Origin of the sequence: Oscillatoria nigro-viridis PCC 7112, assembly GCF_000317475.1 — a bacterium.
Lineage (GTDB): Bacteria > Cyanobacteriota > Cyanobacteriia > Cyanobacteriales > Microcoleaceae > Microcoleus > Microcoleus nigroviridis.
This window is the reverse complement of sequence record NC_019729.1, coordinates 2,878,608-3,339,980: the sequence shown is the minus strand read 5'-3', so window position 1 is coordinate 3,339,980 and position 461,373 is coordinate 2,878,608. Positions and strand designations below refer to the sequence as shown.

Genomic DNA, 461,373 nt, shown 5'->3' with positions numbered 1-461,373 from the left:
AATTTATCAATCAAAGTGATACGATTTCTCAAAAAGAATGCAAAAGCAAGCTCTAAACCGATACAGCGTCAGTCATTTCCCATCTAAAATCTAAAATCTAAAATCTAAAATGGTATGATTTACTGCATCAATCCTCAATGCGAACAACGCGAAAATCCTGCTGCTGCTCAAAATTGTCAGGCTTGCGGCACGGATTTGTTAATTGGCGATCGCTACCGCATCCTTAAACCAGTGCGATCGCCAAATCCCGCACGCCCCACGGACATCTTTGAAGTCGAAGATTTGGGAACCGGGGAAAACGAATGGGGAACTGTCAAAATTTTAAAAGTCTTGAAACACACACACAATCCCGATTTAGTTCGCGTGTTCAAGCAAGAAGCGCGAGTTTTGATTTGGCTGGCCGGAAAGGGCTCAGTTCCCCAAATCGAACCTGACGGTTATTTCCCAATTAAACTCCCCAATAATTTCCAGAAATTGTCTTGTTTGGTGATGGAAAAAATTACCGGAGAAAACTTGGCAGAATTCTTAAATAAAAACCAGCAAATTTCTCAAAAGCTCGCTCTTGATTGGCTGCAACAAATGACCAGTATTTTGCAGGAAATCCACAAATATCATGTAGTGCATCGGGATATTAAGCCATCCAACATGATGGTTGAAGCCAATGGGAAATTGAGATTAATTGACTTCGGCGCCGCCACAGAAGCAGATATAGATACCGCACCCATAGGTTCTGCTGGATACGCCGCACCGGAACAAATTGCAGGTAAAGCAGGCGTGCGATCGGACTTTTTTGCCCTGGGGCGTACTTTTGTACATTTATTAACAGGCATACAGCCGAGTCACTTTCCCGTTAATGAAAAAACTGGTAAAATTAATTGGAGGAATCAGGCTGTAGATATTGACCCGTTACTCCTAGAGTCGATCGACGAATTGATGGAACCGCTACCGGAAAACCGACCTGAAAATACCCAAGTTATTTTAGAAAAATTAAAAATTCACGACGCAGACCCCCTGCAAAAGGGGGACGCAACATCGCTTTAATAAATCTCTTCCAACCGGCGAAAATCCCGCTCAACTTCCGCCCACAAAGCCCGATTGTGAGGGTCAGTTTTCACAGCCTTTTTCAAATATATTCTCGCCTTATCAACCTGCTTTTCTCCGATCAAATGCCGTCCCCAGCGCTGATAGGCGATCGCCTGCCACTGACGCACCTCCAAATCTTCGGGAACCCGCTGGGCCAAACCCTCAATCAAGGCGATCGCCCGCGGGAACCTCTGATATTTCAGCAACTGCTGCAGCTCAACATAAGCATCTTGCTTTAACTTTTGTTCCGCAGCCGACAAATCCGCATTAGATTGAACCGCAGTCTCTTTTCGAGTCACCTTAACTGCTTGCGGTTGAGTTTTCACCCCCCGATCCGGCGGTGTCGGAGTAGGCTGGACAGTTGAATTGGCAACCTTCGACTCCGCAACATCGGGGGGGGCAATTTTCACCAGGAACTTATAAGCCTCAGTAATAGCAATAAACTTATTTTTAGCCTGTTCGTTTCCCGGATTCACATCGGGGTGATACTGTCTCGCTAACTGCCGATAAGAGGTCTTAACTTGCGATAAACTCGCACCAGACCTCAGTCCTAACTGTCGGTAATAATCTGCAATATCCATCTAGCATGAATGAGCGTTGATAATACCATTAAATATGGCAGAATCCTTAAATGTAAAGATTCTGCCAAAATTTACTGCGAACTAGGTTGTAGTGCGAGGGTTGCCCGCACTACGGTCGCGCAAAAATAACTTACGGACGCTCTTCGATTACTCTGTCAATCAAGCCGTATTCCCTGGCTTCCTCAGCGGACATGAAATAGTCGCGATCCATGTCCTTCTCGATTTTCTCGATCGGCTTGCCAGTATTCTTAGCATAGATATTATTGAGTTCGTGGCGCAGCCGCAGAATCTCTTTCGCCTCAATCTGAATATCCGTTGCTTGTCCCCGCGTGCCCCCAGAAGGCTGGTGAATCATGATTCGCGAGTGAGGCAAAGCTAACCGTTTTCCTTTCGCACCGGCAGCTAACAGGAAAGAACCCATCGAAGCAGCCAAGCCCACACAAATCGTCACCACGTCCGATTTAATGTGCTGCATGGTATCAAAAATAGCCATGCCTGCCGACACCATTCCGCCTGGGGAATTGATGTACAAAATAATATCCTTACCTGAATCTTCCGAATCGAGATAGAGCATCACAGCGATGATTTGATTGGCAATTTCATCGTCAATGTCCCTGCCCAAGAAAATAATTCGTTCCCGGTAGAGGCGATCGTAGATATTAATCCACTGAGTATCATAACCACCCGGCATTTTGTAGGGAACTTTTGGCACACCTATAGGCATAATTCGGAACTCCGTTTAGTTGGTAATTGGCGATCGGGCAATTGGTTATGGTTTATTAGTTATTTGTTACTTGTTATTTCCGGTTTTTTAGTTATTGGTTATAATGACCAATAAACAATAACCAATAACTAATAACTAATAACTAATACCCCCTAACCGAATTAGATGACTCCTGCAGGCAGCGGTTTCGGTAATTCTTCCGAACTTTCAAGAACGCGATCGATCAAACCGTATTCTTTAGCTTCATGGGGCGTCATGTACAGCAACCGATCCATATCTTTAGTAATCTTTTCGATCGGTTGGCCAGTACAGCTTGCAAAAATCTCAAGCATCGTCGCTTTATTTGCCAGCACTTCCTTAGCCCGAATTTGAATGTCGCTTGCTTGACCCCGCGTGTAAGCCTTGGGTTGGTGCAAAACAATCGAAGCGTGGGGCAAACTCGCCCGAAAGCCTTTTGTACCAGCCGCTAAAAGCATGGCAGACATCCCCATTGCCGAACCGAGGCAAATAGTGTGTACGGGCGGCTTAATGTACTTGATCGTATCGCAGATAGCGAAGGCTTCTGTTTCAAAGCCGACGGGTTCGCCACTGTAACCAGAAGTGCCGGTCGAGTTGATGTAGATTTTGATCGGCTTATCCGGGTCTTCGTACTGCAAGAACAACAGTTCAGCGATAATCAGTTCTGTTACCGCAGGCACCAGAGGCATCCCCAGATAAACGATCCGCTCCTTCAGCAACAGGGATGGCAAATCGGGAGGTGGCGTCCGAGAGTTCCCTTCCCCGTAGTATGGCGATTGCACAGCTTTAATTGGTGTGTTCATATAACCGAAATGTTGCCTGAACTGATGGAGCTATTCTTAAAGAAATAGTAACGCAATCTTTAGGTATCCCGCATGAAAGTTAGTTTGCTCCCGGTTTTAAACGACCCTAACCTTGACGCTGCTGCGCCCTCGACGCAGCGCCAGCTAGCGATTTCAGTGTCTGCGATGGCAAGCTCGATCGACTCCAGCGTACCCTTAAACCTGTGCCTGATTCTCGACCACAGCGGTTCGATGGGCGGACGCCCCTTGGAAACCGTCAAACAAGCCGCCGGTCGGTTGCTGGACAGGTTGAAGCCCGGGGATCGCTTTTGCGCGGTGGCTTTCGACCACAAAGCCAAAGTCCTCGTCCCCAATCAAATTGTGGCAGACCCCAGTAGCATTAAACGGCAAATTGAGCAATTGCGCCCGGCCGGCGGCACAGCAATTGATGAGGGCATTAAGTTAGGTATTGAAGAGTTGGGCAAAGGCAAAAAAGAAGCTATATCTCAGGCGTTTCTGCTGACTGACGGCGAAAACGAACACGGCGACGACAGCCGTTGTTTGAAGTTGGCGAAACTGGCCGCCGAGTATAATATGACTTTAAATTCTCTGGGATTTGGCGATAACTGGAACCAGGATATTTTGGAAAAGATTGCTGATGCAGGCGGCGGTGCTCTGGCTCACATTCAGCGTCCTGAAGATGCGGTTGACGAGTTTGGTAAACTGTTTAGCCGCGTCCAAGGTGTAGGTTTGACTAATGCTTATTTGCTATTTTCCCTGATGCCAAAAGTGCGGTTAGCCGAACTCAAACCGATCGCCCAAGTTGCCCCGGATACGATCGAATTACCCGTACAGCAAGAGGGCGATCGGTTTATGGTGCGCCTGGGAGATTTAATGAAGGATATAGAGCGAGTAGTTTTGGCTAATATTTATATTGGACAGTTGCCCGAAGGTACACAGGCGATCGGGCAATTGCAAATTCGCTACGACGATCCGAGTGTCGGTCAAGGTTTGCTTTCCGATCCTGTTGCAGTTTCTGCTAATGTCCTGAAAGTTTATCAGCCGGCAATTAACCCGACGGTACAGCAGCACATTTTAGCTTTGGCTAAATACCGCCAAACTCAACTCGCAGAAACTAGATTGCAACAGGGCGATCGGGCCGGCGCGGCGACAATGCTGCAAACTGCTGCGAAAACTGCTCTGCAAATGGGCGATAAAAGTGCCGCAACTGTGCTCCAAACCTCTGCTACTCGCTTGCAGTCTGGCGAACAATTGAGTGAAGCCGATCGCAAGAAAACTCGGATTGCTTCTAAAACTATTTTGAAGTAATCGCGCCCTTTGAAATTTTAAATAATTTTAAATTGGGCGATCGGACAATTTGCCGATGCGAAATCGCCTCTACAAAAACGAAACCCGCCTAGGCGCGGGTTTCAATATTCTGAGTCTCGCCAGCAGAAAGCAAAAGTCAGTCTAGCCCGATTGTTTCAAGCTGTGGATCCTGTAGAAGCTCGATCGTTTAGAATGTTTGTATCACCTATCAAGAGTGCTTGTATGAACCAGACAATATCTGATAAAGTACGCTGGACTAGCGCCGATTTAGAGCTATTGCCCGATAACGGCGATCGCTATGAAATTATTGATGGGGAGCTATTTATGACTAGAGCACCGCATTGGGGGCATCAACAAGCTATAGGCAACCTCTACCAAGAACTTAATACTTGGTCGCGAGAGACTAATTTAGGACGAGCAGGAATCAATCCAGGTATCGTTTTCACGGATGCTGATAACGTCATTCCCGATCTAGTTTGGGTGAGCAATGAACGCTTGGCTATCTTGCTAGACGAAGCCGGCCATTTAACCGCCGCACCCGAGTTAATTGTTGAAGTATTATCCCCCGGTGCAGACAATCAGAGACGCGATCGAGATTTGAAACTCAGACTCTATTCTGTGCGAGGAGTGCAGGAATACTGGCTTGTGAATTGGCAATTGCAGCAAATAGAAGTTTATCGCAGGGAACAAGCAAGTTTAAGGCTCATTGCTACGCTGTTGAGCGCTGATGAATTGACCTCGCCTTTGTTGCCCGGTTTTAGTTGCTCTGTCGCTCAAATTTTTGCCTAAATTATGAAATCATCATTTTACAATTTAATTGCCACTATAGTAATCTTTACTATCTTTGGTAATATATCCCCTGCGGTCTCTGCTAAATCCTCAACAATATTAATAGCTCAAAAAACGATTGTTCAAAATCCTGCTGAAGATTTATTCAATAGTGCTTTAGCCAAATCAGAGGCGGGAGACATTCAAGGGGCGATCGCCGATTACACCGAAGCTATTCGCCTCAACCCCAACTACGCCAAAGCCCACAACAAACGCGGCATCATCCGCGGCCGCAATCTCAAAGATTATCCAGCAGCTAAAGCAGATTTCGATCGCGCCATTGAAATTAACCCCAACTACGGCGACGCCTACTACAACCGCGCCAGAGTCCGCGAGTTCTTAGAAGACAAACCGGGGGCGATCGCCGATTATCATAAAGCAGCCGAACTCTATCAAAAAGATGGCAATACCAACGATTATCAAGATGCCATCAAGCATTTGGAAATGCTGCAAGAATAAATTGCTTTTGAAAACATAGTATAAAACATAGTATAATATGGTTAGTTTTTAATAAATACCAACTATGATTGCCAACAAAAGTCACAACTACGCATCCCCGGAAGACTATTTAGAAGGCGAAAAAATCAGCCCCATCAAACACGAATACAGACAAGGCGAAATTTATGCAATGGCAGGAGCAAGTGATGCCCACGAGACTATTTGCATCAACTTAGTAAACTTGCTCACAACTCATGTTAGAGGCAGAGGCTGTCGCATCTATGGGGGAAACATGAAAGCCAGAATCGATCGAGCAGACGTGTTTTACTATCCAGACATCATGGTGACTTGCGATGAAAGAGATAGAAGCCTGGAATATTTCAAACGCTACCCGCGCTTAATCGTAGAAGTTCTATCTCCAACAACAGCAGCATTCGATCGCGGAAATAAATTTGCCGACTACCGCACCTTAGAAACTTTACAAGAATACGTGCTGATTAACCAAGAAAGAATAAGCGTAGAATCTTACCAGCGCAATGCTGAAGGGCGCTGGGAACTTTACCCTTACGCTGCGGGTGAAGAAGTTCGCTTGGGTAGCGTAGATTTTCAATGCCCGATCGCACAAATTTACGAAGACGTTCTAGGAATCAGTTAAAATAGTCGATCGCACAAACACCAAAAAACCATCTGTGTTCATCTGCGTCCATCTGCGGTTAAACACTCCAAATCCACCATTCAAAAAATGCCCGAAACTTCCACCGTCACCGTCACCGTACCCGCCACAACCGCCAACCTAGGCCCAGGATTCGACTGCATCGGCGCCGCTTTAAGCCTCTACAACCGCTTCCAATTCTCCCGACTCGAACCCTCAGCAACAGAGAAACTAAAAATTACTGTTACAGGCCAAGAAGCCGCCAAAGTCAAGACAGACGAAAGCAATCTCGCTTATCAAGCTTTTCTCAAGTTATACGATCGCCTGAACCAATCGCCGCCGCCCGTAGCGATACATATAGATATGCAAGTGCCGCTGGCTAGAGGTTTAGGAAGTTCCGCCACGGCTATTATCGGTGGGTTAGTCGGTGCAAATGAATTAGCCGGAAAGCCTTTGAGTCAGGTGGAAGTGATGCAGTTGGCGATCGAACTTGAAGGACATCCAGACAACGTTGTCCCCGCTTTACTCGGAGGTTGTCGCCTCGCTGCTAGCAATGCACCCCCCCAACCCCCCCTTAGTAAGGGGGGGCTAAGAGAAGAATCCCCTCTTACACCCCCCCTTACTAAGGGGGGGCAAGGGGGGGATTCCTGGGAGATTTGCGATATTCCCTGGCATCCAAATATTGTGCCCGTGGTAGCCATCCCCGATTTTGAACTGTCTACAGCCGAAGCCCGCAAAGTTTTGCCAGCAGATTACAGCAAGGCTGACGCGGTTTTTAATGCTGCACACCTCGGTTTGCTGTTGCGGGCTTTGGAAACTGGCAATCAAAACTGGCTGCGCTGCGCCCTCCAAGACAAAATTCACCAGCCTTACCGGCAATCTCTGATTCAGGGATATGAAGTGGTGCAACAAGCTGCACTGAATGCAGGGGCCTGTGGAATGGTAATTAGCGGTGCGGGGCCGACGCTTTTGGCTTTAACGGATGTGGCTAACGCTGTTGCGGTTGTCAGGGAAATGGCGGCTGGTTGGATGGAATTTGGGGTAAAGGCTGATGTAAGGGCGATCGGTCTCGATACTCAAGGCGCGCAAGTCTCCCTTTAGTTATTCCACTCCTGGACACACAACATCTACATAACTGTGTTTTGTAGGGGCAATCCCCCGTGGTTGCCCCTCTCCTTGGAATTATTCAGATCTCTCTTCTCGACCTCTGCGTGAATCTGGGTCAATTCTCTGTCATCTGCGGTCCGAGAAATTATCTTTTTTTTACCGCAGATGAGGGCAGATTAACACAGATTAACGCAGATTAATTAGATTAATTCCGGTTGCAAAATACGTGACTGTTGACTGTTGACTGGATTTGACGCCCGACGATGCTACCGGATTTGATATTACTTCCTAAATATTCCTCACATTCGATTAATTGATATGTTGGAGGTCGTATATAAAAAATGCCGTTGCATAATAAAAGTATGAGGTATGAATTTAGGCTGGGAGGGTGAAGAATAGAAAAATTATTTGTTATTCTCACTCCCAACAAGTTATATAACATTCAATTCGTTTACTAATTCACGCTTCTCACATTCGAGGACGTTCCCATTCCATATTCAAGTAGTCATTGAGATACCCTGGTTGGAATGTTATTCGACCTGGCTTCTGCGCCCTCTGCTGTTTAATCGTTCCGATACAACCGGAATTCAACTCAGACATCTATTCGCCAACGCCTATTTTTTTACGGGTCAAAAATTGTTTTTGCCGCTCCGTCAAATCTCTTGAATATCAACTCAAGTCTCTTTTCGATAACTTCTGCCATTCCCTCTACAAAATTTTACCTTAAAAAAAATGCAGTCCTTGTAGGGGCGGATTCACCATAATCTCAGGCTAAAACCAACAATTTCAAAAACCCGCCCCACCAACGGTAAATACTGTTAATTAACTGTGACGCAGCGGAATCTCTATCTGAATTTTAGTGCCTTTACCCGGTTCCGAAAAACACTTGAAATCTCCTTTGTGCTGCTCTACAATTATCCGATAGCTGAGAGCAAGTCCCGATGATATGGGTGGTTCCGCAGGTTTTGCTACCAAAAATGGATCTGAAATTTGGGCTGTGATATCTTTGCTATTGGCGATGCCGTTATCAGCAATCTCAATCGAAATTCGCTGAGCATCGACTACCTGAGTGGTAATCAAAATCACAGGCTTAAATTTGGTTGATTCCAACTCTTCCAACTCTTGAGCCGACTCTTCCAAAGCATCGATCGCGTGATTGATGATATTCAGAAAAGCTTGATTTAGCAGACCTGCATAACACTCAATCTGTGGCAAGTTGCCGAATTGTTTGATCACCTTGATGTCTCGCCTTCCCTCGCGAGCAGGCAAGCGGTGCTGCAACAACAACAGAGTATTTTCTAAACCGTCGGAAACATCAAATAACTGCCAGCCCGATCGATCGCTGCGGGAAAAATCCTGTAGCGACAAAATTATTTGGCGGATGCGATCGCTCCCGGTACGCATGGAACTCACAATTTTTAATAAATCGTCTAGTACGAATTCCACATCCATATCTTGTTGTTTTTGCAGAATTTCCGCTCCGGGATTGACTAGCTCTTTTTGATACAATCGCAGCAGTTCAATTAAATCGGTAGCGTAGCTTTGGACGTGAGTTAGATTGCTGTAAATAAAAGTAATTGGGTTGTTAATTTCGTGGGCTATCCCAGACACCAATTCGCCCAAACTAGACATTTTTTCAGTTTGCAGCATTCGATCGCGCGACAGATCCAATTCTTGCTGGGTTAACTCCAACCGCGCCCTCAACTCGTGCGATCGCTTAGACGCGCGCACCCGCGCCAATAATTCCTGCTTAACTATCGGTTTAAACAGAAAATCGTCAAAGGGCGCATCCAATTCTTGAATTTCATCAAATTGCTTCGGTGTTGTCAGCAGAATAAAATAGGCTGCCGCCAATTCTCGTGAAGCGAAGCTATCCCGTAGGGAATCGGCTTTCACCAGCCGGCACACCTCCAAAAAGTTGATTTGAGGCGAAGTCCCGTCGCAAATTATCACATCGGGGGACAACTCCCTCGCCAAGTCTAAACCCTCCTTGTCGTCGGAAACGACTCTCACCTGATGTCCCTCTTGGCTGAGTAACTCTTGGACAACTTGAAAAGTCACAGTATCCGCGACGATCGCCAGAATCTTTGCCATACTTCTACCACCTCCACAAATTACTTTTTAGGATACAACCGCCTGAATTGCGCTGACAGATTTAAAATTTCAAAAGAGTTCAATTCCATCAAAAAACAGCCATCCCCGCTCCCTCAAAACCAAAAATAGCTCATACCATTTTAGATTTTAAATTTTAGACTAAAAAATTCGGAATGACTTACTGTATAATAATTGGGAGCTTGCCTAAAGTTGCATATTTTTTGGGAACAGGTATCACTAGAAGGTATAATTTGAGACGGGTAATGCAAAAAGGGAAATTTTCTCCTTCGCAATTAATGTTACATCAGAGCTTTCGACCGAAAGACTGCTGAGGGCGATCGCAGATACTTTCTCAAATTGCGCCAGGAAACAATAAAAAACTTTAAAATTAATTAATAGTATCGTTAAATTCACCTTCTCGGTCAGCGCCTGAGAATGCCAATTACCAACACCACCTCAACTTTGATTCAAGCCGAAACACTAGAACTATTAGAATGGCCGCGCCTGTGTCAGCACTTGGCTACCTTCGCGGCCACCAAACTCGGCGTCGCCGCCGCCCTCGACCTCCCAATCCCGGCAACTCAAGCTCACACAGCAGAACTCAAGGCCCAAACTCAGGAAGCTTATCAGTTAGAGAACCGCGCTGGCGGTGCTTTGAGTTTTGAAGGAATCCAAGACATCGGCACCTCCCTGCAGCGAGCCGAACTCCAAGGTTTGCTCAGCGGCGAAGAATTGCTGGCAATTGCTACTACCCTCGCCGGAGCAAGGCAATTGCGCCGGATAATTGACTCTCAGCCAGATGTGCCGACGCTCCAAGAACTGGCAGCCCAATTGCGGACTTATCCCGAACTAGAGCAAGAAATCCATCGCTGTATAGACGATCGCGCTCAAGTAGCAGACAGAGCCACTCCTAAATTAGCAGGAATTAGAGTTCAAATGCGACAGTTGCGCGATCGCATTTATCAAATATTGCAGGGGATTTTGCAGCGCCAATCCAACGCCGTACAAGAACAGCTAATTACCCAAAGAAGCGGACGCTTTGTCATTCCCGTCAAAGCTCCCCAAAAAGATGCCATACCGGGCATCGTTCACGACTCCTCGGCCAGCGGCGCGACACTGTACGTAGAACCCCACAGCACTGTCAATCTTAACAACCAAATGCGGCAGTTGCTCCGGCAAGAACAAGCCGAAGAAGAAGCAGTCCGCCGCGCCCTCACGGAGCAAGTCGCAGCAGTAAAACCCGATTTAGACAGATTGGTGGTGGTAGTTACAACTTTAGATTTAGCCACCGCTAAAGCGCGTTATAGTTATTGGTTGCAAGCAAATCCGCCGAAATTTATCGAATTGGGAGAGCCAGAATTAGCACCAAAAAATCCCGAAACAGAAGATGAGGAAAAAGCAGATGAGGAAAACTCAGAAAACAGTCAATTATTAATTCCCAACCTGCGATCGCAAATTACCCTGCGCCAGTTGCGCCATCCTTTATTAGTTTGGCAGCAACAGCACGAGCAAGGCTTTCCAGTCGTGCCGGTCGATTTAACGATCGGGCCGCACATCCGCGTCGTCGCCATCACCGGCCCCAACACCGGCGGCAAAACTGTCACCCTCAAAACCTTGGGATTGGCAGCTTTAATGGCGAAAGCAGGAATGTTTGTTGCCGCCCGCGAACCCGTAGAATTGCCTTGGTTCGATAATATTTTGGCCGATATTGGTGACGAACAATCTTTGCAGCAAAGTTTGTCTACTTTCTCCGGCCATATCCGCCGCATCAGCCGCATTTTAGAAGTTTTACACAATAAATCGGAAGGGGAAAGTGCAGGAGAAGGAGAAGAAAATTCTCAATTCCCAATGCCCCATGCCCAATTCCCAATGCCCAAATCTTTAGTTTTGTTAGACGAAGTAGGAGCGGGGACAGACCCATCTGAAGGCAGTGCATTGGCGATCGCCCTGTTGAAATACCTCGCCCAACATTCCCTGTTAACAGTTGCCACTACCCACTTTGGCGAACTCAAAGCCCTCAAATATCAAGACTCCCGCTTTGAAAATGCCTCAGTAGAATTTGACGACAATTCCATGCAGCCAACCTATCGCTTGCTGTGGGGAATTCCCGGACGTTCCAACGCCCTCACCATTGCCAAAAGACTCGGTTTGCTACCAGAAATTGTCGAAGAAGCTCAAACCTATGTCGGGGGAGCCTCTCAAGATGTCAATCAAGTGATTGCCGGACTCGAAGCACAGCGCCGGAAACAGGAAACCAAGGCCAGAGAAGCAACTCAACTGCTACACCAAACCGAAAAACTGCACAGAGAAGTTTCTCAAAAAGCAGCGGCTTTGCAAGAGCGGGAGCGAGAACTAAAAATAGCTCAGGAAGTGGCAGTAAATGAGGCGATAGGGTCGGCAAAATCAGAAATTGCTCAAATCATTCGTCGCTTGCAGTCGGGCAACCAGACGGCTCAAAATGCCCAACAAGCGACAGAAACCTTAAATCAAATTTCCCAAAAACACCTGCCTTCTCGGCAACAACCGGCTAAACCCAAACCGGGTTTTATGCCGAAAGCGGGCGATCGCATCCGCATTCCCAGCTTGGGCCAAACCGCCGAAGTCCTCAGCGGCCCGGACGCTAACGAAGAGTTGAGCGTTCGGTTTGGGATTATGAAAATGACTGTCAAACTGGGAGAAATTGAATCCCTAGACGGTCAAAAACCGGAAACTAAAGCTCAATTAGCCAAGGCGGCCGCCCAAGCCCAAGCACTCGCTACGGCTAAAGCCAAGCAAGCAGCGTCGGAACCTGCAAAACCCAATCCCGAAATCGCCATTCGCACTGCTAATAATTCGATCGACCTGCGGGGTGCGAGAGTCTCAGACGCAGAAATCGAAATAGACAGAGCTCTTTCCAAAGCCGTGGAATACGGAGTCCTGTGGATAATTCACGGCAAAGGTACGGGACAGTTGCGGCGCGGGGTTCACGAGTTCCTCGCCAATCACCCGCAGGTTTCCCGCTTTGAACTCGCCAGTCAAAAAGAAGGAGGTGCAGGTGTGACGGTGGTTTATTTGAAATAATCAAAATTTACGCATTTCCGGTTGACTCGTAATTATATATTTGTATGCAGCCAAACAAGTCGCAACGAACATATCATACTGATGCAACCGGAATGGATTATACTGCAAATGTGGCATAATTAAGAGTTGATTTACCACTTTAGTAACTGCCTGACTAATGACGTAATGCTCTCTATTGCTAAAACCGAAGGTGGTTTATCTCACCCCGAAGCTGTCGGGTTCTTCGACAAAATGAAGCAAGAAAAGCGCTTCACGAGCGATGTTTGGGGCGTACAGTTGAACTTCAAACAAGCTATTAAACAAGTGCAAAAAGATAACTACTCCCAAGCCGAAGGGTGGCTGATTCGGGTGCAGCAGCCAGATGACCGTGAAGCACCTGTCAAGGAATTGGTGCAACCGTTAACAGTTTAAAGTGAAGGATCTCACCAGTTAATTAAGAGCAGCGAAAAGATGACCCAGAATCCTATCAATCAGCTTAGCGAAACTATCCCCCAAACACTAAATGGTTACGATCCTAATGTGTTTCCAGCTTTTCATCAAATGCTCACTACTCACTTTCCAGGGGCATTACCCATGAGCAAGTACATGAGAAAGACGTTCCAAAGCTTGAGTACCTACGGTTTTTGTGATGAAAATACGATGGGAATGATAGCAATTTGTCGGGATGAAATCGCCGAACCCCTATTCGCCGAAGTAATTCGATACTGGGGGAAAACCTTTAATTGTTGCAGTTTAGCTGGATTTGTGATGATGGGCAAAACTGGGTTAGCTTCTGCGACAGACCATACCCCTATAGTTGATGGCATCCGTCGTTTTACCTTTTATGCCATGCCCCACATCGCTATTTCTAGACATGGCGATATTGGCATGGTTTATCGAGATGGTATTCAAAAGGCTTCCCATGCCTGTGGAGCATTAGAAGCGATTGTTGAAGAGTTGGCAGCGGGGCACCTGAAGCTAGAAATGGATATGCAGGATATTGAACAAACAATTATTCGGCAAAAAATTCTTTCAACCATTACCTATGGAGATAAACCCGATTTAATAGAAATTACAAAATTGGCATCTCGAATTATTTCTGAGGATGTCGAACATCTTTTAGATACCCTGGATCGATCTATTTTTACCTATGCCGTTATGACCGGCATTCAAATTCACGGTCCCCTGGGCACCCAGTGGATTTATCCGCAAGATTTTTATGTTGTTAACAGCGATATACCGGGAGGGAAAAGAACACTTCAAGCTGTTCGATAATCTCCACTAAAAGGAAGATTCAAGGATGTCAGCAGCAGTTAAAAAGGCAGCACAACCGCTGAGGATCTCAGCGGAAGTTCCCCCTTTGATTGATGCTAATTTATGGGCGGGTAAATTATCCATTACTACTACCGCTCCTTCCCATAATTGAGGACATAAAAAATGCTGAATAAATATAGCAAATGCCTGTCCATCCATTGAATCATTCATTGTCATCAATGCCAACACTTTATTCATACTAATTGCGCCAATAGCTGTGACTTTGGCACCCCGATAGAATGCTTTTTTTTGTATACTCTTGTCCCGTGCTGGGAGCGGGCATAAGTTCTACTCAAACGAGCGTAGAATACCAGTTTCATCCAAAAATACTGGAGGGGTGACAAAGAGGCCTAGGAGATAGACCGCATCATCGTACTGATGCAACTGGAATGGGTACTATACTGCAAATGTGGCATAATTAAGAGTTGATTTACCACTTTAGTAACTGCCTGACTAATGAAAAAAACTCCCTCAAATGAAGTTTTGGTTGGCGACTGTCGTGAAGTGATGAAGACATTGCCAGAAAATTATATTTCTGCGTGTATCACTGACCCACCTTATAATTATGAATTTATTGGTCATAAATGGGATGACTCAGAAATTCAAAGGCGTCTCGAAAGAGTCAATGGCAAGGGAAATAAAACCATTGTTAAAAACATTCCCTATGGCAGTGGTTTAGCAGGTGGAGTCAGAAACGAAAAATGGTATCAAAGGAATCGCAACAACACTCTGGATTATGAAAAGTGGTGCTTTGAGTGGGGCGAGCAGCTTTTTCGGATCTGCAAACCGGGTGCGACAGTTTTAGTTTTCAACAGCACGCGGACTGTTGCTCACGTACAAGTTGCACTTGAAAGTGCTGGTTTCTATGCAAGAGATATTCTTGTTTATAAAAGATCCAGCGGTATCCCTAAAGGTGTCAATATCAAACAACAGTTAGAGAAGAAAGGATATGAAAATCCTGAACAATGGGATGGTTGGCACAGTTGTCTGAGGAATGAATGGGAAGCAATCTGCGTACTTCAAAAACCGCTGGTAAATAATTACTTGGAAACTCTACAGGAGTATGGTACTGGTCTATTTTATACTAAAGATGGGTTCGGTGGTTTTCAGTCAAATATTTTAGAAGGTATACAGCGTGAAAAAACCGAGGAGTTTAACGTCCATTGCACAGTTAAACCAATCGCTCTCATGAGAAAGCTGGTCGAAATATTTGTACCGCGTTTGGAAAATTCTATTCTAATCGATCCTTTCGCAGGATCTGGAACCACATTGCTGGCGGCGCAAGAATTTGGCATTAGGTATGTTGGCATTGAAATAGTACCTGACTACATAGAGATTATTAACAAGCGCCTTGATAGTTTCAGCGGTATACAGGGAATTCTCCCGCTTTTTCAATAAGAAATGACTTTAAATCAAACCCGCTTATTGTTTTTATGAACTCAAACGAATCGTCCCCTGTGTAAACTTTCCAAGTCCCTACTTGGCACGCTGTAATAGCTGCGGGCAAATTATCTTGTCTAAGAATTAAAAATACGGGTTCGTAATTATAAGTACGAAGTAGTGGGCCATAAGATTTGAACTTTTTCAGTGTTCCAGAGTCTCCTGAGCCAATACGATATTTTGTATCTATTGCGTACCCACCAACAATCAGATCGCACGGCTCATCGCTTCCAACTTTAAATGCTGGCTGAAAGCTACTGCAATATGTTTTACAGGTTTCAGTAACTAACAATTGCCAACACATACCTAACTCTTCCAATATTGCCTATTTTCTTTTTTGATTATTGGAGAAATACCAAACACATCCATTAAAATATCGTGTTCTTCATTCTCTTCTGCATAAATTTTTTCGGTAAATGAGTTTTGGTATTTTGCTAAAATTTGCTCTAGTTTTCTTTCAGTCATCATCAGTTACCAGCTCGGCTAGACTAACGGATAATGCCTTGGCTATTTTGCTAGCATTAAGCAGGGTTATATTCCTTTCACCTCGTTCCACTGAACCAATATAGGTGCGATGTAATTCAGATAGTTCTGCAAGCCGATCTTGGGAAAGATTTCTGAGCTTTCGGAAATGTCTAACTTTTTTACCAAATTGCTCCGTAATATCCATAGATGGCGCCAGATGAAGCAATGACAACTATAATCTGACAGACTATAAGTAGCGACAGACTATAAGTAGCATTCGAGAGCGCTAGGATATTTGCATTGACATAAGTCCCGATAGTTTCAAAGCACTGATTTGATTTCGGTCACTCTGCGGCGTAGCATGGTTAGGGGTAAAAATCTATGGGTTTTGCCGATTGCGATCGATCGAACTTGAAGCCGCAACTTTTAACCAGCAACTCCGTCCAGCAGTTAGGATTGCCGGAATCAAAGCAACGAGCTATGGAGACAAATTAACAGATGTGCTGTTGCCCACAGGCCGCAAAGCTTTCATCACTGCATGCTGTTTGATATCCTGCCTCAACCTGTCTTAAATTTCCCGTGCTGAAGCCATGCGCTCGACCGTAAAGTCCTCCGCTCCCACAAACGAAACGGGCCCATCTCCCAACTGGGAAGAATTGACCCAAAAAGCACCAGAACCTACCCAGTTGGACAACATTAAAGCCCAACTGGATTTGGTGCTGTTAGCCCTAGAAGCACTGGCAGAAATTGGCTCAGAGGCTATGCTCAAGGTAGCAGCCGAACTGAATTTAGAGCCAATGGTAGCCGATCGGGTAGCTTTGTGGCGGCTGCGCCAATCTAACCCGCTGCGGAAAGGCCAGGGAGGGCGCAAAAAACTCGATGTGGAGGAAGCTCGATCGCTCGTTTTGATAAGCTGTCATTTGGCAAAACAGCACCAAGCTTTAATCCGCCGCGCTGTTGCTTTGCTCGAACAAATGGCCGAGCAAAACCGCGAACCTCACACCATCGCTTTGCTGGGAGATTATATTGACAGGTTCAGCAACACTTACGGCTCGCGCATGGAAGATGGAGAAAATTTATCGGCCGGAGAACTGACTGATTTGGCCCTCAAGCTCCTGATCGATTTGCTGTTTTACAGCAGTCCCGGCGGCCACCGCCGCCTCTGGCTGGCTCTTCTAGACCGTGCTAAAAATTAAACAACAGTCAGCAGTCAGCAGTCAACAGTCAACAGTCAACACTCAACACTCAACAGTCAACAGTCAACGGTCAACGGTCAACAGTCAACACTCAACGCTCAACAGTCAACAGACTTTCTGCTATGGTTCTCAAACGGTACACGCCCCCCACTTGCACGCTGGAAATTACAGCCAAAAGTTCGCCTCTATCTCGCTGGGCGGGCCAACCCGTGTTTAAATCTTTAAGTTTCGAGCTGCGACTCGACGACCCCAGGCTGCCAGATACCCAACACGTTACTCTCAGGGGCGATCGAATTCAACTCGAAACCCTCCACGAAGCTGTCAGCAACTACGTCCAAAACTTGCTGGGCGAATCCCGCGATTGGGAAAGCAACCTCAACTATCAAACCGGCCGTATCCCTGCGGGTTCAGACTCGCCAGAAGCCGCGCGTAACGCCGTTATATTCGATCGAGCCGCCAACACTTCCGAACTAGCAACCTCGGCCCCGAATACTGCCTACCTTCCGGTTCCCCCCCGCTTAGAACCCTGCGGCTTGCTCGCCCACAACTTGTTTTTGGGATCTTTGAGCGCAGCAGAATCCGGGCCGGTAGTTCCCTTGAGCACCCTGCAACTGTTTGACTTGGCGACAGCACTAGATGACTGCGCCGCCGAAGTGATGGCGCTTCCCAACCTCAACCGCGAGTCCCGACGGCCGCTGTCCTCACCCTGGCTCAAGCTGGCAGCAATGCTGGTCGCGGGCGCGGGTCTGACGACAGGAATTATCAAAATGCTCGATCGAACCGCCACCTCCCCGCAAACCGCCTCAGCCCCCGCCACAGCCCCCGCCAATCCACAATTGAGCACCGCTCCAGGAAACCCCCAGTTAGCTGCCGGCGCTTCCCCCAGTCCAGTTGCCGCCCTACCGACACCCCCAGCACCAAAACCCGCAGCCACACCCGGTTTACCGCCCCTGCCGCCCCCGCCCATCAACACCGCCGCCTCCCCCAGCCCCAGCTTGCCTCCCATCGCCCTCGCCCCAACTTCCCCCACCAACAGACCCAGCCCCATCCAGCAGCCACCCCTGCTATTTCCCGCCAACGGCACCGCACCCAGCGCCCCACAGAGCGCCCCAGCATTTCCTCAAGGGCAAACAATCACTATTCCCGCCCCCGAAGAACGGCCCATTTCCGCCCCCCAAACACCCGCACCAGTACCCTACGTGCTGCCCCCACTACCGCCGAGACTAGCTCCCGCCGTACCGCCCCCCCTGCCGCCCTCCCTGTCGGCTTCCCGATTTCCCGTTCCCGCGCCGCAAACCTTCCCCAGCCCCATCGAGCCGATTGTCCCCCCCGCCAGTACCGAACTCCCAGCCCTTGAGGACGCTCAACCAACCCCCCAATCTGAGGACGACAACCAGCTCGCGGCGAGCAAAAAAAACCGCACTTTATTTGATACAATTCCTCAAGTTTCAGAAGCTAGAACTTACTTTGAGGAACGGTGGAAGCCTCCAGAAGGAATGGAACAAACTTTGGAATACAGCGTGCTGATCGATGAAAATGGGTCAGTTCAAAGTATTGTGCCGATGGGAAAAGCAGCAGCCGATTATATCGAGCAAATTAATATGCCATTAGCCGGCGAGCCGTTTGTTTCTGCCGTTTCTAATGGAAAAAACCCGAAAATTCGAGTGGTTTTGCGACCGAACGGTCGAGTACAAACCTTTTTGGAAGAGAGCGATTAAACGCTCTCAAACACATTGTCTAGAAGGGAAATCCCGGTTAATATCATGTCCTATCGATTGACCCTAATATCCCGGTCGGGCGGGTTTTTGAGATTGTTAATTATTGGCAGATATTGTTGGTGAACCCGCCCCTACCTGATTTCTGGTAATCGACCGGACATAATATAATTGCTAATCTTCAACAAGTTCAAATCAAATTTAATTTGTTTTCACTGTCAAGACTTGCGGAGGCGACGCATCGGGCGGATAAATAAAATCTACTTCTACAAGCCGCTTTTCTCCAGATTTCATCTCTAATTTGACCAAAGGTTCTCCCTGCTGTCCCCGCCGCTGGACTAAATGCACGTAGCGAGTTTGAGGCACTTTACTGTCATCAGTATACCGCACTCTGACTGTCCCCCTAAAAAAAGTTTGAGGGGCCGGAGGTTCTAAAAAACTAAGTCCTCCTGAAGTTAATTTGTCTGTCTTAATTGGAGTTTGAATCGCGACAGTTACAGTTTGATTTTGGCTGGTAGAATTGTACAGCGGCAAGCTGAGACTGTATTGAATTCCGTAATTGCCGTGGGCGCGGTATGCTGTATCTGGGTAGCGGACTAGCATTCTGGCACTTTGCACTTGATTGGTGCCCAGCATTCCGCGCGGGAGACTGCTTAATGGGTAGGAAAATGCTGTTCCGGGTTGGGGAATTGCTAGGTTTGATGTGGCGGGGTTGTCGGAGAGAAGTGCTCGCCATTGTGAACCTAATGCTACACCGGCAACTCGGCCGTAAATTACTTGACCTTCGGTGATTTCCGGCGGTGTGGGAGTTCGATCGCGCGGCCCGGCTATATTACCATTGTCTAATAAGTTTTGCCATTCTGCTAAGTTGGGCGATCGCTCGTTTCCCTGTCCGTTTCCCTCTGCGTCAAGTCGGGCAAACATCGCCAGACTGGCAACATAGACTATACCATCGCTCCGCAACCGCATCAAGGTCGATCGACCGTTTAGCGGCGGTACCAATCCCCGCACCGGTATCGGATGATTCATCAACAGTTGGCTTTTTCCCGGTGGAATAATTAATACCGGCTCAAAATCAGACTGTCTCCTTCCTCTGAGAATATCATTCACAGCGCGGCTTCCCGGCCCCGCGTAAATATTGCTGTTTGAATTATCGACTTGCGGCGGCAATTCAATAAACGGTGCATCGGGTTGGCTGAGATAACTCGCAGCTTGCAATATATCTAATTTTACTGGTTTATTGCCCGGATTGTAAACAATTACTCCTTGATACAAGGTTCGCAAATCTTCCGGCGAAGGTGCGCGGGCTATGTGGTGGGCAAATATGTCGAAACGTCCTTGAAACGGAAAGTTTAAATGTGCCGCCGGAAATCTTTTACCATCCGGGGGAAATGTCGAAAGCAAAATTCCTTCTTGCAGCACTAATTCTGGACTGTTGCTGTTAAATACTGGTATGTTGTCTAACTGTCCGGGGAGTGGTCGCACTTCTTGGATTTGGACGATTTCTTGAGGTGCGGGAGGGGTTTGGGCTAAGGGGAGAATTGATAGAATTGGCAGCATTTTTTGAGATGAGTTTTTTTTACCGCAGAGGGCGCAGAGGGCGCAGAGGAAGAGAGGGAAGAGAAGAGGAGGTATATATTTGTGTCAGGGGGGTTTTGTACGGATATTTTGCCCACTTATAGCAGATATTGGGATTTTCACTTCGCCCACTGTTCTAATATGTAATTGTAAAATTTGGCGGTGTCTACTTTGTCCATTGCTTGAATTTTTCGCCCTCCACTTTTAACTTTTGTGCGTCCTTGGCTGAGGCCTTCGGTAATAATTTCTGTTTCCCATTCTCGCAGTTGGTAAAATTCTGGATGCGCTAAATAAGCGGTTGCCAAAATGTCCCAAAAATAGTAATCTTGAGAGATTGCTAGGGCATAACACTGTCCTGCTAAGTCGGAAATTGGATATTGGCGCTGTTTTGCTAAGAGATTGGAAAATTCTACAGTTAGCGGTACGTTATTAGTGATATCTAAAGGACACATGACAACGGGAATTTGGGTTTGCCAAATTCTCTCGATTGCTATCGGGTCCCAGTAAGCATTCCATTCCGCTGACATATCTTGTCCGGGTTCCATATCTTTGCTAACATTGCCGATAACATTGAGGGCGCCTCCCATCCAGACAATTTCTTGAATTTTGCTTTCAATTTCTGGCGCGATATCTAAAGCTTGCGCTACTGTTGTTAACGGCCCCGTTACCATTAATGTGACTGGTGCGGCTGCATCTTGCAAAACTCGCACCATAAAGTTTTGTCCGGGTTCTGATATTAACGGCGTGTCAATGGTTCCTTTTTCATTTAGAATGGGAAGTCGATCGACTGCAAAGGAATCTCGCCTAAATAACACCGGAAATGGATTCAGTCCCCGCACGGTACTCGCCGCCACCGGAACTTCTGAACGCCCCATCAAATCAAGGATTTTGCGCGTTGCACTCACCGCCGGTTGAATGTAGCAGTCCGCAGGAGTTACAATTACTCCCAGAGTTTCGACTTCCTCCATTGTCATCAGCAACACGACTGATAGATAGTCGTCAACTGCACCGTCGTGATCCATTAGTACGAGTTTTTTAGACATTTGGCTTCCCCGGTGACTGAATTACTGTAAACTACAAATATTAATTTTTTTGTGCGAGAAACACAACTGCCTCAACTATATGAATACAGTATCACCTTACGGCTCTTGGAAATCACCTATTTCTGCCGATTTAATTGTTTCTGGAACTGTCGGACTCGGACAAATTGCTATTGACGGCGATGATATTTACTGGGTTGAGGGAAGGCCTTCGGAAGCGGGGAGAAGCGTCCTCGTGCGGCGCACTCCTGACGGTACAATCAGCGACGTGACACCGCATCCTTTTAATGTTCGCACTCGCGTTAACGAATACGGCGGCGCTGCTTTTGCAGTTGCTGGCGGTGTTGTCTATTTCTCTCATTTTGCCGACCAACGTATTTACGTTCAAACATTAAATTCTCAACCAGAACCTCTGACTCCTGCTGCTAATTGTCGCTATGCAGATGCGATAGTTGACACGCAAAGAAATCGCCTGATTTGCGTGCGCGAAGACCATGCAGGTGAGGGGGAACCTGTCAATACTATTGTTAGCATTAATTTAGATAACGGCGAAGATATTCAAATCTTAACTCAGGGCAATGATTTTTATGCTTCCCCTCGTTTAAGTCCAGACGGTTCTCTACTTTCTTGGATTTGTTGGAACCATCCAAATATGCCGTGGGATGGCACAGAATTGTGGGTGGCAGAAATTAATGCTGACGGTTTTTTAGGTGAAAAATACTTAGTTGCTGGCGGGGTTGAGGAGTCGATTTTTCAACCGGAATGGTCGCCCGATGGAGTTTTGTATTTTGTTTCTGACAAGTCGAACTGGTGGAATTTCTACCGCTGGCAATCTAGAACCCCCCTCAATTCCCCCTTGGTAAGGGGGGAAGCAGAAATAGAAACCAGCTTGTGCGAAATGGCGGCTGAATTCGGACTTCCTCAGTGGGTTTTTGGAATGTCTACTTATGCCGTTGTCTCGGAAAGCAAAATTATTTGCACCTACACTCAGCAAGGCAAGTGGCATTTAGCGAGTCTTGATTTAACGACAAACCAGTTGACAACTATTGAAACGCCTTACACTGATATTTCCTCCGTCAAAGCGCGGGGAGAAACTGTGCTTTTTCTGGCAGGTTCGCCGACTGAATCTAGTGCTATTGTACAATTAAATTTAGCAACAAGTCAACGGTCAATCTTGCGCCAATCGAGCAATTTAAGCATCAGTCCGGGTTATCTTTCTGTACCGGAACCGATTGAATTTCCCACGGAAAACAATTTGACTGCTTTCGGTTTCTTTTATCCCCCGAAAAATCAAGATTTTGCAGCACCTGCGGGTGAAAAACCCCCGCTTGTTGTCAAAAGTCACGGCGGCCCAACTGCTGCTACTTCTAGCAGCATGAATTTGAAAATTCAATATTGGACGAGTCGCGGTTTTGCCGTGCTTGATGTTAATTACGGCGGCAGCACTGGTTACGGTCGAGAATACAGAAAAAGACTGCAAGATAGTTGGGGAATTGTCGATGTTGACGACTGCGCTAACGGTGCTAAATATTTAGCTGAAAAAGGTTTAGTTGATGGCGAAAGAATGGCGATCGCCGGAGGCAGTGCAGGGGGGTACACCACTCTGTGCGCTCTTACTTTCCGCGATGTGTTTAAGGCCGGTGCGAGCTATTATGGAGTTAGCGATGTGGAAGCTTTGACAACCGAGACTCACAAATTTGAAGCGCACTATCTGGATGGATTAATCGGGCCTTATCCTGAAAGAAAAGATTTGTATGTGGCTCGTTCGCCGATTCATTCCGCCGAACGTTTATCTTGTCCCGTTATCTTTTTTCAAGGATTAGAAGATAAAGTGGTTCCGCCCAATCAAGCGGAAATGATGGTAGAGATATTGAAAGCTAAAGGTTTGCCGGTTGCTTATGTTGCTTATGAAGGGGAACAGCACGGTTTTCGCCGCGCTGAAAATATCAAAAGAACTCTTGACGGCGAATTCTATTTCTATTCGCGGGTGTTTAAGTTTGAGTTAGCTGAACCTGTGGAGGAAGTGCCGATTTTCAATCTTTAGAAAACATTAAGTTTGCAGTTGCTCGGTCTTCCCTAAAACGCACCTGCAAGCTTTATCATAATTTGCAAATTTTCAATGTGATTTAATTCACAAATTTGGCTGTTTACTATCACAAATTTGGCTGTTTATTGTCACACCTTTAAAGGCGATCGCACTATAAAGTTTTATAGTGCGATCGCCTTTTGTTGCCGCAGAAACGCCCGATCGCGCGATCGTCGAGTAGAGAGTCAATTACTATGCAAACTCCTGTCCACCTGATTCCATCTGCTTTGGGCGAGCTGTTTGCCGAAGTGAATCAAAATGGCTACATTACTCTAGCCGATAGGTACGGTTTGATGGCTGCTATTTTCGACGAAAATTTGACTGAGGAAGACAAACGCTCGATCGATCGGCTGCTGCGCTCTGTGTGCCGGGGAAGGATAAAATTAGTTAACGAACTGTCTACGATCAGATAAGTGCAGATAATTTTATTTGACGATAATTTGAAAAATCTCCACAATCAAAAAAAGTCCTAATTGTCTCATAATTAGGACTTCGAGCGAGGAAACCATTTTTAATTTTTGATCGATATAGAAGTTACGCAAAAAAAGTTGGGCGCGCGAATTATAGCCGTAGGGTACGCTGCACCTTACATAATTAGATTCTGGCCCAACAACGAGCGAACAAGTTTAACGCGCAGGTATAGTTGTCGCCAACTGTAACTTGCTCAAACTTTCTTCAGGCTGAACATCCATCTGATAGCTGAGTGCCGAAGGAATTCCGAGCACGCAGCAGGGAAAATTATTGCCTAGTTCCCTAACCAGCGAGTGGTTTGCGGAATCGCAGCCCAAGAAAAGTAAATTTGCTGATTCTAATTCAACTACATTTCTGAGTTCTGTAGCAACTCTCCCCATCCGTAAATGAGCTTTGAATAAACCGCGCCATTCCTCAGCCAAACAGCGCGCTTGCCACAGCAATTTATCTGCTACCTCGTACTCATTATTTTGACCAAAGATTGCTTGGAAATAATGCGGATCGAGCCAATTTTTTTGCTGGGATAAAGATGGGATTTCCGTTGTAGGTAAAGCGCTCGCAGGCGCTGCACAATTCAGGGTGAAGGTTTCCTCTAATTCCCACAATTTTGGCGTGTTAGCCAAGGAATTTCCCACAGCAAAATTACCAATATCTTCGCCGTAATTGTTGGGCGCTTCGTCGATCACGTATACGACTTGAACCGTGACTTCTTTAGTTGTTACTAAACGAGTTTGATGCGCCATCCAAAGGGTAATGTCCAGAGCTATTTGACTTTTGGTAGAACTGTTGTAACCCACAATAAAATTGACAGTTTTTGCCTGTTTTGGAGATTTGGATTTCTTAGAACTTGGTACTTTTGGCTCAGGCAGCAACACCATTTCTTCTGCTAAATTTTGGTATCCCAATGCACTTTCAAAACGCGCTAACATTGTTTTGAGATTCACAGGCTTGACCTCTCTTAAGTGAATTGTTTTGTCGGTTCGTCGGGCGTTATTCGTCTTGGGTAAAGTAGCGATCGAGAAAATTCAAAGCATAGTTGCGGAGTTCGTAATACTCCTGGGATTCCCGCAACTCTTGGCGATCTCGCGGGTGTGCAAACGGCACTGACAAAATTTCACCTATCGTCGCAGCCGGGCCGTTTGTCATCAGCACAATGCGATCGGACATATAGATAGCTTCATCCACATCGTGAGTAATCATCATTGCAGCTTGCCTGTGATTTTCCCAGATATCCAGCACCTGTTTCTGCAACTTGCCGCGAGTCAGAGCATCGAGAGCTCCAAACGGTTCGTCCATTAATAACATTTTCGGTCGAATCGCCAAAGCTCGCGCAATCCCAACCCGCTGTTTCATGCCCCCTGAAATTTCGTCTGGATATTTATCGGCTGCCGATGTTAAGTTTACCATTGCTAGGTGTTCGTTGACAAGACTAATCTTCTCGGAACGGCTGAGACTTTGCAAAACTTCATCAACTGCCAGCCGAATATTTTCCCGCACCGTCAGCCAAGGCAGCAATCCGTAGTGCTGGAATACCATCATGCGATCGGCTCCAGGTTTGCGGATTTCTTTTCCTTCCAGTGTCACTATTCCCCCGCTCTGTTTTTCCAAACCAGCCACTATTTTTAGCAGCGTTGATTTGCCACAGCCCGAGTGACCGATTACCGAAATGAATTCGTTTTCTCCAATACTTAAATTGATATTTTCCAAGACGCTAAATTCTGTACCGTCACCATTTTTGTAAGACTTGAACAAATTGTCTATTTCCAGAAATAGACGATCGCTCTTGACGGCACTTTTGGTAGTGGTAGAAGTAGAAGTGTATTGGCTCACGGTATTCTCCTAAAAAGTAGTAAAGTGTTAATTGAATTTTCTGGCTATTGCCGAAATCCTAAAATTGGGCAGTCGGTTGAAACCGACTTTACCTATTAGCCAGGGACTTAAGTCCCTGGCGGGACATTAGGAAAAGCGCAACATCTCAAACATTAAGACTGAAAAAAAGACTGAGGGCGGTTTGCTCGAATTTCAAAACTATTCAAATAACCCACCGGATCGCTAGGATCGAATGCCTTTTTATCAATAAAAAGTTCCGCAGGTTCCACTTGGTAATCCTCCTGGGGACAATCGATCGCCATTTCGGCAACAATCTTCCGGTAAAGGTCGGTTCTCCAAGCTTTTTTAGCTAATTCCTCAGCATTTTTTGGCACTTCTTTAATCTGCCCCCAGCGAGCGGCTTGAGTCATCAACCAAATACTCTGAGACTGCCACATAAATGTTGAATGATTTCCCGGTATTTGAGGCAAATTCTTAGGAATGTCATAGAAAATAGTTGCATCTTCCGATTGTATAGTGCGGTCTTTGCCGTCAAACCCTCCATAGTTGTAGTCCCCAACAATTGCCGGTCGCGTAAATTTGTCGATCGCCCCTTTTTTCGGTTTCGCCCCCGTAAACGATCGTTCAGTCAGCAGCGCCGAGATTTCACTGCGATTTTCCGGCTTGCTGCAATACTGACAAGCTTCCACCATTGCCTTAACCAGCGAGTAATAAGTCTTCGGATTTTCCTCAATGAATGATTGCATTACTCCCAAAAGGCGATCGGGATGTCCCAGCCAAACTTCCTTGCCTTGAACGAAGGTAAAACCCACTCCCAAATTGCCTTGAATTGCCCGGGTATTCCAAGGTTCGGCCACCATGTAAGCCTGCATCGCGCCAATCCTAATGTTCGTTACCATCTGCGGCGGCGGCACAATAATTACCCGAAATTCTTTGAACGGATCGACACCGGCAGCCGCCGATATGTAGCGGACAAAGTATTCGTAAATCGCAGAACTCAGCACCACTGCCCAAACCCTGTTTTCCGGCGGCTGACTGTCAAAAAAGGCTCGAAATTGTTTGCCAAATTCTTCCAAATTGCCGTTGTATTCGTGCCACGGGCGCAAACCGGAATCCCACATAGCTTTGTTCATCGTCATGGCGTTGCCGTGGCGGTGAATTGTCATTGCCGCGCACAGGGGTGCGTGGCGCGCTCCTTCGGCGCCAATTCGGGCGTTTGTGACGGCGCCGGATACGACTGGGGAGGCGTCGAGGCGGCCGAAGATTACGCCGTCGCGGGAGGTTGCCCAGCTTGCTTCGCGGTTGAGTTGGACGTTTAAACCGTATTTGCGGAAAAAGCCTTTTTTCCAGGCGATCGCAAATGGTGCACAATCGTTAACCGGTACGTATCCTACGGTTAAATTTGGTTTTTCTAAGGTTCGGAAATCGACGATCGGTTTGACGGCTGAGGCTTCTTCTGTGAGTCCTTTTGCCGATCGATCCGCGCTAATTCCACAACCAGATAAAGCCATTCCCGCCGCCGCCGAACCCATTCCTTGCAAAAACTCTCGGCGCTTCCATTCATTGGAAAACTTGTCACTCATACAATTTGAGATTTGAGATTTTAGATTTGAGATTTGAGGTTGTAGTTGTAGGGTGCGTCGCCACCAACGATCACAAACAAAAATCGACCATCGATGAGCGACGCACCTTACAGTTGACAGTTGATAGTTAACTGTTCGCTGCTGACTAATCACTGATGACTACTGACTAATCGCTAATGATTAATGACCGATCGATGCGTTACCAATTCTTGAACTTTGTCAACTGCCGCGTCGAGCAACAATCCAGTTAAGCCAATTACAAACACCGCTAAAAATACCGAACTCAGGTTCAAACGGCTCCATTCATCCCACACAAAAAAGCCAATTCCCACACCGCCTGTCAGCATTTCCACCGCCACAATCACCAGCCAAGCAATACCCAAACTAATCCGCAAACCTGTAAAAATGTATGGCAAACTCGCCGGCAAAATTATCTTGGTAATCCGCCTCCAGCGCGGCATTTCCAACACTCGCGCCACATCCAGATAATCCTGGGAAACGCTAGAAACTCCCAAAGCTGTGTTGATAATTGTCGGCCACAAAGACGTGATGAATATGACAAAAATTGCCGACGGCTCTGCTAAATTAAAAATCGATAAAGCTATCGGCAGCCAAGCTAGCGGCGACACCGGTTTGAAGATTTGAATCAGCGGATTGAGCGCCATCATTGCCGGTTTCGACATCCCGATCGTAAATCCCACGGGAATCGCAACTGCTGCACCCAGGAAAAATCCCACCAACACCCGCCGCAAACTCGCTAGCAGCAGCCAGCCAATGCCTAAATCTCCAGGCCCGCGCTGATAAAATGGATGGAATATGTAATCTAAATTAGCTATTAACGCCTGATACGGAGTCGGAATCAAATCGCTGTTGAAGCTGGCAACAATCCACCACACACCGAGAATTCCCAAAAAACCAGCCGCCGGCAACAAAACTGCATCTCGGATGACAACGGGTTTTACACGCTTCCACGCTGCAACTCCTGCAAGTGCGATCGCAGATAAATTAAGCTGTATGAACATTTCAATCTCCTTCAGAGTCAGGGCAGGTACAAGAATCTTGAACAATACCAACCTGAGACACTGACGAAGCCAAACTATCTTGTTCAGAAATTTGGCTTTTCAGTCTCTTCTCAATGCCTGCGAAGTTAGCTGACGGGCTAGGACTGAGAGATGTCCTTCTCCTTAAATTTCAAAATCAAAAATTACACTCATAATTTGGCAATTTTTAACTTTGCTTTTTAATTCAGTAGAGATTCGCCCCGAAAATTGGTTCCTCCGCTCCAGCTACACGCTTGGTTCGATCGCGCAGTGCTGGATTAGGCTTGACTTTTTAAGCCAATTTAACATAAGCTAGCACGATGATTTAATTTTGTCAATATGTCTTTAGGAGTAGCCATTGGCGATCGGCAAAGCTCAAAAGTTGAGAGAAAATTCAAAAAGTTAACTATTAAACTAACCTAGAGATATCAAATGCGATCGCTTACTTGATTTATATAAAAGCAATGATAGATTTTAGCCAAGCGCTACAAGATAAAATTGACATAATTGTCCAAAACTGGATCGAAGCTGTTCGCGCCGACGAGCAAATCGAAACCGCCAAGCAACTCACCTACACTTCCGTGCGCGACAGACTTCCCATCGCACTGCAAGCGATCGTAACTCTGCTGTCGGGATCGGAAGAAAGCGACCTTCGGACACTCATAGAAGAAAGTTTAGACCACGGGACTGTTAGGGCACAACAAGGCTACGATGCCGAAGAAATTGCGCGGGAATACCGCTTGCTGCGGAGGGTAATTTTCGATGTTTTAGAGCCAGAATTGCTACAAGGCTCAGCCGCTGAAGTGAGCAGAGCTTACCGCTTAATTGACACGGCCCTCGACGAAGTAATTGCTGATTGTTTCAAAACCTATACCCAGGCAAGATTCCAAGAACTACAGGATTTGCAAAACCAATTGCAACTTACAAATCAAGAGCTAACTCGCTTACTTCGGGCCAGTCAAGAGAATCTATCTCACTTAGCTCACGAATTGAAAACCCCCCTCAATTCTATTATTGGCTACTCAGAATTGTTTTTGCGCCAAAGAAACAATTCTAGAGTTAAAGATTCGGTTCCCAATTTGGCACATATTGATAAAGTCCTCAACAACGGCAGACGGTTACTTAGATTAATTAACGATAGTCTCGAAATCTCGCGGTACGACACGGGACGAATAAAATTGCAGCTAACTGCGACAAATGTGCGATCGGCGATCGGCACTGTTGTCGAAATAATCGAGCCTTTGGCCAAAGCAAAAAATTTAGAGATCGCCGTTGAGTGCGATCCGGTTCTCGATCGAATTATGACAGATTACTTGCGCTTGCAGCAAATTATCACCAACTTGGCGAGCAACGCCATTCGCTACACCCAAGCTGGTACTGTGACAATAAAAAGCGAACTTTTGCCAGATAAATATTGGACAGTAACTGTCTCAGATACAGGAATTGGCATTGCTCCTGAAGACTGCGAGCGGATTTTTCAACCCTATTTTCGAGCCGACAACTCCCTGAGTTCTGGCATTCCTGACAGTACGGGCTTAGGGCTAGCAATTGTCGCTCGATTAGTCAAGCTCTTGCAAGGTAAAATCGAATTAGTTTCTGAAGTAGGAGTTGGCTCTTCCTTCACTGTAATTTTTCCCTTAGAATTGGAGTGATTTGAGATTTAAGACTCACTTCAATCTCTATATTTAGGTCACAACTAAGCACCTTACTCCTTCTTTATTCCTCTCGCAACAAAACTAATGACTAATAACTAATGACTAATGACCGAAAGCATCCAGGATACAAGCCCCCGGATTCATCCGTGCAGAAATAAAAAACCTGTATCCGATGAAACTTGCCCTCCGACTCGATCCGTGGGTCAATGCTTCAATTCTTTAATCTAAAATCTAAAATCTAAAATCTAAAATCGATTGACTTCTTCAAATCAGAAACCGAATAGTTACATAAACAGCCGCACTTATTAATTGCAGCGCCATCACAGGAAGCCCGTAACGCAGAAAAGTTTGAAAAGAAATCCGGCGCCCGTGCTGTTCAGAAATTCCCGCCGCCACTATATTAGAAGAAGCTCCTACCAAAGTGCCATTTCCGCCTAAAGTTGCTCCATACATCATCGCATAAAACAGCGGCAGCACAGCAAGTGGAAACTGCCCTGCAAAATCCGGAGCCAGCACCTCTGCAGGTGCGAGCCCGACATTGACAACATACTGTTTTAGCAGCGGCACCATCGCCACTACCAGCGGAATATTTGGCACCACGCTCGACATCAAACCCACAAAAAATAACAAAACTAAAGAACCCAGAAAAATATTTTTACCTAAAATCACTGCTAATATTCCAGATATATTGGCGATCACTCCGGTTTTTTCCAAACCGCCAATCAGCACAAAGATAGACATAAAAAATAGCAGCGTACTCCAATCTAAATCTCGCAAAATATTATTAACAGAATCAATTTGGGAATGGTGAGCTAAAAGCATTGCCAAAGCAGCCCCCAGCAAAGCAACCGCTGCCGGTGAAATAGGCACGGGCAGAGACTCTCCTATTACAAAAAATGTCAGCACGAAAGCTATAATTAAGCCGCCTACTGCTAAAACTCGCGGGTGATTGATTTTTGGGTGCGGCAAATGTTCTAAATCGTCTAAGTTCTTGTGCCAAATTTCGCGGAACAGCCAAGGCAGCATAACTACTATCACTCCTACTGCGATCGCCCCGCCCAAACTTAACTTTACCAGGTAATCTGCAAAGCTCATGTTAATAGCATCGCCGACAATGAATGTCGCCGGATCGCCCACGATTGTCAGCAGTCCCGAACTGTTAGCCACAAATACCATTAAAATCAGTAACGGCACAAAATCTACACCGACTTCTTCTGCCATTGGCGGAATTAATGGTGCTAGCAGCATGACTGTCGTGGCATTGGGCAAAACTGCACAAATTGGGGTAGTAATTGCGACAATACCCAGCAAGAGATTTTTGCCTTTGCCTTTCGCCAAAAGCACCATTTGAGTTGCCAAGTATTCAAATACTTTGGTAGGCTCAAAGGCTCTCACCATTACCATGACTCCGAAAAATAAGCCCAGCGTGGCGTGACTCCGACTGATATATTCGATCGCGTTGTTTAACGTCATCACGTGGGTAAAAACCAGAATCACCGCTCCCAGAAATGCCGCAACTGTGAGGTGTATCCATTCTGTAATTATTAAGAAAATTACACATATAAATGTTGTTGCAGCAATTACAGCTTGCACGTTTTCCATTTAGTCCCCTGAAAAAATTAAAAATTAAAATTAAAAACTATTAGTGTGAGGCAATTTACTACTTTATGGCTCTTATGTCAATAGGTTGAACGGCTGATTATCCGAGCAACAAGCTGGGATCGACCCCTAGAGAGAGATCCGGCACGGGGAAAAAATTACATCAAAACTACTTCTTTTGGCAGGGTCGCGATCGCCAGAAGTTTGGTATGGCGATCGGGCGATAGCTCAACTACAATGAAGCATGGGCAATCTCTGCCAAACTCAACCCCCACGCAGACATCATGGACTACAGCCAAGTGCTCGCCGACAAAACCGATACTATCGTCAAAAACTGGATTGAAGCAGTTCGTCAGGATCGGAAAATTGAAACCGCTGACGCCTTACCGCACTCAGCAATCGAAAATCACATACCTCACCTGCTGGCGGCGATGGTCACAGTGCTTTCCCAATATCAAAACAGCGAAATAAAACTAATAATTGAAGCCAGTTTAGATCACGGATTTCTCAGAGCCGAACAAGGCTACGATGCTGCAGAAGTAGCCCGGGAATACCACTTATTGCGTCAAGTAATATTCTCGCATTTAGAATCAGAATTGCTAGCAGGAACCACCGCCGACGTATTCAGAGCTTTTAGGCTGATAGATGCCGTAGTAGACGAAGCAATTGCCCAGTGTTTCAACAGCTACGTCGCTCAGAGGCTGCGGGAACTTCAACAAATCCAAACTCAGTTAAAACTCACCAATCAAGAACTCGCTCGCCTCGTCAGCGTCAATCAAGAAAACGTCTACCATTTAGCTCACGAACTCAAAACTCCTCTCAACTCAATAATTGGTTATTCCGAACTGTTTTTGCGCCAAGAAAAATGGCAATCTGAAATCAAAGATACCCTCCCCGGCATCGAACACATCGAGCGAGTATTACGCAACGGCAGACAGTTGCTTCGCATGATTAACGACGCACTAGAACTTTCTCGCGCCGATGCCGGAAAAATTAAACTTAACCTGCGGCCAACTAATGTACAATCTGTAATTAACACCGTAAGAGAAATGATGCAGCCAATTGCTGATGCTAAAGGATTAAAGCTGACTGTTACCAGCGACGGCGCCCCAAGACAAGTAATCGCCGACGTACAGCGACTGCAACAAATTCTGATCAACCTGCTGAGCAATGCCATTCGCTATACAGAATCTGGTAGCATCGAATTAAGTTGCCACCTTGTTGGAGAAGGAAATTGGGCGATCGCAATTACAGATACCGGCATTGGCATCGCCCCCGAAGATACAAACCGCATCTTTGACCCCTTCTTTCAAGCAGGAGAAGCAGGCAAACAGCTCTTTCCTACCGAAGGCACGGGGCTGGGATTAGCAATAGTATCGCGGCTCGTCTCGCTGCTGCAAGGCAAAATCGAGTTAGTATCAGAAATAGGAGTCGGCTCAACTTTTACCGTGATTCTGCCGCAAGAAGTTAAAATACTCCAAGAAGTAAGCTAAACATTAAGTTCAAATTTTTACATCCGAAAATCCTATGCCCGCAGCCAACATTAGCCCTTCCACCGCAGCCTTTCCCCTCACAGCCGTAGTCGGGCAAGAAGCAATCAAACTAGCCCTGCTGTTAGCAGCAGTCGATCCTGGATTGGGAGGAGTTGCGATCGCAGGCCGCCGCGGTACAGCAAAATCAGTAATGGCCCGTGCCTTGCACTCCTTACTGCCACCCATTGAAATTGTTAAAGATTCTTTTTGCAACGCCGAACCGAATGAAATTATTGCCGAACAGGCATCAGGATTGTTACCAGAAAATAGCGGGCAAGATGCCCACACCACCGATACTAATTTCCCAAATACTGAAATAATTCCCACACCATTCATTCAAATTCCTTTGGGTGTCACCGAAGACAGACTCTTAGGTTCCGTCGATGTTGAGCAATCAGTAAAATCCGGTCAAACCGTATTTCAACCAGGACTTTTGGCCCAAGCAAATCGAGGCGTACTTTATGTAGACGAAATTAACCTCCTCGACGACAACATTTCCAACCAATTGCTAACAGTATTAACCGAAGGCCGCAACCAAATAGAGCGCGAAGGCATTAGCTTCCAACACCCCTGCAAACCTCTATTTATCGCCACCTACAACCCCGAAGAAGGGCCGCTCAGAGAACATTTGCTCGATCGCATCGCGATCGTACTTTCAGCCGACGCAGCACTCGAAATAGAAGAAAGAGTCTACGCAGTAGAACAAGCTTTATCCTACTCAAGCTCCCCCCAAGAATTTCTCAATCAATACGCCGAAGACACCGAAAACCTCAAAACCCAAATCATCTTAGCCAGAGAATGGCTCAAAGATGTCAGCATTAAACGCGAACAAATTGCCTACCTAGTAGAAGAAGCCATCCGGGGTGGCGTTCAAGGACACCGCGCCGAAATATTCGCAGTCCGCGTCGCCAAAGCCGCCGCCGCCATCGAAGGACGCACAGAAGTTAACGCCGAAGACCTGCGCCGCGCCGTAGAATTAGTCATCGTACCCCGCGCCACCATCATCCAAACTCCCCCAGACGAAAACCCTCCTCCTCCCCCGCCACCGCCACCGCCACCAGAAAAATCGGAACAAGAACAAGAAGAAGACGAGGAAGAAGAAGACAAAGAAGACGAACCTCCCGAAGAACAAGAAGAAACCAGCATTCCCGAAGAATTTCTCTTCGACCCCGAAGGCGTAATTCTCGACCCAGACGTGCTGTTTTTCGCCCAAAATGCCAACCGCCAAGGCAAATCGGGAAGCCGCAGCACCATTTTCTCCGAAGATAGAGGCCGTTACGTCAAGCCAGTATTGCCCAAAGGCCCCGTCCGCCGCATCGCCGTTGACGCCACCCTCAGAGCCGCCGCACCCTACCAAAAAGCCCGCCGCGACAGGAATGCTCACCCCCCCCAACCCCCCCTTAGCAAGGGCGGGCAAGGGGAGGTTGAGCGCCGTGTATTTGTCGAACAGGGAGACATTCGGGCGAAGCGCTTGGCCAGAAAAGCTGGAGCTTTAGTCGTTTTTGTCGTCGATGCTTCGGGTTCGATGGCCCTCAACCGGATGCAGTCGGCCAAAGGTGCAGTCATGCAGCTACTCACAGAAGCTTATCAAAGCCGCGACCAAGTTGCTCTGATTCCGTTTCGCGGAGAACAAGCAGAAGTGCTGCTACCGCCGACTCGCTCCATAGCCTTGGCCCGCAAGCGTTTGGAAAGACTCCCCTGCGGCGGCGGTTCCCCCCTGGCCCACGGTTTGACTCAAGCAGTGCGGGTGGGAGTCAACGCGCGTCAGTCTGGAGATATCGGTCAAGTTGCGATTGTCGCCATTACTGACGGACGCGGTAATATTCCTTTGGCTCGTTCTTTGGGCGAACCGATTGTAGATGGAGAAAAGCCTGATATTAAGCAGGAATTGTTAGAAATTGCTGCCAAAATTCGCGGGTTGGGAATGCAGTTGCTGGTGATTGATACCGAGAGCAAGTTTATTTCGACTGGCTTTGCGAAGGAATTGGCCAAGACTTCTGGAGGGAAATACTATCACTTGCCCAAAGCTAGCGAACAGTCGATCGCAGCTATGACTAAAAATGCTCTGCGCGACGCGATCGGCTAAAATGCTGATACCCGGATTTATCTGCGTTTATCCGCGTTTATCTGCGGTTAAAAATCCAAAAATTAGACTTTTGGCAAAAAGTCTAATTTTTCACTCTCACTCTCCGGCGACTCAGCGCCAGCGAACCCGCCACTAAACCCAACCCTACCACCGTCGAAGGCTCAGGAATTCTTGCGGGCAGAGGCTCCCGGCTTACCGTTACCCGGTTCTGGCTTGAAAAAGTTGTACGTTGCGGGAGTTGACCGATATTATCAGCCAGCAGCAAATGCTCTGAACCCTGCCCTAAAGTAGCGGTAGAAACGGCTCGGACATTAGCTGCAACGGCAGCTTGACCGCCGGAAATAACGGCGGCAGCCAATAAAATTCCGGCTGTAGATAGCAATAATGTGCGCTCAAAAAATGTGGGCATTGGACATTACCTATTTAGCAGTTTGTCGATAGAACTCGATCTATTCATTAATTTTATGGGTATCCTTTGTCTGAGCTACCTTAGCAATTAAAGGAACCGATTTGAGATTTTAGATTGGAGATTTTATATTTGAGATTTTATATTTTATATTTTAGATTATTGAAATTTCTAGTCCCTAGTTTCAACTAAGTCGCAAATCAAAAACCTAAAATCAACTTTTGCCCCTGCCTCTAGCATAGACTCCTTAATCCCCAATCGTAAATCCCCCATCCAAAATCGATCGACTTTAAGCTAGCCCTTTGCCGCAGATAGCGCCGGCCCTTTAACCGAAATTATAGCTTTGCCGCGACGCGCAACCGTGCCAGACAGCGACACGGCACAGACCTGTACGCAGTCGATTATAAACAATCGATCCCTGCTTGGGAGTGATTTCACCCCCCTTCTTTATCAAATCTTTAAACTCTTTCAGGTTTTGCAAACAAAGTGTAAAGCTGTCACAATAATAAATAGCAATTCTCAGCCAACATTAGGTAAATCCTCGTGAGTAACACTAGCAATTTCCGCGAAGCCGTGCGCGAGGCCAAAAACCACGCGCTGGTAGGCCCCAACGTCATCTCCAACGCTCTCCCCTTCGTGGGCGGCGGACTTGTCTTAACTGCTGTCGGCACCTACGGGGGCCTCGGAGTGATCCGCAACTATCCCGGGATCTTCTTTCCCACATTCATCGCCGCGATCGTCGTAGAATTAATTCTATTCTTCGTCGCCCGCGGTGCCGCCGAACAAGGCAACAAAAACACCGCTTTACCCCTGCTGGCAACCTACAGCCTGCTTTCCGGCTACACCCTCAGCGGATTGGTATTTACAGCCCTCAGAGCCCAAGGCGTCGGCATCTCCGGCATCGCTTTTGCGGCCCTCGGCTGCGGCATTACCTTTATCGCCGCCCGCCAAATTGGCTCCAACCTTTCTGAAGAAGACGGCATGGCCCTCACCAAAACTATCAGTTTAGGTGTGATTGCTTTGTTAGTCGTCGTTGTCGGTCAGTTTCTGCTGTCTCTATTTGGCGTCTACACCCCAACTTGGTTGGAAATAGGCATTTCCGGCATTGGCGTATTTCTGTTCGCCGGCGCTGCGATCGTCGATTTTTACATATTACCCCGCAGCTACCGCGACGACCAGTATTTGCCCGCCGCTCTGTCGATGTACTTGACCTACATCAACTTGTTCATCTTTATTCTGCGCCTGCTGATTGCTCTCAACGGCCGGGATTAATTGAAACTTTAGCTTAAAAAAAACCGCGGCTCGATCGACATTGGGCCGCGGTTTTTGATTAAGATTTACCACCAAGATAGTCCTCATCCCGTCCCGTGTACACCATTAAAAAAACTTATATCATGTTGGCAACCTGCATGAGGTATAATTTTACTTTTTAATCACTCAATCAAAACTCTTGTTATCTAATTCTGTCGATCGCGATTTCAACAATATTAATCACAAATTAATTGGGGAAAACTCATGTACTTAAAATATGAAGATATCAGGAGAGTCAGCGTAGAAATTACCTCCAGGTGCAATGCAGCTTGCCCGCAGTGTCCCCGCACCGACAACCCGATTTTGCCGGGGGCAGAATTAAAGATGGAGGATATTGAGAGAATTTTCCCACAAGAGTTTTGCTCTCAGTTGGATTTGGTGTATATGTGCGGGAACTACGGCGATGCTATGACTAGCAATACCACAATTCCCGCGATCGAATATTTGCACCGCATGGGAGTTCCTCATATCTGCCTGTACACCAACGGTAGCGGACGCAATCCAGACTGGTGGCACAGGCTGGCTAAGGCGATGACAGGAGAACGCGATCGCGTAATTTTTAGTATCGACGGGTTGGCAGATACTAACAGCATCTACCGCCAAAATACCAACTGGGACAGGATAATGCAGTCGGTTAATGCCTTTATCCAAGCTGGCGGAAAAGCTGTATGGCACTACTTGATATTTGAACACAACCAGCACCAAGTAGAAGCAGCGCGGGATTTAGCCCAACAATTAGGATTTGTCGAGTTTGTACCGAAAGCAACCTCTCGTTTTGTGGCGAAAGAGATTTATGACAAAGAGTCCGCCAATCAACAGCCCCAGAAGGTAGAAAACTCTCAGGTAGAGGCTAAGAGCGATCGCCCAAACCAACCAGCAACAGCTAATGTATCAGCCCCTCAGCATCAAGAACAGGCCGCGCTTCAGTTCCAGCGACAAGCTGAGGAATGCTTGAAACAAGGGCAACTGTCAGAGGCGATCGCAGCCGGCCAACAAGCCCTAAAAATTCAACCTAATTTTGCAGCAGCCTGGAAAACTTTAGGCAACGCTGTTCAAGGTTTGGGGAAGATGCAAGCAGCAGCAGACTGTTACGCAAAAGCCCTAAAAATTCAGCCTAATTTTCCAGAAGTTTATGCTAATGTGGGCAGTCTTTATGCTCAACAGCAACAGTGGCAGCCAGCTAGTGCTTATTACCAAAAGGCGATCGAGCTTCAACCCAATTTTGCCGGAGCTTATCGCAATTTAGCTAAAGTGTTGACGCAGTTGGGGCAACCAGAAAAAGCAAATTATGCTTGGTATCAAGCTATAGCTATCGAAACCTCTCAAGCACCAGAACCAGTTCCTTCTGTCCCATCAAAGCCAGCCAGCGAAGAACTCCAACCCCCATCGTTGGAACAATATAAAAATCCCCAGGGAGACCAATTTATCCAAGCTGTAGAAAAATTTGGTAGCCTAAACAATTACTACCGAAATGTAGAAATTAGCTGTCAAACTCAAGCCACCCAAGAGATTTTTATCAGTTTTGAAGCGGAACTCTGGCCTTGCTGTTGGGTAAGCCATACTAAATACGCTGTTTACAACCACACTTACAGACCGCAAATGCTGGCTTTAATTGAAAAGTACGGAAATGGCTTTAATTCTCTCAGAACTCAATCGGTGAAAGAGGCGATCGCCAGAGATTGGTTTCGCGAAGACCTCACAAAAAGTTTTTCCTGTTCTAAAAGGTTGGACGTATGCGCTCACGAATGCGGTAAAACTTTCAATTCAACAGGTTCGCAGTATATATAAGAAGGAAGGCACAACACGGATTTGGACACGGATACATGGATTAATTGCTGAAATGTCGAAATTTCAGCTAAAATCAATATTACCACCCAAAACCAAGAGAACTCACAGTGGAAGTTATAGACATCAAACACAACATCGAAACATTGTGCGATCGCCTAACGGGTCTACAAGACTGTCTTTAGCTCAGCATTAACCGCCGAGAGCCAAAAGTTACAACAGCTAGCAGCACAGCCGGAATCTGGCAACAGCACCAACACAGTTGAACGGATACTCCAAGAACTGGACGCACTCCAATCCTACCAGGCAAAGCTCAACCAGTGCCAAACAATTTTGGCAGATGCTACAGCAGCACTGGAGTTGCTCGAATTTCAAGCAGACGAGGAATTAGAGCAAGAACTTCAAACTAATTTAGCTCAACTAAACTGCTATCTCGAAGAGTGTGAATTAGAGCAATCCTTGAGCGGGTCTTGCGACAAAAATGGAGCCTACCTGATAATTAATGCAGCAATAGATGACCTAGATGCTCGAGACTGGGCAGAAATGTTGCTGAGAATGTATGCTCGTTGGGGAGAAAACCGAGGCTATAAAGTTGAGTGTGTTGAATATTCCCCATCAGCCTATATAGGAATTAATTCTGCAACTTTGGAAATAGACGGACGTTACGCTTACGGGTATCTAAAGTCAGAAACTGGAATGCACCTACTGAAACGTAAATCGCCTTTTAATATTACCAGAAAGCTGCGGACTCCAACGACGCTAGAAGTTTTGCCAATGTATGTGCAACTGGAGATTCCACAGCAGGATTTAGAAATAATCTTGCCTCCTCGCAACCTGAATTGTAACGCAACCAAAGCTTGGGTGAAGATTGTTCATATTCCTACTGGTATTTCTGCAACCTGTGACGGATGTCGCAGTCAAATGCAAAATAAAGACAAGGCTTTGGCGGTTCTCACCAGCAAACTGTTTGCTATTATGCAAAGACAAGGAGTTCAACAGCTTGCAGACATTCAGGTCGATCGCCTAAAAACAGTCCTTAACCAACCAATTCGGGAATATCAATTTGCCAGCGACAGCCCGAACCAGGGCAGAGTTCTGGATCTCCGTACAGGAATCGAAACAACAGCCGTCGCCGAGGTGCTCGACGGCAAACTTGACTCATTTATCAAAGCTGGTGTGCTGCTGCAAAATTGATTTGCACATTTAGAGCAAAATTTCAGCTAAACTCAAAAATACAGCCCACAACTAGGAGAACTCACAGTGGAAGTTCTAGACATCAAACACAATATCGAAACATTGTCCGATCGCCTGGGTACAACCCAGGACTATCTTTGACATCCCCGCACTCACAGCCAAAATTCAAGACTTAGAGCAAATCTGCGCCCAACCAGCATTTTGGGACGACCAAGATCGAGCTCAAGAAACCCTCCAAGAACTTAATGACTTCAAATCTCATTTAGACCAATACCGCAGTTGGCAAACGAGCTTGGAAGATGCTAAAGCTATTTTAGAACTGCTGGAGTTAGAAGCCGACGAGTCCCTGTTCCAAGAAGCCTCATCGAGTCTTTCTCAGTTAAGCCGCGAACTCGACCAGTGGGAACTGCAACAATTACTATCCGGGCCCTACGATGAAGGCGGCGCCGTTTTGACGATTAACGCCGGGGCCGGCGGCACAGATGCTCAAGATTGGGCCGAAATGCTGCTGCGGATGTACACCCGCTGGGGGGAAAGTCAAGGTTACAAAGTACATTTAATGGAAATTTCCGAGGGAGAGGAAGCAGGTATTAAATCTGCTTCTTTGGAAATTGTCGGCCGCTACGCTTACGGTTATATGCGATCGGAAAAAGGCACTCACCGCTTGGTCAGAATTTCGCCTTTTAATGCTAACGACAAGCGTCAAACCAGTTTTGCGGGCGTTGAAGTGATGCCAATTCTCGATCGATCCGTCAAGTTGGACATCCCAGAAAAAGATTTGGAAATCACGACTTCCCGCGCTGGCGGCAAGGGCGGGCAAAACGTTAACAAGGTAGAAACTGCTGTCCGCATCGTTCACCTTCCTACCGGCTTGGCCGTCCGCTGCACCGAAGAACGCAGTCAGTTGCAAAATAAGGAAAAAGCTCTAGCATTACTCAAGGCTAGGCTGTTGGTGGTTGCTAAGGAACAGCGGGCTTCGGAAATTGCCGAGATTCGCGGCGATATGGTGGAGGCGGCTTGGGGCAACCAAATTCGCAATTATGTTTTTCACCCATACCAAATGGTCAAGGATTTGCGTACTGGAGTGGAAACAACCGCCATCGCAGATGTAATGAACGGCGAATTAGACCCGTTTATTCAAGCTTACCTGCGGCAGGAAAATCAGTTGGTAGCCCAAACCGATTCAACCGCGCGAATATAATTGGCGCTTTGACATACAAAGTCTGCCTGTGCAGACTCAAGAATCAAGAGCGGTGATGGCAGCGGATTTGCTATAATTTTGGGGTTTTGGCCGATCGCCCGACCTCCAACAGGTCGCGCGGCCAAAAACCTTGATATGATAAAAATTGATCTGACAAACACTAAGGAGAAATAATGACCCAAGTTGTAATAGGCGAAAATGAAGGGATTGAGTCAGCCCTGCGACGGTTTAAGCGACAAGTTTCTAAAGCGGGAATTTTCCCCGACATGAGAAAACACCGCCACTTTGAAACCCCGTTGGAAAAGCAGAAGCGCAAAGCTATTGCCAGAAGGACTAAGAGACGCTTTCACCGCAACAACAAACCCTAGAATTATTAGCACTAAATTGATTGGGCAGATATAATGCCTTGCGATTCTAGTACCGCAGCGACTCGGAGAATCACCGCTTCGCTGTAGGGCGCACCAATAATTTGTACCCCCAAGGGCAAAGCGCCCGGCCGCTGTACGGGTACACAAAGAACGGGCAAGCCAATAAATGATAGGGGTTGGGTGAACAGTCCGAGATTGGGACGCACTAAGATTTCTTGTCCGGCTATTACCATTTTCTCGACGCCAATTTCAGGGGCAGCAATCGGGGTGGCGGGTGCGAGGATGATGTCTGTTTGTTGGAATATTTCGCGCATTCGATCGCGGTACCACTGTCTGAATCTCTGGGCTTGCAAGTACCAAGTCGCAGGGATCAGGGTTCCCGCTAAAAAGCGATCGCGCGTCGCCGGATCGAAGTCTTGAGGGCGCGATCGCAAACTGTCTAAATGCAAGTTTCCCCCCTCGCAAGCGGTAATGATAAACGCCGCAGCCCTGGCGCGATCGGATTCCGGTATGGTGACAGTTGCAAGCCCCCCTATTTTTGGGGGGTTTGTTGTTTTTTCTGTGTCAATACCACAATCCAAGACATTTGTCAAGGCTTTAGCAACTATTTCTACAGCATCCAATGCTTCCGGTTCGGCCCCTGTAGCGAAATACCCGTCAGCAACAGCAATTCGCAATCCTTCGAGGCCTTGATTTAACTGCGGCGAACAAAGTTCTGGCGGGCGTCGAGTGCAAACTGGGTCGCGAGAATCAGGGCATTGCAGGATATCGTACAGCAGCGCCATATCTCTAATCGATCGCCCAAACGGCCCCACACAATCCAAACTACCCGAAAATAAATAAGCCCCAGCCCTCGACAAACGGCCGTAAGTAGGCTTAAACCCAAAGACACCGCACAAAGCAGCAGGTACGCGGATGGAACCGTTAGTATCAGAACCGAGAGTGAAGGGTACAAAACCGGCGGCGACTGCTGCTGCGGAACCGCCGCTGGAACCGCCAGCGATGCGCGCAGTATCGCGGGGATTGCGAGTCGGGCCGTAGTGGCTGTTTTCCGTGACGAAACCGTAGGCGTACTCATCCATGTTGAGCGTACCCACGAGCACAGCCCCGGCTTGTTTGAGTCGGGCGACCACCGCCGCGTCCCGGGTAGCCGGAGGATTGTCAGCGTTGATTTTTGACCCTGCTAGAGTAGTAATTCCGCCGATGTCGAACAGGTTTTTGACAGCGAAGGGAACGCCTGCTAAAGGGCCTGGGTTTTCGTTATTTGCGATCGAACTATCAATATTTTCCGCTGCTGCGAGTGCGCTTGATGCAGTGATTGCAGTAAAACAATTAAAAGCTTTATCCTTAACAGCAATCCGTTCCAAAGCAGCACTTACCGCCTCTGTAGCCGTAACCTTACCACATTTAACCGCCGCTGCCGTAGCAACCGCATCAGCCTTATCTAAAAAACATCTGCGTTCATCCGCGTTCATCAGCCCTCATCTGCGGTTAAAAATCTAAGGTTCAAACACCGGCGCGACTTCTACTTCTGGAGGTAAAGGAAACTCAGTAACGAGTCGGGCGATCGCAGCTATCCTCTCGAAGTTTACCACAACCCCCGGCCGATGTTCCGGGTCTAAGGGTAAGTTTATCAGTTCAGCCGTGCGATCGACATATTCTTCTACATTTACCATTAGTCCCTCCCAAAACAACATCAGCGTTCATCCGCGTACATCTGCCCTCATCTGCGGTTGAAAATCTAACATTCAGATATAGGTGCGATCGATTATTGTATCGTAATCGCGATCGGGCAGTCAGTTATTATTGCTCAGTTTTTTGTATTCCTCTGATTGTCTGATATCATCTAAAGGAGATTTTGGCTCTAGTGGTTCATCAGGACAAAACTTTATACATACCTGTGTTTCACCCAACTGTAAATCTTCATTAACTTCGATTTTAAGCTTTCCTTTTTGCCAACCATTAGAACCTATCTTAAGAACTTGACAATCGATTCCTTCTTTAGGGGATATCCAGTTTATTTCAGAACCAAAAATTATTATTTGTTCGTTAATTCGCAGCTCGTTCATACACTCAATTATCTGCTTCTTACCTCCTTGGTTATTAGCTCCTACTACATAAGTCTCAAGTATCTTACTAAACTTGCTGGCGGTTAATTTTTTAAACCTACGCACCAGATAAGTAGCTTCCTCGAATAACAAAACATCATCATCACCGACTGTCTCATAGTTAGTATTAGATTTGATTTCATTGTTCATTTTTTTGACAAAATTCTGCTGCTTCCTCTTTGATACCATTTCAAGCTATCTGAGTCAAGGTGGCAAATAAAGAATCTGCGAGCGCAATTTCCCCACTCAAACACTGACAGTTTCCCGCAACTTCTCAACGGCAACATCCAGGGGAGGCAAAGTAAAATCCTCAGCATCCATCAATTCCTTAACCTTCTCAAAAATCTCCACCTCCGCCTCTTCCTGATCCGTCAGCTTATCATAAAAATAAGGGTCAGTAAACCACTGCTCAAACGCTATCATTAACAAACCATTGGGCGACAGTTCAAACCGCCAATACTTAGAAATTCTGCTGTCAACCACTTCAAACATCGGCGCCGGATTATGGATGGGATAATAGCTATAATTATCATTGCAGATGTAGTACCAAATAGTCCCTTTCCATTCTCGGATAGCATAAACAACATATTCCTTGCCTATAGTTAGCGGCAACTCAACCTTTCTAGTGTAACCGCGTGGCGGATCTATATATTCTTCAGGGAGAGATTCACCCGTATTAGCAATACAACGAATTTTCATAACTTGACTACCTACAGATTCTTAGGGGCTGTTTTGGGATACTGTCGCTTGAACTTAAACTCCACATCTTGAAGAGTATGACTGTTCCGAAACCAATGGACTTGTACGGAAGCTCCATTAATTTCAAAAGCCTCAATACTTGTCATTTTATCCCAATCTTCAGAATTCCCGCCATAAACAGCAATAAGTCTCGGTGCATCCCCCAACAATCTATCTGTACCGCAATGAATTACTATGCAATTACCAGCCTTAGCATCTTGCAACAGAAGTTGCTCCGGCAAATTTCTCGGACTCTCATCGGGAATAGCACCTTGATTCACCATTTAACAGCTTCAAATATTGTTTGTCAAATACCGTAAAAACTAATCTTAGCAGGTGCAGTTTCCGCCAGCAACTTTCCCCGCGAAATCACATACCGAACCGCAGCGCGCCTCCTCATTGCATCATAACAATCCTCAGCATCCAACACAATTAAATTTGCAGGTTTCCCCGCATCTATCCCGTAATTCTCATTTCCAAGATTGAGAGTTTTAGCACCGTTGACAGTCACCATATTAAAACAAGCTGCAATTTCAGCCATTCCCGTCATCTGACAAACATGAACCGCCATATGAGCGACATCCAACATATTTCCCGTACCTAAACTATACCAAGGATCTTGCATGCAGTCGCCGCCAAAACTCACATTCAATCCCTGCTGCCACAACTCCTTAACTCGCGTCACCCCGCGGCGTTTGGGATAAGTATCAGCGCGGCCTTGCAGAGTGATATTAATTAAAGGATTGGCGATGAAATTAATTCCCGATTTTGCCAAACTTCCCATCAGCTTCAAGGCATAAGCATTGTTATAAGAACCGAAAGCCGTCGTGTGGCTGGCCGTCACCCGCGAACCCGCCCCGCTTCTAATCGCACAAGCTGCTACAACTTCCAAAAATCTCGACTGTTCATCATCGATTTCATCGCAGTGAATATCTATTAATGTATTGTATTTTTCAGCAAGTTCAAAAATTCGTTCAACCGACTTCACCCCATCTTCCCGCGTCAACTCATAATGCGGAATCCCGCCCACAGCATCCGCACCCATATCCAGAGATTTCTCTAAAAGTTTGTCATTTTCTGGACTTCCGTAAATCCCGTCTTGCGGAAAAGTCACAACTTGCAGAGTCATCCAATCTTTCACTTGTTCTCGAACTTCCAAAAGTCCTTGCAAAGCAGTCAGCCTCGGTTCGCTAACATCAGCGTGACTCCTGACAAACAAAATCCCTTGAGACGCTTGCAGCCTTAAAGTTTCAACAGCCCTTTTTTTGACATCATCCAGAGTTAAACATTGCTTTCGTTCCCCCCAGATTTGAATTCCCTCGAACAAAGTGCCGCTTTGATTCCATCGCGGTTCCCCCGCAGTCAAAGCCGAATCGAGATGAATGTGCGACTCCACAAAAGGAGGACTGACTAATTTTCCTCCAACGTCAATTTCGGATTCTCCCAATTCGGGAATATGCGGCGATACGGCGGCTATTTTGTCCCCATCTATGGCGATATCCACTGTTTCACTGTCGTCCCCCGCACCTAACAAACCACATTCGCGCAGAACAATGCTATACTTTGGCTCAGACATAAAGATTGCACCTAAATTTAAAAGTTTTAAACTTGATCCTTCGTAGTTGCGATTCAGCCTAGTCAGACGAAAATAATTCCGCAATCACTTGCGAGTCGTTCTTTCTCCCTCCTCCTTCTCCCCCTCTGCGTCCTCTGCGCCCTCTGCGGTTAAAAAATCTTACTCAAAAATCACAAAAAGAAAGCGAACTACAAATCGCCAACATCAGACAATCTCAAACTCCAGATTGTGATTTTTTACCAAATCAAAACTAAAATGGTCAACCACATTAGTATTGCTCAACTCCAGATTGTAAAAATCAACAAAATCCGCATCAAAATACGGCCCAGCGTGCCAAGTCCCCACATCTAACTTAATAAAACAATTGCCCGGAATCCGAAAAGCAGCCATATCCTCTAAACTCGGTTTATAGCTATCCCCAGGAGGCGCAACCGCCATCAACCAATCCTTCCCCTCCAAAGAGCCCAAACACTGAGTACATTGAACGTGCCGTGTAATTTTGCCAAACTTGCGACCTTTATGGTGCAGCCGCATAATGTAAAATCTAGGAATGCCATTTTGCAAATTTAACTGAGCATCCTCAGCATCGAAAGACTTGCCATCAACAGCCGCAAAGATAACTTGACCGTAACTCCGAAAATTATCCGGTGTCACCCATTGTGCGGACAACTGCTTAGTCGAAATTGATTCGCTCATAAAGCCCAACATCCCTAGCTTGATCCGTCATGAACATTCTAATACAGTAAACCCTCTCTCATCTCTTCTCTGTGCCCTCTGTGTCCTCTGCGGTTAATTAAATAAAAAAATCTAGTTCGCTTTCTCGATCGCCCAAAACACCCTTACAATCAAACTCAGCACACTGCTGCAAAAAACGAGTCGGAATATCAGGCCGAGCACCCCAGTGCAAATGCAAATAAGAAGCGTGTACCTGACAAACTCCCCAACCTTCAGCAACCGCCTCAACTTCCCCCCGCTTCCCATACCTCCAACTGTGATAAACTGGATTACTCGGTTCCACAGTTAAATGCGATCGATGAAACTCATGTCCCCAAACTTCATCAAAAGCAGTTAACACCGAACTATCCCTCACCGCCACAGCTTCTCGGTATCCCAGCGTCAAACGCTTTCCCATCGCAGCAGCAGTTTCCAAAACTCCCACCCCTGGCCAAGAATTGCCATCGAAGTCTACAATAGAATCGCACAAATACATCAAACCGCCGCACTCCGCATAAGTCGGCATTCCCGAAAAAATCGCACTTCTTACCGCATCCCGAATTAAAACATTACCGCTCAATTTTTGAGCAAACACCTCGGGAAAACCGCCGCCAAAATACAACCCTTGCACGTTGTCGGGAAAAACCGCATCATCAAGCGGGCTCCAAAATACCAACTCCGCACCCAACTCTTCCAACAAATCAAGATTGTCCTGATAGTAAAAATTAAAAGCCCGATCGCGCGCAACCGCAATCCTCACTCCAAATTGTTTTCCCAAACAGTTGACAAAATCATCTTTTTGAGTTATAATTGCCGAAGGGAGACTGTGCCTACCCAAAAGTTGCTCAGACCCCTCACCCCCCCCATTTCGAGTTGCAGCCAACAAAGGCAAAAGTTGCTCCCAGTCAAAACTAACAGCAGCCAAATCAGCCAGTTTATCGATCGCAGCGTGAAGATTCGGCAACTCCTCAGCCGGAATCAGCCCCAAATGTCGATCGGGAATAGTAACAGCCTCATCCCTACGCAAAACGCCCAAAATCGGTAAATTGAGCGGTTGGAGAGCATCTTGAAGCAGTTCCAAATGTCGATCGCTCGCCACCCGATTCAGCACCAAACCGGCGAATTTAAGGTCAGGGTTAAAAGAACGAAAACCGTGGGCGATCGCAGCCACAGAACCAGAGAGCCTGCTGCAATCGATCGCAAACAATACCGGCAAATTCAGCAAATAAGCAACATGAGCCGTAGAAGCAAAGGAAAAATCATAATTGCCTTCTTCTTTTCGATAATTAATCCGTGTATCCGTGTCAAAATCCGTGTCGTGCCTTCGTGATTCCTGATTCCTTCGACTCACTCCATCAAATAGTCCCATCACCCCTTCAACTAAGGCATAATCGACATCTTGAATATGACGAGAAAAACACTTTTTTACATAAGATTCAGAAGTTAATACCGGGTCTAAATTGCGACAGGGGCGACCAGTAACAAAAGCATGAAACATCGGGTCAATGTAATCCGGGCCAACCTTAAAAGACTGAACATTCAAGCCGCGGCGGATTAAAAAAGCTAAAAGGGCGATCGTCACTGTAGTCTTTCCCGCACCGCTGCGTTCGCCAGCAATTACTAAAGTCATAGTTATAGTTAGTTCAAATAAATAATAGATAAGATTGCCAAAGTCGCTTTCCAATCAGGAAATTATCTGCGTTGAGCGGTGTTAATCTGCCTTGCATCTGCGGTTTCTGTATTCATCAAAGATTTATGCAATTTTTCCTCATAAAAACAGACAGTCGATCGAGTTATGAGTATTGCTCTCGAACCGCTCAAATAATAACTATTTAGCGAACCGCTTCTCCGGTGCGTTAGCTTCGAGGCGCGTTAGCTTCGAGCCGCGAAGGAAGAAAAGAGAAGAATAAAAGTAGGGCAGACATTGCCTGCCCCACTGAATGTTAACTCAATCCGTCTTGCTTATTCCTTTCTCCTTTCTCCCGATTCCATCCATCCGTTACATCCGTTACATCCGCTACACAATCCGTTGCCGAACTTCTCTTTACCGCTTAGCCAACTTCAGCATTTGAGCCGTCACTGCCAAACTTTCTTCGTAAAGCACATCTCGGCCCCAACTCTGCAAGTGCTGGCCCAGCAACTGTTCCGTCACCTGATCGAACAGAGGACTAACCTGGTTAAACCGATCGGTTTGAGCGCCGCCCTTCGTTTCCATCCGCATACAGCCGCCCACTTCCGAACACAGAACCGTACCGCAGTCAGCCTTCTCGTTCGTAGAATTCAAACGCAGAGCAATCAAATCGCCCGGGACATCGCCCGTATCAGCAGTAGGAATAGCAGCCAACTCCGCTTCTACAACCCGTTCGTCCGGCCCCGCGAATTTAATTCGCTTGATTTGGTAATCGCCCTCTTCCTGTTTGAAAGCAACAGGACGCCACTGAAGCCGGCTCGCCAGCCAACCCAAATACATCAGCGCTTGAGTAGAATTGTCCTGTTCGTAATCGATCGTCACCCGATCGATTTCCCGAATCGCAGCGCGGCGTTCCGGGGCGTCATAAGCCTCAGCAGCCAACTCCTGCCACGCGGCCAGCCGGCGCCAATTCAGATCCGCGATCGGAATTCCCTCCTCGATCAGGCTTTGCATCAACAGCAATTCCGCTTCACACTCGGCAAAGCTGCTAGAGTCAACAATCACAGAACTGCTAATTGCCGCCAGCCGCTGGAACAAACCTCGATCGGCATCAGGATTCGCTTTCCACCACAGCAGCGTCGGCAAATCAGCGATAGTCAACGCCGTCACGATGCCGCTCACCCGTTCCAAAGCAGCTTCCGTACCCCGCAGCGTAATGTACTCGCAGCAGATCAGATTGCCAGTGGTGCGCTTGTGAACCGGACAATAAGCAGCCACTTGAGCCTGCACGCCCGTATCTTCCCCCGCCGTCGGGCACAGAGCAATAATCCGGCAGGGATTGGCAGCCACGATCGCATCAGCCACCCCCGATCCCCCGGAACCCAAACCACTGGAGCCCATCTCCTCGCCTTTGGAATTTTTGCGGGCCACTTCTTCCCGCAAAGTCGCCAGCAATTCAGCGCTAGGTTTGCCAGTTCTCGGCAGCCCGTAAGCTTTTTGAGCCGCCCTGATGCTAGATGCCGTCATCGGCCCGGTAATACCGTCCACCGGCCCGTCGTAAAACCCCAGATCCGCTAATAACCGCTGAGTTTCTTCCGGTTCGTAGACTACAAAAGTAAAAGTTGTTGCCCTAGTAGCGATCGGAAAATCGCCCTTTGAACCAGATTCTCTGTAACTTTCCCAAATTTGACTCAATTCGGCTTCTATTTGGTCGAGCGACACATCTTTAGGATTTTGCAGCGAAACCAGAGGCGGAGCTTTCATCGGTGTCATCGTCATAAATCTTCTCTCCTTTGTCAGTTTTTAGTCATCAGTCATCGGTCATTAGTTCAATAGTCCTGGAGATCCCAAAATTTTAGACCCTAGTTTAAGCTCTCAGATTCATCTGTGCAGTAAATCTCAAATCTAAAATCGACTGACTTTTAAAGTCTGCGCCACTTGCGGCCGTCTCTGTTAATTAGCAGTTCTGCTTCCGTCGGTTCCCAAGTACCCGCTTCGTATTTAGGAACCAAATCTTGGTCGTTGGAGGATTCCCAAGCCATCAACGCCGGCGTTACCACCCGCCAAGCTTCTTCCACTTCATCAGAACGGGTAAACAAAGTTTGGTCGCCCAGCATACAATCTATTAACAGTCGATCGTAAGCATCCGAAGATGTCACCCCAAAGGAAGAACCGTAACTGAAATCCATATCCACCGTCCGCGTCCGCAAATCCGGCCCCGGCATCTTCGCCTCAAACCTCAGCGAAATCCCCTCATTGGGATGCACGCGCATGGTCAAAACGTTGGGGGTAGTTTGTTGGGCCGCAGACTGAAAAATTAACAGCGGCACTTCCCGAAACTGAATCGCAATTTCGCTAACTTTTTTCGGCAAGCGCTTGCCGGTTCGCAGGTAAAAAGGCACTCCCTGCCAGCGCCAGTTGTCAATCATAAACTTCATCGCCACAAAAGTCGGCGTTGTCGAATTGGGAGCAACCCCCGGTTCATCGTGATATCCCGGCACCGGTTTGCCCTTCATCCAACCTGCGGAATATTGACCCCGAATCGCACAGAAGTCCAAGTTGTGCAAATCTGCCAAGCGAGTTGCTTGCAGAACTTTCATCTTTTCGGTGCGGATGCTGTCAGCGTCGAGCGAGTTCGGCGGTTCCATCGCCGTCAGACAGAAAATCTGCATCAAGTGGTTTTGCAGCATATCCCGCAACGCCCCAGAGGATTCGTAGTAACCGGCCCGGTCTTCTACGCCTACTGTTTCTGCAACTGTAATTTGTACGTGATCGACAAATTGCCGGTTCCACAGCGGTTCAAAAATCGCGTTGGCAAACCGGAACACCATTAAATTCTGAACAGTTTCTTTACCCAAATAGTGGTCTATCCGGTAAACTTGCTGTTCTTGGCAAACCTTCTGCACGACTCGGTTGAGAGCTTTTGCCGAACTCAAGTCGCGGCCGAAGGGTTTTTCAATTACCAAGCGGTGTTTTGCCGGATCGGTCAGCATTTGAGCAGCGCCCAATTGCCTAATTGCTTCTGGGAAAAAGTTCGGGGAAACCGAGAGATAAAATATGTGATTGCCGCGAGTTCTCCTTTCTTCGTCGAGTTCCGCTAAGAAAGCTTTGAGTTTTTCATAGCTTTCCGGGTTGTCAATGTCGCCCGGACAGTAGTACAAACCTTGAGCGAAATCTTTCCATAATTCTTCATTGCCAATGCCGCCGCCAAATTCTTCGATCCCTTCGCGCATTTGCTCTCGGAAGTAATCGTGACTCCAAGGGCGGCGGGCTACTCCCACCACGGTAGTTTCCGGTGGCAAGCGTCGATCGCGCTTCATCTGATAAATTGCAGGTACCAGTTTGCGCTGGGTGAGATCCCCAGAAGCTCCGAAGATTACCAGAATTTGCGGTTCCGGCACTCGTTCTTTTCGCAAACCGACCCGCAGTGGATTTTCAAGTAGCGTTACCATTATTTATTTTCCTTGTTCTAGTGCTGTTAACCGTGCCAAGACACCGTGATAGTTTGCGGTCATTTCTGCTAGTTGCTGGGTGAGAGAGTTAATTTGCCCTTCATACTCTGCTTTGACTTCCGCTCTGATTTCCTCCCTGAGTTCTGCCTTAATTTCCTCTCTGAGTTCCGCCCTCACTTCTTTACGAATTTTTATCCTCTCAGCAGCCAGTCGCACTTCCCAATCTCGATCGCGCTGTAGCAGTTCAGCTTTCAACTGCCTGTTTTCGGCTCGCAACTGCTCCAACTCCAACGCCACAGCAGCAGCACGCCTATCCCTTTCTCTGTTTTGCTCGCGGAGTTGCTCTCTAAGGCGCTGATTGTCCGATCGCAATTTCTCTAATTCTGAAGCATCATCCTTGCCAGTTCGCCCGCTTCCTAGTGATGGAAATCGCTGTTCAACCAAGCGCTGAACTGCTGCACCACTGGGGATACCATTCGGCGATGACTCCAGAGCTTCTTGCCAGATTTCGAGTTGCAGTTCTGGCGATAATCCTGTTAGAGGACGGACTTGGCGCTCGTTGGCTGGAATTTTGACACCCATGGGTGTCAAATTTTCGATGACCTGCGCTGCTGCAATAAATCGATTAGCCGTCTGCTTTGCTATGCCCCATTTCTCCCGGCAATAAGCGTCAAACGTCTTGTGGCTTTCCCGGTACAGTTTCTGTTCTCGAATCTCGTCAAGGGCTTTGCCAACTTCGTAAAAAGTCTGAAGTCCCTTTTCTACAATGGATTCCAGTTCTTCAAGCCTAGCCCGTTCGGTGACATCAAGTTGGGCTGTTGCATACTCGCTTTCTAGTAGGGTATTGGTAGTTGGCATAGCAATTCCTCAGCGGATGTACATGGAGAATTCGAGTTGGAGCTTCTGGCGAGATTCCTTCTATAGGACGGACTAGATTTTGCTCTCTAGGAACTCTGAGAGGCATTAATCTCAAAATTCCTAGAGAAAATTTAAAACTCAGCATTTAAGAACCCAAACAATTATCTATTCCGATTCCTAAATGCTTCTGCCTTTCAGGATACAGATATCTGTCTAGGCGACGGGTGACAACTTCTGTACTTTCTCTTCCAAGGAATCCATCAGGGATTGGAACGGGGTGACGAATTTCTCGATCCCGTCGAGGAGCAAGTCTGCCATCACTTTGTCCAAGTTGATGTCGATGTCGGGATCTTTGAGACTTTCGATCAGCGTGTAAGCTTCTGCCACGTTGCTCTCAATCCGGGGTGCGACATCGCAGTGGTCGAAACAAGCTTCAACAGTGTTCGGCGGCAAAGTGTTAACGGTGTCGGGGCCGATTAGTTCATCGACGTACATGACATCGCTGTAGTTGGGGTTTTTGGTGCTGGTGGAAGCCCACAGCAAGCGCTGCACTTTCGCTCCTTTGGCAGCTATTGCTTGCCAGCGATCGCTCGCTACGATCTCTTTATACTTCTGGTAAGCGATCTTTGCATTGGCGATCGCAATTTTCCCCTTCACTGCTTCCAGTTTAGCTTTTGTGGAAATATCTGTGACGTTTTTGAGTTTCTCGTCAATCTTGCCATCGATATTGATGTCGATCCGGCTCAAGAAGAAACTGGCAACAGAAGCAATATTGCTCACATCCAAACCTTTAGCCGCCCGCGCTTCTAAACCGCGAATGTAAGCCCAGAAGGTTTCGACGTAGCTGTCCACCGAGAACAGCAAAGTCACGTTAACGTTAATGCCTTCGCTGATGACTCGCTCGACTGCGGGCAAACCTTGAGCGGTTCCCGGAATCTTAATCATCACGTTTTCTTTGCCGATCGCGTGATAGTAGCGCATGGCTTCGCTAATCGTGCTTTCTGTGTCGTTGGCGATCGTCGGTGGCACTTCAATGCTAATGTAACCGTCCAAACCATTCGACTCTGCGTAAACCGGAGCGAAGATGTCGCAAGCGTTGCGGATATCTTCAAATACCAGAGATTCGTAAATCTCCATTACAGATTTGCCCGCCCGGATGCCAGCTTCGATATCCGCGTCGTAAATCACATTACCCGCGATCGCTTTCTCAAAAATAGCCGGATTAGATGTAATCCCGCGCAGTCCCCGACTTTCAATCATCTGTTTGAGTTCGCCGGACTCGATCAGATCGCGAGTCAAATTGTCCATCCAGATACTTTGGCCAATTTCTTTGATTTCTAACAGGTGATTCGTTGGTGTTGCTGTCATTACTGTAACTCCTACAATTTGATAGCTGTTAATTGGGACTTTAGGATCGGGTCTAAAAGCATTGGGCATTGCTTAGTTGTTAGTTGTTATATCAGGTCCGATCGAGTGACCGCGATTGAAAGGGCGGGTTTTTGAGATTGGAGATTGTTGGCAGGTATTGGCAGGTTTACCCGCCCCTACCGTATTAGGGGTAATCGACCGGACATAATATTAGTTGTGATTTTTTGGTTCTAATCACCAATAACTAATGACTAATGACTAATGACTGATGACCCATAACTAATGACTTCATTCTTCAATTGTTCTAGGATTGCGCGCTCGATCTTGAATAAAAGACTCGACCATCGCTACATTTTCTTTACTGCCGACAATCAAGGGCGATCGCTCGTGCAGTTTGGTCGGCACTACGTCTAAAATGTCTTGAAGTCCGGTACTGGCGCGCCCGCCGGCTTGCTCCATCAAAAACGCCAAAGGAGCCGATTCGTAGAGCAAACGCAATTTGCCCTCGGGTTTTTTCACCGTTCCCGGGTACAAAAACACGCCTCCCTGAAATAAAATCCGGTGGAAATCTCCCACCAAAGCCCCGCCGTACCGGGCGGTGTAGCCTTCGCTGCGGTGTACGTAGCGAATGTAGTCCCTCAAAGATTCCTCCCACTGCCAGAAGTTGCCTTCATTAACGCTGTAAATTGGGCCGCGATCGGGAACCTTAATGTTTTCGTTAGCTAGAATAAACTCGCCCAAACTCGGGTCGAGGGTAAAGGAATGAACGCCCTGACCGATCGAATAAACCAGCATGGTACTGGGGCCGTAGAGAACGTAGCCAGCCGCAATTTGTTTGCGTCCGTGTTGCAGCAAATCGGAAGCAGAACCGTCTGCATCGTCCCCCTCTTGCTTGCGGATGCTGAATATGGAGCCGACATTGAGATTGATGTCAAGATTGGAAGAACCGTCTATGGGGTCGTAGAGCAGACTGTAACGCCCGATCGGACAATTTTCGGGAATGTAGTAGGGTTTTTCCATTTCCTCCGAAGCCAAGCGGCAGACCAGTCCGCTTTGCTGGAAGACCGAGATAAACACTTCATTGGCATAGATATCCATCTTTTTGACGGATTCTCCCTGCACGTTCACAGCCCCTGTAAACCCTAAAGCATCTTCCATTAACCCGGCCCTGCTGAGCCGCCTCGCGATCAGCTTGGCCGCCAGCCCGATGCGATTCATCAGGGCGCTGAGATCCTGAGCATCTGCTGAAAAGCTGTGGAGTTGCTGGAGTACGTGACGGGATAGAGTGGTGCAATCGCGGTCTAAGGCTTGCACCTGATCGATCGGGCCCAGTCGGGCTTCCCCTGTCGGCGCGTTTACCATGATTTTGATGTCCTCCCTGTCTTGCGGCTCTGGGTTTGGGATTTTTCAGGTGCTTGACACTTGCTCCTGTATCGGCTATTAGACCGATCGTCCCCTAACTTCTATCTTAGGGAGGGTTTTGCGAAAGGGCGTCGAACTTTAGGTGAATTTTAGATCCCCATCGAAAATTGAGGCGTTCGATCGACTGTTGAGTCGAGAATTGTATCAAAAATCACTACTTTTTTTGATTAACCGCAGAGGACGCAGAGGGCGCTGAGAGAAAAAGTGGCGATAGAGAAGCCTGCGAACGTTGGCTAGCATCTCAAAAAGACCGACAACTTCCTTTGCGCGAAGAAGATGTAGAACCTATTGTTAATTTGCCGGAATTGCTTGCAGGCATTTACGATCGCGCCGGCTATGATTATCGGCTCGATTACGATCGATATCCCGTACGTAAATTTTCGCTAAAGGTGATATGACCCTCAAAAATTCTGGGTAAGCTATCCATAGAAATACGGTAATTGAAATTTAAGCAAATATACAGAGTCAGTCATTGACTTTTCTATTGACTTGTTTGAAATATACTCAAACACTCAACTTACATTGCCTAAATTTCTCAAAACTTGGCTTGTAAAAACCCCAATAGAAAATGTTTCTTGGTACTCATCAACCCAGGATAATGCTATGGATATTATTTCACAAATTCCCCATAACTTAGTCAACCACTATCAGATTAAAAATCTGCTTGGAGAAGGCGGTAGTAGCACAACTTACGAAGCTATTGACCTCAAAACAAACCAGCGAGTCGCACTCAAAGCTTTGTCTTTACAGAAGATGAATGACTGGAAAGTCCTGGAACTATTTGAACGAGAAGCCAATGTTTTATCAAAATTGAATCATCCGGGAATTCCGCGTTATTTGGATTATTTTTATGTGGATACTCCCGATAACCGTTGTTTTTATATAGTACAAGAACTGGCAGCAGGGCAATCTCTAGCAAGTTTAGTCGAAAGTGGCTGGCACGCTAGTGAACCTGAAATTCAACGCATTGCTACACAAATTTTGAATATTTTGGTTTATCTCCATTCACAAACACCACCTGTTATCCACCGGGATCTTAAACCAGAGAATATTGTTTTCAAATCCCCCATCGATTCCCGCAAACAAAAAGACTGGGCAGTTTGCTTAGTAGATTTTGGAGCAGTGCAAAACACTTATTACAATACCTTAATGCGAGGAAGTACCGTAGTTGGAACCTATGGTTATATGGCTCCAGAACAATTTCTAGGACAAGCCGTACCTGCAACAGATTTATATGGTTTAGGAGGGACGTTGTTGTATTTACTAACCCACCGTTCCCCGGCCGAATTACCAACAAATATACTAGAGGGAGATTTTCGCTCTCAAATTCAGATTTCTTCAGCATTTGCCGATTGGTTAAAAAAAATGATAGCGCCAGATTTAGAAAACCGCTTTCGATCGGCAAAAGAAGCGCTTGAATCTCTTCGCAATCCTCGAATAGTTAACGTTAAATCCAATCCGACGCAATGGAAAAAGCGCCTCAAAATAGGAATTGCTGCTATTGCTACTGTTGCTGTTTTCAATCACTTTAAATATCCGATCCTTAACCGGATTGGATTTACACCAAATGCAGTTGTCAAGGCTGTCGAACAGGGAGATACTAACACTGTTAGGCATTATCTGGATCTTGGTATTAGTGCCAATAGCAGGATAGGCGATCAAAATTTACTACACTTTGCTGGCTCAAAAGAGGTGGCAGAATTGTTAATTGCCAAAGGTGCAGATGTCAACGCTAAGGGTGGATGTGGCTGGACCCCATTACACATCGCTGCTACGCTTGATCGCATAAAAGTGGCACAGACGCTAATTGCTAAAGGTGCAGATATTAACGCCTGGACAGGAAGTCAATATTTTAATAGAACTCCTCTGTTCTTTGCGGGATCGCCTGAAATGGCCAAGTTGCTGATTGCTAAAGGTGCGGATGTCAATGCCAAAAACAAAAATGGCTTGACTCCTCTACATACGGCGCGATCGAAGGCGATCGCACAAATACTACTCGCTGCAGGCGCAAAAATTAACATCAAAGAAGACAATGCCCGAAATGGCAAGGATAGAACTTTATTACATAATGCAGCCAAAATAGGCTTTAAGGAGTTGGTACAACAGCTAATTAACGACGGCGCAAATGTTGTTGTCCGGGATAGTTACAAAAGGACTCCACTGCACTATGCAACCACAAAAGAAGTTGCTGCTTTGCTAATGCTGGATATCAACGCTATGGACAAATCTGGAAATACTCCGTTACACCTAGCTGTCGATCGAGGATCTCAAGATATCGCTGAACTGCTAATTGCTAATGGTGCAAGTGTTAACGCTAGAAATGAGAAAGGTCAAACTCCATTGTATCGAGCGATCGCGATCGGACACAATGAGATTGCTGCACTGCTAATTAACAACGGTACAGATGTCAATAATATAGATGGATCTGGCACAACTCCACTGCACAAAGCCGCACATTATGGCAATGTAAAAATCTTAAAATTGCTGATTGCTAAAGGTGCAGAAATTAATATCCAGGATAATCAAAGAAAAACTCCACTGGATATCGCCGTAGACCTGAAACTTCAGGATACAGTGGCGCTGCTAATTAGTAAAAACCCAGATGTTAATAGTGAAGACAAAGAAGGCAGAACTTTACTGCATATCGCTGTCGATTTCAAACTTGAGAATGTAGCCAAACAACTCATTGCCAAAGGTGCATTCGTTAATGCCAAAAATAACTTGCTTCAAACTCCCCTGCATCTTGCTGCTGCTCAAGGATCTCAAGATATCGCTGAACTGCTAATTGCTAATGGCGCAAGGGTTAACGTTAGAAATGATAACGGTCAAACTCCATTGTATCAAGCGATCGCGATCGGACACAATGATATTGCTGCACTGCTAATTAAAAACGGTGCAGATGTCAATAACAGAGATATATGTGACACAACTCCACTGCATAAAGCCGCACATTATGGCACGGTAGAAATCTTAAAATTGCTACTTGCTAAAGGTGCAAAAATTGACGCTATAAACTGCGATGGCGACACGCCGCTCAAGATAGCAGAAACCAACTGGAACCCCGAGCGAGACCCAGCAGCCAAAATACTCAGATCTCGCGGCGCAACAGACTAATTATCTAAAATCAACCCAGGCACAAAAATATGGAAACACTACAACGATCGGAAAAAATCATTGCTGAAAGATATCGCATTCTCGGCAAATTAGGACAGGGTGGAGTTGGGATTACTTATGCTGCTGTAGATTTAAACAGCAATCAAAAAGTTGCACTCAAAGCTTTATCCCTGCGTCTGACAACTGAATGGAAGAAAGTCGAGTTATTTGAACGAGAAGCAAAAACTTTATCGGGATTGAATCATCCGGGAATTCCTCGCTACATTGACTGCTTTCAAGTTGATACTTCCCAAGATCGTTGTTTTTATATCGCCCAACAACTCGCACCGGGAAAGTCTCTCGCACAGTTGATAGAAAATGGCTGGAAACCAAGTGAAGATCAAGTGCGTCATATCGCCTATCAATTGCTAGAAATTCTAGCTTACCTGCAATCGCTGTTACCTGCTGCGATGGGTGCATCTCACTTTGGCACATACATCAAATTGAAAGTTGACCGTTGAGATAAGCACAGCGAAGAGCAAGCATAGAGGAAACGTTCTCAATATTCCATTGCGCTCCCGATATTTTTACCCTTAATCCAATGCGTTTTATTGTTGATTCCACTGTTCCAGAACCAATCGAACTTATGGATTCTTCTTTGTAGTATTGGTAATTTACTATTCGGCAGCGATGGGTATCTAAATAATTGCAAAACGTTTTAAATGCTTGACCTTTAAAGTCTTTAAATAAATTTATAACTTCATCAACTTTGCCTTGCCATAACATATTTTCGGCTAATTTCAATCGTTTTATTGAACCCCCTACCTTGTAGAGATTTTCTTTCAGATGATACCAATCTAAGATTTCTTGTCTTTGTTCATTGTCTCCAATTTCTTTAAATATGTTCCAAATTCCGGCATGGCCATCTCCGAGGCAATACATAGGATGTAGTAATTTTTGGCTATTAGTCCAATCAATTAAATCTTGATTATTTTGAAAAAACGCTCCCGCATAAATATTATCTAAACACACGGCTTTATAGTCTTTCCAGTAACAGCTCTCGCCCTTGGTTGCGTTGCGTAGTCTGACTTTACCGCCATCCAATGTAATTTCTTTGACTCCTTGTTGAGATGTAGGCAATTCCAATTCTTGTCTTTTGACTAATCTTTGTAATGTACTGTGAGAAATTTTGATCCCAGTAAATTTTTCCAAATCTTTTTCTGCCATTTGATAAGATTCGTTAGCACTGATTAAAAGACAGCAATTTTCCATCAGGGGACTAAATTGACTGTAAGCTTTTAAGCCAAAATATTTTGCCTGATTATCTGTAATGTCGAGCGATCCGATTATTGATTTTATTTTTCGGGGTTTTCCTGTTTGAATTCCTGATACTGCTGAAAAAAAAAGCTACCTATTTCTGGACCAACCTCTGATAACATTTTCTGACGGACTGCTTTTTCTATACTTTCAAAAGTTTTTAACTCAGTTGGCTCTGTATTTCTGTAAAGAATTTTTGCTACCGCTTTTAAGTGGGCTTTTAGTTGTTGTTGGTCTGAGGGTGTCATTTTATTTACCTCATCTTTATTTGACGATTTTACTAGCTTTTTCATTTTAACTCTTTTTTGACACATTCGCAAAAGTGAGATGCACCCGCTGCGATCCACCGAGATATTAAACCTCAAAATATTATTCTGCAAAAAAATGGGCGAGTTTTCCTAGTGGATTTTGGCGCAGTTCAAAATACTTACCACCATACCGTTACTGGAGGCAGTACCGTTGTCGGAACCTACGGTTACATGGCTCCAGAACAATTCCGAGGAAAAGCTGTATTATCAACAGATTTGTATGGATTAGGAACAACGCTGCTTTTCCTGTTAACCCAGAAATTTCCATCCGATTTGCCCAGACAAAAGCAGAAGGTAAAATTCCGCGATCGCGTCTCTATTTCTCCAGAGTTTGCCGACTGGTTAGAGAAGATAATTGAACCTGCAATTGAAGATAGATTTCACTCAGCAAAAGATGCTTTATCAGCGCTGCGAGGTGAACAGCCAAGCGGGATTAATCCCGAAAAAATGTTTCAGCGATCGCCCCAGTCCCTAATTACTTTAATTGACGCTAAACGGTGGTTATTCATCAATATCAATATATACCCCGATCGTTTCCCTAGTAAACTCACAGGGTTTTTCCAGTTCATTCATCAGAGTTATAAAATTTTACTTTCCTTCTCTTTGATTCTGTTATTTTTTGATTTAATCCTATGGTTAATTCCCGGACTGATATACGGGACAGTTAGCTTGTTTAAATACACTTTAGCCGACTCGCTAGGTAAATCATTTCATCTGTTTGTATTTATATCAAGCAAACCTGTAATAATATTTACCGTATTTTATGCTTTGATGTTCTTGTGTAGGTGCTTGTGTAGGATTGCTTCTTGTCTATTTACTAGACCAATTCAAATCAGTCCTCAAGATATCCAGCGGGTAAAGTTGAGCAAAATTCATCTGCCATTGCTCAAAAAATCGATGACTTTTTGCCGGATTCGCACCAAGTCGCGTAACTATTGTTTTGGCTTATTTTTGCCGCAAGCTGATAAAGAATGGTTGGTAGGGGAATTGAACGATTTTTTAAGTAAACTAAAATAAATCATTTTTGATATCCACAGAGTCGATCGAAAACCCGTTTTTTTTCGGAGTGCGTGGATTAAATAAATGCGACAGTATAGAAGAATTTATGTACTAATTTAGGCAATAATAATCATCAAAAAATCCTAGCTCGGGCATGAGAATAAAAATATCAAGAATCTCGATATTTATGAAATAGGACTGCAAAATGGGAAGGCGATCGCACTTCTTGAATACGGAGCTAAAATGATTAGTTGAGAGTCACGATCGCCTTTTCGATTGGTTATGCTTAACTCAGGGCGATCGTTTCTGTCAGTTTACTGACCAACAAAAATAAAGATGTTTGTGGTTAAATAGCGTAAAGGCAAGAAATATATCGCCGTCACAGGGGTAGTGTCGTTAAGCTCCTGTATCTCCTAAGCGTGAAGGTTCGATTGATGAGTATTTCTACTCGAAATAAAAAAACTATCCTGTTTTTAGCAGCCAACCCCAAAAATACCACCCCTGTGGACTTACAGAAAGAGGCGAAGGAAATTGCAGAGGGGTTGCAACGCTCTAAAAAGCGCGACAAGTTTCAACTGGAGCAACAGTGGGCGGTGACGCCAAGAGAAATGCAGCGAGCCGTATTAGATTATAAACCAGAGATTGTGCATTTCTCTGGGCATGGTGCAGGAGAAGGCGGTTTAGCCTTGGAAGATGAGGCGGGACAAATTAAGCTGGTAAATACCAAAGCTTTGGCAGCTTTGTTTGAGGCGTTTAAGGAGTACGTGGAGTGCGTAATACTCAACGCTTGTTATTCAGAAGTGCAAGCTGAGGCGATCGCACGTCACATTCCCTATGTGATCGGCATGAACCAAGCGGTGGGAGATCGGGCCGCACGAGAATTTGCTGTAGGTTTTTACGATGCGTTGGCGGCGGGGGAGTCGATCGAACGTGCCTACAAGCTGGGTTGCGTTAGCATCAGCATGGCAGGGATTCCAGAACAACTCACGCCGGTATTAAAGAAAAAGTCGGATGTTTCTGAGTTGGATGCAGGAGATCGATCGCGCGATGCTTCTGGTAGCGATACCGTGGAGGAGTCGTCGCCTGCGGTGGAAAATAGGCGATCGATCGCCGCACCTCCCCTTTCTCTTCTCAACTTAGACAACCCCGAAGGTTCTGTTAGTTTAGATTCACCCCTATATATCGATCGACCTCCCATTGAATCGGACTGCTACCAAACTATTGTCAAAGCAGGAGCTTTAATCCGAATCAAAGCCCCCCGGCAAATGGGAAAAACTTCCTTAGTGCAGCGAATTTTATACCGCGCCAAGGAACAGGGATATCAAACAGCGTATTTAAACTTTCAATGGGCTGATGGCAGTTTTCTCACCAATCTTGATGAGTTGTTGCAGTGGTTTTGTGGTGAGATTACCAATGAATTAAATTTAGAAGACAGGTTAGGGGAATATTGGAAAGGCATTCTCGGCAGTAAAAATAAAAGCACCAAGTATTTCCAACGCTATCTATTATCTAACAGCGATCGGCCTGTTGTTTTAGGGTTAGATGAAGTCGATCGGATTTTTCCGCATTCCGAAATAGCCACCGACTTCTTTGGATTATTGCGAGCTTGGCACGAGCGGGGAAAAAATGAGGAAATTTGGAAAAAGCTGAGGTTAGTCATTTCTCACTCTCAAGAAGTTTATATTCCTCTCAATATTAATCAGTCGCCATTTAACGTGGGATTGCCCGTAGAGTTACCTGAACTCAATCAGAAACAGGTAACAGATTTAGTGAATCGACACCGATTAAATTTGTCAAATCAAGAGATTTGTGACCTGATGGAAATGGTCGGCGGTCATCCTTATTTAGTTCGAGTTGCTCTCTACCAAATTGCCAGGGGGAGAATTACCTTAGATAGCTTGCTAAAAGTCGCTCCTACTGAAGAAGGCCCTTACTACGATCATTTGCGGCGACATTTAGTTAACTTGGAAACAGATGCAGAATTAGCAGCAACAATTAGACAAGTGATTAACAGCGAACAACCTGTAGAGATTCACACCAGAGAGGCTTTTAAACTGCGAAGCATGGGGTTGATCAAATTTCAGGGAAATGCTGTAATGCCATTGTGTGGTTTGTACTGCCAATATTTTCGCCATCGCCTAGCCTCTCCGCGAGCGAATATGACTGCTGTGCAACAAACTAATAACCCATCAAGCTTGCAGAGTCATTTAGCAGCTATTATGTTCTCGGATGTTGTTAATTCCACCGCTTTATCAGTTGCCAACCAAAAGCTGACACTAGAATTAGTGAATCGAGATTTCAACATCATCCGAGGCATCTGCGCTAAACATCAAGGCAAAGTCCTTAAAGAAATGGGCGATGGTTTATTAATTTGCTTTCCCGAAAGTGCCGTAAAAGCAGTTGCCTGTGCCCTAGAAATACAGCGAAGTCTCGCCGAATCTGCTACAACCTTACCTCCGAGTCATGTCCTGCAACACCGGATTGGTATTCACTTGGGGGAAATATTCTATTTTGAGGAGGATATTAGGGGGGCTGGTGTAAATTTAGCGGCTCGTTTAGAAGGGAAAGCAGAGCCAGGAGGAATCTGTATTTCTGAAACAGTTTATCAAGTCGTTAAAACCCATTTATCTTTAAATGTGATTGACTTAGGTATGCAACATTTAAAGGGAATTCCTGAACCCGTGCGGCTGTACAAATTGATTCCTTGATTCTCTGAATTTCCACCTATGCAGTAACAATGACCTATGAAAGATTATCAATATCAAGTGGGAGGTAGCCTGCCTGCCAACGCCCCAACTTATGTCACTAGAAAGGCGGATGAAGAACTTTATCAAGCTTTAAAAGCCGGAGAATTTTGCTATGTCCTCAATGCCAGACAAATGGGAAAATCATCCCTGCGAGTGCGGACAATGCAGCGGTTACAAGCAGAGGGAATCGCCTGTAGTAGCATTGATATCACAGAAATTGGCACCTCAGATATTACGCCAGAAGAGTGGTATGCAGGCGCGATCGATAGCATCGTCAGCCGATTAGATTTGTATGACATTTTTGATTTAGATGAATGGTGGGAACAGAACAGCTTACTATCGAACGTTAAACGATTTAGTAAGTTTATTGAACAAGTATTACTCAATAATATCTCAGGGAACATAGTAATTTTTGTCGATGAATCGGACAGCTTAATTAGCTTAAACTTTAAAATAGAAGATTTTTTTGCTGTGATTCGTGATTGCTATAATAATCGAGCAGACAAACCAGACTATGGTCGATTAACATTTACGATGTTAGGGGTAGCTACTCCCTCAGATTTAATTCAAGACAAGCGGCGCACTCCGTTTAATATTGGTCGAGGGATAGAGTTAACGGGGTTTCAATTAGCAGAAGCCCAACCTTTGGCAGTCGGGTTAGAAACTGAAGCAGAAAATTCTCAAGCTTTGTTAGAAGCAGTATTATATTGGACGGGCGGACAGCCGTTTTTAACGCAAAAAGTTTGTAAATTACTTCTCAATCACGCCAACTCTGCCTCTATTCAAAATCCTGCTGAGTGGGTAGGAAATTTAGTTAGAGAAAAGGTGATTGAAAATTGGGAAGGACAGGATGAACCGGAACACTTGAAGACAATTCGAGACCGCATTTTACGCAGCGAACAACGGGCAAGTAGGTTATTGGGACTATATCAGCAAATTTTGCAGCACAATGAGATAGGGACTGATGATAGTCCCGAACAAATGGAACTGCGATTAACCGGGTTGGTGGTTAAGCAGTCTGGCAAACTTAAAGTTTACAACCCAATTTATCAATCGGTTTTTAACCTAGAGTGGGTGGAAAAACAATTAGCGAATCTCCGCCCTTACAGCCAAAGTTTTCAAGCTTGGATAGAGTCTGATTGCCAAGATGAATCGCGGCTGTTGCGGGGTAAAGCCTTGCAAGATGCTCAAAATTGGGCAGCCGATAAAAGTTTGAGCGATTTGGATTATCAGTTTTTAAATGCCAGTCGGGAAGTCCAACAGCGGGAAGTAGAACGAGAGTTAGAAGCACAGAGACAAGCGAATAAAATTTTGAAAGAAGCGAATCAGACGCTAATTAAAGCAGAGCAATTAGCCACATATAAAGTCACTCAAGCCCAGAATTTAGCAAATGTCATCCAGGAAACTGCTTTTTCTAATGAATCATTTCGTTCAGGACAGATATTCCAAGCACTGTTGGAAGCATTAAAGGCAGGGGAAGCATTCAAACAACTAGATGCTTCAGCCGAGACGACAAAACAGATTAGAGGACGAGTGATAGCTGCGCTGCAACAAGCAGTGTCCGCAGTAAAAGAGCGCAATCATTTGGAAGGGCATAGCAATTCTGTCAGAAGCGTCGCCTTTAGTCCAGATGGCAAAACTTTGGCTTCTGCAAGCTTTGACAACACCATCAAACTGTGGAACGTGGAAACCCAAAAACCCAGCGCTACCCTCACCGGGCATAGGAATTCTGTCAGAAGCGTCGCCTTTAGTCCAGATGGCAAAACTTTGGCTTCTGCAAGCAGTGACAAGACCATCAAACTCTGGAACGTGGAAACCCAAAAACCCATCGCTACCTTCACCTGGCATAGCTATTCGGTTGATAGCATCGCCTTTAGTCCAGATGGCCAGACATTGGCTTCTGCAAGCAGTGACAACACCATCAAACTGTGGAACGTGGAAACCCAAAAACCCAGCGCTACCCTCACCGGGCATAGCAATCAGGTCAGAAGCGTCGCCTTTAGTCCAGATGGCAAGACATTGGCTTCTGCAAGTAGTGACAACACCATCAAACTGTGGAACGTGGAAACCCAAAAACCCATCGCTACCCTCACCGGGCATAGCAATCAGGTCTTGAGCGTCGCCTTTAGTCCACATGGCAAAACTTTGGCTTCTGCAAGCTTTGACAACACCATCAAACTGTGGCATCTGGAAAGCCAAAAACCCATCACTACCCTCACCGGGCATAGCAATTCTGTTTTGAGCGTCGCCTTTAGTCCTGTTGGCGCTAGCCTGCCGTCACGCATTGGCAAGACATTGGCTTCTGCAAGCTTTGACAACACTATCAAACTGTGGCGCCTGCACAGCCAAACAGAGCTTATAACCCTCACCGGGCATAGCAATCAGGTCTATAGTGTCGCCTTTAGTCCAGATGGCAAGACATTGGCTTCTGCAAGCGGTGACAACACCATCAAACTGTGGCACCTGGAAAGCCAAAAACCCATCGCTACCCTCACCGGGCATAGCAATTCTGTTTTGAGCGTCGCCTTTAGTCCCGATGGCCAGACATTGGCTTCTGGAAGCAGTGACAACACCATCCAACTATGGCATCTGGAAAGCCAAACAGAGGTCACAACCCTCACCGGGCATAGCAATCCGGTATATAGCATCGCCTTTAGTCCCGATGGGAAGACATTGGCTTCTGCAAGCTTTGACAACACCATCAAACTGTGGAACGTGGAAACCCAAAAACCTATCGCTACCCTCACCGGGCATAGCAATTGGGTCTTGAGCGTCGCCTTTAGTCCCGATGGCAAAACTTTGGCTTCTGCAAGCTTTGACAACACCATCAAACTGTGGCATCTGGAAAGCCAAAAACCCATTGCTACCCTCACTGGGCATAGCAATCCGGTCTTGAGTGTGGCCTTTAGTCCCGAGGGAAAAACTTTGGCTTCTGCAAGCCGTGACAACACCATCAAACTGTGGCATCTGGAAAGCCAAAAACCCATCGCTACCCTCACCGAGCATAGCAATGAGGTTTGGAGCGTCGCCTTTAGTCCCGATGGAAAAACTTTGGCTTCTGCAAGCCGTGACAAAACCATCAAACTGTGGATTTGGGATGTCGATAAACTAATGGCATTAGGTTGCAATTGGATTAGCGATTATCTCAGAACCAATCCGAAAGCAACAGAAGAGGATAAACAGATGTGTGCTGATTACCTCAACCAACCGTCAATTAAATAGGATTTAGGCAAAAACCGCCAACCAGCCAGATGTTCGCACTACATTTTTTTCACCACCACTTCCACCTTTTCCGTTGTCCATTTCTCACTCGCATCAGTCACAACCCTAATATTTCGCAGCCGCGAATATTCATCCACAACCGCCACCAGCATCGGATTATTAAATCTTGCTATTTAATTTTCACTTTTGTACTTAGGCGAGGTTTGGGGAGTTCAAAAGGCGGTAGGTGCTAACTCTGAGGGATATTGCACTGATGTCCCTTGGAATATAAAATATAAAACTCCTGGAGTGCTGACATTTGTTCTCTCAATCTAGATATCTCTACATCCAAGGGAGGGATTAGTTTCTCAAGGTTGCGAACCTCACTAAACCACAGTCGTAACTCGCGTTTGAGAGTTGAATAGAGCGTTTCGGGACAGGAGAGTAATATTGCTGTTATTATCTCTGCTGCGAATGGCTGTTGCGACCACTTCCCTACAACAGACATTGCATCCCAGTCATCGCTTGACAAGCATTGGTGAACAATATCAAACAGTGAATTTAACTCAATAGCTGCCCGTAATTTCTCAAGTTTCTCTGCCGTCTCTGGCGAGGTATTCACCATAGTTGTGAATTCAACAGGCCAATGGTGCAGGATGATAGTGACAAATGAAGCAATTGAATCAGGTTGCTCTTTTCTCACAATGTCGGGAAGTATTTCTGCAAAGTAAGGAGCAACAATACGCCACTGATGTAAATCACAAGCAACATGAAAAAAGGTTTCTGGCAACCTTTCACTCTTCTGCAAGGAAATATAACCTCGACATTGATTAGTGACCGGATCGACAGGTTCAAATGCTTGCCATAACAAAGGCAGAGAAACCCAGTGAGGTGGATATTTGAAACGGGCAACATCCAGCAGAAGAACTAGATCCCGCTGTGGATGATAGCCACCAATTGGTGAAAAGTGACCGTCACCCGTTTGTCCCAATACCTTTCGGCTGTAGGAAACAACTAGATGAATATCACCTGACGCCGCAGTCACTTCCTCAACTGCTTGCCGAAAGTTTTCCAAGCTGCTTTGGTGGTAACGGTTAGGTTTTACAACAGCACCGTTGCAACGTGCGATACAGACAAACTCATCAAAGGTGATACCGTTTTCTTTAATGACTGAAAGAGGTAAGCAACAGTCTAAAAATTCCTCTCCATACCATCTCCACACCCCTTTCCAAATGCGACCCGGATCGATGGATAAGGCATTAAGAACAACAACTAAACTACCCAATCCACAAAAAGCGGGTTCTGCTTGAGTATGAAACTGTTCTGCTAGAGCAAAATACCCTTCCATACCTCCCAATGCCAACGCTTCTCGAAATATTTGCTTTCCCTCTACGGAGGAAAAGGCAATAGCAGAATCGGGGAGTGAACGACGATAAAACCCTTGAGCAGACATTGAGTATTTTAACCCTGATTGCTTATGGTGCTAATAAATATTATGCAACATCCTCACATTGATAATGATGAATGCACTTATCTACTCTTTTGTGTCCATTTTAGCAATAAAACGCTGCCAAGGTTTGACTTTCGGGGGGCAAATTTAAACAACGCGACCGTTGTTATTAGATAACATTCACCCAAAAATCAGCCGTCACAACTTCACCATTGCGCTGGAATTGCCCCCAAAGTTTGTACATTCCAGGTTGCGGAAACCGAGTCATAAAATGAATTTTCCCAAGAGGAGTTCCTTTCAGGGCATGAGCATGAATGTAATTCGCTTCTGTGAGAACAGGAGATTGACGTAAAATGACCAAATGCCCTGCTTCTCCTAAATAAGGTTGTAAATCGGTTACAGGCTGATTATTCGCAGTATCTTCTAGGTGAAACATGACGGTTACTTCCTCACCAGCCTTGACTTTTGTGTCAGAGAGGATTAAGTCAACTTTAGTATTGGCAAAGGTTTTGGTGTGACTCAGGTTTATTGCTGATGGAGATAGAGTAGTTCCCGGAACGCGAACTTTAAGCACAGAAATTTGTTCAGATTTTCCCGATGGTTTGTAGTCACTAAAAAAAGTATAATTCCCGGCCTGCGGAAACTGAGATTTAATTTCAAAGCGCCCATTGTTTTTGTAGTTTGGGTGAAGATGAGAGAAAAATTGAAGGTCATCACTCACCATAATTAAGTGCATGAGTTTTTCTTGAAATCTGTCAAAGTTTTTAATTGCCTTACCCGTTGAGTCTTGAATGCTAATTGTTAGAGGAACATCTGTATTGGGAGCAATATTTTCTGGGGTTGTAAGTTCTGCTTTGGCAAATACACTCTGGTTTAGATGACTAGCCTGATTTGTTGAGTGTGCATCATGTCCGTGATTTGTGTCTTTCATTTCATGTTTTTCTTGGTGATTAGTTACAGCCTCTACAGGTGTTTCAGTGATTTTAGTTGATAACGAGCAACTTTGGGCAATTAAGAAAGTAGTTACAACAGCAATCGCAGTGTTGAAAGTGTTAAAACGGTTCATTCGACTTCCTCCTAAAACTAAAAACTGGCTAAACAAGTAAGGTAACTGTACTAACGAATGTCAAACATCAGTAATTGAAATTCAACTAAAAATATCTTAAGCTCTCCATTCAACTGGAGAGTCAAGAGGTAAATTATAAAAAGCCCAAAATTTTTTATCGCAGAAGGTGAAGAGCAAGTCCAACAATATTTTCAGCAATTAATGATAGCCTAATTACCTCTATCGGGATAAAAGCCCTCTGATTTTTTTTGTAAAAAATAGTCTGTCAACTTCTATAACCTCTGTTGACAGACTGCTTAAAATAATTCAATTATCGAAGAATCTAATTTTTTTGAATCAGAGGACAAATGATGGAATCAACCTTTTCTAGTAAGGTGGGCGAACCTGAAAGTAATCCTTCCAACTCTAGTTTGAGGATAAGTAGTTGCTGAATTTGTCGATCGATAACGCTCAGCTTATCTCGCAACTGAACTTTGATGTGTTCGCAAGGCAACTCTCCCCCATCGTGAACCGTCAATAATTCTTGAATCTCGGCTAAAGTTAATCCCAAAGTTTGGGCGCGTTTAATAAAGCTGAGCCGATTCAAAATATCAGAATTAAATAATCTATATTTCCCCTCGGTTCTGCCTGATGCCTTGATTAAACCGAGTTCCTCATAGTAGCGAATGGTTTTGATCGGTACGCCGCTTTCCTTCGCAACTAAACCAATGAGTTTTTGCTTTTCTTGGACTAACATACTCATTTCCTCTACTGAATCCAACTCTCAGCTTATGATAAACTATCCAGTGGGATGGAGAGTCAAGAGGGGCTAGACATTTTTTTGAATGACTGAGTGGCGATCGCCTGAACGTCTCGACTTTCGGTATCAGTAGGCGTTTGGACAAGCCATTCGAGCGATCGCACTTGGTTGATTGTCAGTTATTTAAGAATTGAGCAGCCATTTCATCCGGGTCAGAGACGTGAGCGGCTTGCACTTCTATGATACCGCGAAACATATTCATGCCACAACTAAAAGTGTGTTTTCCCACATCTTCAGGAGTCAATTCAATGGTTGTTACTTGATTAAAAGACAAATCGGTAGCAATACCAAAATCGGGAATCAGCACTTTCGCTAAACAACCACTAGAAGTTTCGCGTAAAAAATTGAGTTGAACGGGTTTACCTGCTTTAACTACCAGATGATTTGGCGTGTAGCCTTTATTAACAATGATAGTCACTTTCTGGATGCCCCGGTCAACAGTTGGATTGATTTCCATAGCTTCAGCGTCAATTATTGTTTCGTGCTGATGTGTTGACATGGATGGATTCAACTGGGATGCTGTTAGTGTTTGAGGCTCCTTTAACCCCGTTGATTCAAGTTGTCGGTCTTCGGCGATAATTTCGCCTCGAAACATATTCATGCCACAGCTAAATAGATAACTGCCAGCTTTCTTAGGTGTGAATTCAACAGAGGTTACTTGATTCAGATGCAAATCTGCTGCAATATGAAAATCTGGAATTAAGACTTGTTCCAAACAACTGCTAGGATCTTGGCGGTGAAAGTTAAGACGCACGGGTTGTCCAGCTTGCACAACAATGCGGCTGGGTTCATAGCCACCATCAACGGTGACGGTTACTTCTTGAATTCCTCCACTGGCTGTAATCGCTTTCTGAGATTTGGGTTTGCTAAGGAGAAACCACCAAAGTTCTAAACTAATTAATCCGATTCCAGCCCAAGTAACTAAAATCTTGTTACTTAAGGGTTGTTCAATGCGATGAAACTGACTTTTTTGCTGTGTTTGAGTTGGGTGTGTTTCATGGGTATTTTGCGCTATTCCTTCACCAGATAACATTGCTAGTACAACTCCGAGACTAGCAATAGTACCGATAATTGTTTTTCTGCCGAGCATTTGAAAACCTCCTAAGAAATACAAAAGATTATGGAAGTAAAAGCGGGTTTTGAACAAAGGTATTTAGTAAATTTCCTTCGTGATTGACTAAACCCGCGCTCTCGTTCGATGTTTCATTCATCAGAGTGCAAAAATAGGCTACGTTAACACTCCAACAATTGAACCGGAAATTACCCCAAGCAGAAATCCAAATCCTGCTAATGTTCCGAGAAATGTCAGTTGCTTGTTCATCATTATTTCCTCTTCAGCAAGAATCAGACTAGCCAACAATTTTGGGTCTAAAGTTACGGAGACGCAACGCATTTGTTACTACAGAAACGGAACTAAATGCCATTGCTGCCCCGGCAATAATTGGACTGAGAAGCCATCCAAAAATCGGGAAAAGAATTCCGGCGGCGATGGGAATGCCTGCCACATTGTAGACAAAGGCAAAAAACAGATTTTGTTTGATGTTTTGCATCGTAGCGCGAGACAGTTGGATGGCAGTAACAATGCCTTGTAAGTCGCCAGAAATTAGAGTGATATCGCTAGCTGCGATCGCGACATCTGTTCCTGTGCCAATTGCCATGCCTACGTCAGCTTGAGCCAGTGCAGGTGCATCATTGATTCCATCCCCCACCATTGCGACAATTTTTCCCTCTGCCTGAAGATTTTCGATTTGAGCGGCTTTTTGATCGGGACGAACTTCTGCAATAACTCGTTTGATGCCGACTTCCCGCGCTATGACTTCCGCCGTGCGACGGTTATCACCTGTTAGCATTACCACTTCTAATCCCATCTTTTGTAAAGTGCGAATTGCATTAGCGGAAGAGGGTTTGACTGCATCCGAGATAGCGATAATTCCTTCTATATTGCCATCAAGTGCCAGCCAAACTACGGTTTTACCGAGATATTCCAATCGCTCCCAATCTTGTTGTAAAGCTTTGGTATCAATTCCCAATTCAGTCATCCAACGATGCGTACCAATTTGTACCCATTGATGGGAAACACAGGCTTGTACACCGCTACCTGCGAGCGCCTCAAATTCCAGAGCTTCTGTTACCTCAACGCCTTGAGATTTAGCATATTGCACAACAGCTTCGGCTAAAGGATGTTCAGAATTTCGCTCAACTGATGCGGCTAACCGCAAAAGTTTTAACTCATTGCTGTGGGCTGTACCATTGACTGTTAAAAAATGGGTAACAGTTGGCTTTCCTTGGGTAATAGTACCTGTTTTATCAAGAACGATCGCCTGCAATTTATGTGCTAATTCCAAGCTTTCTGCACCTTTAATTAAAATGCCGTTTTCTGCTCCTTTACCAGTGCCCACCATTATAGAAGTTGGTGTTGCTAAACCCAACGCACAAGGACAAGCGATAATCAAGACACCGACGGTGGTAATTAACGCCATCGTGGCATTACCCATGAGGTTGTACCAGAGGATAAAGGTGGCGATCGCAATGGTAACGACCGCAGGCACAAACCATCCGGTCACTCGATCTGCTAATCGTTGAATCGGTGCTTTAGAGCCTTGTGCTTGCTGGACTAACTGCACAATTTGTGCTAAAAATGTGTCTTTACCAACTCGCGTGGCCCGGAATTTAAAGCTACCTGTTTTATTAATAGTAGCTCCAATCACTTCATCGCCGGGTTGCTTTTTCACAGGTAAACTTTCGCCTGTCACCATTGCTTCATCTATCGTTGAGGTTCCATCAACAATCTCGCCGTCTACCGGAATTTTTTCACCAGGACGCACCAAGATTATGTCCTCTAAAATCACTTCAGAGATGGGAATATCTATCTCTTGGTTGTTGCGAATTACGCGAGCCGTTTTTGCTTGCAATCCCATCAGTTTACGCATCGCCTCTGAGGTTTGTCCTTTAGCGCGATTCTCTAGTAGCCGTCCCAACAAAATCAGGGTGATAATCACCGCAGATGCTTCGTAATAAACATCGGCTGTCAACCCCTGAGCGGTAAAAAATGTGGGAAATAGGGTGGCAAAGATGGAGTAGAAATATGCAGCACCCGTACCCACTGTGACTAAAGTATCCATGGTGGCTGCATGACGCTTGAGAGCTTTCCAAGCATTAATATAAAAGGCACGGCCACACCAAAGTTGCACGGGTGAGGTTAATATTAATTGCAGCCAGGAATTGTGCAACCATGTCGGGATGAAAGGAATTGATAATCCTGTCATCATTGGCAGAGAACCAATTAATAGAATGGCGCTCACTATTCCACCAAACCAAAGTTTTTGGAGTAACTGTCGAGTTTCTGCAAGTCTTTCCTGCTGTTCGGCATCATTATTTGTAGATAAATCTTCTGCTTTCAGGGGTTTGGCAACATATCCGGCTGCATCTACTGCATCCTGAATGATACCTAAATTGGTTTGGTGCGGGTCATAGATGACAGTCGCTTGTTCAGTACCAAAGTTGACATTACAGGCCTCCACACCCGGAACAGAACGAATTGCGTCTTCGATTGTATTGGCACAGGAGGCACAACTCATGCCCCGCAGTTTCATAGTGGCGTTTTCCATACAAAACCTCCTTATTTTTCATCCTTAAAATGGGTCTGAGAAATCTTTAGTGACAGGTAACGGGATAACCTGCCGCTGTAATTGCCTCTGTAATGGCGGCTTCAGATGCTTGAGTTGTGATATTGACCAGTTTGGTCTTGGGATCTGCCTGAACAGTTGCGGTGGCATCTACTTTGTTGATGGCTTTGGTAATGGTTTCGCCGCAGGCTGAACACGCCATGTTAGGCACTTTTAGCTGTAGTGTCATGGTTGTATTTCTCCTTTCCTTTGAGGGGTTCATCCTATCTTGCAGTATCCAGTCCACTGGAGTGTCAAGGGGGAATGAAAAGAAATTTTTGAGCACCTCTAAAAAGCAGAAATCAACACCCTGGACACCGCGATCCGCTGTTTCTTGAATCCCTAGGGCGTGTTTTCAAAGCCGTTGTATCCTAGATTGGGGCGATCGCGCGCAGGGAACCATGCTTCCCTTCAATCAAGGCGAAGTGTGCACCTGTCCCTCCTAGGGCTTAATTCAGGAGTCAATCTACGATCGATTCATGGAAAGGGCGATCGGGCTGGCAGTTATTCGATGTTTCCGACGGTTTAGAAAATACTCTTTTGTTGTTGCAACACGGCTTGCGAGGGAAGGCGAGACATCAAGGTGATGAAAGAATTCGGCCATTTGCCACAGATTGAGCGTTATGCAGGTCTGCTCAATCAAGCTTTTCTGAATAGCCTCAATCACGCGATCGATGTTTTAAAAGAGTCGGATCAAAAGTTGTAATAGTTGCAATCAATCAAATTTAAGCCTGTGATTTGGATTGGCGCTGAGGTGGTCGATGTTCACGAGATTTATATTGAGGTTGCTGATAACGATAGGGGAATTAGCAAATATCTCACAGCGCCACTTTCTGCTTCGTTGTTGGTTAACATAGCCTGCTATTTCGTCAATAATTACTCTCACATATCGGATAATTTTAGAGCAGCACAAAGGATAGTTAAAGTGTTTTTTCCTACCTGATAAACATACTAGATTTAGGATATAACTTCCGCTGCGTCACAGTTAATTAATAGTGTTTACCGTGGGGTGGGGGCGGGTTTTTGAGATTGTTGGTTTTAGCCTGAGATTGTTGGTGAACCCGCCCCTACAGTGACTGCACAAAATTTGTCAACTGAGTTCGGCAATGAGCCGAGAATTGATTTCGCTGCTAATTTTGTACTCGCACTGCTGTTGCAGCGGACACTCGCCGCAGCGGGGATTTCTTGCAGTGCAAACTGCCGCCCCAAAGTCCAGCATTCCTAAATTCCACGGCCCGACTTGCTGTTTGGGAGCAACTCGTTCTGCGGCTTCCCAAAGTTCGGACGATCGCGATTTTACCTTACCGCCGTCAATCCCAAAAAAACGCTGCAAAATCCGAGCAACATTCGTATCGAGCACCGCTTTTGGCTGTCCGAAAGCATTAGCGCAAACCGATCGCGCAATGTACTTGCCAACTCCGGGAAGTTCCAGCAACTGAGCTTCCGTGCGGGGAACGTTTCCCTGATAATTTTCTAGGATAACCAGCACCGATTCCCGCAGCTTTTGCGCCCGAAAAAAAAGACCCAAAGGCTGCAACAAACTAGCAACTTCCTCCGCAGGCGCGGCCGCTAGATCGGAGAGAGTCGGATATCGACCGACAAATTCTTGATAAATCGGAGCCACTGTAGCGGCAGTAGTTTTTTGCAGCAGGAACTCAGCCACTAAAATCGCGTAGGGGTCGCAGGTACGCCGCCAAGGAAAATCACGGAAATTCTGCTGGCCCCAAGTTTTCAGCCGGCGGCGGAACCACCGGACTTTCGCTGCGTTCAAAGGCTGTGACCCAGGCTCGAAATCAGAAGAAAAAACAACGGTATTTAAGGCAGGCATTTGATTGGTAATTTCGATAATTTGCCAAGTTTATATCTATATATTAGCAGGTTTAAATAATTTGTAAAACTCTCTTTTTCTGCTCTCGTTCTTCTCTGACTCTGCGTACTCTGCGTACTCTGCGGTTTAAAAAAAACTTATTAACCGCCAGCCCGACCCCGAAACCTAGAAACAAAGTTGATTTCAAATATTTGAAAAATGTAAAATTTTGTATATAAAATGACCGAAATTATCGAAAATAAACGATAGTTGATATGCAAGAGATTTCAATCGCCCGCGAAAACAAATTTTAATTAATCAGGTAATAAAATGGTAGTAGCAGCACCTGTTCAATCCGGCAGTCAGTCGATTTTTCAAACTCGCTACGACAACTTTATCGGCGGCAAGTGGGTGCCACCGGTGAAAGGGAAATACTCGGAAAACCTGTCTCCAATTACAGGAAAATCAATTTGTCAAGTCCCCCGATCGAGCGCCGAGGATGTAGAATTGGCACTAGATGCCGCCCACGCCGCGAAAGACAAGTGGGGTAAGACTTCCCCAGCAGACAGGGCGCGGGTTTTGCACAAAATAGCCGATCGAATCGAAGAAAACCTCGATCGCCTCGCCATCGCCGAAACCTGGGACAACGGCAAACCAATTCGCGAAACCACATTCGCAGACATACCCCTGGCGATCGACCATTTCCGCTACTTCGCAAGCTGCATCCGAGCTCAAGAAGGGTCGATCGGCGAACTCGACGGAACCACCGTCGCCTACCACTTCCACGAACCCCTAGGCGTCATCGGACAAATTATCCCCTGGAACTTCCCGATATTAATGGCCGCCTGGAAACTCGCCCCAGCCCTAGCCGCCGGCAACTGCGTCGTCCTCAAACCAGCAGGTCCCACCCCCGCCTCAATCTTGGTACTGATGGAAATCATCGCCGACTTAGTACCAGACGGCGCAATCAACGTCATTAACGGGCCCGGCGCCGAAATCGGCAAAACCCTCGCCACCAGTCCCCGGATTGCCAAAGTCGCCTTCACCGGAGAAACCACCACCGGCAGGCTAATCATGCAATACGCCTCCCAAAACGTCATCCCCGTCACCCTAGAACTAGGCGGCAAATCCCCCAACATTTTCTTTGAAGATATCTGCGCCCGAGACGACGAATTCCTCGACAAAGCAGTCGAAGGATTAGTCATGTTTGCCTTCAATCAAGGCGAAGTGTGCACCTGTCCCTCCCGCGCCTTAATTCAGGAGTCAATCTACGATCGATTCATGGAAAGGGCGATCGATCGCATCCGCCAAATCAAACAAGACAACCCCTTAGATCCGACAACAGCCCTCGGCGCGCAAGTCTCCATCAACCAGATGGAAAAAATCGCCGAATACGTCAAAATCGGTCGCGCCGAAGGCGCAGAATGTCTGATTGGTGGCGAAAGAAACATCTTATCCGGCGACTTGCAAGACGGCTATTATTTCCAGCCGACAGTCTTCAAAGGAAACAACAAAATGCGAATTTTCCAAGAAGAAATCTTCGGGCCAGTATTAGCAGTCACCACCTTCAAAGACGAAGCCGAAGCATTAGAAATTGCCAACGACACTCTCTACGGTTTAGGTGCAGGAGTTTGGACTCGCGACATCAACACCGCCTACCGCATGGGCCGCGCCGTTCAAGCAGGCCGCGTGTGGACAAACTGCTATCACCTCTATCCGGCCCACGCAGCATTCGGCGGCTACAAATCGTCTGGTATCGGGCGCGAGAATCACAAAATGATGTTAGATCACTACCAGCAAACCAAGAATTTGTTGGTAAGTTACAGCCCCAAAGCTTTAGGTTTTTTCTAAGGTTTTAGTCATTGGGAAGGAAACAGGAAGAAGGACAAACTTCAATGATTAGTTAACTCCTTCTTTCTCTCTTTCCTCTCTTTCTCTGCGTCCTCTGCGCCCTCTGCGGTTCATTAAAAAAAATCTCATTCACAAACGAAATAAAATTGCTACACAAACAGACTGCAATGGAAACTGCCAAAGTCACCGCAACAGAAGCCGCTTTAAAATTAATCAACTATCTCAAAACTCAGCACGGAGAATTGATGTTTCACCAATCCGGCGGCTGCTGCGACGGTAGTTCCCCCATGTGCTTTCCCGATGGCGAATTGATAATCGGTGATGGTGACGTATTGCTGGGCGAAATAGGCGGTTGTCCCTTTTATATTGCAGCGCAGCAATACAAAAATTGGCAGCACACGCAGTTAATTATAGACGTGGCATCGGGACCCGGAGGCAGCGATTTTTCCCTGGAAGGGCCGGATGGAGAACGTTTTATTACTCGTTCTCGCTTGTTTGTTAAGGCTGAGTAACTCTGTTGGCGTTGCATAATAGAGGGATGATATGGAGAAAAAGCAGCATGAAATGCCAAGAATGCAAATCCAATAGGCACCAGACAGTGCGTAAAGTTTTGTAACTTGGATATATTATTATCTTGAATGCCCTCTAGAGCCTTCTATATCAGAAGTTGAAAAAACGGATGAACGCTATAATTATTGGTTGTGGCTATGTTGGAAGTGCAGTTGCTCAGCATTGGCGGAACCTGGGTCACGTAATCACTGCAACGACGACAACGCAAGAACGGATTGGGGAGTTACAGAAGGTTGCTAACCAGGTCATCGTCCTTAAGCGCTGCGATGAAGAGACATTACAGACGCTCCTGCAAAATCAAGATGCAATATTCTTGAGTGTCGCTCCTAAAGCAAACAAACAGGTAGATGCGGAAATGTACGAGGAGACATACCTGCATACAGCCAACAACCTTGTTCTTGCCTTGAAGCATTTTCCCAACATAAAACAACTCATATATACCAGTAGTTGTTCGGTGTATGGCAATAGTAATGGAGCCTGGGTGAGTGAACTTTCACCTGTGGCACCAGCTAACAGACATTCAGAGATTTTACATGAGACAGAGCAAGTTTTGCTGTCAGCATCCACCCAAGATTTGAGAGTATGTATCTTTCGCCTTGGAACAATGTATGCACCCGATCGCGAGTTTAAGCAACGGTTAAGTAAGCTTGCAGGTACAACTCGCCCAGGCACAGGCAATCATTTCACGAACTGGATTCATCTGGACGACATTGTATCAGCAAGTGAGTTGGCGCTCGCTCGTCAATTACAAGGAGTTTATAACCTTGTGAATGATGTTCCAATCACGGCTCGTGAATTGTTTAAACAACTGTGCGATCGCTACGAATTACCTGAAGTGGAATGGGATGGGTCAGATACAACAGAGCGACCGAAGAATCGCCGCATATCGAATCAGAAGCTCAAAGCAGAAGGATACCAGCTCATTCATCCTGAAGTGGAAATTTGAGCCTGTTAAATGGCGAATACATCAGCCTTTTGATCCGGTTGTTCGTAGATTAAAGTACAGCTTCGGGGGGTGTTTTGACTATCTGGTGTCCAACGCATCGAGGCATAATAGGGAGTCTTGAATCGATCGCTCGAAAGAACAACCTCTATTGCATCTGGAAATTGGATTTGTAGAAAATCGCCTTGTATTTCACTGGGTTGAGGAGGAACTGGCAGTTGAGCCATCTCATCTAATGAAACATACGTCCCGCCTGTGGTTTGAGCAGGAAGTTTGAGGCCGTTGACTCGATCGATCCTACAGTGAGTTTGTTCAGACCACCAAGGTTTCGCTACCTCTTCCTTGCTCTCTCTAAACAATGAAAACAGGTAAGGCTCAGAGATATTGGCGGCGTCTTTGTAGTACATCACCACCACACTTGTTCTTTTTCCTGGTGCCAGGAGGTAAGGCTCAAAATAGAATCTTAAACCCGTTCGGTCGTGCCCAACCATTATGTCAGAAGAATGGGGATTAAAAAGCAGATAAGCCTCTGGATCGACTGGATGGATAATCAGCGGATTACCCAAGGTCAAAACCCATTGTTTCTGCGTTACTGTTTCTGTCATCCGACTCCTGAAGTCGAGGGAATGGGTGACAGTTTGCAGATCGTCAGAAGGAATGAAACTCCGTACAGAATCAAGAATATCGAGAACTTGCCCTGCGGCATCATATCTAACCAATAACCCTTGCCAACGTCCGCAGTGATGAGCCATGAGAGTCTCCCACTGCTGTTGAGCAGTTAAAGGTACTTTGGCGGTGATGGACACTCTGTTCTCTGACATAGGCGTATCCCTGTTTTCCCTATAGATTGTTGTCAATAATTTAGTTGGGCGGATTCAACCTGCTCATTTATTCTACTCTAGACTGAGCCAGGATTATTGGCAACTAAGACTGCTATCATCGACTTCGACGCTTGTTTAACTGCAACTGACAAACCCTGATGAGCTGGCGGCAATAATACCCCTGCTTTGGGACGAAACTATTTGTGCTTCTCCTGATTTAAGATTCCCGATCGGTTCTCAAACACTATTGTAATTAAGGAAAATCAAATTTGGGCGATCGCTCAATTGCGGATTGAGCTTTTGTTGATAGCGACAGGTTTCACGCTGCCGCTAAAATCAGTCTCTGAGCCGGTGCAGGATTAATTATTAATTGGCGACTTCAAACTTTCTGCACTCAAAACTTCAGAATACTTTAAGCTTGAGTATTTTTAATGAGAGCCAATTCAATTTTGTCATCAGCCTTTTGAGTCACTTGTGCGCGCAAACCAGGCCCAAAAAAAGTAGCTATTTTGTCTTGCTTTTCTTCCCATAAGTCGATCGGCATTAGCGGCGAAGAAAACTCTAAAATTAACCCATAAGCACCGTCAACATCAACTTCCCGCAACCCTTGCAGGAGGGGCCGTTCCTCGTCTGTCGGGGCCAGGCCCAAGCGCTCCAGAGCGTCATCTAAATGAGCGGTTTGACCGTAGCGAAATCGGGTGACATCTTTGCGGACTTGGTTTTGAGTATCTGTGGCCTGACTTTCTCGCAGGAGAAGAACTTCGGGAGAAGTCGGTTCGGTGAACTCCACTGGTTCGAGTTCGGCGGCTTTCAAGGCCAAACCTCCCAGCAACAGCGGAATTCCATAAAAAAAACCGGCTAGGTTCAGGGTAGGTCTGTCTGTGAAGTAGGCTCCGAACCCGACTGCTGCTATAATACCGCCAAGAACTAAGGCTAGGTTTGCTAAAGAAATTTTGCGTAACATATTAGTCAGGTAAGTAGTCGGACAGAAATAATATACTTTAATTATTATCTGTCAATCGATTTTAGATTTGAGATTTTAGATTTGAGATTTTAGAGGCGACCACACGGATAAATTCGGGGGTTCCTTTATCGGATACAGGTTTTTTATTTCTGGACGGATGAATCCGGGGGCTTGTATCCTGGATGCTTGATTGTCAAAAAGTCTTGAATAAATTTAGTTTTTTTGCCAAAAGACCTGCAAAAACTGCTAGCATCTATGAGCGCGGGAGCGGTGTGCATCCACAGTCTTGTCTCTAGCTTCAGAAGCCGATCCAGCCGGACTCGCCCGGGCGCGCCATCGGTAAATATCCGTGTTAATTGCGCGGCGTTGGTTCCAGAAGGCAATCGAGATCGGCAGTATCATCAAAGTATACAGAGTGGCGATCGCGATCGACACTCTTGCCCTTTCAACCATTTTTCGGACATGATTAAAGACGAAGACAAACAAACTGCTGGAGCAAACAAGGCGGTTCTGGAGCAGATTAACTCGCTCAAACGTGAAGATGAAAGGCTTTATAATATCTTAGCGATCGATGTCTGGGCCCTAGCCAAGACGATGGATGAATATCAACCTGGATTTTGGGCTGCTTTTATGAAAAACCGGGAGAAGGCCCTGAAGCGATTTTTAGCTGGAATGATGAAAAATAAACCCGCAGATACCAAACGTCCGCCTTTTTTGCGCTAAAATGTGGCTTAAGTTTGGGTAAAGTTTTGATGTACAATCAAACTATAACACAGACCCAAAAACCCTGACCAGGTTCATCACTTCCCATATAAAAACAGTGAAGGAGTTGCCCAAAAAGGTATGTCGGTGAATTAAGAATCTCCGTCTGTTCGCAGGGGGGAATGTCAAATATTTTTGTTAATAGTAGCAAAGGCAAAAAACCATGGATGCACAAACAATCAAAGAGCGCGTAGCAGAGATCGAGAGCAAGCGGGAATCCCTCGTGCGGCTGTTAGATCGATCGGACTTGGGAGCCCTGAGAATAGATGTGAGTCAGGCGATCGAAGAAATTGACGATCTCTTAGAAGAATTTAAGCGTACTTTTAACAGTTAAGCAGTCAGCAGTCATTAGTCAGTGGTCATTAGTCGTTAGTCAGTAGTTGTCAATTGTCAGTAGTTGTCGCGCATTTAATTTGGATAGTTATGTCAGTAAAAATCTTGTTGGGTGGGGCGGAAAGCCCGCCCAACAAGTGAAAATTCAATGCAGTACAGCTTAATAGCTAACAAGAACCGACCACTGCTAATTGCACATTAGACAACTGACAACTACTGACAACTACTGACTAATGACTAATGATTAATGATTAATTCATTACCATGTCCATCAAAATTTGCTGAGAGCTCACTTCCGGGCAATTAGCAGGCGGCCGCCGCTGAGAGTAGTGTCCCCCCGACTGCAAATCCCAAGCTTGGCGGTTGTCAGCCAGCATTACCCCCAAAATTTCTTGCAATTCCTTAGCAATTGTCGGGTCTTCCACTTGAACGATCGCCTCAACCCGTCTTGTAAGATTGCGCTGCATCCAATCAGCAGAACCAATATACACCTCTTCGTCGCCACCGTTGAAAAAATAAAACATCCGAGAATGCTCTAAAAAGCGGCCGATAATACTGATAACTCTGATATTTTCGCTAACACCCTCAACGCCGGGACGCAAACAGCAAATCCCCCGAATAATCAAATCAATTTTAACTCCCGCTTGGGAAGCTTCGTACAAAGCAACAATGATTTGAGGGTCAACTAAAGCGTTCATTTTAGCGACAATCCGGCCGCAGCTACCGGTGCCGCCTTCGGCTTGCAAGCGGCAGAATTCTGCCTCGCGGCGGATTAAAGCTAAAAATCGATCGCGCATATTGACCGGTGCCACCAACAATTTGCGATAAGATACCTGTCGCGAATAACCAGTCAAATAATTAAACAAATCCGTCAAATCCGATCCCAAATCCTCGCGACAACTCAACAAACCCACATCGGTATACAGTCCCGCTGTTTTGGGATTGTAATTGCCGGTGCCGATGTGGACGTAGCGGCGGATGTGCCCGTCCTCGCGACGCACTACCATCACAATTTTGGTGTGGGTTTTGAGTCCCACCAAACCGTAAACTACGTGGACTCCCGCTTGTTCTAACTTGCGAGCCCAATTAATATTATTTTCTTCGTCAAACCTAGCTTTGAGCTCTACTAAAACGGCTACCTGCTTGCCGTTTTCCGCTGCTTGAATTAAGGCGCTGACGATCGGCGAATCTCCAGAAGTGCGGTATAAAGTCATCTTAATCGCTAACACGGAGCGATCGTGCGCCGCCTCAGTAATAAACCGCTGTACCGTCGCAGCAAACGAGTGATAGGGATGGTGCAGCATCAAATCCCCCTGGCGGATGGCGGTGAAAATATCCTCGCCCTCGTCAGCATCCAACATCAATTTGCCTAAAATCATTGGTGATTCCGAGTTCCGCAAGCGCGGCGGCACAACCGGAGTCCAAGGCGGGTCTTTGAGTTCCGGCACCGGCAGCCCCACAAAAGACATCAAATCCTTGAGGCCTAGCAGCCCCTCTACGACGTAAACATCTTGCTCGCCGAGATCCAGCTCGTCCATCAGCATATCTCGCAGCGCAGGCGGCATAATCGCTTGAATTTCCATCCGCACCGCAGAACCTCCAAACCGGCGCTTGCGGAGTTCCTGTTCTATTGCCAGCAGCAAATCCTCCGCCTCATCTTCCTCCACCGTCAAATCGGAATTGCGAGTAATGCGGAACGGGTGATATTCCTCAACGTCCATCCCCGGAAACAAAGCTTCTAAATTGTGGGCAATCACCTGTTCTAGGGGCACGCCAGTCCAAACCGGAGATTTGCCCCTCTGCTGCCACTGCAAATCCCCCGGTAGCGGCACAAACCTCGGCAACACCTGCGGTACTTTGACGCGGGCAAATAATTCTTCCCGCGTGTCGGGGTCCCTGACTACTACTGCTAAATTGAGGCTGAGGTTGGAAAGGTAGGGGAATGGGTGGCTGGGGTCAACTGCCAGGGGAGTGAGTACGGGAAATACTTGTTCTTTGAAGTAGCGGTGCAAGTAATTGCGCTGTTCTTGATTGAGGTCAATGTAGTCGAGAATGTAGATGCCGCTTGCTGCTAGTTTCGGCCGCAGGGTTTGCTCAAAATAGGCGTGTTGCTGAGAAACCATCGGCAAAAGCCGCTTGTTAAGGGCATCTAGCTGTTGTTGAGGCGTGCTGCCGTCAGAGGTCAATTTGCTGACTTTTGCTTGTACTTGCTGTTTGAGGGCGGCCACCCGCACCATAAAATATTCGTCTAGGTTGGAGCTAAAAATAGCGAGAAATTTGAGCCTTTCTAGGAGGGGCGTGCGGGGGTCGAGGGCTTCGTGGAGCACGCGGTTGTTGAATTCTAGCCAGCTTTGTTCTCGGTTGAAGTAATATTGAGGGTCGCTGAGATTGATTTCAGTGTAGGTTTTGGCGGGGGTCTTTTTTGGCTTGGGCATGGTTTGGGGGAGTCTTTGGGAGGCTCGGTGATGGCATCTCTAGAAATAGTATTGTAGGTTCAATAGTAGGTTTGCATCTGTCGATCGTATATTTTTGTCTGTCACCAGCGAAGGTATTGCAGGGAACAGATGCAGTCTGGAGAGAGCCACTGTTATATTTATTGTCAGTACGATCGCCCGTTTTCACTCTCCAATATTCATCGCGATCGCAACAATTCTTCAAACTCTCGCAGCGCCACACTAGAACCCACCTGCCAGCCCCGATCGCAATATTGAGGAATTAAGGTTTTGAGATCGTAACCGGGAAACCAGCGACTAATTTGAGAGTCTCGATACTGCTGCGAACCGAACTGATAAATCGACAATTGACTTTGACGGTAAACCCATAGTTCTAAAGGTGCTATCGCTTCATAATCTTCTGGTTTAGTCGTGCAAGTCAGATCGATTTCAATCGCTAAATCTGGGGGCGGATCTGTTTCTAAATCTATTCGCTCTTTTCCTAAAATATCTGCGCGATTGTCGATGTAAAAACAATAATCTGGTTCGATTCCTTGTTGGTTAATGCGCTTGAGGGTAATTGGGGTAAATGCGTCCCAATCTCTGCATTCATGTCGCAGTAAAGCTTTGACCAAATCTGCCAGTATATCTGAATTTTTACCGTGTCTGGGCAATGGAGACATAATTCTAATTTCTTGGGTTTTGCTGCTGTAGCGAATTCTCAATCCAGCTCGATCTTCTCGACGGGCTAGCAATGCTTCATAATCTTCCCAAGTTCTAAATCGCAGAATAAGTTCGTCTCCTGGCGCGAGGGAAATTGTATCTTCACTAATTGTTGGTAATACCATATTTTAATTTCCTGCAAAGCTCGCCTCTTTCCAATTATAGCACAGTTATATAGCAGTTGACAGTTACATAGTACCCGAATCAAACCGTTTCTCGATCGAGGGAGAGGGGCTCTATTCATGAGGTTATTTATATCCGCCCGATCCAATTTTGCACCGCATCAAACAAATCATCTCCATCCACCGCAAAACCTGTTAACGGCAATTCCAGCGGTGTATCGGTAATCCAGGCGATATGAATTCCCATTTGATTGTCGGCGAGTTTGCGGGTGAAAGCCGAAAGCGCATCTTCGCAGGGACAGGAGTGCAAAATTAAGGCGATGTGCTGTTTTTGCAGCCGATTTTTGAGTTGGGGGATTAATCGCTTGAATTCGGGGGCGTTGCGAATTGCGGGAATGTCTGCATCTGCGGGGAAGATTGCTTGATATAGTTGGGTACAGAGCTCTTGGGCGATCGGGCTGGTATCGGTTTCGCCTTCTAAGGCGCGAATGTTGAGAGGAACGGGGAAGGTTTTATCGGTAGGTTGGAGTTGTTTGAGGAGTGTGGGGATATCTGTATTTTGTGGGTGGTTGTTGGGTGTTGGGTAATTGGTTGGTTGAGTGTGCCATGCTTGATAAAAGTCTGGGTAAGTCATATTTTCGGCACAATTCCAGATGACTCCGTGACATCTTTCATTCCGACCAAAATCATTTTTGTAGATTTCCGAAGTTAGGCGATTTTTCAAACCTGAGACTGCTTTGGCGAAGTGTTTACCTTTCATAATTTCCAGTAAGCTATCTGCCGGGTCAAAAATAGAATATTCAGGGTGATAATTAGGAATCAACTCTATTAAAGTCGCGATCGCAACTGGGTGATATTTCTCTCTTTTCCCTAAGCTAGATGCCGCTCGACACCGGGTATCTGGGTTAGCTGAGTTGCGAATTAAATCGACTAAAGTGGCGATAGCCACTGGGTTATCTTTGTCTATTTTACCTAAGCATTCTGCCAATCGACACCGGATATCTTCATTACCTGAATTGCGGATTAACTCGACTAAACCGGCGATAGCCACGGGGTTATCTTTGCCTATTGCCCCTAAGCATTCTGTCGCTATAAACCCGGTATATGGATTCTGAGAAGTACCGAGCAACTCGACTAAAGCGGAGATTGTCCCTGGGTTATTTTTGCCTGTTTTCTCTAATTTATTTACTAATTCCGATAGATTTAGATACATATTATAAGAAGTACCGAGCAACTCGACTAAAGCGGAGAGTGTGACTGGGTTATTGTTATCTATTTTCCCTAAGCTTTCTGCCGCTTGAAGCCGGGTATATTCACTTTTAGAAGTACCGAGCAACTCGACTAAACTGAAGATTGCCTCTGGGTTATTTTTGCCTATTGCCCCTAAGCTTTTTATTGCTTGACACCGGGTACTTTCAGCACCGGAATTGCGGATTAACTCGACTAAAGCGGCGATCGCAACTGGGTTATTTTTACCTATTTTACCTAAGCTATCTGCCGCTGACCACCGCGTCCTTTCATTGGAATTGCGGCTTAACTCGACTAAAGCGCTGATTGCAACTGGGTTATCTTTATCTATTTTCCCTAAGCATTCTGCGGCTCGCCACCGGGTAACTTTATTGCGGGAAGTGCGGATTAAATCGACTAAAGCAGCGATCGCAACAGGGTTATTTTGGCCGATTGTTGCTAATCTTTCTGCGGCTTGATAACGATTATCTTTAGGACGGTAGTTGCGGATTGAATCCAATAAAGTTTCGATCGCTACCGGGTTATCTTTGTCTATCCTACCTAAAATTTCTGCCGCTCGCCCTTGGGTAACTTTATTATCTGAAGTGCGGATTAACTCGACTAAAGCGGCGATCGCAACTGGGTTATTTTTGCCTATTTTCACTAAGCTATATGCCACTATTATACAGGTAGGTACGTTATGCCGAGAGAAAAACGGGTAGAAACCGTTCTCAACTGAATTGCGGATTAGTTCGACTAAAGCGGCGATCGCTTCTGGGCTATCCTTGCCTATTTCCCCCAAGCTATATGCCGCTCGCTTCCAGGTGTTTTTCTCAACAGAAGTGTGAATTAACTCTGCTAAAGCGGCGATCGCTACTTGGCTATCTTTATCAATTTTACCCAAGATATCTGCCGCTTGCCACCGAGTAACTTCATCCTGAGAAGTATTGATTAATTCGACTAAAGCGGCGATCGCGTCTGGGCAATTTTTGCCGATTCCCGCCAAACTTCTTGTCGCTTCCCTCCGGGTATATTCATCACCACAATTGCGGATTAACTCGACTAAAGCGAAGATAGCCCTTTTGCGATCGGTTTCTTCCAGAACTTCCCTTGCTATCTCGACAATTGGATCGAGAAATGTCCGCCAATCGTGTTTTTGCTTATTAAAATAACCAAATCCCCAAATAACAATCTGCGACACAATCTCATCAGCAAGGCGACAATCTTTAAACTCAGCAATCCCAGCAGCCGCTAGAAAATATGCCCGATATCCATAAAATTTATCCCACCCAACCTTAAACTTAACCAACGCCTTAATAAACGCTTCCTTCTCATCCTTCCCTACCTCCTCGCGCCCCAACCACAGCAAAATAACCTCTTTCCACTGCTTCTCAAAAATGCGATACCTAGCATCAGGATGTTGCGGATTCTTAGGAATATGATTCAAAAAAAAGTGCCAATCCTCAACCGCCAACGCCGCAAAATATTCCTGAAACGTCGGATGGTAAAAAGCATAAATCCCTTCCAGCGTCTCCCCATCCCTCGCCACTAAATTCAGCCAACCCAAATGACAAGCTAACTCAAACTGCGATGCACCCATCACCCGATATCCCGCACTTTCTCGCAACTGAAACCGCGACGTTTCATTTAACATCCCTGAAAGTGCCAATTTCCCCAAAGCCGCATTCAATTCCTGCTGCTGAATCCAATTCAGGCGCGGTTTTTTCCACTGATACAAAGTAGTCACAAATCGCTGATAAAGCTTAGCCTTAGTATCCGGCAAATCCCCATCCAACGACTGCCAAGTGCCACACAATAACGAACATCTCAGGGGATTTTTCACTAAATCTCGAATTCGCTGTTTCCCCGATGCTGCTAATGCTTCCCGTAGCTGTTGAGAAAGCACCCCCCCAGCCCCCCTTGCTAAGGCGGGAGTAAGACTTTCATTTTCTATTCTGTGCTCCCCTTCTTCTCTTGTTCCCCTCCTTACCAAGGGGGGGTTAGGGGGGGTTCCAAACCATTTATCGATAAATATCTCCACCTGTTCGGGATAGGAAAATTCCAGAGTGCGATAAGTATCAAAAGTATCCAACGTAGAGCCGATCGCATCCCAAACATTCTGCCGACAACTTAGCACAATTCGCGCCTTTTGAATGCAGCCGCCGGTTCTAATTTGCCGCTCAATTTCCGCCAAAGGATTGCCATCCCCCACCGCCATCTCATCCGCCCCATCCAACACCAACCACACGCGCTCAGCATTAAACTGTGCTAAAAAATCATCCTTAATTTCCGCAGTCGCCTCAGCCTTCCCAATTCTCTTAATTGCCGCCAGCAGCCAATTATCAAATAAATACGATTCTAATTCCTTCCCCTGCAAATCTGCCAAAGACACCCAAATAACAATCGCCTCCAAAATCTCATCAGCTACCCAATTAGCAATCTGCCGCAACAGCGTTGTTTTCCCCGCCCCCGGTTCCCCAATAATTCCTAACCGCTTGCCATTGCTTTTCGGGCTACTTCCTTGCTGGATAACTTGCTCAAGAAATTCCTTGTGTTCAAACCCTTGAGTAATTTGTTTTTTCCGGTAAAAATTTAAACCTTCCTCAGCCGCCACATCCTCGCGTCGGTGAGTCACTTTCTGCCTTTCCACCAAACCCAGCGGTACATAAACATCATCTATTTGATGGTTGCCAAAAGTTAGCTGATTGCTACTAAGTCGCTGCTGTTCTTTCTCCTCTAATATCTGCTGGCAAATAGCTTGCCAGTCTATCGGTTGGTAAACAATGCGGCTCTTTTCCACAATCTCCTCAAGCCAAGCATACATCTGTTGCGCTGTGCGATCGATCCGCGTCAAAGTTTGCCCGGTAAAAATCTGAAAAACTTTATCATTTTCCTTGATTTCCCGAGCAAAGTATGCCGCTACCAAGGGAAACAACTCTTGCTCTAACTTGGTTTTGTAGGGTGCGATATCGCAATTTTCTAGGGCTACTTCCAGCAGTTTTTGCTTAACTGCTGCAACCTGATTCTGTTTTAACTCATCTGTCGCCGTCAGCAGCAATTCTATGTCGTCTAAACCTGCAATCGGAATCCCAGAAGGAACAGTTTCTTTCTCAACCTGCTGTAAATCTAATTTTAGCTTTTCGAGCTTGCGTTTCAAGCAATCAAAATCGCGCCGCCTGTGTTGCAGCGAATAGCTAAAACTCTCTCGGTTATCCGTATTTTTCGGATCGATTTCCTGTTTGCATTCTGAGGCGATTTGTTGTTGAGCTTTCAGGAAAGAACTTTTTAGCGCTTTTTCTAAATCGTGATTGACAATTTTACCGTCTTGTGATAATTTTTTGATGCCCTTCAAACAGAGGTGCTTTGCTGCATCATTGGCTTGAGTTCCGACTATCGCCTCGAAAGCAATGTTGAAAAGCCCTAATAGCGCAGCTTCTAGCATTTGACGGTTCTCCTAATTTTAGGCTCGAAGGGGGTTAGTTTGATTATAGGCGATCGACTTTGGTTGCGGGCGATCGACCTATGGTGAAATCATTACATCAAAACTTCGATCGTCGCGTCAAAAGTCGATCGCTACAAAATTGAATTTAGGCACAACTTTCAACTATTTTTCTAGGATTACCACGAAATCCTCAATCATCACATCAAAAGTTCGAGCCAGCTTGTGGACTGCTGCAAAGTCAACCATTGCCATACCCTGAGAACGGGCATAATTGCTAATCGTACTGTAGCCCACGCCCGATCGCTCCGCAACCTCTTTGAGCGTCCATCCCTTCTCGGCCGCCAACTCTCGAACCCGCAACCTTACTAAGCCTTTGCTCATATTCACTATTTACAAAATTTTGGATTTAGTATAATATATCAAAAAGCGATCGCCCCCGGTCATTCGATTTTAGATTTTAGATTTTAGATTTTAGATTGACTCTAAAGATGAATCTGGGAGCTTGAACGTTGGTCGAAAATTTTGCGCCTCTCAAGGCACAAGTCGGGGCTTGTCTCCGTTTTGCGGCGGAGTCAACGAAACTAAAGACGAGCGCCAGTTAAAATTAATCCCGACTGATTATTTCTGTCGATCGCACTTAGCAGAGATAGATTTAGCTACCACCACCAGATGCAACTACAATGATATCAGAAAATCAGCTAAGATCGTCAACGATCGGCGCATCAAAAATTATTCACAAATCGTCGATCGTCAATCCGCGATCGAGATTTGTCACCGAAGAAACAGTAGCACTCCTGTTCAACATATCACCCGAACAGATCTACCGCATCGAATGCTGCCACAACGTGGTGTACGTTCATGCCAAAGGCCTCAGTCGATTTGTCAGCTACGCCGATTTCCCGCCAATCCTAGAAGTAAAACCGCCCTGTGCTCGAGATTTTGTCGCATGGTACAAACGCTGGAAACGGACACAAGCACCAGAATTTTGGACTAAATTCTATACGTACAACTTCAAAACGGCTGTTTCAGTTGACAGCTTGCTTGAGTGGGGTAAATTAGTAGCTACAGTTAAATCGGTAATTTCTGCCTCAGCGCTGCAACAGCTACGAGATGTTTACGCTCAAGAAAAAACATTGATGGAAAATTTTTAAAGCACGCGGGGCAGATCAACCCCCAATTGTTGGTAGCCAGCAAATGTAAGGTGTTTTTCGGCGCATCCTACGGGAGCATCTTACTTTTGCAGCCCAGCTAGAAATTGGAGTTTTGAGGCTCTCTTGCTGCGAGGAAATAGGAAGAACAAAGGAGCCAGAAGAAGTGTTTTTACATATGAGATGCTCCCCATCCTACGGCTTAGAAATGTTCGTTTGTAAGGTGCGCCGAAGCGCACCCTACGGGATAGAGTTTCCGCTCAAAACTCTTCTTTACCTTCCAATCCCCACATATTGGAAACCAGCCGCTTCTAAAGCCTTCTTGTCTAAGAAATTGCGACCGTCAATCATCACCGCATGATCCATCAACTTCGCCATTTTATCGTAATCTAAATTGCGAAACTGTTCCCAGTCAGTCACCAACACCAAAGCATCGCAACCGTCGGCCAACCTTTCCGGATCGGTTTCTACCAAAACTCCCGACAAACCGTGACGCATCCCAGTTTGAGAAACAATCGGATCGAAAGCTTTAACTTTCGCTCCCAATCGGTTCAAACTCTCGATTAAATTCAGCGAAGGAGCATCCCGCAAATCGTCAGTATCCGGCTTGAAAGTCAAACCCAAAAGTCCGACTGTTTTACCTTTGAGAATCTTCAAAACGTGCTGCAACTTTTCAATAGCAATGAACCGCTGGCGTTGGTTAACTTCCACCGCCGCTTTCAGCAAATGCGCCTCGTAGCCGTAATCGTCAGCAGTGTGAACTAAAGCTGAGACATCTTTGGGAAAACAAGAACCGCCCCAACCAATGCCAGCTTGCAGAAACTTGTTGCCAATCCGCGAATCTAAACCGATACCTCGGGCAACTTGACTAACATCTGCACCGACACGATCGCAAATATTAGCAACTTCATTAATAAAGCTAATCTTCGTAGCCAAAAAAGCATTAGCTGCGTACTTAATCATCTCCGCTGAACTGATATCAGTCATCACCACAGGAACCTCCGGCAAAGACGGATTTTCTGCAAACTTGCGATCGACAATCGGCCGGTATAACTGTAGCATCATATCCATCGCCCGCCGAGAGTTGCTGCCGAGAACAATGCGATCGGGATTAAAAGTATCGAAAACAGCACAGCCCTCCCGCAAAAACTCCGGGTTGCTAACCACATCAAATTGAACACCAGTTTTTGCTGCGACTTCCTCACCAGTAACCCCATCACCGCTTTGAGGTTTTTGACGTTCTGCCAAACCGTCTAGTACAATTCTTCGTACCCAGTCCCCGGAACCGATAGGCACTGTCGATTTGTTTACGATTACTTTGTAATCGCCGTCGAGGTGAGCTCCAATTCCGCGAGCAACCGCTTCCACGTAGCGAGTATCGCTTTCCCCAGTAGGCAAAGGAGGCGTTCCCACGGCAATGAATAAAATGTCCCCGTGAGAGACTCCTGCTGCTAAATCCGAAGTAAATTCTAGATTGCCAGACGCAGATGCAGAGGACATTAATTCAGACAGTCCGGGTTCAAAAATAGGCGACTGTCCCGACTTCATTAATTTAACTTTTTCTTCGTTGTTGTCTACGCAAATCACGTGGTGGCCGATGTGAGCCAAACAAGTGCCGGTAACTAAGCCAACGTATCCTGTACCGATGACACAAACACGCATAGAAATCTCCTCAAAGTTAGTAAATAAATCAGGTAGGAATTGGGAATCGGGAATCGGGAATTGGGAATACGGAAGATTTTTACCCTCCCCCAGTCTCCCCGTCTCCCTCTCTCCCACTCTCTACTTTTGGTTTCCCTCAATGCGATCGCGAAAATCCTTTATAGTCAACTCTAAACCTCGATCCAGCGGCACAGTTGGCTCCCACCCCAACCAATTTTTAGCACGAGTAATATCAGGTTGTCGCTGTTTTGGATCGTCTTCCGGCAGCGGTTTAAAGATAATTTCTGCCCCCGGATTAATTGTGTTTTGAATTTTTTGTGCCAGTTCCAAAATAGTGTATTCGCCGGGATTACCCAAATTCATCGGCCCGATTTGGTCGCTATTCATCAAACGAATAAATCCTTCCACCAAATCAGAAACGTAGCAGAAACTTCGCGTTTGGGAACCGTCGCCGTATACTGTCAGCGGTTGATTCCGCAAAGCTTGAGCAATAAAATTGCTCACTACTCTGCCGTCATTTTCCAACATTCTCGGGCCGTAGGTATTGAAAATTCGGACAACTCGAATGTCTACACCATTTTGACGGTGGTAATCAAAAGATAGGGTTTCAGCTACTCGCTTGCCTTCATCATAACAGCTCCGAATCCCGATACAATTAACGTTGCCGCGATAATCTTCTGTTTGTGGATGTACGTCAGGATCTCCGTACACTTCGGAAGTGGAAGCTAGAAAGAATCTTGCTTTCACCCGTTTGGCCAATCCCAACATATTCATCGTGCCGATGACGTTTGTTTTAATGGTCTTGACAGGGTTGTACTGATAGTGTATTGGGGAAGCGGGACAGGCCAGATGGTAAATCTGATCTACCTCTAACCGAATCGGTTCCGTGATGTCGTGGCGGATCAGCTCAAAATACGGGTTGTCGAGCCATTTGAGGATATTGCGTTTAGTCCCGGTGTAAAAATTATCCAGGCAGACTACCTCATGTCCTTGGGCCATTAAGCGATCGATTAGGTGGGAACCGAGGAAACCCGCACCGCCTGTGACTAAAATTCTCATTGTGGAAACTGCCGTTCTGTTTAGGGGTAGGACTGTGGTACAAAAATTCAGTCGCTAGAATGAAACTTACTAATAGAATAACAAAATAGCGATCGACAATGTAAAGACTTATGTGTCACTTTTATAGAATCTTTAATAACTTAGCACTTTGTTCAAATACTTTGAACAAAGTGCTATAATTTGAAAATGTCGGTAGCAATTGTTATTTAAGCTTTAATATTTCCGAAAAAACACTGTTGACATTAGTTCTGTTATTTGTTATTGGTTATTGGTTATTTGATGACTTCGGTCTGAGGTTGGGCGATGCTCTACGCGATAGCTGCGCTTCACGGGCTTATTTGAAAAAACCAGGGTCGATTTATCTCAAAAGCTATATGAGAGAAATTAGGTCGATGTCGGGAAGAGAAGGTCGGCCACTGTGCCACTTTCAACCTGGGTTGCACCCGTTCAATGGGGATTTCTGGAGATTGCAGCCAGAACTTGCATCAGGTGGATTCTGTAGCCTTTAGTTTTACAGTTTCTCAAGAATCGAGCAAAGTTACGATCGGCTAAAGTTGTCAAGGGAGGCGAAATCGGTGCCAGAGTCTGATAAAGTTCGCAGTGTTTGTATCATTAAGCGTCCTGCGAGGATGGCGACTGACTCTGGATTGAATTGGGAGATTCGGGCGGCGCATCTGCATTTACGTATTCAAAAATTCTAAAAAATCGGGTAATAATCTCAGAGAAACTGTAGTTTTACCTGAACCTTTCGGGTCGCCAATACTGTAAATATTTGTAAATATTTGGCATAATTGTAGTTCAAATTTTACTCATACTTTTATAACTCAAATTCAATGTTTATGGATACCGTCCTTGATGAATCAAAACTTGACGCTCAAGTATGCGATTTGGAGCATTGAGTTTGAGTAATCTTGCAGTAGCTTGACCAATCTGAGTGATGCCTTCTATTCTGGCATCATTAAGAACAAAATGTTCGTCCCATACCAGACGGCGTGGATTAAACAAAGGGACAATTTCCTCATTAATTGGGTCTATAGTAGCTAGATCGGAACCTTTATAGCGGTTACAAGATAAACAAGAAAGAGCGAGATTCTCAGCACGAGTTTTACCCCCATGTTTTAAGGCAATGATATGGTCTACTTCATGGCTGTAGATTGAAACATCTTGATGAATCAGGCAATATTCACAGCGTCCTGAAGCTTTTTCAATAACTAATCTGCGGAGTTCGACAGGAATTAAACTAGAAGTCATTTATAAAATCGCTGAGTAGGCTCTTGATTTTAGTAAAATCATCAGATGTTCTAGCTGTTCGTAAACATCTAATTCTGCTATTTCCATTGGATTTAGGGTCGATTCGCGGTTTTTGTCAAGCAAAGTTTGGAGGCGCGTCTGAGCCTGTTGTGAAACCTTGAAATTAACAATGTCTTGTGGAATTGGACTCTTTATCAAAAAGTCAAGGACTTCTTGATAAACTGCAGGAAGATCCCCACTATGAGGGGTGATTTCCTGCTCGATAGTTGTGGGCTTTTTAGTTAGTTCTAGAAGTTGCCAAAGCAATTCTGGCAAGCGATTTTGCAGAGGTTCTAGACGTTGAGCCAGTTCGTCGGGAATTTGAAGGGTAATTGTTGCCATGTTTTTTAGTGACTGACGCTCTCATTGAATCGTAGCACAATAGAAGTACGATCGCCCTTATTGGAGAAATGCAGTGTGCGATCGCCCCGCGCGATCGGGTAAAGGTGCGATCGCGCTTCCTGATTTTAGTCCCTACACCCTACCAATCTGTTGAATTGTGGCAAAATTTTAGTTAGCATTGTTATCGTTGATATCTAAGTTTTGTATTGACAGTTCTGAATCGGGTGAGGTTGGTATTCGCAGGTTGATAAAAAATACTATTTGATTTTTATCTATATTTATATTCGTTACATTAACAAGACAATTTTCAGGTAATAAATCTTTGACTGGTAATTTAGCAGACGACTGAGTTTTATATCCGGCATCCTCAAGCCATTCAGCAATATTTCTCCAGTTTTCTATTTTTTGAATGCCTTTACCCACAAAGGCTTTAACGTATTTATAAATAGTGGCACACAGGTCAGTTTCAACACCCTTGGGATTCTTTTGCAGCTTTTCGGCGATTTCAGCGGGACTGTAGCCACAAAGCAACCCCCGTAGATGCAGCTTTTCTACGGGGGTGAGAGGCTTTCCCTTAACGGCGGCCAAGTCCGAGTACAGAGTTTTTAAGTCCCAGCGGCTTTCTGCTTCGACGAAGCGATCGTTTGTGGATGCCATAGATGGGTGTCTCTAAATTTCCTGATGGAATTCTCACATAACTCCTGATAAGTGTCAGGTTATTACCAGACTCAGCTAGCGTGCGATCGGTGAATGCGACAGCGCAAGTAATGAAATTTAAAAGTCAAAACCTTTGTAGGAGCGCTTTTTAGCCGTCACTGACTACAGTTAGCTACCCGACGACAGGGGAGTAAAGCTGAATTTTGGTAAATTTCTCGCTTTGACTCTAGTTTCGGCCACTGCCAGTAATTTTTTTTATTTATTTTCTGGGATTTTGCATAATTTTCTGGATTTGCCCCTGATAAATAAATGGGAGGCTGCAAAGCGCCTTCTGCAGACTGAGTTCTTTGTGAGTGCGATCGCGACGAAAGCCTTGCTATGCAAGAGTTTTGCTTGCATGGCAAATCCCTGACTTCGCATAAATTTAGGGCGATCGCAGGATCTAAAAATACAGGCTAGCAAGTCATTTTTTCAGAAATGGAGAAAGACTTGTAGCTCCAATAGGGATAAATCTAGTATTCACACTGAGATTACAACATGAACATTAATGGAACGTTGGCTGACGATACTCTCAATGGCACCCCCGATGCAGATTTAATATTTGGACAACAAGGCTCTGACTTAGTGTTTGGCCGTGATGGAGACGACTTAATCTACGGCCAGCAAGGAGATGACAAGCTATACAGTAATGAAGGTAATGATACCGTCTACGGTGGCCAAGGTAAGGATACAGTTTACGGCGGCAAAGGTGACGATCGACTATTTGCTAATGCTGGAGATAACTTGATATACGGCAACGAAGGCGAGGATACAGTTGATGGCGGAATAGATAACGATACAGTTTACGGTGGTAAAGGTAATGACAGCTTATTTGGCAACTTCGGGAATGACATTCTCTATGGAGATAAGGGAGCAGATACATTAACTGGGGGGAATGGTAATGACACTTTCTTTATCGGTAAGACTACTGGCGGCCCTCAGCTTTTGGATGCGGACTTTATTGTTGACTATACAGACGGTGAGGATGTAATTAAGTTAAGCAACGACCTTGGGTTGGATGACCTCAAAATTTATGTGGGTAAAGGGGTTTATTCTGGCTACACGATTATTCAGGATGAGGTAACAAGGCAATATTTGGCAGTTTTGGAGGGTGACGGCAGATTGACTATTGCTGATTCTAGCAGGATTGTGAGTCTGACGCCTGCGCCTTTGCCGACGCCTGCACCGACACCTGCACCGACGCCTGCACCGACACCTGCACCGACGCCTGCACCGACACCTGCACCAACGCCTGCGCCTGTGACGACTCCGACGCCTGCGCCTGTGACGACTCCGACACCGGAGCCGAAGCCTTCAATCACCCCAAGTGCAACCACTCCGACGCCTGTGACGACTCCGACGCCAGCGCCGACGCCTGTGACGACTCCGACACCTGTGACGACTCCGACACCTGTGACGACTCCGACGCCTGTGACGACTCCGACACCTGTGACGACTCCGACACCTGTGACGACTCCGACGCCTGTCACAACTCCGACGCCTGTGACGACTCCGACACCTGTCACAACTCCGACGCCGGCGCCTACTAGCGGGCTGTTTGATTTTTCTACTTCTACTGCGGCTGTCGCCCAAAACTTCGGGACTTTCACTTTAGCTGTTAACGTTACCGGCAGCGCTTTTGCTGACAACTTCACGGGGACGGCTTTTGCTGACGTGCTATTTGGCGGTACGGGGCCGGATACTCTCAGCGGCGGCGGTGGTAATGACTCCCTGAGTGGCGGTGATGGGCCAGATTTATTTATCTACGGTTCAGTTCCCAGCTTGAGTCAGGGTAATGATACTATTTCTGACTTCCAAAGCGGTCAGGACAAGTTGCAGCTATCTGCGGATTATGGTTTTACTGATGTGTCGAGTGCGATCGCGGCCTTGCAAACTACTACTGAGGGGTTGTCTCTTCCCTTGGGAAATGGTGGAGGGAGCATTTTATTTGGAAGTGTGACTTCTCTGAGTGCTGCGGATATTGCGATCGTTTCGACGCCAACTCCTGTGACGACTCCGACGCCTGTGACGACTCCGACACCTGTGACGACGCCGACGCCTGTGACGACTCCGACGCCTGTGACGACTCCGACGCCTGTGACGACTCCGACACCTGTGACGACGCCGACGCCTGTGACGACTCCGACGCCTGTGACGACTCCGACGCCTGCACGTGTAAAACCGACAGCGTTTGATGAAAAATTCTATCTAATGATGAATTACGATGCAACCAAGGCTATTTCTACTGGGAGCGTAAAAAATGCTTTGGAACACTACGAAACTGTAGGTAAAGTTGAAGGTCGCGCCAGTGCCCCTTCTTTTGTGAGCACTTTTAACATTGAATTCGACTATCGGTTTGATACGACTGGGTTTTTCAAGAATAACCCCAACCGTCAAGCTGTTTTAGAATCCGCAGCTACCTACTGGGAATCTGTCATTCAAGATGAATTTGAAAACATTCCCCTTGGCACTAAACTTTCAGTGCAGAATCCTTCTACACAAGAGATAGAGACTGTGGTTTTAGATCGGGAAATTGACGATCTCCTGATCTTTGTAGGCGCTGGTCCTATCAATGCTGCGGGGATAACTTACGGGTATTCCGATCCAAAAGCTTTCCGCGATCGAATCGACGGAGTAAATTACGAACCTTTTGTAGGCAGCATTGCTTTTGATACTAATATCTCCTATTTTGTGGATTCAACGCCATTTGACTTTACTGACACTCCCAGCGAACCTGGCAATCCTGTCGGTGCTGTTCCCAGCCTTTTTATTAGTGCCATGCACGAATTACAACACGCACTGGGGTTTACTAATGGAGCACCAGCTTTCAGCGCGCGAATCAATGGAAGCTCTTTTGACGGCCCCAACGCCAAGGCTGCTAATGGGGGGAATCCTATGCCTCTTAAACCCGCTCCTGACTTATCTCATTTAATCAGTATTGTCAGCAGTGGTGGATTACCATCTCTTCTTGGTGACGGCGGCGGTGCAGGGTTACGAATCCCCACTAAAGTTGACTTGTCACTGTTGGCGGATATTGGCTACACATTTGACGGATTTACTGTTCAAGATTCAACGCCAACCGCTGCAACGGAGGGCGATGATAAAGTCCTTGGCACAAGTTTGCCTGATACTCTCAACGGTTTAGGCGGTAACGATCGCATTTACGGTGTCGCTGGCAATGATAGCCTGATTGGAGGTGCTGGGAATGACCTGCTCTATGGTGGTGGAGGTCAGGATACTTTTGTCTTTGGGGCAGCAAATGGTCAAGATCAGATCGGTGATTTTGTAGTGGCTGATGACAAGATACAGTTAGCTGCTAGTCTTGGTTTTAGCAGTGGATCTGATGTTTTAGCAGCACCAGGAAACTTCTTTAATGGCCCAAATTCTTTTACTGGAGAGCTTTTTTCTCGGATCACCCTCAGTCCTGGAAATACAATTCAAATATTCCATAAAGATCCCCTAACTGCCGCGAATTTTATCATCCTCTAGTCTAGTCGTCAGACAAGTTTAGAATTAAAGCGATCGCCCTTCACGTCCAAAAGTGCGATCGCCCTCGATAATTTGACAGTTAACTTATCAAAAACCCTCCCTCAAAAAACTTATCCTCGGCGAGAGGGTAAATCAAACACCACTTCAAATCGGATGTTGGGTACTCGTTGCCGAAACAACTGAAGATGTCCCTCCGCATCCGATCGGCTGCGATAGCGACCGACGATCGCCCATTGCAAAGTGGGAAGCAAGCGGGCTACTGCCCACGGCTTCAAGTATCCTTCGTATTTCATAATAGAGGAGTCTCCATTGCTAAACGGAGCCAGAGCCAGCGCAGAAACTTGGTCGGTGGATGCGCTGGCTTCTGACATTACCCATAAAAATAACACAAAGTAAGCATTAGTGTGCATAAGTAAGCATAAAGCTGACTGTGGATGCACGAGCTGGACGGGCGAGGTGGCACAATAGGGGAAACTTCCAACAGATTGCAAGGCATGAGCGACAGCGAGCGGATTTCAGTGGTTTTGCCAACACAGGCTAAAAAGGAATTAGAAAAGTTGTGCGATCTCGAAAAGCGATCGATCTCCAACTTTGTCTACCTTCTGATTCAAGAGGCGATCGATCGAGCAAAAGCATCCGGCAAGCTCAAATCAACAGATATTTGAGCCAGACTTAGGAGAGGCAAATGAATCTAGCCGATGAAATTAAAATCAATCAAATTCAACAAGAATTAATTAGCCAAGAAGATGCAAAAAACTGGTTTTTAAGCTTCCCAACCGCATACCAGCAGGAAATATTGCAGTGGCTATCCTACATGGTTCTCCAAGCAGGGGCGCGAGAAGAAGATGTTTCCCTAGCAATTGCCAAATCAAAACTTCGCCCAACTTACACCCCTTGTGTGTTGCTGACTAGAGGGCGATTAAAAGAACAAATGGCAAAGCTTTTGAAACTGCCACCCTCAGAATCTATCAAAACCTTTTTCCTGTTAATGAGTTTATTGGCAATTGCCGATGCGCGCAGGTACTGCAAATATTGTCACTATGGCTGCAGCCACTGGTGGCATCGCGATTTGAGCGATCGCAAAATTTTAGATGAAATTTGGCGCGAGTTTCAACAAAGCATTCTTGTTGAAGTTGTAGTAAGCTGTGATGCGATCGGGCGATCGCCACTCACGCTGCTGCCATAATTTCACTCATTTCAACTTCTTATTTTTCTATACTCTACTTCCCTTAATTAGAAAACAAACTCGGCTCTACATGAAAAAAACTACCCAAAATCAACGCCAATTCTTTACCAATATCTCGATCGCCATTAACCACTTCATACACTCTTGTTTCAGAACCCATAACTCCCACCAAATCCGCAGCCTTTAACTCTCTTTGTTCCATCAAAAACAGCAATATTGAATTAGGAGTAGCTGTGGCTCCCGGTGCATAGTATTCTTGCTCAAATTTTTCAATTAATGCAATCAGCAATTCATATAACTCGTCTTCTTCAGGAGTGCGATCGCCCCGGTGCATCAACTCTTCCACCATAGCCAGAGCCTTCTCATTATCCGCTTCATTTCTAATTATTTTCGGCTGGTACAGAGACAATAACTCTTTGTATTTATCTGGATTAAAAGTAAGGGTCATTTTTCCCTTTCTCCTTATCATACTCTGCATGGGTGAGAATATATTTGATATAAATTAATTTGCCTTCATAATCAATACTAACGATTAATCGATAATTATTACCTTTGATATTAAAAACTGTAAAACCCCCAACTGCTTCGGCTTTAGGAAAAACAGATTGTACCTCAATTAAATTAGACCATTTAGCCTTGCTAGCAATTTTAAACCAGTTATCCAAAGCTTCCCCGCAATCAGCATGAGTTTCGCTGTATTCACGCACCCGTTTGTAGCTGATTATGTGCATCTACTATAAGAAATTTAAACTAAGTTTTAGTTTAGCTCAACCAATTTCTTTGGTCAAGAGCGTGAAGCGCAGCTATCCCGTAGGGAATCGCCCTTAATCTGCAAAAGGTAGAATAGGCGCGAAAGGCTGTTCCTAAAACCCCATTTGTGGAACAGACCGGAAAGCCTGTTCCTAGAACCAACAAGAAGACTGACTGTTTGTGGAACAGACCGGAAAGCCTGTTCCTGACAAAATGCCACACAGATTACGAATCCCGATCGAGCTTCAGCACAGCCATAAAAGCCTCCTGCGGCACATCCACAGTACCCACAGACTTCATCCGCTTCTTACCCTTCGCCTGCTTTTGCAGCAACTTCTTCTTCCGCGAAATATCACCGCCGTAACACTTCGCCAACACATCCTTCCGCAAAGCCGGAATGTGTTCCGAAGCAATCACCTTCGCGCCAATTGTCGCTTGAATCGGCACCTTAAATTGATGGCGGGGAATCAACTCCTTGAGTTTTTCCGTCAATCCGCGGCCCACATTGTAAGCCTTATCCCGGTGTACGATCATCGCCAAAGCATCAACCGGATCGCCATTAATTAAAATGTCCATTTTCACCAACGGATTTTCGCGGTAGCCAATTATGTGATACTCCATGCTCGCATAACCGCGCGATCGCGATTTCATCTGGTCGAAAAAGTCCGTCACCACCTCCGCCAAAGGCAACTCGTAAACCAGCGTAGTTCGGCCTTGACTCAGATACTTCATATCCATAAAAATGCCCCGCCGACTTTGAGACAGTTCCATCAGCGCGCCCACATAAGTTTCCGGCGACAGCATTTCTACCCGCACATAAGGTTCCTCAATTTTCTCGCGATACTGAGGCTCTGGCAAGTGGCTGGGATTGTCAATTGTTAACACTTCCCCTTTAATTGTTGTGATTTGATAAACCACAGAAGGAGCCGTAACAATCAAATTCAAATTGTATTCTCTCTCCAGTCTTTCTTGCACAATTTCCATGTGCAGCAAACCCAAGAAACCGCAGCGGAAACCAAATCCCATCGCACTCGAAGTTTCCGGTTCGTAAGAAAGCGCCGCATCGTTGAGTTTGAGTTTTTCTAAAGCTTCCCGCAAATCGGGAAATTGGTCAGCATCGATCGGGAACAAGCCGCAAAAAACCATCGGTTTTGCTTCTGTATAACCCGGCCAAGGCTCCGGTGCAGGCTTTTTGACCAAAGTAATCGTATCGCCGACGCGAGCATCAGCTACGGCTTTAATTGCCGCGGCCAGATAACCAACTTCCCCGGCGTGCAGTTCGTCTACTGGAACTTGAGTCGGTGAAAGGATGCCCAATTCATCGATGACATATTCCTTACCCGAAATCATCAACAAAACTCGATCGCCCTTTTTGACACTTCCGTCCATCACCCGGAAATACACAATTACCCCGCGATAAGGGTCGTAATAACTGTCAAAAATTAGCGCCCGCAGCGGTTTGTCAACAGTATCCTGCGGCGGCGGCACCAATTCGACGATCGACTCCAAAATCTCATTTATACCAATTCCTTCCTTAGCCGAAGCCTCAATCGCCCCGCTACAGTCCAGACCGATAATTTCTTCAATTTCCCCTTTTACACGTTCCGGTTCTGCCCCCGGCAGGTCAATTTTATTTAAAACAGGAATAATTTCCAAATTGTTTCCCAAGGCAAGGTAGACATTTGCCAGGGTTTGTGCTTCCACGCCTTGAGATGCGTCTACCACCAGCAGCGCTCCTTCGCAAGCAGCTAGCGATCGCGACACCTCGTAAGAAAAGTCCACGTGTCCGGGAGTGTCGATCAGATTCAGCACGTAGTCCTGACCGTCCTTGGCAGTATAATTCATCCGAGCCGCTTGCAGCTTGATCGTAATGCCGCGTTCGCGTTCGAGATCCATATTGTCTAAAAACTGCTCCTTCATCTCCCGTGCCTGCACAGTCCCAGTCGCCTGCAACAGGCGATCGGCCAAGGTCGATTTTCCGTGGTCGATGTGAGCAATAATCGAAAAATTGCGAATGCGAGATACAGGGACGTTAGTCATGTTTTTTATGGAAGAGCTAATCGGCAAAGGATACTTTTTGTTGTATGATCGCACAAGCAAGAGTAGAGTGCTTACTTCAACCTCTTACTGGGGATTGAGAGGAAACCGCAACTGAGGCAAACCTCAAGAGTATCAGTTATTACCCTTTCAAGTGTCCGACCGAGCCCGGACACCCAAAAGGAAAAAACTTTTCTCTGTCTCATTGTACAGAAAGCTGTTAAGCGGTTGAGGAAAGGTGGGGTGCAAATCAGGGACTGCAAATATCTAGTCCAGTCGGTTCTCATCAAAAGAATTGAAACTTAAGAATTAAAACTAGGATTTTTTAACTATGAGCCAGTCAAGTATACCCTCCCACAGTTCGTCAGAAAAAGTGGAACTATCTATCCACATAGATTCTGAACTGCTAGACCAAATTAAGCACTTGACGAATGACCCCAGCAAAGTCATTGAAACAGCAATCAAGCAGTGGCTCAGAGGCGAGCGCCGCGAAGACGAGCTGGCTCTGAGTTTGCGCCGCAACCCGCCAGTCCCGCCCCGCGGCGAATGGAACGACTGAGCGGCTCTCGCCCCAGACGGCGCGCGCAAATCTGCAGGCTGTGAAATTTAGATCGCCCGCGCGCACTCCTGCAGATTTCGCGGCAAAAGCTACTGGTGGTGGGCGAGCGAACTCGGCTAAATCACAACCTCGGAACTATTCTAGGTGAGGGAAAAAATGCGTGAGCCGTTCCCTGACTAGAGTTGTTTGCAGCCTCATATTTTGGCGTAATTTTCACAGTTGATAGTTAATCGGTGCAGATTCCTAATTTCTCAATCTTAATTTTTATCTTTAAATTACCCAAAAAGGCTGAGAACGAAGAGTTTTGAGTTGAACTCAGAATTAAAAAATTAATATTTTATGAGTTCATTAATCACTCAAAAGTCAATAGTAGAAGCCAAAAATTTTTGCTAATTGTTGAGTTTTGAGCGATTAATGTTGTAATTAAAAAGCCAACAGCTTTTAAATTGATTAATCGCTCACAAATTAACAGTAGAAGCCCCAAACAATGGTAAGTCTGGAGTTCTCTATTAAAAACTCAAGACTCCAAAATCCGAACTACTTTCATCCCCTACTCTGATGGACTCTAACACAGATTTCCGGCGATCTAGCCTCGCCTCTACAGTTTTTTTTCAAGAGTTAGGGGCAGAATTAGTATTTACCCAAGACGCCTCTGGTCGATATCTATCTTTTTACTGGCAAAAAGCCGATCGGTACAAGCTCACAGCAGAACAAATTGTCGATCGCCCCCTCAGCGAAACCCTGCAACCCATCCCCCCTGCGCCTTATCTCGACATCCTGCGGCGGGCGCTCGAAACCCTCCTACCGCAACGGTTCAGCTATCCATTTTGCCACGCCGGACAATATTTTCTCTTCGATTTGACACTCACTCCCGCGATCGACTCAAACGGCAAAGCTGCAAAAGTCTTAGTTATGGGAAGGCTGCTGTCTGACAAACCCACAGACAGACGGCCCGACTCCCCAGAATTCATGCCCTATCGAGCTTTGCCATCCCCCTTGGACGCCCGCCAACAAATGTCGCTTCCAGCGAGCCGTATCCCCGGTCGATCGCTCCCCCCCTACTCGGAAATCGACCGTAAAATCATCTCCCAAATCGCTCAAAACCTGCACAAAACCCTCGATTTAGACACAATTAGGCAGCAAACTGTTAACAGCTTGGGTCAAGTTTTGAACGCGAGCCGCTGCATCATCTGTTCCTACAAAAAAGACAGCGAAAATCTTGAAACCTCCCCCTTCCTTGCCTCGGAAAATCAGCAAAATTCGACCGCTGCTGCTGGGGAATTACAACAGTCAATAGCTAGCGACCCCTCGCCCCCGCTTTCCCCCGCTCAAATCGAAAATCTCCAATCGAAAACTTTTAAAGTAGTAGCTGAATACCGCCAAGAAGCTTACTCTTCTATGCTGGGATTAGAACTGCGCGCAGCCGAACAGCCAGGGTGGATTCAAACTTTAGCCACCTTAAAACCAGTAGCAGTCGATTACGCCTCCCCCGCCACCGATCCCTTCGGTCGCCATTCCGTGCTCGTAGCCGCTACCTCCTATGAAGACCAACCCAATGCACTGATATGTTTGCACCGCTGCGGCAGTGCCCCGAAATGGAGTCCAGTCGAACTCGAATTCGCCCGCGAGTTAGTCGCTCAAGTCGGCAGTGCGATCGCCCACGCTACACTTTACCAAGAATTAGAACAGGCCCGCGCCGAAGCCGTAGCTCTTTCCCAACTTAAAAGTCAATTTCTTGCCAATACTTCTCACGAACTCCGCACTCCCCTCAACGGCATCCTCGGCTTTCTAAAACTGCTGGTGGACGGCATGGCAGATGACCCCGAAGAAGCGCACCAATTTATAGAAGAAGCTTACCGATCTGCAGTACATTTGTTCAATGTGATTAACGATATTTTGGATATCGCTAAAATCGAAGCTGGCAAAATGGAGTTAGACCTCGCTCCCGTCAAACTCGGTGAACTGTTGCAACAAGTTGAGAATTTTACGCGGGTTCAAATCGAGCAAAAGCGATTGCAATTTCAAATCCAAAAACCCCCTGTGGAGGACGAGATTATTGTGTACGGCAACTACCAACGCCTGCTTCAAGTAATCTTGAACCTCACGGGCAATGCGATTAAATTTACGGGGGAAGGGGGAATTCGCATCAGTGCCGAGGTTATTAAGAAAAAGGTGACTGTTCACAACCAGCAGTTCCCCGGAATGGTGAAAATCAGAGTTGCTGATACTGGCATCGGCGTTTCTCTCGACAAGCAAGATAAATTATTTGAGTCGTTTTTTCAGGTGGACGGCGCTCGTACCAGGCAATACGGCGGCACCGGTTTGGGATTGGCTATTTCTCAAAAACTGGTAGAAGCAATGGGGGGTACAGTAAATTTTTACAGTATGGGGGAAGGACTCGGCTCGACGGTTACTTTTACTGTGCCGCTTTATCAAGAACCACTATTTAAAAATTAATCATATCGATTCCGGTGCAACCGGAATCATTGTTGACTGTTGACTGTTGACTGTTGACGGGCGGGTCAAAAACATGAAAACTAGCGCATTATTTGCGGGCATCTTGATTCGACTTTACGCCCGACGATGAAGGGCGGATTTGATATCATTCCGCCGCAGCCGGAATTGATATTACCAATTACCAATTACCAAACTGTACCTTACTAACTTAAAAATTGCTATATTCCTGTATTCGTGAGTTCAGTTGCGTGAATAAAGGTCATCGATAATTGGTAATTGTCCTACAAACACAGTTCGATCGCCCACCAGCGTATCAATTTTGACAATCAAGCATCCAGGATACAAGCCCCCGGATTCATCCGTCCAGAAATAAAAAACCTGTATCCGATAAAGAGCCGAACGTATTTATCTCGCGCAAGTCAGTCGATTTTAGATTTGAGATTTGAGATTTGAGATTTGAGATTTACCCCACAGATTAATCTGGGAGCTTGAACTAGGGTCGAAAATTTTTATCTTTCCACGACAGGAGTACGTGGCACGGTATCCGTTTTTGGGCTGGGTAAATGCTTCAATTGTTTAATCTAAAATCTCAAATCTCAAATCTCAAATCGATTGACTTTTATCCGTCGCCAAGCTCCCTCCTTGGGAGTTTTGGACTCATATCGATCGCCCGCGCCACTTCCGATCCCCACCCAGAATTGGCATAAATCAAATCCGGGGGATACGGATAACAGCTCATCTTTAATCTCTCGGCTGGCAGCTCACACCTCCGAGTAAACCCCCACAAACCGCCAACTTTACAAGAACTTAATGGCTACTTTTAGGACTGATTCAGCTTTCCAATCCCCTACTGTCAAGGATTTTTAAGAAAATAGGATGCTCTCCCTTCTATGTGAAAATCATAAAGATCTTGTAAAGACACCGCAACTACTTAGTAATGTTTGACGGTTTGTGGCAATATTTAAGTAGAATTACGTAATTAATCAGTGGGACCGCCGCAGCCTGGCAAATTAAGTAACTCCCTGCCCTGTTGCCGGAGTGGTAAACTTTTGCCAGTCTCGTAGAAAAAGGGTTGCTATGAATCAGCAAATATCAGCTCAATCGCAAAAGCTTTTACTCCAAATTGGCAGAAATATTCGTCGAACCCTGGATCTCCATACCATCTGGGAGCAAACAGTTAACAGTCTGGGAGAAACACTAGGCGTCAGCCGCTGTATCATTTGTCCCTATGAAAGTTCTAGCCTGCAAGTCAAAGTAGCTGCTGAATACTGCCAAGAACCATTTTTACCCATGCTGGGAATGGAAATCTCCCTCACAGCAGCACCTCATTTCCTTCAAGCTCTAGCCACACTCGAACCGGTGGTAGTAGACTCCTTTGCAGCCAATGACCCTTTTGGGCCGCAGTCGCTGTTAGTGGTGGCTACCGCTTACCAAGAGCAACCTAACGGCATAATTAGCTTGCATCAGTGCAGAGGTCGATCGTCGGCGAAGGGTAAGACCGATCGACCTTGGACTCAATGCCAGATCGAATTCGCACAAGAACTTGCCGAGCAAGTAGGAAGCGCGATCGCCCTCGCCACCCTCTACCAAGAGCGCAGCAAGCGAGTACAAGAACTATCCCAGCTCAAAAAGCAATTTTTGTGGAAGGCGTCCCACGAGCTCCGCACTCCCCTAAATCACATCATCGGCTATCTACAACTAACCATAGACGATCAAGCTGACGATCCGATCGAGGAGAGAGATTTTATCCAAGAAGCTCACCGTTCGGCTATCCACCTTTCTCAAGTAATTTCCAATATCTTAGATTACATTGAGTTAAGTGAAGCTTGCCAAACTCACGCAGAGTTAGCCACTTTCAGGAACCAGGAAAAATCGGGGCATCAGTAAACCTTCTAGTGGTGTATTTAACAAGTCTAATATTTACCGTGCCAACAAGTTTTACCCTGAAAAAGTTGACAAATTATCGATAGATTACCTCAAAAAATTCGGTAGCTGGTTCATCAATTATTTTTAGGGAATTATACTTTTACAAAGTACAGCATAGCAACTACTAAAGGTAGTAGCTCGGTGTATTTATCATATTATGTCCGCTCGAACGACTCCCATCAAATAGGTTATTTGACCGTAAAGGATATTGCCAGCATAAGATTGCACTTTCGCAATTTTAATGCTTTTAACTTGTGCTTGATAGAATTACCGACCGCCCTTTTTTTTTGGAGTTTTTGGAGGGCTGACATAGCGCGCCCAAAAAGGTTCCTCCATATCTTTCATCGCTGCTAGTTTTTGGCGCTCTTCCTCTATGCGCTTGCGTTCTGAAAGATCGGAAAATATGTTGATACTGCCGACAGTCTGGCCGCCCGCATCTCGTACTCGTGCGGCCCAAAGCCAAACATCGATCGAACTACCGTCTTTTTTCAACAAAGATACTTCCAAACCGTTTTGCGGTTTGCCATTAGACGCAGACTTTAGCAGCCCGTAAAAATCTTGCTTTTGGCCTTGAGGAATATTCGGTAAAGGTTTCCCTAAAACCTCAGCCGCAGTCCAGCCAAAAAGTTGTTCGGCGGCGCGGTTCCAAACAACGGTATTGCCGTCATTGCTGGTACAGTTAATCGCCAGCGGCGCCGATGCTATCTGGGCTTGCAAAACTTGGTTAACGAGTTGCAGTTTCAATTCTACTTGCTTGCGATCGGTAATTTCCTGACAAGCGCCCCACAAACGGACAACCCGTTCAGCAGTTTTGTCCCACACCACTTGCCAGTAGTCCCGCACCCAGCGCACCTCGCCTTTTTGATTAATAATGCGATACTCATTAGCTCCTGTGCGGCTGAAAGTACAGCCTTCTAATTGTTTAATTAACATTTCCCTGTCGTCGGGATGAACGAGTTCTGAGTTCCACCAACCAAACGATTCTAATTGTTCAGGAACGCGACCCGTGCAGCGCTCAAAAGCTTCTGTCGCCCACTCGCAGGCGAACTTACCGTCGGGCAGTCCCTTAAAAGAATAGGCAAAATCAGAAGTAATTTGCGACATAACTCTGTAGTGGAGTTCCGACTCTCGGACTGCGATTTCGGCTTGCTTTCGTTCCCCTATTTCCCGCGAACTAATTATAATTCCCTGCACGCTAGAATCGTAAAGCAAACTGTTACCTATCGACTCCATGTATATCCAAGAACCGTCAGCGTGGCGTTTCCGATATTCGATTGCCCCCCCAATTCCTGGAGATTCTAACAACTTACCAAAATACGTCTGCCAAGCCAGCAAATCGTCGGGATGGATTAACTCGCCGTGAAATTTGCCAATTCTTTCTTCTGGGTTGTAACCCAAAAGCCGCTGTAGAGAGCCGCTGTGGTATCGAACTCGCCCGTCGGAGCCGACAATGCTAATTAGATCGGGAGAATTACGCAGCATAGCTTGCAGTTTTGCTTCACTTTTAGTTAATGCTTGAGTATCCCTGCGATGCTGGCTGATTTGTTTTTCCAACTGCTCCCGTAGCTGTCTGATTTGCCCTACTTGCTGGGCTACTGTGCGTTCCAACAGGCGATTATTTTTTTCAAGTTCAACCAGTTTAGCCGCGTTATTTGTTGCGCTTTCAAACAAGCGGCTGCCTGCCATTTCCTGTAGAGAATTTGATAAAGCTTCCAAAATTTTTGTAAAAATTGCCTGTTGCGGGTGTGGCAATTCCCTAGCTTGTTCCTGCAATGTTTCTAAGTGTTTGTAGACAGTTTCTAGCATTTTATTAAGGGGGGAATCTAATAGTTGCCTGCGGGTGCAACCCCTAAAAAGCGGACACAAGTTTTTTCAACATAACCCATAACTAAGACTGGTGTCTGGCTTGCGACCCCTCGCGCTTTCAATAACCAGGCATGTTGGGACTTTATCTTTTCGTGGGGGTTTGGGAGTAGGGGGTGAGCTATAAGACCCACACCATAATCTCTGATTTCGCGCGTGGATACATGGACTCCCCCAAGTTAATTTTATGGGACTCGATGTCCCTAAAATCAACATTTAAGCCTACACTACTCACCAGTAAACACTGTATAATACTGGAATGCTGATACTTATACACCGCTACCGAATTTATCCAGACTTCGCTCTTGAGCAACAACTCATTGACTGGATGGAAATCTGTCGAGGCGCATTTAACTACGCATTGAGAGAGATAAAAGATTGGTGTGACAGTCGTAAGTGTCCGATTGACAGATGCTCTCTGGAGAAAGAGTACATCATTTCTCCAGAGCTGAAGTTTCCAGGCGAAATTCAACAGCTTAACCAGTTGCCAAAAGCTAAGAAAGAATTTCCCAAGTTGAGTCAGGTTCCTTCTCAAGTTCGACCGCATGCTATTAAGCAGTTGCATAGAGGATGGGAATATTTTCAGAAGAGAGGGTTCGGCTTCCCCAGATTCAAGAAGTATGGGCAGTTTAAGTCGTTGCTGTTTCCTCAGTTTCAAGAGAATCCGGTGACGAATTTGCACATTAAACTGCCCAAGATGGGGGCGATTCCCATCAACTTGCATCGACCTATCCCGACAGGGTTTGTGGTCAAACAAGTGCGAATCTTGAGGAAAGCCGATAAATGGTACGCATCTATTTCGCTGCAATGTGATGTCAACGTTCCCGACCCAACACCCTACGGTCATCCCATTGGAGTTGATATTGGGTTGGAGAAATTTTTGGCAACAAGTGACGGTGTTCTTGTAAAACCGCCAAAGTTCTTTAAAAGTCTGCAAGGTAGGCTGAAAGTGCTGCAACGCAGACTGAAGAGAAAAAGTAAGCGGTCTAAAAACTACGAAAAACAACGCCTTAAAGTTGCCCGGCTTCACCATCAAATTGACAACACGAGGAAAGACTTCCACTTCAAGCAAGCCCATGCCCTTTGTGATGTTGGTGATATGGTTTTCATGGAAGACTTGGATTACCGCATCAGTGCCAAAGGGATGTTTGGGAAGCATATGCTTGACGCTGCTTTTGGACAATTCAGAACCATCGTTAAGTATGTGTGCTGGAAGCGTGGGAAATTCTTTGCCGAAGTTGATGCTAGGGGGACTTCTCAAGAGTGTCCTGAGTGTGGTGGTGAAGTTAAAAAAGACCTGAGTATTAGAGTCCATAACTGTCCTCATTGTGGATACACAACGGATAGGGATGTAGCAGCAGGTCAGAATATCAGAAACCGAGGAATATCCCTCATTAGTACCGTTGGACAGACGGGAATCGAAAGCGCCTGTGCAGCCGATCTACCGGGGACTGAGGGAACTGAGTCTAGGCAAGTGGCGAAATCTCACAAGAGAACAACCAGGAAACCTAAGAAGTGATTCTTGGGAAGCCTACACCATAATCTTTGATTTGGTGTAGGAGGATGTCACTTTCAAATCATAGCAACCGATAGAGAAAGTAAATTCTTGCTGCGCCCTAATTGCCAGCCCAGCAGCACCCCCAAGAAGTGCTCGCCAGGAGTGCGGGTAACTCCCCTACCCAGTGAATGTGGGGCTTCTCGCGGTTAAGCTAAACTAGATGGGTGTCAAGAGAAAGAGGGATTTATGACAGAGCAAGCCAACGCTCGCGATTTGTTTCGCGCTGCTTACGAACACCGCTATACCTGGGATGCCAATTTTCCCGGTTACAGTGCCGATATTGAACTCAAACAGGGCGACGAAGTATACACGGGTCATGTTTCCATCAAACCCGACATGAGCGTGGAAGTCAGCGGCATTGAAGATGAGGAAGTGCAGCAAAGCGTCTACACCCAAATGCGCGATATTGTCACCCACCGCAAACGCTCGACATTTGAAAAATCTCACGGCAAAAATAGCTTCACCCTGGGCGAGAAGGACAGCACTGACGCTGTGGACATCTTGGTGCAAGGCGACTCAATGGGCTCGAATTATAAAATCCGAGGTCTCTCAATTTGTCAAGTCAGCCGGGTGATGGGCCGCATGGCTTTCGTAATTGACACGCACAAAAGCTTAGAGACACCCGAAGGTTCTTTGGCCACCCACTACGATGCCGTTTTCCGCAACCCGCAAACAGACGAAATCATCAGAGAACTCGAATTTGAAGATACCTTTGAGAAGATAGGCGACTATTATGTCATGACAAAGCAAGTAGTTCGATCGAAAGAAAAAGGTCAACTGACAACAACCGAGTTCAACTACTCCAACGTCAAACTGCTAGAACCAGCAGTAGTGTAGCGCTAACCAAAAAACCGGATTTCTTAAATAAAACGGTTTTTTTTGGATAACCTATCAGAATCAACTTGATTTGGCAGCAAGTAAGGCTACGATCGAACCAGAGAGCTAATTGGGATCGAGCATCAGCGTGACAGAAACCGGGTTTCCTGCCGCAGGCTCACCTGAGTGCCTAAGTATTTTATCAAAAAACCCGGTTTCTTAAATCCCGCGCGGGTTGAGAATGCTGTCCTTGAGTCAAATCGAACTTTCATTAACTGCAAGAAATCATCACAGAGGCGAAATATGACACTAGCACTAACCAGAGATAACGTCGAAACAGTTCTCGATGAAATGCGCCCCTACCTGATATCCGACGGTGGCAACGTCGAACTCGTAGAAATTGACGGCCCAGTGGTACACCTGAGACTGCAAGGAGCTTGTGGCTCTTGCCCGAGTTCCACAATGACTCTGAGAATGGGCATTGAACGTCGCCTGCGCGAGGCTATCCCAGAAATTGCCGAAGTCGAACAGGTAATGTAATTAGTCAGTTGGCAGTTGGCAGTTGACGGTTGACGGTTGACAGTTGACTGTTGACTGTTACCAATTACCAGTTGACAGTTGACAGTTGACAGTTACCAATTACCAAATTTAATTGTCAATTGCCAATTACCAAATTCAATTACCAATTACCAATTACCAAATTCAATGTCTCACCCCCTTTATGTAGCCTTCATTTGGCACCAACACCAACCGCTCTACAAATCCCGAGTATCAGCTAGCGCAGGAGGAACCCAGTACCGACTGCCTTGGGTGCGCTTGCACGGAGTCAAAGACTACTTGGATTTAGTGCTAATGCTGGCAAAATATCCCAAGCTGCATCAAACCGTAAACCTGGTTCCATCCTTGATTTTGCAGATAGAAGACTGCATCGCAGACAGAGCATTAGATCCTTACTTGGCGGTGACATTAAAGCCAGCAGAAACTCTAAATATCGAAGAACAAGAGTTCATTTTAGAACACTTCTTTGACGCCAATTACCACACCCTGATTCAGCCGCACCGCCGCTACGCTCAACTCTACACTCAGCGGCAGGAAAAAGGCATTCAGTGGTGTTTGGCAAACTGGAAATTGCAGGATTTTAGCGACTTGCTGGCCTGGCACAATTTAGCTTGGATTGACCCGCTGTTTTGGGACGACCCCGAGATTGCAGGGTGGCTGAAACAAGGACAAAATTTTAGTTTGGTAGACAGAAAAAATATCTACTCAAAACAAAAAGAAATCCTCGCTCGCATCATTCCCCAGCACCGTAAAATGCAAGCCCAGGGACAGTTGGAAGTCTCCACAACCCCCTACACGCACCCGATTTTACCGCTGCTTGCCGACACCAACGGCGGCCGCATAGCTATTCCAAACATGACGCTGCCACAACAGCGGTTTCAGTGGGAAGAAGATATTCCCCGACACCTGAGAAAAGCCTGGGAAATGTATCAAGACCGGTTTGATTGCCAACCGCGCGGTTTGTGGCCGTCGGAACAAGCAGTCAGCCCGGAAATTTTGCCCTACATTGCCAAACAAGGCTTTAAATGGATTGTCTCGGACGAAGCAGTATTGGGGTGGACAATTAAACACTTTTTCAACCGCGACGCGACAGGGAATGTCTGCGAACCAGAATTTTTATATCGCCCTTACCGTTTAGAAACTCCTGACGGCGATTTAGCTATAGTATTTAGAGACCACAGATTGTCCGACTTGATCGGGTTTACTTACGGTTCGATGGAACCGAAAAAAGCAGCATCAGATTTAGTGGGACACTTAGAAGCGATCGGCAGAACTCTCAAACACCGACAGTCCGGCGGTCAAACAGCTTTAGAAAATCCCTGGTTAGTGACGATCGCCCTAGACGGCGAAAATTGCTGGGAATTCTATCCCCAAGACGGCAAACCGTTCTTAGAATCCCTCTATCAAACTCTCAGCGACAATCCAGATATCAAATTAGTCACAGTCTCAGAATTTCTCGACAAATTCCCAGCAACCGAAACAATTCCCGCAGCCCAACTGCACACGGGTTCCTGGGTGGACGGTTCCCTGACAACTTGGATCGGCGATCCCGCGAAAAATCGCGCTTGGGACTTGTTAGGGCCCGCGAGACAAATGCTGGCAAACCATCCAGAGGCCACAGAAGAAAGCAACCCAGAAGCTTGGGAAGCGCTTTACGCTGCCGAAGGTTCCGACTGGTTCTGGTGGTTTGGCGAAGGTCACACCTCGAACCAAGATGCCATGTTCGACCAGCTATTTCGGGAACACGTAGCGGGAATTTACGAAGCTCTCGGCGAGCCGATACCCCCGGAAGTGCGACGGCAAGTAGAGGTGCACCAGGTTCAAGGCGACCACCTGCCGCTGAGCTTTATTCACCCGGTGATTGACGGTATCGGCAACGAACAGGATTGGGACAAAGCCGGTCGGATTGAAGTTGGGGGAGCAAGGGGTACGATGCACCGGAGTTCGGCAATTCAGCGGCTTTGGTACGGGGTTGACCACTTGAATTTTTACATTCGTGCCGACTTCAAGGTAGGGGTGCGGCCGGGAATTGATTGCCCGCAGCAGTTAAATTTGTTCTGGTTTTATCCCGATCGCACGATGCACAACAGTCTGATTCCGCTGTTGGGTGTGCCTGACGAAGCACCGCTAAACTATCGATACCACCATCAGTTAGAGATTAATTTGCTGACGAAATCGATTTGGTTTCAGGAAGCAGAAGAGGGCGATGAGTGGCAGCCCCGCATTAGCCGCGCCCAAGTGGGAGTGGATAAATGTTTGGAGGTAGCAGTGCCCTGGGCGGATTTGCAGATTATGCCCGACTGGCAGGTGAGGCTGATTGCGGTTTTATCGGAAGGGGATCGTTACTCTAGCTGTATGCCGGAAGATGCTTTGATTCCGATCGGAATGCCGTAAAAAGTCATTAGCGATCGGTCATTAGTCCTTAGGCTGTAGGGGCGGGTTGCACCAGCTTTCATAGAACTGACAACCCAAATAAATATAAACCCGCCCCCTGAATTAGTCAGGAGTCATTAGTCATTTTTTGAACCGACAAACAATTAAATAATTATCAAATTATATTAAATTGGGGCTTCAACTCTGGCTACTTAATGCCTCGATAATTTCGATCGCGTCCGGTCGATCTAAGGCTGTAAAATTTGTTGGTAGTGAGGGCTTCATTCCTCATAAAAAATAGGGCTTAAGTCCTGACTACCAAATATATAATGGTTAATTTACCGGACATCATATCATTAGTCATGGGGAAATTAACAAACTAATGAGCCGCATTTTACTCTTGGTCGATCGCCACCAACAACTTAATTTGCCGATCGCCCACCTCAACAGGGAGCATGAGGTGATCGTACTCGATCGCGCTTTAGATCCCAACTCCGAATTTCCCATTCCCCAAATCGCTTTTGACTTGTGCATTCTCGACGAGGCCAATTTCGAGCGCATCGGATCGCTGGTAGAATCATTAAAAGCTGCCGCAGAGCCGATATTTTTACCGTTTTTGCTTGTTAGTAAATCCCAAACGCCTGCTCTTTTTGAGCAGCTATTTTCGCAGCAGGCAAAACAAGTCGAACGCAGAATTGACGATTTGATAGTAAGTCCCGCCGAACCCGCCCAACTGCACTTGCGGGTAGAGAATTTGTTGGCCCGCAGGCGGCTGTCGCTAAAACTCCACAGACTTCAGGAAGTGATTAAAGAAAGGACTTTTAGAGAAAGTTTGTTAATCGACTCGCTGCAAACGGCAAACGAAAACCTGCAACGGGAAATCGCCAAGCGGGCGGAGGTAGAAGCTGCACGGCGAGAAAACTCCTATCTCGACTTGCTGATGAATGCCATGCCAGATATTGTCTGCTTCAAAGATGGCGAGGGCAGGTGGCAGGAGGCAAATCAAGCGATATTGGAAGTGTTCGAGCTAGAAAAAATAGACTACCGCGGGCTTAAAGATTTTCAGCTAGGAGAACTCAGCAGTTTTTACCGCGAGGCGCTACAGGCGTGCGAGGTCAGCGATCGAGAAGCGTGGGCAAAAGGTAAGCTTTCTAGGGGGGAAGAAATGATTCCCCGCTCAAACGGTACTGTGAAAATCTACGACGTGATTAAAGTACCCGTATTTCACCCCGACGGCAGACGCAAAAGTATCGTGATTTTGGGCCGCGACATCACGGAATACAAGCAAGCTAGAGACGAACTCGTGCGCTTAGCGTCGATTGTCGAGTCTTCCGACGACGGTATAATCAGCAAAACCCTCACCGGGACAATTCAGAGCTGGAACACAGGAGCCGAGAAGATTTACGGCTACTGCGCGGCGGAAATCAAGGGGCAGTCGATCGAGATTTTAGCCATACCCGAACGCCCCAAGGAAATGCCTCAAATATTGGAAAATATTAGGGCGGGAGCCACCATCGACCATTACGAAACCGTGCACTTGCGGAAGGATGGCCAACAGATAGATGTGTCCCTGACGATTTCTCCGATTAAAGACGCGACTGGAGCGGTAACGGGCGTTTCGACAATCTCTCGCGACATCAGCGACAGCAAGCGAGTCGAAAAAGCCTTTGAACAACTCCGCCACCAAACAGAAATGATTTTGTTCTCCGCAGGAGAAGGAATTTGCGGGTTGAACAAACAGGGAAAAGTAACTTTTGTCAATCCTGCGGCTGTGAGAATGGCTGGGTGCGAATCGAAGCAATTGATCGATCGACCGCTCTATGAAAGCTTACACCGTTCACAGGAAGAATGCTCGAGGGCGATCCAGCAACTCTCACCTGCAACAGACCTCAATTCAGGCTCTCAACTTGTCCCGCACTGCGCCGCACCGCAGGCGGGCAAACTGCTGCCGAACCGGGTAAGTTCTCAAATTTTAGCCACTTTGGAAGACGGAGAGGCGCGGCGCGTCACCGATGAGATTTTTTGGCGGCGAGACGGCAGCAGTTTTCCGGTTGAGTACGTTGTCGCTCCGATGCGAGAACAAGGCGAAATTATTGGAGCTGTAGTGACTTTTAAAGATATCACCGAGCAGCTTGCCGTCGAGCGCATGAAAGATGAATTCATCTCTGTTGTCAGCCACGAACTGCGGACGCCCATGACCTCAATTCACGGCGCCCTCGGCCTCCTCAACAGTGGCGTGCTTGACGCTTACCCCCAGAAAGCTAAGCGGATGCTGGAGATTGCTGTCACTAACACTAACCGTTTGGTGCGCTTGGTCAACGACATCCTAGATTTAGAGCGGATGGAGTCGAGTTACAGCACTGCCATCAAACAAACTTGCAATGTGGCTGAGCTGATGTTGCAGGCGGCTGACGAGATGCAGGGAATGGCTCAGCAGGCGGGGGTTACTCTGTCGGTGAAGCCTGTGGGGGCCCAATTGCAAGCTGTTCCCGATCGGCTAATTCAAGCCTTGACAAATTTACTCAGTAATGCTATAAAATTTTCTCCCTCCGGCGCTACGGTTTGGCTGAGTGCGGAGTTGACCCACAATCCGGATTTGGCAGAAAAAGCAGCGCACAAGTCGGTGTCGTCTCCGTCTGTGTTGTCTCCTGAGCCTGCCGCCGCGCCTCCGCATTTGCCAGTTCCGAGCTCGTGGTACATCGTGATTGCTGTGAAAGACCAAGGGCGGGGTATTCCGTCAGACAAACTGGAGATGGTCTTTGAACGCTTTCAACAAGTTGATGCTTCTGATTCTCGCCAGAAGGGAGGTACTGGTTTGGGGCTGGCTATTTGTCGCAGTATCGTGCAGCAGCACGGGGGGCGGATGTGGGTGGAGAGCGTTTTGGGGGAGGGCAGCACTTTTTTCTTAAGTCTGCCACTTCTGAGGGAGGGGCTGGCAACTAAAAGTTAATTTCTACCCAGGTGTAGCCAACGTTACTGATTTTGTGCAGATTGTTCGATCGAGTCATCGACAAACAATCTCAGCCTTTTCTGCTGTTTGGGGACTGCGGGCAAAAAGCACAATTTGAGGTCGAAAAGCGGCTTTTTTTGGGTGGGATATTTTACAGCCACCGCGCCAGACGGTTAGGACGTTCTTAGTTAAAACCCTGCCGGTCGATGGCAACTTCGGTCTTCCTTGTTCCTTCTTTCTTCAAAATCTGCTATACAGTTTTGAAAGTTTACTGTAAAGTCCGATCGGGAAATATCGTTTCCGGTTGAATGGGCACGATCGAGTCAAGGTCGCACAATTCCACATTCCCCCACGGATCGCTCCCCATCATGTCTGAGTGTAACCAGAATTGATATAAGATAATTTGCTTTACAAAATATTCACTTTTCGCCTCTAATCTGTGATTAGTTCTCATTACTAAAAAAATGTTAATTTTGACTGCCAAGCGCATCTTGGTTATTGACGATGCGGAAGATATTCGGGAAGTAGCTCAAGTCAGTCTTGAGATGGTGGGGGGCTGGGAAGTCCTGACAGCGAGTTCGGGCCGCGAGGGCGTTGCTAAGGCTCTTGCCGAACAGCCTGATGCTATTCTATTGGACGTGATGATGCCCGACCAAGACGGGCCTACTACTTTTCTACAGTTAAAAGCTAATAATGCTACGCAGCACATTCCGGTAATTTTATTGACAGCTAAGGCTCTTGCTGGGGACAGGCGGATGTTCGCGGATTTGGGGGTAGTGAGCGTGATTGCTAAGCCTTTTGAACCGATGTTTTTGGCGGCTCAGGTCGCTGAGGCTTTGGGCTGGGAGCAAGAATAGATCGATCGCGCCCATTGAATTGTGGAGCTTTTCAAGTAGTAGTTTTGCAGGCAAAGAGAGTTAAAAAAACTTGGTTTCTTTGCTATGGTTCCTTAGTAGATCGAATCCGGTCGATCGGACAGGATATACAGCGGTTCTCAAGCGTGGTGAGGTATGCCCGCACAGGCCTCCGTGCGCTATGCGGACGGAGGCCTAGAGTACCTCATATGAGAGCTCGAAAGGCTATATGTAGGGACTTAGGTGCCGTGCGTTTCTTCCTGTCAGCTTAAGACTACAAACTTCAGTCCGGTATCAATTTCAACCCTGCCGGTCTTAGGGTGAAATTGATACCAATTAGGGATGCCTAAATCCCTATTGGTAGTGCGTTCATTTAACCGGATTCGACCTCAGCCATGAACTGAATATTCCTGTGGATTTCTCGGACAAATATAAGCTGACAGGAGTATTTTACTTTTTGTGACAACTCACTCATCTTCATAAGTTCTTCAGGTTTTAGTTTTATGTTTAAGCAGAACGTCAGGGATCGCTCCTGACTGTTGACAGACACATTGGGAGAAGACGACTATGCCCTCAGCTTACATTTTGCTACTAATAGTTTCTCTGGCAGCCGTCTGGATTTACTGGCAAACCTCTCAAGATATTTTTGTTCTTGTGGCTTGGGCCGGGCTGGGTTGTTTTATTTGGGGTTTCTCTTGGGCTCCTTGGAGCGTTCAGCTTTTGATTGTGGTGTTACTGTTGGGCCTCCAAAAGTGCTACTTGCGAGACGCTCAAAGCTGTGACTGAAAGAGATTTTTTATTTTAGTGTCTGGAATTGAGATGTGCAGGCATTCGTGAATCTCTCTAATGATTGGGTTATCGCTCCATATCTTCAAAAAAGGTTTAAAATATCATGAATAGTTGCCCTTGTTGCTCCTCTCAATTGCTCCGCCACGCTCGCCACAATCGCGTTTATTGGTTCTGCTCGCACTGCTGGCAGGAAATGCCGGATCTGTCGGAAATGATTTTAGGTCACAGCGCGCGGACTCACAAACGGGACGGTTTGGTGAAGCTTCCTGCTTTGACTCCTAAATTGAGGATTTTGGATTCGGTAGGAATTGCTTAGTTTGCTGGAGTTAGTCTCACGATAAATATTGAGACGAAAAAGATTTTTGTTTGTGCCATCTGTTGAATTTTTTCATAAAAAATGCACTCATCCCCTTCCCTGTAAAATGAAGGGGACTGATTAGCGGGGGGGATGAGTGCACTTGTGGTGGGGTCGATCGCCCGACAGAATTTCAGCTATTGTATGATGCACAAGAGCTGATTACATCAAACCGATTTGAGAGAGAATGCCTTGACCGGTGAGGAATTCGGTAGCTAAGCCGATAACGAAGCCAAGCATTGCCAAACGGCCGTTCCAGGTTTCAGCAAACTCAGTGAAGCCAACTTTTGCGTCTTTGTTTTCCATGACCATAAACCTCGTTTAATTTCAACCTTATGTAACTAAACTTAACACAGCAGTACAAAGTTTGCAACATATTTTTACATTTACTGTTCAAATGCCGGAGATCAGCGGGATGGGCTCGCAGGGAGAGGGGCTTGCGGGGGGAGGGAGAGAGAAACCCGGTTTTTTCTTGTATTTTTTGTGACTCGTCGCAAAATCTCGTAGAAACCAGGTTTCTGAGGTCAGGGCGCGTGGGTCGAATGATGTCAGAAAAATAATTTTTAGTTAATATAAAATAGCAAAAATCTAGTGACAGTCCGCCTGGGGTGCCCCGGAAGAGGAAATCCTAATTGTTTGGCACACAGCATAATTCCGGGGTGTTATGCAATCTGAATCTATTAGATGCGAAGGTATTTCACAAAAATACTCATCACCTCACCACTTTTAGCAGTTGGTAGCAGGGGACTCCAGACACCAACCTCAGCGTACCCGCGGGCGTGGAGGAGGTAAATTGTACTCCTGACAGCTTGGGGAGAACCTATCAGCAGATGTTTGAGGGGTTCTTTCTCAGGATTTGCTGCGTCGGGAGTTAGCAGGGACGCGGGAAGTTGAATGGCGTCGCTGCTGGAATTCGATAAAAAACTCTGTGTCACAGTGATTAAAGGCTTTTGCTAGTTGAGTGCTACATCCAAAAAATACAACATCCAGCCCGCTTGACACCACCATTTTAGTGTAAATATTCCCCTATTTTTTGGATTTGTTTTTGATTCGTTCTAGTACCTCCTCCAAAAAATCTTCATTTTTGCCAGCAACCTCTATCATTTCTCGCAGCGTGTCAGCGTATGACAAGGTACGCTTGTGGTGGTCTGGCATTTTTTCAAAACTCGGTCCCCACCGCTTGACGGCATCAATATTAACGCCTAAAACCTTTACCAGAAGCAGGTTGCAACGCGCTTTGTAGCCTCTGGCTTTTTCTTCTTCTTGTGTGGCGTGGAACCACCGACGGCAAAAATCCCAAGCTTCCATTGACTCACTCAGCCAGCTAAACCATTTGTCGCGTCGCGACGTTCTGCAAGTTCGCAACATAGGGTAAAAATTACACTGTTTTAGGATTATGGTATCATCCCATTTGGTGTAAAATTTCCCCTAATAGACTATAGCTGAGAATTGATGCGACGATCGTGCAGAATGAAGTTCCGCTCGCACTTGGGAGACTTCCTCCGCAGCAGTCGATCGTTCAGGGCGATCGGCAAAAGATTATAAACTAATTAAATATAAGCCGGTTTATTGAAAAAATCAGCTTTTACGAAAAACTCACAACTCTGGATGTAGCAATAAGAAAGGCAAGTAAAAACAACATATGGCTATTAGCAATCGCGGACGAATTGACAGAGCTTTAAACCTCTTATGTCAGGGATTGTATCCTTATCTTAAACAGGAAATGCAGGGAGTTTACAGCAATAGCTGGGAAAAAGAGGCTAAGTCTTGCTTACCTAAGCATAAACCATTGAAACAAAAATCAGCAGACAGTATTCTGAGTGAAGATGTTGCGATGCTGCTGTTAGTCATGTCAAAGCAGTGGGATAAAGTTTTCAACGAAAAGCTAAATTCTACAGGAAACGGCCTGGTAACTGAACTTATCCAAGTCCGCAACGATTGGGCACACCAAGTCCCATTTTCCACCGCTAACACCTATCGCGCCCTGGATAGTATTGCCCGACTACTAAAAGCTGTCTCCGCACCACAAGCCGATATAAAAGAAGTAGAAAAGCAACAGCAAGAAGTCCTGCGACTCCTGTCTCAAGAACAAACTCGTCAAGAAAATCGCCATTTTTCTGCTGAGGAAGACCGCATTAGAGAAAGATTGAGCGATTTACTAAAACGGCTACCTTTTCAGGAAGCCGATCTGCTAAATCAGGCACTCACTCACCGCTCTTACCTTTACGAAAATCCTAAAGCAGTCAGCAAAGACAACCAGCTATTAGAATTTCTAGGCGATGCCTTGCTGACTTTTCTAAGTGGGCAATATCTCTACCGCCATTACTCAAATAAAAATGAAGGCGATCTAACTCGCCTGCGTTCCTTGTTGGTGGAAGACAAGCAATTGGCAAAGTTTGCTGCCGCCTTGAATATCGGCCAGTGGATGCTGCTAGGCAGGGGTGAAGCAACAAGTGGAGGTACTGCTAAAGAGTCGTTACTCAGCAACACTTTTGAAGCAATTATCGGCGCCTATTTTCTCGATTCTGGCATTGAGGCAGTCCGCGATTTTGTAGAACCGCTATTTACGCCAGTAGTGGAAGAACTTATTTCTTCTGGGTCAGAACCGGACTCTAACATTCCTGGAGACCCGAAAAATCAGCTTCAGGAATGTGTACACCAGAATATCGGGCCAATTACCCCTCAATACATCACAATCCAAGAGGCAGGGCCAGATCACGCTAAAGAATTTACTGTGGAAGTGCGTATAAATGGACAAGTATACGGTCAAGGTAGCGGTCGCAGTAAAAAAGAAGCTGAAAAACGTGCTGCTGAAGCTGCACTGAAAAAACTCCGGCTAATATAGAGACGTTTTCGATGCTATTAATTTCCCAGCAAGTCAAGACATAAAAATGTACACACTTCCAAAATTTAAAAATGAATCACTCCTCATTCGCGCGCTCACTCACCGTTCCTACGTTAACGAACACCCAGAAGCAGGCGAACACAACGAGCGACTAGAATTTCTCGGCGACGCCCTGCTAGGTTATCTAGTTGGCGAAGTCTTGTACAAGCGCTATGAAGATTTTAGCGAGGCTCAATTAACTCGGTTGCGCTCTGGATTAGTCGATCAGAATCAGCTAGCAAAGTTTTCTGAGCAACTAGGTATAGGCAAGTTAATGCGCCTGGGAAAAGGGGCAGAACAAGATAAAGGTCGCCAAAATCCCTCTTTGCTTTGCGATACTTTTGAAGCGATTATTGGTGCGTACTATCTCGACTCAACCATTACACCTGTCCGCGCCTTTGTTAAAAAGCTGTTTATTCCAGTTGCTGATAGTATGATTTACCCTCAGTCCGATGCTGGGCAAAAAAACCTTGTAGACTCTAAAAATCGATTTCAGGAGTGGGCTCTGGCAAAATTCGGTCAAAACCCCGAATATTCAATCATTGACGAGGAAGGCCCAGATCATGCCAAAGAGTTCACTGCTCAAGTGTATGTCAGCGGTAAAATGTACGGTGTTGGCCGTGGTCGCCGTAAACAAGATGCTGAGAAAAATGCGGCAGAAGATGCACTAGCAAAGCTGAAAAAACCCGGACTGATCTAAACTTGAAAAAATCGGTAAAAACTACTAGCTTTTTTGTGCGATACGGGCGTTAGCGAAAGCGTTGCGATCCGAAGGAAAGCCCGCCCCTACGGGGGCTACGCCAACGAAGACGGCCCGAATAGATGGCCAGAGCACACAATGGGCTATAATCAGGACTTGTGCAAGTGTTACCGCCGTCGATCGAGAGTTGCAATGGCAGAAATTCGTTGACGAGTACCCCAGTGTCGATCGTAATTTTGGGAAATATCAGAGCAATTCATGTCTACTCACAACCCGACTACCCTAACTGTTGAAGAAGCACAGCAAATCCTCAAAGATTTCACTTGTCTGGATATGCAATCTGTAGCATCGCCACTGGAAAAACAGGCACTCCGTCAAGCGATTTTGCTGGTAGCAAGTTTGTCGGATTATCAAATGTTGGGAGTGTGCGCTTCTTCGACGGATGAGGGGTTTTTAGCTTTAGAAGCTTATTTGAAAGCTTTGGGATATCAAGCTGTTTTAGATCCCAATGCAGTCACTTCATTTGCTGGTTCGGTTTATATTAAGTTCAATACTTTGAAGGGGTCGTATTATGTTGACGGCTATCCCGGAACTTACCGGGGCGTTTTGATTTCTTGTCAATCTTCCTCAGAAGATGGAGTTAGTGGAACTTACGGTCATTTACCTCTCGATTTATTTGTTGATTAATATCAATTCCGGCGGCGCCGGAATGATATAGAGGACACGGCAGTGCCGTTTCCCTACCGTGGTTTATTGTAGGGACACGGCACTGCCGTGTCCTGATTTCGGGTTATATTAATTCCGATGCAACCGGAATTGATATAATTGGGGAATTGGGCATTGGTAACAGTCAACTGTCAACTTACCAATTACTAATTAACCCTTACCAACAATTAATTCGGGTTCTTCTGGTTCTGGTGCGGCTTCTTCGGGCGGCAATCCCAAAATATCGCTGTACAAGTTGATGTATTTCCGGGCCGAAATATCCCAGCTAAAATCTTCTCTCATGCCGCGCTGTTGGAGTTCTTTCCACTTATCTTTGAAGCGGAAACCTTCCCAAGTTCTGATCATGCAGGTGAACAAGTCGAGGGGCTCGTAGCGATCGAAACAGTAACCGGTACCGGTATTGTCGATCGGGTTGTTGTGGGAAACGGTATCGACTAAACCGCCGGTGCGGCGAACCATTGGCACGCACCCGTAGCGGAGGGCGAGCATTTGGCTAATGCCGCAGGGCTCGAAACGGCTGGGCATCAGGAAGCTGTCGCAGCCTGCGTAAATGCGCCGGGAGAGGGCCTCGTTGTAAAGTAGTTGGGTTGACATCCGACCGGGATAGCGGGCTGTCATTTGCCAGAGTTGGGTTTCGTAGTAGCGATCGCCCGTTCCGAGTACAATAAATTGAGCGTCGGTATAGGCCATGAACAGATCGAGCATTTGAATTATCAAATCCAATCCCTTCTGTTCTACCAGCCGCGTCACCATGCCGATCAAAAAGGCATTTTTATTTACTTCCAAACCGACTTCTTCTTGCAGCGCAATTTTATTAGCGGGGCGCTTTTCAATAGTATCAACACTAAATTGTTGATGGAGGTACTTGTCAGTTGCTGGGTTGTAAGATTCTGTATCAATTCCGTTCAAAATGCCCGATACTTTACCGCCGATGTAAGACAGCAAACCTTCCAAAGTTTCCCCATAAGCTGGGGTTTTGATTTGCTCGGCGTAAGTCGGTGAAACTGTATTTACTCGATCGGCAAACTGTACGGCGGCAGCCATTGTATTGTGACCTTGCATATACCAAGGACACCAAGTCATCTGCTCCAAACGCCAGCGCCACGGCCCTTGATAAGCTAAATTGTGAATAGTAAAAACCGTGCTGATATCGGGATCTTGGCTCATCCAAACAGGTATCATCCCCGTATGCCAGTCGTGACAGTGGATAATTTGGGGCTTCCAATGATTCCAGGCAAATTCAGCCGCAGCATTGGCAAAGAAAGTGAACCTCCAATCTTCATCTACACCGCCGTAAACGCGGCGCGGCAAGAAAGATGGATGTTGTAATAAGTATAAAGGTACATCGGTTCCCGGCAAAACAGTTTCAAACACCGAGAAGCTTTGGAACATGGCAGACCCATCCCAAACAGGTTTTTTGGGAACGTCCATTTTGTCGGGGACGAAACCGTAGTAGGGCATGAAGATACGGACATCGTGGCCCATGCGCCGCAGAAATTTCGGCAAAGCGCCGACGACATCGCCCATACCGCCCACTTTGGCGAGGGGTGATGCTTCGGCGGATACAAATAAAATACGCATTATTTTTTTGTGTTCCTTGAGATTGTTACTCTAGATTAAGTTTAAATGGCGAGTGGCACAATATTAACGCGCCTTCCAAAAACAAGTATAAATCTGAGTTGCTGTAGCGATCGCACTTTACTCAAGAATGCGATCGCCCTTTTTCCATCCGCGTCGCTGTGCGGTGAAAAAAATAGCGATCGCCCCACCTTTTACTAGCCAAAAACTTATTTCTGATTGAGGCGTTGACAGGCTGTTGAAAAGGATTTACAATAATGATTAACAATAGAGAAAAAAACTCAAGTGTATCTATTAGTGTATCTATTGTAGCTGTACGGTTGTGAATATCGACAGCATTTGACCTTAAAAACTACTGAATATCAAGTCACTGCGCCTAGTCTGTGACGAATGTGAGTTTCGCGGGGCTGGGGGAAGTGGCAAAGAACTTTGTATCTTTTTGCCACTTCCCCCAGCCTGTTGTTTTAGGAAACAAATTGTAATGTGAGGTAAAGTTGATGAAAAGTGAGATTAAACGACAATTTCTAACTGTCTTAGCGGGGGCGATCGCGATCGGCAGCCTAGCTTTGAGCGCTAAACCCAGCCAAAGCCAATCAGCGTCAGGCTTTATGTGTGACACATCCTCCGGTTCACCATCGACGGTTTACCAAAACCGCCAAGGGGTACGGGAGGTTTGGATTAACTGGGTTTCCGACTACTTCCGCGACTCTGGCTACGATCCCATGACGCGCTGCCGCGAAGTTAGCGGGCGCTTGGAAACCTTCCGCCAGAACAAACAGCTAAAGTTTGTGACAGTTGGCTACATGAACGGACAGCGAGTGATTTGCACCGCTAGTCAAGTCAACTCACGCTGCGACGGCTTAATTTATACACTCAAACCAGGTCAAGACGCGGTTCGCACATTGTATCAATTCATGGGGTTGCGCGAGGGGCAAGCGGGTGCGCCTGCGCTGTCTGAAAGCGATGCGATGCCTTACATTGACGCGCGCCCACGGTTAGGGGACGAAGGCGGCAACTCTGTAGCACCTCCTGCGCCGGCTAACAATCAGCCAGCACCGGCTAACAATCAGCCGGCACCTCAACAGCCCACTGGTGGTGGAATGCGGGAGCTTTAAGGTGAGCAATTTGCTACGCATCGTGGCAATTTGTGCGATCGCGGCGAGTCTTTTTCCAATAAGAATCGCCGCTCAACCGGTGATGGCGAATTATGGGGTTGCTGACAGTCAAAGTGCCAATATTGAGCGGTTGGCGAGGTTGATGACTGTGCGAATTTTAACACCGAATTCTTCTGGTTCCGGGGCGATCGTCCGGCGACAGGGGCAAGTTTATACGGTGCTGACGAGTTGGCACGTTGTGGCTTTCAGCCAGCAGCATACCATTATTGCGCCCGACGGCCAGAGGTATCGGCTTTTGAGAGCGCCGTTGCAGTTGGGAAATGCGGATCTGGCGATCGTCCAATTTCGCAGTTCCATTCAGTATCAAGTAACCCGAATTAGCACTGATTTATTAACAGTAGGAGCACCTGTATTTGCCGCAGGATTTCCCATGTATCGGGGAGGTAGTTCAACTACTACATTCGACCAAGGAATTCGGGCATTTCGGTTTACTCAAGGTGTTGTATCAGTGCTGCCGCCAAAATCACTCGCTCAAGGCTATCGTTTGGGTTACACAAATGATATTGCTGTCGGGATGAGTGGCGGGCCAATTTTTAACAGTCAGGGGTTATTAATTGGCATTAATGGGCGGGTAAAAAATCGCGATCCAGATTTTGGAGTGTATGCGTTTGAAGATGGAACAGAACCGTCAGGGACAATGTTAGAGCAAATGGTTAATTCTAGTTGGGGAATTCCAATTAGTACCTATTTGCGATTTATTTCGTCTTACAGTCGATCGGCAAATTACCCATTATCCGCCAGGGATTAAAATCCACGGGGCTTTTAGCTAAAGTCCTCTAAAGAGGACTGAATTTTTCAGTCACTCGGCGATTGAAATCGCTTCTACAAAAACGAAGTCCGCCTACGCGGACTAAGAAATAAGCGGGATATTTAGTCCACTTAAGTGGACTTCAGCTTTGAGACAGGGATTTCAATCCCTGTCGGATCGGCGAGAAAGTGCAAGATATTTAGTTTCAGATTATCAACGGAGTTAGTTTATGAATTTAGGTTTTAATCGGTCTAATTACATTCCTGGAATTATAGCAGGAACGGTAGCGGTAGCAACAATTGCGATCGGTCAGCCCGCAATGGCAAAAACGGCTAGAGAAGTAGCTCGAATTGCCGTTCCAACTACAGTACAAATTAATAATACTCTAGCTAGTGATAAAGGCGGTTCTGGGGTAATCATTGCTAAGAAAGGCAAGATTTACACGGTGTTGACGGCGAATCATGTGGTGATAAATCCTAATTCCGAGTACGTAATTGTTACTTCTAAGAAGAAAGAGCATAAAGTGACGGAAGTGAAAGGTTTTCAGAATAATGACAGCGGGCCTGATTTAGCAATTGTGATGTTTGAGAGTGACGAGGAATATTCAGTTGCACCGATTAGTAATTCGGATGAAGCGGAGATCGGTTCAGGGGTTTATATTTCGGGGTATCCTTTGCCTGCGGGTGTGGGGAGTCAAGAACGGGAATATCAGTTTACGAATGGGCAAGTTACGAATGTGCGATCGAGTAACGATCAAGGATATACGATGCGTTACGACGCAGTGACGCGGCGGGGAATGAGCGGCGGGCCTGTTTTTGATGTTAGTGGCCGAGTGATTGGAATTCACGGACAGGGAGATACTGTTGGGCGGGTGCAAAATGAGGCTGGGGGAAGGCAAGAAGAAGTAAAAACGGGGTTTAATTCAGCGATTCCGATTAATACTTTTGTGGGGATGATGTCGCAGGTGGGGATGGAGAAATCTGCTTTGAAGGTGGATGAGAAACCTGCGGAAAATGCGGATGCGGAAGAGGTAAAACCTGGGGAAGCGCAGGGTTGGTTTGGAGATTTTGCTCAAGAGGTATTTAAGGATGTGATTCAGAGGGGAATTCGGAGAATTTTGCCGTTTTAGAGTTGTAGGGGCGGGTTCACCGATCGATTTTGCCACCCACCGATAATCTTAATAAACCCGCCCCCACCCAATCAATAACCCCCGAATAACTATTCGCGCCTCACCGTTAAATTCAATTAATTCTCGATCTATGGGTGGGGTGGGGGCGGGTTTACATAATTTTTGGATGGGTGTCGAATATCTAGGCGAACCCGCCCCTACAGGGTTAATTGGAACATTATTTAATCATTGAATTGAGGTAAATCATGCGTCGTATTCGTCTTTTTGCTCTGGGTATTGTCAGCTTTTTTGCCGTTTTAATGGGTGCTTTACTTGCTCCTGGTACGTTTGTCAACCGGGCTTTATCGGCTGCACTTTGTACGGTTTTTAGTTTTAATTCTACTATTTGCACGGTGAATTTAGTTAATTCGTCCGATCGGGTGGTGGCGGCGACTCCGCCTGCTGTGGAAAGGAATATTTCGGATTGGTTGGTGCAGCGAGAGCCGGGGGAATTTGATGATGCACCGAGTGCTCCGTCTGGGAGTAATCCGCAAGCGCCGCCGTTTCCTCAAGATCCGGGGCCGAATCAGCCATTGCGTCCTGATTTTGGCGATTCTGATTCGGGTACAACTCCTAACGTGCCAGTTCCTCGGAATATAACTTTTCAAAATGATGGAGCGGGAAATGCTACTTTCACAGTAGATCAAAATGGATGTTCACGAAAATATGATTTTAAATCTGATGGAAACAAATCTCATATAGAATCTGTTACCCTTGATCTTCCTGTTAATGAAAGTAATGTATGTAACAACTTATCAACTCAAATGTATGCTAAATTTACATCTGACGGTAAAGAGGTAATTTTTAGCTCAAGTAATAATGCACCACCTGTAAAAATTCAAGGTATAGATGGTCGTATTTGGACAATTACTTACACAGATGAATCTGGTAAGAGGATCATTAAGCAAGTTTCTCTCGAAGTTATAGGGCAAAGCGAACAACCTAAGCAACTTATAATTAGTAGAGAGTTTGAATATAATCCAAGCAAAATTCATAAATTTGCAAGTAAAAGCCCTATATATTCTGATTTTTTTATCCTTGCAAAGTTGGATAAAGATAATTGTGAATCCTTGAGGGCACAATGTGAACAAGGATTGTGGGTTAAAAAAAATTTAGAGCCAATAATAAAATCATTAATAGGTGAATTGAAAGGACTCTTCGCAGGATTTGTGATATCAAAATCGCTCCTGGGTATAGTTATTTCACTGGCACTTAACTTACTTCCAGAGATAAGTAGCTTAGAATGTACTACCCTGTTTGGTGATAAGTATGCCTCCGATCAAGTTAATAAGTGGCGACAAGATAATAAAAATATTCAAGATTGGATGGATAAAGCCAGAAAAAGTTCAGATTGCGATCATAGTGGAACAGTTGTAACTGCCAGAATCTCACAGGTTGATGATGTAGCCAGAATTTATATTGATGGTAAAATAGTCTTTGAAGGTTTCTATGCTTATGGTGGGAAAGGAGGCGATACAGGTTGGCAACCTATTAATGTTGGTAGTGGTAGGCATCAGGTCAGACTGGTAGTCGAGAATACCTATACTGGTGAATCAGGAGGATGGTTTGAAATTAAGGTTAACGGCGAACTGAAAATTAATCAGGGTCGTCCTTTCCAAAAAGATCGGATTACTGGTATTAAATACGATCAAACAACCACGCTCGAAGTTCCTTAATGTGTAGTAAATGGATAGTAAAATGTGGGCTAAGATTCCTGGTAAAATATTGAATAAAATCTGTAGGGGCGGGTTCGCCGATAAATTATACCACCCACCAATAACCTTGATAAACCCGCCCCCACCCAACCAGTAACCCCTCACAAATATCCCCTCTCAACCGTTAAATTCAATTAATTATTGATTTCTCGGTAGGGTGGGGCGGGTTTACATAATTTGTCGATCGGTGTCAAATATCACAGGCGTTCCCGCCCCTACAGGCTTTACCAAAAAAACAGGCGATCGCTGTGTCAATAGTAAAATTTACTTGGCTCGATCGCTCGTTCTATAATCTAAAAATAATCTTTGTAATTACCAATTCAGGTCTTGCTAAAAATAAGATATAATTTTAAATTGACCATACTAATCTTACAAAATTAAGTAAATGAAACTACCTAATGATACCATTATTGCTGAGGCAAAAATAACTCAGTATTTGCTCAAGTTCTTATTAGAAGATGATAAATCTTTGTTTCTTGCACAAGCCAACTATACCCAAGACAACTGGCAACAACTAGAAAAAGACTTAAGAGAACAAATTTTGCCTCTGGATGCAACACCAACCGAACAAACGCGCTATGGTAATAAGTATGAAATTCGCGACACGTTAACTGGCCCTAACGGCATAAGCCTGCGAGTAGTGACTGTTTGGATGACTGAGTTTCCATCCCAAAAAACCAAGTTTATCACCCTATATCCCAATAAGGAGGTATAAAATGAAATTTCCCTTGTTTAAAAGAGTAGCTTTACGAACCGATGTACCCAAGTACAAACTCTGTCGAGGAGATATTGCCACTATTGTTGAGCATCATCCCCACCCCGATGAGGATGGCTACAGTCTCGAAGTTTTTAATGCTTTAGGTGAAACTATAGCTGTAATTACCTTAGCTGAGTCGGAAATTGAACCGTTGATGTCTAATGAAGTTTTACGTGTCAGGACTTTGACTGAGGCTGCATAAATAAATATCCCATACTCATCGCTTTTTTGGGGAAGAGCGATCGCGTTTCTGGATGAGAAGGGCGATCGCTAGTTTTAAATAAACTCCACACGCCCTGTCAGATCGTCCAAATCAAGATACTCCCAAATCAATACCAAACTTCTCAAAATTTCTCCAATCGAGCGACTATTTTTCTGGCAGTAAATAATCCCATTATGAGGTAATCCAGTTTGATTTATCCTTAAAAAATCTGCATCTTGAGTAAAAATTACTCTCCCTTCGGCTATCGCAAATTCTACATGAAGTTCATCAGGCTTTCCCAATAAGCCTGCTTCCGTTGTAGTCGTCACATTAATCTCATACCTTCGCAGGCTGATCGCAATAGCATTACTTACATTTTCATCCAAATGAAAGTTAAGAGTTCTTGACATTTAGGCTTTTTAATTTTTGCTGAAGGATAGACGGATTTTGGGCTTGTAACCCGCGAACAAAGGTTTCATCTTCTCTAATTTGTGTCCTAATTTCTTCACGACGATCGTGATAATAAGTCAAAGCTGCATAAACATCAGCTAGAGTAATTGAAGGATAATGGTAAATAATCTCCTCTGGTGACATTCCCATTTCCTCATGCCAAATTACCACATCTTGTACCTTAATTCGATGTCCAGTAATGCAAGGTTTCCCACCGCAAAAACCGGGATTAATTGTAATATGTTCAGAAATTATGTTTACCATAAATTAGCCTTTGAGTCAGTTTTATTAGTTCGTCTAATAGATATATTTTATCAGTTAATAATCAGAGAACTATATATTTATTTTATTTGACACAAACTCGGCTGTCAAGCCAGTCGTGGGGAATGCTTCGCCCCTACAGATATTATGGGCGCTCGCTTTTATTTTGCGAAGAGCGATCGATCCTTTGTGTGGAAGGGCGCTCGCTCTTCTTCCATCCGCGTTAATCTGTGGTAAAAAAGGGCGCTCGCTCTTTCCCAAAAACAGGCGATCGCTGTGTCAATAGTAAAATTTACTTGGCTCGATCGCCCGTGCTATAATGTAAAAATAATCTTTGTAATTACCAATTGCTAAGATGACCCAAGCTGAACAAATATCGATTTCCTTACCGCGATCGCTAGCACAGTTTATTGAAAGCTACAAAATTGCCAAGGGCTGCGAATCTGACTCCCAAGTAATAGAAGTAGCACTGAAGTTATTAAGGCGTTTGGAACTAGAGTTGGCCTACCGAGAAGCATCTCTAGAAAATGACCCGGATTGGGACGCGACAGTTGCAGATGGACTGACAGATAAAACGTGGTGAAATTTACTATGCAAACCTAAGCCCTGCGGTGGGTTCCGAGATGGATAAACGCCGTCCCATGTTAATAGTCAGCAATGATGCCAATAACCGTGCTGCAAATACAGTCACGATTTTACCGATTACGTCAAATGTTACTCGCATTTATCCTTTTGAGGTATTGCTAAATCCAGAGGAGAGTGGTTTGTCCAAACCTTCAAAAGTGCAAGCACAGCAAGTGCGGACAATTTCTAAACAGCGAATCAACAGTGACGTAGTAGGAAGTATAACTGAGGAAATCATGCAGTTGGTAGATGCTGCTATTAAATTGCATTTAGACTTGGATTAAGGGCGATCGCACTTTACTCAAAAATGCGACCGTCCTTCTCCCATCCGCGTCAATCTACGTGCATCTGCGTTTCAAAAAAAGTACGATCGCTCACATTGACAAAACTTCCCTAACTCTTTTGACTAATTCTGAGAATCGTCCTCAAAAGTTTCTTCAAATCCCGCTAAAAAATCATCCAAAGCTTCAGAGGCGATCGCCAAATTAATATTATCAGCATCTTCCCATCCCCACGTATTCACCCCAACCACTTGACCGGCCATATTAATCAGCGGCCCGCCGGAATTTCCCGGATTAATCGCCGCATCCGTTTGTAACACCTTTACCTCAGCAACACTATCATCTTCTTCGTCGCCTTCTTCATACTCGTCAGGTTCTCGAATAGCACTCACAATACCTTGAGTTACAGTTGAAGCAAACTGCCCCAAAGGATTGCCCACCGCAATTACTCTATCTCCCACTTTCACATCAAAAGACAACTCTAGGGGAGGATATTCTTGGGGAAATTCCACTTGTTCCCCTGTGTTCTGGTCGAAGGTAAAATCGCTAATTAAGAGCAATGCTAAATCTTCTTCGGCATTACCAGTAAACACCACCTCTGCCAATCTCAATTTTCCGTCATGAGTTTCCACTAAAACCTGTTCGACTTCATCTTCTTCATAGAAGTAATCTTCATCGGCAATATCTTCTACAACGTGATAGTTAGTGACAATTATGTCCGGCGATACAAAGAAGCCGCTCCCTGAAGAAATCTCTTCTTCTGTATCCCAATCCATGACGTAAATTGAAACTACGGACGGCAAGACTTGCTCGACTACATCCGAAAAATTTCCTGCTTGAGTTTTGAACTCTTTCAATTGCTTCTGCAAAGCTTGTTGGTCTGCCTGCATTTTGCTGTAGAGTTGCTGAACCTTTTTCAATTCCAGCTTTAATTGAATTTCTCTAGCGCTCATATTTTGCCTTTACCTGAAATAAATTGCTGATTAATTTTGGATGTGCGATTGTAGATTTTGGATGGGTATGTTAATATTTCTAGGACTTACGAAAAAAAACCGGTTTTTACCATAAATCTTGGGCCATAAAGCGAGACTTACATCAGAAACCGGGTTGATTAACACCCGTGCGGAGCGTCCTAAATTAGTCAGATATTTTTGAAATCTATCGCGCAAGTCCTATCTAAAATTCCATCAAAAATCTACAATCAGACTGCTACTCTACCTGTTTTGCCAAAGCAAACCGCCTGTTATTTTTATTTTACAAAAGGCGATATATCGCGTCTCAAAGCATTGACAAAGAGATGCGGATCGGTTTTATGAACCACGTTGAACTTCGACAAATATTTCCTCTAAAATTGCACTAGCACCCTGTTGGCGCAGTCGGTGAGCGAGGTCAATTCCCAGCATTTCAGCAGTCTCGGCGGCGCCGGAAACACTATCTTTGACGAATCGCTTGCCGTCGAGACTCGATACCATTCCAGTTAAGGTTAGTTGACCGTTTTCTATTTTGGTATTGACACCTATCGGCACTTGACAGCCGCCTTCTAATTCCCGCAGAAATGCGCGTTCGGCATAACATCTTTGGGCGGTTTCCGAGTGTTCGAGAGCTTTAATCACTTCCATGATTTCTGTGTCTCCGGCGCGGCATTCGATACCCAAAGCACCTTGTCCGACGGCGTGAAGGGAGATTTCAGCAGGGATAATTTGGTGGATGCGATCGCCCATTCCCAATCTTTCGAGGCCGGCAACTGCTAAAATAATCGCGTCGTAACCGCCCTCATCTAATTTAGCCAGTCGAGTATTGAGATTGCCACGAATATCTTTAAATTCAAAATGAGGGAAATGGTGCCGCAGTTGAGCCAGCCGCCGCAGGGAAGAAGTGCCGATTACTGAACCTTCTGGGAGGGTGTCGAGTTGCTTGTCTTTGTGCTTGGAGTGAACTACCAGGGCGTCAGCGGGATTTTCCCGTTCGGTGACGCATCCTAAAATTAAACCTTCGGGCAAATTGGTAGGCAAATCTTTGAGGGAATGAACGGCAAAGTCCGTTTCATTGTTAATCATTCCCGTTTCTAATTCTTTGGTGAAAAGTCCTTTATCGCCAATTTTAGCGAGGGCGACATCAAGAATTATGTCCCCTTGGGTGGACATGGTGTGGACTTCAAAAGTGTGTTGCGGGAAGTGTTTCTGTAGCTGTTCTTGCACCCAGTGGGTTTGCACGAGAGCGAGTTGGCTTTTGCGGGAACCGATGCGAACGGTTCGGGAAGGGGCAGATGTGGTTGGGGACATAAGATCGATCGGAGGATAGCTTGAAATCAGCCAATATATTCACCTGATCTAGCGTACCGCAGGTGGGGACTTTAATTGCTGGTTGGGATAATTCGGGCGATAAAATAGAAATACCAGATTTTGACCGCCTGTTTGAAAAAAGGATGCAACGGTAGGCCAGCTCCAAACCTTTACATAATAAGCCCTTGCCCATCTAAAATCTAAAATCTAAAATCTAAAATCGCATGACCGCCTGTTTGAAAAAAGGATGCAACGGTAGGCCAGCTCCAAACCTTTACATAATAAGCCATTGCCAATCTAAAACCTAAAATCTTAAATCTAAAATTGTATGACCGCCAGTAGCAGTCAGCCTTGATGATGTTTCCCGTCCAGCATTCGGCGTCGCTTGCACTCGAGCCGATCGACATTCCGAAGCAAAGGCTGCCGGCGATGTACGATTTACCTAGGGTCGAGCCGGATGAACCTGGTTGGCATGAGGAGTTAGCTTAGCTGCAGCGAGAAAGAATTAGCTCAAAGGTTGGGGGATGTGGGGAGAGAAATGTAGTTGCGAGGGGAAAAGGGCGATCGAAGTTGCGATCGTACTTCTAAAGCCACCAAATAGCTTAGCATCAAAAGTGAATTTGTCAAATTACTCAAATCCTAAAACTATGAAAAGTGCTCTTGACGTAGCTCGTTACTTTTTATGTCGTGTCGATCGAGAAGCAGGCGATACCATTTCTGGGCTGAAACTGCAAAAGCTCGTGTATTATGCACAAGCTTGGAGTTTAGTCTTTAGAAGCCAGCCGCTATTCGATCGAGATATTGAAGCTTGGGTTTCCGGCCCCATTGTCCGCGATGTTTGGGATCAGTACAAAGCTTACAAATATAGCGATATTCCCGCTCCCGATAATTTTGAAGAAGAATTTGATGAAGATGAAATCGAGGTTCTCGAAGAAGTTTGGAATGCTTATGGAGAATTAAGTGCTAAACATCTTGCAGAATTGACGCAATCAGAGACACCTTGGCTCAACGCTCGCCAGGGATTAGAACCTGCGGAAACATCAACTAAAATCATCTCCCGCGAGGATATGAAATCCTGCTATGCACCTTTGGTGGAGGCATAAGTGCAGTTTCATTGACAAAAGGGCGATAGACCTTTTAGCCCTCAGCTACGGCAATCAATAACTGAACTTCAATTCCTAAAGTCCGAGCACTGCGAGCCAAAGCTTCATCGCCAGTCACCAAAAGCAACTGATTAGAACTTGCTACTGCTAAATGCAGTGCATCTAAGGTACGCAACGGTACTTCAAAGCGGCTAATCCAATCGCGAGCTAAATTGTAATGAATTGGCTCTAAGGGGATGCGAGTATAAAAATTTTCATCCAAGTCAGTTTGAAAATCGAGCGCTATTTGTCTTGCCTCTTCTGGAGAAATTTTCCTCATTCGCAATTTGCGGGCAACTGCTGAAAACAGTTCCACCTCAACTAATTGACTTAGTGCGGGTGTGTCTTCAATCCTCAGCAATTCATCAACAGCATCGCTGAGAGCTTCTGGTAAATAGAAGGGGACAAGAACGCTGGTATTGTAAAACTTTATTAAATTTGTAGTCAGTAGTAAGCAGCGATGGTATTTTGTAGTCAGGAGGTGAAAATGAAACTACCTGACTACGCTAAAGCAATAGGCATAAGCTACACAACCGCTTGGCGCTGGTGGAAGGCAAACAAACTGCCACATCCTGCAAGGCAGACAGAAAGCGGACTGATCATAGTTGATTATTCACCGCAATTTTCATCAAATAAAACAACAAATCGAGTCGCTATTTACAGTCGAGTATCTTCTTCGGAAAACAAAGATAATCTCAACCGCCAATCGGAGAGGTTGACTGAGTACGCAATTGCCAATGGCTATCAAATCGTTAGAAATGTCAAAGAAATTGGCAGCGGATTGAACGACCACCGAAAACAATTAGAATCACTGCTACGACAAGACGACTACGACATTTTATTGGTTGAACACAAAGACCGTTTGGCTCGATTTGGTACAAACTACTTAGATGTTCTGCTATCAAGATTAGGAATTAAGTTGGAAATAGTCAATTTAGCAGAAAATGGAAAAGATGAATTAATGCAAGACTTAGTAGCTATAGTTACTAGCTTTGCTGCTCGACTCTACGGACAGCGACGCGCCAGTAGGAAGACAGAAAAAATAATTGCCGAGTTGAAAGACGGAGACTCTGAATGCAGTTAACAGAAAGGCACATCATTAAATCCACGTCACACCGTTTTGCTCAAATTGACGAACTAGCTTTCAAGTCCAAAAATCTGTATAATGCCGCCAATTACGTCATTCGCCAGAGCTTTATTTATGGATGGAAGTACGTCAACTACAATGAAATGAACCGATTGATGAAGTCTCATGAAGCCTACAAGAATTTGCCTGCCAAAGTAAGTCAGCAAATATTGATGGTGCTAGACAGAAACTGGAAGTCGTTCTTTGAAGCTATTAAAGCTTACAAAGCCGACCCTTCAAAATTTACGGGTCGTCCAAAATTACCAAAGTACAAAGACAAGGTAAAAGGTCGAAACCTTCTCGTTTATACGATTCAAGCGATTAGCAGCAAACAATTGAGAAACGGAGTCATCAAACTTTCCGGTACTAACCTATCAATTAAAACTAAAGTTAGCCCCGATCGGATTTGTCAAGTGAGGTTGATTCCAAAATGTGATGCCTACGTAATTGAGGTGATTTATGACGAGCCGGAGTCCACCGTCAAAGAGAGTAGCTTTGTAGCAGGTATTGATTTGGGACTGAATAATTTAGTGGCGTTAACTTCAAATCAACCAGGATTTGTTCCTTTACTGATTAACGGGCGACCATTAAAGTCGATCGACCAGTTCTATAACAAGCGTAAAGCACAATTACAATCTCAATTAAAAGGGAATTGTAAAACCTCGCCACGAATTCAACGACTAACCCGCTGTCGCAATCAAAAAATCGCCAACTATTTGCACCAGGCAAGTCGCATAATTGTCGATTTTTTGGTGGCGCAGCAAATTGGGACATTAGTTGTCGGTAAAAACGAACAGTGGAAAACAGAGATTAACTTAGGTAAACAGACGAATCAAAATTTTGTCAGTATTCCTCATGCTCGATTAATTGAGATGTTAGAATACAAAGCTTTTTTAGCTGGTATTAAGGTGATCGTCCAAGAGGAATCGTACACATCCAGAGCAAATTTTCTGGGATTAGACCCAATTCCTGTTTACGGAAAAACAGAAAAAGAGCCTGTCTTTACTGGAAGAAGAATTAAACGTGGCTTGTATAAAACGTCCACTGACCAACTAATTAATTCTGATGTTAACGGATCTTTTAACATCATCAGAAAAGCAATCCCAAATGCTTTCAGCGATGGGATAGGGAGCTGCGTAGTTCAGCCGAGGCGGGTTAATCCGCTCAAAGTAAAAGCGAAGGGAGAGGGACTGGAAGCCTCTCATGTCTATAGATGACTATACTTTTACTAGCTATCTATATAAATCAATACCGTGCTTCCTCCCTTAGCCTAATGACTGTTGCACTCATCGGCTCGCCCTTGACATTAATGGAGTTTCGGAATGCTTTACGCCTAGCTAACCGCTGCTCCTTGGATAGCGGCGGGACTACGCGAGCTACTACTTGGCCTTCCTGTACGATCGTCACTTCTTCTCCTTTGGCCACCTTTTCCAAGATGGCTTGCAGACTCTGCTTGGCTTCTTCAACGCTAATCGCAGGCATCTCATTAGTTTTTTAGGTACTTTTTAAGTGTACAGCAACGGGATATTTAATGCGAAAAAGGTCGATCGACCTTTTCCATTCCCCACCCAAATTTAACGTTGCCCTGCTTGAAGTGCAGAATTTGCTATCTGGACAACTTCTTGCTGCCGTGCGTTTTTCCTTGTGACTCGGTACAGCACCCCCAGCCTTTGCCACTCAACAAAAGCAGTGCAGTAAGCACCGCAATTATTGAAATAAATCCCCCTGAATCCGCCCGCCAATTCAACGCTTCTGTAAGTATCCTGCGGCAATTGCGAAGGAGGCGAAAACGGTTCATTTCTTTTAGCTTCGATTGTGCCGAAATAACAGGCTACCGCGCGGCATCCTTTGCCTAAATACATTCCTACAATGTAACCGTGGGCCCCCGCTTGCACGTCAAAATCAAGTTGCTGAATGTCAGATAAAGGAAGTCTACTCGGAAGAAAAACAGGCACTCGCGTTTTGCCTTTGATTTGCCGAAAGATGTTACTCGCAGGAAAAATACTGTTAGCTTGGTTGGCACCTGAATTATCGGGGATTGGGGGAAACTTTTGCACAAAACTCCTCCACTGCACAACTCTATTTTTAGCAATGTTCAAAGTGGGAATAGAGTATTTTTCTAGCGCAAAAGAAGGGCGACCGTTGGTCAGGTTGAAGCTGCGGCGAATCACTGTAATTTCTGGTTTCCCTAACCCGTAAGCTGTGGCTGTGGAACGGGCGAGATTGCAGCTAATTTTGAAGCGTCCCATCTCAATATTGCCATTTTCGGCTTGATAAGACCAATTGTAACCCTCAGAAGCCCGATCGCGATCGCACAGAAAATGAGAAATCTCAAACATTTTGGCAATATGAACATCGTACAACCGCAACTTGCGGCTGCCGGCAGATTTTGCAGTGTTGCGATCGGGCACAATAAATTGTATCGGTTGCCAGCTATCTTCAGGGGAATAATTAAACCAGCGGATTTCTGTAATCGGGAGTTCAGTCCTTGCTAACGCTGAGTTTGGTTTTAAAGGTGCGTGAAGCGAAGCTATCCCGTTCCCCGCAGGGGTTCCCGTTCCCCGTAGGGGTTCCCGTAGGGTAGGGTAGGGAATAGTAAAAGCGGTCACCACACCAGCAAAAATCGCCGCAAATAGCCATCTTCCACTCATCCTGATTTCCCCCGAAGTAGGTAAGTGCAAAAAAATATAGCATCTTGTAAGGGGCGAGTGCGAGTTAATATCTCCCATACAAATCTCTCATACAATAACGGTAAGGTGCACCGTGCACACCCTACCGATAGAAGTTTTGCGTACCCGACTACAAAGCTTAACGCTTCCGAGCTAAAATAGCAGAATTTGCTATTAAAATTAAATCAGATTCCCGTCCATTCTTAATTGCTACAGTATACATAAAATTCTGACTTTTCCACTCAATATTTGCTGTGCAGTAAGCCCCGCAACCATTGTGAAAAACTCCTTGCACTCCGCCCGCAAGTTGAACATTTTTTAAAGTCTTAGTTACCCCTTCTAATTTAGTAGAAAACTCACCGCCTTTCTGACCTCGAATTTCCCCAAAAGTGCAAGCTCCCGCACCTCGGCAATCTGCTGTATACTCCATAGAAATAGTATAGCTGTCCGTTTTTGCTTGGCTTTGATAGTAAAGCTTCTGCGAAATAGGAAGCCGGCTGGGGATAAAAATTGGTACTTGTGTTTTGCCTTTTAACTTTTGCAAAATTTGACTTACCGGAACAGCCGTACCAGCTACAGCAACAGATTTGGTTTCCGGCGGTCGCTGCGACAATTCCGACGCACCAAAAACTCCCGATACAGGTACTAAAGCAGTCAATACACACGCCGAAGTCGCCAAAAGTAATAATTTATTGTTCACTGTTTTTTTCCTTGCTGCCGAAACAGTCCAGTTTTTCGGTGAAGCGCCTTCACCTATTTACAACGATACTCCAAAATACAAAGCTCACAATAGGCAGTCAGAAAAAAAGCAAGTTTAATTTTTTTTACACATTCACTAAAATCGGCAGTTCCCGATAAAATAGAAAAGGCGACAAATTTAGGAAGAGAACGTGGAACTGCAAGATTATTTACGCCAGCACGGATTGGAAACCTTGTCCGAAACTTATCATATCAAAGTTACCCGCCACCGCCAAGAACCCGATCTAGTCTGTCTGAAATACTCGCAGATAGAATCTCCCTTGGGCGAAAAAATAGTCCAGCAGTGCCGAGGCATTATTTTAGATTCATCTCAAGATTGGCAGATAGTTTCTTATCCCTACGACAAATTTTTTAATTACGGAGAAATTCACGCCGCTGCAATTGATTGGAAAAATGCCAAAGTTTATGAAAAACTAGACGGTTCTCTGACTGTACTGTATTTTTACAAGGAAGAATGGAGAGTGCAATCTAGCGGCACTCCCGACGCCACGGGCGAAGTTAACGGTTTTGGGTTCAGCTTTGCCGAACTGTTTTGGAAAGTCTGGCAAGAATTGGGATATCAATTGCCGGAAGAAACCGATAAATGTTTTATCTTTGAGTTGATGACGCCTTACAATAGAATAGTTGTCCAGCAACAAAAAAATCAAATCGTGCTGCACGGGGTTCGCAACACTCAAACTCTGCTAGAAACAGACCCGAGTCTTTCGGCTAATAAATACGGCTGGGAATTGGTCGCATCCTATCCTTTAACTAGCTGGAAAGAAGTTATCGAAGCGGCTCAACATTTAGACCCGATGGATTCGGAAGGGTATATTATCTGCGATGCTAACTTCAACAGAGTTAAAGTAAAGTCTCCGCAATATGTCGCGATTTCCCATCTGCGCGAAGGGTTTTCGACCCGCCGCCTGATAGAAATTGTTTTAACTAATGAAGGAGAAGAGTTTTTAGCTTATTTTCCTGAGTGGAGTGAGTTGTATCAAAAAGTTAAGGACAAATATCAATCTTTGGTTGAAGAAATCGAGGCAGCTTACCGACAGCACGAACATATCGAAGTTCAGAAAGATTTTGCATTAGCTGTGAAACATTTGCCGTATTCCGGGATTTTGTTTTCTTTGCGCGCCCGAAGAGTTGCGGGAGTGAAAGAAGCTCTCCGTGATGTTAATATCTATAAAATAGAGGAGCTATTGGGTTTAGATTACATCCACCTAGGATTGTGAAGAAGAAGGCATGACACGGATTTTGACAAGGATAAACGGATGAATTATCAAGCGTGAGGCAGATGTTTAAGGAAGAGGGAAGTTCGGCAACTAGCAATGTACGGGATGTAACGGATATAACGGATGGAATGAAGAGGTAAGTATTTAAACAATGCCCAATGCCCAATGCCCAATGCCCAATGCCCAATGCCCAATTACCAATTACCATGAAAAGAGTTATTGTACTTGTCGGTTTACCTGCTTCGGGAAAATCTCAATTTGCTAGGGAATTGCTGCTGTCTGAACCTGCAAAGTGGGTGCGTAGCAATAAAGATTTGCTCAGAGAAATGGCTCACGCTTCTCATTGGTCGCCGGCAAATGAAAAGTTTATTGTACAGTTGAGAGATACGATTATTTTGATGGCTTTGGAAAGCGGCAAGCACGTCATTGTTGATGATACTAATTTTGGGCCTCACATCGAGCATATCAAGGAGTTGGTTAAAGGTAAAGCTGTTGTCGAAGTTAATGATTCTTTCTTGCAAGTTCCGGTTGAGGAATGTATTAAACGGGATTTGAAAAGGCTTAATTCGGTGGGCAAAGATGTGATTATGAAGATGTACAATAAGTACGTGCGGGTTCCCGTTGGGCCGCCGGAATATAACCCGGATTTGCCGGATGCAATTATTGTTGATATGGACGGTACGCTGGCACTTCTCAACGGCAGAAATCCTTTTGATGCTTCAACGTGCGATCGCGATTTGCCCAATCCGCCCGTCTTAGATACCGTTCGCAAGTGGCAAACCAGCGCTAATATTATCGTAGTGTCGGGCCGAACAGATGACTGTCAGCCTCAAACTGAAAAATGGTTGCAGCAGTATGAGGTTAATTATGCCGCTCTTTATATGCGGAAAACCGGAGATATGAGGAAGGATGCAATTATTAAAGAGGAGTTCTATCGGTGGCATATTGCAGGGAAATATAATGTTAAGTTTGTCTTGGACGATCGCCAGCAAGTTGTTGATATGTGGAGAAGCTTGGGATTGACGGTATTCCAAGTAGATGAAGGGGATTTTTGACCTATGGTTTTTCTGACAATTGTCCCAGGCCTAATGCTACAATCAAAGTAACATTACAAAAATTTTGTTATGATAGCCATTCCCCAAAAACCCCAAAAAATGACGGTTGAGGAATATCTCGAATGGGAAGCTCAACAAGAGATTCGCCACGAATATGTCAACGGCGAAGTTTTTGCCATGACAGGCAGTACAATTCCTCATAACGATCTTGCACTTAACTTTTACACTGCATTACGCCCGCATCTGCGTTCCAGAGGCTGTCGGATGAACGTGTCAGATGTGAAATTGCAAGTCAGTTTTCAAAGCCGTTACTACTACCCTGATGTGATAGTCAGTTGCGACCCTCAAGACCTGGATTCCCGCAATTTCATTCAGAATCCTAAAATCATTGTGGAAGTTCTTTCTCCCAGTACAAGTGCTAAAGATCGGGATGAAAAATTCACTTGTTACCTAAAAATTCCTACTTTGCAAGAGTATATCTTGATTGATTCACAAAAGATTTTTGTTGAGCGTTACTGTCGGGGAGAGGGGAGAATGTGGCTGTACTATTCTTACACTGCTGGGGAGATTATCACTTTATCAAGCATTGAGTTTGATTTGCCGATCGAACTTTTGTATGAAGGTGTGGGATTTGAAACAGAAACAGAAACGTAAATGGGAATATTGAAAACCGCAATCTCTGTAGGGGCGGGTTCACCGAAATCTTTAACACAAATCAAACAATCCGATCGACCCGCCCTCCAACGCCCAATTTTACATCAACATTTGATTCAATAAATTAATAGTAAATTTGCATTTTCTATCCGCTGGGGGCGGGTTTAGGAGATTATTAATTTTTTCCATAGATGGTTGGTGAACCCGCCCCTACGGTTCATTGTTTTATCCCAATTTTATCTGGTGATGACTGGTGGGGGCGGGTTTAGGAGATTATTCATTTTCGCCATAGATGGTTGGTGAACCAGCCCCTACGGTTCAATTGTACCTGGTGTTGATTCAATACAGTTCAAACTACCGCGTCCAAGCCAGCCAGCGATTAAACAAATTTTTCACAAACGGCGTCAAACGAGTGCGATTGTAAGCATCTCCCGCTTTCCGAATTGCCTCAGCTTGCGTCGGATACGGGTGAATTGTGCTAGCAATCTTTCCCAAACCAATATTGTTAACCATTGCCAAAGTAATCTCGCCGATCGTATCCCCAGCGTGGCGCGCTACAATAGTTGCACCTAATATTTTATCGCTGCCTTTCTTGACGTGAATTTTCACAAATCCTTCCTCTTCGCCGTCAATAATTGCCCGATCGACTTGACTGAAAGGAATTAAAAATGTATCGACATCAATGCCTTTTTCCTTAGCCTCGCGATCGCCCAACCCGACGCGCGCAATTTCTGGATCTGTGTAAGTACACCAAGGTATCGTCAAAGCGCTGAGCTTTTTGCGCCCGAAAAATAGAGTGTTTTGAATTACCATCCTCGCAGCAAAATCAGCAGCGTGAGTAAATTTATGTTTCATGCAAATATCGCCGGCGGCATAAATGCGGGGATTAGTAGTTTGCAAATTGTCGTTGACAAATACGCCTGTTTGTGTATTGTATTCAACGCCAACAGCCTCCAGATTCAATCCTTCCACGTTAGGCGATCGCCCTGTACTCACAATAATTTCATCTACTGTTAGCGAGGCTTCCTTACCTTGACATTTATAATAAATTACCTTGCCTGCATTTGTTTTCTCAACGCGCTCTATTTGGGATTCTAGTATTAGTTGAATTCCTTCGCGTACAAAAGCCTGCTGCACGATTTTAGCAGCATCCGCATCTTCTTTGTCCAAAATCTGAGCATTTTTGTGCAGCAATACCACTTCCGAACCCAGCCGCCGAAAGGCTTGAGCCAATTCGCAGCCGATCGGCCCTGCGCCAATTACGGCCAAACGCTGAGGTCTTTCTGTAAGGTTAAAGACAGTTTCATTTGTCAGATACCCAGCTTCTTGTAAACCGGGAATTTGCGGTTGTAGCGCCCTTGCACCTGTAGCAATTACTGCTTTTTTAAACCGGAGAATTTGACCTGCAACTTCTATGGTAGAATTGCTAGTAAAACGACCGGAACCTAAGAAAACATCGACTCCTAATTTGTGCTGGTAGCGTTGAACAGAATCAACATCGCTGATTCCCGCCCTGATGCGGCGCAGCCGTTCCATCACAGCGGCAAAATCCACTTCTGCACCGTTAGAAACGTTAACGCCAAATTTACTGGCATTCCAGATATCTCCGACAATTCGGGAGGATCGAATCAGGGCTTTTGACGGCACGCAACCGACATTCAAACAGTCGCCGCCCATCAAATGTTTTTCAATCAAAGCAACTTTCGCGCCCAAACCTGCGGCACCTGCCGCCACAATTAATCCGGCGGGCCCCGCGCCAATTACTACTAAATTATAAGAACTAGCCGGCTGCGGATTTACCCAATCGGGCGGATGCAAATAGGAGACTAATTTCTGGTTGTGTTCGTCCATCGGGGGGACAGTTACGCGATCGACTTTTGATTGTGACATTGGCAAATCCTGCTAATTAAACACTTTCATCCAAAGCTTTGCGAGCAATCCGAGTGATAGACATAGTAACAGCGACAGTAGCAATAAAACTGATGATATTAATCAACCATTTTACTGCTGAATCTTGGGGATTTGTATACAGAGTTTCCGTGCCTATCGCAGCAATATCTCCCACCAAAGAACCCGAGTAAACGTACATAATTGTACCCGGTATCATGCCAAAGGAACCCAGCACGTAATCTTTCAAAGAAACCTGAGTAATTCCCAGAGCGTAATTCAATAAATTGAAAGGAAATAAAGGACAAAGACGAGTCAAAAAAACTATTTTTAATCCTTGTTGGGAAACTGCGCGATCGAGAGCTTTAAACTTGGGGTGAGATTCCATATATTTTACCACGCGATCGCGGCACAAATAGCGCCCGATCGCAAAAGCAAATACAGCACCTAAAATCGACGCCGCAAATACGTAAACTGAACCCCACCACAAACCAAAAATCGCCCCCCCTCCCAGCGTCAGCACCGAACCCGGTACAAACAGCACAGTAGCCAAGTTGTAAGTAGCTACAAAAGCCACCGGCCCCCACCACCCTAAATCCTCGATCCGCATTAACACAGTTCTCAAAACATCTTGAACGCAGGCAGATCTAGTTGCTACAATTAAGAGAGCGAGCAAAAGTGCGATCGAAAAAAACAACACGATGCGTTTAAATTTTACCCTAGCATAATCTTGGATTCGTTCTTTTGCCATGATTCACCCGCAAATATTTATCAGCATTATACTCGCAACTTAAATTATTACTGTAAACTACCCTAAAAGCGATCGTCATGACACAAAAAGCCCAACTTCCAATCCCCCAATTTTTCGAGCCCAAAAAAGTAGGCGAAGTCTGGCGAGTCCCCTACCGAGAACGCGCCACCCAAGCGAAAGATTGGGCAAAGCAGCACAGCATCCAGCCCGCCGCTAGCGACAAAAACCGCATTTGTTTGATGATAATCGATGCCCAAAATACCTTTTGCCTGCCCGAATTTGAACTATTTGTGGGCGGGCGTTCCGGTAGCGGTGCTGTCGATGACAACCTGCGGCTGTGCGAATTCATTTATCGCAATTTAAAGGCAATTACAACCATTGCGCCGACAATGGATACCCACACCGCCATGCAAATTTTTCATCCAATCTTTTGGATCGATGAAGCAGGCGAACACCCCATACCAGCGGCAACTTCTATTACACTGGAAGATGTCCAAAAAGGCATTTGGAAAGTCAATCCCGCCATCGCCCACAGCATCAGCGGGGACAATTTTTCAGCACTGGAAAAACAGGCTTGCCACTACGTCAAAAAACTCAGCGACGATGGGAAATATCCCCTGACAATTTGGCCCTATCACTCGATGCTGGGCGGCATCGGACACGCCCTGGTTTCTGCGGTGGAAGAAGCAGTATTTTTTCATACTATAGCCCGCAACAGCCAAGCACTTTTTGAAATCAAAGGCGGGAATCCGCTAACAGAAAACTATTCGGTTTTGCGGCCGGAAGTTTTAGAGGGATTCGACGGCAATCCGATTGCGGAAAAGAATGCTAAGTTGATCGATAAATTGCTCGATTTTGATGCAGTAATTATTGCCGGACAAGCCAAAAGTCACTGCGTTGCTTGGACAATTGATGATTTGTTAACGGAAATTTTGGCGCGAGACCCGAATTTGGCAAAAAAGGTTTATTTGCTGGAAGATTGCACTTCGCCTGTGGTTGTTCCGGGTGTTGTTGATTTTACGGAACAAGCAGATGCAGCTTTTCAAAGATTTGCGGCGGCGGGAATGAATGTGGTTAAATCTACTCAGTTAATTCTGGGCGATTAAAGACGAGGGTTTTCTGTTGGGGTTTTGAGTGCAAAAAAAGTATACATGATTAACCAGAGGCGGTAATTTTTGTTAGCTTGGCACTCTGCTGCGATCGCATTTAACTGATAGCTTATGATATCATATCCGAAACGCACACTGACTAGAGAAGTTTAATCAAGGAGTTTCCCGATGACTGAAAGCGAAATTTATAGTGTTGTTCTGTTTCGGGATGCGAGTGTGCGAGCAATTTCAAAACTCTCGGTGGCCATCGCCACGACTCTTCTGAGCACAGTTGTAACTGCAACCCAAGCCGGCGCAGTTCCCGTCACCTACGATTTCATCGTCACTGTTACCAAAGGCGGGTTAGCCGGCAATTCCTTCAACGGTTCTTTCACCTACGATGATGCAAAATTGAAGGGAACTGGAGTGGAAGAATTGGGAATTGCTGAGGGATTAACAACCTGCATTAATTACCTGGGACGCACTTATCGCGAAACCGATGATACCAGTTACCCTAACTTTCCTACACTCAGATTTGAGGATGGCAAAATCGCGCAACTAAACTTTTGGGTTCAGCCGAATCAGCGAGTTAGTTGGTGGAATTCAAATGGATGGGAAGTCAAACTTTCTGAGCCTCAAATGACCGATTCAACTGTTCCCAACTGTCAAAAACGGTGAGGCGCAGCAAAGGTGCGATCGACCGTAAGAATAGAGGAGGAATTAGATGCAACTGCCTGCGCTTGCGGTAATTTCATGCAGCCACACTACCAAGGTGCGATCGCCGATCGTCTGCTGGGGCGATCGAATCTTTGCGATCGCTATGAACGAATGATATCATGTGCGATCGAGCGATAAAAAGGGCGGGTTTTGGAGATTGGAGATTGTTGGCAGATATTTTTCGTGAGGGGAGCCCCTACGGTATTAGGGGTAATAGACCGGACATAATATGACTCAAAGATTGTTTGAAAAAAAACCGCATGATTCCTATTTTCTGTCGTCAATAGTGCGTCGGCGCTTGATTATTTTTAATAACTATTTCCCATCCAATCGAGGGGTTCCTTCCAAAAAACTGCCGCTCAACATTAACTCAGTCATCCGGTCTAAGTTGCCGCTGATTTTTAATTTTTTGTCTTTTTGAAAGCGCTCAATATCTGCTTGCAAATTACCAGAATTATATCCTAATTTACTCAAATAGTCAATAGCTTGCTGGTTGCTTAACAAGATATCCGCAGACCGGAAAATCGGCACGTATTGCTCGCGCCAAATGTAGGCAAAAGTTGCCCTATCTAAATAGAAAATCCGACCTCGTGCCGGGTCTCCAATGGCAGCTACACTGTCATTCATTCCCAGCAAAGCGACCGCGTGGGGTAGCTTCCGAGGGCCGTCAAACAGCCAAACTGCTAGCACTCCGGGGCGATTAATTTGCTGAATTTGCTCCCAAGTTGGCGTTAGTTCGATCGCATTTACGCCCAAAGCTCTTGCTGCTATAATTAACTGCGGCATCGAAGTTCCCAAGCGACTCGTCCCGGCAAAACGCGCTACACTCGATTCCCTCGCATCGATTCCCCAACGCCTTAACACTGTTGCTAGGGCGGCGGGGGCGCAACTGCTGTTAGATGTTTGCCGAAACACACCGTTTGGCTGCAAATTATCTATTAAATCAGCATAAATTGGCGCCATAAAATAGTTTTCAGCGCCTGTAAATCCTGCCAATCCCAAGCAACCAATTAAGATGACTGCGATTACTTGCGATCGCGCTGTCAACCAACTTATACTAAAGCCAATACCGCAGACTCCCATCAGCATCACCCTGAGCAAAGTCCAAGTAACTCGCATCCCGTGAAAGCGCCACTCGATCGGCAAAGCAGGCATTTGAGGCAGATTTAGAGCCAGTAGCAGCAAGGCAATATAAAAACCCAAAAACAGCAGGGCGATCGAATTTCTCCCCTTAAACAAATCATTAGCCGTCACTCCCGATCGAACTAACACCCGCCCGAACCGCATTCCCCAGAGAAAAAGCACCGAACCCAGCACCAGCGTCACTACTATTTCCATAAGTTCAGAATTTGATCGCTTAACTAGGTTGTAACATTTATGCGATCGACTTGGAGGCAAATCAAGAGTGGGAGAGAGGAAGAGTGGGGGAGAGAATTTGACGATGTTTGGGTTTCGTTCCTCAATTTATCGCTACAATCGAATAAACAGGATTTATCCAAAATCGCAGCAGGTAAAATAACCCTTAATCCTAAAGGCTGTGACCTGACCTGCATAGCTTCCTCGATATTAAGTTTTGCCAGATTTTTATCGAGCGGTCTGAGTCAATTGTTGAGTTAGTAAAGCAAGGAAAGCAAAAAGAAGCGCTGGAAGTTTTTTCCACCAAAAAAGGGGCATTAATTGTGAATGAGTATTAGGAATTAAATAACTACTTTGGTGAAAAAGATCCCGAAATTATTGAGGCTGCAACTTCCCGCGCAAAAGTCAACAACTCATCAAGGAGTAAACAGTTAAATGTCGCCAAATATTATTCGGCTTAGTAAAGTAGTTCCGTTGGGCTTCTGCTCCATTTTTGTGTTAATGATTGGTATGGGATTTATAACTAAATTGAGTATGGATAATTTAGCCGAATCTATTGAGTTGCAAACCCACACTTATGTAGTCAAGACCAATTTGCAAGCCATAGAAAAAAATTTAGTGGATGCTGAAACAGGACAGCGCGGGTTTATATTCACTGGTAAGGAGGAATTTTTAGATCCTTACAAAAAGGGGACAGTCGCCTTTAATCAAACAGTCAACGAGACAAAAGAGTTAATAAAAGATAACCCTGAACAAGTTAAAAGATTAGAGGAAGTTGAAAAAGTTGGTCAGCAAAAACTAGATGAATTAGCGGAAACTATATCCCTGAAAAGGGCTGGGAAAGAACCAGAACTAAGAGCATTGGTGATTTCAGGTAAAGGCAAGATATTTATGGATGAAATCAGGGATAAGCTGGCAGAAATGCTTAAGGTAGAAGATAATCTACTGCTTCAAAGAACAAAAAAAGCAAAACAGTCGGAGCAATTAGCGACGACTGTTTCTATAGGAGGTACGGTTGTTGCTGTAGTATGGGGTTCATTTATTATATTATTTATTTTTTATAAAATTATCCGACCAATCAATCAGGTAGCAAATACGATCGCCAGTTCTTCCACAGAGATTGCTGCCACAGTTGAAGAACAGGAACGCACAGCCGCACAGCAATCTAGCTCTGTAAATCAAACTACAATCACAATGGATGAGTTGGGCGCGGCTTCCCAACAATCAGCCCAGCAAGCCCAAGCTGGTGCGGAATCTGCACGGCAAGCTTTAAAGATAGCTGAAAAGGGAACCCTAGCAGTGGAGCAAACCCTGGAATCGATGAGAATTTTGAAAGAAAATGTCGGGGCAATGGCCGCACAAATTCTGCGATTGAGCGAACAAACCCATCAGATTGGCAATATCTCTACTGATGTCACAGATTTAGCCAATCAAACAAATATGCTGGCACTGAATGCCTCAGTAGAAGCAGTCCGGGCGGGCGAAAACGCCAAAGGTTTTACTGTCATAGCCACAGAAATCCGCAAACTAGCAGATCAAAGTAAGGAATCTGCCGAGAAGATTAACCGCCTTGTCGATGATATCAAAAATGCGATCGATTCCACCGTAACAGTGACAAAGGAAGGTACTAAAACAGTAGAACAAGGAACCAAAATTAGTCAAGAAACGGCAGCAGCTTTCTCGGCAGTAGCAAATGCTGTTAACAATGTGGTATTGAACAATCAACAAATTTCTCTAACTGCCCAACAACAAGCAGTTGCCATTCAACAAGTAGTCGATGCTATGAACAGCCTCAACCTAGCGGCAAAAGAAACCGCTAGTGGTATTACTCAAACCAAATTAGGCACTCAACAATTGAACGATGCCGCCCAAAATCTCAATTCAATTGTCTAAAGGGCGCTTAGTCTTTTGGGCGAGCCCACTAGCAATTGATAGCATTGAGTCAATCGATTTGAGATTTTAGATTAAAGATTAAAGAATTCAAGCATTGACCCCACGGATCGAGTCGGGGGTTCCTCGATCGGATACAGATTTTTTATTTCTGGACGGATGAATCCGGGGGCTTGTATCCTGGATGCTTGATTGTCATGAATTGATCTGGCAGCCCTCCCAGCTTGTCAAACATCCGGCATCCAAGTTAAAACGATCGCAGGCTATGGCATCGCGAAAGCCAGGGCGAGCGAATTTCTGCCCTTAAACAAATCCTCTTCTGTAACGGACGATCGAACTAACACCCGCCCGAACCGCATTTCCCAGACTAACAGCACCGAACCCAGCACCAGCGTCACGACTATTTCTATAAGTTCAGAATATGGTCGCTTAACTGGGTTGTAACATTTATGCGATCGATAACTCCTGACTCGCGCTCAATAATGAATCCGTGTATCCGTGACTTCCGTGTCGTCCCTTTCTTCAACCCAACCTAAAACTTGCAAAATGTCAAGGGGATCGATCGACTTTTCCCCACCTTAGCCACCAAGTCCCAAACAAGATTTAGCGTCGCAAAAAATTCCCCAAATCTCTTGCCGCAAACGGACACATCCGTTGTAATATAGATGTAAGTCACAGCCCGTTAAAGCAATCAACAAAAAATTAAGCCGCTCAATATATTCACGCTCCAACGAGCGATGAGTTGTATTGAGCGCGCCTCTTAAGGAGCGATCGAAGCTCGTCAGATACCCCAAATATTCAGGAAGAATCATGCCATCAAGAGCCGCCAACGATGTAGACGTAGCAGAGCAATATTGGCACTACCTAGAAATATCCAAGGTTGCAACTATCTTAGAAACCAACCTGGAAAACGGCTTAGAACCGACAGAAGCCAACCGTCGCCAACAGAAATTCGGGCCCAACGAACTAACGGTTAAAGCAGGGAAACCAGCCTGGTTAAAATTTATCCTGCAATTTAACCAACCCCTCCTGATCATCTTGCTGAGTGCAGGTTTAATCAAAGCAGCGATCGGAGAATGGCTAAACGCTAGCGTAATTTGGGGCGTAACAACCACCAACGCTACTATTAGTTTCATCCAAGAAGCTGGAGCAGAGAAAAAAATTGAAGCCCTAGCCCAAGCTGTCACCACAGAAGCCACAGTCATTCGGGGCGGCAAAAAATTAAGAATTCCCTCCAAAGAACTCGTTGTCGGCGACTTAGTAATCCTGACTTCCGGCGACAAAGTACCGGCAGACTTGCGCTTAGTGAAAGTGCGCGACTTGCAAATCGACGAATCGGGACTCACCGGGGAATCTGTTGCTGTCGAAAAAGAATTAGGACTATCTGGAGACTTGGTTCTGCCACAAGAAACGCCACTAGCAGAACGGGATAACATGGCCTATGCCGGCAGTTTTGTCACTTTTGGCCAAGGTAGCGGCATCGTAATTGCGATCGCCAATAAAACCGAAACCGGCAAAATCTCCCAACTATTAGATCGCCACATCGACCTCACCACCCCCTTAACCCGCAAATTCAACCAATTCAGTCAAAACTGGCTGTTATTCGTGTTGGGAATGGCAACCTTGACCTTCGCAGTCAGATTGGGGCGGCCAGTCCCTGCGGGAGTTTCAGCCTTTAAAGAAGCAGTCGAACCCGCAGTAGCCCTGATTGTCGGCGCAATTCCCGAAGGCTTGCCCGCCGTCATCACCGTCACCCTAGCCGTAGGCGTTTCCCGGATGGCAAATCGCCACGCGATCGTCCGCAAATTGCCCGCAGTGGAAACCCTCGGCGGCGCTACAGTCATCTGTTCCGACAAAACCGGAACTTTGACGGAAAACCAAATGACGGTGCAAGAAATCTATGCTGGCGGCGAATCCTACTTCGTTACGGGTACGGGATACAGCCCCGAAGGTGAAATTCAACTCAACCAACTGCCAATTACTGTCAGCCAAGCTCCAACTTTGCAAGAATGTTTGCAAGCTGGACTCCTTTGCAACGACTCTCACTTGGAATTTAAAGATGATGATTGGATAGTCGTCGGAGATCCGACAGAAGGAGCGTTAATTGCTGTTGGCAAAAAAGCCGAATTGAGCCAGCAAACTTTGTCCAAGTCAATGCCGCGGCTGGATTCAATTCCCTTTGAATCTCAGTTTCAATACATGGCGACGCTGCACCGAACTCCCACTGGCAAAATTTTGTACGTCAAAGGTTCAGTAGAATCAATTCTCGGCCGCTGCGGTTCCAGTCTCGATACCCAAGGAAATCCGGTAGAAGTCGATCGCGCACAAATTCACCATCAAGTCGATGAAATGGCAAAGCAAGGCTTGCGCGTCTTGGCTTTAGCGAAAAAGCCCGTACCCCAAAGCCAAAATTCCGTCGATCACTCGGATTTGGAGTCAGGGCTGATTTTCTTGGGACTCCAAGGTATGATCGACCCGCCGCGGGCTGAGGCGATCGCAGCCGTCCAAGCTTGTCAAACCGCCGGCATCCAAGTCAAAATGATTACCGGCGACCACATCGCTACAGCCAAGGCGATCGCCCGCCGCATGGGATTCCGCAAAACCAAGCACCACAGGGAACTTGTAGCCTACACCGGCGCTCAACTGGCCGAAATGAGCAAGCAGGAACTCGGCGAAGCCGTAGAAGCCGGCTCAGTTTTTGCCCGCGTCGCCCCAGAACAAAAACTCCGCCTGGTAGAAGCTTTGCAGCAAAAAGGCGAAATCGTGGCGATGACGGGAGACGGCGTTAACGACGCGCCCGCCCTCAAACAAGCCGATATCGGGATTGCGATGGGCAGCGGTACTGAGGTTTCTAAGGAAGCCGCCGACATGATTCTTACCGATGATAACTTTGCGTCGATCGAATCTGCTGTCGAAGAAGGGCGATCGGTTTACAAAAACCTGCTCAAAGCAATCAGCTTCATTCTCCCAGTCAACGGCGGAGAATCGATGACAATTTTGCTCAGCACCCTCCTCGGTCGAGAATTGCCGATTTTGTCGCTACAAATTCTCTGGCTGAATATGCTCAACTCGATCACCATGACTGTGCCCCTGGCTTTCGAGCCCAAGTCAGCGGGAGTCATGAAACAGCAGCCCCGACCGGTAAACGAACCTTTCCTCACCGGAAATCGGATCAAGCGGATCGTCGCTATTTCTCTTTACAACTGGACTCTGATTTTCGGAATGTTTGAATGGGTGCGCCAAGCGGATTGGGGAACTTTGGCACTGGCCCGCACGATGGCGATTCAAGCTTTGGTAATGGGGAGAATTTTTTACCTGTTGAGTCTCAGCCAGTTGCTGCCTTCTTTGATTGCTAAGTTTAGCGGTTCTAAGGAAGAAGTTAGCGGCGCTCCCGCCCTCGGTGTAGGAATTGTTCTGGCGGTGATTTTGCAGATCATCTTTGCTAACTCTCCGTTTGTCAATCGCATATTTGAGACGGCTCCGATGAATCTGGATCAGTGGCTGATTTGCTTCGGTGTCGCTCTGCCGATGATCGGTGTTGCTCTCTGGGTCAACCGCTTCGATCCACCGAACTAATCGAATTTGTAGGTACTGACACCGATTAGTAATTTCGGGTGTTCAGAAACCGGGTTTCTTGAAGAAACCCGGTTTCTCTGTTTTACAGAAATCGAGCCTGAAAGCCCACGTCATATGATATCCGGTAAATCACTTACGATTAAGCGACAATTTTAGTCCACCAATGAAAACCAGTTAACCGTGTGAAAACAGCACATCCTTATAATAATAAAAATTTCTGTATAATTCACTACAATTAACGGCTGAAAAAAGTAAATATATATTAACAAAGTAAATGTGTGGTGGTGGCGATATTTGCCGCTTATTGACAAGAGATTTTAATGACCCCCGATCGCCATTCGCTACAACCTTTACCCAGCAGGTCTTGGTTTGAAGCAGTTTTGATAAGCAAACCCGATCGCTCTTCCCAACGGCTCCTTATCGATACAGGGCTGTTTCATTCTCAGGAAAACCAGCGTTTTGTACGGGTCATGCCCTGAATGCCGACCCTCTCCATCCACTATTTATTAAGCATTTGGTGGGATTGGGAAAAGCGAGGGGGGATTGCCCCTACAAGAGAATGAAACAGCCCTGCTTATCGATAGCACAGTCCTAAAAGATTTACTTATCAATCAAATTTAATAATTGTTTTATAATTTACGCAAGAGTACGGTAAGCTAATAACGATGCCGAAAAAACGTGCGGCTCGCAAAAAGTGAGTTCACACAACTCGGTCGATCGTCGAAATATTGAGTTAATCAAAAGTGTAAAATCAGCAGGGATAGTTTAAAGACTTATGCTAGCGATAAATCTTTTGCTCCCTCCTGCCAAGCAGCGCTCAAAACAGGTCGCTAAATTCCATTAGCGAACAGAAAAAAAGCGCATTGATAAACTTCAGTGATGTCGTTACAGAAGATTATGTATTGCAGCGAGGCTAGGCTATGACAAAATTTTCAGAGCAATTTTCCAGACGTAAATTTATCGTCACCGCAGGTGCATCTGCCCTGGGTTCAATACTGCTCAAAGGCTGTTTGGGCAATCCCCCAGAACCCGGTGCTACTGCCGGTGCTGGCGCAGGGACAGCACCCGCTGCCACCTCAGTAATGGCTGTTGCCAACGAGAAAAGAGTCGAAGGAATTGAAAGCACTAAAATCACATTGGGATATATCCCGATCGTCGAAGCAGCACCTTTAATCATTGCCCAAGAAAAAGGCTTTTTTGCCAAATACGGCATGACTGAGGTAACAGTTGCCAAGCAAGCAAACTGGGGTTCGGCAAGAGATAACGTAGAAATTGGATCGGCAGGCGGCGGTATAGACGGCGGCCAGTGGCAAATGCCGATGCCTTATCAAATTAGTAAAGGTCTGATCACCAAAAACAGCGTCCAAATCCCGATGTATGTTCTGGCCCAGTTGAACACTCAGGGAAATGGAATTGCGCTCGCCGGAAAACACAAAGGCAAAGGTCTGGGACTTAAACTAGATCAAGCGGCCCAAGACTACATCAAAGGCCTCAAACAAGCAGGCACGCCCTTCAAAGCAGCCTACACCTTCCCCAAAGCCAATCAAGACTTCTGGATTCGCTACTGGCTAGCAGCTAACGGCATAAATCCCGACACAGAAGCCGAGTTGCTAACAGTACCGTCAGCGCAAACCGTAGCCAACATGAAAACCGGCAGCATGGACGGTTTCAGTACCGGCGACCCCTGGCCGCTGCGGATTGTCACAGAGGACATCGGCTTCATGTCCGCCCTCACGGGTCAAATCTGGAAAGATCACCCCGAGGAATATCTCGCTATTCGCGGCGACTGGGTAGACAAACACCCGAAAGCCACCGAAGCCCTGCTAGCAGGACTGATCGAAGCCCAGCAGTGGTGCGACAAACCAGAAAATCGCCCCGAATTAATTGCCATTACTTCTGGCAGAAACTTCTTTGACGTACCTCCGGCAATTTTGACACCTCCCTACCAGGGCAAGTACATGATGGGTGACGGCCAACCAGAGATCGACGATTTCAAGATGAGTCCGCTGTACTGGAAAGACGGCATCGGCAACGTTTCCTATCCCTACAAGAGTCACGATTTGTGGTTCTTAACGGAAAGCGTGCGCTGGGGTTTCTTGCCAACAACAACCTTGGCAGATTCTAAGACAATCATCGATAAAGTCAACCGAGAAGATTTGTGGAAAGCCGCAGCAAAATTAGCCGGAGTTGCTGATGCTGACATTCCGAAAAGTACGTCTCGGGGCGTTGAGAAGTTCTTTGACGGTACAGAATTTAATCCGGCTCAGCCAGAAGCTTACCTCAAGAGTTTAGCAATTAAAAAAGTGTGATGGGGTCTTAGCTTCCCATAATTTAGTCTCGAAAAAAACAGCAGAAACATAGGAGATTACCAGGATGGCTGTCAGCACAAATCGGAGAGGCGGAGTCGATGTCCAAGGAGCATTTGGCGAGTTTTGGAAGAAGAATTCCCCGAATATCTTGCCGCCAATTTTGGGAATAATTGGATTTATGTTAGTTTGGCAATTCCTGTCAAGCACCGGACTGATCAAACTACCGGGACCGATCAGTGTGTGGACTGACGAACGGACGCGGATTTTGTTGCTGTATCCTTTCATGAATTCCAAAACCTACGGCATCGGGTTGTTTTGGCAAACTTTGGCTAGTTTGGAACGGGTGGCAAAAGGCTACACTCTAGCCGCTGCTGTGGGAATTGCTGGGGGTGTTTTGGTAGGTACAAATCCGCTTCTGAACAAGGCTTTAGACCCAATTTTTCAGTTTTTGCGGATGGTTGCGCCTTTGGCTTGGGTGCCCATTGCCCTGGCTGCACTGCAACAAAACGAACCTGCTGCTTTGTTCGTGATTTTTATCACCTCAGTTTGGCCGATTTTAATCAACACGGCTGAAGGTGTTCGCCAAATTCCCGACGATTACAACAACGTGGCGAAAGTGCTGCAGCTTTCTCGTCAGGAATATTACATGAATATTTTGTTTCCGTCGGCGCTTCCTTATATCTTCACAGGATTGAGAATTGCGATCGGGCTGGCTTGGCTGGCGATTATTGCAGCGGAAATTGTGATGTCGGGGATTGTGGGTATCGGCTTCTTTATTTGGAATGCTTACCAGCAAAACTACATCAGCGAAATTCTGTTAGCGGTGTTCTACATTGGGGCTGTTGGTTTGTTGCTCGATCGCATGATGGCTTGGTTGCAGCAAAAGATTGCTCCCCCTCAAGGAAAGTAGCTAATTCGATGGGTTAACGGTTGACTGTTGACTGTTACAGGAATTACGAATGACGGTTGACTGTTACAGGAATTACGAACTCAAAGGCTCAGAAACCTGTTTTTTAAACTATTGTTGAGGGATTAAACAAAGTATTTTGATTAGTTTAAAAACCAGTTTTAGCCATCCAGTAATGTATTAACTATTAGCTGTTGTATATCAACCGCGAACAGTCAACAGTCAACCCCGAACAGTCAACAGTCAACCGCGAACAGTCAACAGTCAAGAATCAAGATCTAGCGAAATAACAAACCTACAAAAAAGGCAAGAAAATCATGTCTGTTTTGATTGCAGTAGAACAACTCGAAAAAGTTTTTAATTTATCAGACGGTGGCACATACATAGCCCTGAAAGGCATCGATCTGGAAATTCAAAAAGGCGAATTTATCTCATTAATAGGACACTCCGGCTGCGGTAAATCTACACTGCTAAATATGGTGGCAGGTTTGGATTTGCCGACATCCGGATTGGTGACAATTGACGGGCAAAGAATCACCCAACCAGGCCCCGATCGCATGGTAGTATTCCAAAACTATTCCCTGCTACCTTGGCGGACGGTCAGAGAAAACATTACCCTAGCCGTAGACTCGGTAATGAGTGGCTTACCCAAAGCCGAACGCCTCGAAATCATTCAAAAACACATCGATATGGTGGGCTTAACTCCCCACGCCGAAAAACAACCTGCATTGCTATCAGGGGGACAAAAACAGCGCGTGGCGATCGCCCGTGCTCTGGCCCTGCGCCCCAAACTGTTACTCTTAGACGAACCCTTCGGTGCTTTGGATGCTTTGACTCGCGGCAACTTGCAAGAAAAGTTGATGGAAATTTGCCAAGAGTACGAAATCAGCGCCCTGATGGTAACGCACGATGTGGATGAGGCAGTGTTGCTGAGCGATCGCATCGTCATGCTCACCAACGGCCCAGAATCGAAGATTGGCGGCATTCTCGAAGTAGACATCCCCCGCCCCCGCAAACGGATGGAAGTAGTCTCGCACCCCAGCTACTACGCTCTGCGTAGCGAAATGATTTACTTCCTCAACCAGCAGAAGCGCGTCAAAAAACTGCGGGCGCGGAAAGTACCCGCGATCGCCCGCCACGGGCTGGAAAAAGTCAACCTCGAACTCGGCTTTATTCCGCTGGCAGCCTGCGCTCCCCTCGCTGTCGCCAAAGAAAAAGGCTTTTTTGCCAAACACGGGCTCGATGAAGTCCACCTCGTGCGGGAAACAAGCTGGCGCGGCATTGTAGACGGCATCGCCGCAGGTTACTTAGACGCAGCTCAAATGCCCTCTGGGATGGCGATGTGGTTGAGCTTGGGGGGCCACCAAGAGAAGCCGATTCCGACGGTTACAGCCCTCACCATGAGCCGCAATGGCAACGGAATTACCCTCGCGAGGCGCTTTTACGACCAAGGGATCTACACTCTGGCAGACTTTAAAAAAATGCTCCAGAGAACGCCCGCGCAAACGCACCGTATGGGCATCGTTCACCCTTCTTCGATGCACAACCTGTTGCTGCGTTACTGGCTGGCTTCCGGGGGCATTGACCCGGATCGCGATGTGTTGCTGAAAAATATCCCACCGGCTCAGATGATCGTTGACTTGCAGGGCGGCACTATTGACGGTTTCTGCGTCGGCGAACCTTGGAACTTGCGGGCCTCGATGGAAGGAGTCGGCTTTACGGTGGCGACGGATTTGGAACTGTGGCCGGGGCATCCGGGAAAAATTTTGGGGGTGCGGGAAGACTGGGCAAATGCTTATCCCAACACTCACATTGCTCTAGTCAAAGCTTTGCTGGAAGCTTGCCACTATTGCGCCGATCCAAATCACGCCGCCGAGGTTTCGGAAATTGTCGCGGGAAGGGAGTACGTGGCTACCGATAAGAGTTACATCCAACTCGGCGACCCGAAATCTTCTGCTTGCAACCTCGATACTCCGATGCGGGAATACGCCCACCACTTGTTTTCTGGAGAGGGGGTGAATCGCCCGAGCCGCACCGAACAACTCTGGCACATGGTGCAGATGGCGCGCTGGGGCGATACTGTGTTCCCGCGCAACTGGGTGGAAATTCTGGAACGGGTGGTGCGAGTCGGTGCGTTCAGCACGGCGGCGCGAGAGCTGGGGATGGCTGATATTACTTACACTCGCGGTTCTCTCAGCTTGTTTGACGGTTCGGTGTTTAACGCTGACGATCCGATCGGCTATCTCAACAATCTGGCGATTAAACGCGATTTCACGATGGCGGAAGTTATACTCGATTCCGGCCGCCGAGCTGCTTAGAGCGGTTTTTAGTTGGATAAAAACAGGGTAATTGCTAATTGTTAGTTGTTGGTTTTTAGCTGTTAATTGTTAACTGCTAATTCTAGTTAGTAATTGCCTCTTCATTCTTCCCTCTTGCCTGTTCCTTCTTCCTTCGCCCATCACCCACTCACAATTTCCTAAACCCATGCTCAACACCACTAAAAATCAGACGAACACCAAAACTCAAATCCAGCGGGGAAAAGGCCGCCGCCAGCCTTTTTTGGTGATGGACAGTGTTTACAAAGAATATCCAAACGGTTACAGGGCTTTAGAAAACGTCAATCTGAATGTAGCTGAGGGAGAGTTTATTGCTCTGATCGGACACTCGGGCTGCGGCAAATCAACACTGTTAAATATGGTGTCCGGTTTTAGCCATCCGAGCCGGGGCACCGTGACGATTAACGGGCAGCGGATTACGAAGCCGGGGCCCGATCGCATGGTGGTGTTTCAGGGTTACGCTTTGCTGCCTTGGCGGACGGTGTTTGAAAATGTTTATTTGGCGGTTAATTCTGTATTTCCGAATAAGTCGAAGGTCGAAAAAAATGCGATCGTCAATGAGCATTTGGCGATGGTGGGATTGACAGAAGCTGCCCAGAAAAGACCGCCGCAAATTTCGGGGGGGATGAAGCAGCGGGTTTCGATCGCCCGGGCTTTGGCAATTCGCCCGAAAGTGCTGATTTTAGACGAACCTTTTGGTGCTCTGGACGCAATTACTAAGGAGGAATTGCAGGAAGAATTGCTGAAAATCTGGAACGATCACCGCTGTACGGTGTTGATGATTACTCACGATATTGATGAAGCGCTGTTTTTGGCCGATCGACTGGTGATGATGACTAACGGCCCGTCGGCGACAATTGGCGAGGTTCTGGAGATTCCTTTTCCGCGTCCGCGCGATCGGGTTCAAATGATGGAAGATCCTGAATACTACAATTTGCGGAACTACGCCCTAGATTTCCTGTTCCGTCGTTTTGCACACGATCACGATGCTTAGGGATGAGAATTAAATAAAATCCACTTTTCATGACTGTTGTGGGATGGGCGTCCCGCCCGTCCTTTCTGGGCGGGCGGGACGCCCATCCCACAAGAAAAAAGGGAAATTATTTAATTGACGATCCTTAATCGGTTGGCAAATCAAAGTTAAAGAGGAGAATTATGAGACTTCTCGAACAATTTTAATTCTTGTGCGGAGTAGGCGTTGGGCATCCTGCCGGCCCAAGACGAGCTGTTTTGCAGAAGTCTATTGAAAAGTTGAAGCCCCAGCGTTCCCCGATGTCAGGGGAACATCGCTGCGGGCGCAATTTTCCCGATCCGGTTGGGTCAACTGAAGCTTAATGGTGGGCGAGAAGTTTTTTCGGACGTTCGGATCTTTTTCCGATATTTTACGTCTACCAGCGGAGAGACCCGATTGCCTAGCTCTCGGTAAGCTGGCATGAACAGAGCCCACCTTCGATCGAGGGTGGGCTTCTTCTTCATGTTATTAACAGTTTTTGGGCGATCGAGGGTTGGTGCATTCCACCCTTTGAACTGGCACACTGCGGGACGTTGATTCGTGTTTGATGAATTAGTGTTTTTGTCAATATAGCGGTTTTCAGTTGAGTGAAGTACAGACGATCGGGTAGGGAAACGGCCGATCCTAAGTCCGGCGCGGGGCTCTGTGACTGTTAACAATTGGTCTAAGCTGAGGATTGTAGCCAGACTTTTTTAAATTGGTATTACTCAGGTTTGCACGGAAAACTCCTCTGGGTCAATATCCCAATTTACCCAGCGAATTGCTTCTTGAGCCGTTAGCACATTTGGCGGCACTCGCAAAGCGTGAATGTGTCCCGTGCTCGGACAGGTCATTTTTAACAAGTAAATCGGCTCAACATCGGCGTTATCGATTTTTAATAGCGTGTATTGTTGGTAGGGGTAGCCCTCCGTGGCTACCCAACTATCTAATTCTACTGCTTGGAGTTCGCAGCAAATGCGATCGTAACCAATTCTCTCAATTAATACTCGACGCAGTTCGGCATTTGATTCCGATAAAAGCCATTCTGCTTGCCACAAATCGGGGTGTACTTTTCCGTATTTTTCCGGTAATTTAACGCCGTGGTGAAAGTATAAACTGTAGCCGTCCGCAAAGGCGATCGCCGGTTCTCCTTCAGCGTGTAGGCGATTTTCAGCGTCAAAGCGGATGTGTAAAGGGCGATCGCAAATTAGGCAAACTTTTTCAAACGGAAATATCCAACCGCAATCCTCGAACAACTGTTGCTTGCAGCGAAATAGTTCTTGTGCTTTCTCGTCGAGAGTAACACCAAATTTCGAGATCAAAAATTCAGTCAAATGAATTTCTTTTACCAGATCACTAGAGGTTAGTCGCTTTAGATAGTTAGAATGTGAGTGGAAAATTCCCACAGATTGTGAGTAATTTATTGCCAATGTATCAAATTCAAACAGGAGAATGCGCTCCGCATCCGGCTTTAGTATTATTGCATGCCACAGCACCTCCCACAACACTGGATTTAATCCTACATCCACCGATTGAAATAGCTCCTCAAACAGCGAAGTTCCCCATTCTACTAAATTGCCAGCCTCTATTTCCAATGACATTTGCGTGCTATCGAACAGAGACTTCAACCACTGAATCGATCCTACATCAACTGATTGAAATATCTCCTCGAAATCCGATGACCTTTGAGGTTGCGAGCTACTGTAGGTTTTGAGTTGTTGGAGGATTTTTAAAGAAACCACCTGTGGACTGCTACAAACAATAACTTCAGGTGCTTCTAGACCAATAGCTGCATAGAGTTTCTTTGCAGTTTCTATAGCTGTTGGAGAATCAATTGGTGTAGTCGATAGGGTTAGGTATTTTTGCGTAAGTTCGATCGACAAATTTAAGTCGGTAATTTGATTGGTTTCTAGATGTAGTTCGGTGAGGTTGGTGAGTGCTGACAGCGCAGTAATATCGGTAATTTGATTGTTACTGAGATTGAGGTAGGTGAGGTTGGTGAGTGCTGACAGCGCAGCAATATCGGTAATTTGATTGTTACTGAGATTGAGGTAGGTGAGGTTGGTGAGTGCCGACAGCGCAGTAATATCGGTAATTTGATTGTCCGACAGATACAAGTAGGTGAGGTTGGTGAGTGCCGACAGCGCAGTAATATCGGTAATTTGGGTGTACAAGAAATACAGGCTTGTTAGGTTGGTAAGTGCCGATAGCGGACTGATCTCGGTAATTGTATCGTTGTAAATGATGGATAGTTTAGTCAGATTAGTGAGTGCCGACAGCGGACTAATATCGGTAATTCCCTCGCTAATGAATAGTTCAGTCAGATTTGTGAGTGCCGATAGCGGACTGATATCGATAATTCCATCGCTAATGGAGAGTTCAGTCAGATTGGTGAGTGCCGACAGCGGACTGATATCGGTAATTTCCTGGTTTTCGATACCCAGTTTGGTGAGGTTAGTGAGTGCCGACAGAGGAGTAACATCGGTAATTTCATTGTTGTTGAGAGACACTCTAGTCAGGTTGGTGAGTCCCAACAGCCCAGTGATGTCGGTAATTTGATTGCAGCCGAGACATAAGTCTGTCAGGTTAGTAAGTGCCGACAGCCCAGTGATGTCGGTAATTTGATTATATTCGAGAGACAGTATGGTCAGGTTGGTGAGTCCCGATAGCGGAGTGATGTCAGTAATTTGATTGTGATTAAGATTGAGGTAGGTCAAGTTGGTGAGTGCCGACAGCGGGGTAATGTCGGTAATTTGATTGCTTTCGAGATTGAGGTAAGTCAGGTTGGTGAGTGCCGACAGCGAAGCGATATCGTTAATTTGACTGCCTTGGAGATAGAGTGCGGTCAGGTTAGTGAGTGCTGATAGCGAGGTGAAGTTGGTAATTGACCTGTGTCCGAGATTGAGTGTAGTCAAGTTTAAAAGTACCTTCTCTGCTTCATTACAATCAAAAGTCCCCGCCTCGTTTAGCAGCACTTTAACTGTATGTCTTGCCGATTCTGAAAGACTATCTTTGTGTTGGCACCAGTCGGCAAAGCTGCTGAAATTAATCAATCGATCGGCTTGTGATTCTGACATAGTAAATTATGATTTTCTTTGAGGTAAAATTTCAGTGTAGGAGTTTGGCTTTTCGTCAGTCTCGCAGTCCGGCAGGGAATTAATTCCCTGCCTCATAGCTTGCATTCGGTTGAAACCGACTGCAAGAAATTCAAGTTTGAGAATACGATCGCACATAATCCTTGCTATCAACTTAGGCAATTAAATTGTCAATCTTAGAGGTCGATCGCGCCCAATCTTTATTGTCTATTTAGCCATTAAGTTGTATTAATTCAATGTCTTTCGATCGGCAGTCCGTTTTAACGGACTTTAGCTACTCGCTGTGGGGTTTGAACCCCTGGGGGACTTGGGTGTAATGCAAAATATTTAAGTTTGCACGCTAAACTCCTCTGGCTCTACTCCCCAATTTACCCAACGAATTGCCTCTATAGCTGATTCTATATTTGGCGGCACTCGCAACGCATGAATAAACCCCGTACTCGGACAGGTCATTTTTAACAAAATAACTGGTAATGGCTGCCCAGATACGTCGAAATCGTCCTGAAAATCGATTTTTAACAGCGTATATTCCCGCCAATTATCTAACTCTGTTGCTTCTAATTATTGATATATGCGATCGCAACCAATGCCCTGAATTAACACTCGCCTAATTTCCGCATTCTGTTCCTTTACTTCCGGTGCTTTTTTGCCAATTATCGCGTAAGCCACTGGAATTGTTTCCGCAGCTTGCGAGCGATTTATCGGGAAAAGTGGAAAGCGCGATCGCGCTTTCCACTTTTCCCGATAAACTGGAATCAAAGCTGCTTGTTCTGGCGTCTGTTTTTTAACCTTAGTCTGCGACATACCTCCAACCTTGCGGCTCATATTCCCGCTGAATTCGCACCATCCAATTACCTTCGGGAATTGCGATCGCACGGTGTTCTTCGTGACTCAATAAAGCTGTCGGTGAAAGCACCCGCAAGTACAGAGTGCCGTCTTTTTCGTACAGTTCAGCTTGTCCCTCAATAATCTGGTGAGAATGTCCGGTGACTTCACCTTCGGCGAGAGTTAGGTGAGGTTTTTTTTCTCCTTCGATTTTCGGTACGGGCGTGAGAATTACGTCGCCTTGTCGGATGGGTTGCATAGGTTTTTTCTCAATTTTGTTTGCTGGTGTCGATCGAGCTTTTCTACCGAAACTTAATACTACATATGTAATACACGGTTGTCAAGAGCCACAAACCAAACTCCATAACTCTTGGCTGCACTGACAGGCGTTATCTTGGAGCGTGAAAGTGCGATCGGAAACAGAAATGCTACAATAGATGCCAGTTTCAAGAAAGTTTTAGGTGTGAATGCCTACCTACGCGCAGCTAGAGGGTTTGTATCGAATCAGTTATTACTTGACATATTTGGCATTGCAACCTATTCACCTCATCTGTGTTGACGAGAGAAGCAAAAACTTGTTCGTATTGGCTGGATATGACGAGGAAATTGAGATTGAAATTGCTCCAAATGGGGAGGTACTTTAATGAGCCAAGTAGATTATACTGCAATGTCAGATGGAGAATTGAAGCGTTATTTTCTTAACAATCGCGGGGATAAATCTGCACTGCAAGCCTACTTAGACAGGCGGAAAAAGCGCTCGAATTTAATCATAACAAAAGTGGGAGATTCTGATTTCGATACTAAGATTGAGGCAGCCATTCGCCAGCAAATGAAAGAAGACAAAGATTAGTCTTGTATCCTAACAATATATTTATAAATGGGGAGCGATCGCCCAAGCCACTTTTGCTCTAAACCGCAGAAATACCGCGCCGAAACTCCTTAACTGCTTCAACCCCAGAAGCCATCAGCAAGCAGCGAGACAGCAGGTTGATGTCTAAACCGGCCAGAACTTCGCTTTGGTCAATTTTTTCATATCCGCGCGATCGCAAATGATACAGCCCAAATACTCCACCCTCCCAAAACCAAACTTCGGGGACACCCAAGGCTTGGTAACGATTCAACTTGCTTTCGTTGCTGCTAGTAAATACAACTTCGATCGAGAGGTCTGCAATCCCTCCCGATGCTTTGCCAATTAAGTAATATTGTTCAGGGGGTGACAACCTTGTCTGGGGAGCATCTCAATGAAAGCAGCCCTCCGCTAGAAATAGGAGTTAGGAGTCAGGAGTCAGAAGCCAGGAGAAAAGAGTCAGAAGTCAGAAGTCAGGAGCCAGAATCAGTGTTTTTACAAATATGAGATGCTCCCCCCGTCTGGACCCATAGCTAACAAAGGTTAGACCAATTTATGGTAAAAAAAGATAGGGTCAATTTTTATAAGCAACCCCATCTATATAAAATGTTACCTCCATTTTACCAAAATTGTTTCCAAAGACAACTCAAAAAAGCGGAATACTTAACTCGGCAAATTTTAGTTTTTCTGCTGCAAGCACATAAACAAGCGTCGCATTGAATCGCTGGCAACAATCATGCTCTGTGCGCGATCGCATTTGAGAGGAGAAGACGCGCCATTCAAAGATTTTTGAAATTACCGATTCTCAAGATTGAAAACCTGTGGTTTCCTCTGATTAAATACATCTTAAGGACTCAATTTAACCAACAAAAAGAATTGATAGTTGCTATTGATAGGACGCAGTGGCGTGACCGAAATATATTTTTCATCTGCCTAAGTTGGCAGCAAAGAGCTTTACCATTGTACTGGCAGATTTTACCCAAAAAAGGGTGCAGTAATATCCGAGAGCAAAAACAATTAATTAGACCATTTTTTTCGCTGCTAGCTAAATATAAATTCTCGCTCATAGAAGACCGCGAATTTGGTAGCGTTAAACTTGACAAATGGTTAGGCGAAAAGAATGTAAGATTTGTTTTAAGAATACAAAAGGGGCGATATATTCAAGAAGAAGGAGAAGATTTTAAACGGTTAAGTGATTTAGGTTTAATGCCAGGTACTAGCTTTGATTTCAAGGATGTTTAAGTTACCAAGCAAAAAGGGTTTGGCTTATTTGATATTGCAGGTTATTGGCAGCGTCGATCTAGAGGTCATGGGGAAGACGAAGGTTGGTATCTGCTCACAAATTTAGGAAGTCTGAAAGAAGCTGTCGCCACATTTAAATGTCGGAGTGGAATCGAAGCTATGTTCAAAGATTGTAACACAGGAGGCTATAATCTTGAAAAAAGCCACGCTTCGACTGAGCGCTTGAAAACTTTAATTTTATTGATAGCTTTTGCGTACACTGGCGCCACTTTACAAGCAAAAGAAATTCAAAAACTTGGTATCCAAAAATATGTTGGTCGCCTCAAAGAAGCCAAGCGAACTATACGCCGACATAGTAGTTTTTGGATGGGATTGTATGGTCATGCTTGGGCAATAGGAATAGAAGGTTGTGAAAAAATGATTGAGGAATTAATGGCAATAAGACGGAACAAGCTACCATTTTTTCAGAGGGATTTGAGGGCTATGTCCCTGATGATACCGACGTTTGGACGGCGTTATCACCTTGAATCTTGTTCCACAAAAAACCGGGATTAATGCAGATAAATTCACCCGCATTAATCTCCAGTTATTCCCCACTTAATTAAGCCGCAACTAAACCGCTGTGTCTCAACAAAGCTTTAGTGCTCGGTTCGCGTCCCCGGAAAGTTTTAAACACTTCCATCGGGTGCAAACTGCCGCCCAATCCTAACACTGTATCTCGGAAGCGCTTGCCTGTAGATGCGATCGCAATTTCATCTTCCAAACCCGCTTCCTCAAACGCCGCAAAAGCATCAGCGCTGAGCACTTCCGCCCATTTATAACTGTAATACCCCGCCGCGTAGCCGCCCGCAAAAATGTGTCCGAAAGCGCACAAAAATGCGTCTTCTTCCAGAGGAGGCAAAACTGTGGTAGTTTTAGCGATGCGGTTGCGGACATCGGCCACAGTTTCGCTGCCGCCCGATCGGTAGCGGTGGTGCAATTCGATGTCAACGCTGCTAAAATGTACTTGCCTGAGCATGACGCTGCCGCTCATGTAGTGGCGCGCTGCTAGCAGTTTTTGGTAGTAGTGTTCCGGCAAAGTTTCCCCGGTTTCGTAATGCTTTGCCATCCCGAACAAAGTCGCGCGATCGTAACACCAATTTTCCATAAATTGACTGGGCAATTCCACCGCATCCCACTCAACATTATTGATGCCCGAAGCCCCCGGATAGTCTACCGTTGTCAGCATATGCTGCAAACCGTGACCGAATTCGTGAAACAAAGTTTCGACTTCCAAGAAAGTCATTAAACTCGGTTTGCCGTCAACCGGAGGACTTTGGTTGCACACCAAATAAGCCACAGGCAACCGCGTGGTTGTTTTTCCTGCTTCGACAAATTTAGCGCGCACCACGCACTCGTCCATCCAAGCACCGCCGCGCTTTTCATCGGGGCGGCTGTAGGGGTCTAAATAGAAATTGGCGATCGTATTTCCTGCTTCATCATCTATTTGGAAATAGCGCACATCTTTGTGCCACACAGGAGTTTGACCGTCCGCCGCAGTTACTGTCACGCCGAACAGCCGCTTTACTAATCCAAATAAGCCCTCTAATACCTGTGGCAAAGCAAAGTAAGGCCGCAATTCTTCGGCACTAAAAGCAAACTTTTCTTCCCGGCGCCGTTCCGACCAAAAACCAATATCCCAGTGCTTCAAATCTCCAGCTTCCGCCGCGCCTTTTTCGGCAGCAAAAGCTTTCAATTCTTCTAAATCTTTGACCGCAGCATCATAACTAGCCTGGCGCAATTCTTCTAACAAAGCTTCCACTGCTGCAACGTCGGGAGCCATTTTGCTCGCCAAGCTCAATTCGGCATAACTGCTAAACCCGAGCAAAGCAGCTTTTTCCTGGCGCAAAGCTAAAATGCGATCGGTCAACGGCCAGTTATTCAATTCTCCGCTACTTGCTCTGCCGATAAAAGCTTTGTACAACTTTTCGCGCAAGTCGCGGCGGGTGCTGTGCTGCATGAAAGGGCCGTAACTCGGAAAGTCTAAAGTAATCCGCCAAGGGCCGTTTTCGGCATCCGCATTTTCTTCGCCGGCGCTGCGAGCGGCTTGAGCTGCTAAACTCAACAAACTGGGTGGCAAACCGTCAATTTCGTCTTTATTTGTGAGGGTGATGCTGAATGCTTTGGTAGCGTCGAGGACGTGATTGGAAAATTGGGTCGTAATTTCCGCCAATTCTAATTGAATGGCATTAAAACGCTCTTTTTGCTCCCCTTCTAAACCGACGCCGGAGAGTTGGGCGTCTCGGAGAGCGGCTTCGACAATTCGCTTTTGAGCTGACTCTAAGCTGTCCCAATTTTCGCTAGCCCGCAGCGCTTTAAAAGCTTCGTAAAGCGGTTTGCTTTGACTGAGCTTGCTCCAAAATTTTACTACTTCCGGCTGCACTGTTTCGTGAGCCGATCGCAGTTCCGGGCTATTTTTCACGCCCATCAAATGTCCGACAATGCTCCAGGTCCAATTTAAACGCTCTCCGAGCCGCTGCAAGGGTTCTACTAAGCCGCTCCAAGTCGGTTCTACAGACGATTCTAAGGCAGCTAGCGAGGCTTCTAGTTCGGTCAGCAGTTGGGTGATGGCGGGGACTACGTGTTGTGGTTCGATCGCGTCAAATGGAGGCAATCCTTGACCGATTAGTAACGGGTTATCAGCAATAGTTACGGTTGCAGTCATTTAATTTTCTTGTAACAGGTTGAAAACAGTTGACACTCTCCGGGCTAAAGCCACGGAGATTCTTAAGACCACAATTTGAGTCTTAAAGGCGCTGACAAATCGCCTCTACACGCTCAAAACAACTACTAATACCAGAAGTATTGCAATTGCGCTTACTTTTGTCTTTTTATACTTTCAGAGTCCATCACCAAGCCAGTTAGGTACGCTCAACAATTCACTATTGCTTGTTTAAGCAGACTACGATCGAGTCGAGGCGAGCTAAATCAGGAGTTACACCTTTTGAGATTGTTTCAACACGTAGATGGTTGTTCTTACTTGCCTTTCTAAATGTTCTAACACAAAGCCGTCAAGCGAAGGACGGGGCTTCAGACTAATTTTGTTGGTGAACTAGACAGATTAGCTTTTAATCTTTTAACACAGTTGCCTTTAAAAGTAGGACTCGATCGGGCGACAGTCGGAGAGTCGGAGAGTGTCGAGCGCGTCCGATAGGAAAAGTATTCCTTCTGACTGATGACTGTTGGCTGCTGACTGTTGACTGATGACTGTTGACTAATGACTGTTGACTGCTGACTGATGACTACTGACGGTTCTCTTGTGTGTGCTGCAACTCCTTGACAACCGAGATTAAGCGCTTGAGGTGAGGTTTGACAACTTCTTGCTGCTCGTGTTCCAAACGGTGGATTTGAGCTTGGACGAGGGACAAATCCGCAGTCGATTGGTGCGCGGGAGCTTGCAGTTGGCTTTGCAAATTGGCCATGACTTTCTGGATTTCCAAAAATCTAGTATTTACTGCTTCCCAGTCGTCTCTGGTGATAGAAGTTTCTGCCAAGCCTTGCATCGCACTTTGCAGTTGCTCTATAGCCTGTTCCACCGCTTGGAGATTCGCCCGTTGGCCAAGGGATAAATCTTGCAGTTGTTCGCTCACCTGCTGGCGGACATCGAGCACAGCAGACGCCACGATTTCTTGCAAAGAAGCTACCGACTCTCCTAAACTCAGCAACTGCCGCTGGATGTCTACGATCGACTCCTCAAAGCCCTCAGCCCTAGGCATTGCAGCCATTTGCTGGCGCAGCGCTGCAATATCTGCAGACAACTGCTTGCGTAATTTAACAATTACCGTCACGGCCGTTTTTTCGACTTTATTGACAGACTTTTGGACTTGGGCCATTTCGGAATTTTGATGCACCCGCACTTGCTGCTCGAAGCGATACCGGTTAGCAACATTCAGCGACAAAGCCAAAGTTAGGGGAGCCACCCCGTAAAAAGCTTGACCCGACACTGCCACCGCCAGGGAACCCACACCAGAGGCCGCCAGAGAGGCGTACTCTGCCAGCTCCAACCAGTGCCTTTGAGGAAAACTTGGTCTCAAGTGATTTGCAACAGAGGGTTTTGGCTTCCGCACGGCTCTTTGGGTCATAGTATTTACTTGTTGTTGGTAAGGTTGCGAGACTGGGTGGAGCATCGATTTCTATCCTTTTTTCAGTTATATGTTTTAGATTATTTCTTGGCACTCTTCTATTTTTACCTTTGTGAGTAAGTTGAGGATGACTGCCATATTATTATGTATTTGGGAGCCTGTGGCGATCGCGCCCAATTCTGGCTGTTAAAAGGTTCGCCCCAACGCGCCCTCTATTTTACAGGAGTTAGCGCCATCGGGTTCGGGCGATCGACAAAGCCGCTGCTGTGCCCAACTGAACAATGCCTAAGACTATTTTAGATTTTAGATTTGAGATTAAAAATTTAAAAAATGCGACCTACTGAGGGCGATCGTCGTTTGGATCTGGTCGGGAGTTGCCTTTTTGTTCGCGCATTGGTATAATCTACTCTTTCTCAATTGCCCCTCTCAAATTTACTGTAAAAATTGACCGATGAACTCAGAAAAATCCGGAATTGGCGATCGGCTAAAGTCTATTTTCAGTATCGCCATCTTTATCATTCTCGTACTAGGGGTAGGCTTTTTAAGCGTTAATTTTATTTTAGCTCTCTATGCAAAATTTTCTTAAAAATAGTCCTGGACGCATCGTGTCCAGAAACCAGTTTTTTTTACGATAACACTTCGTCGCAGCCCGCAGAATCGGTAAAAAACCCGGTTTCTTTGGTATTTATGCGTCCAGGAATATTTTGGCTATAACCCTTTAATATATTGCTTCAGTACAGGTGGCAAAGTGTAAAGACTTTCCTGTTTTTCGATCCAGCAGCGCCGCGATAGAGATTGCAATGCGTTTAGCAAATCGGATGATGATATTTGTGCATTTTGTAGCAATTTGGCGACGTTTACTGGCTGGTTTTCTGCCGCCAACAATGACATGACTTGTTTTTCTAGTTGGGAAGTGCGATCGTACTGCTGCTGTAAAACATCTTTTAAATCTTCTGGTAACAATATGGTATCATCTATTAATAACTCATTCGCGCCGATGCCCAACTCTTGCATCAAAGTCGCCACGCTTTTTAACCATAACGGATTGCCTTGGTAGCGGTGAATCAGTGCTTCGCAGTTATCGATTTCTGCTAATCCTTTATCTCTGAGGATTTCCCGTGCGGCTGCGGTATCTAAGCCAGTGAGTTGTAAAGTCCGAATGGGAGTATTTTCGCTGGTGAGTTGAGGAACTTCTTTCGGTGGTTCCCAACCGACTAGCAGAAAGCAACAGGGATGGGATAATTTTTCTATTTGTTTGAATAAAGAGCGATATTCTTCGTAGTCGGGTTTATATTTTCCCGCCAATTCGCCGCTACAGAAAAGGTTGTGAATGTCATCTAAGACTATTAAACAGCGATGCTTTTGCAAATACTTAATCAGCGGTAAGCGTTTCTGGTTTGTTGGGGGTGAATCTAGGTTTTCTGACTGGGAAAAAAGCTGTGTTAGGTTAGATTGAAATTTATCGATGGTGGAGAATTCGTCTAGTGTGAACCAAGCTGCGTATTCAAACTCGTCTTTGATTTGTTGTACGAGTTTTACTGCTAGGGATGTTTTGCCGATGCCGCCGACACCGGTGATGGTGATGAGGCGGCAATTTTGTTGTAGAATCCAGGTTGTGAGGGTTTGGAGTTCGAGGGTGCGATCGAAGAAAGCACCCAATTCCGGCATCTCGCTTAAATCTTGATGCAATATTTTAGATTGTTTTGAATTGGATCTTTCTCCATTAGGTGAGTGTGGTATATCTGGCGGGTGTCTACCTTCTCCACAGATATTAATGCTACCAGCTCCGACATAATCTTGTACAACATTTGAAAATAGGGAGAGTTGGAATCTCTCCATTGCCGATCGAAAATTAGTTTTACTGATATCTTCCCCTGACTCCTCTGAAAGGATTTGCCATAACTTTGAGCCAACATCCCTAACATAACTCTCGTTACAGTGAATATCCTCGGCAATTTTGGTGTATTTTTCACCTTGCATGGTTCCTTGCACGATCGCCTCTTGCAAATCATCAAGGTGCTGACCCGTCTTGGCAAACACCATCTCGTCAGCCATTTTTAGCACTTCCTTAAGATTCATGTACCATCGTAGATGTTGTGATTTTCCGTATTGTACCCAACATTTTCCAACATTTTACGGCATTTTCCAACTTTTTTCATGTAGCGAGTTTAATTTGCAGACAAAATTGCCAACAAAATTGAGCTTTTTTGGATAGACAAAATTTTGAACAATAACGAAAATAGGATAAGTATTAAAACGTAATTTAGGGATTAAACTCTTGGCGTTTTATACCCGGGTCTTAAGTCTAAAATCCAAATTATTCAATAATCTACGCAAATGAGTAAGTGGTATCCTGGTGCAAATAGTTGGGAGAATAAAGGTTCTTACAAAATCAAATATCAATTTGACAACAAGGGTAAGTGTACCGATATTCTTATGGCTCGCTCAAGTTTAAGTGATAAACAAGCTGACAAAGATCACATTCATATTTACAAGGTTGGAGAAACTGGTCAAGGTGCTACTTTTAGAGACGAGCAAGGTAGGGTATACGACTTATCTGATTATGACATCCAGCAAATTCTTTCTGGGGCGAGACCTCTTTGGTAGGAAGTTTTGCTAAAAGCGATCGTTAAATATACTCGATTCAATGGAGTAAGACATGGGTACATATAGGTTCTATGCTCAATTGCAGAAGAATACAGATAATTTAGCTACATCAGACAAACCATTTTCTCAGCCCCCAACTTATAGCGAAGCTGTCGCTGTGGTTGAAGGGTTGAAAAGTAAAGGAAAATCTGAACTTCCTAGAAAAGCTCATGAAGATTTTGAGTCTACTGTAGATAAAGTGGTTACTTGGCTTGGAAACAATAGAGGAACAAGTTACGGCGGTAATGGGGATATACGTGCTGCACGGAGAGAATTTAAATATTCTGGAGAAACCTACCGCGTTGATATAGGTATAGGAGGTGAAACAGCTAATAGTAAATGGTTTGTTTAGACACCTAACCTAAATGCGGAGAAAATTTAGCCAAAACTAGCACAACTGGCAAAATTATCCCTGAGCCGCAAATCAGGCATCTACTGTAATGTAATTTAAAGTCATAATTATCATTAACTTGAGGAGTAGCATATGGCAATTGAAAAAGACTTGTTTTCGTCTAACAACTTTCAGGTAACAGTCAGAGGATATTGCAATCAAATTGGCTGGAGAATTGCTGACATCAACTCTAACAAGGCTATCATAAAATTTAACATGGCTTCGGGAAGTACGCAGACAGTGTTTATCTTGAGATACGACACAACCTTGGAGTTTTCTTGTCCCAGCGGTTTAAAATTTGATAGTTTTGATTATATTCCTCATCAAATTTCGTCATATCTTCTTAAGGAAAGTAGTAAGTATAAAACTGGGTTTTGGTGTCTAGAGGAAATTAATGGAAGGCAGGTTTTTTCGATAATGCACAATGCAGAGATCAGTTTACTGGATATCAATTACTTCATCAAAATTGTGCAAACCCTGATCAACAAATGCGATGAATTTGAGAGAATGACAGAACAAGCAATTAGAGGATAGTGAAGCTGTAAAACAAACTCTTTGCATTCGATTAAGTATCCGTTTGGGGTGCATGCACCTGTATAAACCAGAATAAAGTATAGAGGTGAACAAATGGCATATTCTAGTTGGCAATCAGCAGGTTTTTCTGATGATGAAGGTTATGATCTCGAATACAAGGTACGTGATGATGGTCGTGCCTACCTGTTAAAAAGAGCGGGGCAGAGCAGTGAGTATCCACACTGGACTGTGAAATACTCAAGAAATGGAGATGTTGAGGATGTTCACTTCTCCGATCCTCACAACGATGGTTATAGATGGGGAAAAAGAGAAATTAAAGCTGCATATCCAAGCCTTGTCAGTCTTGCTGTATCGGTAGCTCTCTCACTGTAGCGCCCTCACTTGTAGGTTGGGTTGGCGCAAGGAAACCCAATCTCTTTTTCCACTTACAATCTGCTCCATTGCCACTATTTCAATGCGATCATTGTACGAGTTGCGATCGCCCTTCACACCAAATACCACATCAATGTCTGCGGTACAATCAAGGTAAAACGCATGATTAATCTTTCAAAAATTAACACGATCGACTGACTGCTGACTAACTAATGCAAAAACTTGCGAACTTGATATTCGCGACTTTCGGCGATCGCAATTTGCAAATCGCCCATTTTGGCATCCAACTCGTCGATTGTGCTTTGTGGCACCGACTTCCACTTCTCCCTAGTTTCCCAGCGAATCAACATCACCACCTCATTTTCCACCGGATCTACCCAAATTTCTTTGCCTAAAAAACCGTCGAAACTTTTTAGTCCCGCCGTCCAAACGTCCTGATCTCGCTGAATAAACTGCTCCCACTTTTCTTGAGGTACTTTAAATTTGAGCCACTCAATTACCATCTTATTTCCTATTTGTAAATAGCTAATTAATCGTTGCCGATCGCAATTTTAATGATCAACTCCGTTCCCTCTCCCGGACGCGAAACACAGTGCAACTCACCGCCGTGCTTTTCTACTACTAAATGCTGGGATATTGCTAAACCCAAACCAGTGCTCGTGTCTGGACATTTAGTAGTAAACAAAGGGTCAAAGATGCAGTCTAGGACTTCTTCAGTCATGCCAGGGCCGTTGTCACTAATGGCGATCGCAACTTCGTTTTCCCCTACCACGGAGGTCCGAATCCGAATTTCGGGATTGAATATTTCAGAGTTCGACCTGGCTGAAGACAAGTAAGACTGATTTTGCATCTTACCATGCTTTTCGGGATTTCTCCCCCCTTCTTCCAAAGCGTCGATCGCATTTGTCAACAAGTGCATGAACACTTGGTTTAAGTGTCCCGCATAGCAGTGAACTCGCGGCAAATCCCCGTACTCTTTAACTAGAGAAATCCCCGGCCGTCCCCCTTTAGCTTGCAGGCGATTTTGCAAGATCAGCAAAGTGCTGTCCAAACCTTCGTGGATATCAGCAGGCTTCATTTGGGCTTCGTCGGTACGCGAGAACAAGCGGAGCGATCGCACCACATCGCGAATCCTTTCCGAACCGACTTTCATTGAATTTAGCAGTTTTGGCAAGTCTTTTTTGATGAAATCTAAGTCTAATTCTTCCATCAAATCTTGAATTTCCGGCACGGGATGGGGATAATACTTTTGGTAAAGGTCGATCGAGCGCAGCAGTTCTTGAATGTAGCCACTGGCATGGCTGACATTGCCAGAAATAAAACTAACTGGATTGTTAATTTCGTGCGCTATTCCTGCTACTAACTGCCCCAGAGATGACATCTTTTCTGTTTGAATCAGTTGAGTTTGAGTTTGCTGCAAAATTAACAGCGTCTGCTCTAATTTAGCCGCTTGTTGTCGCAGGCGTTCTTCGGATTCTTGCAAAGCTAAAAGAGACTGTTTGCTTTCTGTAATATCCAATCCCACAAATACCGCCGCCGTATTGTTATAGTATTTTTGAGCTACAATTAGATAAGTTTTATTTTCTCCTCTGATGCTCGCTGTTACTTCTTGAGATGTCTTCTTTTTATGGTTGGCAAAGAAATCGTATACTAAATCGTTAAATTTGGGACTTGTATCTAAAAAACCTACTTTTTGACCGAGAAATAGTTCGGCTGGCATTTTATAAGCGCTAGCTAAATGTCGGTTTACTCCCAAGTATCGCAAATCTGAACTTACCCAAGAAACTAATCCGGGCACGGCGTCCAAAACGGCTTGAAGTTGCTCTTTTGCCTCTACGAGCGCTGATTCTGCTGCGAGGCGAGCGGAAATGTCGCGGGCGATCGCGCAGCGGTATTCGCAACCGCCGTATTCTAAATAATTGACTTTAACTTCGACGGACAAACTGGCGCCGTCTTTGGTTTTGTAACGGGTTTCAAAAGTGAGGTTGGTTTGCTGCTTGAGTTGAGCCCAGTGCTCTCGCCAATCCGATGCTGGCAAGTGCGAATCGATGTCGCTAACCCTCATGTTTAGCAGTTCCGATTCCGAGTAGCCGAAAAGATGGCAAGCGGCTTTGTTCGCGTAGCAAATTTGACCGTCGGAGGTAGTAAAAAAGATTGTATCAGCAGCATTTTCGAGGGCAATTTGAGTTAGTTGCGGTATTGTTTCTAACTGCTTGCTTTTGACCTCGAACTGAAATTTATTATAGGAATTGGTGTGAGCGGGAGCCTCAGCTATCTTAGATGCAAACAAAATCAAACCGCCGATCGCACCTTCCCTATTTCTCCAAGGCTGAAATACCCATCTTACCGACTCGCTGACATAGCCGCTGGCGATTTTTCCTGATACAGATGCGACCGATCGCCCTGCCACAAACTCGCTGTATTCCAAAACTCCCGTCAAACAAGCCCGGGCATTTTGCTTCCAATATTCCGGGAGATTCGGGAACAGTTCCCAATGAGATCGGCCGATAACCTCGCCGTTGCCCAACCCGCAATCTGTTTCCCAGCGACGAGAAACCGACAGATAGCGCATTTCACAATCTACCATTGCCACGGCCTCGGCGGAGCGCTCCACAAACCGCCGCAATCGGTCTTTACTCTCGGACACGGCTGCCTCTGTGGGTTGTTGGGCGATCGGGACAGTCCCGTCAACGTACCTTCCCAGTCCCTGACTTTTTTGCTGAACTGGCTTAGTTTGCACGATTTGGGATTTCCTCCATAGCTGTCTATTTTGAAAAATTCTGTTTGAGACCAAAAATGCTGTTTTCCCCTGATTTGCTCTCTCGGACGATACCCTTAGAGGGTATCACCCATCATTGATATCATTTTTGATGGGGATATGTCTATAGGCATTAGTGTCAATTTAAGACCAAAGCTAGTTCCCGGTTGCTGTTTGACGATTAGGCATAGATCGCGCTGGCGCCCCCGAATAATAGTCGGAGGGGACTGGAGCGCTCTGTTGTGTCCCCCGACTATTCCGGGGCGCAAGAGGGCAGCCAGACCAGGCAAACAACCAGATAGAAAAAGGGTTTTAGGCGATTGTTGACACCAATGGTCTATAGGTACTTCAGAAAGTTTCCCCCAAACTTTGATATTCAGAAGATTTGCTGGTGATTGTTCGGTATTTTATACAAGTTCTCAAAAGAATGTAGCTGTAGGCCCGCGATCCAAACCATGAGCTTCATCAGTCATTCCCAATTCTTTAATTGAAAATCCAACATCAAACATAGTATGAGATCGCGTACTCAGTGCGATCGCCAGATAACTTGAGAATGCAAGAGAGCGCTCAAACAAATTTGTGCGTAAATTCACTGGTAAAATCCACTCTCCCTTTCCGTAACATTGCAGGATCTAATCTTTCAGTCGTGTTGCAAGTCATCAAAACTACGAGTTTTTGCTGAAATTGAATGCCGTGTTCGTCAATGACGCTTTGATACAAAGTTCCATCCAGCAAACTCAAAATGTGTTCAGTTTTGTTAGTGCGTTGGGCCTCGGCAGTCGATCGATCTTGAGCCAAATTATCAGCCTCATTGATAATAATACAAATCCGCTCTAAATAACTCGGCGGCACAAAATTTTCCACAGCATCGTGGTCTAAGATAAAAATCACATAACCCAGCGGCACTAAAATTTCCTTTGCTACCGCTTGCGTCCAAGCAGTTTTGCCCGTCCCCGGTTCGCCACTTACCAAAACAGCCAACTGATTTTGATCCAAAATTGCCTGCTGAACAGTATCGGTAAAACTTTGAACCTCCCCAGAAAACGTGCGAATTGGGAACTGGCTGTGAACCTGTCCGACGCGGCTTTTGTACCCGCCCAGAATCACCGCTAAATTATAAGTTGCCTTGCTAACTAGCGGCGCAATATCTTGGCAAATCAGAGTGTAGCAGCGTCTTCCCCTGTCGTAGCTGTCAATTTGCAGCCAGCAGCCGAATCTGGCCCAAGAAGCATAAACAGTACCCAAAACTTCCAAGCGTTCCCAGCTAATAAATCGCTCCGGTGAATAAGAAAAATGTCGCTCCATAAAAGACTGGGTAATTGCATCCGGTTTCCCTAGCAAATCCAGAACTTTGAAAACAGTAATCTCTTGGAGCTTGTTGAGAACGTAGTCGATGGGAATGCTAGCGCGGCTGACCAATTGCACCACCGGCGTTTCGGTAACTAAAACATCTTTGTAGCGGTAATCCGGGTAAACTGGCTGCGGAGTAATGTAATCCCAAAATTCATCCATTTCGTAGCGAGTATTTTCCGAGAATACATTTAAAATATTTGCCCACCAGGTATATTGATGCCGTCCCATTGCGTCAGCAATGTCGCTAGCTGCACCTAAAGTTTTTTGAGCTAGTTCTAAGGGATCGCTAGACGCTAAGTGTACCAGGTGTTCCCAATCAAATTGACGGTAAAAAGGTCGCCAACCAGAGCCTAGCAGACCTCTATTTTGAGAATTATTTTGATGAAAATTGTTTTCGCGATCGCCCATATCTTCCGCACTCATTTTTCCAAACTCCTACTTACTCTTATTTTACCGTTTTTGCGGTACATTTTTTACAAAAAAACTGAAAATTCTCAATTTATTTTTAGATAAGCCGGCGGCACAAAATCTACTAGCCAAACTTTGTTTTCCGAGCAGTAAAATGTATGACCGTCGCGTTGCATGGCTGCCGCATCTACAGTAAAGACTGCCGGAATGCCGTGTCTTGCACCTACTTGGCGCGCCGTCTGGATATTCACCGACAAATGAACGTGATGCCGCGACATTTTCCTAATTCCTTGACTGAGAATAGACTCGACGGCAGTGCTACCTGTTCCGTGGTATAAAATATCTGGGGGAACAGCGGGTTCTAACTGCAAGTCAACCTCTAAACTGTGTCCTTGGTTGGCACGAATTAGAACGCCCGCTGCGTCAAATGAAAAGCGCTGTTTGTCGTTTTGCGCGACTACTTCCTTGAGTTCTGCAAGCTGAACAGGAAAGTTATTTTTTTGGCACGCATCGAGGAGTTCGCTAACAGGAACCCAGCCGCCTGGAGCGAGTTCAATGCCGATGCGATCCGGAGCGTGTCGCAGATGTCTGCTGAGGTATTTGCTAATTTTTACTAATCGAGAATTATTCATAATTTTACTTTATTTATTGAGCTTTTAAATCACCTTTTACAAAATGTCACTAGCAGGTTATATCGTTGATTTGATGCGGGTTTGTTGAATATGTTTGCACTGCCAGAGGGCGCTTGAGGGAACCCGCCTCTACAGGTTTTATGAACATGATTGCCGGACGCAAAAAATGGTCTTACGCGCGAATTATAGCGGTAAGGTGCGCCCTTAAGCACTACATAATTAGGTGAGGCGACAGGGAACGAAAAAATGTTGGGGGTACAATTTTTCACGAGCTTTATCTTTTGATAATTATCAAAAACTCTGCATTCTGCCGAATACCTTCTACCTTGGGATAACTCCGCCAAAAATAGCAAAGTTGAGATAGCGCCAGTGACATCCTGTGTCTGCAAAACCCGCTTCTGAAAGCCACTTAGTCTGCTCTTCCACAGAGGAGGGAATATCTTCTTCTAAATATTTTTGAAACCAGGCTGCATCGTCTTCTCCGTTAGCTTTCATGTACTGCCGCCACAACTGTTCGTATTGCTCAGTCAGCCGGGGAGTAGCACCTGTCACAATATCTCGAATTAGCAAGATCCCCCCTGGATTCATCGATTGGAAAAGTTTGTGAAATAGCTGTTGTTTGCCTGCGCTGTCGAGGTGGTGGATTGCCAAGCCTGAAACTACCAAATCGTAACCGCTGCCGAAATCATCTTCGGCAAAGTTTCCTTGCTGCAAGGTCAGCCGTTCTCGGTAAGCGGACAAGTTAGTTTGGCAAGTTTTCAGCATATTTTGGGCCATGTCAAAGGCTAGGACTTTTGCTTGAGGAAATGCTTGCAGAATCATAGCCGACAGTATGCCAGTTCCCGCGCCTAAATCCAGAACTTTTATGTTACCCTTTGTTTCAGAAGCGATTAACTGCAATATTACATCGTGTTGCTCGCCATAGCGCGGAATGAGGCGGGGAATTAAGCCGTCATAATCAAGGGCTCTTTGTTCAAATTGCTCGCGTACAGCGTCTAAATTCACAGACGATTTTCCTCACATTGTTAATAGTTGAGTGCGTCAAGGCAGTTGGGCGGTTCTCTTCTCTGAATTTGTATTACATTTGATAATACAAAAAATATACAGAGCTGTCAAGATGTTGAATAAAATAATTTAAAAGAAGTTACGGACGATCGCCAGATCGGGACTTCGCGCACCCAAACCAGCCGCTGATTTGGGAACTGTCTAGCCCCGCACATATATCTCGTTCAGGGCAGATGAGGCAGAATGCCACACACCCGAAAGCCTGCCGAAGACGAGGCTTTGTGCCAGATACTAGGAGTAATTGTGAGAACAAAGTTGACGGTTATGATACCCGTTTCAAACAAGAATGCAACTGTCGGTGTGCGCTCCACACCATACATTTCTCAGTGCTTCCCCCTAGTAAAATATAAAAGATAAACAGGAATGAGCCAGCAGCCGATGCTGGGCTAGATATGAAAAAATCAGTCCTCAGATTGACAAACTCTAGCCAACTATAAACAAAAATTGAGTTGACTCCCGAGTGGATGTGGTACCTGCCAATTTGTCAGGAAGATGAAGAGATACAAAATATTACACCCGCCGGCGGGGGAAAGAAAATTGTGATAATGAATCAGGATGCGAGTAGATTAGTTGTCAGCCGTCAGGGGAAAATAGAAGCAATGGAAATCCAACAACGGAGTAAGGATAAGCCCGATCGCCAGCAACAAAACGCCTCCGATCGGCTCAGTCAATTTTCTACGACAAAAGAACTAGAGGCGTCGCTACAAGAATGTTTAGATTTTAAAAGAGCGATCGACCGATCGGCACTTGCGGTGAGGACTGACGCGCGAGGAATTATCAACTACGTCAGCGATCTAGTTTGCTCCATATCGAACTATTCGCGCGGAGAACTGATCGGCAGCCACTTTGGCATCCTCCATTCGGAATATAAATCTTCGGAAATAATTAAAAATCTGCTATCAACTGTTGCCAAAGGTGAAGTTTGGCAAGGAGACATTAAGAATAAAGCCAAGAATGGAAGTGATTATTGGGTGTACGCAGCAGTAGTTCCACTGTTGGGGTGTAAGGGAAAACCCTATCAGTATTTGGCGATCGGATTCGAAATCACCGATCGCAAAGCCGTTGAAGCAGCCCAAGCCGAAGCCAACCGGGCAAAAGACGAATTTCTGGCGATCGTCTCCCACGAACTGCGATCGCCCCTGAGCGCGATTTTGGGATGGGCGCAGCTAGCTCGATCGCGCAATTTAAACGAAGCCACCACCAGCCGCGCTTTGGAAATCATCGAGCGCAACGCCAAATTACAAAACCGGCAAATAGACAATCTCCTCGACCTCTCGCGGTTGCTGCGGGGGAAAGTGTGCCTGAACATCGGCCGAGTTCACCTCCCGTCGATCGTAGAATCTGCGATCGACACTCTCCGCCCCGCCGCCGATGCCAAAAACCTCCGGGTAGAAAAACATTTCGACCCCGCCGTCAGCTACGTTTTGGCAGATGCAGAACGCTTGCAGCAAGTAGTCTGGAACCTCCTTGCCAACGCCATCAAATTCACCCCAGAATCGACACCATACCCAGTTCAAGTGCGGATCGAGCCTACTGAGTCGGGCGTGTTGATTCGGGTCAGCGACAGCGGTTGCGGCATCGACCCCAAATTTCTGCCGCACATCTTTGACTACTTCCGCCCTGCAGACAGCTTCCAGAACACGGAACAAAATCGGCTGGGGCTCGGGCTCTTAATTGTGCGGCAGTTAGTGGAACTGCACGGGGGAAGTGTTTGGGCTTCGAGTCCCGGCCTCGGACAGGGGGCGACCTTTGGGGTGCTGCTACCGAGCGCCAACAAAAATGCACCCGACGATCGCACTGCTGCGATCGCCCAAAGCGAAAGCAGACCCGGATCGGTTTCCAAACCCCTAGCGGGAAAGCAAGTCCTGGTTGTGGAAAGCAGCGCCGAGATCCGCCAATTTCTCAAAACTGGCCTCGAAGCATTTGGAGCCAAGGTAACAGCGGTGGGTAGCGCCGCCGAAGCGATGGCCGAGTTGCAACAGTCGCGACCCGACGTGTTGGTCAGCGATATGACGGTATCGGGAGCCGACGGCTGCCATTTGATCCGCCGCATCAGAGCAATGGAAATGTCCGAGCACAGGGAACTGCTGCCGGCCGTGGCGCTGACGGGAGGCATCAAGGAAGAAGATTCGGCATCGGCGCTGGAGGCGGGGTTTCAGAGGCATTTGTCGAAGCCGGTGGAAGCGAATCAGTTGGTGAGCGCGATCGCCCAATTGGCTGGACTGACTGGATTCGGCTCCGGAGAGTGGGGTTCGGGAAATATCCGGGCGACCGCACCCCAGCCCACCCTACCAGAACCTAACAGTTTTGACGACAAAAATCATTTGGAACAATTAACAAGTGACTGCCGAGAATTACCGCTGTTGCTGGTAGTAGAAGACAATAATTTTCTGCTGGCTTACCTCCAAACTTTATTAAGTCCGTACTATCGAGTCGCCGTGGCGAGTGACGGGGTTGAAGGTTTAGAAAAAGCCAAAAGTTTGCAGCCAAATTTGATTGTGAGCGACCAAATTATGCCCAGACAAAACGGACTGGATTTGCTCAAGGAGATTCGGAACACGCCAGAATTGAAATCTACTCCGGTAATCTTTTTGACAGCGCGATCGGGGATGGAAGCTCGGATCGAAAGTTTGGATGCGGGTGCTGACGATTATATTTCAAAGCCTTTTGACGAGAGGGAATTGCTGGCGAGGGTGAGAAATTTGTTGCGATCGCACTCAGCCGAACAGCAGTTGGCGGAACTCAACCGTCAGTTGCTGCAGCAGAAAAAGCAGTTAGAAACAGTGAATCGAGCCTTGCATTATTTGGCAAATTACGACAGTTTGACTGAAGTAAGAAACCGCCACTCTTTTAATGAATACCTCGATACGGAATGGCGGCGTTTGGCGAGGGAAGAAGCACCGCTGTCTTTGATTATGTGCGACATTGATTATTTCAAACTTTACAACGACACTTACGGTCACCAAGCGGGGGATGAATGTTTGCGGCAAGTGGCGGCGGTGATCCAGCATTCGGTAAAGCGAGCGGCAGATTTAGTAGCCCGTTACGGTGGAGAAGAATTTGTAGTAGTTTTGCCGAATACGGATATTGAAGGTGCCACTTGCGTAGCTGAAATGATCGCACAACAGGTGCGGGGTTTGCACATCGCTCACGCTAATTCTGCTGTCCGCCAATATGTGACGCTGAGTTTGGGTGTAGCTTGCTGCATTCCGGGGGCGAGGTCGCAGCCGGGGGAGCTAATTGCGATGGCCGATGAGTCGCTTTATCGGGCGAAAGAAGCAGGGCGCGATCGGGTTTCGGTTGCCACATTTCAAGGTTGACACTCCCGGCGTTTACGCACGGGGATTCTTTAATCTACGAGCCAATTTGCTGAGGCAGGACTTCTCCAACCACAGTAGAGATTGATTCTCCTAAAGCGTTGCTTGGCTCAAGACCCATTTGTGACAATTTAAGAAAAAGTGCAAATTGTCAAGGGGGTAAACAAAAAAAGGTAAAAGAGGATGAAACCTTTACCGGGCAAGCCGTTGAGGCATAATTGAATCAGTTGTGATTCGCAAAAAAAGAATTAACCGAGATCGTGCAAAGAAAAAAAATAGTCCCCAAATAGAAAATGAAGCGATTGCGAATCACCTGGAAGATTTATTAATTCCAGCAATGGCTGCTCAAAAAACTTTCGATCGCCAACTAAATTTAAGAGATAGGATTCTGACACTACCATTAATGATGGCAGCAATATTAAGTCTTTTATGGCGAAATGTAGCAGGAGTAACAGAATTAACTAGATTATTAAATAGAGAAGGATTTTTATGGTGTGAGCCGTCTGAAATTAGTCAACAAGCACGATCGCAAAGATTTTTAACTTTTCCAGCAATTTTATTTGAAAAATTATTTAAAGAATTACTGCCTCATTTTCGTCGGAAATGGTTGATGAGAAAATCAAAACCACTACCGGATAGCGTACAATTTGCCTTAAAAAACTTTGAAAATATCTGGATAGCTGACGGCTCAACATTAGAAGCATTATTTCGTAAACTAGAAAGTTGATCGGATGTTCCAATTAGTCAATTATCCGGAAAAAAGGGAGTAATCATAGACCTAGTAACTCACCTTCCCGAAGAAATTTGGTTGGAGACAAATCCCAAACAAGCAGATACTAATTGGGAGGAAGATTTACTAAAAACAGTTAAGCCAAAAACCTTGCTGTTATTGGAGAGAGGCTTCTATAAATTCGCTTTTTGGTCAAAACTAATCGATCAAGAAATTGGATTTATCACTCGAATCAAGAAAGGTGCATATTATCAGGTAGAGCGGGTATTAACCAATACTTATGATGTCAAAGACCAGATAATTAAAATAGGTGCAGGGACAAAAAATACACCAGCTTTAACTATCAGATTAGTACAGATTCGCTCCCAGACTTCCTGGCGTTCTTATCTAACAAGTGTCCAAGAACCCGAAATATTAGCTGGGAGCATCTCAATGAAAGCAGCCCAGCTATAAATAGGAGTTAGGAGTCAGGAGTCAGAAGCCAGGAGAAAAGAGTCAGAAGTCAGAAGTTAGGAGCCAGAATCAGTGTTTTTACAAATATGAAATGCTCCCTATTACCCCCTATGTAGTAGCAGATTTCTCTCAAAGACGCTGGCGAATTGAAGAGGCATTTTGCCTAGTAAAAAGATTACTAAATCTCAGCTATTTATGGACAGGTTAGTTAAAGGTAATCAAGCTACAAATCTGGGCTACTTGGCTATTTTATGCGGTTTTGGTAGACTCTTGAGATGCCGTTGCGGATGAATTAGGAGTGCCAATTGAACGTGTTTCATTAGAAATGATTGATCGGGGGATCTATCATTTTTCTGTTGCCTATCAAAAAGGATTAGCTTCTGACCTAGTTGAGTATTTAGCCGCAGCAAAAAATCAAGATTTAGGAATCGTTAAGCGACGACGAAAACCTCATGTCAGGCTAATTATTTCTCCTTTCCCTGGAACTCAAAGAAGTCCCGAACAATTTTTTTTCAATAATAAAGGAACAAATGGAGTCATATTTTAATTGGTATCTCGGTAATAAATGAGTAAGATTACTCATTGACAGCAGTGTTTTTAGCTTAACTTGTGAGTAATGGGTCAACGCCTTACCTTGTCTAGCTTCTAACGGGGTTGTCACCCCTGCAGGCGTAAAACTACTTTTTGGGTAACTTTTGCTGAATTCAAAATGTTTGTAGTGAGGACTAAAGTGCTCAGATTTTTATACTAATAGTTCTGGATGCACCGGGGCTGGTGAAACCGGGTTTTTTTACGAAAAAACACAGGTTGTGACCCGCAGATTCGGTAAAAAACCCGGTTTCTTTGGTATGTGTGCGTCGAGAACTGACTAATTCCAAAACTATTGCTAGATATAATCGTGTGACCATCTGTAGGGAAACGGCAATGCCTTGTCCGGCGCGGGACTGGGCAAATTTTCATAATAGTTATAAAATTGATAATTCTAGCCACAGTTTTTTTCTGGGTATTATTTTATGGGTATTAATAGGACTAAAGTCCTCACTACCAACGAATTTTATTGTAGAACACGATCGAAGAAACATCTGTAGTTTGGCACATCATTCCCAATCTTTTTGTGGAAAATTTGGCAGAAAGTGCGTTAGCGAAGCCCGCCCCTACGGGGGCTACGCCAACGAAGAGGATCGCCAGCAGATTTTAATTTAGGTTGAAAAGCTCATCAAAGCAGCATCAGTCTCAATACTGTTAGTATAGACTTCGATTTGCGAATATTTACTGTCATCGATCGCTGATTATATTTAAATTTCCCTCTCCCGGTTATTAAATTTATATTTCGCAACATTTACGTGTTGTTTTCTCGATACAGCTAATGCTTTTATTGGCAACTAAAAATCGAGGCTTTTACGAAATCTTTAAGATAGAGCGGCAACAGCGAGTCTTTTTTAAATTTTTGATAAAGAACGGGGTACTCGGCGTCAAAAGGGTAAAATTTTTAGGTAGAAACTAAAAAACTTAGTTGGGATTAATTTGAGAATTCTCAAAAAAAAATATTTGTATATTATATGATAAAAAGTAAGGATTAATAGTCAATCGTTCACCCATAGATTAAGATTTTCATGGATATTCAATTAATTAATATCGGTTTTGGTAACATTGTGTCTGGTAATCGAGTGATTGCCATTGTCAGTCCGGAGTCAGCGCCAATTAAGCGGATTATTACTGATGCGCGGGAGCGAGGACAACTGGTTGACGCTACTTACGGCCGCCGCACGAGAGCGGTAATTATTACAGATTCGAGTCACGTCATCCTCTCGGCGATTCAGCCGGAAACGGTTGCTAATCGTTTTGCGATCGGCAAAGACAGTCAAGGTCGGGATGATTGAGGTTTGTCAGTTGCAATTTGAGCGCTTACAGTTTAGAGTAAGCGGAAACTTAAATTGTTACACGTTTCTCTTCTCAAAATGAAATCTGGTAAATTAATTGTTCTGACGGGGCCTAGCGGTGTGGGGAAAGGCACCTTAGTACGATCGCTCCTCAATCGCCATCCCAAATTGTATCTTTCGGTATCGGTGACAACTCGTGAGCCCCGTGAGGGAGAAATTGAGGCACAACACTACTATTTTGTCAGCCGCAGCCGCTTTGAACAAATGGTTGAGGCTGGAGATTTGGCCGAATGGGCCCAGTTTGCCGGTAATTTTTACGGTACTCCCTATTTTGGTCTCAAGCAAGGAATTGGTGAGGGAAAATGGGTAATCCTCGAAATTGAGCTGGAAGGGGCGAGGCAAATTAGGAATAATTTTCCAGAGGCGCTGCGAATTTTTATTTTACCTCCTTCTTGGGAAGAATTGGAGCGGCGGCTGCGGAGTCGGGGTCAAGATTCCGAAACTGCGATCGCCCGTCGGTTGGTGCGGGCTAAAGAGGAAATTGAAGCTGCAGGAGAATTCGATTTCCAAGTTGTTAATGACGATTTGGAAGTTGCTTTGAAAAAGCTAGAATCAATACTTAATTTGGTTGAGCTTTCAGGTAACTAATGACTAATTACCCATTTCTCCGTCCTGGCTAAAACTTCGCTACTTTGTTTGATAGCAACACAAACTTTTAAATTCAATTCCAGAATATTCAATGAAGGCGAAATTTTTCTCAGCGGTTCAATTTCGCGAGCAGAACAGCCCAACATTTCCATATAAGCTAGCGTCCAGCAAATAGCTGGAATATCGCCTACAGTGCCTTCTCCAGCGCAAAGGTAACAACCCAATTCGCCCTCCGGCCCGCACTCAGGACAAACCCAATTGTTCAGTTGTGAATTAAGCAGGTTTGTGCGGGAAGCGGATGCAATTGTTAATGCTTTAATATGATTTTGAACTACTTGTTTAAAACCTCGGTTTTGGTTGCTGCGGTGGTCGGAATTACCGGGCGATCGCCCGATTGCTACTGCTTGCTGTTGTGGCGAAGCAAGAGATGCTGTTTGGTTCTCCCCGGTTGCTCTAGATTCCCCTAGGTTCGCAGTTAGCTGAATACCATAGTCTTTCGACTCTTCAGTCTGAGAGTGGTTGAGTGCGCTGGAGGAATCGGGTTCGGAAGTTGTGAAGGATTGTTCTATGCGATCTGCAAAATCTTGCATTGAGAGGTGATGTTCGATCGCCAAAGACCAAGTTCTTTTATGTCGGAGGTCGCCATATTTTCTGGCTTCTTCCTCAGTAATGCCGATCGCCGCAGCCTCTTGGCGCAGCACATTCATCGAAGTCATTGTATCTGATATCATTAGTTTGTTTGCCGTTAAATTTACGATCGCCAGCTCAGCCTACAAATAAATTACCTTAGATATAGTACAATAGTCCGGACTATTTTTAGATTGTATTCTGAAACCAATGATTTTCCGTTATGAAGGAGATTGCACAATCGCCCTGAAACCCTTACTTTACGGTTGGCAATCACACACTGTCCGAAGTATTGATAGTAGCCTAAATCTAAAATCTAAACTCTAAAATCTAAAATTGGATGACTTCAATTCTTCCCGATACAGCTTTATCTGTTGCCGGACTAACATCATACCTGCAAGACTTGTTGGAGGGCGATCGCAACCTGCAATCAGTTTGGCTGACAGGCGAGGTGTCGAACGTTTCACACCACCCCAGCGGCTGCTTTTTCACTCTGTGCGACACCAACAAAAGCGCTGCTATTCGCTGCGTGGTGTGGAATTCTCAGCGGCAGAAATTAGTGCAAATACCCGCAAAAGGCGAACAGTTGCTGGTTTTGGGAAGCATCCGGGTTTACAAAAATCGCGGCGAGTACCAGTTGACTGTTGTGCAATCGCTACCGGCTGGAGAAGGGTTGCAGGCTTTGCGGTTGCAGCAATTGCGATCGCGCTTGGATGCTGAGGGTTTCTTCGATCCCGCCAGAAAGCGCCCGATTCCCGCACACCCGCAAATTGTGGCCGTGGTGACATCCGATACCGGCGCGGCTTGGGGAGACATTCAGCGGACTCTAGCCCAAAGATATCCGGGTTTGCGGGTGTTGCTGTCGCCGACAGGAGTGCAGGGAGAATTCGCTGCAGCAGCGATCGCGCGGGCGATCGCCCGGGTAGAATTGGACGGTAGGGCGGATGCGATCGTTTTAGCGCGGGGCGGCGGTTCTGCGGAAGATTTGGCTTGTTTTAATGATGAGAGAGTTGTCAGGGCGATCGCGAATTGTGCGATTCCAATTATTACAGGCATCGGACACGAAAGAGATGAAACTCTCGCGGATTTAGTAGCAGATAAACGAGCCCACACTCCGACTGCGGCGGCCGCTCAAGCTGTACCAATTTTAGCAGATCTTTACTTGGAACACAAGCAGCGAACGGTCAATTTAGCAAACGCTGTGCGAACCCGATTTCAGACAGAAGAAGAGCATTTGCAACTGTTACAAAATCGATTAAAACGTTTGCCTGCGACATCCCGAACTTTGCGGCAAGCAACTGGTAAACTGGAAGTATTGCAAGAAAAGTTATCCGCACTGAATCCGGCGGCGGTATTGCAAAGGGGTTATGCGGCGGTAATCCAAAGTGACGGTACGATCGTCCGCAAAACCGACGGTTTGGAATTGGGAGAGGAATTGACTGTGAGGTTGAGTCGGGGCGTGCTGAAAGTTAAGATTGTAGAAGTATTGGATGCAGAAGAAAAGTTATGATTGATTCGCAGTTGCGCCAGTCTGACTGGAATTATGAGGAAACGGTCGATCGAATTGAAGCGATTATCGATCGGGTGGAATCGGGAGAGTTGCCTCTAGAAGAGGTTTTCGAGCAGTTTGCGGTGGCTGTGGAGTGCTTGCAGGAGTGCGAAAGCTTTTTGGCGCGGGGGAAGGAACAGATGGATTTGTCGATCGAGCTTTTGGCTGCGGAACCCGATTTTTAAGCGGAGATAAACTCGGATTAATGTGGATGAAATAGCACGTTTTGCCGAAAGCCCGACAGGGAATTAATTCCGTGTCTCATAGCTATCGAAACAACGCGGATGCTGCCCAAATTTTCATCAAGTTTTAACTTCACTTTAAAACTACCTTTTTTTCACCCACAGGAATTTCGACATAACAATCTCTTGCCAACTCAGCCCCATAAGCAATACAAGCCAAAACGTCTTCTCGTTCAATTCCCGGATATTCCTCAAGCAATTCTTCCAAAGTCATGCCGCTAGCGAGAAAGTCCAGAATCAGAGAAACCCAGATGCGATGACCGCGAATACAGGGTTTGCCAAAGCAGATATTCGAGTCGATTGAGATGCGAGACAGTAAATTATTTTGAGTCATGTCTTTTCAATTACATATTTTCCATTGATTCATTGTAATGAATTTTAGGGTTGAGTTGTGGGGGCCCATAAACCGGGTTTGATGGACGAAAATATTTCGTTTCAACCCGCAGATGTGGCAATCAAACCCGGTTTCTTCTGTCGGTGGGAATTCAGAAGCCGGGTTTGATGGACGAAAATATTTCGTTTCAACCCGCAGATGTGGTCAAAAACCCGATTTCTTCAGTCGATGGGAACCCCTACAAGTCATCATCATCTCCCCAAATCTCAGCTAACTTCTCCAACAAATCTTCAGCAATCAGATTCAGTTCCGCTTTCACATCCTCCTCAATATCTGAAGCTTTCTCAACAGGTGAAGATTGATCGCGAGAGAAAGATATATCTCTATTTCCCAAACCTCCACTACTAGAACCACTTCCCGCTAAAGCCTTCCCTCCTTCATATCCCCAGTCAGATTTCTCACTACTGTGCAAAACTTTATTCAAAATTGCCACAATTTCAGAAATAGATTTGTTTTGCAAATTATCCCGAACTTGTGCTTGTACCGGGTCATTTTCTTCCAAATCAGATAGCAACTCTTCAATTTCATTTTGCACTAGCGGAATTGCCAACTCAATCCGATCCAAATACTCCCACAATTCCTCAACTGGTTTGAGATTACTTAGAGAAATCTCTTCAGTTTTATCCAGAATTTCCACAGCCGGAATAAAGCCCAAAAGTTTCACCTTATCGAAAGGTTCGGCAAACTGAACGACGATATATGCAATGCGATTTTCCCGCACTTCCGGCAGAAAAATCGCCGATTCTCCGAGCTGAACCGGACAGCATTCTATCTTGCCAATTCCCGGCAAAACCAAATCGCCCACATCCACAACCGCCCGCATTGCTGGATTCCAACTATCACCACTCTGAATATCGGTTTCCATTTCCATCCATTCCAAGAAATAGTTAACCGCCCAAACCGCCAGGGTATTGAAATAAACCCGCTTGCCTTTTTGCGGATTAGCTTGCTCTGAAGCAAATTGCAGAGCCAAATTGCGGGCAGTTTGCTCCAGAGGAATTTCTAACAAATAAGTATCTATGCTATTCACCATTATTCCTCGGGTTGATATCCAAACTTAAGTGCAATCTCTTTGACGAGAGCCAAACCTGTTCTTTTCCAGTGAGAGTTGAGAGTTTGATAGTCAATGTTTAACTCTCTGGCAATTTTAGACAATTTATCTGGAGGGTCTTGCAACAGCAATCGCAGTGCGAGTACGTGAGAATTGGCATCCGGCCGAGGGCGGCGATTTTCGGGATTATTTGGCTTCTTCTTATCTATTTTTTCATTGGGATAACTGTTTCGCAGTTCTCCCGTCGGATCGTCTTCAATACACTGCCATAGTTGGCGGCCGATGCGCTGCTTATTTTGAGCTTGTTCTCTCTCGATGAGTTGCTCAATTCCATTTTTCGTGGTATGGTCTATCGGTTCTTGAGCCGCAAATTTTTCACCTCGGTTGCTCGTAATCGGAGCATCAAAACTCACACTAAAAATCTGTTGCTGCATCCGGCGATATTGCTCATAGACTTTGTTCTTGAGAGTTTTATTGAACCGCTGAACCACTCGGGTTCGCAACACATCAGCAGCGAGATTGTCGAGGTCAATTCCCCTCAAAAATGCCGAAAGCGTTTTGAGAAAACCGCAATAAGCTTCCTGCATCATTTCCTCTAAATCAATATTAGGATAAGGATGCTTGCGAATTCCGGGCAAACGGGGAATGAGTTGGCACAATTGATTTTTGAGTCTTTCTTGTTCCTTACTACCCTCTTGCGAGTCTTTCAAGAGTTGTAGAAGTTGGCGTAACTGTTCGTCGGTGTTCACAGGCACGTTCGGATGACATCGAGATAATTCGATTCTCCCAGGGAAAATAGCGCTGTAACCTGCCAGCAGTAACAAAGTCAAGGAAATCGGTTTGAGTTCGCAACCCGTGGGTGGAAGCAACAAGTTGAAACTTGCCCCTACAGGAACTAAAGCTGCTAAGGGTTCGACGGGGGTATCATGTCTCGTCATAGTCCAGTTTTTGCGTGTTGATACTCTGATATCGCAGGTTTTGGCGGCTTTATGCAGAATTGAGCAAAAATTTTTCGTAAAGGCAATGCGATAAGGACTGAAGTCCTTACTACGAAATTAATCCGGTGTAAAATTAACAATCGTAGGGACTTCTCCACTGCGCTTTTGAAGAGATATCGCAGGATTCACCCAGTTTTATGCACATTCCAAAAATAAATCATATCAAACCCTATTGATAGCAAAGGATTTGATATGAAGCGAATTCTATTAGCCAGGATTTGGTATAGCGCGGTTTTTACAATTTGTCGATCGACCTTTTGGCTTTATCTGCCAGATTTTTTACCGCATTTTTTGCATCTTCTGCTGCGTGGCGGGCGGCAGCTTCGGCTTGTTTGGCTTTGCCTTCAACCTGGTCTTTTCTGTTGCCCGTGATGTTGCCGAAAATTTCCTGAGCTTTGCCTTCTAAATTTTTGCCGATCGCCTTCGCTCTGTCTTCTGTACTCATGATAAGCTCCGTTTGGCAAGTTGCTTTACTAAAATTGTAAAATCAACTCGCCTGCAATTGCCTGTAACTTCATATTAATTTATATTCTGCTTGACTTCGGTCTTCTTCTGATGATTTACTTCCGGCAAACTCGTCACTCAAAAAGCCAAGGATTTTTTTTGACAACTGTATACATCCCCCAATTTCGTCCTAAAAAACTATTTCAAACTGGCCGCAGCAACTTTAATCGGTTCTAGCAATTCTAACGGCAAATGCAGCATATTCAATTGGGTGCTATCTGCTGCTTTCCTTTCAGGATCTGGGCCGTGATAATCGCTGCCCCCAGTTGCCAGCAAACCGTAATCAAGGCACAACTCTTTCAACTTTTGGATTTGGCTGGAACTGTGGCTGGGATGGTATACTTCAACTCCCATTAAACCAGCATTTACTAATTCTTGTAAGACTTCCTCAACAGCGCCGCCGCGAAATAAATAAGGGTGAGCCCACACCGGTACTGCGCCGCAACTCTTCAGTAAATCAATGCCTTCGACGATCGAGAATTTCTCGTAATGAACATAAGCCGGGCCGTCATCTCCCAGCCAGCGATCGAATGCTTCCCGCGATGATTTGGCGTGACCGGCTTTTACAAGTGCAGAGGCAATGTGAGGCCTTCCCGGTGCCATTCCTGGGGATGTTTTTGGCAGTTCGATCGCGTATCCCATTGCTGCTAATTTTTCGACCATTTCCTGCGATCGGCGAAACCTTCCTTCCAGGCGATCGTTCAAAGGAACTCGCAACTTATTTGCATCGGGATAAAAACCTAAAATGTGCAGCGAACGGCCGTTGTGAACGGTGCTGAGTTCGAGTCCGGGGACTATTTCTATACCGTACAAAGCAGCGGCGGCGAAGGCTTCATCCCAACCCGACATCGTATCGTGATCCGTGACGGCCAAAGCGCGAACCCCCGAAGACGCGGCGGCGGCTACGAGTTCGGCAGGGGTGAGAGTGCCGTCGGAATAAGTAGTGTGGCAGTGGAGTTCTAGCATTTTTTCGGGTAAGTTAAAGTCTGTGAAACCTGCAATTATTCCCCTCACTCATGTGAGATATACCGTCATGCAATTTTAGATTTTAGATTTTAGATTTTCGACTTCGGCGCGAGCGCTATAGGAGAACGATTTTAGATTGAATTAGTGATGATATCAGGGTTTGCTGTTATAGCTCTTCTCAGGTAGATTAGGTATGACTGACAACTTATATAACGACTAAATAAGAGGGTTCGCATCCCAACTACTTACCTCATTTACTTGAGAACCGCTATATCTACCGTTGCCTTTTTTCCGTAACTGATTTCACTGCAACCAACAAGTTTTTCTGTGATTTAAATCTGTTAGCTGTAATAAGTTTTCCCGCCTTAACTTTGTACCTTTCTGTTTATTAAAGCTTTGCGTATGTTGAGCATCCTGTCCGCCTTTTTAGTTGAATTTAGATGCAAAACAGCTTAGCTATTTCTTGATTTCTCGCATTGGGGAAATGACACCCTCTGGCAATTTAGAAGGAACCGGCGATATTTCAATACTTTGTATGTTGTGAACTGGGATAACTACCAGTTTATCTGCCAATTCGAGAATTATCGGGTCTGCCGTCAACATTTTGTGCAGGCGAGTCCCTAAAGTTGCTTGTTCTCCTACTGTTCCCTCTGGCGCACTGAACTGGAAGTGTTGCTGTTTGCCATTGGTATAGTGAATTGTCAGATCGATAATTCTTTCTTGGTTGGTTGCTTGCATAATTTTTTTTCCCTAACAGTCGATCGGGACTTCGCAAAATTAACAATCAATCAAAACTGGCGATCGCACCACCGTTGGAAAGCTTTTGACCGAACCGGGCTTTCGGTATGAAAGTTCGCTTGCTCCTAATTTTATCACAAAAACTGTACGGAAACTCGCCAACTTACCCAGTATACAATTGGCAGTCGCGCTGTCTTCGCTCCTCAAGGTGCGAGATCCTTCGCCAGCAATATTTGGTCGATCGGGCTTTCTTTTATGCCAATTGGCAAAGTGGCTCAATTTAGCCTCTGTAGCGACTTGACTCAAAGCGCTCTCAAGTCTCGCAGCAGAAGCATTTGAGCGCTTTGGGTATCAAGGTTTTGCCAGGTGGGAACTGTGGAGGTTAGGATAGCGGCATTCTGCTGTCACTGCGGTAGAGGATTTGTTTATAAATTAATAACATAACATTCAGGTACAGCTTATGAAATCCACACTTTGTTTTCCCGAAACTTCTATTGAATCTAACACCGTTGCTGTTAACAATAATGCTATTGAATCTTGTATTGTTGCAGCTTGGATTGATTTAGTTGGAGGAGATTTTGATAGCTTGGGAGGAGATGATTGGCTGCCATTGTGCGGCGACATTGATGACGGCGAAATTTACAGGGAATGGTTTTTGTGGCAAGACAGCGAAGTAACTCAAGAATGGGAAGCTTACGATCCCATTACTAATTATCGAGTTGTGGCATCTAGCCGAGAAATGATGATTGCTAAAATCGACCAAATAGAAGATACCCGAAAAATTTAGTTGAGTGGTAGAAGGTTAAATCTTGATTTTCAACTTTAATAAAAATTTTGTAAACAAACCCGGTTTCTCCCAACCACACTCAAGAAACCGGGTTTTTTCGACCACAAATCTAGGGTTGGGTTGATTTCCACGGGTCGAACATAATAATTTATGTCGCTACTGCTTTTTGTTTTTCTCGTTCTAATTTGCGCTGCTTCAAGGCGGCAAGATTTTGTTTAATCGTGTCGATCGCAAATCCAGCCCCTTGCTGTTGGTATAATTCGCTGGCACGGATCAAATCGGCAACAGCCTCATCATCCGATCGCAAATTTGCAAAAGCTAAGCCGCGATTGTGGTAAGCTTCTGCCAAAGTTGAAACTTGTTCTACAGCGCTGGTAAATTTATCTTTGGCTTTGCGGTACTTTCCCGACTGATAAGCCTCAATTCCTTGTTGAAAATAAACGGAAGCTTTGCTACCGCTGTCGGTATCTGGAAATTCAGGGTAAGTTAAAATTGGTTCTTTAAAGAGTACAGAAATGCTGCCCTTGCCGAAGTAAGCCCAAGTCATTGTTCCAAACCCAATCCCCAGCACGAGGGCAATAATGACAGACAGAGCAATAAAATTGGTGAGTTCCATAGAGCAATATTTGTTGTATTAGAATATGATAAGATAATTTCTAACTTCTGGAACAATGGCTGCGCGGATTGACCTAAACTGGAAATGGTTTTTCGGATCGCTAGCTTTAGTATTGTCGATCGGCTTAATTACTGCAACTGCAAGTTCTGACGCAGCAACCAACCCGCAAACTCAAGCAGGGTGGCAATTGTTGCAGCGGGGTGAGACAGGGTTGGTGGTAGCAATGCGACACGCGATCGCCCCAGGTACGGGAGATCCTGCTAACTTTAAGTTGGGCGACTGTTCCACCCAGCGCAATTTATCAGCACAAGGAAGAACCCAAGCCAAGCAAATTGCAGCCGAATTTCGCAACCGCAACATCAAAGTAGCCAGAGTTTTATCGAGTCAGTGGTGTCGGTGTTTGGAAACAGCAAAACTGATAAATTTAGGCAAAGTCGAACCGTTCCCAGCGTTGAACTCGTTCTTTAGCGACAGCAGCAAAGAAGCCAGACAAACAGCCACAATTCGCAAATTAATTGTGGACAACCGCAACACAAAAGGCGCGATTATTATGGTAACTCATCAAGTCAATATTACCACTATAGCAATCCGATCTGAGTCTCACAACACAACGCCCTCTTGTCTTCCTAGACTTGTTGTATAGCAAGACTTTCAGATTTTACAGATCTAGAAAATCACTTAGGATTGCTATATCACTGATATTGTACCGCAAAGTGGCGAAGCTGTTATTCTCAAAGGATCTCGACAAGGTAAAATCCAAATAGTCGGACGAATTGGAGGATTTTAAATAGGTGTAGCAATCCTTACCGAATTCGTGAACTCTTGCTTTCGTCTTCCTTTGCGTTCTTCGCAGTACAATAAAAAAATCGTTGACAAATCCTTTAGTCTTGCTATATAAAGTGATAATGTATAAAGTTCCAGCAGATTGATGACTTCGAAATATTATTGTGAGCGATCGTGCAGAAACTAAGCCAGAGACAATAAAAAGGTGGAAAGACTGTTTAGAAGCAGGAATCGATCGAGGTGAAGATCCTATAATTATCATTACCTTTCGTTCAGGATGGGATTCTGCGGCTCGTCCAGTTTTAGCACGCGGTATTGATAAGCGCGAATATGTCATTAAGGGGCAACAAGCGGGGCGTCAAATCGTCAACGATCAGGTGGTAGCAAGACTCGGTATGGCAATCGGAGCACCTGTGGGAGAACCTTGTATTGTTGAAATTTCTGAGGAACTAATTGCTGAAGATTCTAGATTTTCCTATTTGACTCCAGGGACGGCTCACGCTACGCTTTATATACCTAAATGTTCTTCCGAAAGAGAAGAAATTAACTACACAAACCAGCCAGAAAACCGCGAAAGGTTTGCTTTGCTAATTTTGTTGTACGGATGGGTCTATGCTAATGATTATCAATTCATCTATAAAAATGCTCGCCCCAATTTGGTTTACTCTGTAGATCACGGTCATTTTTTTCCAGGCGGCCCAGAGTGGAAACAGCGCGACTTACTCCAAGCTGCTAGTGCTGAGATCAACCATCGTCTTGTTTCTAATTGTAAACTAAAGCTAGAGGATATTCGCCAGGGACTTCCGCTTCTCGATGCTGTCAGCGAAGAAACCATTATTCAAGCTGTGGCTGCTCCACCCAGCGAATGGGGACTTACAATTGACGAGCGTGTTACCCTGGTAGAGTATCTTGTTAAAAGAAGACAGGATTTACTGGCGCTCTGATAGGCACGCTCGTCCGACAAAAAAACTGAAACAATGGCAAGTAAGTATAGTATCGTTCAATACGTTCCCAATCCGATTGCTAACGAACGGATTAATATTGGTGTTGTTGCTTTCAACGAAGAAGAGGTGCGCGTCCAGTTTCTCACAAACTGGGAGCGGGTGCGGCATTTTGGCATGGAAGATGTTACTTTCTTGAAAGAGTTTGCTCAGCGAATGTCCCAAGCGGCTGCCTCTGGATTAATTTTTCCTGGGGATAATCGAAATGCTCCTTATCAGGAACGTTTAAATAAAATTGCCCGTGATTGGCTCTCGGCTATTCAGTGGACAGAACCTCGCGGCTCGTTGGAGGATGTGGATAGTTTACTAGAAGATATTGCTAGTAATTTTTTGGTGGATTTGAATTCTCAAAAACCTCATCGGCGTGACCGCGAAGCTGCTGCTAGATTAACCACTGCTAAATTCAGAAAGGTTCTTCAACAGTATGTGAAAAATGATGCAAAAAAACTCCTAAAAACAAGTTATTCAGTGCAGGGTATTCATACGGAGCACAAGTTTGATGCGGTTATTGCAAATGGGCGACCTTACTTGGCAGCACACGCTATATCATTTGAGGTGAAGATACCCGAACACCTGCAAAACTCTTTGTCTTGGATGATTACTGATGTAAAACAGTTTCAGCCTGATTTTCCTATTGCAATTGTGGCGCTACAGCCCAAAAAAGACGTTGACAACTATCAAGAACGTCAGCAAACTTATCAGCAAGCTACCTCGACGTACTCAGACCTTGGTGCAAAAGTTCTTGCAGAAGATGATGTGGAAAATTGGGTGCTAGAAAGACTTGAGAAGGCTAATCTCTTGTAAATATAAAGCGATTTTCCATTACCAGTTCCCCATTACCAATTTATATGAGTTTCCAATACAGCGCCGCCCTAGTGACTTTAGCAGACCTTGATAAGGAAGTTCTCGTTAAATTTTACACAAAATTTCTCGACCTTGAACCAAACCCTTACATTCCCAATACTTATGCTGAATTTCAACTCCCAGGCTTAAGACTGGGCATATTCAAACCCAAAGATTCTCACAAATCGGAATTTGCCAATCGAGCAAAAACAGGCATGAGTTTGTGTTTGGAAGTCAGCGATATCGAAACTGCGATCGCCCGAATTTGGGCTTTAGGTTATCCGCCAAACGGAGAAATTATCCAAGCTGCTCACGGTCTAGAAATCTATGCCTTCGATCCCGCCGGCAACCGCATAATTTTACATCAATCCCACGATCGTGTAGGATGATGGCTAATTATTGGTGAACTCTCGATCTTCTCTTCTCTTCCTTCGCGTCTTCGCGGTTCGTTCAAAAAAACCTCTAGTTCACAACCCGCTGAGGATTGCTATATAACTTATCCAATTGCTTCACGACCTTCGCAATGACCTTGTAAAACAAGCCTTGACAAATCAAAACTGCCTTAACTATCTAATCAGTTCAGCAAAACTATAAAAACTGATAATTAATAACAGCAAGGCTGTCAGATGAGTTAGCTGAAATTGAGGCCGCGGGCCGATGTATTCTCGCACCAAAATTGAAAAAGACGAACCAATTATATAACTCAGAGACAGCGTTAAATATTGCCACTGCAATGTTACACTCCACAGCCCCAGCAAAATCATCGCTAAAGTCAACATCACCAACTCAACAAAGCGAGGCGGATTGTGCTGAGTAGACAAAATCAAAGTGTCCAACCAATATTGCCAAGGTCTCATGTTTTAGCGATCGAGCTTTTAGATTTAGCCTTCTAGCTTAACCTACGATCGCCACTCAGTTTGTTGCTGCAAACACCTTAAAGCCTCCGCCGTCTCAACCTGCGGAAATTGCCCGTAAAAGCGACTGACACTGTAAAAAGGGTGAGGAGTCTCCAGAACGATCAACTTATCGCCCATTTCGGCCAAAAATCCCATCAATTCTGCCGGGGCGACAGGCGCGCAAATCCACAAAGCCGCCGGTTGCTGCGACTGCAAAGCCAGCGCCGCCACAGCCATCGTCATCCCCGTAGCAATGCCGTCATCTACCAAAATCGCCAAAGCCCCCGCCGCGCTGACATTGGGGCGTCCAGAAGACAAATCCGCCAGCAGAGATTGAGCATTATTTTGAGCCACGGGCAGTGCTAATTTTTGCAAGCGCAAATTGTGCTGCTTTTGCTTGTGCCAGAGGACGTAGCCGTCAGCAGTTGCAGCCCCGATCGCCAATTCTAAATTATCCGGGCGAGTAATTTTCTTGGCGACAACCACATCCAAAGGACAGCCCAAGCGGCGCGCAATCGGCACCGCAACGGGCAAACCTCCGCGCGGCAAGGCGTAAACAATCGGTTTAACAGCCTCCTGTGCCGTTAAATTCAACTTGCCGAGCTCGCCCAGAACTGCCTCGGCCAGTTTTTCGCCTGCATCGGCGCGATCGTCAAAAAACGGGTTAGAGAACATATTTTTGCCTGTACGAGCTCAACCAAATAATGTGAGATTTGCGAGTATTAATTGGAGATTGTGCGCTCGACAGCATTGCACACAAGCTTCTAGCCAATCTCAAATCACCAAACCCGATCTAAACTATAAACTCTAGACTCCAAAATATCTCCCTAATTGTAAAATGTATGTCCAGCGACTTGCAACTGAGCCTTTTTGACAACAATCAAAGTGCCACTTTCCAAACTGACTCAATACCAGCAAATGCCAAAATTCCCATTCCTCCGGGCACTTATCAAAATATGGAACAAATCGGCGAGCACTGCAACCGCTGTCACCGCTGCGAATTGGGCAACAGCCGCACTCACGCCGTCATCGGGCGCGGCAATCCTCAAGCCTCAATTTTGATTGTGGGAGAAGCGCCCGGACAAAACGAAGATGAAACCGGATTGCCCTTCGTCGGGCGATCGGGCAAACTGTTAGATAAGATTTTAGAATCCGTGGGATTGAGTGCAGAAACCGACGTATTCATTGCCAACGTCATCAAATGTCGCCCTCCCAACAACCGCCCTCCGACAGCCAAAGAAATCGAAGCTTGCAAACCATACTTGCTCGAACAAATCCGCATCTTAGACCCCAAAATTATTTTATTAACCGGTGCCACAGCCCTCAAAGGTTTGCTAAGCGACAAGCGACCAATTAGTAAAATCAGAGGTCAGTGGATTGAATGGGAAAATCGTTTGTGTATGCCGATTTTTCACCCGTCGTACTTGCTGCGAAATCCCTCCCGCGAACCGGAAACTCCGAAATGGTTTATGTGGCAAGATATGCAGGCTATTAAGGCTAAATTGGATGAATTAAAAGAGCAATTATAATCAACTTTTTTTGTTGATTTGTATTCGGCTTTGAGGCACAATATCGGATTTTTACCCACAATCTTAAAACCTGCCCCCACCCACCGAAAAATTATAATTAATTTTCCTTCGCAATTGGTATGGGGCTGGTTTCACCAACAATCTCTGATTTTTACCTGCCATCTACAAAACAAGTTCCCGCTTTCCATTTATAAACTCACGCCCCGTAGTAAAAATCCGAATTATGGTTGTCTCTAGTATTTTTAGTAAAACTCCTATCAATAGACAAGAAATTCCTCAAGAACTCTTAGACATTGAAGATAAACAACGTACTAATCCACTTCCTTGGAAAGGGCAATTTTCCCCCCAGTTCATCGAAACTTTAATTAAGAAATATGCCACTAAAAATAGTGTAATTTTCGATCCATTTTTAGGTAGTGGAACAGTTTTATATGAGGCAGGAAGATTCGGACTGGAAGCCGGCGGAACAGAAATAAATCCAGCAGCTTTAATCCTAGCTAACACTTATAAATTTATCACTATTTCACCCAGACAACGTGAAAAAATTATCAATTGTTTTCTCACTCAACTAAAAACAGAGATATGGGAGAGAATGCCACTCTTCCAAACAATACAAAAAGAAATTACGCCCAATGATTTAATAGATAAAATTGTAGACGTAGCCGTTGATGATGAAGAAAAATTCCTTAATATTCTACATGAATTATTAGTGATATTGCTAGACTTAGACAACAAAAAATTTACCAAATCAAAAGTTTTTATACTTGCGGAAAATATCGCTACTTTTGTCCTGAAACTACCCTATAGTAAAAAGCCGATAAATGCCTATAATGCCGATGCAAGACACGTTCCCTTACAAAACTCTAGCGTCAATCTTGTGATTACCTCCCCCCCTTATATCAATGTATTTAACTATCATCAGCAGTATCGCGGTTCTACTGAGGCACTAAACTGGAAAATTTTAGAGGTGGCAAAATCAGAGTTTGGTTCTAATCGCAAGCATAGAAGTAATAGATTTCTAACTGTGATTCAATATTGCTTAGACATGGCCTATACTTTGCAAGAACTGTTAAGAATATGCAGCCCTAACAGTAGAATGATATTTGTACTAGGTAAAGAATCAAATATTAGAGGGACGCCTTTTTTAAACGGGGAGTTAGTTGCAGAAGTTGCTCGTCAAGTATTGGGGATTAGCTTAGATATCCGTCAAGAAAGAAGTTTTGTAAATCGCTATGGAAAAACTATCAAAGAAGATATACTACACTTTACAAAAAGAGAAGAATTACAGTATTATTTTGACATACATCAAGCCAGATCTCTTTCTGTAGAAGCCTTAATATCTGCTTATTCTGTAGCGAATGAACAAGTAAAATATGATATTAAGGATGCTATCGATAAGGCTGCCACAGTAAAGCCCTCACCTTATTTCGATCGGCAGCGTTCACGGAAAACCATTGAAATACTCAACCCAAAAGCAGAAAATTATGTTTAATTTAACTCAACCACATGGAGACAAACTAGCAGCATTACTTGATAACGAGAAATTACCTCCTACAGATAAACGGCGTGTTAATCAAGCAATCGAACACTATAAAAAATGGTTGGAAACGCTTAAAAACATCAGGGCGGATGATCTGGAAGTTGTTCCAGAGATGGTATCCCATCTAACCTCCTATAAGCGATACATTGACGTTGAACTAATTTTTGACAGTGATGATGATTTTTTGTACCGTCAAAAAGGGCAATTAAAACTTGACAACTCAATTATTGAAGAATTTATACCTATCTTAGTTACAACCGTCTTTGCAGATTCATTAAAGGACAAAGAATTATCCTTTGGCCCAACACAGTGTTTTTCATCACTACGATTTGAGTCAAGTTTAAAACTCAGTCCAAAAGGCGGTGGGATGAGTATTCGAGCCAAGGAACAAGATTTTGCGATTAGTAGAAAAATATTTCTAAAAGCCTCTCATAACCAAGATTTTAAGGAGACTACCTCCCGCGAGGCAAATATTGCTTATGTTGCGGCTGAGTGTAAAACAAATCTTGATAAAACCATGTTTCAAGAGGGCGCAGCAACTGCCCTGGATGTAAAATTGAGTGTACCAGGAGCCAAGTATTTCTTGCTATGTGAGTGGCTTGATATGTCGCCGATTAGCTCATCACTCACAGCTATTGATGAGATACTAATTTTGAGAAAAGCCAAACGTTTAACGTCTAATATAAGAAAGGATTTTAGTACGGTAAAGGGAAGAAAGAAAAATAAAGATTCTTTTGTCAACCATCTCGATAACAACCCCTTTGCACCGGAAGTTTTTATGAGATTTTTAAAGGAGATTGAAGGAATGATTGGTAAAGATGAACTAGACGAAGATGACGTGCTCTCAAGAGGCTATTTTTAAGTGTAAAAAAATAATCGCAACCAGCGAAAGTTATGGCTTTGCCTGACAATCGCGCAACCATAAACGAATAGCCTCAGCAATTTCGCTTTTCTTATCTTGACCTAATAAAGGACGAACATCGGCCACGGTACTAAACCTAGAAACAATTTTTACTAATTCCCAACCGTTCTCCGTTTTAGTGAAAAACAGCCAATGATATTGCTCAATTTCGACTCGTTTTCCGCCGCGATACTGCCTTTCCAAAGTAGTAATGAAAACTTGACTGGCATTTTCTGGAAGTGCATCCCCATAATTTAAAGGTAACGGTTCAAACTCCGGGCGGCCCGCTAAAATTATTTGAGGCAGCGCGTAACCGGGCGGTGTGTTAGTGTTAGGAGAAAAGTGCGATCGCACAATTACGCGATTAGCATAACTCGGCAAATCTTGCAACAGGCGATCGACCAAAGTTTCTAAATCAGCGGGACAGGGCGATCGCGCTAACAAACCGTACCGACTTGCGTTTATACTGCGATCGGGATTGGTCACAAAATTAACTGCCAAAGTCGGAGTTGCAACCGCAGATATCAGCAGATAAACACAGATGAACGCTGATAGGATTTTATCTGGGTTCATCTGTGTTCACCTGGGGTTTAAAAAACATTCATCTTGTTATCCCAACTCTTCACAAATACGCGCAAAAGCCGCCACCGGATCGGGCGCAGCAGTAATTGGCCGCCCCATCACCAGATAATCCGCACCAGCTTTCACAGCAGCCTTCGGAGTCATCGATCGTTTTTGATCGCCTCCATCGGCCCATTTCGGACGCACGCCGGGACAAACTAACAGAAAATCATCCCCGCAACTCATTCTTAACTGTTCCACCTCTTGCGGAGAACAAACAGCCCCAGCTAAACCCGTTTCCTTAGCCAACAATGCCATGTGCAAAGCATATTCCGGCAACTCCAAAGGTATTTTCAACTCAAAAGCCAACTGTCGCGAATTCAAACTCGTTAACAGCGTAATTGCAATCAACTTAGGACTCGGTTTATCCACAGCCGCCGCCCCTTCAGTCAAAGCCAACTGTGCCGCTTTCAAAGCATCTTTACCGCAAGTAGAATGGATAGTCAATAAATCCACATTGTACTTAGCAGCAGCCCGACAAGCACCAGCCACCGTATTCGGGATATCGTGAAACTTCAAATCGAGAAAAATCCGCTTTTCCCGCTGTTTTAAAATTTCCAAAATCCCCGGCCCGGAACTCACAAACAGTTCCAAACCGACTTTCCAAAAAGATACATCAGGCAGTTTGTCAAGAAGTGCGATCGCATCTTCCTGACTCGAAACATCCAAAGCAACAATAATTCGATTATCAGCGTTCATAGCGCGTTCATCAGCCTTCATCGGCGGTTAAAAAAGAGATTCAAGACACCAATCGCACAAACTTATTCTTCCCAACCTGCAAAACCTTACCGCATAAATCAGCAGGTGATTCAAAAGTAAGATTAACATCAGAAACCCGATCGCCATCCAACTTCACCCCGCCGCCCTGCATCAACTTCCGCGCCTCACCGCTGCTTTTACAAAGCCCGCTAGCACTGAGAATATAAAACAACTTAGCCGGAAACTGCACACTTGCCAAAGAAAACTCCGCCACAGCATCAGCTTGTCCCGCAGCACCTTTAACCAGGGCAATTGCATCTTGTTGTGCGCGTTCCGCCGCTTCCTTTCCCCGATACTGGCGCACCACCTCCACAGCCAAAAGTTTCTGTTTTTCTCGCGGATTTTCTGGCAATTCATCAAGCGGCAAATCTGTCAATAGTTCAAAATATTGGGCGATCGAACTATCAGCAATTTTCTCCAGCTTAGAATACATACTCAGCGGGTCTTCCGACAAACCCACATAATTGCCCAAAGATTTCGACATCTTTTGTACGCCGTCAGTCCCGATCAAAATCGGCATCAGCAAACCAAACTGCGGCTTCATCCCAAAATGCCGCTGCAAATCTCTCCCCACCGCAATATTAAACTTTTGGTCGGTTCCCCCCAACTCCACATCCGCTTCCAAAGCCACCGAATCGTAACCTTGCATTAGTGGGTACAGAAACTCGTGCAGATAAATCGCATTTTCCTGCTGCATCCTGTTATCAAATCCCTCTTTAGCGAGCATCTGCTGCACCGTCATCGTCTTCAGCAGTTCCAAAATCTTCGCCAAGTCCAATTTCGACAACCACTCGGAGTTGTAGCGAATTTCCAAACGTCCGGGCGTGTCAAAATCTAGAATCGGACGCACTTGGTCTAAATAAGTCTTGGCATTTTCCGCCACTTGTTCGGCACTCAACTGGCTACGCATCTCCGACTTCCCTGTCGGATCGCCAATTCTTGCGGTAAAATCTCCGATGACTAATACCGCTGTGTGACCGGCATCCTGAAAAGCTCGCAGCTTTCGGACGCAAATGCTGTGTCCCAGGTGAATGTCACTGCCTGTCGGGTCAATTCCCAGTTTGACGCGCAACGGTCGATCGACTTTTGCCAGCAGTTGAGCTAAATTTTCGTCAGGGTTGCTAGAATCAGGTCGATCTGGAAAAATCTCGCTGACGCCGCGGTAAAGCGCTGAAAGGTTAGGAGTTATCATCGGGGAGCGATCGTTCATCATATTTTGCCAAAGTGCAGCAGAATTAGTTACACTCACTGGTTGACGCATAAAAACATAACTATCAAGCTACTATAATCCCAAAGCTGACCGGCTTTCATTAGCTGACCCCGCCCAAAAACGGATACCAGCCCCCGACAACAGTCGTGGAGATCCCCAAATTTTAGACTCTTGTTCAAACTCCCAGATTCATCTGTGGAATAAATCTAAAATCCAAAATCTAAAATCGACTGACAGTCTTTAGGGTTCGCATCTAAAATTAAAAGTCTTAAACCCCAAATCAAGTGAGGAAGTGAAATCCACGTGTCAACCAACGCAGTCCGCAAAAACACGGAAAACTCAGCCCCCGTATTCGAGTTTGTTCAGTCAGTCAGTAAAGTGACCGCCGGAACCATACTCAGCATGACAATGCTTGCCAGTTCCGTAGTCGCTGGCGGACTGGTTGGCTTAGCGATCAGCTTCCGCAATTTGCCAGATGTTCGCATCTTGCAAACCTACTCTCCCACAGAAACTACCCACATTTACGACATCAACGGCAAGCCCCTAGCCAGCATCCACGACGAAGCCAACCGGGATGTCGTACCCCTTGACCAAATCTCCCCGAACCTGAAACGAGCTGTTCTGGCGATCGAAGATAGCAACTTCTTCACCCACAAAGGCATCAACCCCGGCGGGATAGCCCGAGCTCTCCTAGTCAACCTAGAGAAAGGTAGAACCGTGGAAGGCGGCTCGACTATGACTATGCAGCTAGTCAAGAACCTGTTTCTATCTCCCCAGTCAAAAGTTAGTCGCAAGATAGCTGAAGCGGTAATGTCTATCCGCTTGGAGCAAATTCTCACCAAAGACCAAATTCTGCAACTATACCTAAATCAAATCTACTTAGGTCACAACTTGTACGGGGTAGAGACAGCCTCTCGAAGCTATTTCAACAAGTCAGCAAGTAATTTGACTCTTGCAGAAGGAGCGATGCTGGCCGGCTTAATTTCTGCCCCCGAAGAATACAGTCCTTTCGTCAATTACAAGTTGGCAAAAGAGCGGCAAACAACCGTTTTAAGCCGCATGAAGGATCTTAAATGGATTACGCCGGCCCAAGAGACTGCTGCCCGCCAGGAAAAAATTAAGCTAGGCAAAATTACCTCTTTTGGCGGATCTCAAGTTCCTTACGTAACACAAGCCGTAGTCCAGGAACTGACGAGGCGTTTCGGGCGAGATGCCGTGGTTAAGGGAGGAATGCGCGTTCAAACCACGATCGACCTCAAAATGCAGCGCATAGCCGAAGAAACAGTCAAAGCGTGGCACACTCGGCTTTACTACCAAGGGCTGTTTTACGATCGCGACGAAGGTCAAATTGCCCTAGCCGCCGTCGATCCCCGCACCCACTTCGTGAAAGCAATGGTGGGCGGCGTCGATTACGAAAAGAGTCAGTTCAACCGCGCCATTCAAGCACGCCGCCAGCCCGGATCTTCTTTTAAGCCTTTTGTCTACTACGCTGCCTTTGCTAGCGGCAAATACAGCCCCGATTCAGTTGTATACGACTCCCCTGTCGGCTACCGCGACGGCGACGGCTACTACTACCCTCAAAACTACGGCGGCGGCTTCTCCGGTGCCGTCAGCATCCGCAGAGCTTTGGAAGTATCTCTCAACGTTCCCGCCGTCAAGCTTGGACAAGAAGTCGGATTGAATAAAGTGATTGAGATTTGCCGGGTGCTAGGCATCAGAAGTCCGATGGAACCGGTCATTTCTTTGCCGTTGGGTGCCGTTGACCTCACTCCTTTAGAAATGGCCGGAGCTTTTGCTACCTTCGCCAACAACGGCTGGCATTCTGACACCACGTTTATCGTGCAAGTCACTGACAGCAGTGGCAACGTCTTGCTCGACAATACGCCCAAACCCAAATTAGTTCTCAATTCCTGGGCGGCGGCATCTGTCAACAGTGCCCTGCAAGGGGTAATTAACAACGGAACGGCAAGGGCGGCCCAACTTGGACGACCGGCTGCCGGGAAAACAGGTACAACTTCTTCTGAACGGGATATCTGGTTTGTGGGTTACGTGCCGCAGTTGTCCGTGGCGGTTTGGATGGGCAACGACAATTATAGACCGATGAGCTACGGTGCTACTGGCGGTACTATTGTCGCCCCTGTTTGGCGTGATTTTATGAGCCAAGCTTTGGAAGGCATTCCCGCAGAAAGTTTCAAACCTGCTTCATCTTTTGAGCGGCCTTAACTATCAGTCATGGGGCATGGGCCCGCGCAGGGCATGGGGCATCGGCCAAATAGGGCATCGGCCAAATAGGGCATTGGGAATACTTTCTTCCTTCTTCCTTCTTCCTTCTTCCTTCTTCCTTCTTCCTTCTTCCTTCTGCTCACTAGGATTGTTTTTCCAGCTCAGATTTCATCCGCTCCAGCGTTGAGTTCATTTGCTCAAACATCTGCTGGGGCGTGATGCCAAATTGATTGAGCTGTGTTTTTAACTGCTCTACAGTCATCTGAGCCATGAAGTCCTCAGACAGCTCGAAGCGCTTCATAAAAATACGGTAGCGCTCCATCATTGATTCCATCTGAGCGATGAACATTTTCTTGCCTTCGCGATCGAATTTGCCGTAACTGCCACCTAGTTTGATGAGAGATTGATAGTCTTCAAACAACAGCTTGGCTTCTTGTTGAACAATTTCTGAATCAAAAAATCCCATAGCTTTCCTAATTTTTTAATATTCAACTAATTTTGATCTAAGCGAGAAATCCCGCTGCTTTTTGTACCATTTTATCAGTTGCCGGAGGAAGTCCCTACCCCTTAAGGCACAAGAATAAGTAGAAATTTCCGTACAGCATAAGGCATCGGGCAAATAGGGCATGGGGCATGGGGCATCGGCCAAAGAGGGCATCGGGCGTCGGGCATGGGCCAAAGAGGGCATCGGCCAAAGAGGGCATGGGGCGTCGGGCATGGGCCAAAGAGGGCATCGGCCAAAGAGGGCATGGGGCGTCGGGCATTGGTTATTGGTTATTCAAACTAACAACCAACCAATAACCAATAACTGATGACTGATGACTGATGACTGATGACTTCTTCAAACTTCCCCGATGCGTTCTAGAGGCCAAAACCGCACTACAGCGCGGCCGATGATATTCTGCTTAGGTAAAAATCCCCACCTGCTGGAGTCGTTGCTGTTGTTGCGGTTGTCTCCCATCACAAAGTATTGATTTTCTGGGACGCGATAAGGCCCCCACTCGTATTTAGGAGGTTCGGCAATATATTTTTCGACGAGGGGTTTGTCGTTGAGATAAACTAAACCTTTTTTAACGGCGACGGTTTGACCCGGTAAGCCAATTACCCGCTTGATGAATGCTTGGTCTTGGGTAAAGCCTTGTTCTTGTAACTGTTCGGGCGGGGCAAATACTACGATGTCGCCAGTTTTTGGAGGTTCGAGGTAGTACGAGATTTTTTCGACTACGACGCGATCGCCCACGTGCAAAGTGGGTACCATAGAATCTGATGGTATGTAGCGCGGTTCGGCAACCAAGGCTCGAATCACTATTGCTAAACTCAAAGCAATAATCACTATCTGAAGATTTTCAAAGCTAGACTTCCACGCTTTCTGCCACCAGCTTTCAGCAGGCGGATTTTCTGCTACTTCTGTACCCAAATTCTTTTTTTCAGATGTCATGAAAGTCCTCGCTATATAGTTGCCACTAATTATCTGATTAAGCTCGCTCAGCATTTAAATTGCATCTCCAGAAATAATCAAACCATGAGCTGGCTGCACACGCGAACCAGCACAAAATATACAATTTAAATGCAGTAGAGCTTACCATTGAAGTATGTCGCTGTTAATTACTAGACGTGAAGTGCAGGCATTTGCAAGCCATCTTGAAAAGCATCTGCGGTTTCCCTAGCACTCCAATATTTATGCCATAATATCAAATCCGTTAGCATCGGAATAGTAAATTCGAGTTCACGGCGTTGACTGTTGACTGTTGACTGTTCACGGCGTCAACAGTCAACATCATGTATGAGTGTAACCGGAAATGATATAACTCTCCTGTTGATATTAACTCAGAAAAAAGGCAGAGAATTTAAATTCTCTACCTTTTTTATTTGAGGATTTTGAGTTGTTTGCGACTGCGAGATTGGTTATTTCCAAACATAACTCGCGATCGCACACAACTCCAACTTACTCGGCGCCTTGGGGCAGCAATTCCCGCTTTTGACCTTGCAGCACCTTAACAATTCCGTCCTCGCCCACATCCACAACAGCGGTGTCGCCGTCTTTGATGCGGCCAGAAAGGATTTCCTCAGCCAAGCTGTCTTCCAGCAAGCGCATAATGGCGCGGCGCAGGGGTCGAGCTCCGTAGCTGGGGTTGTAGCCTTCTTCTACCAGCCGTTCTTTGAATTTTTCGGTCACTTCCAGGGTGATTCCCTGTTCTGTCAAACGGCCGAACACTTCTTTTAGCATGATGACCGCGATTTCCTTGACTTCTTCCTTGTTCAACTGGCGGAAGACGATAATTTCGTCGAGTCGGTTGAGGAATTCGGGGCGGAAGTAGTTTTTGAGTTCTTCGTTAACCAAAGAACGAATGCGGTTGTAATTAGCATCGGCTTGGTTGTCGCTGAACTCGAAGCCGAGACCGCCGCCGCCTTTTTCAATCACCTTAGAACCAATGTTTGAGGTCATAATCAGCAGCGTGTTTTTGAAGTCCACGGTGCGACCTTTGGCATCTGTTAAGCGGCCGTCTTCCAATATTTGCAACAGCATATTGAAGACATCGGGGTGGGCTTTTTCGATTTCGTCGAACAGCACCACGGTGTAAGGACGGCGGCGGACTGCTTCTGTGAGTTGGCCGCCTTCGTTGTAGCCGACGTAGCCCGGAGGGGAACCGATGAGTTTGGAGACGGTGTGACGTTCCATGTACTCCGACATATCCAGCCTAATCATCGCGTCTTCGGAACCGAAGAAGTAGCCGGCTAGGGCTTTGGTGAGTTCGGTTTTGCCGACGCCTGTGGGCCCGGAGAAGATGAAACTGGCGATCGGGCGATTGGGATTTTTTAAGCCGACGCGAGCGCGGCGGATGGCGCGGGAAACGGCTTTCACTGCTTCTTCCTGGCCGATCAAGCGCTGGTGCAAGGTATCTTCCATGTGCAGCAGCTTTTCGGATTCAGATTCGGTCAGTTTGTTAACCGGTACGCCCGTCCAGCTTGCCACGATTTGAGCGATATCTTCTTCGGTGACAACTGGCGATGGGTCGGTTTCGCCGGTGCGGGCCGAGTCGGTTTTTTTGGCTTGGGAAATAGCGCGAATTTCGGCTTTGATCGTCATTTCTCGATCGCGCAATTCGCCGGCTTTGTCAAAGTCTTGAGAACGCACCGCTTCGTCTTTGTCTTTGAGGACTTGGCGCAGTTCTTTGTCCAGTTCTTTAGCTGCGGGGGGCAGTTGGGAGTTGATCAGGCGGACTCTGGAACCAGCTTCGTCTACCAAGTCAATTGCTTTGTCTGGGAGGAAGCGGTCGGAGATATACCGATGTGAGAGTTTGGCGGCGGCTTCCAGGGCCGTGTCCAAAATTTTCAGCTTGTGGTGCTGTTCGTAGCGTTCCCGCAGACCGAAGAGAATCTCGATCGTCTCGTCCACGGTGGGTTCGCCGACCATGACGGGCTGGAAGCGCCGTTCTAAGGCTGCGTCGCGCTCGATGTGCTTGCGGTACTCGTCGAGGGTGGTGGCGCCGATACACTGGAGCTCGCCTCTTGCCAAAGCCGGCTTGAGAATGTTGGCGGCGTCGATCGCCCCTTCAGCAGCACCCGCACCGATCAAAGTGTGCACTTCGTCAATCACCAAAATCACGTTACCCGCTGTGCGGATTTCGTCCATGATTTTTTTGAGGCGTTCTTCAAATTCGCCCCGGTATTTCGTGCCGGCAACGAGCAAGCCGATGTCGAGGGTAACGACGCGCTTTTCTTCGAGGATATCTGGGATGTCGTTGTTAGCGATGCGCTGGGCCAGACCTTCGGCGATCGCGGTTTTACCGACTCCGGGTTCGCCGATTAGCACCGGGTTATTTTTGGTGCGGCGACCGAGGATTTGAATTACCCGTTCGATTTCTTTTTGGCGTCCGACTACTGGGTCTAGTTTGCCATCGACCGCCATTTGAGTGAGGTTGGCACCGAATTCATCGAGGGTTGGGGTTTTGGTGCGGGCACCTCCGCCGGTGGCTGCGACTTCTGCGGTTTCTCCCAGCATCCGAATGACTTGGGTGCGGACTTTCGACAAGTCTACTCCCAGGTTTTCTAATACTCTGGCCGCTACTCCTTCACCTTCGCGGATCAGGCCCAGCAGCAGGTGTTCAGTACCTATATAGTTGTGTCCGAGTTGGCGAGCTTCTTCTAGGGATAATTCTAGAACCCGCTTGGCGCGGGGGGTGAACGGAATTTCGACTGCTACGAAGCCGGAACCGCGCCCGATGATTTTTTCGACCTCAATCCGAGCGTCTTTGAGATTGACCCCCATTGATTTGAGGACTTTAGCTGCCACCCCGGTTCCTTCACCGATCAGACCCAGGAGGATCTGTTCTGTCCCTACGAAGTTGTGACCCAGGCGGCGAGCTTCTTCCTGGGCCAACATGATTACTTTTATTGCTTTTTCTGTGAAGCGTTCAAACATGATTTATTCCCATCACCTGCTGCTATGTGCCCGTTTCGAGGTCACGCTCGCACAACGAGCGTTTGTGTTCGAGTGTTAACTCGTACTGCTTATTCTAGCGCGACACTCCCAACCTATCTGCCGCACTCGGCTGCGGTTGCAGATTCCAGGCTCATGTTGCAGGGTGGCTTTCAACTGGGAAGACCCAAATGGTGGCTGACCTACAACCTCCCCTAGACTGCAAGAAGATTGCTCTTCTCGGCCCGTGCCCAACCTACGACTGCGTATTGATGGATTCTAGCATAATCTTTTTGGCTGTCATGCAGGTGCAAAAGTGATAATTCTCGAAGTGTAGGGCAGTTTTTTTACAAAAGTTATTGCTTAGACGGGCGATCGATGTACGAACTTTAAAAAAATTAGGACTTACGGATGAGGCCCAGAAACCTGGTTTTTTCACGAAAAGACGCGCTGTAGCCCACAAATTTAGCAAAAAACCCGGTTTCTTTAGTCGGAATGCGTGCACTGAAAGTTTATAGTTTTCTTTTAGCGCAACTACAAACCTCAAAATCGATCGTAGTGTAGTGTTGCCAAGTTCTAAAGATTGACTGCTCGCAGCTACCTCTGCAATACCGGAGAAAGGTCAATCCTAAAATGTCCTTGTAGGGAACTGTAGTCGCGAAGCCCAGAGACCGTCAATCTTTGCAATCAATTCACTTCCCGACCAGAGAAAGGTTTGAGTGATGAGGTTTTGCGCCTCAATATTCACGCCACCTAAAATTATGTCAGTGTCTGGATTAAACCTCTGAATATAGGCGTAATCATTTCCGCCAGCGACTGAGTACCAATTTCTTGTACCATCACCAATATAAAATGTGTTAAGAGATTGACCGCTGTTGCCAATTAAAGTATCTACCTCAGCACTAGACAAACTGTTGTTTTCTGAACCTCTTAATATATTCAGACCGGCACCACCTCCGAGAGTGTCGTTTCCAGAACCACCAAACAAGATATTAGTGCCGTTTCCACCAGTGAGATAATCATTACCATCATCACCGCGAATGGTATTCCTGCCATTTCCGCCATTGATGTTGTCATTTCCAGCCCCGCCAGAGATGGTGTCATTCCCAGTGCCAGCAGTGATAAAATCACCACCCGCCTCACCAAAGATCAGATTATTCCCATCTCCGCCACCAAGGGCGTCAACTCCATTCCCCCCAGAGATGATGTCATTACCAGTGCCAGCAGAGACAATATCGTCCCCATCCCCAAAATAATAAGTATGGTTGCCGTTGTTGTTGTAATATTTCCCAAAAATTCCCGTTCCCGTTAATACGTCGTTTCTGTTAGTCGCGTAGATGATTCGGTCATTTATCCCGCCATCAAGCTTAGCACCAACCAGAAACAAAGGATTATATTGAGCATCAACGGGAATCACTCCTTCATGCACTTGAGGAGAGACATTAAAATCCCCTTTATAGAAATTTGGTCTAAATTGATGATCGGCCCGCGTGTCACTCAGACCCAGAATATTTGTGGCTAAACGAGAATTGCCTGCTGCATCAGTTTTAACTAAATTTGTGTAGGCAGTGACGACACCGTTGTGTTGAGCAATTTGTGCCGGGATATTATTCGGATCGCTGCCGAAGTCAAACAGGAAAGATTCTTTGGCAGTGCCTGCTTGAGCTTCATTTCCTGCTAAACTACTGATGCCATTAAAACTTCTTGAAACTGCTGCACCCCCAAAATCTAAGCGTTTGATTGGATCTGGAGTTCCTCCATTCCTTACGTATCCATTTGATAAGTTAGTATCGAAGCCATTAACTCTATCGTATGGACTGACATCTTTCGCCTTATTTGATGCTGGGTCAAGGGCTGTAACCGAACTCACTTGACTCCCGTAGCTAGTGAAACTGGCGGCAAGATCGCTGGCCAGGTGAGCACCCAGACTATTACCAACAATATTGAGTGCTGCGGCTGGCATTCCCCACTCAACAAGTTTGTCTCGGACTGCGTTTGCCACTGGGGTAATCCATGAACCCGATCTGTAAAGGTCTCCAGCGGCGATTCCTAATGGTCCAATATTGAAGAACTTGGTGCCACTCACTTGAGTCCAGTCAAGGGCTAAAACCGTATCGTTTGGGTTAGCATCCCTGATGGCTGTCGCCAGATTTGGATCGTAATAATCGGCAGGATTTGTGAAACCCGGAAGTAGCAGCCATACTTTTTGTCCACTCCATTGATCGGCAGAGGGAATGCCGAAGGGCGCGCGAATATTGATTTGACGCTGACTTGGACTAAAAGCATTGCTAGGTGGGTTCTTAGTTTCGCCACCTGTCACCAAAAACGGAGTATCGATTACTGCCATTGTCTATTCCTCTCAAGTTAGGTTGTTAAAGATTATTTGTTTCTGTTGACTAACCCTTTCTCGACTTTCTCCACAGGTGAACCCCACCCAAGCCCAAGAAAGCCAACAATGAGGAGAAGGGGGAGGAGTTCTCCGGTACGGGAGTAGGTTCAGGACTAGGTTCGTTTGTTGTTTCTAAGGTCACAACCCCATCACCTCCAATAGTTCCATTTCGCAATGCGAAATTAAATGCCTTGGGATCTCCGAACATCAGTCCGTCTTTTCCAGACGCAGAAAAAATTTGTAAGCCAAATTGAGTGGGAATTCCGTTCTCAAAAGCCAAAACTGGAGCGTCTGGAAATCCATCAACATCACTGGCAGTATAGGTGACAGGAGTTAAGCCATCAGCAAAATTCAGAAATTTAAAGTTAAAGGATAGCAGTCCCGCTAGATCCCCATTTCCACCATTAATGGTCATGTGTTCCGTGCCGACTTTGGTCAGGTGTGTATCGTCGTAGGCGAAGTCACCCGTGTAGACCCCCGCGAAGTCGCCCTTACTTACGTTGACTTTGATTGTGCCTCCTATTGTGGCTGCCATAGCGGTCGCTCCTCCAAATGTGGATATTAAATATGTTCCCAGGATAGCGGTCAGTCCATATTTTATGTTCATTAGATATTCCTGTTTTGAAAGGCTTAACCCACAGCAGTGAGTTTGTTTTTATTTGTAGCAGCAATTAACGAAAACAACATCTTGGGATACAGATTAAAGCTTGCTAGCGGTATTGTAAACCCGTAAATATACTAGAGTTTTTGAGCCAAAGTCATGAGATATTTTTTAAATGTAAGTAATTCTATTTACGCCCCGCTTCAAGTTATGTTGCTAAAGATGATTAATTGTTTCCCTTTCTCGACTTTTTCCAGAAGTGAACTCCACCCAAGCTCAAAAAAGCCAACAATGAGGCCAAGGGGGAGGCGTTCTCTGGTACAGGAGTCGGTTCAGGAGGAGATTCGTTAATTTCTAAGGTCACACCCCCATTACCTGAAACAGTTCCATTTCGCAAGACGAAAAAAAATGCCCCAGGATCTACAAACATAAATCCGTTATTTCCCCCCCAAACTCCGCCATCATTTCCTGGAGCAACTTGGATGCCAAATTGAGTGGGAAGTCCGTTCGAGAAAGCCAAAACAGGAGCGTCTGGGAAGTCGTAAACATCTTTTGCAGTATAGGTGACAGGAGTTAAACCTGTAGCAAAATCCAGAAATCTAAAGTTAAAAGATAGTAGTCCCGACCGAGTTTGATAGTCACCACCATTGACCGTCATGAACTCCTCGCCAACTTTGGTTAGATGTGTATCGTCGTAGGAAAAGTCACCGGTGTAGACACGACCCGCGAAGTCGGGATCGTTGACGTTGACGACGTTGACTTTGATTGTGCCTCCTATTGTGGCTGCCATAGCGGGATCTCCTCCTAATGTGGATATTAAATATGTTCCCAAGATAGCGGTCAGCCCATATTTTATGTTCATTAGATATTCCTGTTTTGAAAGGCTTAACCCACAGCAGTGAGTTTGTTTTCGTCTGTAGCAGCAATTAACGAAAACAACATTTTGAGATACAGATTAAAGCTTTTTTGCGGTATTTGATACCGTAAATTTACTAGAGTTTTTGAACCCAAATCATAAAATATTTTTTAAACGTAAGTAATTATATCTAGATCCAGCTTCAAGTTAGGTTGGTAAAGATGATTAATTGTTTGCCTTTTTAGACTTTCTCCAGAAGTGAACTCCACCCAAGCCATATTTTATGTTCATTAGATATTCCTGTTTTGAAAGGCTTAACCCACAGCAGTGAGTTTGTTTTCATTTGTAGCAGTCATTAACGAAAACAACATCTTGAGATACAGATTCAAGTTTCCGAGCGGTATTGTAAATCCTTAAATTTACTATAGTTTTTGAACCAAAATCACTAGAGGTGTTGAAAATATTAGTAATTATATTAAACAGTCGTGGACGCACTTCGACAAAAGAAACCGGGTTTTTTACCGAGTTTACGGGCGACAACGAAGTATTGTCGTAAAAACCCGGTTTCTCAACTCCCATGCGTAAGTCCTACCGATAAAAAAAACCGGGTTTAAGAGCGAATCTGCGGGCTGCAACCTGTGTATTTTCGTCCATCAACCCGGTTTCTGGGGCCCTCATGCTCGCAACTCAAAATTATCGATCGCCAAATGCCAATTTTTCTGATTGAGCCGATCGCACATCTGCACTTTCTCAACCGCCAAATATCGCTGAAATTCCGGTTTTTCCAGACCGCTGCGCCACATCACCAGAGCATCTTCTCCGGTGTCTTCGTAATATCGTTTGCGCCGTCCCGCTTCTTTAAAACCAAACTTTTTATACAGAGAAACTGCCGCCAAATTAGAATCCCGCACTTCTAAAGTTGCTCGCTCTAATTGTCTGTTGCGAGCCGATTTTAGCAAAGCCAAAAGCAGAGCTTGTCCCAAACCCTGACGTTGAAACTGAGGATGAATTGCCAGCATTATAATGTGAGCTTCCTCTAAAATTGCCCACAAACAACCGATACCAATGAGAGTTGGCGGAATCTGTAGGGGCGGTGCCCCCGTGCCCGCCCGGTTTTGAGCTGATTCACAGTCGTCAGTTTCCCATGTCCAAAGACCTAATAAATCGCTGTTAGGACTGTCTAACTCGCGCCTGTAGCCTTCGATCGCCCAAAGTCCGCCAAAACAAAGTCGATCGAGTTCGACTGCACTGTTGAGGTGTTCTGCAGCGAGATGTTTAATTTGTAGAAAACGCACAGTCGATTTTAAATTTTAGATTTTAGATTTTAGATTTGATAATTACTCACTGCAAGGATGCTCCAGTTCGATCGAGTCTCAGTCAGTCAGCCTGCTTGCGGAATGAATCTGGGGGCAACTGACCCAATTGCTTGCCGTCAATTGTACACTGGGAAAGACCGTAAGGATAGTTATTGCGCGATGGTATCAACTCAATCTTTCGGGGTGGAATCGGGACTTAAGTATCTGTCTGAGTCTCAACAAGCCCTGCAAACTCGATCGCCCAATCAAGAACTGTTACCGCTGACAGCCAGTGTTAACAGCAGCGATCGGTTGGAAATCGGAGGCTGCGAGGTAACAGCTTTGGTGGAGCAATTTGGCTCGCCGTTGTATATTTTAGACGAAGAAACGTTGCGGGCGGCTTGTACCCAGTACCGGGATGCTTTTAAGCGTTACTATCCGGGCGAATCTCAAGTGCTCTATGCTTCTAAAGCTTGGAGTTGTTTGGCAGTTTGCGCGATCGCAGCTTCGGAAGGTTTAGGCATAGATGTCGTATCCGCCGGAGAAATCCACACTGCACTGCAAGCCGGCGTGGGTCCCGACAAAATCTACTTCCACGGTAACAATAAGTCCCGCGAGGAACTCCAGCTAGCTGTCGAAAGCGGCTGTATTACCGTAGCCGACAATTGGCGGGATTTAGAGACTCTAGCAGAGTTGGGACAATTGGGTGTCAGCAGCCTCACAGGTGGGCCGACACGAGTTATGGTGCGGTTTACTCCTGGAATTGAGTGTCACACCCACGAGTACATTCAAACTGGTCAAATCGACAGTAAATTTGGATTCGATCCCAACTCGCTCGATCGAGTATTTACTTTCATCAGCCAACAGCCGTCCTTATTTTGCGTGGGAGTGCACGCTCACATCGGCTCTCAGATTTTTGAACTGCAACCCCATGACGATTTAGCTGAAGTCATAATTCATGCCTTGACAAAAGCACTTAGTTATGGTTTACCAGCAACAGAAATTAATATTGGCGGCGGGTTAGGCATTCGCTATACTGAAGCGGACGATCCTCCCAGCATTGAAGATTGGGCTCGTACAATTTGCTCCGCAGTGGTAGCAGCTTGCGAGCGGCAGCAATTGCCATTACCGAAATTGCTTTGCGAACCGGGTCGATCGCTCATCGGTACAGCCTGCGTCACTGCTTATACCGTTGGCTCTCAAAAAGTCATTCCGGGAATGCGGACTTATTTAGCTGTGGATGGAGGTATGTCGGACAATCCGCGTCCTATTACCTATCAATCAGTTTATCGAGTCCTCGCAGCCGGTAAAATGTCTGCTCCCTTAACGGAAACAGTGACCATTGCTGGGAAACACTGCGAGTCAGGCGATGTTCTGATTAAAGATGCCAAATTGCCAGAGTGTCATGCCGGAGATGTCCTCGCCGTTACGGCCACAGGGGCATACAATTACAGTATGGCTTCTAACTACAACCGAGTACCCCGACCGGCCGCGGTTTTAGTGAGAAAAGGGGAAGTTAACACGATTATACAGCGGGAAACTTACCAGGATTTGCTGAGGCTTGACCGCCTTCCTGAACGACTCGGAACTCAAAAGTAAAAACTTAGAAGTTAAAAGTTAAAAGTTAAAAGTAAAGACAATCCATGTTTACTTAGTGATGATTGCTTTTTCACTTTTAACTTTTGCCTTGTTCAGTCATGCGATTGGATTGACACTCCCCGGTCTAAAAACGTGGGGATTTTCAGCATATTCCTTATAACAACTGTTCATGGTTCACGGGTTCGAGTGCATCACGGTTCGCGGTTCACAGGCGGTAGCGTTCGATGAACCATGAACAATCAACAATCTGGCTATGACTTTGGCCTCGTTCAGTCCTTACTGATTCAAGCGATCGATATTGGACTGGTTTTTGCCCTTGCGTATTTGGTGCTCGTCATTGTTGGGGAGCGCAGAACGCTGTGGATGGTAAGGGGATTTATTATTTTGATGCTGGCGGCGGCGGTGAGCAACTGGGCTGGATTAAGGCTGTTGCACGTTGCGCTCAATAGCTTGGTGACTGGTTCGGCTGTGGCAATGGCGGTAATATTGCAGTCGGAGTTTCGTCGATTTCTGGAACAATTGGGTCGGGGGGAAATTCGGCAATTGTTTGGACGCGATCGCCGACCAACTCCCGAACCGGACAGCGTAATAGATGAAATTGTGGACGCCGTAAAAGAACTTTCGCAAAACCGCACGGGCGCTTTACTAATTGTAGAAACAGATTCTCCGATCGACGATCGAGATTTTTCGGTGCCGGGATTAAAGCTAAATGCTGAAGTTTCTAAAGAATTGTTGCAGACGATCTTTCAGCCGCAAACTTTGCTGCACGACGGAGCAGTTTTGATTCGAGGTTCGCGGATCGTGTCGGCGGGGGTAATTTTGCCTTTGTCCGATCGCAGTGCGTCGCGGCAGTTGGGAACTCGCCACCGGGCGGCGATGGGGATTACGGAACGGGTGCAAGCTTGCGTGTGCGTGGTGGTGTCGGAGGAAACGGGTTCTATTTCTTTAGCCCAGATGGGAACTTTAAATCGACCTTTGACTAGCAGCAAACTTAAGGAATTGCTGGAAGCAAAGCTGTTTCCGTCCGAGGGAGAAAGAGCTGTGCCTCCAATTCCGATCGGCAATCTCGGACGCCAGATAGGATTGAAGGGAGTGACGCTATTAAAACGGATACTGCGCCGTTAGTCGGGTAATCGGGAGAAACCATGAGTCAAGGAATTTGCTTGGAAAAGTTGCCGGAGGATCTGCAACAGGAACTACTGCCTAAGCACATAGCAGTGATTATGGACGGGAACGGGCGCTGGGCTAAGAAGAAGGGGTTGCCGCGGATTGCGGGACACCGCCGAGGAGCTAGCACTTTGAAGGAACTGCTGCGCTGCTGCAAAGATTGGGGGATTCCAGCTTTAACGGCCTATGCTTTTTCGACGGAGAATTGGGGGCGGCCGGCCGGGGAAGTGGATTTTTTAATGAGTTTGTTTGAGGGAAAGTTGCGGCAAGAATTGCGGGAGATGGTGGACGAGGACGTGCAAATTCAATTTATGGGGAATTTGCAGGCTTTGCCGAAGTCTTTGCAAGCGGAAATCGAGCGTTCTGTGACAGCCACTCAGCACAATCAGGGGATTTTGTTTACGGTGGCGACGAATTACGGGGGGCGTCAGGAGATTGTACAAGCTTGTCGGGCGATCGCCACTCAGGTGAAAGAGGGCAAGTTGCAGCCGGAGGAGATTGATGAGGTTTTATTTAAACGCTATTTGTATACTGCTGATGTTTGCGATCCGGATTTGCTGATCCGGACGAGCGGGGAAATGCGGTTGAGCAATTTTTTACTATGGCAAATGGCTTATTCGGAAATTTACATTACTGAGACGCTGTGGCCGGATTTCGATCGATCGGAGTTTCACCGCGCTTTGTCTGATTATCAGAAGCGCAGCCGCCGATTTGGCAAAGTCTAAGGATTTTGGATTTGAGATTTGGGATTTTTTGGTTGATTTTTCCGTTTCCAAGTAGGTGTCGATTCTGAGCGAGCATCTCATCTCCTGCTCAAAATAACGATTTTAGATTTTAGATTGGAGGACAAATCTAAAATCTAAAATCTAAAATCTAAAATCAAATTAGGGGCCGGAGAAAACGGCCGCTTCAATGTCCTGACGTGAGAGGGAGTATTTGAATGCTCGCTGAATGTCTTGGCCGTCGGTTCCAGCATCGATGTAGCGGACGGTGAGTTGGTCGATATCGAGGGACAGTTCTGCTTTCCATGTAAGTTGCTCGATCTGCCAGCAGTGGAGTTCTCGCCGATCTTGCCGGCAGCCGCGGCTTTTTAGCCACTGCTCGATTTCCGGGAGTGGATGGTTGTACAAAGGAGTGTCAGCGGAAGGAAGAGTCATGGGATTTTAGATTTTAGATTTTGGATTTTAGATTGGGGATTTCCGATTGAGGATTTCCGATTGAGGATTGGGGATTGGGGATTTGAGGGGTTAATTGCCGCGAATTAAGCCGATCGCGATCGCCAGTACCAAACATCCGATTAAGCTAGCTCCCATGATAAACAGAGCGAACATTTCTCCGGGGGAAAGAGGTCGATCCGTGGGATCTAGGTAAGCGGAGTTGGAAGTTTTTTTGCCCGATCCCGAAACCGGAGTATTGAAGCCTGGGGGTGGCCCAATCACGTTCAGGCGAGAATAGCCTATTGTGAGGTCGTAGGCGAGGCGACGTTCTGGGTTGCTGAGGGTGGCGTAGGCGTTGTTGAGCTGCTGAAATTTGGCGGTGGCGACTGCGGGTGGCAGCTCGGTGGTATCGGGATGGTAGAGTTTGCTCAGTTCCCGGTACGATCGCCGAATTTCGATCGGCGATGCGGAAGGATGCAGCCCTAACAAGCCGTAGTAACTAGAACCCAAGGGGGTTTTGCCGGGTCTTTTCTGACTTTTGCTGTTTGCCGTTCCCTCGTTAGGAGTCACCTCAGCGCCTCTGGGCTTGTTGTTTATAATTTTTGATTATTTTAGAGCAAATTTGAGGGTAGCGCCACTGTCTGCGATGTCGAGGGGTTGAGGGTGGGCGATCGGCGACGGCAAGTAACATCAAACTCAGCACCAAGATATTCAGGCCGTCTGCTTCATCAATTTGTTATGCGAGTTGACGAAGTGTTTGAGATATCTGATATCAATTCCGGTTAGATCGGAATGATTAAACCACAGAGGACACAGACAAAGAGAAGAGAGAGATAATAATTCCGATGTCAACGGATTTGATATGACTCACCGATCGCTCTGATCAGCCTATTTCGCCAGAACCTTTTCTCGACACTGCGGATATTTTCTTCATATCTGAGTTGATCCAAGTAAAGCAGCAAATACTTCAATTCATCATCCGTCTCCTCCCCCTCAAAAGGGTTTACTCGCACCAGATTGCCGTAGCTGCGCTCCCACTTTTGAGGCGTATCATCCACTGCAATGATTGACTCTAGACGATACCCTTTGCGCTTGACCTTTTTGATATTTTTCCGATTGTAATATTCAAACCATTCAAGATCGCAAGCAACTGTGCAGCGATCGCTTGCCCACACAAACGATAAAGTTTTAGGATTTTCAAAGATGGCTGACACAATTGCGATCGCATAAGACGGCGTAGAAGATGTCCAAACTGCAACCTCAAACCAGTCTAAGCAATTTTTCAAAAAGACATCAAGAAACGGTCGTTTGTAAATGTGATATGGATCTACTAAAAAGTCAGCTTGCCGAGGTAGAGATGCTTCGCTAGCATAAATTAAAGTTTCATCAAGATCGAGAATCAATAGTTTTTTCCTATAATCCATAATCAAAAATCGTTCATCACTCTGTCTAGCTCCACTTCCTGTAGCCAATTACTTTAAACTAGGAATCGCTTTCTCGCAAATTCCCTACATCCTCAACGCTAAGCCCCGTAACTTGGGCGATCGTGGCATTATCTAGCTGTGAAAGTAATTGTCGGGCGATCGCGATCGCCTTTTCTCGCATTCCTTGTTCTCGTCCTTGTTCTATACCTTGTTCTATACCTTGTTCTATGCCGTCCTGAACGGCCTTAATAATTGCTCCCTGTTGGTCGTAAATAAACTGTTCTCTTCTGTCCAAATCTTCCACTTCCTCTCGGCTCAAACTGGCTTGGTTCGCAATATTAAATGCTTGATGTATTTCCGGTACGCTATCCATTGTTTCTGGAACCGATGTCAGACTTCTGGCATTTTTCATAAAATAAATCCATTTGTCTGCTAAAGTTTCAAGTTCCTCCTGTCCTTTGGTAAACTTGGGCAACTCTACAAACACTAAATCCAGCTCGTTTTCGGGATAAGTCAAATTGGTCTTGACTTCTTTGAACACAAATCGGGAAATAAATTGTGGGCTGTTAGGAAACATTTCAAAATCAGTAATTGTCAGAGCAATTACTGGCTTCAGCATTCGATATCCTTGGGCTGCTTCCAATTGAAAAGCGTAAGTCTTCGCTGCATTGTACAAAACTCGCTTGCCAAAAGACTGGACGTTGAGCACCTGCATTTCAATAATTACTAAAGTGCCATCGCTGAGTTTGGCTTTCACATCCAGATAACTATCTTTTAAGCCTTCTAGTTTGGGCGGCAGATTCTGGTTGATAATTTCTAAGTCTTCAATCGTGGGATTGCCTTCATAAATTATAGCGTTGAGAAAGCTAATTAGAATGTCTTTGCTTTCTGAGGAACCGAAAATTTTTTTGAAGGCGTAATCGGTTTTAGGGTTGATAAATATCATAGTTGTCAGATTTAGATCTGAGGTTATTGGTTTTGTGACGAACCAACGGGATTGGATCTGGGTAAAACTGCTGATTTTGTTTCAGGTAATGGTTTGACATTTTCTGGCAAATGTGCGTTAGCGATCGCCAGCACGGGCTCATCGTCGCTGTGTTCGTCATCAATGGGAATTTGGCAAGAAATCAGTTCTGTGACGATGCGATCGCCCAGAACATCTTCCCAATCTTGCAACTGTTCTCTGGCTGTGATCGGTGTATTGACAGCCACGTCTACGCCCATTTGCTGAAGGTTGAGGCTGTGGGCTGTCGATCGGCGGTTGACCCACTCCACCAGCCAAACGCTCAATCCGACTGCTGCCATCAAAGGCAAGACAATCCGGTAATCGCGGGTTAATTCAAACATCAACAGGATGGCTGTCAGCGGTGCTCTGGCGCTGCCGGCGAGGACGGCGGCCATTCCCACCATGGCGTAGGCGGCAGGGCCGGCGACTCGATCGCTCATTGCCGGCAGCATTTCCAAAAACAGGCCGTAAGCCGAACCCAAGGAAGCTCCCAAAAACATCGCCGGAGCGAATATACCGCCCACTAAACCGCTGCCGAGGCTGATTGCTGTCATCGCCAGTTTGACAAACAGCAGCAGCAGCAGCAAAGGCAAGGAAAATTTAACATCTTGGAGCATTGCTTGGACTGTTTCGTAGCCGACACCCAAAATTTGAGGAAATTGCAGGGCGACTAAGCCGACGCAGACCCCGCCGATGATGGGCTGAAGCGGTCGGGGCAGTCGTCCGAGCCAAGCAAATCCTCGGACTTTTCCTTGAAAACAGCGATCGGCTAATTGAATTGCTTCTGTGTACGCTAGAGACACTCCGCTCGCTAAAAGTCCCAATCCCATGTACAGAGGCAGTTCTAGGGGGCTGCGGACATCGTAGATCGGCAAAGCAAAGGCCGGCTGAGCTCCCAAGCAGATTTGAGCGATCAGCGCCGAAACTACGGCGGAGAGCAAGACAACGCTGACTGACGAAGTGGCGAAGGTGCTGCCGAGCACGACTTCTAAGGCAAAGAACACTCCGGCGATGGGAGAGTTAAACCCGGCGGATAAACCTGCTGCTGCTCCCGCGCCGAGGAGCAAGCGCTGCCGTTCTGGGGAGAGCTGCAAGACTTGAGCCAGCAGCATTCCGAAGTTGGCGCCGATTTCGACGCTGGGGGCTTCCGGGCCGAGGGAGGCGCCGGTGCCGAGGGAAACTGAGGCTGCCACCATTTTGGTGATGGGTTTGAGGGGGGAGAGTTCTTGCAGGCCGCGGGTGGCTGCAATTAAGGAAGACATATTCGGGCCAAAGTCCCGAAACCGCCACCGCATCAGCCCGATGATGACTCCGCCGAGGGTGGGAATGCAGGCTAGCGTCCAAGAGCCTTTCGACGCGATCGCCCCCATGAAGTCTTCCAGCATCAGGCTGTGGATGAAGTGGATGAGGTAGTGAAAAGTGACGACGCCTGCACCCGTAACTCCCCCGATGACTAGGGACAGGATGAGCAAGAGGCTTTCTGGGCTTGGGTGCAGGCGGTTGAATAGCGGGCTTAGGCTGGAGGCTTGGGGAGTTGCTGCGGTTGGCCCGGGTGGCTGCTGATCCACAGGATGGGTGGCTCTCATTTAGCGGTTAATTCTTCTGTGAGAAGTTATATAAATATTACAATTTATTTCTTATTTTCATTTTGAGTGATTTTAGGGGAATTGACAACTTAATTAAGGCGTATTTTAGGGTAATTTTTTGGGGCTGGCTGCTGGGGTGGAATGACTGATTCTGAGGAGCGGCGGATTTGGCGTGATTGTATGCTCAGTTACATTCAAACTGAGATATAACCTGGCGATAATGCTAATTAACTATATTTACCGTGTGGGTGGTTATGCCGATCGCATCAGTGAACTCGCCATATCATATAACTCACTGCAAAACAACTTTCAAATTAAATAATTGACGATTGGAGATTTTACCTGACAACCAGAAATCTCAAACCACACATCTCAAATCTCCCATTTTAAATCTCTCGCTCGCGCATCATATCACCTCGGTTGTTGACTGGACGGGATTCTTGGTCTGGGTTTGGCGATCGACATTAGCGGATCGCCGATGGTGGCGACTTTCCAGGGTGGGGATTCTAGCTGGCGTGCTGCGATTAAAAAGGGTGCTCCTCGCTTTAGGCGATCGACCATTAAGTTAGATGGAATAAATGCAGATAAAAAAGGTTCGTTGACGCTGCCAATATATGCGTAAGCACCATTCTCTAGCCACCTTCCGGCAACAGTGTTTGTGTCATCTGGGGCTGCTGCTGACCAACTGTGGATCATGTGGATTGCTGCGGGGAATTGGAGTTTTGGTATGTCTTCAACTGAAGCGTCGCCGTTGCCGACTTGGAATGATTTTGGATAGCCTTTGGAATTCATTAATATTAAGTCAAATGTCCACGGTTTTGAGGCTAAACTCCGCCACTTTTCCAGGCTAGATTGTGGTTGCTGCACTACTTCGACATTCAAACCTATGGTTTTTAGTCCGCTAGCTGCTTCCTCCATTTCATATTTTCCCCAATTTCCTTCCTTGGGGTAACTGTCATAAAGCATGGCTGTTTCGGTATCGAGAAATATGGCACACATGGCTTGATAGATCGATCGTACCTCGGAACCGTAAATCCAGCCAACAGTCGCCCAGCGTTCGCCGTTGGGGTGTCTTCCCAAACCGTCGGTAACGGCTAGTTGTTCGTCTGGTTTTTCAGGAGATTGATATTTGACTGCTAGTTGGCGTACTATGGTTATTGTGTCGATCGGGTCTGCGAGTTGAGAATAAAAAAAACCGGTTGATTCGACGGCTTTTGTAACTGCTAGTTGCAGAGTTTTCCACTGTGTGTTATTGAGGGTATCGTTGGGTTTTCCGAAGTTGCCTTCTAGAAATACTAAAGGTTGGCCGTGAGCGGCTGCTAAGGCAACTGCTGCTGAGCGTGCGGGGTCGTTTTCTGCTGTGATTACTACTCCTGGGGGTTCCCAGCCGAGTTGCTTCCATTTTGCTTTTAAGGTTGGAGTATCGGTGGCATTCCAGGCTGCTGCTGCGCTGTTGAGCATTAATTGCTGGAGTTTTTGATTTTTTGGCAGTTGCTGTTTGATGCTGGGCAAACGGACTATTTCTTCGGGTTGAAAGCGCTGCAAAAACATGGGCGCATATTTTTTGTCTTCGATGAGAATAGGCCAGTTTCCTTTGAGATTCCATTTTTGGATTTCTGCTAAGAATGTGGCTTCGTCGGGTACTAAAACTACGCGGTTGACTGTTGGTATATTGTCGCGGAGGATGGCTGCTCGGAGGCCTGTTTGAATTGGCCAGGGTTCTTGTTTTGCTGAGGCGGGAAGTTGAAAGGGTTTTTTGAAAAGGCGATCGCACCCGACACCGATTATTGCTAAGCTTACAATAAGTGCGATCGTCAGGAATTTAAATTTTAACTGTTTTTTCATAGGGGCAGGAGAAAGAAGGAACTAGGTTATAAATACGAACAATTATCGAAATATTTTTAGGGGCGGCAAGCGGATGTTTCGAGGCGTGGGACAAAGGAAAGTTGTAAGTGCGATCGGGTTGGCAACTTTTAGTATTATTGCATTAGCAGCTACAGGTTTAATAATTTTCGCAGCGAACCGTTCGTCAGTCAAGCATCAAGTCCGGCAATTGCTGACAGCGAGGGAATGTCAAGGTTGCAATCTTTCCGGGGCGAATTTGAGCGAAGTTTTTCTGGAAGGCGTCAATTTAGAAAAAGCCAACCTTAAAGATGCGAATTTGTGGAGCGCGCATTTGGTAAACGCTAACTTGAAACAGGCAAATTTTGCTGGGGTTTACCTGATAAGCAGCAATTTAGCCGGGGCAAATTTGGAGGGAAGCAATCTAGAAAATGCGTTTTTAGAGGATGCTTATTTGGGAGGAAGTAATTTGAGAACTGCTAACTTAAGAGGTGCTTTTATGAAAGGTATTTTTCTCGTTAACGCTGATTTGGAAGGGGCGAATTTGGAGGGTGCTAATCTGTGGATGGCTAATCTGGAAAGTGCTAATTTGAAGGGTGCTAATCTGAGAAATGCTTGGCTGTTGGATACTAATTTGGCAGGGGCGAATTTAAAGGGTGCGGTGATGCCTGATGGTACGCCGCACGAATGAAAGTCAGTTGATAGTTGTCAGTTGATAGTGGACTCCGAAAGCAGTCATTAGCATTAGTCAGGAGAAAGAGCGATCGCGCCTGCAACCTTCATTTCCTGTTATTTGGTGAGGAGATGAAAGAGTGACGAGGTGCGATCGACATCCTAATAGCTAGCAGTTTGGTGTATTGTTGGCGATCGAACTAACGTTAGTGGTACTTAATCAAGATCTCTTGCCAATCCGTTCCAACACGATTTTTAGGTTGCATTTTCACTAATCACATCATTGCTGGGCTGAAGCTTGTCCAAAAACATTTGTCTGCACCATTCAACTTCTTGGGCTTCTCGAATTAACAGAGCAAATTCCTTGTAGAATTCAGGATCGTCAAAATGATTTGTATGTGAGCTAACAGGAGACTTTCCACTATCGTAAAGATCGTCTAAAACCTCTTTAATCAAAGGTTCAGCCGTGAAACTGAGATAATCGCTATCATCCCATAGATTCCACAAAATATTTAAATGATCCGATGGAAACTCAACTTTTTCTGATGAATGTTCGGCACCTACTTTTGTTGCTTCTAGTTCCAAAACTTCAACACCTAGATCGAGTTCAAGGAACTCCTGATTTGAACTAGCTGATTGTCCATCATCGTCTTGTTTGAAAACTTTCATCTCTTTGAACAAACCGACCTGGGATGCTGCTGCACACCAAAAATCAATATAAATATCCTTGTACTTATGCGTTGTATATTGTGGTAATTGAGACATTTGAGGTAAAAAGTAGCTCACTATGTCATAAACAATTTGTCCACCCATACTGTGGCTAAATACAATCAGCTTTTCACCTTTTGCAATCTTATCCTTGTGGGCTTTCTCCAAGGTATTAAGTAGCTGGTATGATATCTTTCCTGGATGATCTGCTGTACCCCGTTTAGCAAGATAGAAAAAAACATCACCCAGGAAGAGAGTCACACTTTCATTCAAAGGTTTCCGTAGAGGATCTACAAATCTGCCAAAAAAGTAACCTGGTAAGTCATGCAATTTTTTCCCTACTTCAGGTATCAGATCCAATAAGTATTCGGCTTTATCAGAATCAGGTATTTTCTGAAATTCTACAATCTTGCGATCTATCCAACCTTTCTTCCTCTTTAAAATTGCTTGAACTCTTTTATCATCCGGAAGACTTGACGTTCTGCCCTGACGCAATTGAACAGAAAGATCTCCCCAGAAAGCATTGTCAATCAAAACGTCGTCTGGATCACCAGATGCAGATATAACTGGGGCAATGTACTTCCTAAGATTCGCTCTAGTTTTCTCCCAAGCCTTCTCATATTTTGTGTCCATCCGACTAGAAACGCCATGCACAAAGATAATCGGCATAATCAAATCCTTATTTTCTATGTGGTTTAACTTTGAACAGTCTGAGCCGCTTTTGCTCTGCTTTAATTCAAATAATAAACCATCCCGATCGCCCTGTCGGTGAGAAAAAGTGACAGGCTTTTGTAAAGGTTTGTAAATTGTCGATCGAGAGCAAAGGGCGATCGCACCTGCAACCTTCATTTCCCCTTGTTTGGTGAGCAGATGAACGAGTGACGAGGTGCGATCGTCATCCTAATAGCCAGCAGCTTGGCGTACCGCTAGCGATCGAACTGATGGAGCAAATAATGGCGATCAAGGAACTGATTTAGCAAGCTGCAAGTATTCCCAAATATATTCACCGTAGTATTTCCCACTACTATCTCGAAATCCCTGTTTGAAACCCCTTGAAAAATCCACACTTCCACGATTGTAAGCAATAGCAACATATACTTTTTCAGTATCTGTTAAAGCTGTTTTTCCCGAACCATAGGCACGTTTAAGGGCCTCATTGAGTTCTTTAGTACACTTGCTTAAACAATTATCGAAGCTATACCAACGCTTTTGCAGAAAATAGTCAGGGTCTTTCTCAAAAAACTGTAAGTCAAGCTGAAAGATACCAAAGCCATGACAAAACTTATTAGGATAAGAATCTGCTACTTTTTTATAATCTTCGACATGAACACCCAAATCGACTAAAGCTTTGCGGGCAATCTTAAACATTTCATCCCCCTTAGTTACACTCAACAAAGCAGCTTTGTTCTTTGGAAATGCAGAGCGGTTAGGGGTATCCAGAGTATCACCAACGCAAAGTTTCAAAACCTCATCGACAGGTAATTTCTTATAAAGGTTTCCCCAAATATAGTAAGTTTCTTGCAAAGCGATCGCAGTTAGCATATCCAAACTAAAGGGAGTTCCCACAATCGCAGCTTCAATCTTACTTTTAAACTGCTCTTTAAACCAGCCGATCCCTTGAATCCTCTTAGGGGCAACCTCTAAAAATCGACTCGCGACAAATCCTTCTAAACGCTGTCCATCTTTAATAGTTAAAACTTTCCACCATGATTCATCTGCGGCTACACCTATCTTGGAAATCACATGACCTTTAGGTATTGATGTAATTTGATTATTTTCCTCTACCTGAGCTGATGAACGAATATTTAGACTGGTTGCGTTGACAATGTAGAGGTCTGCCATTTTAAACTCCCAAAATATTGTTTAGAGATTGTTTTTTAGAACACCGTAGACACTATTGACTTTTCTCAAAAAGCCATCATGATCCAATGGGTATGAAGTAATTGATACGGATTGATGCACATTCCCGCCAAGAGTCCGCACTTCTGAGTCTCGAACTTCGACAACAATATCGCAGTGACTTGTAAAGCCTCCCCTTGGCAAAGAAGCCATTGAAGTGATATGAACTCCATTTCTTGTACGGCAAACTAAATCACCAAGTTGAGGTTTATGTTCTTTCACTTCAAATCCCCAAAAAGGTGCTGTAGTAACATTGGCCTTACGTTTATCTACCGCATCATAAACATAGGTTGAGTGAGCAGATGCAAATTTAAAATCACGATAATTAGCAGCACGAGCGACGAAGGAAATCAATGCTGCTGACCAAGGTTGATCTCGGTCTCGACCGTCGAGATTTAAGTCAATTTTTGACCAATATTCCCCAACATATTTATAGTGAGGATCTTCATACTCTAATTTATTTCCTCGGTCAAATCGAAGCCATTCCTTAACAGCCGCACTGATTAATGCTTCTTTAGCTGCACTGACAGGTTGCCGTAAGAAAGCAGCACTCGCGAAACCTTGAAGTGTTGAACCATTGACAACAGTTTTAACTTCCCAAAACCGATCGGTCGGATTCCCTTCGATAACTTCTACCTCTTGAGCTAGCACTAAAGTGGTGATAATGTTTCCATCTTTAATCTCTGGAGAGCGACGTAAGTTTAGGCTATCCGGTTTAACTTTCATGACTACCATGCGATTTTTTCTCCTTATTTTGATGTTGATTGCAATCAAGTTGAGCCTCTTTTAAGCGAGGCTCTCGCAGCAATAAATGGTCAAAACATTTCTGTTACAATTTGACGAATAATTTCTGTCACAGCTAGGGCAATACTAGAGTCTACTCGAATTGCTTCGGCATTGGTACTCGATCTCTTAGCAGCACGCAATGTTAAAGCAAAAGACCTGAGTTTTGGATCGCTAGATGGCTCGTGTCGATCGATGAATTGGACAAACGCAGTAAGATTAGTAACATTCATTCATTCAAGCTGGAGCTTGCGATTTTCTATTGCCGTGGAGGTGGAATAATATCAATGTGTGCATGATTATCATGCCCTGCTGCATTGACACAAAGACCTTCTGTAATCAGGGTAAAGTCATTGAAAAAAATGCGCTTTATTTCATATTTGCTTTGATTTCGGATTGCTTTGAGCATTGCCCGCATTGCGTCTCGATCAAATTTAGAATCTGTAGATACAATGCGTCCTGACTGACCGTCTTTACGAGGCAACCGGATATCGCAAGATAGTCCAGTTTGATGGGTTGCGTGAACAGGTGTAATACCTCCTCTGGGCTTACTCAGGTCATTCGTTTGAATCAATGCAGCGTTTGGATGGCTAGAAAGATGAGTATTTAGGTAAAGTTGGGCAGCGGTTTGAATCGTTTCAATCATCCAGCTTGTGCCAAAATCATGATTATCGGGTTGCCGCTGGTCATGATTGATAAAGCCTTCAGCAGCAGAACCTTTTGGCATTTCTAACCATTGAGGTGCATTTGCTGCTTCTAGGAATTTAAGAGTGGGACCATTTAAGTCAATCCGACCGTCTCCAACAATAACGGTCTCTCCTTTGATAATTGATTGAAAAAGTTTAATGATGGCAATTGTTTCCGGGTATACTATCGAGTCTCGCGTTACTGGATAACCTAAATCGGCTAATCGATTTTTGACAGCAAGAACATCTTGAGCTTGATTTTTTCCATCTTTTCCTACACTACCATTGAGATTCAAACTTACTGAAAGTGATGGCATAGATTTTCACTCCTACCTTGAATAAATAAGCAGTCGAACTATTAATTGTCCCGTAGTTGTAGTACAAGACTCTTTCCGATCGGCTTATCTCGCACATCTGCGGTTTAACTCTGAACAGTCTGAACAGCTTGTGCTCTGGCTTAACTCAAAGAATAACCAACTCCGATCGCCCTGCCGGTGAGAAAAAGTGACTAGCTTTTGTAAACTTACGTAAACTCCTCAATCGATTTGAGATTTGAGATTGTGCAATTAACCTCATCCCCAATCCGGGTTAAATATCCCCCTTATTGCTCAGTCTCGGAAGGGGAACAAAAGCTTGTGTAGTATCGGTTTCAACCGACAAGGATAAAAGGGATTACCTTCCGGTTAATTCAGTCAATTTGTTTTCTTTCCTGAAAAGGAAGTCGCCGTCATGAAACATAAGTAAATTTACTTAATAGGTCAAAATGGCTATGACGGGACAAGAAGCGATCGCCCTAATCGATAATCTGTTACAATCCGTTAACAAAAAGCACAAACTCAATGACGTTCAATCCATCGTCTTTCTAGAAACTTGGGAAGGACACTCTTATCAAGAAATAGCCGATCGCCTACTTTACGAACACGAATATATCAAACACGTCGGTTCGCTTTTGTGGCGAAAGCTCTCTCAAATCATCGGCGAAAAAGTCTCAAAACAAAATCTGCAAGCAGTCTTGCGCCGCTACCAGCATGGCCGCGCATCAGATAACTGCATCCAAGATTGGGGAGAAGCGATCGATGTTTTCTATTTTTACAACCGCCTGCAAGAATTAGAAACATTAGAAACTTGGATTAGCAGCAATTCTACCCGTGCGATCGGGATTTTTGGACTTGGCGGTATTGGCAAAACTTCTCTGTCTGTCAAAATCGCCCACCATATTCAATCTCAATTTGAATTCGTGATTTGGCGGAGTTTGCAGCAAGCACCAACTTTAGATGTTATCATCAGCGATATTTTACCGATTTTAACTGGTTCAGAAGCGACAACAAATAACTCTATTTCTGCTCTCATGGAACAGTTGCGACAACAACGCTGTTTGTTAATTATCGACAATCTGGAATCCATTTTGCAAGGGGGAAATCGCGGCGGACAATACCAACAAGGATATGAAGATTACCGACAGTTATTTGCGCGCATTGCTGACGAAACTCACCAAAGTTGTCTGATTTTAACTGGACGAGAAAAACCTGGCGGATTTGCCGTGCGATCGGGCGAAAATTCACCCGTGCGATCGCTCCAACTCTTCGGAGTTTCACCGCCCGTATGCCAGAAAATCCTCGCCGATAAAGGATTAAAAGCAACGCTATTGCAGTGTCAAAATATTGTCAACCATTTTGGTGGTAATCCCCTCGCAATCAAACTTGCTGCAACTACGATTAAAACTATTTTTAGCGGTGACATTGACGCATTTTTAGCGCAAGGAAATACTGTTTTTAGCGATTTTTGGGATTTGCTTGATCGCCAGTTCGATCGCTTGTCTCCTTTGCAACAACAAATTATGTATGGGATTGCAATTAATCAAGAAAGAGCGACTCCTGCGAATTTAAAAGCAGAAATTTTACCCAAAGTTTCGGGGCGACGACTGATGGAAGCATTGGAATCCCTAGCGGAGCGATCGCTCATTTTCGATGAGCGATCGCTCAATTATACCGCATCAACAAGTTTAATGCTACAACCGGCGATCGCCGAGTATGTTAGAGAACGATTGCTCGAAAAGTAACTCAAAGTGGGTCTTTTTAAGGGGAATTTAGGGTGTCTAGACTCAGGTAAAAACAATACCGAAATCTAAACTGATTCATTGGTGATCGCAAACTACGGGCGATCGAACTGTTAATTGATTCCGGGAATTAGTTTTTTGACTTTTTGGCGGTACTCTGAATACTCTGGATATTTTTTGGTTAACCAGGTTTCTTCTCGGTTGGCTTTGATCTCGAAAAGTATTATTAATAGTGCGCTGGCTATTAAGTGGGATATGCTCATTTGAAAAAGTGTCCAGCCGAGGGCTGCTAAAATTAAGCCGCTGTATAATGGATGCCGCACTATTCCGTAAATGCCTGTTTGGACTAATTCTCCGTCTTCTCTGGGATATGGTAAAGGTGTGAGGTTTTTTCCTAAGTCTATCAATCCTTTGATGATGAAAATTAATCCGGTTAAGCCTAGAATACTGGCCATAAACCAGATAATATAAAGTAAGTGGGTTGATTGAATTTTTAATCCTGGCAGTTGATAAACTGGTAAGATTACAAATCCTGTGAGCAATCCTCCTTGAAGCAAAACTAAATATTCGCCGCGGCTGTTGTTGCGCCAGCCTTCGCGCGTGAAGCCCCAGTCAGTTAAGATTTTCATAATAATTGAAGGAAGAAGGAAGAAGGAAGAAGGAAGAGGGAAGAGGGAATAAGGAAGAGGGAAGAGGGGAGAAGAAAGTGAACTGTAGGCTGGGTAGAGTGAAGTAAAACCCAACCTACGGCCAACAGCGAACAGTCAACAGTCAACAATTAACAAATTTATTCTCGCCAAGGACGAGTCATTAATTCTAATTGATTGACTTCATCTTGGCTCAAATTCCAGCCTAACGCGCCTGCGTTTTCTTGTGCTTGTTTTGCGGTTTTGGCGCCGGGAATGGGGATGACTCCGTTTTGGCATATTAACCAGTTTAGGGCAACTTGGGCGGGCGTTCGATCGCGCTTTCTGCCCATTTTTCGCAGGGTGGACATGACTAATTCAATTTTTTCGAGGCCGCTTTTGCTGAAGCGGGAGTCCATTTTGCGGGCTCCTGTAGGTGGTTCTTGGGCTGTGTATTTGTCGGTGAGCAATCCTTGGGCTAAGGGGCTGTACGCTAAAATTGTGACTCCCAATTCGCGGGCTGCACTCACAATTCTTTGTTTTTCTACTTGCCGCGACAGCAAGGAGTAGCGGACTTGATTTGTTGCTAGGGGAACGCCTCTTGCTGCTAGTATTTTGTGGGCTTGGCGCATCTGTTCTACTGAATAGTTGCTGACTCCTACTGCTTGAATTCTGCCTTGTTTTACTTCATCGGCTAAGGCGTTCATCAGGGTTTCTTGACTGAGTAAAAAAGAGAAGGGCCAGTGTACTTGGTAGAGGGCTATTTGTTCTACTTGCAAGCGTTTTAAGCTGGCACTCAAGGCTTCGGAAACAGATTTTCCTGTAATCCGCCAAGGTACGGGGCCGAATTTGGTGGCTATTTGCACGGGTTGGGTGGTTTTTTTGATAAACTGCCCCAGCAATTCTTCTGACAAGCCGTTACCGTAGACTTCGGCTGTGTCAAAAAAGTTGACTCCGTTGTCAAGGGATGTTTTGAATGCTGCTTCGACTTCGGCGGCTCCGTAGTTGCTGCCGTAGTTCCAAAATAGTTTGTCGCCCCAAGCCCAAGTTCCGACGCACAGGGGAATGACGGCTGGGCCGTTTTGTCCTAGGGTAATGGTTGTCACGGTTGGTAAATCCACAATTCTTTATTCTCTATTATTTTTCTATAAATCGCGATCGAGCTTCTAGTCTGGGGAGGAATGGCGGCGGGTTGCGATATATCTCAGTTACTATAAATGCTGATGCTGTGTTTATTTGAATAGTTATGTCGATCGACCGTTTACCAGATTCAAGATTAACAGATTCCGCGACTCCTGCTATCAAGAGAGTTACCCTCGCGACTATGTTCCGGTTGGGTTTGTTTCAGATGGGATTGGGCATGATGTCGATTTTGACGCTGGGGGTGCTCAATCGCGTCATGATTAAGGAGTTGGCGATTCCGGCTACTGTGGTGGCGGTTACGCTGGCTATGCACCAGTTTGTCGCCCCGGCTAGGGTGTGGTTCGGGCAAATGTCTGATGCTAAGCCTTTGTTTGGCCATCACCGCACGGGTTACGTGTGGGTAGGAAGCGTTTTGTTTGTGATTTCTGCTTTTTTGGCGGTGCAGGTGATGTGGCGCTTGGGCGGCAGTTTGGAGGCTGTGGGGTGGACGACTCCTACTTACGGTTGGGTGGGTTTGTTGGGTTTGATTTTTGCGCTTTACGGTATTGCTATTTGTTCGAGTTCGACTCCTTTTGCTGCTTTGTTGGTGGATGTTTCGGATGAGGAGGACCGATCGAAGTTGGTGGGTGTGGTGTGGTCGATGCTGATGGTTGGTATTATTATCGGGGCGATTGTTAGCAGCGGTTTGCTGAAGCAAATTGATGGGGATGTGTCGCGGGAAGTGTTGCAGGGTTCGATTAACAGTTTGTTTGTGAAGGTGCCGGCGCTGGTTTTGCTGCTGGTGGGGATTGCAACTTTTGGGGTTGAGAAAAAGTATTCGCGGTACGGGGTGCGATCGTCCGCAGTGAATCGAGAAGATAAAATTACTCTGGGAAGTGCGCTGCGGATTTTGACTGCTAGCCGCCAAACCGGTTTGTTTTTTACTTTCCTGCTGATTATGACAATTTGCTTGTTTATGCAGGATGCGGTTTTGGAACCTTACGGCGGGGAAATTTTTAAGATGCCGATTTCGGAAACTACGCGGTTGAATGCTATTTACGGTACTGGTACTCTGATCGGTTTGAGCGCCACTGGTTTTTTAATTGTACCGCGCATCGGCAAGCAAAATACGATTAGGTTGGGCTGTTTGTCGGTTGCTGGTTGTTTTGGCTTGATTATTTTGTCGGGGTTTACTGGTAATCCAATTGTGTTTAAGTCGGCTTTAATGTTTTTTGGTTTAGCTTCGGGAATTACGACGACGGGTGCGCTGAGTTTGATGTTGGATTTGACTGCTGCAGAAACGGCGGGGACTTTTATTGGTGCTTGGGGTTTGTCGCAGGCGATGGCGCGGGGTGTGGCGACGGTTAGCGGCGGTGCTATTTTGGATTTTGGCAGGAGTTTGTTTGGGGTGCCGATGTTGGCTTACGGGTTGGTGTTTGCTGTGCCGGCGGCGGGTATGATTCTGGCTGTTTGGCTGTTGGGTAGGGTGGATGTTGGAGAGTTTCAAGATAATGCTAAAAGTGCGATCGCCACTATTCTTGAAAATGAATTAGACTGAGGTTTTGTCAGGAAAGCAGGTGTCAGGTGTCTGTTGGGCTGTGGCAGTTGTTAGTTCCAATAATTAATGACCAATAACCAATAACTAATAACGAATAACTAATGACTAATTTTTGGGATTCTATTTTAAGTTTTGCACTGGTTACTGTCGAGAGAGTCGGGCAGCAGTTGTTGCAAGATTTCGGTTCCGTGCAAGCGGATGAAAAGGATGACGGGAGTTTGGTGACGAAATCCGATAATTGGGCTGATGCGGAAATTAGAAGTGCGATCGCATCTACTTTTCCCACTCACGGAATTTTAAGTGAGGAAGGAGAACAGGTTTTCCCAGATACTGAATGGTGTTGGGTTGTCGATCCTTTGGATGGTACGACTAATTTTGCTAGGGGAATTCCGATTTGGGGTATTTCTTTGGGTTTGTTGTATCGCGGAACTCCGGTTTTTGGCTGCGTGCATTTACCCCCAATTAATCAGTCTTTTCACGGTTTTTATGCACCTGATTTGGCGGGCGGCGTGTTTGACAATATGCCTCAAGGTGCGTTTTTAAACGGGCAGCAAATTCGGCCGAGTGCTGATAAAATGAGCGGGAATCATTTTTTTAATTTGTGTTCGCGGAGTGTGGGAATGGGGCCTCATCTTCCGAGTAAAGTTCGGATGTTGGGTATGGCTAGTTACAATTTTTTGACTGTGGCTTCGGGTGCGGTGCTGGGAGGGGTGGAAGCGACTCCGAAAATTTGGGATATTGCGGGGAGTTGGGTAATTGTGAAGGCGGCGGGTGCCGTTTGGCTACCGCTGGAATCCCAGGGGATTTTTCCGCTGGAAGTGGGGAAGAATTACGGGAGAGTTTCTTATCCGACTTTGGTGGTGAACCGGCAGGAGTTGGTGTCGGTGTTTTTGCCGTTTGTGGAGGCTTGGAAGAAGAAAAAAAAGGGGTGATACTATTTTCGATTTTCGATTTTCGATTTTCGATTAAGGAATTACTAATTCCATAAGGGTTTGAATCTAATCTACAGTTTCATTCTTTTTGGGAACTGGTATCATTTGCGATCGCACAAATCGCACAATTATTAAATAAAACTGCAGGGCAGGTGTAACGGAGGAGTCTCCCACGCCTGCCGTGCTGTTTGGAAGAAATATACCGACCGATGACCGATGGTTCAAGTATGTCTACTCTTGTCGATTTGTGCCAATCTGCGATCGGGTGGTTTTGTTTTACGTCGATCGGGTGATGCGGTGCTGGTACAATTTGTGGTAAGTTTTCCACTGCCTATTATCTCTAGCCAACAAAATTATACCCGTTTTCAAGTAGAGGCACAAGGGTAAATAGATTTACTGCGGTGTGGGAAAAAGTAGATGAGTGGTATGTTGGCTATGTCGAAGAGTTAGCCTGGGGGAAGATACAAGAATAAACCTGGGAAGAAACTAAGAAAATTCTGCGGTTTGCGATCGCACTAATCTCGATAGCACAATTCTCGCATCCGATTTGCTGACAGCGGCAGTCCCAATTCTACCAGCGTTTGTAAATACTCGTCCGGCGTTTTTGGCGGATTCTTGAGCCGGATTCTTTGTTTCTCGGCTGCTTTGCATACACCTTCAAACTTTAAGTTGAGAAAGCGCAGGATTAACCGATCTGGGTGCAGCGGTTCAATGTTATATTGTTTGAGATTCTCAGTAGGAAAATCCCTGAGATTGAAAGTAACGATAAAATCCGCGCGAGAATGAATTGCTGCTGCTAGAACGTGCCGATCGCCCGGATCTGGAAGTTCCAACTCTGGTATAATTGGCTCGTAGCCAGTCACCACACAATTTTTAATGCTTGCATTCATCAGATTTTTGGTTCTGGCAAGCTGTTCTAATGTGAGATTTGGATTGTTTTGAAGCACGTTTCTCATCCACTCGCCGTGAATCTCTTCTGTCCACCTCGGCTCAAACACATCACTAACTGCTAATTCCATCAGAAAATCGCGGAGTGCGGCTGAATACAAAACATTAGCATCGCAGACAACTTTTACAATTTCCATAAGTTAGTCGTACAAACCGAGTGCTTCTGATTCTGCGACAAGTTCGTCAAGTATTTTACTTCTTTTGTCATAATCCTGCTTTTTATATTTCATTACATCTTCATAACGTATCCGGCGACAGGTATTTACCATTTTGTAAGGAATTTCGCCAGAATCTAGCAACTTCCACACATCCTCGCGGGAGACATTGAGTAAGGCCTCAACCTGCCAGATATCGAGTTCCTCAGTAATTGGAATCAGCTTGACAGTATTGCCGCTGCTTGTCTGTTGCAAAATTTCTAATAGCAGTGGCAATGCTGCGGCAGGTATGTCAATTGTCTTTCCCTCTTTTTCGTTTAATATCAATTTCAGGGATTCGCCAGACGGATGATTTTGCAAGTGCGATTCTAAAGCGCGGCTGCTGGTTTTGGCAACCGCTGCTTCTGCTGCTGTCGGCAAAGCAGGTGCTGAGTCGGGATCTCCGGTGAATGTCATGTTAATTTGGGGGTGAGAATAACAGCAAATCAACTACGATCGTAGCAATTTTGCGAGGCGATCGCACTTGATGCAGCCAGCAAAATAACAGATGCTGGGATTGGGACACAACATTGCTGTGTCCCAACTGCAAAATGAATTTATTGCCTCATGCGATTAATTTCGACAGCACATTAGACAACTTAGCACCGAGATTCTCAACAGCGTCCTGCTGTTTGGAATCTTTCATCGTACCGTCAGCATTAAATGCTTCAAAAGCTTGGGGAATTGCTTTCTGATCCGGGAGTACCAATACGTTAATATTCCCCAGGATCGATCGCAAATGAACCAATCCCCGCAAACCGCCCATTCCGCCTGGGGAAGCACTCATAATTACCGCTACTTTGCCAGTAAAGGCAACCAATCCCGGTTCACCGGGTGCTGGGCGCGATACCCAATCGATCGCATTTTTCAACACAGGCGTAATTGAACTGTTATACTCAGGGGAAGCTATCAAAAACCCGTCATGCGCTACCATCAATTCCTTGAATTTGCGGGCATTTTCTGGCATTCCCTCTTTTGCTTCCAAATCTTCGTCAAATAGCGGCATCGGCAAATCGCGCAAATCTACATAAGTAACTTCTGCACCCGCCGCCCTAGCCCCAGCCGCCGCAACTTTTACCAGCAGTTTGTTGTAGGATGCTTCGCGGGTACTTCCGGCAAATGCGAGTATTTTTGGTCTGTTTGTCATTGATTTTTTCCTGATATTTTGACAAGATAATCTTGACATTTCCAATAAAAATTTTAGCAAAGGAAGGCGATCGCTGTCTCTTTCCTTAACATATATTAGTTAAATAAATTGTCACCAATAAAAAACCGGATCGGCGTGACTGAGGAGTCTCCCACACCAGGCGCGCAGTTTGTAGTAAATATAACCGACCGATGACCGATATGTAAAGTGTGCCTTGGTGCATCGAGTTTCTGCAATCTGCGATCGGGCGATTTGATTTTGTGCGATCGGGTGATGCGGTGGGGTAAAGTTTATATTAAGTCCGATCGTCGATCGCGCAATCTTTGGGTAACATTCAACTTAAGAAACACCAAAATAATTTTTGAGATAATACAAAACAGCATTACAAAAAGGCTGGTATCGCCCTTGTGCATTCATTTGTTGACAAACTTGAGCTAATAATTCTGCCTCTTCCTGTGTCATGATTCCTTGCAATGCTTCAAGTGCTTGAATTCGTCCCTGCATTAAGTCATAATGATTGAGTCCCAAAACTTCAATAGTTCTTTGAGCATCTTTTTGATGAGCTAAATTATTTGCAGTTGGCAGTATCTCACCAGTGCTAGAGTAATCAAAAAATTCTTCACAGTTGGTTTGTAGTGGCGAAACTCCGATCGCAAGATTCTTCTTCTTATTGCCACAATACTCTGGCCAATCTGGATCTCTGCCACAAGAAGCTAGCATATTTGTGTAATCAACAGATAATTCTAAATCAGTCTTGCTCTGAGGGTGTAGATGTTCAATATGGCTATTACTTTGCTCAACTCTCTTACAGCAGTAGCAGCAAATATAGCCTTGTTCACTTAGCAAAGAAATGTGTACCGCTTTTTTCTCAGGGTTGGAAAGACTTTTGTAATCATAGTTGACACCGAGAGACATCTGTGTAGCCTTCCAGTCGGAAAAATTTTGAGGTTCTTTCCCTTTTTGAATGTATTTCATTTATTGATAATTTCCTTGCGTTGAATTAGCCAATCTGCTCTCACAAATTCAGGGTCTTCTTCTCCCATTTTGTGTGCTAATTCTTGGCGAAATTCCCGCGCCTTTCCGAGTTCGCCCTTGTCTATCAAGCGAAACAATTCGCGTAAATCTTCCTTAATTTCCTGCGGACGTTCGGGAGTTCCCATAAGCGTTTCTAGAATCCGATTGCTATCTTTCCCAAAGGATGGTACTCGATCGATCGCAATTCCTTCAGATGTTGACCTCAAAAGATGAACCCATTTGAGATCGCTGATTACCTGTGGCGAATGAGTCGTAATTATAAACTGGCAATTTGGGAATGTTTTTTTCAGATTCGGAATAATCGCCCGTTGCCATTTTGGGTGCAAGTGGAGCTCAATCTCGTCAATCAAAACAACGCCGGAACCCTCAAGCGGATTGCAATCTGGATTCGGATTTGCGATCGCCAAACGCCTTGCTAAATCTCCTGCTAGTGCTAACAAGCATTTTTCACCATCGGATAGTTGATTGACGATCAGTTCCTCGCCTTGTTTGTTTACAGTCATTCGCAACAAAGGCGATCGCCTAACCCGTAAATTTGAAAAGCCGTCTAGTAAGTTAGCGAACGCATATCTGACTGCTTCTAGTTGGCGATCGCGATACCGATCGGAATCATTTAGTCGTAATTCGTTTTCGTAATCTTCCCGCTCTCTAAACCATTCAAAAAAGCGCCTAAAATCGATTCGCCCTCCCGTGAGAACCTCGTCATAAGCAGTTATCTGCTCAAACGAATGTTTCGTCCTAATCTTCAAAGGAATATCAAGTACGGCACGGTTAGTTGGGTAGTAAACAGCCAGAGGCAATGCTGCGTAAGAATTAGCATCTAACTGACTGTGTATGTTATCGACAACTCCTTTTAAGCCCACAAGGTTGCTGCTAGTATCCTGGCTTCGCCCTTTCCTGACCTTGGTTAAAGACCATACCAATTCCCAGTCATTGATTGAAATTGTAATTTCGTTGTGAGTTTCTTTGCATCCGTTTTTGATATCATCTTCGTTGAAAGAACGTCCATTACTATTGGGAGTTTGAATTCGCTTTGTCAGCCAGGAGAGAAGAATAGCCAAACACTCAAGTATGCTGGACTTCCCCACACCGTTGATACCGATGAACACAGTCGGCTCATCGGTATCAAACTCCAGGGTCAAATCGCTGATGCCTCGGAATGAGTTCATTTTTAGACGGTTGACTTTCACGATTTGGTTCTCCCTCTGGCTTAGTGGGTTATATTTTTGAGATCATATCAAATCAATGATTCCAAACAAAGTCAGCAATGGGTCTATCTGCCGACAAAGCAGGATTGTCACTGGAATTGAATAAAACCGATCGCACTTTTACATTCCCGACTCCCAAACGCCTCTCGACGCGACTGGGAATGCCGTAACCGTAAATAATGTGTCCTTTACCCGCCAACACTACAACTTGATAGTCGGGGTTGGCTTTGACAAATTCAGCTATTTTTTCCGCCATAGTTTCGTCCCACAAAACTTGGGCTTGCAAGAATCTTTCAAAAGCCGTACTATTTCCCTGTGCTGCCTTTTGGTGTTGCTGGTAAACTTCTAGCAGCATTTGCCTGTATTCGGCGTTGTCGGTGCGAATTTCGGATATTGGCGGAATGTGTTTTTTTTCCTCTGCTGTGAGGCTTTCTAAACCTTGACTGGCAACTTTTCTCGTTACTTCGGATGGTGTATTTAAGGCGAGGACAGGTAGTTGATTTAATGCGGCAAACCGCAAAATGGGGGCGTAAGATTCCCAGGGAAAACGCCATCTGCGATCGTACTCTGTTTCCTCGATTAATTGCTGTTCAGTCAGTTTACCTGCTAAGTAGTTGTCGATCGCACTTTGAAAGGGACGCTGAAACATTTCCATCGCGATCGCAATTTTCCGATTTTGCCGCTGCATTTCTCGGATAATCTTTAGTTGAGCTTGGTGGTCTTCCGCGCTATCGTGGGTTTCTCCCAGATACACGACTTTTGCCTTCACCAACTGTTGCAGAATCTCTTGGTTAGTGTAAGTCTGCCCAGGTTGAGGGTTCGCCGTCGTTGAAGAAGCCGCTACACTGCTGCACAGCAGGAAGATGCCGATCGATAAGGCGCACAGTTTGATGAGTTTGGTTGTTTTCATACAGATATTATGCCGTTTCTCGCCACAGCAAGCACAACCGAACTCTACTATCTAGCTGAGCAGCTAGATAGCTCGATCCTTAATTTAACTTCATAATTATCCGCCGTTACTTCTAAAGTTGTAAAGTTTAGTTGCAGGTACTTGCGCTTCTAGAAGAAGGTGCTAAATTAATAATATGAAGCAAACAAAAAGCTTCTCTGACAGATACCACAGCGAAGTTCACAATATCATCTAAGGAGTAAAAACGCTGTTTAATCTTACATCTGTCTCATTAAAAACCAATAGCAGCACCCACCAACAAAGCTGATAGTTTCTCAACTAATTAGAGGGGAGCAATGCAACTGAATCCGAGGATTATTGCAACTCCACATCGAAGTTGAAAAAAGAGGAACTCACTCGGTACATAAGGCTGGGTGCTGTTGTTGTTAAAAGAAATGTTCGGTTTGTGCTGTTTTTTTCAGTAGAGGCAGAGCCTCTAGATATGCGTTACCGGGCAGAGCCGGGTAACAAGCATACAAGGATAAAAACTAGAAAATTACTGAAAAATTGTCTCGTCTTCCTTCCGCCACGCGGGATCGACGATACAAATAAATATTAGTGGCTCTGTGCCACAGTTGTAAATAAACTGCTTGGCGTTTGGGGGAATGTAAACTGCATCTCCTGCTTCCACAAATTGATTTTCGCCGTCGATGTGCATTTCTCCAACGCCGCTGAGGATGTAGTAAACTTCAGAAGTTGTCAGGGAGTGCAGCGCAGAAGTTTGTCCCGGTGGCAAAGCGGCGTGGGCTAAACTGTAACGCAAATCCACAGCTTGTTTGTCTGGATGCAGCAATTCTCGCAGTTGAGTACCGTCGCCGGCAATAAACTCGTCGCAGGCATTTAGCTTTTGAATTAGCATTCTTTCCCATCTCCTGAAAATCTCTCGAGCACAACTTAAGTTTAATTGAAAGAGCCAGAGATGTTAAGAAATATGTAAAGCGGCGGTCGGATTTTTTAACCGTAAGTCCCCGAATGCGATCGATAATCAGGACAGTCGATCGCATCTTCAGATAAAGCTATTGTAGGCTGAACGGGACACTTGAGGTGGTAGTCGCCGGTGAAGAATACGCAGTTAGCACAAGGGATTTGGTGCATCCTCTGAGCTCGGCGCAGGGAGTCGGCGACAGTATGCCCGATACTCGAAAAGATCAAAAAAACTAAACCCCAGGCGGAGACAAAACACAGCGGGACTAAAACAGGCTGTATTGCCTTAAGCAAAAAGTAAAGCATAGCAAGAAAATTTAGCGTTAGAAGCCACACATACATTAGAGTAGTGGAATTGCCGATCGCTCGACCAAAAAGTTTAGAATCCTTTACAGCTCGATCGAGAAACCGGGCAATTATGGCATGATAAGGAACAGTCCTTAAATAACATTAGAGGAAATCAGTTATGACTCTGCGATTAGGCGATACAGTTCCCAACTTTACCCAAGCTTCGTCTGAAGGGGAAATCAATTTCTACGACTGGGCCGGGGATAGCTGGGTCGTGTTGTTTTCTCACCCGAAAGACTATACTCCAGTGTGCACCACAGAACTCGGTGCAGTGGCCCGTCTCAAGTCTGAATTTGACAAGCGGGGCGTCAAAACCATTGCCCTCAGCGTCGATGATGTGGATTCTCACATGGGCTGGATTAAAGATATTGAGGAAACGCAAAATGTCACCCTCAATTATCCGATTTTAGCAGATGGCGATCGTAAAGTCTCCGACATTTACGACATGATCCATCCCAACTCGCTAAACAACTTAACAATCCGCACAGTTTTTGTGATTGACCCGGAAAAGAAATTGCGTTTGAGCATTACTTATCCGGCGAGCACTGGTCGGAATTTTAATGAAATTTTGCGAGTAATTGATTCCTTGCAACTTACGGACAACTACAGCGTTGCAACTCCGGTTGATTGGAAAGACGGCGACGATTGCGTAATCGTACCTTCGATTACCGACCCCGCAGAATTGGCAGAGAAATTTCCCAAAGGCTACACGCCGATTAAGCCTTATTTGCGGATGACTCCTCAGCCGAATAAATAGGTTTAACGTTCCTGGACGCAGAACCTAATTATGTAAGGTGTGCAGTGCACGCCTTACCTCTATAATTCGCGCGTCCCAGCTTTTTGTAGTGAGGACTTGAGTCCTTAATCCTAATTTTTGATGACTCAAGTCCTCACTACAAACAAAAAAATTGTGCAATCTTTTCTGAACAATTTACATTTGAGGAAAGGCAAAATGGTGTCATCAACAATTGTGTTGCGAATACCGCCCAAATTGCAAATGACAGACGACGAGTTTTTCGAGTTCTGTCAAATCAATAGTGAATTACGCATTGAACGCAACAAATCGGGAGAATTGCTAATTATGCCTCCTACTGGTTCGGAGACGGGAAATCGCAGCGGTAGCGTCTTTGGAGAGTTGTATATTTGGGCTCGCCAAGATGGAACCGGTATTTGTTTTGACTCCAGTACGGGATTTAAGCTTGCAATGGGTGACAAGTCTCCAGATGCCTCGTGGATTAAACTGGAACGGTGGAATGCTTTGTCACCAGAACAACAGCAAAAGTTTGCCCCGATTTGCCCGGATTTTGTAGTAGAACTGAGGTCGGCTTCTGACAATCTCAAGCCCTTGCAAGAAAAAATGCAAGAATATATGAGAGAACCAGGAGTGCAGTTAGGCTGGTTGATTGACCGCAAAAATCGCTGCGTTTACATCTACCGTCCCGGTTTGCCAGACGAATGTGTGGAGAATCCGGCTACAGTTAGCGGCGACCCCGTTTTGCCGGGATTCGTACTCAATACGAGCAAGATTTGGTAAGCTTAGTATAGGAGCAACGATCGAGGAAATCAATTATGTTGACATCAACAATTGTGTTGCGAATACCGCCAGAATTGCAAATGACAGACGACGAGTTTTTCGAGTTCTGTCAAATCAATAGTGAGTTACGAATTGAACGCAACAAATCGGGAGAATTGCTAATTATGCCCCCTACTGGTTCGGAGACGGGAAACCGAGAAGGTAATATATTTGGGCCGTTGTGGGTTTGGGCAGAACAAAATGGTACTGGTTTAGCGTTTACTTCGAGTACAGGATTTACTCTGTCAACGGGTGCCGAAAAGTCGCCGGATGCTGCTTGGATAAAATTGGAACGGTGGAATGCTTTGTCACCAGAACAAAAGCAAAAGTTTGCCCCGATTTGCCCGGATTTTGTAGTAGAACTGAGGTCGGCTTCTGACAATCTCAAGCCATTGCAAGAAAAAATGCAAGAATATATGAGAGAACCAGGAGTGCAGTTAGGCTGGTTGATTGACCGCAAAAATCGCAGAGTTTACATCTACCGTCCCGGTTTGCCAGAGGAATGTGTGGAGAATCCGGCTACAGTTAGCGGCGACCCCGTTTTGCCGGGATTCGTACTCAATATGAGCAAGATTTGGTAAAAGTGGTAGCAATAAATATCAACTTATTGTAAAAATTAATAAGAGAATGCAAACACGCAAAAAATATGGATATTAAAAACGGATTTGTAGGCACAATCGGCAACACGCCACTAATTCGCTTAAACAGCTTCAGCGATGAAACTGGCTGCGAAATTCTCGGTAAAGCAGAGTTTCTCAATCCCGGCGGTTCCGTTAAAGATAGGGCTGCTTTATACATCATCAAAGATGCAGAAGAAAAAGGCTGGCTGAAACCGGGCGGCACCGTTGTTGAAGGCACTGCAGGCAATACTGGCATCGGCTTGGCACACATTTGCAACGCTAAAGGTTACAAATGTTTGATTGTGATTCCCGATAATCAATCTCAAGAAAAAATCGATGCTTTGAAAACCTTGGGCGCTGAAGTTCGGACTGTTCCTGCTGTTCCTTACAAAGACCCCAATAATTATGTCAAATTGTCGGGAAGATTGGCTGCGGAAATGGAGAATGCAGTCTGGGCAAATCAGTTTGACAATTTAGCCAATCGCCGAGCTCATTACGAGACAACTGGGCCGGAAATTTGGGAACAAACAAACGGAAAAATTGATGTTTGGGTAGCCGCAACGGGTACAGGCGGTACTTTTGCTGGGGTAGGAATGTTTTTGAAAGAAAAAAATCCTGCTGTGAGAATTGTCTTGGCAGACCCGATGGGCAGCGGGCTTTACAGTTATTTCAAAACTGGGGAAATTAAGACTGAAGGTAGTTCGATTACTGAGGGAATTGGCACGAGTCGGGTGACGGGAAATATGGAAAATGCCCCGGTAGACGATGCCTTGCAAATAGATGATGCGGAAGCCGTGCGGGTGGTTTACCAACTGTTGAGAAAAGATGGGTTATTTATGGGTGGTTCGGTAGGAATTAATGTGGGGGCGGCCGTAGCTTTGGCGAAGCAAATGGGACCGGGCCATACGATTGTTACGGTACTCTGCGACGGCGGGGCGCGCTATCAGTCGCGTTTGTTCGATCGACAATGGTTGGCTTCCAAAGGCTTGTCACCAGATTAACCGTAGGGTGCGTTGAAGTCTTAAGCTGTCCCGCATCTAAATTGTATTTTTCGGGCGGGCGGGACGCCCACCCCACAATAATTTTATCCAACTCTACTCGTTACCAGGGGCTGCGTCGAATTTTCCTCTGCAAGCAAGGCTCTTTCTCTGGAAATCTGTTTTTGGCTTTTGTTTGGGAACCAGTTAAAATTTGAGTATATATGTGAGTATATATGCGCGCACCTATTGCCATGATAAAAAAATAGCATATATGTAGCAGATTGTCAAGTAAAAAAACATGAAAATAACAGAATCTTCTAGGCAAGTTCTTGTTTGCCAAAACCGCACTTGTCGCAAGCAAAGTGCAGCAAAGGTACTGGCAGCTTTTCAGAAATTGTCGCCATCAGAAGTTGAAGTTGTTGCTAGCAGTTGTTTGGGACAGTGCGGTAACGGGCCGATGGCGTTAGTGCTGCCAGAAGAGGTTTGGTACAATGGCGTTTGCCCTGAAGAAGTTGCGACAATAACTGAGCAACATTTGCGGGGAGGCAAGCCGGTGGAGAGGATGCTTTATCGCAAGTTTCACCGACTTTCTCATTAGTCGATCGCCCGCGTTTAAAATTCTTCCGCAAACAACCGGCGGAGAATTTCCGTGACTTCGGCGCAAAATCTGGCGTCGAGTTCGATCGCCAAGCGATCGACACTGCTGGAACCGCCTACAGCTTTTTCTGCCCGCAAAGTCATGGCTAAGGTTCTGAGTTTTGCCGGCTTTCCCGCCGCCTTCGGCCGTTCGTCAACAAACCGCACTAAAGCCACATAAACTGTTTCTAGGGTTCCCCTGATCGAGCTCAGTCCGTAACCCAATTTTGAGATAATTACTGGAGAAGTGATCAGGCTATCCATCCCCAAAGTTTTAATTGCTACGTCCACATATCGAGCGCTGTCATGTCCCATTGCTCTGACAATGCTTTCTAGGCTGTTCCACTGAGCTCCTTTCAGGCGCGATCGCTGTTCGATGTGGAAGTGCCATCCTAACATGGAAATCAGCCTGGTCAAGTCATAAGCAGATACGGAATTAGTTTGTTTGGTGCTGTTTAATGCGGCACTTAGCAGCACTTGTTTTTTGCTGAGATCGAAGATTTTTGGGTTGTTGTGATAAGGATTTTCGCCGTAATCGCCGCGAAAAATTAGGTCGTTATTGCCAGTAGCGCTCTTCAGCCATTGCTCTAGTCCTGTGCGAGTATCGAAGCGTTTGAACATCGCGGCTAAGGAGTTTGAACTTGCTATATTTGAGGCATAGCTAATCATGTCTTTTGCTAAATCGTAAAAGTAAAAATCGTCTCTTAGCCCGTTGCCATCTCTAACAACGCAGTTGTCAATGTCGCAGTCGGGATATTTGCTATTTACTTGACTGACGATATTAAGGAGCGGGATAATTTTAGTGGCACTCCACTGCTCAGTATTGCTAAGTGCGTTTTTTCCCAGCCACTGCGCCTGAATTTTGCCGTCTACAAAAGTACCAATGCAAACGCAGGCTTGTTTGATATCTTCGTGCAGAAAACTTAAAGCTTGAGAGTTAATTTGAGGTAGTTCTCCCAGGCTGGGAAACGGGGTAAGTTTGAGGGGATTATTGGGGCCGGGAATAGAGCTAATTACTTTTAAGCCATCTGATTTCTGTTTGAGATAATCGGGATAGTTTTTAATGTGTTGTTGGTAAGGGGATTTTTCAATGCCCCGGTCTAAAAAAGCTAGTTTGTTTATGTTAGCTTGGGCATCTATTTCCATTTGGAGGTAGTTTTTGAAGATGCGCGATCGGTCTTTTGCGAGTTCGAGGGAGATGAGGTTCATGATAATTGTTGGCAGCTTGTTACCAATAAGTAAATCACTATACTAGGATTTAGGCAAACAAACCGGGCTGCGCTGCAAAATTTTGGGTTGGGAAACTAAAAATTTATGAATAAACCTGCTTTGAGAAAGTAACTGCGTCCAGGACTATATATCTGATCTCGCTCCCTACGATCGAGCTTTTTTGCCGCGTACTTGAATGCGTTTGTCGGTTTTTTGTTTCTTAATCCAAGAGACAAATTTCTGGAGTTCAGGGTCATTTTTGAGCTTTTCCAGGGTGTTGAGCTCTTGGGCGAGGTGTTTGTTCTCAAATAGAGAGTGAATCTGGCGGTGACAGGCCGAGCAAATGTCGATTGTCGGGCTTGGGTCTTCGTTTTTCCGCTTGGTGTTTTGTTTGGGGATGAGGTGATGGGCGGTTAATGCTTCCATTTGTCGATCGCACAATTCGCACTGCATAATTTTCTCAATGCTGCTGGATAGGAGAATTGCTACTTTTAGTTTAGCGCGATCGGCTTTGAGGAGGTGAATGAAAGCCGATCGCACTCTCCAAACAATAAAAAACCCCCTATTGGGGGTCATACAAATCTCTTGTGGCAGAGGTCAAAAAGCCTCTGGGCTCACAAAATATACAGTAACAGAAACAAAACAATCCAAATCACATCCACAAAGTGCCAGTAAATCTCAGTCGCTTCGATTCCGAAGTGGTGCTCGCTAGAATAGTGACCTTGCACGCGCGATCGCCACACCACCCCCGCCATCAGCAGCACTCCAAACGTAACGTGCAAGCCGTGAAAAGCAGTCAAAACGTAAAAGCAACTGGCATACAAATTCGTCGTCAAGCCAAACTCTAAATGAGTGTATTCGTAAACCTGACCTGCCAAGAAAACTGCGCCCATAGCAATAGTTACGAGCAACCAATTTCGCATTCCGGCGGCATCATTCTTTTTGATTGCAGTATCAGCATTGTGAATCACAAAACTGCTAGCAATCAGAATCACCGTATTAATTCCCGGCAGCAATAACTCTCGCGCTGGCGTACCTTCAGGAGGCCACACGGGGGCCATCGCCCGATAAATCAAATACGCGGCAAACATACCGAAAAATATCATGCCTTCAGCGCACAGGAACACAATTACACCTAACATTCGGTGGTCGGGATGCTCTTCGCCGTGTGCTTCTACTTCGCCCTCGCGGTGGTAATTTAGGGCTGTTTTTGTCGGATCGATCGCTGGAATTTGCATAAGAAATTGGTAATGAAGAAGTCAGTTGTCAGTTGTCCGTGGGCATTAGTTAACAGTTAACAGTCAACAGTTAACAGTCAACAGTCAACAGTCAACAATGCCCAATGACTGATGACTGATGACTGATGACTATTCGCCATCTTGACTTTCATCAGCAGGAGAATCAACATTTATCTCTGATTCAGGAGCGACCAAAGTTGCAGTACCGCCAAAGAAAGTTGAAGCTTGAGCCTCCGCAATAGGAATACCTGTTTTCTGGGCGTTGCGGGTGGCATTTTCCCTCAGCTTGAGCCTGAGACGTTCCCCAGTATGCTGAATTTTTTCCATGCCGTAATCGTAAGGCCCCGTTGCCAATACGGGCACTCCTTCAAAATTTTCGATCGGTGGCGGCGAAGTCGTCATCCATTCCAAACTCAAAGCTTGCCAAGGATTGTCACCTGCTTTGGGGCCGTACATCCAGCTCCAAATCACATTAATGATAAACGGGATTGTAGACACTGCCAGCATATAAGCACCGACAGTACAAATGACATTAATTGTGGTAAATTTCGGGTCGTACATTGCCACCCGCCGGGGCATTCCTTGCATCCCCAAAGCGTGCATCGGCAGGAAAGTTACAGTAAAGCCCACATAGGTTAAAACAAAGTGAACTCTACCCCAAAATTCATTAATCATCCGCCCCGTCATTTTGGGGAACCAGTGGTAAAAAGCAGCGTAAATGCCAAACACTGAGCCGCCAAAGAGCACGTAGTGTAGGTGAGCGACGACAAAATAAGTGTCGTGAACGTGAATGTCGAAAGGTACGGAAGCCACCATGATCCCGGTGATGCCGCCGAGCACAAATGTTGAGATAAAACCCATCCCAAATAGCATCGCGCTGACAAGCCGGAGTTTTCCTCCCCAAATAGTTGCCAACCAGCTAAATATTTTAATCCCAGTTGGTACGGCGATGATCATAGTAGTGATCATAAAAAACATCCGCAGCCAGCCGGGAGTGCCGCTGGTAAACATATGGTGCGCCCACACGATCAAGCCCAAAAAACTGATCGCGAGACTGGAATATGCGATCGCCAAATAACCAAAAATTGGTTTGCGGGAATGCACCGGCAAAACTTCTGAAATCACCCCGAAAAAGGGCATAATCATAATGTAAACTGCCGGGTGCGAATAAAACCAGAATAAATGCTGGTAGACGATGGGATCGCCGTTGCCGGTCGGGTTAAAAAATGCCGTCCCTGCTAACAAGTCAAACGACAGCAAAATCAAAGCTGCGGCTAAGACTGGAGTAGCAATCAAAGTCAGCGCTGAAGTCGCAATCATCGCCCAGCAAAACAAAGGCATTTCATTGAGACCCATGCTCGGAACGCGCATCGTAAAGATGGTAACGGCAAAATTCACCGCCCCCAAAATCGAAGAAGTTCCGAGAATCAAAACGCTGAGAATCCAAATTTCTTCCCCGGCTTGAGCAGTAACTAAACTCAAAGGCGGATAGGAAGTCCAACCAGCCTGCGGAGCCCCTACCAAAAAACTGCTCAACAGCAACACGCCGCCTACGGGAATCAGCCAAAAGGCAACGGCATTCAGCCTGGGAAATGCCATGTCTTTGGCCCCAATCATTAAGGGGATCAAAAAGTTAGCAAATCCGGCTCCTGCAGGCACGATCCACAGGAAGATCATCACCGTCGCGTGAACAGTAAATAAACTGTTGTAAAGTTCCGGGGTGACAAAATCTGCGTCGGGGGTGGCGAGTTCTGTTCGCACCAAAGTTGCCATCACCCCGCCGATTAAATAGAAAATAAATGTTGTTACCAGGTATTGAATACCGATGACTTTGTGGTCGGTATTAAAAGTGAAGTAGTCGCGCCAATGTCTATCGGCGGGCGCTGTTCCGCGAGCCTCAGTGTTGGCAGTTTCTTGGAACTGTGCTTGTGTCATAGTTATTAGTCATTAGTTATTAGTCATTAGTTATTGGCTCGGGATCGAAGACCCAGTGCCAGAAACTAATGACTATTTTTAGTGATGAGTTGGGTGAAGTTGTTCTAGGGTTTCGGAATTAATTTTTATTTCCCTGACGTAGGGAGCCAAAAATTCACCGTCTGACAATTCCCCAGGATTGACTGCAACTGCTTGCTCTAAGTTTTGACTGCTAGCAACTTGCTGGCTTTGCAGCCAAGTGTCGAATTCTTCGGGCGTGTGAACGACTGCTAAAGCTTTCATAGCTCCGTGATAAGCGCCGCACAATTCAGCACAAACAACCCGGTATTCGCCGGTTTTAGTTGCTGTAAATCTCAGTTCGCTCGGCCGCCCGGGAATTGCATCTTGTTTGAGGCGAAATTCCGGCAGCCAAAATGCGTGCAGCACGTCTTGGGCTGATATATTTAGCTGTACGTCGCGGTTGGCTGGTATATGCAGTTCGCCGGAACTAACGCCGCTTTCTGGATAGCTAAAAATCCAGGCGTACTGCAAACCCATGACATTGACAACTAAATCTGCTGGTTTGTCTTCATTTTCTGGGGAAGCGCCGACGCCTAAAGCAACGAATTTTTGAGACGGAATTTGAGGGGCGTTTTGGGGTGTATCTGAGAGTGTGGCTGCGATCGCACTTCCCCGCATTTTAGAGTGCGCTTGCATGGTGCCGTGGTCGTGATTTCCCATCGGATCGAGGCCTCCCATTGAGTTGTAAATCTCAAAACTGTAGACTCCGATTCCTAAAATAATCACCGCAGGCACGGCTGTCCAAAGAATTTCTAAGGGAAAGTTGTCATGCCAAGGTGGCCCGTCTGTGTTGTCTCCTGGACGGCGGCGATATTTAATTGCAGCAACGATGAGCACTCCCTGGACCATGATAAATAATCCAGTGGAAATGGTCATCATTGTATTGAAAAGTGCGTCTATGTCGGATGCTTCATCAGAGGCGGCGATCGGCAGTAAACCGTGATTCTGCCCGTACCAGAGACTGATCAGAGTCACTCCGATGCCGGCGAGCATGGTGAGGATGGAACTTGGAATGTTCACGCTGGTACTTCTTAATAGCGACACTTCTTCGCTTGAAAAATGAAGGAAGCGCCTCTGGGTTATCAATTTTTAATTGTAAATGGTATTTTTAGTAAAATGTCTATCTTAAGGGTTACTTAAGGCTTAGTATGTTTGACCGATCGCCCGCGCGCCTCAAAAACACGTCTTTTGTACCTTGACAAAAATGAGTAAAAATGCTACAGAATCGCTCTGTTTGGCTGCTAAATTTGAGATTTTTTCTCAAATACCATCAAATGCTGCTGGGGCAACATATCTTTTGTCTCTTTCCATACTAAACCGACGGCTGCCATTTCTTTTTTCACCTGCTTCTGCGTCATTTTGTGCAAACCTTTAATGGGAATCATCGGGTTTTCGCCTCGATACTCGATCGATACCGTGCGGCCTCCCGGTTTGAGTGCTTTCACAATTCCTTGCATCATTTCTCTGGGATATGCAAATTCGTGATAAGCATCGACCATCACAACTAAATCCACGCTGTTTTCCGGCAAATTCGGATTGTCGATACTTCCCAAGACTGGCTCAACGTTAGCAATATTTTTTTCTTGTTTATTCAATTTAATAAAATTAATCATTTCCGGCTGCACGTCAACTGCCAAAACCTTTCCTTGTGGAACTAAGGGAGCAATGCGAAAGCTAAAATATCCCGTTCCCGCTCCAATGTCTGCTACAATATCGGTTGGTTTTAAATCGAGATTGTTGACTAATCGAGCTGATTTTTCTTCCATGCCGCGAGACGGTCTTTCCAGCCAACCAGCGCCTTGATATCCCATGACTTGGGCAATTTCTCGACCCATGTAAAATTTGCCGGTGCCGTCGGGATTGTGGACGGTTCGCTGCTGATAAATGGAGTCACTGTTGGCGGTTTTACTTGCTGCTGCACAGGCATTGAGCGGCAACAGGCAAAGAATTGTCAGGATTATTACTGTTAAGGGTTTAAGGAATTGTGCGGTTTTTTTCACAATATTTCTGATTTGGTGTTTGAATATTTGCTCGTTTAGAGTTCCCTGCATATGCCTCGGTAAGAGCTAGAATATTTCACTATTTAACTGACAGCGGATTCTAACAATCTGATTGTACCAGAATTTGCGTCGATTTCGACTTGTTTGCCGATCGGCAAAGTGAACTGCTCCCGAATGTGCCCTACCATTGAACCGTACCATGCAGGAATCTTCAAAGGGCGAATGTGGTCGGACAAGACTTGAGGCAAGGTTAGGGACTCTTGGGGTTTTTCAGCTTCGCACTTGGTACACTGTCCGAAAATAAAACCTGAAATTTTATCGAGAATGCCCGCTAATTTAAGCTGCGTCAACATTCTATCGATGCGATAAACCTCTTCGCCCACTTCCTCGACAAACAAAATACTGTTTTCCCATTCCGGTAAATATGCAGAACCCACCATTGCTGCGATTACTGATAAATTGCCGCCGATTAGTTTTCCCCTAGCTGTACCCCGCCCGATTGTTTCTACTTGCACGCTTTGGGAGTTTTGCATCGTAACAGCACCTCCCTCAAACAAAACTTTCTTGACGTAATTTACTGTAAAGGGACTCCAACTTGAGGCACCTAAAGGGCCGTGAAAAGTAACTATATTAGTTTTAGCATAAATCGCCAACAGCAGCGCCGTAATATCGCTGAATCCCATAATAATTTTGGGATTGTTGCGGATAATATTGTAATCCAGGAGCGGCAAGATCCGAGCGCAGCCCCAGCCGCCCATCCCCGTAAAAATAGCTCGCACTGAGTCATCGGCAAAGGCTGCGTTGACATCGGCGGCGCGATCGGCATCCTTGCCGGCTAAATAGCCGTAGCGGTCGTAAAAATGCTCTCCCAATTTCACTTTTAAACCCAGGTTATCCAGAACTTTAAAAAATGGCTGCACTTCTTTTTCGTAGTTGAAAGCGGCAGGATTGATTAAAGCTACAGTATCGCCAACTTGCAGGCGGCGCGGCTCGATCGCACTTTTGGGAGATAGGTTGGTTTGGGCGATCGGCAAAAGCTGAGTACCAATAGCTGTCAGCCCAAAAGTTCCGATCAGAGCACGGCGGCGGAGAGTCATAGGTATTATACCCTTGTTCGATTAATTGAGGTACAGGTTGAGATTTTAGATTTGAGATTTGAGATTTGAGATTGGGGGATTGAGCAATTGTTAATTCATTGATGAATGGCTCACGCGAGAACTGTTATAGATGGTTTTTGCTATAATTGTATAGCAAAACATCTGTCAGATCGGTTTAAAATTGCCAGTTTCCAATGAAAACAGACACTAAAATCTCAGCTAAAAAATCTTGGGCTCAAGCTTTAGCCCGTCCGGCTGCAGAGTTTCCGCTGACTCAGCTATCGGTTAAAAGCGGTAAAATTCCCGACGGATTGCGCGGCACTCTCTACCGCAACGGGCCCGCACGTTTGGAACGCGGCGGCATGAATGCGGGACACTGGTTTGATGGCGACGGTGCAATTTTGGCAGTACATTTTACCGATGTCGGTGCTACGGCTGTTTATCGCTACGTGCAGACAGCGGGATATCTAGCTGAAGAAAAAGCTGATAAATTTCTCTACAGTAATTATGGCATGACAGCACCGGGCCCTGTGTGGTTGCGCTGGACTAAATCTGTTAAAAATGCTGCCAATACTTCTGTTTTAGCTTTGCCCGATCGCCTTTTAGCTTTGTGGGAAGGCGGCTTGCCTCACAGCCTCGATTTGCAAACCTTGGAAACTCAGGGAACCGACGATTTAGGCAGTTTACAAAGTGGATCTTCTTATTCCGCTCACTGCAAGCGCGACCCGATTACTGGCAATATTTTTAACTTTGGAATTACACATGGTGCTAGTACAAAGTTGAATCTCTATAAAAGCGCTCCTACAGGCAAAATTGTGCAACACGCAACTGTTGCTTTAGATGGAATTCCCATGATCCACGATTTTGTTCTGGCTGGAAAGTATCTAATATTTTTTGTGCCGCCGGTGCGAGTAAAATTTTTGCCAGTGTTAGCTGGAATTAGCAGTTTCGGCGAGTCTTTTGAATGGAAACCAGAGTTAGGAACCCAGATATTAGTTATTGACTCGGAAACTCTCTCTTTAGTTAGTCGCGGCGAAACTGATTCTTGGTTTCAGTGGCATTTTGCTAACGGTTTTGTCAAAGAAGATGGTTCGGTGGCTGTAGATTTTGTGCGCTTCGCTGACTTTCAAACTAATCAGCGGCTGAAAGAAGTACCGACTGGTGAAACTAGCACCGATGCGGAGGGAACTCTGTGGAGGGTGCATCTCAATCCTCAGACGGGGAAAGTGACAGCAGCCGAAGAATTGTTGGATCTACCTTGCGAATTTCCGATCGTACCTGCTGCCGAAATAGGGCAAGACGCACGATATATTTATCTGGCAATGTATCGCCCTGAAGTTGATATTGTACCGGAACGTTACGGTGCGATCGCCCGTTTTGACACGCAAAGCCGCCATCTCACAATTGCCGACTGCGGCGAAAATCGCTATCCCGCAGAGCCCATCTACGTTCCAGATATTTCCTCGGAGAAAGGTTGGATAGTAACAGTTATTTATGACGGCAATTCTGATAGCAGCGAAGTCTGGATATTTGACAGCGACGGACTTTCCCGCGAACCTGTTTGCCAGCTAGAATTGCCCGGTGTCATACCTTTGGGCTTTCACGGCACTTGGAAATCGGCAGTCTGAGAAAATTGTAAAGAAGTGTTGCGGAAGATTTATTAAAAATTGTTGCCGCTTTAACTTCTAGTTGTTAAGGTGTGTGTAGATAGGAAATTCTCATATCTAGGAGGTGTGGAATTGATAATCTGCATTGCTCAATTATCCTGTGCCAATTTGCGCGCATCCCCGGCGATTGTAAGTCGCGACTGCACAGGATATAGTCTGCCTCTGCGGACTAAAAAAAGAGGGGTAATTAAGCCCCGAGAAATGAAAAATTCGGGTGAATATTCCCGGCGAATAAATTCGCGGCTACACAGGCTTGCGTCCGCCTCTGCGGACTGAAGAAAACCAATCCCCGGCGAATAAATTCGCGGCTACACAGGCAAAGTCCGCCTCCGCGAACTGAAAAAAAAGCGGTAATAAAGCCCGCTCGACCATGATTTCCGACTAGGTTTGCCATCTCACATTTGTCTGCTTGCATGAGGTTAAACGACCAGAGATTTGACTGATTCCTGGCAAACCAAAAGTTTAGTTCAACTCACGCGCACGTTAGCGATTCAAAAGTTCTTGGTTTTGAGTTAACCCCACGAATAAATTAGGCTTATTGGAACAAGATAGCCTTTCCCAAAATTATGAATTATGAGTTGTTACCGCCAAACAATTCAACTCATAACTAATAATTCACAACTCACAACTCATAACTCCGTGCCGCGGTGAGCATCAACCAAAAGGTTTAATCTATGCAACTTCAAGGAAAAACAGCTCTTGTTACAGGAGCTTCGCGCGGAATTGGGCGATCGATCGCCCTGGAATTAGCGAGACAAGGAGTCAAACGCTTGTTGATCGTGGCTCGCAACCGCAAGCAATTAATTGAACTGGCAGAGGAAATCGATGTTTTGGGCACAGAAGTAGTGCCGTTAGCTTTGGATTTAACTCAGTCAGTAGCGGTGAATATTGCGATCGCCCAAGCTTGGCGAGATTGCGGCCCGATTCACCTGCTAGTCAACTGTGCGGGCGTCGCGCACCAAGCATCATTCTTGCGTTCCCCGCTGCCGTTAATCGAGTCAGAAATCGCCTTAAATTTGCTCGGAACCTACACAATTACCCGCTTGATAGCGAGGCGAATGGCGGCTCAAAAAGAGGGAACAATCGTCAATGTTTCCAGCTTGATGGGAAAAATTGCCGCTCCCACAATGGCGACTTATTCTGCTACCAAATTTGCCATTTTGGGATTCACCCAAGCTTTACGCAGCGAGTTAAGTCAGTACAACGTTCGAGTCACAGCTTTGCTGCCATCCCTAACAGATACCGACATGGTGCGAGACTTGGAACAATTTCGCTGGGTAGTGCCGACAACTCCCGAAAAAGTTGCCCTAGCACTTGTCGCGGGATTGCACAAAGATGCGCCGGAAATCTTAGTAGGATATCAAAGTCATCTAGCAGTTTGGTGTCACCGAATTGCGCCTTGGTTGCTGGATTTTGTGTTGCGGATGGCAACTCCCGAACTTCGGGATAAATCGCGGGGCCGCAAATTGCGGGAGGCTTTAGCTAGCGGGCGATAAACCCTTTTCTGGGCGGGTTCTGGGGCCCACCCCACAAGAAAACTCATTCTTTGTGGAACGGGCATCTTGCCCGTTCCGGGCTCTTCGGCCCAAGGCGTGTCAACTTAAGCTGTCAGCCCGCCCACCCGGCAGTCCGCCCGCCCACCCGGTAGTCCGCCAGGGATTGAAATCCCTGTCTCATAGCTAAAGTCCTCTGAAAGAGGACTGAGAAGAAGAATTTTTGAGGTTGCTGATTCACGCCGCCCACCCGGTAGTCCGCCAGGGAATTAATTCCCTGTCTCATAGCTAAAGTCCTCTGAAAGAGGACTGAGAAGAAAAATTTTTGAGGTTGCTGATTCACGCCGCCCACCCGGTAGTCCGCCAGGGAATGAATTCCCTGTCTCATAGCGAAAGTCCTCTGAAAGAGGACTGAGAAGAAGAATTTTTGAGGTTGCTGATTCACGCCGCCCACCCGGTAGTCCGCCAGGGAATGAATTCCCTGTCTCATAGCTAAAGTCCTCTGAAAGAGGACTGAGAAGAAAAAAATTCGGCGTTACTGATTCATGGTAGGAATCAACTTGTTGCTTGATGTTACAAAACTTACCCTACTTGTCTTATAGCAATTGGGAAATATGAATTCCTACCTGTATTCAGCAACGCCGAATTTTTAAACTAATTAGTCCTCTTCAGAGGACTTTAGCTATTAGACAGGGAATTCATTCCCTGTCGGATTGTCGGATTGTCGGATTGTCGGATTGTCGGATTGTCGGATTGTCGGATTGTCGGATTGTCGGATTGTCGGATTGTCGGATTGTCGGATTGTCGGATTGTCGGATTGTCGGATTGTCGGATTGTCGGATTGTCGGATTGTCGGATTGTCGGATTGTCGGATTGTCGGATTGTCGGATTGTCGGACTACCGATTTAACGTTAAGTTGACACCAATGGGCATTGCCGTTTCCCTACAAGGGCTATGTACTTACTTACCAGCAAAAGTGCTGTACATCATTTCCACTCGCCCTGAAGGGTAAAAGCCGCCCAATAATAGGGAGATTTCCATTTTTCTATTCTCATCATTTCCATCTGCGCCGCCCTCAAAGCTGCCGCCGGCGCTAACTTTTGTTGCAGCATTTTCTGATAAAACTTTTGCATTAACACAGCAGTTCCTTCATCATCTACACTCCACAAACTCACCGCCACCCGCTGAGCACCTGCATACATAAAACCCCTCGTCAATCCCACCATTCCTTCGCCTTTAACATTCTGTCCCATGCCCGATTGACAAGCACTTAAAACTACTAAATTTGCCGCTAGTTTCAAGTTGAAAATATCGGTGAGGCGTAAAAAACCATTGACAAGATTGCCCTTGTCATCTACCATCGACATCAGAATTCCTGACAGTTCGGGATTTTTGCTGTTGGCAAGGCCGTGGGTAGCGAAGTGAACGATCTGATAATTGGCTAATTGTCCGTCGGTAGCAGTAGGGCGACTGGCATCAAAATCAAATATTTGACGGCTAGAAGCTGAGGGGAATAAGCTGGATATTGTTTGGGCTTCTTGGCGGGTAAATGGTAGGCGATCTGGCGGCCATCCCCGATTGGAAGCACGAAGCGATCGATTTAAACCGAGGTTATTTGCTTCTAATTTTTCAGCCGTTGCTTGGGTGATTTTTCCTTTAATTCTTTCATCGTCTGGACTGAAAACAGGATCGGCTAAAATTGCTAAAGTTCGCCCAGGCGGTTTTCTATCTCCGTAATTTTGCCTGAGAATGGCGAGAGTTGAGGCGGAAGGCAGGGTGATAATTTCATGTGAGGCAATTAAGGGAACATTGGTATTTTGTCCCCGGGTTTGGGGAAGAGTTAAAGCCGGAAAAGGGGTATAGTGAAGTACGCCGTCGGGAACAATTAATAAGCGTTTATTCCCTAATAGGGCTGCGGCGGGCTGTAAAATTAATTGACTTAGATTTGCACTTGCTTCGGCAACTTTTTGGGGAATATCTCTTTGGATTGGGCTAGTTATTGCGTCTCGGAAATTGCGGGCTGCTGTTTCAATGTCAACCTGTGAGGGCAATTCATAGCTGGTGAGTCCTGTGGATGTCACCACCCACAAATAACTGCGGTATTTGCCGAGGGAATACTGCAATAAAATTGTGTTTTCATCGAGAATTTGTTTTTGAATTTCTGGGAGTGTTAAAGGTTGGGGTTGGGTGAGGGCTGCGTAGCGGGGGCTGGCGCTACGAATCTGGGCTTGAATTTGCTGATATTGTTGCAAAAGTGCGAGGCGCCGAGAGTCGATTTCATCGATTTTAGTTTGATTGGGGTTGGAGCGACTTAGTTCTTGAATGCGCTGCTTTTCAATGGCATCGAGTTGCTGTTGCAAGCTCTTTTCTTGTTGCAGTAAATCGGGGGAAATACCTTCGCGAATGTTGGCGTTACTTTCAAAGAGGAGTTCGAGAAGACTGCGGGCTCTCGAACGTTCGCTGGCTTCTAAGGCTTTGATATTGTAATTGGAATTTGGTTGCTGTTCGTGCAGTTGCATTAACAGGTCGATGTAAAATTCGTAGTAGCCCTGTACTGTGGAAAAGTATGAGGTGCGGAGTTCGGGGCTGGCTATTTTGGTGCGGAGGTTTTCGATGATTTTGAGAGAAGATTCAATGTCAGTGAGGGCTTCGGTAAGATTGTTTTGGTCGCGTTTGGCAAAAGCTATTTGGAAAAGGGTGGCAGCTTCCCCGCTGCGATTGCCTACTGCCCGACTCAGGGGAAGGGACTGACTGTAATACTCTAGCGCTTTCTGTTGTTCTCTCAATTCTGAGTAGAGAGCGCCGATGTTGTTGAGGGTGGTAGCTTCCCCGGCGCGATCGCCCGTTGCCCGACTCAGGGGAAGAGACTGGCTGTAATACTCTAGCGCTTTCTGTTTTTCTCCCAAATCATCGTAGACATTGCCGATGTTGTTGAGGGTGGTAGCTTCCCCGGCGCGATCGCCCGTTGCCCGTCTCAGGGGCAGCGACTGGCTGTAATACTCTAGCGCTTTCTGTTTTTCTCCCAAATCATCGTAGACACTGCCGATGTTGTTGAGGGTGTCAGCTTCCCCGGCGCGATCGCCCGTTGCCCGACTCAAGGGAAGCGACTGGCTGTAATACTCTAAGGCTTTCTGTTTTTCTCCCAATTCTGAGTAGACTAAGCCGATGCCATTGAGGGTGGTAGCTTCCCCGGCGCGATCGCCCGTTGCCCGTCTCAGGGGCAGCGACTGGCTGTAATACTCTAGCGCTTTCTGTTTTTCTCCCAATTCTGAGTAGACAGTGCCGATGTTGCTGAGGGTGGTAGCTTCCCCGGCGCGATCGCCCGTTGCCCGTCTCAGGGGCAGCGACTGGCTGTAATACTCTAGCGCTTTCTGTTTTTCTCCCAATGCTGAGTAGACACTGCCGATGTTGCTGAGGGTGGTAGCTTCCCCGGCGCGATCGCCCGTTGCCCGTCTCAGGGGAAGCGACTGGCTGTAATACTCTAGCGCTTTCTGTTTTTCTCCCAATGCTGAGTAGACACTGCCGATGTTGTTGAGGGTGGTAGCTTCCCCACCGCGATCGCCCGTTGCCCGACTCAGGGGCAGGGACTGGCTGTAATACTCTAGCGCTTTCTGTTTTTCTCCCAATGCTGAGTAGACTAAGCCGATGTTGGCGAGGGTAACAGCTTCCCCGCTGCGATCGCCTCTTGCCCGAAATAGGGGAAGGGACTGGCTGTAATACTCTAGCGCTTTCTGTTTTTCTCCCAAATCATCGCAGACACTGCCGATGTTGTTGAGGGTGCTAGCTTCCCCACCGCGATCGCCTCTTGCCCGAAATAGGGGCAGGGACTGGCTGTAATACTCTAGCGCTTTCTGTTTTTCTCCCAAATCATTGTAGACTTTGCCGATGTTGTTGAGGGTGCCAGCTTCCCCACCGCGATTGCTAAGGGCCCGAAATAGGGGCAGGGACTGGCTGTAATACTCTAGCGCTTTCTGTTTTTCTCCCAATTCTGAGTAGACTAAGCCGATGTTGTTGAGGATAGTAGCTTCAAGGGACCGATCGCCGAGGGCCCGAAATAGGGTAAGCGACTGGCTGTAATACTCTAGCGCTTTCTGTTTCTCTCCCAAATCTGAGCAGACACTGCCAAGACCAAGGAGGCTAAGTGCTTGCCCTCTATTGTCGCCCGCTTCTCGATACAGCTTTAAGGCTTCTTCCAACTTGACGATCGCACTTCTTTTTGCTTCTACCGTTCCTTGCTGGTACAGTTGTGCTCCTTCTTTGAAAGCTTTTTGGGCAGCCTCGCTACTGTTAGTTTGTGCTGTTTGTAAGACTTTGCCAACGGGCACGGCTGCTGCAACTGGCTGACTTAACTGAAGCGAAAGTGCGATCGACATACCAGCCAAAACCCATTGAGTGCGATCGAACATAACCACCCTTTTTGTATTTTTGTCGATTTTACTCACTAGCTCGCTTAGTGTAAAGGCAGGAAGAAGTCAGGGCGATCGGCATTTTTGCTAGAGTGAACGAGTAGTGCGATTCCCTACGGGATCGCTACGCCGCGCGTACTTTTTCCCAGCATGAACAACATCCCAACTACCCCCGATCCCGTAACAAGCCACTGGGATTGCCCCGAATGCGGCGGCACCGGTACCCTCAGCCCAGAAATTTGCCCTGTTTGTCTCGGAGCCAAATACATCGATCTCGCTACAATAACTAACTGGATGCTCGATTTTATGGAATCTCGCGGCTGCGATCGAGCTGAGATCGATCGATTGCGAACAGAAAACCCAGACCCGCTAACATTAACTTTTTGCCTCGAAGTTTGTATCGCCCTTAAATAAACAACGATATCAAGTCTGCTTAATTGCTTATAAATCATTTACGGGCATCGGGACTCGGGCACGGTCGGAAAAAAAACGCACTCTACAAGTTGATTTAACTTATATCTTGCACCATTCTCAATAAGCTTTTAGGAACAGGCTTTCCGGCCTGTGAAGCGAGAAAATCTACTCTTTGTGGAACAGGCATCTTGCCTGTTCTTGAGAATGGTGCAAGATGTGAGTTTAACTGAAACCAAATAATGCCCAATGCCCTCTTCCCAATGCCCAATTCCCAATATTTCAGTGTCCCTTAACCGGATGTTGCCCGTAAAAAGGCAAAGCATCCGACCAATCAGGGCGACTTCCTTGTTTCCACTCCAAATAAGCCAATTCCAACACACTAGAAACAGACCAACCCAACTCGCTGCCAACTTCAATTAACTGATAAGAATTTTCCCAACTTTCCAACTTTTCCTGCCAGGATTCCGCCGTCATTACAGTATCGGTAAACAACTCTGTTAAACCAGAATCTTTGTTAACTGAATAAACAGCACCAAATAATTGTCCCCGCTGTGCAGGCATTTGCAGGGCCACGCTCAAAAGCCCCCCCTTAGCAAGGGAAGGTTCTGCACTCAAAAGCCCCCCCTTAGCAAGGGGGGGTTGGGGGGGTTCCGTATTCAAAAGCCCCCCCTTAGCAAGGGGGGGTTGGGGGGGTGCCGCCCAAGCCACAGCCGCCAAAGTTGAAACCGCAAAAACCGGAATATCCAACTGTTGAGCCAAAGTCCGCGCCGTCACCATACCCATCCGAGTCCCCGTGAAGCCTCCGGGCCCCTTCGCCACTGCAATAAAAGCCAAATCCGCCCAAGTTTGCGGCCCAATAAACTCGACTAAATACTGATGCAAATGAGTGGCTAAATCGCGATCCAAATTCCAAGTTTGGCAGCGAGAATCTCCAGCAAAATTGCTGATGGCTAAACCGAGTTCGCGACTAGCTGTGTGCAGGGCTAAGCCGTATTTTTTAACAGATGTTCCGTCTTGGGGATTGCTATTCACGATTACTGATAATTTTCCTTAACAAAAAACAGGGGCAAAGCCACAACTAAGCAACCCAAAAGAATACCAAATATTCCCGTATTTAAAATCCTGGAATTCCCCATGCCCCCAGTCATCAAAAACAGCACTACTAAACTTGCAAATAAATTTTTATTGGCAAATTCTTTGTTCTGGGAAACTTGATGCTTGACGGCCATAAAACCAGAAGAAACTATTAGCGCAAACCAAGAATTAAAAATGACTATTTGAGAGCCAAAGATAAACCAAACTAAGGCAAACATTAGCGCATCTATCCAAAAATCCTGAGTTTTCAACTTCGGCAGCCAAAATTCTTGGGTAGCAACAGGGGCGATTTTCTTGAGTAATTGATTGTGTTGCAGCCGCACGAGTTTGTTTCTCAATTGAATCTTGGGATCGATTTGCAATATTTGTTTCCACTCCGGGCGGCGAGAATTGTTGACTCTTCCCAACAGCTTCACGGCTGCGACTTTATTTAACTGTAAATCGGTGAGTCTGGTGGCAATTATTTGAGATAAGTGGGGATAGTAAACGGGGTTGTCTTCGGTTCTGTTGATGACGATAGTTAGCTGTTGCTTGGCTTGGCTGACTTGGATTGTAACATTGTAGGGGGCGAGATCCTCTTGCAAAGCTTGCTGAATTTCGGCTTGCTGTTGGCGAGTGAAAAGCGACACACCGGGCGCGGGTGTAACCACCCGTTCTGCAGGCGTTTCCGGCGCGTCTAGCACCGGCTGTGCGTCTAAATACACCGGTTTGGGGTTCAAGTGCCGGATGACTGCTGAGGCTGAACTGTAGCGCCGGTTGGTGGCACTTTGAAGCATGGTGTCGAGGATGCGGCCGAAATCATCGCTAACAGCAGTCTTCAAATAATTTCGCCAAGCCCAAGAATCCTCTGTACTGTCGAACAAATCGAAGGGAGGAATTTCAGTCAACAAGTGAATGCAGGTAACGCCCAAACTGTAGATATCGCTGGCAAAAACTGCTTTCCCCATCAATTGTTCTGGGGCTGTATAAGCAGCACTGCCGATGATTGTACCAGTTTGCGGCAAGCCGGTTGCTGTTACTTTCTTTGCTGCACCAAAGTCTACTAAAACAATATCTTTTTGGAAAGGAGAGGGTTGATAGGAAGTTTCTAAGGCGGGTAAAGGAGTTGGAGATAACCGGCGGCGAATGATATTTTCGGGTTTGATATCGCGGTGAATGACTTTGGATTTGTGGACGAAGTGGAGCACTGGCAATAAATCGTTGAGGATTTGCCGAATTTGTGTTTCGGTGAATGCTCCTTTTTGTTCTAATTCTCTGGCTAGGTTTTTGCCGTCTATAAATTCTTGTACTAAATACTGTCTCCCGTCTTGTTCAAAATGCGCGATTAATTCGGGAATCTGGGGATGTTTTCCCAAGGTTTCTAGCTGGGCTGCTTCTTGGTGAAATAGTTGAGCTGCTTTTTCTGCTGCGGTATTTTGCGGGAAAAATTGCTTGATTACGCACTGCGAAAAAATCAGGGGTTTTGTTTCATCAACTGCTAAAAATGTTCTGCCAAAGCCTCCTTGCCCGATCGGCTTTACGGTTCGGTAGCGAGATGCTGAAGGCGTTTCTGCGTCAATAGTCAACAACAATTTTGAGCCGCAACTTTGGCAGAATTCTGCATCCCCTGGGTTGTGCGGATTCTGACAAGTTGGGTTTAAGCAATAGCACATTGGATTTTAGATTTTAGATTTTAGATTTTAGATTTGTAATTGGGAATAAAAACTGTTGACTGTTGACTGTTGACTGTTGACTGTTGACTAACAACTGCCAACTGCCAACTGCCAACTAACTAATGACTTCTTCCTTAAGTCGGGACGAGTTCGCCTGGCCGCAATTTTGCCCATTTGCCGGTTTCTTGCTTGAAACTTTGACACCCAACTACATCCCATTCCATTTCAATTTCGTCTTGGCGGGGGCGGATGTTGACGTTGATGGTGGGTTCTACGGGGTCGAAATCCGGTGTTTCGGTGAGGTGAAGCTGTTCGTGCTGTTCTTCTACGGCGTGGTAGGTAAAGCAGCGGTCTACATAGTGGCAGTTAATACAAATACACATTCTTGATATCCTCTGTGCATTTCAAAAAGATTGGTGAAATTTGAGCTTTCTGTTAATCTAGCGTAGCAAGAGTTTAATTGTTTGTAAGGAAAGTAGATTTTTGTTGCGATGCCGATTAATTTGCCCTCTTCATTATCTCCTGATAGTTGGCCGTTTGATTTGGAACTGCTGACACCGCCTGCTTATCTGGTGGGCGGTGCGGTGCGGGATGCGCTGCTGGGGAGGCGATCGCACTATTTTGATTTGGATTTCGTTATGCTAACACGGGCGGTGAAAACTGCTCGAAGAATTGCCGATCGCACGAAAGGTGGATTTGTCTTGTTAGATGCGGAACGCCAAATTGCGCGGGTTGTATTTGCGGGCGGTACGGTGGATTTGGCGCAGGCGGAAGGGGGGAGTCTGGAGGGGGATTTGCGGCGCCGAGATTTTCGGATAAATGCGATCGCCTGCAATCCTTTTACAGGAGAAATCATCGATCCTTTGGACGGTCAAACTGATTTGCGCTTGGGTTTGCTGCGGATGATTTCGCGGTCAAATTTGGAGGACGATCCGCTGAGGTTATTAAGAGCTTACCGCCAAGCGGCGCAGTTGGATTTTGCGATCGAAGCTGAAACTCAATCGGCGATTCGGGAATTAGCACCGCTGTTGAGTCGGGTAGCGGTGGAACGGGTGCGGACGGAATTGGGTTATTTGTTGAGCAATCCAGAGGGTGTTCCTTGGATTTGTCGCGGTTGCGAAGATGGTTTGTTTTCGATTTGGTTTGAAAGTGCGATCGACCGTTTTGATATTTTGACAAAAATTGACGCATCTGCTGACAAATTAGCGGCAATTTATCCAGATTTGGGGAGAGAATTTTCGCGATCGATTCGAGATACGATTAAAACGCCGTTGTTAGCGGTTGCGAAGTTGGCTGTTTTGGCAGATTCCGACCCGACAATTGCTGAAACCCAGTTGCAGCGGTTGAAGTACAGCAATGCGGAGATTAAAAGTGCGATCGAGCTTTTGAAATACTTGCCGAAGTTGCAAGCACAACCTATCGCGGAAATGTCTTTGCGAGAACAGTATTTTTTGTTTCGGGATCTGGGAATAGTATTTCCTGTTTTAGCGGTTTTAGCGGTGGCGGCGGGACTTGCGGTTGAGGAGATTTCACTGTTAATTAATCGCTATCTCGATGCCGATGATATTGTTGCTCATCCCACACAATTAGTTAGCGGCAATGATTTAATGGAATCTTTAAATTTGCCCAGAAGTCCGCGCATCGGTCAATTGTTGATGGACATTCAATTAGCGCGGGTGGAGGGGAGAATTGCGAGTCGCGAAGATGCGCTAGCATTCGCGAAAGAGTTAGTTAATTAGTCAGTTTAAATTGATATATTGCACAAATAAGAACGGGCAAGATGCCCGTTCCACAAAATTCAACTTTCCCGTGGGGTGGGCTTCTAGTCCGCCCTCAAAAATTCAATTTCCCCCTCAAACTTTGAAGGGGAAAGATGCCCGCTATCAAAAATTAAATTTTCCCGTGGGGTGGGCTTCTAGCCCGCCCTCAAAAGTTAATTGACAATGGTCAAAAATATGAATATCAAGCAACATCTCTTAATTCTTCCGGCAATTCAAACTTGCCATCTGCACCCGCTTCAAACTCAAGAACTTTCAACACAGCATCAACATTCAGCGGCCCGTAAATATGCGGATAAAAATCTCCAGCGGCAGATTCATACTTAACTTCTGCTTGCACTTTCTCAGAGTCAATCCACAGCAAAAGCAATCCTGTTTGTCCGACAAAAAATTTGTTGGCACTTCTAGTAACTTGCGGGAGTGTCGAACAGTGGATAAATCCTTCAGAGTCTAGGGTATCGCCTCGATAGGATTGAAGGTGTTTTGCTTCTTCCCACTGTTGGCTTTTAGCAATGTGAAATATAACGCTCATAATTGAAAATTTTTAACGTAAAACAGTATTTTGTTAGAGCCCCGACTGCTTAAACAAGTCGGGGCTCTGCTTTCCCAGGCAGGGGCTAGAAGATTAAAACACTAAAGTGCTTACTACAAAACTAGCACGATACGAGTACATCCGATCGCCCGAGGACTCTCATATCTTCCTCATCGAGTTCCACTGGCGTACCGCTGCGAATCAGTTCCACAAAATCTTCATTCGGCACCATAATGCACAAAGTGTACAAACGTTCACTCCCGGTATTCTCAATTACGTGAGTCCCCGTTGGAGGCACTAACAAACTATCTCCCGGTTTAATACTAACTGTTTTGCCGTCGCAGGTTGCTTGCCCTCTTCCTTTGAGTACAAAAAACATTTCTACTGCGAATTGGTGGCGGTTGGGAGGAGTTTTGCCGCCCCCATCGAAAATCTCCACGCAAACAGTTAATGAAACATTAGCTGTTACCGGATCGAAGACGATCGCTAATCTATTAGTATCGCCGGGACTGATGCGAAATGCTTGGTAGTCTTGGGGAGACTTTATAACAGGAATCATGCACTGGTTTGTCATTTTTTTATTGTTAGTTGTCAAGTGTTATGTTTCTGGGTCATTACTAAGAATCCAGAGTCATTAGTCCCCAGTTTGGCCTCAAAAAAATATGACTGATGACTGATGACTGATGACTGATGACTATTTAATTGCTTCTAACATAGCCTGAGAATCCGACAAAAAGCCAAAACATTGTTTAACGTTATAGAGAGTAGCTTGCCAGCAATACTCGGGAGATGTCGTAGCTGTACAATCTTTGACTAAAATACAGTCGTAACCGAGGAAATTAGCATCTTGCAGTGTAGCCATGACGCACTGATCGGCGTTTACTCCTCCAAAGAAAAGTGTAGTTCTGCCGAGGTTCCGCAAGATACTATCTAAAGGAGTATCCCAAAAGCCGCTCATCCGATATTTATCCACGCAAATATCCTCCGGTTTGGGTTTTAATTCATCGACAACCTGCGCCGCCCAACTCCCTGCCATCAGTACAGGTGCGTTGTTTTTTGGTAGCGGATCTCCCAAACCTACGCCGTCGCCTGTGGGATTGTAAACGTGACGGGAAGCTGCACTAATATTGAGCAAATCGGGGCGGTTTCCCCAGTTTATCCAAATAATAGGCATTGCGTGCGATCGCAATTTTGGCAGCAAATTTGTTAAAGGATTAATTGGAGTTCTCGCGGGCGTTACATCTACGCCAATATGCGCCAGCCAACCGTCGGGATGACAAAAATCATTTTGCATATCTATCACCAACATTGCAGCTTTGGCTAAGTCCAAACGCAGGGTTTTAGTTTCTGTTTCCAGGGTAACAGGTTGAGGTGCGATCGGCGATCGGGTGATGTCGGCAATTTTGGTATCAACTTTCCAAGCATTCGGCGGTACGCCCAAGGTGCGGAGAGAATCAGGATTCATATGATTGTGACTCAAAAACAATTTCAATCTTATAACTATTTGATTGTTACTAACTTGTCATATCTTAAATCTTTGTTATAATTAAGTATCAGGGGTAACTTTTTGATAACTTTAGGATTTATTAACTTTATTAAAGTTGGTTGATAGCCAATGTTAGCGCCCTGGAATCATCAAATAAAAATTAATGTAAATTTACAAAAAGGGTAACTCTGTGAGCTTTACAATTCAAAATGCTTTACTTCCGGTGGAGAGAGGTGATGAAACCGCAGACGTGCCAGTGGCGGATAGTTGCATAAGTGCGATCGGAGAATTGGTTTTTTTAGCCCCAGAACTTCCTTTTGTAGCCGAGAGGAAAGTACAAACGATCGATGTCGATGACTTGCGGCGGGAATTATTCGATCGCAGCGAGTGGAATAGCAAGCGTCAATCGCAAACGGTGAGTGAAATAGAAGCGCACTACCACAAAGTGATGAAACTGCAAGGTTATTAAAAGCTATCCTCTCTCTTCCTACAAAAAGTTAGCCAACTGTTTATAGCAAGGACTAAAGTCCTGACTATATTAAACTCTCAAAAACTTGATTGCTGAGTCGAAAAAATAAAAACTAAAAGGTAAAAATGTGAGACCACACCACCCAAAATATCAACCAAAGATAACTTTTATGTCTTGGAAAACCAGGCTTGTTACTGCCGCCATCATTACATTAGCAATTTTCGCAGAATTGGCGCCGTCACTAAAAATTAACCCCATCAACCTCGCAAATCCCAATCACTCAAAAGCTGCAGCCATGACACCCCCTAACAACCAGATCGATCTAGACGCCAGACTTGTTGCAGCTAATACCAAATTTGGTTTTAACTTGTTCAACACCCTCACCAAACAACAGCCGAATCAAAATATCTTTATTTCCCCTACTTCTGTCGCCCTCGCCCTGTCAATGACATACAACGGAGTTAGCGGAGAAACCAAACAAGAAATGACAAAAGTTCTCGAATTTACGGGAATGACTCCCCAAGAAATCAACGCAGCAAATCAAGGTTTGCAAAATAGTTTGCAGAAAGTTGAACCCAATATCCAAGTATTAATTGCTAACTCGCTTTGGGCGCAACAAGGCTTCTCCTTAAAACCAGAATTTCTGCAAACAAATCAAAAATACTACAATGCTAATATTACCGAACTAAACTTTAGTAATCCGCAAGCTCTTAGCATCATTAACAACTGGGTGAGCCAAAAAACTCAAGGAAAAATCGATAAAATTGTCGATAAAATTAGCCCCGATGGAGTCTTGTTTTTGATTAACGCTATCTATTTCAAAGGCAACTGGAAAACCCCCTTTGATAAATCTCAAACTGCGAACAAAACTTTCTCTTTAACCGACGGCAGTTCCAAACAGCATCCGATGATGTCCCAGAAAGGTAATTTTTGGTACTACGAAACAGACACATTTCAAGCAGTCAGTTTACCTTACGGCAAACAAGGTTCTCTGAGTATGTATATTTTTTTGCCCAAGCCCAATAGCAACTTGGAAACTTTCTTGCAGCAATTAACAACAGAAAACTGGAATGAATGGATGCAAGAATTTACACATATAAATGGTACAATTGAAATACCCCGCTTCAAAATAGAGTATGAAGTTGAACTCGAAAACACACTCACAACTTTGGGCATGGCAGGAATTTTTGATATCTCAAAAGCCGATTTTTCTCCGATGACTGATGACAGCGTAGCCGTAGACTCAGTAAAACACAAGACATTTGTCGAAGTGAACGAAGAAGGTACAGAAGCAGCAGCCGTCACTTCCATCCAGTTAACCAGATCTGGTGGATCGCCTTTTCAAATGAATGTAAACCGTCCATTCTTTTGTGCCATTCGAGACAATACTACAGGAACAATATTATTTATGGGTACGATCGTTGACCCCCAATAATATCAAAAATAGTAGGTGCGTCATTCGATTTTAGATTTTAGATTTTAGATTTTGGATTGACTTGCGCGAGATAAATGCTCTTTCTTGAGGATTTTCGATTTTCGATTTGGGATTGATTCCACGGATAAATCGCGTGGCGGGTAAGCTGTTCTGTATTTAAAGAGTATTTCAAAAAAAATTAAAGTCATGTGGGGTGGGCGTCCCGCCCGCCCTGAATATACAATTTAAATGCGCGACAGCTTACCACCTTTGAAATTCGCGGTCAGGAAGTGTGCGATCGACTTTTAATCAAATAACCCTAGCTGACGCACCCTACCAAGCTAATTATACGGTAAAATATCAGTCTAAAAATAATCATATTGGCGACAAATTGATGATTAAACTGCACAAATGGCAGCGGATACTGGCTTTAATAGTTGTTTTTACGATCGCCCTTACCTCCTCCGCGATTTTATCCCCCCGTCTCTTGGCTCAAACCCCGCCCAAAACCCCAACAACCGAATTGCGCGGCGTCTGGCTGACGAACATTGACAGCGACGTTATTTTCTCCCGCAACAACATCATTGACGCTGTAAATCGACTGGACAAACTCAATTTTAATACCATCTATCCCACGGTTTGGCAAGGAGGCTATACGCTTTATCCCAGCGCAGCAGCCCAACGAGTATTCGGACAGTCGATCGACCCCTCGCCCGGATTGAAAGACCGAGACATCCTCAAAGAAATTATAGCACAATCCCGCCAAAAAGGTATATCAGTAATCCCCTGGTTTGAGTTTGGCTTCATGGCTCCCGCAGAATCGGAATTAGCCACACTTCACCCCGACTGGCTGGCGCACCGGCGCGACGGTTCAACTATTTGGAAAGAAGGCGAACACGAGCGAGTTTGGCTGAATCCCTTTCATCCCGAAGTCCAGCAATTTATCTTAGATTTAATCCTAGAAATTGTCGATAATTATGATATAGATGGCATTCAATTTGACGACCATTTCGGCTTGCCAGTAGAATTTGGCTACGAGCCGCTAACCATGTTAATGTATCAGGAACAAATCAAAAGTCCTCCCTCCGACGACCCCCGCGAAACCTTCTGGGTGCGCTGGCGCGCGGACAAAATTAATGACTTTATGGGGCGAGTTTCCCGCGCCATCAAATCCCGCAAAGAAAAATGTATTGTCAGCTTATCTCCGAACCCTTTTCACTTTTCTTTACCCGCCCACTTGCAGGACTGGTTTAGCTGGGAAAGACGCGGCTACATCCAAGAAATTGTGTTGCAGGTTTATCGCAGCGATATCAAGCGTTTTAGTGCAGAACTGGAACGGGAAGAAGTTAAACTGGCTAAACTTAACATTCCAACTGCGATCGGCATTTTAACAGGTCTTAAAAATAATTCCGTGCCCCTCAAACAAATTCAAGAACAAGTGCAAGAAGTGCGAAAAAGAGATTTTGCTGGCGTGTCGTTCTTTTTCTACGAAAGTTTGTCGAATTGGGCTAACGAAACCCCCGAACAGCGGAATTATGCCCTGCAAGAATTCTTTCCCACAAAAATGCAGCGCCCGCCATCCGAAGCCCGAATTTGACACCCACAGTTAAAATGAGAAAAAGCATACAGCGCTTAGGAATTGTCATCTTATCTTTGACCGCTTGCCTAACAATTGGCTATCTCACTCCCAGAAAGTGGGGAAATTACTCGCAAGCAGATTGTACAATCTCTCTATACATTTCCAACGAAGGCATCCACACCGAAATCATTGTTCCAGTTAAAAATGAATATTTTGACTGGAATCAATTTTTACCGCTAACAGAAATAGGGCGAGATGCCGCTTCTGATTATAAATATTTGTCTTTTGGCTGGGGAGATAGAGCTTTTATGCTGGAAACTCCCACCTCAGAAAGTATCAACCCAGTTACAGCTTTCAATGCCCTATTTCTCCCTACTCCGTCTACCGTACACGTTGAAAGTTATCGGGTTGTCCCCCGAAATATTGAAACCAAATGTGTGAAAATTAGTGGGGCCAATTATCTGAGGCTGGTAAATTTTCTTAAAAATTCATTCCAATTAGACGCAGCAGGTAAGAAAATGAAAATTAGCTACAGCTACGGTAACAGCGACAGTTTTTATGAAGCAAAAGGCAGTTACTCTATTTTAAGAACTTGCAACGACTGGACGGCCGAAGCTTTGCAAAAAGCCGATGTCAATACTCCTTTATGGTCTACGCTTTCTTCGGCGATTATGTTTCATTTAAATAGCGGTTGCGAATGTCAAAAATAAAGGGTAATGAGTAAGACAATTTTAGATTTTAGATTTTAGATTTTAGATTGTAAAATTCGGAATGAATGATTGTGTATGGGTTGGGAGATTCCCTAAAGTTGCATTCTTTTTTTGAGCTGGTATAATTACCAATTTGAGGAAAAATCATGAATGTAATTCCAGCGATCGACCTATTGGATGGAAAATGCGTCAGATTGTATCAGGGAGACTACGCGAAGTCTCAAACTTTTAACGACAACCCCGTCGAAGTCGCCAGACAGTGGGTAAATGAAGGCGCAACCATGCTGCATTTAGTAGACCTCGACGGCGCCAAAGCAGGTCATCCAGTCAACCAAGCAGCCATTGAAGCGATCGTCCGATCCGTAGACGTTCCCTGTCAAGTAGGTGGCGGAATGCGCGATCGCACTTCTGTGGCTGCTATCCTCAATTTAGGCGTCCGGCGCGTCATTCTCGGCACTGTCGCCGTCGAACAACCGCAATTAGTCGGCGAATTGTGCGCCCAATTTCCCACTCAAATTCTGGTCGGCATCGATGCCAGAAATGGTAAAGTTGCTACTAGAGGCTGGCTAGAAACTTCGGAAGTTTTAGCAACAGAATTGGCGCAAAAAATGGCAGAGTTAGGGGCTGCTGAAATTATTTACACCGACATTCACCGCGACGGTACTATGGAAGGGCCGAATTTGGAATCTTTGCGCGAAATTGCTAACGCTATTTCGATTCCGGTGATTGCTTCCGGTGGCGTTAGTTCGATCGCAGATTTGTTGAGTTTGTTGGCTTTGGAACCAATTGGTGTCAAAAGTGCGATCGTCGGTAGGGCAATTTATACCGGCGACATCTTGCTAAAAGAAGCAATTCAAGCAGTCGGACAAGGGCGGTGGCAGGATGTACCGCCAGATTTGGGTTCTTCGAGTTTTGCTTGATACAGCAAATTCCACATTTATGAAGTACACCCGCCTATGGCTCAATCCCCGTAGGGACAAAGGCTTTCGCCCAAGGAGTGTCAACTTTCCACGTCAAACCCGCAGTCCGACAGGGGTTGAAACCCCTGTCTCAAAGCACAAGTCCTCGCTATGAGGACTAAAGAAATGGGTAACAACTCATCAGTCCTCATAGCGAGGACTTTCGCTATTAGACAGGGACTTCAGTCCCTGGCGGTCTTTCGGCTTAAGTTGACACTAATGGGCTCTTGGAGTGTCCCTACTACACTTCATAAATTCAATCATCAATTAACGTAGAATCGTCTTTCTTACCATCATCGTACCCATGTTTTTCAACCATACAATTACAGCTTTAAGTTCTGGGATGGCATCCCTAGTTCATCCCATACCTTTATTAGCAACAGTCGAGGCAGAAAATTCGCCGATCGTCCTCAGCGGAGTTTTGCTCACTTTGGTAGTGATTTATCTCGCCAGTAAATTAGGCGCAGAAGCGGCTAGAAACTTCGATTTTCCGCCGGTTTTGGGTGAACTTGTAGCAGGGGTAATTGTTGGCGTATCTGCTTTACACCTAGTCGTTTTTCCCGAAGCAGGGCTGTCAGCATCCAACTCAGGGATTATGACTGTTCTGCAATCGATTAATCATCTCTCCCCAGCCTCCGTCACCAGTATCTTTGAATCCCAGAGTGAAGTTATTTCAGTGCTAGCTGAATTAGGCGTGATTATTCTGCTGTTTGAAATTGGCTTAGAGTCGGATCTCAGACAACTAAAAGAAGTGGGGGTTCAAGCCGTCGTTGTCGCTTGTGTCGGCGTGGCAGTTCCCTTTGCCGTCGGTACCGTTGGCTTGATGATGCTGTTCCATACTCCGGCAATTCCGGCGATTTTTGCGGGGGCGGCTTTGACAGCAACCAGCATCGGAATTACCTCCAAAGTTTTGTCGGAATTAGGACAACTCAAATCTAAAGAAGGTCAAATCATTGTTGGTGCGGCGGTGATTGATGATGTGCTGGGAATTATTGTCTTGGCTGTTGTCGCCAGTTTAGCCAAAACTGGTGAGATTGACGTTATTAATGTCATCTATTTGATAGTCAGTGCAACAGTGTTTCTTTTGGGTTCAATTCTCTTGGGCGGCGTGTTTAACAAAAGCTTTTCAGCCGTCGTAGACACACTCAAAACTCGCGGCAATATAGTCATCCCGGCGTTTATCTTTGCTTTCTTCATGGCTTTTCTGGGCAACGCAATTCATCTCGAAGCGATTTTGGGTGCGTTTGCGGCTGGTTTGGTTTTGGATGAAAGCGATGCTCGCAACGAGTTGGATGAATTGGTGAAGCCGATCGCGGATTTCCTGGTTCCCATCTTTTTTGTAACCGTGGGGGCGCGCGCAGATTTGGGGGTTTTGAACCCAACAGTGCCGGATAATCGGGCGGGACTTTTGATTGCTGCTTTCTTGATTGCGGTTGCGATTTTGGGCAAGATCGTAACAGGTTGGGTGGTGTTTGGTCAGCCTGGAATCAATCGATTGGCGATCGGAGTGGGGATGATTCCTCGGGGCGAAGTCGGGTTAGTGTTTGCCGGCATCGGTTCGGCGAGTGGAGTTTTGGATAAACCGTTGGAAGTGTCGATTATTATCATGGTGATTCTGACGACTTTTTTGGCTCCGCCTTTTCTGCGGATTGCCTTTGGCGATACGGTAGAGCCTCCAGCTAGCGGGGAACCTTCTAGCGAGCAAATCGTTTGATTGAAGGAATTTAAGTCTAGGGCGATCGACTAATTTAAAAACACAAATGTCGATCGCCCAAATTTGTTTAGCCGTAATCATAAGTCCTAAGTTGTGATCGGCGGCTACAACTTGACTTTCAAGTGATAACAATTGTCAGCGAGTTTAATTAGTTCCCCCAGACCCCAAGTACCCCGATCGTTCAAACGTTCCGCTAGTTGACGCGGGATGGCTTCTAGCCCCAGAAATGCCCCGCTGATGGCACAAGCCATTGCTGCGGTGGTATCCACATCGCCACCGACGGCGATGCTAGTGCAAAGAGTTTCCCAGTAATCTTGAGGCGATCGCAAAAACGCATATAAACTCCACAAGACGCTACCGACTACAAAGGGCGAAATTCCTTGCCAAGAGCGATCGTAGTTTAACGGCAGTCCAGCTCTAGAAATCAACTCTACGGCTGACTCTGGAGGCAATTTGACCCATTCAATCAAATCTTTCAGCAACGCGGCAAAGGAAGAATCAACTTCTGCTACCCAGTCGCTCAGTTGGCCGAGAAATGGCTCAGTTTCAATAGTTGCAGATTGAAGGGCGATCGCCACAGCCCCCGCGATCGCCACAGCCCCGGCAGAACACCGCGAATCTTGATGGGTGATGCGCCCTCGATCGCAAGCAGCTTGTACGAGCTGGGACGGGTCATCGTAGAATATTAAGCCGATCGGTCCCGCCCTCATAGCACTTCCATTACCAGCACTGGGAGCAGGAGTACCGGCTTCTTGCCAAGCAACGCCCCGAATCAGGCGGTTTGCAGCTTCTTCTGTCGATCGACCCCGCCCGACAATGCGATCTTGAGCGAAAATGTCAGCAATACGGGTGGCGTAGTCGCTGGGGTCGAATTCGCCACAAGCGAGGTAGCTTTGGAGGAGTTCGCGGGCGAGTTGGGAGTCGTCGGTGTATTGACCAAAAGGAAAGCCGAAGCGATCGCGATCTTTGATTTTTTTGAGTCTAACTTCGTAGTTGACAAAGTTTTGGCAAACTTCCGGCGGATAGCCTTCTACTCTACAGCCTATAGCGTCGCCGAGACACTGGCCGATCAGACAACCCCTAAATTGTTCGAGACGCGGTACTGTCATATAAATCAGTTAATTCCATAATGATATCCGTTTTAAAACTCAGCGTTAAATCTTTGAGGGCATTCGCGATCGCCACTTGAGAAGTAGGTATTTGTTCAATTAATTGCAGCAGGAGATCCCCATCACAATAGTACGCCGCATCATACATTTTCTGTAGCCATTCCGGGGGCATCATTGCTAAAGCATCTCTAGACAATTCAACCCTCGGCAGTGAACAAGACTCTTGAGAGGTAACGGGCGGGATGCGATTTGCTTGATTCTCGTCTTGCGGCAGTATCTCCGTTAACCTTTGTAATAACTGTGCGATCGTATAAGGTTTTAACAAAAATGTTTTGACATTAGCATCTAATGCCAGCTTTCTGTTAGCCAGGAGTCCGCTAGTCGCAATGATATTCACCCCCGGATTAATTTTTTGCAACTCGCGCATTGCGGAAACACCATCTAGGTTGGGCATCATCATATCCATTAAAACCACGCTAATTTCCTGTTGATGTTCCCTATAGAGATCGAGGGCTTCAAGCCCATCACTAGCGAGTATTGTTCTGTAGTTGTAATTTTCTAGAGAAGTCTGTGTGATCTCTCGAATAGAGGCTTCATCATCAACAATTAAAATCAACTCGCCCTTACCTCTAGGCATTGCTTCTTCTACAGTTGTGAGGCTCACTTCTCCCTCTATAGCTGGTAAGAAAACCTGAAATTTCGTACCCTTACCCAACTCGCTATAAACCTTGACAAAACCGCCATGATTTTTGACAATCCCCATTACTGTTGATAATCCTAGCCCTGTTCCTCGGCCAACTTCCTTGGTAGTGAAAAACGGGTCAAAAATTCGGTTTAACAATTCTGGCGGAATACCAATTCCTGTATCAGCCACCGTCACCGCCACATAACAGCCTGCTTTTGCTTCCAAATTCAGCAGGGCATCATCTTCATCCAATGAGCGATTTTCGGCAGAGACGGTCAAAATTCCTCCTGATGACATGGCATCCTTAGCGTTAATCATCAGATTCATAAATACTTGGTGTAGCTGGGTAGCATCACCCGATATTGTCCATAGTTCCAGTGCGGGAATTTTAGTCGAAATAGTTATAGATTTGGGAAATGTTTGTTGAATAATACCGATCGTTTCTATGAGCAAATAACCTAGTTGTAATATTACATATTCACCATCCGTTGCTCGACTAAAAAGAAGAATTTGTTTGACCAACTCAGCCCCACGTTTAGCACTACCAGAAAGGAGTCTTAACAGTCTTTGTGTCGGTTCATTCATATTGGTAATTTTGAGAGGAAGCAGTTGACTAGCTCCCAAAATCGGAGTGAGAATGTTATTGAGATCGTGTGCAATTCCACTTGCTAACGTTCCCAAACTCTCTAATCTCTGGGCATGGTAAAACTGTTTTTCAAGTAGCTTTTTTTCAGTAATATCGCTATTAACAACGAGGATAGAAGCCGAGTGAAAAAATTGATTTTTTATTAGTGTTTTACGACTTTCTACAATTATATTCTTACCTGTTTTAGTAAGTTGATCTATTTCCCCCTGCCAACTGCCTTTCTCGGTAGTGATTTGGATCGGCTCAGTTAGTTTACACGGTTTATTAAATAAGGTTTGAGTTTTCTGCCCTATAACTTCTGCTTCTTCCCAACCATATAAACGTTCAGCTCCTTTATTCCAAAATAAAATACGATCGTCTAAATCCTTTACAAAAATGGCATCACTTGTAATATCGATTAAGGCTGCTTGTTCCGCAATTTTTTGCTCTGTTTCTTTGCGTTGGGTAATATCCGTAATAATTTCTATGCCCACCCAACAATCTTGTTCTCCATCCCATTCAGCAACATAGTTTGAGGTAAGCCATCGAATCTGGCGATCGCCATGCAAAAACCGATATTCGATAACACCAGAGCGCCCTGCTTGAATATCATTGATAAATGATGCGAGCGTTTTTTCTCGATCTTCGGGCAATATATTCCCTATGATTAAGGCAGAATCTGCTTGCACTGCTTCTAAGCTATAGCCAAAAATCTGTTGAGTTCCGCCTGCCCAAGAATCAATCTCTAAAGTACCATCAGTGAAAAGACGAAAATTTATAATAACGGCGAGCGCGCTGTTGAGAATGTGACTGAGTTTCGCAGCTTCTTTTATTTTAGATTCTGTAATATCAGTCACAATAATACTATTAACTAAAATCTCATCTACCTGAAGTTGTTTAAACGATAATTTAACAGGTACTTCCTTATTTCCCGTTGCTGGGATCAAAGACATTTCTTTAGTGAAACTTTTTTCAGGCTGAACCTGCTGCAAAAGTAGTAAAAATGCTTTTTTATACTGGGGCGCAATAAAGGTTTCTAATTGAGAGCCTATCAGATTTTTTAAAGGACAATTTAAGATTTCTGAGAGTCGCTTATTACAGTACAAAATTAAACCTTCAGAAGATACGGTAGCCGCTCCTTCGCCCATTTGTTCCACTAAACACTGATAAACATAATCTGCCCCCTGAAGCGTAAAAACTCGCTCTCCTCTCTCCGTAGAAACAACAACAGCATCAACTTCCCCACAAGCAATCGCCTGCAACGTTTCTTCCGCTACATTTAGGCGTTCCTGCACCTCTGCCAATTCCCGATGTAGGGTTTCGACTTCTTGGCTCATTTTTTCAACAGGGGTGAGAGAATCCTTCATTATTTTGCTCTCCAATTATTTTTTTTTAGGCACAATATTAAGACCGATTAAGACTTTTTCTGTATTCGATAAATTGCCAATCATCTTTTGTAAGGGCATAGGTAACTTTTTGATCAAGGTGGGAACAGCCACAATGTTCTCTGAAATAAGAGCTTCTGTCTGTTGATAAATATCAATCACTTCTAGCTCATAACGCCCTTGGAGATGTTCCTCACAAATCTTTTTGATGTTTTGCAACGCCGTCACCGATTGGAGCGTTGTACCTGAAACATAAAGACGTAGGGTATAATACTCTTCCTGCGATTGGGACAGGGACTGTTCAAAAAGTTCTGTAGTTGTTGGTTTAACATCTTCGGAGTCAATCATTGTTAGTACCTCTCTCTTGAGTTATTGTTCATCGACTAGACTAAAAATTTGCAGTCCTACCAGAACTTTTTCAGTATTTGATAAATCACCAATAATCTTTTTAATCGGTTCTGGCAATTGTCTAACGAGAGTCGGTAGAGCAACGATGCTATGTTCTATGGCGAGATGGGGCTGTTGACTTAAGTCAACAATTTCAATGGTATATTGACCCTGAAGATATTCCTCACATATCTTCTTCAAATTGGAAAAAGCCACCAAAGATTTAGGCGTTTGTCCCGCCACATATAATCGCAGTTGCCAAATAGCTGACTCTTGTGTGTTAGTGGGCTGTGACAAATTATCTGTTGTTAAATTCTCTCTCATCTTTTTTATCCTTAGAGATATGTTTTAGGGATTCAAATGACGTAACCTTCCCATAAAGGTTCGATTCTCCAGTACCGCGTTTTCTTCCTCTTGTTCTTCTTGAATCAGCAAATCTAACTCCGCATCTCGATTGAGCAATTGCATTTGTAGAGCATCTATCTGAGCTTGTAATACTTTTTTCTCTTGTTCGTACTCGCGTTTTTTGAGTTCAAAATTCTGTTGGCGTTTTTTATAGGCAGATTGTTCCTTTAGTTCTTGAGTGAGTCTTTCCGTTCCTGTTAATACGTTGCCCTCTCCCAAGTAAACCTCGACCAAGTTTACGCCTTCATTGGTGATGATAAATTCCCGTACTTGATTGGAGTGCTTCATGCCGCGAGATTTGAGGGCATAGAGAATCCGATTGCGCTCCCCATTCACCTTGAGCGTTTGGAGCTCTAACCAAGTATCCATCAGAGAGGAAATACCCATTTCTGTCTGTTCGTGGTCTTGGTCAGCATCACCGGGCGTTAAATCTGTCAAAAAAATGGTGATTCCTTGGCTCTTTAAATAGTCAATCAAACGCAGAAAAAAGCTTTTTGTTTGCATAAAGCTTCCACTCAAAATGAGATTGCTCATCGGATCGACGACGATCGTGCTTGGTTGAAATTTTTTGACCCAGCTATGGATTTTAAACAAACGCATTTCTAAATTGTAGTTAGTGGGACGTACCGCATCAAATTGCAACAATCCCTGCTCTACATAGGGGGCTAAGTCCACACCAATCGAGTTTAAATTGCGGATAATTTGTTGAGGGGATTCTTCTGTGGCGAGATATAAACACCGTTCGCCTCTGTGGCAGGTTGCTCGGGCAAAATAAGATGCCAGCGTTGTTTTCCCCGTTCCAGCCCTGCCTGTGACAAGAATACTGCTACCCCGATAGTAGCCCTGCCCGCCAAACATTTCATCAAGTTGCGCGATCCCCGTTGAGATGCGCTCATTAGAAACCACATGGTCTAATTTTAATGAAGTAAGGGGTAAGACCGAAATGCCATTTTCTTCAATTAAAAAAGGATATTCATTATTACTGTGACGAGAGCCGCGATACTTGACAACTTGAAGGGTTCTTGTGGCGATGTCTTGAAACGTTTTTTGATCTAATTTGATCACGCAATCCGAAACGTATTCTTCTAAACCTTGACGGGTTAAGGTGCGATCTCCTCGCTCCCCTGTGATCGCGGCTGTCAGACCTCGGTCTTTTAACCAATGAAATAAACGGCGTACTTCTGCTCGGACTATGTTGGCATTGGCTAAACCAGCAAACAAGACTTCTATCGTGTCTAAAACCACCCGTTTAGCGCCAATTTTGTCGATCGCATAGCCGAGACGAAGAAATATGGCTTCTAGGTCATATTCTCCTGTTTCCTCAATTTCGCTGGGGTCAATATAAATATGATCTATTAATATTTTACCTTCAGCAATTAACTGATTTAAATTCCACCCTAAAGAGGCGACGTTTTTGGTGATTTCTGATGCAGTTTCTTCAAAGGTGACTAAAACGCCTGGTTCTCCGTACAGCGTTGCTCCGCGCACGAGAAACTCCACACCAAATAAGGTCTTACCGGAACCCGCTGACCCGCAGATTAAGGTTGGTCGGCCTTGGGGCAAGCCTCCATCTGTGATTTCATCGAGTCCCTGAATTCCCGTTGGGCATTTGGATAATTGTAACTCTTTAATTTTCTCCATAAAGCATTAAAAATTTATTTTTGATAGGAGTTACATCAGCGCACAACTATCCTACCTGCGACACTCTAGGAATCTGTGCTCTTATCTTGATGGTCTGTACATGATTAACAATAGCACATTTTCTCACTTGAGTATCCATAGCTTTTCGTTTCTTAATGAAATCGGAAGCAGGTGGCAGATTACATCGCGGCAATTGATACAAGGCAGGCAATAAGCTGTTGTGCATCTAGATTGTCTGTGGTATTACAGAGGGAGAGGTGGGAGAGGATTTGACAATTTTTGATAGCGTATATAAATATACTATTTAAATGCACAATAACTTATTGCCTTTCTATATAGCAAATTTGATATGGCATCCGTTAGCATCGGAATAGTAAATTCGAGTTCACTGTTTGCTGTTGACGGTTGACTGTTCGCGGCGTCAACAGTCAACAGTCAACATCATGTATGAGTGTAACCGGAAATGATATGAGATATTTTTATGCTGTAGCTAGTCTTTGGAGCATCAGCCTAATAAAACTGAGCTTGAGCTTGGCCTTTGCACGGTCAAGCGGGAACTCAAGTTTTTTGACCGACAAGTGCTACAGCACCGCTTTGCAAAACAGGAATTTCAATGCGGAACTCTGCTCCTTGATGGGGTTGAGAGAAGCACTGGAGTAAGCCACCGTGCTTATCAACTACAATTTGATAGCTGATGGATAGCCCTAATCCAGTTCCTTTACCCGTTGCTTTTGTGGTGAAGAAGGGATTGAACACCTGTTGTCTAACAGTTTCCGTCATCCCAGGTCCATTGTCTTTAACTTGAATCACCACGTTTTTAGAAGCAGCGGGCCCAGTTTCGTTTGTGACTAGCTTAGTCGTAATAGTGATGCGACTGGGATTCTTTTGGATGTCTTTTCGAGAACGCTGATTGTCGTAGTTTTCTAAAGCATCGATCGCATTTGCCAGAATATTCATAAAGACTTGGTTCAACTGTCCGGCATAGCACTCTACTAGGGGTAAGTCACCGTAGTCTTTGACAATTTCAATAGCCGGATGATCCGGTTTCGCCTTCAGTCGATTTTGCAAAATCATCAATGTGCTCTCAATTCCCTCGTGGATATCAACTGGCTTCATTTCTGCCTCATCGAGCCGCGAGAAGTTTCTTAGAGACAGGACAATTTGACGAATGCGATCGGCTCCTACCTTCATTGAAGTCAGGATTTTGGGTAAATCTTCACTAATGAATTCCAGCTCGAACTCTTCAATTTTTTCCTGAATTTGGGTATTGGTTGGATAGGTTTGCTGGTAAAGCTGAATCAACTGTAGTAAATTTTGCGTGTAGTCGGCGGTATGGCTCAGGTTGCCATAGATAAAGTTGACTGGATTATTAATTTCGTGAGCAACACCAGCCACCAGTTGTCCCAAACCTGACATTTTCTCTGCCTGAATGAGTTGTGCCTGAGTTTGCTGTAAGGTTTTGAGTGCAACCTCAGCTTCCTCTTTTGCTTGCCTTAACGCAGCTTCGGCTTGCGTGCGCTCAGTAATATCCAGTGCCAAGGATGCAACTCCAACAATCTTGCCACCATCCCCTACTAAAGGCGTATTGAACCATTCGCAAATAATGATGTTGCCGTTTTTTGTAAAATTTTCATTGACGCTGTAGATTCCTTGGCCCTGCATCAACAACTCGTTCATAATTCGATCGACGACCTTTCGGGCAGACGCAGGCACAATTAATTCTGCGGGATGGTGTCCGATCGCCTCTGTAGCCGTGTAACCAAAAATCTGCTCTGCCGCTGGATTCCAAGCAGTGACTTTAAAGTTTAAATCCCATTCTACAACTGCCAGTGAAGTTTTGCGGAATATAAAAGATAGTCGCTGTTCCGAGGCTTTGAGTTCTTCTTCTGCCTGTTTCCGTTCAGTAATGTCAATGCCTGTTTTGATGATGTACTCAATTTCACCTCGATCGTCCAGTAAAGCAGTATCTGACCAGGCAATGAGCCTGAGTTGTCGATCTTTGCTCATCCAACTGCCTTCATACTGCTGGGGAAAATTACCAGATTGTAAAGACTCAAAAGCAGTTTTGGCTTGTCCTGCTAAGTCTGAGTTTTGGAACAAGTCCCAAATGTAGCGCCCTTTCACTTCACTAAACGAGTAATGAGTCACTTGTTCGCAAGCTCGGTTAAAGCGAACGATTTGTCCCTGGGGGTCGAGCACAACTACCAGGGCCCCTGCAATTTCAAGAATGGCTGAAACGAAATTGCGTTCCACTTCAACAGCTTTAATCAGTTCCTCTAACTGAGTTGCCATGTTGTTAAAGGCGATCGCCAATGTCCCCAGTTCGTTTTGGCTGTGGATGTTGACCCGCGTCTCTAATTGCCCCGCACTGAGTTCGGTAGCTGCCGCGGTTAAGCGCTCGAGGGGCACCACAATTTGCCGAATAAATAGAAAGCCAATGCCAACAGCGACGATCGTCACCACCGCCAATGAGCCTCCCATAACTGAGAGCATCTGGTAAACGGGAGCATACGCCTCAGCCGTTGGCAGTTCTACAACCACATTCCAATTCACGCTCCGAACTAAGGCACTGGCGCCCAATACTTCTACCTGTTTTAGACCCCGATAAACATTAAGGTGCTTAGTATCTTTTGATGCTTTCAAAAATTGAAAGAAAGGGCGCTTAGATATATCTTGAAGTTGAAAATTTTCTGGCTTACTACCCTTTTGAGCAATCAGAAAATTACGCTCATCGACTACATAGACATAACCCGTCTTGCCGACCTGCGTTTGGGAAACAACAAACCAGAGAAAGTTGAGATTTACCTGTGCTAATAGCACCCCATCCACCTCATCTCGCTGATTCCGAATCGGAACCGCCAGAATGGTGGTTGGTTCGTGGGTTTGAGGATTAATTTCTACAGGACTGACATAATCTTCCTGTTGTTTGAAGGCACGAATAAACAGTGGCGAATTGGCGGGTTTTTCTAACTTGAGCGGTTGGTAGGGTGAAACTGACGCGATAACTTGTCCCTTCCGGTTCAAAATGGCAACGGCTTCATAAGCATCATTATGACGAATCAACCCTTCCAACAGGCTCTGCTGCACTTGAGGTTGAAAGTTGGTGAGTCCTTTGACCCTAGCTAAATAGCTCAGTTTTCGTTTCAAGTCATCTAGATAATTATCAATCTGGGCTGCTGCTGTCTGACTGCGCTCTTGTTGGAGCGATCGCGATTGCTGGATCTGCGCCTGAAAGCTGAGGTAGATCAGCAAGCCACCTGTGGGCAGCAAGCTCAGGAGAACCAAAAATATCAAACCATAGCGGAGCTGATGTGCAATAGAAAAGAAGCGCTGCCAGGGATGTGAAGGGGAGCTTTTGGCAATCGGCAGAGCGCGATCGTTGCGTTGATTTTTCATCGGACTATCGATCGATATTGGTAAATCAATTAATCGGCGCACTAAGGGGAAACATCAATTTTGCCAGTTGTCACAGCTTCTCGGATGGTCTTGAAAGTCTCCTCTTCCTGAGACGTGAGAGTGCCACGGAAAGGAGCAAAGTCATAGATCTTTTCCTTGAGCCCAAACTTGTAAAGTTTTCCTTCCCAGCGACCTTGCTGGGTTAACACTGCCACATTTAGCACCAGATTGGGAATGTCCTGCAGAACGCTAGTTAGGACTTTGCCGGGAGCCAGTTCGTACTGATCCTTGGCCCAACCAATCACAAAGACTCCTGGCTTTTGCGTAACGGCTTTTAGGGCGGCTAACCCTGCCTCATCCGCGTTGATTGTCAAAACATCGACTCCAGAGGCCACCATATCCGTTGCAACTTTGGTGGCCTTGTCCGTATCAATCCAACTGTTGAGAAAAGCAGTCGAGGCTTGAACAGAGGGATTCGTTGCCTTCACTCCCCGCCTAAACAAGGCTTCTTCTTCTTTGTAAACCGGATAAGATGCACCCACAATATAGCCAACTTTATTGCTTTTGGTCTTCATGGCAGCCAAAGCGCCTGTGAGGTACCCCACTTCACCCGATCGAAAGGCAACAGCCCCCAAATTTCTGTTATTCCCTGGATACGTTGTAATCAGGGCAAATTTCGTTCGCGGAAATTCTCGAGCGACCTTTTCGGCAGCTTTGATATAGCCACCACTGGCTGCAATTACCAGGTCATAGCCTGACTGGGCATATTTGCGAAGGGCTGCTTCACTATCTTCACCGTCAAGGCCAGTAAAGTCTACCTGAGCATTAAATTTATCTTTAATTAGATTCAATCCTTCAAAGCAGGCTTGAGACCAACTGTTGTTGTCTTTGGAGCCTGTGACGACCAAGGCCACTTTAAAGGTGCTAGAGGTACTTGCTTCAGGGGAAGAGTTTACGTTCGGAGTCGATCGACTGCAAGCGATCGTAAAAAATAGAGCTAGAGCCCCCAGAGTCATTTGTTTCAAGAAAGATTGAATTCGCATAATAGCTTTTCGCAGCAATATTACTTTTTGTACGCCGATAAATTTGTTGAACGGTATCTCAACAATATTAACTCTTACTCTCGATCGCATTTTATGACTCTGACAATCAAGCATCCAGGATACAAGCCCCCGGATTCACCCGTCCAGAAATAAAAAACCTGTATCCGATCGACAAGCCCCCGAATTTATCCGTGGGGTCAATGCTTCAATTCTTTGGATCGCGAATTAAATAACTTACAATTTTAATTGTTATTGTGGGATGGGCCTATGAGCCCGTTCAAAAAGGACGGGCGGAATCGGCCCATCCCACTTTCAAGAGTGGAAGTTATTTAATTCTCATTCCTTTAATCTAAAATCTAAAATCTAAAATCTAAAATCGATTGACAGATTCAGCGTCACACTCATTTAACCTCAAAAACAAGTAAGGACACGGCACTGCCGTGTCCTGACAACTCTAACCTGCAATTAACCGAATTTGTTTGCTATTACTTAACAAACAGCATTTCTTGATAAGTAGGCAGAGGCCACAAATCATCAGCCACTTCACCTTCCAGAGCATCGGCATACTTGCGAACCTCATCCATCAAAGGACGAATTGTTTGCGAAGCATACTGCATATGGTCTTCTGTCGAAGCAAAATCGTGCTTGCTCAAAGCAGCACTCAATTTGCTCGCAGTATCCATCATGGACTTAACCAACACCGCTACTTTTTCGGCACTTTCCTTTTCCAGTTCAATCCCAATCTCTTTCAATTTAGAGATTGTGCCGGAAAGTTCAGCTAAATACCTCAACGCTGCGGGGTAAATAATGGTTTTTGCCATGCTTATTACCAGTTTTGCTTCGACTTCAATTGCCAGCAAATACTGCTCAGCATAAACATCGTAACGGCTTTCCAATTCAACGGGAGTCAGAACACCTGTCTTTTCAAACAAGTCTTCAATGTATCCTTCCTTCAACACGGGCAAAGCATCGGCCGTAGTCCGCAAGTTAGCTAAACCTCGTTCCTCAACGGCCATTTTGTGCCATTCTTCGGAATAGCCGTCGCCGCCAAATACAACCGCACCGTGCTCGTCCATCACTTCTTTGAGAATGGTTTGGATGGCAGCATTCAGTTCAGTTCCGTTAGCCAAACCGCTTTCTAATTTGTTAGCAATCCAGTCCAAAGAATCTGCAAGAATTGTATTCATCGCCACCAGCGGCCCGGAAACAGACTGACCGGAACCTACTGCACGGAATTCAAAGCGGTTGCCAGTAAAGGCAAAGGGCGAAGTCCGGTTTCTGTCTCCAGCATCCTTCATGAAAGTAGGAAGTGTTTCTACACCTAAGTTCATAATTCCCCGACCTTTAGAGTCCTTAACTTCTCCCCGGCTAATTTGCGCGAAGATATCTTCTAATTGCGAACCCAAATAGACAGAGATAATTGCTGGTGGAGCCTCATTTGCACCCAATCGGTGGTCGTTGCTGGCAGTAGCAACTACCGCGCGCAATAGCGGGCCGTATTTGTGAACTCCGCGAATCACAGCGCCGCAGAAAACTAGAAATTGTATGTTCGAGTGCGGTGTATCGCCGGGGTCTAATAAGTTTCCTTGGGTGGCATTGCCGACCGACCAGTTGACGTGTTTGCCAGAACCGTTAATGCCGGCGAAAGGCTTCTCGTGCAGCAAACACATAAAACCGTGTTTCTTCGCAGTGTTGCGGAGAATTGTCATGGTTAATTGTTGGTGGTCGCTGGCGACGTTTGCAGCTTCAAAAACTGGTGCAATTTCAAACTGACCGGGAGCTACTTCGTTGTGGCGGGTTTTGGCAGGAATTCCCAGTCGGTACATTCTTTCTTCTACTTCCTGCATGAAGACTTGAACGCGCTCTGGAATCGCTCCAAAATAGTGGTCGTCAAATTGCTGACCTTTCGCAGGAGCTTTGCCAAACAAGGTGCGACCTGCTAGCAGTAAATCGGGGCGGTTGTTGCTGAAATTGGCATCTACCAGGAAGTATTCTTGTTCGGAACCGCAACTGGAATTTACCGGAGCAACTTCGGTATTGCCTAATAGCTTTAACACTCTGGTTGCTGCTTTGTTCATGGCGGCAATGGAACGCAAAAGCGGCGTTTTCTTGTCTAAGGCTTCACCTGTCCAGGAGATGAAAACAGTAGGAATGCACAATGTCATGCCGTTGTCTGTTTCCATGACATAAGCAGGGCTGGTGACATCCCAGGCTGTATATCCGCGAGCGGCGGCGGTGGAACGGATGCCGCCGTTGGGGAATGAGGAGCCATCGGGTTCGCCTTGTACCAGAACTTTGCCTGCAAATTCTGAGATGACGGAACCGTCGCCTTGCACTGAGATGAAACCGTCGTGCTTTTCGGCGGTACCGTTGGTTAGCGGGTAGAATACGTGGGCGTAGTAGAGGGCTCCTTTGGAAATAGCCCAATCTTTCATTGCTACTGCAACTACATCAGCTACGGAAGCATCGAGTTTTTGACCGGTTTGAACGGTGTTTTTTACTGATTTGAAAATGCTTTTGGGCAGACTTTCTTGCATCTTGCTCAGAGTAAAAACGTCTGTGGCCCACATATCTTCTAGCCGCTTGGGAGGGCGGGCAGGCATCAGTTTGCGGTTGACGATTTGAGAAATTGCTTGAACGCGCGATTCGTTTCCACTCATGGTTATTTTTATTGGTATTGCGGGACGAGTAGTTGAGAAAAAATAGATGTTAGCCCAAGTCTAACGATTGACGAATATCCTGGATTTACCCAAGATTTTTTGTCAAAGCTAACTTTTGGGAGAATGCCTTTTTTGGCAGGCTCGAAAAGATTGGAGGAGCGAGGCGCAATGACTTCGCCGTCCATCGGGTGTGACAATCCAGTGTGAGATGCGGTTGGATTGCGGTTATTAGCAAGAAGATAGATGGCAAGAGCCTGTACAAACTTGAGTCAACATTATAGATGTCTGCACTGCACAAATTTAGTAACTAATCTTTACCCTGGTCAGCTCAAAAATTTTGTGCGAATCAATTCCGATGAATTCAGGTCAAAACTACTTATGGTTTTTAACGGTTCGACGATCGATAAATCGCAGTCCAGCAAACAACGCACTCGTTTAGGGGTTTTGGAGAATTATGGAGAGTACACAATCTACACTTGGAGAGTTTAAACAATCATTAACCAAATAAATGTATTGTAGGCTACAGAATTTTAGGTTTTTTTCATAAAGGCCGATCGCACCAAGCGTACACAACCGCAGAATTTCTGTTTAACAGGGCATGGGGCATGGGGCATGGGGCATGGGGCATGGGGCATACCTCACCACGCGATCGAACCGCTATAAATAAAGTCTGGCAACTCTTCTAAAATTTGGTGCGACAATTTGCTGTAGAAATCTTTACGAGATTTGGGAACTTATTAAACTGTTATAGCCGCAGTTTATTGAGCATAAATGAGTAAAAATCAAACTTTTATTTAACTGGTTGGTAATCGGAAGATTTTAGAGCATGAGCCAAAAAGCGTTCTGTGTAGTACAAAGCTAATTGATTGCTCGGCCCATTAAAAACTGCATCAAAGGCGTGTTCAGCCCAAGGAATTTCGAGCAGAATAGCCCGTGAAGCGAAGCTATCCCGTAGGGAATCGCCCGTGGCTCGCAATCGTTCGTAGAGCGATCGACCAAACTTAGCCTGAACGATATGGTCGCGGCCTGCATAAACCAGTAGAGAAGGGGGAAGATTGGGTTTAATATAATTGATGGGAGAAGCCCGACGGTAAAGCTCGTTGAGTTCGTCTGGCGTTCCTCCGAGAAAGGCACGCAAGACGGCTCGAACATTTATGGCATCAGGAAAAGGTGGGTCATTGTATCCCCGAATCAGGTCATTTGGCCCGTAATAATTCACCAATGCTCGAACTGGAAGCACACTAGAATCATAAGCAGTTAGCATTGCTAAATGGGCACCTGCAGACCTTCCCATCAAAGCAATTCGATCGAGATCGATTCCCCAATCAGCAGCATGAGTTTTGATATAGGAAAGAGCGGCTTGTACGTCCTCAATCTGAGCAGGAAATCGATACTTGGGAGCGTGGCGGTAATCAATTGCAACTACACAATAGCCTTGGGCGGCCATGTAGCGGCTGAATTCCTCATTGTAATCGGGATTGCCTCTTTGCCAAGCTCCCCCGTAGAGCGTGATAATCGCCGGATATTTGCCAATTTGCATCGGCCGGTAAAGGTTTAATTGGAGTGAAACTCCGTCAGGGTTGGCAAATCCAATAGCCCGATCGATCCTAACGTCTCTAATCGGAATTCCTCGGAACGCATCTGCGAGAATAAACGGTTGAGGGCGTAGCTGCGCGCGATCGGCTTGAGGAACGGCTGCTAAATAGTTTTCCCCTAAAACTGCTTGCATTTGGGTAGCTACCGCTGCATTGGCTGCTGGAAACTGAATCAGGGGTAGCAGGCCCAGGATGAGGGCGAACAGGTTACAAATTGACAAAATAATGTAGACTTTGCCTTGATGCCGTCTGAGCAGGTTCAGCAAAAGGGCGATCGTATTGATACCGACCAACCAAGGGCTGATTTCTGGTGCTCCCACCGCCAAAGGGTACAAGAACATCGCGGGTGCTGGTACGATGACCCAGAGACTGAGAAATAGGGCGATCGTACTCACTAACCAAGGGATAAATGGCGGGACTAATAACGCTGCCAATAAAGGTAACTTTTTGCGTTTATTCTTGCGGATCATCGGATTTTCGCAGCCTAATTTTTAATCAATTTAAATTAATCTGGCGGTTTTTATTGATAAGTCGATCGCCTCTGGCATTTTACCAAACCGGCAGCTTCATTGACTCCGACATCCTGCGTCGAGCGAAAATGCTTTGCATCGTTCTATTTTCATTTGTGGGGTTGTTCGCTGTTTGTGGGAATCTTAAGCTGAGGTTGTCTCGCTAAACAAGCTGTATGGACTGTTACTCATCAAAAGTTTGGCTATTATTCCGATTTTGGTAGTTAGGCAGGACTTAGGCACGGATGTCGAGAAACCGGGTTTTTTTACGATTCTACTTCGTTGCACTAGGCGATTCCCAATAAAAAAACCCGGTTTCTTTACTGACTCGTTAAGTCTCGAAGTTTATCTCGAAAATAACAGAAGCTTGGTGATAAATTTTTATCTACGTTCATGGAGGGAGGAATCTTCTTAGCCCAATTAGACTTCTCTAAACCAATTGCTTGCCCACCTTGTTTAGATAAGTTTTGTACACCACCGGAAAACACTGCATCAGCTAACTTCTCCCACGTCCCACAGATACTATCATTAGTGTACGAATTTAGGACTGCTTCTTTGGCTTGCGGATAAGCTTTCTTAACTGCTGCTAAATCGCCTAGATACCATGCTTCTCCTTCTTCAATTGCTATGCAAAATTGCGTCTTTGGCTGAGGATTACACTTATCTACAATATCTAGTAGTGCTCTGCGAAACGTACTGAGGCATCGGTCATCAAGATCGCAAATTACAATGAGGACAGCAGGGTAATCAGGAGGATATTGAGAGAATGTTTTGCCGTAGCCTTGAATAAGTCGCGGAAGCTGGTCGAGCAGAATTCGTTTATTGGCTTCAGAAGCAGATTTTAAACCTTTAGGAATATGCCCAATTCCTTTGTAATAATGGATCTTAAATGTGTGTTGTTGGGTGCTGATAATCTTTGGTATAAGAATTTCAAGAGCAGTTTGTCCAGAAATATCCTCGACAAGTATCTCAAAGTGCATTTATTCACCTTTTATCTAGATAATCGCTGTACCAAAGTCCGCCAAGGGGCAATCCTTCAGAAACAAGGTTATTAATGAGAGGGTCTTGGCTAGCTCGTCTGATTTGAGAAAAACCATCCTCGCCCTTTTCAAGTACCCAAACCTCTTCAGGGTTAAGAGCATCTACAAAATAGGGTTGATGTGTTGTAACAAATACTTGCGATCCACTTCTTCGAGCTGTAGCGTGTTCTCGAAATTCTCGGACTAGAGTTTCTAAAAGCTTATGGTAAAGTCCGTTTTCTGGTTCTTCAATGCACAAAAATGGCGGTGGTGAGGGGTCTTCTAAAAGAAGGAGATAGGCAAATACCTTCAGTGTTCCGTCTGACATTTGTTGAGCATAAAATGGTTCTTGAAAACCTCGATCGTTGAACTGCAGCAGAAGTCTACCGTCTGGACTTTTGGCGGTGCTAATCTTTTCTACCCCTGGAATCTTACTAGATATTTTTTGCAGAATTGATTGGAATTTCTTAGGATGCTCTCTCTCCATAAATTGAACCACATTTCCTAGATTATCTCCATGAATATTCAAATGTTTTTGTGGCCCAGCCAGAGGTAAGCTACGGGCAGCGTCTGGTGTGAAATAGCTGAGATACCATCCTTCGATAAATCTACGAAATGCGGAAATTCTTGGGTGTTGTTTGAGCGCTCCCAAAGTAGCAATTCCCAGTTTTCGCTTGTCCTCAAGTTCAACTATTTCCTTTTCTTTACTTTCTTCTGATATCTCACCGATCTGGATGTTTTCTATTAAATTGTTTACATCAAATTCTCCTCGATCTTCATCAAGTAGCTGGCCTCCTTCTTCACCTTTCCATGCTAAACCCTTACCTTCATTCAGAATCAAAAAAGAATAAGGTTGTCCTTTTTTTTCGTTCTTTCTCCGTTGTCTAAGTCTTTCTTTTTTTACATAGGGTCTTTCAGAAGAGTCAAGGTCTATTGCCAAATCATAGGTGATTGGTCGAGCGTTACGATCCTCTTTATAGTAAATCTGAAACTCAACACTTCCCTTTTGTCCTTGCGAGCGAATTCTCTCGAAACCTCCCCGCCCACGGGCATCACAAGCTTCTTCGACTCCCCCTTTTAAGCAGTCTGCAAGAAAGCCAAAAGTGTCGAAAAGCGTGCTTTTCCCAACACCATTTTTACCGATAACGGCTGTCATTGGCGTTAGTTCCTCGGCATTTTGCGTATTCCACAGCTTGCCCATAGTAATATCACGCAGCGAGCGGTAATTTATTACCCTAAATCCTTCTATTTTTGCCACTTAAGTTCCTCTGCTCCATTAGGAATGTTATAAATTACTCTAACCATATAACAATTCAGTAACTCTAACATTATACTTGATTTTACTTAAGCCGATCGCCCATAATGCTCGGTCTTAACCCACTCGGATCGCAGTAGTTGTTATGGATAATCTCCTAGCACATAAGTTGGCGGTGATTGAACCGTTGATGCAAGCGGCTGGTTAAGCGTGTCCTGAATTTATCACCCTCCCAGGATCGAATAAACCTTACTTAATTTTTGCTTTCACGGCCCTAGATTCCACTGTGAATCCTGGAATATCTTGCAGTTCTGTTTCGCTCAAACTGTACTGTTCGCAAACCAAACTCAAACGAGTTCCGGTACTTTTAACAGCGTTGACAGAGTGAGTCAAATCTCCTTGAAAATAGATCAGCGAGTTGGCTTGCGGCTTAATCTGCCCGACTTGCTGTTTGTTGCGCCGCAGTATCAACTCTCCCCCTTGCAAGTTCGGCGGTACTTGTACGTATAAAACGCTGACGGCTGCGGGAGGTTCAACAGTTTTGCAGTACGATCGCAAAGATCGATCGATATGCGGATCGACGCGGGAACCTTCACCTAGCAACAAAGGATTGAGGTAAAAAGCATTGCATTCAGGCTGTAATGCTTGGTCTAGATAGGGTTTAAACAAGGGGAACCGCCGTTCTACTTCGGCGATTTCCGAACGTTGAAACACCACGGAAAACCCTTTTGTGCCAATGAAATCGCGATTGAGGTTGTTGATTGCTAGATAAGGGGAGGCTAGAATTGCTCCTCGCAAGTCGTTGAGGTAGTCGATCGAGAAAGCGTTAGGATGTTGGCTGTAGTATTTCAAGGCACTCAAAGATCGTCAAAGTTTAAGGAAACAGCAGATAGGAATGCAGCAATCGCTCAGACTTGGGATTGCTTCGTTCCTGGCGGATGACAGAATAATCTTGATTTAAGTCCGCGTACTTAAGTCAAAGGTTTTTCTTAACTGCGGGCGATCGCGCGGAAGTGTTGCAATCGACTAGCAACTGCCAAATATTACTATACAGGCGATCGTTGTGGTGATTCAAGTATATTTGCAATTCGATTATACATGATGCCGCTGGGCAGCCGATCGCCCATTTATTTTAACTTGTCCAATTGCAGGGGCTAGCCTCATTTCCGCGATCGCATCCGGCCTCTGTTTTATCACTGATTTCTTAAGTTTGCTAGCTTTAAAACCGATGGGTGTTGGCGCTGTATAGGAAACATCTTGCTAAAAAAAGCAATCCGTGCATTAGGTCAAAATGCTGGGAGGGCGATCGACAATATCTAACTGGCGATAGAACCTTAATCAAGTTTACAATGATACACAGGGGTCTAAAAAATACTAGCAGTCGGAACAGTTACTAAGTAATTATTTCAGATTAAATTAATATTTCACGGGCGAGAACAGCAAAAGTGCCAGCTATAATTAAAGAGTAAGTAAAAAAACAACAACTAGCTGAAACGATAGGCCAACAACATTGTACGAAAAAATGGTTAGAGAACCAGCCATTAAAGAAATGGTGGATGATTGTTACCGCGATGTTTTGGCTGACGAGATACAGCACCTTGCTTAACGATTAGGTAAAATAGTAGAGTGCAATGTTATTTTACTCATTGCTGTTAATGTACCTCTTAGTCAGGCAAAGTTCTGTATCACGGTGTAATTCAAGCAAATCGCCAACAATACTCTGGAGTAAAGTATGAATCACAATCAAATTTCAGAAACCTTAGATCCATACATTCAGTTATTAGCAGAAACCTCCACAGCCCGGAAAGCACTACTCACTCACTCAATTTATCAGGAAGTCAATGACTTGAAATCTCTGCAAGGGTTTATGAAATCTCATGTTTTTGCTGTCTGGGATTTTATGACACTTCTCAAAACGCTGCAACGTCGATTGACTTGTATCGAATTACCTTGGGTTCCTCCAATAGATATCCATTCGGCGCGATTAGTTAATGAAATAGTTTTGGCCGAAGAAACAGATGAAATTTCTCCAGGTTATTACTCAAGTCACTTTCATCTCTACCTAGCTGCGATGGAAGAAGTTGGTGCAGATAGCCAACCAATTCGGAGTTTTATTGCTGCAATTCAACAAGGTTTTTCTGCTAATGAAGCTCTGGCAAATCTGCCTATCCCCGAAGTCACTAAAACTTTTGTAAGGACCACATTAAAAGCAGCGAGCGGATTGAATCACGAAGTTGCCGCAGTTTTTCTATTAGGTAGAGAGGATGTGATTCCCAAGATGTTTCAACAAATCCTTACCCAACTAGAAGATGCTCAAGGTATTCCCTGCAATTCGTTTCGTCTTTACCTGGAACGACACACCCATCTTGATGAAGAGCAACACGCACCAATGGGACAGAAACTATTAAGAAACATTTGTGACAATGACTCTCTAAAATGGAAGCAAGCTGTAAATGCTGCTAACAATGCTCTGCAAGCACGCCATTGTTTGTGGGATGGCATCACTCAGTCGATTCAACAATAGTTGAATCGGACAGGCAAGATGCCTGTTCCACAAGAAAACTTCGTCTTTGTGGAACAGGCATCTTGCCTGTTCATAAAGCCTAATTTAAAATGAAAAATAGTGCCAAACCTCAGTTATTTTCCACTTAATTTATGGATACCTGTTTCAGTTTTTATAGTAGCTTATTCGGCTAGCGACGGTATTGCTGAAGTATATCTCACCGCATTTGTTAATTTACTTGAAATGCTGACAATTTGTATTCCTCCTTTAGCTAGATGACGGTAGTCAAGTGCGGCTTGCACGATCGGTTTACCAATTGCCAATTACCAATTACCAAATCGTATATGCCGCAATACTTCGGAAAACTGCAAAAAACCGAACAGCCTTGGTCAACAATCGGTTCGGTAGAATCCATAAATAAAACCGATCGCACCCTCCACTTTAATTGCGGCGAAACTTCCCTAAACATCAGCATCCTCGCGCCGAATTTAATCCGAGTGCGAATGTCCCCGACAGGTGAATTCAAAAGCCGATCGCACTCAATAACTGTCCCTGACGAAGAGTGGGAAATTACACCATTTGAAGTGCGAGAAACGGAAGAAAAAATAGAAATTGAAACAGCACAAATAACGATTTCAGTCAAGCGATCTCGTCCTGCAATCGAATGCTTTGACAAATCGGGAAAACCCTTTGCTAGCGACTGCGATCGCAGTATGGGATGGCGCGCAGGTGCAACCGCAGGCTGGAAGCGCATCGAAGCAGACGAACACTTCTACGGTTTCGGCCAACGCACCGGCTTTCTCGACAAACTCTCGGAAGTCAAGACAAACTGGACAATAGACGCGCTTGACTACAATTCCCTCAGCGATGAAATGTACCAGGCGATCCCATTTTACATCGCCCTGAATCCCGATCGCGCTTACGGCATTTTCTTCAACACGACATTTTGGAGTCAATTCGACATCGGCGCCCAACAACCGGGAGTTTTGCGGATGGAAACCAGAGGCCCGGAACTCGACTACTACATCATTTACGGCCCGGAACCCGCCCAAATTCTCGCCACCTACACGCAGTTAACCGGCCGGATGCCGCTTCCGCCAAAATGGGCGCTGGGATACCACCAATGCCGCTGGAGCTACGAATCCGAGGACGTTGTGCGGGAGGTGGCGCAGGAATTTCGCGATCGGGCGATTCCCTGCGATGTCATCCACCTCGACATCGACTATATGCGCGGCTACCGCGTTTTTACCTGGAGCCCGAAGCGTTTCCCCGATCCCGCGAAACTGATCGCAGATTTGAAAGCAGCGGGTTTTAAGGTTGTCACGATTGTCGATCCCGGTGTCAAGTACGAACCGGAAGGAGATTATGAAGTATTCGATGAGGGTGTGGAGAATGACTATTTCGTCCGCACCGCAGAGGGAAGGCTATTCCACGGTTACGTTTGGCCCGAAAAAGCGGTGTTTCCCGACTTCCTGCGGCCGGAGGTGCGCCAGTGGTGGGGCGAATTGCACAAAAACCTTACAGATATGGGCGTTGCGGGGATTTGGAACGACATGAACGAACCTTCGATCGCAGAACGGCCTTTTGGCGACGGCCACGAACACATCTGGTTTCCGATGGATGCACCGCAAGGCCCGGAATCCGAAGGCGCCACCCACGCGGAAACGCACAATTTGTACGGTTTAATGATGGCGAAAGCTTGTTCGGAAGGGTTGCAAAAAGTGCGATCCTCTTCGAGGGCTTCGCTAACGAACGAGCGATCTTTTGTGCTGACGCGATCGGGTTTTGCGGGCATTCAGCGTTACTCCTCGGTATGGATGGGCGACAATCAATCGCTGTGGGATCATTTAGAAATGTCGCTACCGATGCTTTGCAACATGGGGCTTTCCGGCGTAGCGTTTGTCGGTTGCGACATCGGCGGTTTTGCGGAGAATGCAACGGCTGAACTGTTCGCGCGGTGGATGCAGGTGGGAATGCTGTATCCCTTGATGCGCGGTCATTCTGCGATTAGTACGGCGCAGCACGAACCGTGGGTTTTTGGCGATCGCACTGAGAAGATTTGCCGCGAATACATGAATTTGCGCTATCAGTTGTTGCCTTACATTTACACGTTGTTTTGGGAAGCTGCGACGGCGGGAACGCCGATTTTGCGACCGCTACTGTATCACTTTCCGCGCGATCGCACAACTTATCACCTTTACGATCAAGTATTGCTCGGCCCGTCGCTGATGGCTGCACCCGTTTACCGGCCGGGAGTTGAACACCGCGCCGTGTATTTGCCGGAGGGGACTTGGTACGATTGGTGGACGGGCGAATGCTATCAGGGCCCGACGCACATTTTAGCTTGTGCACCTTTGGAGAGAATGCCGCTTTACGTGCGGGGCGGGGGCATAATTGCGATCGCACCTGTGAGGCAATTTGTCAGCGAAGAACCGCTTGAGTCATTGAAAATGCGAATTTGGCCCGGAAGCGGTGAATGGACGCTTTATGAGGACGACGGACACAGTTTTGAACACGAAAAAGGTGTCTGGGCTACGACTAATTATAAGGTGTATTTGGAAGGGGAAAAAATCATCGTTGAAATTGCCGCGCGCGAGGGTCAATTTTTGATATCAGAACGCGAAGTTATTGTGGAAGTTGTTGGCGTTGGCGAACAGCGATTTACAGATGACGGTACGGTGCGGCGTTTGACATTTGGATAGTTTTGGCATAAAGCGGTTTATGCTATGGTGGGATTCATTCAGGGCGATCGCTCGATCTGGTAGAGTTTGAGATGGAAAGGGCGATCGTATTTCTCGATAGAACTCAAAATATAATTATTCATCGACCTATCACTAAAGAGGCTTTCTGATGACTCAAACAATATCCAAGTTAATAACTTTTGATGAATTTCTGGAAGGAAAACCAGAAAACGGACATTATGAATTACATAACGGAGTTATTGTTGAAATGCCAAATCCAACTGGTAAACATTCAGCCAGCGCCGGTTTTCAGGCGATCGAGTTTGGGTTAGAAATCAGGCGACTACAGCTTCCTTACTTTATTCCCAAGGAATGTACAATTAAATTTAGCGATAACTCTGGCTACGATCCCGATGTAATTGTATTAGATAAACAAGCCGTAGCAGCCAATGAGTCTCGATGGGAAAGAGAATCAGTTATTACTCAGGGAGATTCCGTAAAATTAGTGGTTGAAGTGGTCAGCACAAATTGGCGTGATGATTATGCCCACAAAATGATCGATTATGAAGCATTAGGCATTCCTGAATATTGGATTGTAGATTATTTAGGTTTAGGCGGTAGCCGTTATATTGGTTCTCCGAAACAGCCTACTTTATCAGTTTATCAGCTAGTAGATGGTGAGTATCAAATTAAGCTGTTTCGAGGAGATGACAGGGTTGAATCGGCAGTGTTCCCAGAGTTGAATTTGACCGCAAAGCAAATTTTTAACGGTGGGTAAGTGTAATGCACTGATAAATTTTCAACCAACCTGAGAAACTTGAGGATAAAAAAACATAAATTATGTCATCCTCATTGACAATGATTAACCGATTATCTCTTATAATCTACAGAGATAACTTAGATGAGATTTTATGAGCACCACATTTACGGGAGAACCCTATCACCCAGCTAATTTGTGGCTTGTCGCTGCCAAAAAATCAGAAAGTGAATGATTAGGATGGAAATAGAATGTCTACAAGAATTGAAGAAGTTAAGAAGCAGTTATCTAGTCAAAGTGAGCAAGAAAGACTTGCTGCTTTATCAGAAACTCTCAATCATGGTCAACAAGGTTTAGAACTATTGATTGAACAGTCTATCAAAGATCAATCAGACAGAGTTAAACAATTTGCCTACAGAGTTTTTCGTGGTGATAATTCTTATTTGAGGGGAAATACACCCGAAAACTTAACACCTTGCCCAACAGATGTTATTACTTCTCTGGCAATAAGTCCAGATAATACTATTTTAGTAGGAGGTAGTTGGAAAAAGATTTGGGTATGGGATTTGCAAACGGGGGCAACAATTCGTAGTATTGAAGGACATTCGCACTGGGTTTTGTCTGTGGCTATTAGTCCTGATGGAAATACATTAGTTAGCGGAGGTGCAGATACAAATATTAAGGTATGGAATTTAAAAACAGGGCAGGTTATTCGCACGCTCAATGGTCATTCTACTTGGATTACTGCTGTTGCTATCCCTGCTGACGGAAAAAAAATTGTTAGTGGTAGCACAGATAAAACCATCAAAATATGGGAGCTAAATACAGGTAAGCTAAGTAAAACCATAAAAAATGAAAAGGAACTATTTTGTGTTTTGAGCTTATGTATTAGCCATGATGGAAAAGTCATCGCTTGTGGAAGCACTAATAATAAAATTACATTATGGAATTTAGATAGCGGTCAACTCATACGCAGTATTGAAGGACATTCCGCTTGGATTCAATCTTTAAGTATTACTTCAGACAACACAACCTTAATTAGTGGAAGCCGTGATGGTGTTGTCAAATTTTGGGAATCAAAATCTGAAAAAGAGTCTTCAAATCAATCCGGTTCAGTTTTGGGGAAAGGTTTAGTAGATGTAGCAGCTACTGTAGCGGGATTTTCATTAGGAGGGCCTATAGCTGTAGGCGCTTGGGTTTTAGGTAGAGTTATTGTTGGCGCATTAGATAATAAAGATTTGTCTACGTTACCTCTTCAAAATTTAGAATGCACCAAGACTTACCCAAATAATCAATCAATTAATTCTTTAGATTGTAGTGTTGCTCAAAATATACTTGTAGTAGGTTTTTCCAAAAAAATTAAAATCTTTGATTTAAAAGATTATAGAATCATTTACACTCTACCAGAACAACCGGGTTTTATTAGCTCTGTAGTTGTTAGTCCTAATGGAAAAACTCTTGTCATTGCGGGTAAAGATTGGGTAACATTGTTAGAAGCCAAAACCGGAAAGGCACTCCATGCTATTAAGGGTTGTTCTTACCCAAAATTAAGCAAGATTGTTATTATTGTAGAACCTCCCCTACAACTTCTCTATGGTCAATCTAAACGTTTTACAGTTAAAGGTTATGACCAGGATAATAGAGAGATGAACCTTAACAATAAAGATGTTAAATGGAAAAGTGCTGGCGGTGAAATAGAACAGGATTTATTTACAGCAGGTCAAATGGAAGGATCATTTGAAGTTAAAGCAAAAATAGGCATTTTTGAGGCTTCTGTCCCAATTACTATTATTTCTCCTCCTACAATTACAGAGATTTGTGTTACTCCTTCTAGCATTACTTTAGAATTTAAGAAGCGTCAACAATTTACAGCACAAGTTTTAGATCAACGCAGAAATCCCATGCAGGAAACTGTATTATGGGAAGTAAGCGGAGGGGGGAAAATTGACCAAAATGGCAATTTTATAGCTGGAAGCAAGCCAGGTAAATTTGAAATCATAGCTTCAGTCAGTTCTATTCGGCGAGTTATCCCAATTACGATTATTGAACCTCCGAGGCTAACAGAACTAATTATTATATCTTCAATACCTCAATTAGAGTTTGGTCAGAGCTTTCACTTTCAAGTTAAGGGCTTAGATCAGTATGGTGATAACATACAAACTGGAAAAGTTACTTGGTCAGCAATTAGTGGAGGTGGAACGATTAACCAAAATGGCAATTTTATAGCTGGAAGCAAGCAAGGAAATTTTGAAATTATCGCTTCAGTCCGTTCTATTCATCGAGTTATCCCAATTACGATTATTGCCCCTCCGAAGCTAAAAGAACTAATTATTACATCCTCAATAGATCAATTAGAGTTTGGGCAGAATTTTCAGTTTGAAGTGAAAGGCTTAGATCAGTATGGTGACAACATACAAACTGGAAAAGTTACTTGGTCAGCAATTCGTGGAAACATTGACAATCAGGGCATATTTTATGCTGGAGAACGAGAAGACACTGTTATTATTAAGGCAAGTGTAGGGACAATTAACACTTGCACCGAAATTAAAGTTTACGAACCTTCTCGGTTAACATTCCTAGAGATTTTACCTTCATCTGTTATTTTAGAGCCAGGAGAAAGCCAAAGATTTAATGTGGTTGCTTTAAATCAACGACGAGAAGACATATCTGTCAGTGATATAGAATGGAATGCAACAGGTGGCTTAATTGATCGCACTGGAAATTTTTGTAGTGGAGAACAGCAAAAAGGTAATCGTCAAGTAACCGTCAAAGTAGGACATTTAAGCGCTAACGCAGAAGTTACTGTTATTCCTGTTCTGAGAGGACTAAAAATATCTCCTGAACAGGTAGAAATTAAACCAGAAGAAGCATTTACTTTTACTGTAACTGGATTCGATCAGGTCGGCGATCCTTTAAACATAACGAATGTTATATGGACAACTACTAATGGTGGCTCAATTACTGATAAAGGAACCTTTAAAGGCAATTATAATAAGCGCAAAGTTACTGTCACCGCAAAATCAGGAAAAGTTAGCACTATAGCTAAAGTTATTCTCCTGCCTGTTTTAAGACGTTTAGAACTTCAACCTGGTTTTGTTTATCTTAAATCAAGCGAACATCAAACATTTGTTGTTAAAGGTTTCGATCAATTCGGCTATCCAATCGCTCTGGGTGAGGTTTATTGGGAAACAACCGGAGGTCAAATTGCTCAAGATGGTACATTAACTTTTACTCAGAATGAGCAAGGTTATTTTCAAGTAACTGCAACCTCTCAATTAGCTCCCAAGTATACACAAGAGATAAGAAAACTATTTTTATATACTGGAATTTCTAGCAAAATAATATCTTACTTGATTTCTTATCAACCGCTGCTCCAAGAGATGTTTGCTTTAGATTCAGGTTCAACAGAGCCCGAAGAACATTTAGATGATTCAAGATTAGATTCAGTTTCAACAGATACCGATGAACACTTGGATGATTCAATAGTGGATGAGACACAATTAGAGATAAGTACACAGGCAACCCAAGAGACGGATACTATACTAGAAGCTGACGAACAACTAGATATAGAGGTTGCTAGACCAACAGATATTGATACAATTGTAGATACAAATGTATTAGATTTTGATACCGCTTTAGAAGGGTGGTTGTTTAAAAAGCTGCGAAAGCTAGTAGCTAGGATATTCTTCTCTATCAGTCGTTTCTGTTTGAGTGAAGCGAGTGCCAACTTACGTGCTTCTGCTGATGTCTTTGTTTTGGCTGTTGAATATAATCCCTATCAATATTTTAAATGTCTTAATATCCTCAATGGTCATTCGGGATTTGTTCGTTCTTTGGCCATTACACCAGATGGACAAAAACTCATTAGTGGTAGTTGGTACCATCCTATAAAAATCTGGGATTTACAGACAGGATACCTACTTAATACGCTAGAACCCCATACAAGCGATGTTGAATGTTTTGCTATTACTCCAGACGGGCAAACGCTTGTTAGTGCAGATTGGGATAACACCATTAAAATTTTGGATTTAAAGACCAACGAGTTACGACACTCTCTACCTTGTTCAAATCAAGTTTATTTCGTGGGAATTACACCCGATGGGCGAAAGTTAATTAGTGTAGAAGAATCCAACATTATTCAAATATGGGATTTAAACAACCAAGATTTTTTAAAAAATCTGGGAACTAATTCATTACACTCTCGGCACCTTTATGGGTGGAATCGTAACTCTATTGTTATTTCTCCCGACCAACAAAGAATAATTGTGGGAAGGGAAATTATCAAATCCTATGATTTAATAACCGGAAAATTGGTAACTATCATAGGAAGGAAGTTAGGATATATTTATGCTTTGGCTATTACACCAGATGGTAAAACACTCATTAGCAGCCATGACAAAAAAATAAAAATTTGGGATTTAACGGCGAAGAAATATCCAGATGTTCGGCTGACTTTAAAGAGTTCTGCTGAAGGAGTCTATGCTCTTACACTTACACCAGATGCTCAAAGAATTGTATCGGCGGGTCGTAGAAAAATAAATGACGATTATGAGTCGTTTATTGAGATATGGGACTTAAATACTGGAGAAAAACTTCACTCTATAAAAGAGTATTCTACAACCGAGAGTTACGTTTGTTGCCTTGCAATTACGCCAGATGGAAAACAAATTATCAGTGGTCATCGTGATGGAACTATTCGTATATGGGGAATACCAGAGTTGAGTCTGTAAAAATAGATCCTGAAAAGCACCTTTGTTACAATATACCGTCCGGGGATGAGTAGACCCGACACATACCCACAAACTATGCAAGCCATCCAAATTACCACATTCCAAGCTTTGTGGCGCAGCCTCGGCCTGATAATCAAAGCCGCACCAATAGAACTCCGCCATTTAATAATACTCAACATCATCGCCGGTGCTGCCCCCTCTGCCGTGCTATTTTTAGATAAATTAATCATTGATGAAGTATCTCGGTTGCTGTCGCAAACCCAAACAGCACAGCCCTTTGCTTTGATGCTTTCCCGGCCAATATTGCTGTGGAGTATTGCCGGAGTCTTAAGTCTTAGGTTAGTCGGCGATGCCCTAGACACAATGAGCTCTTTTGCAGCGACATCTTTGCGCGATCGCGTTCAAGGCTTTGTCGAAGGAAAAGTCCTGGAAAAAGTCGCAAATTTCGACGATATTGCCCTCTTTGAAAACCCGGAACTATTAAATATAGTAGAACTAGCAAAAACCGGAGTATTGAAGATACAGCAACTAGCTTTTACCATCAGCATGACCATCACGGGAATTTTTATATTTATTCCATCGATAGGCCTTGCTGCTGCGATAGCTTGGTGGGTGCCAGTGGTGATGTTGATTTCATCCTGTCCCTCAATTTACATCCAAAGAAAATATAGCAAAATTATCTGGAGAGTTCAAAGAAAGCAAGCTAAAATCAGCCGCGAGATGAACTTATCCGCTAGAGTCTTGACGGGCGAAGAATATGCTAAAGAATTGCGTTTGTTTGGGTTGCAAGAACTTTGGCTCAAACGCTGGCAGGGTCAGTTTTTGCAGTTTTTTAGCGAGATGCAGCAAATCCGAAAAAAAGGAGCAATTGTTTTACTTTTGTGGTCAGTGTTTAGTAGAATCGGAGTAGCTTTGCCATTTGTTTATGTGGTAATGGGAGCTTTGGGTGGTCGCTATACTTTGGGAGATTTGGCGCTTTATTCGGGTTTAATTGTTCAGGTGGAGCAAAGTTTGCAATTACTTATAGGCAATTATGCTAATTTGTACGATATTTCCTTGGGCGTTAGTCCGATTTTTCAACTTTTGGAACTCAAGCCAGAATTGCAGTCTCCGCTTGTGGATGTAGCATCTCGCCTCCCTAGTTTACCAGAAGACGGGCAAGATTCCCGCCCAACAAAAGATAAAATTGGGATCGAGATTAAGCATCTATCTTTCTGCTATCCCGGTAGCAATAAAAGCACGATCGCAGATATCAACTTAACCATTAATCCGGGTGAAATGCTAGTGCTTGTCGGTGAAAATGGCGCGGGTAAAACCACCCTTGGCAAACTCCTCGGCCGCCTGTACGACCCGACAAGCGGTACGATCGACTGGAACGGCAAAGATTTGCGATCGTACCCTCTAGCATACGTGCGATCGCGCATCGCCGTCGTCATGCAAGATTACGCCCGTTTCCCCTCCACAGTCCGCGAAAACGTCGGTTTCGGCGACTTGCTTTCCCTGTCGGATGACACCGCAATTAATGAAGCTATTTCCGAAGCAGGAATTAGCGCAAAAGTCAATAGTCTTGCCGCAGGTTTAGAGACACCGTTGGGGAAACAATTAGAAGACGGCATAGACTTATCGGGGGGACAGTGGCAAAGAATTGCGATCGCCCGCGCCTTAATGCGGCTTTCTACAGCAGAAGTGCTCATTTTTGACGAACCAACCGCCGCCCTAGACCCCAAGACAGAACACGAAATTTACAGCATCTTCCGCCAAATAGCCGCCGGCAAAACAACCATAGTCATCAGTCACAGATTGGGATTAGCAAAAATAGCCGATCGCATCGCCGTGATGGAAAACGGTAAAATAGCAGAAATAGGAACTCACGACGAATTGATAGCATCAAACGGAATTTACTGCTCAATGTTCACCCGTCAAGCTAGCAGCTATATTTAGAGTTAAACAAACAGTCCGCCAGGGGTTTTAACCCCTGTCGAGAAAGCGAAATTCGGTTGAAACCGACTGGGGAGATATTGCAATGCTTGTTCAAAAATGTGTCTTTCAGTCCTCTTTGAGAGGACTTTAGCTATGAGACGGGGGTTTTCAACCCCCGGCGGACTTGTGGGTTAGCGTGGGGAATTTGGCGCGGGTGATTGTGATAAATTATCGCGGATTTGCGATCTAATTTCTCTCGTTAGGTGGCGAGAAACCCAGTTTCGGCGACAATGTTCAGTTGAGTACGAGAAATATCGGAAGAAACCCGGTTCCTGGGATTAGCTGCGTGGCGAGAAACCGGGTTTCTGCGACAATTTTCGGCCTCGCACGAGAAATATCGGAAGAAACCCGGTTTCTGAGCGTGCGATCTTTTTGAGAAAATTGTCAGAAAGTGCGAGCTATAATAAAACCAACCTAGTTGGCGATAATATCAACGATGGAAACTATAACTCTCAACCTACCTGCAGCCGTCGCTTTAACCGACGAACAATTTTATCAATTGTCCATCGCTAATGAAGAGTGGCGATTAGAACAAACCCCCGAAGGAGAACTAATTATTATGCCTCCAACAGGCGGCGAAAGCGGCATCAGAAATTCCGATTTGACTACAGACCTAAATTTGTGGAATCGTCAGACTCGATTGGGAAAAGTCTTTGACTCTTCCACTGTCTTTCAACTACCCAACGGTGCGAAGCGTTCCCCTGATGCTGCTTGGGTACTCCTAGAACGTTGGGAAGCATTATCCGCAGAAGATAAGCGCAAATTTCCTCCCCTGTGCCCGGACTTTGTAATAGAATTGCGCTCGCAAAGTGATTCCCTAGAAACATTGCGCGCTAAAATGCGGTATTATCGAACTAACGGCTGTCGCTTAGGTTGGCTAATTGACCCCCAAACGCCTTTAGTAGAAATCTATCGCTTGTCTGAAGATGTAGCAGAAGTGATTAATTTCTCTTTTGACCAACCGCCTACACTTTCGGGTGAAGATGTACTTCCCGGATTTCTTCTAGATCTTACACCTATTCTCAATCCTTGAATCTCGATCCATTTTCTTTAGTTGGCTGCCGAAAAACCGGGTTTCTGCGACAATTTTTGGTTGAGTACGAGAGATATAGGAAGAAACCCGGTTTTTGGGATTCACTGCGTGGCGAGAAACCGGATTTCGGCGACAATTTTTGGTTGAGTACGAGAGATATAGGAAGAAACCCGGTTTTTGGGATTCTTGTGCCTCCAAAAAGTCGATCGCAAATTATCTCCCCGTCAGCGTATCCGCATAAGGATCGGGCAAAGCTTGCTGCACCTCCAAAAGCGGCAAAGGATCTCCAGTCAACGGTTGACTAATCAAATTTTTTTTTAGCCCATCCCCCTTGCGATCGCGCTCTTGCAAAAGCGATAATTCCTCTTGATAAACCGCAAGAATCCGCGCCAAACTCGCCGCCAAATCATCCCAATTCTCATCTCCTCCCAACTTCTCAGAAATTCCCTCAAATAACTCTCCTGCTTGCCTTTTTTGAACATAAGCTTTCAAAAGCTTTCCCGACTTTTGCAAAACGGCCTGATAAATATCCCCATCAGACCACCACAGCCCCTGTTGACTCAGCAGCCAAGTCAAAATATACTCGCGAGCGTGTTGCTCTTTCACCCAAGCCGCGAGATACTGCAAATCTTCCATAGTTACAACAGTCTCCTCAATTTTCCTCAAAATGTCCGCTGGTTTGTATCTACCGTTACTGCGATCGACATAATACCTGCCTTATCATCACCTGCCCGCGTCATTAATATCCCTTAAATCTTAAAAAAACCCTACTGATTTACCAAACAGCAATTCTGAGAATATAAAAATAAACCTAAACCTCCTAGGTCTATTGTCCAATACTTTTAGTCCACCGGAAAGCGGTACACCCCGCCTCGCTTTCCTCTCTCGCAAACCTATCATCAAGCGGGAAAAACCAGCGGGTTATTAGCATGACAAAGCAAAATTTTGGTTTAATCGGTCTAGCAGTGATGGGCGAGAACCTCGCCCTCAACGTCGAAAGCAGAGGCTTCTCCGTGGCTGTGTACAACCGCACAGCAGCCAAAACCGACGACTTCATGGCCCTGCGCGCCCCCGGCAAGAACATTGTAGGCACCAAGACTCTGACAGAATTCGTCGATGCCTTAGAAACCCCGCGCCGAATCTTAGTCATGGTGCAAGCTGGGAAACCCGTAGATGCAGTCATCGACCAGCTCAAACCCATGCTGTCACCGGGCGACATGATTATTGACGGCGGCAACTCGCTATACGACGACACCGAACGCCGCACCAAAGATTTAGAATCGATCGGACTGGGATTTGTCGGCATGGGCATCAGCGGCGGCGAAGAAGGCGCGCTGAATGGTGCTAGCTTGATGCCCGGTGGCACCCGCACTGCTTACGGCCTACTAGAGCCAATTCTCACCAAAATTGCGGCTCAAGTAGATGACGGCCCCTGCGTCACATTCATCGGCCCCGGTGGCGCCGGTCACTACGTGAAGATGGTTCACAACGGCATTGAGTACGGGGATATGCAGCTCATTGCTGAAGCCTACGATTTGCTCAAAAACGTTGGTGGATTGAACGGCAAGCAGTTGCAGGAAGTTTTTGCCGAATGGAATACCACTGACGAACTCAACTCGTTTTTGATTGAAATTACGGCCAACATTTTCAAGTACATCGACCCGGAAACTAAGCAACCCTTAGTTGAGGTAATTATGGACGCAGCCGGTCAGAAAGGCACCGGCCGCTGGACTGTTATGAGTGCTTTGGAATTGGGCGTGAGCATTCCCACAATTATTGCTGCTGTGAATGCGAGAATCATGTCTTCTTACAAAGACGAGCGCGTTAAAGCTTCCCAAGCACTGACGGGGCCTAGCGGCAAGTACGAAGGCGATACTAAAGAGTTTGTGAACAAAGTCCGGGATGCGCTTTACTGCTCGAAGATTTGCTCCTACGCGCAAGGTATGGCACTTTTGAGCGCCGCCTCGAAGTCGTACAACTATGACTTGAGTTTGAGCGAAATCTCCCGAATTTGGAAGGGTGGCTGTATCATTCGGGCTGGATTTTTGGACAAGATTAAAAAAGCTTTCAAGGACGATCCCGCGTTACCGAATTTGCTGTTAGCGCCGGAGTTCAAACAGAGCATTCTCGATCGCCAATCGGCTTGGCGGGACGTTTTAGCTACTGCTTGCCAACTGGGGATTGCAGTGCCAGCATTTAGCGCCTCGCTGGACTATTTCGACAGCTACCGGCGCGAAAGATTGCCGCAAAACCTCACGCAAGCTCAGCGTGATTATTTTGGGGCTCACACCTACGAACGCACCGACAAACCGCGCGGCGAATTCTTCCACTCTGAGTGGACGCACGCTGCTGAAGAGTCGCTGCAAACCGGTACTACCGACTAATTAATTTTTGTAGGGTGCGTTTCGGCGCACCTTACTAATTTTGGATTTTGAACCGCTTCATCCGTGGGATCGCCTCTAAAATCTAAAATCTAAAATTTAAAATCTCAAATTTATTGACGTTTGTTTTTGAGATAGGTTTTAATATATTCGTCGTTAAAGAGCGATCGGGCTATGGTCAGTGCTTATTGTCTTTCTTCGTCTGTCATGTAATCATCGTCTTTTAAACCTGATGCCGGCTGTCGAGGATCGCCGCCTGGTTCGAGGAATCGCTGACGTGCGATCGCCATTAATTCTCCCAATCTGCGGTCTGGCTCTCGAATGATATCATGCGGTTTCGTCATAGTCTTCTACCTCGTCTAGTCGAGCGGGTGTAGTTTAGCCTGTTGGCTATTGCATCACCCATTGCTGACAGCATTTTCAGTTATCATTGATTTTTTCCTTGCACCTATTATCAATTCTCAGAAATTCATGGTTTTCTTAGATAATCAGTAATTAAAATCACAATGTGCTTGTGAGATGGGTAGATAACTATATTGAGTAAATCTGGTACGCTAGTAAATACTTCTTTAAACTAAATATAATCTTATGTTAGATTTTATATTAGTAGCCGCTATCGTTTTCGCTGCGGTAAATATGATTTGGGAATGGGTAGATACATGGAAAGAAGAAGAGCCAAGAAAATGTTTATCAGACAGTGGCATTCTGGAAGTGGATGAAATGACTGGCAAAGAGTTTGAAAACTTTCTAGCTTTCCATTTTATCAACTGTGGTTATATTGTTAATTTAACTAAAGACAGTCAAGATTATGGAGCCGATATAATTTTGTACAAAGATGGGTCAAAAACGGTGGTTCAAGCAAAAAGAACCAAAAGACCAGTTGGTATTAAAGCCGTTCAAGAAGTAGCAGGAGCGGTCAGATATTACAAAGGAAATAAAGCCATAGTAATCACCAACAACAGATTTACAAAAAATGCTTACAACCTTGCTGATTCTAACCAAGTAGAGTTATGGGATAGAAAAAGACTCATGGAATTCATCCTGATAGCTAAGAATTGTAGTAAATAACTGATCTGTCAAAGTAAGTTATATATAAAAGATGCACTGCTTTCCCGGTATCTTTAATCTCACTGATGAATCATGCTGCAAATTTCTAATACTGTGTTCCTGGACGATCGCGAAATCGAGATTAGTGCGATTCGCTCTCAAGGCGCGGGGGGACAAAATGTAAATAAGGTGGCGAGTGCGATTCACTTGCGCTTTGATATCCCAGCTTCTTCATTGCCCGATCGCTACAAGCAGCGTTTGTTGCAAATCAACGACCAGCGCATCACTTCCGAAGGTGTGATTGTCATCAAAGCCCAGGAACACCGCAGCCAGGAACAAAACCGGGAGGAGGCTTTGAGACGGCTGCAAGAACTGATTAAAAGTGCGATCGTCATACCGAAAAGGCGCAAACCCAGCAAAGCAACTCGTAGTTCCCAGCGCAAGCGTCTCGACAGCAAAACCAAGCGAGGGCAGATTAAAGCTCTGAGAGCGAAAATTACGGATTGAGGGATGAAAAGTCGATCGGGCTTTTGAGTTTTTAGTTGTCAGTCGGGATTTGGTGGGCCTAAGTCGTTTGGTAAATCGTTAAGCGTTTTTCCCAAAGCTTTGCAAAGGGCTTTCATTTGAGCAATGGTCAGTTCTGGTTGGTCTAGTCCTCGCTCCCAGTTACTGATTGCTTGTTGGCTTAGGGTTTTTGCGCCCGTTTTGTCGGGAATTTGTTTTGCTAAAGCTGCTTGCGATAAACCCACAGCCTCCCGCAAGATTTGCAGTGCTGGTATATCTTTGGACTCTTGAGTTTGTTTCTTTCGGGGCATATCACGGGAAATTTACAAGCAAACTTGTTGACAACCCGGAGGTTTACAAGTATCCTTGTTAAAGATAGAGACAACACAAAGGCGACTGCTTTAGCCTGACGGTGGAAACGCTTTGGTTTAGCAAGCTGCCCTATTTGTAGTTTCTACCCATTATGCCTGCATACCCAAGCGTATTTTCCGGGCTTGGGTGCATGACTCAAGCCTTTTTTTCTCAATACCGAAAAGGTGGTGCCATGTAAAAGGTCGATCGACCTCACAGGAGTGCCCAGCTCAAAATTGTATCAAATGTCAACACCATGATTTAGCTGTGCTTGTTAGTTGTCGTTCGGCGAGGGCGATCGACTTGGTAAGTCATCGGGAATTTTGGTTACGTCTAATCCTAAAACCTCAAACATAGTTTTTAGAGAAACCTGGTACAGGTTAGCCAGTGCAGCTAGGTTTTCAACAGTTGGCATGGACTTTCCTGATTCCCAGTCAGCTTGCATCCGCTCAGAAACGCCGATATGTTGTTTGACTTGAGGGCGGGTTAGGCCAGCTTGTTCTCTGAGAAGCCTTAATGGAGACTTTTCCTTTTCTTCTGAATTTTCTGCGACACTACATGAAGCTTGTTTCACTATTCCTCGCTTCTTGACCTCCCCAGAAAGATGAAGTACACTTAATGCTGGTAGGTCATCGGGAATGTTGGCTACGTCTAATCCCATACATCTAGCAAGTGTTTTTAGAGGTACGCCTAGCTCGCGCGCCAGAGCAATGACGCGATCGAAGCGAGGAATGGATTCTCCTCGTTCCCAATCGCCAATAATGCGAATTCCTACCCCCATTCGACGACTAAGTTCAGGTTGGGTCAAATTTGCACTTTCTCTAAGGTTTTTCAAGGTTATGGTTTCTCGATCTTTAGCTTCCATCAATTGTAGCAGTTAGTTGCTAGCAAAATAGTGCTTGACAAAAATGGAATCTGGCACTATTCTGCTAGTAGATAGGCAAAACAAAGGCAACCGGGCGAGCCTCCAAGGTCAAAATGCAGGTTTGAAGAACTGCCTTATTTGTAGCGTCTATCAATTGTGCTTGCATACCCAAGCGTATTTTCCGGGGTTGGGCGCATACCTCAAGCCCCTTTTTTCTCAACGCCGAGGAGGTGATGCCATTTAAAAGGTCGATCGACCCCACAAGAGTGCCCAACTCAAGATTGTATCAAAGATCCAGACCAAAACTTCTACTTTGCGATCGCACAACTTCCGTGGTATCGTGCCCTTTCTCGAACCATTCCAGATCATGTCCACATCAATTGACAACTTCTACCTAGGCGATGTCGCCTCCAACTTTCACTTTGCAGGCCCGCTGCTAGACTTTGAAGAAGAAATCCAGAATCAATCTCCCTTTCACGATTTAGACTACCTAACAGGCGAAATTAAAAGGGGATTCCTAGACTACGTGCGTCAAGGAATCATGCTGGACGCGATCCGAAAACTGCGATTGTACAAAGGCAAGTTCAAAACTTTTAAAACTTACTGCGAACAAGCATTAGGTCGGCAGTATTTTTACTGCACGCAAATTATCAAAGCTGCGAGTATTTGCCTGCGCTTAATTAAAGCCGGATTTGAGATTTTGCCTAGCTGCGTTGCTCAAGTTGTCCCTTTGTTCAAACACGCAATTACCGACCAATACGGCGACTGTCGTTTACAGGAAAAGTGGCAAGAAGTTGTCGATGTCATACCAAAAGAAAGGATTACCGCAGTAACGATTGCCGAAACAGTTGACAACAATCCCAACCTCCGGCTCAAACAAATTCGCATTAAAACCGACACCTACGCCCTTTTAACGAAAAAAGCAGCCGCAGCCGGACTGTCAATTTCGGAATTTTTGGCCAGGTTGGTTGGCGAATACAATCCCCGAAATTTAGAGCAGCCAGCGGAACATACTCCCGAACAAGAGGAGATTTTAGACCAATTAGACGCGGAGTTTAAGAAGCCCGTAGCCGAAAAGAGTCCTACTGCGCCTAAAGACAAAGTTAAGTCTAAAGGTTTTGGAGTCAAAGTTGAGCCTAAAGGTGGTAAAAGGGAAGTAAAGGCGAAAAGTTCGGAAGGGGAAGTAAAGGCGAAAAGTTCGGAAGGCGAAATTAAGTTGAAAAATCGGCAAACTGAAATCAAAGCCGAGAAACTGTCGAATTCATTTAAAGAGAAAAATCATGAAGTCATCTGCCCAAAATCCAATCATGCGTCAACTGAAATTAATGGAGGTTCAACTGAACGAAATTCAGTGCCACCTTATTAAAGCCACTGTGTTGAATTGGTGGCAAATAGTTTTGCCTGACGGTCAGAAAATTGCGATCGAGTACGCGGGCGGCGGACACTGGATTTTTCGGGCTAACGGGCTTGAGAAATCTCATCCAGAAGTGCGGCTAGCGGTGTTAAGGGCGATCGCCCAAGGCTGTCGCAGGTAAGTTACGGTTAAGGGCACGGCGCGGTGCCGTGTCCCTACTGGGCGAGGGGATTTGAGATGATTTGGGGATGCAGGGGGCGATCGACATTGGTTAAAATTGCGATCGGAATTTCCCAACGGTGGGGCAAAGTTAAAATTTCCCGCGTTGTGGGCCCAGGGCTGGTGTCAACGATATATTATGGGGTTTGGGGAGCAATGCCTTAGCGCAAAGCCTATTCATACATCTAAGCCAAGCAGCATTAGGCTACCCCTCAATTCGTGACATTTTCTTCCCAGACTCTACTCAAAAGACATCTCCAATAATCAATTTGAAATCCTTGTACCGAGGTAGCTGAATCTTAATTTCCACTCTGTCTAATACTCTGCCTTATATTAATACTCTGCCTTATATTAATACTCTGCCTTATATTAAATCCGCGCTTCATCGTCGGGCGTAAAATCGAGTCAATAATCAACACTCAACCATCATATCAAATCTGTTAGCATCGGAATTATTCCTATCTCTATTCTCGACCTCTGCGTAAATGGGCGTCAATCTCTTGTCCGGGGCGGTGAATAAATTATCTTTTTTTGACCGCAGATACAGGCAGATAAACACAGATTAACGCAGATGAATTATATCAATCACGGATGGTGCAACCGGAATTGATCTTACTCGATTTGAGGAAGCAATAGCTCAATTGTCTCCACTAACGTTTCAGGCTCGACAGGCTTGGGAAGATGCCTTTGAAATCCCGCTGCTAGTGCTTGCTGTTGATTTGTCTCGCCTGCATACGCTGTCAGGGCGATCGCGGGAATCTCTCCTCCCTCCTGTGTGGATAGTTGTCTGACTTGACGGATCAACATATAGCCATCCATTTGTGGCATTCCAATATCAGCAATCAAAACATCTGGCTTAATTTTAGTGAGTTGTTGTAGCGCATCTGTTGCTGAAGATACAGAGAACACGGTGGCTCCCGCTTGCTCCAAGATACATTGAACTAATTCTAAATTGTCTATTTCGTCATCGACGGTCAGGATACATAATCTAGCCAAGGGTGAAGTGCGAGCATTGACTGATAGATTGTCCTTGCGATCGCTGTTTGCATCATTGCTCCTGGCTAGTAAGGGAAGTGTGACCGTAAATCTTGCTCCCTGTCCTTCCCCAAAACTTTCGGCTTTGACAGTTCCACCATGTAGCTCAACGACGTGATGCACGATCGCTAATCCCAGCCCTAACCCACCAAATGTTCTCGTAATACTGCTATCGGCTTGTCGAAATGTGTCAAAGACATAGGGAATAAATTCTCGCTTAATCCCTTTCCCTGTATCCCTGACTTGAATTTGAGCATAGGAATCAATCGTTTTTAGCTCAACTTCAACTCGACCTCCAGTTGGAGTGAACTTAATGGCATTGGTGAGCAAATTCCAGACAACCTGTTGCAATCGGGTAGCATCTCCTAACACATCGCCCACATTGGGTTCTACCTGAGTTTCAATTTGAATGTTTTTCGCTTCGGCCGCTAAACTAACTGTTTCGATCGCAGCTTTCAGAGTTGTTTTCAAATTAATAGGAGTAGAGTCCAAACTCAGCTTGCCTTGCAGAATGCGAGAAATATCCAGCAAATCCTCAATCAGTTGAACTTGCAACTTGGTATTGCGTTCAATTGTTTCGAGAGCTACCGCCGTCTTGCTGGAATCTAGGTTTCCCCTTCGCAGCAGCCGAGTCCAACCCAGAATCGGATTCAACGGAGTTCGCAATTCGTGGGACAAGACAGCTAAGAACTCATCTTTAATTCGGTTAGCTGCTTCGGATTGTGCCCGTGCTTGCGATTCTGACTCGTAGAGCCGTGCTCGGTCGATCGACTGCGCCGACTGCTGTGCCAGTGCCAAAACGAAAGCCCGATCGCTCTCGGAAAGCTGGGGAACGGTTGAAAAACTCAGCGACAGTCCACCCACGGCTTGTCCTTCAATCAACAAGGGTACCGAAATCCAGGCTTTTGAACCAACCTTGGCATAAGCTTGGGCTAAATCAGGATAACGGGCAATTCGGTTTTCGATAGTTTCTAGCCAAGCAGGTTGCCCAGTTCGCACGGCTTCTGCCAGAGGATAGGGTGCATGAATCGAAAAACTGCGCGGAAATTCTCCTACGTGCTCGTACCCGATCGCTTGAATAATCTCCAGTTCGCTTGCATCCTGGTTTAATACCGCAACCAAACCACAACTTGCTCCCAGTGCAGACATTCCCTGTTCAATAATGACCTGAGCCACTTGAGCCGAGGTTAGCGATTCAGACAAAGCCGTCATCACCGCCAGCAGTCGAGCCGTCCGGTTAGCAGCGAGTTCGGCGGCTAATTTCGCTTGTTGTGTTTCATTATAAAGACGAGCATTATCAATGGCGATCGCTGCTCGCTGAGCCAAATCTTCAGCCAGGGCAATGTCTTCCAGGCGATAGCGGCGATCGGATTCAGTAAACACAAAGGTAATGCTACCCAACACGCGCCCGCGTGCCTGTAGCGGTGCAATGATGCAGGACTTTAACCCAACTCCACGTATGATTTCCAGGTATTCAGCATTTGACACTGCAGCAACTAACTGTTCATCTGTAATCTCAATCCCAATTTCAATCTGTCCTGTTTGTATGACTTTAGCAATGCCATACCCATCATCGAGATGTCTGGGAAAGCGTTGAGCCAACTCCCAGCCAAACTTCACTTTTTCGGGATCGCAATGAGCAACTGCAACCCGATCGATTGTGCGATCGTCATTCACTAGATCTACACTGCACCAATCTGCAAAATAAGGAACGGCCAGCTTTGCAACGCTTTGGAGAGTTTGTTCGTACTCTAGCGAAGAGGAAAGGACAGCACTCACTTGGGCTAAAAATGCTGATTGTTGTTGAGAATTCTCTGCTACAGCACGGGCTGCCTGTTCTTGAACAAGCTGTACTCGTTCGTCTTCGGTTTGCTTGCGTTCAGTAATGTCGCTGAAAGCAGCAATAATATTGATAATTTGTCCCTCTGCGTCAAACAAAGGGGAAGCATTGATCGAGAGAATCGTGCGAGTTCCATCGGCATGGCTAATGGCCTGTTCAATACCATAAACAGGCTCACCTGTTTGCATCACCCGCGCAAACGGCAGTTCCTCTTCTGGGAAAGGATGACCCTCCACGGTTGTAATGAACCAGGATGGAGCGTTATAGCCTCGCTCCACAATGTCGCTGGGAATCAATCTTAAAATCCTCTCTGCTGCCTTATTTGCTGCAATAATCTCCCCGGTAGAATCTAGAATGGTGATGCCATCAGGAATAGTTTGGAAGATGCTCGATAATTGCGCTTCACCCTCACGCAGAGCAGTTTCTACCTGCTTGGGTTTTGTAATGTCGTGCATCACGACAACTGCACCCTGTTTTTCGCCGTTGGCGGCAATAATTGCCTGTCCAGTTGCTAACAGCATTCGCGCAGTTCCCTGCTGCGGAACAATCATCATTTCCAGATCGCGAACGTTGTGTCCTTGCAATGCCTGAAACAGGGGAATATCCTCTGTATTCATGGGTGTTTTGCCGTCGGGCAAATACAAGTTATAATACTGCGCCCATTGAGTCGGTGGAACTGGCTGCTGAGGTAATCCATGAAAATCTTTAGCGGCTTGGTTAAATACCGTCAATATGCCATCGGCATCGCAAGCGACAATGCCAGCTTGAACGTTGTTTAAAATTGCCTTCAAAAAGTCCTGTTCTTTCTGAAGAGTGGCTTTCACCTCCTGGCACTTGGCTATTTCGGCTTTCAATTGTCGATCGAGTATAGATGTTTCAGTCGTGTCTTGAAAGTAAATAAGTAAGCCATCTTCACTCTTGATGAGGCGAATTCTCAACCACTTGTTGAGTGAGGGGTAGTGTTCTTCAAACTCGATCGCCGTTGGCGTTGCGATCGCTTGATGACAATACTTATATAGCTCCGAGGTAAGATCGATCGAAAATATAGTCCATATATTTTTGCCGATTAGGTGTTGCCGCTTCCTGTTTAAAAGCTGCTCTGCTTTATGGTTGGCATAGGTGCAGTGCCACTCTGAATTAATAGAAATAAAAGCCTCAGCCATGCGATCGACTATCACCGCAAATCGTCGTGCTTCGAGTGCTTGGCAGTCCGTACATAGCTCTTGAGGAAAATTTACAGTAAGCTCTTCTCGATCGTTCAAGGAGTGTGTACCTTCTACATTCATTGCGGTTAGTCCTGCCTATTTACCTATTATGCCAGTTATTGTTAGGGAATCAAGATATAATCTGCCCAAAACCTAAGTCATTCAGTGTTTAAGCACACGGGCGATCGCCAATCATGGGACAGCACCGCTAAAAATTCGTCTTGAATCCGGTTAGTGGCTTCTGCTTGGAACCGTGCAAGGCGATCGCATTCTCACAGTGGTTCTCTTTCTTGTTCTGTTTGCTTGCGCTTTGTTCGCGGATGGGGATGGTGCCGACGAGAATCGGGCTAGCCTTTCTTTAACACCTAACTCATGCAAACTACGCAACTCCTCAGCAACAGCCCCGACAAAACGTGGCGACTGTACTAAATCTCTAGCCTAGACATATTCTGTCATTCCTAATTGATAATGCCAAATCTACCAGTTTGGTTGTAGAAACAACAAAACCCGCTTTGTCGGCGTCTTGTAGGTATGGACACAGAAATGGTGAATTTTGATACAAAACTTTACATATCTCGATATAGTAAGACTAACCAGGTAAAATTTTTAACAAAATATGAGTTACTCAAATCAATGAACACAACTAATTTTCTGACACATACAAGAAGAGAAGATAGCGAATATTATCTAATAGTTTATTACCCCACTGCGCCGAAATAGATATCAGTTGTAAAATTAGATAAGCAATTAAACTAGCATAAAGTTGTATGGTAATACCATTCACACTTTGGCTAATCAATCTCTCAATTTTTAGGTGCATCTTTAAAATTTTCCAGAACAATTATACTCCCCATTTTAAGCAATATACAGCGGTTCTCAAGCGTGGTGAAGTATGCCCACTCCAGCCCACGGAGGCCTAGAGTACCTCAGCTTTCCCTCGAAACGCTATATATCGCTTTTCTCTGTCACTATTATCTTTAACAATTCTTGCTCTTTACCTTTAAGCTTCGAGCGGCGAGCTCCTCAAGAGAGTTCTGGCAGCTATCTCCCCCGTCTCTCGATACCGACGCAAAAAGCACGTATCAACGATAAACTCACTTTAAATCGTTTTGCTAACTATCTTTGTGTGCCTTCTTTGTTTTGCCGCGCACTTAGTATCTTCTGTTGTAAGTCAAGAGAATATGCTGCTATCTCTAAATAATCTCCTTTTTTTACATCTTTAATGTTTATCATCTTTGTAGCGGGTTCGATCTCAAATTGCTGTAAGAGCGGGATGATGCGAGATCCCTCATACAACGAGCGATGGCTATGGGAAAGCAGCGAATGCCTGCAGGAGTACGTCCTTAAGCTGTTGCACATTTAAACTGTGATACAAGCATTGCCCTTATTTTTGATTTTGCGATTCCATTTAATTATTAATTGCCCTTCATTTAAGAGGCGGTGCAATAAATACTCTAGCTCTTCAATAGATGTAAAAAGTCGATTGGCAATATATTCTTTTGCCGAATGCCATACTAATTCAATTAAGTTATAGTCTGGGCTGTATTCGGGGAGGAATTCTAAATGAAGATTAGGCATTTCTGTTTCAATTATTTGCAGGTACTCTTCTTTCTTATGAAAACTAGCATTATCCAGAACAATCACTATTTTCGCTCCTTTTTTAGCAAATTCTGAGGCTTGATGACCTGCTGATACCCATTCATTAATTAGCTCTTCATAAAATAGTTTTAGCACTTGATAAAAATTATATGAATTGCCTTTTTTGAGGAATTCTACCCACCTTTTTTTATCCGAATTCCTCACTCCTCCCATTACATTAACTCTGCCTTTTCTTCGGTCTCCTCTGACCTTTTTTCGGCTTCCTTTTTTACACCAGTTCTTTCTTCGGGTGACTCTTAAACTAAATCCACTCTCGTCCCAAAACCATACCTGTAATCGTTCTGGGGATTCTTTTTCTGTTTTTAAATATTCGGCTATCTTTATTTTAAACGCTGTTCTTTTTTCGGGATTTCTCTTTGATTCCAAACTATACTTTGCCCAGATGTAAACATACTTTTTTTGCTTTAATATCCTCCGAACTTGTCCTCCACTTAATTTTATCCCTGTGGATTCCTCTAAGTATGTTGCTAATCTCTGCGCTGTCCATCGTCCAAAATCATATCCTAGTTCTTGAGGGTCTTTCTCTATAGTTTCTAATAATATCTCTATATATTGATCGGTGGCTTTTTTGTGATTTCCCTTCATCCTTTCATCTATTAGACTTTCTAGATTGTCGGGGTCTCCCTTCATACACCAATAAGATACTTTATTTATTGAACAACCCAAAAATTCAGCGATTTTAGATTGTGTTTTTCCGTCATTTAGCAATAATAAAATCAGAATCCTTTCTCTAATATTGGCTTTTTCTTCCTCTTTTAAGGCTTTCTGTAGTTGATCTATTTGTTTGGAATTGAGATGGTTTTTGGCTGGCATTTTTGTAGATATTGACTAAACTTAATTTTTATTATACCCTATTTAAAGGTACAACAGCTTACCCTAACTACACATCACCCGCACCGTACTTTTGGTACGGTTAACACCGCCGATCCTTCCCCCGACGCTTACGCCGTGCTCTTTTCGCTCGGCTGGCTCATCATAGGGTTGACACAGCATTTTCGGTTTCTAGGAATAGTTTGTACGGTTTTCTTCCCTGCCAATTACTGCTGATTCTTTCACGTGCATTATGGCAAATACGACCAACAGAGTGGGGTTTTCCTGACTGTTCCTCCCAGTTATAAAGCGGCATCATAATAAATGTAAGCAACGAGCTTCAACCCAAACTTTCGTTCTAAAGTCTTACCAATCTTTGAGGTGACAGATTATGTTGATGCGCTATTGGCAACCCTTCACAGAAATTGAAACGCTCCGCCAGCAACTCGATAAAGTTTTTGACCAACGGGCAGCAACGAGAGATAACTCAGAAGCAGCTTGGATGCCAGCTTTGGAATTGGTTGATGCTGGGGACAACTTCGTATTAAAAGCGCAACTGCCTGGAATTGACCCCAAAGACATTGACGTTCAAGTCACTCGCGAAGCAATTTCTATCTCTGGCGAACGCCGCTGCGAAAACACAGACGAAAAATCTGGCTACGTCCGCTCTGAATTCCGCTACGGCAAATTCCACCGGGTGCTTTCCTTGCCGGCACACATTCAAAACGACTCCGTGCAAGCTGAATGCAAACATGGCATTCTAACGCTAACACTGCCCAAAGTGACTGAAGCTCGCAATAAAGTCGTCAAGATTAATTTGGCCGAAATTGCTGGAGCTTCAACGAATCCGGCCCTGGAACAGGCTAACCAATAACGATCGGCTGTGCTTAATGGAGTGAGGCAAATTTCTCCAAATTGAGCCTGATTGGATTTACTTAACAACAACGGAACTGGAAAAGTTGATACCGGGAGCTACCATTGCTCTCGGTATTCTTTATTTGGGAAAGCCGAGCGAAAAACCACCTACAACTGTCCTGAATCCGCAGTGAATTTAGTAATGCTTACAAGGCAGGCTTCCAGTAAATGCAGTCGATGTGCACTTCGCCAGCAGAATACCCAATCTAGCGTCCCGGCATTGAAATCCCTCAGTCTTCCGTTCCACCCACTTCTGTGGCAAGTAAAAACGCTGGGATGTCTATTGCGATGGTTGAGACTGGAGGCGCTCTCGGTGATGAAAGAGACCGTCACACCTATGAAAAGGTAGGCTTTGAGCTATTCCCAGTCGCCAGATACTTCAAGAAGCTCGGTAGTGCAGATGTTAAGTCTCAAGGTTTACTTTGTTCGATAGCTAGTCAATCGCGATCGCCCAATCGAGTCATGTTTGGTTTCACTCTACCCTGATTTACAAGTAAGGACGTGACAAGCTCAACCCAACTTACAGCGGCGAGGGGCGATCGCACTCGTTCCTGCTCTGCGAAGGCTCCGCCTCAAGCAAGCGGTAAAGCTGCATCGGAGCGGTAGATTGCGACATTAGGTTAATGTTGGATAAGACCGATATAGAGGATATTATCAGCAAAAGTGACGAATAACACCCAAGACTTCCAGGATTAACTATCAGAAGCGATGGATAACACCCAAGAACCCGGACTTAACCTGCTTTCGTTTCTGTTTAATTCCTTAAAACTCGGATGTTGTCCAACAGATCTGATGGATAATCCACCCCCCGGTAAGGGTATTATCCAGCATATCTGCGGTTGAATACACAGTTATATTTTTTTGGCATCAAATGTGCCAGCAGCAACAATTGGAGAAAACAGATGTGGGATGAAAGATACAGCGCCCAAGAGTACGTATATGGCACAAACCCGAACGAGTTTTTGGCAGCAAACTTCAGCAGTATTCCAAAAGGTAAAGTTCTGAGCTTGGCCGAAGGAGAAGGGCGGAATGCCGTTTTCCTTGCTAAACAGGGTTACTCTGTAACCGCTGTAGATGCCTCTATAGTTGGTTTGAATAAGGCCAGAAAGTTAGCCGAGGAGAACGGGGTGGTTGTTGAGTTTATTCATGCTAATCTAGCAGATTATGATTTAGGCGAGAATCAATGGGACGGAATTGTATCTATATTTTGTCCGTTGCCCTCTTCAACAAGAAAACAACTTCATAAAAAAGTTGAAGCAGGCTTAAAGCCAAACGGTGTGTTTCTGCTTGAGGCTTATACACCCGATCAGTTGAAGCATGGTACTGGCGGCGGCAATTCAGTAGATTCGATGCAATCTAAAGAATCTTTAAGCCTTGAGTTAGCTGGCTTAAAGTTTATGCATCTAATTGAGCTTGAGCGTGATGTAGTAGAAGGTATTTATCACACTGGCATTGGCGCAGTAGTTCAGGCGATAGCATCAAAAGAAATATAACATTCTGGTGCAGCGGATTGCCTGAAGCCGATACGGTGAGATGCTCCAGAGCTCAACAACCGCTGACCAGAACTGTTAGCTATCTTTGCCCGAAGGTGTTGCACTCTCTGTCTACAGCCATTTGATGTTGTCCGATGAAGGCTAATCATTGGAGGTTTTAATTGGAACTTCTTCTAGAGATTGCAGGTACGACTAATGCTTGGAGAGTGAAGTGTGACTGCGAGATTCGCAGTTTGCAATCTAATGCAAGCGATCGCATTCTATCCTTCAGCTTGCTCCTGTAGAGAGAGGAAAGTTTTAGAACTGCCTGCTAAAACACGATCGGGTCATGCGCGAGGTTGAAGCATTTGAATTTTTTCAGTTTGCAGATACAAAAGTCAAATGCCGCAGTTCGGCACAACTTCATAAAACAGCGGATGGTTGTGTGTCGTGTGTCTTGTGCCTAACCCAGAGCGGTGTAGTATAAGCTGTTCTACATTTAAATTGTCTGTTAAAAACAATTCCCGGTCTTGTGGGGTGGGCCTATGAACCCGCCCTGAATCTACAATTTAAATGCGCGACAGCTTATACTGTCTTATTTCAAGACAAAGCTTCCGAAGATTTGTCTGTGAATTCTGCTAACTTGCTTCTGAGCAATCATCTCCCTCAACCCACACTTTAAAGATTACGAGCAAACAGAAAAACAAACCTTGGGATGAAAAATGGGAAATAGTTAAACCGATTGGTGGCGGCGGACAAGGGGATACTTTTCTTGTCAAACCTAAAAATTATACGAATTTGTCTCAGACTTTTGTATTAAAAAAACTCAAAAATCACAATAGTTCGGACAGTTTTTATATGGCCCAATGGCTTAGGCTCGCTTGACTTCGCAGCCCCTGCGGATCGTTAAATCAATCAAGGAGAAAAACTCTGTGGTCAAAGTCATCACGATCAACATACTGTGTGAAAGGGAATCGTGGACGCAGCGACGGGAACTTTTGGTAGAGGGTTTGGCAGCACAACAGGCAGATTTAATCGGTCTGCAAGAGGTTATGCTTCCAGAAGACAACAGCGCTTGGTTGGCACAGCAACTGAATATGCCTTACGTGCAGCTAGTACCCTACAAAGGCCCAGACAATTACGGCGCGGCAATTCTCAGCCGTTATCCATTCATCCAACAAGAAACCCTTGACTTGGGAAGTCAGGGACGGGTAGCACAATACGTGCAAGTTGAAGTGGACGGTCAGCAACTTGTATTTTGTAATGGGCATTATTACTGGTATCCAGGTCCCCATCCCGAACGGGTCAAACAGGTGCAGTTGCTTAAAGACTGGCTAGGTAAATTACCGCCCGCTCTGCCAATCGTAGCTTTAGGGGATTTTAACGGGATGCCGCAGACACCAGCGATCGCACTGATGCGCGAACGATTTACCTCAGCTTACGCCGCATACCACGGTCGCGAGCCAGAGTATACCTGTCCCACCCCCTTAAAAAAACAGCGCAGTTGGCAGTACAAGCTAGTCAAATACATATTCAACTCCTGGCTTAACCGCACTTTGCGACCTTGGCACGGTACCCTCGACTACATATTTATCAACCAGCACCTGCGCGTACGCGATTGCCAGCTCATTCTGACTTCCCCTGCTCCCAATGACCGCAACCTGTACCCCTCCGACCATTTTGGCATTGCTGCTGAACTTGAAATAGTCAGAGAATTATCTTGAGTAATTGAAACCCACATTTCGCAGGTCTTAAGATTGATTTTGAGAGGCTTGAAATAGACTGGATTCAGCTAAGGTTTTCCGAGGGGCACGGCATCACTAACGAAGTTTCACGAAATGATTTTTTTCCTAAGTTTACAGGATATGCAACAGGAAACGAACTCGTTTTGTTGGCAGAGGAAAAAGGAGAGCCAGTTGAACTATTAAGAACTCCTTTAAACGGCGAGCCTGACTTTACTGCTTTGGGCGAACGTCTCAGGCTTTTCTATCTTGAAGGAGCAAGCAAAATAATCAAAGCTTGAACGACCAAACACTGCCAGAGCGATCGCTCCAAACAAGAGTGCTGAACTCACGTCTCTGGCAACTCCTGTAAAATCTATTCTACGGTTTCCTTCAACGGAGGCAAATTATTCTGCACGAGCGAGATCCTTCGATTGGTACTCAATCGCCTCCGTTTTCTGCATCCATGCAGTCTACAAAAGCACAACTTATTATGGGCTAGTATCGAGAGGTTTTTTAAGTTTCAGCTTAACATTGGTTCCTTTTTTAAGGACAACTTCACCACCAGGACTAGACAAGACATAAGCCGCTGTTGCTGCACCCCCAGCTAAAGCACCATGCTTGAATTTCGCTTGATTGCCCAGGAAATGACCGGCCGCTGCTCCAGCTAAAATAATGCCAGCATTCTGAACAAACTTGCCTTTGGTTTTTGTTTCTACCTGAGTATTCACGCTCAGTAACATCAATGGGATACGCTGAGCCATCTGCGAGTTGAATATCATCAAAAACTAGATGCAAACTCGCTTTTTTGCCTTTAGCTGCTTTGACGACATCTTCCAGGTGTCCCTGTATCACGGCATCTTTAAGAGTTTTATTGCCTCCTTTGACTCGCAGAGTAAAACCTTCCTTGTCGCGGTTTTTACCCGTGGACAAATCTTGTTGGAGAATGGTATCAAAAGTGGTTCCAGCAGGAACGGCCGCTGGCTGATTTTTAAGCTGGCTGGACGTAGGGCGGCTTTGCTTAGATACAGGATTTGGGCTTTGATTAGTCGGAGCAGAAGTGTTGCCGATCGGCTCGCTTGACTTCTGACAAGCAACTGTGTTAGTCAGTAATACGACACCCAGTAGTAAGGGCATTAACTTTTTCATAGTTGGTTTCTTCGATTCAATAGGCTATCAGAATCAGATTAAGCTAAAATTAGCCAATGTTAACATATAGAAAAATAAAGCTTCCACTCGGAAGCAGAATACATCCAAAGAACGACTCTCGCTACCAAAACTGTCATAAGTAGGTAGGCGCTGTCAAACGCAATTATGTAAACAATTGTCAAGTATCCACATTCCCTAAGCGTGGGTAAGTCAGCCCTGTTTAAATACTGTTACATAGATCGGTTTAATTCCGCCTACCTACTTAACAGTAAATCAGAGAGTCCTGGCAAGCGGATAACGTATTCTGGATGCGGGTAAAGCAGCGGTTTCTTGGCGCTCGGCGGCATTCGCGATCGCCACCAACACCCAGATTTTTGGGAAGCTAAACCCAAACCAAAACCCCACAGATCCTCCATGCTCAAACTCCATGAGTGCGTAGGCTCCATCCGGGGCGGAGCCATCGCTGTCTCCTCGATCGCCCGCAACCCACACCTCATCTGTGCCGTCCATCCCACAGCCCCTAACACTGATACTGGCATTGACTTTCGAGAAAACCCCGACGCTGAACCCGATGAACTGTGGCAACCCGAAGGGCGAAGCTACTACAACGGCGAACTCATCCTGGAACGCCCTGCGGCGGCGGACACCCCTGGCAGCAGCTAGAACTCTTGGATACCCATCCACTGTTTACCGTTGGGTGTCCCCAAGGTGAAATGACTTATCCGCAATATGAAACGCCGCCTGTTCATTGGGATTGTTCGGCTTGCGGATGGATCGATGATTCGGTTTGAGGTGATGGTTCGCAACGATAATTATCAACAACAGGAAAAGACTCGTTCGACACCCCACTTGAAAGTGCAGCCGACTAATCCCCCAACAAACACCCAAAACGCGCATTGAGGCAGCACGGTTAACAATACAATCTGATCGGGGCACAATTGCCAGAAGCGAAACATGAACCCACTTTTGTTGAGTAAATTACTATGTTACAATCACCTCCAATAATAATAAAGTAAGTTTTTAAACCGGCCTTAACCTCACGCTCAATTCCCTAGCGATCGGTAGAATAATAATGACTATCAACTTAGCTGGCTATCAATTCGTTGAAACCCTCCATAGCGGGATCAGAACTTCAGTCGATCGCGTTCGGAGGATTTCGGACTTTTCCAGCGCGATCGTCAAAACGCTAAAGGCTGAGTATCCCACTCTTTCCGACATCACCCGCTTGCGGCACGAATATCAAATTCTGCACAGCTTGAACGCAGAAGCGATCGTCAAAGCCATTAGTTTAGAAAGCTATAAAAACGGTTTAGCACTGATATTAGAAGATTCAGGCTCCGAGTCTCTCAACGATTGGATGAAGGGTAAAAAGCTCACAATCATTCAAGTTCTTTCTTTGGGCCTCCAGCTTGTCTCTGCCTTAGCAGAAATCCACAAGCATAACATTATTCATAAAGATGTAAAGCCACAAAATATTATCATCAACCCAGCCACTGAAAAAGTTAAAATTATTGATTTCAGCATCGCTTCGCGCCTGGAGCGAGAAAATTCGACCATCAGCCATCCAGATTTGCTCGAAGGCACACTCGCCTATATGTCGCCAGAACAAACTGGCCGGATGAATCGGTCAATTGACTACCGGACTGATTTTTATTCACTAGGCGTTACCTTCTATGAAATGCTCACAGGAGAGTTGCCCTTTAATTCCACAGACCCGCTGGAATTGGTACACAGCCATATTGCCAAAACTCCCATTCCCCCTCACCAGCTAAATCCTGAAATCCCACCACAAATTTCAGCGATTGCAATGAAGCTATTAGCTAAAAATGCTGAAGACCGCTACCAAAGCACTGAGGGACTAAAATTTGACTTAGAAACTTGCTCGATCGAGCTACAGGCTAGCGGATATATTTCCAACTTTGTTGTTGGAAGTGCGGATAAAGCAGGGCAATTAAATATACCGCAAAAGCTCTACGGTCGTGATTCGGAAGTGGCGGCACTTTTAGAAACTTTCGATCGCGTTGCCAGTGGCACCACCGAATTAATGCTGGTTTCCGGTTATTCCGGCATAGGCAAAACAGTTTTGGTCAATGAAGTTCACAAGCCCATTGTGCGGCAACGAGGCTATTTTATTGCAGGGAAATTTGACCAGTTCAAGCGCAATATTCCTTATGCTTCCCTGATTCAAGCATTCCAATCCTTAACTCAGCAACTTCTAACCGAAGGCGAAGTAGAAATCCAAACTTGGAAAGAAAAACTGTTATCCGCTTTAGGCGATAACGGACAAGTCATCATTGATGTTATCCCTGAAGTCGAATTAATTATTGGCAAACAGCCACCCGTGCCCGATCTAGGGGCAACTGAAGCTCAAAACCGTTTCAGTCGCGTCTTTAAACAATTCATTGGCGTATTTACGACTGTTGACCATCCCTTAGTTATCTTCCTAGATGACTTGCAGTGGGCGGATTCGGCATCCTTGAAATTAATTGAATTGCTAATAACTGATTCTGATAGCAAGTATTTATTGCTGATAGGGGCATATCGAGATAACGAAGTTTTTCCAACTCATCCGACTATTCAAACGATTGACAAGATTCGCCAAACTGGTGCGACGGTGAATAATATTGTCCTTCAACCATTACACCTGGTTCATGTCGAAGAATTAATTGCGGATACTTTAAATGAATCGGGCGGTTCGGAATCCCTGTCTGTAAAAACGCGAAATTTTGCGTCTCTACTTTTTAATAAAACGCAGGGTAATCCTTTCTTCTTAAGTCAACTCCTCAAAACTCTCTATCAAGAAGATTTGTTGACTTATAACTTCACCCCCCTAATCCCCCCTTACCAAGGGGGGACAAAGGGGGGTTGGCAATGGAATATCGAGCAAATTCAAGCGATCGGCATCACCGATTACAATGTTGTCGAACTGATTGCTAGAAACATACGCAAATTGCCCGAAGATACACAAAAAGTATTAAAATTTGCTGCTTGTATTGGCAACACTTTTAACTTAGAAGTTTTGGCGATTGTCAATCAGGAATCATCCTTAGTTACGGCAGCGCAATTGTGGGCAGCACTTCAAGCTGGGTTGATTTTACCTTTGAGCAATGAATACAAAATTCCTCTCGTATTTAGTCAGGAAGAATCGGGCGGTTTTACCTTAACTGATGTGAAGGTTGACTACAAGTTTTTACATGACAGAGTGCAGCAAGCTGCCTATTCTTTGATTCCAGACGATCGTAAAAAAGAGACCCACTTAAAAATTGGTCAACTGCTGCTGCAAAGTACAACGCCCGAAGACCGAAAAGAAAATATTTTCGCTTTAGTTAACCAGCTCAATTATGGTACTGACTTACTTACCGCTGAATCCCAAAAATATGAACTAGCCCAATTGAATCTGATTGCCGGTCAGAAAGCGAAAGCTGCTACAGCCCACGATTCCGCAGTCAAATATTTGCAAGTGGGTTTATCTCTGCTAGCGGTAGATAGTTGGGAGAATCGGTATGAACTGACATTAACGCTGCATGAGGAAGCAGCAGAGTCAGCATATTTGAGTGGTGATTTTGACGGAATGCAGAGATTCGTTGAGATAGTACAAAACTGCGCCAAAACGCTATTGGACATAGTAAAAGTGTACAAAGTCCAGATTCAAGCTTATATGGCGCAGAACAAGCTGCTGGAAGCATTGAATACGGGGCTGCAAGTCTTAAAGCAGTTGGAGGTAGAGTTTCCCGACTCGCCAAACCCATCTGATATTGGGCAGGCGCTGGGGGAAACTGCGACTATTTTGAGCGGCACCCGAATTGAGGACTTAATCGAGCTCCCTGAAATGACCGATCCTTATAAATTAGCAGCGATCGGGATTTTGTCAAGTATATTTTCTGCTTGCTATTCTGGGATGCCCGCACTGGTGCCTTTAACAGTGTGCAAACAAATCGATTTATCGGTTCAATACGGCAATGCTTCTGTGTCTCCCTTTGCATATGCGGTATACAGTCTTCTTCTTTGCGGGGCGGTAGGAGATATTGAGGGGGGCTATGAGTTCGGCCAATTAGCTTTACGTTTAGTCTCAAAGTTAAATGCCAAAGAAATCGAAGTGAAGACTTGCCACTTGGTGTATGCTGCGGTTCAACATTGGAAAGAACACGTCCGGAATACCTTAGAACCTTTCCTGTCAGCTTTCTCTAGCGGGCTGGAAACTGGAGACTTAGAATATGCTGGCTATGCCGTCATGGTGTGGAGTCATTACTCCTTTTTTGTCGGCAAGCAACTAATGCAACTCGAACGAGAGATAGCAAGTTATACAGATGCCATTCATAAAATTAGCCAAGAAACAGCGCTTAATAATACAAATATTTGTTGGCAATCCGTCTTAAACATGATGGGAAACAGCCCAAATTTATGTCAGTTAATGGGTGAAGTATACGACGAAAAAAAAATGCTGCCGCTACACCAGCAAACCAACAACCAACTGGCACTTCATTACTTATACTTGCACAAACTTGCGCTTTGTTACGTGTTTGAAAATTACCAGGAAGCCTTAAAAAATATCCCTCAAGTAGAAAGTTCTTTCGGAGCATCTACAGGGCAGCTAACAGTTGTTATATTCTATTTATACGATTCTCTAGTACGGCTAGCTGTGTATGCTGAAACTTCGCAGTCAGACCAACAGGACATTCTTAACCGAGTACAAGCTAATCAAGAAAAAATGCAAAAATGGGCCCATCATGCCCCAATGAATCACCTGCATAAATTCTATTTAGTAGAGGCAGAAAAGCATCGTGTTTTAGGCGAAAAAGTAGAAGCGATCGAGATGTACGACAAAGCGATCGCTCTTGCTAAAGAAAACGAGTACATCAACGAAGAAGCACTAGCTCACGAACTCGCTGCTAAATTCTATTTGTCCTGGGGTAAAGAAAAGATTGCCCGAACCTACATGACCGATGCTTATTATGCCTATATGCGCTGGGGAGCTTTAGCTAAAGTTAAATATCTAGAAGAAAAATACCCGCAATTAATAGCGCGAGCCTCTGCAGTCACCGAAACCGCTTTCAACCCTACGATGACAATTGCTCCTTTGACCCTTACAGGCGGTCAAACAGAGTTGCTAGACTTGGCAACTGTAATGAAAGCCTCTAGTGCCATTTCTAGCGAAATTGTTCTACCTAACTTGCTCATCAAGTTAATGAAAATTTTGATAGAAAATGCAGGTGCTGAAACAGGAGCGCTGATTTTCTCAAAAGAGGGTCAACTTGTTATAGAAGCGGCGGGGACTAAAGATCGAGTCCGAGTGCTAGAATCTTTACCAGTATCAACTTCTGGGCAAGTGCCTATCTCGGTACTTAATTACGTCACCAGAACTCAGAAAAATGTCGTTTTAAATGATTCGGGCATCGAGGAAATCTTTAACGCCGACCCCTACATTACCCAACACCAGCCAAAATCAATTTTGTGTGCGCCTATCCTATCTCAAGGTAAGTTATGTGCCATCCTGTACCTAGAAAACAACTTGATTGCTGGCGCTTTCACGCCGAAGCGGGTAGAAGTGTTGCGGATGCTATCGGGACAAGCTGCGATCGCCTTAGAGAATGCCAACCTCTATCATACTTTAGAAGTCAAAGTAGAAGAGCGAACCGAGGAATTAAAAGCCAAAAATACGCGCCTAGAAGTAGAAATTCAAGAGAGACAGCGAGCCGAGCAAGCGGCCGAAGCCGCCAACCGCGCCAAGAGCCAATTTCTCGCCAACATGAGCCACGAACTCCGCACGCCGCTCAACGGCATTTTAGGTTATACCCAAATCCTCAAACGAGACACAGGTTTAACCAGTCAGCAAAATTCTGGTATTAACATCATTCATCAGTGTGGCGAACACCTCCTAACTCTGATCAATGACGTTCTAGACCTCTCCAAAATCGAAGCCGGAAAAATGGAACTCTACCTCACCGAGTTTCACCTGTCAGACTTTCTCCAAGGCATTACTGAAATCTGTCAGATTCGCGCCCAACAGAAGGGAATCTCTTTGATTTACGAACCGCTAATTCCACTTCCCACTTGCGTCCAAGCCGATGAAAAAAGATTGCGGCAAATTCTCATCAACTTACTCGGTAATGCGATAAAATTTACTGAAAAAGGAGGCGTTAGTTTTAAAGTAGACAGACTGGAGACTCAGCAATCTTTGTCGTCACCAATCGCCAATCCCCCATCCCCAACAGCGAAATTTATTTTCCAAGTAGAAGATACAGGCATTGGCATCGGGCCGGACGAACTCTCAAAAATATTTTTGCCCTTCGAGCAAGTCAGCGGTTCAGTTAGCCAGATAGAGGGGACAGGATTAGGGCTGCCAATTAGTCGCCAATTAGTGGAGATGATGGGCGGCGAACTGAAAGTACAAAGCTCTTTAGGTAAAGGCAGTATTTTCTGGTTTGAGCTAGAGTTGCCTATTACCGAAAGCTGGGAAGGGAATCACAAAGAACCTGAAAAAATTATTAGGAGTTTCTCAGGCAATCGGCGGAAAATTTTAGTAGTGGACGATCGCTGGCAAAATCGCTCTGTCCTCGTTAATCTTTTAGCTCCCATTGGGTTTGAATTAATGGAGGCAACGGACGGTCAAGACTGCGTGAATAAAGCGCTGTTATTTCAACCGGACTGTATTGTAATTGACTTAGTAATGCCAGTCATGGACGGCTTTGAAGCGGTGAGGCGGATCAGAAAAATCCCTGCATTGAAGGATGTAATCGCGATCGCAACTTCTGCTAGCATTTTATCCGGCGATCCCCAAAGCATTTTCCAGGCTGGCTGCAACGCTTTTCTCCTCAAACCAATTCGGGCAGAAAAGTTATTAGAATGCTTGGGCCACCATTTAGGTTTAGAATGGATTTATGAGGAGCGGACAACTTTCAGTTCAGAAGGTATCTTCACAGATCCCCCTTCCCAAATCCAAGACCAGCAACTGATTGCTCCCCCTTCGGAAGAAGTTGCAGTCCTGTTCGATTTAGCCATGAAAGGTGAACTCCTCAGTATTGAGCAGCGAGCCAGCAAGCTGAAGGCCATAGATATGCGTTATGCACCTTTTGCCAATCAGTTGCTTGAATTAACCAGAAACTTTGAAGAAGACAAATTAGTAGAATTTGTTCAACAGTTTAGATGAGGAATAAAAATGACTAGCGAATCTTTAGACAGAGGAACCATTTTAATTGTGGATGATACGCCCACTAATCTGGGTTCAGTATTGGATTTTTTGACCGCATCAGGCTTCACTGTTTGGGTGGCTCGCAGTGGGTCTAGCGCTCTCAAAAAAGTGCAATATTGCCAGCCGGATTTAATTTTGTTGGATGTTCTGATGCCAGAAATGGACGGATTTAAAACCTGTCAAAATCTCAAAGCAAATGACTTAACTAAAGATATCCCAGTCATTTTTATGACAGCGCTGGACGATACAGAAAGCAAAGTCAAAGGCTTTAATGTGGGGGGAGTTGATTATATCACTAAGCCCCTGCAACAGGAAGAAGTTTTAGCTCGGGCTATCACGCACCTGAATCTGCGAAATCTAACTAAAAAGCTTCAGGCGCAAATTGTCGAGCGCGAGCGAGCGCAAGCCGACTTACAAGTTTTGGCACAACAGCTAGAGATGCGAGTAGAACAGCGCACCGCTGCACTTTCCCAAACGAATGAACGCCTCAAGCAGGAGGCTGCTGAACGCAAGCTTGCAGAAGCAGCTTTGCAAGCTTCGGAAGCGCGAGAGCGGCAAAAAGCCCTACAGCTCGAAAATTCCCTGCACGAACTCAAGCAGGTGCAAAGCCAGCTAATTCAGAGCGAAAAAATGTCCGGGCTAGGCCAACTCGTGGCTGGCGTAGCTCATGAAATCAATAATCCAATTAATTTTATTTATGGAAATCTTTCCTATGCTCTAGAATATTCAAAAACTTTGGTCGCTATCCTTGACCTCTACGAAAAGCACTATCCTAATCCGGCTCCAGATATACAAGCAGAAATCGCCGCCAGCGAGCTAGATTATCTCAAAGACGACTTGCCTAAAATGTTCAAGTCGATGTACTTAGGAGCCGATCGCATCCGCGAAATCGTTTTATCTTTGCGCCTCTTCGCACGGCAAGAAGGATATGAAATGAGATCGGTCAACCTTCACGAAGGGATGGACAGCACGCTGATGATTTTACAGAGCAGGCTAAAATTTAACTCAGACCGCCCCTCGATTGAAGTGGTGCGGGACTATTGCCCAAACCTGCCCGAAGTGGACTGTTATGGGGGAGAAATGAATCAGGTATTTATGAATGTACTTGCAAATGCGATCGATGCTATTGACGAGTGGAACACGCAGAGATCGCTAGAAGAAATTAAAGCGAATCCTAGCGTGATTCGGATTAGCACAGAAGTAACAAGCAACAATTGCGTAGCTGTCCGAATTGTGGACAATGGGCCAGGGATCTCGGAAGAGATTCGCCGCCACGTATTTAACCCGTTTTTTACGACAAAACCCCCCGGTAAGGGCACAGGGATTGGGTTGTCAATTAGCTGGCAAATTGTAGTGGAAAAACACCGGGGAAGCTTGGGGTGTATTTCTGCACCAGACGGGGGAACAGAGTTTACTATTGAGATTCCGATTCGGCAGGAGTCTCCTGTCTTGTCGCTGTCAGCTTGATGCTCTGCAAAAAAGTTAATGAATTCATCGGGTTGATTTATTAAACTACTCCCCAACCTAGCAAGCTTAACAGAAGTTCTGTGGCCGCTGCTTGTCAAGTTTCCTCACCAACGCTCGTCATCCCAGGAATCGCAAATTCAGGGAGCGATTGTCGGCCCCTGAAACGAATAACTCAGCTAACTGTGGCAAGCCCATCTCTTTGGTCAAGCCAATTCCATGAGCCATGACAATAGCAGGAAAGCGATCGCCAGATGCGATTTGATCCGGAGTATAAAAGGTGACGGAACAATGAAGACCTTTACTTTCAAAACTGGTTCTTCTTTGCATAGCTGCTGTGAAAGTTAGTAAATTTGTTGGAGATTGCTGTTCTGTTTTGAAGCGAGTTCCTTATATGCTTTGTTATTGCCCGGTATTGTAAATCTTCGTTGAGTTTATAAGCAATTATAAACAATAATGGTATCATATCGCTATGAGTTTTGAACAAGGAATACGCACAGCTCAAAGAACGGAAGTCTCAAATGCAGCTAACAGAGAGGCACATCATTAAATCGACGGAACACCGTTTCGCCCAAATAGACGAACTAGCTTTCAAGTCCAAAAATCTCTACAATGCCGCCAATTACGTCATTCGTCAGAGTTTTATTTATGGGTGGGGCTATGTTAATTACAACGAAACGAACCGCTTGATGAAGTCTCATGAAGCATACAAGGCTTTGCCTGCTAAAGTTAGTCAGCAAATCTTGATGGTGCTAGATAAAAATTGGAAATCGTTTTTTGAAGCCGTTAAAGCTTACAAAGCTGACTCTTCAAGATTCACGGGTCGCCCAAAATTGCCAAAGTACAAAGATAAAGTCAAAGGGCGAAACCTTCTCGTCTACACGATTCAAGCAATTAGCAGCAAACAGTTGAAGAAAGGAGTCATTAAACTTTCCGGCACTGAACTTTCAATGAAAACCCAACTCAATCCCAACCAGATTTGTCAAGTTCGACTGGTTCCGAAATGTGATTCCTATGTAATGGAGGTGATTTATGATGAACCGGAGTCCACCCTTGGCAACGCTAATTCTGTAGCTAGTATTGATTTAGGACTGGATAATTTAGTGGCGTTAACTTCAAATCAACCGGGATTTATCCCTTTGTTGATTAACGGGCGACCATTAAAATCGATTAACCAGTTCTACAACAAACGCAAATCCCGATTACAATCCCAGTTAAAAGGGAATCGCAAAACTTCACCCCGGATTCAGCGCTTAACTCGCTGTCGCAACCAGAAAGTTGATAATTACCTGCATCATGCTAGTCGTGTGATTGTTGACCATTTGGTAGCGAACAAAATTGGAACGCTGGTAATCGGCCAAAATGCACAGTGGAAAACCGATATCAATCTAGGTAAACAAACAAACCAAAACTTTGTCAGTATTCCTCACTCTCGATTAATTGAGATGTTAGAATACAAAGCTCGCTTGGTGGGAATCACAGTAATTGTGCAGGAAGAATCCTACACGTCCAGAAGTAGCTTTCTGGGTTTAGACCCAATTCCTGTTTACGGGAAAACAGCAAAAGAGCCGATGTTTACTGGTAAGCGTATCAAGCGAGGTTTGTACAAAACATCGACTGGTCAGTTAATTAATTGTGATATCAACGCTTCGTATAACATCCTCAGAAAAGCAATCCCAAATGCGTTTAGCGATGGGATAGAGAGCTGCGTAGTTGGGCCAATGCGGGTCAATCCGCTCAAAGTAAAAGCGAAGGGGGAGGGACTTGAAGCCTCCCATGCCTATAAATGACTATACTTTTACCAGCTATATCCACTTTTAGGGTGCTTCAAATCTGTGCTATACCGTCATCGACAAACATCTCTATGCTGTTAACAAAGCTGCTGTCATCCGATGCAAGGAAGACAACAGCTTTAGCTATCTCGTCTGGCGTACCCACCCGCCCAAGAGAGATATTGTCGCCACCAATTCGTGATGAAGCCCTATGAAGTAATGTGAGTTGTCATAAAGCGAACGATATGGTCAGCGATCGCATTTCCTTCCTCTTCCAGGGCAAAATGCCCGGTATCGAGTAAATGAAAATCAAGGGTTTGCAAATCGCGCTTGTAGGGATAAGCACCTTCGGCTGGAAAGATAAAGTCATTTTTACCCCAAACAATCAGGGTAGGTGGCTGATATTTGCGGAAATACTCCTGCCATTGCTGATATAACGGTGGGTTAGTGCCATAGCTATAAAACAGCGCGAGTTGAATCTCATCGTTTCCGGGGCGATCTAGTAGGGGTTGATCGATGTTCCAGTTATCAGGGCTGATCGCTTCAGGATTGCGAACACCATTGGTATATTGCCACTTCGTTGCTTCTTGGGTGACAAGGTATTTGAGCTTGTCAGCATTCTCAGGAGAAGGGTCTTGCCAGTATGCCTTAATTGGTTTCCAAAATTCGCCGAGACCTTCCTCGTAGGCATTCCCGTTTTGGACAATCAATGCTTCTACTCGCTCTGGATGTTTAGCCGCAATCCGAAAGCCAATGGGCGCACCATAATCCATCACATAAAGGCTGTAGCGCTGGAGATCGATGGCGGTAATAAATTTTTCCACGATCTCGGCGAGGCGATCGAACGTATAGTCAAACTCATGCACAGTTGGCATAGAACTGTTACCGTAGCCCGGATAATCAGGTGCAACCACATGAAAGCGATCGCTAAGTGCGGGAATCAGATTGCGAAACATATGAGAAGAGGTGGGGAAGCCATGCAACAGCAGAATTGTGGGATTACTACGGGAGCCAGCTTCGCGGTAAAAGATATCTAAACCATCAATCGAAACTGTGCGAAATTTGGTCATAACATTACTCCTTTTGAGTTTTTTTACACTTGATGGATAACGTAGAAGTGTGTACTTCTACGTTCGGTAAAAGGTGATGCGTCGATGAAGAAATTCATAATCGAGTGTTCTCGGCAGTCGCGAAAGATTTTGCCGATCTAAACTTGCTGGGTGAGGCTAGGAAAATTAAATCCCACGCCCGCATTGGCGGTAGACTCTTGCCAGATATGCTCAAAGCGCTGATATTCTTCGATATCTGAGAAAAGTTTTTGCACAATCGTTGGTAGTGCATTGGGGCCGATCGCTAAGTGAAGCGGCGGGTCAGGTAATTCCACCACTTTCAACATGGCTTGAACACCCGTTGGTACATGACCACGAGGTTGTTCTGCGGCAAATTTGACCACTTCCGCCCGGAGAGAATTGTACTCTGGCATTTGCTTTGCCGTCATCAAAGAGCGACCTGAAAAGTCGGTCTCAAAGCCTCCTGGCTCAACAATTGTCACCTTAATGCCAAAAGGTTTAAGTTCTTGTGCGAGGCTCTCTGAAAGTCCTTCGACTGCAAATTTAGAAGCATGATATAGCCCCATCGTAGGAAATGTTTTCCGTCCGCCTATTGAAGAAATATTCAAGATATGACCAACGCCTTGTTTCTTGAATATCGGAATGAGGGCACGAGTCACATTGAGCAGCCCAAAGAAGTTGGTTTCAAGTTGGTCACGGATTTGCTGGTCGCTTACCTCCTCAATTGCACCCATCAATCCATAGCCCGCGTTGTTCACCAGCACATCAATTCTGGTGAATGCTGCTAAACCACTCCGCACAGCCGTTTGAATGGTTGCTGGATCGGTAACATCTAAACAAACTGCCTTTCCCGTCTGCGGATATTGCTGCTCTAAATCTTGAATTTTGCTGACATCACGAGCCGTTGCAATGACACGATCGCCTTGAGCCAAAGCAGCTTCAGCTAAAGTTCGACCAAAGCCCGTAGAACTGCCTGTAATCAGCCACACGCGAGATGATGTTTGATTCGTCATGATAATGTTCCTGAATATTGATTGGTCTTGGACTGGCTCAATTTGCTGTATTGACAATGGCTGCTATCAACTGCTCCATATTCCAGCGATCGCTATACCGAATCCCATTAATAAACAAAGCTGGGGCAGCCGTTACTCCACTGTGGATGCCACTTTCAATATCTTGATTAATGCGCTCCAGATGTATATGCCTAAACAGATCTTGCAGAAATTGGGAGATATCGAGTCCTAGATCGTTGGCATACTGTACTAAATAACCATCTGCTAACTGTTGTTGATGGATGAACAAAATGTCATGTATTTGCCAAAACTGACCTTGAACAGCAGCCGCTTCAGCCGCTTCAGCCGCCCGTAGAGCTTGAGAATGAATTTCGATTTGCGGAAAATGACGAAAAATAAAGCACAAATAATCCTCTCCCAACGCAATACTGAGTTGTTGCCCAATGACTTTCAGTAACCGATAAACATCCGCACTTTTTTGACATTGATAATCTCCATACATCACCAGGATCGCAGCGGCACTTAACATCCCCTGTTTATGATCCTGAGTTGAAGGAGGGACAAATAATAAACGGTGTTTACGGTCATTGTTCACTGAAACCTCCGAGGGGAAGTATGTTTACCGCAAGTGATACCTGCGGTTACGCCTACATCCCTCTCCTCTGTGTGCTATCTGTATTCAGCAAACTTGAATCTTGCAACCCGATTGCTATCTGTATTTGCATAAATTCAATATATGCAATTGACTTTGGTTTGTCGTCCACTCACAGTTGATAATTTTATTGAGTCGAGTGGACGATCGCTTAACCCATCTCAAAATGGAAGGCTAACTCCAACTAAAGTTGGAATTCAACAAAATACCTCAATTCCCCACCCAGCAACATCACTCCTGGTTGTCAGATGTTTGCACTAACTGCCTTACAACTTTGAAAACAGCAAATTTAACCCTTCGGTCATTGTGGGATGAGTCAACACGCCATCGCGCAAAACAGTGTAGGGCATTTGAGCTTGCATCACCATTTGCACCGTTGAAATCACTTCACCCGCTTCATGACACAAGAGTGAAGAACCAAGAATATGTCCTGTCTCGGTATCCACGATCACCTTTAGCAAGCCATCAGTTTTACCCAATGTTTTCGCTCTGGGAATGGCTGAGGCATCTAGTTTTGCTACTCGAATGGCATACCCTTGTTGCCGTGCTTCGGTTTCAGTCAAACCCACATGGGCCAGTTCTGGATCGATGAACAAACAGGAGGGAATCAGGCGATCGCTTGTGTTGCGGTTGCCGCCATCAATCAAATTCGCTTTGATAATCCGATAATCGTCCAGGGACACATGAGTATATTGCGGGCCGCCATTGATGTCGCCTAATGCCCAAATGCCTGGTACATTCGTCTCTAGGCGATCGTTAACTACAATAAATCCACGAACATCAGTTGTCACACCAGCAGCAGCTAAATTTAAGCGATCGGTAGTTGGCGCACGACCAACAGCAACGAGCAAATGTGAACCTTGAAGCTCTATTTCCTGATTAGCGACTTGGATTTGCAGTTTGATTGCCTTGCCAGTGCGATCGACCTTGAGCACTTTCGCATTCAACAGGAATTTAATCCCATCTCGTTCTAAAACGGTTTGAACTGCGATCGCTATATCTGGATCTTGCTGTGACAGGATTTGCTCACTTTGCCCAATGACAGTAACGCGACAGCCAAAGCGCCGAAACATCTGAGCAAACTCTAAACCAATATAGCCACTACCGAGAACGATCAGGTGTTCAGGCAAGTATTCTAGCTCCATAATCGACTCACTCGTTAAAAACTCAACTTCAGTAAGTCCGGGTACAGATGGAATTAACGGTCGTGTGCCTGTATTAATAAATAAGCGTTCGGCGGTAAGTAAGCGATTGTTCCCCTCAGTTGTTGTTACTGCGATCGTTTTGGGAGCAACAAACCTTGCTTCCCCGACGATCAAGTTGTTATCCAGAGCCGTTTCTAGATTGTGCAAATTCATTTCACGCGCAGATTGCACAACCGATCGTTTTCGTTGGATCACCTCTGCTAAATTAACGATGGGTGTATTGGCTTTAACACCATAAGCGGCACTGTTTCGCACTGTGTTTGCAACACTGGCACTCGCCACCATCGTTTTAGTAGGAATGCAAGCGATATTGATGCACCCGCCACCGATCGTATTTAAACTGCGTTCAACCAGAGCGGTTTTACGTCCGTCAGCAACTAGCGCTGGTGCAAGTGTTTTACCCGCTTTGCCGCCGCCGATAATAATATCGTCATAGTGTTGAGTGTCCACTTCCATATCCTTTGGGTTTGATAAGGTGAATACGATTTCTAGAAGGTGTTATGAATTTCAGAAAAAACTGGCTGACTAAGAGGGTTTTAGCGATAAAGCAGTTCACCTGAAGTATATTTCTGCCAAATATTTACGTTGTACCCACCCCGACATTTCGTACTTAGGAGGATGCCAGCAGTAGCATCAGCAGAAGCTCTTAAGGAAAAATTAGCTAAGATACTAATTGGCAGAGCAAGAAGTAACGCGGATGTTTTCATAAGTGTTGTAAAATTCATGAGTTTGACATTACTCCATTGCTGCTACAACTTCATCCGTAGACAGGACTGCATTGGCGATATACCCAAAGTTAATCAGTGCTGCCTTGTAGCCGTCGCCCAGTTGCGGATGCCGAGGGGCTGCTGTTGCATCCTTAACGACAAGAACCTCAAATCCCTGTTCGAGCAATTCGCGTAGATGAGCTTCAACACAAAGATTTGCTAACATTCCAAGTAGAATGACTTTGCTAATCTTGCGTTTACGCAGTTGCAAAACGAGGTCGTTAGTTTGCGGCCCATAGACTTTGTGTGGACTGGCCACAATCGTCTTGCCATCCTCAATGAAGGGCTTATAACGATCGAGCCAGTCAGCACCCGATCCCAGGAATCCATCGAGGCTCAACGCACCACGGCGATCGAACTCCTTAACCTCAAGCATCATTTGCTCTAGGTTTCCGGCAAATTTCCAACTATGATCGGTGGGGTAGTAATAGTGAGGGGAGATAAAAACCTCGAATTCATTCTGCTTCGCGGCTTTGAAGATTCGCTCAATATTTTCGATAGTCTTGTTATCCTTAACACTCTCACCCACCAAATCCCAGGAAACCCCTTTTTCGCTCAAGACATCGTTTTGCGGATCGATGACGACTACTGCGGTGTCATTCTTGTTGATTTTCATGGTTTTTCTCCTTGCTTGTTGATTTTCACCGTTCTCTTTCTTAAAAACCACCCGCCATGTGCAGCGTTTTCCCAATGATTCAGAATCAGAATATTTTGGTTGTCAGGGCGATCTCGGTGGGCGAATTATCTAGCAGTAGTCACCCCATTTTAGACTTTGATAGCACTGCCTAAATGCTGTTCCAAAAACGCCAAGGTGCGATCGTGTGCTAATTATGCAATTTATTGGCGCTCGGCGGGACTAAGTGCTTGATAGATTAAAGGTGCAATGATAGCGATATTTTTCACCAACTCATCGGAGAGTGACAATCGCTGTTTTAAGTAGTTAGGATCGTTGTAACTCACCCACACCTTGGCGTCAGTCGCTTCATGAGCCAGTACCTTCTGACATGTAAGCGAGTGATACTTTTTCAGGATTGCGTGTGTTCCAAGCATCTTCTGCAATTCGGACTTTTTGGATGGCAGATTCATGAGCGAAAGACGGCAGGTGTAGTCGAGGATTTTCGGGGTTGTTCATAGTATGGCAGTGCAGAATAGCATTTTTCTACTATCTGTCGCAGCACCTCTAACTCACAAGCAGTCAAAAGTTCGATTGCAATGATTTGCCTGTAGGTTTGTTCGCTCAATTCGTCTAATTTTTTATGATGATGCCTGTAATTACCGAGTGACGTTTAGTAATCTTTCGCAGAAATCTTAGGTATATTGTCTACTACCAGTTGCAGCCGATTGTTCAACTGCATTTATGAGACGGTGCAAAATCACAGCATCTGCAAATGTTGGTGTCGTTTTTGTTCCACTTTTAAAATCGGTAGCAAGTAGGGCATAGTTATTGAAAACAGTCATTGCTATTATCCCTATATCTGCATTTGCCGTTATATATTTTTGCGGGACATCAAGGTTTTGCATAGCAGCATCTTCACCTTGAGCGCCTTGGACTTTAGTTTCGCCAAGCCCAGGATAGCCAAGCGAACTTGTGACAATCAGATCGCCTTGCGTCCCGTTAATCTCCAACCTGAAATTGCTGCCTCGTGATAAACCCCCTCGAAAATGGGCAGAAACCACGCAGCCGCTTTTCATTTTACCATTGATGACAATTTGATCCGGTGTTTCCATCGCAACGATCGCCCCTGTTTCGATTACCTGCGCTGTCTTTCTCCTGCTATCTAACGTTGCCATAACCTCACTCAACTCAGAGTTCAGCACATAACCCACAGCATCGATCGCATGGGCAAAGGCAACATTTATCATCCCAGCACCATTCTTTGGATTTAGAGTATAAGCAAATTGTTCAGGAATCATTGCTCCGCCGATCATTCCTGAACCAATAAGTGAAACGGACAGAACCTCACCTACATAACCATCGCGAATTAAGTCACGAATAAAATTAACTTCCGGCGTTGTGCGAGACTGCAATCCCACCACCGCATGAACTTTGTATTTTTTAGCGAGTTGTTCCAGTTCAACTGCCTCTTGCAGTCCGTTAGCCAAAGGCCATTCGCAATAAACCGATTTTCCAGCCCGGATTGCAGCACTCACCAATTCAAAGTGATATGGCACTTTGACGGTAACGACAACCAAATCCACATCTGGACACGCCAACAAATCCTCATGAAGTTGGAAGGCATACGGTACATTAAACTTGAGTGCCGATTCCTCCGCCATAGTTGGATCTGAATTTGTCAATGCAACGATTTTGAAATCAGGTGATGCTTGCAACGCAGGTAGATGCGCGGTCATAGCCCATCCGCGCGAGGGATGAACACCAATGATACCAACGCCGATTTTTCCATTTTCCATAATAGATTACATTTCAATGACAACACGCCCAATAATTTCACCAGCCTCTAGCGATCGCTGTGCTTCGGCTACTTGTTGAAGTGGAAAAACTTGATCGAGGTGAACCTGCAATTGACCAACATCGACTAGTCGTGAGATTTCTTTGAGAATCTGCGTTTGGCGAACCCGAAATTCATGGTTGCCAGTCACTTGCGGCAAACCTATATTGACGAACTTCATGCTCAAATTTTTATATTCGGCAACGAGATTGTTCCCATTCGGCCAATTAGAGACGACTGTATTTACGAGCGTTCCATACGGTGCAACTAGGTCGATGCTGTTGGCAAAGTTTTCACGACCAATGTAGTCAAGCACGACATCTGCACCATCCTTACCTGTCCAGTAAATTAGCGCTTGCTTCACATCCACTTTTTTATAGTCGATGAGTAATTCGGCTCCTAGTGTACGTACCAATTTTTCCTTTGCAGTACCACTAACTGTCGTCGCCACACGTCCACCGCGATTTAGCACCAGTTGAATGCTGATATGCCCAATCCCACCAGCGCCGCCGTGTACCAATACAAAGTCACCTAATTGGACATTCGCCCGATCAATTACCGCCTCCCACGCCGTCAAAGCGACGACGGGCAACGCTGCGGCTGTTATATAATCAAGCGACTTCGGCTTTGGCGACAGATAATGACCATTAACAACTTTATATTGCGCGTAGCTACCATGTTTATCTGCGTAGCCGCCGTCGTAATACCAAACTTCATCACCCAGCTCAATGTGCGTGATACCCGTTCCTACCGCCTCGACAATGCCAACTCCGTCCATCCCCAGGATACTAAAGCCCTGTTTCCCTGACCCTACCGCATAAGAAGGAAACCCGAATTTTCTGTTTTGACAATCGCCTGGATTAACACCTGCCGCTTTGATTTTTACTAGTACATCGGTTGGATGTTCAATACGCGGCATATCGACTTCTGTGTAAGTCAACGCTTCCAAACCGCCAGGTTCGGTCATGATAACCGCTTTCATTTTCTGAACCATGTTTTTTTCCTTGCGCCGTTCAGGTAATAGTCAGAATGGTTCTTTTTAAGCTAAGTGTCGTAGTGAGCCAGCAGCCCTCTCTCAATTCCAGCATTTCGTAATAATGTCCGAAGCCATGAAGCGTTTTGAAAAGCCCTTTTACATCTTTGGGATAAATGATCCAGTCCTCCATCGACCAGATCGCCCGCGCTGTCGTTTCCGAAGTCAATTGAATTTCAGAGTTATGAACCTGATGGATGGTCTGAGATCCGCTTAACGTGGTTGCTGTTTGGTCGATGAAACTTTGAAGGTCTGTAAATTGGTATAACAGCTCTCCTTCAACGCCATGAAAAGTAAGATGCACCGTCGGCGTAAATAAGTTTTTGAAATCGTCCCACTGCTTGAGATCGATGAATCGGCAATAGCGTGCTTTGACCTGACGAATATTTTCCAGCGCCGTGAGTTGTTGAAGATCCATGTTTTCTTTTTTGCAAGAATTCTTGACAATCGCAACAGTTACCGTTGATTTCGGGTGGATTTTGGAATTCTGATTAATTTCCTTTAAGAAAGTCCAGCAGTAAAGGATTCACTTGTTCGGCATGAGTCCAATTGATAGCATGAGGGCCGCCAGGTATCACCACAAGGCGACTGTCTTTAATTAGCTGCGGCAGTCTCTTTGCGGTAGACTCAAATGGCAGAATGCGATCGCTATCTCCATGAATGATCAGAGTCGGCACATCGATGCGAGGTAGAGCGTCACGAAAATCAGTCAACCAAGATGGCACACAATCCAGAGTTGCCTTAGCAGAGGCTGCTGCTGCAACATTCCAACTGGCTTGAATTGCTTCATGGCTGATGCGGTCTCCAAGCAGTAAATCCACGTTGAAAAAATCTTTGAAGAATGCGGAAAAATAGGCTGGGCGGTCTTCAACAATCGCTTTCATAATCCCGTCAAAAACGCTTTGCTCGACGCCTTCTGGGTTATCGTCTGTCTTTAACAGGAAAGGAGGAACAGGAGCCATCAGCACGGCTTTTTGCACACGCTCCGATCCGTATTTGCCGAGATAGCGTGTTACTTCACCTGTCCCCATAGAGAAACCGACCAGCACGGCATCGCGGAGGTCGAGTTTGGTCATCAGCGCATTGAGATCTGATGCGAAGGTGTCGTAGTCATATCCAAACGAAGGTTGACTGGAGTTGCCAAATCCTCGGCGATCGTAGGTGATAACCCGATACCCCTCGTTCAGCAGAACTAATACCTGCTTTTCCCAAGAATGACCGCTCAAGGGAAATCCGTGAATCAAAACAACAGGTTGCCCTGTTCCCAAATCTTCGTAGTAGATATCAATGTTTGCAGAGTTTTCTTGACCAACAGTAATGTAAGGCATCAGAGGTTTCTCCTTTGTAAATCGATTGAGTTTTTGCCCGTGCTAAAGAGTTGCTTTGCTAATTAGTACAGATCCTTTGCTCCTACCAATTGTCGCGATCGCGAAGTGTGAGCTTGGCTCAATTGCCAACAGCTAAATACCCCAAGTGTCCCGAATTTTGGACGTTGTACTGGGTCATCAGGTTTCGGCGAGTCCGACTGGCTTTAATTAAATCTGCTGCTTTTTCACCAATCACGATCGTTGGTGCATTCGTATTACCTGTTGTCAGGGTTGGCATGATAGAGGCATCGACGACACGCAAGCCCTCTATTCCATGTACCCGTAGTTCAGGGTCAACAACCGCCATTGGGTCAGTACCCATTTTGCAGGTGCCGACCGGATGGGACACCGTATCGCAAGCGTCTCGGACGTAAGCAGCAAGTGCCTCATCACTCTGCACATCAAGACCGGGAGCCAGTTCCTCTCGTCGAAACTCATCAAAGGAATGGGTTTCAAAAATTCGGCGAAGTACCTTAATTCCTTCGACAAGCTTTTGGACATCAGTTTCACTTTGCAGATAATTCAACCGAATCAGGGGTGGGTCTTGAGGATCGGATGAACGCAAATTGACACTGCCAATGTTTTGAGGTTGGGTCAAAGAAGCAACCCCAAAGAATCCCGTACCCAATCGGTTAGAACCAGGGGGAGCCCACAAAATCGGGCCTGAGAAACACTGTAAATCGGGTGCAATAGCCGAGTTATTCTCACTGTGAAAGTACAATCCCGCTTCAGCGATTCCGCTACTGGTACCGACAGGGTGAACATCCTCCGTTGCCTGATAGGTGATGGGAGCAAGAATGTGGTCTCGGAGATTTTGACCCACTCCTGGTAGATCGACTACCACCGGAATGCCCAATGCTTGCAGATGTTCGGCAGCACCAATACCCGAAAGCAACAATAGTTTGGGCGAGTCGAATGCCCCTGCACTGAGAATCACTTCTTGGTTGACATAAACCTGATGTAGTGTGCCTTCGTGGCGGTATTCCACGCCAACGGTGCGATCGCCCTCAAACAACAACCGAGTCACGAATGCACCTGTCGTTATTGTCAAATTAGGACGTTGGAGAATCGGCATAAGGAATGCCGCCGCAGCACTGTGGCGCTTCCCCTCTTTGACGGTTAACTGATAAAGTCCTGCCCCTTCTTGTTGACGACCGTTGAAGTCAGGATTATTTTCATAGCCCAGTGCGATCGCAGCATCGACAAAGCGTCGAGACGTTACAGCCGGAACCTCGATATCAGTGACGCTTAACTCTCCATCGACTCCGTGATATTCAGAGGCCCCCCGTTGCTGATGCTCCGATTTCTTAAAGTAGGGCAATACATCCTGATAACTCCAACCGGGATTTCCCAATGCTTGCCAGTGGTCATAATCGTGGGGATTACCTCGGATATAAATCATGAAATTAATCGAACTGCTACCCCCTAAAACCTTGCCACGAGGACAAAAGATTTTGCGATCGTTGAGCTCGGGTTCCGGTTCAGAGAAGTAGCTCCAATCCACCTCAGAACCGAGTAATTTCAAACATTCTGACGGAATTTCAATTTCTGGTTTCGGATCGGGATTACCCGCTTCGAGGAGTAACACCGTTGTTTCGCTATCCTCTGTCAGACGGTTAGCAACCACGCAGCCTGCCGACCCAGCCCCAATCACAATGTAGTCATAGTGAGTCATTTTAATTCTCCTGCTTTGCTCAAGTTTCCTGTTTCTACAGGCTCTACCTGTGTTCACAGTGGTTACAAATCGATCGCGATTTTGATGACAGCCGTGCCTTGCTCTACTGCTTCGTGGGCAGACAGCGCTGTTTCTAAGGTGAAATGGCGGGGGTCAACGACGGGACGCAACTGATTGGCTTCTGCTAATTGGGTCGCCTGACGCAGGATCTCGCCATGATGAGCGCGACCTTTGCCCGTCAAGAGTGGCAGAAGCACGAACACGCCTGAGTAGGTTGCAGCCTTGCGTGAGAGGGGCAACAGAGAATGGGTTCCCCAGCCGTAGTTACTGACGACGTGACCATAATCGCGCACGGCTTGAAACGCATCATCCAATGTGGAGCCGCCCACCGAGTCGTAGACCACATCAAAGCCTTGACCATCGGTAAAGGTTTGTACGATCTGCGCGATCGGTGTACTGTGATAGTCGATGGGTACGGCACCCAGTTGTCGCACCAGGTCATGTTTTGCTGGGGAAGCTGTTGCAAAGACTTTGGCACCTCGCGCTCTGGCAATCTGCACAGCAACATGACCCACACCGCCAGAACCACCCAGTATCAGCACTTTCTGACCCTCGCGGACATTCGCTCGATCGACCAGTCCTTCCCACGCGGTCAGAAATACTAGGGGTAAGGCAGCGGCTTCCCGCAGGGTGAGGTTGGTTGGTTTTTTCGCGAGTAAATCGGCATCAACCGCCGCAAATTCAGCCAGCGAACCTTGCAATCCGCCGACTCCGCCCGTAAATCCGTAGACCTCATCACCAACTGAAAACGCAGTAACATCTTGTCCAACTGCTTCAACGATTCCAGCCAAATCAGTTCCTAAAACGGCAGGAAAAACCTGTTGAGCATGGGGTGCTTTACCTGTACGAATTTTGCTGTCGAGTGGGTTAACACCACTTGCCTTAATTCGCACCAGAACTTGATTGGCAATGGGTTCCGGTCGTGGAATTTCAGCCGTCCGAAATATCGCCGTTCGATCGTCATCTACAATCAGAGCGTGCATCGTGGAGGATGACTTCATTGTTCAACTCCTGAATTGGTAGATCTATAATTCGTGGTTTCAGATAACGTCCGCGCTCTTGCGTTTTCTTGCTCAACATCGGTCTTCTTCTGGGGGATATCGCCTTACAGCACATCAAATCTGCGCCATCCCACCATCCACAAACAGTTCAATTCCGTTGACAAAACTGCTGTCATCAGACGCTAGAAAAACAACCGCTTTCGCAATATCATCAGTCGTACCAACTCGTCCCAGTGGAATAGCACTGACTGGAAACTGCTCGTCACTTAATCCCAGGCGATAGTAACTCGGAGTCGGCACAACGCCAGGGCTAATGGCATTCACTCGAATCTGATGGTCTTTCAGGTCAAGTATCCAAGAACGAGCAAACGATCGCACGGCCGCTTTGGTCGCGCTGTAGACACTGAGGGCTGGGATGCCTGTCATTGAAGCAACAGAGGCGTTTAAGATAATCGAAGCCCCTTCCGACAGCAGCGGCAGTGCTTTCTGGACGGTAAATAACAACCCTTTAACGTTGATATTGAACGTTGTATCAAAGTGTTCTTCTGTGATGGAGCCAAGGGGAACGAATTCACCAACACCAGCATTGGCGAAGACGATATCGAGCTTTCCTTGCGCTTGCTGAATTGTGGCAAACAGGCGATCGAGATCCGCCAGGTTGGAGACATCACTCTGCACCCCCGTGACATTTTTGCCGATCGCATTGACGGCAGCATCCAGTTCAGCTTGGCGACGACCTGTAATGAAGACATACGCGCCTTCAGCGACAAAGTGCTTGGCAGTCGTCAGCCCGATACCGCTGTTGCCGCCCGTAACAAGCGCCACTTTTCCTTCGAGTTTTTTCATGATGAATCCTGTGATTGTTGGCTCGTAAGCAGTGAAAGGGTTTCAGGATGTAGAATTGTCTTAACTTTAATGCGTAGCGCTATACTCATCATTTACTGATGGACAGAGGAGCTCCGACGATCCAAGTGTCGTACTGATATGCAAGATCCGTCCAACCTTCGGGCGGCGTTTGGCCGATTTGGGGGAAGAATTCGTCAATATCACCGGGTACGAAGGTGAAGAGCAACCGAGCCACTTCCGATCCGAGGTTCACCCATCCATGCACGCTGTTGCGGGGTACAACAACGGATGTTCCTGGCCCAGCCTCGAACTCTTCGCCTGCACAGTGAAAGCGAAATCTGCCTTCGAGGACTTCAAATATCTCCTCTCGATCTTTGTGATAGTGGAGTGGCGGGCCTGAGAACGGTGGGACACGGGCTTCGATGATTGTGAAAGCCCCACTGACATCTTTGCTGTGTACGCGGATAGCCATTTGCTCACCAGGAGTTGTATTGAACCAATTGAGGTCTTCGCCCCGGCTGACAATTGCAACTTTGCTTTTACTCAATTCGGTGTTCATCGTTTTACCTCTTAGTAATTGGGCGATTGAGGATCAAAGCACGTCATTATTTGCAGCGATAATTGCTGCTATCAACTCTGTTTGCGCTCCTGGGTTGAAGGTGGGATAAATAATTAACAGGTGTTTCTGATGAGAAGTATGTTCACCGCAAGTGATACCTGGGTTAGACTACGCCTACATTCCTCTGTGTGCCATCTGTATTCAGCAAACTTGAATCTTGCAATTAAATTGCTATGTGTGTTTGCATGAATTCAATATAGGAAATTGACTTTGGTTTGTCGTCCACTCACAGTTGGTACTTTTATTGAATCAAGTGATTGATTAGTTAACCCATCTCACAATGGAAGACTAACTCCAACTAAAGTTGGAATCCAACGTTAACCGAAAGCACAGCCTACAAACTAACAATCCCGCGTTTGACCGCAGTAATCACCGCTTGAGTGCGATCGCTAACTCCCAATTTACTGAGAATTCGATTGACATGGGATTTGACAGTGCTTTCTCCAATTGTTAAAGCAGTTGCAATATCTGAATTACTCATTCCTTGCCCCATTAAACGGAGTACCTCTAACTCCCGATCGCTCAGTTCTGGGTTGCTCATGCGCTGCACTAGCTTTGCCCCCACCTCTGGCGGAATGTACTGCTGACCGCGATTAACCATGCGAATGGCATTGAGAAGTTCGTTGGGTTTTGCATCCTTGAGCAGATAGCCTTTCGCACCTGCCTGCAATCCGCGATAGATATCTTCATCGCCATCATAAGTAGTTAACACAATAATTCGGGCAGGTTTAAATTGGGTACAAATCGCAGTAATAGCTTCCACTCCTCCCATCTGCGGCATTCGTAAATCCATCAAAGTCACATCCGGTTGATGTTCGGTAAAGCAAGCGATCGCCTGTTGTCCGTCTTCTGCTTGAGCAATGACCGTCATTTCTGGATCTCGGTTAATGATGGTTGCTAATCCTTGTCTGACAATGGAGTGATCGTCAACAATTAAAATGCGAATTGTAGTGGATTGGTCGATCATGGTTTTCATTCTCGATTGACGATGACAATAATTTCTGTTCCTTGTCCGAGTTGGCTTTCTATTCTCAATTGCGCTCCAATTCGCTCTGCTCGTTCGCTGATTCCCAATAATCCAAATCCGCCCACCGAGGGAATATTACCTACACCAAAGCCTTGTCCATTGTCTTTGATGCACAATGTTGTTTGTGCATCTCCATAGACTAACTCAAGACGAATTTCGTCAGCTTTTGCATACTTAATAGCATTTGTCAAGGCTTCCTGCCCAATTCGCAGTAAGTTATTCTCCACTTCGGGGGGTAAAGGATAAGCTGTACCCTGAATTTCATAAATCAAAGCAGTATCATCGGTAGCAGATCTCATTTGCGTTACCAGACGATTGAGGGCGCTAGATAAATCGCCTTCCTCCAACAACTGAGGGCGGAGTGCTGTGACTGAGCGACGAGCCTCATTCAGCCCGATTCGTGCCAATTCATCGATCATCTCCAGATGTGCCTGTGTTGCTTCTACATCATCCTCTAATACTTGGGTTGCTGCACCAACTTGAACCAAAATACCTGTAAACGCTTGAGCTAATGTATCGTGAATTTCCCGTCCCATACGGTTGCGTTCTTCTAAAATTGAGGCTTCTTCGGCACGTTTGCGTTCACGCAGTGCAGCGTCTCGCTGTTCGCTGATGTCTGTGTTTAAAGCATAAAATCCAATGACTTGAGCATTTGCATCGAAATCAGGAATTAAGGTTACATTCAAGTATTTTTTACCTGTTGGCAGAGGTATTTCTGCTTCAAACGTGGTTGTTTCTCCCCTTAGCGCCTGGTTGATGTATGGTTCTATCATTTGATACGACGTATGATCTACCAGTTCGCGAATCGACTTGCCTAAAATTTCATCTCGGCTACAGTTGCGCCAAATCTCATAGGTACGGTTGACAAAGCGGTGGCGTTGCTCGGCATCAATGTAACCAATACTAACCGGGAGAGCGTCTGTAATGAGCCGCAATTCCTGTTCGTGAGCGCGCAGTTCTGCTTCGCTTTGCTGTAAGGCCGCTGTTCGTTCCGCAACCTGCTGTTCCAAAGTGCGGTTGTAATTTGCTAAGAGGTGTTCTGCTTGTTTCCGCTCTGTGATGTCTTGAAAGGCGGCGATCGCATAAGTTACATTACCCTGTTCATCAAAGACTGGAGTTCCCCATGCCTCAATGGGAATTGTGGTGTTGTTGTGGTGAATTTCTATATCATCAACTCTAGTATGTTCGCCCTTTAACGCTCGGATAATGGGCATTCTCTCAGTTGGATATTTTTGATGGGTTCCAGCTAGATAAGTTTGATAAACCTCTGTAAGATCATTGACTGTCAGAGAAGGATCGATCTCTTTAGCTAATAGCTGAGTCGCTCGTTGGTTGAAGTAATAAGGATGACCCAATTTATCTACAACTGCAACACCGACTGGAATTGCTTCCAGAAATTGAGTCATTTGGCTTTTGCTTTTTTGGAGTTTTGAATAAATCCTAGCGTTTTCGATTGCAATGGCTGCTTGAGTTGATAATAGATGTAAAATTTGCGATCGCTCTGATGTAAATGCTCCAGTTGCTAATTGATTTTCTAGGTACAACACGCCAACAAGTTTACTTTGATTCAATAGTGGTAAACAGAGAAGCGATTGAGTTTGATTGTTCTGAATATACGGTTCATTTGTAAAATCTCCTTCACAACTTGCATCATTTAAAATAATATATTCATGCGTCCGAATCACATAATTAATAATAGATTCTGGCAGGTAATTTTTAGTGGGGAGTGATTGCAACACTCGTGTCGTAAAAACACCCTCACCCTCAGCTAGTTCACAAGAAGCTTCTATCAGCCATTCTCCTGATTTTTCCAAAATCAAAAACCCTGTTTGTGCGCCAGCATTTTCAATTAATATCTGCATCAAAGAATTAAGCAACTGCTCCAGTTCAATTTCACTGGAAATTGCTTGCGATGCTTTCATCACCGTTGCCAAGTCGAAAGCGATGTCTGAGTTATTAGAAGTGGTTTCAGAAGTTGTACGAATTGGTTTGGTAGCCCTACCCGACTGCTGAGGAAATAGTTGTGGATATCTAGTTTCTAAATCTCTTACCTTTGCAGTTGCCCCCCAGCGTTCGTAGCAGTAATGTGCTTCATTCATATAAGTTTGCGCGATTTTCTCCCTACCTCGCGCCAGATAATGTTTAGCAGCCAATTCATAACCTAACGCCTCTTCTTGGATATATCCATTTTTTTTAGCTCCCTGGATAGCTTGTTCGTATAAATCTTCTGCTTCAAACAACTGACCCAATACTCGTGCAGTTTCTGCTTGGATTAAATGATATTTATGCAAATGATTCATTGGCGCACAATGTGCCCATTGCTTCAGTTTTTCTTGGCTAAGGGCAACGTTTTTAAGGATTTCTGATTGCACCTGAGTGCTGCTTTTTGGATATGTTGCAAGTTTTGCTAGAGAATCATATAGGTAGTACAAAGGTTCAAGGGGTGTCGTTCTTCCTTGAGTTAAATAAATTTTTGCTGGGTCAGAGTTTTCAACAGCCCGATCGTACTCAGAAAATAGATAACATAAAAAAACTTTTTTCAGATGTAAAAAAAAGATTATGAATCCATCTATTCCTTGTTGTATTAGTCTATTTTCCTCATTGCAAGACTCGCCAATCAAGAGAGTTGGATTAACCGAACACCCCATTAAATTTAGAACAGATTGATGAAGTAATTGCAGCCAAGTAAGGGCAATTTCTTGTTTGTTTTGACGAATCGTTTCACTGTATTTCCTTATTTCCTGTTCAAGTTCCCCAAGTTCCTTCCCGACGGCAAAAGATTGAAAGCAATAAGCGTAAGCGCAATAGGAAGAAAACTCTAAGTCTCCCGTTTCTAGTCCACTTTGATACCCTTCTAGTAATGGTTCTAGTGATTTTCTATTATGTTTTTTTCGGTGCATAATGAAGTAATGTACAAGATGCAATGTCCGCGCTTTGAGGAAATGAACATTTGGCTGTGATAATAGTCTTAAAGCAAGCTGTCCAAACTCATACCCTAAATCTATGTTTCCTACCATTCCATGAAGAATCACTCCAAAACTTGCATAAGCGATAGAAGACTCGATCGCATTTCCATATTGAATTGACAAGTTCACTTGTTTAGATGTCAGCAGAGGCATCAAATGGGGTGCAGAAACATAGGCAGCAATCATGAGCTTTGATAGGATTCGCATCGCTGCCAATTTATTCGGTTCAGTCATATCCGGCAAGTGAATTAATTCTTCGATCGATCTATCCTTTAAAAGGGATTGGATAGCATTAAGTTCATGCTGAATATCTGACTGAGTTGGTGTTTCAGGAAAACTAATTTCCAATCGCTGCAAAATTTGTAATGCCGTCTCGATCGCTTTTAATAGCTGGTTTTGTGCGATGTAAGTCTGGATTTTGACTTCGTAAACTCTTACAAGGTCGAGAACAGTTTTTGCTTCTTGTAAAACAATTTTTACCCAAGATTCTACCTGCTCAAACTCACCACACAAATAAGCGATTTTTGTACTTTCTAAATAGAGATCTAAAGTCAAGTTATAATTGGTATGCCAACTAGAAATTGTTAGGCATTCTCTCCCGTTAGCTAAATAGTTTTTAGCCACACTGTAGGCGCTCGCTCCTTTGGCTTTCTGACCTGCAATTAGATTTAAGAAAGCAATTCGATCTTTTTCGGATTGCTCGGTTACAAGTTCAATCCCATGATTGAGATGATCGACAATTTCAAACACCCTATCTGATAGTTGCTCTGGCAAAATATTTTCGAGTAGATTACGACCAATTTGTAAATGAACAATTTGTTTGCACGACTCATCGATTAAGGCGTAGGCGGCTTGTTGTACGCGATCGTGCAAGAACTTACAGTTCCGAACTAACAAGTCTCGGTCTAATTCAGAGATCGGTTGAATGAATCCAGTTTGTACTGCTATTAATAGATCCTGAAAAACGATTTTAGGCGATCGCTTACATACGATTGCCAATGTTTTTAAATCAAATTCACACCCAATGCAGGCGGCTAATTGAAGAAGTTGCTGTGTCACCCCTGGTAGTTTCTTCAATTTGCTTAACAGCAAGTCCACTACATTATCGGTAATATTTTGATCTTCAATCTGAGCAATATTCCATTGCCAATTTCGCTGTTCGGTGTTAAAGTTCAACAGTTTTTCAGCGTAGAGCGATCGCAAAAATTCTCCCACAGAGAAGGGATTGCCTTCGGTTTTACGCAACACTAACTGGGCTAAAGGACGAACAAGCTCTGTATCTTGATGCAGCGTTTGGGCAATTAATTGGCTCAGCGGTTCTAACGTTAAGGGTGTTAAAAAAATCTCCTGAAGCACAACCCCTTGTTTTCGCAATCGCTCTAGCATTAATGCGAGTGGATGCGTTAGATTTACTTCGTTATCCCGATAGGCTCCAATCAAAAATAAAAATTGCGTTTGTTCATCAAGTATCATCAGTTCGATTAACTTCAGAGTTGCAGAGTCAATCCACTGCAAATCATCTAAGAAGATGACAAGGGGGTGTTCTTCAGAACAAAATACGCGAATGAACTGCCCAAAAACTCGATTGAAGCGATTTTGAGCTTCCGTTGCTCCAACTTCCGGTACGAGTGGCTGCTTGCCAATTATTAACTCAATCTCTGGAACAATATCAATTATGAGTTGCCCGTTGTTGCCCAAGGCAGTGAGCAAGCGCGATCGCCACTGTTGAAGTTGCTCATCTGGTTCACCTAGCAGTTGTTGCACCAATTTTTGTAAAGCATCTGCGATCGCACTGTAGGGAATATTTCGCCCAAATTGATCGAATTTACCCCAAATAAAATAGCCACGCTTTTGAGTGATTGGTTTATAAATTTCCTGCACTAATGCTGATTTTCCAATTCCCGCATAGCCAGAAACCAACATCATTTCGACTTTGAATGTTGGGTTGTTATTTTGTACCTGTTCTGGAGTTTTTGGGACGATTTTTTCTGAAGCAACGCGCTCAAAAGCCTCCAGTAACATTGCAACTTCTCGATCCCGTCCATACAATTTTTGAGGAATTTGAAACTGCTCCCAAACATCTAATAAACCCAGTTGAAAGCTATTAATTTGACCGATTTTTTTTAATCGATCGGCGCAAATTTCTAAATCTGCTTTGATTCCCCAAGCACTCTGATAGCGTTCCTCTGCATTCTTCGCCATTAGTTTTAAAACAAGATCTGAAACGGGTTTAGGAATCGTTGCATTTAGTTCATGAGGTGGAGGTGGCTGTTTAGCAATATGACAGTGGACTAACTCAAGGATGTCTGTTGTCGGAAAAGGCAGGTGTCCGGTTAGCAGTTCATAGAACGTTACACCCAATGAGTAGAAATCAGTGCGGTAATCGAGCAATCGATTCATGCGTCCAGTTTGCTCTGGCGACAGGTACGCCAGGGTTCCTTCTAGAACATGAGGGCTTTTGAACGTTGGATTTGTGCGGTTAAATTGGGTAGCAATTCCGAAGTCAATAATTTTGACAATGCCTGTGTCAGGATTGAAAACGATGTTCCCAGGATTGATATCCTTATGAATGATATTGGCGGAATGGATTTTGCCCAAAATATCGGTAAGGTCGATCGCCAACCCCAGAAACGTGGATAAGGGCATGGGGCAGAAGTTCTGTGGACGCTTGTGCCTCCATTGCTCTAGGGACTCTCCGCCAAAGTCTTCTAAGAAAATAATGAGTGTGCGTTGATAGTCCTGCTGACTGTATGCCTTGACCACTCCTTGCAGGTTGAGGGAGCGGGTAATTTTATATTCCTGTTTGTAGCGGATTAATTCTTGAGGAGATGGATAATCTTGTTTGAGCATTTTTATGACGATCGAGCGATCGTCAGGGGCGCTGATGCCCCGATATACCAGAGAATTAGAACTTTCGTAAATTTTGCTGACAATAGCAATACCCGGTAGAGCAACCATAGAGCTTCTCTGGATGAGTACGATGGGAGATACCTCAAACTATAGAACCTATTGAAGATTTTTTAGGGGTGGTGCCGGTGCAGCCGAGCGCCCCGCCAAAGCTCTTTTTAGGGGTGGTGCCGGTGCAGCCGAGCGGTATGGACGTACAATCGGTGGCAGATGCGGTGAGACTCATCTTTCCCAGCGCAATCGGTGAGACTTTGCCTGCCCCAAGCGGTGATGTTTCTGGGTCGTGCGGTGAAAGGGAACAAAGCTAAAAACCGAAGCAATGGAGTTGTTGGGGAAACTGGCACCCCCATTAAGCCGTGCTCAAATCGGTCATTCAGCAAAAACAAGCGATCGCCGATTCTTTGGAACAAGCAGCTACGGTATGGGAGTTGGGCGTTGATACTCCCCAGCCCTTTTAGGGCGGGGATTCTTGAAGAGTCCAAATGCGAACCTTCAAAGGCGCAATCAAAGCGCCTCTACAGACTCCTTTAAGGCATAGCCCTAAATTTGCCGATACTTTTCTCAAGATGATTAAAGTCAGTGAAGGAGTCGCCTCCTCCACTGCTCTCCAAAACGGAACGTGATAGTTTCCCATCATTCCGCTCCTCAATAAAACGGCTGTTGTCATCAGTACGTCATTACCAACATATCGTTTTCCCAAGCCCAAAGGCTTGGTTCCACTGGTGGCTTAGGTTTAGCACTTTTGCAGCTAGATTTGTTACCAAGACTGCCATCATTGGCAGTCTTTGTGTCGTGGCAATGTCGATGGAGTAGCTGCCAATTATCATACGATTCCTTTCCACCTTTCGATTTGGGGGCGATGTGGTCAACCTCTATCGAATCTCCATCTTTGAAGTAGTTATCGCAGTGAGCGCATTTCCCTTTTTGTCGCTTGAGTAGTTTGGCTACTCTTACGGGTATTTCTGGGTGTACTCCCATTCTTGAACTCCAATATATCCAGTCACCGTCATAGGGTGATGCCATCCCTTTTACTTTTACATAGCGCTTTATTTCAGTGGAACTATGTTGTATGAGCTTTAGAGGATTGTTACCCTCTCCGGTTGCGAACACCCAGTTATTGCCTTCTACGGTTTTGAAGTATTTAAGGCGTGTCCATCCTCTGCCCTTGTTCCTATGACGATGGCGACCCCATTTGAGAAGCTTCCAAACCACTAAGTGCCACAGCCTATCAAATATTTTCTTGCTGACGACTGTTGAGAAGTAGTTACACCAACCCCTAATGATAGGATTGAGATTTTTTATTAAAGTCGCTTGGTTTAACCCACGCGATTTATTTATTACTTCCGCAACTTTTCTGTAGTGCCTTTTCTGACTTTCCTTGCTAGGGCTGATAATAGTTTTAAAGCCCAATAAAGTGCCTCTAGTTCCCTTACTTGAGTTGTGTTTTCCTACTGGAAACTGCCTGATGTTGAATCCTAGAAAGTTAAATCCAGGTTTTTCATCATCTAGTTTATTCAGGGTGTGGGCTAATCTTGTTTTACTCGGCTTTAATTCTAACCCAATGTCACTTAACCACTTCTCTATCTCAACCTTACACAGCTTCACAACTTCTACATCCTCATGGAGAACTACGAAATCGTCCGCATATCGTATCAGTGAAATCGATTTGATTTTGTCTCGTAATCCATAAGTATGACCACGAGAGTCTCTCATCTCGAATTTTGGGGCTAAACCCATAATCAATTCCTCAATCCCATGTAAGGCGACATTGGCAAGTAGAGGTGAAATCACCCCGCCCTGTGGTGTCCCTTCATCAGTTGGGAACAGCTTGTTTCCATCCATAACACCAGCTTTTAACCAAGCCCGGATTTGTCTCCGTAGGGTAGGATAGGTATTTAATTTTGAGAGAAGTACATCATGGTTAATGCGGTCGAAGCATTTACTGATATCGGCATCCAGCACATATTTTGATTTCTGACTTACCGCACTGAATATTGCTCCTATTGCATCGTGGCACGAGCGTCCTGGTCTGAACCCGTATGAGTTAGGTTCAAATCGCGCTTCCCATTCTGGTTCTAACACCAGTTTGACTAACGCTTGCAAGGCTCGGTCTTCCATTGTCGGTATGCCTAACGGTCTTTCCTCATCTGTCCCTGGTTTGGGTATCCAAACTCGGCGTGTTGGCTTAACCTTTGAACCCAATGATATTTTATCTATCAGTGCGAGACGTTGCTTTGGGGTCAGCGATTTAACACCGTCCACGCCTGCCGTCTTCTTTCCTTGATTATCTTGTGTTACCCGACGAACCGATAATGCTTTTGCTGCCCAAGAACTTATCAACAGTTTCTGGAGTCTGCGTACTAGCTTGACATCACCACGATTAGACGCTTGATATATCCGCTTTTGCAATTTAAAACGTTACGCTCTAGCTTTCGCCAGTTGATATCGTTCCATTCATACATCGGTTTTTCTACCGTGTTCATAACATATTCATTGCTACTTGTAGCTATACCATCCGTATTACCGTAAGTCCGTTAGCATATCCTCACCATTGCAGTGAGGCGTTGGCTTTTGACTCAATCTCTACCACCTGTTACCTGGAAGTCCAGATGTTTCGTCTTAGCTGACTGCTCGAAGTATTCGACCTCTTCGAGAGTAATCAGGTGGGTTACTTCGTTCCTCATAACCATTGGTCTGTTCCGTTAGGATGTCACCTCTTCACCGAGTTTTTGGGTAACGTAGGTATGTCGGGCAAAATTCTCATACCACCCTGTACTAATGCCCTTTTGGGACTACCAGCGCATAAAGCCTTATTTCGCTGGTTCGCCGTAACGGTGATTCAGGCAGTGACTTCGCATTTGCTATCCGTAGGAACTTGCTCACGGGATACCACTTTTAGGCTAGTGGCTCTTTCCGCTTTTATCTCCGCTTCACCGATTGATGGCTAGTCTCTACAGTGGGAGATATGCTTTCACCTCTACGTCTGAGGGGCAGGACTTATCGTTTTCTAGGATACTAACGCTCACCTGCAAGGTTATGAAGTTGTCATCTACAAGGGATTAAAGTGCGAACTCAATCCTCATGGATTACCCTGTAGAAGCCAGTCATCCCCCAATTTCTCGGTTTCGACTGAACGAATCGCACTTCGCAGCGGCATTACAATCTGCATTAATTTTGCTTCCATCTTTTGAACGATACAATCCACGATTAACGCGCTTTCCAGATTCTTTCCACCTTCAGTTTTTTCACCGAACTTAGGCAGTTCATCCGAATCTAAAAAACTCGCTTTACTTGTATAACTTTCTTCAGTTTCGATGAACCGGATACCATATTGTTCGCAAAGCTGAGAAATTATATCTTTCAATCGAGCGGTAGGAATCTGAACAAAGTTTTGATTCGTCTTGCTGCCAAGATTTATTTCTTGACGCATCCCTTTGTTCCACCCAAAGACGACTGTACCTATTTGGTTCTCAAGGCAATGCTTCAATACCAATTTAGCTGCATTGTTGACGGCATCCCTAACTTGCCTGTTCCGTTTTTCGGTAATTCTTGCCAACCTTTTAGAGCAAAAGCCTTGAGGTTTGTACTCTTTGATTGACCCAATTCGCTTGTTGTACCATTGGTTTAATGATTTGAGGTGCCGTCCATCTACGATAAAACTTGCTCCCACATTGGAAACACAAGTCAACCAATTGTTTAATCCTGGATCGATACCGAGAGCCTTACCAAAATCTAATTCAACTATTGTTGATTGAAGTTGGCAAACAAACTAGACATAAAATTGTCCGTTTCTCGGCAAAATACGAATCTCTCTGATTGCCTTGTAGTCTAAATTAGATGGTATCGGCAAATAAAATTCACCAATTCCCAACCATAATTTAACCTTACTTCCCAACGGGAATCTTAACTGGCCATTCTTTAGCTTTACGTCTGCTTTTGGGAACGTTACAAGTTTTAAGCTGTTTTTGCGGTATTTTGGCAGTCTAGGGTGTTGTGTTACCGTACCACCTTTGATTCCTTTCAATAGCCCAATGTACGACTTAAAAGATTCTGCAACGCTGGTCAACGTTTGTTGAGCAACATGGGAATACAGCGCTTTGAAATGAAGGTTTTCCTTGAATAATTTGTGCAAATCATACTTGCCGGGAATCTTCCCGGTCTTAAAATACAACTGCCGAGAGTAGTAAATCCCGCAGTTGGCTAATTTATTCGACTCTTCGCATAGAAATTATAGTACGCTTCGCAACTCTCGACTTGGACGGATTAGATTTTGCTGGCATCCATAATTAGACATTTTTTTGATTTTCAATGTACTGTTTAATTACTGAAATTGGCGCACCGCCAACGGTGGCAATAAAGTAACTATTCGTCCATAGAGTTGGCAATCGACTTTTTAGCCAAGGAAATTCTTGGCGAAGATATCGAGAGGAACGCCCCTTCATGTATCGAATCAGTTTGGCAATCCCAAATTGAGGATCGCACTCAATTAAAAGGTGAACGTGATCTGACATTACTTCCATTTCGATTAATTCGCTGTTGAACTCGGTCGCGACCTCTAACAGTATTTCTTTTAATCGGGTATCGACACCCTCAACTAGAACTTTTCGGCGATACTTCGGACACCACACAATATGATATTTACACGAGTAAACAACATTTTTGTTTGATTTGTAATTAACGCTCATAACATAGTTATACAGCACAAACCTACATAATACACTAATTTTGCTTTAATATTTGTTAAATGCTGAAGGCGGTTAAAACCGCTGCCGACTTGTCCCCGTGTCTGAAGCCAGGGGCTTGCGTCTCGTTCTTCGGTCAAAAACGTTTGTGGGTAAAAAAACACAAATTAGGGTTATGCACAACTGTCAACCTTTTTCGACCAGGCATCTTAGCCTCGGTTCTGGACGATCGCTTATAAGACTTGGGCGGAAACTCTGACTGTAAGGGGTGAAATTCGATCGATTTTTTGATAAACTTAATGTTCGCGGCTTGAGAGTTGACTTCACAATAAGACAGGTTTCACCAGTTGTGAACCGCGCTGCTACATTGCACCTACCGACTGAGCGGGCAGGTGGCTTTTGTGTCTGCGGGCGCTGACGAAAGCAACTCAACAGCGCAGCAAGCAAAATAACGCTAAAGTTACTATCTACCTGAGTCCGCAAGGCTATCCTTCCGAACTCAGGAAAAACCCACACAAAAAACTAGATCGCCTGCAATGTATCTAGTTGCAGGGGGGGCGATCTCCCCAAGAATCACTGCTTTTTAACAGCAGGGTATTCTAGGAGACATCTCCGAAGCGATGCGAGCGAGATAATTTAAAATCTGCAAACAGGGTTTTAGTGCTAAGTACAGGCAGCATCGACGTAAATTTTTATCCAATCAGCTTCCAATATGCTGTTTTAAAGTTTACTGGGCTCCCACCGCTCGGCAGCCTTCTCTCTCCGAGCTATAAAAACGCATCCACCACACAATCACGGAAATAACATTCAATCAACATGGGTAACACGATCGATCCAAATAGAAACGTGCATCAGACTCAGCGAGGAACTCCCTATGCCGGTCAAAGCTGGTTAGTAGAAGAAAGAGATGCCTGCGGTGTGGGGTTTATTGCCAACCAAAACGGCGAAGCTACCCACTCAATTATTCAAAAAGCGCTGCCAGCTTTAACTTGTCTGGAACACCGCGGCGGTTGCAGCGCCGACTCGGATTCCGGCGACGGTGCGGGTTTGATGACCGCGATTCCTTGGGAATTGCTGGATGCTTGGTTTGCCGAACAGGGAATTGTGCCTCCCGCGCGGGAAAACTGCGGCGTGGGAATGCTGTTTCTGTCTCAAGATGAAAGTCAAGCGACTGTAGCGCGGCACGTGGTTGAGGAAGTTCTGACCGATCGCGGTTTCAATGTTTTGGGATGGCGCAAAGTTCCCATTGTACCGTCGGTTTTGGGCGAGCAAGCGCGAGAAAATCAACCTCAAATCGAACAAGTAATTGTCAGTTCACCGCAACTAGCCGGAGACGAACTCGACAGAAAGCTATTTCTGGCCCGCCGCACGATCGGACACGCCGTGTCAAATCGCCCCAACTTCACCCGCCGAGACTTTTATACTTGCTCTTTCTCCTGCCGCACGATCGTCTATAAAGGCATGGTGCGATCGGCCGTACTGGGAGAATTTTACCAAGACCTGAAAAATCCCGCTTATAAAAGCTCCTTTGCCGTCTATCACCGGCGCTTCAGCACCAACACGATGCCCCGCTGGCACTTAGCGCAGCCCATGCGCTTGCTGGGACACAACGGGGAAATCAACACGCTGTTGGGCAATATTACCTGGATGAAGGCGCGGCAAGCCAATTTATCTCACCCGAATTGGAGTCAAGCCGACATCGACACCTTCAACCCAATTGTCAAATCCGAAAGCAGCGATTCGGCAAACTTGGACAACGTGATGGAGTTGTTGGTGCACTCCGGCCGCACCCCCCTAGAATCCCTGACAATTCTGGTGCCGGAAGCTTACAAAAATCAGCCGGATTTGGCTGACTATCCAGAAATTGTCGATTTTTACGAATATTACAGCGGCATTCAAGAACCTTGGGACGGCCCGGCACTGCTGGTGTTCAGCGACGGGAAACAAGTAGGTGCTACGCTCGATCGCAACGGTTTGCGCCCGGCCCGCTACTGCATTACTAAAGACGGTTTGGTAATTGTGGCCTCCGAAGCCGGAGTTGTCGATATTCCCGAAGCAGATATTGTCGAAAAAGGCCGTTTGGGGCCAGGACAAATGATTGCAGTTGACCTGCAAACCAACGAAATTCTCAAAAATTGGCAACTCAAGCAGCGCATTGCTAAGCGGCACCCCTACGGCGAATGGCTGAAACAAAACCGCGAAATCTTGCAGCCGCAGCCTTTTGCCGAAACACCAACCCTCGACTCGCAAACGCTGTTGGCAACCCAAACTGCTTTCGGCTACACAGCAGAAGATTTGGACATGGTAATCGTCGAGATGGCGAGTTCTGGGAAAGAACCGACTTTCTGCATGGGCGACGACGTTCCCTTGGCTGTGCTGTCAGAAAAGCCTCAGTTGCTGTACAACTATTTCAAACAGCGGTTCGCTCAAGTGACGAATCCGCCGATCGACCCCCTGCGCGAGGGGATGGTGATGTCGCTGACGATGAATGTGGGTCTGCGGGGCAATTTACTGCAAGCAGTGCCGGAAAATGCCAAGCTGCTAAAAATTGATTCCCCGGTACTCAACGACGCTGAACTGTCTTTCTTGAAAGACCAAAAGTCTTTCACCGCAACCGAATTGTCAACGCTTTACAAAATTGCTGCCGGGCCAGGAGGTCTGAAAACCGCAGTCGAGCAACTTTGTCAAGAGGCGGCTGCTGCGGTGCGCGAGGGTTCGAGGATTCTGATTTTGAGCGATCGACTTTTGAAGAAAGAAGGCAATGTATCTTCTGGTGGATTGAGTGCTGAATATACTTACATTCCGCCATTCCTGGCAGTTGGTGCGGTTCACCACCACTTAATTAGCGTCGGGCTGCGGATGCAAACTTCGCTGGTTGTGGATACCGCCCAATGTTGGAGCACTCACCACTTCGCTTGTTTGATGGGTTACGGGGCGGTGGCTATTTGCCCTTACTTGGCATTGGAAAGCGTGCGCGCCTGGTGGTATGACCCCAAGACTCAAAACTTGATGCAGCACGGCAAAGTTGCCAATATTACCGTGGCACAGGCTCAAGCAAGATACCGCACAGCGGTGGAAAACGGCTTGCTGAAGATTTTGTCGAAAATGGGGATTTCGCTGCTGTCTAGCTATCAAGGAGGGCAAATCTTTGAGGCGATCGGCATTGGCGCTGATTTGCTCGATTTGGGTTTCAAAGGCACTGTTTCCCGCATCGGCGGTTTGAGTGTGGCGGAACTGGCTAACGAGGTAATGTCTTTCCACAGTCAGGCTTTCCCAGAATTGCACCTCAAAAAGCTGGAAAATTACGGCTTCGTGCAGTACCGGCGGGGCGGCGAATATCACATGAACAGCCCGGAAATGGCCAAGGCTTTGCACAAGGCCGTGACTACTTTTAAGGCTCAAACTAACGGTAACGGCAATGGGGCCGAACCAAAAATGACACCCATGGGTGTCAAAAATTCTGAAACGGCTTACGATCACTACGAGGTTTACAAGCAACAGCTTGAAAACCGCCCGGTAACTGCTTTGCGGGATTTGCTGGATTTCCAGAGCGATCGTCCTCCCATTCCCGTTGAAGACGTAGAATCTGTAGCAGATATTGTCAAGCGGTTCGCCACCGGCGGTATGTCCCTCGGCGCTTTGTCCCCGGAAGCCCACGAAACGCTAGCCATCGCCATGAACCGCATCGGCGGCAAATCCAACTCCGGCGAAGGCGGCGAAGACCCGGTGCGCTACAAAGTGCTAAACGATGTGAGCGCGGCGGGTTTCTCACAAACGCTACCTCACTTGAAAGGTTTGCAGAACGGCGATACAGCTTCTTCATCCATCAAACAGGTAGCTTCGGGACGCTTTGGGGTGACTCCCGAGTACCTGATGAACGCCGAACAAATCGAAATTAAAATCGCACAAGGTGCGAAACCGGGTGAAGGCGGTCAATTGCCGGGGCCGAAAGTGAGCGAGTACATTGCTTATTTGCGCCGGTCGAAACCGGGTGTGACGCTGATTTCGCCTCCTCCTCACCACGACATTTATTCGATCGAGGATTTGGCGCAGTTGATTTTTGACTTGCACCAAATCAATCCGAAAGCAGGAGTTTCGGTGAAGTTGGTGTCGGAAGTCGGCATCGGGACTGTAGCCGCCGGTGTCGCCAAGGCAAATGCTGATGTGATTCAAATTTCCGGCCACGACGGCGGCACCGGTGCGTCTCCACTGAGTTCGATCAAGCACGCAGGTTCTCCGTGGGAACTCGGATTGACAGAAGTTCACCGGGTGCTGATGGAAAATAAATTGCGCGATCGGGTTTTACTGCGCGTTGACGGTGGCTTTAAAACGGGCTGGGACGTGATTGTAGGCGCTTTGATGGGCGGCGAAGAGTACGGTTTCGGCACGGTGGCAATGATTGCAGAAGGCTGCATTATGGCTCGCGTTTGCCACATGAATAGTTGTCCGGTGGGGGTAACAACTCAACAAGAACACTTGCGGAAACGGTTCCCCGGAACGCCGGAACACGTTGTTAATTTCTTCTATTTCGTAGCACAAGAAGTGCGGAGTTTGCTGGCGAAATTGGGTTATAAGTCGATCGCAGATATCATCGGCCGCGCGGATTTGCTGAAAATGCGCGATGGGGTGAAACTAACTAAAACCCAAGCGATTAATTTGGATTGTTTGACCAAGTTACCGGATACTAAGAGCGATCGATCTTTCTTGGTACACGAACCCGTCCACAGCAACGGCCCGGTTTTGGATGACGATTTGCTGGCGGATGCTGAGATTCAAAGTGCGATCGCCAATCACGGCACTGTTAGCAAGAGTGTAAAATTGGTGAATACCGATCGCACTGTGGGAGCGCGTTTGGCAGGTGCGATCGCGCAGCAACACGGCAACACGGGCTTTAGCGGTCACATTACCCTCAACTGCACTGGTAGCGCGGGCCAAAGCTTCGGCGCGTTCAATTTGCCGGGGATGACGCTGGTACTGTCAGGCCAAGCCAATGACTACGTTGGTAAAGGGATGCACGGCGGCGAAATCGCGATCGCACCCCCGGCTGGTGCGACTTACGATGCTTCAGAAAATGCGATCGTCGGCAACACTTGTTTGTACGGCGCGACGGGCGGAACTCTGTTGGCTGCGGGTAAAGCTGGCGAACGGTTTGCGGTGCGAAACTCGATGGCGAAAGCAGTCATTGAAGGTGCGGGCGATCACTGCTGCGAGTACATGACTGGCGGCGCGATCGTCGTGTTAGGAAAAGTCGGCCGGAATGTCGGCGCTGGAATGACTGGCGGCTTGGCTTATTTCCTCGATGAAGATGGGAGTTTTCCGGCTCACGTCAACGGGGAGATTGTGAAGATGCAGCGGGTTTGTACGGCGGCTGGGGAGGCGCAATTGAAGGAGTTGATCGAGGCCCAGCGCGATCGAACTGGCAGCAAGAAAGCTGAAAAGATTTTAGCAAATTGGTCGGAATATTTGCCTAAGTTCTGGCAAGTTGTGCCGCCGAGTGAAGCTAATTCGCCCGAGGCTTCGGAACAAAAGATTGCTGTGGAAGTTTAATTTTGCAGTTGATTAAATAGATGAGGGGCGACGCGAGTTGCCCCTTTTTTAATCTACCGGACTTACACGGATAGTTCACAAAACCTCAAAAAACCCTCTTGCTCCTCCTTAGCAACGGGGGTAAAAAAAGCCAAGCAAGCAACGAAAAAACCCAAATAAAAAAAATGACAAAACTTTACAACAAAACCTCAGAAAAACTCAAGCGACAGCGGCTTCGCAGAGAAATGACAAAAGCTGAAAAACGTCTCTGGGAGAAAATCAAAAACAGACAGCTTGAGAATTGTAAATTTCGCAGACAGTACAGCGTAGCAGAATTTGTGATCGATTTCTACTCGCCGGAAATCAAATTAGCACTAGAAGTTGACGGTGATAGTCATTTTCAAGAAGGTGCTGTAGAATATGATGCGAAAAGGCAAGAATTTATTGAATCAGCAAGAATTAATTTTTTGAGGTTTACAAATGATAATGTTTATCATAATTTGGATGGGGTTCTAGATGTGATTGTAGATGGGATTAAATCGCTGAGAACATTAGGTGTTTTACCCCCCCCAGCCCCCCCTTGCTAAGGGGGGGAGCAAGATGGGATAACAGGGGATTAAATCGCTGAGAGCATTAGGTGTTTTACCCCCCTTGCTAAGGGGGGGAGCAAGATGGGATAACAGGGGATTAAATCGCTGAGAGCATTAGGTGTTTTACCCCCCTTAGCAAGGGGGGAGCAAGACGACAGGAGATTAAAAATCACCTCAAAGGTCAAGAATTAACCTTTAAATCCCGCACAAATTGCATAATTTGTCGGCAAAAATTGTTATCCCAACATTCCCGACGAAGACAAACACCGATCTAATATTCTATCAAATTTGTCGGGCGATCGGCATTCGCGGAGGTGCTGTTTTCCACATCAAATCTATTTCTTCTGGTGTCAATCCGTAAGCTTGATTAACTAAGTCAGATAAACGGTGTTCGAGTCTCAACGCCTCAGCTTTGCGAGATTGAATGGCCGGTGCATATTCATTATAAGTTTCGCGGACTGCTTTTAGTCCAGCAACACCGAGAGGATCGGAGGATTTAGTTTTCGGCATTCGCTTTCTGATTTCTGCTACGAATTCTGCAAAGGAAAGGGCAGAAAAATCTTCGAGTTTTTGTCCGAGTTTATCAATTAAATAAGTCATTTCCAGCCATTGCAAGACATCTCGGTGAGTTTCTTGATTAGTTTTGGCGATTTCAATTAAACGGCTGACAATTAATTCGACTTCGGCACGAATTGAGTCAGTGGGTGGTGCGATCGGTAAAGTTTCAAATAAATATCCCATTGGGCTAATCGCCCCTGACAGCATTTGAGTAAAAACTCGATGGCTGTACCACCAAATTAGCGGTGAATTGAGCCAACCTAGCAGACATAAATCGCTGTTAGCAAGAATGAAGGTTTTGTCATTTCCATAAGCACTAGTAGACGTAGGCGGGAGTTAACCTACCATTGATTATTTCTTCAATGCTTTGCCCGAATAAGTCCATTTGAAGGGTTTAGCCATTGTGCAATTGAAGTAATCGATGAATTCAAGGAGACGGGTTTTGAGTTGAGCTTTACTAAGGAAATTGGCTCGCCTGAGTAACTTACGAACCAAAATACTGAACCAAATCTCAATCTGATTGAGCCAAGAACAATGCTTGGGGGTGAAGTGAAACACGATTTTATGAGTGGGGTCACGCAAGAAATCGGATCGAGTTGGCATCGATTTAAGAATACCCGATACCCCTTTCACCCCGAGAGGAACCTCCAGCCCTTCAAATTTTGCCACAAACCGAACCAAGGATTCCGATTGATGAGTGTTCAAACAATCCATCACCAGATGCCATTTGACAGCATCAGGGTCACTAGCCATCAGGTGTTCGACGTGGCTCAGATAGTCCAACTCAGTTCGGGTATCGCCAATGGTCGCAGCGACCACCTGACCTTGAGCAACATCAAAACTCGCGATTAATGTTTGGGTGCCGTGGCGAATATACTCAAATTCTCGCCGCTCCCGTTTGCCGGGACGCATCCCACGGTCGGCAGACTTGCGCTCGATGGCTTGAATTCCTGTCATCTCATCCATCGAAATCGTCCGCTCTCCCCGCTCGGCACGCTCTATTGCACTCAGGTAGACCTCACAGATGTCTTTGATTTTTTCATCAAACTGTGGGTCGGGGGGGATTCAACCAGTATTGTGACTGGTGCGGTTTTAAATCGGCTTCTGCCATCAATCTCCCAACATGACGAGGGGAGATGCTGGTGACTATGCCTTGTTTGACCGCTTCATCTGCTAGCTCTCGTGCACTCCAATGACTCAGCGGTCGCCCAGATATTTCCGGTTTCTCACAAGCGAGCGCAAATAATTGAAGAATCTGTTCTAAGCTGAAGGTCATTGGACCTCCGAGTCTCTCGGCATCGGCTAATCGCTGCACCACTTCCAGATTTTTGACACTCAACTCTAACCAACGATGCCGCCACAACGAAGCCATCTCTCGACTGATGTTGAGGGCACGAGCGATTTCTCGATGATTGTATCCTTCGTCTGCTAACAGAATAATCCTGGCTCTTAAGGCAATTTGCTGGGGAGTCCGATGACGGTTGACAATCTGCCACAGTTGCTCTCGTTCTGGCTCTGCCAATTGCAATGGCTTTGGGGCTAGTCTGGGCATCGATCTGTTCTACCTTCTACATCTACATATAAATGGTAGCTCTATTCACGCCCAAGTGTACTAGAATTATCCCATGCGTATTGTGGCAAAGTTTGAATAACCTGATAAACAATTTTGGGCTGTTCAAAAGTCCTGTAGTAAGCACAGCTACGGAGTTCCCACCAGTAACGCCCTTTGTCGGAACGCTTAGACAGTTTTTCTTGCATCGGCTTCATATACTTATATACCGATGGAAATGTTTGTGCAAATACCTCCTCTGCTAGATCGTTTGCGTTACTCCACGGCCATAAACTATCGCTGCTAGATTTCAGCAAAATAACCCAAAGATTCGCCGTAACTGCTCACCGCAACTGCGTTGCGGTATTGCTAATGATGGCAATCGAGCTGGCCTCTGTTGCATCTGTTGCAAGTGTAGTAAGGGGTTGAGCCAAAGCCGACGAAAATAGAGTATAGTAGCTTTCATGCTTAAAACACCAGCACTGACCAGCGAACCACCAGAGATAGCCATCGCAGTAGAGCAGATGGCACAGACAATGCTGTCATTAGGAGAATGGCTGCTCAAGCAACAACAGCAACTCAAACAGCAACAGCGAAAACTGGCAGAAAAACAGCAGCTTATCGAAGAACAACAACAGGAAATCGAACAGTTAAAAGAAGCATTATCCAAGCTGAAAAACCGCTCCTCATCAAACAGTTCTATCCCTCCATCAGCCGACCAAATTAAAAAACCTAGCGACAAAAGCAAGCGAAAAAAAGGAAAAAAACGCGGTCCAAAATACGACCATCCGGGCAAGACACGAAATGGATTTGGCGAACCCGACCACATCATTGAGTTACAACCCGAGCGATGTCCAGTTTGTCAGGCAGGAGTTGAGGCGATCACAACAACACCAACCAAAGTGCAACAAGTAGCCGAATTGGTAGAGCAACCAGTAGAAATCAGAGAATACCGTCGCCCATTATGTCAGTGTGTTGATTGTGGCTGGTCGGGATACTCTCAACTACCACCCTCCGTCATCGAAGGGTTTAGCTATGGTAGCAGGTTATGTAGCGTGGTGGGTTGGCTGGGATATGGTGGTAACTTACCCTGGAGAAAACAAGAATATTTTGTGGAACACGTCTTAGGAGTACCCATCTCTCAAGGAAGTTTAGCCAAAATGCAGCGCTACTTTCAGCAAAGTTTGCAGCCAATTTATCAACAATGGCTCACCTACGTGCAACAGCCGGGAGTGCGCTGCGTAGATGAAACAACTTACTGTATTGATGGCATCAAGTATTGGTTGTGGGTAGCCACCAGCGATCGAGTTTGTGTACTATTATTAGCTCCGACTCGGAGTAGTGCCGAACTTCAGCAGTTATTGGGACAAAACTTTGAAGGCATTCTCAGCAGCGATTGTTTCAGTGCTTACAACCGACAATCAGCAGCGGCGAAACAGAAATGTTTAACACATCTGGAACGAGATTTAGAAGCACTCAAGCTCAGTCGATTTGAAGCTAATCGTTTGTTTGCCCAAGGCGTGGGTGAGATTTTAACCACTGCCAGAACTTTGCACAGGGACTATCATGCTGGGAAATTGAGTTGCCTTCAACTCGCTGGCAATCGTTCGGTAATTGAAGCTCAACTGCAAGCAGTTTTGCACAATCCACCAGTTACGGGATGGCCTGCCGATGCCCAACGATTAACCAACCGAATGCAACGTCATTGGACAGAGTGGTTCACCTTTTTAGATTATCCACAAGTGAAACCTGATAACAATGATGCCGAAAGAGCTTTACGTCCAGTAGTTGTACATCGGAAAGTAACTGGCGGGGCGCGCAGCGATTGGGGCGCTCAACTGGTGGCTCAAATGTTCAGCTTTCTCGAAACAGTTCGGTTGCAAGGACATGAAGCGATCGCGCAACTTTATCAGTTACTTTGTTTAGCAGGTCGTAGTCCTCCGGGTTTACAGTTCAGTTGAACTTAATTGTGGGCTTGTGACGGTAGCTATTTTCAGTGGCAGCCTGCATTTTGAGCTTGGGAAATTTCCCGTTTCTACAAAACGCGCAAATTTTTCCATCACCATTTGTGGCTCCATTTGCGATACTGCAACGCAGTTGCGGTGAGCAGTTACGATTCGCCCACTCTGGACTCCAGCGTTTAATATCTTGACCTCGCAAATAAGGTCTGATAATTTCAGCGGATTTAGGGTCTGCTTGAACCAGACTATTTTTAGTAGCTTCATCAATCAAAAAAGCTTCGTTAAACCCTGTTTTTATGCCATATAAAGGCTTAACGCCTGCAAAATCTTTTAGCGGAACTCCCACTTGTTTTATTTTCTGCATCAGCTCATCAACAGCCGGAGGTTCCAGACTCCAAGCATTCGCATTGAAGCGCGATCGCGAAATTTGATAGCCGTGTTGTTGAACGTATTGTGTAAGGTTGATATTCGCAAGTTCCTCGCGCGGAACCGGACAAACAATCACAGGCGAATTAGGTTCAGATTTACCGGGGTCAATCTCGCTTTCAGTTTCAGAGATACATAGAGAAGCGTTAGGTTTTCTGACTGCGACAATACAGGGAAAAGTATCAGCGTCTTCAAAAATTGGCGCGTGTCCGAAATCAATAATTTGCTCTAGTAAACCTTGACTGGCAAATAACTTGCGTAGAGGTTCGCCGTATCCAGACCTCAGCCATTTATTTGTGACAATATACGAAAGCACACCCTTCGGTTTGAGAATGTTTAACCCGAGTTCATAAAAGTAAGTATAAAGGTCTGCTACGCCGTTATATGATTCATAATTTGCTTGCAAGTATGGTTTAATTGGAGATAGCAACTCCTGCCGCACGTAAGGCGGATTGCCAATGACAACATCAAAACCGCCATCAGCAAAAATCTGGGGAAATTCAGCTTGCCAATCAAACGCTGTATCTGCTACATTACTGTCAGCGACTATCGAGTTTCCCGCTTTAATATTATCATCCAAATACGTCAGGGTTTTACCAGGTTCCGCCGTCTTCAACCACAGGGAAAGTTTAGTAATTTCCGCCGATTCCGGCAGCAAATCTACGCCGTACAGGTTGTTACTTAAAATGCTTCTGTCAAATTCCAGAGAGTTGCCGTTTTTTGGCTTATACCCCAAAGCATTCAATTCGCGATCGACTCTTTCGTACTGCTGCATCAAATAATCAAAAGCCGCAATCAAAAAAGCACCCGAACCGCACGCCGGATCGATGACGCGCGTTTTTTGCAGCACCTCGTCTCGATACGCTTTCCAAAACTTAATTGCAGTTTTCTTTGGGGGCTGAACCGAATCTTCAGCAACTTCGCCAATTAGGAATAAATCGCGCAATTCTTGCTCTCGCCGCTGCAAATAGCCGCCGAGAGAAACCTCGACAATATATTGAGTAATATAAGCAGGCGTGTAAAACACACCTTGAGTTTTCCGCTTGCCTTTTTTCTGATTGTATTCCTGCCCGGTCGTTTCAGCATTTAATTCTTCCAAATCTGTAACAGACTGCTCGAAAATATGCCCCAAAATATCGACGGAAACTTCGGTATCAAAATCAAATCGCGTCAAATTTTTAAGCAGACTGCATAAGGGATTTGGCACAGTCAATTGTGCGTCTAAAACCGGATCGAATTTAAATAAACCGCCGTTGTATCCCGGTACAGGAGGGTCATCATTTCCTACATCTACCCAGCGAAATACAGATTGATAATTTTCCCAAATTAATCTAGGATTGTATTGGTCTTTGTGGTCGTGAGCGTTGCCGATCGTGTTTCGCGGCAGCAACCCTTTATCTTCACAAAAAGCAATGAATAAAACGCGGTCTAAAGTTTTTTGAGCTTTTTCGATGAGTACGCGATCGCGGTTGGGGATATCCTGCGGCCCAGAAAAGCGAAAATGCTTGACGAGAGCAAGTCGAATTGCTTTGTACTCTTGATATAATTTATTAGTGATTTCCTCTTGAGCTTCGTCAGAGTCTTTTAACAGTCTGTCAATAACAGAACCTGTTTGAGCTTGGTTTTTAGGCAAAAAATTGCGGCGACACAGCAGAAAGTAAAACCGCTTAAAAGCTGCAATATCCGCCAAGTCAGTCAGAAAAAATTGTTCGCAATAAGCGGGAGTTTTATTGGTATGATAAAGTCGCAACTCTCGATAATTCGAGACAATAATCCAGCGACAATCTGGTGTATAATTAGCGTAGCGCCAACCTTGGTCAACTGCTGACTCCGATCGCCCGGATGCGGGACGGTCTAAATCATTTTTCGCCCCCTTGAGTTCGATCGGAGCAATCACTTTTCCTTGCAGGGACACGGCTTTGCCTTTAGGATTGCCAGCAGCAGTAAAAAAGCCGATCGCCCCGTCAGCAGAACCGCCCCCATCAGATATCGTTTGTTCCGCGTTAATTTCCCAAGCTTTCCCCGCACCTTGAATTACCGAGCAATATCCCAAAACATCCTGAAAGATATCATTAATAAAACTGCCGTGCAGCGAAACTTCTTTAACTTCGTCTAACGTACCAGTTTTAAGTGCAGCAATCCACGTTCCCAATTTTTGGCGGCGCACTTCCATATCTTGCGGAAAGCTAAAAGCACGCAAAGCAGTGTTGAGTGTTTTGCTGTGAAAAAGGGCGCGAGTAGAGCGATTTGTCATCTTTTAAAAGCAGATTAATCAAGTTAATTTTACAGCATCCAAGTGCAACAGCCGCTCAGACCTTCTGCTATCAAATCAGTTATACTCAAAGGTCGATCCTCTTCGTTGGCGTAGCCCCCGTAGGGGCGGGCTTCGCTAACGCACCCTACCCCCTCAAAAAAGCGTGTGAAGCGCAGCTATCCCGCAGGGAATCGCTGGCTTCCAAATCAAAAACGCCACCTAATAACGCTGACCTAGCTCTCATTTACTTTGCATATCGTAATTATTAAGCAAAGCTATCATTTTTGTTGAGGCGCTTTCCACTGCTGCCTCCGGGTTTTACGGCAAAAATTAAATAGGTCTGAGCTGCGCGGCACTCAGCCAAAAGTTTTGTTACAATAGGTACGCTGTTACAAATCGTAACTTATGCTGATTTCTATTTTAATAATTGACGTTGCCCTCGTTGCTTGGTCTTTGCACTTGATGCAGGAGGCGATCGCGCAACGGGAATTTTCACTAATGCTAGCTGGTGCTCTAGTTGCTGTCTCAGCAGCAGCTCTGGTAGTCGTCTACTTCCTCATGGGGTCTTGTTTGAGCCATTTAACCGAAATATCCCAACACACTTACTAAATCATAGTAGGGATTGACGATTATCCAGAAGCGAGGAGATGTTTTTTGACAAAAAGCCCAAAGCCTTGCCAGTCCAAGGCTCAAAATTAATTTTGTAAAAACGCTTGACAAATATTGGTCAGGTAAGGCATGATTGAGAGCGCGAAAAGAAAGGGGAATTAGCTCAGTTGGTAGAGCACTACAATGGCATTGTAGGGGTCAGCGGTTCGAGCCCGCTATTCTCCATTAAGAAAACCCGTTCACAGAGCGGGTCTTGTCGTTTATCCATCAAAACTGTTATATTGGACATTCTCAATTAGGACGACAGCAGCAGACAACTCCAGACATCTTTTACGATAAATTTACGATAAATTTTCGATATGCCAAAAGGTTCAGTAAATATTGAAGTTTTCAAAGAGCGTCTACGACTTGCCTGGTCATGACAGGGTAAACGCTTTTCGTTATAAAGAACACCCTGAAAACCCCGCGACTTCAGTCCGGGGATGAAAGGGGTAAGGAGGCTTTAGCCTCCCAGTATTTTTCATGAGATTTCTGAATTGTATGTACTGTAAATTACAACTATGTAAATCTTTGTGAACAATGAGAACCGGGTTAAGCCAACGCTGCTAGCATAAACCTATCGTGATGAGGGTCGAAGTCATGCTAGTTTTCGAGTTGAAAGCATACGGTAAAAAGCAGCAATTTGAAGCTGTAGACGAAGCAATTAGAACGGTGCAGTTCATCCGCAACAAAGCATTGCGCTTTTGGATGGAAAACGAAAAAGTCAACAAATACGACTTGAATAAATACAGCGCCATTCTAGCGAAGGAATTCCCGTTTTGCGACGACTTAAACAGCATGGCCAGACAATCGAGTTCAGAAAGAGCGTGGTCGGCGATTTCACGATTCTACGACAACTGCAAAAAGAAAGTCCCAGGAAAAAAAGGGTTTCCGCAATTCCAGAAAGACAACCGCTCGGTAGAGTACAAAACTACGGGCTGGCGTCTGGCAGACGACCGGAAATCAATCACTTTTACCGATAAAAAAGGAATCGGCAAACTTAAATTAAAAGGAACCCGCGACTTGCATTTCTACCAGCGCAGTCAAATCAAACGAGTACGCTTGGTAAGGCGAGCAGACGGATATTATGTCCAGTTTTGCATTCAAGTTGACCGTTCTGAAAAGATTGAAATCACGGGTAACACCATCGGGTTAGATGTAGGACTTAAAGAGTTTTACACTGACTCAAATGGCGTTGCAGTTGATAACCCGCGTTTCCTCCGCAAGGGAGAACGCAGGTTGAAGAAAGCCCAAAAACGAGTTTCAAAACGAGTCAAGGGTTCGCAAAACAGAAAAAAAGCTAGAGCGATTCTAGGGAAGCGCCACCTCAAAATAAGCAGACAGCGTAAAGATTTTGCCGTGAAGTTGGCAAGATGCGTCATCCAGTCTAACGACTGTGTAGTCTACGAAGATTTGAGGATTAAAAATATGGTGAAGAATCACTGTCTGGCAAAATCGATTAACGACGCTTCTTGGTATATGTTCCGAATTTGGCTGGAATATTTTGGCAAAGTATTCGGAAGAATTACGATTGCCGTACCAGCTAACGGAACAAGTCAAGAATGCTCTAGTTGCGGAACAATTGTTAAGAAAAGTCTCTCAACGCGAACCCACGCTTGTCGGTGTGGATGCGTATTAGATCGTGACTGGAACGCAGCTAAAAATATCCTAAGTCGGGGATTGAGTACGGCGGGGCACGTCGGAACTTGGATCTTAGATCCGAACGCTTGTGGAGAATTGACCGCTACCGATGTTGAAGTAATTCTGCATCGGCAAGTCGATTCTGCGAATCAAGAATCTCCTCGGCTTTAGCCAGGAGAGTGTCAATTTTACCAGAATACTGCTCAGAAATGAACAAAATTGAACGGGAATGGCAACAACTTAAAAATCATGAACTGGTAGGAAAAATGTTTGAAGACGAACTAGATATTGCCTACGCAGTAATTGATGGAATTGAAGCTAGAGGAGAACGAGGAAATTATACAACTAATCGCTTTAAATTTAGTTCCCGTTCTCGCTCTTAACATTTCTTTACTTACTTTGTTTGTTTTATGCCGACCTACTTAAATTCGAGCTTTTCTTTTACTCTTAATACTCAATTGCTTGGTAATAGATGTATAATAATGCAAAGCAAAAAGCAGATTAATTCCAAAAAACACTAAAGTTAAGACAAATGTAAAAAAAGACGTAAATGACAGCCTGGAAGTCATCGTAAACATCGCCAAAATGATTGAGCAAAGCCCAAAACCGGAAGCAAAAGAACTTAAAAGCAGCAACCGAACCTTAGACATAGTTTAATTTAAAGATTATCAGTAAAATGCACTCTTGGCAGCTACAGAGGAGTGCCAAATGATACTTATTACTATATAGCGGAATTGCTCAGTTCCGCCAAGCGCAAAACGACTGCTTTCCTAAAAAGGTTTGAATTATACAGAAAAATACAGCCCGCGCTCTTGTAAACTCCTGTTGCTCGACTTAATACCAATCAAAGGAATTCCCCCGCCTCCGCGAGCATTCCACCTTTCGCCGTACAGTCACCCCAGCCGCAATCCCGCTGACAGCAAAGTATTTGCTTCCAAAACCGCGCTTTCCCTGGGATTCCAAACATTGCCAAAATCCACAAACGCCGTCACCTGCAAAACTCCTTGGTTGTCGCGGGTGCGCTTGCATCGGATACCGCAACTCGGCTGAATCAAAAATCCGGCTATCCGCCAGCAAAGCCTCCTGACGGTAGCCCCGCAATGTGTCCGATCCCCCTATACCGAATGGTTCGATCGGCAAAAGCTCTGCCCCAGCCAATTCCACTTCTCGCCTGCAGGTACCGATACCGATCGCGATTTGTTTTCTGGGATTTTGCACGATCGGCTCGCGGTAAATCAACTGCCAACTACTTCCCATCGATCGACTTTTATCGTACCCGGAATCTTAGCAATTCTGCAGGCTGTGCCAGTGGGGGAACAGCAGGTGGCAAAAGCGGTTCGCCTGAAGGCAAGGGCTTTGGTGTTGCGGGTTATGGGAGAGGAGCCGGATTTGGCAGCCGCGGGTTAGGAATCGGAAATTCGTGTCTATTTTCTCCTCGGTTCGGCAATTGAGGGAGAGTTTCTGCAGGCTCACTTTGGGTCGATCGATCGAACTCCGGGATGCTATTTTCTTGCTCTTTACTGCCTCTATCTAATTCTGAACCCGAGTATAAATCACGAAGCCGATCGCGGTCGTCTGCTGTTTCTTGATTTAGTTTTAATTGAGACAGTAAATTATCCTGTAAAATGGGCGCTTGCACCCCTGAGTCGGTAGCAACCATCGACTCGTTAACACTTAGAGCTGATAGCAGTGCGGGACAAATAGCTGCAATTGAAAAACCAAGTGCTAATGCCTTGAAAAACTTGATTTTACAAAAGCCTCTAGAAAATTGCACGGGCATGACAGGTTAGCAATATTTGATAGTTATTTACACTTACGATCGGGCGCGACCGACGCAATTGCAAGGAATAAAATTACTTTATCACTTTTTAAAGAGTTAATTTCTTAAATCAATATAAAGATAGTTGACAGCACTCCTGTTTTGTGTAATGACAAATTGCTCAAAAACTCTTACCTCCCAAGCTAGACTTCTTGCAAGAAATAAAATTACTTTATCACTTTTTAAAGAGTTAATTTCTTAAGTCAATATAAAGATAGTTGACAGCACTTCTGTTTTGTGTAGTCAAAAATTACCAAAAAAACTCCGACCTCCCAAGCTAGCCCTGTAGGTCGGCGGAGCATTCTATCAAACCTGCGATCTGAGAAATAGGTAAATTTTGATAGAGATTACTACATTTTATTGAGCTGCGATCGCAATTCTTCCAACTCAGCGTCAATCACCGGGCTCGACTCCGAGCTACTAGCTGCTGCCGTTTTACCCGCAGCCGGCAATTGACCTTGAGACACAGAACCCCCGGTCAGTTGAGCTTTCATCTGAGCCAACTCGTCGTCAACATCACCACCGCTTTCGAGCAAGCGGAACTGTTCCTCTAAATTGCTGCTGCCGGCTGCCAATTCTGCCGAAGCCCCCGCGCGAGCTTCAATCTGCAAAACTTTTTCTTCCATGCGATCGAAAGCCGCCATTGAACTGCCAGTATTCAAGGTGCCAATGGTATTGTTGAGCTGTTCCTGAGCCTTAGCAGCCGATATCCTCGCTTTGAGCATATCCTTCTTAGTCTTAGCTTCAGAAATTTTGCTCTCCAAACCGATCAAGTTGCGCTTGAGACTTTCCACCTGAGCCGATTGCTGATCCAGACTGGCTTTCAGCGTAGCCGCCGTTTCAGCGTGAGACTTTTTGCGAACCAGCGCTTCCCTGGCCAAAGTCTCGTCTCCTTTTTGCAGGGCTAGCTGAGCGCGCTGCTGCCACTGGTTAGATTGAGATTCAGCTTGATTGTACTGAGTCTGGGTGCGCTTTTGAGTGGCGATCGCGCTGGCAACGGCCTGACGCAACTGCACCAAGTCTTCCTGCATATCCGTAACGGACTGTTCTAAAATCTTTTCCGGGTCTTCAGCTTTATTGACCAGATCGTTAAGATTGGCTTTGACGACTCGGCTAATGCGGTCAAATAATCCCATAATGCTATTTTTCCTGGGTGAGGTGTACGAAGTAGGCGGAAAGCAGGCTTGATAGCCCTAGCCCGCAGTTGTGAAATTCACTCTTGTCAGATTTTTAGTGCGATTTAGTTTTTGGCAATTTTTGCAGACAGATAAATCCAGTTTAAAGCGATCGAGTAATGCGATGCAGGCAAGCTTATTCATGCACCTATCTATTGAGTTTAACGTCGATCCGGGAATTCCCCAACAGGCTTCGAGCCATCTCTAGCTAGGCTGTTGAGAAGTTTTTGCTCGTCCCGACTATTGTTCTGCTGCTTGGGGTTCAGGATGCGGGCGGCTCGCCCGACGGCAATTTGGGTGTATTGTTGCCCGGAAGCATTTGTGCTTTCATCGCCGCCAACTCGGTATCCACATCGTCGGCACCTTCGAGAGAGAGAAACTTCTTTTCTAAATCATTAGTTCCGAGTTCTGCGATTGCTTCGGAGCGAGCTTCTAGCTGCATGACTTTCTCTTCCATCCGTTCAAACGCGCTCAAAGCACTGCCGGTACTGAGATTGCCCATCATTTCTTGAAGTCTTTCCGACGATGCGGCCGATCGAGCTCGGGCAATGTACATATCTTTTTTAGATTTTGCCTCGGAAATTTTACTTTCGAGAGTCCGCATATTTTCTTTAAGTTTAGTCACAACAGCGTTCTGTTGTGCGAGACTGGCTTTCATCGCCGTTGCCGTTTCTTGATAAGATTTCTTGCGCGTCAGAGCTTCCCGCGCCAAATTTTCCTCGCCTTTTTGCAAAGCTAGCTGCGCCCGCTGATGCCATTCTGCTGCTGTAGACTCAGCTTGGGAGCACTGGCGTTCAGTGCGTTTTTGAGCTGCAATCGCTCCTGCCACAGCTTGTCTGAGCTGCACTAAATCTTCCTGCATATCCATTACAGCCTGTTCCAGAATTTTTTCGGGGTCTTCTGCAGCCCCGACCAAACTGTTAATATTTGCTCGAATCACTCGCCATAGGCGATCGAATAATCCCATTTTGCCCGTCTCCCGATTTTATTAAATTTTAGATTTAGGACTAGGAATTGACAATTACAAAACCAATTTTGTGTTAGACAAAACATTCCTCATTGTCTAGCTTTGTCTAACAATTTAGTTAAAGTTTTTCACCCTTTACCTAATTTATGGCTGATAGTATTGTGGCTTCACCCCTTTTTCTTGGAGTTCTTTCACCAAACGTTCTGCTGAGGCAGGATCGTTCAAAGCCCCCATTTGGATCTTGACACCCTTTGAGAAGTTCCGCACGTAGGCATCCGGAACTGCTCTTCTGGCTTGCTGCAGCGATTTTTCGTCGGTGTAATCGGTGACAACGTAATAGAAACCGTCTGCCGCCCGTGCAGGCCTTCCCAGTGGGGATGCGGCGGCTGGGGATGCGGCGGCTGGGGATGCTGTCGCCGGGGATGTGGCGGCAGGCTGGGCTGGGGAGGGTGTTGGAGGCAGTGTCGGCAGTGTCGGCACTGGCTGGGCGGCGCTAGGGCTGGGAGTAGGAAGCAAAGCCGTACTCAGATTGTTGAGTCCTTGTTCCCTGCCTCTGGCCGGGTTGCCGTCTTCTGTAGGAATTGGCACAGCCCCGCTGGGGCCCGGAGGCGCTGGCGGAGTTGGCGGGATTGAGGCTTTTGGTGACGGGGAAGGAATCGGGCTGGCTGTCGGCTTGACATTGCTGAGAGTGCTCAAATCTAGCTCGACAAATTCCTTGGATACCAGATTGGGAGCTTTCGGCAGTTCCTTGGTGCTGGTATCTGAGATGGCAGTAGAGGCGGGACTGTCGCTTGAAGAGGGTGCATTGCGATCGAGCAAACGGTTCAGGCCGGCCATCTTAACTAGATTTGACGGGTACATGACTGCGTAGCCCAAAGCTGTGCATGACAGCAAAAACAGCAGCATCGAACTCAGTCCCAAGGGAGTTAACAAACTGGCGGCTAAACTGCGTTCTACCGTAGGCTCAGCTTTTGACTCGTCCAAACTTTCGATCAGTTTTTCGCTTGATTCGAGATATTTGTTGGGTGCGAAGGTACTGCTAGATAATTTTGTGCCGCCCTTGGTAGTTGCTAGGGGGGCATCGCCCTGAGTGCCGGCAAGGGATAGGGGCAGCGATAGCGGCTGCTGGGTTTCCTCCGCAGTCTCCGGCGCCAAATTTTGGGCTAGCTGTTGCTCGGTTGTGGCTGTTTGCTTGCCGGTACGAACTGAGGGCGACACCCACTGTTCGGCGCGCCGCCTGTGCCTTCTGTATGTTGTCAGTTCTGCTTCTAGGTTTACATCTAGACTCCCCAGGACTGCTTGCAAAGCAGGCTTGATTGGGGTTGAAGAGGATTGATGATTTGGGGATTCCACCGAAGAACGCTTACTCATTAGCAAAACTCCTACCGCCTCTGAATTAATTTTAATGTGTTGATTTTGACACTCCCGGGCCTAAAGGCGTGGGGATTCTTGCTTCGCAGGGATTCCAATGAATTTACCCTCGGCAAGCATCTTGACCGTATGCCCTACGGCTGCAAGTCCTCGCTTGAGAACTACTTGTGCGGCTGCGACATCTTTGTCGGTTGTATAGCCGCAATTGTGACACGAGTGAGTGAGTTCTGATAACTCTTTTTTGCCTGTTTCGTTAAGGCAATTGGGACAGATTTGGCTAGTCTTTTTAGGATCTACTTTCTGGAAATACACACCGCGCTTAAAGCAAGTTTGCTCCAATATGTTGAAGAATTGCCCAAACCCAGCATCTAAGCAGTGCTTACCTAACATCCCCGCTTTCAGTCCGACCAGATTAAGGTCTTCGACAAACACCATACCCGCGTCATCACAGATTTGATGTGACAACTTGCGATGCCAATCTTTTCGGCAGTTTGCCACGTGTTCGTGCAGCAAAGCGACTTTTTTCTGAGCCTTTTTCCAATTATTTGACCCGATTTTTTTTCTAGTAACGCGCTGTTGCAGCAATTTAAGCTTGCGTTCGGCGTCAGCTAAAAACCTCGTTCTTTTAATTAAAAGCCCGTTAGAAGTTGCAATCAAATTAGTCAACCCTACATCAATTCCTACGGGATTGCCGTGAGGAATGATATAGGGAATTGAGACATCCCATTGCAAAGTCAACATTATATACCAGCCACTAGACCGTCTAACGACGCGAGCTTGTTTGATGATTGCGCCCTGGGGGATGGGACGCGACTGACAAAATTTTATCGAGCCAATTACAGGCAATTTAAAGCGGTTGCCTTGATGGAAAGTTGTACCCAACTGTGGGAAACTCAAAGACCTCAAAGCCCCCTGTTTTTTGAACCGAGGAAACCCGTGATTTTGCTCCCACATACTGACGAAAGCTTTTTCCAATCTCCGCAGCGTTTGTTGCAACACCTGAGCGTTGACTCGCTGCAATGCGGGGCTGGTCTTCCTGTATGCCGTTAAAGCCTTGCACTGACTTGAATATGTCGGTCTAGGTACCTCAGCAGGAATAATATACTCGGAGCTAATGGAGCAAGAGTCGATCGGACATTTGCGTGAGTTGTACCAGTCTTTGCGTTCTCTTAGGGCATAGTTGTACACCTTGCGGCACTGTTCTAGCCAATCTTCAAAAACTGCTATTTGTGTCGCTGTGGGCTTCAACTTAAATTCAAACGTCAAATTAAACACTTGCTTCACCTCCTTGACTTAGTATACAGCAAGTCTACTAATCGTCTAAGGATTTCTTAGAAATCATTAAAGTCCCCGCTGATGGGCGAGGCTCTCACCCCAAAATTTAGGTAGATATAAACAAGAAGCTTGAAAACTTGCCTATTTTATGATTAGCTACTTTTGGCGTCAATCCAACAGGGACCCGATCGCCTGCTGTCGATCGCCAGCAGGTATTTTTCATTTTCATTTGCCAACTTAATTGCTGGTGTTTCCTAGAGGCTGCTTACCAACACTCTCAGCCACTTTTTGTATCCTAAGCTACTGCTTATTTGTAAGCTCTCATACTGGTTGGGCATTTGTACTTTTTCTTGATCCCTAACGGCTTTATAAACTTTTAACCTGTGTTTTTACCTATACAATGAGCAAGCACCGAGCCAATTGTTTCTATATATAACGAGATTATAAATAAATTATAAAATTTAATTATGCTCCGGGGATCGCTACAACCCAGACAGCATAAAGGTTGGGATGCTCTAAAACCTGCTAGCTCTACAAAGGAGAATTAGAGATGAAAATGATTTCCCTAAGAACTTTTATGCAAACCTCATTAACTGCCCCTTTAACTTCAGCTTGTGGTCACTGCCGTCACTATACCCCTGAGGGCAGACGCGGGGGTGTTTGCGCTTTACTAGGCGGGCCGGTTCAAAGTCACTGGAAAGCTTGTGCTTTGGCGGTTTCGCCTTTTAAGTCATCTTGGGAAAACATAGAAGAAATTGGACTGTGGCAAGAACCGACTCTGACGCTGCAGGATGCCACCGTCAATCTTTCCGAGCGCAATTCCTGCCAGCTTACAGGCACAACGTTAACCGAAAAATCGGCAGCAGCAGTCTCGGTTTAGCTAGTCGGCAGCAGGATAGGTCATACCATTTTCGATTTTCGATTTTAGATTGGGGAATCACCGATCATTATCATGGTTTGGATATGACACAGCAGTTTCATTCTTTTTGGGAACTGGTATCAATACTGACACTTTTGGACGATCGGGTGCATTTGGCTTTACTAACTCATAAAAATTAGCAGCATCTACTTTAATATGAGCGCATAAAAAAACTGATTTTTCCATCCAGCTATGGCAGCCAAGGATATTGACTAAAATCAGGTTGCCGTTTTTCCAAAAAGGCTTGTTTGCCTTCGGCGCCTTCCTGGGTCATATAGTACAGCAAAGTGGCATTCCCCGCCAGTTCTTGCAAACCGGCTTGACCGTCGCAGTCGGCATTAAAAGCAGATTTCAAACAGCGAATCGCGATCGGACTTTTTTCGAGAATTTCAGCAGCCCACTGAATCCCTTCTATTTCTAGTTGTTCGACGGGCACGACGCAGTTGACTAAACCCATTTCTAGGGCTTGCTGCGCGCTGTACTGCCGACACAAAAACCAAATTTCTCTGGCTTTTTTCTGGCCGACGACTCTGGCGAGATAGCTAGCTCCGAAACCACCGTCGAAACTGCCGACTTTGGGGCCGGTCTGTCCGAAAATAGCATTGTCAGCAGCGATCGTCAAGTCGCAAATTAAGTGCAGAACGTGACCCCCTCCAATTGCGTAGCCTGCAACTAAAGCAATTACAACTTTGGGCATCGATCGAATCAACTTCTGCAAGTCGAGCACGTTCAACCGGGGTATGCCACCTTCGTCTACATATCCCGCCGAACCCCGCACGCTTTGGTCGCCGCCGGCGCAAAAGGCGTATTTGCCGTCTGTATGAGGCCCCGCACCGGTGAACAGGACAACGCCGATTTTTGTGTCTTCGCGGGCATCAGTAAAGGCATCGCACAGTTCCAGCACGGTTTTGGGACGGAAAGCGTTCCGTTTGTGAGGTCGATTGATGGTAATTTTGGCGGTCCCGCCGCTTTTGTGATAGAGAATGTCTTCGTAGGTTTTGGCGGTTTGCCATTCAATTTGCATAATCAATCAATTTGAGATTTGACACCAAGCTGGGTCTATCAAGGCAGCGACAAGTCGCTTTTAGATTTTAGATTGATTCGGTTCAATGGGATACAAGGGTCGATCGACTCTTGCAAAAAAAATAAACCGGGACTTAGGCAGAAACCAGGTTTTCGATCGACATAGGCCGTGCAGCGCTCTTGGTAGGGGTTAAACAACCCGGTTTTTGAGGGTAAGAGCGCCCCAGTCCCATGTCAAATGGAAACAGGGTCAATCGATTTGAGATTTTTGATTTGAGATTTTAGAATTGAAGCATTGACCCCACGGATCGAGTCGGGGGCTCCTTTATCGGATACAGGTTTTTTATTTCTGGACGGATGAATCCGGGGGCTTGTATCTTGGATGCTTTCGATCAAATCCTCGAAGTCCTTTGACTACTTTTACTGCCCCAAAATTTATATGCGCTGGATTATTTGCGGAGTAAAATACTCAGCAAGTGCTTTGCTGCTTTGCCAAATACCGGATCGCGGGACTCGAATTCGCTGGGATCGAGTAAAGCTTGAACTTCGGCAAAAGCTTCAGAGTCGAGGGTTCCTTCTTTAGTAAATAAAGTGTCTATGACTGCAATGTGTCTGGAGTCGAGGCCGAGCCGATTTGCGATCGACTGTAGGTACATTTGCTCCCGCAGGTCGATGTGTCCGTCTGCCGCTGACATTTCGTAGCCAGAACCGATGAGCAACAGTTTTTCTGATTCGGAGAACAAAGCTGTCAGGGTTAGCAATTCCGTGGGGTTGAAGTAAACCTGCTGTTTGGATACTCCTTTGACAAGGCGCTGAATTAGTTCTACCCGATCGCGGTCGCCGCTGGCAAAGGCTTTGAGAGTCTTTTGCAGCCGTTCTTCTTCTTCAACTGCGATCGTCCTGTCAATAATCATCACTCCGCGCAGGATGGAAATCAGAGCCGTCAGAAACACTACCAAAGGAGTGATATCTTGTTCGCGCAGCTTTTGCCGGCTAATGCGGCACAACAGCTCAACAATTTCAGCGGTAATCGTGGTGGTGTCCATAATTAAAAATGACTTTCTATTAAGCTCTAAAGTAACTTTCTTTCTCGATCTTAAGTTTTTCTGTTACGTAGGTATGACGTGAATTCTAAAACTGAGCCGTTGTCTATTAGTGATACTACTTATTTTATTCACAAACGCTGGATGACTAGGGCTGTGGAACTGGCACAAGCAGCCGGTGATGCCGGTGAAGTACCCGTGGGTGCTGTAATTGTTGACGGTACTGGCAAATTGATTGCTGAAGCGCAAAATCGGCGAGAGCGAGATTGCGATCCGACTGCTCACGCTGAAATCTTGGCTTTGCGGGCTGCCGGCAAAGTTTTGCAAGACTGGCATCTCAACCAATGCACGCTCTATGTAACGCTGGAACCTTGCCCGATGTGCGCTGGTGCGATCGTCCAAGCTCGGATTGGTCTGCTGGTATACGGAGCAGATGACCCGAAAACTGGCACGATTCGGACTGCGGCTAATATTCCAGATAGCGCGCCTTCGTGTCACCGCTTAGAGGTGCTCGGCGGTATTATGGAGTCTGTTTGCCGCGATCGGTTGCTTTCTTGGTTTGAAGCGCGGCGGAAAAATTAACAGGTAAAATTTTTTACTTTCTTCGGGGGGAGGTTTAATCGAAATTGACAATCAAGCATCCAGGATACAAGCCCCCGGATTCATCCGTCCAGAAATAAAAAACCTGTATCCGATAAAGAGCCGAACGTATTTATCCGTGGGGGTCAAGGCTTCAATTCTTTAATCTTTAATCTAAAATCTAAAATCTAAAATGGATTGACCCTTTAGCTGGAATAATAGATCCGTAATTGCCCGCTCAAGCTTTCGAGGCGGCAGACTGCTCTGCATTAGTGCTGTCGGGTTGGCTGAGGTTTTACCTGTGAGAGATTATCTCTTGCGGGCGCGATCGCTCGATCGGCACAAGGCCAATAGCAAAAGTGTCCCGATCTAAAAACTAAAGATTTGGCCAACACCTTACTTTAGACTTTAGATCTCGATAAAGCAGCTTAATTGCTATGCCCCACACCGCCACGATCGCCGTTGAGTCCAGTAAATCATCTCTAGTGAAGCCAATGCCTGCCAAGGTAGCATCTAATACCTCTCGCGTTTCTCCTTGGTTAACCTCCTTGCTCTATCCGCTAGGTCACTATGTTGTCCTACCGTTTCATTTTGGCAAGATTGAGATAACCGGACAGGAGCACTTGCCGAAAGACGGGCCTGTCATCTTAGCTCCTACGCACCGCTCCCGGTGGGATGCCCTGATGATGCCTTATTCAACTGGACAGAAGGTGACTGGACGCGATTTGCGGTTTATGGTAACTGCTGATGAGGTCAAAGGACTGCAAGGTTGGTTCATCAGACATTTGGGGGGGTTTGCTGTGGATCTCAAGCATCCGGCAATTGGCAGTCTGCGTTATGGGGTGGAACTACTCCTTGACAAGGAAATGTTGGTGATTTTTCCCGAAGGCGGTATTTTTCAGGATGGCGAAGTTCACCCGATTAAGCCGGGATTGGCGCGTTTGGCAATACAAGCAGAGTTGAGCCAACCGGGTTTGGGCGTGAAAATTGTACCGATGAGTATCCGCTATCGGCCGCGCATTCCTCAATGGGGTTCTCAGGTAAAAATTGCGATCGGTGCTCCGATTTCCGTTGCGGATTATGCCCGTGATGGGGGCGGTAAAAAAGAAGCACGAGTCTTGACGGCCGAGATCGAAAAGGCTCTTAAAAAGCTTGATGAAAGTTGAGAAGAAGGCAGAAGGCAGAAGGCAGAAGGCAGAAGGAATTATGATATAATATCTTCCGGTGCTGTGGAGAGATGCAGCACTTATTTCCCTGGTTTGTTATAAATAATACCCTGAAAACCCCGCGACTTTAGTCCGGGGATGAAAGGGACAAGGAGCCTTTAGCCTCCCAGTCTATTTTCTGAGCTCTCAGGATGGCGCTGTCAAGTAAAACCATGTAAATCTTTGTGAACAACTAGAGGGATATTAAGCCGACTCTGGTAGCATAAGACTATCGTGATGAGGTCGAAGTCATGTTAGTTTTCGAGTTGAAAGCATACGGTAAAAAGCAGCAATTTGAAGCTGTAGACGAAGCAATTAGAACGGTGCAGTTCATCCGCAACAAAGCATTGCGCTTTTGGATGGAAAACGAAAAAGTCAACAAATACGACTTGAATAAATACAGCGCCATTCTAGCGAAGGAATTCCCGTTTTGCGACGACTTAAACAGCATGGCTCGACAATCTAGCTCAGAAAGAGCGTGGTCGGCAATCTCCCGATTCTACGACAACTGTAAAAAGAAAGTCCCAGGAAAAAAAGGATTCCCGCAATTCCAGAAACACAACCGCTCCGTAGAGTACAAGACTACGGGCTGGCGTCTGGCAGATGACCGGAAATCAATCACTTTTACCGACAAGCAAGGAATCGGAAAGCTCAAGTTAAAAGGAACGCGCGACTTACATTTCTACCAGCGCAGTCAAATCAAACGAGTACGCTTGGTAAAACGGGCAGACGGATATTATGTCCAGTTTTGCATTCAAGTTGACCGTTCTGAAAAGATTGAAATCACGGGTAACACCATCGGGTTAGATGTAGGACTTAAAGAGTTTTACACTGACTCAAATGGCATTGCAGTTGATAACCCGCGTTTCCTCCGCAAGGGAGAACGCAGGTTGAAGAAAGCCCAAAAACGAGTTTCAAAACGAGTCAAGGGTTCGCAAAACAGAAAAAAAGCTAGAGCGATTCTAGGGAAGCGCCACCTCAAAATAAGCAGACAGCGTAAAGATTTTGCCGTGAAGTTGGCAAGATGCGTCATCCAGTCAAACGACTGTGTAGTCTACGAAGATTTGAGGATTAAAAATATGGTGAAGAATCACTGTCTGGCAAAATCGATTAACGACGCATCTTGGTATATGTTCCGAATTTGGTTGGAATATTTTGGCAAAGTATTCGGAAGAATTACGATTGCCGTACCAGCTAACGGAACAAGTCAAGAATGCTCTAGTTGCGGAACAATTGTTAAGAAAAGTCTCTCAACGCGAACCCACGCTTGTCGGTGTGGATGCGTATTAGATCGTGACTGGAACGCAGCTAAAAATATCCTGAGTCGGGGATTGAGTACGGCGGGGCACGTCGGAACTTGGATCTTAGATCCGAACGCTTGTGGAGAATTGACCGCTACCGATGTTGAAGTAATTCTGCATCGGCAAGTCGATTCTGCGAATCAAGAATCTCCTCGGCTTTAGCCAGGAGAGTGTCAAGTCTGTATTAAGTGTGAGCATTAATGGATTGTGCTTTGAACTTTAAGCCTGGTCAAATTGTCAGTTTAGAATGTGGAGATGCGTGCCTGCATTCAGAGGTGATCCAAGTGGTTGAGGCACGTCAAGTTTGTTGGGTGCGCCCTTTGATGTTAGTGGTATCGGCGTCGGGGAAGGATTTAGCGGCAGAATACACTTTATCCGATTTGCGGGATGGTGCTGATTTGCTTTGGCCCGGGAGTTTGTTTCGCGCGGCTTTAGATACTGAGGTAATTTCGCTGTTGACTCAGTTGCAGTCTCTGGACTCTGAGAAAAAGGATGGTGCGATCGCATCTCGGCAACTTAGAGATTTTGTCGATCGAGTTTGGGAAGCTTTTCCGAGTGCTTTTCATTAATCACATATCAGGCGTTTTGTGTATTAGTCCGCCAGGGGTTGAAAACCCCTGTCTAATAGCTAAAGTCCTCTTGCATAAGACTCATACCCTCTTGATTCTTCAGTCCGCGCAGGCGGACTTCGTTTGTCTAGAAGCGATTTCAATCGCCCAATTTTCTTTTAGCTCTTATACTAAAATACAGCGTGTGAAAGCTCTTCGGGCTTGAGATTGTTGTGAATAACTTTACCGTCGCGGAACCAGACAACGCGGCGAGTTTGACGCGCTACTTCGGGTTCGTGCGTTACCATAACAACAGTCATGCCGCTTTCGTTGAATTCTGTAAAAATATCCATTACTTCTTGAGTAGTTTTTGTATCCAATGCACCTGTAGGTTCATCAGCCAGCAACAACACGGGACGGTTGACAATAGCCCTGGCGATGGCTACCCGCTGCTGCTGTCCTCCTGACAGTTGATTCGGTCTGTTGTGCAGGCGGCTTTCCAGCCCTACTTTTGTTAAAGCCTCTACTGCCCGTTCGCGTCTTTCTGCTGTGGGAATGCCGGCATAAACCATCGGTAACATGACATTTTCTAATGCTGTCAATTGAGGTAACAGGTGAAATTGTTGGAAGACAAACCCCAATTTTAAATTGCGAATTCCGGCTAATTCTGCTTCGGGCATTTGGGCGACATCTACGCCGTCTAAGTAGTAACTGCCGCTCGTAGGTCGATCGAGACAGCCGATAATATTCATAGCTGTAGATTTGCCCGATCCCGATGCGCCCATAATCGAGCAATATTCTCCTTGTCTTACCGTCAAGCTGACACCGTTTAAGGCGCGAACTTCCAGGTCGCCAATCCCGTAAACTTTTGTTACATCTTCCAGACCGACAACAACGGGCTTTGAGAGGACTTGCGGGTCGAGGTCTTGGTAAGTATCGGTTTGTAGTTCAGGCATTTTTTTCTGTGCGATCGACACAACTAACTACTAAGCTAACACTTCCCATCAGTTTTCGTGGCAGGAGTGACGGCTGTTTCGATGCTAATAGACATCTCCAATAATTCTTGTGGGGTAGGCATCCTGCCTGCCCTTGACAGGCTTTTCTGGAGAGGTTTAATAAACAGAAGCTTTGTATGAAGGTCATAGTGAATACTTTGACACCGACCTGGAGGTAAAGTTGGAGTGGAAAAAAAAATCGGCGTTGGTCAATTGGGCATGAAATTTGTAGGGGCAATCCCCCCGTGATTTCCCCACCGCTGACGGTGTAAGCACTTAGAATTATCCCTAAAGGCAAAACCATACTTTGATTGAGTAGCGCCAAAAAATCTCTACTATTTATGCGCCGACTCCCTCTGTAGGGTGCTTGTGGTAGCCCCTGTCAAGGTACGATCGACCTGCTTTAGGTCATCCTAACAGTTGATGACCAATAAACCCAGTTTATTGGTCATCAACTGTTAAACAAGGAAGATTTAACGATCGCCAGCCACCAATTTTCAAAGGTTTGAGGCTCTTCTTCTCCACGTTGACAGAGCTTGGGTAGAATAGCAATCCCAATAGGCTAAACTTGTATCCGATCGCCAAACTAACTACAAAGCAATGACTACTTCTGCGGATACAAACCAGACCGAGATTTCCAATACAGTCTCATCTAGTCCACAAATGTTATCTTTCCTGAAAATTGTTGAGTATTTATCCATAGCCGCTTTTGTGGGTGCAGGCATCCTTACCAGAGTTTTTCCAGACAATCAACTTATCTTTATTTTGGGATCTGTTTTTCTGTCGAGTTTTATTTTTCTGTTTCTGACCAATAGACAATTGGATCAAAAGTCTAGGAATAGTGCTAATCAGTTAGAGATCCGAAGAAAAGCTGAACTATATAATTATCTCTTAAACCCGGATAATGTTTCGGATAACAATCCGATCACCCCGGTGAGAGAAAAGGCTTTACTATATTGCCAGGAGTTGATTGACGATTATAAAAAAACTCGAGAGACTTCGAGAAATATTTACTATACTTTCCAATTGGCAACCGTTGTTTTATCGGGAGTAACACCAATTTTAGTATTGGTAGACAAATTGGAACCAGGTCAATCTTTGCTCAAGTGGCTGCCCGTAATTTGTCCCGCTGTCGCCTCCATAGTCGCCAGTATAGTTACCTCCTTTCCTTTTCAGGAGAATTGGATTGCTGCTAACACGACTGTGGAATTGTTAGAAGCGGAACAGGAGAAATTTGTATTAGGAGTGACTCCAGCTTATCGTTGCTACGATGTAGCCGACGAAGCCCAATATCAACAAATGAAAAAAATGGCAATAGAAAACTTTATCAATCAGGTGAATGAGATTCATCTCAAGCAAATCCAAAAACCCGATGATACAGCGTCAAAGGAGCAGAATACAGAGCCAGCTCAATCTACCGAGTCACAGCAGCAGCAGAGTTAACGAAGCTGACAATAGCAGCAAGCAAGTAGGGTGGAGTGACGCTACCGGCTCTTATACGGTTAAACTTTTCATCACACATGGCATTGCGGGGCTGTAGGATAGCCAAAGATCGGCTCGTCCCCCGTTGTTTTACCCTTCAAATAGCTGTGTATGTAACGCTCAAAAGGACTCAAAGGCAAAATTTTTGAGCTATGATTAAGAAAAGTTAAGCGAAAACTTGGTAAGTTAGAGATTTTTGGTAAACACAATTATGACATACGATTACGACTTGTTTGTGATAGGTGCGGGTTCCGGCGGATTGGCGAGTTCCAAGCGAGCAGCATCCTACGGAGCAAAAGTGGCGATCGCCGAAAATGATTTAGTAGGCGGAACCTGCGTAATTCGCGGCTGTGTTCCCAAAAAACTGATGGTTTACGCCTCAACATTTTCGCACCTTTATGAAGATGCGGTGGGCTACGGCTGGAGTCCAGTAGAAAGCAGCTTTGACTGGGAAAAACTCGTCACCACCGTAGACACAGAAGTGCGCCGACTCAGCAAACTGCACATCAGCTTTCTTGAAAAAGCCGGAGTCGAATTGATCTCAGGATACGCCAAATTTATTGACCCCCACACTGTCGAAGTTGGTGACAGAAAAATCACGGCGGCCAAAATCTTAATTGCAGTCGGCGGCGAAGCTCACAGAATCGATATTCCTGGTATCGAACACGCCATTACTTCTCGCGAAATTTTCCTGCTAAAAGAACAGCCAAAACGGTTAGCCATTTGGGGTGGCGGCTACATCGGCGTCGAATTTGCCTGCATTATGAACGGGTTGGGAAGCCAAGTAACTCAAATCATCCGGCGCGATCGCATTCTGCACTACTTCGACGAAGAAATTCGCGCTAACGTGCAAGAAGGAATGATTAAGCACGGAATAAACATTTTGACAGAAAGCTCGATCGAGCAGATTGAGAAAACCCCAGAAGGTTTAAAATTAACTCTGTCGGGAAAATCCGAAGGAACGCTAATAGTAGATGCGCTGTTGTGCGCTACCGGGCGTCAGCCTAATTTAGAAAAATTGGGTTTAGAAAATGCGGGAGTAGAAACCGATAAAGGTGCGATCGCTGTTACCAAAGACAGCCGCACCAGCCAGCCGCACATTTTTGCAGTCGGAGATTGCACCAACCGGATTAATTTAACACCAGTTGCGATCGCTGAAGGCCGTGCTTTTGCCGATACTGAATTTGGTAATAACCCCAGATCGATCAGTCACGAAAATGTTGCATCAGCAGTATTTTCGCAGCCGGAAGCAGCTACAGTTGGCTTAACAGAAGAGGAGGCTAAAGCTAAGTTTCCCGAATCAATTAAGTGCTATACAGCCAAGTTTAGACCCATGTTTCATTCTTTGACAGGTGCAGATGAGAAGACTTTTGTCAAGTTAGTTGTTGAAACTAATACTGACAGAGTTTTGGGCGTGCACATGGTGGGGAAAGACGCGGGCGAGATTATTCAAGGAATGGCGATCGCTGTTAATATGGGAGCTACGAAGAAAGACTTCGATGCGACGATCGGCATTCACCCATCGACTGCTGAAGAGTTTGTGACTCTGCGCTAAACAGGGCGAAGCAGCCAGGGGTTTAAACCCCTGGCTAATAGCTAAAGTCGGTTTTAACCGACTCAAGAAAACTATTTTGAAGAACAGGCACTCGGGCCTGTTCCACACAAAAATTAAATTTTCAGGTTGTGGGGTGGGCGTCCCGCCCGCCCAAAAATACAATTTAGATACAACACAACTTATTAATGAGTGATTCAACCAAACAAAACAAAATTTTAGCATTCTATCTCGGTCAGCAGCCTGATTCACAAGGTCGGGCGATCGAGGATATTTGGTCGTGGGATTACCAGAAGCTGGAATCGGTGCACAATTACATTCAATGGCTATTTCCCCTGAGAGAAAAGAGTCGCTTTAATTCCAGTGCTCCAACTTTAAATGATGAGGTAATTCAAGCTTTTAGAACAAGTGAAGAGTTGAGAAATCGGTTACTCCATTCGTTCAAGGTCATGCTGGCGTTTTACGGTTTGCAATGCCGCGAAGGGGAAAACGCAGAAATTGTAATTGTAAAATCCGAGGAATATTTGTCAAGAAAAAGAGAGTGGATTGAACAATTTAATCACAACTACCTGCGGCTGACTAGGATTATCACAAGTTTGACAGACTTGGGATTGAAGAATTATGCTTTGGCTCTTTTTATGTGTTTGGATGAGATATATAATGAAAATCAAAAAAGTATTGGTTTAAAAACTTATACATATTGGAAAAATGCTGTAAATAGTTAAATCGAGCGAAGCCAATCAGCGGGACAGTAACCGAAGCCTACGAACACAATAAATAATGTATAAAGCAATTACAGAAAATCACGCTCAGTCGGGCAGAGAAATTTATCAAAGGATTTCCAACAACATTCAAAAAGTGGTGAAAGGGCAATCAGCAGCAATCAGGAAATTGCTGTCAGCCTTTGTCAGTGGCGGGCACGTCCTCCTAGAAGATTATCCCGGTACAGGTAAAACTACCCTAGCTAAAGCCCTAGCCTTATCTGTAGATGTCAGCTTTAAACGCATTCAATTTACACCTGATCTTTTGCCCTCCGATATCTTGGGCATATCCATGCTCGACCCGAATCAACGCACGTTCCATTTCCACGAAGGCCCAATTTTTGCTAATATTATCTTGGCTGACGAAATCAATCGGTCATCACCGCGAACCCAATCCGCCCTCCTAGAAGCAATGGCAGAATTTCAAGTCAGCATTGACGGAAATTTGCGAAAACTTAAAGACCCATTTTTTGTCATTGCGACTCAAAATCCAGTAGAATCTCGTGGCACTTATCCACTTCCTGAAGCCCAAATGGATCGCTTTGCCGTTCAATTTAGTCTAGGATACATCTCCCCAGAAGACGAAGTTAACCTGCTCGGAGACCAAATTAATCAACATCCTATTGATACACTTCAAACCTGCGTTAATTTAGAGGATTTAATTAGCTTAAAACAGCAGGTAAAGCAAGTTAGAATTAGTGAAGAATTGAAACGTTACCTCGTAGATATCGTGAATGCAACTCGCTCAGCCGAAGGCGTACAACTAGGGGCGAGTCCCAGAGCTTCCATAGCTTTAATGAAAGTTGCTCAAGCATTAGCTTTCTTCGATGGCTATGAGTTTGTTACGCCAGAACATATTCAAGAACAGGCGGTATCAGTCATTGCTCATCGCCTAGTAATGGAACCTCAAGCGCGTTTTTCTGGTAGAATGGCTCCCGGTGTTGTTGAAGAAATTATCAAATCTATTCCTGTACCAGCCTAAAAAATGAAACGTTTTTTATACGCTGTTTTTCGCTTCGGTGCGCGTGTAAATCGCTCGCGAAAGAAGCGATTGACTAACAATGGGTTAGCAGTGCTTAGCTGCACGCTTTTAGCGGGGGTTTTAGGATTAGATACTAATCAGACTGTGACTTATCAAATTTTTACTTTCCTGTTGTCAATTATAGGAATAGCCATAATTTTTAGTAAATTTTTTCGCTTCAGCTTCAATGCAGTACGCTTCTTACCAAAGTTTGCAACTGTTGGAGTCTCTTTAAAATACCGTATTCTCATTCATAACAAAACTAGCCAGACTCAAACTAACCTGAAATTGTGGGAAAATTTTGCCGACCCATACCCAAGCTTTCAAGAATTTATAGAAACACCTGAACCCTGTGAAGAAAAGCGCACTTCATTGGATAAATACTTCGGCTATTATCGTTGGGTGTGGCTGATTTATAGAAAACAATGCGCCACAGCTAAGGTCATAGAATTGCCTCCTCTTCCACCCAATAGCAAAACAGAAGTGGTATGTGAAATTACGCCATCCTACAGGGGTGTTATCCGCCTCAGTGGTCTAACAGTTACTAGGTCAGATCCTTTTGGGATTTGGAATGCTTGTAAAACAATTTCCTTGCCCCAATCTATCTTAATTTTACCCAAACTATATCATTTACCACCAATTCAGCTTCCTGGCTCAAGAAGATATCAATCAGGTGGCGTAACCTTAGCTTCATCCGTAGGAGATTCCGAGGAATTTAGGTCTCTGCGGGATTATCGACAGGGAGATTCGCTACGCAAAATTCACTGGAAAAGTTGGGCAAAAGCAGGTAAGCCAATTGTCAAAGAAGAACAGGATGAATTTTTTGTGAGGCACGCCCTAATTTTGGATACGTTTCAAAGTGTAAAATATAGTGAAATTTTAGAAGAGGCTATTTCAATTGCTGCTTCATTATCCTATGAAGTTCAGACTCAAGAATCATTGTTGGATTTGATGTTCGTCGCTCAAGAAGCTTATTGTTTTACCTTTGGCAGAGGGCTGAACTCTACTGAAAAAATGCTAGAAATTCTCGCATCACTCGGTGCCTGTCAGGATAAAGTTTTTGACTCGCTCACCTCAGTTTTGATGGATAAAATCTCTCTCCTAAGCGGTTGTATTTGTATATTTTTGTGTTGGGACGAACCTAGAAAAAAATTAGTAAATTATCTGATAAGTCGCGGTATCCATACCTTAGTTTTAATTTTAACAGAGCGAGACGCTCAATTAGATAGCTTAAATTTAGATTTGATTAAAGATGACTTAACAAGCTGCCATATTTTAAAGCTAGGTCAAATACAAGAGGAGTTAATGAAACTATGAAAATGCCGGTGCTTCTTTTGGGTGTTAGTGTAATTTTTTGGGGCTGGCAGACGGGACTGTGGTTTTTGGCTTTGCCAATCGCTCTGATTTTAGAGGCAGCTAACTGGTTGCCTTATCGGTGGGATTTTTCAGCTAGTGATTTTAGGCGCATTGCTAATTTATGTCTGATTTTTTTGTGCTGTTTGCTGGTTTATCTCCTGGTCGCCAACCGCTCTATTTACTTGATATATAATTTGTTGCAGTGGCTTCCTGGTGTATTTTTTCCACTGGTAGCTGCTCAGGTATATTCTGTCAAGGAAAGTCTGGATATACGCCTATTGTTTTTGTGGTTAAACAAGGCAACAAAAACAGCACCACTTAACCCCTTGATGGTGAATCTAAATTATCCATATTTTATCTGTTGTCTGCTATCCGCTAGTACGGCGAACAGTAGAGATATCTCTTTTTATGCTGGGATATTTGCCTTAACCGCTATTGCTTTGTGGTCTGTGAGAACGAAAAGATTTTCATCTATTCTCTGGCTGGGTCTGATGTTAATTGCTGGCAGTATAGGATTTATAGGACAGATGGGGCTGCACCAAGTTCACCTAGCAGTAGAACAGCAAGCAATCTCATGGCTTAGTAATGGGAGTTCTCAAGAAACAGATTTTTTGAAAAAACAAACTAACATCGGCTCAGTGGGATTATTAAAACAGTCAAATGAAATTATTTTTAGAGTTGCTCCTGAAGCTAAACAGACCCCTCCCCGACTGCTAAGAGAAGCCACTTATAATCGCTACAACTCTTCACTTTGGCTCGCCTTAAATCCTAACTTTGTTCCCGTACAACCAAAGATTAATGGCACAACTTGGGATTTAGGCGACCAACTACCGAATCCATCAACGATTACTATTTCGGCTACACTCCAAGGCAACCAAGGTTTATTAAAGCTGCCAGATGGAACTTTTAAAATTGACGCATTGCCTGTCAGTCAGATGGAAAAGAATAAATATGGCACAATAAAAGTGGTGGGAAAAGTTGATATGCTGGCTTATCGAAGCTACTTTAATAATAATTTTTCTGTAGATAGCCCCCCTACAGAAGACGACCTGCAAATACCAAAATCAGAAATAGCTGCACTGAATAAAATCCTCAGCCAAATGGATATTCAAGGAAAGTCGCTACCAGAAATATTAGATAAAATGGAGTGGTTTTTCCTAAAAAATTTCGTTTATTCACTGAAGCTTGGGGGCAAAGATAATGATGCTACGCCTCTATCAACATTTTTACTGCACACTCGCTCTGGACATTGTGAATATTTTGCTACTGCTGCGACACTTCTCCTCAGAAAACTCGGTATTCCAGCCCGTTATGCTGTTGGATATTCTGTTCACGAATTTAGTTCTTTGGAGAACCAATATATTGTAAGAAGTCGCCATGCTCATGCTTGGACTTTGGCTTATATCGCGGGAAAATGGCAAGCTTTTGATCCTACGCCTTCTGATTGGGAAAGCATGGAGGATGCTGCTGCTCCCCCAGGGGCATTTATCTCTGATTTATGGTCGCTATTGACTTACAAAATTTTGCTGGGGCTGCGATATTTATCGGGTAGCAATGGATGGAAGTTGGGGGGAGTCATCCTACTGGCATTAATATTTTTTCGGATGTGTAATCCTAATTTTAAGAAAAATGTACGCCTTTTATCTAACAAACAAAGCTGGCTAAAAGCTATTTATAACAAAGATTCGTTGAGTCCGAAATCGGAATTTTATTTAATCGAACAGGCGTTAAATGAGTCGGGATTGATTCGCCCTCCTTCCGAGTCTTTAAAAAATTGGATCGAGAGGTTAAAAAAAGAAAATCCGGAATTATATTGTCTCGAAGAGTTAGCATTGTTGATCGAGATTCATTATTGCGATCGCTTCGATCCAGCAGGAATTAAATACGCACAAAAAGCTGAATTTAAATTGGCAATTCAATCCTGGATCGAGCAATATCGCAGGCAGGCGATCGCCTCAAAATCTCAGGTTAATAAAAGCGGTAAGTCTACTATAGCTTTTCTCAGGTAGATGATGTACAGATTTAGATTTTAAATTGGGGATTGAGGACTTTTTAATTGATTCGTAATTTTCCCAATAATTCAATTATTAAATCTCAACTTGTACCTCCCTTAATTGAGAACCGCTATATATACCTTTTCTCAATCACTTGTACAAGACCGTCGGTTATTAGACAAGTCACAATTGCTTTATGCCTACTTAAGAGAACAGCCTTATCAGGGTACTTATACAATTAATCTACCCTCCGATTAAGACATTGGTCGAACAGCAACAGTGGAAACTAGCTCATAACTCAGATGTTGCACCATTGTCAAGAACGGGCTCTCCGGCCCATTCCACAAAGAGTGAGTTTTCTCGCTTCACAGCCCGGAAAGCCTGTTCCTAAACAAGTAATTGAGAATGATGCAAGATGTGAGTCATAATCCACTTGTGTGTACGCGGTAGCCTTAAAAAGGGGGACGAAAGAGAAGATTCTTGTCCCCCCGCAACGATTCGGGGAGCGCCGGGGGATCGGGTCTTAATCGCTAGACAGAATAGTCGCACTACATTTGAGGTTAAGTTGACACCAATGGGCTTTGTCATGTCCCTACCTGTCGCGTCGTCGAAAAAAAATTTTAAATCCTTTGAACCTTTTTCGAGATCGTCCTGTCTAAACGCTTCAGATAACGAACTGGTGGGGGAGACTTCACAGGTGTTAGGTGTGTCAGCCCATGTTTTAACCGATGACTGTTCCGACTCGGACTTAGTTGCTCAGTGTCTAAAGGGCGATCGCACTTGCTTTCGCTACCTTTACCAACGCTACCAACACAAAGTCAGGTCAACCCTTTATCAACTCTGCGGCCCCTCACTTCTTGACGATTTAGCACAAGAAGTATTCCTGCGAGTCTGGAAAGGATTGCCCAAACTCAAGCACCAGGAAAACTTTTCTACTTGGCTTTATCGAATCACTTGGAATGTGGCTTCCGACCAAAGACAAGCATTTGCTAAACAGCATTCTTTTGACTCCCAACTCAAAAATCAAGAAACAATGGATCGGGTTATTCTCAAAGATAACACATCGGACTTGATGCAGTTGCACTATCAAGATTTAGTGCAGCGGGGATTGGAGCAATTGAGCTTTGAACACCGCAGCGTTTTGGTGCTGCACGACTTAGAAGACATCCCGCAAAAAGAAGTAGCCCAAATTTTGGGACTACCAGCAGGGACTGTCAAATCTCGCGTGTTTTATGCCAGAAATGCTGTGCGGCAATTTTTGCAAAAAGAAGGTGTCAGCGAGCTATGAATAACCCAAGCAGCGACCAAAAGTTAGTTAATTTCCTGAAGCAACATCGCCCAAACCTTCCAGAGGCTGCGCCCGATTTTGAGCAAAAACTTTTAGCAGCAATAGATAGGAATGAGGCGGGTGCGAGAAAGCTAAATTATTTAGGAGAGTCGCAATTTACCCTGTCTAGCAAAAGATCGCGCACGATCGGTTTTCGCAAGTGGGTTTTTCCTTCTGCAATAGCCGCTGGCTTGCTAGTTTTTGGGTCGGGCTACCGTGCGTTTGAGACTGCACAATTGCGCGATAAGGAAATAGCTAAGTTAGAAGCATTTTTAGTCACTAACTGGGAAGGTGTACTGCATGATTCTAGCGAAAAAAATATGACCGATCGCTCGCAAACAGACTGGTTGACTTTCAGCCAGAGTGCTGACAGCGAACCGCAAACAAATAACTAATCTCAAAGAGGTAATTTTCATGTCAATTCGTCGCATTTCTGCCCTAGCCGTTTTAATGCTGACTCTCGGCAGCACAGCCGCAGCAATAGCAGTTCCCAATCCCCTAGAACCGGAAACAATTGCCCAAAATCAGCGTCCCAATCGACCCGCTGGTAAGGAAGGTGGGATGTTTGAGAAACTGAATTTAACTGCGGACCAAAAGCAAAAAATGCAGGCAGTTCGCGATCGGTACAAAGACCAAGTTTCTCAGCGGATGCAAGCAGTCCGCCAAGCGAGACAAGAATTGGAAACGATGATGTCCGGCACGGCAAATGCCAGCGAAATACGGGAAAAACACCGTCAAATAATCGGTCTGAGGCAGCAGTTGGAAGAGGTGCAATTTGAAAGTACACTCGCAATGCGAGAAGTGCTCACGCCCGAACAGCGCACCCAATTAGCTCAACTGATGCAGCAGCGCCGACAAACTGCTAGAAACAGGACGCAAAACGGTCAAAAACCGCAGTAATTGACGAGTAGTTTTGAGTGAATCGCAGGGTGCTCAGTACGCACTCTGCGATTCATTGTAAGCAGGTCTAAATCAATAAATGCAGCCCTGGATAAACGCCGATTTTCTGTAATATATGCCATTGCTGGATTTCTTCGGTCAAGCAGTCTAAAAGCGCAGCAAATTCAAGTAGAGGCGAGTGGGTAATTTTCTGAGAAACCCTCTAATATTATGTCCGGTCGATTACCCCTAATACGGTAGGGGTTCCCCTCACCAACAATACCTGCCAACAATCTCCAATCTCAAAAACCCGCCATTTTAATCGCGGCCACTCGATCGGACATGATATAAAAACACATAATTTAAATCCCTGGTAGTCCTTAATCTATTGGGAATATCAGTATATATTTTCGGTGAGTAAGGGTCTTAACTTTTTTATTTAATAACTCATACTAAGTTAAAATAATGAGTTGGGAAGTCTCATAATTTTTTCTGGATGAATCTACCGAACGACTCAAGTTACATTTATTTACACGGATTTGCTTCAAGTCCCGATTCAGCTAAGGCTAAGTATTTCCGAGATCGCTTTTCTTACCTAGGAATTGACCTAAAAACTCCCGACCTCAATCAAAACGATTTTTCGGGGCTTACTCTCACCCGCCAATTAAACCAAATAGAAACAGAATTTTTGCCCACCGAATCCTCCCAATCTGCCACAGAAAATGTAAAAAATCTAGGGGGAGTTACCATAATTGGGTCCAGTTTTGGGGGGCTGACAGCGGCTTGGTTGGCCCAGCGACAATTGGCAGTAAAGCAAATAGTTTTGTTAGCACCTGCTTTTGAATTTATCTCCCACTGGCTGCCACTGTTGGGACAGCAACAGTTAGAAAAGTGGCAGTCTGAGAAATATTTGCCGGTTTACCACTACGGCGAACAGCGTTATCTGCCCCTGAATTATCAGTTTGTGGCAGATATGGCTCAATACCCTGAAGAAAAATTAATGCGTTCAGTCCCTACGTTAATTCTTCACGGCAAGCATGATACAATAATACCGATTCAAGCTAGCAGAAATTTTGCCGCTAACCGTCCCTGGGTGCAATTAATCGAATTAGAAGACGATCATTCTTTGGGAAATGTCCTAGCGGAAATTTGGGAAGCGATTCAAAAGTTTTGCCAATTCAAACATTAAAATTTGACCAACTTGCAAGTCTCAACAATCAAATGACTGAACAAGATCGATCGACTCGCACCTTAGCCGTTGACATTGGCGGAAGCGGCATCAAAGTTATGGTGTTGGACAATGAAGGCGAACCCCAAACGGAACGCAGCCGTTTAGAAACGCCTCAACCACCGAAACCGGAACCCGTATTAGAGGCGATCGCCTCTTTAGCCAGCGGACAAGGGGAATTTGACCGAGTATCCGTCGGTTTTCCCGGCGTCGTCTGTGGCGGCGTCATCAAAACCGCAGTGAATTTAGATCCGTCTTGGATAGATTTTGACTTACAAACTACTCTCAAAGATCGCTTGGGAAAACCTGTGCGAGTAGCTAACGATGCCGATATTCAAGGATTGGGAGCAATTGCTGGGACGGGGGTAGAATTAGTAATTACCCTTGGCACGGGTTTCGGTTCTGCCTTATTTGTCGATGGTATCTTGGTGCCAAATCTAGAGTTAGGACATCACCCGTTTCGCAAAGGGGAAACTTACGAACAGCAATTAGGTCGCTTGGCATTAGATACAGTGGGTTCCAAAAGATGGAATCGCCGCCTGGAAAAAGCGCTCACCTATCTGCAAGATATCTTTAACTGCGATCGCATTTACATCGGCGGCGGTAATACTAAAAAGATTGCTGTTGAGTTACCGCCGCAGGTTAAAATAGTACCCAATGTGAGCGGTTTGTTGGGCGGGATTGCTTTGTGGCGCGATTGAATAAACTTTGTGGCAAAAATGCCCGTTAATATCAAAGAAACCGGGTTTTTTGCTCGGATTAAAGGCAATAATCCAATCTTTCGGTAAAAAACCAGGTTTCTGAATCCACGACGGTTGATTTAGTTTTTGGCTTGTGCGTTAGCGGAACCATCGAAGAGGATCGCCGTTTTAAAAATTATTATCCCATCGGATCGCGGTAGCGTTTGGGTTCATCCTTGCGAAACAGATTCGCCAAACCGAGGATGCCCAACAAACCCAAAGCACCCCAATGATTGTTGTCGTTTTTGCTTTCTTGAAAGGGAGTTCTGTCTAGAACAACTCGATTAGAATCAGTATTGTTCTGGGTCGGAGCTGAGTTAGTTTGAGCTGAGGCAGGCATAGCTGAAGGGAGAACAGCCAAACTCAAAGCTATCAGGGTAGCGGCGGTATTTTTAGATATATCGGAAGGCTTGACTTTCATACTCCGTCTCCAAATATCAGCAGTTACTTTATTAAAGTAATCAATTTGCCGCAGCCGACGTATCAATCGATCGACAGAAACTAAATCTCCCCTCTCCTCTTGCTTTTGAGATAGAACAAGCTCTATGCTAAGTTCAGATGCTTCTAAGCAGATTATCTAAAATAAAAAGTTGTAAATTATACCATGCTTCCCTTTATCCGAAAAGATTTAGCCGAACTTACCGCATACACTCCCCATCCGGGCGGCACATCAGGAGAACCAGCGCACTCGGAAAGTGCGATCGATCGCCTCGATACCAACGAATGCCCCTACGACTTGCCAGAGGAATTAAAAAAAAAGCTAGCTTGGACTTACCAGCAGTTAATTGAGACAAATCGCTATCCCGACGGAGGCCACGCAGCGCTCAAAGAGGCGATCGCCGAATATGTCAATGAATCAATCACAATCCCCCCGCTAGGGGGGGTTACACTGCCCAAAACCGCCATTACAGCCGACAATATTTCTGTGGGAAACGGTTCCGACGAACTAATTAGATCCATCTTAATAGCTACTTGTTTAGGCGGTACAGGCTCTATTTTGGTAGCGAATCCCACCTTTTCGATGTATGGAATAATCGCCCAAACCCTCGGCATTCCCGTTGCGAGTGTTCAGCGGAAAGAGGAGAATTTTGAAATCGATATCGAGGCGGCTAAAAGGGCGATCTGGCAAAATCAAAATCCCCCCGTGCGCGCCGTCTTTGTCGTTCATCCCAATTCCCCCACAGCCAATGCTTTGACAGCAAATGAAATAGAATGGTTGGAAAGTTTGCCGTCAGAAATATTAGTAGTAATTGACGAAGCTTATTTTGAATTCAGTCAAAATACTTTAGCAGACCAATTGCACCATCACCCGAATTGGATAATTTTACGCACATTTTCCAAAGCATTTCGATTGGCATCAATGAGAGTCGGATATGCGATCGCCCATCCCGAACTCGCAGCCACCTTAGAAAAAATCCGTCTCCCCTACAACCTTCCCAGCTTCTCGCAAACGGCAGCCGAGTTGGCCCTAGCGCAGCGACAGTTATTACTGGCAGTAATTCCCGAAATTATCGCAGAGCGAACCCAATTAATTGCAGCGCTAACTCAGCATCAAAAATTGCAAGTTTGGCCGAGTGCGGCTAACTTCGTTTACCTGCGGGTAAAAGCCGGTGAGGGCGAATCTGCCGAACAGGAACACAAACAAATCATGCAGCAGCTAAAAGAGCGAGGGACTTTAATTAGGCATACTGGAGGAGGTTTGCGAATTACGGTGGGTAGCCCGGAGGAAAATCAGCGGACGGTCGATCGAATCGCAGCGATTTTTAATTGACAAAACCCCCGAAAAATGGTGTGATTTTAAACAAATTACCGTGCCATTTTTAATTGTCAATCTGTCGCGCCGCCCGAATGGTTTGGGGAAATACGCCTACTAACAGTGCCAAAGCTTCATCGGGAATTTGTGCCACCGTTTCCGAATCCAAATATTGTTCAAACTGAGTTAAAATCATTTGTGCGCGTTCCAAAGCTGTCGGTTTTGCGGTTAACTGTTCTGTTAACCGCACCCACTGCCGCCGAATTCCAAAAGCTTTCTGTATTTCTTGGGGAGATTGAGGGCAAACCAAACAAAAATCGCCCACGGGAATCGCCTGCTGAGAATCAACATCAAAAGCACCCCCAACGGCAGCCCCAGGCCCGGCAAACTCCGCGTGGAAGCGTTTAATCAAAATTAGACCGTTCCGGCGACGGCTATCTACCATCAACAGCTTGCCGCTGTTGATTTCTGCGAGAATTTCAGAGGAGTGTGGGTGTTCTGTCAAATCTGTGCCAAGGTGTCGATGTCGCAAGTCCGGGTCAGCAGAAAAGCTGGGGCGGATCATATCGCTAGAGTTAAAATCAGAGCTGGATGAGGTATCAAATCTGCGATACTCTAGCGATCGAGATTATTCATTTAAAGTTATAAATTAATACTGTCACAAGCTGGTCGTTTGAGCGCGATCGAATATCAAATGCAGGTAGAACAAGCAGTAGACACCCTGAAAGCGGATCTCCCGACGCTTTTTGAGAAAGACATCTCCTACGACATCTACACAAAAGATGTTTATTTTCAAGACCCTGTTAACAAATTTAAAGGAAAAATCAACTATCGCATTATCTTTTGGACTCTGCGATTTCACGGGCAGCTATTCTTTAGCGAGATTTACTTCGACCTGCACGACGTAGGTCAGACAGCCCATGATACTATTGTGGCAAATTGGACTGTTCGCGGGACACTGCGGGTTCCCTGGAAAGCTCGGATTTTTTTTAACGGCTACTCTACTTATAAACTGGATAAAGACGGCTTAATTTACGAACATATCGACACCTGGGACAGAGAGCCCGGAGAGATTTTAAAGCAATTTTTCCGCAAGGGGGAGGAGGCGACCCAAGTATAAGCCAAAAAGGTCGATCGCGCCCAGCCATCAGAGCCGGCAACCGAATTTAACTTATAATGGCTAAAATAATCATCAGCCCTCCGATTCATTTTCTGCTATTTGTAAATTGCTAAAATGATTGTCGCCTCGGATTCATTTTCTGCTATTTGCACTCCTGAAAAACATCATGGCTGATATTGTCCAGACTGCCACCAATGCCGGCTCTTTCAAAACACTCGTGACTGTTATTGAAGCGGCTGGTTTGTTAGATTTATTGCAAAGTCCGGGCCCCTACACCGTCTTAGCACCAACTGACGAGGCATTTGCCAAAATTCCTACGAACACTATTGCCTCTTGGCTGGAAGACATACCCAAGCTCAAAAAAATTCTGACTTATCACATTCTGTTTGGCGAGGTACTAACTGAGAATTTGCTTGAGTTAAGTTCTGCTGAAACAGTGGAAGGTTCTGTGGTGGGAATTGATACTTCTGACGGCATTAAAGTGAATGAGGCTAAAGTTATCACTCCAGATCTTCTTGCCGACAATGGCGTCATCCATATCATTGATGCGGTGCTCATACCAGCATTGGTTGCAGCATCATAAAACTTGCGGCATCTCTAAATTTAGTAGGGTGCTTATGGGCGCACCTTACATTTTAAACTAGAGAACTTACGCAAGTGTCACAATTAGTAAGGTGGGTCAGATACCAAACCATCGATCGTCCGTCCATAACTCGGTCTGACGCATCCTACAAGTCGATTGGAGCGTGACACTTGCGTAATTGCTGAACTAATTATCCGAACCTAAAATCAATCCCGATCGCGCCGGCAGCATCAATTCTAAATGCCGAGTTTCCCCTTCACCTTTCCAAACAAACTCGCCTTTCCCAAACAGCAATTTCTCGTGAGGAGATTTCAAATTAGCTGCCTCAAAGCTAATATTAGCTTCTTCTGTCGCGACATTGACAGCAACAACTATTTCTTCATCCCCCAAAATTCTGGCAAAAACGTAAACCGTTCCCTCAGCAAACAGAATTTGGTACGATCCAGTACGGAGGGCAGCGTATTTGTGCCGCAAAGCTATCAACTGCTTGTGATAATCTAAAACATCAAGTTCCCATCGAGCTTGTAAGGGAAAACCGCGACGAGAATCGGGATCTAGAGCACCGGGCAAACCAACTTCATCGCCGTAGTAAATGCTGGGAGCTCCAGGAAAAGTTAACAGCAGCAAAGTTGCAAGTTCGACGCTAGCTTTGTCTCCCCCAGCAATTGACAGCAACCTAGCTGTATCGTGGCTGGCCAACAAATTAAGTTGAGTTAGCTGTATCTGCCACGGGTACAGTTCTAAAACCTGCTGAATTTTTTGGCCGTACTGTTTAGCAAAAAGCGCCGGATAGGGATGGTAAGAACGACCTTCAATTTGAGCTAAATCAACTCTGTCGCCCGCTGCAAAAGCAATAGTCGGCGCAGCAAACAGATAATTCATCACCCCGTCAAATTGAGTACCGTCGAGCCATTCTCTCGCATCTTCCCAAACTTCGCCGACAATGTAAGCTTCGGGATTAATTGCTTTAACTCGATCGCGAAATTCCTGCCAAAATCCCGGGCTTTTAATTTCAAAAGGAACGTCCAGCCGCCAGCCGTCGATGCCAAATTTAATCCAATATTCGGCGATTTCCATGATGTATTCTCGCACTTCTGGATTGTCGTGATTGAATACAGGAAGGGCTCGATTCCCGTCCCAACCGGCATAGTTAGCAGGAAAATTGCCGTCGTAGGCGGATAGCGGCCAGCCTTCAATTTTAAACCAATCCAGCCAAGGAGAATGCGGGCCGTTTTCGAGGATGTCGTGAAAGAAGAAAAAGCCGCGGCTGGCGTGGTTGAATACGCCGTCGAGGACGATTTTGATGTTGCGATCGTGAGCGGCGTCTAGAAGCTCTTTAAAAGCCGGATTGCCGCCCAACATCGGATCGACTTGATAGTAGTCGTGGGTGTGGTAGCGGTGATTGCAGGCCGACTGAAATATGGGGGTGAAATAAATTGCGTTAATGCCTAAGTCTTGCAAGTAGTCTAGCTGTTCCATCACGCCCCACAAGTCTCCGCCTTTGTAGCCTTGGAGGGTGGGGATCTCGTGCCATTCTTCCCACATGAAGTTTTGCAGCAGGCGTTTGCGGGGCTGTTTGCTTTTGGCGAAGCGATCGGGGAATATTTGGTAGAATACGGCGTGTTTAACCCAGTCCGGCGTTTGAATTTGCATACACTTTTGCTAGCTTTTACGGCTTACGCTACAGTAGCAGAGGTTTCTAGGGGATCTAGCTTTTGGTAGAGAATAGACATTTTATCGAATTTTGTCGATCGACAAATTGTAAAATCTTACACAAATTTGCAGTCAATCTCAGATTGAAAACTGACTCAACCTAGAAAATCATCGTCCCGACGGGCGGCGCTGCCTGACTGCTGTGAAGTTGGACAAATTCACAGCAGTCAGGAAAGCTAGTAAAAAGAACGAGATCGAAACCAAGCAGAACAAGGACGCCAGCGGGCGCAAACAGAGCATCAGCCGGCGCGGTGCGATCGACCAGCCTTGAAAAAGAACAACAGCGCCACGAGATCGATCGAGAAATTGCCAAAACGGGGAATTTACCCAAAAAACTTGTTATTAACAGCCAAAACCCCGAACCTTATTCTTTCCTTAAACTGCCTTTATTTATTGAAGGGTATTTTAACTCACAACTCAAAACTTTTTTAAATATCAATTATGGATTGATGGGTATTTTAACTCACAACTCAAAACTCCTAACTCCCGCCCCGGACATACTCCAACTCTCCTAAACCGGATTTTTTAACTCTTATTGAGAGTTTGAAGAAGTATTTGGATTAAACAACCCGGTTTCTGTGTAAGCGACTCAACTCAAAACTCAAAACTCAAAACTTCCTTGCTCCCCCCCCTTGTCAAGAAGCCCTCACCATCCGACACTGTACTTGGAGAGTTAATCGACCCTAGGGAGAAAGTTCCTTGAAAAAAGTTTTAGCCATCATCCTCGGTGGCGGTGTAGGCACCCGCCTTTACCCCCTAACCAAATTGCGAGCCAAACCCGCAGTTCCCCTCGCAGGCAAATATCGCCTCATCGATATTCCTCTCAGCAACTGCATCAACTCGGAAATAGTCAAAATCTACGTCCTCACCCAATTCAACTCGGCATCCCTGAACCGTCACATCGCTCGCACCTACCAGTTTTCCGGCTTCACCGAAGGATTTGCCGAGGTGCTCGCCGCCCAGCAAACTCAGGAAAACCCCAACTGGTTTCAAGGGACAGCCGACGCAGTTCGTCAATATCTGTGGCTGTTAGAAGAGTGGGACGTTGACGAATACTTAATTCTTTCGGGCGATCACCTCTACCGCATGGACTACCAGAAGTTTGTGCAGAGACACCGCGAAACCAACGCCGATATCACCCTCTCAGTTTTGCCTATGGACGAGAAGCGGGCCTCGGATTTCGGTTTGATGAAAATCGACGACAACGGCCGCATTATTTCTTTCAGCGAAAAGCCAAAAGGTGATGCGCTCAAACAAATGCAGGTGGATACTACTAAACTGGGACTGACAGCGCAGCAGGCTCAGGAAAGTCCTTACATTGCTTCGATGGGGATTTACGTCTTCAAAAAAGAAGTTCTGATTAAACTTCTGAAAGAATCTCCCACCCAAACAGATTTTGGTAAAGAGATTATTCCGAATAATGCAAAAGACCACAACGTTCAAGCTTATTTGTTTGACGATTATTGGGAAGATATCGGAACCATTGAGGCTTTTTACGAGGCTAACTTGGCTCTGACAAAACAGCCTAAGCCGCCTTTCAGTTTCTACGATGAAAATGCGCCGATTTATACTCGCCCGCGTTTCTTACCGCCGACTAAGCTTTTAGATACTCATGTGACGGAATCGATTATTGCTGAAGGCTGCATTCTCAAACAGTGCCGGATCGACCATTCTGTGTTGGGAGTTCGATCGCGCATTGAAGCTGGATGTACGATTCAAGACACCCTGGTGATGGGTGCTGACTTTTACGAACCCGACGCCGAACGGCATTCTAGTTTGGACAGCGGCGGCGTCGCCCTCGGTATCGGTGCAAATACTACAATTCGCCGCGCGATTGTGGATAAAAATGCCCGCATTGGCCGCAATGTTCAAATAATTAATAAAGACCAAGTGGAAGAAGCCAACCGCGAAAACCAAGGTTTTTACATCCGCAGCGGCATTGTCGTAGTCCTGAAAAATGCCACGATTCCTGATGGAACTATCATTTAGTTATTAGTCATTAGTCATTAGTCGTCAGTCATTAGTTTTTTAAGTTAACATCTGTTACCTCTCAGCAAGTGACGGATGATAAATAAGTAAATTAGTGACAGAGTACCAATGACCGATGACTGATGACTGATGACCAAATTCATTCTTTTTTTGTTGATTATTAGTTCCCACCGCTGATGTAGGTTGTCGAAATACTTGGCTTTATTCAAAGGCTCGCGCATTATTAATAAGCGACAGTCTCTGTTACTGTCTGCCGCGATACAGATATGTCCGCTCGCCTGCGTCTGGCGAATAGCTTCTGATTCTTGTATTTGCGCTGGTAGCACGACTGACAAATGCGCTGCCCGTTTCTGAGTACAACAGGACTCTCGGAACTATCTTTCCACTCGTCGCAGCAGCCGCAAGGCCAACTTAGCAAATAATTCATAATGTTAGCACCCTCGTAGCGTTAAAAGCCGATCGCTCTACTATCCTATCTTAATGTTTTATAAAAGTGTGTGATGTAGCTAACAGACAGCGGAGAAATTATGTTATATTACTTTGAGTTAAATCTATTCAGAGGTTGTAAAAAAGAAATTTTATAGCACGGGTCTGGGGGGAATAAAAAATATAGAGAAATTTTGTGTAAGAACGGCGCAATTTAGGGTATTATATAGTCACAATTAAGAAACCTGATTTGACAGAACTTGCTGAGGAAAACCTGCTAAGATTTGGATTGGGCGATCGAGCTCGTTTCGAGAAGTTCGTAAGCCGGGGCGTAGCCATCGCACCGCGCCCCGGAAAAAAAGACCAAAAAAGATCGATCGTCCGCGCCAGCCAACCCTCCCGGGCTCGCGCCCGCAACAGCAGCAGCTTTCCCCCCCTCACCTCAACCGGGCTGCCCCCTCCCGAAAGCCCTAAGCCTCATAACTCCCCAAAAGTGTTCGCCGCAGGAGTTTCACGGTCTCAAAGCTCACAGGTATAGCAACGGCCTCTAGGGTAAGGACGTTGTTAATTGATGAAAGCATGGTTTTTGCTGTCGAATGCCAAAAGCATTTCTAGAGGCGGCTGCTCCGGCTCCCTTCAACACGAGAGAACCGAATGCTATAAAATCTTAAACAGCAGCGGAGTGTGGAAATTGCGATCGAACGCCAAGCAACAACCGAACTCGATCGAGTCCAAACCTTTGATAACCTATAATTTGAATGAGATGCCGCAGGCACTTAGGCTCCTGGCATTATACTAATGCGCCATCCTGTGGCTAATTTGGGATTTATTCTTTCTAACAACTAACAACTAACAAATAACAACTAATAAAGAGGGGATTGCTTAATGGCTGCAACAGATTTTAAAGACTATTACGCTATTTTGGGACTCAACAAAACTGCCAGTTCTGACGAAATTAAAAAAACTTTCCGCAAACTAGCCCGCAAATATCACCCGGACATGAACCCCGGGAACAAAGAAGCCGAAGCTCGTTTTAAAGAAGTAAACGAAGCTTACGAAGTTCTCTCAGACCCTGAAAAACGCAAAAAATACGACCAATACGGTCAATACTGGAAGCAAGCTGCCACAACTCCAGGTGGATGGCCGGGCGGGGGCAGTACGAATGTAGACTTTGGCGGGGTTGACTTCAGCGAGTACGGCAGTTTTGACGAATTTATCAATGCCTTGCTAGGTCGCGCAGGTAGTAGTCCGGGTAGTGCCCGCAACGCCAAGTGGAATTACAGCAACTACCGCAGCACCAGCGGCGGGCCCACAGGTTTTGGGGGATTTGAAGATTTCGCGGGGTACGAAAACCGCAGTGCCGGAAGCTCTCTCGACACCGAGGTCGCCATTTCCCTGACTCTGGGAGAAGCATTTCGGGGAACTTCTAAGCGAGTCGCCACGGGCGAAGTTTCGATTCCAGCAGGAGTGAAAACCGGCAGTAAAATTCGGATCAAAGGCAAAGGTCAAGTTGACCCATACACGAAGCAGCAGGGAGATTTGTACCTAAAATTAGAAGTTTTGCCTCACGCTTTCTTCCAGTTTGAGGGAGAGAATTTGGTCTGCGAAGTGCCGATAACTCCCGACGAAGCGGTGTTGGGAGCTTCAATGGAAGTGCCGGCGCCTGAAGGTAGGATCACTGTGAAAGTTCCTGCGGGGATTCGTTCGGGTCAGTCTTTGCGGTTGCGGGGCAAAGGATGGCCGAAACCGAAGAAAAACGAGCGGACTGATTTGTTGGTAAAAATTGCGATCGTGCCACCGAAAGAAATTAGCAGTGTAGAACGCGAATGCTATGAAAAAATCAAAGCAAATCGCACTTTTAATCCTCGCAGTAATCTCAATCAGATGGTGCTTTGAAAAAGCGTGCATTTCTCGGACGCAAATAAGATTCTTTCTTCACTATTTCATCGGGACACAGCATTGTTGTGTCCCGAGTGTATGCCAGCGCGATCTCATTTGAAAAATACCCTGTTAATAAGTCAACTTTTCTTCGCCCGTAATTTGCACTGTCCAACCTTCTCAAGACTCTTCGCTAGCTCTTAGCTGAGTAGGTTGGCTACCTTGTTTGAGGTTGATGGTAATTTTTTTAGCTCCTTTGTTCTCCAGGTCTCGGATGTAGCCGGTCGATCTGTCGGAAGCTTCCTCTCTGCTGTCATAGGGCCCAAAGTAATAGGTACGCTTTGGCGAATCTGTATCAACTTCTACCCACCATTCGTCGCGTCGGCTGCTGCTAGCAGGTTGAGCTAGCAGCCAGAAAGCCGTGAAAAACATACCCAACATAGAGATTTCAAACATATTTACCTCTGGGAATACTTAAGTAGTTTTTACTATTCTCAATTTATCAACGCAACGGGAGCGATCGGCTCGTCCTCAGTGCTGATTTTGCGTCGATCGCCTTTAGATGCGAGATTTGAGATATTAGATTTTTCTTCCCATCTAAAATCAAAAGCAAAACCCGCCGGTGCGGGTTGTTTGCTAACTGAAAAATTCTGTTTTTCCGAACTAGAGGGCTGGGAAAACCTCAGCAGGCTGAGGTTTAGCGCTTGCCTTTGGGGAACTGTTCGATGCCAGCCCAACCGTAGAAAACCAGCTCGTCGTTCTGAACTCGGCAGCGGTCTACTCGCAGTTGAGTGCCTTCTAAGGCAAATTTGTCTAAGTCTAGCAAGTTATTTACGTGGGCAATGATCGCTTGGCCCAAGTCTACTGCTTGCCCGTCACCGCCGTAAGTAACGCTGACAAATTGGATTTTGCGTCTGTCTTCTACTTGCAATTGAGCAGTAATATCTATTTTGACCGGTTCGCTGGCATCGCCTACGGTAATTTCGGACTGAAGCCGAATTGATTTGTCGGTTCCGAAGCTGACTTCAGTGTTTTGAAAGTGCAGAGATTGCTCTTGGTACTTCAGCTTCTGGAGTTTTTCAACTACAAAAGGTGTATTGAATGAGGTGGTTAAATCCGATCGACTTAAGACTACTCGCATATTTGCCTGGGTAGGCTGGCGCAATTTCACTTGACCTGCAAAAATTGCCCCAAAATCTATGGAGACTGCTTGCAGGTAGAGTTCCATCACTTCTATGCGGAGGCCGTTGTACATCAACATACCTTTGCCAACGAAGTCGAAACCGTCGATGCTTCCCTGCAAGAGTTTGGCTACTGGTTCGACTCGGATGTTGGCCTCGGCCTTTTCAGAACGCTTGAATAAGGCTGCGATCGCAGCTCCTGCTACTTTACTAACAAGGCGATCGCCACTTTGACCTTGAAAGGATGTACCGCTAAACAAAGCTGCTACCATTTATTCGTTTGCTCATCTACAGTCCCCATTATAACCCTTTATTAAGAAATGTAAAAATCGCTTGTGCTTATTCACTTCATAAGCAGATATTGTTTTTTTGTCGGTCTTCAAAACAACATTGAAATTTAAAGGCTCAGGGGGGTGCCTTGGAGACAGGCGCGATCGAGCAACGCTCCATCCCAAAGGGTTTGTTCGATCGTGGCGCAAAGCAAATTAGCCCCCGTCAGGTTAGCGCCGCGCAGTACGGCTCCATTCAGGATCGCTTCTTCCAAGTCAGCTCCTGACAAATCTGCGCCGGACAAATTGGCATGGCTCAAATCGGCGGAGTGCAAAATTGCCCGAGCCAAAGCAGCGCCCCGCAAATCGGCGCCGCGCAAATCGACACCGCTCAAATCCAAATTGCCGATCGATGCCCCCGTCAAAAAAGCACCCCCAAAACTTGCGTCGCGGACTAAAGCGTTAGCGAAGGAAGCTCCCCGCAAATCGGCATTGCGAAAATCTGCGCCTCGCAAGTCAGCACCGCTCAAGTCAGCCCCTCGGAGGTTGGCTCGCAATACGGCCCGCTGCAAGTTAGCGCCGACGAGATTAGCTCCACTCAAGTTTGCTTGAGACAAGTTAGCATCGGCGAGATCCGATCCCGCTAAGTCTTTGCCGGCTAAATCAGTGCCGGCCAACATCAAAATTTTGCCTTTGCGTATGGCTTCGAGGTCATTAGTCATTAGTCAGTTGTTGGTTGTCAGTTGTTGGTTAACTGTCAACTGTCAACTGTCAACTGTCAACAGTCAACAGTCCAGTTATAAATAATACCCTGAAAACCCCGCGACTTTAGTCCGGGGATGAAAGGGGTAAGGAGGCTTTAGCCTCCCAGTCTATTTTCTGAGCTCTCAGGATGGCGCTGTCAAGTAAAACCATGTAAATCTTTGTGAACAACTAGAGGGATGTTAAGCCGACTCTGGTAGCATAAGACTATCGTGATGAGGTCGAAGTCATGTTAGTTTTTGAGTTCAAAGCATCGGGTAAAAAGCAGCAATTTGACGCTGTAGACGAAGCAATTAGAACAGTGCAGTTCATCCGAAACAAAGCACTGCGGTTTTGGATGGAAAACGAAAAAGTTGATAAATACGCATTGAACAAGTATAGCGCTGTTTTAGCTAAGGAATTCCCGTTTTGCGACGAATTGAACAGCATGGCTCGACAATCGAGCTCAGAAAGAGCGTGGTCGGCAATCTCCCGATTCTACGACAACTGCAAAAAGAAAGTCCCAGGCAAAAAAGGATTCCCGCAATTCCAGAAACACAACCGCTCCGTCGAATACAAGACTACGGGCTGGCGTCTGGCAGACGACCGGAAATCAATCACTTTTACCGATAAAAAAGGAATCGGAAAGCTCAAGTTAAAAGGAACGCGCGACTTACATTTCTCTCAGCGCAGTCAAATCAAACGAGTACGTTTGGTGAGACGGGCAGACGGATATTATGTCCAGTTTTGCATTCAAGTTGACCGTTCTGAAAAGATTGAAATCACGGGTAACGCCATCGGGTTAGATGTAGGACTTAAAGAGTTTTACACTGACTCAAATGGCATTGCAGTCGATAACCCGCGTTTCCTCCGCAAGGGAGAACGCAGGTTGAAGAAAGCCCAAAAACGAGTTTCAAAACGAGTCAAGGGTTCGCAAAACAGAAAAAAAGCTAGAGCGATTCTAGGGAAGCGCCACCTCAAAATCAGCAGACAGCGTAAAGATTTTGCCGTGAAGTTGGCAAGATGCGTCATCCAGTCTAACGACTGTGTAGTCTACGAAGATTTGAGGATTAAAAATATGGTGAAGAATCACTGTCTGGCAAAATCGATTAACGACGCATCTTGGTATATGTTCCGAATTTGGTTGGAATATTTTGGCAAAGTATTCGGAAGAATTACGATTGCTGTGCCAGCTAACGGAACAAGTCAAGAATGCTCTAGTTGCGGAACAATTGTTAAGAAAAGTCTCTCAACGCGAACCCACGCTTGTCGGTGTGGGCTTGTCCTTGACAGAGATTGGAACGCAGCTAAAAACATCCTGAGTCGGGGATTGAGTACGGCGGGGCACGTCGGAACTTGGATCTTAGATCCGAACGCTTGTGGAGAATTGACCGCTACCGATGTTGAAGTAATTCTGCACCGGCAAGTCGATTCTGCGAATCAAGAATCTCCTCGGCTTTAGCCAGGAGAGTGTCAATTTACAATGCCGGAGCGGTCGCGGTCGTTCGATCGCCCAAATCCTCCAACCACACGTTAGGCAGTTGGCTAGGGCGGTTCGGTAACTGCATCAAACCCATTTCTGCCAGTCTGACGACGTTGCTGAGAGTTTCCACCAAAGCCGGATCGAAGCGAGTTCCCGACAGTTCCCGGCACTGTTCCAAAGCTTCGCTCAAACTCAAAGCCGGACGATCGCCGCGCGGTTGAGTCAGTTCTTGAAAATCAGCGACCAACCCCAAAATCCGCGAAGCAATCGGTATCGCTTCGGCTCGCAAACCGTCTGGTCTGCCGCTGCCGTCCCAATATTCGAGTTGGTGCTTGACAATTTCCGCTACAGGTGCTAGTTCCGGCATTGCTTGCAGCAGTTGGGAACCAATGAAACTGCGATCGCGCCAAAATGAGAAAGTTGCTGGGTCAAAACCATCGGGAGTGCGATCGAACACCTCATTCGGGGCCGAAACTAAGCCGACTCGAAATAACAATCCAGCCAGCCGCAGCCTCCGCAACTGCAAAGCCGGCAAATCCAGCAGTTGACCCAAAGTTTCCGACAAAGCCGCCACCTGCAAAGACGCTGTAGGATTTGAGGTATCGCGTTCGTCCACGCGCTGGGCCATCCGCAGAAAAGCTTGAAGTTTGTTAGCGTTCAAATTGCGGCTGACGCGCAAAGCTTGACCTTCCAATTCCCACAACTCGCGGGTTTGGCGGTTAATTGCTACCATTTGCTGCTGAGAACTTTGCAGGTAAGTGACTATCCGCGATACCACGCCACTAATGTCTGCCAAGGGCGGGCCAATGGTAGCCTGGATGTCGCGGTACATTGCCAGCAAACTGTCGGCTAGGGGAGAGTTGTAATGTCGCGTCTGTTCTATAAAAATTTCTGCTGCAGCCGAAACCAAAGACTGGTCAAACGACCACAAACCGTAGAACTTTCGTTCTGTATCTACTTCAGGCTTGCCCTCTGGCAAGTATTCCTCGGCTGAAAGTTCGCGGCAAAGCACCATGGCTTTGTATGTCGGGGCGAGAATGATTAAATTCCATTCTTCGATTATGGGGTCGTTCTCATCGAGATTTATTAAAGATACATTTTCTAATTGCCCGGTTTTGTGGGTAGCGAAACCGCTGTCGGCTACCGCACCGATGACAACGTGCCGAGAGGCATTAGCAATATCTAGGTAGCGATCGGCTTCCTGTAAATACCATTTACCCTGCTGAAACGTCACCAAAACTAGGGGTTTGAGTTCGATATCGTCCCCGCCGCTAGTTTGCAAAATGTGGTCTTCTAGGGCGTGACACAGGGCTACTAGGGTGTTTTTGAAGTATACCCCGTAGCTAGAAGGCAGTTTTCCGTCGGGAAGTGTAGCTTGTAGTCTAGCGAGAGTTGATTCTGAATTCATTGCAAAAAGCGGTGCCTGCTCTTACTTATTGTAGCGGGCGATCGAACTTCTAGAAAAGACTTTTGGCAAAAATCCGAGTTTTTGAGTTTTCACCGCTTCGCAACCGAGTCAATCGATTTGAGATTTGAGATTTGAGATTTGAGATTTTAGAATTGAAGCATTGACCCACCCCAACAACGGATACCGTGCCACGTACTCCTGTCGTGGAAAGATCAAAATTTTCTACCCTAGTTCAAACTCCCAGATTTATCTGTGGGGTAAATCTCAAATCTCAAATCTCAAATCGACTGACCCCGCGGATGAATCCGGAGGCTTGTATCCTGGATGCTTGATTGTCAATGTAGAGTACGCCGAACAGTACCTGATTAATTTGAATAATTTTCTAGAAACCCTCTGTCTTTGGCTGAGTTTTTTTCACACGAGAAACCTGCCGAGAGGAAGACGGTAAATAACTTAGGTATTAACTACTATTTTGAAAACGATATTATCAGGAATTCTGAGCGTGCTTCAACAAAATAGAAGTTTTGGGGAACAGGCGATCGACAAAGTAGCCGAGATTGCTATTGCTAGCAAATTAGACGAATCCGAAAATTTGTCTGTCACAGTTAACACCGATCCGATCCAGCTAGCCCAGGGAGAAGTAGAGGCCGTTGCCGTTGAGGGCAAAGGATTGGTAATGCAACAAGATTTGCGCGTGGAAGAATTGCAAATTCACGTCAAGGATATTGCTGTCAATCCCCTGACCGCTATGTTTGGCAAAATAGAACTGAACGGGCCTGCCTTCGGTGGGGCGCGCGCAGTTTTAACAGAAAGCGATATCAACCGCGCTTTTAATTCCGAATACATCAGCAGGAAACTGAAAAACTTAAAAGTTACTGTTGACGGACAACTGCGGACAATAGACGTTAAAACTATTGAGTGCCAATTGCTAACCGGAAAAATCGCTTTAAATGCTGAGGTATTGGTGCAGGAAACTGCCTCAACTGTAAAGATTTATTTTACAGCAAAACCTCAAATCGCAGCGGGCGGTTGGGCAATTTCTCTTCAGGATGTCGAGTATCCCGAAAACAAGGAATTTTCGCCGGAGTTAACTGAAGCTTTGGCGGACAAAGCTGGTGAAGTTTTAAACTTGCGAAATTTTGAACTTGAGGGAATGTCCCTGCGAATTCAGCAGCTAAATGTGGAAGCTGGTTTGCTGACTTTGCAAGCTGAAGCGAAAGTCGAAAAATTCCCTGATTAGCAGTAGCGTTCTGAGGTTAGGTATGAGAATTAAATAAAGTCCACTTTTCATGACTGTTGTGGGATGGGCGTCCCGCCCGTCCCAGAAGAAAAAAGGGAAATTATTTAATTGACGATCCTTAGTAGCTGGTAGGGTAGGTCAATTGATTTTAGATTTTAGATTTTAGATTTTAGATTTACTCTCCAGATGAATCTGGGATCTTGAACCTGAGTCTAAAGTTTTTATATTTCCACGCCAGTAGTCGTTCGCAAGTATCCGTTTTTGGGCGCGGTCAAAAACAGAAAAGCTTTTGTCATCAAGCAATTATTGGAACGCACCCGAAGACTGCGCTTTGAAAGTACCTCCGCCCTTTTCTTCTCCGTCGGATACGCGAGTTTCTCAACCGAAATTTCTCTAGAAATCCGGGTAAAAAAACGGGTTTATAGAGACCGGCGTGTTAGTCCTACCAAAAATAATCTCTCGAAGGCGATCGCACTTTTTAAATCCCTCTAAAGTTAGAGAAAAATAGATAGCAATATGCGGCAAAGTATCACCGCAGTTAGAGGTAGGTATGGGGAGTTTATTTTTACTGTTTATAAGTAGTAGTAAAAATTTGGAAAAATTTTGTGAACACTGTAACTGCTTTTTTTAAAAGACTGCGTATCGGTCGATTTTTGACTCAATTTTTGACTGTATTTATGGCAGGTGTGCTGCTGTTTACCAGTACCGCTTGCAATTCGGGCGATGTTCGAGGTGCTCGGCCTGAGAATCCTCCCGTTCAAATGGGAGGAATGAATAACCCCCACAAGGCCGGTGGAGATGGATACACGAATTATCAAATGTCTACTGACCCTAAAGTCAATCAATCGCCTGCTAAAGCAGAAAAGAATCGGGCTGATTTGTCGATCGCAGGCGATCGTCTTCTGGCCTCGACTACCGCTGAATCTAATTCCTCAAAGGAATGAGAATTAAATAACTTACACTCTTGAAAGTGGGGTGGGCTCTTATAGCCCGCCCTTTTTGGACGGGCGGAATCGGCCCATCCCACCATAACAATTAAAATTGTAAGTTATTTAATTCGCGATCCAAAGCTGCTTGATCCGGGTTCTGCACCGATGGAAACTGACAAGTTTGACCCCGCACTCGGCGGAGATAAAACTCTGTTAGAAGCGCCAGACGGACAGCCGGCTAAGGATCAACCGATATTCGATCGCAGCGATCCCGATGCCAATATTTTAGAGAGAGTAGGCGCCGCCTTTAAGGATGCTTCTGGTTTCCTCAAAGATAGCGCTGAAGATGCCAAGGAAAGCTCGGTTACGAAACTGAATCCGCTGCAAAAATAAGCAAGCAGAACTGGCGCGGTATAGCCAATTTGTAGGGGCTTTTTCTGAATAGTCCCTACACAATATTCACAAGACTTACCCAGAACTTCTATATCAGTCTTAGACCCAGCATCTGTAGCTGCACTGGGCGCACCTTGCGCTATATGTATCTATCGTCTAAAACTACTTTTTAGCCTTATTCCTGTATATGTGGGGTGCTTAGGGGCGCACCTTAATTGTAGATTGTAGATTGAGATTTGAAATTTCTAGGACTTGTGCAAAACATGGAAAAGCGAACCATTGAAATTGCCGCGACTGCTGGCAATTACCAACTCGCAATGACCGAGTTTTCTCATTAATGCACAAGTCCTGCTTTTATTTCTCTAAAGAAACTTTGTTTTATTTACGTTTCGAGTCAGAAACATCAGCAATCAAATCGTCTTTGTCAACTTTCGGTACAAAATCAGGGCGTTCTTTGGATTCCCAACCGGGGGGACGCTTGGAATTGTACCAGGCGATCGAGCCGATCGTAACTGCGGCAATAAAGCCAGCCACAAGAACTAATATTGGGGTCGTCAAGCTGACATCTGTCATGATAGTTAAATCCTTATCTGCTCTACTTTTATATTATCTTAAGTGCTAATGCCGTTTTGTTGATATATCTGAAGACAGAAAAAGTGAGAGAATTGCCGTGATAATGGTTAGAGGTTGAAAATAGGAGAGCTGATTTTATGCCGTTGGGGACAATAGCATTGCTGTTGGCTGCTAGTTTCAGCCTGGGTGCTTTACCGCTAACGGGATGGGCGGTGCGAGTGTTTGCCCGCCGAGATTTGAGGGCGCTGGGTACGGGGAATGTGGGCGTGTCGGCTGCTTTCATTCACGGGGGGAAATTAGCGGGAATTGCTGCGGTGTTGGCGGAAATTGCCAGGGGTATGGTGCCGGTGTTGGCGGGGCGATTTTGGTTCCCGGATGCACCGGAGATCGCGATCGCGCTGTTAATTCCGCTAGTTGCGGGCAGATATGCGATCGCCCGAGGTGGAGGGGTGACAAACGCTGTTTGGGGTCTTTTGGTCTTTTCGCCGCCGGTGGCTGTTTCATCGGGCATTTGGGGGCTGCTGGTGTGGGGTTTGGCACAGCGGTGGTGGGGTGAGGGCGATCGGGCGAGACTATTTGCTTCCCGTTGCGGATGTCTGTGTACGCCAATTTGGGTTTGGGTGTGGCGACAATCAATCCCCGAATTTTTAGCAGCAGCAGGATTAGCTGTTTTGTTAGCAGCAATTAATTTCATTCAGGGTGATGATATGGCTTTATCTAAATCAGAGCAATTGTTTTCTCTTGATGACTCGTTAGATGCGGCAATCTGCGGCGATAAAGCTGCTAAATTGTCTCAACTGAAACGCGCAGGTTTTAACGTACCTGCTGGTTGGATATTATCACAAGAAGCGCGCATCGGGCATCGGGCATCGGGCATCGGGCATCGAGGAAATAGCGATGAATTGTCGTCAATTCCCAATGCAGTCATTCAAACTCTAAAATCCCAAATCCAAAATCGAATGATTGTGCGTTCTTCTGCTGCGGGAGAAGATGGCAATACCAGTTCCGCCGCCGGACAATATCAAACCATTGGGCCTGTTTCAACTAAATCAGAATTGCTCGACGGCATTAATCGCTGCCGCCAGTCTTATTGGACTGCCGAAGCTGTGGCTTACCGCCGACAGCGACAATTGCCCGATACCCAAATGGCTGTATTAATTCAGCCTTATATTGACAGCCAAATTGCGGGAGTCATGTTCAGTCGCAATCCTTTAGATGGTGGTTCCCAGGTAATTATAGAAGCTTTACCGGGAGGAGCCGAAGCTGTTGTCGGCGGACAATGTACTCCGGTTCACTTAGAAATTGATTTTAGTAAACCTGAATTATTAGAAAAACAATTAAATGAACTTCAAAGTAATTCAATAATTCCTCAATATATTATAGCAGAATTGGTGAAACAAGCGCAAGCAATTGAAGCATTTTTTCACGGAGTTCCCCAGGATATTGAGTGGAGTTGGGACGGGGAAAAAGTTTGGATTTTGCAAAGCCGCCCAATTACTAATTTGCAGCCTTTTTGGACGCGCACTATTGCAGCAGAAGTGATTCCCGGTGCAATCCGCCCGCTAACTTGGTCGATTAACCGGCCGCTGACTTGTGGGGTTTGGGGAGAAATATTCAAGGTGGTTTTGGGCGATCGCGCGATCGGCTTAAATTTTAACGAAACTGCAACTTTGCTGGGTTCTCACGCCTATTTTAATGCGACTTTGTTGGGCGAAATCTTTCGGATGATGGGATTGCCGGAGCAGGGTTTGGAATTTTTGCTGAGAGGGCAAAAAATGGGCAAGCCGCCTTTGGGGAAGATTTTGCCCAATTTGCCTGGTTTGTGGCGTCTGGTGCAGCGGGAGAGGGCGCTCAATGCAGAATTTAATGGCGATCGTACTTCTATTTTCCTCCCGGCACTGCAAAGTTTGCAGAATTACCAATTACCAATGCCCAATGCCCAATGCCCGATGCCCGATCATCAATATTTAACGGAATTGTTGGAGAGAGCGGAGCAAATTCAGGAGTGGCTGAAACCGATTACTTACTACAATATATTAGGGCCGATCGGGCTGGCTATTCGCAAGGCAATTTTTCGAGTTGACGATGACTGGCTGGAGAATGATAGCGCTCCTGAAATTGCTTCGGTGCGAGTTTTACAGCAGTTGGCTCAGAAATTGCGGCAAGCTGCTGTTTCGCAGCCTGACGAAACTGTTTCAGTGGCACATTTAGCACAGACATTTGCTGAAAGTCCGGCTTTACAAGCAGAATTTGAAAAGTGGCTTGATACTTACGGATATTTGAGCGAGGTGGGAACCGATATCGCTGTTCCTACTTGGCGAGAACAGCCGGAAATTTATCAAAAATTGCTAATAACTATGGCTCAAAAAGCCGAAACTAATTTAGTTGAAAAGCGTGCAAAAAAATTGAATTTTTCGCAGAATTCGCGATTAGATAAATGTCAAGAAAGAGCGATTGTCAAAAACGAAATTAGCGAAATTTACGCGCGGTTGTTGGCTCACCTGCGCTGGACTTTTTTGGAGATAGAAGCTTGCGGATTGGCAATGCAGGTGTTTCAGGAAAGCGGGGATATTTTTTATCTGGAATTTGGGGAAATTCAGCAGTGGATTCGCAGCGGCGCGAGTGTTTCTTTTCAGGATACAATTAGCCAAAGGCGCGATCGCCTGGCAGCCGATCGCGATCGCCAGATTCCCCCTGTAGTCTACGGCAATTTGCTGCCAAATTCTCAGACAAGGGCGATCGACTCCGCAACATCTGCAACTAATATCCTCCAGGGAATTCCCGCAAGTATCGGTCGTGTCGAAGGCTTTGTCAAGATTTGCCGCACCGCGAGCGCGGATTTAGGAGAAAATGCGATCGCAGTAGTTCCTTACACCGATGCAGGTTGGGCACCGCTGCTATTAGGAGCAACAGCAATTATCGCCGAAGTTGGCGGCCAACTATCTCACGGAGCAATCATCGCTCGCGAGTACAAAATTCCCGCAGTTATGAATATTTCTGAAGCTACAACTCGCTTGCGAGACGGTCAAAAAGTCCGAGTAGACGGGTATCTAGGCACTGTAGAATTGCTCGAATAATTAGCAACAGGCTTTCCGGCCTGTTCCACAAAGAGTTGATTTCTTGTGGAACAGGCAGCTTGCGGAACGGGCTCTCCGGCCCATTCCGCAATAAAATTGAGTTTTGTGGAACGGGCCCCAGAGCCCGTTCTTGAAAATTGTGAAAGATGTAAACTCAAACCCATAATCTTGTAAACCCCCCCCGACTTTCTTACACTAAGAAATTCTGGACAACATAGTTCCCCACATTTCTACCCGCACTCAAGCCGTTTAGATTAGCACTCATGAAATGGATGCCTCCGTAAAGGCGACTCATGCCCGATTCGTCGGCCGCTTCGGTGAAGTTCTCGTAGGTTCGCAAAGTGTTGACAGATGGATCTCCCTTGTCCCCAAAGCCAAAATCCGAACCAAATACAGAACTCATAACGGCATCTGCCGCACCGCTAAAGGTACTGTGACCCGACGTGTACTCAGGGAAAGGGGGAGTAGTTAGCAGCGGCGTCCACTGGGGGTCGGCTGTCGTGTTCGGGTTGTTGTCCGTGTCCGCTTGGCGAATAGCTGTCACCGGCCGCCAGGAGTTGTACTGGAACTTAGCATCCCAGCAGCTAATAGCTGCATCGGCTTCGGCAATATTCAGCAGGGCGAACAAGCGGGCGTTATCTTCCAGGGAGTTACCTGCCAGGGCCGAGGCATCTTGGGCGATTTGGTTCCAGTGGCCCGGAGGGGTAAACGTACCTGCGCCGTTGGCCCAGAATTTGGCGATGGCTGTTTGGTCTGGGGTGCGCGTGAGGCTGTCACTTTTGCCGATTTCTTTGACGTAGTTAACTTCCTCTGCGTACTTGGCGCTGTCAAGGGCGGGCGGGCCCGACGGGCGAAACTGAGAACCGCTAGTCATCGCAAAAGGAGTAACTTCTCCCCACTGTGGCGCCAGCGCGGCCGCAAGGGCAGGGGGAGTCGGCACCCAACTACCGGGTTCGGTTTTGGGGGTGTACTGCACTACTTTCGTGATGCCATCTGTACTCCGCAAACTGATAATTTGGTCGGCAACTTGCTGTCCGAGGGCGATGCCGTCTTGTTTTGCTTTGCCGTCGGGAATTTTTGCTAGAGATGATTGCAATGCTGCGTCGAATTTACCTGCTTGTGCCGGGTAGAGGCTGACTAGGGTGCGGTGGGCTGCGGCTGCTGTGGCTGCTTCTTCTGATGCCCCTGCTGGTGCATCTATGCTGACGCGGTAAGGGCTGTATTTTTTGCTAATAGAATTAACAGAGTCGTAAATGGCTGCGTGAACCATTGCCATGTTGCGGGAGGCTAGCGGAGGCGCAGTGCTGGCTGTCCGCACGGCATCAAGTAAGGTTGTATTCCAGTCTAGGACAGCGTTTCCTGATATCTGAGTTGTGAAGTTGTTGCGGTTGATGGTGTCGCTGTTGACTCCTTGCAATACTGCTAAATACTCCCCGGTAAGTTTGTCTTGAATTACGGTGCTGTTGGGGTTCGTGCCTGGTTGGATGTTTAAATCTTCAAAGGTGAGACCGTCGAGCAATCGAATTTTGTCATTGCCGTTGCCGAAGTCGGCGATGTAGTCGGCTGTGGCTACAGTTGGGCCACCGCTGCCTTTAGCAATGGCAAATATATCATCGCCTGTGCCGCCGCTCACGGTATCGCTACCTGCGCCCGCATAGATGAGATCGTTGCCGGAATCGCCGGCAATTAGGTCGCTGCCTTTGCCTCCCCAGAGGATGTCGTCGTCGTCTCCGCCAACAATCGTATCGTTGCCTTGGTCGCCGCAGATTTTGTCTTTACCTGCATCGCCTTCGAGATAGTCATCTCCGCTTTTGGCATAAATTATGTCGTTGCCATCCAAGCCGTTAAATTTGTCTGCTTGGGTGGTTCCTTCGAGATAGTCAAATTGAGGACTAGGAGTCAGGGATGCCATGTTGATTTATTGGATATTTTGATTAAAGGGCAAAGGTTCGTATCGTCTGTAGATGCTTAGGTGTGTTTACCCCTGATTTAATAGTATTAAACTTTCTGGTTGATAAGTAAATGCCAAAATTAAGCTTTATCTAATATTTAACGAGCTTTTAATGAAGTTTTGCGCTTTTAATCTGCGTAAAAATACAGACATTGAAACTGCATTGAATACTGCAAGGTTGTTAATTTTTTATAAAAAAACAGTTGTTTTTTATCTGGAGAGCAATATAATTTTTACCAGCATAAAAGGTGCGGATTGTGTAACTGAATAAGTAGATATTTATTAAGCACTTCTCAAAGCTGCGATCGGGTCGAGTTTGGCGGCTTGGCGGGCGGGAACAACGCCGAAGAAGAGGCCGACTGCACCGGATACACTGACAGCAAGGACGATCGCCACTGGTGATATTCCAGCTTGTAAGGGCGTGAAACTACCTACAAGTAAGATACCGCCAATACCTACGCAAGTACCGACTATCCCTCCGGCGGCTGATAAAATTACTGCTTCGACAATAAATTGAAATAAGATATCTTGTTGAGATGCGCCGATCGCCTTTCTGAGCCCAATTTCCTGAGTGCGTTCGCTAACGGACACAAGCATAATGTTCATAATGCCAATGCCGCCGACTAATAGGGAAATGCTGGCAACAGCAGTTAACATAAGTGTTAGAGCCCCAGAAATCGCACCCATTGTTGCCATTAAATCCTTCTGATTTCTCACTGTAAAGTCATCTTCGGTGGTAACTTTGTGCCGCAATCTCAGCAGGTTTTCCACCTGAAATTGCGCCGCGTCCATTTGCGATTCATCTTTAATCGAAATAAATATCGACGTGACAGCCAAACCGTAGGGAGATTTGCGCCCGACTATGCGATTGGCCATTGTGGCGATCGGCACAGCCGCCGAGTTATCGTAATTCGTACCAAAAGATGTGCCTTTGGGCGCCAATACTCCAATTACTTTGACGCTGACATTTTTGATCCGCACTTGTTCGCCCAAGGGATTTGTATTGCCAAAAAGTTTCTCGGCCAATTCTGAACCGAGAACCACAACTTGGTTACTTTGCTTAACATCTAGTTCGGTCAAAAACCGCCCTTTTGCCATTTCAAAGCTTCTGACTTCTAGAAATTCTGGAATCGTGCCAAAAATTAGAGATGAGACATTTTTGTTGCTGTAGCGAACTATTTCGGAACTGTTAAGTTCTGCTGACACGCCTTGAACGGAGGGGACTTGAGTTGCGATCGCCTTTGCATCTTCTACTATCAGTGTTTGAGGCGCACTTGATATGGTACTTCGCCTAGCGTTGGGAACTCCCGGCCTCACGATTAATACGTTTGTACCCAGGGATTGAACTTGTCCTGCTACAAATTTTTGAGCTCCTTCTCCAATTCCAATCATGGCAATTACTGAGGCATTGCCGACAATCATCCCGATCATTGTTAAACTGCTGCGAGTTTTGTTTGCTAGCAGCGTTTGACCTGCCATTTTTACGCTTTCAATAAAATTCATAATTTGGGAATTGGGAATTGGGAATTGGGCATCGGGCATCGGGAATTGGTAATTGAAACCAACAAATAACCAATGACTAATGACTAAGCTGTCGCGCATCTAAATTAGATTTTTAGGGCGGGCTCATAGGCCCACCCCACAAGACTTTTAATAAAAATTACTATACAAGTTAGATGCACGCCAGCTTAATGACTAATGACTGATGACTAATGACTTCTTAAGCACTTCTCAATGCCACAATCGGGTCTAATTTAGCAGCTTGTTTTGCAGGTACGATGCCGAAAAATAAGCCGATACTGCCGGAAACACCGACTGCAAGTGCGATCGCCACTGGGGAAACACTAGCTTGCAGGGGAGTAAAAGCAGAGACTAAAAGCACGCCGCCGATACCGAATCCAGTGCCGATCGCCCCGCCTGCCGCTGACAAAATCACAGACTCGATCATAAACTGAATTAGGATATCTTGCTGAGAAGCTCCGATCGCCTTTCTCAGCCCAATTTCCTTCGTGCGTTCGGTAACAGAAACCAGCATGATATTCATAATCCCGATGCCGCCGACAAACAGCGAAATTGCCGCCACGAAAGCCAACATCAACGTCAAAGCACCAGTAATACTGCCCAAAGTCTTCATTAAATCTTTCTGGTTGCGAACCGTAAAATCATCCTCTTTAGTGATTTTATGACGCAACCTGAGCAGATTTTCTATTTGAAATTGGGCTGCTTGCATCATAGTTTCATCTTTGATTGCAACCGAAATAAATGTTACTTTTGTACCGTAGGGAGACGAGCGACCCACAATTCGATTTGCCATCGTAGTCAGCGGCAAATAAACATTCATATCTTGATTGTCGCCAAAACTTGAGCCTTTCGCCTGCATGACACCAATCACTTGAAAAGTCGAGTTTTTGATGCGAATGTATTGACCGAGTGGCTGTGTATTACCAAACAATTGTTCTGCTGCTTCCGATCCTAAAGCAACCACATTTTCTTGTCTTTCTAAATCTAATTTGTTTAAAAATCGACCTTGACCAACATCAAAGCTTCTGACTGTCAGAAATTCTGGGGTAGTTCCCACAATGGAAGATGAGACATTTTTGTTGCGGTAGGTAACGAGTTGACTTTCATTGAGAGTTGGTGCGACTTCTTCGACAGAAGGAACTTGAGATGCGATCGCCTCTGCATCTTCCACTACTAAAGTCTGGGGCGGAATCACCGGGCGGGTTTGCGCTTCAGGACTTCCGGGAATAATAAATAGCAAGTTTGAACCCAGAGAGTTAACTTGTCCCTCGATAAATGTTTGAGCTCCTTCGCCGATACCGATCATAGAAATGACAGAAGCATTACCTATGATAATTCCTAACATCGTCAAGCTGCTGCGAAGCTTGTTTGCCATCAAAGTTGTGACAGCCATTTTGACGCTTTCAACAATATCCATAATTCGATTTTAGATTTTCGATTTTAGATTAGGGAATTGGGAATAGATTTTAGTTATTGGTGGGCAGGATATCCTGCCCACCCCACAATCAAAATCACTCTTTGTGGAACAGGCATCTTGCCTGTTCTTAAGACTCAAAATCACTCTTTGTGGAACAGGCATCTTGCCTGTTCTTAAGAATAGTGCAAAATGTGAGTTATTAGGCTCTTCCTCCCATGCCCTATACCCTATTTCTGATTTTTGATAATATCCTCTAATTTTTTACCTTGAGGAAGTTCGGTAAAAACGCGATCGCCCGCTTTTGCACCCTCTAAAATCTGAATCTTGTTGCCAATAGTCGATCCAACGGTAACAGCTTTAAACTTCGGCTGTTGTTTCTCATCGGGAACTAGCACACCCGTTTGACCTTTATTAGTGACAATTGCCACCGTAGGCACAACTAAAGCATTGCTCAGCTTTTGACCGACAAATCTCAAATCTACATTCATCCCCGATTGCAGCGACTCTTTGCCCGTGTCGATCGCAACTCGCACTTGAAATAGCGTCACATCCCGTTCCTTAACAGCTTCCGGCGCAATTAATTTAACGCGGCCTTTAAACACTTTATCTGGATAAGCATCGGCGACTATTTCAACTTCTTGACCCGGTTTAATTTGACTGATATCAGCCTCCGGGACTTTAGCCAAAACTTCCACATCTCTAGCTAAAGCGACAATCGATGTCGAAGTGGCCGAAGTAGCTTCCGAGGCCGAAGTGGCCGGAGTTACAAAAGCTCCTTGGATCGCGTATCTTTGGGTAATAATTCCCGCAAAAGGAGCGCGAACTTTCGTATCTTCTAACTGCACTTCTTGAAAGCGGACTTGAGCTTGAGCTTCGGCTAATTCAGCTTTAGCTTGAGCTATTTCTTCCGGGCGAGAACCGTTTTCTTGTGCCGCCAATTGGCTTTTAGCTTCAGCAACTGCTGCTTCGGCTTTAGCGATTTCTTCTGGACGGTTGCCGTTTTCTACTTGCGCTAATTTGCTTTTAGCTTCGGCAACTTCTGCTTCGGCTTTGGCGATTTCTTCCGATCGCGTACCGTTTTGCAATTGATTCAATGCTTGCTGCTCGACTTGCACAGCAGCTTGCAGTTGCTGAATTTGCGACAGCCGATTTTCTTGCAGTTGTTGCAGGCGTTTTTGGGATTCTGTTACTTTAGCTTGGGCAGTACGATTTTCTTTGATCAGTTCATCCAGTTTATCTTGAGCCAGAGCACCTTCTTGCACTAACGGTCGATTGCGTTCTACCCGCTGAGCAGTTAGTTCGGCTTGGGCTTTACTCGAGTCAATTTGCGTTTGTGCTTGGGCAATTTCTTGTTTGACACTGCCGGTTTGAGCGTCTGCTAAACGAGCTTGAGCTTGGGCTAAACGTGCGCGCCCTTGGCTGACTTCTTCCACGCGGCTGCCGGCTCGCAGTCGCTGCAAGCCTGCTTGAGTTTGCTGCAAGCGGGCTCTGGCTCCTGCAACTTCTTCCACGCGGCTGCCGGCTTGGAGTTGCGCGAGACTGGCCTCGGCTTGCTCTAAGCGCGCTCGGGCGCTGGCGATGTCTTCCGATCGATTCCCGGCTTCTATTTTGGCGAGTTTTGCTCGCGCGCTGGCTTCGCGGGCTTTAGCTTGCTGGAGTTGAGCTTCTACATCGCGGCTTTCCATGCGGGCCACGATTTGTCCTGCTTCGACTTTATCGCCCTGTTCCACAAATAATTCTGCGATCCGGCCGGAGCCTTTGGGGCTGAGATTCACGCGCTGTACCGGCTGCACCGTGCCGCTAGACGTGATCCGCACCGTGAGGTTTTGCGCTTCCACCGGCACTGTCATAGTGGCGATCGCATCTGCTTTCGGCTGCGATCGACTTTTTGCTATATATATGGTGGTCGGTACAGCTAGCAACCCGGCTGCAACCAACCCAATCGCCCACCGCTGCGGTTTGCGCGCGGGTTTCTTCGGAGACTGCTTTTGGGCGGTTTTGGTCTCTGCAATTTTGGTCTCTGCGGCCTTGGTGTCTACAGTCTGAGTATCTTCCACCTTGACCTGAGCAGTTTCCGTTTTAGGGCTAACGATCATACCGACTCACCTAATTTAATCTCAGGATTACCTTAAAGGTAAAATTTTTGCTGATGCGTGGCATCGTCTTTCAGACTCATCCGATCGGGTGATTTAAAAAAAGTTCCCCAACCAGCACCTGTAAACAATTATAGCTAATCTTTGCAACTTATTAAATAATGTTAAGTTTTTTCAGCCAAAAGAGGTGGGCCCAAACAGAATCGCTCCCGGCTGTTAGCAAATAAAAATATATTTTAATAAATAATATCATTTTTGGGAGATCGGGGCGCGCTCCTCAGCAGCAACAAAGGCGGATCTGACAGCGGGCGATCGACCGTCACTAGGTGATTGCGGGCTCGTGTTAGCGATCGCAGCGGACTCTGCCAGTGCGAATCTCGCAACGACACAGTATGGACACACTTATTCTCATAAACCCGGTTTCACGGGTAGCGGTGCGTAAATCCTGAATCCATATCCGCCCTGTGCCCGCAACAGGTTAAAATATTTTGCAAATCCGTTAAAAATGGAAAATCAAAATAATGAATCGTCCTCAAAGCGTTACAGTTCTGGCCATCTTGCAGGTAATTAGCGGCGTATTCAGCCTCCTTGACGGCTTGTTCATCTTACTTTTTGCTGGCATTTTTGGCGGTCTCGGTGCGGCTGTAGGCGGGGCAAAAGTTGGTACTGTAATCGGCGGCTTCATTGCAATTTTTGCTGCGATCAGTTTTATTTTAGGCCTCCTCTCCTTACTCTTAGCTTGGGGTTTGTTTCAACTAAAAAAATGGGCTTGGACGGGAACGTTAATTGTCCACATCATCGCCACCCTCGCGCAAATTGCCAAAATGTTGGGCAGCGGCGGTACAGCAGTCAATTTTTTAACTCTGGGTTTTGCAGTGGCTAGCATTTACTACCTGCTGCGACCGGATGTTAAACAAGCATTTCTTGTCTGATTTCTTTTTAATTAACGGTACTGAATTCTCGGATCGAAAAAAGCATAGGAAATATCAACAGCCAGATTAATCAGTACAAAAGTTACAGCCACAAAAATAACTCCTCCTTGGACAATTGGGTAATCCCGCGTCAAAATACCGCTATAAATCCAAGAACCAATTCCCGGCCACGAAAAAATCGTTTCAGTCAGAATAGCGCCGCCTAAAAGAGTGCCGAACTGCAAACCGATTGTTGTGACGATCGGCAAAAACGCATTTTTCAAAGCGTGTTTCAAAATCACCCAATATTCCGGCAATCCCTTAGCCCTCGCAGTGCGGATGTAATCTTGAGAAAGCACTTCCAGCATCGCCGAACGAGTGATGCGAGCTATAATAGCCAGGGGAATAGTTCCTAAAGTCAAAGCTGGCAGGATTAAATGGGCGATCGCATCCCGTAAAGCCGCCAAATCCCACCTCAGCAACGCATCCAAAATATAAATACCCGTCATCGACTTAAAACCCAACCCCAAATCTACACTAATCCGCCCGCTAGGAGGCAGCCATTTCAGATAAACAGCAAACAAATAAATCAATATCAATGCCAACCAATACACGGGCAAAGATACGCCAATTAACGAACCACTCATCGCGAGATTGTCCAGCCAGCTATTTTTCCGAACAGCAGCCAAAATCCCCGCCGGAATTCCGATAACAAGTGCCACTAACATCGCCACCACAGACAGTTCAAAAGTAGCAGGCAAGCGACTTGTAATTTCATCAATTATCGGAATACCGCTAATAATACTATTTCCCAAATCCAAGCGCAGCAAACTCCATAAAAAAGCCAAATATTGCAAAGGCAAAGGCTGATTCAAACCTAATCTTGCTCTCAACATTTCCACCTGTTCGGGAGTTCCCCGTTCTCCCAAAAGCACTGTAGCTGGGTCTCCCGGTATCAAATGCAAAAATATAAATACTAGCAGAGTGATTCCGAAAAGGACTGGCAATAGTCCCAGCAAGCGTTTAGCAATATATTGAAACATCAGTCGATCTCATTCACCTTGCAAATTTGCCAAAATCCGATCGACCGTTTCTTCTACCGTTAGATGGGTTGAATCCAGCCAGTAGCCAAAGCGAGGAGTTTCGGTACGGAGAATGCGATCGAATGCATAAACCATTGTTTCGTTGGCATATCCGGTTTTCGTTCTTGCTGCATCCCGTGCAGCTACAACTTCTGCCTTCGGACACAGAACGATCGCCGACAACGGCACATCGTGGAAAGTGGCAAGTACCTCAGCCAGTGCCGAACCAATGATGATGTCTTGATAAACGACCGTAAAACCAGCCTGGAGATAGTGTCGCGCTGCCATTGCTGCCAGGTGATACCGCAGTTGAAGCTGCTGATATGCCTCTGCTGACAAATTTAACGCCATTTCCGCCTGTCCATTCACAATCATGCGACGAAAGATATCGCCGCGAAGGTGGACACTTTTGGGCAACCGTTCGGCAAGTGATTGGGCCACACTTGATTTTCCGGCAGCCATGTTCCCGGTAATCAAAATAATTTGTGGCTGATGATTTGCAGGTTGCTGATTGCTCTCCATATTGTTTGTTAAGGTAAATTCATGTAAAGTAAGATAACCCAGGAGAGGTGTCTCGATCTAGCTTCTCAATTTTTGCTCACTTCCTCAAAAGATTCCGACCCCAAAGGACTCGGAATCCAACCTAGAATATTCTTGCGTTTTCCTAAAAGCGGCTGCGAATGTACGATCGGCAAACGCACAGCTTCCCCGTGCAAAATCTCGCTAACTTCCCCATAAATTTTTGCCCTCGCAGCCCGATCCGCAGTCGCCCTACCTTTATCTAAAAGTTCGATAACTTTGGGATTTTTCCAATTACCCAAATCGGCCGTCGCACCGGGTCCGAAATGGGGATAATAGAAATTATCCGGGTCGCCGTAATCGCCCGTCCAACCCATCATAAAAGCTTGAAATCCGGGAGGTTTGAGTCGATCGGCTAAATAAGCAGACCAATCCTTTGTCAGCAATTTTACCCGAATCCCGATCGCGCTCAAATCCGCCGCCAAAGCCTCAGCGATCGGCTTCGGCGTGGGAAAATAGGGACGGCCCACGGGCATATACCACAAATCCAAATCGAAACCGTTCGGATAACCTGCTTTCGCCAGCATCGCTTTAGCTTGCTGCGGGTTAAATTCGTAATCTTTCACTGTTTCAGACGCCGCCCAATTCAGCACTGATGGCACAAATTCCGCATCGTGTTTGCCGAGTTCTCCCCAAAAAGCTTTGACAATTTCAGGCTGGTTAATTGCTTGCGCGATCGCCCGTCTAACTTCCGGTTTTGCTAAAGGTTCGTAACTCGGATTTAAGGCTAAATAACCGACATTAAAAGCAGGGCGCAACACAGCTTCTAAATTTGCATCTGCCTGAATTTCTTGCAATTGATCCGGCGTTAAATCAACGGTAAAATCGAGCTGTCCGGCTCTCAATTGAGCCAGCCGCGCCGCCGGATCTTCCACAAAACGAATTACCAATCGATCGAGTTTTGGCGCGCCAGTTTTCCAATAATTCTGATTTTTCTCCAAAACAATGCGATCGCCCGATCGCCATTCCCGAAACACAAAAGGCCCCGTCCCCACCGCCAGCGACCCCGGAGTGCCGTACTGAGCACCCGCTTTTTTCACCGCCGCCGGACTCGCCATCCCGAAATAACCGGAACCAATCGCCGAGGGAAAAGCAGCAAAAGGTTGATTTAAAACAAATTTAATTGTATACTTATCAACAACGGCCACATCTTTTACTAAAGAATCTTTTTCTCCCTTAAACCCGCCAAATAAATTTTTCCAAATCGGATAATTCTTGCCCGCTTCTCGAAAACCGTTAGGATTTTTGGCATCCCACCAGCGATCCACATTAAACTTAACAGCTTCCGCATCAAAATCCGTGCCGTCGTGAAACTTGACCCCGGAACGCAACTTAAAAGTCCAAGTTTTACCATCTGTAGAACTTGACCATTCAGTAGCGAGACTCGGCTCAAGTTCCACAGTTCCCGGTTTGAAATCAGTCAAGCGATTGTAAATTTGGTCGATAACAATCACCGAATTCCCATCAGTAATATTTCCCGGTTCCAGATTGACCGGCGGCCCGCCCGCACCGTAAACTAAAGCCCCAGCCGGAACCGCAGCAGGAGTTGGCGGGGTTGGAGAATTCTTGCTAGCCGTGTTTGAAGGCGTGCCGCAATTTGATAAAATTACAGCCATCCCAAAAACTATACTTAATAAAACTAAACGCCATGGTTTTAACAATCTCATTTCAATAGCCCCGGTTTAATAGTAAATTTTACTCATATCAATAAATTCTAATTTGCTCTTTCTCTCCCCTCTGCGGCCTCTGCGTTCTCTGCGGTTCATTTAGTAAATTCTATATTAAAAACCCATCTAAATTAACAAACAAAATAGAGCAGCCTGATGATATCATGCTGGAGGGAAAAATATCAAGCCACACCTTTACATTAGGCGACGCAACCAGCATGAAAGCTAGCGTTTCCCGCCCAGCTAGAGAGGTCATTCGATTTTAGGTTTTAGATTTTAGATTTTAGATTTTAGATTTTAGATTGACTCCATGAATCTGGCGGGAGCATAAACATTCCTTTCCCCACCCAAAAAATTTTTGAATATTTGCATATAACACCCGATTCAGGATTCGCAAACATCAATATTTCTCTCTTTTCTCTTTCTCTGCGCCCTCTGCGCCCTCTCCGGTTCGTTGAAAAAAATCTACTTTACATCAAGCAATAGGATGGCTATATGCGATCGCACCCACCCTACAAATCAAAACTTTCTTCACCAATACTTCCCAGTTCCCCGCTACCCAGAAACTCTTCCTCCTCTACTTCCTCACTCCCAGACTCGAAACTTTCCACCACAAACGGTAAACCAGCCGCCATCAAACCCCGTTGAATCAGTTCCGGCGTTTCCTCAAACAAAACAAATAGCGGATGAACCGCCTCAGCTTCATCGCTGTAAATATGTCTGTAGCGGTGCGGCATCACCCATTCATAACCTTTATCCAGCCAAACCTGAGACTGCCGCCAGCGGCCGAGCAACTCAGAAAACTCTTCGCCCGGACGATGAATGAAAATCAAAATTTCCACTCCAATTTTAACTTTCCATTCAGGATCGCACATCAAAATCGCCAAATCGCAGGGCAAACAAACGGCCTGTCCGGGCGATATGCTAGTGCCGCTGCTTCCGGCATACGAAACCCCGTCCCGCAAGCGGGCAATTGGCAAAGGAATTGTGATTAAACTCTCATGGGCGCGGCGGATACTCGGAATCATTTCCATGTAAACCCGATATTTTTTCAGCAGGGCGATCGCGGCAGAAGATTCGCTGTACTCTGCTAGTAAAGTCTCGTAATGTGATTGTTTAACAGACATTTTCAAACTAAAGAATAAGTAATTACTAATTGCTGCTAATTGCTAATCGATCGCTTCTCGTTACCAGGAATACCCCATTGGTGACAACTTAAGCTCAAGTTTCCCGAAGGGGGGAACTTGAACTTGCCTCTAGCCCTTGGTGTGTAACGCGAACAGCGATTGAAGCATTTATGGCTCTGAGGTACCAATGTCTGGACAATGCTTACAGCCTTTTTCTTTACAAGGTTTGAGCCATTTGCAGTCTCAAGATTAAGCCCGATACGATGCCTCTTTGTTATTTTATGCCGCTCGCCTGAACTTCATCTGAGCCAAAAAGGTAATCTGGTCTGTAAGGTGTGACTCTGGGAGCAACATGGGAAAACGACTTACTATAAATCCAGCTCGTAAGCTGTTCGGGATTTAAATTGTATGTCAAAAAACAATAAAACAATCAGTGGGGTGGGCCTATGAGCCCGCCCCGAATATGCAATTTAAATGCGCGACAGCTTATTCGCCATCGGAATGTACCAGTTCGCCTCAACTGAAGTGATCGCAGCCAGATTGCAAGAATTGCTGTCAATTCCCCAAGCTCAAGAGCGCCATCCGGCAATCTTGCATATTATAAAAATGATTATAAGTCAACAAAAAACCTAAATCTTTACAAAAATCGACTAATTTTAAAGACTTGCTAAAGCAATGAGGGGTTGTACCCCCCATAAGTTAGAGTCAGATATTATAGATGCACCCTGATGGCTGTCCCGTTCCACAAGAGCGGGATTTTTATTATGGGAAAGCCGGAGCGTTAAGTTTCACAATACCTACTACAGATAAAATGACGTGGGGATGCAAAGATTAAAGATATAGCAGAGCTAAAGCTCAAACTAGGGCGCCGATCGATCGAACCTCACCCCTAACTCTGCGAAATAACCCAAAGGCGGTAGCATAGTTTGGGAAACGGCATCAACTGAAGATGAATTTAGCGCCAGCAACAGTCCTGCAACAGGGCAAATACAAAATTAACGCGACTTTAGGGATAGGAGGGTTCGGCATCACTTACCGAGCTATCCACACCCATTTAAACCAAACCGTCGTACTCAAAACCCTCAACGAAAGTCTGCGCCAACACCCAGAATCTGCCCAATTTCAGCAGCAGTTTATTGCCGAAGCCCAACGCCTGTCACAGTGTCAGCATTCCAACATAGTCAGGGTAATCGACTTTTTTGAAGAAGCCGGACAGTCTTTTATTGCAATGGACTACATTCCGGGCCAAACTCTCGCCCAAATAGTCGAAACCGATCGCCCGCTGCCAGAAGCCCAGGCCCTGCACTATATTCGGCAAATAGCCTCAGCCGTAAGTACAGTTCACCACAGCGGATTGCTGCACGGAGATATCAAGCCAGAAAATATTATCCGGCGAGCCGATTCTCACGTAGTAATGTTAATAGATTTCGGAATTGCCCGGGGCTTTACCGCCGGCACCACACAAACCCACACTAACTTGCTCTCCCCTGGGTACGCGCCGATCGAACAATACCTCTATGACGGTAAATGTACACCGGCCACTGATATCTACGCGCTCGCAGCCACCCTCTACTACTTACTCTCCGGCGTGGCGCCCGTAGCAGCACCCCTGCGCGATCGTATTCCCCTAACTGAGTTGCGGCAATTTCAGCCCAACCTCAGCCCGGGAATCGAGCGAGCCATCCTTCAGGGACTTGAAATCGACCCCCACAACCGCCCTCAGACAGTGGAAAATTGGCTCACCATGCTGCAAGAAACAGAGCGAGTATCAGTAAAAAGAAAAGGCAAGCAAACTCTAAGATTGCCCGCACCTCCCCCGCCGCAGTTGACTTTTATGGCGTTTGTGGTAACGGCTGCAATTGCAGGCTGGATGGGTTTTGACCTAGCATGGCACTACAACAGCACCAGTCTCAGCAATCGTCCCAAAATTGAATCCTTCCCATCTCTCGAAGATTTGCTCAAATCCCGCGATTTGTCAGGGCCGATGTTCGGGCAGCCGTCTGTCGAAAGCAGCCCTCTCTACCCGATCGAACTCAACAAGCGCCCCAAACCCCCCTTAGACAGCAGCAAGATTCCCGAACAGATAGATCCCTCCGAAACTAGCGCCGAACCTTCTGAGTCCCCAAGCCCGGAAACTCCCGCCCCAGAACCCGAAGCAAAACCTGAGCCATCCCCGACGCCCAAACCCGCAGAGGAGCCTTCTGAGTCCCCCATTCCAGAGCCTCAAACCGAAATCGAGCCAGCTCCCCAACCAGAAGCCGCACCAGTACCGGAAGTTGCGCCCCTGCCGCCAGAACCGCCCGCCGCACCCGCCCCGCCTGCCCCTGGGAGTCCTAGCGCTGAAACCTTGCCGCCGTCGGAATCCCCGTCGCCAGTAATAGCCTCGCCGATCGAGCGATCGCCTGAGCCTGCGATACCCAGCCGCAGTGGCAACAATTCAGATAGTCCGATCGCACCTGATTCACCACCCCCTGTGGCAGATCCCGCAGTGCCTTTTCCCGAACCTGCGACAAATTAGTATTGTTTGTGTTCCTTAAAAGTGCGGACAAATACTTGGTTTTATGAGTCAGCAAATAGGCGAGCGGTAGTTGAGATAATAAGGCCATACCTAGCCAATGACTATCTTCCAAAAACTTCCGTCGCATCTAAAAAATCCAACAGTCGCCGTCTGAGTTTATCGCATATTTTCTATTCCCTCTGCTATCCATATGCCCGCAAAAAAATGCAGGACTGTGTTCTATTTTGATTGAAATTATGTTAGAATATGTGCGCGGCACTGAGGTGGTGTGATGTCGCATATTATTGCTGCCAAGCTGCAAACATTTTGGTACAAAGCAACCCCAACCTCGAATTTGAGCCAGTGTAAGCGAGGCTTTTGGGCTAAGCCGTTGCGCGTTAGACTGTTCTAACTCTCAACAATCCCATCCCCGACACTCGGGGTGGGAGTGTCAATTCCCCCAAAATTCCTTCCTTTGGGAGCAAGCATCATCGGGGACAAGCAAGTTATAATTTGTTGCGGAAGCGCACAGAGATTTTTTATGAGTAAACCCCCAGTTCATGCTTTTTTTGTAGGCAGAGCACTTGCCGAAGCACTGTACGAGCAATTAGAAAGCGCAGCAACCAACGCTTTCTCTGAACTCGGCAAATTTGACGCAGAACAAAGAGAACGCCTGCGGCAGTTCACAGATCGAGTTGTGGAACGGGCAAATAAAGCTTCGGAGGAGGCGATGCAGACCAGAACTGGCACTGCAAGCACCACCACCATTCAAGACATCCATCCCGCTGATTTGCAAGCGACTATTGACGAGCTGCGCGCCGAAGTGGCTCTTGTGCGATCGGAATTGCAGCGCTACCGCAGCACTTTGCCCTAGCGCTCGATTCGACCACAACTATTGTTTACTACGTGAGCGCATTGCTTTGCGCTCCTGCGCTCCTACTTCCAATCAAAGCAACAACATAATAAAATAAGCAATTTGGGAACCCAAGTGTCTGCTCTCCTTGATGACTCTGTTAATCGCCAGCGCTCCCCCAAGCACACTGGCGAAGCCGATGAGCCAAAAACTGCTAGTAAATCCTACAAAAGTAAAGCTTATCGCTGGAATCGCGAAAAATATTCCCGGAAGCGGCGCTTCTTCGACATTTGGGCCTTTGTCTTGCTCTGGCTGGCTTCCCTCTGGCTCGACAGCAAAAATTGGAGCTACTGGGGAGGCGTGACTGAAGAAAAGAAAGTTGCCAGACGCCGCTTTCAAGCTATCTGGGTGCGAGAAACACTCTTGGATTTGGGGCCGACTTTCATTAAAGTTGGGCAGTTATTTTCCACCCGCGCCGACTTGTTCCCAGCAGAGTTTGTGGAGGAACTTTCTAAGCTGCAAGATAAAGTCCCTGCTTTCAGCTACGAGCAGTTGGAGGTAATTGTCGAGCAAGATTTGGGCAAGACAGTTCAAGAACTCTACCGCAGCTTTGACCCGGTACCCCTGGCTGCTGCCAGTCTGGGTCAGGTACACAAAGCTCAACTGCATTCGGGCCCGGAAGTGGTCGTCAAGGTGCAGCGACCGGGACTGCGGAAACTGTTCGAGATCGATTTGCAAATTCTTAAGGGAATTGCCCGCTACTTTCAAAACCATCCTAAGTGGGGCCGCGGCCGAGATTGGATGGGGATTTATGAGGAATGCTGTCGCATTCTCTGGCTGGAAATTGACTATCTCCATGAAGGCCGGAATGCTGATACTTTTCGCCGCAATTTTAGCAACTGTGACTGGGTGCGGGTGCCTAGGGTTTATTGGCGGTACGCGGCTCCGCGAGTGCTGACTTTGGAATACCTGCCGGGGATTAAAATCAGCCACTACGAAGCTTTGGAAGCGGCCGGTATCGATCGTAAATTAATCGCTCAGTTGGGGGCAAAAGCTTATTTGCGCCAGTTGCTCAACGACGGCTTTTTCCACGCTGACCCACACCCCGGCAACATCGCTGTTAGTCCTGACGGTTGTCTGATTTTCTACGATTTTGGCATGATGGGGCAAATCCAGTCGAACGTCCGCGAAGGACTGATGGAGACCCTCTACGGCATTGCTTCCAAGGATGGACAGCGGATTATGGATTCTCTGATCGAGTTGGGAGCTTTGGTGCCTACGGGTGATATGAGTCCGGTGCGCCGCAGCATCCAGTATATGCTGGACAACTTCATGGACAAGCCTTTTGAAAATCAGTCGGTGAGCGCAATTACGGACGACCTTTACGATATTGCCTACAACCAACCTTTTCGCTTCCCAGCTACTTTTACTTTTGTAATGCGAGCTTTTTCCACCATCGAAGGGGTGGGCCGAGGCTTAGATCCCGAGTTCAACTTTATGGAGGTGGCACAACCTTTTGCCATGCAGCTTATGAGTAATGGAAATGGCCCTGATACAGGTAGCAGCATTTTTAACGAAATCGGCCGTCAGGCGGCTCAGGTGAGTTCGAGTGCTTTGGGTTTGCCCCGCCGGATTGAGGAGACTATTGATAAACTCGAACAGGGAGATTTGCGGATTCGCGTCCGTTCGGCGGAAACAGAGCGTTTGCTCCGCCGCATGAGCAGCGCTCAAATGGGTACGAATTATGCTTTGCTGATGAGTGCTTTTACTTTGTCGGCGACAATTTTGTTTGTCAGCAATCAAGTCTGGCCGGCTGTCGCTGTGGCAGTCCTGGCGGCGGGTGCAGGGTTTGCTATGCTGCGTTTGTTCAGGCGGATCGATCGTTTAGACAGGATGTCTTGACACTCTCCTGGCTAAAGCCGAGGAGATTCTTGATTCGCAGAATCGACTTGCCGATGCAGAATTACTTCAACATCGGTAGCGGTCAATTCTCCACAAGCGTTCGGATCTAAGATCCAAGTTCCGACGTGCCCCGCCGTACTCAATCCCCGACTCAGGATATTTTTAGCTGCGTTCCAGTCACGATCTAATACGCATCCACACCGACAAGCGTGGGTTCGCGTTGAGAGACTTTTCTTAACAATTGTTCCGCAACTAGAGCATTCTTGACTTGTTCCGTTAGCTGGTACGGCAATCGTAATTCTTCCGAATACTTTGCCAAAATATTCCAACCAAATTCGGAACATATACCAAGATGCGTCGTTAATCGATTTTGCTAGAGAGTGATTCTTCACCATATTTTTAATCCTCAAATCTTCGTAGACTACACAGTCGTTAGACTGGATGACGCATCTTGCCAACTTCACGGCAAAATCTTTACGCTGTCTGCTGATTTTGAGGTGGCGCTTCCCTAGAATCGCTCTAGCTTTTTTTCTGTTTTGCGAACCCTTGACTCGTTTTGAAACTCGTTTTTGGGCTTTCTTCAACCTGCGTTCTCCCTTGCGGAGGAAACGCGGGTTATCAACTGCAACGCCATTTGAGTCAGTGTAAAACTCTTTAAGTCCTACATCTAACCCGATGGTGTTACCCGTGATTTCAATCTTTTCAGAACGGTCAACTTGAGTGCAAAACTGGACATAATATCCGTCTGCTCGCCTTACCAAGCGTACTCGTTTGATTTGACTGCGCTGGTAGAAATGCAAGTCGCGGGTTCCTTTTAATTTAAGTTTGCCGATTCCTTTTTTATCGGTAAAAGTGATTGATTTCCGGTCGTCTGCCAGACGCCAGCCCGTAGTTTTGTACTCTACCGAGCGGTTGTCTTTCTGGAATTGCGGAAACCCTTTTTTTCCTGGGACTTTCTTTTTGCAGTTGTCGTAGAATCGTGAAATCGCCGACCACGCTCTTTCTGAACTCGATTGTCTGGCCATGCTGTTTAAGTCGTCGCAAAACGGGAATTCCTTCGCTAGAATGGCGCTGTATTTATTCAAGTCGTATTTGTTGACTTTTTCGTTTTCCATCCAAAAGCGCAATGCTTTGTTGCGGATGAACTGCACCGTTCTAATTGCTTCGTCTACAGCTTCAAATTGCTGCTTTTTACCGTATGCTTTCAACTCGAAAACTAGCATGACTTCGACCCTCATCACGATAGGTTTATGCTAGCAGCGTTGGCTTAACCCGGTTCTCATTGTTCACAAAGATTTACATAGTTGTAATTTACAGTACATACAATTCAGAAATCTCATGAAAAATACTGGGAGGCTAAAGCCTCCTTACCCCTTTCATCCCCGGACTGAAGTCGCGGGGTTTTCAGGGTGTTCTTTATAAATCCAGTTTTTTTTTGTAGGTACTGGTTAATTTACTGGATTTACCGAAATTTTAAGATGGGATTACCATTATACGATCTACAATATGAGGTCAAGGAAGTGCAATTTTTCCAAAACTCGCGATCGCGGGCTGCTGAATTTCAAGTCGGTGCGGGATTTAAGTCTTGGAAAAAAAATCGCACCCCATTAAATCAAGCTTTCAAGTTCGATGAGTCCAATCACCCAATCTATGAAACGCTCTTTCGCAGGTAAGACAGACACAGGGCTAGTTCGTTCCGTAAATCAGGATTCGTACTACATAGACTCTGACGGGCGATTTTTCATAGTGGCCGATGGCATGGGAGGACACGCCGGAGGTCAAGAAGCCAGCCGGATTGCGACTGAGGCGATTCAATCTTATTTGCTCGAACATTGGGAAGGGCCAGAGGATTCTCCGCTGTTGTTGGAAAAGGCTTTTTTAATTGCCAATCAAGCAATTTTGACGGATCAGCTCGACCACCCCGAGCGTGCTGATATGGGAACTACGGCTGTGGTTCTAATGTTTAGGGATGAGGGCCGACCCTGGTGCGCTAATATCGGGGACTCTCGCTTGTACCGACTGCACGGCTCTCGCTTGGAACAGATTACTGAAGACCAGACTTGGGTGGCTCAGGCTGTGAAAAGAAAGGCCCTAACTCCTGACCAGGCTCGCACTCATCCTTGGCGTCACGTTTTGTCCCAGTGTTTGGGCCGCGATGATTTGCGGGAAATAGATATTTTGCCGGTGGACGTGCAGCCTGGGGATCGCTTGCTGCTCTGCAGCGATGGCTTGACTGAAGAACTTTCCGATCCTTTGATAGCTTCGCCTCTGAAGTCGATTCGCGCCTGCGAGGGCGCTGCAAATGCTTTAATTCAAGCAGCTAAGGATAAAGGTGGACGCGATAATATTACTGTGGTGATCGTGACGATCGACCTTAAATAATATTCGATCGCCCGATCGCACCCGACCATCTCAAATCGAAAAATCGAAAAATTGAACAATCTAAAATCTAAAATCTAAAATCTAAAATAGAATGACCCGCGTTATCGGTTTGATCAGCGGCACGTCGGTGGATGGCATTGATGCTGCTTTAGTGGATGTCGTCGGTTCCCAAACAGACTTGAAAGTGCAATTGGTGGCCGGCAAGACTTTCCCTTATCCTGCTAATTTGCGATCGCAAATTCTCTCAGTTTGCAGCGGCTCAGCTTTGTCAATGGCTGAACTAGCAGAATTAGATGATGCCATCGCCCAAGAATTTGCCACGGCGGCATTGACAATTCAAGCAGAATATGATAATGCCGAATTAATCGGCTCTCACGGTCAAACAGTCTACCACCGACCTGCTGGGAAAGCCCAGAAAGACAGCGCCGGTGCGTTAATGGGCTACAGCTTGCAACTCGGGCGGGGCGCGCTAATTGCGGAATTGACAGGAATTACTACTGTGAGTAACTTTCGCTCGGCAGACATTGCAGCAGGGGGTCAAGGAGCACCTTTAGTGTCAATAGTTGATGCCTGCCTGCTGGCGGAACCCAACTGCAGCCTCTGCATCCAAAATCTCGGCGGAATTGGCAATGTTACCTATCTTCCGGCCACGGGAAAAGGGGAAAACCAGGACGAGTCAGAAATTTTGAGTCTTGGGGATGGCATATCGGGCTGGGATACAGGCCCGGGGAACTCCCTCTTGGATTTGGCAGTGCAGCACTTCTCGGGCGGCACTAAGACGATCGACGAAGGTGGAGCTTGGGCGGCATCGGGAACTCCCTGTCAAGCTTTAGTCGAGGATTGGCTCGCATCAGAGTTCTTCCGCCAAGCACCGCCGAAATCAACGGGGCGAGAGCTATTTGGTGTAGACTATTTTGACAGGTGTTTGGTCGAGGCCCAAGGTTACAACCTCAGTCCTGCTGACGTGCTGGCTACTTTGACAGAACTGACTGTTGCCTCGATCGTTCACAGTTACCAAACTTTTTTACCGGCTATGCCCGATCGAGTTTTACTGTGCGGCGGTGGCAGCCACAATCTCTACTTAAAACGCCGATTGCAATCTCAATTGCACCCAGTGCAAGTGTTGACTACTTCTGAGGCAGGCTTGAATGTAGATTTTAAAGAGGCGATCGCTTTCGCGGTTTTAGCAGCATGGCGGGTTCGGGGCATTCCCGGCAATCTGCCTCGAGTTACTGGTGCCCGGGCACCGGTACTTTTAGGGGAAATTAACTCTTGTTGGCACAGTTGGGCGTGATAGCATAGAGTCTGAGGGACAACGGCTGTGCGTTGTTGCACCAGCATTGTAGCCAGCAGCAAAAGCATAGGAACAGCACTGTGGCTCACACGTTTTTAATGGAATCTGGCCAATGGACGCTCGAAGGAAGCTGGATTGAGCGCAATGGCGTGCCAATTACGGTTAAAGGCAAAACTTTAGTGAGCTGGAACCGAACAGATTGGTTCAGTATGGTGACGAAACTGGTGTTTCCTGGAGGCGATCGCGAAGAGATTATTTTGCAGTACCGAGGACACCTCAACAGCGATGAACGGCAGTATACTTTTGTACTCCAACACAGCGAACTCGGCCGCGTCGAGGGCGAAGGTTGGATTGCTCCCCAGTCGATCGTCCAGCGTTATTGGGTATTGGGAGACGAACGCCAGCGCCGGACTGGTTTTGATACCCTTCACCGGGTTGATGACAACCGCTACTACCAATCTAGTGGCATCATGTCTGGTCATTACTTGACAAGTACAATGGAGGCGACTCTAGAACGTCAGCCGGAATAACTCTTTCTGGAGTCCACAGTTGCCAGTTCTAGGGATTGATGTGAAAAATGAAGGTTTTGCTAGTCGGAGGTCGCGCTCAGATGTCCGACTAGCGCCATTTTTGTCAAACCTCATCCGCTGCAACTAAACACAAATATATTGAATTGGTTAAAAAGTTTAATTGGTTGAAAAATTAACACTATTAAGAGTTATCCAATTTTAGAGTCGAGGCGATAAATTATCTTTGCGCTCTCCGGTGGTGTCGATCGACAAACTGCTTAGCTCGACTCCCCAATTCGAGTGAAATCCACAAAGAAACTTTCTAATTTTTCTCAAGTCTCTACACAGGTCTTCTAGCTTCTGCCTTCGAGTGACGCCCCATCACCCCCAACTCCTTTCCGCCTGAGGGAAGAGAGTAAGAGACGGAGGTCGCCGACTGCGACTCTTGGTTACTCAACGCCTGGGTTAGGTTCTAAACCCCAGTGGTGTTTCAGAAAATGGCGGTACATGGTTTCTCGTAGCATCATTTGCTCGTAAAGCTTGACCAAAAACTCCTGAGCTTGTTCGCGGCTCATGTCACTTACCTGTGTTTTGAAGGAACACAGGCTAAATTGCTGTTCCAAAGACAATTCTGCTGGTTGGCTCATGACTTTGACTCCTCTGTAAGTAAAGGTGACTTAAAAGTGAACACCTGGATTAACCAGATTTGTAAGTTGTTTCAGCGATCGACCGTTGGTTTCGGGATGCCCGACTGCCCATCTGGCTTTAGTATATATTACAAAAGGTAACAATCATTTGACAAAATTACCATCTGTCAGAAGAAATAACTTACTTAGGGATAGAGATGGCGAGATGTCTGCAAAAGTTCCTTCCGCAGGCATATACAAGTGTATCTACTTGTCAAGAGAAAAAAGGCTCAGTACGAACCAAAAGAATTGAAGCCCTTTATACCAAATCCGGCGGAGATTCTCTGCGCGAGGGGGAGAGGGGGAGATGAGGAGAGTCGGAGAGGGGGAGATGAGGAGAGTGGGAGATGAGGAGAGTGGGAGAGGGGGAGAGGGGGAGAATTTCTATTTCTCTGTTCTCCCTTATTCCTTCTCCCTTATTCCTTCTCCCTTATTCCTTCTCCCTTATTCCTTGTGACTAATTCGATGACCCCCCATCCTGCGGTGGAGTGACCGCTCCGGGTCTTAAATTGGGAGCAGCGGGTGCAGGTGAAACAGGAGGAATGCCCTGATTTGCCCCAGAGTTGCTAGGCTGCCCGAGAGCCGGGAGAGGGGATTGAAACTGATTCGGATTGAACTGCTGCTGCCCAGGAGCCGGGAGAGGAGATTGAAACTGATTTGGATTGAGCTGCTGCTGCCCAGGAGCCACAGGAGACTGCAGGGGTTGACCGGAATTGCCGATCGCAGGTGCCGCAGGAATGCCAGAATTGGGAAGCGAGGTATTGGGCAATGGGGAAGGAGCCGAACTAGGAAGAGTTGCCAGGGCAACTCTATCGCCCCCTACCTCTCTCAATTTGTCTAAAACCTCGACAACTTTGGCATATCTAGCATTTTGAGGAGCGTACAGTACCATCAACCCCGCAGGATTTCTGCTTTGGAAACTCTTTAAAACTCGATCGAGTTGTTGGTAATTAACAGGCAATTGATCGAGATAAGTTTGACCGAAATCGTCAATGCTGACAATCAGCATCTCTCGCATCTGCGTTTGTCCAGTCTTTGCTTTAGGCAAATCGACATTAATTGCTTGCTGGCGAGTCAGTTGCAAAGCCGCCAGCAGAAAAAACGTCAGAATGCAAAAGATCACGTCAATTAAAGGCACCAGTTCTATCCGAGCCTCTTCAGCAGGATTATCTAGATTAATCTTCATCAGTTCTCAGGAGTTTTAATTATTAGAAGGTGAATCTTCAGCCGGATCGGAACCTTTCAATTTCGGCTCCCGATGCCGTTCTCCCGATTCTTGAGAATTGAGAGAACGCCTGTTCAAACCATCTGCACCAAAAGAAGAATTGCTGTATTCTGCACCGGGCGATCGACCCTTAGCATTAGCGGCCGGCCAGTATTGCCTGTAAAGCAATTCCAGTTCATTTCCAGCTTTGCGAAATATTTTTGCCTGGTTGAACAAAAAAGCTTGAAATATCCGATAAAAGGCCAAGGTAAAAATTGCTACTACCATCCCTGAAGCAGTCGTGATCAGCGCCTCGCTAATCCCCAAAGTTACGCCAGTTGTTGCCGCCGTGCCGATGTCGCCCAGACGGATGGAACTGAGCGAGTTAATCAAGCCCAGAACTGTTCCCAGCAAGCCCAGCAAAGGGGCTAGAGCGATCGTAGCTTCTAAGATTTTGTCGCCGCGGCGCATCGAAGCCAACTCTTCATCGGCTGCAGCTTCGAGTGCGAGTCGAAACAAATCTGGTTCGGGATTGTAGAGCCGCAGGGGTGCAGAAAGAAATCGCCCGATCGGCTGTCGGTTAGCTTGTCTGGCAATCTCGTTAGCAGCCCCCCAATCGCTGCGAGCCGCTTCCAGAATGCGGTTAACTATCTGCTTTTCTTTGCTCAGGAGGCTCGCCCAAAACCACAAGCGCTCGATAATTGTACTCAAAGATAGAATCGACAACACCAACAGGGGCCACATGGCGGGGCCGCCTTTTTGAAACAGTTCTTGAATATTCACAATATTTTTGCTCCTGCAGTACCCGCTAACTTTTGCTTCTGTTCTACTTTTTTTAACAAATCTAAGGCCATTTAATTTTAGCTATTAATGTACTCAGGACTTACGCACTCGCGACTAAAGAACGCCGGTTTTGCGAAGGGGGCATCGGGGTGCAACCAAGTATTTTCGTCGAGGAAACCCGGTTTCTGGGTAAGTCTTGGTACTGTTGTCTAGTGTCTGCGGGCGATGGGCGTCGACTTCCTCACAACTCCTCTAAGTCTTGACACATATCTTGGAGTGACTGGTGTTGAAGGCGGCGGGAAGAGCGGCGATATTTTTTAGTTTGCAGCTTCGGTTCGTAATGCTGCGTACCATCCGACTTGGTTTGCTGCTTCAAACTCGATTCGGCGCTACTAGAGTTTTGCTGTTGTTGCTGGCGGGCGATCGCCTCTTCGAGAAAATTTAAGTAATAATCGTAGCGCTCCCAACCGCCCCGCACCACACAGTTAGGCTCGTCTCGGTGCGAACAGTCGCTAAACTGGCAGCTACCCAGAGCCAGCCTCTGGCGAGCTTCTGGGAAATATGCCGCTAACTCTGAGGGATCGCATTCGAGAGCCGGCTGATTAAAGCCCGGAGTATCGGCCAAAAGTCCGCCGCCGGGGAGTTCAAATAGTTCGACGTGGCGAGTCGTGTGGCGCCCGCGGCCGAGTTTGCCGGAAACAGCGTTCACTCGCAGATTCAGGGCCGGGATCAGTTGGTTGATCAAGCTGGACTTGCCAACCCCAGAAGGGCCACAAATTACCGTTATTTTCCCTTGCAAGTGACCCAGAAGGAAGTTCGGCAACGGGCTAGGTACGGGCTTTAACGGATGTAACGGCTTGACCGAATTTGAAACTTGGGGGTTATCCTCAGAACTCAGCTTATATGGCTCTATTTTCTCCACTAAGTCATGAAAAGCTGGTTCCGAGGCAGAAACTTCATTTTGACCGTTAGCGGCGGCTTCCTGAAATCCGACACTGCTGCGGACGCTAATAAACATTGGTTCGTAGCCCCAGCCTGAAAGCCGATCGCGCCACTGTTCCAACTCGTGGGGCGTGACCAAATCGCATTTGTTCAGGCACAAACTCACCTCTAAACCTGTAGATTCGGCCTTAACTAAAAACCGAGTTAATGACGCGGGATCTAAGTCTGGTTCGGCGAGGGCAAAAACGAGGAGAATGCGATCGGCATTAGCTACAGGCGGGCGGTTGAGTTCTGTTTGGCGGGGGAATACTTCAGAAATTGCACCCCGGCGGTCAGTCCAGTCCGGTTCGTCTACCACCACGCGATCGCCCACCATCACCTGTTGGCCAATTTTTTTCAGTCGAGTGCGGCGAGTGCACAGGAGAGTCGGAGAATCCGCGAGGGGAGCATTTTTCCCGTCAATGGAGACTTCGGGATCTAACCTCACTTGGTAGAAGTTAGCCTGAACAGCAATTACCGTACCGACGATCGAGGGCGAATTCAGGCTCATCCTGCTTCCTTGTCTTCTGGGCGCTGCACTTTCATTGCAAAAAAACCCGAATCCGGCTCATCCGCGACAAATTGCGTTTCGAGTATCTGGTAGCCTTCCATTTTGAGACTATCGGGCACTTGTTCGATCGGCTCCCCAGCGTCGAGCCACACTTCCAAAACTGCTCCCGGTGCCATTTGCTCCAAGCGCAATTTAGTGCGGACAAAATTCAGAGGACACGGAGTACCCCGCAGATCGATTTTGGCATCTGGGGATTTGGGATTTTCAATTTTCGATGTTGAATTCATAATGCTGTTTGCAATCTCAAATCCTGAAAGCCTTAGTTCTTTAAACAAGTTGCCTGGAAAAGGGAGAATCTCAAATTTTGTGTCCAATTGGACACAGATTATTATTTCGGGAAAAAGTGAGCGCCATTGCGCTCACTTTTTTGAGCGCTGCTGAAACCGAATGCCCAGGAAGCGTACCACCTGCAATTTTTGTGAGCAATTGCACACAATTTTTTGACAGATACTAAAACAAATGGCCGGGGAATCCTCAAACAGGAAAATTTGACACCCATGGGTGTCAAAAATTGCTTATTTCTGAAACAAATTGCCCAGAAACCCTTCCAAGCCGCCTTTACCAGTACGATCGCCCTTCAGCTTAGCAAGCTGCATCAGCAATTCCCGTTCCTCAGCCGTCACCTTAGTCGGAATGTCAATAGACACCGTAATCAAATGATCGCCGCGACTGACTGGATTTCCCAACCGAGGCACCCCTTTTTTCTCCAAAGTCAGGACAGTATTCGCCTGAGTTCCGCTAGGAATCACCAATTCCGTCGGCCCGTCTACGGTTTCGACTTCCAACCGGCACCCCAAAATTGCTTGCAAATAACTAATCTTAACTTCCGAGCTAACGCTAGTGCCGTCCCGCTTAAATAGCGGGTCTTCATTCACCGCCAAGAACACGTAAAGATCTCCGGGCGGCCCGCCCAGTTTGCCGGCATCCCCTTCATTGGAAACGCGCAAGCGAGTACCGTTGTCAACCCCAGCCGGAATAGTGATTTTCAGCTTTTTCATCACTTCTTTCTGGCCCCGGCCGCCGCAAGTTTCGCACTTATCCTCAATCACTTGCCCGGTGCCGTTGCAAGTGGGGCAAACAGAAACTTGAGTAAAGCTGCCGAAAGGAGTGCGGGTCGCGCGTCGGACTTGACCGCTGCCGCTGCAAGTCGAGCAGGTTTGGGGTCTGGTTCCGGGTTTCGCGCCAGTCCCGGTGCAAGTTTCGCAGGTTTCTAGATGCTTGATGCGGAGTTCTTTTTCGCCACCAAACACTGCTTCCCGAAAATCCAGTCGCAAATCCAGGCGCAAATCGTCTCCGCGCACCGGCCCGCTGCGCCTGCGACCTTGCTGTTGTTGGCCGCCGACGCCTCCCTGAAAGCCCTGAAAGAAGCTTTCAAAAATATCGGCAAAGCTGTCACCAAAGTCTTGGAACCCAGGTGCGCCTGCACCGCTGACGCCTGCTTCGCCGAAGCGGTCAAAACGGGCGCGGGTTTCGGGTTCTGAGAGTACCTCGTAGGCGCGGTTAATTTCTTTAAACCGCTCCTCGGCACCGGGTTCTTTGTTGACATCTGGATGGTACTTGCGAGCTAGGCGGCGGTAAGCACGCTTAATTTCTTCTTTGTCTGCGCTGCGAGAAACGCCTAATATTTCATAGTAATCACCGGCCATAGAGCTGCTTGCCTGGAGGTAAATAACAAAAAGTGTACGAAAAAGAAACGGGCGACCTTTCCTGAAATTACAGATTAAAAATCAAAAATTCTCATTGTTAATTTTTAACTTTTAATTTTTAGCTTTTCAGTTTTAAAGGAAAGGATTCATATCATCAACTTCTGGTTCGGGAACCTTCTGTTTTTGTTTTGACTGTGGATTTGACTGTGGACTTGACTGTCGTTTTGACTGTCGCTCCGGCTTTGATTCCGGCTTTGATTCCAGCTTTGGTTCCGGCTTTGGTTCCGGCTTTGGTTCCGGCTTTGGTTCCGGCTTTGGTTCCGGCGGAGCTTGGGGCGCCACCAGCAGCTCTTCTGTCAGCAAAATGCTGTCGTCGTCGGCTTTAACCTCTTCTGGTTCTGATTCTACTTTTGACATCATCTCCCTTTCAACAACAGCTCCTGACGGGGCTACCCCGCTGCGGGCATGGTCGTAGACTGCTGTCCCGAGCGAGTATAGCAGTTGCTTGAAAGATTCGATTGCGGGCGTGAGTTCCTCGATTGTGATGTCGGGGTTAGTCATCGCTGCCCGCAAGGCTACTGCTGCTGTTTCGGCTTCGACCTTGAGGTCGTCGCTGAGCAGTTGCGCGTTGGTTTTTAAAGTTACACCACAATTATAGACGAGGGAGTCAGCTTGATTTTTGAGTTCGACAAGTAGAGCGCGCTTGATGTCCTCGTCGGCGTAAAGTTCGGCTTCTTGCCGCATCCGCTCGACTTCGGTTTCGCTCAATCCCCCTGTATTGGAAATTTGGATGCTTTGTTCTTTTCCGGTTCCCTTGTCTTCAGCGGCAACTTTGAGAATCCCGTTGGCATCGATTTCAAAGGTAACTTCGATTTGAGGTACGCCGCGGGGGGCTGGGGGAATGCCTTTGAGCAGGAACTTGCCGAGACTTTTATTGTCTTTAACCAGTGCCCGCTCGCCTTGGAGTACGTGAATTTCTACCGAGGTTTGCCCGTCTGCCGCCGTGCTGTACATTTGCGATCTGCTGGTGGGAATAGTTGTATTGCGCTCGATTACTTTGGTGAACACCCCGCCCAAGGTTTCGAGCCCCAGGGAGAGCGGCGTCACATCGAGCAGCAGCAAGTCTTTGACTTCACCGCCCAACACCCCGGCTTGAATTGCCGCGCCTACGGCTACAGCTTCGTCGGGATTGACGGATTTATCGGGAGAAACGCCCCCAAAATACTTGCTAATTGCCTTTTGAACTGCCGGAATCCGGGTTGAGCCTCCCACTAAAATAATCCTGTCTATGTCTTTGGGGGTCAAACTTGCATCTTTGAGGGCTTGAGTCACCGGATCGATCGTCGCTTGCACCAAATGAGCCACCAGTTTTTCAAACTGAGCTTTGGAGAGTTCCATTTCCAAATGCTTCGGCCCTTTCTCGTCAGAGGAGATGAATGGCAAATTGATTGAGGTCGATTCCCGGTTAGAGAGTTCGATTTTCGCTTTTTCCGCAGCTTCTCGGAGGCGCTGCAAGGCCATTTTGTCTTGTGAGAGGTCACTGCCTTCTTGAGTCCGGAAAGCTTCTACCAGCCACTGGACTATGCAGTCGTCAAAGTCATCTCCTCCGAGATGGTTGTTGCCGGAGGTGGCGTTGACTTCAAAAATTCCGTCTCCCAGTTGCAGGATGGAAACGTCGAAAGTACCGCCGCCCAGGTCAAAGACCAAGATTTTCTGTTCTATATTTTGCTTGTCCAGCCCGTAGGAAAGGGCTGCCGCCGTCGGTTCGTTGACGATCCGCAGGACTTCTAGCCCCGCGATCGTACCGGCGTCTTTGGTAGCTTGCCGTTGGGCGTCTGTGAAGTAGGCTGGCACTGTGATCACGGCTTGGGTAACAGTTTGTCCCAAATAAGCTTCAGCATCTTGCTTGAGCTTTTGGAGTACCATTGCCGAGATTTCCTGGGGAGTGTGAACCTTGTTCCGAATTTGGACGTTAACGGTATCGTCTTTGCCTTTTATGCAGGTATAGGGAGTTCGGGCTCGTTCTTCTTCCGTGTCGTCCCACCGCCGTCCGATAAATCGTTTGATGCTGTAGACAGTATTTACGGCATTAGTTACAGCTTGCCGCTTGGCTAGTTGACCTACTAAGCGATCGCCCGCCTTGCCGAATCCTACTATACTCGGAGTTGTGCGGCCGCCCTCGGAATTGGCGATCACGACGGGTTTACCGCCCTCTAGCACAGCTACGCAACTGTTAGTTGTGCCTAAGTCAATTCCAATAATTTTTCCCATAGCGCCTCATAAAACTTTGTGGGATGTTTGGAAACCTCCAACTACAGGTTGGGGGAGGAAAAACGACTCAGCTTGTTCAAACAAGCATCACCCGACTAGATTTGTAGGAAATAAACTTGATGTCCTCAAGCAATATCAAAGACGGGTAAAAACATTTTTCAGAATTTTTGGAGAAAGCGCTGACCTGCTTTTAGCCATCTTTAATTCAGAAGTTGGTGAGTCTGCCACCTTAGAACCCCCGAATTCTATTCGGGGGTCAGTGACTTTGAGGAATGCAGTAGCTTGTATCCCGATTAACCTTCCGAACTATCGGGATTTTCATCTGAGGCTACCACAGATAGCCCAGCCGCTGCAACTTTCACTTTGGCGTGCCGCAAGACGCGATCGCCCAGAATGTAGCCGCGTTCTAGTTCTTGGATAATTGTTCCTTCCTCGTGTTCGTCAGTTGGCTCGATCAGCATAGCTTCGTGGAGGTTGGGGTCAAACTGTTCGCCTTCGGGGCGCATCGGAGAAACCCCGATTTGCTTGAGGCTATCTACCATTTGCTTGTAAACGCTTTGGTAGCTTTTGTGAATGTTCATTTCGCCGTCGGTTTGCGGCTTGATGTGCGATCGAGCGCGCTCGAAATTGTCAATTACCGGCAACAGGGGTTTGATCGTCAGACACCTTGCCTGTAAATCTAGCTCTTCTTTTTCCTTTTGGGTACGCCTGCGGAAGTTTTCAAAATCTGCTGCTAGGCGGAGATTTTGATTTTTCAGTTCTTCTAGTTGAGCGGATGCGGCTTGCAACTGAGTTTTTACAGCCTCTTTTTCATCTGTTACCTGCGCCAGTTCCTTCTTCCAAGGCTCCACCGCGTCTGCAGTCGGACCGTTTGTTGAACTGCCGGTGACGGTAGGCCCCGATGCGTTTGCTGGGGTGCGATCGCCCTGAGCACTTTGATAAGCTCGAGCAAGTTCGAGTTCCCAATCCGCCGATCCGTTCGAGTTTCCTGATGCCGCCGGATTTTCGCTTGCCATTGGCGAACCCTCTGCGGTGGTTTCCCCAGTTGAGTTAGGATCTTGATCTTGCTGTTTTTCCTCGTCAATCATAAAAGCTGCGCGACAGAACCCTATCAATTCTAGCAGATACAGTTAACCCGGTAAATCTAGAGGGATCGAATTGACTGTGTATGGCACAATGTGAAAAGAGGAAATCTCGCCAGATATCGAGACATTGCTCAAAGCTTTCCCTCAAATATTCAAAAGCCCGTTTATATATTTACGTATAATATGGCCCTAATAGGGCAAACCCAACATTTGTTGGTTCCTCATTTTTAATTAACGCGATCGCATTTACAACAATTTTTATAAGTATATTCTGCTGTTAAGTCTACTACAAGATTTACCCCTTCGGATGCTTGATTTTTCAAGGTTTACTTAAAACTATAGTGAGTTAAAGCTATCATCTATCACGCTGTTTTATTAGCAAGCTGAGGCTGGCTTTTTTTCCCATTTTCGGAGTTTGGCAAGTGGGGAGAAAAAGGAATTTGTATGGAGTGACTGCAGTTAGCTGTGTGCTGGTGTAACTCAGATAGTAGATTCTTAATCTTGAGGCGAATTGGGGCTGTGTTTTTTTTGATTCGATACCGCCGAAGTCGCTTGAAGTCTCGAATTGTCCCCAGCCAAATGAGAGAGATTAGTTGGTCTCGCTGAGGTGCTCATCTGTAAATACGATTGATATCTAATTTGGCTCTTCCCAAGATTTTTGAACCGTCAACCTTACGTCACAAAGGTTCGGACACCAGGGTAGAATCAAAGTAATATTTAGTGACCCGAAACTAGAGTTGCTCAAAATTTGCCCTGGGGCTCATGCAGCCGACGATCGGGCAGTGACCGATCGCAGATAATTAATCAAAATATATTTCACAAGGGCGATCGAGGCTTTCGTAAAAGCTATCATCACAGAAAATAGGTCATCTTTAATTTAGTACAGCTAACCGCGCCACCACGGACGGTGTAATTTGAGCAAACAATTTGGGAAAATAGAATTAGCCTGGGAGGGGGGCACACCCCGCCCCGCTTTTCTCTCCCGGTACGGGGAATCCCCAAGTGATATGCCCTGACGCTATAACGAGAGTATCCCGCAAGTTAATCAGGTAAGTAAGCAACTTAGCACTCAACGAACAAGATTTGATTGCAAGCACCGGCAAATCCCTCCAACATCTCGTCAAGTTGTGGACGAAGCTTAGAGGGGACTGCGAGCTTACACTTGAGAGATAGGGATTGAGCAAGAAAATGATAGCCGATCCACAAGCAAAGAATACGGGGGTTAAAACCCCGCGTTGCTTTTCCTCTCAGCACTCTTTGTGACTGAGTTTCCCACCTATTGAGTGTTTTTTATGACTAGCACATCCCCGCTGCGCTCCACATCCCTAGTTTCTGTGAGCCAATTTCCTCCGGCTCTCACCAAGATGATTCTGTCGGGTTACGTCAACGGCGAGCAAGTGAAGCAAGCTCAAATTGAAAGCCAGAAGTCGGGCAAGCGTTTGACGGAGGTATTAGAAGCACTTACCGGGCAGCCGTTG

General features: G+C 45.7%; 412 protein-coding genes, 1 tRNA gene, 3 pseudogenes and 1 riboswitch (1 of these 417 cut by a window edge). Of the genes and pseudogenes, 188 read left to right on the top strand and 228 right to left on the bottom strand.

Annotated elements, in window-relative coordinates; genetic code table 11:
• The first annotated feature begins 114 nt into the window (after positions 1–114).
• A complete protein-coding gene (locus OSC7112_RS14235) occupies positions 115–1,041 on the top strand; it encodes a serine/threonine-protein kinase (protein WP_015176548.1) in 927 nt (308 codons plus the stop codon).
• Here the strand turns inward: OSC7112_RS14235 and OSC7112_RS14230 are convergent.
• The 3 genes from OSC7112_RS14230 to OSC7112_RS14220 form a co-directional block, all read right to left on the bottom strand.
• Positions 1,038–1,664: a J domain-containing protein gene (locus OSC7112_RS14230; protein WP_015176547.1), complete on the bottom strand. Its 627-nt coding sequence runs from the start codon at positions 1,662–1,664 to the stop codon at positions 1,038–1,040. The genes OSC7112_RS14235 and OSC7112_RS14230 overlap by 4 nt on opposite strands.
• 130 nt (positions 1,665–1,794) lie before the next feature.
• Positions 1,795–2,388 (bottom strand): ATP-dependent Clp protease proteolytic subunit, encoded by a 594-nt coding sequence (locus OSC7112_RS14225; protein ID WP_015176546.1) that lies wholly within the window; start codon positions 2,386–2,388, stop codon positions 1,795–1,797.
• Positions 2,389–2,549: 161 nt separating this feature from the next.
• Positions 2,550–3,209 (bottom strand): ATP-dependent Clp protease proteolytic subunit, encoded by a 660-nt coding sequence (locus OSC7112_RS14220; RefSeq protein ID WP_015176545.1) that lies wholly within the window; start codon positions 3,207–3,209, stop codon positions 2,550–2,552.
• Positions 3,210–3,281: 72 nt separating this feature from the next.
• On the opposite strand from OSC7112_RS14220, the gene OSC7112_RS14215 reads away from it, so the two are divergent.
• The 5 genes from OSC7112_RS14215 (at position 3,282) to thrB (ending at position 7,536) form a co-directional block, all read left to right on the top strand.
• Complete coding sequence (locus OSC7112_RS14215) at positions 3,282–4,517, top strand: vWA domain-containing protein (protein WP_015176544.1); 1,236 nt, start codon at positions 3,282–3,284, stop codon at positions 4,515–4,517.
• Positions 4,518–4,739: 222 nt separating this feature from the next.
• Complete coding sequence (locus OSC7112_RS14210) at positions 4,740–5,306, top strand: Uma2 family endonuclease (RefSeq protein ID WP_015176543.1); 567 nt, start codon at positions 4,740–4,742, stop codon at positions 5,304–5,306.
• 3 nt (positions 5,307–5,309) lie between these two features.
• The gene (locus tag OSC7112_RS14205) at positions 5,310–5,804 is read left to right on the top strand and encodes a tetratricopeptide repeat protein (protein WP_015176542.1); all 495 of its coding nucleotides are present in this window, start codon (positions 5,310–5,312) and stop codon (positions 5,802–5,804) included.
• Positions 5,805–5,868: 64 nt separating this feature from the next.
• Positions 5,869–6,438 (top strand): Uma2 family endonuclease, encoded by a 570-nt coding sequence (locus OSC7112_RS14200; RefSeq protein WP_015176541.1) that lies wholly within the window; start codon positions 5,869–5,871, stop codon positions 6,436–6,438.
• 87 nt (positions 6,439–6,525) lie between these two features.
• Positions 6,526–7,536, top strand: a complete 1,011-nt coding sequence (gene thrB / locus OSC7112_RS14195; RefSeq protein WP_015176540.1) for a homoserine kinase — start codon at positions 6,526–6,528, stop codon at positions 7,534–7,536.
• An 828-nt stretch (positions 7,537–8,364) separates the two neighbouring features.
• Here thrB and OSC7112_RS14190 read toward each other — a convergent pair.
• Positions 8,365–9,636, bottom strand: a complete 1,272-nt coding sequence (locus OSC7112_RS14190) for a hybrid sensor histidine kinase/response regulator (RefSeq protein WP_015176539.1) — start codon at positions 9,634–9,636, stop codon at positions 8,365–8,367.
• Positions 9,637–10,098: 462 nt separating this feature from the next.
• Between OSC7112_RS14190 and OSC7112_RS14185 the strand changes: the two genes are divergently transcribed.
• The 3 genes from OSC7112_RS14185 to OSC7112_RS14175 all read left to right on the top strand — a co-directional run bounded on the left by OSC7112_RS14185 (position 10,099) and on the right by OSC7112_RS14175 (position 13,950).
• A complete protein-coding gene (locus tag OSC7112_RS14185) occupies positions 10,099–12,696 on the top strand; it encodes an endonuclease MutS2 (RefSeq protein WP_041623130.1) in 2,598 nt (865 codons plus the stop codon).
• Between the two features lie 165 nt (positions 12,697–12,861).
• Entirely contained in the window at positions 12,862–13,107 is a 246-nt protein-coding gene (locus OSC7112_RS14180) for a hypothetical protein (protein WP_041622530.1), read from the top strand.
• A 39-nt stretch (positions 13,108–13,146) separates the two neighbouring features.
• Entirely contained in the window at positions 13,147–13,950 is an 804-nt protein-coding gene (locus tag OSC7112_RS14175; RefSeq protein ID WP_015176537.1) for an LCIB family protein, read from the top strand.
• Positions 13,951–13,956: 6 nt separating this feature from the next.
• Here OSC7112_RS14175 and OSC7112_RS34505 read toward each other — a convergent pair whose 3' ends face one another.
• Positions 13,957–14,244, bottom strand: a complete 288-nt coding sequence (locus OSC7112_RS34505) for a transposase (protein WP_083888157.1) — start codon at positions 14,242–14,244, stop codon at positions 13,957–13,959.
• Positions 14,245–14,445: 201 nt separating this feature from the next.
• Here OSC7112_RS34505 and OSC7112_RS14165 point away from each other — a divergent pair, with 201 nt between their 5' ends.
• Complete coding sequence (locus tag OSC7112_RS14165) at positions 14,446–15,387, top strand: DNA-methyltransferase (protein ID WP_015176536.1); 942 nt, start codon at positions 14,446–14,448, stop codon at positions 15,385–15,387.
• Here OSC7112_RS14165 and OSC7112_RS14160 read toward each other — a convergent pair.
• From OSC7112_RS14160 to OSC7112_RS14155, 3 genes are read right to left on the bottom strand one after another with little or no spacing between them, the layout of a single operon-like run.
• Complete coding sequence (locus OSC7112_RS14160; RefSeq protein ID WP_223300835.1) at positions 15,350–15,748, bottom strand: hypothetical protein; 399 nt, start codon at positions 15,746–15,748, stop codon at positions 15,350–15,352. The genes OSC7112_RS14165 and OSC7112_RS14160 overlap by 38 nt on opposite strands.
• Positions 15,736–15,897 (bottom strand): hypothetical protein, encoded by a 162-nt coding sequence (locus OSC7112_RS40995; protein WP_223300834.1) that lies wholly within the window; start codon positions 15,895–15,897, stop codon positions 15,736–15,738. Before OSC7112_RS40995 ends, OSC7112_RS14160 begins: the two co-directional genes overlap by 13 nt.
• Positions 15,887–16,099 (bottom strand): helix-turn-helix domain-containing protein, encoded by a 213-nt coding sequence (locus OSC7112_RS14155; RefSeq protein ID WP_015176535.1) that lies wholly within the window; start codon positions 16,097–16,099, stop codon positions 15,887–15,889. The genes OSC7112_RS40995 and OSC7112_RS14155 overlap by 11 nt, the downstream gene beginning before the upstream one ends.
• A 385-nt stretch (positions 16,100–16,484) precedes the next feature.
• On the opposite strand from OSC7112_RS14155, the gene OSC7112_RS14150 reads away from it, so the two are divergent.
• Both OSC7112_RS14150 and OSC7112_RS14145 read left to right on the top strand, forming a co-directional pair.
• A complete protein-coding gene (locus OSC7112_RS14150; RefSeq protein ID WP_015176534.1) occupies positions 16,485–17,090 on the top strand; it encodes a DUF3038 domain-containing protein in 606 nt (201 codons plus the stop codon).
• Between the two features lie 122 nt (positions 17,091–17,212).
• Positions 17,213–18,808: a DUF4335 domain-containing protein gene (locus tag OSC7112_RS14145; protein ID WP_015176533.1), complete on the top strand. Its 1,596-nt coding sequence runs from the start codon at positions 17,213–17,215 to the stop codon at positions 18,806–18,808.
• Positions 18,809–19,006: 198 nt separating this feature from the next.
• Here the strand turns inward: OSC7112_RS14145 and OSC7112_RS14140 are convergent, their stop codons facing one another.
• Positions 19,007–20,365, bottom strand: a complete 1,359-nt coding sequence (locus tag OSC7112_RS14140; RefSeq protein ID WP_015176532.1) for a DUF3370 domain-containing protein — start codon at positions 20,363–20,365, stop codon at positions 19,007–19,009.
• A 137-nt stretch (positions 20,366–20,502) separates the two neighbouring features.
• On the bottom strand, positions 20,503–21,426 hold the full coding sequence (locus OSC7112_RS14135; RefSeq protein ID WP_015176531.1) for a nucleoside hydrolase: 924 nt from the start codon (positions 21,424–21,426) through the stop codon (positions 20,503–20,505).
• 79 nt (positions 21,427–21,505) lie between these two features.
• On the opposite strand from OSC7112_RS14135, the gene OSC7112_RS14130 reads away from it, so the two are divergent.
• Positions 21,506–23,467: a S9 family peptidase gene (locus OSC7112_RS14130; RefSeq protein ID WP_015176530.1), complete on the top strand. Its 1,962-nt coding sequence runs from the start codon at positions 21,506–21,508 to the stop codon at positions 23,465–23,467.
• 87 nt (positions 23,468–23,554) lie between these two features.
• Here OSC7112_RS14130 and OSC7112_RS39750 read toward each other — a convergent pair whose 3' ends face one another.
• Complete coding sequence (locus tag OSC7112_RS39750) at positions 23,555–23,698, bottom strand: hypothetical protein (RefSeq protein WP_190274398.1); 144 nt, start codon at positions 23,696–23,698, stop codon at positions 23,555–23,557.
• 5 nt (positions 23,699–23,703) lie between these two features.
• On the opposite strand from OSC7112_RS39750, the gene OSC7112_RS14125 reads away from it, so the two are divergent.
• Positions 23,704–23,922 carry a hypothetical protein gene (locus OSC7112_RS14125; RefSeq protein WP_015176529.1) on the top strand — a complete coding sequence of 73 codons (219 nt, stop codon included), beginning with the start codon at positions 23,704–23,706 and terminating at the stop codon, positions 23,920–23,922.
• Positions 23,923–24,135: 213 nt separating this feature from the next.
• Here OSC7112_RS14125 and OSC7112_RS14120 read toward each other — a convergent pair whose 3' ends face one another.
• The 4 genes from OSC7112_RS14120 to ntrB (OSC7112_RS14105) form a co-directional block, all read right to left on the bottom strand.
• A complete protein-coding gene (locus OSC7112_RS14120) occupies positions 24,136–24,924 on the bottom strand; it encodes a universal stress protein (RefSeq protein WP_223300833.1) in 789 nt (262 codons plus the stop codon).
• 46 nt (positions 24,925–24,970) lie between these two features.
• A complete protein-coding gene (locus OSC7112_RS14115) occupies positions 24,971–25,810 on the bottom strand; it encodes an ABC transporter ATP-binding protein (RefSeq protein ID WP_015176527.1) in 840 nt (279 codons plus the stop codon).
• Positions 25,811–25,962: 152 nt separating this feature from the next.
• Complete coding sequence (locus OSC7112_RS14110) at positions 25,963–27,393, bottom strand: ABC transporter substrate-binding protein (protein WP_015176526.1); 1,431 nt, start codon at positions 27,391–27,393, stop codon at positions 25,963–25,965.
• A gap of 173 nt (positions 27,394–27,566) precedes the next feature.
• Positions 27,567–28,415: a nitrate ABC transporter permease gene (gene ntrB, locus OSC7112_RS14105; protein WP_015176525.1), complete on the bottom strand. Its 849-nt coding sequence runs from the start codon at positions 28,413–28,415 to the stop codon at positions 27,567–27,569.
• 99 nt (positions 28,416–28,514) lie between these two features.
• A riboswitch (cyclic di-AMP (ydaO/yuaA leader) is annotated at positions 28,515–28,728 on the bottom strand.
• Positions 28,729–28,897: 169 nt separating this feature from the next.
• Between ntrB (OSC7112_RS14105) and OSC7112_RS14100 the strand changes: the two genes are divergently transcribed.
• Positions 28,898–30,085 carry a sensor histidine kinase gene (locus OSC7112_RS14100; protein ID WP_015176524.1) on the top strand — a complete coding sequence of 396 codons (1,188 nt, stop codon included), beginning with the start codon at positions 28,898–28,900 and terminating at the stop codon, positions 30,083–30,085.
• A gap of 267 nt (positions 30,086–30,352) precedes the next feature.
• On the opposite strand, the gene OSC7112_RS14095 is transcribed toward OSC7112_RS14100, so the two are convergent.
• Positions 30,353–31,690, bottom strand: coding sequence for an ArsB/NhaD family transporter (locus OSC7112_RS14095; protein ID WP_015176523.1), 1,338 nt, complete (start codon positions 31,688–31,690; stop codon positions 30,353–30,355).
• Positions 31,691–31,971: 281 nt separating this feature from the next.
• Here OSC7112_RS14095 and OSC7112_RS14090 point away from each other — a divergent pair, with 281 nt between their 5' ends.
• On the top strand, positions 31,972–33,180 hold the full coding sequence (locus OSC7112_RS14090) for a sensor histidine kinase (RefSeq protein ID WP_015176522.1): 1,209 nt from the start codon (positions 31,972–31,974) through the stop codon (positions 33,178–33,180).
• 34 nt (positions 33,181–33,214) lie between these two features.
• On the top strand, positions 33,215–35,305 hold the full coding sequence (gene bchD / locus OSC7112_RS14085; protein ID WP_015176521.1) for a magnesium chelatase ATPase subunit D: 2,091 nt from the start codon (positions 33,215–33,217) through the stop codon (positions 35,303–35,305).
• Positions 35,306–35,387: 82 nt separating this feature from the next.
• Here bchD and OSC7112_RS14080 read toward each other — a convergent pair whose 3' ends face one another.
• Positions 35,388–35,714 carry a PEP-CTERM sorting domain-containing protein gene (locus OSC7112_RS14080; protein ID WP_015176520.1) on the bottom strand — a complete coding sequence of 109 codons (327 nt, stop codon included), beginning with the start codon at positions 35,712–35,714 and terminating at the stop codon, positions 35,388–35,390.
• A gap of 540 nt (positions 35,715–36,254) precedes the next feature.
• Between OSC7112_RS14080 and OSC7112_RS14075 the strand changes: the two genes are divergently transcribed.
• The 5 genes from OSC7112_RS14075 (at position 36,255) to rpsU (ending at position 41,570) form a co-directional block, all read left to right on the top strand.
• Positions 36,255–36,983 (top strand): Bax inhibitor-1/YccA family protein, encoded by a 729-nt coding sequence (locus OSC7112_RS14075; protein ID WP_015176519.1) that lies wholly within the window; start codon positions 36,255–36,257, stop codon positions 36,981–36,983.
• Between the two features lie 243 nt (positions 36,984–37,226).
• Positions 37,227–38,810, top strand: coding sequence for a radical SAM family protein (locus tag OSC7112_RS14070; protein ID WP_015176518.1), 1,584 nt, complete (start codon positions 37,227–37,229; stop codon positions 38,808–38,810).
• Positions 38,811–38,917: 107 nt separating this feature from the next.
• Positions 38,918–40,001 (top strand): PCRF domain-containing protein gene (locus tag OSC7112_RS42375; RefSeq protein WP_397319430.1). Its coding sequence is split into 2 segments (ribosomal slippage): positions 38,918–38,991 and positions 38,990–40,001, totalling 1,086 coding nucleotides; the frame shifts between segments, so codons are not numbered across the junction.
• A 66-nt stretch (positions 40,002–40,067) separates the two neighbouring features.
• Positions 40,068–41,202, top strand: a protein-coding gene (prfB, locus tag OSC7112_RS14060; protein ID WP_150111541.1) for a peptide chain release factor 2 whose coding sequence is annotated in 2 segments (ribosomal slippage) — positions 40,068–40,139 and positions 40,141–41,202 — 1,134 coding nt in all. Because the reading frame shifts where the segments join, the coding sequence is not laid out codon by codon here.
• A gap of 173 nt (positions 41,203–41,375) precedes the next feature.
• Positions 41,376–41,570 (top strand): 30S ribosomal protein S21, encoded by a 195-nt coding sequence (rpsU, locus tag OSC7112_RS14055; protein WP_006632476.1) that lies wholly within the window; start codon positions 41,376–41,378, stop codon positions 41,568–41,570.
• Between the two features lie 11 nt (positions 41,571–41,581).
• Here the strand turns inward: rpsU and OSC7112_RS14050 are convergent, their stop codons facing one another.
• From OSC7112_RS14050 to fbp, 13 genes are all read right to left on the bottom strand, one after another.
• Positions 41,582–43,045: an AtzE family amidohydrolase gene (locus OSC7112_RS14050; protein WP_015176517.1), complete on the bottom strand. Its 1,464-nt coding sequence runs from the start codon at positions 43,043–43,045 to the stop codon at positions 41,582–41,584.
• Positions 43,046–43,069: 24 nt separating this feature from the next.
• Entirely contained in the window at positions 43,070–43,246 is a 177-nt protein-coding gene (locus tag OSC7112_RS14045) for a DUF4089 domain-containing protein (protein WP_015176516.1), read from the bottom strand.
• 120 nt (positions 43,247–43,366) lie between these two features.
• Positions 43,367–43,828, bottom strand: a complete 462-nt coding sequence (locus tag OSC7112_RS14040) for a KGK domain-containing protein (RefSeq protein ID WP_041623125.1) — start codon at positions 43,826–43,828, stop codon at positions 43,367–43,369.
• A gap of 96 nt (positions 43,829–43,924) precedes the next feature.
• Positions 43,925–44,377, bottom strand: coding sequence for a hypothetical protein (locus OSC7112_RS14035; protein WP_015176514.1), 453 nt, complete (start codon positions 44,375–44,377; stop codon positions 43,925–43,927).
• 11 nt (positions 44,378–44,388) lie between these two features.
• Positions 44,389–44,700 (bottom strand): hypothetical protein, encoded by a 312-nt coding sequence (locus OSC7112_RS14030; RefSeq protein ID WP_015176513.1) that lies wholly within the window; start codon positions 44,698–44,700, stop codon positions 44,389–44,391.
• 23 nt (positions 44,701–44,723) lie between these two features.
• Entirely contained in the window at positions 44,724–45,992 is a 1,269-nt protein-coding gene (codA, locus tag OSC7112_RS14025; RefSeq protein WP_015176512.1) for a cytosine deaminase, read from the bottom strand.
• Between the two features lie 204 nt (positions 45,993–46,196).
• Positions 46,197–46,688: an ureidoglycolate lyase gene (locus OSC7112_RS14020; RefSeq protein WP_041623121.1), complete on the bottom strand. Its 492-nt coding sequence runs from the start codon at positions 46,686–46,688 to the stop codon at positions 46,197–46,199.
• Between the two features lie 97 nt (positions 46,689–46,785).
• Complete coding sequence (locus tag OSC7112_RS14015) at positions 46,786–48,336, bottom strand: cobyrinic acid a,c-diamide synthase CobB (protein WP_015176510.1); 1,551 nt, start codon at positions 48,334–48,336, stop codon at positions 46,786–46,788.
• Between the two features lie 414 nt (positions 48,337–48,750).
• The gene (gene opcA, locus OSC7112_RS14010; protein WP_015176509.1) at positions 48,751–50,115 is read right to left on the bottom strand and encodes a glucose-6-phosphate dehydrogenase assembly protein OpcA; all 1,365 of its coding nucleotides are present in this window, start codon (positions 50,113–50,115) and stop codon (positions 48,751–48,753) included.
• Between the two features lie 143 nt (positions 50,116–50,258).
• Positions 50,259–51,788: a glucose-6-phosphate dehydrogenase gene (gene zwf / locus OSC7112_RS14005; RefSeq protein WP_015176508.1), complete on the bottom strand. Its 1,530-nt coding sequence runs from the start codon at positions 51,786–51,788 to the stop codon at positions 50,259–50,261.
• 3 nt (positions 51,789–51,791) lie between these two features.
• Complete coding sequence (locus OSC7112_RS14000; RefSeq protein ID WP_015176507.1) at positions 51,792–52,646, bottom strand: hypothetical protein; 855 nt, start codon at positions 52,644–52,646, stop codon at positions 51,792–51,794.
• 213 nt (positions 52,647–52,859) lie between these two features.
• Positions 52,860–54,014: a transaldolase gene (gene tal, locus OSC7112_RS13995; RefSeq protein WP_015176506.1), complete on the bottom strand. Its 1,155-nt coding sequence runs from the start codon at positions 54,012–54,014 to the stop codon at positions 52,860–52,862.
• A 288-nt stretch (positions 54,015–54,302) separates the two neighbouring features.
• The gene (gene fbp / locus OSC7112_RS13990; RefSeq protein ID WP_015176505.1) at positions 54,303–55,376 is read right to left on the bottom strand and encodes a class 1 fructose-bisphosphatase; all 1,074 of its coding nucleotides are present in this window, start codon (positions 55,374–55,376) and stop codon (positions 54,303–54,305) included.
• Between the two features lie 323 nt (positions 55,377–55,699).
• On the opposite strand from fbp, the gene OSC7112_RS38180 reads away from it, so the two are divergent.
• The 3 genes from OSC7112_RS38180 (at position 55,700) to OSC7112_RS13980 (ending at position 59,050) form a co-directional block, all read left to right on the top strand.
• The gene (locus tag OSC7112_RS38180) at positions 55,700–55,834 is read left to right on the top strand and encodes a DUF4058 family protein (protein WP_397319423.1); all 135 of its coding nucleotides are present in this window, start codon (positions 55,700–55,702) and stop codon (positions 55,832–55,834) included.
• Positions 55,835–56,039: 205 nt separating this feature from the next.
• Positions 56,040–58,550 carry an ankyrin repeat domain-containing protein gene (locus OSC7112_RS13985; protein ID WP_015176504.1) on the top strand — a complete coding sequence of 837 codons (2,511 nt, stop codon included), beginning with the start codon at positions 56,040–56,042 and terminating at the stop codon, positions 58,548–58,550.
• Between the two features lie 29 nt (positions 58,551–58,579).
• The gene (locus OSC7112_RS13980) at positions 58,580–59,050 is read left to right on the top strand and encodes a serine/threonine protein kinase (protein WP_051041512.1); all 471 of its coding nucleotides are present in this window, start codon (positions 58,580–58,582) and stop codon (positions 59,048–59,050) included.
• Here OSC7112_RS13980 and OSC7112_RS13975 read toward each other — a convergent pair.
• Positions 59,028–60,094 (bottom strand): ISKra4 family transposase gene (locus OSC7112_RS13975; protein ID WP_150111641.1). Its coding sequence is split into 2 segments (ribosomal slippage): positions 59,028–59,926 and positions 59,926–60,094, totalling 1,068 coding nucleotides; the frame shifts between segments, so codons are not numbered across the junction. The two genes, OSC7112_RS13980 and OSC7112_RS13975, sit on opposite strands and share 23 nt — an antisense overlap.
• Before the next feature lie 93 nt (positions 60,095–60,187).
• On the opposite strand from OSC7112_RS13975, the gene OSC7112_RS35665 reads away from it, so the two are divergent.
• The 3 genes from OSC7112_RS35665 (at position 60,188) to OSC7112_RS13955 (ending at position 67,122) form a co-directional block, all read left to right on the top strand.
• The gene (locus tag OSC7112_RS35665) at positions 60,188–61,171 is read left to right on the top strand and encodes a protein kinase domain-containing protein (RefSeq protein ID WP_083888155.1); all 984 of its coding nucleotides are present in this window, start codon (positions 60,188–60,190) and stop codon (positions 61,169–61,171) included.
• A gap of 416 nt (positions 61,172–61,587) precedes the next feature.
• Positions 61,588–63,861 (top strand): AAA-like domain-containing protein, encoded by a 2,274-nt coding sequence (locus OSC7112_RS13960; protein WP_015176503.1) that lies wholly within the window; start codon positions 61,588–61,590, stop codon positions 63,859–63,861.
• A 36-nt stretch (positions 63,862–63,897) separates the two neighbouring features.
• The gene (locus tag OSC7112_RS13955; RefSeq protein WP_015176502.1) at positions 63,898–67,122 is read left to right on the top strand and encodes a WD40 domain-containing protein; all 3,225 of its coding nucleotides are present in this window, start codon (positions 63,898–63,900) and stop codon (positions 67,120–67,122) included.
• Positions 67,123–67,351: 229 nt separating this feature from the next.
• Here the strand turns inward: OSC7112_RS13955 and OSC7112_RS13950 are convergent, their stop codons facing one another.
• The 7 genes from OSC7112_RS13950 to OSC7112_RS13915 all read right to left on the bottom strand — a co-directional run bounded on the left by OSC7112_RS13950 (position 67,352) and on the right by OSC7112_RS13915 (position 75,909).
• Positions 67,352–68,554: a phytochelatin synthase family protein gene (locus tag OSC7112_RS13950; protein ID WP_015176500.1), complete on the bottom strand. Its 1,203-nt coding sequence runs from the start codon at positions 68,552–68,554 to the stop codon at positions 67,352–67,354.
• A gap of 166 nt (positions 68,555–68,720) precedes the next feature.
• The gene (locus OSC7112_RS13945; protein ID WP_041622527.1) at positions 68,721–69,653 is read right to left on the bottom strand and encodes a DUF8832 domain-containing protein; all 933 of its coding nucleotides are present in this window, start codon (positions 69,651–69,653) and stop codon (positions 68,721–68,723) included.
• A 286-nt stretch (positions 69,654–69,939) separates the two neighbouring features.
• Entirely contained in the window at positions 69,940–70,353 is a 414-nt protein-coding gene (locus tag OSC7112_RS13940; RefSeq protein ID WP_015176498.1) for a heavy metal-responsive transcriptional regulator, read from the bottom strand.
• Between the two features lie 178 nt (positions 70,354–70,531).
• The gene (locus OSC7112_RS13935; RefSeq protein WP_015176497.1) at positions 70,532–71,506 is read right to left on the bottom strand and encodes a cupredoxin domain-containing protein; all 975 of its coding nucleotides are present in this window, start codon (positions 71,504–71,506) and stop codon (positions 70,532–70,534) included.
• 259 nt (positions 71,507–71,765) lie between these two features.
• Positions 71,766–74,024: a heavy metal translocating P-type ATPase gene (locus OSC7112_RS13930; RefSeq protein ID WP_015176496.1), complete on the bottom strand. Its 2,259-nt coding sequence runs from the start codon at positions 74,022–74,024 to the stop codon at positions 71,766–71,768.
• A 46-nt stretch (positions 74,025–74,070) separates the two neighbouring features.
• The gene (locus tag OSC7112_RS13925; RefSeq protein WP_015176495.1) at positions 74,071–74,271 is read right to left on the bottom strand and encodes a heavy-metal-associated domain-containing protein; all 201 of its coding nucleotides are present in this window, start codon (positions 74,269–74,271) and stop codon (positions 74,071–74,073) included.
• Between the two features lie 900 nt (positions 74,272–75,171).
• On the bottom strand, positions 75,172–75,909 hold the full coding sequence (locus tag OSC7112_RS13915) for an iron-sulfur binding domain-containing protein (protein WP_015176494.1): 738 nt from the start codon (positions 75,907–75,909) through the stop codon (positions 75,172–75,174).
• Between the two features lie 309 nt (positions 75,910–76,218).
• Between OSC7112_RS13915 and exaC the strand changes: the two genes are divergently transcribed.
• From exaC to OSC7112_RS13900, 3 genes are all read left to right on the top strand, one after another.
• Positions 76,219–77,739 (top strand): acetaldehyde dehydrogenase ExaC, encoded by a 1,521-nt coding sequence (gene exaC / locus OSC7112_RS13910; RefSeq protein WP_015176493.1) that lies wholly within the window; start codon positions 76,219–76,221, stop codon positions 77,737–77,739.
• A gap of 167 nt (positions 77,740–77,906) precedes the next feature.
• Positions 77,907–78,251, top strand: coding sequence for a DUF779 domain-containing protein (locus tag OSC7112_RS13905; protein ID WP_015176492.1), 345 nt, complete (start codon positions 77,907–77,909; stop codon positions 78,249–78,251).
• 167 nt (positions 78,252–78,418) lie between these two features.
• On the top strand, positions 78,419–79,255 hold the full coding sequence (locus OSC7112_RS13900) for an SDR family oxidoreductase (RefSeq protein ID WP_015176491.1): 837 nt from the start codon (positions 78,419–78,421) through the stop codon (positions 79,253–79,255).
• Between the two features lie 5 nt (positions 79,256–79,260).
• Here the strand turns inward: OSC7112_RS13900 and OSC7112_RS13895 are convergent, their stop codons facing one another.
• The 3 genes from OSC7112_RS13895 to OSC7112_RS38175 all read right to left on the bottom strand — a co-directional run bounded on the left by OSC7112_RS13895 (position 79,261) and on the right by OSC7112_RS38175 (position 81,490).
• Positions 79,261–80,073, bottom strand: coding sequence for a DUF3598 family protein (locus OSC7112_RS13895; RefSeq protein WP_015176490.1), 813 nt, complete (start codon positions 80,071–80,073; stop codon positions 79,261–79,263).
• Between the two features lie 412 nt (positions 80,074–80,485).
• Positions 80,486–81,037, bottom strand: a complete 552-nt coding sequence (locus tag OSC7112_RS13890; protein WP_015176489.1) for a DUF2854 domain-containing protein — start codon at positions 81,035–81,037, stop codon at positions 80,486–80,488.
• A 246-nt stretch (positions 81,038–81,283) separates the two neighbouring features.
• Positions 81,284–81,490, bottom strand: coding sequence for a hypothetical protein (locus OSC7112_RS38175; protein WP_150111540.1), 207 nt, complete (start codon positions 81,488–81,490; stop codon positions 81,284–81,286).
• A gap of 9 nt (positions 81,491–81,499) precedes the next feature.
• Between OSC7112_RS38175 and OSC7112_RS13885 the strand changes: the two genes are divergently transcribed.
• Together OSC7112_RS13885 and OSC7112_RS39745 are read left to right on the top strand one after the other, a co-directional pair.
• Positions 81,500–81,760, top strand: a complete 261-nt coding sequence (locus OSC7112_RS13885; RefSeq protein WP_006632500.1) for a hypothetical protein — start codon at positions 81,500–81,502, stop codon at positions 81,758–81,760.
• A 202-nt stretch (positions 81,761–81,962) separates the two neighbouring features.
• A complete protein-coding gene (locus tag OSC7112_RS39745; RefSeq protein ID WP_015176488.1) occupies positions 81,963–82,133 on the top strand; it encodes a hypothetical protein in 171 nt (56 codons plus the stop codon).
• A gap of 250 nt (positions 82,134–82,383) precedes the next feature.
• On the opposite strand, the gene ppk1 is transcribed toward OSC7112_RS39745, so the two are convergent.
• From ppk1 to OSC7112_RS13860, 4 genes are all read right to left on the bottom strand, one after another.
• Positions 82,384–84,567 carry a polyphosphate kinase 1 gene (gene ppk1 / locus OSC7112_RS13880; RefSeq protein ID WP_015176487.1) on the bottom strand — a complete coding sequence of 728 codons (2,184 nt, stop codon included), beginning with the start codon at positions 84,565–84,567 and terminating at the stop codon, positions 82,384–82,386.
• A gap of 197 nt (positions 84,568–84,764) precedes the next feature.
• A complete protein-coding gene (locus tag OSC7112_RS13875; protein ID WP_015176486.1) occupies positions 84,765–85,412 on the bottom strand; it encodes a Uma2 family endonuclease in 648 nt (215 codons plus the stop codon).
• Positions 85,413–85,539: 127 nt separating this feature from the next.
• Positions 85,540–90,078, bottom strand: a complete 4,539-nt coding sequence (locus tag OSC7112_RS34495) for a HEAT repeat domain-containing protein (protein WP_015176485.1) — start codon at positions 90,076–90,078, stop codon at positions 85,540–85,542.
• 162 nt (positions 90,079–90,240) lie between these two features.
• Positions 90,241–90,459: a helix-turn-helix domain-containing protein gene (locus OSC7112_RS13860; protein ID WP_006632503.1), complete on the bottom strand. Its 219-nt coding sequence runs from the start codon at positions 90,457–90,459 to the stop codon at positions 90,241–90,243.
• A gap of 299 nt (positions 90,460–90,758) precedes the next feature.
• Here OSC7112_RS13860 and OSC7112_RS13855 point away from each other — a divergent pair, with 299 nt between their 5' ends.
• On the top strand, positions 90,759–91,229 hold the full coding sequence (locus OSC7112_RS13855; protein WP_015176484.1) for a hypothetical protein: 471 nt from the start codon (positions 90,759–90,761) through the stop codon (positions 91,227–91,229).
• A 270-nt stretch (positions 91,230–91,499) separates the two neighbouring features.
• Here OSC7112_RS13855 and OSC7112_RS13850 read toward each other — a convergent pair whose 3' ends face one another.
• From OSC7112_RS13850 to OSC7112_RS13830, 5 genes are all read right to left on the bottom strand, one after another.
• A complete protein-coding gene (locus OSC7112_RS13850) occupies positions 91,500–92,888 on the bottom strand; it encodes a UDP-glucose dehydrogenase family protein (protein ID WP_015176483.1) in 1,389 nt (462 codons plus the stop codon).
• 120 nt (positions 92,889–93,008) lie between these two features.
• Positions 93,009–93,947, bottom strand: coding sequence for a UDP-glucuronic acid decarboxylase family protein (locus tag OSC7112_RS13845; protein ID WP_015176482.1), 939 nt, complete (start codon positions 93,945–93,947; stop codon positions 93,009–93,011).
• Positions 93,948–94,784: 837 nt separating this feature from the next.
• Positions 94,785–95,198, bottom strand: coding sequence for an HNH endonuclease (locus tag OSC7112_RS13840; protein WP_015176481.1), 414 nt, complete (start codon positions 95,196–95,198; stop codon positions 94,785–94,787).
• Positions 95,199–95,579 carry a hypothetical protein gene (locus OSC7112_RS13835; RefSeq protein WP_015176480.1) on the bottom strand — a complete coding sequence of 127 codons (381 nt, stop codon included), beginning with the start codon at positions 95,577–95,579 and terminating at the stop codon, positions 95,199–95,201.
• 168 nt (positions 95,580–95,747) lie between these two features.
• Positions 95,748–96,236: a hypothetical protein gene (locus OSC7112_RS13830; protein ID WP_015176479.1), complete on the bottom strand. Its 489-nt coding sequence runs from the start codon at positions 96,234–96,236 to the stop codon at positions 95,748–95,750.
• Between the two features lie 537 nt (positions 96,237–96,773).
• On the opposite strand from OSC7112_RS13830, the gene OSC7112_RS38170 reads away from it, so the two are divergent.
• Complete coding sequence (locus OSC7112_RS38170) at positions 96,774–99,764, top strand: calcium-binding protein (RefSeq protein ID WP_015176478.1); 2,991 nt, start codon at positions 96,774–96,776, stop codon at positions 99,762–99,764.
• A gap of 110 nt (positions 99,765–99,874) precedes the next feature.
• Here the strand turns inward: OSC7112_RS38170 and OSC7112_RS40980 are convergent, their stop codons facing one another.
• A complete protein-coding gene (locus OSC7112_RS40980) occupies positions 99,875–100,174 on the bottom strand; it encodes a hypothetical protein (RefSeq protein WP_015176477.1) in 300 nt (99 codons plus the stop codon).
• A 24-nt stretch (positions 100,175–100,198) separates the two neighbouring features.
• Between OSC7112_RS40980 and OSC7112_RS13810 the strand changes: the two genes are divergently transcribed.
• Together OSC7112_RS13810 and OSC7112_RS13805 are read left to right on the top strand one after the other, a co-directional pair.
• Complete coding sequence (locus tag OSC7112_RS13810; protein WP_015176476.1) at positions 100,199–100,429, top strand: ribbon-helix-helix domain-containing protein; 231 nt, start codon at positions 100,199–100,201, stop codon at positions 100,427–100,429.
• A 20-nt stretch (positions 100,430–100,449) separates the two neighbouring features.
• Positions 100,450–100,950 carry a DUF5958 family protein gene (locus tag OSC7112_RS13805; RefSeq protein ID WP_015176475.1) on the top strand — a complete coding sequence of 167 codons (501 nt, stop codon included), beginning with the start codon at positions 100,450–100,452 and terminating at the stop codon, positions 100,948–100,950.
• A 43-nt stretch (positions 100,951–100,993) separates the two neighbouring features.
• Here OSC7112_RS13805 and OSC7112_RS37040 read toward each other — a convergent pair whose 3' ends face one another.
• The 3 genes from OSC7112_RS37040 to lepA form a co-directional block, all read right to left on the bottom strand.
• Entirely contained in the window at positions 100,994–101,398 is a 405-nt protein-coding gene (locus tag OSC7112_RS37040) for a helix-turn-helix domain-containing protein (protein ID WP_015176474.1), read from the bottom strand.
• Complete coding sequence (locus OSC7112_RS37035) at positions 101,382–101,681, bottom strand: type II toxin-antitoxin system HigB family toxin (RefSeq protein ID WP_015176473.1); 300 nt, start codon at positions 101,679–101,681, stop codon at positions 101,382–101,384. Before OSC7112_RS37035 ends, OSC7112_RS37040 begins: the two co-directional genes overlap by 17 nt.
• Positions 101,682–101,925: 244 nt before the next feature.
• Complete coding sequence (lepA, locus tag OSC7112_RS13790; protein ID WP_015176472.1) at positions 101,926–103,740, bottom strand: translation elongation factor 4; 1,815 nt, start codon at positions 103,738–103,740, stop codon at positions 101,926–101,928.
• Positions 103,741–104,068: 328 nt separating this feature from the next.
• On the opposite strand from lepA, the gene OSC7112_RS13785 reads away from it, so the two are divergent.
• The 3 genes from OSC7112_RS13785 (at position 104,069) to OSC7112_RS13775 (ending at position 108,640) form a co-directional block, all read left to right on the top strand.
• Positions 104,069–104,296, top strand: coding sequence for a type II toxin-antitoxin system CcdA family antitoxin (locus OSC7112_RS13785; RefSeq protein WP_015176471.1), 228 nt, complete (start codon positions 104,069–104,071; stop codon positions 104,294–104,296).
• A 558-nt stretch (positions 104,297–104,854) separates the two neighbouring features.
• Complete coding sequence (locus tag OSC7112_RS13780; protein WP_015176470.1) at positions 104,855–106,753, top strand: ATP-binding protein; 1,899 nt, start codon at positions 104,855–104,857, stop codon at positions 106,751–106,753.
• A 1,077-nt stretch (positions 106,754–107,830) separates the two neighbouring features.
• Complete coding sequence (locus tag OSC7112_RS13775; protein WP_015176469.1) at positions 107,831–108,640, top strand: GAF domain-containing sensor histidine kinase; 810 nt, start codon at positions 107,831–107,833, stop codon at positions 108,638–108,640.
• A 306-nt stretch (positions 108,641–108,946) separates the two neighbouring features.
• Here the strand turns inward: OSC7112_RS13775 and OSC7112_RS13770 are convergent, their stop codons facing one another.
• Positions 108,947–110,485: a PAS domain S-box protein gene (locus OSC7112_RS13770; RefSeq protein ID WP_015176468.1), complete on the bottom strand. Its 1,539-nt coding sequence runs from the start codon at positions 110,483–110,485 to the stop codon at positions 108,947–108,949.
• Positions 110,486–110,801: 316 nt separating this feature from the next.
• Here OSC7112_RS13770 and OSC7112_RS13765 point away from each other — a divergent pair, with 316 nt between their 5' ends.
• The 5 genes from OSC7112_RS13765 to OSC7112_RS13745 all read left to right on the top strand — a co-directional run bounded on the left by OSC7112_RS13765 (position 110,802) and on the right by OSC7112_RS13745 (position 118,797).
• Positions 110,802–112,061 (top strand): RNA-guided endonuclease InsQ/TnpB family protein, encoded by a 1,260-nt coding sequence (locus OSC7112_RS13765; protein ID WP_015176467.1) that lies wholly within the window; start codon positions 110,802–110,804, stop codon positions 112,059–112,061.
• 225 nt (positions 112,062–112,286) lie between these two features.
• The gene (locus OSC7112_RS13760; protein WP_015176466.1) at positions 112,287–112,937 is read left to right on the top strand and encodes a DUF3386 domain-containing protein; all 651 of its coding nucleotides are present in this window, start codon (positions 112,287–112,289) and stop codon (positions 112,935–112,937) included.
• A gap of 282 nt (positions 112,938–113,219) precedes the next feature.
• Positions 113,220–113,456: a NifU family protein gene (locus OSC7112_RS13755; RefSeq protein ID WP_006632519.1), complete on the top strand. Its 237-nt coding sequence runs from the start codon at positions 113,220–113,222 to the stop codon at positions 113,454–113,456.
• A 165-nt stretch (positions 113,457–113,621) separates the two neighbouring features.
• On the top strand, positions 113,622–115,868 hold the full coding sequence (locus OSC7112_RS13750; protein WP_015176465.1) for a glycoside hydrolase family 57 protein: 2,247 nt from the start codon (positions 113,622–113,624) through the stop codon (positions 115,866–115,868).
• Between the two features lie 361 nt (positions 115,869–116,229).
• Entirely contained in the window at positions 116,230–118,797 is a 2,568-nt protein-coding gene (locus OSC7112_RS13745) for a PAS domain S-box protein (RefSeq protein ID WP_015176464.1), read from the top strand.
• A gap of 268 nt (positions 118,798–119,065) precedes the next feature.
• Here OSC7112_RS13745 and OSC7112_RS39740 read toward each other — a convergent pair whose 3' ends face one another.
• Positions 119,066–119,251, bottom strand: a complete 186-nt coding sequence (locus OSC7112_RS39740) for a hypothetical protein (RefSeq protein ID WP_015176463.1) — start codon at positions 119,249–119,251, stop codon at positions 119,066–119,068.
• A 10-nt stretch (positions 119,252–119,261) separates the two neighbouring features.
• On the opposite strand from OSC7112_RS39740, the gene OSC7112_RS13735 reads away from it, so the two are divergent.
• The 3 genes from OSC7112_RS13735 to OSC7112_RS13725 all read left to right on the top strand — a co-directional run bounded on the left by OSC7112_RS13735 (position 119,262) and on the right by OSC7112_RS13725 (position 120,756).
• A complete protein-coding gene (locus OSC7112_RS13735; protein WP_015176462.1) occupies positions 119,262–119,654 on the top strand; it encodes a response regulator in 393 nt (130 codons plus the stop codon).
• Positions 119,655–120,218: 564 nt separating this feature from the next.
• Positions 120,219–120,437 carry a hypothetical protein gene (locus OSC7112_RS13730; RefSeq protein ID WP_015176461.1) on the top strand — a complete coding sequence of 73 codons (219 nt, stop codon included), beginning with the start codon at positions 120,219–120,221 and terminating at the stop codon, positions 120,435–120,437.
• Positions 120,438–120,543: 106 nt separating this feature from the next.
• Positions 120,544–120,756 carry a hypothetical protein gene (locus tag OSC7112_RS13725; protein ID WP_015176460.1) on the top strand — a complete coding sequence of 71 codons (213 nt, stop codon included), beginning with the start codon at positions 120,544–120,546 and terminating at the stop codon, positions 120,754–120,756.
• 201 nt (positions 120,757–120,957) lie between these two features.
• Here OSC7112_RS13725 and OSC7112_RS13720 read toward each other — a convergent pair whose 3' ends face one another.
• The 3 genes from OSC7112_RS13720 to OSC7112_RS13710 form a co-directional block, all read right to left on the bottom strand.
• Positions 120,958–121,101, bottom strand: a complete 144-nt coding sequence (locus tag OSC7112_RS13720) for a CAB/ELIP/HLIP family chlorophyll-binding protein (RefSeq protein WP_015176459.1) — start codon at positions 121,099–121,101, stop codon at positions 120,958–120,960.
• Positions 121,102–121,475: 374 nt separating this feature from the next.
• A complete protein-coding gene (locus OSC7112_RS13715; protein WP_015176458.1) occupies positions 121,476–121,730 on the bottom strand; it encodes a hypothetical protein in 255 nt (84 codons plus the stop codon).
• Between the two features lie 91 nt (positions 121,731–121,821).
• Positions 121,822–122,163, bottom strand: coding sequence for a hypothetical protein (locus tag OSC7112_RS13710; protein ID WP_015176457.1), 342 nt, complete (start codon positions 122,161–122,163; stop codon positions 121,822–121,824).
• A gap of 274 nt (positions 122,164–122,437) precedes the next feature.
• Between OSC7112_RS13710 and rnc (OSC7112_RS13705) the strand changes: the two genes are divergently transcribed.
• The 3 genes from rnc (OSC7112_RS13705) (at position 122,438) to OSC7112_RS13695 (ending at position 125,066) form a co-directional block, all read left to right on the top strand.
• Positions 122,438–123,640, top strand: a complete 1,203-nt coding sequence (gene rnc / locus OSC7112_RS13705; protein WP_015176456.1) for a ribonuclease III — start codon at positions 122,438–122,440, stop codon at positions 123,638–123,640.
• A gap of 46 nt (positions 123,641–123,686) precedes the next feature.
• On the top strand, positions 123,687–124,379 hold the full coding sequence (gene rnc / locus OSC7112_RS13700; RefSeq protein WP_015176455.1) for a ribonuclease III: 693 nt from the start codon (positions 123,687–123,689) through the stop codon (positions 124,377–124,379).
• 258 nt (positions 124,380–124,637) lie between these two features.
• Positions 124,638–125,066, top strand: a complete 429-nt coding sequence (locus OSC7112_RS13695; protein WP_015176454.1) for a DUF1824 family protein — start codon at positions 124,638–124,640, stop codon at positions 125,064–125,066.
• Positions 125,067–125,255: 189 nt separating this feature from the next.
• Here the strand turns inward: OSC7112_RS13695 and glgA are convergent, their stop codons facing one another.
• Positions 125,256–126,686, bottom strand: a complete 1,431-nt coding sequence (gene glgA / locus OSC7112_RS13690; RefSeq protein WP_015176453.1) for a glycogen synthase GlgA — start codon at positions 126,684–126,686, stop codon at positions 125,256–125,258.
• Positions 126,687–126,731: 45 nt separating this feature from the next.
• On the opposite strand from glgA, the gene OSC7112_RS39735 reads away from it, so the two are divergent.
• The 7 genes from OSC7112_RS39735 (at position 126,732) to OSC7112_RS13660 (ending at position 132,448) form a co-directional block, all read left to right on the top strand.
• Complete coding sequence (locus OSC7112_RS39735; protein WP_190274397.1) at positions 126,732–126,884, top strand: hypothetical protein; 153 nt, start codon at positions 126,732–126,734, stop codon at positions 126,882–126,884.
• Positions 126,885–127,180: 296 nt separating this feature from the next.
• Complete coding sequence (locus OSC7112_RS13685; RefSeq protein WP_015176452.1) at positions 127,181–127,798, top strand: COP23 domain-containing protein; 618 nt, start codon at positions 127,181–127,183, stop codon at positions 127,796–127,798.
• A 1-nt stretch (position 127,799) separates the two neighbouring features.
• Positions 127,800–128,606 (top strand): S1 family peptidase, encoded by an 807-nt coding sequence (locus tag OSC7112_RS13680; protein WP_223300831.1) that lies wholly within the window; start codon positions 127,800–127,802, stop codon positions 128,604–128,606.
• A gap of 229 nt (positions 128,607–128,835) precedes the next feature.
• Positions 128,836–129,735 (top strand): S1 family peptidase, encoded by a 900-nt coding sequence (locus OSC7112_RS13675; RefSeq protein ID WP_015176450.1) that lies wholly within the window; start codon positions 128,836–128,838, stop codon positions 129,733–129,735.
• A 245-nt stretch (positions 129,736–129,980) separates the two neighbouring features.
• Entirely contained in the window at positions 129,981–131,450 is a 1,470-nt protein-coding gene (locus OSC7112_RS13670; protein ID WP_015176448.1) for a hypothetical protein, read from the top strand.
• 424 nt (positions 131,451–131,874) lie between these two features.
• Positions 131,875–132,204 (top strand): DUF6883 domain-containing protein, encoded by a 330-nt coding sequence (locus OSC7112_RS13665; RefSeq protein WP_015176447.1) that lies wholly within the window; start codon positions 131,875–131,877, stop codon positions 132,202–132,204.
• Between the two features lies 1 nt (position 132,205).
• Positions 132,206–132,448 (top strand): DUF4926 domain-containing protein, encoded by a 243-nt coding sequence (locus tag OSC7112_RS13660; RefSeq protein WP_015176446.1) that lies wholly within the window; start codon positions 132,206–132,208, stop codon positions 132,446–132,448.
• A 74-nt stretch (positions 132,449–132,522) separates the two neighbouring features.
• Here the strand turns inward: OSC7112_RS13660 and OSC7112_RS13655 are convergent, their stop codons facing one another.
• Positions 132,523–132,858, bottom strand: a complete 336-nt coding sequence (locus OSC7112_RS13655; protein WP_015176445.1) for a DUF5615 family PIN-like protein — start codon at positions 132,856–132,858, stop codon at positions 132,523–132,525.
• Entirely contained in the window at positions 132,842–133,162 is a 321-nt protein-coding gene (locus OSC7112_RS13650; protein WP_015176444.1) for a DUF433 domain-containing protein, read from the bottom strand. Before OSC7112_RS13650 ends, OSC7112_RS13655 begins: the two co-directional genes overlap by 17 nt.
• A 352-nt stretch (positions 133,163–133,514) precedes the next feature.
• On the opposite strand from OSC7112_RS13650, the gene OSC7112_RS13645 reads away from it, so the two are divergent.
• Positions 133,515–133,742 carry a hypothetical protein gene (locus tag OSC7112_RS13645; RefSeq protein ID WP_015176443.1) on the top strand — a complete coding sequence of 76 codons (228 nt, stop codon included), beginning with the start codon at positions 133,515–133,517 and terminating at the stop codon, positions 133,740–133,742.
• A 40-nt stretch (positions 133,743–133,782) separates the two neighbouring features.
• Positions 133,783–134,067 (top strand): type II toxin-antitoxin system PemK/MazF family toxin, encoded by a 285-nt coding sequence (locus tag OSC7112_RS13640; protein WP_263053609.1) that lies wholly within the window; start codon positions 133,783–133,785, stop codon positions 134,065–134,067.
• 122 nt (positions 134,068–134,189) lie between these two features.
• Here the strand turns inward: OSC7112_RS13640 and OSC7112_RS13635 are convergent, their stop codons facing one another.
• Positions 134,190–135,017, bottom strand: a complete 828-nt coding sequence (locus OSC7112_RS13635; protein WP_015176441.1) for a S1C family serine protease — start codon at positions 135,015–135,017, stop codon at positions 134,190–134,192.
• A gap of 357 nt (positions 135,018–135,374) precedes the next feature.
• Positions 135,375–136,346 carry a hydroxymethylbilane synthase gene (gene hemC / locus OSC7112_RS13630; protein ID WP_015176440.1) on the bottom strand — a complete coding sequence of 324 codons (972 nt, stop codon included), beginning with the start codon at positions 136,344–136,346 and terminating at the stop codon, positions 135,375–135,377.
• A gap of 647 nt (positions 136,347–136,993) precedes the next feature.
• On the opposite strand from hemC, the gene OSC7112_RS13620 reads away from it, so the two are divergent.
• Positions 136,994–137,449: a Panacea domain-containing protein gene (locus OSC7112_RS13620; RefSeq protein WP_015176439.1), complete on the top strand. Its 456-nt coding sequence runs from the start codon at positions 136,994–136,996 to the stop codon at positions 137,447–137,449.
• 34 nt (positions 137,450–137,483) lie between these two features.
• Here the strand turns inward: OSC7112_RS13620 and OSC7112_RS13615 are convergent, their stop codons facing one another.
• The gene (locus OSC7112_RS13615; protein WP_071883983.1) at positions 137,484–137,921 is read right to left on the bottom strand and encodes a type II toxin-antitoxin system VapC family toxin; all 438 of its coding nucleotides are present in this window, start codon (positions 137,919–137,921) and stop codon (positions 137,484–137,486) included.
• Between the two features lie 54 nt (positions 137,922–137,975).
• On the opposite strand from OSC7112_RS13615, the gene OSC7112_RS13610 reads away from it, so the two are divergent.
• Positions 137,976–138,572, top strand: a complete 597-nt coding sequence (locus OSC7112_RS13610) for an IS607 family transposase (RefSeq protein ID WP_015176437.1) — start codon at positions 137,976–137,978, stop codon at positions 138,570–138,572.
• Positions 138,563–139,831, top strand: coding sequence for an RNA-guided endonuclease InsQ/TnpB family protein (locus OSC7112_RS13605; protein WP_015176436.1), 1,269 nt, complete (start codon positions 138,563–138,565; stop codon positions 139,829–139,831). Before OSC7112_RS13610 ends, OSC7112_RS13605 begins: the two co-directional genes overlap by 10 nt.
• A gap of 28 nt (positions 139,832–139,859) precedes the next feature.
• Here the strand turns inward: OSC7112_RS13605 and OSC7112_RS13600 are convergent, their stop codons facing one another.
• The 3 genes from OSC7112_RS13600 to OSC7112_RS13590 all read right to left on the bottom strand — a co-directional run bounded on the left by OSC7112_RS13600 (position 139,860) and on the right by OSC7112_RS13590 (position 141,983).
• Entirely contained in the window at positions 139,860–140,096 is a 237-nt protein-coding gene (locus OSC7112_RS13600; protein WP_015176435.1) for a type II toxin-antitoxin system Phd/YefM family antitoxin, read from the bottom strand.
• Positions 140,097–140,188: 92 nt separating this feature from the next.
• Positions 140,189–141,265: a hypothetical protein gene (locus OSC7112_RS13595; protein ID WP_015176434.1), complete on the bottom strand. Its 1,077-nt coding sequence runs from the start codon at positions 141,263–141,265 to the stop codon at positions 140,189–140,191.
• Positions 141,266–141,422: 157 nt separating this feature from the next.
• Positions 141,423–141,983 carry a hypothetical protein gene (locus OSC7112_RS13590; RefSeq protein WP_015176433.1) on the bottom strand — a complete coding sequence of 187 codons (561 nt, stop codon included), beginning with the start codon at positions 141,981–141,983 and terminating at the stop codon, positions 141,423–141,425.
• A 190-nt stretch (positions 141,984–142,173) separates the two neighbouring features.
• Between OSC7112_RS13590 and OSC7112_RS13585 the strand changes: the two genes are divergently transcribed.
• The 3 genes from OSC7112_RS13585 (at position 142,174) to OSC7112_RS13575 (ending at position 144,968) form a co-directional block, all read left to right on the top strand.
• On the top strand, positions 142,174–143,259 hold the full coding sequence (locus OSC7112_RS13585) for a T4 RnlA family RNA ligase (RefSeq protein WP_015176432.1): 1,086 nt from the start codon (positions 142,174–142,176) through the stop codon (positions 143,257–143,259).
• Positions 143,260–143,465: 206 nt separating this feature from the next.
• Positions 143,466–144,314 (top strand): phosphatase domain-containing protein, encoded by an 849-nt coding sequence (locus OSC7112_RS13580; protein WP_041622521.1) that lies wholly within the window; start codon positions 143,466–143,468, stop codon positions 144,312–144,314.
• Between the two features lie 69 nt (positions 144,315–144,383).
• The gene (locus tag OSC7112_RS13575; protein WP_015176430.1) at positions 144,384–144,968 is read left to right on the top strand and encodes a Uma2 family endonuclease; all 585 of its coding nucleotides are present in this window, start codon (positions 144,384–144,386) and stop codon (positions 144,966–144,968) included.
• Positions 144,969–145,322: 354 nt separating this feature from the next.
• Here OSC7112_RS13575 and OSC7112_RS13570 read toward each other — a convergent pair whose 3' ends face one another.
• Together OSC7112_RS13570 and OSC7112_RS13565 are read right to left on the bottom strand one after the other, a co-directional pair.
• Positions 145,323–146,858 carry a mercuric reductase gene (locus tag OSC7112_RS13570; protein ID WP_015176429.1) on the bottom strand — a complete coding sequence of 512 codons (1,536 nt, stop codon included), beginning with the start codon at positions 146,856–146,858 and terminating at the stop codon, positions 145,323–145,325.
• Positions 146,859–146,874: 16 nt separating this feature from the next.
• Positions 146,875–147,606 carry a TVP38/TMEM64 family protein gene (locus OSC7112_RS13565; RefSeq protein WP_015176428.1) on the bottom strand — a complete coding sequence of 244 codons (732 nt, stop codon included), beginning with the start codon at positions 147,604–147,606 and terminating at the stop codon, positions 146,875–146,877.
• A 77-nt stretch (positions 147,607–147,683) separates the two neighbouring features.
• On the opposite strand from OSC7112_RS13565, the gene OSC7112_RS13560 reads away from it, so the two are divergent.
• From OSC7112_RS13560 to OSC7112_RS39730, 3 genes are all read left to right on the top strand, one after another.
• On the top strand, positions 147,684–148,712 hold the full coding sequence (locus OSC7112_RS13560) for a cysteine hydrolase family protein (protein ID WP_015176427.1): 1,029 nt from the start codon (positions 147,684–147,686) through the stop codon (positions 148,710–148,712).
• Positions 148,713–148,883: 171 nt separating this feature from the next.
• Positions 148,884–149,372, top strand: coding sequence for a hypothetical protein (locus tag OSC7112_RS13555; RefSeq protein ID WP_015176426.1), 489 nt, complete (start codon positions 148,884–148,886; stop codon positions 149,370–149,372).
• 12 nt (positions 149,373–149,384) lie between these two features.
• A complete protein-coding gene (locus tag OSC7112_RS39730) occupies positions 149,385–149,549 on the top strand; it encodes a hypothetical protein (protein WP_190274396.1) in 165 nt (54 codons plus the stop codon).
• Between the two features lie 177 nt (positions 149,550–149,726).
• Here OSC7112_RS39730 and OSC7112_RS13550 read toward each other — a convergent pair whose 3' ends face one another.
• Positions 149,727–150,749 carry a cysteine peptidase family C39 domain-containing protein gene (locus tag OSC7112_RS13550; protein WP_015176425.1) on the bottom strand — a complete coding sequence of 341 codons (1,023 nt, stop codon included), beginning with the start codon at positions 150,747–150,749 and terminating at the stop codon, positions 149,727–149,729.
• A gap of 552 nt (positions 150,750–151,301) precedes the next feature.
• On the opposite strand from OSC7112_RS13550, the gene OSC7112_RS13545 reads away from it, so the two are divergent.
• Positions 151,302–152,660 (top strand): CHASE3 domain-containing protein, encoded by a 1,359-nt coding sequence (locus OSC7112_RS13545; protein WP_223300830.1) that lies wholly within the window; start codon positions 151,302–151,304, stop codon positions 152,658–152,660.
• Positions 152,661–152,920: 260 nt separating this feature from the next.
• Here the strand turns inward: OSC7112_RS13545 and OSC7112_RS41755 are convergent, their stop codons facing one another.
• Entirely contained in the window at positions 152,921–153,055 is a 135-nt protein-coding gene (locus OSC7112_RS41755; protein ID WP_263053608.1) for a hypothetical protein, read from the bottom strand.
• A 412-nt stretch (positions 153,056–153,467) separates the two neighbouring features.
• Here OSC7112_RS41755 and OSC7112_RS13540 point away from each other — a divergent pair, with 412 nt between their 5' ends.
• From OSC7112_RS13540 to OSC7112_RS13520, 5 genes are all read left to right on the top strand, one after another.
• Entirely contained in the window at positions 153,468–156,233 is a 2,766-nt protein-coding gene (locus OSC7112_RS13540; protein WP_015176422.1) for an HAD-IC family P-type ATPase, read from the top strand.
• A gap of 920 nt (positions 156,234–157,153) precedes the next feature.
• Positions 157,154–158,542, top strand: a complete 1,389-nt coding sequence (locus tag OSC7112_RS13535) for a CmpA/NrtA family ABC transporter substrate-binding protein (RefSeq protein ID WP_015176421.1) — start codon at positions 157,154–157,156, stop codon at positions 158,540–158,542.
• 64 nt (positions 158,543–158,606) lie between these two features.
• Positions 158,607–159,452, top strand: coding sequence for a nitrate ABC transporter permease (gene ntrB, locus OSC7112_RS13530; protein ID WP_015176420.1), 846 nt, complete (start codon positions 158,607–158,609; stop codon positions 159,450–159,452).
• Positions 159,453–159,766: 314 nt separating this feature from the next.
• Positions 159,767–161,767 carry an ABC transporter ATP-binding/substrate-binding protein gene (locus tag OSC7112_RS13525; protein WP_015176419.1) on the top strand — a complete coding sequence of 667 codons (2,001 nt, stop codon included), beginning with the start codon at positions 159,767–159,769 and terminating at the stop codon, positions 161,765–161,767.
• 166 nt (positions 161,768–161,933) lie between these two features.
• The gene (locus OSC7112_RS13520) at positions 161,934–162,779 is read left to right on the top strand and encodes a nitrate ABC transporter ATP-binding protein (RefSeq protein WP_015176418.1); all 846 of its coding nucleotides are present in this window, start codon (positions 161,934–161,936) and stop codon (positions 162,777–162,779) included.
• A gap of 725 nt (positions 162,780–163,504) precedes the next feature.
• Here OSC7112_RS13520 and OSC7112_RS42370 read toward each other — a convergent pair.
• The 3 genes and pseudogenes from OSC7112_RS42370 to OSC7112_RS13505 form a co-directional block, all read right to left on the bottom strand.
• Complete coding sequence (locus tag OSC7112_RS42370; protein WP_015176417.1) at positions 163,505–165,853, bottom strand: leucine-rich repeat domain-containing protein; 2,349 nt, start codon at positions 165,851–165,853, stop codon at positions 163,505–163,507.
• A 345-nt stretch (positions 165,854–166,198) separates the two neighbouring features.
• A pseudogene (locus OSC7112_RS40975) lies at positions 166,199–166,504 on the bottom strand (DUF6745 domain-containing protein); the annotation flags it as partial.
• Between the two features lie 157 nt (positions 166,505–166,661).
• On the bottom strand, positions 166,662–166,955 hold the full coding sequence (locus tag OSC7112_RS13505) for a DUF8820 family protein (RefSeq protein ID WP_015176416.1): 294 nt from the start codon (positions 166,953–166,955) through the stop codon (positions 166,662–166,664).
• A gap of 208 nt (positions 166,956–167,163) precedes the next feature.
• On the opposite strand from OSC7112_RS13505, the gene OSC7112_RS39725 reads away from it, so the two are divergent.
• Positions 167,164–167,340, top strand: a complete 177-nt coding sequence (locus OSC7112_RS39725) for a DUF6888 family protein (RefSeq protein ID WP_015176415.1) — start codon at positions 167,164–167,166, stop codon at positions 167,338–167,340.
• Positions 167,340–167,546, top strand: coding sequence for a DUF6887 family protein (locus OSC7112_RS13500; protein ID WP_015176414.1), 207 nt, complete (start codon positions 167,340–167,342; stop codon positions 167,544–167,546). The genes OSC7112_RS39725 and OSC7112_RS13500 overlap by 1 nt, the downstream gene beginning before the upstream one ends.
• Before the next feature lie 58 nt (positions 167,547–167,604).
• Here OSC7112_RS13500 and OSC7112_RS13495 read toward each other — a convergent pair whose 3' ends face one another.
• A complete protein-coding gene (locus tag OSC7112_RS13495; protein ID WP_223300829.1) occupies positions 167,605–167,916 on the bottom strand; it encodes a PDDEXK family nuclease in 312 nt (103 codons plus the stop codon).
• A gap of 416 nt (positions 167,917–168,332) precedes the next feature.
• Between OSC7112_RS13495 and OSC7112_RS40970 the strand changes: the two genes are divergently transcribed.
• Entirely contained in the window at positions 168,333–168,785 is a 453-nt protein-coding gene (locus tag OSC7112_RS40970; RefSeq protein WP_223300828.1) for a hypothetical protein, read from the top strand.
• Between the two features lie 159 nt (positions 168,786–168,944).
• Positions 168,945–169,340: a hypothetical protein gene (locus OSC7112_RS40965; RefSeq protein ID WP_041622519.1), complete on the top strand. Its 396-nt coding sequence runs from the start codon at positions 168,945–168,947 to the stop codon at positions 169,338–169,340.
• A gap of 46 nt (positions 169,341–169,386) precedes the next feature.
• On the opposite strand, the gene OSC7112_RS13480 is transcribed toward OSC7112_RS40965, so the two are convergent.
• Positions 169,387–171,489, bottom strand: a complete 2,103-nt coding sequence (locus OSC7112_RS13480; RefSeq protein WP_015176413.1) for a M3 family metallopeptidase — start codon at positions 171,487–171,489, stop codon at positions 169,387–169,389.
• A gap of 577 nt (positions 171,490–172,066) precedes the next feature.
• A complete protein-coding gene (locus OSC7112_RS13475; protein WP_015176412.1) occupies positions 172,067–172,951 on the bottom strand; it encodes a hypothetical protein in 885 nt (294 codons plus the stop codon).
• Positions 172,952–173,050: 99 nt separating this feature from the next.
• Here OSC7112_RS13475 and OSC7112_RS39720 point away from each other — a divergent pair, with 99 nt between their 5' ends.
• Positions 173,051–173,206, top strand: a complete 156-nt coding sequence (locus tag OSC7112_RS39720; RefSeq protein ID WP_190274395.1) for a hypothetical protein — start codon at positions 173,051–173,053, stop codon at positions 173,204–173,206.
• 408 nt (positions 173,207–173,614) lie between these two features.
• Here OSC7112_RS39720 and OSC7112_RS13470 read toward each other — a convergent pair whose 3' ends face one another.
• Positions 173,615–174,985: a helix-turn-helix domain-containing protein gene (locus OSC7112_RS13470; protein ID WP_015176411.1), complete on the bottom strand. Its 1,371-nt coding sequence runs from the start codon at positions 174,983–174,985 to the stop codon at positions 173,615–173,617.
• A gap of 258 nt (positions 174,986–175,243) precedes the next feature.
• On the opposite strand from OSC7112_RS13470, the gene OSC7112_RS13465 reads away from it, so the two are divergent.
• The 4 genes from OSC7112_RS13465 (at position 175,244) to OSC7112_RS13450 (ending at position 176,849) form a co-directional block, all read left to right on the top strand.
• Positions 175,244–175,513: a hypothetical protein gene (locus OSC7112_RS13465; protein ID WP_015176410.1), complete on the top strand. Its 270-nt coding sequence runs from the start codon at positions 175,244–175,246 to the stop codon at positions 175,511–175,513.
• A gap of 52 nt (positions 175,514–175,565) precedes the next feature.
• The gene (locus OSC7112_RS13460; RefSeq protein ID WP_015176409.1) at positions 175,566–175,904 is read left to right on the top strand and encodes a hypothetical protein; all 339 of its coding nucleotides are present in this window, start codon (positions 175,566–175,568) and stop codon (positions 175,902–175,904) included.
• A gap of 132 nt (positions 175,905–176,036) precedes the next feature.
• Positions 176,037–176,477, top strand: a complete 441-nt coding sequence (locus tag OSC7112_RS13455) for a hypothetical protein (RefSeq protein ID WP_015176408.1) — start codon at positions 176,037–176,039, stop codon at positions 176,475–176,477.
• Between the two features lie 93 nt (positions 176,478–176,570).
• Positions 176,571–176,849, top strand: a complete 279-nt coding sequence (locus OSC7112_RS13450; RefSeq protein WP_015176407.1) for a hypothetical protein — start codon at positions 176,571–176,573, stop codon at positions 176,847–176,849.
• A gap of 209 nt (positions 176,850–177,058) precedes the next feature.
• Here OSC7112_RS13450 and OSC7112_RS13445 read toward each other — a convergent pair whose 3' ends face one another.
• From OSC7112_RS13445 to OSC7112_RS13425, 6 genes are all read right to left on the bottom strand, one after another.
• Complete coding sequence (locus tag OSC7112_RS13445; protein WP_015176406.1) at positions 177,059–177,352, bottom strand: TIGR03792 family protein; 294 nt, start codon at positions 177,350–177,352, stop codon at positions 177,059–177,061.
• A 26-nt stretch (positions 177,353–177,378) separates the two neighbouring features.
• A complete protein-coding gene (locus OSC7112_RS13440) occupies positions 177,379–179,589 on the bottom strand; it encodes a PAS domain-containing sensor histidine kinase (protein WP_015176405.1) in 2,211 nt (736 codons plus the stop codon).
• 437 nt (positions 179,590–180,026) lie between these two features.
• Positions 180,027–180,200, bottom strand: coding sequence for a hypothetical protein (locus OSC7112_RS39715; RefSeq protein ID WP_190274394.1), 174 nt, complete (start codon positions 180,198–180,200; stop codon positions 180,027–180,029).
• Positions 180,175–181,383 carry an AAA family ATPase gene (locus OSC7112_RS13435; RefSeq protein ID WP_015176404.1) on the bottom strand — a complete coding sequence of 403 codons (1,209 nt, stop codon included), beginning with the start codon at positions 181,381–181,383 and terminating at the stop codon, positions 180,175–180,177. Before OSC7112_RS13435 ends, OSC7112_RS39715 begins: the two co-directional genes overlap by 26 nt.
• 71 nt (positions 181,384–181,454) lie before the next feature.
• The gene (locus OSC7112_RS13430; RefSeq protein ID WP_015176403.1) at positions 181,455–182,000 is read right to left on the bottom strand and encodes an RNA 2'-phosphotransferase; all 546 of its coding nucleotides are present in this window, start codon (positions 181,998–182,000) and stop codon (positions 181,455–181,457) included.
• Between the two features lie 321 nt (positions 182,001–182,321).
• Positions 182,322–183,005, bottom strand: a complete 684-nt coding sequence (locus OSC7112_RS13425; RefSeq protein ID WP_015176402.1) for a class I SAM-dependent methyltransferase — start codon at positions 183,003–183,005, stop codon at positions 182,322–182,324.
• Between the two features lie 509 nt (positions 183,006–183,514).
• Between OSC7112_RS13425 and OSC7112_RS13420 the strand changes: the two genes are divergently transcribed.
• The 4 genes and pseudogenes from OSC7112_RS13420 to gmk all read left to right on the top strand — a co-directional run bounded on the left by OSC7112_RS13420 (position 183,515) and on the right by gmk (position 190,093).
• Positions 183,515–186,385, top strand: coding sequence for a diguanylate cyclase (locus OSC7112_RS13420; protein WP_223300827.1), 2,871 nt, complete (start codon positions 183,515–183,517; stop codon positions 186,383–186,385).
• Positions 186,386–186,719: 334 nt separating this feature from the next.
• Positions 186,720–188,112: pseudogene (locus OSC7112_RS42365) on the top strand (transposase).
• A gap of 1,066 nt (positions 188,113–189,178) precedes the next feature.
• Positions 189,179–189,445, top strand: a complete 267-nt coding sequence (gene remA / locus OSC7112_RS13400; RefSeq protein WP_015176398.1) for an extracellular matrix/biofilm regulator RemA — start codon at positions 189,179–189,181, stop codon at positions 189,443–189,445.
• Positions 189,446–189,523: 78 nt separating this feature from the next.
• Positions 189,524–190,093: a guanylate kinase gene (gene gmk / locus OSC7112_RS13395; RefSeq protein WP_015176397.1), complete on the top strand. Its 570-nt coding sequence runs from the start codon at positions 189,524–189,526 to the stop codon at positions 190,091–190,093.
• Here the strand turns inward: gmk and OSC7112_RS13390 are convergent.
• The gene (locus OSC7112_RS13390) at positions 190,090–190,824 is read right to left on the bottom strand and encodes a hypothetical protein (protein WP_223300826.1); all 735 of its coding nucleotides are present in this window, start codon (positions 190,822–190,824) and stop codon (positions 190,090–190,092) included. The genes gmk and OSC7112_RS13390 overlap by 4 nt on opposite strands.
• A 236-nt stretch (positions 190,825–191,060) precedes the next feature.
• Here OSC7112_RS13390 and xseA point away from each other — a divergent pair, with 236 nt between their 5' ends.
• Both xseA and xseB read left to right on the top strand, forming a co-directional pair.
• Positions 191,061–192,230, top strand: coding sequence for an exodeoxyribonuclease VII large subunit (xseA, locus tag OSC7112_RS13385; RefSeq protein WP_015176395.1), 1,170 nt, complete (start codon positions 191,061–191,063; stop codon positions 192,228–192,230).
• On the top strand, positions 192,227–192,454 hold the full coding sequence (gene xseB / locus OSC7112_RS13380; RefSeq protein WP_015176394.1) for an exodeoxyribonuclease VII small subunit: 228 nt from the start codon (positions 192,227–192,229) through the stop codon (positions 192,452–192,454). The genes xseA and xseB overlap by 4 nt, the downstream gene beginning before the upstream one ends.
• A 130-nt stretch (positions 192,455–192,584) precedes the next feature.
• Here xseB and OSC7112_RS13375 read toward each other — a convergent pair whose 3' ends face one another.
• From OSC7112_RS13375 to OSC7112_RS13345, 7 genes are all read right to left on the bottom strand, one after another.
• A complete protein-coding gene (locus OSC7112_RS13375; RefSeq protein ID WP_015176393.1) occupies positions 192,585–192,845 on the bottom strand; it encodes a DUF433 domain-containing protein in 261 nt (86 codons plus the stop codon).
• 238 nt (positions 192,846–193,083) lie between these two features.
• Complete coding sequence (locus OSC7112_RS13370; protein ID WP_015176392.1) at positions 193,084–193,938, bottom strand: DUF1822 family protein; 855 nt, start codon at positions 193,936–193,938, stop codon at positions 193,084–193,086.
• A complete protein-coding gene (locus tag OSC7112_RS13365; protein ID WP_015176391.1) occupies positions 193,938–194,894 on the bottom strand; it encodes a hypothetical protein in 957 nt (318 codons plus the stop codon). Before OSC7112_RS13365 ends, OSC7112_RS13370 begins: the two co-directional genes overlap by 1 nt.
• Before the next feature lie 295 nt (positions 194,895–195,189).
• Positions 195,190–195,399 carry a CsbD family protein gene (locus OSC7112_RS13360; RefSeq protein WP_006632574.1) on the bottom strand — a complete coding sequence of 70 codons (210 nt, stop codon included), beginning with the start codon at positions 195,397–195,399 and terminating at the stop codon, positions 195,190–195,192.
• Positions 195,400–195,596: 197 nt separating this feature from the next.
• A complete protein-coding gene (locus OSC7112_RS13355; protein WP_015176390.1) occupies positions 195,597–196,424 on the bottom strand; it encodes a PHP domain-containing protein in 828 nt (275 codons plus the stop codon).
• A 456-nt stretch (positions 196,425–196,880) separates the two neighbouring features.
• On the bottom strand, positions 196,881–197,162 hold the full coding sequence (locus OSC7112_RS13350) for a hypothetical protein (protein ID WP_015176389.1): 282 nt from the start codon (positions 197,160–197,162) through the stop codon (positions 196,881–196,883).
• Positions 197,163–197,201: 39 nt separating this feature from the next.
• Entirely contained in the window at positions 197,202–197,468 is a 267-nt protein-coding gene (locus tag OSC7112_RS13345) for a hypothetical protein (protein WP_041622518.1), read from the bottom strand.
• A 154-nt stretch (positions 197,469–197,622) separates the two neighbouring features.
• On the opposite strand from OSC7112_RS13345, the gene OSC7112_RS13340 reads away from it, so the two are divergent.
• Positions 197,623–197,949, top strand: coding sequence for a hypothetical protein (locus OSC7112_RS13340; RefSeq protein ID WP_015176388.1), 327 nt, complete (start codon positions 197,623–197,625; stop codon positions 197,947–197,949).
• A 148-nt stretch (positions 197,950–198,097) separates the two neighbouring features.
• On the opposite strand, the gene OSC7112_RS13335 is transcribed toward OSC7112_RS13340, so the two are convergent.
• Positions 198,098–198,565: a tetratricopeptide repeat protein gene (locus OSC7112_RS13335; protein ID WP_015176387.1), complete on the bottom strand. Its 468-nt coding sequence runs from the start codon at positions 198,563–198,565 to the stop codon at positions 198,098–198,100.
• 55 nt (positions 198,566–198,620) lie between these two features.
• Between OSC7112_RS13335 and OSC7112_RS13330 the strand changes: the two genes are divergently transcribed.
• From OSC7112_RS13330 to OSC7112_RS13315, 4 genes are all read left to right on the top strand, one after another.
• On the top strand, positions 198,621–199,208 hold the full coding sequence (locus tag OSC7112_RS13330) for a histidine phosphatase family protein (protein WP_015176386.1): 588 nt from the start codon (positions 198,621–198,623) through the stop codon (positions 199,206–199,208).
• A 304-nt stretch (positions 199,209–199,512) separates the two neighbouring features.
• On the top strand, positions 199,513–200,292 hold the full coding sequence (locus tag OSC7112_RS13325) for a HipA family kinase (protein WP_015176385.1): 780 nt from the start codon (positions 199,513–199,515) through the stop codon (positions 200,290–200,292).
• Between the two features lie 33 nt (positions 200,293–200,325).
• Positions 200,326–201,153, top strand: a complete 828-nt coding sequence (locus tag OSC7112_RS13320) for a DUF3037 domain-containing protein (protein WP_015176384.1) — start codon at positions 200,326–200,328, stop codon at positions 201,151–201,153.
• Positions 201,154–201,197: 44 nt separating this feature from the next.
• Positions 201,198–201,581, top strand: coding sequence for a VOC family protein (locus tag OSC7112_RS13315; RefSeq protein WP_015176383.1), 384 nt, complete (start codon positions 201,198–201,200; stop codon positions 201,579–201,581).
• Positions 201,582–201,758: 177 nt separating this feature from the next.
• Here OSC7112_RS13315 and OSC7112_RS13310 read toward each other — a convergent pair whose 3' ends face one another.
• The gene (locus OSC7112_RS13310; protein WP_015176382.1) at positions 201,759–202,049 is read right to left on the bottom strand and encodes a hypothetical protein; all 291 of its coding nucleotides are present in this window, start codon (positions 202,047–202,049) and stop codon (positions 201,759–201,761) included.
• Positions 202,050–202,091: 42 nt separating this feature from the next.
• Positions 202,092–202,763, bottom strand: coding sequence for a phosphoribosyltransferase (locus OSC7112_RS13305; RefSeq protein WP_015176381.1), 672 nt, complete (start codon positions 202,761–202,763; stop codon positions 202,092–202,094).
• Between the two features lie 167 nt (positions 202,764–202,930).
• Here OSC7112_RS13305 and OSC7112_RS13300 point away from each other — a divergent pair, with 167 nt between their 5' ends.
• The 3 genes from OSC7112_RS13300 (at position 202,931) to OSC7112_RS13290 (ending at position 206,019) form a co-directional block, all read left to right on the top strand.
• The gene (locus OSC7112_RS13300) at positions 202,931–203,617 is read left to right on the top strand and encodes a uracil-DNA glycosylase (RefSeq protein WP_015176380.1); all 687 of its coding nucleotides are present in this window, start codon (positions 202,931–202,933) and stop codon (positions 203,615–203,617) included.
• Positions 203,618–203,840: 223 nt separating this feature from the next.
• Positions 203,841–205,109: a DNA methyltransferase gene (locus OSC7112_RS13295; protein ID WP_015176379.1), complete on the top strand. Its 1,269-nt coding sequence runs from the start codon at positions 203,841–203,843 to the stop codon at positions 205,107–205,109.
• Entirely contained in the window at positions 205,102–206,019 is a 918-nt protein-coding gene (locus tag OSC7112_RS13290) for a Bpu10I family restriction endonuclease (protein WP_015176378.1), read from the top strand. The genes OSC7112_RS13295 and OSC7112_RS13290 overlap by 8 nt, the downstream gene beginning before the upstream one ends.
• A gap of 30 nt (positions 206,020–206,049) precedes the next feature.
• Here the strand turns inward: OSC7112_RS13290 and OSC7112_RS13285 are convergent, their stop codons facing one another.
• Genes OSC7112_RS13285 through tyrS form a run of 3 tightly spaced genes read right to left on the bottom strand, consistent with a single transcriptional unit; the run spans position 206,050 to position 208,651 of the window.
• Positions 206,050–206,631, bottom strand: coding sequence for a hypothetical protein (locus OSC7112_RS13285; RefSeq protein ID WP_015176377.1), 582 nt, complete (start codon positions 206,629–206,631; stop codon positions 206,050–206,052).
• 36 nt (positions 206,632–206,667) lie between these two features.
• Positions 206,668–207,378, bottom strand: coding sequence for an orotidine-5'-phosphate decarboxylase (gene pyrF, locus OSC7112_RS13280; RefSeq protein WP_041623103.1), 711 nt, complete (start codon positions 207,376–207,378; stop codon positions 206,668–206,670).
• Between the two features lie 40 nt (positions 207,379–207,418).
• Positions 207,419–208,651 carry a tyrosine--tRNA ligase gene (gene tyrS, locus OSC7112_RS13275; protein ID WP_051041510.1) on the bottom strand — a complete coding sequence of 411 codons (1,233 nt, stop codon included), beginning with the start codon at positions 208,649–208,651 and terminating at the stop codon, positions 207,419–207,421.
• 300 nt (positions 208,652–208,951) lie between these two features.
• On the opposite strand from tyrS, the gene OSC7112_RS13270 reads away from it, so the two are divergent.
• A complete protein-coding gene (locus OSC7112_RS13270; protein WP_015176374.1) occupies positions 208,952–210,871 on the top strand; it encodes a transglycosylase domain-containing protein in 1,920 nt (639 codons plus the stop codon).
• A 142-nt stretch (positions 210,872–211,013) separates the two neighbouring features.
• Here the strand turns inward: OSC7112_RS13270 and OSC7112_RS13265 are convergent, their stop codons facing one another.
• The 7 genes from OSC7112_RS13265 to rimI form a co-directional block, all read right to left on the bottom strand.
• The gene (locus OSC7112_RS13265; protein ID WP_015176373.1) at positions 211,014–211,337 is read right to left on the bottom strand and encodes a DUF1825 family protein; all 324 of its coding nucleotides are present in this window, start codon (positions 211,335–211,337) and stop codon (positions 211,014–211,016) included.
• A gap of 375 nt (positions 211,338–211,712) precedes the next feature.
• The gene (gene lepB / locus OSC7112_RS13255; protein WP_015176372.1) at positions 211,713–212,309 is read right to left on the bottom strand and encodes a signal peptidase I; all 597 of its coding nucleotides are present in this window, start codon (positions 212,307–212,309) and stop codon (positions 211,713–211,715) included.
• Between the two features lie 507 nt (positions 212,310–212,816).
• On the bottom strand, positions 212,817–215,294 hold the full coding sequence (locus tag OSC7112_RS13250) for an ATP-dependent Clp protease ATP-binding subunit (protein WP_006632591.1): 2,478 nt from the start codon (positions 215,292–215,294) through the stop codon (positions 212,817–212,819).
• A 625-nt stretch (positions 215,295–215,919) separates the two neighbouring features.
• Entirely contained in the window at positions 215,920–217,638 is a 1,719-nt protein-coding gene (locus OSC7112_RS34475) for an alpha/beta hydrolase family protein (protein WP_015176371.1), read from the bottom strand.
• Between the two features lie 49 nt (positions 217,639–217,687).
• A complete protein-coding gene (locus tag OSC7112_RS13240) occupies positions 217,688–218,215 on the bottom strand; it encodes a hypothetical protein (RefSeq protein ID WP_015176370.1) in 528 nt (175 codons plus the stop codon).
• A gap of 292 nt (positions 218,216–218,507) precedes the next feature.
• Positions 218,508–219,071 (bottom strand): hypothetical protein, encoded by a 564-nt coding sequence (locus OSC7112_RS13235; protein ID WP_015176369.1) that lies wholly within the window; start codon positions 219,069–219,071, stop codon positions 218,508–218,510.
• Between the two features lie 740 nt (positions 219,072–219,811).
• Positions 219,812–220,432, bottom strand: a complete 621-nt coding sequence (rimI, locus tag OSC7112_RS13225) for a ribosomal protein S18-alanine N-acetyltransferase (RefSeq protein WP_015176367.1) — start codon at positions 220,430–220,432, stop codon at positions 219,812–219,814.
• 180 nt (positions 220,433–220,612) lie between these two features.
• On the opposite strand from rimI, the gene lysA reads away from it, so the two are divergent.
• The 3 genes from lysA to uppS all read left to right on the top strand — a co-directional run bounded on the left by lysA (position 220,613) and on the right by uppS (position 223,923).
• Complete coding sequence (gene lysA / locus OSC7112_RS13220; protein ID WP_041623099.1) at positions 220,613–222,031, top strand: diaminopimelate decarboxylase; 1,419 nt, start codon at positions 220,613–220,615, stop codon at positions 222,029–222,031.
• 231 nt (positions 222,032–222,262) lie between these two features.
• Positions 222,263–223,156 (top strand): diadenylate cyclase CdaA, encoded by an 894-nt coding sequence (cdaA, locus tag OSC7112_RS13215; RefSeq protein ID WP_015176365.1) that lies wholly within the window; start codon positions 222,263–222,265, stop codon positions 223,154–223,156.
• A gap of 20 nt (positions 223,157–223,176) precedes the next feature.
• A complete protein-coding gene (gene uppS, locus OSC7112_RS13210; RefSeq protein WP_015176364.1) occupies positions 223,177–223,923 on the top strand; it encodes an undecaprenyl pyrophosphate synthase in 747 nt (248 codons plus the stop codon).
• A gap of 159 nt (positions 223,924–224,082) precedes the next feature.
• Here uppS and OSC7112_RS13205 read toward each other — a convergent pair whose 3' ends face one another.
• From OSC7112_RS13205 to OSC7112_RS13180, 6 genes are all read right to left on the bottom strand, one after another.
• Positions 224,083–224,355: a DUF3143 domain-containing protein gene (locus tag OSC7112_RS13205; RefSeq protein WP_015176363.1), complete on the bottom strand. Its 273-nt coding sequence runs from the start codon at positions 224,353–224,355 to the stop codon at positions 224,083–224,085.
• A 90-nt stretch (positions 224,356–224,445) separates the two neighbouring features.
• Positions 224,446–224,925 carry a J domain-containing protein gene (locus tag OSC7112_RS13200; RefSeq protein WP_015176362.1) on the bottom strand — a complete coding sequence of 160 codons (480 nt, stop codon included), beginning with the start codon at positions 224,923–224,925 and terminating at the stop codon, positions 224,446–224,448.
• Positions 224,926–225,203: 278 nt separating this feature from the next.
• Positions 225,204–225,758 (bottom strand): NIF family HAD-type phosphatase, encoded by a 555-nt coding sequence (locus OSC7112_RS13195; protein WP_263053607.1) that lies wholly within the window; start codon positions 225,756–225,758, stop codon positions 225,204–225,206.
• Between the two features lie 79 nt (positions 225,759–225,837).
• Complete coding sequence (locus OSC7112_RS13190; protein WP_015176360.1) at positions 225,838–226,725, bottom strand: Rpn family recombination-promoting nuclease/putative transposase; 888 nt, start codon at positions 226,723–226,725, stop codon at positions 225,838–225,840.
• A 23-nt stretch (positions 226,726–226,748) separates the two neighbouring features.
• Entirely contained in the window at positions 226,749–228,371 is a 1,623-nt protein-coding gene (locus OSC7112_RS13185) for a chloride channel protein (protein WP_015176359.1), read from the bottom strand.
• Between the two features lie 411 nt (positions 228,372–228,782).
• The gene (locus tag OSC7112_RS13180; RefSeq protein WP_015176358.1) at positions 228,783–230,216 is read right to left on the bottom strand and encodes a hypothetical protein; all 1,434 of its coding nucleotides are present in this window, start codon (positions 230,214–230,216) and stop codon (positions 228,783–228,785) included.
• 73 nt (positions 230,217–230,289) lie between these two features.
• Between OSC7112_RS13180 and OSC7112_RS13175 the strand changes: the two genes are divergently transcribed.
• Entirely contained in the window at positions 230,290–230,904 is a 615-nt protein-coding gene (locus OSC7112_RS13175) for a pentapeptide repeat-containing protein (RefSeq protein WP_015176357.1), read from the top strand.
• Positions 230,905–231,140: 236 nt separating this feature from the next.
• Here the strand turns inward: OSC7112_RS13175 and OSC7112_RS13170 are convergent, their stop codons facing one another.
• The 5 genes from OSC7112_RS13170 to OSC7112_RS13150 all read right to left on the bottom strand — a co-directional run bounded on the left by OSC7112_RS13170 (position 231,141) and on the right by OSC7112_RS13150 (position 235,278).
• Positions 231,141–232,442 (bottom strand): hypothetical protein, encoded by a 1,302-nt coding sequence (locus OSC7112_RS13170; protein ID WP_015176356.1) that lies wholly within the window; start codon positions 232,440–232,442, stop codon positions 231,141–231,143.
• 111 nt (positions 232,443–232,553) lie between these two features.
• Positions 232,554–233,435 (bottom strand): SH3 domain-containing protein, encoded by an 882-nt coding sequence (locus tag OSC7112_RS13165; RefSeq protein WP_015176355.1) that lies wholly within the window; start codon positions 233,433–233,435, stop codon positions 232,554–232,556.
• 21 nt (positions 233,436–233,456) lie between these two features.
• Positions 233,457–234,227: a DUF2272 domain-containing protein gene (locus OSC7112_RS13160; protein WP_015176354.1), complete on the bottom strand. Its 771-nt coding sequence runs from the start codon at positions 234,225–234,227 to the stop codon at positions 233,457–233,459.
• Positions 234,228–234,307: 80 nt separating this feature from the next.
• Positions 234,308–234,508 (bottom strand): hypothetical protein, encoded by a 201-nt coding sequence (locus OSC7112_RS13155; protein WP_015176353.1) that lies wholly within the window; start codon positions 234,506–234,508, stop codon positions 234,308–234,310.
• Between the two features lie 26 nt (positions 234,509–234,534).
• Complete coding sequence (locus OSC7112_RS13150) at positions 234,535–235,278, bottom strand: penicillin-insensitive murein endopeptidase (protein WP_015176352.1); 744 nt, start codon at positions 235,276–235,278, stop codon at positions 234,535–234,537.
• Between the two features lie 452 nt (positions 235,279–235,730).
• Here OSC7112_RS13150 and OSC7112_RS13145 point away from each other — a divergent pair, with 452 nt between their 5' ends.
• Positions 235,731–237,020, top strand: coding sequence for a helix-turn-helix domain-containing protein (locus OSC7112_RS13145; protein ID WP_150111538.1), 1,290 nt, complete (start codon positions 235,731–235,733; stop codon positions 237,018–237,020).
• 110 nt (positions 237,021–237,130) lie between these two features.
• Here the strand turns inward: OSC7112_RS13145 and OSC7112_RS13140 are convergent, their stop codons facing one another.
• Positions 237,131–237,646: a methyltransferase family protein gene (locus OSC7112_RS13140; protein ID WP_015176350.1), complete on the bottom strand. Its 516-nt coding sequence runs from the start codon at positions 237,644–237,646 to the stop codon at positions 237,131–237,133.
• Positions 237,647–237,804: 158 nt separating this feature from the next.
• A complete protein-coding gene (locus tag OSC7112_RS13135; protein ID WP_015176349.1) occupies positions 237,805–238,749 on the bottom strand; it encodes an aldo/keto reductase in 945 nt (314 codons plus the stop codon).
• Between the two features lie 140 nt (positions 238,750–238,889).
• Between OSC7112_RS13135 and OSC7112_RS13130 the strand changes: the two genes are divergently transcribed.
• Together OSC7112_RS13130 and OSC7112_RS13125 are read left to right on the top strand one after the other, a co-directional pair.
• Positions 238,890–240,323 (top strand): BCD family MFS transporter, encoded by a 1,434-nt coding sequence (locus tag OSC7112_RS13130; RefSeq protein ID WP_015176348.1) that lies wholly within the window; start codon positions 238,890–238,892, stop codon positions 240,321–240,323.
• Between the two features lie 101 nt (positions 240,324–240,424).
• Complete coding sequence (locus OSC7112_RS13125; protein ID WP_015176347.1) at positions 240,425–241,255, top strand: inositol monophosphatase family protein; 831 nt, start codon at positions 240,425–240,427, stop codon at positions 241,253–241,255.
• A gap of 79 nt (positions 241,256–241,334) precedes the next feature.
• On the opposite strand, the gene OSC7112_RS38145 is transcribed toward OSC7112_RS13125, so the two are convergent.
• The 9 genes from OSC7112_RS38145 to OSC7112_RS13085 form a co-directional block, all read right to left on the bottom strand.
• Positions 241,335–241,583, bottom strand: a complete 249-nt coding sequence (locus OSC7112_RS38145) for a hypothetical protein (protein ID WP_150111537.1) — start codon at positions 241,581–241,583, stop codon at positions 241,335–241,337.
• Between the two features lie 187 nt (positions 241,584–241,770).
• Entirely contained in the window at positions 241,771–242,340 is a 570-nt protein-coding gene (locus OSC7112_RS13120; RefSeq protein ID WP_015176346.1) for a PIN domain-containing protein, read from the bottom strand.
• Between the two features lie 3 nt (positions 242,341–242,343).
• Complete coding sequence (locus OSC7112_RS13115) at positions 242,344–242,814, bottom strand: helix-turn-helix domain-containing protein (RefSeq protein ID WP_015176345.1); 471 nt, start codon at positions 242,812–242,814, stop codon at positions 242,344–242,346.
• A 148-nt stretch (positions 242,815–242,962) separates the two neighbouring features.
• On the bottom strand, positions 242,963–243,544 hold the full coding sequence (locus OSC7112_RS13110; protein WP_015176344.1) for an NADPH-dependent FMN reductase: 582 nt from the start codon (positions 243,542–243,544) through the stop codon (positions 242,963–242,965).
• Positions 243,545–243,883: 339 nt separating this feature from the next.
• Entirely contained in the window at positions 243,884–244,519 is a 636-nt protein-coding gene (locus tag OSC7112_RS13105) for a retron system putative HNH endonuclease (RefSeq protein ID WP_015176343.1), read from the bottom strand.
• Positions 244,516–245,769, bottom strand: a complete 1,254-nt coding sequence (locus OSC7112_RS13100) for an AAA family ATPase (protein ID WP_015176342.1) — start codon at positions 245,767–245,769, stop codon at positions 244,516–244,518. The genes OSC7112_RS13105 and OSC7112_RS13100 overlap by 4 nt, the downstream gene beginning before the upstream one ends.
• A 52-nt stretch (positions 245,770–245,821) precedes the next feature.
• Positions 245,822–246,697: a ChaN family lipoprotein gene (locus OSC7112_RS13095; protein ID WP_015176341.1), complete on the bottom strand. Its 876-nt coding sequence runs from the start codon at positions 246,695–246,697 to the stop codon at positions 245,822–245,824.
• Between the two features lie 535 nt (positions 246,698–247,232).
• Positions 247,233–247,595, bottom strand: a complete 363-nt coding sequence (locus tag OSC7112_RS13090) for a cupin domain-containing protein (RefSeq protein WP_015176340.1) — start codon at positions 247,593–247,595, stop codon at positions 247,233–247,235.
• Positions 247,596–247,690: 95 nt separating this feature from the next.
• The gene (locus OSC7112_RS13085) at positions 247,691–247,966 is read right to left on the bottom strand and encodes a hypothetical protein (protein WP_015176339.1); all 276 of its coding nucleotides are present in this window, start codon (positions 247,964–247,966) and stop codon (positions 247,691–247,693) included.
• A gap of 160 nt (positions 247,967–248,126) precedes the next feature.
• Between OSC7112_RS13085 and OSC7112_RS13080 the strand changes: the two genes are divergently transcribed.
• The 5 genes from OSC7112_RS13080 to OSC7112_RS13060 all read left to right on the top strand — a co-directional run bounded on the left by OSC7112_RS13080 (position 248,127) and on the right by OSC7112_RS13060 (position 251,779).
• On the top strand, positions 248,127–248,765 hold the full coding sequence (locus OSC7112_RS13080; protein ID WP_015176338.1) for a peroxiredoxin: 639 nt from the start codon (positions 248,127–248,129) through the stop codon (positions 248,763–248,765).
• Positions 248,766–248,960: 195 nt separating this feature from the next.
• Positions 248,961–249,542 carry a Uma2 family endonuclease gene (locus tag OSC7112_RS13075; protein WP_015176337.1) on the top strand — a complete coding sequence of 194 codons (582 nt, stop codon included), beginning with the start codon at positions 248,961–248,963 and terminating at the stop codon, positions 249,540–249,542.
• Between the two features lie 35 nt (positions 249,543–249,577).
• Positions 249,578–250,162, top strand: coding sequence for a Uma2 family endonuclease (locus tag OSC7112_RS13070; protein WP_015176336.1), 585 nt, complete (start codon positions 249,578–249,580; stop codon positions 250,160–250,162).
• Between the two features lie 65 nt (positions 250,163–250,227).
• The gene (locus OSC7112_RS13065) at positions 250,228–251,202 is read left to right on the top strand and encodes a cysteine synthase A (RefSeq protein WP_015176335.1); all 975 of its coding nucleotides are present in this window, start codon (positions 250,228–250,230) and stop codon (positions 251,200–251,202) included.
• A gap of 277 nt (positions 251,203–251,479) precedes the next feature.
• Positions 251,480–251,779 carry a (2Fe-2S) ferredoxin domain-containing protein gene (locus OSC7112_RS13060; protein WP_015176334.1) on the top strand — a complete coding sequence of 100 codons (300 nt, stop codon included), beginning with the start codon at positions 251,480–251,482 and terminating at the stop codon, positions 251,777–251,779.
• Between the two features lie 14 nt (positions 251,780–251,793).
• Here OSC7112_RS13060 and OSC7112_RS13055 read toward each other — a convergent pair whose 3' ends face one another.
• From OSC7112_RS13055 to OSC7112_RS13025, 7 genes are all read right to left on the bottom strand, one after another.
• Positions 251,794–253,026 carry a hypothetical protein gene (locus OSC7112_RS13055; RefSeq protein ID WP_015176333.1) on the bottom strand — a complete coding sequence of 411 codons (1,233 nt, stop codon included), beginning with the start codon at positions 253,024–253,026 and terminating at the stop codon, positions 251,794–251,796.
• Between the two features lie 165 nt (positions 253,027–253,191).
• On the bottom strand, positions 253,192–253,602 hold the full coding sequence (locus OSC7112_RS13050) for an HNH endonuclease (RefSeq protein WP_015176332.1): 411 nt from the start codon (positions 253,600–253,602) through the stop codon (positions 253,192–253,194).
• Between the two features lie 38 nt (positions 253,603–253,640).
• Positions 253,641–254,264, bottom strand: coding sequence for a cytochrome c oxidase subunit 3 (locus tag OSC7112_RS13045; RefSeq protein WP_015176331.1), 624 nt, complete (start codon positions 254,262–254,264; stop codon positions 253,641–253,643).
• 129 nt (positions 254,265–254,393) lie between these two features.
• Entirely contained in the window at positions 254,394–256,199 is a 1,806-nt protein-coding gene (gene ctaD, locus OSC7112_RS13040; protein ID WP_015176330.1) for a cytochrome c oxidase subunit I, read from the bottom strand.
• Between the two features lie 78 nt (positions 256,200–256,277).
• Positions 256,278–257,279 carry a cytochrome c oxidase subunit II gene (locus OSC7112_RS13035; RefSeq protein ID WP_015176329.1) on the bottom strand — a complete coding sequence of 334 codons (1,002 nt, stop codon included), beginning with the start codon at positions 257,277–257,279 and terminating at the stop codon, positions 256,278–256,280.
• A 221-nt stretch (positions 257,280–257,500) separates the two neighbouring features.
• On the bottom strand, positions 257,501–258,310 hold the full coding sequence (locus tag OSC7112_RS13030; RefSeq protein WP_015176328.1) for a class I SAM-dependent methyltransferase: 810 nt from the start codon (positions 258,308–258,310) through the stop codon (positions 257,501–257,503).
• Positions 258,311–258,342: 32 nt separating this feature from the next.
• Positions 258,343–259,356, bottom strand: a complete 1,014-nt coding sequence (locus OSC7112_RS13025; RefSeq protein WP_015176327.1) for a S66 peptidase family protein — start codon at positions 259,354–259,356, stop codon at positions 258,343–258,345.
• Positions 259,357–259,550: 194 nt separating this feature from the next.
• On the opposite strand from OSC7112_RS13025, the gene OSC7112_RS13020 reads away from it, so the two are divergent.
• Together OSC7112_RS13020 and OSC7112_RS13010 are read left to right on the top strand one after the other, a co-directional pair.
• Entirely contained in the window at positions 259,551–260,984 is a 1,434-nt protein-coding gene (locus OSC7112_RS13020) for a carotenoid oxygenase family protein (RefSeq protein ID WP_015176326.1), read from the top strand.
• A gap of 713 nt (positions 260,985–261,697) precedes the next feature.
• Positions 261,698–262,519 carry an SDR family NAD(P)-dependent oxidoreductase gene (locus OSC7112_RS13010; protein WP_015176324.1) on the top strand — a complete coding sequence of 274 codons (822 nt, stop codon included), beginning with the start codon at positions 261,698–261,700 and terminating at the stop codon, positions 262,517–262,519.
• Between the two features lie 112 nt (positions 262,520–262,631).
• On the opposite strand, the gene OSC7112_RS13005 is transcribed toward OSC7112_RS13010, so the two are convergent.
• Complete coding sequence (locus tag OSC7112_RS13005; protein WP_015176323.1) at positions 262,632–263,006, bottom strand: hypothetical protein; 375 nt, start codon at positions 263,004–263,006, stop codon at positions 262,632–262,634.
• Between the two features lie 231 nt (positions 263,007–263,237).
• Here OSC7112_RS13005 and OSC7112_RS38140 point away from each other — a divergent pair, with 231 nt between their 5' ends.
• Positions 263,238–263,528, top strand: coding sequence for a hypothetical protein (locus OSC7112_RS38140; protein ID WP_150111536.1), 291 nt, complete (start codon positions 263,238–263,240; stop codon positions 263,526–263,528).
• Here the strand turns inward: OSC7112_RS38140 and OSC7112_RS13000 are convergent.
• Complete coding sequence (locus tag OSC7112_RS13000) at positions 263,503–266,922, bottom strand: CHAT domain-containing protein (RefSeq protein ID WP_015176322.1); 3,420 nt, start codon at positions 266,920–266,922, stop codon at positions 263,503–263,505. The two genes, OSC7112_RS38140 and OSC7112_RS13000, sit on opposite strands and share 26 nt — an antisense overlap.
• Before the next feature lie 150 nt (positions 266,923–267,072).
• Here OSC7112_RS13000 and OSC7112_RS12995 point away from each other — a divergent pair, with 150 nt between their 5' ends.
• Positions 267,073–267,336, top strand: coding sequence for a J domain-containing protein (locus tag OSC7112_RS12995; protein ID WP_041622516.1), 264 nt, complete (start codon positions 267,073–267,075; stop codon positions 267,334–267,336).
• 279 nt (positions 267,337–267,615) lie between these two features.
• Here OSC7112_RS12995 and tsaB read toward each other — a convergent pair whose 3' ends face one another.
• The 3 genes from tsaB to OSC7112_RS12980 form a co-directional block, all read right to left on the bottom strand.
• Entirely contained in the window at positions 267,616–268,368 is a 753-nt protein-coding gene (gene tsaB, locus OSC7112_RS12990; RefSeq protein ID WP_015176321.1) for a tRNA (adenosine(37)-N6)-threonylcarbamoyltransferase complex dimerization subunit type 1 TsaB, read from the bottom strand.
• A gap of 2 nt (positions 268,369–268,370) precedes the next feature.
• On the bottom strand, positions 268,371–270,083 hold the full coding sequence (locus OSC7112_RS12985; RefSeq protein WP_015176320.1) for a serine/threonine-protein kinase: 1,713 nt from the start codon (positions 270,081–270,083) through the stop codon (positions 268,371–268,373).
• A 134-nt stretch (positions 270,084–270,217) separates the two neighbouring features.
• On the bottom strand, positions 270,218–270,466 hold the full coding sequence (locus tag OSC7112_RS12980; RefSeq protein ID WP_006632635.1) for a Ycf34 family protein: 249 nt from the start codon (positions 270,464–270,466) through the stop codon (positions 270,218–270,220).
• Positions 270,467–270,574: 108 nt separating this feature from the next.
• On the opposite strand from OSC7112_RS12980, the gene OSC7112_RS12975 reads away from it, so the two are divergent.
• Positions 270,575–271,822 (top strand): tRNA nucleotidyltransferase/poly(A) polymerase-related protein, encoded by a 1,248-nt coding sequence (locus OSC7112_RS12975; protein WP_015176319.1) that lies wholly within the window; start codon positions 270,575–270,577, stop codon positions 271,820–271,822.
• Positions 271,823–272,045: 223 nt separating this feature from the next.
• On the opposite strand, the gene OSC7112_RS12970 is transcribed toward OSC7112_RS12975, so the two are convergent.
• From OSC7112_RS12970 to OSC7112_RS12960, 3 genes are all read right to left on the bottom strand, one after another.
• Complete coding sequence (locus tag OSC7112_RS12970; RefSeq protein WP_015176318.1) at positions 272,046–272,393, bottom strand: DUF952 domain-containing protein; 348 nt, start codon at positions 272,391–272,393, stop codon at positions 272,046–272,048.
• 121 nt (positions 272,394–272,514) lie between these two features.
• Positions 272,515–272,952, bottom strand: coding sequence for a cupin domain-containing protein (locus OSC7112_RS12965; RefSeq protein ID WP_015176317.1), 438 nt, complete (start codon positions 272,950–272,952; stop codon positions 272,515–272,517).
• A 135-nt stretch (positions 272,953–273,087) separates the two neighbouring features.
• A complete protein-coding gene (locus OSC7112_RS12960; RefSeq protein ID WP_015176316.1) occupies positions 273,088–273,858 on the bottom strand; it encodes a cysteine hydrolase family protein in 771 nt (256 codons plus the stop codon).
• Between the two features lie 211 nt (positions 273,859–274,069).
• On the opposite strand from OSC7112_RS12960, the gene OSC7112_RS12955 reads away from it, so the two are divergent.
• The 6 genes from OSC7112_RS12955 to OSC7112_RS12930 all read left to right on the top strand — a co-directional run bounded on the left by OSC7112_RS12955 (position 274,070) and on the right by OSC7112_RS12930 (position 280,724).
• Positions 274,070–274,348 (top strand): hypothetical protein, encoded by a 279-nt coding sequence (locus tag OSC7112_RS12955; protein WP_041622514.1) that lies wholly within the window; start codon positions 274,070–274,072, stop codon positions 274,346–274,348.
• Between the two features lie 169 nt (positions 274,349–274,517).
• Positions 274,518–275,783: a serpin family protein gene (locus OSC7112_RS12950; protein WP_015176315.1), complete on the top strand. Its 1,266-nt coding sequence runs from the start codon at positions 274,518–274,520 to the stop codon at positions 275,781–275,783.
• Between the two features lie 373 nt (positions 275,784–276,156).
• Entirely contained in the window at positions 276,157–277,359 is a 1,203-nt protein-coding gene (locus OSC7112_RS12945; protein ID WP_041623088.1) for a glycoside hydrolase family 10-like protein, read from the top strand.
• Between the two features lie 14 nt (positions 277,360–277,373).
• Positions 277,374–278,051, top strand: a complete 678-nt coding sequence (locus OSC7112_RS12940; protein ID WP_015176313.1) for a TIGR02117 family protein — start codon at positions 277,374–277,376, stop codon at positions 278,049–278,051.
• A 146-nt stretch (positions 278,052–278,197) separates the two neighbouring features.
• Positions 278,198–278,971, top strand: a complete 774-nt coding sequence (gene hisA / locus OSC7112_RS12935; RefSeq protein ID WP_015176312.1) for a 1-(5-phosphoribosyl)-5-[(5-phosphoribosylamino)methylideneamino]imidazole-4-carboxamide isomerase — start codon at positions 278,198–278,200, stop codon at positions 278,969–278,971.
• Positions 278,972–279,314: 343 nt separating this feature from the next.
• Entirely contained in the window at positions 279,315–280,724 is a 1,410-nt protein-coding gene (locus OSC7112_RS12930; RefSeq protein WP_015176311.1) for a cation:proton antiporter, read from the top strand.
• A gap of 104 nt (positions 280,725–280,828) precedes the next feature.
• On the opposite strand, the gene OSC7112_RS12925 is transcribed toward OSC7112_RS12930, so the two are convergent.
• The 12 genes from OSC7112_RS12925 to OSC7112_RS12870 all read right to left on the bottom strand — a co-directional run bounded on the left by OSC7112_RS12925 (position 280,829) and on the right by OSC7112_RS12870 (position 299,299).
• The gene (locus OSC7112_RS12925) at positions 280,829–281,833 is read right to left on the bottom strand and encodes an ADP-ribosylglycohydrolase family protein (protein ID WP_015176310.1); all 1,005 of its coding nucleotides are present in this window, start codon (positions 281,831–281,833) and stop codon (positions 280,829–280,831) included.
• Positions 281,805–284,510: a hybrid sensor histidine kinase/response regulator gene (locus OSC7112_RS34470; RefSeq protein ID WP_015176309.1), complete on the bottom strand. Its 2,706-nt coding sequence runs from the start codon at positions 284,508–284,510 to the stop codon at positions 281,805–281,807. The genes OSC7112_RS12925 and OSC7112_RS34470 overlap by 29 nt, the downstream gene beginning before the upstream one ends.
• A 15-nt stretch (positions 284,511–284,525) precedes the next feature.
• Positions 284,526–284,876 carry a circadian clock KaiB family protein gene (locus tag OSC7112_RS12915; RefSeq protein ID WP_015176308.1) on the bottom strand — a complete coding sequence of 117 codons (351 nt, stop codon included), beginning with the start codon at positions 284,874–284,876 and terminating at the stop codon, positions 284,526–284,528.
• 21 nt (positions 284,877–284,897) lie between these two features.
• Positions 284,898–285,239: a circadian clock KaiB family protein gene (locus OSC7112_RS12910; RefSeq protein ID WP_015176307.1), complete on the bottom strand. Its 342-nt coding sequence runs from the start codon at positions 285,237–285,239 to the stop codon at positions 284,898–284,900.
• A gap of 24 nt (positions 285,240–285,263) precedes the next feature.
• Positions 285,264–286,961 (bottom strand): circadian clock protein KaiC, encoded by a 1,698-nt coding sequence (gene kaiC, locus OSC7112_RS12905; protein WP_015176306.1) that lies wholly within the window; start codon positions 286,959–286,961, stop codon positions 285,264–285,266.
• Positions 286,962–287,519: 558 nt separating this feature from the next.
• Entirely contained in the window at positions 287,520–290,357 is a 2,838-nt protein-coding gene (locus OSC7112_RS12900; RefSeq protein ID WP_015176305.1) for a PAS domain S-box protein, read from the bottom strand.
• A gap of 41 nt (positions 290,358–290,398) precedes the next feature.
• The gene (locus tag OSC7112_RS12895) at positions 290,399–291,490 is read right to left on the bottom strand and encodes a BMP family protein (protein WP_015176304.1); all 1,092 of its coding nucleotides are present in this window, start codon (positions 291,488–291,490) and stop codon (positions 290,399–290,401) included.
• A 395-nt stretch (positions 291,491–291,885) separates the two neighbouring features.
• Positions 291,886–294,060, bottom strand: a complete 2,175-nt coding sequence (locus OSC7112_RS12890; protein ID WP_015176303.1) for a glutamine synthetase III family protein — start codon at positions 294,058–294,060, stop codon at positions 291,886–291,888.
• Positions 294,061–294,850: 790 nt separating this feature from the next.
• Entirely contained in the window at positions 294,851–296,125 is a 1,275-nt protein-coding gene (locus tag OSC7112_RS12885; RefSeq protein ID WP_015176302.1) for an alpha/beta hydrolase, read from the bottom strand.
• Positions 296,126–296,484: 359 nt separating this feature from the next.
• Positions 296,485–297,144 (bottom strand): DUF4276 family protein, encoded by a 660-nt coding sequence (locus OSC7112_RS12880; RefSeq protein ID WP_015176301.1) that lies wholly within the window; start codon positions 297,142–297,144, stop codon positions 296,485–296,487.
• A 4-nt stretch (positions 297,145–297,148) separates the two neighbouring features.
• Positions 297,149–298,441 carry an AAA family ATPase gene (locus OSC7112_RS12875; RefSeq protein WP_015176300.1) on the bottom strand — a complete coding sequence of 431 codons (1,293 nt, stop codon included), beginning with the start codon at positions 298,439–298,441 and terminating at the stop codon, positions 297,149–297,151.
• A gap of 246 nt (positions 298,442–298,687) precedes the next feature.
• Positions 298,688–299,299, bottom strand: coding sequence for a 2OG-Fe(II) oxygenase (locus OSC7112_RS12870; RefSeq protein ID WP_015176299.1), 612 nt, complete (start codon positions 299,297–299,299; stop codon positions 298,688–298,690).
• An 871-nt stretch (positions 299,300–300,170) separates the two neighbouring features.
• On the opposite strand from OSC7112_RS12870, the gene OSC7112_RS12865 reads away from it, so the two are divergent.
• The 6 genes from OSC7112_RS12865 (at position 300,171) to OSC7112_RS12840 (ending at position 312,122) form a co-directional block, all read left to right on the top strand.
• Positions 300,171–300,962, top strand: a complete 792-nt coding sequence (locus OSC7112_RS12865; protein WP_015176298.1) for a DUF3050 domain-containing protein — start codon at positions 300,171–300,173, stop codon at positions 300,960–300,962.
• 254 nt (positions 300,963–301,216) lie between these two features.
• Complete coding sequence (locus OSC7112_RS12860; RefSeq protein ID WP_015176297.1) at positions 301,217–303,643, top strand: glycoside hydrolase family 31 protein; 2,427 nt, start codon at positions 301,217–301,219, stop codon at positions 303,641–303,643.
• A gap of 148 nt (positions 303,644–303,791) precedes the next feature.
• Positions 303,792–304,400: a Uma2 family endonuclease gene (locus tag OSC7112_RS12855; RefSeq protein ID WP_015176296.1), complete on the top strand. Its 609-nt coding sequence runs from the start codon at positions 303,792–303,794 to the stop codon at positions 304,398–304,400.
• Positions 304,401–304,630: 230 nt separating this feature from the next.
• Complete coding sequence (locus OSC7112_RS12850) at positions 304,631–309,109, top strand: WD40 repeat domain-containing protein (RefSeq protein ID WP_015176295.1); 4,479 nt, start codon at positions 304,631–304,633, stop codon at positions 309,107–309,109.
• 75 nt (positions 309,110–309,184) lie between these two features.
• Positions 309,185–311,050: an ABC transporter ATP-binding protein gene (locus OSC7112_RS12845; RefSeq protein ID WP_223300825.1), complete on the top strand. Its 1,866-nt coding sequence runs from the start codon at positions 309,185–309,187 to the stop codon at positions 311,048–311,050.
• Between the two features lie 475 nt (positions 311,051–311,525).
• The gene (locus OSC7112_RS12840) at positions 311,526–312,122 is read left to right on the top strand and encodes a Uma2 family endonuclease (protein ID WP_015176293.1); all 597 of its coding nucleotides are present in this window, start codon (positions 311,526–311,528) and stop codon (positions 312,120–312,122) included.
• A gap of 213 nt (positions 312,123–312,335) precedes the next feature.
• On the opposite strand, the gene OSC7112_RS12835 is transcribed toward OSC7112_RS12840, so the two are convergent.
• Positions 312,336–312,758, bottom strand: coding sequence for a hypothetical protein (locus tag OSC7112_RS12835; RefSeq protein WP_015176292.1), 423 nt, complete (start codon positions 312,756–312,758; stop codon positions 312,336–312,338).
• Positions 312,759–313,051: 293 nt separating this feature from the next.
• On the opposite strand from OSC7112_RS12835, the gene gnd reads away from it, so the two are divergent.
• Positions 313,052–314,506: a decarboxylating NADP(+)-dependent phosphogluconate dehydrogenase gene (gene gnd / locus OSC7112_RS12830; RefSeq protein ID WP_015176291.1), complete on the top strand. Its 1,455-nt coding sequence runs from the start codon at positions 313,052–313,054 to the stop codon at positions 314,504–314,506.
• Between the two features lie 182 nt (positions 314,507–314,688).
• Here the strand turns inward: gnd and OSC7112_RS12825 are convergent, their stop codons facing one another.
• Positions 314,689–314,847, bottom strand: a complete 159-nt coding sequence (locus tag OSC7112_RS12825) for a hypothetical protein (protein WP_223300824.1) — start codon at positions 314,845–314,847, stop codon at positions 314,689–314,691.
• Between the two features lie 244 nt (positions 314,848–315,091).
• Between OSC7112_RS12825 and OSC7112_RS12820 the strand changes: the two genes are divergently transcribed.
• Positions 315,092–315,571, top strand: a complete 480-nt coding sequence (locus OSC7112_RS12820) for a restriction endonuclease (RefSeq protein WP_015176290.1) — start codon at positions 315,092–315,094, stop codon at positions 315,569–315,571.
• 72 nt (positions 315,572–315,643) lie between these two features.
• Positions 315,644–316,057 carry an alternative ribosome rescue aminoacyl-tRNA hydrolase ArfB gene (arfB, locus tag OSC7112_RS12815; RefSeq protein ID WP_015176289.1) on the top strand — a complete coding sequence of 138 codons (414 nt, stop codon included), beginning with the start codon at positions 315,644–315,646 and terminating at the stop codon, positions 316,055–316,057.
• Positions 316,058–316,095: 38 nt separating this feature from the next.
• Here the strand turns inward: arfB and OSC7112_RS12810 are convergent, their stop codons facing one another.
• Positions 316,096–316,365: a helix-turn-helix transcriptional regulator gene (locus tag OSC7112_RS12810; protein ID WP_015176288.1), complete on the bottom strand. Its 270-nt coding sequence runs from the start codon at positions 316,363–316,365 to the stop codon at positions 316,096–316,098.
• Positions 316,366–316,679: 314 nt separating this feature from the next.
• Positions 316,680–317,270, bottom strand: coding sequence for a helix-turn-helix transcriptional regulator (locus OSC7112_RS39705; protein ID WP_015176287.1), 591 nt, complete (start codon positions 317,268–317,270; stop codon positions 316,680–316,682).
• Between the two features lie 367 nt (positions 317,271–317,637).
• On the opposite strand from OSC7112_RS39705, the gene OSC7112_RS12795 reads away from it, so the two are divergent.
• Together OSC7112_RS12795 and OSC7112_RS12790 are read left to right on the top strand one after the other, a co-directional pair.
• On the top strand, positions 317,638–318,636 hold the full coding sequence (locus tag OSC7112_RS12795; protein WP_015176285.1) for a hypothetical protein: 999 nt from the start codon (positions 317,638–317,640) through the stop codon (positions 318,634–318,636).
• 7 nt (positions 318,637–318,643) lie between these two features.
• Positions 318,644–318,805 (top strand): hypothetical protein, encoded by a 162-nt coding sequence (locus OSC7112_RS12790; RefSeq protein WP_223300823.1) that lies wholly within the window; start codon positions 318,644–318,646, stop codon positions 318,803–318,805.
• A gap of 650 nt (positions 318,806–319,455) precedes the next feature.
• On the opposite strand, the gene OSC7112_RS12785 is transcribed toward OSC7112_RS12790, so the two are convergent.
• The 3 genes and pseudogenes from OSC7112_RS12785 to OSC7112_RS12775 form a co-directional block, all read right to left on the bottom strand.
• Complete coding sequence (locus OSC7112_RS12785) at positions 319,456–323,004, bottom strand: hybrid sensor histidine kinase/response regulator (RefSeq protein ID WP_015176283.1); 3,549 nt, start codon at positions 323,002–323,004, stop codon at positions 319,456–319,458.
• 549 nt (positions 323,005–323,553) lie between these two features.
• Positions 323,554–323,791, bottom strand: a pseudogene (locus tag OSC7112_RS38135) (IS4-like element ISAva3 family transposase); the annotation flags it as partial.
• Positions 323,792–324,282: 491 nt separating this feature from the next.
• Entirely contained in the window at positions 324,283–325,395 is a 1,113-nt protein-coding gene (locus OSC7112_RS12775) for an IS630 family transposase (RefSeq protein WP_015176282.1), read from the bottom strand.
• Between the two features lie 388 nt (positions 325,396–325,783).
• On the opposite strand from OSC7112_RS12775, the gene OSC7112_RS12770 reads away from it, so the two are divergent.
• From OSC7112_RS12770 to OSC7112_RS12755, 5 genes are all read left to right on the top strand, one after another.
• Positions 325,784–326,266, top strand: a complete 483-nt coding sequence (locus OSC7112_RS12770) for an Hsp20/alpha crystallin family protein (RefSeq protein ID WP_015176281.1) — start codon at positions 325,784–325,786, stop codon at positions 326,264–326,266.
• A 296-nt stretch (positions 326,267–326,562) separates the two neighbouring features.
• The gene (locus OSC7112_RS39700; RefSeq protein WP_041622511.1) at positions 326,563–326,793 is read left to right on the top strand and encodes a hypothetical protein; all 231 of its coding nucleotides are present in this window, start codon (positions 326,563–326,565) and stop codon (positions 326,791–326,793) included.
• A gap of 416 nt (positions 326,794–327,209) precedes the next feature.
• Complete coding sequence (locus OSC7112_RS12760) at positions 327,210–327,800, top strand: class I SAM-dependent methyltransferase (RefSeq protein WP_015176280.1); 591 nt, start codon at positions 327,210–327,212, stop codon at positions 327,798–327,800.
• A gap of 161 nt (positions 327,801–327,961) precedes the next feature.
• On the top strand, positions 327,962–328,084 hold the full coding sequence (locus OSC7112_RS41750; protein WP_263053606.1) for a hypothetical protein: 123 nt from the start codon (positions 327,962–327,964) through the stop codon (positions 328,082–328,084).
• Positions 328,085–328,711: 627 nt separating this feature from the next.
• A complete protein-coding gene (locus tag OSC7112_RS12755; RefSeq protein ID WP_041623081.1) occupies positions 328,712–329,503 on the top strand; it encodes an endonuclease/exonuclease/phosphatase family protein in 792 nt (263 codons plus the stop codon).
• Positions 329,504–330,070: 567 nt separating this feature from the next.
• On the opposite strand, the gene OSC7112_RS12750 is transcribed toward OSC7112_RS12755, so the two are convergent.
• Positions 330,071–330,649, bottom strand: a complete 579-nt coding sequence (locus tag OSC7112_RS12750) for a hypothetical protein (RefSeq protein WP_015176278.1) — start codon at positions 330,647–330,649, stop codon at positions 330,071–330,073.
• A gap of 273 nt (positions 330,650–330,922) precedes the next feature.
• Positions 330,923–331,333, bottom strand: a complete 411-nt coding sequence (locus OSC7112_RS39695) for a hypothetical protein (RefSeq protein ID WP_041622510.1) — start codon at positions 331,331–331,333, stop codon at positions 330,923–330,925.
• Positions 331,334–331,378: 45 nt separating this feature from the next.
• Here OSC7112_RS39695 and OSC7112_RS39690 point away from each other — a divergent pair, with 45 nt between their 5' ends.
• The 3 genes from OSC7112_RS39690 to OSC7112_RS12735 all read left to right on the top strand — a co-directional run bounded on the left by OSC7112_RS39690 (position 331,379) and on the right by OSC7112_RS12735 (position 339,305).
• A complete protein-coding gene (locus OSC7112_RS39690) occupies positions 331,379–331,549 on the top strand; it encodes a hypothetical protein (RefSeq protein ID WP_190274392.1) in 171 nt (56 codons plus the stop codon).
• 172 nt (positions 331,550–331,721) lie between these two features.
• Positions 331,722–337,796, top strand: coding sequence for a hybrid sensor histidine kinase/response regulator (locus OSC7112_RS12740; RefSeq protein WP_015176277.1), 6,075 nt, complete (start codon positions 331,722–331,724; stop codon positions 337,794–337,796).
• Between the two features lie 9 nt (positions 337,797–337,805).
• Entirely contained in the window at positions 337,806–339,305 is a 1,500-nt protein-coding gene (locus tag OSC7112_RS12735; protein WP_015176276.1) for a hybrid sensor histidine kinase/response regulator, read from the top strand.
• Between the two features lie 117 nt (positions 339,306–339,422).
• On the opposite strand, the gene OSC7112_RS12730 is transcribed toward OSC7112_RS12735, so the two are convergent.
• Entirely contained in the window at positions 339,423–339,632 is a 210-nt protein-coding gene (locus tag OSC7112_RS12730; RefSeq protein WP_015176275.1) for an alpha/beta hydrolase family protein, read from the bottom strand.
• Positions 339,633–339,823: 191 nt separating this feature from the next.
• Between OSC7112_RS12730 and OSC7112_RS12725 the strand changes: the two genes are divergently transcribed.
• Positions 339,824–341,092 (top strand): RNA-guided endonuclease InsQ/TnpB family protein, encoded by a 1,269-nt coding sequence (locus OSC7112_RS12725; protein WP_015176274.1) that lies wholly within the window; start codon positions 339,824–339,826, stop codon positions 341,090–341,092.
• Between the two features lie 37 nt (positions 341,093–341,129).
• On the opposite strand, the gene OSC7112_RS35610 is transcribed toward OSC7112_RS12725, so the two are convergent.
• The 22 genes from OSC7112_RS35610 to tnpA all read right to left on the bottom strand — a co-directional run bounded on the left by OSC7112_RS35610 (position 341,130) and on the right by tnpA (position 366,417).
• On the bottom strand, positions 341,130–341,255 hold the full coding sequence (locus tag OSC7112_RS35610; RefSeq protein ID WP_223300875.1) for an SDR family oxidoreductase: 126 nt from the start codon (positions 341,253–341,255) through the stop codon (positions 341,130–341,132).
• 28 nt (positions 341,256–341,283) lie between these two features.
• Complete coding sequence (locus OSC7112_RS12720) at positions 341,284–342,144, bottom strand: alpha/beta fold hydrolase (RefSeq protein ID WP_015176273.1); 861 nt, start codon at positions 342,142–342,144, stop codon at positions 341,284–341,286.
• Between the two features lie 137 nt (positions 342,145–342,281).
• Positions 342,282–343,157, bottom strand: a complete 876-nt coding sequence (locus OSC7112_RS12715; RefSeq protein ID WP_015176272.1) for an SDR family NAD(P)-dependent oxidoreductase — start codon at positions 343,155–343,157, stop codon at positions 342,282–342,284.
• Positions 343,158–343,194: 37 nt separating this feature from the next.
• On the bottom strand, positions 343,195–343,752 hold the full coding sequence (locus OSC7112_RS12710) for a DsbA family protein (RefSeq protein WP_015176271.1): 558 nt from the start codon (positions 343,750–343,752) through the stop codon (positions 343,195–343,197).
• A 323-nt stretch (positions 343,753–344,075) separates the two neighbouring features.
• Positions 344,076–345,470 (bottom strand): mercuric reductase, encoded by a 1,395-nt coding sequence (locus tag OSC7112_RS12705; RefSeq protein WP_015176270.1) that lies wholly within the window; start codon positions 345,468–345,470, stop codon positions 344,076–344,078.
• Between the two features lie 279 nt (positions 345,471–345,749).
• Positions 345,750–346,397, bottom strand: coding sequence for a cysteine hydrolase family protein (locus tag OSC7112_RS12700; protein WP_015176268.1), 648 nt, complete (start codon positions 346,395–346,397; stop codon positions 345,750–345,752).
• Between the two features lie 221 nt (positions 346,398–346,618).
• Positions 346,619–346,831 (bottom strand): hypothetical protein, encoded by a 213-nt coding sequence (locus tag OSC7112_RS12695; RefSeq protein ID WP_071883980.1) that lies wholly within the window; start codon positions 346,829–346,831, stop codon positions 346,619–346,621.
• On the bottom strand, positions 346,764–346,913 hold the full coding sequence (locus OSC7112_RS35600) for a DUF1348 family protein (protein ID WP_223300821.1): 150 nt from the start codon (positions 346,911–346,913) through the stop codon (positions 346,764–346,766). The genes OSC7112_RS12695 and OSC7112_RS35600 overlap by 68 nt, the downstream gene beginning before the upstream one ends.
• A 176-nt stretch (positions 346,914–347,089) precedes the next feature.
• Positions 347,090–348,193 carry a Gfo/Idh/MocA family protein gene (locus OSC7112_RS12690; RefSeq protein ID WP_015176267.1) on the bottom strand — a complete coding sequence of 368 codons (1,104 nt, stop codon included), beginning with the start codon at positions 348,191–348,193 and terminating at the stop codon, positions 347,090–347,092.
• A gap of 6 nt (positions 348,194–348,199) precedes the next feature.
• Complete coding sequence (locus OSC7112_RS12685; RefSeq protein ID WP_015176266.1) at positions 348,200–349,225, bottom strand: zinc-binding dehydrogenase; 1,026 nt, start codon at positions 349,223–349,225, stop codon at positions 348,200–348,202.
• A 19-nt stretch (positions 349,226–349,244) separates the two neighbouring features.
• A complete protein-coding gene (locus OSC7112_RS12680; RefSeq protein WP_015176265.1) occupies positions 349,245–349,682 on the bottom strand; it encodes a nuclear transport factor 2 family protein in 438 nt (145 codons plus the stop codon).
• A 73-nt stretch (positions 349,683–349,755) separates the two neighbouring features.
• On the bottom strand, positions 349,756–350,592 hold the full coding sequence (locus tag OSC7112_RS12675; protein ID WP_015176264.1) for an alpha/beta fold hydrolase: 837 nt from the start codon (positions 350,590–350,592) through the stop codon (positions 349,756–349,758).
• Positions 350,593–350,710: 118 nt separating this feature from the next.
• Positions 350,711–352,306, bottom strand: a complete 1,596-nt coding sequence (locus tag OSC7112_RS12670; protein ID WP_015176263.1) for a GMC family oxidoreductase — start codon at positions 352,304–352,306, stop codon at positions 350,711–350,713.
• 62 nt (positions 352,307–352,368) lie between these two features.
• Positions 352,369–353,367, bottom strand: coding sequence for a zinc-dependent alcohol dehydrogenase family protein (locus OSC7112_RS12665; RefSeq protein ID WP_015176262.1), 999 nt, complete (start codon positions 353,365–353,367; stop codon positions 352,369–352,371).
• 114 nt (positions 353,368–353,481) lie between these two features.
• On the bottom strand, positions 353,482–354,213 hold the full coding sequence (locus tag OSC7112_RS12660) for a glucose 1-dehydrogenase (protein ID WP_015176261.1): 732 nt from the start codon (positions 354,211–354,213) through the stop codon (positions 353,482–353,484).
• A gap of 88 nt (positions 354,214–354,301) precedes the next feature.
• On the bottom strand, positions 354,302–354,772 hold the full coding sequence (locus OSC7112_RS12655; RefSeq protein ID WP_015176260.1) for a cupin domain-containing protein: 471 nt from the start codon (positions 354,770–354,772) through the stop codon (positions 354,302–354,304).
• A gap of 394 nt (positions 354,773–355,166) precedes the next feature.
• A complete protein-coding gene (locus OSC7112_RS12650; protein WP_041623080.1) occupies positions 355,167–355,796 on the bottom strand; it encodes a response regulator in 630 nt (209 codons plus the stop codon).
• A gap of 8 nt (positions 355,797–355,804) precedes the next feature.
• Positions 355,805–361,783: an AAA family ATPase gene (locus tag OSC7112_RS12645; RefSeq protein ID WP_015176258.1), complete on the bottom strand. Its 5,979-nt coding sequence runs from the start codon at positions 361,781–361,783 to the stop codon at positions 355,805–355,807.
• A gap of 403 nt (positions 361,784–362,186) precedes the next feature.
• On the bottom strand, positions 362,187–362,399 hold the full coding sequence (locus OSC7112_RS39685; RefSeq protein ID WP_041622506.1) for a hypothetical protein: 213 nt from the start codon (positions 362,397–362,399) through the stop codon (positions 362,187–362,189).
• The gene (gene ltrA, locus OSC7112_RS12630) at positions 362,399–364,141 is read right to left on the bottom strand and encodes a group II intron reverse transcriptase/maturase (protein ID WP_397318161.1); all 1,743 of its coding nucleotides are present in this window, start codon (positions 364,139–364,141) and stop codon (positions 362,399–362,401) included. The genes OSC7112_RS39685 and ltrA overlap by 1 nt, the downstream gene beginning before the upstream one ends.
• A 670-nt stretch (positions 364,142–364,811) precedes the next feature.
• Positions 364,812–365,420, bottom strand: a complete 609-nt coding sequence (locus OSC7112_RS40955) for an IS200/IS605 family accessory protein TnpB-related protein (RefSeq protein WP_263053605.1) — start codon at positions 365,418–365,420, stop codon at positions 364,812–364,814.
• 598 nt (positions 365,421–366,018) lie between these two features.
• A complete protein-coding gene (gene tnpA, locus OSC7112_RS12620) occupies positions 366,019–366,417 on the bottom strand; it encodes an IS200/IS605 family transposase (RefSeq protein ID WP_015176257.1) in 399 nt (132 codons plus the stop codon).
• 813 nt (positions 366,418–367,230) lie between these two features.
• Here tnpA and OSC7112_RS12615 point away from each other — a divergent pair.
• Both OSC7112_RS12615 and OSC7112_RS12610 read left to right on the top strand, forming a co-directional pair.
• Positions 367,231–371,961, top strand: coding sequence for a glutamate synthase-related protein (locus tag OSC7112_RS12615; RefSeq protein WP_015176256.1), 4,731 nt, complete (start codon positions 367,231–367,233; stop codon positions 371,959–371,961).
• 164 nt (positions 371,962–372,125) lie between these two features.
• Positions 372,126–372,527, top strand: a complete 402-nt coding sequence (locus OSC7112_RS12610; protein WP_015176255.1) for an endonuclease domain-containing protein — start codon at positions 372,126–372,128, stop codon at positions 372,525–372,527.
• Positions 372,528–372,812: 285 nt separating this feature from the next.
• Here the strand turns inward: OSC7112_RS12610 and OSC7112_RS12605 are convergent, their stop codons facing one another.
• From OSC7112_RS12605 to OSC7112_RS39680, 4 genes are all read right to left on the bottom strand, one after another.
• A complete protein-coding gene (locus OSC7112_RS12605; RefSeq protein ID WP_041622505.1) occupies positions 372,813–373,271 on the bottom strand; it encodes a DUF8810 domain-containing protein in 459 nt (152 codons plus the stop codon).
• 168 nt (positions 373,272–373,439) lie between these two features.
• On the bottom strand, positions 373,440–374,054 hold the full coding sequence (locus OSC7112_RS12600; protein ID WP_015211734.1) for a transposase: 615 nt from the start codon (positions 374,052–374,054) through the stop codon (positions 373,440–373,442).
• Between the two features lie 76 nt (positions 374,055–374,130).
• Positions 374,131–374,640, bottom strand: coding sequence for a helix-turn-helix domain-containing protein (locus OSC7112_RS12595; protein ID WP_190274310.1), 510 nt, complete (start codon positions 374,638–374,640; stop codon positions 374,131–374,133).
• Positions 374,641–374,681: 41 nt separating this feature from the next.
• The gene (locus OSC7112_RS39680) at positions 374,682–374,855 is read right to left on the bottom strand and encodes a hypothetical protein (protein ID WP_190274391.1); all 174 of its coding nucleotides are present in this window, start codon (positions 374,853–374,855) and stop codon (positions 374,682–374,684) included.
• 246 nt (positions 374,856–375,101) lie between these two features.
• On the opposite strand from OSC7112_RS39680, the gene tnpC reads away from it, so the two are divergent.
• Positions 375,102–376,598: an IS66 family transposase gene (tnpC, locus tag OSC7112_RS12590; RefSeq protein WP_015176254.1), complete on the top strand. Its 1,497-nt coding sequence runs from the start codon at positions 375,102–375,104 to the stop codon at positions 376,596–376,598.
• On the opposite strand, the gene OSC7112_RS12585 is transcribed toward tnpC, so the two are convergent.
• Positions 376,591–379,278 (bottom strand): Eco57I restriction-modification methylase domain-containing protein, encoded by a 2,688-nt coding sequence (locus OSC7112_RS12585; protein ID WP_015176253.1) that lies wholly within the window; start codon positions 379,276–379,278, stop codon positions 376,591–376,593. The two genes, tnpC and OSC7112_RS12585, sit on opposite strands and share 8 nt — an antisense overlap.
• Positions 379,279–379,683: 405 nt before the next feature.
• On the opposite strand from OSC7112_RS12585, the gene OSC7112_RS12580 reads away from it, so the two are divergent.
• The 4 genes from OSC7112_RS12580 (at position 379,684) to OSC7112_RS39675 (ending at position 381,950) form a co-directional block, all read left to right on the top strand.
• On the top strand, positions 379,684–379,887 hold the full coding sequence (locus OSC7112_RS12580; RefSeq protein ID WP_015176252.1) for a hypothetical protein: 204 nt from the start codon (positions 379,684–379,686) through the stop codon (positions 379,885–379,887).
• 152 nt (positions 379,888–380,039) lie between these two features.
• Positions 380,040–380,112 (top strand) — tRNA-Ala (locus tag OSC7112_RS12575).
• 414 nt (positions 380,113–380,526) lie between these two features.
• Positions 380,527–381,738: an RNA-guided endonuclease InsQ/TnpB family protein gene (locus OSC7112_RS12570; protein ID WP_015176251.1), complete on the top strand. Its 1,212-nt coding sequence runs from the start codon at positions 380,527–380,529 to the stop codon at positions 381,736–381,738.
• 38 nt (positions 381,739–381,776) lie between these two features.
• Entirely contained in the window at positions 381,777–381,950 is a 174-nt protein-coding gene (locus tag OSC7112_RS39675) for a hypothetical protein (RefSeq protein WP_190274390.1), read from the top strand.
• A 451-nt stretch (positions 381,951–382,401) separates the two neighbouring features.
• Here the strand turns inward: OSC7112_RS39675 and OSC7112_RS12555 are convergent, their stop codons facing one another.
• The 3 genes from OSC7112_RS12555 to OSC7112_RS12545 form a co-directional block, all read right to left on the bottom strand.
• The gene (locus OSC7112_RS12555) at positions 382,402–382,824 is read right to left on the bottom strand and encodes a hypothetical protein (RefSeq protein WP_041622503.1); all 423 of its coding nucleotides are present in this window, start codon (positions 382,822–382,824) and stop codon (positions 382,402–382,404) included.
• Between the two features lie 112 nt (positions 382,825–382,936).
• Complete coding sequence (locus OSC7112_RS12550) at positions 382,937–383,347, bottom strand: hypothetical protein (protein ID WP_015176250.1); 411 nt, start codon at positions 383,345–383,347, stop codon at positions 382,937–382,939.
• A gap of 389 nt (positions 383,348–383,736) precedes the next feature.
• Positions 383,737–384,522, bottom strand: coding sequence for a PspA/IM30 family protein (locus OSC7112_RS12545; protein WP_015176249.1), 786 nt, complete (start codon positions 384,520–384,522; stop codon positions 383,737–383,739).
• A gap of 70 nt (positions 384,523–384,592) precedes the next feature.
• Between OSC7112_RS12545 and OSC7112_RS39670 the strand changes: the two genes are divergently transcribed.
• The gene (locus OSC7112_RS39670; RefSeq protein ID WP_190274389.1) at positions 384,593–384,769 is read left to right on the top strand and encodes a hypothetical protein; all 177 of its coding nucleotides are present in this window, start codon (positions 384,593–384,595) and stop codon (positions 384,767–384,769) included.
• Positions 384,770–384,823: 54 nt separating this feature from the next.
• Here OSC7112_RS39670 and OSC7112_RS12540 read toward each other — a convergent pair whose 3' ends face one another.
• The 3 genes from OSC7112_RS12540 to OSC7112_RS12530 form a co-directional block, all read right to left on the bottom strand.
• Positions 384,824–385,528, bottom strand: a complete 705-nt coding sequence (locus tag OSC7112_RS12540) for a PspA/IM30 family protein (protein WP_015176248.1) — start codon at positions 385,526–385,528, stop codon at positions 384,824–384,826.
• A 144-nt stretch (positions 385,529–385,672) separates the two neighbouring features.
• Entirely contained in the window at positions 385,673–386,899 is a 1,227-nt protein-coding gene (locus OSC7112_RS12535; RefSeq protein WP_015176247.1) for an SPOR domain-containing protein, read from the bottom strand.
• 60 nt (positions 386,900–386,959) lie between these two features.
• Entirely contained in the window at positions 386,960–388,174 is a 1,215-nt protein-coding gene (locus OSC7112_RS12530; protein ID WP_015176246.1) for an RNA-guided endonuclease InsQ/TnpB family protein, read from the bottom strand.
• A 550-nt stretch (positions 388,175–388,724) separates the two neighbouring features.
• Between OSC7112_RS12530 and OSC7112_RS12525 the strand changes: the two genes are divergently transcribed.
• Complete coding sequence (locus OSC7112_RS12525) at positions 388,725–389,054, top strand: hypothetical protein (protein ID WP_015176245.1); 330 nt, start codon at positions 388,725–388,727, stop codon at positions 389,052–389,054.
• 229 nt (positions 389,055–389,283) lie between these two features.
• Here the strand turns inward: OSC7112_RS12525 and menB are convergent, their stop codons facing one another.
• Both menB and OSC7112_RS12515 read right to left on the bottom strand, forming a co-directional pair.
• Positions 389,284–390,117, bottom strand: coding sequence for a 1,4-dihydroxy-2-naphthoyl-CoA synthase (gene menB, locus OSC7112_RS12520; RefSeq protein ID WP_015176244.1), 834 nt, complete (start codon positions 390,115–390,117; stop codon positions 389,284–389,286).
• Between the two features lie 448 nt (positions 390,118–390,565).
• A complete protein-coding gene (locus OSC7112_RS12515; protein WP_015176243.1) occupies positions 390,566–391,162 on the bottom strand; it encodes a TerB family tellurite resistance protein in 597 nt (198 codons plus the stop codon).
• Between the two features lie 78 nt (positions 391,163–391,240).
• Here OSC7112_RS12515 and tadA point away from each other — a divergent pair, with 78 nt between their 5' ends.
• The 4 genes from tadA to OSC7112_RS12495 all read left to right on the top strand — a co-directional run bounded on the left by tadA (position 391,241) and on the right by OSC7112_RS12495 (position 394,813).
• On the top strand, positions 391,241–391,741 hold the full coding sequence (gene tadA, locus OSC7112_RS12510) for a tRNA adenosine(34) deaminase TadA (RefSeq protein ID WP_015176242.1): 501 nt from the start codon (positions 391,241–391,243) through the stop codon (positions 391,739–391,741).
• Positions 391,742–392,175: 434 nt separating this feature from the next.
• The gene (locus OSC7112_RS12505; protein ID WP_015176241.1) at positions 392,176–392,904 is read left to right on the top strand and encodes a lysophospholipid acyltransferase family protein; all 729 of its coding nucleotides are present in this window, start codon (positions 392,176–392,178) and stop codon (positions 392,902–392,904) included.
• A 290-nt stretch (positions 392,905–393,194) separates the two neighbouring features.
• Entirely contained in the window at positions 393,195–394,406 is a 1,212-nt protein-coding gene (locus OSC7112_RS12500; protein WP_015176240.1) for an RNA-guided endonuclease InsQ/TnpB family protein, read from the top strand.
• 38 nt (positions 394,407–394,444) lie between these two features.
• Entirely contained in the window at positions 394,445–394,813 is a 369-nt protein-coding gene (locus tag OSC7112_RS12495; RefSeq protein WP_015176239.1) for a hypothetical protein, read from the top strand.
• A gap of 170 nt (positions 394,814–394,983) precedes the next feature.
• Here OSC7112_RS12495 and OSC7112_RS12490 read toward each other — a convergent pair whose 3' ends face one another.
• The gene (locus OSC7112_RS12490; protein WP_015176238.1) at positions 394,984–395,748 is read right to left on the bottom strand and encodes an ABC transporter ATP-binding protein; all 765 of its coding nucleotides are present in this window, start codon (positions 395,746–395,748) and stop codon (positions 394,984–394,986) included.
• Positions 395,749–396,387: 639 nt separating this feature from the next.
• Between OSC7112_RS12490 and OSC7112_RS12485 the strand changes: the two genes are divergently transcribed.
• From OSC7112_RS12485 to OSC7112_RS12435, 11 genes are all read left to right on the top strand, one after another.
• On the top strand, positions 396,388–397,230 hold the full coding sequence (locus tag OSC7112_RS12485) for a DUF4231 domain-containing protein (protein WP_015176237.1): 843 nt from the start codon (positions 396,388–396,390) through the stop codon (positions 397,228–397,230).
• A gap of 250 nt (positions 397,231–397,480) precedes the next feature.
• Positions 397,481–398,824 (top strand): glutathione-disulfide reductase, encoded by a 1,344-nt coding sequence (gor, locus tag OSC7112_RS12480; RefSeq protein WP_015176236.1) that lies wholly within the window; start codon positions 397,481–397,483, stop codon positions 398,822–398,824.
• Between the two features lie 185 nt (positions 398,825–399,009).
• A complete protein-coding gene (locus tag OSC7112_RS12475; RefSeq protein ID WP_015176235.1) occupies positions 399,010–399,546 on the top strand; it encodes an opioid growth factor receptor-related protein in 537 nt (178 codons plus the stop codon).
• Between the two features lie 55 nt (positions 399,547–399,601).
• Positions 399,602–400,564: an AAA family ATPase gene (locus OSC7112_RS12470; RefSeq protein ID WP_015176234.1), complete on the top strand. Its 963-nt coding sequence runs from the start codon at positions 399,602–399,604 to the stop codon at positions 400,562–400,564.
• Positions 400,565–400,567: 3 nt separating this feature from the next.
• Positions 400,568–401,920 (top strand): DUF58 domain-containing protein, encoded by a 1,353-nt coding sequence (locus tag OSC7112_RS12465; RefSeq protein ID WP_015176233.1) that lies wholly within the window; start codon positions 400,568–400,570, stop codon positions 401,918–401,920.
• Complete coding sequence (locus OSC7112_RS12460; RefSeq protein WP_015176232.1) at positions 401,917–403,968, top strand: transglutaminase-like domain-containing protein; 2,052 nt, start codon at positions 401,917–401,919, stop codon at positions 403,966–403,968. The genes OSC7112_RS12465 and OSC7112_RS12460 overlap by 4 nt, the downstream gene beginning before the upstream one ends.
• A 682-nt stretch (positions 403,969–404,650) precedes the next feature.
• The gene (locus OSC7112_RS12455; RefSeq protein WP_190274424.1) at positions 404,651–405,241 is read left to right on the top strand and encodes a sigma-70 family RNA polymerase sigma factor; all 591 of its coding nucleotides are present in this window, start codon (positions 404,651–404,653) and stop codon (positions 405,239–405,241) included.
• Positions 405,238–405,675: a hypothetical protein gene (locus OSC7112_RS12450; protein ID WP_015176230.1), complete on the top strand. Its 438-nt coding sequence runs from the start codon at positions 405,238–405,240 to the stop codon at positions 405,673–405,675. Before OSC7112_RS12455 ends, OSC7112_RS12450 begins: the two co-directional genes overlap by 4 nt.
• Positions 405,676–405,694: 19 nt before the next feature.
• Positions 405,695–406,180 carry a Spy/CpxP family protein refolding chaperone gene (locus OSC7112_RS12445; protein ID WP_015176229.1) on the top strand — a complete coding sequence of 162 codons (486 nt, stop codon included), beginning with the start codon at positions 405,695–405,697 and terminating at the stop codon, positions 406,178–406,180.
• A 475-nt stretch (positions 406,181–406,655) separates the two neighbouring features.
• Positions 406,656–407,348: a YqiA/YcfP family alpha/beta fold hydrolase gene (locus OSC7112_RS12440; protein ID WP_015176228.1), complete on the top strand. Its 693-nt coding sequence runs from the start codon at positions 406,656–406,658 to the stop codon at positions 407,346–407,348.
• Positions 407,349–407,380: 32 nt separating this feature from the next.
• Positions 407,381–408,088 carry an ROK family protein gene (locus tag OSC7112_RS12435; RefSeq protein WP_015176227.1) on the top strand — a complete coding sequence of 236 codons (708 nt, stop codon included), beginning with the start codon at positions 407,381–407,383 and terminating at the stop codon, positions 408,086–408,088.
• A gap of 178 nt (positions 408,089–408,266) precedes the next feature.
• On the opposite strand, the gene OSC7112_RS12430 is transcribed toward OSC7112_RS12435, so the two are convergent.
• The gene (locus OSC7112_RS12430; protein WP_015176226.1) at positions 408,267–408,548 is read right to left on the bottom strand and encodes a WGxxGxxG family protein; all 282 of its coding nucleotides are present in this window, start codon (positions 408,546–408,548) and stop codon (positions 408,267–408,269) included.
• 183 nt (positions 408,549–408,731) lie between these two features.
• Here OSC7112_RS12430 and OSC7112_RS12425 point away from each other — a divergent pair, with 183 nt between their 5' ends.
• Entirely contained in the window at positions 408,732–409,898 is a 1,167-nt protein-coding gene (locus OSC7112_RS12425) for a histidinol-phosphate transaminase (RefSeq protein ID WP_015176225.1), read from the top strand.
• Between the two features lie 49 nt (positions 409,899–409,947).
• On the opposite strand, the gene OSC7112_RS12420 is transcribed toward OSC7112_RS12425, so the two are convergent.
• Positions 409,948–410,445, bottom strand: coding sequence for a hypothetical protein (locus tag OSC7112_RS12420; protein WP_015176224.1), 498 nt, complete (start codon positions 410,443–410,445; stop codon positions 409,948–409,950).
• Positions 410,446–410,574: 129 nt separating this feature from the next.
• On the opposite strand from OSC7112_RS12420, the gene OSC7112_RS12415 reads away from it, so the two are divergent.
• A complete protein-coding gene (locus OSC7112_RS12415; protein WP_015176223.1) occupies positions 410,575–411,000 on the top strand; it encodes a C6orf136 family protein in 426 nt (141 codons plus the stop codon).
• Positions 411,001–411,166: 166 nt separating this feature from the next.
• The gene (locus OSC7112_RS12410) at positions 411,167–411,583 is read left to right on the top strand and encodes a fasciclin domain-containing protein (protein WP_015176222.1); all 417 of its coding nucleotides are present in this window, start codon (positions 411,167–411,169) and stop codon (positions 411,581–411,583) included.
• A 186-nt stretch (positions 411,584–411,769) separates the two neighbouring features.
• Here OSC7112_RS12410 and OSC7112_RS12405 read toward each other — a convergent pair whose 3' ends face one another.
• On the bottom strand, positions 411,770–413,236 hold the full coding sequence (locus OSC7112_RS12405; protein WP_015176221.1) for a glycoside hydrolase family 13 protein: 1,467 nt from the start codon (positions 413,234–413,236) through the stop codon (positions 411,770–411,772).
• 311 nt (positions 413,237–413,547) lie between these two features.
• Here OSC7112_RS12405 and OSC7112_RS12400 point away from each other — a divergent pair, with 311 nt between their 5' ends.
• Both OSC7112_RS12400 and OSC7112_RS12395 read left to right on the top strand, forming a co-directional pair.
• Entirely contained in the window at positions 413,548–413,811 is a 264-nt protein-coding gene (locus OSC7112_RS12400; RefSeq protein ID WP_041622502.1) for a hypothetical protein, read from the top strand.
• A 184-nt stretch (positions 413,812–413,995) separates the two neighbouring features.
• Positions 413,996–415,285, top strand: coding sequence for a glucose-1-phosphate adenylyltransferase (locus OSC7112_RS12395; RefSeq protein ID WP_015176220.1), 1,290 nt, complete (start codon positions 413,996–413,998; stop codon positions 415,283–415,285).
• 223 nt (positions 415,286–415,508) lie between these two features.
• On the opposite strand, the gene OSC7112_RS38115 is transcribed toward OSC7112_RS12395, so the two are convergent.
• Positions 415,509–415,712 carry a hypothetical protein gene (locus OSC7112_RS38115; RefSeq protein WP_150111534.1) on the bottom strand — a complete coding sequence of 68 codons (204 nt, stop codon included), beginning with the start codon at positions 415,710–415,712 and terminating at the stop codon, positions 415,509–415,511.
• 249 nt (positions 415,713–415,961) lie between these two features.
• Here OSC7112_RS38115 and OSC7112_RS12390 point away from each other — a divergent pair, with 249 nt between their 5' ends.
• Positions 415,962–416,249: a hypothetical protein gene (locus OSC7112_RS12390; protein ID WP_041622501.1), complete on the top strand. Its 288-nt coding sequence runs from the start codon at positions 415,962–415,964 to the stop codon at positions 416,247–416,249.
• Positions 416,250–416,596: 347 nt separating this feature from the next.
• Positions 416,597–417,607: a DnaJ C-terminal domain-containing protein gene (locus tag OSC7112_RS12380; RefSeq protein WP_015176219.1), complete on the top strand. Its 1,011-nt coding sequence runs from the start codon at positions 416,597–416,599 to the stop codon at positions 417,605–417,607.
• A 162-nt stretch (positions 417,608–417,769) separates the two neighbouring features.
• Here the strand turns inward: OSC7112_RS12380 and OSC7112_RS12375 are convergent, their stop codons facing one another.
• From OSC7112_RS12375 to OSC7112_RS12365, 3 genes are all read right to left on the bottom strand, one after another.
• Positions 417,770–418,045 carry a DUF1816 domain-containing protein gene (locus OSC7112_RS12375; RefSeq protein WP_015176218.1) on the bottom strand — a complete coding sequence of 92 codons (276 nt, stop codon included), beginning with the start codon at positions 418,043–418,045 and terminating at the stop codon, positions 417,770–417,772.
• A gap of 241 nt (positions 418,046–418,286) precedes the next feature.
• Positions 418,287–419,042 (bottom strand): LmeA family phospholipid-binding protein, encoded by a 756-nt coding sequence (locus OSC7112_RS12370; RefSeq protein ID WP_015176217.1) that lies wholly within the window; start codon positions 419,040–419,042, stop codon positions 418,287–418,289.
• 125 nt (positions 419,043–419,167) lie between these two features.
• Positions 419,168–419,761, bottom strand: coding sequence for a pentapeptide repeat-containing protein (locus tag OSC7112_RS12365; RefSeq protein WP_015176216.1), 594 nt, complete (start codon positions 419,759–419,761; stop codon positions 419,168–419,170).
• 269 nt (positions 419,762–420,030) lie between these two features.
• Here OSC7112_RS12365 and OSC7112_RS12360 point away from each other — a divergent pair, with 269 nt between their 5' ends.
• A complete protein-coding gene (locus tag OSC7112_RS12360) occupies positions 420,031–421,242 on the top strand; it encodes an RNA-guided endonuclease InsQ/TnpB family protein (protein ID WP_015176215.1) in 1,212 nt (403 codons plus the stop codon).
• Between the two features lie 16 nt (positions 421,243–421,258).
• Here the strand turns inward: OSC7112_RS12360 and OSC7112_RS12355 are convergent, their stop codons facing one another.
• Complete coding sequence (locus OSC7112_RS12355; protein WP_015176214.1) at positions 421,259–422,671, bottom strand: HD domain-containing phosphohydrolase; 1,413 nt, start codon at positions 422,669–422,671, stop codon at positions 421,259–421,261.
• A gap of 472 nt (positions 422,672–423,143) precedes the next feature.
• Between OSC7112_RS12355 and OSC7112_RS12350 the strand changes: the two genes are divergently transcribed.
• The 3 genes from OSC7112_RS12350 (at position 423,144) to OSC7112_RS12340 (ending at position 425,233) form a co-directional block, all read left to right on the top strand.
• The gene (locus tag OSC7112_RS12350; RefSeq protein ID WP_223300820.1) at positions 423,144–423,911 is read left to right on the top strand and encodes an LmeA family phospholipid-binding protein; all 768 of its coding nucleotides are present in this window, start codon (positions 423,144–423,146) and stop codon (positions 423,909–423,911) included.
• Between the two features lie 605 nt (positions 423,912–424,516).
• The gene (locus OSC7112_RS12345) at positions 424,517–424,855 is read left to right on the top strand and encodes a DUF6658 family protein (RefSeq protein ID WP_190274388.1); all 339 of its coding nucleotides are present in this window, start codon (positions 424,517–424,519) and stop codon (positions 424,853–424,855) included.
• A 150-nt stretch (positions 424,856–425,005) separates the two neighbouring features.
• The gene (locus OSC7112_RS12340; protein WP_190274387.1) at positions 425,006–425,233 is read left to right on the top strand and encodes a hypothetical protein; all 228 of its coding nucleotides are present in this window, start codon (positions 425,006–425,008) and stop codon (positions 425,231–425,233) included.
• A gap of 378 nt (positions 425,234–425,611) precedes the next feature.
• Here the strand turns inward: OSC7112_RS12340 and psb35 are convergent, their stop codons facing one another.
• Positions 425,612–425,806: a photosystem II assembly protein Psb35 gene (psb35, locus tag OSC7112_RS12335; protein WP_015176212.1), complete on the bottom strand. Its 195-nt coding sequence runs from the start codon at positions 425,804–425,806 to the stop codon at positions 425,612–425,614.
• A 137-nt stretch (positions 425,807–425,943) separates the two neighbouring features.
• On the opposite strand from psb35, the gene OSC7112_RS12330 reads away from it, so the two are divergent.
• Positions 425,944–428,883: a glycerol-3-phosphate acyltransferase gene (locus OSC7112_RS12330; protein WP_015176211.1), complete on the top strand. Its 2,940-nt coding sequence runs from the start codon at positions 425,944–425,946 to the stop codon at positions 428,881–428,883.
• Between the two features lie 190 nt (positions 428,884–429,073).
• On the opposite strand, the gene OSC7112_RS12325 is transcribed toward OSC7112_RS12330, so the two are convergent.
• The 4 genes from OSC7112_RS12325 to OSC7112_RS12310 all read right to left on the bottom strand — a co-directional run bounded on the left by OSC7112_RS12325 (position 429,074) and on the right by OSC7112_RS12310 (position 435,868).
• Positions 429,074–430,795, bottom strand: coding sequence for a M10 family metallopeptidase C-terminal domain-containing protein (locus OSC7112_RS12325; protein ID WP_015176210.1), 1,722 nt, complete (start codon positions 430,793–430,795; stop codon positions 429,074–429,076).
• A gap of 321 nt (positions 430,796–431,116) precedes the next feature.
• Entirely contained in the window at positions 431,117–432,337 is a 1,221-nt protein-coding gene (locus tag OSC7112_RS12320) for an ABC transporter permease (RefSeq protein ID WP_041623061.1), read from the bottom strand.
• Between the two features lie 217 nt (positions 432,338–432,554).
• The gene (locus OSC7112_RS12315) at positions 432,555–433,772 is read right to left on the bottom strand and encodes an ABC transporter permease (RefSeq protein ID WP_015176207.1); all 1,218 of its coding nucleotides are present in this window, start codon (positions 433,770–433,772) and stop codon (positions 432,555–432,557) included.
• A gap of 227 nt (positions 433,773–433,999) precedes the next feature.
• Positions 434,000–435,868, bottom strand: a complete 1,869-nt coding sequence (locus tag OSC7112_RS12310; protein ID WP_015176206.1) for an efflux RND transporter periplasmic adaptor subunit — start codon at positions 435,866–435,868, stop codon at positions 434,000–434,002.
• Positions 435,869–436,386: 518 nt separating this feature from the next.
• On the opposite strand from OSC7112_RS12310, the gene OSC7112_RS12305 reads away from it, so the two are divergent.
• Positions 436,387–436,797 carry a hypothetical protein gene (locus OSC7112_RS12305; RefSeq protein WP_015176205.1) on the top strand — a complete coding sequence of 137 codons (411 nt, stop codon included), beginning with the start codon at positions 436,387–436,389 and terminating at the stop codon, positions 436,795–436,797.
• A gap of 11 nt (positions 436,798–436,808) precedes the next feature.
• On the opposite strand, the gene OSC7112_RS12300 is transcribed toward OSC7112_RS12305, so the two are convergent.
• The 5 genes from OSC7112_RS12300 to OSC7112_RS12285 form a co-directional block, all read right to left on the bottom strand.
• On the bottom strand, positions 436,809–437,819 hold the full coding sequence (locus OSC7112_RS12300) for an ABC transporter permease (RefSeq protein ID WP_015176204.1): 1,011 nt from the start codon (positions 437,817–437,819) through the stop codon (positions 436,809–436,811).
• 9 nt (positions 437,820–437,828) lie between these two features.
• Positions 437,829–438,380 carry an AAA family ATPase gene (locus OSC7112_RS12295; protein WP_015176203.1) on the bottom strand — a complete coding sequence of 184 codons (552 nt, stop codon included), beginning with the start codon at positions 438,378–438,380 and terminating at the stop codon, positions 437,829–437,831.
• Between the two features lie 65 nt (positions 438,381–438,445).
• On the bottom strand, positions 438,446–440,053 hold the full coding sequence (locus OSC7112_RS12290; RefSeq protein WP_223300819.1) for an ABC transporter substrate-binding protein: 1,608 nt from the start codon (positions 440,051–440,053) through the stop codon (positions 438,446–438,448).
• A 160-nt stretch (positions 440,054–440,213) separates the two neighbouring features.
• Entirely contained in the window at positions 440,214–440,360 is a 147-nt protein-coding gene (locus tag OSC7112_RS39665) for a hypothetical protein (protein ID WP_190274386.1), read from the bottom strand.
• 256 nt (positions 440,361–440,616) lie between these two features.
• Positions 440,617–441,231: a hypothetical protein gene (locus OSC7112_RS12285; protein WP_015176201.1), complete on the bottom strand. Its 615-nt coding sequence runs from the start codon at positions 441,229–441,231 to the stop codon at positions 440,617–440,619.
• 474 nt (positions 441,232–441,705) lie between these two features.
• Here OSC7112_RS12285 and OSC7112_RS39660 point away from each other — a divergent pair, with 474 nt between their 5' ends.
• The 4 genes from OSC7112_RS39660 to OSC7112_RS12270 all read left to right on the top strand — a co-directional run bounded on the left by OSC7112_RS39660 (position 441,706) and on the right by OSC7112_RS12270 (position 446,483).
• Positions 441,706–441,864, top strand: coding sequence for a hypothetical protein (locus OSC7112_RS39660; protein ID WP_190274385.1), 159 nt, complete (start codon positions 441,706–441,708; stop codon positions 441,862–441,864).
• 316 nt (positions 441,865–442,180) lie between these two features.
• Positions 442,181–443,749 (top strand): serine/threonine protein kinase, encoded by a 1,569-nt coding sequence (locus OSC7112_RS12280; RefSeq protein ID WP_015176200.1) that lies wholly within the window; start codon positions 442,181–442,183, stop codon positions 443,747–443,749.
• 520 nt (positions 443,750–444,269) lie between these two features.
• Positions 444,270–444,602 carry a DUF6825 family protein gene (locus tag OSC7112_RS12275; RefSeq protein WP_015176199.1) on the top strand — a complete coding sequence of 111 codons (333 nt, stop codon included), beginning with the start codon at positions 444,270–444,272 and terminating at the stop codon, positions 444,600–444,602.
• Between the two features lie 114 nt (positions 444,603–444,716).
• The gene (locus tag OSC7112_RS12270; RefSeq protein ID WP_015176198.1) at positions 444,717–446,483 is read left to right on the top strand and encodes an ABC1 kinase family protein; all 1,767 of its coding nucleotides are present in this window, start codon (positions 444,717–444,719) and stop codon (positions 446,481–446,483) included.
• Positions 446,484–446,494: 11 nt separating this feature from the next.
• Here the strand turns inward: OSC7112_RS12270 and OSC7112_RS12265 are convergent, their stop codons facing one another.
• Positions 446,495–447,706: an RNA-guided endonuclease InsQ/TnpB family protein gene (locus tag OSC7112_RS12265; RefSeq protein WP_015174797.1), complete on the bottom strand. Its 1,212-nt coding sequence runs from the start codon at positions 447,704–447,706 to the stop codon at positions 446,495–446,497.
• A gap of 255 nt (positions 447,707–447,961) precedes the next feature.
• On the opposite strand from OSC7112_RS12265, the gene OSC7112_RS39655 reads away from it, so the two are divergent.
• The 4 genes from OSC7112_RS39655 to OSC7112_RS12250 all read left to right on the top strand — a co-directional run bounded on the left by OSC7112_RS39655 (position 447,962) and on the right by OSC7112_RS12250 (position 450,689).
• Entirely contained in the window at positions 447,962–448,156 is a 195-nt protein-coding gene (locus OSC7112_RS39655; protein WP_015176197.1) for a hypothetical protein, read from the top strand.
• Positions 448,134–448,865 carry a PP2C family protein-serine/threonine phosphatase gene (locus OSC7112_RS12260; RefSeq protein ID WP_190274384.1) on the top strand — a complete coding sequence of 244 codons (732 nt, stop codon included), beginning with the start codon at positions 448,134–448,136 and terminating at the stop codon, positions 448,863–448,865. The genes OSC7112_RS39655 and OSC7112_RS12260 overlap by 23 nt, the downstream gene beginning before the upstream one ends.
• 91 nt (positions 448,866–448,956) lie before the next feature.
• Complete coding sequence (locus OSC7112_RS12255) at positions 448,957–450,159, top strand: anhydro-N-acetylmuramic acid kinase (RefSeq protein WP_015176195.1); 1,203 nt, start codon at positions 448,957–448,959, stop codon at positions 450,157–450,159.
• 80 nt (positions 450,160–450,239) lie between these two features.
• Entirely contained in the window at positions 450,240–450,689 is a 450-nt protein-coding gene (locus OSC7112_RS12250; RefSeq protein ID WP_015176194.1) for a hypothetical protein, read from the top strand.
• A 428-nt stretch (positions 450,690–451,117) separates the two neighbouring features.
• Here OSC7112_RS12250 and OSC7112_RS12245 read toward each other — a convergent pair whose 3' ends face one another.
• The 8 genes from OSC7112_RS12245 to grpE all read right to left on the bottom strand — a co-directional run bounded on the left by OSC7112_RS12245 (position 451,118) and on the right by grpE (position 459,898).
• On the bottom strand, positions 451,118–451,315 hold the full coding sequence (locus tag OSC7112_RS12245) for an NblA/ycf18 family protein (protein ID WP_006635253.1): 198 nt from the start codon (positions 451,313–451,315) through the stop codon (positions 451,118–451,120).
• A gap of 496 nt (positions 451,316–451,811) precedes the next feature.
• Positions 451,812–452,540 (bottom strand): ExbD/TolR family protein, encoded by a 729-nt coding sequence (locus tag OSC7112_RS12240; protein ID WP_015176193.1) that lies wholly within the window; start codon positions 452,538–452,540, stop codon positions 451,812–451,814.
• Between the two features lie 15 nt (positions 452,541–452,555).
• Positions 452,556–453,341: a MotA/TolQ/ExbB proton channel family protein gene (locus OSC7112_RS12235; protein ID WP_015176192.1), complete on the bottom strand. Its 786-nt coding sequence runs from the start codon at positions 453,339–453,341 to the stop codon at positions 452,556–452,558.
• 241 nt (positions 453,342–453,582) lie between these two features.
• On the bottom strand, positions 453,583–454,833 hold the full coding sequence (gene rsgA / locus OSC7112_RS12230) for a ribosome small subunit-dependent GTPase A (RefSeq protein ID WP_015176191.1): 1,251 nt from the start codon (positions 454,831–454,833) through the stop codon (positions 453,583–453,585).
• Positions 454,830–455,120: a sulfurtransferase TusA family protein gene (locus OSC7112_RS12225; RefSeq protein ID WP_015176190.1), complete on the bottom strand. Its 291-nt coding sequence runs from the start codon at positions 455,118–455,120 to the stop codon at positions 454,830–454,832. Before OSC7112_RS12225 ends, rsgA begins: the two co-directional genes overlap by 4 nt.
• 288 nt (positions 455,121–455,408) lie before the next feature.
• On the bottom strand, positions 455,409–456,539 hold the full coding sequence (gene dnaJ / locus OSC7112_RS12220; protein WP_015176189.1) for a molecular chaperone DnaJ: 1,131 nt from the start codon (positions 456,537–456,539) through the stop codon (positions 455,409–455,411).
• A gap of 132 nt (positions 456,540–456,671) precedes the next feature.
• Positions 456,672–458,810: a molecular chaperone DnaK gene (gene dnaK, locus OSC7112_RS12215; RefSeq protein ID WP_015176188.1), complete on the bottom strand. Its 2,139-nt coding sequence runs from the start codon at positions 458,808–458,810 to the stop codon at positions 456,672–456,674.
• A 293-nt stretch (positions 458,811–459,103) separates the two neighbouring features.
• Positions 459,104–459,898 carry a nucleotide exchange factor GrpE gene (gene grpE / locus OSC7112_RS12210; RefSeq protein WP_015176187.1) on the bottom strand — a complete coding sequence of 265 codons (795 nt, stop codon included), beginning with the start codon at positions 459,896–459,898 and terminating at the stop codon, positions 459,104–459,106.
• Positions 459,899–461,187: 1,289 nt separating this feature from the next.
• Here grpE and OSC7112_RS12205 point away from each other — a divergent pair.
• Positions 461,188–461,373, top strand: the 5' portion of a protein-coding gene (locus OSC7112_RS12205; RefSeq protein WP_015176186.1) for a GspE/PulE family protein. It continues 1,821 nt past the right edge of the window; 186 of the gene's 2,007 nt are visible here — the first part of the coding sequence; it begins with the start codon at positions 461,188–461,190; its stop codon lies beyond the right edge, outside the window.

Bases quoted from the DNA above. Each gene is read 5' to 3' on its own strand.
- OSC7112_RS14235 (WP_015176548.1), top strand. From the start codon at position 115: ATGATTTACTGCATCAATCCTCAATGCGAACAACGCGAAAATCCTGCT.
- OSC7112_RS14230 (WP_015176547.1), bottom strand. From the start codon at position 1,664: ATGGATATTGCAGATTATTACCGACAGTTAGGACTGAGGTCTGGTGCG.
- OSC7112_RS14225 (WP_015176546.1), bottom strand. From the start codon at position 2,388: ATGCCTATAGGTGTGCCAAAAGTTCCCTACAAAATGCCGGGTGGTTAT.
- OSC7112_RS14220 (WP_015176545.1), bottom strand. From the start codon at position 3,209: ATGAACACACCAATTAAAGCTGTGCAATCGCCATACTACGGGGAAGGG.
- OSC7112_RS14215 (WP_015176544.1), top strand. From the start codon at position 3,282: ATGAAAGTTAGTTTGCTCCCGGTTTTAAACGACCCTAACCTTGACGCT.
- OSC7112_RS14210 (WP_015176543.1), top strand. From the start codon at position 4,740: ATGAACCAGACAATATCTGATAAAGTACGCTGGACTAGCGCCGATTTA.
- OSC7112_RS14205 (WP_015176542.1), top strand. From the start codon at position 5,310: ATGAAATCATCATTTTACAATTTAATTGCCACTATAGTAATCTTTACT.
- OSC7112_RS14200 (WP_015176541.1), top strand. From the start codon at position 5,869: ATGATTGCCAACAAAAGTCACAACTACGCATCCCCGGAAGACTATTTA.
- thrB (WP_015176540.1), top strand. From the start codon at position 6,526: ATGCCCGAAACTTCCACCGTCACCGTCACCGTACCCGCCACAACCGCC.
- OSC7112_RS14190 (WP_015176539.1), bottom strand. From the start codon at position 9,636: ATGGCAAAGATTCTGGCGATCGTCGCGGATACTGTGACTTTTCAAGTT.
- OSC7112_RS14180 (WP_041622530.1), top strand. From the start codon at position 12,862: ATGCTCTCTATTGCTAAAACCGAAGGTGGTTTATCTCACCCCGAAGCT.
- OSC7112_RS14175 (WP_015176537.1), top strand. From the start codon at position 13,147: ATGACCCAGAATCCTATCAATCAGCTTAGCGAAACTATCCCCCAAACA.
- OSC7112_RS14165 (WP_015176536.1), top strand. From the start codon at position 14,446: ATGAAAAAAACTCCCTCAAATGAAGTTTTGGTTGGCGACTGTCGTGAA.
- OSC7112_RS40995 (WP_223300834.1), bottom strand. From the start codon at position 15,897: ATGATGACTGAAAGAAAACTAGAGCAAATTTTAGCAAAATACCAAAAC.
- OSC7112_RS14155 (WP_015176535.1), bottom strand. From the start codon at position 16,099: ATGGATATTACGGAGCAATTTGGTAAAAAAGTTAGACATTTCCGAAAG.
- OSC7112_RS14150 (WP_015176534.1), top strand. From the start codon at position 16,485: ATGCGCTCGACCGTAAAGTCCTCCGCTCCCACAAACGAAACGGGCCCA.
- OSC7112_RS14145 (WP_015176533.1), top strand. From the start codon at position 17,213: ATGGTTCTCAAACGGTACACGCCCCCCACTTGCACGCTGGAAATTACA.
- OSC7112_RS14140 (WP_015176532.1), bottom strand. From the start codon at position 20,365: ATGCTGCCAATTCTATCAATTCTCCCCTTAGCCCAAACCCCTCCCGCA.
- OSC7112_RS14135 (WP_015176531.1), bottom strand. From the start codon at position 21,426: ATGTCTAAAAAACTCGTACTAATGGATCACGACGGTGCAGTTGACGAC.
- OSC7112_RS14130 (WP_015176530.1), top strand. From the start codon at position 21,506: ATGAATACAGTATCACCTTACGGCTCTTGGAAATCACCTATTTCTGCC.
- OSC7112_RS14125 (WP_015176529.1), top strand. From the start codon at position 23,704: ATGCAAACTCCTGTCCACCTGATTCCATCTGCTTTGGGCGAGCTGTTT.
- OSC7112_RS14110 (WP_015176526.1), bottom strand. From the start codon at position 27,393: ATGAGTGACAAGTTTTCCAATGAATGGAAGCGCCGAGAGTTTTTGCAA.
- ntrB (WP_015176525.1), bottom strand. From the start codon at position 28,415: ATGTTCATACAGCTTAATTTATCTGCGATCGCACTTGCAGGAGTTGCA.
- OSC7112_RS14100 (WP_015176524.1), top strand. From the start codon at position 28,898: ATGATAGATTTTAGCCAAGCGCTACAAGATAAAATTGACATAATTGTC.
- OSC7112_RS14095 (WP_015176523.1), bottom strand. From the start codon at position 31,690: ATGGAAAACGTGCAAGCTGTAATTGCTGCAACAACATTTATATGTGTA.
- OSC7112_RS14090 (WP_015176522.1), top strand. From the start codon at position 31,972: ATGGACTACAGCCAAGTGCTCGCCGACAAAACCGATACTATCGTCAAA.
- bchD (WP_015176521.1), top strand. From the start codon at position 33,215: ATGCCCGCAGCCAACATTAGCCCTTCCACCGCAGCCTTTCCCCTCACA.
- OSC7112_RS14080 (WP_015176520.1), bottom strand. From the start codon at position 35,714: ATGCCCACATTTTTTGAGCGCACATTATTGCTATCTACAGCCGGAATT.
- OSC7112_RS14070 (WP_015176518.1), top strand. From the start codon at position 37,227: ATGTACTTAAAATATGAAGATATCAGGAGAGTCAGCGTAGAAATTACC.
- rpsU (WP_006632476.1), top strand. From the start codon at position 41,376: ATGACCCAAGTTGTAATAGGCGAAAATGAAGGGATTGAGTCAGCCCTG.
- OSC7112_RS14050 (WP_015176517.1), bottom strand. From the start codon at position 43,045: ATGAACGCGGATGAACGCAGATGTTTTTTAGATAAGGCTGATGCGGTT.
- OSC7112_RS14045 (WP_015176516.1), bottom strand. From the start codon at position 43,246: ATGGTAAATGTAGAAGAATATGTCGATCGCACGGCTGAACTGATAAAC.
- OSC7112_RS14040 (WP_041623125.1), bottom strand. From the start codon at position 43,828: ATGAACAATGAAATCAAATCTAATACTAACTATGAGACAGTCGGTGAT.
- OSC7112_RS14035 (WP_015176514.1), bottom strand. From the start codon at position 44,377: ATGAAAATTCGTTGTATTGCTAATACGGGTGAATCTCTCCCTGAAGAA.
- OSC7112_RS14030 (WP_015176513.1), bottom strand. From the start codon at position 44,700: ATGGTGAATCAAGGTGCTATTCCCGATGAGAGTCCGAGAAATTTGCCG.
- codA (WP_015176512.1), bottom strand. From the start codon at position 45,992: ATGTCTGAGCCAAAGTATAGCATTGTTCTGCGCGAATGTGGTTTGTTA.
- OSC7112_RS14020 (WP_041623121.1), bottom strand. From the start codon at position 46,688: ATGAGCGAATCAATTTCGACTAAGCAGTTGTCCGCACAATGGGTGACA.
- OSC7112_RS14015 (WP_015176510.1), bottom strand. From the start codon at position 48,336: ATGACTTTAGTAATTGCTGGCGAACGCAGCGGTGCGGGAAAGACTACA.
- opcA (WP_015176509.1), bottom strand. From the start codon at position 50,115: ATGACGATGACACCGATGAAAGCTCCGCCTCTGGTTTCGCTGCAAAAT.
- zwf (WP_015176508.1), bottom strand. From the start codon at position 51,788: ATGGTAACGCTACTTGAAAATCCACTGCGGGTCGGTTTGCGAAAAGAA.
- OSC7112_RS14000 (WP_015176507.1), bottom strand. From the start codon at position 52,646: ATGCCAACTACCAATACCCTACTAGAAAGCGAGTATGCAACAGCCCAA.
- tal (WP_015176506.1), bottom strand. From the start codon at position 54,014: ATGACAGCAACACCAACGAATCACCTGTTAGAAATCAAAGAAATTGGC.
- fbp (WP_015176505.1), bottom strand. From the start codon at position 55,376: ATGGTAAACGCGCCGACAGGGGAAGCCCGACTGGGCCCGATCGATCAG.
- OSC7112_RS13985 (WP_015176504.1), top strand. From the start codon at position 56,040: ATGGATATTATTTCACAAATTCCCCATAACTTAGTCAACCACTATCAG.
- OSC7112_RS13980 (WP_051041512.1), top strand. From the start codon at position 58,580: ATGGAAACACTACAACGATCGGAAAAAATCATTGCTGAAAGATATCGC.
- OSC7112_RS13960 (WP_015176503.1), top strand. From the start codon at position 61,588: ATGAGTATTTCTACTCGAAATAAAAAAACTATCCTGTTTTTAGCAGCC.
- OSC7112_RS13955 (WP_015176502.1), top strand. From the start codon at position 63,898: ATGAAAGATTATCAATATCAAGTGGGAGGTAGCCTGCCTGCCAACGCC.
- OSC7112_RS13950 (WP_015176500.1), bottom strand. From the start codon at position 68,554: ATGTCTGCTCAAGGGTTTTATCGTCGTTCACTCCCCGATTCTGCTATT.
- OSC7112_RS13940 (WP_015176498.1), bottom strand. From the start codon at position 70,353: ATGTTAGTCCAAGAAAAGCAAAAACTCATTGGTTTAGTTGCGAAGGAA.
- OSC7112_RS13935 (WP_015176497.1), bottom strand. From the start codon at position 71,506: ATGCTCGGCAGAAAAACAATTATCGGTACTATTGCTAGTCTCGGAGTT.
- OSC7112_RS13930 (WP_015176496.1), bottom strand. From the start codon at position 74,024: ATGGAAAACGCCACTATGAAACTGCGGGGCATGAGTTGTGCCTCCTGT.
- OSC7112_RS13925 (WP_015176495.1), bottom strand. From the start codon at position 74,271: ATGACACTACAGCTAAAAGTGCCTAACATGGCGTGTTCAGCCTGCGGC.
- OSC7112_RS13915 (WP_015176494.1), bottom strand. From the start codon at position 75,909: ATGCCTGCCTTAAATACCGTTGTTTTTTCTTCTGATTTCGAGCCTGGG.
- exaC (WP_015176493.1), top strand. From the start codon at position 76,219: ATGGTAGTAGCAGCACCTGTTCAATCCGGCAGTCAGTCGATTTTTCAA.
- OSC7112_RS13905 (WP_015176492.1), top strand. From the start codon at position 77,907: ATGGAAACTGCCAAAGTCACCGCAACAGAAGCCGCTTTAAAATTAATC.
- OSC7112_RS13900 (WP_015176491.1), top strand. From the start codon at position 78,419: ATGAACGCTATAATTATTGGTTGTGGCTATGTTGGAAGTGCAGTTGCT.
- OSC7112_RS13895 (WP_015176490.1), bottom strand. From the start codon at position 80,073: ATGTCAGAGAACAGAGTGTCCATCACCGCCAAAGTACCTTTAACTGCT.
- OSC7112_RS13890 (WP_015176489.1), bottom strand. From the start codon at position 81,037: ATGTTACGCAAAATTTCTTTAGCAAACCTAGCCTTAGTTCTTGGCGGT.
- OSC7112_RS38175 (WP_150111540.1), bottom strand. From the start codon at position 81,490: ATGGTTGAAAGGGCAAGAGTGTCGATCGCGATCGCCACTCTGTATACT.
- OSC7112_RS13885 (WP_006632500.1), top strand. From the start codon at position 81,500: ATGATTAAAGACGAAGACAAACAAACTGCTGGAGCAAACAAGGCGGTT.
- OSC7112_RS39745 (WP_015176488.1), top strand. From the start codon at position 81,963: ATGGATGCACAAACAATCAAAGAGCGCGTAGCAGAGATCGAGAGCAAG.
- ppk1 (WP_015176487.1), bottom strand. From the start codon at position 84,567: ATGCCCAAGCCAAAAAAGACCCCCGCCAAAACCTACACTGAAATCAAT.
- OSC7112_RS13875 (WP_015176486.1), bottom strand. From the start codon at position 85,412: ATGGTATTACCAACAATTAGTGAAGATACAATTTCCCTCGCGCCAGGA.
- OSC7112_RS34495 (WP_015176485.1), bottom strand. From the start codon at position 90,078: ATGCTAGAAGCTGCGCTATTAGGGCTTTTCAACATTGCTTTCGAGGCG.
- OSC7112_RS13860 (WP_006632503.1), bottom strand. From the start codon at position 90,459: ATGAGCAAAGGCTTAGTAAGGTTGCGGGTTCGAGAGTTGGCGGCCGAG.
- OSC7112_RS13855 (WP_015176484.1), top strand. From the start codon at position 90,759: ATGATATCAGAAAATCAGCTAAGATCGTCAACGATCGGCGCATCAAAA.
- OSC7112_RS13850 (WP_015176483.1), bottom strand. From the start codon at position 92,888: ATGCGTGTTTGTGTCATCGGTACAGGATACGTTGGCTTAGTTACCGGC.
- OSC7112_RS13845 (WP_015176482.1), bottom strand. From the start codon at position 93,947: ATGAGAATTTTAGTCACAGGCGGTGCGGGTTTCCTCGGTTCCCACCTA.
- OSC7112_RS13840 (WP_015176481.1), bottom strand. From the start codon at position 95,198: ATGACTTCTAGTTTAATTCCTGTCGAACTCCGCAGATTAGTTATTGAA.
- OSC7112_RS13835 (WP_015176480.1), bottom strand. From the start codon at position 95,579: ATGGCAACAATTACCCTTCAAATTCCCGACGAACTGGCTCAACGTCTA.
- OSC7112_RS13830 (WP_015176479.1), bottom strand. From the start codon at position 96,236: ATGGCATCCACAAACGATCGCTTCGTCGAAGCAGAAAGCCGCTGGGAC.
- OSC7112_RS38170 (WP_015176478.1), top strand. From the start codon at position 96,774: ATGAACATTAATGGAACGTTGGCTGACGATACTCTCAATGGCACCCCC.
- OSC7112_RS40980 (WP_015176477.1), bottom strand. From the start codon at position 100,174: ATGCACACTAATGCTTACTTTGTGTTATTTTTATGGGTAATGTCAGAA.
- OSC7112_RS13810 (WP_015176476.1), top strand. From the start codon at position 100,199: ATGCACGAGCTGGACGGGCGAGGTGGCACAATAGGGGAAACTTCCAAC.
- OSC7112_RS13805 (WP_015176475.1), top strand. From the start codon at position 100,450: ATGAATCTAGCCGATGAAATTAAAATCAATCAAATTCAACAAGAATTA.
- OSC7112_RS37040 (WP_015176474.1), bottom strand. From the start codon at position 101,398: ATGACCCTTACTTTTAATCCAGATAAATACAAAGAGTTATTGTCTCTG.
- OSC7112_RS37035 (WP_015176473.1), bottom strand. From the start codon at position 101,681: ATGCACATAATCAGCTACAAACGGGTGCGTGAATACAGCGAAACTCAT.
- lepA (WP_015176472.1), bottom strand. From the start codon at position 103,740: ATGACTAACGTCCCTGTATCTCGCATTCGCAATTTTTCGATTATTGCT.
- OSC7112_RS13785 (WP_015176471.1), top strand. From the start codon at position 104,069: ATGAGCCAGTCAAGTATACCCTCCCACAGTTCGTCAGAAAAAGTGGAA.
- OSC7112_RS13780 (WP_015176470.1), top strand. From the start codon at position 104,855: ATGGACTCTAACACAGATTTCCGGCGATCTAGCCTCGCCTCTACAGTT.
- OSC7112_RS13775 (WP_015176469.1), top strand. From the start codon at position 107,831: ATGAATCAGCAAATATCAGCTCAATCGCAAAAGCTTTTACTCCAAATT.
- OSC7112_RS13770 (WP_015176468.1), bottom strand. From the start codon at position 110,485: ATGCTAGAAACTGTCTACAAACACTTAGAAACATTGCAGGAACAAGCT.
- OSC7112_RS13765 (WP_015176467.1), top strand. From the start codon at position 110,802: ATGCTGATACTTATACACCGCTACCGAATTTATCCAGACTTCGCTCTT.
- OSC7112_RS13760 (WP_015176466.1), top strand. From the start codon at position 112,287: ATGACAGAGCAAGCCAACGCTCGCGATTTGTTTCGCGCTGCTTACGAA.
- OSC7112_RS13755 (WP_006632519.1), top strand. From the start codon at position 113,220: ATGACACTAGCACTAACCAGAGATAACGTCGAAACAGTTCTCGATGAA.
- OSC7112_RS13750 (WP_015176465.1), top strand. From the start codon at position 113,622: ATGTCTCACCCCCTTTATGTAGCCTTCATTTGGCACCAACACCAACCG.
- OSC7112_RS13745 (WP_015176464.1), top strand. From the start codon at position 116,230: ATGAGCCGCATTTTACTCTTGGTCGATCGCCACCAACAACTTAATTTG.
- OSC7112_RS39740 (WP_015176463.1), bottom strand. From the start codon at position 119,251: ATGAGAACTAATCACAGATTAGAGGCGAAAAGTGAATATTTTGTAAAG.
- OSC7112_RS13735 (WP_015176462.1), top strand. From the start codon at position 119,262: ATGTTAATTTTGACTGCCAAGCGCATCTTGGTTATTGACGATGCGGAA.
- OSC7112_RS13730 (WP_015176461.1), top strand. From the start codon at position 120,219: ATGCCCTCAGCTTACATTTTGCTACTAATAGTTTCTCTGGCAGCCGTC.
- OSC7112_RS13725 (WP_015176460.1), top strand. From the start codon at position 120,544: ATGAATAGTTGCCCTTGTTGCTCCTCTCAATTGCTCCGCCACGCTCGC.
- OSC7112_RS13720 (WP_015176459.1), bottom strand. From the start codon at position 121,101: ATGGAAAACAAAGACGCAAAAGTTGGCTTCACTGAGTTTGCTGAAACC.
- OSC7112_RS13710 (WP_015176457.1), bottom strand. From the start codon at position 122,163: ATGTTGCGAACTTGCAGAACGTCGCGACGCGACAAATGGTTTAGCTGG.
- rnc (WP_015176456.1), top strand. From the start codon at position 122,438: ATGGCTATTAGCAATCGCGGACGAATTGACAGAGCTTTAAACCTCTTA.
- rnc (WP_015176455.1), top strand. From the start codon at position 123,687: ATGTACACACTTCCAAAATTTAAAAATGAATCACTCCTCATTCGCGCG.
- OSC7112_RS13695 (WP_015176454.1), top strand. From the start codon at position 124,638: ATGTCTACTCACAACCCGACTACCCTAACTGTTGAAGAAGCACAGCAA.
- glgA (WP_015176453.1), bottom strand. From the start codon at position 126,686: ATGCGTATTTTATTTGTATCCGCCGAAGCATCACCCCTCGCCAAAGTG.
- OSC7112_RS39735 (WP_190274397.1), top strand. From the start codon at position 126,732: ATGGCGAGTGGCACAATATTAACGCGCCTTCCAAAAACAAGTATAAAT.
- OSC7112_RS13685 (WP_015176452.1), top strand. From the start codon at position 127,181: ATGAAAAGTGAGATTAAACGACAATTTCTAACTGTCTTAGCGGGGGCG.
- OSC7112_RS13675 (WP_015176450.1), top strand. From the start codon at position 128,836: ATGAATTTAGGTTTTAATCGGTCTAATTACATTCCTGGAATTATAGCA.
- OSC7112_RS13670 (WP_015176448.1), top strand. From the start codon at position 129,981: ATGCGTCGTATTCGTCTTTTTGCTCTGGGTATTGTCAGCTTTTTTGCC.
- OSC7112_RS13665 (WP_015176447.1), top strand. From the start codon at position 131,875: ATGAAACTACCTAATGATACCATTATTGCTGAGGCAAAAATAACTCAG.
- OSC7112_RS13660 (WP_015176446.1), top strand. From the start codon at position 132,206: ATGAAATTTCCCTTGTTTAAAAGAGTAGCTTTACGAACCGATGTACCC.
- OSC7112_RS13655 (WP_015176445.1), bottom strand. From the start codon at position 132,858: ATGTCAAGAACTCTTAACTTTCATTTGGATGAAAATGTAAGTAATGCT.
- OSC7112_RS13650 (WP_015176444.1), bottom strand. From the start codon at position 133,162: ATGGTAAACATAATTTCTGAACATATTACAATTAATCCCGGTTTTTGC.
- OSC7112_RS13645 (WP_015176443.1), top strand. From the start codon at position 133,515: ATGACCCAAGCTGAACAAATATCGATTTCCTTACCGCGATCGCTAGCA.
- OSC7112_RS13640 (WP_263053609.1), top strand. From the start codon at position 133,783: ATGGATAAACGCCGTCCCATGTTAATAGTCAGCAATGATGCCAATAAC.
- OSC7112_RS13635 (WP_015176441.1), bottom strand. From the start codon at position 135,017: ATGAGCGCTAGAGAAATTCAATTAAAGCTGGAATTGAAAAAGGTTCAG.
- hemC (WP_015176440.1), bottom strand. From the start codon at position 136,346: ATGTCCCCAACCACATCTGCCCCTTCCCGAACCGTTCGCATCGGTTCC.
- OSC7112_RS13620 (WP_015176439.1), top strand. From the start codon at position 136,994: ATGAAAAGTGCTCTTGACGTAGCTCGTTACTTTTTATGTCGTGTCGAT.
- OSC7112_RS13610 (WP_015176437.1), top strand. From the start codon at position 137,976: ATGAAACTACCTGACTACGCTAAAGCAATAGGCATAAGCTACACAACC.
- OSC7112_RS13605 (WP_015176436.1), top strand. From the start codon at position 138,563: ATGCAGTTAACAGAAAGGCACATCATTAAATCCACGTCACACCGTTTT.
- OSC7112_RS13600 (WP_015176435.1), bottom strand. From the start codon at position 140,096: ATGCCTGCGATTAGCGTTGAAGAAGCCAAGCAGAGTCTGCAAGCCATC.
- OSC7112_RS13595 (WP_015176434.1), bottom strand. From the start codon at position 141,265: ATGAGTGGAAGATGGCTATTTGCGGCGATTTTTGCTGGTGTGGTGACC.
- OSC7112_RS13580 (WP_041622521.1), top strand. From the start codon at position 143,466: ATGAAAAGAGTTATTGTACTTGTCGGTTTACCTGCTTCGGGAAAATCT.
- OSC7112_RS13575 (WP_015176430.1), top strand. From the start codon at position 144,384: ATGATAGCCATTCCCCAAAAACCCCAAAAAATGACGGTTGAGGAATAT.
- OSC7112_RS13570 (WP_015176429.1), bottom strand. From the start codon at position 146,858: ATGTCACAATCAAAAGTCGATCGCGTAACTGTCCCCCCGATGGACGAA.
- OSC7112_RS13565 (WP_015176428.1), bottom strand. From the start codon at position 147,606: ATGGCAAAAGAACGAATCCAAGATTATGCTAGGGTAAAATTTAAACGC.
- OSC7112_RS13560 (WP_015176427.1), top strand. From the start codon at position 147,684: ATGACACAAAAAGCCCAACTTCCAATCCCCCAATTTTTCGAGCCCAAA.
- OSC7112_RS13555 (WP_015176426.1), top strand. From the start codon at position 148,884: ATGACTGAAAGCGAAATTTATAGTGTTGTTCTGTTTCGGGATGCGAGT.
- OSC7112_RS13550 (WP_015176425.1), bottom strand. From the start codon at position 150,749: ATGGAAATAGTAGTGACGCTGGTGCTGGGTTCGGTGCTTTTTCTCTGG.
- OSC7112_RS13545 (WP_223300830.1), top strand. From the start codon at position 151,302: ATGGATAATTTAGCCGAATCTATTGAGTTGCAAACCCACACTTATGTA.
- OSC7112_RS13540 (WP_015176422.1), top strand. From the start codon at position 153,468: ATGCCATCAAGAGCCGCCAACGATGTAGACGTAGCAGAGCAATATTGG.
- OSC7112_RS13535 (WP_015176421.1), top strand. From the start codon at position 157,154: ATGACAAAATTTTCAGAGCAATTTTCCAGACGTAAATTTATCGTCACC.
- ntrB (WP_015176420.1), top strand. From the start codon at position 158,607: ATGGCTGTCAGCACAAATCGGAGAGGCGGAGTCGATGTCCAAGGAGCA.
- OSC7112_RS13525 (WP_015176419.1), top strand. From the start codon at position 159,767: ATGTCTGTTTTGATTGCAGTAGAACAACTCGAAAAAGTTTTTAATTTA.
- OSC7112_RS13520 (WP_015176418.1), top strand. From the start codon at position 161,934: ATGCTCAACACCACTAAAAATCAGACGAACACCAAAACTCAAATCCAG.
- OSC7112_RS42370 (WP_015176417.1), bottom strand. From the start codon at position 165,853: ATGTCAGAATCACAAGCCGATCGATTGATTAATTTCAGCAGCTTTGCC.
- OSC7112_RS13505 (WP_015176416.1), bottom strand. From the start codon at position 166,955: ATGCAACCCATCCGACAAGGCGACGTAATTCTCACGCCCGTACCGAAA.
- OSC7112_RS39725 (WP_015176415.1), top strand. From the start codon at position 167,164: ATGCCTACCTACGCGCAGCTAGAGGGTTTGTATCGAATCAGTTATTAC.
- OSC7112_RS13500 (WP_015176414.1), top strand. From the start codon at position 167,340: ATGAGCCAAGTAGATTATACTGCAATGTCAGATGGAGAATTGAAGCGT.
- OSC7112_RS40965 (WP_041622519.1), top strand. From the start codon at position 168,945: ATGTTCAAAGATTGTAACACAGGAGGCTATAATCTTGAAAAAAGCCAC.
- OSC7112_RS13480 (WP_015176413.1), bottom strand. From the start codon at position 171,489: ATGACTGCAACCGTAACTATTGCTGATAACCCGTTACTAATCGGTCAA.
- OSC7112_RS13475 (WP_015176412.1), bottom strand. From the start codon at position 172,951: ATGCTCCACCCAGTCTCGCAACCTTACCAACAACAAGTAAATACTATG.
- OSC7112_RS39720 (WP_190274395.1), top strand. From the start codon at position 173,051: ATGTATTTGGGAGCCTGTGGCGATCGCGCCCAATTCTGGCTGTTAAAA.
- OSC7112_RS13470 (WP_015176411.1), bottom strand. From the start codon at position 174,985: ATGAATCTTAAGGAAGTGCTAAAAATGGCTGACGAGATGGTGTTTGCC.
- OSC7112_RS13465 (WP_015176410.1), top strand. From the start codon at position 175,244: ATGAGTAAGTGGTATCCTGGTGCAAATAGTTGGGAGAATAAAGGTTCT.
- OSC7112_RS13460 (WP_015176409.1), top strand. From the start codon at position 175,566: ATGGGTACATATAGGTTCTATGCTCAATTGCAGAAGAATACAGATAAT.
- OSC7112_RS13455 (WP_015176408.1), top strand. From the start codon at position 176,037: ATGGCAATTGAAAAAGACTTGTTTTCGTCTAACAACTTTCAGGTAACA.
- OSC7112_RS13450 (WP_015176407.1), top strand. From the start codon at position 176,571: ATGGCATATTCTAGTTGGCAATCAGCAGGTTTTTCTGATGATGAAGGT.
- OSC7112_RS13445 (WP_015176406.1), bottom strand. From the start codon at position 177,352: ATGGTAATTGAGTGGCTCAAATTTAAAGTACCTCAAGAAAAGTGGGAG.
- OSC7112_RS13435 (WP_015176404.1), bottom strand. From the start codon at position 181,383: ATGAGTGCGGAAGATATGGGCGATCGCGAAAACAATTTTCATCAAAAT.
- OSC7112_RS13430 (WP_015176403.1), bottom strand. From the start codon at position 182,000: ATGAATAATTCTCGATTAGTAAAAATTAGCAAATACCTCAGCAGACAT.
- remA (WP_015176398.1), top strand. From the start codon at position 189,179: ATGGATATTCAATTAATTAATATCGGTTTTGGTAACATTGTGTCTGGT.
- gmk (WP_015176397.1), top strand. From the start codon at position 189,524: ATGAAATCTGGTAAATTAATTGTTCTGACGGGGCCTAGCGGTGTGGGG.
- OSC7112_RS13390 (WP_223300826.1), bottom strand. From the start codon at position 190,824: ATGATATCAGATACAATGACTTCGATGAATGTGCTGCGCCAAGAGGCT.
- xseA (WP_015176395.1), top strand. From the start codon at position 191,061: ATGACTTCAATTCTTCCCGATACAGCTTTATCTGTTGCCGGACTAACA.
- xseB (WP_015176394.1), top strand. From the start codon at position 192,227: ATGATTGATTCGCAGTTGCGCCAGTCTGACTGGAATTATGAGGAAACG.
- OSC7112_RS13375 (WP_015176393.1), bottom strand. From the start codon at position 192,845: ATGACTCAAAATAATTTACTGTCTCGCATCTCAATCGACTCGAATATC.
- OSC7112_RS13370 (WP_015176392.1), bottom strand. From the start codon at position 193,938: ATGGTGAATAGCATAGATACTTATTTGTTAGAAATTCCTCTGGAGCAA.
- OSC7112_RS13365 (WP_015176391.1), bottom strand. From the start codon at position 194,894: ATGACGAGACATGATACCCCCGTCGAACCCTTAGCAGCTTTAGTTCCT.
- OSC7112_RS13360 (WP_006632574.1), bottom strand. From the start codon at position 195,399: ATGAGTACAGAAGACAGAGCGAAGGCGATCGGCAAAAATTTAGAAGGC.
- OSC7112_RS13355 (WP_015176390.1), bottom strand. From the start codon at position 196,424: ATGCTAGAACTCCACTGCCACACTACTTATTCCGACGGCACTCTCACC.
- OSC7112_RS13350 (WP_015176389.1), bottom strand. From the start codon at position 197,162: ATGCAAGCAACCAACCAAGAAAGAATTATCGATCTGACAATTCACTAT.
- OSC7112_RS13340 (WP_015176388.1), top strand. From the start codon at position 197,623: ATGAAATCCACACTTTGTTTTCCCGAAACTTCTATTGAATCTAACACC.
- OSC7112_RS13335 (WP_015176387.1), bottom strand. From the start codon at position 198,565: ATGGAACTCACCAATTTTATTGCTCTGTCTGTCATTATTGCCCTCGTG.
- OSC7112_RS13330 (WP_015176386.1), top strand. From the start codon at position 198,621: ATGGCTGCGCGGATTGACCTAAACTGGAAATGGTTTTTCGGATCGCTA.
- OSC7112_RS13320 (WP_015176384.1), top strand. From the start codon at position 200,326: ATGGCAAGTAAGTATAGTATCGTTCAATACGTTCCCAATCCGATTGCT.
- OSC7112_RS13315 (WP_015176383.1), top strand. From the start codon at position 201,198: ATGAGTTTCCAATACAGCGCCGCCCTAGTGACTTTAGCAGACCTTGAT.
- OSC7112_RS13310 (WP_015176382.1), bottom strand. From the start codon at position 202,049: ATGAGACCTTGGCAATATTGGTTGGACACTTTGATTTTGTCTACTCAG.
- OSC7112_RS13305 (WP_015176381.1), bottom strand. From the start codon at position 202,763: ATGTTCTCTAACCCGTTTTTTGACGATCGCGCCGATGCAGGCGAAAAA.
- OSC7112_RS13300 (WP_015176380.1), top strand. From the start codon at position 202,931: ATGTCCAGCGACTTGCAACTGAGCCTTTTTGACAACAATCAAAGTGCC.
- OSC7112_RS13295 (WP_015176379.1), top strand. From the start codon at position 203,841: ATGGTTGTCTCTAGTATTTTTAGTAAAACTCCTATCAATAGACAAGAA.
- OSC7112_RS13290 (WP_015176378.1), top strand. From the start codon at position 205,102: ATGTTTAATTTAACTCAACCACATGGAGACAAACTAGCAGCATTACTT.
- OSC7112_RS13285 (WP_015176377.1), bottom strand. From the start codon at position 206,631: ATGAACCCAGATAAAATCCTATCAGCGTTCATCTGTGTTTATCTGCTG.
- pyrF (WP_041623103.1), bottom strand. From the start codon at position 207,378: ATGAACGCTGATAATCGAATTATTGTTGCTTTGGATGTTTCGAGTCAG.
- tyrS (WP_051041510.1), bottom strand. From the start codon at position 208,651: ATGATGAACGATCGCTCCCCGATGATAACTCCTAACCTTTCAGCGCTT.
- OSC7112_RS13265 (WP_015176373.1), bottom strand. From the start codon at position 211,337: ATGGGATTTTTTGATTCAGAAATTGTTCAACAAGAAGCCAAGCTGTTG.
- lepB (WP_015176372.1), bottom strand. From the start codon at position 212,309: ATGACATCTGAAAAAAAGAATTTGGGTACAGAAGTAGCAGAAAATCCG.
- OSC7112_RS13250 (WP_006632591.1), bottom strand. From the start codon at position 215,294: ATGTTTGAACGCTTCACAGAAAAAGCAATAAAAGTAATCATGTTGGCC.
- OSC7112_RS34475 (WP_015176371.1), bottom strand. From the start codon at position 217,638: ATGGCAGTAATCGATACTCCGTTTTTGGTGACAGGTGGCGAAACTAAG.
- OSC7112_RS13240 (WP_015176370.1), bottom strand. From the start codon at position 218,215: ATGGCAGCCACAATAGGAGGCACAATCAAAGTCAACGTAAGTAAGGGC.
- OSC7112_RS13235 (WP_015176369.1), bottom strand. From the start codon at position 219,071: ATGGCAGCCACAATAGGAGGCACAATCAAAGTCAACGTCGTCAACGTC.
- lysA (WP_041623099.1), top strand. From the start codon at position 220,613: ATGGTATCAACTCAATCTTTCGGGGTGGAATCGGGACTTAAGTATCTG.
- cdaA (WP_015176365.1), top strand. From the start codon at position 222,263: ATGAACAATCAACAATCTGGCTATGACTTTGGCCTCGTTCAGTCCTTA.
- uppS (WP_015176364.1), top strand. From the start codon at position 223,177: ATGAGTCAAGGAATTTGCTTGGAAAAGTTGCCGGAGGATCTGCAACAG.
- OSC7112_RS13205 (WP_015176363.1), bottom strand. From the start codon at position 224,355: ATGACTCTTCCTTCCGCTGACACTCCTTTGTACAACCATCCACTCCCG.
- OSC7112_RS13190 (WP_015176360.1), bottom strand. From the start codon at position 226,725: ATGATATTTATCAACCCTAAAACCGATTACGCCTTCAAAAAAATTTTC.
- OSC7112_RS13185 (WP_015176359.1), bottom strand. From the start codon at position 228,371: ATGAGAGCCACCCATCCTGTGGATCAGCAGCCACCCGGGCCAACCGCA.
- OSC7112_RS13180 (WP_015176358.1), bottom strand. From the start codon at position 230,216: ATGAAAAAACAGTTAAAATTTAAATTCCTGACGATCGCACTTATTGTA.
- OSC7112_RS13175 (WP_015176357.1), top strand. From the start codon at position 230,290: ATGTTTCGAGGCGTGGGACAAAGGAAAGTTGTAAGTGCGATCGGGTTG.
- OSC7112_RS13170 (WP_015176356.1), bottom strand. From the start codon at position 232,442: ATGAAGGTTGCAGGTGCGATCGCCCTTTGCTCTCGATCGACAATTTAC.
- OSC7112_RS13165 (WP_015176355.1), bottom strand. From the start codon at position 233,435: ATGGCAGACCTCTACATTGTCAACGCAACCAGTCTAAATATTCGTTCA.
- OSC7112_RS13160 (WP_015176354.1), bottom strand. From the start codon at position 234,227: ATGGTAGTCATGAAAGTTAAACCGGATAGCCTAAACTTACGTCGCTCT.
- OSC7112_RS13155 (WP_015176353.1), bottom strand. From the start codon at position 234,508: ATGAATGTTACTAATCTTACTGCGTTTGTCCAATTCATCGATCGACAC.
- OSC7112_RS13150 (WP_015176352.1), bottom strand. From the start codon at position 235,278: ATGCCATCACTTTCAGTAAGTTTGAATCTCAATGGTAGTGTAGGAAAA.
- OSC7112_RS13145 (WP_150111538.1), top strand. From the start codon at position 235,731: ATGACGGGACAAGAAGCGATCGCCCTAATCGATAATCTGTTACAATCC.
- OSC7112_RS13140 (WP_015176350.1), bottom strand. From the start codon at position 237,646: ATGAAAATCTTAACTGACTGGGGCTTCACGCGCGAAGGCTGGCGCAAC.
- OSC7112_RS13130 (WP_015176348.1), top strand. From the start codon at position 238,890: ATGTCGATCGACCGTTTACCAGATTCAAGATTAACAGATTCCGCGACT.
- OSC7112_RS13125 (WP_015176347.1), top strand. From the start codon at position 240,425: ATGACTAATTTTTGGGATTCTATTTTAAGTTTTGCACTGGTTACTGTC.
- OSC7112_RS13120 (WP_015176346.1), bottom strand. From the start codon at position 242,340: ATGGAAATTGTAAAAGTTGTCTGCGATGCTAATGTTTTGTATTCAGCC.
- OSC7112_RS13115 (WP_015176345.1), bottom strand. From the start codon at position 242,814: ATGACATTCACCGGAGATCCCGACTCAGCACCTGCTTTGCCGACAGCA.
- OSC7112_RS13110 (WP_015176344.1), bottom strand. From the start codon at position 243,544: ATGACAAACAGACCAAAAATACTCGCATTTGCCGGAAGTACCCGCGAA.
- OSC7112_RS13105 (WP_015176343.1), bottom strand. From the start codon at position 244,519: ATGAAATACATTCAAAAAGGGAAAGAACCTCAAAATTTTTCCGACTGG.
- OSC7112_RS13095 (WP_015176341.1), bottom strand. From the start codon at position 246,697: ATGAAAACAACCAAACTCATCAAACTGTGCGCCTTATCGATCGGCATC.
- OSC7112_RS13090 (WP_015176340.1), bottom strand. From the start codon at position 247,595: ATGCTAATTCAAAAGCTAAATGCCTGCGACGAGTTTATTGCCGGCGAC.
- OSC7112_RS13085 (WP_015176339.1), bottom strand. From the start codon at position 247,966: ATGCTTTACTTTTTGCTTAAGGCAATACAGCCTGTTTTAGTCCCGCTG.
- OSC7112_RS13080 (WP_015176338.1), top strand. From the start codon at position 248,127: ATGACTCTGCGATTAGGCGATACAGTTCCCAACTTTACCCAAGCTTCG.
- OSC7112_RS13075 (WP_015176337.1), top strand. From the start codon at position 248,961: ATGGTGTCATCAACAATTGTGTTGCGAATACCGCCCAAATTGCAAATG.
- OSC7112_RS13070 (WP_015176336.1), top strand. From the start codon at position 249,578: ATGTTGACATCAACAATTGTGTTGCGAATACCGCCAGAATTGCAAATG.
- OSC7112_RS13065 (WP_015176335.1), top strand. From the start codon at position 250,228: ATGGATATTAAAAACGGATTTGTAGGCACAATCGGCAACACGCCACTA.
- OSC7112_RS13060 (WP_015176334.1), top strand. From the start codon at position 251,480: ATGAAAATAACAGAATCTTCTAGGCAAGTTCTTGTTTGCCAAAACCGC.
- OSC7112_RS13055 (WP_015176333.1), bottom strand. From the start codon at position 253,026: ATGAACCTCATCTCCCTCGAACTCGCAAAAGACCGATCGCGCATCTTC.
- OSC7112_RS13050 (WP_015176332.1), bottom strand. From the start codon at position 253,602: ATGACCCCCAATAGGGGGTTTTTTATTGTTTGGAGAGTGCGATCGGCT.
- OSC7112_RS13045 (WP_015176331.1), bottom strand. From the start codon at position 254,264: ATGCAAATTCCAGCGATCGATCCGACAAAAACAGCCCTAAATTACCAC.
- ctaD (WP_015176330.1), bottom strand. From the start codon at position 256,199: ATGACACAAGCACAGTTCCAAGAAACTGCCAACACTGAGGCTCGCGGA.
- OSC7112_RS13030 (WP_015176328.1), bottom strand. From the start codon at position 258,310: ATGCAGGGAACTCTAAACGAGCAAATATTCAAACACCAAATCAGAAAT.
- OSC7112_RS13025 (WP_015176327.1), bottom strand. From the start codon at position 259,356: ATGACTCTCCGCCGCCGTGCTCTGATCGGAACTTTTGGGCTGACAGCT.
- OSC7112_RS13020 (WP_015176326.1), top strand. From the start codon at position 259,551: ATGAAAACAGACACTAAAATCTCAGCTAAAAAATCTTGGGCTCAAGCT.
- OSC7112_RS13010 (WP_015176324.1), top strand. From the start codon at position 261,698: ATGCAACTTCAAGGAAAAACAGCTCTTGTTACAGGAGCTTCGCGCGGA.
- OSC7112_RS13005 (WP_015176323.1), bottom strand. From the start codon at position 263,006: ATGAGACAGGGAATTCATTCCCTGGCGGACTACCGGGTGGGCGGCGTG.
- OSC7112_RS13000 (WP_015176322.1), bottom strand. From the start codon at position 266,922: ATGTTCGATCGCACTCAATGGGTTTTGGCTGGTATGTCGATCGCACTT.
- OSC7112_RS12995 (WP_041622516.1), top strand. From the start codon at position 267,073: ATGAACAACATCCCAACTACCCCCGATCCCGTAACAAGCCACTGGGAT.
- OSC7112_RS12985 (WP_015176320.1), bottom strand. From the start codon at position 270,083: ATGTGCTATTGCTTAAACCCAACTTGTCAGAATCCGCACAACCCAGGG.
- OSC7112_RS12980 (WP_006632635.1), bottom strand. From the start codon at position 270,466: ATGTGTATTTGTATTAACTGCCACTATGTAGACCGCTGCTTTACCTAC.
- OSC7112_RS12975 (WP_015176319.1), top strand. From the start codon at position 270,575: ATGCCGATTAATTTGCCCTCTTCATTATCTCCTGATAGTTGGCCGTTT.
- OSC7112_RS12970 (WP_015176318.1), bottom strand. From the start codon at position 272,393: ATGAGCGTTATATTTCACATTGCTAAAAGCCAACAGTGGGAAGAAGCA.
- OSC7112_RS12965 (WP_015176317.1), bottom strand. From the start codon at position 272,952: ATGATTCCTGTTATAAAGTCTCCCCAAGACTACCAAGCATTTCGCATC.
- OSC7112_RS12960 (WP_015176316.1), bottom strand. From the start codon at position 273,858: ATGAATCCTGATTCTCTCCGCACCTTGGGCGTACCGCCGAATGCTTGG.
- OSC7112_RS12950 (WP_015176315.1), top strand. From the start codon at position 274,518: ATGTCTTGGAAAACCAGGCTTGTTACTGCCGCCATCATTACATTAGCA.
- OSC7112_RS12945 (WP_041623088.1), top strand. From the start codon at position 276,157: ATGATTAAACTGCACAAATGGCAGCGGATACTGGCTTTAATAGTTGTT.
- OSC7112_RS12940 (WP_015176313.1), top strand. From the start codon at position 277,374: ATGAGAAAAAGCATACAGCGCTTAGGAATTGTCATCTTATCTTTGACC.
- hisA (WP_015176312.1), top strand. From the start codon at position 278,198: ATGAATGTAATTCCAGCGATCGACCTATTGGATGGAAAATGCGTCAGA.
- OSC7112_RS12930 (WP_015176311.1), top strand. From the start codon at position 279,315: ATGTTTTTCAACCATACAATTACAGCTTTAAGTTCTGGGATGGCATCC.
- OSC7112_RS12925 (WP_015176310.1), bottom strand. From the start codon at position 281,833: ATGACAGTACCGCGTCTCGAACAATTTAGGGGTTGTCTGATCGGCCAG.
- OSC7112_RS34470 (WP_015176309.1), bottom strand. From the start codon at position 284,510: ATGAAGGATTCTCTCACCCCTGTTGAAAAAATGAGCCAAGAAGTCGAA.
- OSC7112_RS12915 (WP_015176308.1), bottom strand. From the start codon at position 284,876: ATGATTGACTCCGAAGATGTTAAACCAACAACTACAGAACTTTTTGAA.
- OSC7112_RS12910 (WP_015176307.1), bottom strand. From the start codon at position 285,239: ATGAGAGAGAATTTAACAACAGATAATTTGTCACAGCCCACTAACACA.
- kaiC (WP_015176306.1), bottom strand. From the start codon at position 286,961: ATGGAGAAAATTAAAGAGTTACAATTATCCAAATGCCCAACGGGAATT.
- OSC7112_RS12900 (WP_015176305.1), bottom strand. From the start codon at position 290,357: ATGAAAAATCAACGCAACGATCGCGCTCTGCCGATTGCCAAAAGCTCC.
- OSC7112_RS12895 (WP_015176304.1), bottom strand. From the start codon at position 291,490: ATGCGATCGAGAGTAAGAGTTAATATTGTTGAGATACCGTTCAACAAA.
- OSC7112_RS12890 (WP_015176303.1), bottom strand. From the start codon at position 294,060: ATGAGTGGAAACGAATCGCGCGTTCAAGCAATTTCTCAAATCGTCAAC.
- OSC7112_RS12885 (WP_015176302.1), bottom strand. From the start codon at position 296,125: ATGATCCGCAAGAATAAACGCAAAAAGTTACCTTTATTGGCAGCGTTA.
- OSC7112_RS12880 (WP_015176301.1), bottom strand. From the start codon at position 297,144: ATGCACTTTGAGATACTTGTCGAGGATATTTCTGGACAAACTGCTCTT.
- OSC7112_RS12865 (WP_015176298.1), top strand. From the start codon at position 300,171: ATGAATCACAATCAAATTTCAGAAACCTTAGATCCATACATTCAGTTA.
- OSC7112_RS12860 (WP_015176297.1), top strand. From the start codon at position 301,217: ATGACGGTAGTCAAGTGCGGCTTGCACGATCGGTTTACCAATTGCCAA.
- OSC7112_RS12855 (WP_015176296.1), top strand. From the start codon at position 303,792: ATGACTCAAACAATATCCAAGTTAATAACTTTTGATGAATTTCTGGAA.
- OSC7112_RS12850 (WP_015176295.1), top strand. From the start codon at position 304,631: ATGTCTACAAGAATTGAAGAAGTTAAGAAGCAGTTATCTAGTCAAAGT.
- OSC7112_RS12845 (WP_223300825.1), top strand. From the start codon at position 309,185: ATGCAAGCCATCCAAATTACCACATTCCAAGCTTTGTGGCGCAGCCTC.
- OSC7112_RS12840 (WP_015176293.1), top strand. From the start codon at position 311,526: ATGGAAACTATAACTCTCAACCTACCTGCAGCCGTCGCTTTAACCGAC.
- OSC7112_RS12835 (WP_015176292.1), bottom strand. From the start codon at position 312,758: ATGGAAGATTTGCAGTATCTCGCGGCTTGGGTGAAAGAGCAACACGCT.
- gnd (WP_015176291.1), top strand. From the start codon at position 313,052: ATGACAAAGCAAAATTTTGGTTTAATCGGTCTAGCAGTGATGGGCGAG.
- OSC7112_RS12825 (WP_223300824.1), bottom strand. From the start codon at position 314,847: ATGACGAAACCGCATGATATCATTCGAGAGCCAGACCGCAGATTGGGA.
- OSC7112_RS12820 (WP_015176290.1), top strand. From the start codon at position 315,092: ATGTTAGATTTTATATTAGTAGCCGCTATCGTTTTCGCTGCGGTAAAT.
- arfB (WP_015176289.1), top strand. From the start codon at position 315,644: ATGCTGCAAATTTCTAATACTGTGTTCCTGGACGATCGCGAAATCGAG.
- OSC7112_RS12810 (WP_015176288.1), bottom strand. From the start codon at position 316,365: ATGCCCCGAAAGAAACAAACTCAAGAGTCCAAAGATATACCAGCACTG.
- OSC7112_RS39705 (WP_015176287.1), bottom strand. From the start codon at position 317,270: ATGGAAGCTAAAGATCGAGAAACCATAACCTTGAAAAACCTTAGAGAA.
- OSC7112_RS12795 (WP_015176285.1), top strand. From the start codon at position 317,638: ATGTCCACATCAATTGACAACTTCTACCTAGGCGATGTCGCCTCCAAC.
- OSC7112_RS12785 (WP_015176283.1), bottom strand. From the start codon at position 323,004: ATGAATGTAGAAGGTACACACTCCTTGAACGATCGAGAAGAGCTTACT.
- OSC7112_RS12775 (WP_015176282.1), bottom strand. From the start codon at position 325,395: ATGCCAGCCAAAAACCATCTCAATTCCAAACAAATAGATCAACTACAG.
- OSC7112_RS12770 (WP_015176281.1), top strand. From the start codon at position 325,784: ATGTTGATGCGCTATTGGCAACCCTTCACAGAAATTGAAACGCTCCGC.
- OSC7112_RS12760 (WP_015176280.1), top strand. From the start codon at position 327,210: ATGTGGGATGAAAGATACAGCGCCCAAGAGTACGTATATGGCACAAAC.
- OSC7112_RS12750 (WP_015176278.1), bottom strand. From the start codon at position 330,649: ATGAAAAAGTTAATGCCCTTACTACTGGGTGTCGTATTACTGACTAAC.
- OSC7112_RS39690 (WP_190274392.1), top strand. From the start codon at position 331,379: ATGAAACGCCGCCTGTTCATTGGGATTGTTCGGCTTGCGGATGGATCG.
- OSC7112_RS12740 (WP_015176277.1), top strand. From the start codon at position 331,722: ATGACTATCAACTTAGCTGGCTATCAATTCGTTGAAACCCTCCATAGC.
- OSC7112_RS12735 (WP_015176276.1), top strand. From the start codon at position 337,806: ATGACTAGCGAATCTTTAGACAGAGGAACCATTTTAATTGTGGATGAT.
- OSC7112_RS12730 (WP_015176275.1), bottom strand. From the start codon at position 339,632: ATGCAAAGAAGAACCAGTTTTGAAAGTAAAGGTCTTCATTGTTCCGTC.
- OSC7112_RS12725 (WP_015176274.1), top strand. From the start codon at position 339,824: ATGCAGCTAACAGAGAGGCACATCATTAAATCGACGGAACACCGTTTC.
- OSC7112_RS12720 (WP_015176273.1), bottom strand. From the start codon at position 342,144: ATGACCAAATTTCGCACAGTTTCGATTGATGGTTTAGATATCTTTTAC.
- OSC7112_RS12715 (WP_015176272.1), bottom strand. From the start codon at position 343,157: ATGACGAATCAAACATCATCTCGCGTGTGGCTGATTACAGGCAGTTCT.
- OSC7112_RS12705 (WP_015176270.1), bottom strand. From the start codon at position 345,470: ATGGAAGTGGACACTCAACACTATGACGATATTATTATCGGCGGCGGC.
- OSC7112_RS12700 (WP_015176268.1), bottom strand. From the start codon at position 346,397: ATGAAAATCAACAAGAATGACACCGCAGTAGTCGTCATCGATCCGCAA.
- OSC7112_RS12695 (WP_071883980.1), bottom strand. From the start codon at position 346,831: ATGCTTGGAACACACGCAATCCTGAAAAAGTATCACTCGCTTACATGT.
- OSC7112_RS35600 (WP_223300821.1), bottom strand. From the start codon at position 346,913: ATGAACAACCCCGAAAATCCTCGACTACACCTGCCGTCTTTCGCTCAT.
- OSC7112_RS12690 (WP_015176267.1), bottom strand. From the start codon at position 348,193: ATGGAAAATGGAAAAATCGGCGTTGGTATCATTGGTGTTCATCCCTCG.
- OSC7112_RS12685 (WP_015176266.1), bottom strand. From the start codon at position 349,225: ATGGTTCAGAAAATGAAAGCGGTTATCATGACCGAACCTGGCGGTTTG.
- OSC7112_RS12680 (WP_015176265.1), bottom strand. From the start codon at position 349,682: ATGGATCTTCAACAACTCACGGCGCTGGAAAATATTCGTCAGGTCAAA.
- OSC7112_RS12675 (WP_015176264.1), bottom strand. From the start codon at position 350,592: ATGCCTTACATTACTGTTGGTCAAGAAAACTCTGCAAACATTGATATC.
- OSC7112_RS12670 (WP_015176263.1), bottom strand. From the start codon at position 352,306: ATGACTCACTATGACTACATTGTGATTGGGGCTGGGTCGGCAGGCTGC.
- OSC7112_RS12665 (WP_015176262.1), bottom strand. From the start codon at position 353,367: ATGAAGTCATCCTCCACGATGCACGCTCTGATTGTAGATGACGATCGA.
- OSC7112_RS12660 (WP_015176261.1), bottom strand. From the start codon at position 354,213: ATGAAAAAACTCGAAGGAAAAGTGGCGCTTGTTACGGGCGGCAACAGC.
- OSC7112_RS12655 (WP_015176260.1), bottom strand. From the start codon at position 354,772: ATGAACACCGAATTGAGTAAAAGCAAAGTTGCAATTGTCAGCCGGGGC.
- OSC7112_RS12645 (WP_015176258.1), bottom strand. From the start codon at position 361,783: ATGGTTGCTCTACCGGGTATTGCTATTGTCAGCAAAATTTACGAAAGT.
- OSC7112_RS39685 (WP_041622506.1), bottom strand. From the start codon at position 362,399: ATGACAACAGCCGTTTTATTGAGGAGCGGAATGATGGGAAACTATCAC.
- tnpA (WP_015176257.1), bottom strand. From the start codon at position 366,417: ATGAGCGTTAATTACAAATCAAACAAAAATGTTGTTTACTCGTGTAAA.
- OSC7112_RS12615 (WP_015176256.1), top strand. From the start codon at position 367,231: ATGGGTAACACGATCGATCCAAATAGAAACGTGCATCAGACTCAGCGA.
- OSC7112_RS12610 (WP_015176255.1), top strand. From the start codon at position 372,126: ATGACAAAACTTTACAACAAAACCTCAGAAAAACTCAAGCGACAGCGG.
- OSC7112_RS12605 (WP_041622505.1), bottom strand. From the start codon at position 373,271: ATGGGATATTTATTTGAAACTTTACCGATCGCACCACCCACTGACTCA.
- OSC7112_RS12600 (WP_015211734.1), bottom strand. From the start codon at position 374,054: ATGGATGAGATGACAGGAATTCAAGCCATCGAGCGCAAGTCTGCCGAC.
- OSC7112_RS12595 (WP_190274310.1), bottom strand. From the start codon at position 374,640: ATGCCCAGACTAGCCCCAAAGCCATTGCAATTGGCAGAGCCAGAACGA.
- OSC7112_RS39680 (WP_190274391.1), bottom strand. From the start codon at position 374,855: ATGAAGCCGATGCAAGAAAAACTGTCTAAGCGTTCCGACAAAGGGCGT.
- tnpC (WP_015176254.1), top strand. From the start codon at position 375,102: ATGCTTAAAACACCAGCACTGACCAGCGAACCACCAGAGATAGCCATC.
- OSC7112_RS12585 (WP_015176253.1), bottom strand. From the start codon at position 379,278: ATGACAAATCGCTCTACTCGCGCCCTTTTTCACAGCAAAACACTCAAC.
- OSC7112_RS12580 (WP_015176252.1), top strand. From the start codon at position 379,684: ATGCTGATTTCTATTTTAATAATTGACGTTGCCCTCGTTGCTTGGTCT.
- OSC7112_RS12570 (WP_015176251.1), top strand. From the start codon at position 380,527: ATGCTAGTTTTCGAGTTGAAAGCATACGGTAAAAAGCAGCAATTTGAA.
- OSC7112_RS39675 (WP_190274390.1), top strand. From the start codon at position 381,777: ATGAACAAAATTGAACGGGAATGGCAACAACTTAAAAATCATGAACTG.
- OSC7112_RS12555 (WP_041622503.1), bottom strand. From the start codon at position 382,824: ATGGGAAGTAGTTGGCAGTTGATTTACCGCGAGCCGATCGTGCAAAAT.
- OSC7112_RS12550 (WP_015176250.1), bottom strand. From the start codon at position 383,347: ATGCCCGTGCAATTTTCTAGAGGCTTTTGTAAAATCAAGTTTTTCAAG.
- OSC7112_RS12545 (WP_015176249.1), bottom strand. From the start codon at position 384,522: ATGGGATTATTTGACCGCATTAGCCGAGTCGTCAAAGCCAATCTTAAC.
- OSC7112_RS12540 (WP_015176248.1), bottom strand. From the start codon at position 385,528: ATGGGATTATTCGATCGCCTATGGCGAGTGATTCGAGCAAATATTAAC.
- OSC7112_RS12535 (WP_015176247.1), bottom strand. From the start codon at position 386,899: ATGAGTAAGCGTTCTTCGGTGGAATCCCCAAATCATCAATCCTCTTCA.
- OSC7112_RS12525 (WP_015176245.1), top strand. From the start codon at position 388,725: ATGAAAATGATTTCCCTAAGAACTTTTATGCAAACCTCATTAACTGCC.
- menB (WP_015176244.1), bottom strand. From the start codon at position 390,117: ATGCAAATTGAATGGCAAACCGCCAAAACCTACGAAGACATTCTCTAT.
- OSC7112_RS12515 (WP_015176243.1), bottom strand. From the start codon at position 391,162: ATGGACACCACCACGATTACCGCTGAAATTGTTGAGCTGTTGTGCCGC.
- OSC7112_RS12505 (WP_015176241.1), top strand. From the start codon at position 392,176: ATGCCCCACACCGCCACGATCGCCGTTGAGTCCAGTAAATCATCTCTA.
- OSC7112_RS12500 (WP_015176240.1), top strand. From the start codon at position 393,195: ATGTTAGTTTTCGAGTTGAAAGCATACGGTAAAAAGCAGCAATTTGAA.
- OSC7112_RS12495 (WP_015176239.1), top strand. From the start codon at position 394,445: ATGGATTGTGCTTTGAACTTTAAGCCTGGTCAAATTGTCAGTTTAGAA.
- OSC7112_RS12490 (WP_015176238.1), bottom strand. From the start codon at position 395,748: ATGCCTGAACTACAAACCGATACTTACCAAGACCTCGACCCGCAAGTC.
- OSC7112_RS12485 (WP_015176237.1), top strand. From the start codon at position 396,388: ATGACTACTTCTGCGGATACAAACCAGACCGAGATTTCCAATACAGTC.
- gor (WP_015176236.1), top strand. From the start codon at position 397,481: ATGACATACGATTACGACTTGTTTGTGATAGGTGCGGGTTCCGGCGGA.
- OSC7112_RS12475 (WP_015176235.1), top strand. From the start codon at position 399,010: ATGAGTGATTCAACCAAACAAAACAAAATTTTAGCATTCTATCTCGGT.
- OSC7112_RS12470 (WP_015176234.1), top strand. From the start codon at position 399,602: ATGTATAAAGCAATTACAGAAAATCACGCTCAGTCGGGCAGAGAAATT.
- OSC7112_RS12465 (WP_015176233.1), top strand. From the start codon at position 400,568: ATGAAACGTTTTTTATACGCTGTTTTTCGCTTCGGTGCGCGTGTAAAT.
- OSC7112_RS12460 (WP_015176232.1), top strand. From the start codon at position 401,917: ATGAAAATGCCGGTGCTTCTTTTGGGTGTTAGTGTAATTTTTTGGGGC.
- OSC7112_RS12450 (WP_015176230.1), top strand. From the start codon at position 405,238: ATGAATAACCCAAGCAGCGACCAAAAGTTAGTTAATTTCCTGAAGCAA.
- OSC7112_RS12445 (WP_015176229.1), top strand. From the start codon at position 405,695: ATGTCAATTCGTCGCATTTCTGCCCTAGCCGTTTTAATGCTGACTCTC.
- OSC7112_RS12440 (WP_015176228.1), top strand. From the start codon at position 406,656: ATGAATCTACCGAACGACTCAAGTTACATTTATTTACACGGATTTGCT.
- OSC7112_RS12435 (WP_015176227.1), top strand. From the start codon at position 407,381: ATGACTGAACAAGATCGATCGACTCGCACCTTAGCCGTTGACATTGGC.
- OSC7112_RS12430 (WP_015176226.1), bottom strand. From the start codon at position 408,548: ATGAAAGTCAAGCCTTCCGATATATCTAAAAATACCGCCGCTACCCTG.
- OSC7112_RS12425 (WP_015176225.1), top strand. From the start codon at position 408,732: ATGCTTCCCTTTATCCGAAAAGATTTAGCCGAACTTACCGCATACACT.
- OSC7112_RS12420 (WP_015176224.1), bottom strand. From the start codon at position 410,445: ATGATCCGCCCCAGCTTTTCTGCTGACCCGGACTTGCGACATCGACAC.
- OSC7112_RS12415 (WP_015176223.1), top strand. From the start codon at position 410,575: ATGCAGGTAGAACAAGCAGTAGACACCCTGAAAGCGGATCTCCCGACG.
- OSC7112_RS12410 (WP_015176222.1), top strand. From the start codon at position 411,167: ATGGCTGATATTGTCCAGACTGCCACCAATGCCGGCTCTTTCAAAACA.
- OSC7112_RS12405 (WP_015176221.1), bottom strand. From the start codon at position 413,236: ATGCAAATTCAAACGCCGGACTGGGTTAAACACGCCGTATTCTACCAA.
- OSC7112_RS38115 (WP_150111534.1), bottom strand. From the start codon at position 415,712: ATGAATTATTTGCTAAGTTGGCCTTGCGGCTGCTGCGACGAGTGGAAA.
- OSC7112_RS12380 (WP_015176219.1), top strand. From the start codon at position 416,597: ATGGCTGCAACAGATTTTAAAGACTATTACGCTATTTTGGGACTCAAC.
- OSC7112_RS12375 (WP_015176218.1), bottom strand. From the start codon at position 418,045: ATGTTTGAAATCTCTATGTTGGGTATGTTTTTCACGGCTTTCTGGCTG.
- OSC7112_RS12370 (WP_015176217.1), bottom strand. From the start codon at position 419,042: ATGGTAGCAGCTTTGTTTAGCGGTACATCCTTTCAAGGTCAAAGTGGC.
- OSC7112_RS12365 (WP_015176216.1), bottom strand. From the start codon at position 419,761: ATGACTAATGACCTCGAAGCCATACGCAAAGGCAAAATTTTGATGTTG.
- OSC7112_RS12360 (WP_015176215.1), top strand. From the start codon at position 420,031: ATGTTAGTTTTTGAGTTCAAAGCATCGGGTAAAAAGCAGCAATTTGAC.
- OSC7112_RS12355 (WP_015176214.1), bottom strand. From the start codon at position 422,671: ATGAATTCAGAATCAACTCTCGCTAGACTACAAGCTACACTTCCCGAC.
- OSC7112_RS12340 (WP_190274387.1), top strand. From the start codon at position 425,006: ATGGAAACTGACAAGTTTGACCCCGCACTCGGCGGAGATAAAACTCTG.
- psb35 (WP_015176212.1), bottom strand. From the start codon at position 425,806: ATGACAGATGTCAGCTTGACGACCCCAATATTAGTTCTTGTGGCTGGC.
- OSC7112_RS12330 (WP_015176211.1), top strand. From the start codon at position 425,944: ATGCCGTTGGGGACAATAGCATTGCTGTTGGCTGCTAGTTTCAGCCTG.
- OSC7112_RS12325 (WP_015176210.1), bottom strand. From the start codon at position 430,795: ATGGCATCCCTGACTCCTAGTCCTCAATTTGACTATCTCGAAGGAACC.
- OSC7112_RS12320 (WP_041623061.1), bottom strand. From the start codon at position 432,337: ATGAATTTTATTGAAAGCGTAAAAATGGCAGGTCAAACGCTGCTAGCA.
- OSC7112_RS12315 (WP_015176207.1), bottom strand. From the start codon at position 433,772: ATGGATATTGTTGAAAGCGTCAAAATGGCTGTCACAACTTTGATGGCA.
- OSC7112_RS12310 (WP_015176206.1), bottom strand. From the start codon at position 435,868: ATGATCGTTAGCCCTAAAACGGAAACTGCTCAGGTCAAGGTGGAAGAT.
- OSC7112_RS12305 (WP_015176205.1), top strand. From the start codon at position 436,387: ATGAATCGTCCTCAAAGCGTTACAGTTCTGGCCATCTTGCAGGTAATT.
- OSC7112_RS12300 (WP_015176204.1), bottom strand. From the start codon at position 437,819: ATGTTTCAATATATTGCTAAACGCTTGCTGGGACTATTGCCAGTCCTT.
- OSC7112_RS12295 (WP_015176203.1), bottom strand. From the start codon at position 438,380: ATGGAGAGCAATCAGCAACCTGCAAATCATCAGCCACAAATTATTTTG.
- OSC7112_RS12290 (WP_223300819.1), bottom strand. From the start codon at position 440,053: ATGGCTGTAATTTTATCAAATTGCGGCACGCCTTCAAACACGGCTAGC.
- OSC7112_RS39665 (WP_190274386.1), bottom strand. From the start codon at position 440,360: ATGACCTCTCTAGCTGGGCGGGAAACGCTAGCTTTCATGCTGGTTGCG.
- OSC7112_RS12285 (WP_015176201.1), bottom strand. From the start codon at position 441,231: ATGTCTGTTAAACAATCACATTACGAGACTTTACTAGCAGAGTACAGC.
- OSC7112_RS39660 (WP_190274385.1), top strand. From the start codon at position 441,706: ATGCGCGACAGCTTATTCGCCATCGGAATGTACCAGTTCGCCTCAACT.
- OSC7112_RS12280 (WP_015176200.1), top strand. From the start codon at position 442,181: ATGAATTTAGCGCCAGCAACAGTCCTGCAACAGGGCAAATACAAAATT.
- OSC7112_RS12275 (WP_015176199.1), top strand. From the start codon at position 444,270: ATGAGTAAACCCCCAGTTCATGCTTTTTTTGTAGGCAGAGCACTTGCC.
- OSC7112_RS12265 (WP_015174797.1), bottom strand. From the start codon at position 447,706: ATGCTAGTTTTCGAGTTGAAAGCATACGGTAAAAAGCAGCAATTTGAA.
- OSC7112_RS39655 (WP_015176197.1), top strand. From the start codon at position 447,962: ATGGGATTACCATTATACGATCTACAATATGAGGTCAAGGAAGTGCAA.
- OSC7112_RS12260 (WP_190274384.1), top strand. From the start codon at position 448,134: ATGAAACGCTCTTTCGCAGGTAAGACAGACACAGGGCTAGTTCGTTCC.
- OSC7112_RS12255 (WP_015176195.1), top strand. From the start codon at position 448,957: ATGACCCGCGTTATCGGTTTGATCAGCGGCACGTCGGTGGATGGCATT.
- OSC7112_RS12245 (WP_006635253.1), bottom strand. From the start codon at position 451,315: ATGAGCCAACCAGCAGAATTGTCTTTGGAACAGCAATTTAGCCTGTGT.
- OSC7112_RS12240 (WP_015176193.1), bottom strand. From the start codon at position 452,540: ATGAAGATTAATCTAGATAATCCTGCTGAAGAGGCTCGGATAGAACTG.
- rsgA (WP_015176191.1), bottom strand. From the start codon at position 454,833: ATGAGCCTGAATTCGCCCTCGATCGTCGGTACGGTAATTGCTGTTCAG.
- OSC7112_RS12225 (WP_015176190.1), bottom strand. From the start codon at position 455,120: ATGAATTCAACATCGAAAATTGAAAATCCCAAATCCCCAGATGCCAAA.
- dnaJ (WP_015176189.1), bottom strand. From the start codon at position 456,539: ATGGCCGGTGATTACTATGAAATATTAGGCGTTTCTCGCAGCGCAGAC.
- dnaK (WP_015176188.1), bottom strand. From the start codon at position 458,810: ATGGGAAAAATTATTGGAATTGACTTAGGCACAACTAACAGTTGCGTA.
- grpE (WP_015176187.1), bottom strand. From the start codon at position 459,898: ATGATTGACGAGGAAAAACAGCAAGATCAAGATCCTAACTCAACTGGG.